The organism is Sneathiella sp. D3-11 (assembly GCF_055809395.1).
This window is the reverse complement of record NZ_CM147911.1, coordinates 2189946-2649093: the sequence shown is the minus strand read 5'-3', so window position 1 is coordinate 2649093 and position 459148 is coordinate 2189946. Positions and strand designations below refer to the sequence as shown.

442 protein-coding genes, 3 tRNA genes, 1 other RNA gene, 24 pseudogenes and 4 riboswitches (1 of these 474 running past the window's edge) are annotated in these 459148 nt (G+C 51.5%); of the genes and pseudogenes, 216 read left to right on the top strand and 254 right to left on the bottom strand.

From position 1 onward, the window contains the following. Window positions 1–68: 68 nt before the first annotated feature. Entirely contained in the window at window positions 69–1007 is a 939-nt protein-coding gene (locus tag AC0L73_RS13530) for a cation diffusion facilitator family transporter (RefSeq protein ID WP_473653975.1), read from the top strand. A gap of 2 nt (window positions 1008–1009) precedes the next feature. Here the strand turns inward: AC0L73_RS13530 and AC0L73_RS13525 are convergent, their stop codons facing one another. From AC0L73_RS13525 to AC0L73_RS13510, 4 genes are all read right to left on the bottom strand, one after another. After that, a complete protein-coding gene (locus AC0L73_RS13525; RefSeq protein ID WP_227947684.1) occupies window positions 1010–1384 on the bottom strand; it encodes a hypothetical protein in 375 nt (124 codons plus the stop codon). Between the two features lie 122 nt (window positions 1385–1506). Then, the gene (locus AC0L73_RS13520) at window positions 1507–1725 is read right to left on the bottom strand and encodes a DUF3126 family protein (RefSeq protein WP_227947685.1); all 219 of its coding nucleotides are present in this window, start codon (window positions 1723–1725) and stop codon (window positions 1507–1509) included. Window positions 1726–1741: 16 nt separating this feature from the next. Then, window positions 1742–2224, bottom strand: coding sequence for a cold-shock protein (locus AC0L73_RS13515; RefSeq protein WP_415776476.1), 483 nt, complete (start codon window positions 2222–2224; stop codon window positions 1742–1744). A 145-nt stretch (window positions 2225–2369) separates the two neighbouring features. Next, window positions 2370–3131 (bottom strand): CbiX/SirB N-terminal domain-containing protein, encoded by a 762-nt coding sequence (locus AC0L73_RS13510; protein ID WP_473653974.1) that lies wholly within the window; start codon window positions 3129–3131, stop codon window positions 2370–2372. 248 nt (window positions 3132–3379) lie between these two features. On the opposite strand from AC0L73_RS13510, the gene AC0L73_RS13505 reads away from it, so the two are divergent. Genes AC0L73_RS13505 through AC0L73_RS13480 form a run of 6 tightly spaced genes read left to right on the top strand, consistent with a single transcriptional unit; the run spans window position 3380 to window position 10498 of the window. After that, window positions 3380–4426 (top strand): C4-dicarboxylate TRAP transporter substrate-binding protein, encoded by a 1047-nt coding sequence (locus AC0L73_RS13505; protein ID WP_227947687.1) that lies wholly within the window; start codon window positions 3380–3382, stop codon window positions 4424–4426. A 54-nt stretch (window positions 4427–4480) separates the two neighbouring features. After that, entirely contained in the window at window positions 4481–5149 is a 669-nt protein-coding gene (locus AC0L73_RS13500; RefSeq protein WP_227947688.1) for a TRAP transporter small permease subunit, read from the top strand. A gap of 5 nt (window positions 5150–5154) precedes the next feature. Then, window positions 5155–6456: a TRAP transporter large permease gene (locus AC0L73_RS13495; protein WP_415776482.1), complete on the top strand. Its 1302-nt coding sequence runs from the start codon at window positions 5155–5157 to the stop codon at window positions 6454–6456. Between the two features lie 56 nt (window positions 6457–6512). Further along, a complete protein-coding gene (locus tag AC0L73_RS13490; RefSeq protein ID WP_227947690.1) occupies window positions 6513–7679 on the top strand; it encodes an acyl-CoA dehydrogenase family protein in 1167 nt (388 codons plus the stop codon). Window positions 7680–7711: 32 nt separating this feature from the next. Further along, the gene (locus tag AC0L73_RS13485) at window positions 7712–8920 is read left to right on the top strand and encodes a CaiB/BaiF CoA transferase family protein (protein ID WP_227947691.1); all 1209 of its coding nucleotides are present in this window, start codon (window positions 7712–7714) and stop codon (window positions 8918–8920) included. A gap of 36 nt (window positions 8921–8956) precedes the next feature. Then, window positions 8957–10498 (top strand): AMP-binding protein, encoded by a 1542-nt coding sequence (locus AC0L73_RS13480; protein WP_473653973.1) that lies wholly within the window; start codon window positions 8957–8959, stop codon window positions 10496–10498. Between the two features lie 2 nt (window positions 10499–10500). Here AC0L73_RS13480 and AC0L73_RS13475 read toward each other — a convergent pair whose 3' ends face one another. Continuing rightward, window positions 10501–11013: a 6,7-dimethyl-8-ribityllumazine synthase gene (locus AC0L73_RS13475; protein WP_473653972.1), complete on the bottom strand. Its 513-nt coding sequence runs from the start codon at window positions 11011–11013 to the stop codon at window positions 10501–10503. 88 nt (window positions 11014–11101) lie between these two features. Beyond that, window positions 11102–11247: riboswitch (FMN riboswitch) on the bottom strand. A 118-nt stretch (window positions 11248–11365) separates the two neighbouring features. Here AC0L73_RS13475 and AC0L73_RS13470 point away from each other — a divergent pair. The 5 genes from AC0L73_RS13470 (at window position 11366) to AC0L73_RS13450 (ending at window position 15954) form a co-directional block, all read left to right on the top strand. After that, window positions 11366–11713, top strand: coding sequence for a hypothetical protein (locus AC0L73_RS13470; RefSeq protein ID WP_473653971.1), 348 nt, complete (start codon window positions 11366–11368; stop codon window positions 11711–11713). A 97-nt stretch (window positions 11714–11810) separates the two neighbouring features. Next, window positions 11811–13145: a deoxyguanosinetriphosphate triphosphohydrolase gene (locus tag AC0L73_RS13465; RefSeq protein WP_473653970.1), complete on the top strand. Its 1335-nt coding sequence runs from the start codon at window positions 11811–11813 to the stop codon at window positions 13143–13145. Between the two features lie 92 nt (window positions 13146–13237). Further along, on the top strand, window positions 13238–14350 hold the full coding sequence (locus tag AC0L73_RS13460) for a DUF2336 domain-containing protein (RefSeq protein ID WP_473653969.1): 1113 nt from the start codon (window positions 13238–13240) through the stop codon (window positions 14348–14350). A gap of 46 nt (window positions 14351–14396) precedes the next feature. Further along, window positions 14397–14993 (top strand): 2-hydroxychromene-2-carboxylate isomerase, encoded by a 597-nt coding sequence (locus AC0L73_RS13455; protein ID WP_227947697.1) that lies wholly within the window; start codon window positions 14397–14399, stop codon window positions 14991–14993. Window positions 14994–15015: 22 nt separating this feature from the next. Beyond that, window positions 15016–15954, top strand: coding sequence for an alpha/beta hydrolase (locus tag AC0L73_RS13450; protein ID WP_473653968.1), 939 nt, complete (start codon window positions 15016–15018; stop codon window positions 15952–15954). Between the two features lie 63 nt (window positions 15955–16017). On the opposite strand, the gene AC0L73_RS13445 is transcribed toward AC0L73_RS13450, so the two are convergent. Next, window positions 16018–17043, bottom strand: coding sequence for a Fe(3+) ABC transporter substrate-binding protein (locus AC0L73_RS13445; protein ID WP_227947699.1), 1026 nt, complete (start codon window positions 17041–17043; stop codon window positions 16018–16020). 191 nt (window positions 17044–17234) lie between these two features. Further along, entirely contained in the window at window positions 17235–18563 is a 1329-nt protein-coding gene (gene aptA, locus AC0L73_RS13440; protein WP_227947700.1) for an omega-aminotransferase AptA, read from the bottom strand. Between the two features lie 161 nt (window positions 18564–18724). On the opposite strand from aptA, the gene AC0L73_RS13435 reads away from it, so the two are divergent. Next, a complete protein-coding gene (locus AC0L73_RS13435) occupies window positions 18725–19273 on the top strand; it encodes a cupin domain-containing protein (RefSeq protein WP_415776483.1) in 549 nt (182 codons plus the stop codon). 2 nt (window positions 19274–19275) lie between these two features. Here the strand turns inward: AC0L73_RS13435 and AC0L73_RS13430 are convergent, their stop codons facing one another. Next, window positions 19276–20343, bottom strand: coding sequence for a quinone-dependent dihydroorotate dehydrogenase (locus tag AC0L73_RS13430; RefSeq protein WP_227947702.1), 1068 nt, complete (start codon window positions 20341–20343; stop codon window positions 19276–19278). Window positions 20344–20346: 3 nt separating this feature from the next. Continuing rightward, on the bottom strand, window positions 20347–20688 hold the full coding sequence (locus AC0L73_RS13425) for a DUF952 domain-containing protein (protein ID WP_227947703.1): 342 nt from the start codon (window positions 20686–20688) through the stop codon (window positions 20347–20349). Between the two features lie 163 nt (window positions 20689–20851). Between AC0L73_RS13425 and AC0L73_RS13420 the strand changes: the two genes are divergently transcribed. Beyond that, complete coding sequence (locus AC0L73_RS13420; protein ID WP_473653967.1) at window positions 20852–21697, top strand: branched-chain amino acid aminotransferase; 846 nt, start codon at window positions 20852–20854, stop codon at window positions 21695–21697. 15 nt (window positions 21698–21712) lie between these two features. On the opposite strand, the gene AC0L73_RS13415 is transcribed toward AC0L73_RS13420, so the two are convergent. Continuing rightward, window positions 21713–23302: a lysine--tRNA ligase gene (locus AC0L73_RS13415; RefSeq protein ID WP_473653966.1), complete on the bottom strand. Its 1590-nt coding sequence runs from the start codon at window positions 23300–23302 to the stop codon at window positions 21713–21715. 106 nt (window positions 23303–23408) lie between these two features. Here AC0L73_RS13415 and AC0L73_RS13410 point away from each other — a divergent pair, with 106 nt between their 5' ends. The 4 genes from AC0L73_RS13410 to AC0L73_RS13395 all read left to right on the top strand — a co-directional run bounded on the left by AC0L73_RS13410 (window position 23409) and on the right by AC0L73_RS13395 (window position 28209). Beyond that, window positions 23409–26192 carry an ATP-dependent DNA helicase gene (locus AC0L73_RS13410; RefSeq protein WP_473653965.1) on the top strand — a complete coding sequence of 928 codons (2784 nt, stop codon included), beginning with the start codon at window positions 23409–23411 and terminating at the stop codon, window positions 26190–26192. A gap of 51 nt (window positions 26193–26243) precedes the next feature. Beyond that, a complete protein-coding gene (locus AC0L73_RS13405) occupies window positions 26244–26654 on the top strand; it encodes a tellurite resistance TerB family protein (RefSeq protein ID WP_227947707.1) in 411 nt (136 codons plus the stop codon). A gap of 73 nt (window positions 26655–26727) precedes the next feature. Then, the gene (locus AC0L73_RS13400; protein WP_227947708.1) at window positions 26728–27273 is read left to right on the top strand and encodes an NAD(P)-dependent oxidoreductase; all 546 of its coding nucleotides are present in this window, start codon (window positions 26728–26730) and stop codon (window positions 27271–27273) included. Between the two features lie 132 nt (window positions 27274–27405). After that, window positions 27406–28209 (top strand): sterol desaturase family protein, encoded by an 804-nt coding sequence (locus AC0L73_RS13395; RefSeq protein ID WP_227947709.1) that lies wholly within the window; start codon window positions 27406–27408, stop codon window positions 28207–28209. 6 nt (window positions 28210–28215) lie between these two features. Here the strand turns inward: AC0L73_RS13395 and AC0L73_RS13390 are convergent, their stop codons facing one another. Continuing rightward, window positions 28216–29172, bottom strand: a complete 957-nt coding sequence (locus AC0L73_RS13390; protein WP_227947710.1) for a CHAD domain-containing protein — start codon at window positions 29170–29172, stop codon at window positions 28216–28218. Window positions 29173–29265: 93 nt separating this feature from the next. Here AC0L73_RS13390 and AC0L73_RS13385 point away from each other — a divergent pair, with 93 nt between their 5' ends. Continuing rightward, entirely contained in the window at window positions 29266–30096 is an 831-nt protein-coding gene (locus tag AC0L73_RS13385) for an HTD2 family dehydratase (protein ID WP_227947711.1), read from the top strand. Between the two features lie 50 nt (window positions 30097–30146). Here the strand turns inward: AC0L73_RS13385 and AC0L73_RS13380 are convergent, their stop codons facing one another. Next, complete coding sequence (locus tag AC0L73_RS13380; protein WP_227947712.1) at window positions 30147–30653, bottom strand: copper chaperone PCu(A)C; 507 nt, start codon at window positions 30651–30653, stop codon at window positions 30147–30149. Window positions 30654–30667: 14 nt separating this feature from the next. Beyond that, on the bottom strand, window positions 30668–31282 hold the full coding sequence (locus tag AC0L73_RS13375; protein ID WP_227947713.1) for an SCO family protein: 615 nt from the start codon (window positions 31280–31282) through the stop codon (window positions 30668–30670). Between the two features lie 231 nt (window positions 31283–31513). Between AC0L73_RS13375 and AC0L73_RS13370 the strand changes: the two genes are divergently transcribed. From AC0L73_RS13370 to AC0L73_RS13355, 4 genes are read left to right on the top strand one after another with little or no spacing between them, the layout of a single operon-like run. After that, window positions 31514–32464 carry an ABC transporter permease gene (locus AC0L73_RS13370; protein ID WP_227947714.1) on the top strand — a complete coding sequence of 317 codons (951 nt, stop codon included), beginning with the start codon at window positions 31514–31516 and terminating at the stop codon, window positions 32462–32464. Then, window positions 32461–33312: an ABC transporter permease gene (locus AC0L73_RS13365; RefSeq protein WP_227947715.1), complete on the top strand. Its 852-nt coding sequence runs from the start codon at window positions 32461–32463 to the stop codon at window positions 33310–33312. The genes AC0L73_RS13370 and AC0L73_RS13365 overlap by 4 nt, the downstream gene beginning before the upstream one ends. Next, complete coding sequence (locus tag AC0L73_RS13360; RefSeq protein ID WP_473653964.1) at window positions 33313–34308, top strand: ABC transporter ATP-binding protein; 996 nt, start codon at window positions 33313–33315, stop codon at window positions 34306–34308. It abuts the gene before it with no gap. Beyond that, window positions 34305–35309 (top strand): ABC transporter ATP-binding protein, encoded by a 1005-nt coding sequence (locus AC0L73_RS13355; protein ID WP_227947717.1) that lies wholly within the window; start codon window positions 34305–34307, stop codon window positions 35307–35309. Before AC0L73_RS13360 ends, AC0L73_RS13355 begins: the two co-directional genes overlap by 4 nt. 9 nt (window positions 35310–35318) lie before the next feature. On the opposite strand, the gene AC0L73_RS13350 is transcribed toward AC0L73_RS13355, so the two are convergent. Both AC0L73_RS13350 and msrB read right to left on the bottom strand, forming a co-directional pair. After that, a complete protein-coding gene (locus AC0L73_RS13350; RefSeq protein WP_227947718.1) occupies window positions 35319–35804 on the bottom strand; it encodes a cupin domain-containing protein in 486 nt (161 codons plus the stop codon). Between the two features lie 28 nt (window positions 35805–35832). Next, window positions 35833–36231 carry a peptide-methionine (R)-S-oxide reductase MsrB gene (msrB, locus tag AC0L73_RS13345; protein ID WP_227947719.1) on the bottom strand — a complete coding sequence of 133 codons (399 nt, stop codon included), beginning with the start codon at window positions 36229–36231 and terminating at the stop codon, window positions 35833–35835. A gap of 145 nt (window positions 36232–36376) precedes the next feature. On the opposite strand from msrB, the gene AC0L73_RS13340 reads away from it, so the two are divergent. Together AC0L73_RS13340 and AC0L73_RS13335 are read left to right on the top strand one after the other, a co-directional pair. Beyond that, window positions 36377–36757, top strand: a complete 381-nt coding sequence (locus AC0L73_RS13340) for a DUF2794 domain-containing protein (RefSeq protein ID WP_473653963.1) — start codon at window positions 36377–36379, stop codon at window positions 36755–36757. Window positions 36758–36858: 101 nt separating this feature from the next. Then, window positions 36859–37353, top strand: a complete 495-nt coding sequence (locus AC0L73_RS13335) for a hypothetical protein (protein WP_473653962.1) — start codon at window positions 36859–36861, stop codon at window positions 37351–37353. 1 nt (window position 37354) lies between these two features. Here the strand turns inward: AC0L73_RS13335 and AC0L73_RS13330 are convergent, their stop codons facing one another. The 4 genes from AC0L73_RS13330 to AC0L73_RS13315 form a co-directional block, all read right to left on the bottom strand. Further along, the gene (locus tag AC0L73_RS13330; RefSeq protein WP_473653961.1) at window positions 37355–37861 is read right to left on the bottom strand and encodes an Mpo1 family 2-hydroxy fatty acid dioxygenase; all 507 of its coding nucleotides are present in this window, start codon (window positions 37859–37861) and stop codon (window positions 37355–37357) included. A 28-nt stretch (window positions 37862–37889) separates the two neighbouring features. Then, window positions 37890–39203: a tetratricopeptide repeat protein gene (locus AC0L73_RS13325; protein ID WP_473653960.1), complete on the bottom strand. Its 1314-nt coding sequence runs from the start codon at window positions 39201–39203 to the stop codon at window positions 37890–37892. 3 nt (window positions 39204–39206) lie between these two features. Continuing rightward, window positions 39207–40685 carry a M81 family metallopeptidase gene (locus tag AC0L73_RS13320; protein WP_473653959.1) on the bottom strand — a complete coding sequence of 493 codons (1479 nt, stop codon included), beginning with the start codon at window positions 40683–40685 and terminating at the stop codon, window positions 39207–39209. Between the two features lie 126 nt (window positions 40686–40811). Beyond that, window positions 40812–41519 (bottom strand): Bax inhibitor-1/YccA family protein, encoded by a 708-nt coding sequence (locus tag AC0L73_RS13315; RefSeq protein WP_227947727.1) that lies wholly within the window; start codon window positions 41517–41519, stop codon window positions 40812–40814. Window positions 41520–41874: 355 nt separating this feature from the next. On the opposite strand from AC0L73_RS13315, the gene AC0L73_RS13310 reads away from it, so the two are divergent. Then, entirely contained in the window at window positions 41875–42105 is a 231-nt protein-coding gene (locus tag AC0L73_RS13310) for an EF-hand domain-containing protein (RefSeq protein ID WP_473653958.1), read from the top strand. Between the two features lie 91 nt (window positions 42106–42196). Here the strand turns inward: AC0L73_RS13310 and AC0L73_RS13305 are convergent, their stop codons facing one another. Then, complete coding sequence (locus AC0L73_RS13305; RefSeq protein WP_473653957.1) at window positions 42197–44743, bottom strand: ABC transporter permease; 2547 nt, start codon at window positions 44741–44743, stop codon at window positions 42197–42199. Further along, entirely contained in the window at window positions 44736–45446 is a 711-nt protein-coding gene (locus tag AC0L73_RS13300) for an ABC transporter ATP-binding protein (RefSeq protein ID WP_473653956.1), read from the bottom strand. Before AC0L73_RS13300 ends, AC0L73_RS13305 begins: the two co-directional genes overlap by 8 nt. A gap of 57 nt (window positions 45447–45503) precedes the next feature. Between AC0L73_RS13300 and AC0L73_RS13295 the strand changes: the two genes are divergently transcribed. Both AC0L73_RS13295 and thpR read left to right on the top strand, forming a co-directional pair. Next, window positions 45504–46121 carry an arylesterase gene (locus AC0L73_RS13295; RefSeq protein ID WP_473653955.1) on the top strand — a complete coding sequence of 206 codons (618 nt, stop codon included), beginning with the start codon at window positions 45504–45506 and terminating at the stop codon, window positions 46119–46121. A gap of 36 nt (window positions 46122–46157) precedes the next feature. Then, window positions 46158–46706, top strand: coding sequence for an RNA 2',3'-cyclic phosphodiesterase (thpR, locus tag AC0L73_RS13290; protein ID WP_473653954.1), 549 nt, complete (start codon window positions 46158–46160; stop codon window positions 46704–46706). On the opposite strand, the gene AC0L73_RS13285 is transcribed toward thpR, so the two are convergent. Continuing rightward, the gene (locus AC0L73_RS13285) at window positions 46672–47289 is read right to left on the bottom strand and encodes a class I SAM-dependent methyltransferase (protein ID WP_473653953.1); all 618 of its coding nucleotides are present in this window, start codon (window positions 47287–47289) and stop codon (window positions 46672–46674) included. The genes thpR and AC0L73_RS13285 overlap by 35 nt on opposite strands. Then, the gene (locus AC0L73_RS13280) at window positions 47286–48191 is read right to left on the bottom strand and encodes a spermine/spermidine synthase domain-containing protein (RefSeq protein WP_473653952.1); all 906 of its coding nucleotides are present in this window, start codon (window positions 48189–48191) and stop codon (window positions 47286–47288) included. The genes AC0L73_RS13285 and AC0L73_RS13280 overlap by 4 nt, the downstream gene beginning before the upstream one ends. Before the next feature lie 82 nt (window positions 48192–48273). Here AC0L73_RS13280 and AC0L73_RS13275 point away from each other — a divergent pair, with 82 nt between their 5' ends. Further along, window positions 48274–48564 carry a 4a-hydroxytetrahydrobiopterin dehydratase gene (locus AC0L73_RS13275; protein ID WP_227947735.1) on the top strand — a complete coding sequence of 97 codons (291 nt, stop codon included), beginning with the start codon at window positions 48274–48276 and terminating at the stop codon, window positions 48562–48564. Window positions 48565–48566: 2 nt separating this feature from the next. Here AC0L73_RS13275 and AC0L73_RS13270 read toward each other — a convergent pair whose 3' ends face one another. Then, window positions 48567–49328, bottom strand: a complete 762-nt coding sequence (locus AC0L73_RS13270; protein ID WP_227947736.1) for a 3-hydroxyacyl-CoA dehydrogenase — start codon at window positions 49326–49328, stop codon at window positions 48567–48569. A gap of 121 nt (window positions 49329–49449) precedes the next feature. Here AC0L73_RS13270 and AC0L73_RS13265 point away from each other — a divergent pair, with 121 nt between their 5' ends. The 3 genes from AC0L73_RS13265 (at window position 49450) to AC0L73_RS13255 (ending at window position 51341) form a co-directional block, all read left to right on the top strand. Further along, entirely contained in the window at window positions 49450–49830 is a 381-nt protein-coding gene (locus AC0L73_RS13265) for a YkvA family protein (RefSeq protein ID WP_227947737.1), read from the top strand. 128 nt (window positions 49831–49958) lie between these two features. After that, the gene (locus AC0L73_RS13260) at window positions 49959–50675 is read left to right on the top strand and encodes a CoA transferase subunit A (protein WP_227947738.1); all 717 of its coding nucleotides are present in this window, start codon (window positions 49959–49961) and stop codon (window positions 50673–50675) included. 24 nt (window positions 50676–50699) lie between these two features. Next, entirely contained in the window at window positions 50700–51341 is a 642-nt protein-coding gene (locus tag AC0L73_RS13255) for a CoA transferase subunit B (RefSeq protein WP_227947739.1), read from the top strand. A 7-nt stretch (window positions 51342–51348) separates the two neighbouring features. On the opposite strand, the gene AC0L73_RS13250 is transcribed toward AC0L73_RS13255, so the two are convergent. The 5 genes from AC0L73_RS13250 to AC0L73_RS13230 form a co-directional block, all read right to left on the bottom strand. Beyond that, a complete protein-coding gene (locus AC0L73_RS13250) occupies window positions 51349–52272 on the bottom strand; it encodes a DMT family transporter (RefSeq protein ID WP_227947740.1) in 924 nt (307 codons plus the stop codon). A 109-nt stretch (window positions 52273–52381) separates the two neighbouring features. Beyond that, the gene (locus AC0L73_RS13245; RefSeq protein ID WP_473653951.1) at window positions 52382–53155 is read right to left on the bottom strand and encodes a DMT family transporter; all 774 of its coding nucleotides are present in this window, start codon (window positions 53153–53155) and stop codon (window positions 52382–52384) included. A gap of 145 nt (window positions 53156–53300) precedes the next feature. Next, complete coding sequence (locus AC0L73_RS13240; RefSeq protein WP_227947742.1) at window positions 53301–54545, bottom strand: class I SAM-dependent methyltransferase; 1245 nt, start codon at window positions 54543–54545, stop codon at window positions 53301–53303. Window positions 54546–54551: 6 nt separating this feature from the next. Next, window positions 54552–55532 carry an NADPH:quinone oxidoreductase family protein gene (locus AC0L73_RS13235; RefSeq protein WP_227947743.1) on the bottom strand — a complete coding sequence of 327 codons (981 nt, stop codon included), beginning with the start codon at window positions 55530–55532 and terminating at the stop codon, window positions 54552–54554. Window positions 55533–55618: 86 nt separating this feature from the next. Next, window positions 55619–56647 (bottom strand): asparaginase, encoded by a 1029-nt coding sequence (locus AC0L73_RS13230; RefSeq protein WP_227947744.1) that lies wholly within the window; start codon window positions 56645–56647, stop codon window positions 55619–55621. A gap of 68 nt (window positions 56648–56715) precedes the next feature. Here AC0L73_RS13230 and AC0L73_RS13225 point away from each other — a divergent pair, with 68 nt between their 5' ends. From AC0L73_RS13225 to rlmN, 3 genes are all read left to right on the top strand, one after another. Beyond that, complete coding sequence (locus AC0L73_RS13225) at window positions 56716–57255, top strand: RNA methyltransferase (RefSeq protein ID WP_227947745.1); 540 nt, start codon at window positions 56716–56718, stop codon at window positions 57253–57255. A gap of 155 nt (window positions 57256–57410) precedes the next feature. Beyond that, window positions 57411–57878 (top strand): invasion associated locus B family protein, encoded by a 468-nt coding sequence (locus AC0L73_RS13220; RefSeq protein ID WP_473653950.1) that lies wholly within the window; start codon window positions 57411–57413, stop codon window positions 57876–57878. Between the two features lie 48 nt (window positions 57879–57926). Beyond that, on the top strand, window positions 57927–59093 hold the full coding sequence (gene rlmN / locus AC0L73_RS13215; RefSeq protein WP_473653949.1) for a dual-specificity RNA methyltransferase RlmN: 1167 nt from the start codon (window positions 57927–57929) through the stop codon (window positions 59091–59093). Here the strand turns inward: rlmN and AC0L73_RS13210 are convergent. Together AC0L73_RS13210 and AC0L73_RS13205 are read right to left on the bottom strand one after the other, a co-directional pair. Next, on the bottom strand, window positions 59088–59558 hold the full coding sequence (locus AC0L73_RS13210) for a GNAT family N-acetyltransferase (RefSeq protein ID WP_473653948.1): 471 nt from the start codon (window positions 59556–59558) through the stop codon (window positions 59088–59090). The two genes, rlmN and AC0L73_RS13210, sit on opposite strands and share 6 nt — an antisense overlap. A gap of 36 nt (window positions 59559–59594) precedes the next feature. Next, window positions 59595–60768 (bottom strand): annotated as a pseudogene (locus tag AC0L73_RS13205) (benzoate/H(+) symporter BenE family transporter). Between the two features lie 99 nt (window positions 60769–60867). On the opposite strand from AC0L73_RS13205, the gene AC0L73_RS13200 reads away from it, so the two are divergent. Both AC0L73_RS13200 and AC0L73_RS13195 read left to right on the top strand, forming a co-directional pair. Beyond that, complete coding sequence (locus tag AC0L73_RS13200; protein ID WP_227947750.1) at window positions 60868–61434, top strand: helix-turn-helix domain-containing protein; 567 nt, start codon at window positions 60868–60870, stop codon at window positions 61432–61434. 100 nt (window positions 61435–61534) lie between these two features. After that, window positions 61535–62742, top strand: a pseudogene (locus AC0L73_RS13195) (argininosuccinate synthase). A gap of 5 nt (window positions 62743–62747) precedes the next feature. Here the strand turns inward: AC0L73_RS13195 and AC0L73_RS13190 are convergent. The 6 genes from AC0L73_RS13190 to AC0L73_RS13165 form a co-directional block, all read right to left on the bottom strand. Next, window positions 62748–63062 (bottom strand): hypothetical protein, encoded by a 315-nt coding sequence (locus AC0L73_RS13190; RefSeq protein ID WP_227947752.1) that lies wholly within the window; start codon window positions 63060–63062, stop codon window positions 62748–62750. Window positions 63063–63071: 9 nt separating this feature from the next. After that, on the bottom strand, window positions 63072–63956 hold the full coding sequence (folD, locus tag AC0L73_RS13185) for a bifunctional methylenetetrahydrofolate dehydrogenase/methenyltetrahydrofolate cyclohydrolase FolD (protein ID WP_227947753.1): 885 nt from the start codon (window positions 63954–63956) through the stop codon (window positions 63072–63074). Between the two features lie 31 nt (window positions 63957–63987). Then, entirely contained in the window at window positions 63988–64305 is a 318-nt protein-coding gene (locus AC0L73_RS13180; RefSeq protein WP_227947754.1) for a DUF167 family protein, read from the bottom strand. Continuing rightward, the gene (locus AC0L73_RS13175; RefSeq protein WP_473653947.1) at window positions 64302–64589 is read right to left on the bottom strand and encodes a YggT family protein; all 288 of its coding nucleotides are present in this window, start codon (window positions 64587–64589) and stop codon (window positions 64302–64304) included. The genes AC0L73_RS13180 and AC0L73_RS13175 overlap by 4 nt, the downstream gene beginning before the upstream one ends. A gap of 101 nt (window positions 64590–64690) precedes the next feature. Further along, entirely contained in the window at window positions 64691–64825 is a 135-nt protein-coding gene (locus AC0L73_RS13170; RefSeq protein ID WP_265334738.1) for a hypothetical protein, read from the bottom strand. Between the two features lie 112 nt (window positions 64826–64937). Next, complete coding sequence (locus tag AC0L73_RS13165; protein WP_227947756.1) at window positions 64938–65798, bottom strand: crotonase/enoyl-CoA hydratase family protein; 861 nt, start codon at window positions 65796–65798, stop codon at window positions 64938–64940. Between the two features lie 126 nt (window positions 65799–65924). On the opposite strand from AC0L73_RS13165, the gene AC0L73_RS13160 reads away from it, so the two are divergent. Continuing rightward, on the top strand, window positions 65925–66275 hold the full coding sequence (locus AC0L73_RS13160; protein ID WP_227947757.1) for a DOPA 4,5-dioxygenase family protein: 351 nt from the start codon (window positions 65925–65927) through the stop codon (window positions 66273–66275). Between the two features lie 5 nt (window positions 66276–66280). On the opposite strand, the gene AC0L73_RS13155 is transcribed toward AC0L73_RS13160, so the two are convergent. Then, entirely contained in the window at window positions 66281–66604 is a 324-nt protein-coding gene (locus tag AC0L73_RS13155; RefSeq protein WP_227947758.1) for a GcrA family cell cycle regulator, read from the bottom strand. A 133-nt stretch (window positions 66605–66737) separates the two neighbouring features. Beyond that, window positions 66738–67982 carry a PQQ-dependent sugar dehydrogenase gene (locus AC0L73_RS13150; RefSeq protein ID WP_473653946.1) on the bottom strand — a complete coding sequence of 415 codons (1245 nt, stop codon included), beginning with the start codon at window positions 67980–67982 and terminating at the stop codon, window positions 66738–66740. 142 nt (window positions 67983–68124) lie between these two features. On the opposite strand from AC0L73_RS13150, the gene AC0L73_RS13145 reads away from it, so the two are divergent. After that, on the top strand, window positions 68125–68844 hold the full coding sequence (locus tag AC0L73_RS13145) for a glutamine amidotransferase-related protein (RefSeq protein WP_227947760.1): 720 nt from the start codon (window positions 68125–68127) through the stop codon (window positions 68842–68844). Here the strand turns inward: AC0L73_RS13145 and AC0L73_RS13140 are convergent. Together AC0L73_RS13140 and AC0L73_RS13135 are read right to left on the bottom strand one after the other, a co-directional pair. Next, the gene (locus tag AC0L73_RS13140; protein WP_473653945.1) at window positions 68841–70031 is read right to left on the bottom strand and encodes a CaiB/BaiF CoA transferase family protein; all 1191 of its coding nucleotides are present in this window, start codon (window positions 70029–70031) and stop codon (window positions 68841–68843) included. The genes AC0L73_RS13145 and AC0L73_RS13140 overlap by 4 nt on opposite strands. A 152-nt stretch (window positions 70032–70183) precedes the next feature. Next, the gene (locus tag AC0L73_RS13135) at window positions 70184–70717 is read right to left on the bottom strand and encodes a peroxiredoxin-like family protein (RefSeq protein ID WP_227947762.1); all 534 of its coding nucleotides are present in this window, start codon (window positions 70715–70717) and stop codon (window positions 70184–70186) included. A 220-nt stretch (window positions 70718–70937) separates the two neighbouring features. Here AC0L73_RS13135 and cobT (AC0L73_RS13130) point away from each other — a divergent pair, with 220 nt between their 5' ends. Next, complete coding sequence (gene cobT / locus AC0L73_RS13130; RefSeq protein WP_473653944.1) at window positions 70938–71954, top strand: nicotinate-nucleotide--dimethylbenzimidazole phosphoribosyltransferase; 1017 nt, start codon at window positions 70938–70940, stop codon at window positions 71952–71954. Window positions 71955–71956: 2 nt separating this feature from the next. Here cobT (AC0L73_RS13130) and AC0L73_RS13125 read toward each other — a convergent pair whose 3' ends face one another. After that, entirely contained in the window at window positions 71957–72592 is a 636-nt protein-coding gene (locus AC0L73_RS13125) for a histidine phosphatase family protein (RefSeq protein ID WP_473653943.1), read from the bottom strand. A gap of 31 nt (window positions 72593–72623) precedes the next feature. Continuing rightward, window positions 72624–73163 carry a putative pterin-binding protein gene (locus AC0L73_RS13120; RefSeq protein WP_473653942.1) on the bottom strand — a complete coding sequence of 180 codons (540 nt, stop codon included), beginning with the start codon at window positions 73161–73163 and terminating at the stop codon, window positions 72624–72626. 144 nt (window positions 73164–73307) lie between these two features. On the opposite strand from AC0L73_RS13120, the gene AC0L73_RS13115 reads away from it, so the two are divergent. Continuing rightward, complete coding sequence (locus AC0L73_RS13115; RefSeq protein WP_227947765.1) at window positions 73308–74279, top strand: glycosyltransferase family 9 protein; 972 nt, start codon at window positions 73308–73310, stop codon at window positions 74277–74279. On the opposite strand, the gene AC0L73_RS13110 is transcribed toward AC0L73_RS13115, so the two are convergent. Then, window positions 74276–76078: an ABC transporter ATP-binding protein gene (locus AC0L73_RS13110; protein WP_473653941.1), complete on the bottom strand. Its 1803-nt coding sequence runs from the start codon at window positions 76076–76078 to the stop codon at window positions 74276–74278. The genes AC0L73_RS13115 and AC0L73_RS13110 overlap by 4 nt on opposite strands. Before the next feature lie 254 nt (window positions 76079–76332). Here AC0L73_RS13110 and AC0L73_RS13105 point away from each other — a divergent pair, with 254 nt between their 5' ends. The 4 genes from AC0L73_RS13105 to AC0L73_RS13090 are packed head-to-tail and all read left to right on the top strand — an operon-like array spanning window position 76333 to window position 80073. Next, on the top strand, window positions 76333–77415 hold the full coding sequence (locus AC0L73_RS13105; protein ID WP_473653940.1) for a hypothetical protein: 1083 nt from the start codon (window positions 76333–76335) through the stop codon (window positions 77413–77415). Between the two features lie 14 nt (window positions 77416–77429). Further along, the gene (locus AC0L73_RS13100) at window positions 77430–78143 is read left to right on the top strand and encodes an imelysin family protein (protein ID WP_473653939.1); all 714 of its coding nucleotides are present in this window, start codon (window positions 77430–77432) and stop codon (window positions 78141–78143) included. Continuing rightward, window positions 78056–78658 (top strand): imelysin family protein, encoded by a 603-nt coding sequence (locus AC0L73_RS13095; RefSeq protein WP_473655449.1) that lies wholly within the window; start codon window positions 78056–78058, stop codon window positions 78656–78658. The genes AC0L73_RS13100 and AC0L73_RS13095 overlap by 88 nt, the downstream gene beginning before the upstream one ends. Before the next feature lie 17 nt (window positions 78659–78675). Then, complete coding sequence (locus tag AC0L73_RS13090; protein WP_473653938.1) at window positions 78676–80073, top strand: di-heme oxidoreductase family protein; 1398 nt, start codon at window positions 78676–78678, stop codon at window positions 80071–80073. Window positions 80074–80075: 2 nt separating this feature from the next. On the opposite strand, the gene AC0L73_RS13085 is transcribed toward AC0L73_RS13090, so the two are convergent. Beyond that, entirely contained in the window at window positions 80076–81251 is a 1176-nt protein-coding gene (locus tag AC0L73_RS13085) for an MFS transporter (protein WP_473653937.1), read from the bottom strand. A 271-nt stretch (window positions 81252–81522) separates the two neighbouring features. Between AC0L73_RS13085 and AC0L73_RS13080 the strand changes: the two genes are divergently transcribed. After that, the gene (locus AC0L73_RS13080; protein ID WP_473653936.1) at window positions 81523–82590 is read left to right on the top strand and encodes an Acg family FMN-binding oxidoreductase; all 1068 of its coding nucleotides are present in this window, start codon (window positions 81523–81525) and stop codon (window positions 82588–82590) included. Continuing rightward, the gene (locus AC0L73_RS13075; RefSeq protein WP_227947772.1) at window positions 82587–83069 is read left to right on the top strand and encodes a MarR family winged helix-turn-helix transcriptional regulator; all 483 of its coding nucleotides are present in this window, start codon (window positions 82587–82589) and stop codon (window positions 83067–83069) included. Before AC0L73_RS13080 ends, AC0L73_RS13075 begins: the two co-directional genes overlap by 4 nt. On the opposite strand, the gene AC0L73_RS13070 is transcribed toward AC0L73_RS13075, so the two are convergent. Further along, window positions 83066–83950, bottom strand: coding sequence for a DMT family transporter (locus tag AC0L73_RS13070; protein WP_227947773.1), 885 nt, complete (start codon window positions 83948–83950; stop codon window positions 83066–83068). The two genes, AC0L73_RS13075 and AC0L73_RS13070, sit on opposite strands and share 4 nt — an antisense overlap. Window positions 83951–84158: 208 nt before the next feature. On the opposite strand from AC0L73_RS13070, the gene AC0L73_RS13065 reads away from it, so the two are divergent. The 4 genes and pseudogenes from AC0L73_RS13065 to AC0L73_RS13050 form a co-directional block, all read left to right on the top strand. Further along, on the top strand, window positions 84159–84557 hold the full coding sequence (locus AC0L73_RS13065) for a metal-dependent hydrolase (RefSeq protein ID WP_473653935.1): 399 nt from the start codon (window positions 84159–84161) through the stop codon (window positions 84555–84557). Next, a complete protein-coding gene (locus AC0L73_RS13060) occupies window positions 84511–85164 on the top strand; it encodes a hypothetical protein (protein WP_473653934.1) in 654 nt (217 codons plus the stop codon). Before AC0L73_RS13065 ends, AC0L73_RS13060 begins: the two co-directional genes overlap by 47 nt. Before the next feature lie 85 nt (window positions 85165–85249). Next, window positions 85250–86032 carry a sulfite exporter TauE/SafE family protein gene (locus AC0L73_RS13055; protein WP_473653933.1) on the top strand — a complete coding sequence of 261 codons (783 nt, stop codon included), beginning with the start codon at window positions 85250–85252 and terminating at the stop codon, window positions 86030–86032. A gap of 115 nt (window positions 86033–86147) precedes the next feature. Beyond that, window positions 86148–86345, top strand: a pseudogene (locus AC0L73_RS13050) (EamA family transporter); the annotation flags it as partial. Here AC0L73_RS13050 and AC0L73_RS13045 read toward each other — a convergent pair. Continuing rightward, on the bottom strand, window positions 86265–86480 hold the full coding sequence (locus AC0L73_RS13045) for a hypothetical protein (RefSeq protein WP_473655473.1): 216 nt from the start codon (window positions 86478–86480) through the stop codon (window positions 86265–86267). The pseudogene AC0L73_RS13050 and the gene AC0L73_RS13045 sit on opposite strands and share 81 nt — an antisense overlap. On the opposite strand from AC0L73_RS13045, the gene AC0L73_RS13040 reads away from it, so the two are divergent. Continuing rightward, window positions 86467–86949 carry a DMT family transporter gene (locus tag AC0L73_RS13040; RefSeq protein WP_473653932.1) on the top strand — a complete coding sequence of 161 codons (483 nt, stop codon included), beginning with the start codon at window positions 86467–86469 and terminating at the stop codon, window positions 86947–86949. The two genes, AC0L73_RS13045 and AC0L73_RS13040, sit on opposite strands and share 14 nt — an antisense overlap. 88 nt (window positions 86950–87037) lie before the next feature. After that, window positions 87038–88282, top strand: coding sequence for a glycerophosphodiester phosphodiesterase family protein (locus AC0L73_RS13035; RefSeq protein ID WP_473653931.1), 1245 nt, complete (start codon window positions 87038–87040; stop codon window positions 88280–88282). Here AC0L73_RS13035 and putA read toward each other — a convergent pair. The 7 genes and pseudogenes from putA to AC0L73_RS13000 all read right to left on the bottom strand — a co-directional run bounded on the left by putA (window position 88279) and on the right by AC0L73_RS13000 (window position 99104). Then, window positions 88279–91981: pseudogene (gene putA / locus AC0L73_RS13030) on the bottom strand (bifunctional proline dehydrogenase/L-glutamate gamma-semialdehyde dehydrogenase PutA). The gene AC0L73_RS13035 and the pseudogene putA sit on opposite strands and share 4 nt — an antisense overlap. Window positions 91982–92164: 183 nt before the next feature. Next, on the bottom strand, window positions 92165–93712 hold the full coding sequence (locus AC0L73_RS13025; RefSeq protein ID WP_227947778.1) for an acyl-CoA carboxylase subunit beta: 1548 nt from the start codon (window positions 93710–93712) through the stop codon (window positions 92165–92167). 143 nt (window positions 93713–93855) lie between these two features. Beyond that, window positions 93856–94728, bottom strand: a complete 873-nt coding sequence (locus tag AC0L73_RS13020; RefSeq protein WP_473653930.1) for a pirin family protein — start codon at window positions 94726–94728, stop codon at window positions 93856–93858. 16 nt (window positions 94729–94744) lie between these two features. Next, window positions 94745–95527 (bottom strand): 3-hydroxybutyrate dehydrogenase, encoded by a 783-nt coding sequence (locus tag AC0L73_RS13015; protein ID WP_473653929.1) that lies wholly within the window; start codon window positions 95525–95527, stop codon window positions 94745–94747. Window positions 95528–95587: 60 nt separating this feature from the next. Then, complete coding sequence (locus AC0L73_RS13010; RefSeq protein WP_227947781.1) at window positions 95588–97363, bottom strand: SLC13 family permease; 1776 nt, start codon at window positions 97361–97363, stop codon at window positions 95588–95590. Window positions 97364–97404: 41 nt separating this feature from the next. Beyond that, entirely contained in the window at window positions 97405–97794 is a 390-nt protein-coding gene (locus tag AC0L73_RS13005; RefSeq protein ID WP_227947782.1) for a nuclear transport factor 2 family protein, read from the bottom strand. Beyond that, window positions 97791–99104 carry a mechanosensitive ion channel family protein gene (locus AC0L73_RS13000; protein ID WP_473653928.1) on the bottom strand — a complete coding sequence of 438 codons (1314 nt, stop codon included), beginning with the start codon at window positions 99102–99104 and terminating at the stop codon, window positions 97791–97793. The genes AC0L73_RS13005 and AC0L73_RS13000 overlap by 4 nt, the downstream gene beginning before the upstream one ends. A 170-nt stretch (window positions 99105–99274) precedes the next feature. On the opposite strand from AC0L73_RS13000, the gene AC0L73_RS12995 reads away from it, so the two are divergent. The 9 genes from AC0L73_RS12995 to pgi all read left to right on the top strand — a co-directional run bounded on the left by AC0L73_RS12995 (window position 99275) and on the right by pgi (window position 110031). Further along, window positions 99275–100246, top strand: coding sequence for an MFS transporter (locus AC0L73_RS12995; RefSeq protein ID WP_473653927.1), 972 nt, complete (start codon window positions 99275–99277; stop codon window positions 100244–100246). Next, entirely contained in the window at window positions 100177–100521 is a 345-nt protein-coding gene (locus AC0L73_RS12990; protein ID WP_473655448.1) for an MFS transporter, read from the top strand. Before AC0L73_RS12995 ends, AC0L73_RS12990 begins: the two co-directional genes overlap by 70 nt. Window positions 100522–100547: 26 nt before the next feature. After that, on the top strand, window positions 100548–100919 hold the full coding sequence (locus tag AC0L73_RS12985) for a cupin domain-containing protein (RefSeq protein WP_473653926.1): 372 nt from the start codon (window positions 100548–100550) through the stop codon (window positions 100917–100919). Between the two features lie 130 nt (window positions 100920–101049). After that, a complete protein-coding gene (locus tag AC0L73_RS12980) occupies window positions 101050–102387 on the top strand; it encodes a TolC family protein (protein ID WP_227947786.1) in 1338 nt (445 codons plus the stop codon). Further along, window positions 102388–103518 carry an efflux RND transporter periplasmic adaptor subunit gene (locus AC0L73_RS12975; RefSeq protein WP_227947787.1) on the top strand — a complete coding sequence of 377 codons (1131 nt, stop codon included), beginning with the start codon at window positions 102388–102390 and terminating at the stop codon, window positions 103516–103518. It abuts the gene before it with no gap. A 34-nt stretch (window positions 103519–103552) separates the two neighbouring features. Beyond that, a complete protein-coding gene (locus AC0L73_RS12970) occupies window positions 103553–104926 on the top strand; it encodes an efflux RND transporter permease subunit (protein ID WP_473653925.1) in 1374 nt (457 codons plus the stop codon). Then, window positions 104872–107175: an efflux RND transporter permease subunit gene (locus AC0L73_RS12965; protein WP_473653924.1), complete on the top strand. Its 2304-nt coding sequence runs from the start codon at window positions 104872–104874 to the stop codon at window positions 107173–107175. Before AC0L73_RS12970 ends, AC0L73_RS12965 begins: the two co-directional genes overlap by 55 nt. A gap of 111 nt (window positions 107176–107286) precedes the next feature. Next, entirely contained in the window at window positions 107287–108276 is a 990-nt protein-coding gene (gene dctP, locus AC0L73_RS12960; RefSeq protein WP_473653923.1) for a TRAP transporter substrate-binding protein DctP, read from the top strand. A 129-nt stretch (window positions 108277–108405) separates the two neighbouring features. After that, window positions 108406–110031 carry a glucose-6-phosphate isomerase gene (pgi, locus tag AC0L73_RS12955; protein WP_473653922.1) on the top strand — a complete coding sequence of 542 codons (1626 nt, stop codon included), beginning with the start codon at window positions 108406–108408 and terminating at the stop codon, window positions 110029–110031. Between the two features lie 3 nt (window positions 110032–110034). On the opposite strand, the gene AC0L73_RS12950 is transcribed toward pgi, so the two are convergent. The 6 genes from AC0L73_RS12950 to AC0L73_RS12925 all read right to left on the bottom strand — a co-directional run bounded on the left by AC0L73_RS12950 (window position 110035) and on the right by AC0L73_RS12925 (window position 116535). After that, entirely contained in the window at window positions 110035–111003 is a 969-nt protein-coding gene (locus AC0L73_RS12950; RefSeq protein WP_227947791.1) for an ABC transporter ATP-binding protein, read from the bottom strand. Next, entirely contained in the window at window positions 111000–111992 is a 993-nt protein-coding gene (locus AC0L73_RS12945) for an ABC transporter ATP-binding protein (protein WP_227947792.1), read from the bottom strand. Before AC0L73_RS12945 ends, AC0L73_RS12950 begins: the two co-directional genes overlap by 4 nt. After that, entirely contained in the window at window positions 111992–112873 is an 882-nt protein-coding gene (locus AC0L73_RS12940) for an ABC transporter permease (protein WP_227947793.1), read from the bottom strand. Before AC0L73_RS12940 ends, AC0L73_RS12945 begins: the two co-directional genes overlap by 1 nt. Window position 112874: 1 nt before the next feature. Next, a complete protein-coding gene (locus AC0L73_RS12935; protein ID WP_473653921.1) occupies window positions 112875–113852 on the bottom strand; it encodes an ABC transporter permease in 978 nt (325 codons plus the stop codon). Window positions 113853–113897: 45 nt separating this feature from the next. Next, window positions 113898–115478: an ABC transporter substrate-binding protein gene (locus tag AC0L73_RS12930; protein ID WP_227947795.1), complete on the bottom strand. Its 1581-nt coding sequence runs from the start codon at window positions 115476–115478 to the stop codon at window positions 113898–113900. An 85-nt stretch (window positions 115479–115563) separates the two neighbouring features. Next, complete coding sequence (locus AC0L73_RS12925; protein ID WP_473653920.1) at window positions 115564–116535, bottom strand: LysR substrate-binding domain-containing protein; 972 nt, start codon at window positions 116533–116535, stop codon at window positions 115564–115566. A gap of 109 nt (window positions 116536–116644) precedes the next feature. On the opposite strand from AC0L73_RS12925, the gene AC0L73_RS12920 reads away from it, so the two are divergent. From AC0L73_RS12920 to AC0L73_RS12895, 6 genes and pseudogenes are all read left to right on the top strand, one after another. Continuing rightward, complete coding sequence (locus AC0L73_RS12920; protein ID WP_473653919.1) at window positions 116645–118276, top strand: amidohydrolase; 1632 nt, start codon at window positions 116645–116647, stop codon at window positions 118274–118276. 23 nt (window positions 118277–118299) lie between these two features. Then, entirely contained in the window at window positions 118300–119214 is a 915-nt protein-coding gene (locus AC0L73_RS12915) for a CobW family GTP-binding protein (RefSeq protein WP_473653918.1), read from the top strand. Between the two features lie 131 nt (window positions 119215–119345). Then, window positions 119346–120476, top strand: a complete 1131-nt coding sequence (locus AC0L73_RS12910) for an efflux RND transporter periplasmic adaptor subunit (RefSeq protein WP_473653917.1) — start codon at window positions 119346–119348, stop codon at window positions 120474–120476. Then, window positions 120476–123598, top strand: a complete 3123-nt coding sequence (locus AC0L73_RS12905; protein ID WP_473653916.1) for an efflux RND transporter permease subunit — start codon at window positions 120476–120478, stop codon at window positions 123596–123598. The genes AC0L73_RS12910 and AC0L73_RS12905 overlap by 1 nt, the downstream gene beginning before the upstream one ends. A gap of 30 nt (window positions 123599–123628) precedes the next feature. Beyond that, window positions 123629–125925, top strand: a pseudogene (locus AC0L73_RS12900) (heavy metal translocating P-type ATPase); the annotation flags it as partial. Window positions 125926–126019: 94 nt separating this feature from the next. Continuing rightward, window positions 126020–126604, top strand: coding sequence for an HdeD family acid-resistance protein (locus AC0L73_RS12895; RefSeq protein WP_227947802.1), 585 nt, complete (start codon window positions 126020–126022; stop codon window positions 126602–126604). A 10-nt stretch (window positions 126605–126614) separates the two neighbouring features. Here AC0L73_RS12895 and AC0L73_RS12890 read toward each other — a convergent pair whose 3' ends face one another. Further along, on the bottom strand, window positions 126615–127526 hold the full coding sequence (locus AC0L73_RS12890) for an HAD-IIA family hydrolase (RefSeq protein WP_227947803.1): 912 nt from the start codon (window positions 127524–127526) through the stop codon (window positions 126615–126617). A gap of 105 nt (window positions 127527–127631) precedes the next feature. On the opposite strand from AC0L73_RS12890, the gene AC0L73_RS12885 reads away from it, so the two are divergent. After that, window positions 127632–128366 (top strand): SDR family NAD(P)-dependent oxidoreductase, encoded by a 735-nt coding sequence (locus AC0L73_RS12885; RefSeq protein WP_227947804.1) that lies wholly within the window; start codon window positions 127632–127634, stop codon window positions 128364–128366. A 33-nt stretch (window positions 128367–128399) separates the two neighbouring features. Continuing rightward, on the top strand, window positions 128400–129179 hold the full coding sequence (locus tag AC0L73_RS12880) for an SDR family NAD(P)-dependent oxidoreductase (protein ID WP_227947805.1): 780 nt from the start codon (window positions 128400–128402) through the stop codon (window positions 129177–129179). A 152-nt stretch (window positions 129180–129331) separates the two neighbouring features. Here the strand turns inward: AC0L73_RS12880 and AC0L73_RS12875 are convergent, their stop codons facing one another. The 6 genes from AC0L73_RS12875 to AC0L73_RS12850 form a co-directional block, all read right to left on the bottom strand. Next, complete coding sequence (locus AC0L73_RS12875) at window positions 129332–129793, bottom strand: MaoC family dehydratase (protein ID WP_473653915.1); 462 nt, start codon at window positions 129791–129793, stop codon at window positions 129332–129334. Between the two features lie 48 nt (window positions 129794–129841). Then, on the bottom strand, window positions 129842–131074 hold the full coding sequence (locus AC0L73_RS12870; RefSeq protein ID WP_473653914.1) for an MFS transporter: 1233 nt from the start codon (window positions 131072–131074) through the stop codon (window positions 129842–129844). 3 nt (window positions 131075–131077) lie between these two features. Further along, a complete protein-coding gene (locus AC0L73_RS12865; RefSeq protein ID WP_227947808.1) occupies window positions 131078–131587 on the bottom strand; it encodes a nuclear transport factor 2 family protein in 510 nt (169 codons plus the stop codon). After that, window positions 131588–132598 carry an NAD(P)H-dependent flavin oxidoreductase gene (locus tag AC0L73_RS12860; RefSeq protein ID WP_473653913.1) on the bottom strand — a complete coding sequence of 337 codons (1011 nt, stop codon included), beginning with the start codon at window positions 132596–132598 and terminating at the stop codon, window positions 131588–131590. It abuts the gene before it with no gap. Between the two features lie 153 nt (window positions 132599–132751). Beyond that, a complete protein-coding gene (locus tag AC0L73_RS12855) occupies window positions 132752–134419 on the bottom strand; it encodes an acyl-CoA dehydrogenase family protein (protein WP_227947810.1) in 1668 nt (555 codons plus the stop codon). 55 nt (window positions 134420–134474) lie between these two features. Continuing rightward, the gene (locus AC0L73_RS12850; protein WP_473653912.1) at window positions 134475–136361 is read right to left on the bottom strand and encodes an acyl-CoA synthetase; all 1887 of its coding nucleotides are present in this window, start codon (window positions 136359–136361) and stop codon (window positions 134475–134477) included. 141 nt (window positions 136362–136502) lie between these two features. Between AC0L73_RS12850 and AC0L73_RS12845 the strand changes: the two genes are divergently transcribed. The 4 genes from AC0L73_RS12845 (at window position 136503) to AC0L73_RS12830 (ending at window position 139658) form a co-directional block, all read left to right on the top strand. Further along, window positions 136503–137561 carry a carbohydrate kinase family protein gene (locus AC0L73_RS12845; protein WP_473653911.1) on the top strand — a complete coding sequence of 353 codons (1059 nt, stop codon included), beginning with the start codon at window positions 136503–136505 and terminating at the stop codon, window positions 137559–137561. An 81-nt stretch (window positions 137562–137642) separates the two neighbouring features. Beyond that, window positions 137643–138275, top strand: coding sequence for a FecR family protein (locus AC0L73_RS12840; RefSeq protein ID WP_473653910.1), 633 nt, complete (start codon window positions 137643–137645; stop codon window positions 138273–138275). 170 nt (window positions 138276–138445) lie between these two features. After that, complete coding sequence (locus AC0L73_RS12835; RefSeq protein ID WP_473653909.1) at window positions 138446–139081, top strand: FecR family protein; 636 nt, start codon at window positions 138446–138448, stop codon at window positions 139079–139081. 25 nt (window positions 139082–139106) lie between these two features. Beyond that, a complete protein-coding gene (locus AC0L73_RS12830) occupies window positions 139107–139658 on the top strand; it encodes a PAS domain-containing protein (protein WP_227947815.1) in 552 nt (183 codons plus the stop codon). Between the two features lie 18 nt (window positions 139659–139676). Here AC0L73_RS12830 and AC0L73_RS12825 read toward each other — a convergent pair. The 5 genes and pseudogenes from AC0L73_RS12825 to AC0L73_RS12805 form a co-directional block, all read right to left on the bottom strand. Further along, window positions 139677–139856, bottom strand: a pseudogene (locus AC0L73_RS12825) (Arm DNA-binding domain-containing protein); the annotation flags it as partial. A gap of 166 nt (window positions 139857–140022) precedes the next feature. Further along, window positions 140023–140097: transfer RNA gene (locus AC0L73_RS12820), tRNA-Gln, on the bottom strand. An 83-nt stretch (window positions 140098–140180) separates the two neighbouring features. Beyond that, window positions 140181–141035 (bottom strand): 4-(cytidine 5'-diphospho)-2-C-methyl-D-erythritol kinase, encoded by an 855-nt coding sequence (locus AC0L73_RS12815; RefSeq protein ID WP_473653908.1) that lies wholly within the window; start codon window positions 141033–141035, stop codon window positions 140181–140183. Between the two features lie 14 nt (window positions 141036–141049). Continuing rightward, entirely contained in the window at window positions 141050–142807 is a 1758-nt protein-coding gene (locus AC0L73_RS12810) for a tetratricopeptide repeat protein (protein WP_473653907.1), read from the bottom strand. A 123-nt stretch (window positions 142808–142930) separates the two neighbouring features. Continuing rightward, window positions 142931–144579: pseudogene (locus AC0L73_RS12805) on the bottom strand (electron transfer flavoprotein-ubiquinone oxidoreductase). A gap of 324 nt (window positions 144580–144903) precedes the next feature. Here AC0L73_RS12805 and AC0L73_RS12800 point away from each other — a divergent pair. From AC0L73_RS12800 to AC0L73_RS12785, 4 genes are all read left to right on the top strand, one after another. Next, window positions 144904–145704, top strand: coding sequence for a uracil-DNA glycosylase (locus AC0L73_RS12800; protein ID WP_227947829.1), 801 nt, complete (start codon window positions 144904–144906; stop codon window positions 145702–145704). 111 nt (window positions 145705–145815) lie between these two features. Next, on the top strand, window positions 145816–147549 hold the full coding sequence (locus AC0L73_RS12795; RefSeq protein ID WP_227948843.1) for a lytic transglycosylase domain-containing protein: 1734 nt from the start codon (window positions 145816–145818) through the stop codon (window positions 147547–147549). Further along, on the top strand, window positions 147536–148084 hold the full coding sequence (gene moaB, locus AC0L73_RS12790) for a molybdenum cofactor biosynthesis protein B (RefSeq protein ID WP_227947830.1): 549 nt from the start codon (window positions 147536–147538) through the stop codon (window positions 148082–148084). Before AC0L73_RS12795 ends, moaB begins: the two co-directional genes overlap by 14 nt. A gap of 108 nt (window positions 148085–148192) precedes the next feature. Beyond that, a complete protein-coding gene (locus AC0L73_RS12785; protein ID WP_227947831.1) occupies window positions 148193–148552 on the top strand; it encodes a PilZ domain-containing protein in 360 nt (119 codons plus the stop codon). A gap of 71 nt (window positions 148553–148623) precedes the next feature. Here the strand turns inward: AC0L73_RS12785 and AC0L73_RS12780 are convergent, their stop codons facing one another. Next, entirely contained in the window at window positions 148624–149310 is a 687-nt protein-coding gene (locus tag AC0L73_RS12780) for a hypothetical protein (RefSeq protein WP_227947832.1), read from the bottom strand. 120 nt (window positions 149311–149430) lie between these two features. Between AC0L73_RS12780 and AC0L73_RS12775 the strand changes: the two genes are divergently transcribed. From AC0L73_RS12775 to AC0L73_RS12760, 4 genes are all read left to right on the top strand, one after another. Continuing rightward, on the top strand, window positions 149431–150525 hold the full coding sequence (locus AC0L73_RS12775; RefSeq protein ID WP_473653906.1) for a PA0069 family radical SAM protein: 1095 nt from the start codon (window positions 149431–149433) through the stop codon (window positions 150523–150525). A gap of 26 nt (window positions 150526–150551) precedes the next feature. Continuing rightward, window positions 150552–151169, top strand: a complete 618-nt coding sequence (locus AC0L73_RS12770; protein ID WP_227947834.1) for a ribonuclease HII — start codon at window positions 150552–150554, stop codon at window positions 151167–151169. A gap of 107 nt (window positions 151170–151276) precedes the next feature. Beyond that, entirely contained in the window at window positions 151277–152362 is a 1086-nt protein-coding gene (locus AC0L73_RS12765; RefSeq protein WP_227947835.1) for a site-specific DNA-methyltransferase, read from the top strand. Window positions 152363–152399: 37 nt separating this feature from the next. Continuing rightward, window positions 152400–152816: an EF-hand domain-containing protein gene (locus tag AC0L73_RS12760; RefSeq protein WP_473653905.1), complete on the top strand. Its 417-nt coding sequence runs from the start codon at window positions 152400–152402 to the stop codon at window positions 152814–152816. Here the strand turns inward: AC0L73_RS12760 and mutY are convergent. Then, complete coding sequence (mutY, locus tag AC0L73_RS12755; protein WP_473653904.1) at window positions 152800–153891, bottom strand: A/G-specific adenine glycosylase; 1092 nt, start codon at window positions 153889–153891, stop codon at window positions 152800–152802. The two genes, AC0L73_RS12760 and mutY, sit on opposite strands and share 17 nt — an antisense overlap. A gap of 70 nt (window positions 153892–153961) precedes the next feature. Here mutY and AC0L73_RS12750 point away from each other — a divergent pair, with 70 nt between their 5' ends. From AC0L73_RS12750 to AC0L73_RS12705, 10 genes are all read left to right on the top strand, one after another. Next, window positions 153962–154480, top strand: a complete 519-nt coding sequence (locus AC0L73_RS12750; RefSeq protein WP_473653903.1) for a DUF721 domain-containing protein — start codon at window positions 153962–153964, stop codon at window positions 154478–154480. Between the two features lie 67 nt (window positions 154481–154547). Beyond that, a complete protein-coding gene (locus AC0L73_RS12745) occupies window positions 154548–155222 on the top strand; it encodes a DsbA family protein (protein WP_473653902.1) in 675 nt (224 codons plus the stop codon). Between the two features lie 22 nt (window positions 155223–155244). Further along, the gene (smc, locus tag AC0L73_RS12740; RefSeq protein ID WP_473653901.1) at window positions 155245–158415 is read left to right on the top strand and encodes a chromosome segregation protein SMC; all 3171 of its coding nucleotides are present in this window, start codon (window positions 155245–155247) and stop codon (window positions 158413–158415) included. After that, window positions 158382–158702 carry a hypothetical protein gene (locus AC0L73_RS12735; RefSeq protein ID WP_473653900.1) on the top strand — a complete coding sequence of 107 codons (321 nt, stop codon included), beginning with the start codon at window positions 158382–158384 and terminating at the stop codon, window positions 158700–158702. Before smc ends, AC0L73_RS12735 begins: the two co-directional genes overlap by 34 nt. 161 nt (window positions 158703–158863) lie before the next feature. Further along, window positions 158864–159181, top strand: coding sequence for an AtpZ/AtpI family protein (locus tag AC0L73_RS12730; protein WP_227947841.1), 318 nt, complete (start codon window positions 158864–158866; stop codon window positions 159179–159181). 62 nt (window positions 159182–159243) lie between these two features. Then, on the top strand, window positions 159244–159981 hold the full coding sequence (locus tag AC0L73_RS12725; RefSeq protein WP_227947842.1) for a F0F1 ATP synthase subunit A: 738 nt from the start codon (window positions 159244–159246) through the stop codon (window positions 159979–159981). A gap of 52 nt (window positions 159982–160033) precedes the next feature. Then, entirely contained in the window at window positions 160034–160258 is a 225-nt protein-coding gene (locus AC0L73_RS12720) for a F0F1 ATP synthase subunit C (RefSeq protein WP_161313699.1), read from the top strand. Window positions 160259–160314: 56 nt separating this feature from the next. Next, window positions 160315–160806, top strand: coding sequence for a F0F1 ATP synthase subunit B family protein (locus tag AC0L73_RS12715; RefSeq protein ID WP_227947843.1), 492 nt, complete (start codon window positions 160315–160317; stop codon window positions 160804–160806). Further along, window positions 160806–161162, top strand: a complete 357-nt coding sequence (locus AC0L73_RS12710) for a F0F1 ATP synthase subunit B family protein (RefSeq protein WP_473653899.1) — start codon at window positions 160806–160808, stop codon at window positions 161160–161162. The genes AC0L73_RS12715 and AC0L73_RS12710 overlap by 1 nt, the downstream gene beginning before the upstream one ends. Continuing rightward, a complete protein-coding gene (locus AC0L73_RS12705; protein ID WP_473653898.1) occupies window positions 161137–161292 on the top strand; it encodes a hypothetical protein in 156 nt (51 codons plus the stop codon). Before AC0L73_RS12710 ends, AC0L73_RS12705 begins: the two co-directional genes overlap by 26 nt. Window positions 161293–161431: 139 nt before the next feature. Here AC0L73_RS12705 and gcvPB read toward each other — a convergent pair whose 3' ends face one another. The 5 genes and pseudogenes from gcvPB to AC0L73_RS12680 all read right to left on the bottom strand — a co-directional run bounded on the left by gcvPB (window position 161432) and on the right by AC0L73_RS12680 (window position 166593). Then, window positions 161432–163015 (bottom strand): aminomethyl-transferring glycine dehydrogenase subunit GcvPB, encoded by a 1584-nt coding sequence (gene gcvPB / locus AC0L73_RS12700; protein ID WP_227947845.1) that lies wholly within the window; start codon window positions 163013–163015, stop codon window positions 161432–161434. Continuing rightward, window positions 163015–164358: an aminomethyl-transferring glycine dehydrogenase subunit GcvPA gene (gene gcvPA, locus AC0L73_RS12695; RefSeq protein ID WP_473653897.1), complete on the bottom strand. Its 1344-nt coding sequence runs from the start codon at window positions 164356–164358 to the stop codon at window positions 163015–163017. Before gcvPA ends, gcvPB begins: the two co-directional genes overlap by 1 nt. After that, entirely contained in the window at window positions 164355–164732 is a 378-nt protein-coding gene (gene gcvH, locus AC0L73_RS12690) for a glycine cleavage system protein GcvH (protein ID WP_227947847.1), read from the bottom strand. Before gcvH ends, gcvPA begins: the two co-directional genes overlap by 4 nt. A 21-nt stretch (window positions 164733–164753) precedes the next feature. Continuing rightward, window positions 164754–165836, bottom strand: a pseudogene (gcvT, locus tag AC0L73_RS12685) (glycine cleavage system aminomethyltransferase GcvT); the annotation flags it as partial. An 88-nt stretch (window positions 165837–165924) separates the two neighbouring features. Then, a riboswitch (glycine riboswitch) is annotated at window positions 165925–166018 on the bottom strand. A gap of 3 nt (window positions 166019–166021) precedes the next feature. Continuing rightward, window positions 166022–166112, bottom strand: a riboswitch (glycine riboswitch). Between the two features lie 118 nt (window positions 166113–166230). Next, on the bottom strand, window positions 166231–166593 hold the full coding sequence (locus tag AC0L73_RS12680; protein WP_473653896.1) for a hypothetical protein: 363 nt from the start codon (window positions 166591–166593) through the stop codon (window positions 166231–166233). A 425-nt stretch (window positions 166594–167018) separates the two neighbouring features. Here AC0L73_RS12680 and ispH point away from each other — a divergent pair, with 425 nt between their 5' ends. Both ispH and thrB read left to right on the top strand, forming a co-directional pair. After that, window positions 167019–167978 (top strand): 4-hydroxy-3-methylbut-2-enyl diphosphate reductase, encoded by a 960-nt coding sequence (gene ispH, locus AC0L73_RS12675; protein WP_473653895.1) that lies wholly within the window; start codon window positions 167019–167021, stop codon window positions 167976–167978. A gap of 3 nt (window positions 167979–167981) precedes the next feature. Continuing rightward, complete coding sequence (gene thrB, locus AC0L73_RS12670; protein ID WP_227947851.1) at window positions 167982–168947, top strand: homoserine kinase; 966 nt, start codon at window positions 167982–167984, stop codon at window positions 168945–168947. A 15-nt stretch (window positions 168948–168962) separates the two neighbouring features. Here the strand turns inward: thrB and AC0L73_RS12665 are convergent, their stop codons facing one another. After that, window positions 168963–169682: a hypothetical protein gene (locus AC0L73_RS12665; RefSeq protein WP_227947852.1), complete on the bottom strand. Its 720-nt coding sequence runs from the start codon at window positions 169680–169682 to the stop codon at window positions 168963–168965. Between the two features lie 189 nt (window positions 169683–169871). On the opposite strand from AC0L73_RS12665, the gene rnhA reads away from it, so the two are divergent. Further along, window positions 169872–170315, top strand: a complete 444-nt coding sequence (gene rnhA / locus AC0L73_RS12660; protein WP_473653894.1) for a ribonuclease HI — start codon at window positions 169872–169874, stop codon at window positions 170313–170315. A 66-nt stretch (window positions 170316–170381) separates the two neighbouring features. On the opposite strand, the gene AC0L73_RS12655 is transcribed toward rnhA, so the two are convergent. Together AC0L73_RS12655 and AC0L73_RS12650 are read right to left on the bottom strand one after the other, a co-directional pair. Beyond that, the gene (locus AC0L73_RS12655; RefSeq protein ID WP_227947854.1) at window positions 170382–170861 is read right to left on the bottom strand and encodes a peroxiredoxin; all 480 of its coding nucleotides are present in this window, start codon (window positions 170859–170861) and stop codon (window positions 170382–170384) included. Between the two features lie 101 nt (window positions 170862–170962). Beyond that, window positions 170963–171808 carry a protein-disulfide reductase DsbD domain-containing protein gene (locus tag AC0L73_RS12650; protein WP_473653893.1) on the bottom strand — a complete coding sequence of 282 codons (846 nt, stop codon included), beginning with the start codon at window positions 171806–171808 and terminating at the stop codon, window positions 170963–170965. Window positions 171809–171943: 135 nt separating this feature from the next. On the opposite strand from AC0L73_RS12650, the gene AC0L73_RS12645 reads away from it, so the two are divergent. Beyond that, window positions 171944–172519, top strand: a complete 576-nt coding sequence (locus tag AC0L73_RS12645; RefSeq protein WP_473653892.1) for a YqgE/AlgH family protein — start codon at window positions 171944–171946, stop codon at window positions 172517–172519. A 6-nt stretch (window positions 172520–172525) separates the two neighbouring features. Here the strand turns inward: AC0L73_RS12645 and AC0L73_RS12640 are convergent, their stop codons facing one another. From AC0L73_RS12640 to coxB, 13 genes and pseudogenes are all read right to left on the bottom strand, one after another. Continuing rightward, entirely contained in the window at window positions 172526–173110 is a 585-nt protein-coding gene (locus tag AC0L73_RS12640) for a GNAT family N-acetyltransferase (RefSeq protein ID WP_265334763.1), read from the bottom strand. 32 nt (window positions 173111–173142) lie between these two features. Next, entirely contained in the window at window positions 173143–174402 is a 1260-nt protein-coding gene (locus AC0L73_RS12635) for a M16 family metallopeptidase (protein WP_227947858.1), read from the bottom strand. A 13-nt stretch (window positions 174403–174415) separates the two neighbouring features. Continuing rightward, window positions 174416–175817 (bottom strand): annotated as a pseudogene (gene thrC / locus AC0L73_RS12630) (threonine synthase). Window positions 175818–175920: 103 nt separating this feature from the next. Further along, window positions 175921–177423, bottom strand: coding sequence for a carboxypeptidase M32 (locus AC0L73_RS12625; RefSeq protein WP_473653891.1), 1503 nt, complete (start codon window positions 177421–177423; stop codon window positions 175921–175923). 1 nt (window position 177424) lies between these two features. Further along, window positions 177425–178141 (bottom strand): SURF1 family protein, encoded by a 717-nt coding sequence (locus AC0L73_RS12620; RefSeq protein WP_227947861.1) that lies wholly within the window; start codon window positions 178139–178141, stop codon window positions 177425–177427. Window positions 178142–178143: 2 nt separating this feature from the next. Continuing rightward, complete coding sequence (locus tag AC0L73_RS12615) at window positions 178144–178299, bottom strand: DUF983 domain-containing protein (RefSeq protein WP_473653890.1); 156 nt, start codon at window positions 178297–178299, stop codon at window positions 178144–178146. 91 nt (window positions 178300–178390) lie between these two features. Beyond that, window positions 178391–178453 (bottom strand): annotated as a pseudogene (locus AC0L73_RS12610) (hypothetical protein); the annotation flags it as partial. Between the two features lie 77 nt (window positions 178454–178530). Further along, entirely contained in the window at window positions 178531–179340 is an 810-nt protein-coding gene (locus AC0L73_RS12605; protein WP_227947863.1) for a cytochrome c oxidase subunit 3, read from the bottom strand. A 65-nt stretch (window positions 179341–179405) separates the two neighbouring features. Next, on the bottom strand, window positions 179406–179993 hold the full coding sequence (locus AC0L73_RS12600; protein ID WP_473653889.1) for a cytochrome c oxidase assembly protein: 588 nt from the start codon (window positions 179991–179993) through the stop codon (window positions 179406–179408). Further along, window positions 179993–180124, bottom strand: coding sequence for a hypothetical protein (locus AC0L73_RS12595; protein WP_265334742.1), 132 nt, complete (start codon window positions 180122–180124; stop codon window positions 179993–179995). Before AC0L73_RS12595 ends, AC0L73_RS12600 begins: the two co-directional genes overlap by 1 nt. A 1-nt stretch (window position 180125) precedes the next feature. Next, window positions 180126–181028 carry a heme o synthase gene (gene cyoE, locus AC0L73_RS12590; protein ID WP_415776486.1) on the bottom strand — a complete coding sequence of 301 codons (903 nt, stop codon included), beginning with the start codon at window positions 181026–181028 and terminating at the stop codon, window positions 180126–180128. A 36-nt stretch (window positions 181029–181064) separates the two neighbouring features. After that, window positions 181065–182668: pseudogene (gene ctaD, locus AC0L73_RS12585) on the bottom strand (cytochrome c oxidase subunit I). 25 nt (window positions 182669–182693) lie between these two features. Continuing rightward, on the bottom strand, window positions 182694–183545 hold the full coding sequence (gene coxB / locus AC0L73_RS12580; RefSeq protein WP_227947867.1) for a cytochrome c oxidase subunit II: 852 nt from the start codon (window positions 183543–183545) through the stop codon (window positions 182694–182696). 479 nt (window positions 183546–184024) lie between these two features. Between coxB and tldD the strand changes: the two genes are divergently transcribed. Both tldD and AC0L73_RS12570 read left to right on the top strand, forming a co-directional pair. Next, on the top strand, window positions 184025–185455 hold the full coding sequence (gene tldD / locus AC0L73_RS12575) for a metalloprotease TldD (RefSeq protein WP_473653888.1): 1431 nt from the start codon (window positions 184025–184027) through the stop codon (window positions 185453–185455). 64 nt (window positions 185456–185519) lie between these two features. Beyond that, window positions 185520–186314: a hypothetical protein gene (locus AC0L73_RS12570; RefSeq protein ID WP_473653887.1), complete on the top strand. Its 795-nt coding sequence runs from the start codon at window positions 185520–185522 to the stop codon at window positions 186312–186314. Here the strand turns inward: AC0L73_RS12570 and AC0L73_RS12565 are convergent. Both AC0L73_RS12565 and AC0L73_RS12560 read right to left on the bottom strand, forming a co-directional pair. Further along, window positions 186308–187675 (bottom strand): glutamate--cysteine ligase, encoded by a 1368-nt coding sequence (locus tag AC0L73_RS12565; RefSeq protein WP_227947870.1) that lies wholly within the window; start codon window positions 187673–187675, stop codon window positions 186308–186310. The genes AC0L73_RS12570 and AC0L73_RS12565 overlap by 7 nt on opposite strands. Before the next feature lie 141 nt (window positions 187676–187816). Further along, window positions 187817–188557, bottom strand: a complete 741-nt coding sequence (locus AC0L73_RS12560; RefSeq protein WP_227947871.1) for a 16S rRNA (uracil(1498)-N(3))-methyltransferase — start codon at window positions 188555–188557, stop codon at window positions 187817–187819. A 101-nt stretch (window positions 188558–188658) separates the two neighbouring features. Here AC0L73_RS12560 and ubiA point away from each other — a divergent pair, with 101 nt between their 5' ends. From ubiA to AC0L73_RS12525, 7 genes are all read left to right on the top strand, one after another. Further along, on the top strand, window positions 188659–189588 hold the full coding sequence (gene ubiA, locus AC0L73_RS12555; RefSeq protein ID WP_227947872.1) for a 4-hydroxybenzoate octaprenyltransferase: 930 nt from the start codon (window positions 188659–188661) through the stop codon (window positions 189586–189588). A 77-nt stretch (window positions 189589–189665) separates the two neighbouring features. Then, window positions 189666–191174: a UbiD family decarboxylase gene (locus AC0L73_RS12550; protein ID WP_473653886.1), complete on the top strand. Its 1509-nt coding sequence runs from the start codon at window positions 189666–189668 to the stop codon at window positions 191172–191174. A gap of 63 nt (window positions 191175–191237) precedes the next feature. After that, complete coding sequence (locus AC0L73_RS12545) at window positions 191238–192008, top strand: sulfite exporter TauE/SafE family protein (protein ID WP_473653885.1); 771 nt, start codon at window positions 191238–191240, stop codon at window positions 192006–192008. Between the two features lie 61 nt (window positions 192009–192069). Then, window positions 192070–193425, top strand: coding sequence for a TldD/PmbA family protein (locus tag AC0L73_RS12540; RefSeq protein ID WP_473653884.1), 1356 nt, complete (start codon window positions 192070–192072; stop codon window positions 193423–193425). After that, window positions 193422–194225 (top strand): 3'(2'),5'-bisphosphate nucleotidase CysQ, encoded by an 804-nt coding sequence (locus AC0L73_RS12535; protein WP_473653883.1) that lies wholly within the window; start codon window positions 193422–193424, stop codon window positions 194223–194225. The genes AC0L73_RS12540 and AC0L73_RS12535 overlap by 4 nt, the downstream gene beginning before the upstream one ends. A 105-nt stretch (window positions 194226–194330) precedes the next feature. Beyond that, a complete protein-coding gene (locus AC0L73_RS12530; RefSeq protein ID WP_227947877.1) occupies window positions 194331–194498 on the top strand; it encodes a hypothetical protein in 168 nt (55 codons plus the stop codon). Between the two features lie 486 nt (window positions 194499–194984). Next, a complete protein-coding gene (locus AC0L73_RS12525) occupies window positions 194985–195485 on the top strand; it encodes a hypothetical protein (protein WP_473653882.1) in 501 nt (166 codons plus the stop codon). Here AC0L73_RS12525 and AC0L73_RS12520 read toward each other — a convergent pair. Further along, window positions 195482–196297 carry a M23 family metallopeptidase gene (locus AC0L73_RS12520; RefSeq protein ID WP_473653881.1) on the bottom strand — a complete coding sequence of 272 codons (816 nt, stop codon included), beginning with the start codon at window positions 196295–196297 and terminating at the stop codon, window positions 195482–195484. The genes AC0L73_RS12525 and AC0L73_RS12520 overlap by 4 nt on opposite strands. Continuing rightward, on the bottom strand, window positions 196294–197733 hold the full coding sequence (xseA, locus tag AC0L73_RS12515) for an exodeoxyribonuclease VII large subunit (RefSeq protein ID WP_227947880.1): 1440 nt from the start codon (window positions 197731–197733) through the stop codon (window positions 196294–196296). Before xseA ends, AC0L73_RS12520 begins: the two co-directional genes overlap by 4 nt. A gap of 86 nt (window positions 197734–197819) precedes the next feature. On the opposite strand from xseA, the gene purD reads away from it, so the two are divergent. The 4 genes and pseudogenes from purD to dddP all read left to right on the top strand — a co-directional run bounded on the left by purD (window position 197820) and on the right by dddP (window position 202723). Beyond that, on the top strand, window positions 197820–199103 hold the full coding sequence (purD, locus tag AC0L73_RS12510; RefSeq protein ID WP_227947881.1) for a phosphoribosylamine--glycine ligase: 1284 nt from the start codon (window positions 197820–197822) through the stop codon (window positions 199101–199103). A 20-nt stretch (window positions 199104–199123) separates the two neighbouring features. Continuing rightward, the gene (locus tag AC0L73_RS12505; protein WP_473653880.1) at window positions 199124–200194 is read left to right on the top strand and encodes a phosphotransferase family protein; all 1071 of its coding nucleotides are present in this window, start codon (window positions 199124–199126) and stop codon (window positions 200192–200194) included. Between the two features lie 48 nt (window positions 200195–200242). Next, on the top strand, window positions 200243–201292 hold the full coding sequence (locus tag AC0L73_RS12500; RefSeq protein WP_473653879.1) for a phosphotransferase: 1050 nt from the start codon (window positions 200243–200245) through the stop codon (window positions 201290–201292). 103 nt (window positions 201293–201395) lie between these two features. After that, window positions 201396–202723, top strand: a pseudogene (gene dddP / locus AC0L73_RS12495) (dimethylsulfonioproprionate lyase DddP). On the opposite strand, the gene AC0L73_RS12490 reads toward dddP, so the two are convergent. The 3 genes from AC0L73_RS12490 to AC0L73_RS12480 form a co-directional block, all read right to left on the bottom strand. After that, window positions 202720–202950, bottom strand: coding sequence for a hypothetical protein (locus tag AC0L73_RS12490; protein WP_227947885.1), 231 nt, complete (start codon window positions 202948–202950; stop codon window positions 202720–202722). The pseudogene dddP and the gene AC0L73_RS12490 sit on opposite strands and share 4 nt — an antisense overlap. 151 nt (window positions 202951–203101) lie before the next feature. After that, window positions 203102–204304: an acyl-CoA dehydrogenase family protein gene (locus AC0L73_RS12485; RefSeq protein WP_473653878.1), complete on the bottom strand. Its 1203-nt coding sequence runs from the start codon at window positions 204302–204304 to the stop codon at window positions 203102–203104. A 65-nt stretch (window positions 204305–204369) separates the two neighbouring features. Further along, window positions 204370–204828 carry a nucleoside deaminase gene (locus AC0L73_RS12480; protein ID WP_227947887.1) on the bottom strand — a complete coding sequence of 153 codons (459 nt, stop codon included), beginning with the start codon at window positions 204826–204828 and terminating at the stop codon, window positions 204370–204372. Between the two features lie 116 nt (window positions 204829–204944). Between AC0L73_RS12480 and AC0L73_RS12475 the strand changes: the two genes are divergently transcribed. From AC0L73_RS12475 to rsmD, 3 genes are read left to right on the top strand one after another with little or no spacing between them, the layout of a single operon-like run. Beyond that, window positions 204945–205658, top strand: coding sequence for a gamma-glutamyl-gamma-aminobutyrate hydrolase family protein (locus tag AC0L73_RS12475; RefSeq protein WP_227947888.1), 714 nt, complete (start codon window positions 204945–204947; stop codon window positions 205656–205658). Between the two features lie 3 nt (window positions 205659–205661). Beyond that, window positions 205662–206552, top strand: a complete 891-nt coding sequence (locus tag AC0L73_RS12470) for a pseudouridine synthase (protein ID WP_473653877.1) — start codon at window positions 205662–205664, stop codon at window positions 206550–206552. Then, window positions 206552–207157, top strand: a complete 606-nt coding sequence (gene rsmD, locus AC0L73_RS12465) for a 16S rRNA (guanine(966)-N(2))-methyltransferase RsmD (protein WP_473653876.1) — start codon at window positions 206552–206554, stop codon at window positions 207155–207157. The genes AC0L73_RS12470 and rsmD overlap by 1 nt, the downstream gene beginning before the upstream one ends. Here rsmD and AC0L73_RS12460 read toward each other — a convergent pair. The 11 genes and pseudogenes from AC0L73_RS12460 to AC0L73_RS12410 form a co-directional block, all read right to left on the bottom strand. Further along, the gene (locus AC0L73_RS12460; RefSeq protein WP_227947891.1) at window positions 207096–207905 is read right to left on the bottom strand and encodes a phytanoyl-CoA dioxygenase family protein; all 810 of its coding nucleotides are present in this window, start codon (window positions 207903–207905) and stop codon (window positions 207096–207098) included. The two genes, rsmD and AC0L73_RS12460, sit on opposite strands and share 62 nt — an antisense overlap. Then, window positions 207898–209092: pseudogene (locus AC0L73_RS12455) on the bottom strand (BaiN/RdsA family NAD(P)/FAD-dependent oxidoreductase). Before AC0L73_RS12455 ends, AC0L73_RS12460 begins: the two are co-directional and overlap by 8 nt. Before the next feature lie 38 nt (window positions 209093–209130). After that, the gene (gene mutL / locus AC0L73_RS12450; RefSeq protein ID WP_473653875.1) at window positions 209131–210966 is read right to left on the bottom strand and encodes a DNA mismatch repair endonuclease MutL; all 1836 of its coding nucleotides are present in this window, start codon (window positions 210964–210966) and stop codon (window positions 209131–209133) included. Window positions 210967–211033: 67 nt separating this feature from the next. Then, window positions 211034–212383 carry a M16 family metallopeptidase gene (locus tag AC0L73_RS12445; protein ID WP_473653874.1) on the bottom strand — a complete coding sequence of 450 codons (1350 nt, stop codon included), beginning with the start codon at window positions 212381–212383 and terminating at the stop codon, window positions 211034–211036. Window positions 212384–212393: 10 nt separating this feature from the next. Then, window positions 212394–213761 (bottom strand): M16 family metallopeptidase, encoded by a 1368-nt coding sequence (locus AC0L73_RS12440; protein ID WP_227947895.1) that lies wholly within the window; start codon window positions 213759–213761, stop codon window positions 212394–212396. Window positions 213762–213894: 133 nt separating this feature from the next. Further along, window positions 213895–214479, bottom strand: coding sequence for a DUF3035 domain-containing protein (locus AC0L73_RS12435; protein ID WP_227947896.1), 585 nt, complete (start codon window positions 214477–214479; stop codon window positions 213895–213897). A gap of 17 nt (window positions 214480–214496) precedes the next feature. Continuing rightward, window positions 214497–214970 carry a signal peptidase II gene (gene lspA, locus AC0L73_RS12430; protein ID WP_473655447.1) on the bottom strand — a complete coding sequence of 158 codons (474 nt, stop codon included), beginning with the start codon at window positions 214968–214970 and terminating at the stop codon, window positions 214497–214499. Window positions 214971–214975: 5 nt separating this feature from the next. Beyond that, window positions 214976–217795 (bottom strand): annotated as a pseudogene (gene ileS, locus AC0L73_RS12425) (isoleucine--tRNA ligase). 294 nt (window positions 217796–218089) lie between these two features. Then, the gene (locus tag AC0L73_RS12420; RefSeq protein WP_227947898.1) at window positions 218090–219001 is read right to left on the bottom strand and encodes a dienelactone hydrolase family protein; all 912 of its coding nucleotides are present in this window, start codon (window positions 218999–219001) and stop codon (window positions 218090–218092) included. Beyond that, a complete protein-coding gene (locus AC0L73_RS12415; RefSeq protein ID WP_473653873.1) occupies window positions 218976–219956 on the bottom strand; it encodes a bifunctional riboflavin kinase/FAD synthetase in 981 nt (326 codons plus the stop codon). The genes AC0L73_RS12420 and AC0L73_RS12415 overlap by 26 nt, the downstream gene beginning before the upstream one ends. 29 nt (window positions 219957–219985) lie before the next feature. Continuing rightward, entirely contained in the window at window positions 219986–220417 is a 432-nt protein-coding gene (locus AC0L73_RS12410) for a MaoC family dehydratase (RefSeq protein ID WP_227947900.1), read from the bottom strand. Window positions 220418–220663: 246 nt separating this feature from the next. On the opposite strand from AC0L73_RS12410, the gene AC0L73_RS12405 reads away from it, so the two are divergent. Together AC0L73_RS12405 and AC0L73_RS12400 are read left to right on the top strand one after the other, a co-directional pair. Continuing rightward, window positions 220664–221050 carry a response regulator gene (locus AC0L73_RS12405; RefSeq protein ID WP_227947901.1) on the top strand — a complete coding sequence of 129 codons (387 nt, stop codon included), beginning with the start codon at window positions 220664–220666 and terminating at the stop codon, window positions 221048–221050. Beyond that, window positions 221050–221502: pseudogene (locus tag AC0L73_RS12400) on the top strand (hypothetical protein); the annotation flags it as partial. The gene AC0L73_RS12405 and the pseudogene AC0L73_RS12400, both read left to right, overlap by 1 nt. A 181-nt stretch (window positions 221503–221683) precedes the next feature. On the opposite strand, the gene AC0L73_RS12395 reads toward AC0L73_RS12400, so the two are convergent. Both AC0L73_RS12395 and AC0L73_RS12390 read right to left on the bottom strand, forming a co-directional pair. After that, window positions 221684–222559: a TIGR01459 family HAD-type hydrolase gene (locus AC0L73_RS12395; RefSeq protein ID WP_227947903.1), complete on the bottom strand. Its 876-nt coding sequence runs from the start codon at window positions 222557–222559 to the stop codon at window positions 221684–221686. Window positions 222560–222572: 13 nt separating this feature from the next. After that, window positions 222573–223796, bottom strand: coding sequence for an EAL domain-containing protein (locus AC0L73_RS12390; protein WP_473653872.1), 1224 nt, complete (start codon window positions 223794–223796; stop codon window positions 222573–222575). Window positions 223797–223959: 163 nt separating this feature from the next. Between AC0L73_RS12390 and AC0L73_RS12385 the strand changes: the two genes are divergently transcribed. Further along, a complete protein-coding gene (locus AC0L73_RS12385; protein ID WP_227947905.1) occupies window positions 223960–224793 on the top strand; it encodes an SDR family NAD(P)-dependent oxidoreductase in 834 nt (277 codons plus the stop codon). Between the two features lie 3 nt (window positions 224794–224796). Here the strand turns inward: AC0L73_RS12385 and AC0L73_RS12380 are convergent, their stop codons facing one another. From AC0L73_RS12380 to AC0L73_RS12360, 5 genes are all read right to left on the bottom strand, one after another. Further along, window positions 224797–225753: an acetyl-CoA carboxylase carboxyltransferase subunit alpha gene (locus AC0L73_RS12380; RefSeq protein ID WP_227947906.1), complete on the bottom strand. Its 957-nt coding sequence runs from the start codon at window positions 225751–225753 to the stop codon at window positions 224797–224799. 115 nt (window positions 225754–225868) lie between these two features. Next, window positions 225869–226849, bottom strand: a complete 981-nt coding sequence (locus AC0L73_RS12375; RefSeq protein ID WP_227947907.1) for an HpcH/HpaI aldolase/citrate lyase family protein — start codon at window positions 226847–226849, stop codon at window positions 225869–225871. 96 nt (window positions 226850–226945) lie between these two features. Then, a complete protein-coding gene (gene xerD, locus AC0L73_RS12370) occupies window positions 226946–227839 on the bottom strand; it encodes a site-specific tyrosine recombinase XerD (protein WP_227947908.1) in 894 nt (297 codons plus the stop codon). A gap of 1 nt (window position 227840) precedes the next feature. Further along, window positions 227841–228722 (bottom strand): hypothetical protein, encoded by an 882-nt coding sequence (locus AC0L73_RS12365; protein ID WP_473653871.1) that lies wholly within the window; start codon window positions 228720–228722, stop codon window positions 227841–227843. Window positions 228723–228817: 95 nt separating this feature from the next. After that, a complete protein-coding gene (locus tag AC0L73_RS12360; protein ID WP_473653870.1) occupies window positions 228818–229648 on the bottom strand; it encodes a hypothetical protein in 831 nt (276 codons plus the stop codon). Window positions 229649–229977: 329 nt separating this feature from the next. Between AC0L73_RS12360 and AC0L73_RS12355 the strand changes: the two genes are divergently transcribed. Genes AC0L73_RS12355 through AC0L73_RS12340 form a run of 4 tightly spaced genes read left to right on the top strand, consistent with a single transcriptional unit; the run spans window position 229978 to window position 233923 of the window. Beyond that, entirely contained in the window at window positions 229978–230571 is a 594-nt protein-coding gene (locus AC0L73_RS12355) for a shikimate kinase (RefSeq protein ID WP_227947911.1), read from the top strand. Then, entirely contained in the window at window positions 230568–231707 is a 1140-nt protein-coding gene (aroB, locus tag AC0L73_RS12350; protein ID WP_227947912.1) for a 3-dehydroquinate synthase, read from the top strand. Before AC0L73_RS12355 ends, aroB begins: the two co-directional genes overlap by 4 nt. Window positions 231708–231716: 9 nt before the next feature. After that, the gene (locus AC0L73_RS12345) at window positions 231717–233009 is read left to right on the top strand and encodes an HlyC/CorC family transporter (RefSeq protein WP_473653869.1); all 1293 of its coding nucleotides are present in this window, start codon (window positions 231717–231719) and stop codon (window positions 233007–233009) included. A 38-nt stretch (window positions 233010–233047) separates the two neighbouring features. Next, on the top strand, window positions 233048–233923 hold the full coding sequence (locus tag AC0L73_RS12340; protein WP_473653868.1) for an AEC family transporter: 876 nt from the start codon (window positions 233048–233050) through the stop codon (window positions 233921–233923). A 5-nt stretch (window positions 233924–233928) separates the two neighbouring features. Here the strand turns inward: AC0L73_RS12340 and AC0L73_RS12335 are convergent, their stop codons facing one another. Continuing rightward, entirely contained in the window at window positions 233929–234195 is a 267-nt protein-coding gene (locus tag AC0L73_RS12335; RefSeq protein ID WP_227947915.1) for a ribbon-helix-helix domain-containing protein, read from the bottom strand. A 131-nt stretch (window positions 234196–234326) separates the two neighbouring features. Beyond that, complete coding sequence (locus AC0L73_RS12330) at window positions 234327–234584, bottom strand: BolA family protein (protein WP_227947916.1); 258 nt, start codon at window positions 234582–234584, stop codon at window positions 234327–234329. A gap of 222 nt (window positions 234585–234806) precedes the next feature. On the opposite strand from AC0L73_RS12330, the gene AC0L73_RS12325 reads away from it, so the two are divergent. Genes AC0L73_RS12325 through cobT (AC0L73_RS12315) form a run of 3 tightly spaced genes read left to right on the top strand, consistent with a single transcriptional unit; the run spans window position 234807 to window position 238325 of the window. Then, on the top strand, window positions 234807–235397 hold the full coding sequence (locus AC0L73_RS12325; RefSeq protein ID WP_227947917.1) for a J domain-containing protein: 591 nt from the start codon (window positions 234807–234809) through the stop codon (window positions 235395–235397). Between the two features lie 49 nt (window positions 235398–235446). After that, window positions 235447–236448 carry a cobaltochelatase subunit CobS gene (cobS, locus tag AC0L73_RS12320; RefSeq protein WP_227947918.1) on the top strand — a complete coding sequence of 334 codons (1002 nt, stop codon included), beginning with the start codon at window positions 235447–235449 and terminating at the stop codon, window positions 236446–236448. Between the two features lie 8 nt (window positions 236449–236456). Then, window positions 236457–238325: a cobaltochelatase subunit CobT gene (gene cobT / locus AC0L73_RS12315; RefSeq protein ID WP_227947919.1), complete on the top strand. Its 1869-nt coding sequence runs from the start codon at window positions 236457–236459 to the stop codon at window positions 238323–238325. 7 nt (window positions 238326–238332) lie between these two features. On the opposite strand, the gene AC0L73_RS12310 is transcribed toward cobT (AC0L73_RS12315), so the two are convergent. From AC0L73_RS12310 to meaB, 3 genes are all read right to left on the bottom strand, one after another. Then, a complete protein-coding gene (locus tag AC0L73_RS12310) occupies window positions 238333–239100 on the bottom strand; it encodes a dienelactone hydrolase family protein (protein ID WP_227947920.1) in 768 nt (255 codons plus the stop codon). A 134-nt stretch (window positions 239101–239234) separates the two neighbouring features. Continuing rightward, window positions 239235–239522, bottom strand: a complete 288-nt coding sequence (rpmB, locus tag AC0L73_RS12305; RefSeq protein ID WP_473653867.1) for a 50S ribosomal protein L28 — start codon at window positions 239520–239522, stop codon at window positions 239235–239237. A gap of 111 nt (window positions 239523–239633) precedes the next feature. Then, a complete protein-coding gene (gene meaB, locus AC0L73_RS12300) occupies window positions 239634–240635 on the bottom strand; it encodes a methylmalonyl Co-A mutase-associated GTPase MeaB (protein WP_473653866.1) in 1002 nt (333 codons plus the stop codon). Window positions 240636–240737: 102 nt separating this feature from the next. On the opposite strand from meaB, the gene AC0L73_RS12295 reads away from it, so the two are divergent. Together AC0L73_RS12295 and AC0L73_RS12290 are read left to right on the top strand one after the other, a co-directional pair. Beyond that, entirely contained in the window at window positions 240738–241742 is a 1005-nt protein-coding gene (locus tag AC0L73_RS12295; RefSeq protein ID WP_473653865.1) for a proline racemase family protein, read from the top strand. A 23-nt stretch (window positions 241743–241765) separates the two neighbouring features. Next, the gene (locus AC0L73_RS12290; protein ID WP_473653864.1) at window positions 241766–242164 is read left to right on the top strand and encodes a cytidine deaminase; all 399 of its coding nucleotides are present in this window, start codon (window positions 241766–241768) and stop codon (window positions 242162–242164) included. A gap of 17 nt (window positions 242165–242181) precedes the next feature. Here the strand turns inward: AC0L73_RS12290 and AC0L73_RS12285 are convergent, their stop codons facing one another. Both AC0L73_RS12285 and scpA read right to left on the bottom strand, forming a co-directional pair. After that, window positions 242182–243216, bottom strand: a complete 1035-nt coding sequence (locus AC0L73_RS12285; protein ID WP_473653863.1) for a histone deacetylase family protein — start codon at window positions 243214–243216, stop codon at window positions 242182–242184. A 61-nt stretch (window positions 243217–243277) separates the two neighbouring features. Continuing rightward, window positions 243278–245428, bottom strand: coding sequence for a methylmalonyl-CoA mutase (scpA, locus tag AC0L73_RS12280; RefSeq protein WP_473653862.1), 2151 nt, complete (start codon window positions 245426–245428; stop codon window positions 243278–243280). A 332-nt stretch (window positions 245429–245760) separates the two neighbouring features. Between scpA and AC0L73_RS12275 the strand changes: the two genes are divergently transcribed. The 9 genes from AC0L73_RS12275 to AC0L73_RS12235 all read left to right on the top strand — a co-directional run bounded on the left by AC0L73_RS12275 (window position 245761) and on the right by AC0L73_RS12235 (window position 253711). After that, window positions 245761–248700, top strand: a complete 2940-nt coding sequence (locus tag AC0L73_RS12275; protein ID WP_473653861.1) for a helicase-related protein — start codon at window positions 245761–245763, stop codon at window positions 248698–248700. 3 nt (window positions 248701–248703) lie between these two features. Beyond that, a complete protein-coding gene (locus AC0L73_RS12270) occupies window positions 248704–249114 on the top strand; it encodes an RNA-binding S4 domain-containing protein (RefSeq protein ID WP_473653860.1) in 411 nt (136 codons plus the stop codon). Between the two features lie 27 nt (window positions 249115–249141). Then, window positions 249142–249399, top strand: a complete 258-nt coding sequence (locus tag AC0L73_RS12265) for a hypothetical protein (protein ID WP_473653859.1) — start codon at window positions 249142–249144, stop codon at window positions 249397–249399. Further along, window positions 249342–249632, top strand: a complete 291-nt coding sequence (locus AC0L73_RS12260; RefSeq protein ID WP_473653858.1) for a hypothetical protein — start codon at window positions 249342–249344, stop codon at window positions 249630–249632. Before AC0L73_RS12265 ends, AC0L73_RS12260 begins: the two co-directional genes overlap by 58 nt. Window positions 249633–249658: 26 nt before the next feature. Next, entirely contained in the window at window positions 249659–250348 is a 690-nt protein-coding gene (locus tag AC0L73_RS12255) for a fumarylacetoacetate hydrolase family protein (RefSeq protein ID WP_473653857.1), read from the top strand. Between the two features lie 793 nt (window positions 250349–251141). Then, window positions 251142–251867 (top strand): hypothetical protein, encoded by a 726-nt coding sequence (locus AC0L73_RS12250; protein ID WP_473653856.1) that lies wholly within the window; start codon window positions 251142–251144, stop codon window positions 251865–251867. 75 nt (window positions 251868–251942) lie between these two features. Next, window positions 251943–252632, top strand: coding sequence for a glutathione S-transferase (locus AC0L73_RS12245; RefSeq protein ID WP_227947933.1), 690 nt, complete (start codon window positions 251943–251945; stop codon window positions 252630–252632). Further along, window positions 252622–253119: a DUF1643 domain-containing protein gene (locus AC0L73_RS12240; protein ID WP_227947934.1), complete on the top strand. Its 498-nt coding sequence runs from the start codon at window positions 252622–252624 to the stop codon at window positions 253117–253119. The genes AC0L73_RS12245 and AC0L73_RS12240 overlap by 11 nt, the downstream gene beginning before the upstream one ends. A 13-nt stretch (window positions 253120–253132) precedes the next feature. Then, window positions 253133–253711: a thymidine kinase gene (locus tag AC0L73_RS12235; protein WP_473653855.1), complete on the top strand. Its 579-nt coding sequence runs from the start codon at window positions 253133–253135 to the stop codon at window positions 253709–253711. A gap of 56 nt (window positions 253712–253767) precedes the next feature. Here AC0L73_RS12235 and AC0L73_RS12230 read toward each other — a convergent pair whose 3' ends face one another. The 4 genes from AC0L73_RS12230 to AC0L73_RS12215 form a co-directional block, all read right to left on the bottom strand. Continuing rightward, window positions 253768–254904: an acyl-CoA dehydrogenase family protein gene (locus AC0L73_RS12230; protein ID WP_227947937.1), complete on the bottom strand. Its 1137-nt coding sequence runs from the start codon at window positions 254902–254904 to the stop codon at window positions 253768–253770. Between the two features lie 13 nt (window positions 254905–254917). After that, window positions 254918–256114 (bottom strand): acyl-CoA dehydrogenase family protein, encoded by a 1197-nt coding sequence (locus tag AC0L73_RS12225; protein ID WP_473653854.1) that lies wholly within the window; start codon window positions 256112–256114, stop codon window positions 254918–254920. Between the two features lie 172 nt (window positions 256115–256286). After that, on the bottom strand, window positions 256287–257885 hold the full coding sequence (locus tag AC0L73_RS12220; protein WP_473653853.1) for a rhodanese-like domain-containing protein: 1599 nt from the start codon (window positions 257883–257885) through the stop codon (window positions 256287–256289). Then, window positions 257882–258460 (bottom strand): cysteine dioxygenase family protein, encoded by a 579-nt coding sequence (locus AC0L73_RS12215; RefSeq protein ID WP_227947940.1) that lies wholly within the window; start codon window positions 258458–258460, stop codon window positions 257882–257884. The genes AC0L73_RS12220 and AC0L73_RS12215 overlap by 4 nt, the downstream gene beginning before the upstream one ends. Between AC0L73_RS12215 and AC0L73_RS12210 the strand changes: the two genes are divergently transcribed. Then, complete coding sequence (locus tag AC0L73_RS12210; protein WP_473653852.1) at window positions 258441–260018, top strand: M20 family peptidase; 1578 nt, start codon at window positions 258441–258443, stop codon at window positions 260016–260018. The genes AC0L73_RS12215 and AC0L73_RS12210 overlap by 20 nt on opposite strands. 6 nt (window positions 260019–260024) lie before the next feature. On the opposite strand, the gene AC0L73_RS12205 is transcribed toward AC0L73_RS12210, so the two are convergent. Then, complete coding sequence (locus AC0L73_RS12205; protein ID WP_415776477.1) at window positions 260025–260273, bottom strand: ParB N-terminal domain-containing protein; 249 nt, start codon at window positions 260271–260273, stop codon at window positions 260025–260027. A 101-nt stretch (window positions 260274–260374) separates the two neighbouring features. Here AC0L73_RS12205 and AC0L73_RS12200 point away from each other — a divergent pair, with 101 nt between their 5' ends. Then, the gene (locus tag AC0L73_RS12200; RefSeq protein ID WP_227947942.1) at window positions 260375–260563 is read left to right on the top strand and encodes a DUF1508 domain-containing protein; all 189 of its coding nucleotides are present in this window, start codon (window positions 260375–260377) and stop codon (window positions 260561–260563) included. Window positions 260564–260569: 6 nt separating this feature from the next. Here AC0L73_RS12200 and AC0L73_RS12195 read toward each other — a convergent pair. Then, a pseudogene (locus AC0L73_RS12195) lies at window positions 260570–261225 on the bottom strand (cation efflux transmembrane domain-containing protein). A gap of 152 nt (window positions 261226–261377) precedes the next feature. Here AC0L73_RS12195 and AC0L73_RS12190 point away from each other — a divergent pair. The 4 genes from AC0L73_RS12190 (at window position 261378) to AC0L73_RS12175 (ending at window position 265130) form a co-directional block, all read left to right on the top strand. Beyond that, window positions 261378–261788, top strand: a complete 411-nt coding sequence (locus AC0L73_RS12190; RefSeq protein ID WP_473653851.1) for a PaaI family thioesterase — start codon at window positions 261378–261380, stop codon at window positions 261786–261788. Between the two features lie 7 nt (window positions 261789–261795). Next, the gene (locus tag AC0L73_RS12185; RefSeq protein WP_473653850.1) at window positions 261796–262740 is read left to right on the top strand and encodes a threonine ammonia-lyase; all 945 of its coding nucleotides are present in this window, start codon (window positions 261796–261798) and stop codon (window positions 262738–262740) included. A gap of 90 nt (window positions 262741–262830) precedes the next feature. Next, window positions 262831–264549 (top strand): long-chain-fatty-acid--CoA ligase, encoded by a 1719-nt coding sequence (locus tag AC0L73_RS12180; protein ID WP_227947946.1) that lies wholly within the window; start codon window positions 262831–262833, stop codon window positions 264547–264549. Between the two features lie 212 nt (window positions 264550–264761). Beyond that, entirely contained in the window at window positions 264762–265130 is a 369-nt protein-coding gene (locus AC0L73_RS12175) for a 3'-5' exonuclease family protein (protein WP_473653849.1), read from the top strand. Window positions 265131–265434: 304 nt separating this feature from the next. On the opposite strand, the gene AC0L73_RS12170 is transcribed toward AC0L73_RS12175, so the two are convergent. Together AC0L73_RS12170 and AC0L73_RS12165 are read right to left on the bottom strand one after the other, a co-directional pair. Then, the gene (locus AC0L73_RS12170; protein ID WP_227947948.1) at window positions 265435–265641 is read right to left on the bottom strand and encodes a hypothetical protein; all 207 of its coding nucleotides are present in this window, start codon (window positions 265639–265641) and stop codon (window positions 265435–265437) included. 108 nt (window positions 265642–265749) lie between these two features. Continuing rightward, the gene (locus tag AC0L73_RS12165; protein WP_227947949.1) at window positions 265750–266052 is read right to left on the bottom strand and encodes an SCP2 sterol-binding domain-containing protein; all 303 of its coding nucleotides are present in this window, start codon (window positions 266050–266052) and stop codon (window positions 265750–265752) included. Between the two features lie 195 nt (window positions 266053–266247). On the opposite strand from AC0L73_RS12165, the gene AC0L73_RS12160 reads away from it, so the two are divergent. Continuing rightward, window positions 266248–267123 (top strand): SDR family oxidoreductase, encoded by an 876-nt coding sequence (locus AC0L73_RS12160; RefSeq protein ID WP_227947950.1) that lies wholly within the window; start codon window positions 266248–266250, stop codon window positions 267121–267123. After that, a pseudogene (locus AC0L73_RS12155) lies at window positions 267120–268280 on the top strand (acyl-CoA dehydrogenase family protein). Before AC0L73_RS12160 ends, AC0L73_RS12155 begins: the two are co-directional and overlap by 4 nt. Before the next feature lie 96 nt (window positions 268281–268376). On the opposite strand, the gene AC0L73_RS12150 reads toward AC0L73_RS12155, so the two are convergent. After that, a complete protein-coding gene (locus AC0L73_RS12150) occupies window positions 268377–268907 on the bottom strand; it encodes an EF-hand domain-containing protein (RefSeq protein WP_473653848.1) in 531 nt (176 codons plus the stop codon). A 157-nt stretch (window positions 268908–269064) separates the two neighbouring features. Here AC0L73_RS12150 and AC0L73_RS12145 point away from each other — a divergent pair, with 157 nt between their 5' ends. From AC0L73_RS12145 to AC0L73_RS12135, 3 genes are read left to right on the top strand one after another with little or no spacing between them, the layout of a single operon-like run. Next, complete coding sequence (locus tag AC0L73_RS12145) at window positions 269065–269694, top strand: TetR/AcrR family transcriptional regulator (RefSeq protein ID WP_473653847.1); 630 nt, start codon at window positions 269065–269067, stop codon at window positions 269692–269694. Window positions 269695–269730: 36 nt separating this feature from the next. After that, window positions 269731–270165 carry an acyl-CoA thioesterase gene (locus tag AC0L73_RS12140; RefSeq protein ID WP_227947956.1) on the top strand — a complete coding sequence of 145 codons (435 nt, stop codon included), beginning with the start codon at window positions 269731–269733 and terminating at the stop codon, window positions 270163–270165. Then, complete coding sequence (locus tag AC0L73_RS12135; protein ID WP_227947957.1) at window positions 270162–271064, top strand: acyl-CoA thioesterase; 903 nt, start codon at window positions 270162–270164, stop codon at window positions 271062–271064. The genes AC0L73_RS12140 and AC0L73_RS12135 overlap by 4 nt, the downstream gene beginning before the upstream one ends. 140 nt (window positions 271065–271204) lie before the next feature. Here AC0L73_RS12135 and AC0L73_RS12130 read toward each other — a convergent pair whose 3' ends face one another. The 5 genes from AC0L73_RS12130 to AC0L73_RS12110 form a co-directional block, all read right to left on the bottom strand. Further along, window positions 271205–272341: an acyl-CoA dehydrogenase family protein gene (locus AC0L73_RS12130; RefSeq protein WP_227947959.1), complete on the bottom strand. Its 1137-nt coding sequence runs from the start codon at window positions 272339–272341 to the stop codon at window positions 271205–271207. A gap of 178 nt (window positions 272342–272519) precedes the next feature. Then, window positions 272520–274310 (bottom strand): acyl-CoA dehydrogenase C-terminal domain-containing protein, encoded by a 1791-nt coding sequence (locus AC0L73_RS12125; protein ID WP_473653846.1) that lies wholly within the window; start codon window positions 274308–274310, stop codon window positions 272520–272522. 12 nt (window positions 274311–274322) lie between these two features. After that, entirely contained in the window at window positions 274323–276656 is a 2334-nt protein-coding gene (locus tag AC0L73_RS12120; RefSeq protein WP_473653845.1) for a 3-hydroxyacyl-CoA dehydrogenase/enoyl-CoA hydratase family protein, read from the bottom strand. A 2-nt stretch (window positions 276657–276658) separates the two neighbouring features. Further along, window positions 276659–277795 (bottom strand): thiolase family protein, encoded by a 1137-nt coding sequence (locus AC0L73_RS12115; protein ID WP_227947962.1) that lies wholly within the window; start codon window positions 277793–277795, stop codon window positions 276659–276661. Between the two features lie 126 nt (window positions 277796–277921). Beyond that, a complete protein-coding gene (locus tag AC0L73_RS12110; RefSeq protein ID WP_227947963.1) occupies window positions 277922–278362 on the bottom strand; it encodes a MerR family transcriptional regulator in 441 nt (146 codons plus the stop codon). A 151-nt stretch (window positions 278363–278513) separates the two neighbouring features. Here AC0L73_RS12110 and AC0L73_RS12105 point away from each other — a divergent pair, with 151 nt between their 5' ends. Further along, window positions 278514–278840, top strand: coding sequence for an Mpo1-like protein (locus tag AC0L73_RS12105; protein WP_227947964.1), 327 nt, complete (start codon window positions 278514–278516; stop codon window positions 278838–278840). 4 nt (window positions 278841–278844) lie between these two features. Here AC0L73_RS12105 and AC0L73_RS12100 read toward each other — a convergent pair whose 3' ends face one another. Beyond that, window positions 278845–279873, bottom strand: coding sequence for a glycosyltransferase (locus AC0L73_RS12100; RefSeq protein WP_473653844.1), 1029 nt, complete (start codon window positions 279871–279873; stop codon window positions 278845–278847). A 262-nt stretch (window positions 279874–280135) separates the two neighbouring features. Between AC0L73_RS12100 and AC0L73_RS12095 the strand changes: the two are divergent. The 8 genes and pseudogenes from AC0L73_RS12095 to AC0L73_RS12060 all read left to right on the top strand — a co-directional run. Further along, window positions 280136–281035 (top strand): annotated as a pseudogene (locus AC0L73_RS12095) (sulfite exporter TauE/SafE family protein); the annotation flags it as partial. Window positions 281036–281056: 21 nt separating this feature from the next. Next, a complete protein-coding gene (locus AC0L73_RS12090; protein ID WP_227947967.1) occupies window positions 281057–281836 on the top strand; it encodes a TIGR02186 family protein in 780 nt (259 codons plus the stop codon). 111 nt (window positions 281837–281947) lie between these two features. Then, window positions 281948–283183 (top strand): MFS transporter, encoded by a 1236-nt coding sequence (locus tag AC0L73_RS12085; RefSeq protein WP_227947968.1) that lies wholly within the window; start codon window positions 281948–281950, stop codon window positions 283181–283183. Between the two features lie 27 nt (window positions 283184–283210). Beyond that, on the top strand, window positions 283211–284041 hold the full coding sequence (locus AC0L73_RS12080; protein WP_473653843.1) for a CoA transferase subunit A: 831 nt from the start codon (window positions 283211–283213) through the stop codon (window positions 284039–284041). Further along, a complete protein-coding gene (locus AC0L73_RS12075) occupies window positions 284038–284793 on the top strand; it encodes a CoA-transferase (protein ID WP_473653842.1) in 756 nt (251 codons plus the stop codon). Before AC0L73_RS12080 ends, AC0L73_RS12075 begins: the two co-directional genes overlap by 4 nt. A 35-nt stretch (window positions 284794–284828) precedes the next feature. After that, window positions 284829–286025 carry a CaiB/BaiF CoA transferase family protein gene (locus AC0L73_RS12070; protein ID WP_473653841.1) on the top strand — a complete coding sequence of 399 codons (1197 nt, stop codon included), beginning with the start codon at window positions 284829–284831 and terminating at the stop codon, window positions 286023–286025. Window positions 286026–286139: 114 nt separating this feature from the next. After that, window positions 286140–288471 (top strand): annotated as a pseudogene (locus AC0L73_RS12065) (xanthine dehydrogenase family protein molybdopterin-binding subunit). A gap of 12 nt (window positions 288472–288483) precedes the next feature. After that, window positions 288484–288933, top strand: coding sequence for a YaiI/YqxD family protein (locus AC0L73_RS12060; protein ID WP_227947973.1), 450 nt, complete (start codon window positions 288484–288486; stop codon window positions 288931–288933). 104 nt (window positions 288934–289037) lie between these two features. On the opposite strand, the gene AC0L73_RS12055 is transcribed toward AC0L73_RS12060, so the two are convergent. Next, window positions 289038–289787, bottom strand: a complete 750-nt coding sequence (locus AC0L73_RS12055) for an SDR family NAD(P)-dependent oxidoreductase (protein WP_473653840.1) — start codon at window positions 289785–289787, stop codon at window positions 289038–289040. An 86-nt stretch (window positions 289788–289873) separates the two neighbouring features. On the opposite strand from AC0L73_RS12055, the gene AC0L73_RS12050 reads away from it, so the two are divergent. Beyond that, entirely contained in the window at window positions 289874–290245 is a 372-nt protein-coding gene (locus AC0L73_RS12050) for a winged helix-turn-helix transcriptional regulator (RefSeq protein WP_227947975.1), read from the top strand. Between the two features lie 57 nt (window positions 290246–290302). On the opposite strand, the gene AC0L73_RS12045 is transcribed toward AC0L73_RS12050, so the two are convergent. After that, a tRNA-Arg gene (locus AC0L73_RS12045) sits at window positions 290303–290379 on the bottom strand. 277 nt (window positions 290380–290656) lie between these two features. On the opposite strand from AC0L73_RS12045, the gene AC0L73_RS12040 reads away from it, so the two are divergent. Further along, window positions 290657–291826, top strand: a complete 1170-nt coding sequence (locus AC0L73_RS12040; protein WP_227947976.1) for a hypothetical protein — start codon at window positions 290657–290659, stop codon at window positions 291824–291826. 85 nt (window positions 291827–291911) lie between these two features. On the opposite strand, the gene AC0L73_RS12035 is transcribed toward AC0L73_RS12040, so the two are convergent. Continuing rightward, window positions 291912–292541 carry a HupE/UreJ family protein gene (locus tag AC0L73_RS12035; protein WP_473653839.1) on the bottom strand — a complete coding sequence of 210 codons (630 nt, stop codon included), beginning with the start codon at window positions 292539–292541 and terminating at the stop codon, window positions 291912–291914. A 36-nt stretch (window positions 292542–292577) separates the two neighbouring features. Continuing rightward, window positions 292578–292782: riboswitch (cobalamin riboswitch) on the bottom strand. Window positions 292783–292999: 217 nt separating this feature from the next. On the opposite strand from AC0L73_RS12035, the gene AC0L73_RS12030 reads away from it, so the two are divergent. Next, window positions 293000–293746, top strand: coding sequence for a glutathione peroxidase (locus AC0L73_RS12030; protein WP_227947978.1), 747 nt, complete (start codon window positions 293000–293002; stop codon window positions 293744–293746). 106 nt (window positions 293747–293852) lie between these two features. Here AC0L73_RS12030 and AC0L73_RS12025 read toward each other — a convergent pair whose 3' ends face one another. Then, window positions 293853–295331 (bottom strand): ABC transporter substrate-binding protein, encoded by a 1479-nt coding sequence (locus tag AC0L73_RS12025; RefSeq protein WP_227947979.1) that lies wholly within the window; start codon window positions 295329–295331, stop codon window positions 293853–293855. 32 nt (window positions 295332–295363) lie between these two features. After that, window positions 295364–296350 carry a P1 family peptidase gene (locus tag AC0L73_RS12020; RefSeq protein ID WP_227947980.1) on the bottom strand — a complete coding sequence of 329 codons (987 nt, stop codon included), beginning with the start codon at window positions 296348–296350 and terminating at the stop codon, window positions 295364–295366. 103 nt (window positions 296351–296453) lie between these two features. Here AC0L73_RS12020 and ggt point away from each other — a divergent pair, with 103 nt between their 5' ends. Further along, window positions 296454–298178 carry a gamma-glutamyltransferase gene (gene ggt, locus AC0L73_RS12015; protein ID WP_227947981.1) on the top strand — a complete coding sequence of 575 codons (1725 nt, stop codon included), beginning with the start codon at window positions 296454–296456 and terminating at the stop codon, window positions 298176–298178. On the opposite strand, the gene AC0L73_RS12010 is transcribed toward ggt, so the two are convergent. The 3 genes from AC0L73_RS12010 to AC0L73_RS12000 all read right to left on the bottom strand — a co-directional run bounded on the left by AC0L73_RS12010 (window position 298179) and on the right by AC0L73_RS12000 (window position 300885). After that, window positions 298179–298952 (bottom strand): methyltransferase domain-containing protein, encoded by a 774-nt coding sequence (locus tag AC0L73_RS12010; RefSeq protein ID WP_227947982.1) that lies wholly within the window; start codon window positions 298950–298952, stop codon window positions 298179–298181. A gap of 89 nt (window positions 298953–299041) precedes the next feature. Beyond that, window positions 299042–299419 carry a hypothetical protein gene (locus AC0L73_RS12005; protein WP_227947983.1) on the bottom strand — a complete coding sequence of 126 codons (378 nt, stop codon included), beginning with the start codon at window positions 299417–299419 and terminating at the stop codon, window positions 299042–299044. Between the two features lie 74 nt (window positions 299420–299493). Beyond that, a complete protein-coding gene (locus AC0L73_RS12000) occupies window positions 299494–300885 on the bottom strand; it encodes a sensor histidine kinase (RefSeq protein ID WP_473653838.1) in 1392 nt (463 codons plus the stop codon). A 130-nt stretch (window positions 300886–301015) separates the two neighbouring features. Between AC0L73_RS12000 and AC0L73_RS11995 the strand changes: the two genes are divergently transcribed. Beyond that, on the top strand, window positions 301016–301249 hold the full coding sequence (locus tag AC0L73_RS11995) for a hypothetical protein (RefSeq protein WP_227947985.1): 234 nt from the start codon (window positions 301016–301018) through the stop codon (window positions 301247–301249). A gap of 100 nt (window positions 301250–301349) precedes the next feature. On the opposite strand, the gene AC0L73_RS11990 is transcribed toward AC0L73_RS11995, so the two are convergent. Beyond that, complete coding sequence (locus AC0L73_RS11990; protein WP_473653837.1) at window positions 301350–302780, bottom strand: dihydrolipoyl dehydrogenase family protein; 1431 nt, start codon at window positions 302778–302780, stop codon at window positions 301350–301352. Window positions 302781–302791: 11 nt separating this feature from the next. Beyond that, on the bottom strand, window positions 302792–303628 hold the full coding sequence (locus tag AC0L73_RS11985; RefSeq protein ID WP_227947987.1) for a TVP38/TMEM64 family protein: 837 nt from the start codon (window positions 303626–303628) through the stop codon (window positions 302792–302794). Window positions 303629–303892: 264 nt separating this feature from the next. Between AC0L73_RS11985 and rpmH the strand changes: the two genes are divergently transcribed. Genes rpmH through argB form a run of 6 tightly spaced genes read left to right on the top strand, consistent with a single transcriptional unit; the run spans window position 303893 to window position 308054 of the window. Beyond that, window positions 303893–304027 (top strand): 50S ribosomal protein L34, encoded by a 135-nt coding sequence (gene rpmH / locus AC0L73_RS11980; RefSeq protein WP_227947988.1) that lies wholly within the window; start codon window positions 303893–303895, stop codon window positions 304025–304027. A gap of 4 nt (window positions 304028–304031) precedes the next feature. Further along, window positions 304032–304406: a ribonuclease P protein component gene (gene rnpA, locus AC0L73_RS11975; RefSeq protein WP_227947989.1), complete on the top strand. Its 375-nt coding sequence runs from the start codon at window positions 304032–304034 to the stop codon at window positions 304404–304406. Next, entirely contained in the window at window positions 304403–304687 is a 285-nt protein-coding gene (gene yidD / locus AC0L73_RS11970; protein ID WP_227947990.1) for a membrane protein insertion efficiency factor YidD, read from the top strand. Before rnpA ends, yidD begins: the two co-directional genes overlap by 4 nt. Before the next feature lie 21 nt (window positions 304688–304708). Further along, window positions 304709–306460: a membrane protein insertase YidC gene (gene yidC, locus AC0L73_RS11965; protein ID WP_473653836.1), complete on the top strand. Its 1752-nt coding sequence runs from the start codon at window positions 304709–304711 to the stop codon at window positions 306458–306460. A gap of 14 nt (window positions 306461–306474) precedes the next feature. Beyond that, window positions 306475–307137, top strand: a complete 663-nt coding sequence (yihA, locus tag AC0L73_RS11960; RefSeq protein ID WP_473653835.1) for a ribosome biogenesis GTP-binding protein YihA/YsxC — start codon at window positions 306475–306477, stop codon at window positions 307135–307137. A gap of 5 nt (window positions 307138–307142) precedes the next feature. Next, entirely contained in the window at window positions 307143–308054 is a 912-nt protein-coding gene (gene argB / locus AC0L73_RS11955) for an acetylglutamate kinase (RefSeq protein ID WP_227947993.1), read from the top strand. Window positions 308055–308062: 8 nt separating this feature from the next. On the opposite strand, the gene AC0L73_RS11950 is transcribed toward argB, so the two are convergent. Continuing rightward, window positions 308063–309286 (bottom strand): DUF2336 domain-containing protein, encoded by a 1224-nt coding sequence (locus AC0L73_RS11950; RefSeq protein WP_227947994.1) that lies wholly within the window; start codon window positions 309284–309286, stop codon window positions 308063–308065. A 189-nt stretch (window positions 309287–309475) separates the two neighbouring features. On the opposite strand from AC0L73_RS11950, the gene AC0L73_RS11945 reads away from it, so the two are divergent. Continuing rightward, window positions 309476–310171, top strand: coding sequence for a pyrimidine 5'-nucleotidase (locus AC0L73_RS11945; RefSeq protein ID WP_227947995.1), 696 nt, complete (start codon window positions 309476–309478; stop codon window positions 310169–310171). A gap of 84 nt (window positions 310172–310255) precedes the next feature. Beyond that, window positions 310256–311101, top strand: coding sequence for a 2,3,4,5-tetrahydropyridine-2,6-dicarboxylate N-succinyltransferase (gene dapD / locus AC0L73_RS11940; RefSeq protein ID WP_227947996.1), 846 nt, complete (start codon window positions 310256–310258; stop codon window positions 311099–311101). 38 nt (window positions 311102–311139) lie between these two features. Here dapD and AC0L73_RS11935 read toward each other — a convergent pair whose 3' ends face one another. Then, window positions 311140–312018: a DMT family transporter gene (locus AC0L73_RS11935; RefSeq protein WP_227947997.1), complete on the bottom strand. Its 879-nt coding sequence runs from the start codon at window positions 312016–312018 to the stop codon at window positions 311140–311142. 132 nt (window positions 312019–312150) lie between these two features. Between AC0L73_RS11935 and dapE the strand changes: the two genes are divergently transcribed. Continuing rightward, window positions 312151–313332, top strand: a complete 1182-nt coding sequence (gene dapE / locus AC0L73_RS11930; protein WP_227947998.1) for a succinyl-diaminopimelate desuccinylase — start codon at window positions 312151–312153, stop codon at window positions 313330–313332. Next, complete coding sequence (locus AC0L73_RS11925; protein WP_473653834.1) at window positions 313329–313907, top strand: hypothetical protein; 579 nt, start codon at window positions 313329–313331, stop codon at window positions 313905–313907. Before dapE ends, AC0L73_RS11925 begins: the two co-directional genes overlap by 4 nt. Here AC0L73_RS11925 and truA read toward each other — a convergent pair. The 3 genes from truA to def are packed head-to-tail and all read right to left on the bottom strand — an operon-like array spanning window position 313904 to window position 316099. After that, complete coding sequence (gene truA / locus AC0L73_RS11920; RefSeq protein ID WP_227948000.1) at window positions 313904–314644, bottom strand: tRNA pseudouridine(38-40) synthase TruA; 741 nt, start codon at window positions 314642–314644, stop codon at window positions 313904–313906. The two genes, AC0L73_RS11925 and truA, sit on opposite strands and share 4 nt — an antisense overlap. Then, window positions 314644–315558 carry a methionyl-tRNA formyltransferase gene (gene fmt / locus AC0L73_RS11915; RefSeq protein ID WP_415776487.1) on the bottom strand — a complete coding sequence of 305 codons (915 nt, stop codon included), beginning with the start codon at window positions 315556–315558 and terminating at the stop codon, window positions 314644–314646. The genes truA and fmt overlap by 1 nt, the downstream gene beginning before the upstream one ends. 19 nt (window positions 315559–315577) lie before the next feature. After that, window positions 315578–316099 carry a peptide deformylase gene (def, locus tag AC0L73_RS11910; protein WP_227948002.1) on the bottom strand — a complete coding sequence of 174 codons (522 nt, stop codon included), beginning with the start codon at window positions 316097–316099 and terminating at the stop codon, window positions 315578–315580. A 112-nt stretch (window positions 316100–316211) separates the two neighbouring features. Here def and AC0L73_RS11905 point away from each other — a divergent pair, with 112 nt between their 5' ends. Further along, window positions 316212–317342, top strand: a complete 1131-nt coding sequence (locus AC0L73_RS11905; protein WP_227948003.1) for a DNA recombination protein RmuC — start codon at window positions 316212–316214, stop codon at window positions 317340–317342. Here AC0L73_RS11905 and recR read toward each other — a convergent pair. The 6 genes and pseudogenes from recR to ffs form a co-directional block, all read right to left on the bottom strand. Continuing rightward, a pseudogene (gene recR, locus AC0L73_RS11900) lies at window positions 317339–317936 on the bottom strand (recombination mediator RecR). The gene AC0L73_RS11905 and the pseudogene recR overlap by 4 nt on opposite strands. A 20-nt stretch (window positions 317937–317956) precedes the next feature. Continuing rightward, a complete protein-coding gene (locus tag AC0L73_RS11895; RefSeq protein WP_227948005.1) occupies window positions 317957–318280 on the bottom strand; it encodes a YbaB/EbfC family nucleoid-associated protein in 324 nt (107 codons plus the stop codon). Beyond that, window positions 318277–319437 carry a hypothetical protein gene (locus AC0L73_RS11890; RefSeq protein WP_473653833.1) on the bottom strand — a complete coding sequence of 387 codons (1161 nt, stop codon included), beginning with the start codon at window positions 319435–319437 and terminating at the stop codon, window positions 318277–318279. The genes AC0L73_RS11895 and AC0L73_RS11890 overlap by 4 nt, the downstream gene beginning before the upstream one ends. A 43-nt stretch (window positions 319438–319480) precedes the next feature. Further along, window positions 319481–319855, bottom strand: a complete 375-nt coding sequence (locus AC0L73_RS11885; protein ID WP_473653832.1) for a hypothetical protein — start codon at window positions 319853–319855, stop codon at window positions 319481–319483. After that, a complete protein-coding gene (locus AC0L73_RS11880) occupies window positions 319756–320112 on the bottom strand; it encodes a hypothetical protein (protein WP_473653831.1) in 357 nt (118 codons plus the stop codon). Before AC0L73_RS11880 ends, AC0L73_RS11885 begins: the two co-directional genes overlap by 100 nt. An 85-nt stretch (window positions 320113–320197) precedes the next feature. After that, window positions 320198–320293: signal recognition particle sRNA small type (ffs, locus tag AC0L73_RS11875), an RNA gene on the bottom strand. 136 nt (window positions 320294–320429) lie between these two features. Here ffs and nudC point away from each other — a divergent pair. Continuing rightward, the gene (nudC, locus tag AC0L73_RS11870) at window positions 320430–321365 is read left to right on the top strand and encodes an NAD(+) diphosphatase (RefSeq protein ID WP_227948007.1); all 936 of its coding nucleotides are present in this window, start codon (window positions 320430–320432) and stop codon (window positions 321363–321365) included. Here the strand turns inward: nudC and AC0L73_RS11865 are convergent. From AC0L73_RS11865 to AC0L73_RS11855, 3 genes are all read right to left on the bottom strand, one after another. Next, the gene (locus AC0L73_RS11865; RefSeq protein ID WP_227948008.1) at window positions 321362–321940 is read right to left on the bottom strand and encodes a queuosine precursor transporter; all 579 of its coding nucleotides are present in this window, start codon (window positions 321938–321940) and stop codon (window positions 321362–321364) included. The two genes, nudC and AC0L73_RS11865, sit on opposite strands and share 4 nt — an antisense overlap. Before the next feature lie 95 nt (window positions 321941–322035). Next, window positions 322036–322896: a prephenate dehydratase gene (locus tag AC0L73_RS11860; protein ID WP_473653830.1), complete on the bottom strand. Its 861-nt coding sequence runs from the start codon at window positions 322894–322896 to the stop codon at window positions 322036–322038. Window positions 322897–322914: 18 nt separating this feature from the next. Next, window positions 322915–323661 carry a 3-deoxy-manno-octulosonate cytidylyltransferase gene (locus tag AC0L73_RS11855; RefSeq protein ID WP_227948010.1) on the bottom strand — a complete coding sequence of 249 codons (747 nt, stop codon included), beginning with the start codon at window positions 323659–323661 and terminating at the stop codon, window positions 322915–322917. Window positions 323662–323803: 142 nt separating this feature from the next. On the opposite strand from AC0L73_RS11855, the gene AC0L73_RS11850 reads away from it, so the two are divergent. The 9 genes from AC0L73_RS11850 (at window position 323804) to AC0L73_RS11810 (ending at window position 334358) form a co-directional block, all read left to right on the top strand. Then, on the top strand, window positions 323804–324349 hold the full coding sequence (locus AC0L73_RS11850) for a c-type cytochrome (protein WP_473653829.1): 546 nt from the start codon (window positions 323804–323806) through the stop codon (window positions 324347–324349). 17 nt (window positions 324350–324366) lie between these two features. Next, the gene (hisN, locus tag AC0L73_RS11845) at window positions 324367–325140 is read left to right on the top strand and encodes a histidinol-phosphatase (RefSeq protein ID WP_473653828.1); all 774 of its coding nucleotides are present in this window, start codon (window positions 324367–324369) and stop codon (window positions 325138–325140) included. A gap of 101 nt (window positions 325141–325241) precedes the next feature. After that, window positions 325242–327092, top strand: a complete 1851-nt coding sequence (locus tag AC0L73_RS11840) for an extracellular solute-binding protein (RefSeq protein ID WP_473653827.1) — start codon at window positions 325242–325244, stop codon at window positions 327090–327092. Between the two features lie 311 nt (window positions 327093–327403). Further along, on the top strand, window positions 327404–328969 hold the full coding sequence (locus tag AC0L73_RS11835) for an extracellular solute-binding protein (protein ID WP_473653826.1): 1566 nt from the start codon (window positions 327404–327406) through the stop codon (window positions 328967–328969). A 29-nt stretch (window positions 328970–328998) separates the two neighbouring features. Further along, window positions 328999–330105, top strand: a complete 1107-nt coding sequence (locus AC0L73_RS11830) for a microcin C ABC transporter permease YejB (RefSeq protein ID WP_227948015.1) — start codon at window positions 328999–329001, stop codon at window positions 330103–330105. 3 nt (window positions 330106–330108) lie between these two features. Then, entirely contained in the window at window positions 330109–331134 is a 1026-nt protein-coding gene (locus tag AC0L73_RS11825; protein ID WP_227948016.1) for an ABC transporter permease, read from the top strand. Next, window positions 331134–332756, top strand: coding sequence for an ABC transporter ATP-binding protein (locus tag AC0L73_RS11820; RefSeq protein WP_473653825.1), 1623 nt, complete (start codon window positions 331134–331136; stop codon window positions 332754–332756). Before AC0L73_RS11825 ends, AC0L73_RS11820 begins: the two co-directional genes overlap by 1 nt. A 30-nt stretch (window positions 332757–332786) precedes the next feature. Then, window positions 332787–333716 (top strand): 2-hydroxyacid dehydrogenase, encoded by a 930-nt coding sequence (locus AC0L73_RS11815; RefSeq protein WP_473653824.1) that lies wholly within the window; start codon window positions 332787–332789, stop codon window positions 333714–333716. Window positions 333717–333746: 30 nt separating this feature from the next. Further along, window positions 333747–334358, top strand: a complete 612-nt coding sequence (locus AC0L73_RS11810) for a LysE family translocator (RefSeq protein WP_473653823.1) — start codon at window positions 333747–333749, stop codon at window positions 334356–334358. 3 nt (window positions 334359–334361) lie between these two features. On the opposite strand, the gene AC0L73_RS11805 is transcribed toward AC0L73_RS11810, so the two are convergent. The 10 genes from AC0L73_RS11805 to AC0L73_RS11760 form a co-directional block, all read right to left on the bottom strand. Continuing rightward, on the bottom strand, window positions 334362–335744 hold the full coding sequence (locus AC0L73_RS11805) for a leucyl aminopeptidase family protein (protein ID WP_227948020.1): 1383 nt from the start codon (window positions 335742–335744) through the stop codon (window positions 334362–334364). A 106-nt stretch (window positions 335745–335850) separates the two neighbouring features. After that, window positions 335851–336816, bottom strand: coding sequence for a TAXI family TRAP transporter solute-binding subunit (locus AC0L73_RS11800; RefSeq protein WP_227948021.1), 966 nt, complete (start codon window positions 336814–336816; stop codon window positions 335851–335853). A 138-nt stretch (window positions 336817–336954) separates the two neighbouring features. Then, complete coding sequence (locus AC0L73_RS11795) at window positions 336955–337944, bottom strand: response regulator (protein ID WP_473653822.1); 990 nt, start codon at window positions 337942–337944, stop codon at window positions 336955–336957. Next, window positions 337944–338345 carry a PilZ domain-containing protein gene (locus AC0L73_RS11790; protein ID WP_473653821.1) on the bottom strand — a complete coding sequence of 134 codons (402 nt, stop codon included), beginning with the start codon at window positions 338343–338345 and terminating at the stop codon, window positions 337944–337946. The genes AC0L73_RS11795 and AC0L73_RS11790 overlap by 1 nt, the downstream gene beginning before the upstream one ends. A 114-nt stretch (window positions 338346–338459) precedes the next feature. Beyond that, window positions 338460–339164, bottom strand: a complete 705-nt coding sequence (locus tag AC0L73_RS11785) for a hypothetical protein (RefSeq protein ID WP_473653820.1) — start codon at window positions 339162–339164, stop codon at window positions 338460–338462. A gap of 24 nt (window positions 339165–339188) precedes the next feature. Continuing rightward, a complete protein-coding gene (locus AC0L73_RS11780) occupies window positions 339189–339713 on the bottom strand; it encodes a hypothetical protein (protein WP_473653819.1) in 525 nt (174 codons plus the stop codon). A gap of 140 nt (window positions 339714–339853) precedes the next feature. After that, window positions 339854–340030 carry a hypothetical protein gene (locus AC0L73_RS11775; protein WP_473653818.1) on the bottom strand — a complete coding sequence of 59 codons (177 nt, stop codon included), beginning with the start codon at window positions 340028–340030 and terminating at the stop codon, window positions 339854–339856. Window positions 340031–340361: 331 nt separating this feature from the next. Beyond that, window positions 340362–340829, bottom strand: a complete 468-nt coding sequence (locus tag AC0L73_RS11770) for a MarR family winged helix-turn-helix transcriptional regulator (RefSeq protein ID WP_227948027.1) — start codon at window positions 340827–340829, stop codon at window positions 340362–340364. Window positions 340830–340930: 101 nt separating this feature from the next. Continuing rightward, window positions 340931–341356, bottom strand: coding sequence for a GlcG/HbpS family heme-binding protein (locus AC0L73_RS11765; RefSeq protein ID WP_227948028.1), 426 nt, complete (start codon window positions 341354–341356; stop codon window positions 340931–340933). Window positions 341357–341389: 33 nt separating this feature from the next. After that, window positions 341390–343567, bottom strand: coding sequence for a malate synthase G (locus tag AC0L73_RS11760; RefSeq protein ID WP_473653817.1), 2178 nt, complete (start codon window positions 343565–343567; stop codon window positions 341390–341392). 141 nt (window positions 343568–343708) lie between these two features. On the opposite strand from AC0L73_RS11760, the gene AC0L73_RS11755 reads away from it, so the two are divergent. After that, window positions 343709–344512, top strand: a complete 804-nt coding sequence (locus AC0L73_RS11755; protein ID WP_227948030.1) for an IclR family transcriptional regulator — start codon at window positions 343709–343711, stop codon at window positions 344510–344512. On the opposite strand, the gene guaD is transcribed toward AC0L73_RS11755, so the two are convergent. Continuing rightward, the gene (gene guaD, locus AC0L73_RS11750; RefSeq protein WP_473653816.1) at window positions 344509–345846 is read right to left on the bottom strand and encodes a guanine deaminase; all 1338 of its coding nucleotides are present in this window, start codon (window positions 345844–345846) and stop codon (window positions 344509–344511) included. The genes AC0L73_RS11755 and guaD overlap by 4 nt on opposite strands. After that, window positions 345843–346322: an Lrp/AsnC ligand binding domain-containing protein gene (locus tag AC0L73_RS11745; protein ID WP_415776488.1), complete on the bottom strand. Its 480-nt coding sequence runs from the start codon at window positions 346320–346322 to the stop codon at window positions 345843–345845. Before AC0L73_RS11745 ends, guaD begins: the two co-directional genes overlap by 4 nt. A 229-nt stretch (window positions 346323–346551) precedes the next feature. On the opposite strand from AC0L73_RS11745, the gene AC0L73_RS11740 reads away from it, so the two are divergent. Genes AC0L73_RS11740 through AC0L73_RS11725 form a run of 4 tightly spaced genes read left to right on the top strand, consistent with a single transcriptional unit; the run spans window position 346552 to window position 350553 of the window. Then, entirely contained in the window at window positions 346552–347799 is a 1248-nt protein-coding gene (locus tag AC0L73_RS11740) for an ABC transporter substrate-binding protein (RefSeq protein WP_227948033.1), read from the top strand. Window positions 347800–347855: 56 nt separating this feature from the next. Next, window positions 347856–348713 carry an ABC transporter permease gene (locus AC0L73_RS11735; protein WP_227948034.1) on the top strand — a complete coding sequence of 286 codons (858 nt, stop codon included), beginning with the start codon at window positions 347856–347858 and terminating at the stop codon, window positions 348711–348713. Continuing rightward, window positions 348710–349558 carry an ABC transporter permease gene (locus AC0L73_RS11730; RefSeq protein ID WP_227948035.1) on the top strand — a complete coding sequence of 283 codons (849 nt, stop codon included), beginning with the start codon at window positions 348710–348712 and terminating at the stop codon, window positions 349556–349558. Before AC0L73_RS11735 ends, AC0L73_RS11730 begins: the two co-directional genes overlap by 4 nt. Next, entirely contained in the window at window positions 349555–350553 is a 999-nt protein-coding gene (locus tag AC0L73_RS11725) for an ABC transporter ATP-binding protein (protein WP_473653815.1), read from the top strand. The genes AC0L73_RS11730 and AC0L73_RS11725 overlap by 4 nt, the downstream gene beginning before the upstream one ends. 37 nt (window positions 350554–350590) lie before the next feature. On the opposite strand, the gene AC0L73_RS11720 is transcribed toward AC0L73_RS11725, so the two are convergent. Further along, entirely contained in the window at window positions 350591–351466 is an 876-nt protein-coding gene (locus tag AC0L73_RS11720; RefSeq protein ID WP_227948037.1) for a helix-turn-helix domain-containing protein, read from the bottom strand. 140 nt (window positions 351467–351606) lie between these two features. Between AC0L73_RS11720 and AC0L73_RS11715 the strand changes: the two genes are divergently transcribed. Continuing rightward, a complete protein-coding gene (locus AC0L73_RS11715; RefSeq protein ID WP_227948038.1) occupies window positions 351607–352500 on the top strand; it encodes a fatty acid desaturase in 894 nt (297 codons plus the stop codon). Window positions 352501–352548: 48 nt separating this feature from the next. Next, complete coding sequence (locus AC0L73_RS11710; protein ID WP_227948039.1) at window positions 352549–353316, top strand: phosphate/phosphite/phosphonate ABC transporter substrate-binding protein; 768 nt, start codon at window positions 352549–352551, stop codon at window positions 353314–353316. A 64-nt stretch (window positions 353317–353380) separates the two neighbouring features. Here AC0L73_RS11710 and AC0L73_RS11705 read toward each other — a convergent pair whose 3' ends face one another. From AC0L73_RS11705 to AC0L73_RS11665, 9 genes and pseudogenes are all read right to left on the bottom strand, one after another. Beyond that, window positions 353381–354484 carry a branched-chain amino acid ABC transporter substrate-binding protein gene (locus AC0L73_RS11705; RefSeq protein ID WP_227948040.1) on the bottom strand — a complete coding sequence of 368 codons (1104 nt, stop codon included), beginning with the start codon at window positions 354482–354484 and terminating at the stop codon, window positions 353381–353383. Between the two features lie 105 nt (window positions 354485–354589). After that, entirely contained in the window at window positions 354590–354943 is a 354-nt protein-coding gene (locus AC0L73_RS11700; protein WP_227948041.1) for a DUF6867 family protein, read from the bottom strand. Beyond that, window positions 354943–355671: an ABC transporter ATP-binding protein gene (locus tag AC0L73_RS11695; protein ID WP_227948042.1), complete on the bottom strand. Its 729-nt coding sequence runs from the start codon at window positions 355669–355671 to the stop codon at window positions 354943–354945. The genes AC0L73_RS11700 and AC0L73_RS11695 overlap by 1 nt, the downstream gene beginning before the upstream one ends. Next, window positions 355668–356525: an ABC transporter ATP-binding protein gene (locus AC0L73_RS11690; protein WP_473653814.1), complete on the bottom strand. Its 858-nt coding sequence runs from the start codon at window positions 356523–356525 to the stop codon at window positions 355668–355670. Before AC0L73_RS11690 ends, AC0L73_RS11695 begins: the two co-directional genes overlap by 4 nt. Window position 356526: 1 nt before the next feature. Further along, window positions 356527–357864, bottom strand: coding sequence for a high-affinity branched-chain amino acid ABC transporter permease LivM (livM, locus tag AC0L73_RS11685; RefSeq protein WP_227948044.1), 1338 nt, complete (start codon window positions 357862–357864; stop codon window positions 356527–356529). Then, a pseudogene (locus AC0L73_RS11680) lies at window positions 357864–358789 on the bottom strand (ABC transporter permease subunit). Before AC0L73_RS11680 ends, livM begins: the two are co-directional and overlap by 1 nt. A 348-nt stretch (window positions 358790–359137) precedes the next feature. Then, window positions 359138–360148 (bottom strand): cytochrome d ubiquinol oxidase subunit II, encoded by a 1011-nt coding sequence (gene cydB / locus AC0L73_RS11675; RefSeq protein ID WP_473655446.1) that lies wholly within the window; start codon window positions 360146–360148, stop codon window positions 359138–359140. 21 nt (window positions 360149–360169) lie between these two features. Further along, window positions 360170–361567 (bottom strand): cytochrome ubiquinol oxidase subunit I, encoded by a 1398-nt coding sequence (locus tag AC0L73_RS11670; protein ID WP_473653813.1) that lies wholly within the window; start codon window positions 361565–361567, stop codon window positions 360170–360172. A 123-nt stretch (window positions 361568–361690) separates the two neighbouring features. After that, window positions 361691–361780 (bottom strand) — tRNA-Ser (locus tag AC0L73_RS11665). A gap of 239 nt (window positions 361781–362019) precedes the next feature. Between AC0L73_RS11665 and rplU the strand changes: the two genes are divergently transcribed. From rplU to AC0L73_RS11595, 14 genes and pseudogenes are all read left to right on the top strand, one after another. Further along, on the top strand, window positions 362020–362556 hold the full coding sequence (gene rplU / locus AC0L73_RS11660; protein ID WP_321576126.1) for a 50S ribosomal protein L21: 537 nt from the start codon (window positions 362020–362022) through the stop codon (window positions 362554–362556). 5 nt (window positions 362557–362561) lie between these two features. Further along, window positions 362562–362819: a 50S ribosomal protein L27 gene (gene rpmA / locus AC0L73_RS11655; RefSeq protein WP_227948047.1), complete on the top strand. Its 258-nt coding sequence runs from the start codon at window positions 362562–362564 to the stop codon at window positions 362817–362819. 116 nt (window positions 362820–362935) lie between these two features. After that, window positions 362936–364000, top strand: coding sequence for a GTPase ObgE (gene obgE / locus AC0L73_RS11650; protein ID WP_227948048.1), 1065 nt, complete (start codon window positions 362936–362938; stop codon window positions 363998–364000). Next, window positions 363988–365113 (top strand): annotated as a pseudogene (gene proB, locus AC0L73_RS11645) (glutamate 5-kinase). The gene obgE and the pseudogene proB overlap by 13 nt, the downstream one beginning before the upstream one ends. 21 nt (window positions 365114–365134) lie before the next feature. After that, window positions 365135–366421, top strand: a complete 1287-nt coding sequence (locus tag AC0L73_RS11640) for a glutamate-5-semialdehyde dehydrogenase (protein ID WP_227948050.1) — start codon at window positions 365135–365137, stop codon at window positions 366419–366421. 7 nt (window positions 366422–366428) lie between these two features. Continuing rightward, window positions 366429–367034: a nicotinate-nucleotide adenylyltransferase gene (locus AC0L73_RS11635; RefSeq protein ID WP_227948051.1), complete on the top strand. Its 606-nt coding sequence runs from the start codon at window positions 366429–366431 to the stop codon at window positions 367032–367034. Window positions 367035–367109: 75 nt separating this feature from the next. Further along, window positions 367110–367469: a ribosome silencing factor gene (rsfS, locus tag AC0L73_RS11630; protein WP_227948052.1), complete on the top strand. Its 360-nt coding sequence runs from the start codon at window positions 367110–367112 to the stop codon at window positions 367467–367469. Between the two features lie 41 nt (window positions 367470–367510). Then, window positions 367511–367969 carry a 23S rRNA (pseudouridine(1915)-N(3))-methyltransferase RlmH gene (gene rlmH, locus AC0L73_RS11625; RefSeq protein WP_227948053.1) on the top strand — a complete coding sequence of 153 codons (459 nt, stop codon included), beginning with the start codon at window positions 367511–367513 and terminating at the stop codon, window positions 367967–367969. Between the two features lie 42 nt (window positions 367970–368011). Continuing rightward, window positions 368012–369595: a 2,3-bisphosphoglycerate-independent phosphoglycerate mutase gene (gpmI, locus tag AC0L73_RS11620; RefSeq protein WP_227948054.1), complete on the top strand. Its 1584-nt coding sequence runs from the start codon at window positions 368012–368014 to the stop codon at window positions 369593–369595. Next, window positions 369582–370910, top strand: a complete 1329-nt coding sequence (locus AC0L73_RS11615) for a murein hydrolase activator EnvC family protein (RefSeq protein ID WP_473653812.1) — start codon at window positions 369582–369584, stop codon at window positions 370908–370910. Before gpmI ends, AC0L73_RS11615 begins: the two co-directional genes overlap by 14 nt. Next, window positions 370910–372202 (top strand): S41 family peptidase, encoded by a 1293-nt coding sequence (locus tag AC0L73_RS11610; RefSeq protein ID WP_227948056.1) that lies wholly within the window; start codon window positions 370910–370912, stop codon window positions 372200–372202. Before AC0L73_RS11615 ends, AC0L73_RS11610 begins: the two co-directional genes overlap by 1 nt. Window positions 372203–372293: 91 nt before the next feature. Beyond that, window positions 372294–373946, top strand: a complete 1653-nt coding sequence (locus AC0L73_RS11605) for a divergent polysaccharide deacetylase family protein (protein ID WP_473653811.1) — start codon at window positions 372294–372296, stop codon at window positions 373944–373946. A 2-nt stretch (window positions 373947–373948) separates the two neighbouring features. Next, window positions 373949–374428 (top strand): RNA pyrophosphohydrolase, encoded by a 480-nt coding sequence (locus AC0L73_RS11600; protein WP_227948058.1) that lies wholly within the window; start codon window positions 373949–373951, stop codon window positions 374426–374428. Between the two features lie 336 nt (window positions 374429–374764). Continuing rightward, window positions 374765–376225 (top strand): PilZ domain-containing protein, encoded by a 1461-nt coding sequence (locus tag AC0L73_RS11595; RefSeq protein WP_473653810.1) that lies wholly within the window; start codon window positions 374765–374767, stop codon window positions 376223–376225. A gap of 46 nt (window positions 376226–376271) precedes the next feature. Here the strand turns inward: AC0L73_RS11595 and AC0L73_RS11590 are convergent, their stop codons facing one another. From AC0L73_RS11590 to AC0L73_RS11555, 8 genes are all read right to left on the bottom strand, one after another. Continuing rightward, window positions 376272–377582 (bottom strand): sensor histidine kinase, encoded by a 1311-nt coding sequence (locus tag AC0L73_RS11590; RefSeq protein WP_473653809.1) that lies wholly within the window; start codon window positions 377580–377582, stop codon window positions 376272–376274. A gap of 291 nt (window positions 377583–377873) precedes the next feature. Further along, on the bottom strand, window positions 377874–379214 hold the full coding sequence (locus AC0L73_RS11585; RefSeq protein ID WP_227948061.1) for an FAD-dependent oxidoreductase: 1341 nt from the start codon (window positions 379212–379214) through the stop codon (window positions 377874–377876). Between the two features lie 171 nt (window positions 379215–379385). Continuing rightward, entirely contained in the window at window positions 379386–379787 is a 402-nt protein-coding gene (locus tag AC0L73_RS11580; protein WP_227948062.1) for a F0F1 ATP synthase subunit epsilon, read from the bottom strand. 26 nt (window positions 379788–379813) lie between these two features. Then, window positions 379814–381235 (bottom strand): F0F1 ATP synthase subunit beta, encoded by a 1422-nt coding sequence (atpD, locus tag AC0L73_RS11575; protein WP_227948063.1) that lies wholly within the window; start codon window positions 381233–381235, stop codon window positions 379814–379816. 50 nt (window positions 381236–381285) lie between these two features. Then, entirely contained in the window at window positions 381286–382164 is an 879-nt protein-coding gene (locus tag AC0L73_RS11570; protein ID WP_473653808.1) for a F0F1 ATP synthase subunit gamma, read from the bottom strand. A 31-nt stretch (window positions 382165–382195) separates the two neighbouring features. After that, the gene (gene atpA, locus AC0L73_RS11565) at window positions 382196–383725 is read right to left on the bottom strand and encodes a F0F1 ATP synthase subunit alpha (RefSeq protein ID WP_227948065.1); all 1530 of its coding nucleotides are present in this window, start codon (window positions 383723–383725) and stop codon (window positions 382196–382198) included. Beyond that, complete coding sequence (locus AC0L73_RS11560; RefSeq protein ID WP_473653807.1) at window positions 383725–384285, bottom strand: F0F1 ATP synthase subunit delta; 561 nt, start codon at window positions 384283–384285, stop codon at window positions 383725–383727. The genes atpA and AC0L73_RS11560 overlap by 1 nt, the downstream gene beginning before the upstream one ends. 202 nt (window positions 384286–384487) lie before the next feature. Next, window positions 384488–386668 (bottom strand): primosomal protein N', encoded by a 2181-nt coding sequence (locus AC0L73_RS11555; protein ID WP_473653806.1) that lies wholly within the window; start codon window positions 386666–386668, stop codon window positions 384488–384490. A 65-nt stretch (window positions 386669–386733) separates the two neighbouring features. On the opposite strand from AC0L73_RS11555, the gene fsa reads away from it, so the two are divergent. The 3 genes from fsa to AC0L73_RS11540 are packed head-to-tail and all read left to right on the top strand — an operon-like array spanning window position 386734 to window position 389062. After that, window positions 386734–387393, top strand: a complete 660-nt coding sequence (gene fsa / locus AC0L73_RS11550; RefSeq protein WP_473653805.1) for a fructose-6-phosphate aldolase — start codon at window positions 386734–386736, stop codon at window positions 387391–387393. Between the two features lie 23 nt (window positions 387394–387416). Next, the gene (locus AC0L73_RS11545; RefSeq protein ID WP_473653804.1) at window positions 387417–388142 is read left to right on the top strand and encodes a DUF484 family protein; all 726 of its coding nucleotides are present in this window, start codon (window positions 387417–387419) and stop codon (window positions 388140–388142) included. Between the two features lie 2 nt (window positions 388143–388144). Then, complete coding sequence (locus AC0L73_RS11540) at window positions 388145–389062, top strand: tyrosine recombinase XerC (RefSeq protein ID WP_473653803.1); 918 nt, start codon at window positions 388145–388147, stop codon at window positions 389060–389062. A gap of 6 nt (window positions 389063–389068) precedes the next feature. Here the strand turns inward: AC0L73_RS11540 and AC0L73_RS11535 are convergent, their stop codons facing one another. The 8 genes and pseudogenes from AC0L73_RS11535 to mdh all read right to left on the bottom strand — a co-directional run bounded on the left by AC0L73_RS11535 (window position 389069) and on the right by mdh (window position 399785). Next, window positions 389069–390262, bottom strand: coding sequence for an MFS transporter (locus tag AC0L73_RS11535; RefSeq protein ID WP_227948072.1), 1194 nt, complete (start codon window positions 390260–390262; stop codon window positions 389069–389071). A gap of 9 nt (window positions 390263–390271) precedes the next feature. Then, window positions 390272–390871 carry a glutathione S-transferase family protein gene (locus tag AC0L73_RS11530; protein ID WP_473653802.1) on the bottom strand — a complete coding sequence of 200 codons (600 nt, stop codon included), beginning with the start codon at window positions 390869–390871 and terminating at the stop codon, window positions 390272–390274. 85 nt (window positions 390872–390956) lie between these two features. Continuing rightward, complete coding sequence (lpdA, locus tag AC0L73_RS11525; protein WP_473653801.1) at window positions 390957–392360, bottom strand: dihydrolipoyl dehydrogenase; 1404 nt, start codon at window positions 392358–392360, stop codon at window positions 390957–390959. A gap of 28 nt (window positions 392361–392388) precedes the next feature. Continuing rightward, a pseudogene (odhB, locus tag AC0L73_RS11520) lies at window positions 392389–393668 on the bottom strand (2-oxoglutarate dehydrogenase complex dihydrolipoyllysine-residue succinyltransferase). Window positions 393669–393679: 11 nt separating this feature from the next. Continuing rightward, entirely contained in the window at window positions 393680–396568 is a 2889-nt protein-coding gene (locus tag AC0L73_RS11515; protein WP_473653800.1) for a 2-oxoglutarate dehydrogenase E1 component, read from the bottom strand. A 74-nt stretch (window positions 396569–396642) separates the two neighbouring features. Then, complete coding sequence (gene sucD / locus AC0L73_RS11510) at window positions 396643–397518, bottom strand: succinate--CoA ligase subunit alpha (protein ID WP_227948077.1); 876 nt, start codon at window positions 397516–397518, stop codon at window positions 396643–396645. Next, a complete protein-coding gene (gene sucC, locus AC0L73_RS11505; RefSeq protein ID WP_227948078.1) occupies window positions 397518–398687 on the bottom strand; it encodes an ADP-forming succinate--CoA ligase subunit beta in 1170 nt (389 codons plus the stop codon). Before sucC ends, sucD begins: the two co-directional genes overlap by 1 nt. 132 nt (window positions 398688–398819) lie before the next feature. After that, window positions 398820–399785 carry a malate dehydrogenase gene (mdh, locus tag AC0L73_RS11500; RefSeq protein WP_227948079.1) on the bottom strand — a complete coding sequence of 322 codons (966 nt, stop codon included), beginning with the start codon at window positions 399783–399785 and terminating at the stop codon, window positions 398820–398822. Between the two features lie 352 nt (window positions 399786–400137). Here mdh and zapE point away from each other — a divergent pair, with 352 nt between their 5' ends. Both zapE and AC0L73_RS11490 read left to right on the top strand, forming a co-directional pair. Beyond that, window positions 400138–401265, top strand: coding sequence for a cell division protein ZapE (gene zapE / locus AC0L73_RS11495; protein ID WP_227948080.1), 1128 nt, complete (start codon window positions 400138–400140; stop codon window positions 401263–401265). A gap of 82 nt (window positions 401266–401347) precedes the next feature. Further along, window positions 401348–402508, top strand: a complete 1161-nt coding sequence (locus tag AC0L73_RS11490) for an iron-containing alcohol dehydrogenase (RefSeq protein ID WP_473653799.1) — start codon at window positions 401348–401350, stop codon at window positions 402506–402508. Window positions 402509–402518: 10 nt separating this feature from the next. Here the strand turns inward: AC0L73_RS11490 and AC0L73_RS11485 are convergent, their stop codons facing one another. From AC0L73_RS11485 to ffh, 17 genes are all read right to left on the bottom strand, one after another. Beyond that, window positions 402519–403094, bottom strand: a complete 576-nt coding sequence (locus AC0L73_RS11485) for an FMN-binding negative transcriptional regulator (RefSeq protein WP_473653798.1) — start codon at window positions 403092–403094, stop codon at window positions 402519–402521. A 99-nt stretch (window positions 403095–403193) separates the two neighbouring features. Next, window positions 403194–403970 (bottom strand): succinate dehydrogenase iron-sulfur subunit, encoded by a 777-nt coding sequence (locus AC0L73_RS11480; protein WP_473653797.1) that lies wholly within the window; start codon window positions 403968–403970, stop codon window positions 403194–403196. 18 nt (window positions 403971–403988) lie between these two features. Continuing rightward, window positions 403989–405782: a succinate dehydrogenase flavoprotein subunit gene (gene sdhA, locus AC0L73_RS11475; RefSeq protein WP_473653796.1), complete on the bottom strand. Its 1794-nt coding sequence runs from the start codon at window positions 405780–405782 to the stop codon at window positions 403989–403991. Window positions 405783–405792: 10 nt separating this feature from the next. Further along, window positions 405793–406173, bottom strand: a complete 381-nt coding sequence (gene sdhD / locus AC0L73_RS11470; protein WP_473653795.1) for a succinate dehydrogenase, hydrophobic membrane anchor protein — start codon at window positions 406171–406173, stop codon at window positions 405793–405795. 3 nt (window positions 406174–406176) lie between these two features. Continuing rightward, window positions 406177–406566, bottom strand: a complete 390-nt coding sequence (gene sdhC, locus AC0L73_RS11465; RefSeq protein WP_227948087.1) for a succinate dehydrogenase, cytochrome b556 subunit — start codon at window positions 406564–406566, stop codon at window positions 406177–406179. A gap of 100 nt (window positions 406567–406666) precedes the next feature. Beyond that, complete coding sequence (locus AC0L73_RS11460) at window positions 406667–407731, bottom strand: MaoC family dehydratase (protein WP_227948088.1); 1065 nt, start codon at window positions 407729–407731, stop codon at window positions 406667–406669. 15 nt (window positions 407732–407746) lie between these two features. Then, the gene (locus AC0L73_RS11455; protein ID WP_473653794.1) at window positions 407747–408622 is read right to left on the bottom strand and encodes an HpcH/HpaI aldolase/citrate lyase family protein; all 876 of its coding nucleotides are present in this window, start codon (window positions 408620–408622) and stop codon (window positions 407747–407749) included. A 141-nt stretch (window positions 408623–408763) separates the two neighbouring features. Then, window positions 408764–410068 carry a right-handed parallel beta-helix repeat-containing protein gene (locus AC0L73_RS11450; RefSeq protein WP_473653793.1) on the bottom strand — a complete coding sequence of 435 codons (1305 nt, stop codon included), beginning with the start codon at window positions 410066–410068 and terminating at the stop codon, window positions 408764–408766. 139 nt (window positions 410069–410207) lie between these two features. Beyond that, complete coding sequence (locus tag AC0L73_RS11445; RefSeq protein WP_227948091.1) at window positions 410208–411230, bottom strand: aspartate-semialdehyde dehydrogenase; 1023 nt, start codon at window positions 411228–411230, stop codon at window positions 410208–410210. A 70-nt stretch (window positions 411231–411300) separates the two neighbouring features. Continuing rightward, the gene (gene leuB, locus AC0L73_RS11440) at window positions 411301–412413 is read right to left on the bottom strand and encodes a 3-isopropylmalate dehydrogenase (RefSeq protein ID WP_473653792.1); all 1113 of its coding nucleotides are present in this window, start codon (window positions 412411–412413) and stop codon (window positions 411301–411303) included. A gap of 33 nt (window positions 412414–412446) precedes the next feature. Beyond that, the gene (gene leuD / locus AC0L73_RS11435) at window positions 412447–413052 is read right to left on the bottom strand and encodes a 3-isopropylmalate dehydratase small subunit (protein WP_227948093.1); all 606 of its coding nucleotides are present in this window, start codon (window positions 413050–413052) and stop codon (window positions 412447–412449) included. An 11-nt stretch (window positions 413053–413063) separates the two neighbouring features. Continuing rightward, on the bottom strand, window positions 413064–414470 hold the full coding sequence (gene leuC / locus AC0L73_RS11430; RefSeq protein ID WP_227948094.1) for a 3-isopropylmalate dehydratase large subunit: 1407 nt from the start codon (window positions 414468–414470) through the stop codon (window positions 413064–413066). A gap of 67 nt (window positions 414471–414537) precedes the next feature. Then, window positions 414538–414924, bottom strand: coding sequence for a 50S ribosomal protein L19 (gene rplS, locus AC0L73_RS11425; RefSeq protein ID WP_227948095.1), 387 nt, complete (start codon window positions 414922–414924; stop codon window positions 414538–414540). Window positions 414925–414940: 16 nt separating this feature from the next. After that, the gene (gene trmD, locus AC0L73_RS11420) at window positions 414941–415642 is read right to left on the bottom strand and encodes a tRNA (guanosine(37)-N1)-methyltransferase TrmD (protein WP_227948096.1); all 702 of its coding nucleotides are present in this window, start codon (window positions 415640–415642) and stop codon (window positions 414941–414943) included. A 31-nt stretch (window positions 415643–415673) separates the two neighbouring features. Next, entirely contained in the window at window positions 415674–416228 is a 555-nt protein-coding gene (rimM, locus tag AC0L73_RS11415) for a ribosome maturation factor RimM (RefSeq protein ID WP_473653791.1), read from the bottom strand. A 12-nt stretch (window positions 416229–416240) separates the two neighbouring features. Beyond that, a complete protein-coding gene (rpsP, locus tag AC0L73_RS11410) occupies window positions 416241–416696 on the bottom strand; it encodes a 30S ribosomal protein S16 (RefSeq protein ID WP_473653790.1) in 456 nt (151 codons plus the stop codon). A 34-nt stretch (window positions 416697–416730) separates the two neighbouring features. Next, the gene (gene ffh, locus AC0L73_RS11405; RefSeq protein ID WP_473653789.1) at window positions 416731–418092 is read right to left on the bottom strand and encodes a signal recognition particle protein; all 1362 of its coding nucleotides are present in this window, start codon (window positions 418090–418092) and stop codon (window positions 416731–416733) included. Between the two features lie 237 nt (window positions 418093–418329). On the opposite strand from ffh, the gene dapF reads away from it, so the two are divergent. From dapF to AC0L73_RS11380, 5 genes are read left to right on the top strand one after another with little or no spacing between them, the layout of a single operon-like run. Continuing rightward, window positions 418330–419169, top strand: coding sequence for a diaminopimelate epimerase (gene dapF / locus AC0L73_RS11400; RefSeq protein ID WP_227948099.1), 840 nt, complete (start codon window positions 418330–418332; stop codon window positions 419167–419169). Then, window positions 419169–420446, top strand: a complete 1278-nt coding sequence (gene mtaB / locus AC0L73_RS11395) for a tRNA (N(6)-L-threonylcarbamoyladenosine(37)-C(2))-methylthiotransferase MtaB (RefSeq protein WP_473653788.1) — start codon at window positions 419169–419171, stop codon at window positions 420444–420446. The genes dapF and mtaB overlap by 1 nt, the downstream gene beginning before the upstream one ends. Further along, the gene (gene ftsY, locus AC0L73_RS11390) at window positions 420424–421383 is read left to right on the top strand and encodes a signal recognition particle-docking protein FtsY (RefSeq protein ID WP_473653787.1); all 960 of its coding nucleotides are present in this window, start codon (window positions 420424–420426) and stop codon (window positions 421381–421383) included. Before mtaB ends, ftsY begins: the two co-directional genes overlap by 23 nt. 16 nt (window positions 421384–421399) lie before the next feature. Further along, window positions 421400–421975: a septation protein A gene (locus AC0L73_RS11385; RefSeq protein ID WP_227948102.1), complete on the top strand. Its 576-nt coding sequence runs from the start codon at window positions 421400–421402 to the stop codon at window positions 421973–421975. Next, entirely contained in the window at window positions 421972–422820 is an 849-nt protein-coding gene (locus AC0L73_RS11380; protein ID WP_473653786.1) for a heme-dependent oxidative N-demethylase family protein, read from the top strand. Before AC0L73_RS11385 ends, AC0L73_RS11380 begins: the two co-directional genes overlap by 4 nt. Here AC0L73_RS11380 and AC0L73_RS11375 read toward each other — a convergent pair. The 11 genes from AC0L73_RS11375 to ccmA all read right to left on the bottom strand — a co-directional run bounded on the left by AC0L73_RS11375 (window position 422817) and on the right by ccmA (window position 431411). Continuing rightward, on the bottom strand, window positions 422817–423575 hold the full coding sequence (locus AC0L73_RS11375; protein WP_227948104.1) for a DUF4197 domain-containing protein: 759 nt from the start codon (window positions 423573–423575) through the stop codon (window positions 422817–422819). The genes AC0L73_RS11380 and AC0L73_RS11375 overlap by 4 nt on opposite strands. A gap of 24 nt (window positions 423576–423599) precedes the next feature. Then, on the bottom strand, window positions 423600–424163 hold the full coding sequence (locus tag AC0L73_RS11370) for an NUDIX hydrolase (RefSeq protein ID WP_227948105.1): 564 nt from the start codon (window positions 424161–424163) through the stop codon (window positions 423600–423602). 37 nt (window positions 424164–424200) lie between these two features. After that, on the bottom strand, window positions 424201–425589 hold the full coding sequence (gene ccmI, locus AC0L73_RS11365; RefSeq protein ID WP_227948106.1) for a c-type cytochrome biogenesis protein CcmI: 1389 nt from the start codon (window positions 425587–425589) through the stop codon (window positions 424201–424203). Further along, the gene (locus AC0L73_RS11360; RefSeq protein WP_227948107.1) at window positions 425586–426080 is read right to left on the bottom strand and encodes a cytochrome c-type biogenesis protein; all 495 of its coding nucleotides are present in this window, start codon (window positions 426078–426080) and stop codon (window positions 425586–425588) included. The genes ccmI and AC0L73_RS11360 overlap by 4 nt, the downstream gene beginning before the upstream one ends. Continuing rightward, entirely contained in the window at window positions 426080–426616 is a 537-nt protein-coding gene (locus AC0L73_RS11355; RefSeq protein WP_473653785.1) for a DsbE family thiol:disulfide interchange protein, read from the bottom strand. The genes AC0L73_RS11360 and AC0L73_RS11355 overlap by 1 nt, the downstream gene beginning before the upstream one ends. 1 nt (window position 426617) lies before the next feature. Next, window positions 426618–428615 (bottom strand): heme lyase CcmF/NrfE family subunit, encoded by a 1998-nt coding sequence (locus AC0L73_RS11350; protein WP_227948109.1) that lies wholly within the window; start codon window positions 428613–428615, stop codon window positions 426618–426620. Then, window positions 428615–429055 (bottom strand): cytochrome c maturation protein CcmE, encoded by a 441-nt coding sequence (gene ccmE / locus AC0L73_RS11345; RefSeq protein ID WP_227948110.1) that lies wholly within the window; start codon window positions 429053–429055, stop codon window positions 428615–428617. Before ccmE ends, AC0L73_RS11350 begins: the two co-directional genes overlap by 1 nt. After that, complete coding sequence (gene ccmD / locus AC0L73_RS11340) at window positions 429052–429264, bottom strand: heme exporter protein CcmD (RefSeq protein ID WP_227948111.1); 213 nt, start codon at window positions 429262–429264, stop codon at window positions 429052–429054. The genes ccmE and ccmD overlap by 4 nt, the downstream gene beginning before the upstream one ends. 114 nt (window positions 429265–429378) lie before the next feature. Further along, entirely contained in the window at window positions 429379–430113 is a 735-nt protein-coding gene (locus AC0L73_RS11335; RefSeq protein ID WP_227948112.1) for a heme ABC transporter permease, read from the bottom strand. A gap of 24 nt (window positions 430114–430137) precedes the next feature. After that, on the bottom strand, window positions 430138–430803 hold the full coding sequence (ccmB, locus tag AC0L73_RS11330) for a heme exporter protein CcmB (protein ID WP_227948113.1): 666 nt from the start codon (window positions 430801–430803) through the stop codon (window positions 430138–430140). Further along, entirely contained in the window at window positions 430800–431411 is a 612-nt protein-coding gene (gene ccmA, locus AC0L73_RS11325; RefSeq protein ID WP_227948114.1) for a heme ABC exporter ATP-binding protein CcmA, read from the bottom strand. Before ccmA ends, ccmB begins: the two co-directional genes overlap by 4 nt. 266 nt (window positions 431412–431677) lie before the next feature. Between ccmA and acnA the strand changes: the two genes are divergently transcribed. The 3 genes from acnA to AC0L73_RS11310 all read left to right on the top strand — a co-directional run bounded on the left by acnA (window position 431678) and on the right by AC0L73_RS11310 (window position 436101). After that, the gene (gene acnA / locus AC0L73_RS11320; protein ID WP_227948115.1) at window positions 431678–434371 is read left to right on the top strand and encodes an aconitate hydratase AcnA; all 2694 of its coding nucleotides are present in this window, start codon (window positions 431678–431680) and stop codon (window positions 434369–434371) included. Window positions 434372–434490: 119 nt separating this feature from the next. After that, window positions 434491–435225: a DUF1223 domain-containing protein gene (locus AC0L73_RS11315; protein WP_227948116.1), complete on the top strand. Its 735-nt coding sequence runs from the start codon at window positions 434491–434493 to the stop codon at window positions 435223–435225. Between the two features lie 66 nt (window positions 435226–435291). Then, window positions 435292–436101 carry an NUDIX hydrolase gene (locus AC0L73_RS11310; protein WP_227948117.1) on the top strand — a complete coding sequence of 270 codons (810 nt, stop codon included), beginning with the start codon at window positions 435292–435294 and terminating at the stop codon, window positions 436099–436101. On the opposite strand, the gene AC0L73_RS11305 is transcribed toward AC0L73_RS11310, so the two are convergent. The 3 genes from AC0L73_RS11305 to htpG form a co-directional block, all read right to left on the bottom strand. After that, entirely contained in the window at window positions 436102–436428 is a 327-nt protein-coding gene (locus AC0L73_RS11305; RefSeq protein WP_227948118.1) for a hypothetical protein, read from the bottom strand. Beyond that, window positions 436418–437446, bottom strand: a complete 1029-nt coding sequence (locus AC0L73_RS11300) for a hypothetical protein (RefSeq protein ID WP_473653784.1) — start codon at window positions 437444–437446, stop codon at window positions 436418–436420. The genes AC0L73_RS11305 and AC0L73_RS11300 overlap by 11 nt, the downstream gene beginning before the upstream one ends. A gap of 214 nt (window positions 437447–437660) precedes the next feature. After that, window positions 437661–439538, bottom strand: a complete 1878-nt coding sequence (htpG, locus tag AC0L73_RS11295) for a molecular chaperone HtpG (RefSeq protein WP_227948120.1) — start codon at window positions 439536–439538, stop codon at window positions 437661–437663. A 325-nt stretch (window positions 439539–439863) separates the two neighbouring features. On the opposite strand from htpG, the gene AC0L73_RS11290 reads away from it, so the two are divergent. Next, the gene (locus AC0L73_RS11290; RefSeq protein ID WP_473653783.1) at window positions 439864–440592 is read left to right on the top strand and encodes a UTRA domain-containing protein; all 729 of its coding nucleotides are present in this window, start codon (window positions 439864–439866) and stop codon (window positions 440590–440592) included. A gap of 20 nt (window positions 440593–440612) precedes the next feature. Here the strand turns inward: AC0L73_RS11290 and AC0L73_RS11285 are convergent, their stop codons facing one another. Continuing rightward, window positions 440613–442115: an AAA family ATPase gene (locus AC0L73_RS11285; RefSeq protein ID WP_227948122.1), complete on the bottom strand. Its 1503-nt coding sequence runs from the start codon at window positions 442113–442115 to the stop codon at window positions 440613–440615. Between the two features lie 274 nt (window positions 442116–442389). Between AC0L73_RS11285 and AC0L73_RS11280 the strand changes: the two genes are divergently transcribed. Then, on the top strand, window positions 442390–442923 hold the full coding sequence (locus AC0L73_RS11280; protein WP_227948123.1) for a glycine cleavage system transcriptional repressor: 534 nt from the start codon (window positions 442390–442392) through the stop codon (window positions 442921–442923). Window positions 442924–442929: 6 nt separating this feature from the next. On the opposite strand, the gene AC0L73_RS11275 is transcribed toward AC0L73_RS11280, so the two are convergent. The 18 genes and pseudogenes from AC0L73_RS11275 to urtA form a co-directional block, all read right to left on the bottom strand. Next, complete coding sequence (locus tag AC0L73_RS11275; protein WP_473653782.1) at window positions 442930–443292, bottom strand: hypothetical protein; 363 nt, start codon at window positions 443290–443292, stop codon at window positions 442930–442932. A gap of 98 nt (window positions 443293–443390) precedes the next feature. Beyond that, a complete protein-coding gene (locus AC0L73_RS11270; RefSeq protein ID WP_473653781.1) occupies window positions 443391–444023 on the bottom strand; it encodes a M14 family metallopeptidase in 633 nt (210 codons plus the stop codon). Beyond that, a complete protein-coding gene (locus AC0L73_RS11265; RefSeq protein ID WP_473653780.1) occupies window positions 443915–444535 on the bottom strand; it encodes a M14-type cytosolic carboxypeptidase in 621 nt (206 codons plus the stop codon). Before AC0L73_RS11265 ends, AC0L73_RS11270 begins: the two co-directional genes overlap by 109 nt. Before the next feature lie 67 nt (window positions 444536–444602). Further along, on the bottom strand, window positions 444603–445574 hold the full coding sequence (locus AC0L73_RS11260) for a zinc transporter ZntB (protein ID WP_227948126.1): 972 nt from the start codon (window positions 445572–445574) through the stop codon (window positions 444603–444605). After that, window positions 445571–446521 (bottom strand): mechanosensitive ion channel family protein, encoded by a 951-nt coding sequence (locus AC0L73_RS11255; RefSeq protein WP_473653779.1) that lies wholly within the window; start codon window positions 446519–446521, stop codon window positions 445571–445573. Before AC0L73_RS11255 ends, AC0L73_RS11260 begins: the two co-directional genes overlap by 4 nt. Before the next feature lie 115 nt (window positions 446522–446636). Further along, on the bottom strand, window positions 446637–447032 hold the full coding sequence (locus AC0L73_RS11250) for a type II toxin-antitoxin system MqsA family antitoxin (RefSeq protein WP_227948128.1): 396 nt from the start codon (window positions 447030–447032) through the stop codon (window positions 446637–446639). A 120-nt stretch (window positions 447033–447152) separates the two neighbouring features. After that, window positions 447153–447767, bottom strand: coding sequence for an urease accessory protein UreG (gene ureG / locus AC0L73_RS11245; protein WP_227948129.1), 615 nt, complete (start codon window positions 447765–447767; stop codon window positions 447153–447155). Further along, entirely contained in the window at window positions 447764–448483 is a 720-nt protein-coding gene (locus tag AC0L73_RS11240; protein WP_473653778.1) for an urease accessory protein UreF, read from the bottom strand. The genes ureG and AC0L73_RS11240 overlap by 4 nt, the downstream gene beginning before the upstream one ends. Then, window positions 448440–448913, bottom strand: coding sequence for an urease accessory protein UreE (gene ureE / locus AC0L73_RS11235; protein WP_473653777.1), 474 nt, complete (start codon window positions 448911–448913; stop codon window positions 448440–448442). Before ureE ends, AC0L73_RS11240 begins: the two co-directional genes overlap by 44 nt. A gap of 3 nt (window positions 448914–448916) precedes the next feature. Continuing rightward, window positions 448917–450628, bottom strand: a pseudogene (gene ureC / locus AC0L73_RS11230) (urease subunit alpha). A 1-nt stretch (window position 450629) separates the two neighbouring features. Beyond that, window positions 450630–450947, bottom strand: coding sequence for an urease subunit beta (locus AC0L73_RS11225; protein WP_227948133.1), 318 nt, complete (start codon window positions 450945–450947; stop codon window positions 450630–450632). A 10-nt stretch (window positions 450948–450957) separates the two neighbouring features. After that, a complete protein-coding gene (locus tag AC0L73_RS11220; protein WP_473653776.1) occupies window positions 450958–451260 on the bottom strand; it encodes an urease subunit gamma in 303 nt (100 codons plus the stop codon). 12 nt (window positions 451261–451272) lie between these two features. Next, a complete protein-coding gene (locus AC0L73_RS11215) occupies window positions 451273–452139 on the bottom strand; it encodes an urease accessory protein UreD (protein WP_473653775.1) in 867 nt (288 codons plus the stop codon). Continuing rightward, window positions 452111–452806: an urea ABC transporter ATP-binding subunit UrtE gene (gene urtE, locus AC0L73_RS11210; protein ID WP_227948136.1), complete on the bottom strand. Its 696-nt coding sequence runs from the start codon at window positions 452804–452806 to the stop codon at window positions 452111–452113. Before urtE ends, AC0L73_RS11215 begins: the two co-directional genes overlap by 29 nt. 2 nt (window positions 452807–452808) lie before the next feature. Further along, on the bottom strand, window positions 452809–453585 hold the full coding sequence (gene urtD / locus AC0L73_RS11205; RefSeq protein ID WP_227948137.1) for an urea ABC transporter ATP-binding protein UrtD: 777 nt from the start codon (window positions 453583–453585) through the stop codon (window positions 452809–452811). Further along, entirely contained in the window at window positions 453582–454712 is a 1131-nt protein-coding gene (urtC, locus tag AC0L73_RS11200; protein ID WP_473655445.1) for an urea ABC transporter permease subunit UrtC, read from the bottom strand. The genes urtD and urtC overlap by 4 nt, the downstream gene beginning before the upstream one ends. Before the next feature lie 51 nt (window positions 454713–454763). Next, window positions 454764–456401 (bottom strand): urea ABC transporter permease subunit UrtB, encoded by a 1638-nt coding sequence (gene urtB, locus AC0L73_RS11195; protein ID WP_473653774.1) that lies wholly within the window; start codon window positions 456399–456401, stop codon window positions 454764–454766. An 85-nt stretch (window positions 456402–456486) separates the two neighbouring features. After that, on the bottom strand, window positions 456487–457773 hold the full coding sequence (gene urtA / locus AC0L73_RS11190; RefSeq protein ID WP_227948140.1) for an urea ABC transporter substrate-binding protein: 1287 nt from the start codon (window positions 457771–457773) through the stop codon (window positions 456487–456489). Between the two features lie 354 nt (window positions 457774–458127). Between urtA and AC0L73_RS11185 the strand changes: the two genes are divergently transcribed. Beyond that, a protein-coding gene (locus AC0L73_RS11185) for an alpha/beta hydrolase family protein (protein ID WP_473653773.1) crosses the window boundary here: on the top strand, window positions 458128–459148 show its 5' portion. 290 nt of this gene lie beyond the right edge of the window; only the first 1021 of its 1311 coding nucleotides appear in the window; its start codon is at window positions 458128–458130; the stop codon falls past the right edge of the window.

The window sequence follows — 459148 nt, the reverse complement described above, 5'->3', positions numbered from 1 at the left end:
ATTCTATGGACAACCAATGTGCCGCCCCTGTCTAATTAGCGGAATTCCTCTCGAAACCGGTCTATTTTATGGCATCATCACATTCACATACCGACAGCAAAGCACATAGTCATTCGCATGATCATGCACCGAAAGTAACGGAAGATAGCGAGCGGCGTATTTTCTGGGTTATGTGCCTAACTGGCGGGTACATGATATTGCAAGCGCTGGGCGGTTTGTTCTCCGGCTCCCTCGCCCTGCTTGCTGATTCCGGGCATATGCTCTCCGATACAGCAGCGCTTGGCCTCGCGTGGTTTGCCTTTCGCCTGGCTTCCAAACCAGCGGACAGTAAACGTTCCTACGGGTATCACCGCTTTCAGATTCTGGCGGCCTTCACCAATGGCCTAACCCTTTTCTTCATTGCCGGATGGATCATTTTTGAGGCAATTGAACGCCTGATGTATCCCGGAGAGGTCATCGGCGGCATGATGCTTGTCATCGCATGCGGCGGACTGGTGATCAATATCGTTGGTTTCTATCTGCTCCATCGTGGCGACCGCCATAATGTAAATATGCAGGGCGCCTTGCTGCATGTGATGGGGGATTTGTTGGGCTCTGTCGCCGCCATTGTCGCGGCTATCATCATCCTTATGTTCGGATGGATGGCCGCGGACCCCATCCTGTCGATACTGGTTGCGGTCATTATCCTGAAAAGTGCCTACAGCCTTGTTCGACGGTCCGGCCATATCTTGCTGGAAGGCACACCAGAGAATCTGGACATGATGCTGATTCGGGAAAAACTGGTCGCGTATATGCCAGAAATCATCGACGTCCACCATATGCATGCCTGGTCCCTTACTGCAGAAAAGCCAATTGTGACTATGCATATTCAAGTTAAGCCGTCAGCGGATATAAAATCTACGCTACACGCAATCAACGCGTTTTTGCTTTCCGAATTTGAAATTGACCACGCGACATTGCAGCTTGAACATGGCAATTGCAGCACCGACGAAATTCTGGAAAAATAGCTTTACTGCCAGAGTGGTCGCGCCGCGCTGGCAATGCCTTTTGCTTCTCCCCATGGGCCCGTGCTCATTACGGAAAGCCAGCGCATGGGTGCCGGGCTCACAATTCGAACTTCAACCATACTGCCGCGTGTGACTTGTGCGCTCAATCGGGTACTCAGGTTTGATTTTTCAAGGCTACACCGAATTGCAGCGCCCGGAAGCCAGAATTTTGCGGGCACTTTGCCTTGAATACGATATCGTTTTTCAGGCTTTCCTATAGTCGAAATCCGGCAATCCCCGGCAAAGGCTGCGCCTAGATCCCCCGAAACTTCCAATGTAATCAAGTCCTGTTTACCCGCAACGACAGGCATGCCCGAAAACTGTGCAAGCATCAGCATTACCGCAATCCCTAATTTATGTCTTGTCCGCATGGTGACATCATAAAAAAGCATGGTTAACAAAACAAAAACCCGATTGCGGGAAAGCAACCGGGTTCAAAATCGACTGATACTCGATTTCGTTAAGAAGTCGACGGCAAATCCATATCAAGTATGGTCATATGAAAAGCGAATGACACTTCGCCTTCATCCTCATCCCGATAGACAACCCCGATAAATTCATCACCGAGCAGAACCTCAGCCGTTCCATCGGATGGCCGACGCTCTTTGACATTGAACTCTTCATTGCCAAATTTTTCCCGCAGGTAGCGCTGCACCTTTAATGTTTCCGTTCTCGTCATTATGGCCCCGCGTTTCTTATAGAATTTCGAGTGAGTCTGCGATCGGTCCTTTTACGCCCATGCGGACAACACATTTAACCTTGGTATCCAGACCTATATCTTCAAGGTTGATGTCAGAACGCTCCAGCATATTAATGTGGATAAAGACATCCTCTCCACCACCATCCGGCGTCACAAACCCGTATTTATGTTCGGGAACAAAGGTAGTCACAACACCCGTCACCTCGATATCATTACCGACGACAACCTCTTCTTCCTCTTCCGGCTCATGAATTGCGACAACCTGCTGGCCGCGATCCCCATCTGCAAGGTCACAATTAATCTGCATACCTTCCCGGAGTTCAGTATAGGAAGTGTTTTGCAGAACCGAAATATGGACAAAGGCATCTGGAGACCCATCGGCGGGCGAGACAAAACCAAATCCCTTGGCTTCATCGAAAAATTTTACAGTCGCCGATATATTCTTACGGACGGGCTTGGACGGCTTACGATCATTCATCCTTAAAGGACCTCATTATTTATAACAAACGGTGCAATACCCAATATAGGGGCAAAGCTCAAATATTTCCGTGATTTTGTATCAGATCAGAACGCGGCTGTCTGTAGCCTTATTTAATCCGCCGTTCCTAACAGTTTCGCAGTTTTCAGATTTTATTGAATTTGGCCGCGCAGCGGGAGATGCTATGCTGGATTAACCGGACAATTTCTGGGCGGGTTCCGATCGCCCCCGCATAGTGAGCCGGCAGCTTGCTTCCCGTTTCCCGCTGCCATTCGGCAATCGCGCCGGGCACATCCTCCATCGCGTGCGGCCCGTCCGCTGCGAACAAACCTACAAGGACTAGCGGCGGTCCGTTCTCAGGTTGATTCTTTAGCCATTGACCGAGGAACGGCGCTTCATTCAGGAAGGCAACAGAAACCCTGGCAAATTCTTGCCTGCTTTCAACCGTCCTCTGCTGCAGATAGGTCGCCTCGGCAGAGGCACGCGATTTTTCTGAACCGTGGGCGACAAGGACGAGATGAATGTCCACCGGAGCATATCCCTTATCAGCACAAACTTCCTGTGCCATGGCGGATATTATTCCGGCCAATTCAGGATCAATTCCGAGGGCATCACATTGATACAGCTGGCGATCTGTGCAAATACGCTGCCCCTCCGTCAACTCAAATAGTTCCGGAATGCGTCGCGCAACAAAATATCCGTTGCTCATAAAGAATGGTAACAGAAAAACTTCTCCGCCCGGCAAATTGGGGGATGTGTGATTACCAGCAAGGAAACAAACCCCCACCTGTCCATAGCGATTGCTTTGCTGCAATGTCAACGCATGCTGCTTGGCAGCCTCCTGTGCGTTAACCGACACACTGGAACCATGGGCAACTATAAGGACTGACGGACGCGTAGGTGGCATTGGCAAATCTTGTTAAAGACCAAGGTGGTGCGGCTAAATTTCATCATAGCATTGTGTTTACAATTTTTCGGCCAAAACTGGAAAAAAAATCACCTCGTTTTCTCTTTACGTCGCTATCTAACCTAGGTATTTAGATTTTAGTGGCCCGCAAGTGTTGAAGTATGCGATAATGCTTTTCATCAGTGGCAAAAAGTAAAATCAAAGCCATGGGTTAAGAATAATTGGTTCCGAATGGGAGGAAGATAAAAATGTTCAAACGTACAGTTATGTCGATTGCGGCGTTCTCCGCTGCATCGATGATGGCGTTCAGTGTGTCTGCTGCTGACGTCGTAGATGGACCTAACGTTAATTGGAATGTATCTACGTGGGGCAAACAAAGAGCCTTTACGGCAAGCGTAGAAGCGATCAGAGACTATGTCGCTGAACGCACAGGCGGTAAATTCAAGATCAAGATACATTATGGTGAGGCCCTCTCCAAGGCGAGAGAAAACCTGGACGGCATTAAACTTGGCGCCTTTCAGATGGCAATGTTTTGCTCTGCCTACCATCCGGCTAAGCACCCGACACTGTCGGGACTAGACCTTCCCTTCTTGCCGTTTCCTAACCTGAAAGTTCAAACGGCAGTGCATGAAACCTATTATGCTGACCCTGCAGTCGCAAAAGATTTGGCCCGCTGGGACGCAAAGCTGCTGATGAGTTCACTATTACCGCAGTATGAATTTACGGGTGTCGGCAAGCCTCCGGTCACGCTGGAAGACTGGAACGGCATGCGCGTTCGTGCTTTGGGCGGCATTGGTGAAGCAATGAAGAAAATTGGTGCCGTTCCAACTACTGTGCCTGCACCGGAAGTTTACACATCACTGGAACGCGGTACGATTGAAGCTGCATCCTTCCCGTTCACCTATGCTCATGTGGCCTACCGCCTGACAGATATCGGTGAATGGTATACTGCGAACATGTCTCCTGGCGCGAATAACTGCCCGGTTGTTGTCAACATTCCGGCGTATGAAAAGCTTCCGCCTGAGTATCAACAGCTTCTCCAGGATGCCAAACCTTCTGCATATGAAGCCCTTTATGCTGCGTATGATGCCGCGGACAAGAAAAATTTTCCGATTATGAAGGAAAAAGGCATGACAGCGATCACCTTCTCTGATGAAGAGATCGCCAAGTTCCGTGCTGTTGGCGCAAAGCCAGTCTGGGACGAATGGATCGCAAAAATGAATGCCGATGGATATCCCGGCGATCAACTTTTTGAATTGATCATGACGACTTCAAAAGAAGCCTCCAGTAACTAAACTTTGAATTGAGGGCCTGGCTTGCCGGGCCCTCTTTCAACATAAGAAAAACTCATGACATCATCAAATCCCCCTAAGGGTTCGGCGTCCGGATCGGCTTTTGCCGCATTTGACCGTGGCTTTTCCAAACTCGAAAATTTCCTGAACGGAATTTCCGCTCTTGCAATATTTTTTGTGATGCTGATTGGTGTCACTCAGGTATTCAGCCGGAAGCTTCTCAATTTGCCGATTCCCGGTTATATCGACTTTATCGAACAAAGCATGGTTGTTTTTGCGTTTTTCGGAATTGCCTATTGCCAGAGGCTTGGGGGACATGTGCGCATGGACCTCTTTATGGCAAAATTTAGCGGGCGGCCATTGTATTTCCTTGAAGCATTAGCAACGCTGGTTGGACTTGTTGTTATCACCATCTTGATTGACACCAGCTGGCTGCATTTTTTGAGGGCTTACGAGCTTGGGGATTCAACGATTGATATCGGAATACCTATCTGGCCTGCGAAAATTGCCATCCCGCTTGCGTTTATGGTTCTCTGGGTGCGATTTGCGCTTCAGTTCATTGGTTTCATCCGGCTGACTATTTACCCATCTGCGGAGATTATTGCCGTACCCGTGATCGAAGACGTTATTACGACGGCCCGGCACGAGATTGAAGATGCGCTCGGCGAAGACGCCGCAAAAGAAGCAAAATTCGACGAAACCTATATTAAAAAGGGTAAAAAATAATGGAGATGGATCCTCTCCTTTCCGGCATAATCGGCATGGGCGCGCTGATCGTTATGGTATTTTTGGGTGTTCGGGTCTACATCGCCGCGACGGTTGTTGGCATGTTAGGCATTGTGTCCATTATTGGTTGGAGTGCCGGCACCGGTATCGTTGGAACAATCCCGCACTCGAAATCCACCCTATATTCCCTGAGCGTGCTGCCGATGTTCATCCTCATTGGCTTCCTCGCGTTTCATGCCGGAATAACGACAGCCGCTTTTGATGCCGCGAAAAAATGGATAGGGTGGGTCCCAGGTGGCCTCGCTGTTGCGACTGTATTTTCGGCGGCGGGGTTCGCGGCTGTTTCGGGCGCAAGCACGGCCACAGCAGCGGTTTTCAGTCGGGTAGCTATTCCCGAAATGTTAGAAAATGGTTACGATCGGAGATTGGCCGCAGGCGTTGTCGCCGCGGGTGGAACACTCGCCTCCCTGATCCCGCCGAGTGCCATTCTGGTAATCTATGCCATTATTGTCGAACAATCCGTTGGCGCGCTCCTGCTGGCAGGCTTTATACCGGGAATAGTCTCTGCGCTTATCTATGCGCTTATTATTATGTTCCGGGCGACCATAAATCCGAAACTAGGCCCACCCGTTCGTGGCTTCACGATGGGTGAGAAGATGAAGTCCTTACCCGGCACGCTTCCAATCGTCGCCGTTATTGGCATTATTTTCAGTGCTATTTACGGTGGCTGGGCGACGCCAACTGAGGCGGGCGCACTCGGTGCCTTTGTCGTCCTCATCATGGCCTTTTTCCATGGGATGCGAACGAAAGAGTTGAAGGACGCATTGTTCGAAACTGCCAAGCTTACTGTGATGATCTTCTCGATCATCTGGGGTGTGCTGGTTTTTGTCCGGTTCCTCGGATTTTCGGGTCTGCCCGAAGCCTTCGCAGAATGGATCCTTGGCCTGCCCTTGCCCCCGACTGTCATCATTATCCTGATTTTGTGCGGCTATGCTATCCTCGGCATGTTCATGGACGCAATCGGGATGTTGCTCTTGACGCTTCCCGTTGTTTATCCAGCGGTTATCGGGCTTGGGTATGATCCAATCTGGTTTGGTATCATTGTTGTGAAGATGGTAGAAATCTGCCTGATTACCCCACCCATCGGCCTCAATTGTTATGTGGTGAATGGGGTCAGACCGGATATACCATTATCGGATGTCTTCCGCGGGATCGGTCCGTTCTTTATCGCTGATGTGTTGACCATCGCCTTGTTCATTGCCTTCCCGGCATTGATTGTCTGGTTGCCGCAAACCATGCTAAACTGATTTAAACTACATCTTCCGGCCTCCTGCCAAAATCAAAAATAAAAAGGAGTAGGTAAATGGATTTTACGCTCACCGAAGAACAGCATGCTATTGTCGAAAATGTCGAGGCGCTTTGTGCGCGCTTCGACGATAGTTACTGGCTAGAGAAAGATCGCACTGGCGATTTCCCGTTTGATTTTCATACGGCAATGGCAGAGGCCGGATGGCTTGGTATTACTATGCCCGAGGAATTTGGCGGCGCCGGGCTCGGCGTTGTCGAAGCTGCACTGATGATGCATACGGTGGCAAAATCCTCTGGCGGGATGTCTGCGGCTTCGGCCATTCACATCAATATTTTCGGACCTCACCCGATCGTTGTTTTCGGCAGCGAAGATCAGAAAAACCGTTGGCTCCCTCCGCTTATCAAGGGCGAGGTCAAGACATGCTTTGGGGTGACAGAACCCAACGCCGGCCTAAACACGACGGCCCTTGAAACACGGGCTGAGAAAACGGCGGACGGCTATCTTGTGAACGGTCGAAAGATTTGGACAACCACGGGACAAGAAGCAGACAAGATGTTGCTTCTGGCCCGCACGACACCAAAAGAAAACTGCAAGAAAGCAACTGACGGACTGTCCATCTTTTACACAGACATGAACCGTGACTATATGGATGTTCGTGTTATTGACAAAATGGGCCGCAAAGCTGTTGATTCCAACGAAGTTTTTATAGACAACTTACCGGTGCCAAAGGAAGATCTGATCGGAGAGGAAGGTAAGGGGTTTTATTACCTCCTGCACAGCCTAAACCCGGAGCGCGTTCTTGTCGGCATGGAAGCCATCGGTCTTGGCATGAATGCACTCGGCCGGGCGGCACAATACGCCCGTGAAAGAGAAGTATTCGGTCGCCCGATTGGTAAGAATCAGGCAATCCAACATCCGCTCGCTGAAAATTGGATGGAGTTAGAGGCCGCCTACCTAATGGCAATGAAAGCCGCGTCAAACTACGATGCGGGGCTTGAAGCAGGCGTTTTTGCCAATGCCGCCAAATATCTTGGCGCGGAAGCAGGCTTCAAAGCATGTACTCAGGCGGTCATGACCCATGGTGGCATGGGCTATGCCAAGGAGTTCACCGTTGAGCGACTGATGCGCGAAGTCATGATCTGCCGGATTGCCCCTGTCAGCCCACAGCTGGTACTCTGTTACGTTGCTGAAAAGGCGCTCGGATTACCGAAATCCTATTGATAAAAACATTTTCCCTCGGACACAGGTGAGAAATGAGCAAAGCTAATAATGGGCCTCTAACAGGCATAAGAGTTGCCGACCTTACGTCTGTTCTACTCGGGCCATATGCGACGCAAACCCTCGGCGATATGGGCGCGGACGTGATCAAGATCGAGGGACCCGAGGGTGATACGACCCGCGATCTCGGACCACGCCGCTCTCCTGGTATGGCAGCCATATATCTGAACGCCAACCGTAACAAGCGGGCATTGGGCATTGATTTGAAATCAGAGGAAGGCTACGCCGCCCTTCTCAAGCTGCTCGGAACTGTCGATGTTTTTCTGCACAACATGCGACCTTCCGCAATCAAGCGGCTGCGCCTTACTTATGACGATGTGAAAGCGGTCAATCCAAACATTGTCTATTGCGGTGCCTACGGGTTTGGACAGGACGGGCCCTATGCGAACAAGCCGGCCTATGACGACATGATCCAGGGTGTCAGCGGACTTGCGGCTACCCAATCAAAACTGATGGGACGGCCAGGATATATGCCAACAGTGATTGCCGATAAGGCGACGGCACTGACGGCTGTTTATGCGGTGACCATGGCGTTGTTTCATCGCGAACGCACGGGCGAAGGACAGGAAGTTAAAATTCCGATGTTTGAGACGATGGTGCAATTCCATATGCTGGAACATCTTTACGGTGGGAATTTCGATCCGCCGATAGGGTCTGTTGGTTATCCGCGCGCTATCTCCCCAAACCGCCATCCCTATAAAACCAAAGACGGAATGATCGGCGTTCTTCCGTATGTTGATAAACAATGGAAGGCGTTCTTTGAAATGGCTGGCCGTCCGGAATTGATGGAGGATCCCCGTTTTTGCAATATTGAAGCCCGGCTCGACAATATCGATGCGGCCTATGAAGTACTGAGCGAGATCATCGAGACCCGCACATCCGAAGAATGGCTTAAAGATCTGGATGCCGCAAGCATCCCGGCGGTACCAATCAACGACCCGGAAGATCTTCTTGAGGATGAACATCTTCAGGCGGTGAATTTCTGGAAAACAATGGATCATCCATCGGAAGGGAAACTGGTATATCCGGGAATTCACACAGAATTTTCAGCATCCCCCGGGGAAGTTCGACGACACGCCCCACGTCATGGGGAGCATAACCGGGAAATCCTGCAGGAAATTGGTATGTCGGAAGGAGAAATTGACAGACTTATATCCTCCGGTATTCTTTGTTCAAAAACCTAATATACGGCCCATAATAACTAGAAAAAGAAACTGGCTATGCATATACGTGAGTTCGCAAAGACAATGCCGGAAAAACCTGCCATTATAATGGCAGGCAGCGGTGAAACGGTCAGCTATAAACAACTCAACGAACGGTCCAATCAGGGGGCTCAGTATTTTCGCAATATGGGCCTGAAAATTGGCGACCATATCGCCCTTCTTTTAGAAAATACCCCTAGATTCTATGAAATTTGCTGGGCGGCGCATCGCGCAGGACTTTATTATACAGCCATCAGTTCCCGGCTTACGGCGGAAGAGGCGGCCTATATTATCAATGATTGCGGCGCCCAGATTTTTATCACCTCGAACTACAAATCGGAACTTGCCGCTCAGCTACTTGAACGAATGCCGAATGTCGAAGAGCGGCTAATGATTGACGGTACTATTCCCGGATATCAGTCTTTTGAAGAGGCGATCAGCGGCTACTCTACAGCTCCTCTTCCTGATGAATGCGAAGGCTCCGATATGCTTTATTCATCTGGCACTACGGGCCGACCGAAGGGAATCAAACCAACGGAAATCGGCAACCCAATCGGAGAGGATGATAACCTTACTGGCCTGCTAAAAAATCAGTATAACGTTACAGATAATACAATCTACCTTTCCCCGGCGCCGCTCTATCACGCTGCGCCGTTGCGGTATAACATGCGCACGCAACGCTTCGGTGCCACCTGCATCATCATGGAACATTTTGATGCGGAAGAATATCTTCGCCTTGTAGAAAAATACAAGGTGACTCATTCCCAGCTTGTACCAACCATGTTCGTCCGGATGCTGAAACTGCCGGAAGAAGTGCGGAAGAAATATGACGTCAGTAGCCTGCAGGTCGCCATTCATGCTGCCGCACCCTGCCCCGAAAAAGTTAAGCATCAGATGATGGACTGGTGGGGTCCGATTTTATATGAATATTACGCAGGTACTGAAGGGAACGGATATTGCGCCGTTACTCCTGAGGAATGGCTTTTACACCCAGGAACAGTTGGCAAGGCCTTGACCGGCATTGTGCATATTGTCGATGAAGAAGGTAATGAGCTCCCCGCCGGGAAGACCGGAGCCATCTATTTTTCGGATGGGCGTGAGTTTACCTATCATAATGATCCAGAACGAACAGCGGAGAGCTTCAACGATAAGGGATGGAGTACGCTCGGGGATGTTGGGTATCTAGATGAAGACGGCTTCCTCTATCTCACTGACCGGCAGACCTACATGATCATTTCCGGCGGCGTGAATATCTACCCGCAGGAAATTGAAGATTTGCTCCTGACCCACCCAAAGGTATATGACGCGGCAGTGATTGGCGTACCAAACGAGGATTTTGGTGAAGAAGTCAAAGCCGTTATTCAGCCTGTAGATATTAAACTCGCGGGCGACGATCTGGAGGCCGAGTTGATAGAGTTCTGCCGTACGAACATCAGCCATGTTAAATGTCCAAGGTCTGTTGACTTTGAAGCGGAACTTCCCCGCCATCCGACGGGGAAGCTTTATAAAAGGCTTCTCAAAGACAAATATTGGGGCGAGAAGAAATCCCGGATTGTCTGATCCTATGACGCGAGCTTGAGCTCTTTCAGGCCGCGCATATTTTCAAGTGTCTGGTGGCAGGCTCTAGCCGCCTCCTGACCCTTGAGCACAAAATGTTCCTTGAAGAACCCCATATGCGCCTCCGTCTCCTGAAAATGATGTGGTGTCAGGACGACCGATAAAACCGGGATGCCGCTGTCAAGCTGGACCCGCATCATACCATCGAGCACGGTCCGGGCAACAAAGTCATGTCGGTAAATACCACCATCCACGATTAGTCCTGTCGCCATGATCAAATCATAACGCCCGGTTTCCGAAAGCTTTTGCGCCATCAATGGAATTTCCAGACTGCCCGGAACATCATGGATATCGAAAGAATCAGCGTCATATCCAAAGCCGCGCAGTTCAGCGATGAAAGACTTACTCGCTTGATGGACGATATCGGCATGCCAATTCGCCTGAATGATGGCAATGCGGCTATGGCTTTTGTGGATGCTGGGGGTTTTATTGTCAGATGTCGTGTTTTTGATTTTCATTTTTGGGCCTTGTTTATTCAAGTTGACAAAAACCCAAGGCAAATAGGTTAAAGGCATGCACAGACCTGCATAGCCTGACCACCCTTTATCCTGTTCTCTTCCATCCGGACTATCACCGTCGGCTTCGGATTTACACCGAATCTGCTGACCCCGCCGAAGCGGGCGCTCGCGGGCTTGAACAGAAACCTGTTCTTTACCGCCGGTAGGGACTTTCACCCTGCCCTGAGAACATTCCCTCTATATGAGGAGGAAATATCACTGTTTATAGTAGGGATATTTTCCCGATTTGCAAGAAGTCGCATATGTATTACTTTGGCGTCCCTTCACTTTTTTGTTGAAACAAGAGGCACTGTTGGACGAAAAATCATTTACGGCATTATTGAAAGACGTCATTCGCTACAATCAGTTGGAGCGCTACTTCAAAACCACCTCCGGCCCGATTGAGGACGTCGATAGCCATTACGACCTGATGCCCAATATTGACGCGATCACGCGCGATCAGGCCGACAGCGGTGGTCTCAAGTTATCTCATGCACAACGACGAATGCTGATGACACTTGTCGCATTGTGGGAAGGCGCGACAGCTGATCAGCTATTCGAAGAAAGTCTGGGTAGCCTCTCCCGGATTATCCAGTCTATGGATCGGAACAACCGCGAATTTTTGGCCGAACTAATCCTCGCCTACCCTGGATGGGGCTGAAAAATTCATGTCGCGCCCAAGATGTGGACAGTTGATTTTATGCCCCTCTATAAAAATATTCATTCAATAGTAAGTAGTTATGAAGTAGCTTGACCCTATGATGGACTGGAACAAACTTCTTTCGACTCGGCGCTATGGGCAGGATCATAACGATCCCGTCATCGCCTCGCGCAGCCCGTTTCACAAAGATCAGGACCGCATTGTCTTTTCCTCCGCCTTTCGACGGTTGCAGGACAAGACACAGGTTCATACTCTGGCGGAAAGCGACTACGTGCGGACCCGCCTTACTCATTCCATGGAAGTGGCGTCCGTTGGCCGCTCGCTTGGTGCAAATGCCGGACAGGTCATTATCGACCGTCATTTAAAAGGCAGTGAATATAGCCCCGCGGATTTCGGTCATATAGTCTCCGCCGCCTGTCTTGCCCATGATATCGGCAACCCGCCTTTTGGGCATTTCGGCGAAGAGATTATCCGCCACTGGTTCAAGAATGGCCATGGCGCAGCGGAGCGGGCGGAAGGCTTAAGCGAAGACGAGGCTCGCGACCTCGAGCTCTTTGAAGGCAATGCGCAAGGATTTCGTATTCTGACGAAATTGCAGAACTGGCGAAATGCCGGCGGTTTGCGGCTGACCTATGCCACTCTCGGAACATTCATGAAATATCCTCGGACCTCCATTGTCTCCGCTCCGTCCCCGGCAGACAGCGGCGGCAAAAAATTTGGGGTAATGCAGTCCGAACTCAAAGCATTTCACGAAATTGCGGATGAGCTTGGGCTGCTTCAGCGGGGAAATGATGACTACTGGTGCCGGCACCCCCTCGCCTACCTGGTCGAAGCGGCAGATGATATCTGCTACAGCGTCGTCGACATCGAGGATGGGTATAAACTTGGCCGCCTTGGCTATGGTGAAACCGAAGATTTGATGCTGCGCATTCTTGGCGACAAACCAAAGCGCTATGCGGAAGTCGATGATCCATCGGAGCGAATTTCCTATCTTCGCGCAAAATGTATCGGCCGCCTGATTGGAGAAGTCTCCGACATCTTCAAGGATTGTGAAGGAGAAATTCTCGCCGGAAACTTCAAAGGAGACCTCTTACATCATTCGCGGCGGGCAAAACTCTTCGATGAAATATACGCGCTCTGTCAGCGTGAGATCTACCGCCATCCGGAGCGTATTCAGGCCGAATTGAGCGGCTCGGAAATACTTACGACCCTGTTGGATGCGTTTTATGACGCCAACCTCGATTGGGAAAGATTTAATCGTGACGGCACGGCTATGAACCCAAGATCCTCCGTCCTGATGACCCTTTTTCCGGACGGCAATGAGAACCCAGGCAAACGTTATGACTGGCTTCTCGGCATTACTGATTTCGTCTCGGGCATGACCGATTCTTTCGCGGTACGACAGTTCCGCGAGATCAGAGGGATTGTTTAATCCCGCTTTCCTAGAGTTTTTAGCAGCTAGTAACCCCCTATTAACCTAAATCTCCTAGAATTATTTTTTTAGATTTCAGGCTGATGACATCCATGTTGGTTGATTCTACCCTTTATGGCGACCATATCGCCGCAATGTTTGCCAAAATGCCGACGCCGATGCGTATAAATACCGCACGCACGGCGGCAGAAGGATTTGTTGCGCGGGAATTGACCGATGATGACCTGGAACTAACAGAAGCTATCATCAATTATTTTGTGAATGATATCGATACGGCCGTGCGGCATGCAATTGCCGATGCCGTCAAGGAATGTGAGTTCCTGTCTAAGGAAATGGCGATGAAGCTCGCTCTGGACGTAGACGAGATATCCTCCCCTATCGTCACTCATTCACCGATCCTTTCAGATGAGGATCTGTGGACGATCCTGCAAACCGCCAGCAACAACATTCAAACTACTATTGCTTCGCGGCCGCACCTTGGTGTGAAATCAACGGCCTGTATCGCCGAAATCGGATGTTACTCGGCCATCAAAGCCTGCTTGAGAAATGAAACGGCGATTATCGGAAAGACGGCCTATGATCATATCCTTGGTCGTTTTGGCGATATAGACCCCATACAAGCCCTTTTGGTTCATCGTCCCTTCCTCCCCGAGCAGATTGTTTCTCGGTTGTTCGATTTTATTTCTGAAGAATATAAGCAAATTCTCATCGAGAGAAATCCTGTAGAGAACACCACTTCCGTCCAAAAAATTCTCAACGCCCGCGAAAAAGCACTTGCCAAGAGTCTGGATCGGAGAATGACCGATCACGAACAGAAAAAGAAATCACTCGCGCTTGAACGGGAGGGGCGCCTGACGGCGACACTGATGTTGCGCTTGCTCATCAACGGCAATCACGCATTTTTTGCCGCCGCACTTGGTCATGCCTCTGGTATTTCAAAGAAGCGTGTCGTATCGCTGACGTCCGGGCGGGGTTATCTCGGCTTTCAGCGCCTCTATGACCGCGCTGAGTTGCCGCCTTATCTCTACACAGCCTTTAAAACAGCGATGGAAGAGCATCGTAAAGCAACCCATTATCATCCGCGCGCCGATCTAGATAATTTTCGCCAACGTATGATCGATCGGATAGCGGAAACTTACGGGTGGGAAGATGGCATGTCTCTCGAAGGGTTGATGGAAAAACTGCTTCCCAAACGCCTCCATTGACCTTTAAACTCTAGGCAATTCAAATAACAAAAATCGGAATTGCCTCGTGACAAAATCCATCGACTATTATCTGACGCTTGTATCGCCCTGGGCTTTTCTTGGCCATGATCGCTTCCTTAAGATGGCGAAGCAAAATGACGCCAAGATTAACGTTATTCCCGTCAACTACGGAACTATATTCGCCGCAACAGGCGGGTTGCCGCTCGGCAAGCGAAGTGAACAACGGAAAAGTTATCGCCTGATGGAACTCGCCAGATGGCGAGAGGAACATAACGTCCCAATCAATATCCACCCGAAGTTTTTCCCCGCCTCGGACCTGATCGCAGCGTTGATGGTCACTACTGTGGCGATGCGCGGCGGAGACGCAATCGGCCTCACCGGGATGTTTCAGCGATTAGTCTGGATTGAGGAGGGCAATATTGCAGATGAAGCCACAGCGGTTGAAGTGGCTAATCGGGCAGGCCTCAATGGCGCTGAGTTGCTGAAAGAAAGCCAGGCTCCTGAAATCAAAGCACTCTATGATAAGAACACGGATGACGCGATCGCAAGGGGCGTGTTCGGAGCTCCGACATATATCATTGGAGATGAGCTGTTCTGGGGTCAGGATCGGCTTCAGTTTGTAGAGAAAGCCCTCAAGAAATAAGTATAGAAAAAGGAGACAGGGAATGGCTTTAGATCCACAGGCAAAATGGGTGCTTGATATTGCTGAAGAGAAGGGATTGCCGTCACTTGATCAATTAACCCCAACCGAAGCTAAGGCCGCCTATGAAGAAAGAGCACTGACGTTAACTTTCAAGGATGTAGATATTGGCAAGGCAATCGATCTCGACATTCCTGGACCAATTGGCGATGTCCCCATTCGTATCTACCAGCCGGTCGGGATGACAAACTCATTGCCCGTTCTTGTGTATTATCACGGCGGTGGATGGGTCATCGGCAGTCGCGATACCCATGACAGCCTGTGCCGCCTGATTGCGAACTCCGGCCCCTTTGTTGTTGTGTCCGTGGATTATCGCATGGGTCCGGAGCACCCATTCCCGGCAACTGTCCAAGATTCCGTTGCGGCTCTCAATTGGACAGCAGAAAATATCGCAGAGTATAATGGCAACCCGGATAAAATTGCGGTAGGTGGCGATAGCGCGGGCGGGAATCTCTCGGCCGTCGTCTGCTTGGCCGCACTTAAAGAAAATTCCTATCTGCCGAAGTTCCAATGGCTGATCTATCCGGCGACCGATATGGAAATGACTACCCCGTCCCATGAAAAATTTGCGGAAGGATATTTTCTGACGCGTTCAATGATGGAATATTTCCAGGGCCATTATCTAAAAAACGACGCAGATAAAAAGGATTGGCGGGCGTCACCGTTACGCGCAGAAAGCCTCAAAGGCCTTCCACCTGCCCTGATTCAGACCGCCGGATTCGATCCCCTGCAGGATGAGGCAATCGCCTATGCGGAACGCATGAACAAAGAAGGTTGCGAAGCCAAGCATACCCATTATGAAGGCATGGTGCATGGCTTCATAAATCTCGGGAGTGTGGTCGATAAATCCACAGAATGCGTCAATGAAGGAGTCGCGGCACTTCGCGAAGCCTTTTCTAAATAACCACGCCACAGCGCATAAAGAAAGGGGCCAATAGGCCCCTTTTTTATTCGTATCGACTAAATTTTAGCGCCAGCCAACGCGGTCGAAAATCTTGACGGCTTCTGTCTGAGCGTCCGCGACTTTATCAAGACCAACTTCGTCCGCCTTGAATTCGCCCCAGCTTTCAACTGTTTCATCCAGCTCTACGCCGGATTTAACCGGAAATTCATAGTTGGTGGAGGCATAGAATTCCTGAGCCTTTGTATCGGAAAGATATTCGATCAACTTAACCGCAGCTTCCTTGTTTTTCGCCGACTTTGTAACACCCGCGCCGGAAATATTGAAATGCGCACCGCGCCCGTCTTGGTTCGGCCAGAACATAGCTACCTTTTTAGTGGCATCCAGCTGAACCGCATCATCAGAATTCTGCATGGCACCATAGTAATAAGTGTTTGCAATCGCGATGTCACATTCGCCAGCTGCAACCGCTTTAATCTGGTCACGATCACCACCCTGAGGTTTGCGAGCGAGATTGTCCTTAATGCCCTGAGCCCATTTTTCTGCAGCTTCCGCTCCGTTATGAACGACGAGTGAGGCCAACAGTGATTGGTTATAGGCATTGCTGGAAGAACGGACGCAAATACGGCCCTTCCATTTCGGGTCAGCCAGATCCTCATATGTCGAAAGCTCAGACGGTTTCACACGATCTTTCGAATAGAAAATGACGCGGCTTCTTGCTGACAGCCCAAACCATTCTCCGGCCGGATCGCGATAGTGAGCCGGAATATTTGCATCCAATTTTTCTGACTCAATTGGCTGCAACACGCCTGCAGCCTTATGTGCTGCAATACGGCTGATATCAACGGTCAGAACGGCATCAGCGGGACTGTTCATTCCCTCAGACTTCAACCGCTCCAGCATGCCTTTTTTGGCAAACACAACATTTACCTTGATGTTATTGTCCTTCTCAAACTCGTCAAGAATCGGACGGATCAGGCTTTCCTGCCGTGTGGAATATAGATTTACCTCTTCCGCCGAGAGCGCAGGCGTCGCCATGGAAGTCATAGCAACGGCCGCCAAGGCAAGGGAGGCAGTATATTTCAAGCGCATTTTAGATCCTCATCGATAATGAATATTATTCTCAATTAGCAGGGAGTCTTAAACCGGAAATGCAGCAATTGCAAGTCATTCTGACTTTCAATATTATATAATATGCGAAAAAATACGGAGGCAAAATTGCCTCCGTCCAGTACTCATAAATATAAAACCCGATGCGATCGAAAGGAAGGATGGCTAATTCCTCAGGCCACCTCTTTCAACACAGTACGTAACGTGTCAAAGATTTGATCGATATGGCTTTTTTCAACAATTAGCGGCGGCGAAAGTGCGATAATGTCCCCCGTCGTGCGTATCATCAGACCCTTTTCATAACATTTGATGAAGGCTTCATATGCCCGCGCCGTGGGCTTATCGGGAATGGGCTCCAATTCGATCGCGCCGATTAGTCCGAGATTGCGCAAATCAATGACATTGGGAACACCCTTAAGTGAGTGCAGGGCATCTTCCCAATAGGATGCAATCTCGTTCGCCCGTTCAAAAAGGTTGTCCTCCTTATAACAGTCAAGTGTTGCGAGGGCGGCGGCGGCGGCAACCGGGTGACCGGAATAGGTATAGCCGTGAAACAGCTCAATCATATTGTCCGGTCCGGTCATAAAGGCATCGTAAATATCTTTTGAACAGACAACACCGCCCATCGGGATCGTGCCACTGGTAAGCCCTTTTGCAAGCGTAACCAGGTCGGGTTTAACGCCGAAAAAATCGGTCGCAAAGGGCGCGCCAAGTCGCCCAAAACCTGTGATCACCTCATCAAAGATCAGCAGGATACCATGCTTGTCGCAAATCTTCCGAAGCCGCTCCAAATATCCTTTTGGCGGCAGGATAACGCCGGTTGAACCCGCAACCGGCTCAACAATGACAGCCGCGATAGTAGAAGCGTCATGCAGCGTTACCAGCCGCTCAAGCTCATCGGCAAGCTCCGCGCCATGCTCGGGCTGGCCGCGGGAAAAGGCATTCTTTTCCGGGAGATGAGTATGCGGAATGTGATCCACGCCTGTCAGCATTGTACCAAACGTCCGTCGGTTTGCGACAATGCCACCAACGGAAATGCCGCCAAAGCCGGTTCCGTGATATCCTCGCTCCCTTCCGATCAGGCGGGTCCGGGTACCTTCTCCACGTGCGCGGTGATATGCCAACGCAATTTTAAGCGCCGTGTCGACTGATTCAGATCCGGAATTCGTGAAGAACATATGATCCAGACCACTTGGGAACATCCCGGTGACGCGCGCGGCCAGTTCAAAAATTTTCGGATGGCCCATCTGAAATGAGGGCGCATAGTCCAGTTCCGCTATCTGCTGACTGACGGCATTGACGACACGCGGGTCGCCATGGCCTGCATTACAGCACCAGAGCCCTGATGTACCATCAAGGATCGATTGCCCCTCGGCATTTTTGTAAAACATCCCCTTGGCACCAACAAGCATGCGAGGGTTCGATTTGAACTGCCTGTTTGCCGTGAAAGGCATCCAAAAGGCGTCGAGGTTGTTTGGACTTGAAGCGGCGGTATCAGACATATTGAAGCACTCCCGGATAATAGTTTCATCGACATTATCCGGGTTATTTATTTGCACAAGATGAAAAATAAATCTCTGTTTTCTGAGGATTCATCGTTGTCATGATGATGTTTATGTTTAAAAATCTAAACACTATGGCGAATCATGGGAAAACTATAATGATGGACTTTGATCTTGGCGCACGGTTGCGCAGCCTAAGAGAGCAGCATGGCCTATCCCAGCGCGAACTTGCAAAAAGGGCCGGCGTGACCAATGGAACCATTTCCATGATAGAACAGAACCGGACAAGCCCTGCTGTTGGTTCGCTCAAGAAAGTACTGGACGGTTTTCCGGTCGGCCTTGCTGATTTCTTTGCAAATGACTTTTCATCTCGCCGCAAAATTTTTTATGAACGCGACGAGTTGACGACTATTTCCGAGGGAAATATCTCTTATCGGCAGGTCGGGCGCGATCTTACCGGGAAAGCTTTGCAGGTTTTACATGAAATCTACTCTCCCGGCGCTGACACGGGACGAAACATGTTATCCCATCAGGGGGAGGAAGCCGGTGTCATTGTCAAAGGCAGATTAGAGGTAACCGTTGGCGCGGATAAGAAGGTTCTCAAGGCCGGTGATGCCTATTACTTCGAAAGCCACCGCCCGCACCGATTCCGCGCGTTAGGTGAAGAAGAAGTCGTCGTCGTCAGCGCCTGCACACCACCGAGCTTTTAAGATTAAAGCGGTGTATCAATACCGATAGCTACCTCAATCGAAGCTAAATTGTCCTCCCGCAATTTGCGCGCGAGGCCTTTCGCAATTTCCACTGCAACATAAGGGCCCCTATAAACCATTGCACTATAGAGCTGCAGAAGTGAGGCCCCTGCCCGGATACGTGCATAGGCATCTTCCGCGCTTTGAATACCACCGACCCCGACAATGGGTAACTTACCCCCGGTTGCCTGATACATGTCCTTCAACACAGCAAGGGAGATATGTTTCAGCGGCTGACCACTCAACCCACCTGTTTCAGATTTTTGCGGACTCCGCAGGCTTTCGGGCCGGGTAATCGTCGTATTGCTGATAACCAACCCGTCGATTTGATGATCGAGCACTGCTGCCGCGATATCCGCCTTGTCAGCGTCGGTCAGGTCCGGTGCGATTTTAAGGAGAATTGGAAAGAAGGCTGTTCCCTCCGCTACCATGCCTCGCCGTTTTTCACTGATCCTTCCGAGCAAATCTTCCAGTTCCGCCCGTCCCTGAAGCGCCCGAAGGCCCGGCGTATTGGGCGAAGAGATATTGACAGTCACATAGTTTGCTCGCGGAGCAAGTTTTTCCATGCCCATTACGTAATCCGCGATCCGGTCCCTGCTGTCCTTATTCGCCCCAAGGTTCGCGCCAACAATCAGGGAGGAAGGCTTATTGGCAAAGTTCCGCGCGGCCTCTTCCAGGCCTTTGTTATTAAATCCGAGCCGATTGATCACCGCCTCGTCGTCTGTAAGGCGAAAAATCCTGGGCTTGGGATTGCCCGGCTGCGGCTGCGGGGTAATGCTTCCGGCTTCCAAAAAACCAAACCCAAGCCCGGATAGGGCTGTTAGCGCCTCCCCATTCTTATCATATCCCGCCGCGAGTCCGATAGGATTGGGAAAGTTAAGACCAAAAACCTTGCTTTCGAGGATGGGGTCGACCGTGTTGTCTACGCGTGGCAGCAGTCCATTCTTCAGCGCCCGGATCGACAGGTTATGCGCCTTCTCAGCCTCAAATGCGAAAAGAAACGGTCGCAGAATTTGATAAAAATTGCCCAACTGCTATTCCAGCTCCGGAAAAATATGAAGATTATCTGGGCCGAGTGGTAAATCCACGACCTCTTTCACCAGGGCGGGATCAAGCGGACCGTATAGATGCGGAAACATAATTCCACCACGCGCTGATTCCCATTTCAGATCATCGCCCAGAAGATCGGCATCAATCGATATCAAGAGCAGGTTTCCAGCGCCCGCTCTGTGCTTTGCCGCACTTTCGGCAACAGTCTGCCGCGTTGAAAAATGAATAAAACCATCCGCTTTATCTGCGGCTGTGCCTTCGTAGACACCGGTTTCCAGTGCCGACTGCCAATCCGCCTTGTCCGCCATATGATAAATTACTGTCATGTCAGCTTTCCATCCTCAGTTCCGCCGCATAACTACAGGATGGCTAAACTTTTGAGAAGCGAAAACAACTATCTGTGATGGAGGTCGCTAGCACAGCGCTTGCCTATATCGACTTTTATCTGATAGAAATTTTGGACTGCAAGATAATGAAGGTGCTTCAAACATGGCTGGTGTTTTTTTCTACAATGGTGACTGGTATGATGAAAGCCCGCGGGTAACCGGCCCGATGGATCATGCTTTCTGGATGTCCTCAACAGTTTTTGACGGCGCACGGTCTTTTCAGGGGATGGCCCCAGACTTAGATAAACATTGCGCCCGTCTGGCTCGCTCGGCCAGAGCGCTCGGGTTTGAGCCAACCATGGAAACCGAGGAGGTGATCGATCTTTGCAAGCAAGCTGTTCGCAAGCTGCCCAAGGAATCAGAGCTTTATATCCGCCCGATGTATTTCGCCCGTGGTGGATTTATTGATCCGGAGCCGGATAGCGCCGAATTTATCCTCGCCGTTTATGATAGCCCTATGCCGGAGGCCGACGGCTTTTCTGCCCATTTTGCGAAGGAACGACGCCCCGCACGGGACATGGCGCCGACGGATGCCAAGGCGTCTTGCCTCTATCCGAATTCCGGCCGCGCAGTTGCTGCGGCGCGTAAAGCCGGTTTCGATAACGCGATCCTGATGGATGCAAATGACAATGTGGCGGAATTTGCCACCGCGAATATCTGGACTGTTAAAGACGGTGTTGCCTTTACGCCCGCCGCGACAGGATGTTTCCTTGCCGGCATAACACGGGCGCGGGTGAAAATTCTGGCGGATGCCGCGGGAATCGAGGTTCAGGAAACTTTCATGTCACGCGAAGATGTTATGACAGCGGATGAAATCTTCAACAGTGGCAATTTTGGCAAGATCATGCCGGTTACCCGCATCAAGGATCGCGAGCTACAGCCCGGCCCTGTCGCCATGAAACTGCGTGCAATGTATATGGACTTCGCCCGCGACAGCCAACTTTTCTAGATAAGGAAGCAGGCGCTATGCCGCGCCCAAATCCTCCCCCGCCAGAACACGCTCGATAAGTTGAATGGTTTCCTTCACACCGTAAAGGGCGATGAAGGAACCCATCCGCGGGCCTTGTGATTGCCCGAGCAGGGTTTCATAAAGCGCCTTGAACCAATCGCGCAGGTTTTCAAATTCGTTTTCATTACCGACATTGAAGACCTCATTTTGGATATCCGCTGCCTCTGCACCGTCGGGCAACTCTTTTAGCAATGCAACGAGCTGTTCCAGAGCCTTACGTTCTTTCTCCGTCGGCAGTCGGTACTGCTTTGTCGGTTTCACAAAATCATGATAATAAGCGATCGCATAGCCAACGAGCTTATCAAGCTCCGGATTGGTCTCCGGCGTCGCGCCGTCCACATAGCGAGAGATGAATCCCCACAGCACAGAGGGTTCATGCGCGTTCACGACCGCCGCCAAGTTAAGCAGAATGCCAAAGGTAATCGGCAGGCCTTCGCTCGGCGGATGTCCTGAATGAATATGCCAAACCGGGTTGGCATATTTTTGTTTCGCTTCCTGCTCTGAATATTTCCCGAGGAACGTAAAATACTCATCAACTGCCTTTGGGATCACATCGAAATGCAGCCGCTTTGCCTTCTTCGGATTCTGGTACATGTAAAGTGACAGACTTTCGGGTGACGCATATTTCAGCCATTCCTCAATGGTGATGCCATTGCCCTTTGACTTTGATATTTTCTTCCCCTCCTGATCGAGGAAAAGTTCGTAGTTAAAGCCTTCCGGCGGCATTTTGCCCATAATCCGGACAATCTTGCTGGACAGGGTCACACTGTCGATCAAGTCCTTACCCGCCATTTCATAATCAACGTCAAGAGCATGCCAGCGCATCGCCCAATCTACCTTCCATTGAAGCTTGCAATGACCGCCAGTGACGGGGACGGATACGTCTTCGCCTGTTTCCGGGTCCTTATAGGTAACGGTTCCGGCCGCTTCATCCCGCGCAATAACTGGTACCTGTAGAACCTCTCCCGTGCGAGGGCAGATCGGCAGGAAAGGGGAATAAGTTGCACGCCGTTCCGGCCCCAATGTCGGCAGAATCACATTAATGATCGCGTCATAATGTTTCAGTACGAGCATCAAACTCTCATCGAACTCGCCAGACTTATAGCATTCGGTAGAGGAACGGAACTCATACTCAAACCCGAACTGATCGAGAAAAGCCTTCAGGCGAGCATTATTATGTTCGCCAAAACTGTTATGTGTTCCAAATGGATCCGGCACCTGTGTCAGCGGCTTATTCAGATTGGCCGCGAGCAGTTCCTGGTTCGGAACATTGTCCGGTACTTTACGAAGTCCGTCCATATCGTCAGAAAAGGCGATCAGCCGCGTCGGAATGTCCGAGAGGATACTAAAGGCGTGTCGCACCATAGACGTCCGCGCCACTTCCCCAAACGTACCTATATGTGGCAGGCCAGACGGACCGTATCCGGTCTCGAACAACACATAACCTTTTTCCGGTGCTTTCTTCGCATAGCGATCCACAAGTTTTTTTGCCTCGACAAAAGCCCAGGAGTTGCTCGATAGTGCAATTTCCGCGTCCGATGACATTATAAACCTCGTTGGAAGAAGGGATCACTAGAAAGCGCGGAATGTAGGCGCACAAACAGGTGCCGTCAACGATCGCAAGGCAAATTTGCATGCGCAAATGGGAAAAATGACTGAAAAAAACGACAACAGCCCTGCTTATGGAGATATCAAGCTGCCCGACGCACCCGTTCTTGTGCTCGGTGGAGATGGTGGATACTGGCTCACGACAGATGGCGAGATGGCAAAAACCACCCTTGACGAGACCGCTGTCCGCGTCGTTAGCCAACCTCCCTTGCTGGTTCATCGACTAAATATGGCGCAGCGCCTTGGCATTAATCCCTTCCCTGCATATGACCTGCTGGAACTCTTTGCCTTTGCCTTTCCAGCGCGGCAATGCCTCCCAACAGCAAGAGGGGTCGCTCGTGCTCTCGATTTGGAGATAACAGCCGATACGGAAGAGCAAACACTGACCCTGTTCGAAGCTGCAAATTCTATATTAAAATATTTAACCGGTTTAAATGAAAAATATCGAATTGAAGCATCCACAATTGCCATGACAATGGGTCAGGCGGGGTGGAACTGGGCTCCGGCGATTCTAGCTGCCGTTGGCACACCCGAGAGCCGGGAGCGCTTCGGCGGAATGGATACATGGCGCACCCTTTCGGAGTGGGCAGACTATGCACCTGAGCCTCCGCCCGATGATATCGCTGTCAGCGAGATCGAGGCGCGGGAGCGGCTCAAGGAAATGTTAGGGGACAATGCGGAAGCAAGGCCGCAGCAGGCAGATTTCAGCGCCCTCACCTCCCATGCCTTTATTCCGCGTGATCAGGCGGATGCCCCGAACCTCGTTCTCGCGGAAGCTGGGACCGGTACGGGCAAGACACTTGGATATATAGCACCTGCCAGCCTGTGGGCGGAAAAGAATGGGGCGGCGGTCTGGATTTCCACGTTTACAAAGAACCTGCAGCGGCAGATTGATGGTGAACTCAACCGCCTTTACCCAATTCCTGCGGAAAAAATGGAAAAGGCCGTCGTCAGGAAGGGCCGGGAAAATTATCTATGCCTTCTGAATTTTGAGGAGGCTCTACAAGGAGGCGCCGCACCAAAATCTGAACAGATTGTTCAGGGCCTTGTCGCGAGATGGATATCCGCAACCCGCGACGGCGATATGGTGGGTGGCGACTTTCCAAGCTGGCTGCTGGAGCTGGAAGGTCGGTCTCGTGTCATCCGACTTGCTGACCGGCGGGGGGAATGCATCTATTCCGCCTGTCCGCATTATCGAAAATGCTTTATCGAAAAATCAAGCCGTAAGGCACGCAAAGCGGACATCGTCATCGCCAATCATGCCCTCGTGATGATAAACGGGGCAACACGCCCGGACGATCCCTATCTTCCCAAGCGTTATGTATTTGATGAAGGCCATCATTTGTTCGATGCCGCGGACAGTGCCTTTGCCGCGCACTTAACCGGGCAAGAAACAGCGGAGCTGCGACGCTGGATCGCGGGAAGTGATACAGGTCGGAAAAGCAGGATGCGCGGCCTTGAAAACCGTATCGGGGACTTAATCGGTGATGATGAGAAGGGCGCTGATGCTCTACAAAAAGCCATGCGAGCAGCGCGCAGACTGCCGACAGATGGCTGGCTAACCCGTGTGCGCGACGGTGCACCAAGCGGCCCGATGGAGGAATTACTCAGTTTTGTCCGGAGTCAGGTTCTCGCAAGATGCAGGCAACCGGACAGCCCCTACTCTATCGAATGTACAATTGACGAAATTCTCCCCGGCTTGGCTGACGCGGCAGAGAAACTGGACAAGGCCTTGAGCGGTCTGGCCGGTCCAATGATCACACTTGGTAAAATTCTACTAAACCGGCTGGATACGGAAGCCGAAGACCTCGATAGCGCCACGCGCCACCGGATTGAAGCTGCCGTGCAGGGCATTACGCGCCGCGTTACGATGAATATTGCACCCTGGCGCGCCATGCTGAAGGAAATAGAAAACCCAACGCCTGACGGGTTCGTAGATTGGTTCGCGATTGAGCGCATCGGCGGGCGCGAGCTCGATCTCGGCTATTACAGGAGCTATGTCGACCCGACATTCCCCTTCGCGGAAACCGTCCTGAAAAAATCCCATGGCGCCGTCATTACCTCCGCAACCTTGCGCGACAACCATGATGGGGAGGAAAGCTGGCAGTCGGCGGATATGCGAACCGGCGCGCACCATATGGTGTTGCCGCCGATGCGATCGCATTTCGCCTCCCCTTTTAACTTCGCCAATCAGACACGGGTGATTGTTGTCACGGACGTCCGACGGGATCATATGAAGGAAGTATCCGCTGCCTATCGTGAATTATTTCTCGCAAGCGGTGGCGGCGCCTTGGGCCTCTTTACGGCAATCTGGCGTCTGCGCGCAGTGCATGAAAATATCAAAAAGCCTCTCGCCGCTGCCGGATATGACCTCTATGCCCAACATCAGGATGCGCTGGATACATCAACGCTCGTCGATATTTTTCGGGAGGAGGAAAACTCAATCCTGCTAGGTACGGATGCCGTTCGCGATGGCGTTGATGTGCCGGGCAGGTCCCTGCGCCTTCTCGTTTTCGACCGGCTCCCCTGGCCGCGCCCCGATATCAAGCATAAAGCCCGTAAGAAGGCTTTTGGCGGCAGTAAATATGATGACAAGCTGACTCGCCTTAAACTAAAGCAGGCTTTTGGCCGATTGCTTAGGCGAGAAAATGACTTCGGCGTCTTCGTGATGCTGGATAGCATGATGCCCTCCCGCCTTGCCTCCGCCTTTCCACCGGAAGTCGAGATCCATCGGCTTGGCCTGAAAGACGCCATAGCGCTTACCCGGAATTTTATTTCCGAAAAAGAACAGGCATTGAAAAAAATATCATTGGATAATCGGGAATGAACCTCATATCCTGTGAGTAATTGTTTCATTTCAGACCGGAGATACTGTCGCATGACGACGCTTAACCTGCATACCGCCCTTATTTCAACAATGGTAATTGTATCCGCTGCAGACCGTGAAATGACGGACCGGGAACTGTTCACAATCGGTGAGATAGTCCGCACCCTTCCGGTATTTGCCGATTACGAGGAAGAACATCTTCCGGATGATGCGACGACTTGCGTCGACATGCTGAACGGAGACCAAAAACTGGACGAAATCATTGGCAAGATCCGGGCTGTTCTGCCAAAAAAGATTTACGATACGGCCTACGCCCTTGCTTGCGACGTCGCGGTTTCTGATGGCCAGTTGAGCCAGGAAGAACTTCGTATGCTTGAAATGCTACGCCATGGACTTGACGTCGATCGCCTCACTGCCGCCGCGATCGAGCGTGGTTCCGCCGTCCGGTACGCCCGCCCCTGATATAACTAATATTTGCCAAACGGCTGACATCCGATAATAATCCTTTTTAATAATAAAAGTGGGAGGGTTATTAATGGGTGGTTTAACAGGGGTTTCTGTCGGGTTTTTAGGGCTCGGCGACGTTGGTCGGCCAGTATTACGGCGGCTAAAAGCGCGTGGTGCAGATGTCCATGCAACAAGCCGTTCACCAGCTTTGCGCTATAAAATGGCCCGCGATGCGGTCAATTTGTACAAAGCGCCGAGTGAAGTGAATGACCAGATAAAGGATGGCATCATTTTCCTGATGCTGTCTAAACAGGCACTGATTGACGCTTTTCTCAATGGGCCAGACGGGTTGCTTTCCAATCTTGCAAGCGGCGCGCTAATAGTTGATCTTGGTCAGACCTCCTCCGAAGCTACGAAAAAATATGCCAAAATGGTGGAGGAAAAAGGCGCCCATTGGTTGGATGCCCCGGCGATAGGAAGTGAGCAGGACGCGACCGAGGGTCGGCTTAGTATTCGCGTTGGCGGCCGAGCAGAAGATTTTGACCGCGCGTGTCCAATTCTGGAGGAAGTCGGCCGCGACATAAAGCATATGGGAGAGATCGGATCGGGTCAGGCGGCTGTGCCTATCAATTAGCGCGGCCTCACACAAGATCCGATCACGAAGTTTAGTGGATCTTCACGTTTTCGCTATGCCGATGATTTCAATGGTTATTTCATTTGGAGCGCCCTATTTTGTCAGAGGAACGAAGGAGACTCTGACAAAATCATGCTGGATTACATTGCGAGCCATGAACCGACCATCCGCCTGAGCTTTTTTCTGGGAACGCTCGGGATGATTGGTATTTGGCAGGTCGTCGCCCCGAAACGCCCACAAACTGTTTCGACCCTGTGGCGATGGCTGAACAATTTCGGCGTGACGTTCCTGAACACCTTTCTACTACGGCTGCTATTCCCCATTCTGGCGGTCGGGCTAGCCGCAATTGCCGAAGAAAATGGCTGGGGCCTCCTCAATATCATTGAAATACCGATCGCACTTTCCATCGTGATTGCGGTTATCCTACAGGATTTGGTGATATACTGGCAGCATGTAATCTTTCATCGCGTCGGCTTTCTCTGGCGATTTCATAAAATGCACCATGCAGATGTCGACTATGATGTCTCTACCGGCGCCCGATTTCACCCCGTAGAAATCTTTCTTTCCATGCTGCTCAAGCTGGTGGTTGTCTTCTTGCTGGGTCCACCCGTTGTGGCAGTAATTATATTCGAAATTCTTTTGAGCTCAGTCGCCATGTTCAATCATGCCAACGCAGGCTTACCGGAAAAAATCGATCAGATAATGCGAAAAATTGTTGTCACCCCGGACATGCATCGCGTTCATCATTCGGTGATACGGGGAGAGCATAACAGCAATTACGGCTTTAACCTGCCCTGGTGGGACTATCTATTCGGCACTTATCTTCCCCAGCCATCGGCAGGCCATGACAAAATGACCATTGGCCTTAGCGAGTATCAGGAAGAACGCAAACAAAGTATTCTCTGGATGCTGTCTCTTCCGTTCGTTAAACGATAAACAGCCTCAGGTCGCCTTTCGCAAATCCTTTTTATCGACAGTGAAATCCTCAAATTTCCGCCAGAGCTTCAGAAACTCCTTCAGATTCTGCTCCACTTCTTTACTGGCATCACAATAAACCCGGGCATTGAAGCGCAATGCTTCGGCAAAATACTCGGCGCGTACGGCAGCGCTCAACTGGCTGAGGATGACCATACCTTCTTTCACATCATTAATATGGCCAAGATAATCCTGCATCTGAACCAGAAGATCATATCCCTCATCAATTTTTTCCTTGCGAATCAGGGAGGAAAAAAACCGCAAATGATAGCGGGAGCGTTTTATATATTTACGCAAATCATGGAGCTCGTTGGCCGAGAGATTTTCCACATCTGCTCCGCGATTTAAAAGTTCAACGCCACCCTCTTCGATCGCATTCAAGGCAAAAGGCGCAACGGGGCTACTCATGATTTTGCGCGCGGACCTGCCGAGCTTTGTCGCCCAGTTTCCCTGCAGCCATTTGTCAAAGGATTTAGATAGCCGTTCAAAATGGCCGCCGGAGATTTCATGTATTATGATGTCATATTCTTCGGCGCGAAATTCCTCCCCCAGCATCAGAAGTTCTTTCGACACCTTCCTAAAATCCTTAGTCTTGATTTCAGGCATGAGCGTACTATCCAGAAATACATCCATATTCCGGGCATCACCAAGGAGGTTTCCAAAATAACGGTATTCCCGGTTAAATTTCGCTCGAATTTCCTTTGGGATGATGGCGCGAAAAATATACAGCGCTACGCGCATGCGGCGCACCCCGATGCGAATTTGCATCAACGCCAACGGATCTCCCTCGTCCTTGAACTGTCGAAAATTTTCCTTCAGATGATGGGCGCACCCGTGAAAAATCGCTTTCGCCGCTGTCTCGACATCCATACTTTCCGTAAGATCGATATGCGATAATTTATGAACTTTCGACTTGGATGACATCACGACTCTTCTGGCTAGTAAGATTTACCCCAACTATAATGCATTTATGCTATTCAAACCATGATACGAAAAGCAACCAAGAGATAAAAACAAATGAAAAAACTGGAAAACTGGGTTGGCAATCAAATATCTCATGAAGAAATCATACATCAACAGTCACTGAACGGCTTTGCGGCCCTTATGGATGAAGGCGACCCCGCCTCCGACATTGTTCCTCCAGGGGGACACTGGATGTATTTTTTACCGACTGACAGACAATCCCGAATCGGCCCTGACGGGCATCCAATCAAGGGGGATTTTTTGCCCCCTGTGGAACTGCCACGACGGATGTGGGCGGGCGGAAGGCTCGAATTTCATGCCCCGCTACGTGCTGGCGACAAAGCCAAAAAGATTTCGACGATCAAGAGCGTCGTGGAAAAGCAGGGACGAACAGGTGCGCTGGTTTTTGTCACAGTCGAACATCAAGTGATGAATCAAGCCGGATTATGCCTGACAGAAGAGCATGATATCGTTTTCCGCGAAGCTGCAGGCGTGGCCAGCAGCGGCAAAAAGGACATGCAAGGCGCCCCTGATGACGGCGTTTGGGAAGAAACGGTGAAACCTGATTCCGTTATGCTATTCCGTTATTCCGCCCTTACCTTCAACGGACATCGCATTCATTATGATCGTGAGTATTGCCTTGAGAAGGAAGGATATCCGGGCCTTGTCGTGCACGGGCCTCTTCTGGGTACTTTGTTAATGCGTCTTGCGGTCAACAAAATGGATGGGCGACCGCTTCGGAAATTCAGCTTTCGCAACTTCAATCCGATTTTCGACATCGCCTCTTTCACACTGGATGGAAAGCCTGAGAATAATGACGCGTGCAGCGTTTGGGTCCAGGGACCCACGGGTGAACTTGCCGTCAAAGCAACCGCAGAATTCTAAAAAAAGGGGCCGTACAAGCGGCCCCTTTTCATTGAATCTGTAATTACAAACTAGTCTTGTTTGTGCTTATGGTCATGCATTTTCATGTCCATTGCACCTGCGTCCTTCACATGAACGGTAACCGTAATCTGCCCGGCGCGCGCAAAATTGAGCGTCACTGGAAATTCTGATCCCTTGTGAAGTGGCTTTTTCAGGCCCATGAGCATGACGTGGAAACTGCCCGGTTTCAACATTACTGTCTCCCCTGCGGGAATAAGCAATTCGTCCATCCGCACCATGCTCATAACACCGTCTTTCATGATGCTATTATGAATTTCCACCCGATCAGCAATGGGGCTCTCTGCGGCAACAAGACGATCTGCCTCGCCTTCCATGTTATGCAAGGTCATAAAGGCACCGCCGACCGCAGCATTCGCAGGACGTGCCCGCGACCAGGCGTCTTTCACAGCCATTCCATTCTTCTCGGATGCGTGGGAGGCAAACAGGTCAGATTCCGCGTTCACGATCAAAACCCCAACCAAGAGAATAAAGGGGAGATATTTAAGGTATTTCATCATTTTTCCTTATCCGTTTATAGCTGCTCTCGTATTTTCGACGCCATTTCCTCGGCTGGCACGCCATAAGAGAAAACCGTGATCAAATCACCGTCACGCCCCATCAAGTATGTGAAGGAGGTATGGTCCACGAGATAAAAGTCCGGGTCGTCTTCATTCTGTTTCTGCGAATAGACGCGATACTTTTTCTTTATATCACTAATTGCATCTTCACTGCCGGTAAGCCCGACAATTGCAGGATGGAAGGCGGCGACAAACTCTGCCATGATTTCAGGTGTATCCCGCTCTGGATCGACAGTGACAAATACAGGCACCACTTCTTCAGCATCATCGCCAAGTTCCTGCAGGACGAGAGAAATTGTCTGCATCTCCGTCGGGCATACGTCAGGACAATTGGTAAACCCAAAAAACATTAAGAGAAGTTTACCTTTGAAATCTGCATCGGTAACCGTCTCCCCCTTATGATTGATAAGGGAAAAAGGCCCGCCGATCTGCGGCACACCTGCCAGAACTGAAGAACCTTCAGACTTTCCCTGGCCAATACCAGGCAAATTGCCAGACATCCAAAGCCCAATGACAGCGGCACTGGCCAACAGAAAAATGGCAATAAAGAATGCAAATATCTTGTTCATCTAAAAAACGAGCTCGAAGTTACCAACTAAACATAAATTTCCGAACGACCTGCATAGGTCGCCTGCATTGTTACGACAAGCTAAAATTGTATACTGCGTCATTCTATCGCATAGCATACAATAAGCATCCGGATCAGAGATTGACCCCTCAACTTTCTGCAGATAACTTGTTTTTACGCATTTAAATTTATTCTCTGCTCTCACGCGTAATGTTTGGCACCAAGTAATTATATGAGCATTTTTATTGCGAAGCGAGTTTTGACGTTGTTTGTGACCCTTATCGGCGCATCAATCGTTATTTTCCTCGTCATGGAAATCCTGCCGGGCGATCCAGCGCTGGTGATATTGGGCGTCGATGCGTCTGATGAGGCTGTTAACGCGCTCACAAAGGAACTCGGTCTCGATCGACCTCCACTGGTGCGTTACTGGGACTGGGTGACCGGAATATTGCAGGGGGAGCTGGGCAAAAGCTACGCCTATAAGGTCCCTGTCTGGGAACTCGTAGAGGGCGCGCTTCTCATCACCATTCCCCTTGCGATTATGTCGATCTTACTCAGCATCGTTCTCGCGCTTTCCATCGGCCTTTATGCGGCGGCCAATCATAACAAAGCAGGAGACGTCACCTTGATGGGGATAAGCCAGCTTGGCATTTCTATCCCGAATTTCTGGCTTGCCATCCTTCTGATCATGCTCTTCGCGATAAATTTACGGTGGCTTCCTGCTGGTGGCTTTCCGGGCTGGGATGAAGGCCTGTGGGCATGCCTGAGAGCATTGCTGCTTCCTTCTCTCGCTCTTGCAACGGTTGTCGGTGCCATATTGGCCCGAATCACACGCTCTTCTGTGCTTGAGGTATTTCGCGAAGATTATGTTCGCACAGCGCGCGCCAAAGGCCTGAGTAAGCAGGCGACCCTTTGGCGGCATGTCCTGCGAAATGCGTTGATCCCCGTCCTGACTGTCACCGGCATTCAATTCTCCGCGCTTCTGACAGGTACGGTTGTTGTTGAAAATGTATTCCACATACCAGGACTTGGCTCGCTTGTCTTGAAGGCCATCAACAACCGCGATACAATCGTCGTCGAAAATGTCGTGTTGCTGCTTGCCACTATGATCATTGTCGTGAATTTCGTCGTTGATATTCTCTATGCGGTTATCGATCCACGACTCAAGGCGCATGACATATGAGTGAAGATCGATCCCTTTCCTTCGTGAACCGATGCCGCCGCAGCCGCAGCTTTGTGGTTGGGGGCGTCATGACCGCGTTCCTGCTGATGTGCGCAATCGTCTCTCTTTTCTGGACACCGGGTTCCGCCTACGACATCACAATCGCCAATCGCTTTTTACCGCCTTCCGGCGCTCATTGGCTGGGGACAGATCAATTCGGACGCGACATCGCATCAATGTTGATGACGGGAACGCAAAACTCGATCGTTGTCGCCGTTGTCGCTGTCTCAATTGGCCTTTTTATCGGTGTCGGTCTCGGCCTGCTCGCCGCGGCAAAACGCGGCTGGACGGAAGAGATCATCATGCGGTTTTCGGATTTTTCCTTCGCGTTTCCCGCGATCCTCTCCGCAATTATGCTTACAGCCATCCTCGGTCCTGGCGGGGTGAATTCAATTCTCGCCATCGGGCTCTATAATATCCCGGTATTTGCGAGGTTGACCCGGGGATCGGCCAACTCCATATGGGCACGAGAATTCGTGATGGCCGCCCGCGCGTCCGGCAAGGGCCGATTTCGCATCACGTTCGAGCATATCTTGCCCAATATTCTATCCATCATCATTGTGCAGGCGACAATCCTTTTTGCCATCGCCATCCTGGCAGAGGCGGCGCTTTCATACCTTGGTCTTGGCACCCAGCCGCCAGAGCCGTCCTGGGGGAGGATGTTGAATGAGGCACAAACCCTGATGTTCCTGGACCCGATGCAAGCCATTTATCCGGGGTTTGCCATTGCAATTGCGGTGTTCGGTCTGAACCTGCTTGGTGATGGATTGCGCGATGTACTGGACCCCCGACTGTCGAGGAAGCGTTAAATGAGTTTACTTGACGTCAAAGACCTGTCCGTCATTCTATCAACCAGTGAAGGACCCGCCCGTGCGGTGCGTAATCTCAATTTCCGCCTGAACAGGGGAGAGACACTCGGTATTGTAGGTGAAAGCGGTTGCGGTAAATCCATGGCAGCACTTGCGCTAATGGGGCTGCTCCCAGAACAAAGTGAAACGGTTGGGGAAATCACGTTCGACGGGCAGAATCTGCTGGATAAAACCGATGCCGAAATGTGCCAGATCCGCGGCAACCGGCTCGCGATGATTTTTCAGGAGCCGATGACATCCCTCAACCCGGTTCATACGGTTGGCCACCAGATAATGGAGCCTTTGCGCCTGCATCGAAATATGTCGGATAACGAGGCCAAGTCCGAAACTATCCGTCTTTTGGACCGGGTTGGCATTCCCAATCCAAAGGAGCGCGTCGATAACTATCCGCATCAACTCTCCGGAGGACAGCGGCAGCGGGTGATGATTGCTATCGCGCTATCCTGCCAGCCTGATATCCTGATTGCGGATGAGCCCACAACGGCACTGGACGTTACGATTCAGGACCAGATTTTGGAGTTGATCCACACTCTTGTCCGCGAAGAAGGTATGGCGCTTATTCTTATTTCCCATGATCTGGGCGTCATTTCAGAGAATACGGATAATATTCTAGTGATGTACGGCGGCTCCGCAGTGGAAACAGGCGGGACAGAACAGATATTTGACGAATTGATCCATCCCTATACGCAAGGACTTTTCGCGGCGATGCCAAAGCTCGGCAGGGCGCGCAGCGGACGTTTAGTGACAATCCCCGGAACTGTCCCCGACCTGATCAGCCTGCCGTCTGGCTGTACCTTCACCGACAGATGCCCCCTTGCAACAGATATGTGCCGCAATACGCCGCCGCCCGCCATTGAGGTGACCGCAAATCACTTTGCCTCCTGCCATCATATCGACGCAGCCCGCAACCGCAAGACGGAGGAACTCTTTTCATGACAACAGAGAACCTTCCTGTTCCGGTTTTGGAAGTCCATGATCTTGTGCGCCATTACCGTCTCCCACGCGAGAGTCTGTTTGCCGAGCCCGGCCATGTCTTTGCGCTAAATGGCGTTACCTTTGAAATTCATAAGGGCAAAAGCTTCGGTATTGTCGGGGAAAGCGGCTGCGGAAAGTCTACGCTCGCGCGCAATGTCATGGCGCTTGAGCCTACCGATGCCGGATCGGTCAAGATATTGGGCAAAGAAGTTGTCGGTCTCAGCTTCGATCAACTTCGACCCCTACGCCAGCATTTCCAGATGGTTTTTCAGGATCCCTACGGCTCCCTCGATCCGCACCATAATGTCGGCCGCATTGTCGCCGAGCCTCTGGCTGCCCTCGGCGCAATCTCAAAGACAGAGCGCGAAAACCGGGTTCGAGATGTATTGCAGTCTGTTGGACTGAAACCACAGGACATTTCAAAATACCCGCACGAATTCTCGGGTGGGCAACGTCAGCGCATAGCCATCGCCCGCGCCCTGATTACCCATCCTGAACTGATTGTCGCGGACGAACCTGTCTCCGCCCTTGATGTGTCCGTTCAGGCGCAAGTTCTCAACCTTTTGAAAGACCTGCAGGATGAGTTTGGCGTCACCTATATGTTCATCAGCCATGATCTCGCTGTTGTTGAATATCTCTGCGACGAGGTCGCGGTGATGTATCTCGGAGAAATTGTTGAAAAAGGCCAGACGGAGGATTTATTCAGTTCACCGGCCCATCCCTATACCCGCATCCTTCTCGATGCTGTGCCAAAGCCAGGGGCTGGCAAAAAACGCGAACGCATCAAACTACAAGGAAATGTAACCGGCCAAACTGAGCGACGTATTGGCTGCGCCTTTCAGGATCGCTGTCCCATGGCCAAGGATGTATGCAGAGAGGTGAAGCCGCCGCTCAGCCCTGTCGCTCCCGACCATCTCGCGGCCTGTCATTTTTCTGACAGTGTGATGAAAGACGGCTTATAAAGGTCCGTTCTAATAAGGCGATCCATCCTTATGTGTAAATTGCCATTGCCCATCCGGCCCGAGCATCGCCTTTAAATCATCCTTAGGATAGCTGCCCTCATCACCCGCGACACGGTCCCCGACCTCAAGATAAAGGACATCGGTTTCTGTGCGGTTCACCAACTGATGCGCAGCGCCTTGAGCCGGGAACCCCGCGCAATCACCGGGCCGCATAGCGACTTCGTCAGTCTCGGTCACCAGTGTTGGCGTGCCATCTAGGATATAAATGAATTCATCCTGCTTGCTGTGGCGATGGAGCAAAGCAGACTCCCCTCCCGGAGAGAGGCGGGTAAGATTAACGCCAAAATTGTTTATGCCGAAGACATCACCAAGTTGGCGCTTTTCCCGCTGACTCATGCGGCTGAAAAAGGGTTCCGGGTAATTTGACGGTTTTGTACGCGGCGCAACATCAAGTGCCCTCATAACGATATTTTCGTTCGGGTTTTCCTTACCCATCGAACATACTCCTACATAAGGCCTAATTCTATTCTTCTTTCTTGAAATCAAGAGCAGCGGAATTCAAACAATAACGAAGACCGGTTGGCTCGGGCCCATCCGGGAAAACATGACCAAGATGCCCATCGCATTTATTGCAGACGACTTCTGTCCGGCGCATAAAAAAGCTCCGATCCTCAATTTCACCGACATTCGCGGGGTCAATTGGTTCCCAAAAGCTTGGCCAGCCGGTGCCAGATTCAAATTTGGTTGAGGACGCAAACAGCGGCTCACCGCAGCAGATGCAATGATAAATGCCCGTCTCTTTATTGTCATGATACCTACCGGTAAAGGCTCGCTCGGTTCCCTTTTTCCGGGCGACGTGAAACTCCTCGGGCGAGAGTTGAGCCTTCCATTCCGCTTCGCTTTTCGTAATCTTTTCAGTCATTTCGAATGTCCTCTCTTACTTGCCCAATTGACCTGTCTCCGCCCTCATCACATATGGAAGATATGCCCCCATGACGGAATTCTCAATACTTGACGAATTAATATACATGGCAGAGAATAATCACATAGGTTACGCAGGAGATAAAATGAGCGAGGTTGTAAGCTTCGACGATCACTATTTGGCCCGATCTTCCAAGAACGCGAGATCGGGAACGCAACAACCGAACGTATTTTTTAACCGCAACGAACTCGGCCAGATATTGCAGGTCTATGGCCGCATGGTCGCCAAGGCAGAATGGCGCGATTATGCCATTGGAGAGACCAAGAACGCCTGTATCTTCGCAATTTTTCACAGAACAGCAGACCGCCCTCTTTTCAGGATATATAAGGAACCTCGCCTCGCCGCAAAACAGGGTGCCTATTCCGTTCTCAGCCAGAGCGGCCGCGTTTTGAAACGTGGCAAAACACTTGCGCAGGTTCTCAGGGTTTTCGACCGTAAACGGTTTCAGACAATAGAAGCGGACTGATTTCCTCACGCAAGGGTGAAGCCACGTGATTTGTAATTTCTGAAAATTCAACGAAATTTTGGTTCGTAACCTAAACCCTATTCAGGAAACGGATCAAGAATATGAAATTGAATGGCTCCCTCTTTCTTCCGGGCGTTGCGGCTCTTCTGCTTACACCAATATTTGCCACCTCCGCCTTGGCTGCGGACGAAGAAGTTACGGTTATTAACCTCACCCAAACTGCCTGCCAGTTCGTTGAATCGGAAAATGGCGTCGATCACGGCTATACATCAACGGAAAAAGCAGACTGCGAGGAAATTAATGCCAAGACCGGAGCCGCACGTCTGGCGAATTCCGACGTGCTAATCCTAAAGCCCGGCAAATATATTTTCCGTGTCAGCAACAAGAACGTACCTTACTCACTCGGTTTTTGGGTTCGCGAGGAGGATTATAACTGGGCGAACCCACTACATAAACTTAACAAGATAAGTGTTTCCGGCGGCGGCCTGGATACCGGGACTACGCTGGACTATGAAGTCGAATTGAAGGAAGGGGAGTATCTCTATTCCTGCCCCTTAAACACAACGCCGGACTATAAGCTCGTCGTAAAAATCTAACCTAGATAGGGATGTTCAGTTTACGGTAGATAAAACCCATCAACCAGGCCGGGCCAATCAGCAGAAACTGAACATCCTTAAAGAAAGAGGGTTTCTTGCCTTCGATCTTGTGGCCGACGAATTGAAATATCCACGCGATCACAAAAACCCCGACGGCGAACTGCCAGAGCGAGAGCCCGAACAGTGGGGAGCTCATGTAAAGCTGTACCCCCCCGATACAAAGCAGTGCAAACAACACCATGCCAATCGCCAATGTCCAAGAGAGAACCGCGTAATAGATGATGGTCAACAAAAGCACGATGGTAGCCCAATTGAGGTAAGGTACTGCCGCAAAGACGTCCGGCACGGGGATCGCCCAAAAGAGCGCCACGACTGTCCAAGCGATAACAGGCACCGCTATCCAGTGAATAAACTTGTTTGTGCCATTCTGATGGCTTGCCCCATATTCATTGAGCAGGGAAAATATACGGCGGTTCCCGCCCTTTTGCGCGATCTGCGGTTTATGCATAGCTCCCTCCCCGATGCCACGTTGATTATTAATTGCGACCGTTCACCCTCGCCAGCAAGCGAGCGTCCATGGGGACATCTTGCCGGAATTTTACTCGCGCTTCAAGGATTGGGCGGGCTTCGTCAAATTTTCCGGCTTCCAGCAAGCTCGTCACCCACGCGAGCTCAAACAGATCACGCTGTGCATGACTGCCACCAATTTCCTGATATCTTGGCTGCGCCTTTGAGAGCCAGCGCACAGCTTCATCAAACTTACCCTCAGCAATTGCGATAAATCCCCGCGTTGCGGGCAGCGCCACATCCGCCCATGATTTTCTGGTAACATCCGGGGCATCAATGGCCATTTTTTCCATGCCCGACATGAGGCGGCCCAATGCCTCTGTCTGGCCGCCCCGCGCCAAGGCATAGCCATAATGCATATCATAGAAAGGCTGGTCGTTCGTTTGTTGACGCTCAGCGACATAACGGCTGACATCTTCCCAGCGATCCCCGACATCGACGCCGAGTTGCTCAAGCCGCCAAAGGAGAGAAATGGCGTTCACCTGATCAAGACTGTAGGTCTTGTCAACGCCCCAGATTTTTTCGTCATAAAGTTTTAGCGGCGTTTCATAATCCTCCTGCTCCAGAAAGAACAGAGCCTGATGCCACCAGTTGTGGGTAAACATAAAGCTGTTGCGATCTTCCCATTCATTTGAAAGATCATCCATCCATTTGATACCTTCATCATGGCGCCCCTGTGTCAGCAGGACATGAGCCACGGCATGATGGGCCCAAGGTTCTTTTCGCTGCATCTCGGTCGCGCGGCGGCCATCTTCCTCCGCAAGATCCAGCATGCTGGACTGCTCCCGCCCAAAGGCACGCATCCCATAGGCATAGGCACAGGACGTATGGCGGTCGATCACTGAATCCGCGACCCAGAGCAATGTCTCATCGTCACCAATATTGAAATAGGTATTCTGACAGAGCTTGGCCCCGAATAGATCGCCCGGAAAATCCATAACAAGTTGGCGCAACTTCTTAAGCAGGCTACCCATTCTATTGTCACAAATATCCAAAATACAGGATATAAAAAGCTGCTCGCGCTCCGTCGCCTTGTTCATCCCTGACTGTGCTTGGGCGTAATATTTCCGCGCGATCGCATGGCCTTCTGGCGTTTCCATAAAGATGCCGAGCAAAGCAGCATATGCTGCGGCAATGGCACAATCCGGATCATTATCGGAGGCCTCAAAAATTGGCGCGAAGTCCGTTCCAAAACCGATATAGCTCTCAACAAACTGGTTGATGGCAACCACCGTTTGATCCGATTGGGTTGTAAGCCTGTTTCCGAACATATCTTCGCGCATGGCTTACTCCTCGTTTAAAAGATCCAGCGGATAGACTGGGCGGCGGACCTTCTCGTATCGCAGGAGATTATTATCTGACGTCGTAACACCCTTGCCATCCAGCGTTAGCGTTGCTTTGCCGATAGGCGCAAAGCCAGCGCGATAGTGAATACGACTTTTCAAAATAAGATATCGTTTGTATTCCGGTTGTATCCCAACCGACGTAAAGACACCCGTATCCCAAGGTTCATGATGGTTAGAGACAATTACAATTTCCATATTTCCGGTATCCAGAAGCGCCGTCGGCCCCATAAAAACCTTCACCCCCGTATACATGGGACCGCGCACGATCCATTCCCCGTTGGTCAGTGCTTTGACTGTCCCGGTTACGGTAAGTGGCTCCCCCGGCTCCCCAATGGAGGGCATATCAGTCCTCCCACCGAGCTTCAGGGTAATTTTATTACCAACGCCTGCCTTTTGCATTTCCTGTACAGCCGCCGGATCCCAGACAGCGGCGACCGCTACATCTTCAAGGCCCTGCTTCAAGACCTCTTCAATCACCGTCATCACATCCTGAGTCGCGCCAGAGCCGCAGTTATCCGCGTGGTCAAGCAGGAGAATAGGCCCATCCGTCATTGTCTTGGCTTTGGCGACCTGATCCTCTAAAGGAGTGTGCTTATAGATGAAATCCTCTTTCAGTTCCCACGCTTTCGCAAGGATACGATCCCGCACTTCGTCCGCCTTCGCTTGATCACCATCAGTCACGATAATGACCGAATTTCCGGCATCGCGCATATCGGCAAGCGCAAAGCCTCCGAACGCTGTCGCGGCCAATACGCCCGGCTCTTTCTCCGCTTCCCGGCACATGCGGATCAGAGTTGCCATGGGCTCATCATCTGTGCCCTGACACAAGGTTTGACTCAAAAGCGGCGCATTGCCCCATGACATAACCGGATTGACCTTCCCCTCCATTGCATCAAATAATACTTGGCCAATCTGTTTACCCACCTCATACATATCAACATGGGGATAGGTCTTATAGCCGATCAATACCGTGCAATTCTCCACTATCTTGGCTGTCAGATTGCAATGCAGATCCAGCGTGACGGCAATCGGAAGGTCCGGGTCAATCGCGCGTATTTTTTCAAGCAGCGTGCCTTCCCCATCATCCGTATGTTCCGCGACCATCGCACCGTGCAAATCCAGCAGAGCTACGTCCACCCCTTCCCGCACCGCATCAAGAATGGGTTCCGCCATATGATTATAGGCATCCTCCGTTACAGGGCCGGAGGGCATCGCCTCCGCCGCGACCGGCGTTACGATTTCGGCGCCAGCTGCACGGGCCAGCTCCACATAGGCGCCAAAGGGCATACCTGTCCCCTCGTAGGCCTTTAGGGCATCCTCGCCGATGTAAGCTCCCCAGTTCTGAAATCTCTTCCAGTCCGCGACAATGGGTGAAAAGGTATTGGTTTCATGTTTCATCATCGCAATAAGAACGCGCATCAGTCGATTCCTTTCTCGCTGATTTGGAGAGTTGTTTGCAGACAAACAAGTTTATCAGCTTGCATTTTGCGCACAACAAAAAACCCGGCACAAGGCCGGGTTTTCGTCTTAGCAGTTTTGGCTGCGTTAATTTCGATTGCCGAGCAGGCTCAGCAGCATCATGAACAGGTTGAGGAAGTTCAGATACATAGAGACGGCCCCCATGATCGCGCCCTTTTCCAGCACTTCCTGGCTGTGACCATGATAATATTCGGACTTGATCCGCTGCGTATCGAAGGCTGTCAGACCGGTAAAGATCAACACACCCAAGACAGAGACAACGAAATGCATCATTGTGGACGCTAGAAAGATATTCACCACAGATGCGATGATAATACCGATCAGCCCCATGAAGAGGAAGCTGCCCATGCCCGTCAGGTCCCGCTTCGTAACGTAGCCATAAAGGCTGGCCGATCCGAAGGTTGCCGCGGTGATGAAGAAGACCCGTACGATGCTTTCAGCTGTATATATCTGGAAAATATAGGAAATCGACACACCGAAGGTCGCCACCATAATCCAGTATAGAATTCTTGTCGTGCTCGCGCTTGTCCGCGACATAGCGAACAACAGGCCAAGCGGCGCCAGCATTACAACCCACTGCAGCGGTGTACCGAAAACGGCATTGTAAATTGCCGGCGTTGAGGCCGTCAATGCTGCAGCAATACCGCTTAAAGCAAGGCCGGACGCCATGTAATTGTAGACCTTCAGCATATAGCTGCGCAGGCCCTCATCAAGAACTGCTTGATCTTGCGTCCCTGTTCTTGCCGTATTGAACTTTGAAAAGTCTGTTGCCATCTATAAATTCCCCTGAAGGTACCTAACTCTGCATTGATATTGTATTTTTCCTTCTGATTTTCAAGGAAAATCGACGCTATAATATGGCATTAGCGTTAATTAATAAAGAATGGGCACATCTTGCTCCAATTTTTCCATATAATGCATTCAAATAAGGTTGTTTCGCAGCATTTTGCCCAGATTATTTCACTAACTGGCCCAATTCGTAGCATTTTGCCGCCACATTAGAAGGGCAATCTTCTCCTCAGAACATCGATTGACCGATTTTATTGATTTTCGGCCTTTCGGTTGTTCGGCGGACATGCATCGATAACTTGGTGCCGAACCGTCCAACTCAAATTGAATGGAGATTATTATGAAAAAACTGCTTATTTCGACTGCCACGATTACGCTTCTTGCAGCAGCACCGGCGTTGGCAGCAGCACCAGATTTCAAAACAATTGATACGGATGGGAATGGTTCGGTTTCCTTTGAGGAGCTTATCGTTGTCATGCCGGATACCAGCAAAGAACAGTTCGCTTCTGTCGATCTCGACAAAAGCGGTGAACTGTCGATGGAAGAGTATACTGCGGCGACTAAAAGCTAATTTGCTAAACCCGTCGCGGGTTTAATTCATCAAATTAAGGCCGTCAGAGGAGCTCCTTTCCTTTGGCGGCCTTAATTGTTTCGGCATCCGCTCAATCTGACCTCAATGCTGGTGCTACTTTCTCGCCCAGCGCCCGCCATGACCCCAACAGTCCAAACAGCAATGTCACAAGAACGCTGACCAGGATTGTCGCGAGGATCGTATAGGGCAAACTGATCCATTTTGCTTCCAGAATATCCGTAATGACCATATAAGCTGCGAACCAGCCTGTCGCGGCCGCGATAACAGATGTGACTAGGCCCAGCAAGGCATATTCAAGTAAGAATGTTATGAATATATCCTTTCTCGTCGCACCGAGAACTTTCAGGATAACCGCATCATATACCCGCTTGCGATGCCCGGCGGCAAACGCCCCGGCGAGGACGAGAACACCGGTCACCAATGTGATCGATGAAATCGCCGAGACCGCAGAAGAAAGCTGCTCCAGTATGCGGCTGACCGTCTGCAGCGCTTCTTTCATCCGAATCACTGAGATATTTGCGAATTTATCTGTTATCGCACTGAAAAGCAGGTTTTCCGCCTCACCGTCCGCGCGGGCCGTGGCAAGATGGGAATGCGGCGCGCCTTGAAGACTGTTATTATCGAAAACCAACACGAAGTTGATCGCCATTGTCGTCCAGTCAATCTCCCGCAGATTAGCAATCTCCGCCTTGATCTCCCGGCCCATGACATTGACGGTCAAGCTGTCGCCGATACCAACCCCCATGCCTTGCGCAATCTCGCGATCCATACTGACAAGAGGAGGTCCGCTATAATCCTCAGGCCACCAGCTTCCCGCCACAACAACCGCACCATCCGGTGGCGTCGCTGAATACGTGAGCCCGCGATCACCTCGAAGCGCCCAGCGAGCCTCCGGAGCGACTTCGACCTGATCAGCCGGAACACCCGCCACCTCAATAATACGACCGCGCATATTGGGAACGTGGTTAACTTCACTGACATCGCTGACTGACTCAGCCGTCGAGACAAAGTCATCTAGCTGATTTGACTGAATATCAATGAAGAAAAATGCCGGCGCTTTCTCTGGCAATTGTTCCTGCACCTGCCGGGTGAGGTTGCCCTCGATCAATGCTACAGTAACAAAAAGCGTGAGTCCAAGTCCCATGGAAAGGATAACGCTGTTCGTCGCCGCCCCAGGGCGATAGAGATTTGCGATTGCAAGGCGCAAGGATGGGATGCGGGAGCGAGGAAGCCGCCGTGCCACAAACTGCACGCCATATCCAACCAGTATCAGGACCGCAAATATGCCGATGATGGCAATCGTAAAGACTAAGGCGAACCAGGTTTCCTGACTGGTGAGAACGGCAAGCCCAACAAGAAGCGCAAAACAGGCTCCAAGCGTTATCAGGTAAACCGGACGTGGTCGTTTGTGCACGGACACAACATCCCGGAATAGCGCCGCCGCCGGGGTTTCCCGAGCGCGCGCCAGAGGCCAAATCGTGAACAGTGTCGCCGTCAGCAAACCATAGGCCGTCGCGAGCAGCAGCGGTCCGGCGTTGATTGTGATTTCCGGCGGAACCGGCAACGTGCTGGCCAGAAATTGTGCCGCGATAACCGATCCGCCTACGCCGAGCAGGAGCCCGATCAGTGATCCCGCGACAGCGAGAATAAGCACTTGCAGATAATGAACCCGGAAGATGAAGCTGCTGCTGGTACCAAGGCATTTCAAGGTCGCGATGGTGGTGATCTTCCCCTCAAGATACGCCCGGACAGCGTTACCGACGCCAACGCCCCCAACGACCAGTGCCGTAAGCCCGACTAATGTCAAAAAGAGCGCCACCCGATCAACAAAGCGCTTGATACCCGGCGCTCCGTTGGAAGCATCCCGTATCCGCCATCCGGCATCTGGAAAGGCAGTCTTCACCTCCTCATAAAATTCGGGAACCGTCTTTCCAGGCGCAAGCGCAACTCGGTAGTGATAACGGATCAGGCTACCCGGCTGAACAAGGCCAGTTTCATTCAATGCTGCGGAAGAAATAATCGTGCGGGGGCCGAGGGCCATACCCTGCGACGCTTTGTCAGGTTCCGACAGGATAATGCCGCGCACCTCGAAGTTTAGCTCCCCGATCCGGACTTGACCGCCCAATGGAAGATCAAGGCGGTCACTCAGGCTTTGTTCAATAAGAACACCATATAGCTCGTCACTTTTTTGGAGAAGAGTATCAGGGGTTTCCGTTCCTGATTCTGGCGTTAAAATCAACGCCCCGAACAAGGGATAGGCGTTGTCGATTGCCTTCAATTCAGAAAGGGTCCGGCGATCCGTCGATAAATCCCGGACCATTGCGCGCAAGGTCTGCACCTCTGAAACCTCGCCTTGTGCCTCAATCCACTGACGCTCTTCTCGCTCTGCGCTGCGATGGGTCAGGCGGATATCGATATCCCCGCCAAGGATTACCTGGCCATTTGCCCTCAATCCGGCGGTGATGGAACTTGAAAGGGTGCCCACGCCCGCAATGGCGGCCACCCCCAGGATGAGACAGGCCAGAAAAATGCGAAATCCTTTTAGATTGCCGCGTAGATCCCGTCTGGCCAGCTTCAAAGCAAGCGCAAGTGATTCCGGGTTTTTTCCTTTATTCACCCGCCAATACCTCTTCGCGACCTGTTTCCCGTGAAACAACACGTCCATCTTCGAGACGGATTTGATGCGTACATTTACGGGCCAGCGCATCGTCATGGGTAATCAGCACCATTGTTGTCCCCTCTTTCTCATGCAGTTGAAACATCAGATCGACAATGAGTTCTCCGGTCTTCCCATCGAGGTTTCCGGTCGGCTCATCAGCGAGGAGGATTTTTGGATTTGTTGATAATGCCCGCGCGAGAGCCACGCGTTGTTGCTCCCCACCGGATAGCTGCGCCGGATAATGGGCCGCGCGGTCCGCAAGGCCGACGGCCTCAAGCCGGGAAGTCGCGGCAGAAAATGCATCCTTGTCACCTGCCAACTCAAGCGGAATGGCTACATTTTCTAATGCCGTCATCGTCGGGATGAGATGAAATGACTGAAAAACAATGCCTATATTTTCCCGGCGAAACCGTGCCAACGCATCTTCATTCAGATTTTCGAGTGTTTGCCCCGCAATCTCTACTGAGCCGGATGTCGGAAGTTCCAGTCCCGCCATGATCGACATCAAAGTGGATTTACCTGAACCCGATGGACCGATAATCCCAACAGTCTCCCCTTGTTGTAATGTCAAATCTATACCACGTAAGATATTGACGGGGCCGGCATCGGACTTAAGTGTTAGGTGAATGTCTGATAGTTTGATGATGGGTTCTTGAGGCAAAGTAATTCCAGTGCAAAAGACGACAGATGCTAATTTATGGGATATGGCAGGTAGATAATGAAATTCAATGTTTTAGCGCTGATTTTTGCGGTTTTTTGCACAACGTCATACGCTCAGGCCGAAGAAACAAGGCGGATTGTCGCCGTCGGGGATAGCTTGACTGCGGGATATGGTCTGCCGACAGGGGAAGATTTTGTCACACGACTCGAAACCGCACTGCAGGCAAAAGGCTACAAGGTAAAGGTAGAGAATGCTGGCGTTTCTGGCGATACCACCGCAGGCGGACTACAGAGGTTAGACTGGGCAATCGGAAATGGAGCCGATTTTATCATTCTGGAACTTGGCGCCAATGATGCGCTTCGAGGTATTGAGCCGGAGGAAACACGGCGCAATTTAAGTCAGATTATCGAACTCATTCAAAAGAAAGATATTCCCATACTGCTCACAGGTATGAAAGCTCCGCCGAACATGGGATCTGAATATGCCAATGCGTTTGACCAGATTTTTCCCGATCTTGCCCGCAAATATAAAACCAACTATTACCCTTTTTTTCTGGAAGGCGTTGTTGCCGACCCGGCATTAAACCAAGATGACTATATTCATCCAAACGCTGAAGGCGTAAAAGTTATCGTCGGCAACATGTTGCCCTATGTGACGGAGTTAATTGATCGTTAGAGCCATCTTCAGTTTACTGAAATAAGGACAATCTCAATGCGTCTTTTCGTTGCCATCGCATTGCCGGAAGAAATCAAGGAGCGCATCGGTGCGTTGCGAGGTGGCATTCCTGATGCTAGATGGATTGCCGCAGAAAATTCTCATGTAACTCTTGCCTTTATTGGCGAAGTGCAAAGTCCGATGATGATGGATATTTCTTTGGCACTTGGCCGAATAAAATATCCTGCATTTGATATAGATATTGAAGGCGTCGGTGTTTTTGGAAGCAATAAACGGCCCCGTATTCTTTGGGCCGGTGTACGCCCGACATCTGCGATCAACCTACTCCATCAGAAAATCGTGACCGCGATCGAATCTGTCGGCGCAACAGTTGATGACCGGAGATTTCGACCTCATATTACGCTCGCACGCGTCCACAACTCCCCCTATGAGAGAGTCCGCAATTTCTTGACCGACCATGCCTTGTTTAAAACGGAAACCTTGCCGGTGACTAGCTTCACCCTGTTTTCAAGCCACCTCTCCTCTTCCAGCGCAATCTATCAGGAAGAAGTCAGCTTCGACCTGCTTTCGCCAGTCCCGTCATAAAGACATCATATCGCGTCGATTTACCAATAATTTGATGGGACGGTTTGGGGAGGTCTGTAATTCCTTTAGCCCTACGCGGCCATTTCAAGACGACCCGTTTCGATGCCACATCAAGGGCAACACGCATGAGTTCCGTGCAATCAGGATCAGTCCCGACTAGATCGCGCAGTTGCCGCATCTCATTCTTGACCAAGGCGGATTTATCTCTGGGCGGATGCATCGGATCAATGAGTACCGTTTCCGGTTTTAATTCGGGCAGAATATCTCTCGCATCCGCGTTGATCAGCGTCATGCGACGGATAATCTCCGCATGTGTATCGCTCGCGCCGTGCGCACGCGCCATCGCTTCTTGCAGCAGGCGATGCACCGCGTCGTTCCGCTCAATCAAAGTAACCTTTGCCCCAAGAGAGGCAAGTAAGAAGGCATCTCTCCCTAGCCCCGCTGTTGCATCGACAATATTGGGTGTAATGCCCGGCCGAAACCCCAATGCCTTGGGGAGATCTTGCCCGCGACCACCGCCCTTGCGCCGTCGGTAGTCAACGGCGCCAGAAACAAAATCTACTGTTAGGGGCGTTTCCTTCATATGCTTAGTTTTATCAAAATCCGAGATTTTCCCGCCACCAGTGTCGGTAGCGCGAAGGCAGCCTTGTGCAATTCCGCATTATAATGCCGTCCCGTCAGGGAAGCGACTGGATTAGAATAATCATGGCCGTCGTGGCTATAAAGAAAGAAGCCGAACTCCGCCGCCGGATAGAGCTGAACAATAGAACGATAACCCGCCACATGTGGAAGCAGCTTGTCCCGCTGCATAATCGAGACGAGATTCTGATCCTTGTCACCGCAAAGCTCCTGAAGGAAATAGGCACGGTCTTTGCCGACAAAAATACTGTCGCTGTCGAGGACAACTCCGTCTTCCTTGATACAGGCGGAGAAATCCTCGCAAAAACCGCGGGTGAAGACACTGGAGGACGGTCCGACCGGCTCGCTCAGATCAAGGATGATCAGGTCGAATTTATCTCCTGTTGCCCGTGCGGTGCGCATATAATCTGCGGCATCGCCAATAATCAGCTCAACTCGCGCATCCTCATAATCGCCGTTAATGGCCAAGTATTCTTTTGAAACCTCAATCACCCGGCGGTCGATTTCCACCATGACAACCCGGTTTACAAAATCATGGCGCAAGACCTCGCGCAGGATGCCTCCATCCCCGCCACCGACGATCAGAACGCTCGCCTTTTCCCGCTTGCGACCCAGCAGCGGAACATGTACCGCCATCTCGTGATACATGAACTCATCCGCGTGTGACGCCTGCACAAGGTCATCCAGCGTAAGGACTCGACCGAAAACCTGATGCTCATAAATCTCGATCTTTTGAAACGGGCTCTGCTCGGAATGCAGTAGCTCCATATCGAGGGCGTGAGTAAAAGCGATTCCTTCCGTTTCCTCATGCCACCAATTCCGGCTTACCTCGCTTATTTTTGTCATCGGTTATCGTCTCACTCTAGACATTCATAGTTTGCATCAACATAGTTATCCGGCGTCATAACCTGTTAACGGGAGAATATCCATGACTGTTAGACTAAGCGCGGAAGAAATTGAAGAGGCGTTACGTGCCCTTAATGGCTGGACGGCGGTAGACGGCCGAGAGGCAATCAAGAAATCGTTCAAATTCTCGAATTTCAATCATGCCTTCGCCTTTATGACCCGCGTCGCGCTCAAAGCCGAAAAGATGGATCATCATCCCGAATGGTTCAATGTCTATAATCGGGTGGAGGTTACCCTTGCCACTCATGACGTTGATGGCCTGAGCAGCAAGGATATTGAGCTTGCAACCTTTATGAACAAAGTCGCCGAATAAGATTACTTCGGTGCCATCCGGATCGCGCCGTCAAGCCGGATAACCTCCCCGTTCAGCATCTGGTTTTCCATGATCTGTCGAGCAAGCTTCGCATATTCCGAAGGATAGCCAAGACGGCTCGGAAATGGCACGGAAGCGCCCAACGCCGCCTGTACATCATCAGGCAGGCTTTTAAGGAGCGGTGTCTCAAACAAACCCGGGGCAATCGTGACAACCCGGACGCCGATCGAGGCAAGATCGCGCGCGATCGGCAAGGTCATGCCGACGATACCTCCTTTTGACGCGGAATAGGCCGCCTGACCGATCTGACCGTCAAAGGCCGCGACAGACGCCGTATTGATGCAGACGCCCCTCTCCCCACTTTCCATCGGATCCAGGGCAGCCATATCGGCGCTCGCCCGGCGAAGGCAGTTAAAGGTACCAACCAGATTAACCGCGATGACTTGCTCGAATTTATCAAGCGGGTGCATACCCTTGCTGGAATAGGTTTTAGCCGCCGGGCCGATACCGGCGCAATTTACAAGAATGCGGGCTGGTCCATGGGTATTCCGCGCCTTATCGAACGCGGCCTCCACCGATGCGTCGTCAGCTACATTGGTGGTGCAGGCGACGCCGCCGATTTCCGATGCGACCTTTTCCGCAAGTTCTGTGTTCATATCGAAAATTGCAACTTTGACTCCCGCAGCTGCCAGCATTCGGGCGGTCGCCTCACCGAGACCTGAGGCACCACCTGTAACAATTGCTGATTTGTCGGAAATATCCATTCTTGTTCTCCAGTATTTTGTGGAATGATCCTGAATTTGATATCTTTCCATATACTGCCTGCATCAAATTGTGAAGAACAGCCTTCTTGCAAAGCAACGGAAGCAGCTACATATTACTCATATGTCTGAACCAAACGATGACGATATCTCCGCCTTTGATGAGACAAAGCTTGAAAATGACAAGCGCCTTGTCATGCGGGAGTTTGCCCAGAAACTTCGCAGGAATATCGGCAAGGTTCCTTTTGCCGATGATGTAACCGCCAGTTTCTATTGCGCCCTAGATGGTAAAAGTCCAGCATTTGTGAAAGCCGTTCTGTTTGGCGCGCTCGCCTACTTTATCATGCCCGCAGATGTCATTCCTGATTTCATCGCTGGTGTCGGTTTCACGGATGATGCCAGCGTTCTCATGGCGGCAATGGCAACGGTCAAGAAATATGTAAATGAAGAACATCGGGAAAAAGCCCGTGTTTTTCTGGACAAGGAACCCGCCTCTGCGGAGTAATTCAGGACCTCCCTGCCAGCTTTGTTAGAAACAGGTGCATTTTAAAAAAATTGTGCGTAGCAACAAATTTTTTGATATATAGCATTCCCATTCAACGAAACTGACATCCGTTTGATAAGGAACTTGGAATGAGTGACAGGAAGATTTATGCCGACGCAACGGCAGCCATGGACGGCATACTGAAGGACGGCATGACGATTATGTCCGGTGGGTTTGGTCTCTGCGGAATGCCGGAAACCTTGATAGAGGCTGTAAAAGCATCCGGCGTGAAAGGGCTGACTGTCATATCCAACAATGCGGGTGTAGATGGCATCGGCCTGGGTGTCCTTCTGGAAAGCAAGCAGATATCGACAATGGTTTCTTCCTATGTTGGGGAAAACAAGATGTTTGCTGAACAGTATCTGAACGGCGATCTGGAAGTTGTTTTCACGCCTCAAGGAACGCTCTCGGAGCAAATTCGAGCAGGTGGTGCGGGTATCCCCGCCTTTTTCACCAAGACAGGCGTTGGTACGCTGGTTGCGGAAGGTAAGGAAGTCCGCGATTTTGACGGCGAGGATTATGTCATGGAACGCGGCCTCACTGCCGACGTTGCTCTGGTTCACGCCTATATGGCGGACAAGGAAGGTAACCTCGTGTTCCGCAAGACGGCCCGCAACTTCAATCCGATGATGGCGACTGCCGGGCGCGTCACTGTCGCCGAGGTCGAGCATCTGGTGGAGCCTGGCGAGATCGATCCTGATCATATCGTCGTTCCAGGTGTTTATGTGCAGCGGATTGTCCATGTACCGAATCCTATAAAACATATTGAACAGCGGACCACCCGCCCCCGCAATCAGACTGCCTGACCGACAGAGATAGAGGACTTACACATGGCTTGGACAAGAGAACAAATGGCGCAGCGCGCCGCCCAGGAACTTGAAGACGGCTTCTATGTCAATCTCGGCATCGGCATTCCGACACTGGTATCCAATTACATTCCTGAGGGCATGGAAATCCAGCTCCAGAGCGAAAACGGCATGCTCGGAATGGGCCCCTTCCCCTATGAGGGAGAGGAAGACGCAGATCTGATCAATGCGGGCAAGCAGACGGTAACGGAACTGCCGACCACCAGTTATTTTTCAAACGCTGACAGCTTCGCAATGATCCGCGGCGGACATATCAACCTTTCCATCCTCGGCGCGATGCAAGTTGCCCAGAACGGTGATCTCGCCAACTGGATGATCCCGGGCAAGATGGTCAAGGGCATGGGAGGCGCGATGGATTTGGTTGCTGGCGTGAAGAAAGTGATCGTGGTTATGGAACACACAGCGAAAGGTGAACCAAAGCTTCTTAAAACCTGTAATCTTCCATTAACCGGCAAAGGTGTCGTTGACATGATCATTACAGATATGGCGGTTTTCAAGTTTGAAAAAGGCGGAGAAACCGTCATGAAACTGGTACAGCTTGCCGACGGTGTAACGCTTGATGAGGTTCAGGCCGCGACCGAGGCTGAATTCGACGTCGCCCTTTAGGGCGGCGTCAACTCTCCAGTACGGCAGGTTTTTTCTTGCCGAGTCCGGCCTCACGACGCACGATATAAAGGCTGGAAGCAACGATGATGCACGCACCAATAAGCATGGCGAGCGTCGGAACTTCGGCGAAGATAAAAAAGCCCAGAAAGCCAGAAAATATAAGCCGGGTATAATCGAACGGTGCGACGGCGGTCGCCTCCCCAACCGAAAAGGCACGGATTGCGCAGAAATTTGCACCCGAGCCAAAACAGGCTAGCAAGACCAGTATCGCGATATCCTCAAAACTCGGCTGTATCCAGACGAACATCGCCGGAACCGCAGAGATGATTGACGCGAAGAGACCGAAGTAGAACATCATCGTCGGCGGTGCTTCAGTTGCACTCAATTTTTTCAAGAATACGGATACCATTGCGACCATCAACGCGCCGAACAGGGCAACCAAGGAAGCAAATTCAAATTCACCCTGTGACTGAACCATCACCAACACTCCGATGAACCCAACGGCCGTCGCCGTCCAGCGCCGCCAACGTATCATTTCGCCGAGGAACAAAACCGCCAGCAGGATCAGGAAAAGTGGACGGGTAAAGGTGAGCGCAACGGCATCGGCGAGCGGCAGTTGTGTAATCGCATAAAAAATGGAAAGCATGCCGAGAATCCCGACAACCGCCCGGGCAATATGGAGTCTCAGGACCTTTGTTTTAAGGCCGGAGATTCCACGACGGAGCGCAAAGGGAAGGATAACGATGAACCCAAACAGGGCGCGTAGAAAGGCAATCTGGAAACTGTCCATTCCCTCGCCAAGAAACTTTATTCCGACTCCCATGCAGGAAAAGAAAAAACCACCCAGCAACATCCAGAGCGCGCCTTGTCCGTTTGCAGGAATTCGGGAAAAAATGGTATGTGCAGAACTGCCTGGGCGGAAGGGCATCATTTTGCCGGCCCGGAACGGTTCTCTGCCTTTGTTTGTGCCAGTATTTCTTTTTTAAGTGCGCTGCTCACCCGGGTTTCCCGAATGGCAATGTAAATTGAAGAGGCAAAAATTATCGCCGCGCCAATATACGTAAAGAGATCCGGCTCCTGCAGAAAAAAATGAAACCGATTAACGCCGAGAATATGAGGCGGAAGAAATCAAACGGCATCACAATCGACACATCAGCGAGCGTGTAGGCTTTTGTAAAAGACAGATGACCGATTGTTGCCAGCAGCCCAATTATCAATATGGCAATCAGTTGCTCCAATGTTGGAGTTTGCCAAACAAAAATAGCCGGAATTAAAGACATCGGGATAATCAATATCTGGTTCAAGGCGACCATTGCCGCTGTATTTTCCGTTCGCGACAAAAGCTTCACCATCGTCATCGATCCAGCCATGGTTAGCGCAGAAAAAATGGCGGAATAGGATCCGATGCTTAGTTCGGCCAGCCCGGGCCGAAGAATAATCATCGCCCCGATAAATCCGACAATCATAGCGGCACCACGACGAATACCCACAACCTCGCGCAAGACGACAATCGCCAATATTGTGCCGAAGATTGGAGCCGTAAAATTCAGGGCAACCGCGTCAGCGAGCGGCAAAACACTTACCGCGTAGAACCAACTCAGCATGGACGCGAAACCGAATAAGCTCCGTAATCCAAAGGCACCAATGCGTGCCGTTTTTAAGACACCGAATCCTGCCTGAAAAAACCAGGGCAGGAAAAAGAGAATGCCCGCCACATTCCGTAGGAAAACTACTTGGAAAATTGGCATTCCACTATCAGACACATAACGGATAATTCCACCCATCATGGAGAAAAGAAGGCAAGCGATTATCATCAGGCTCACCGCCTGCAAAATCGGAGAGAGTTTAAGAAAGGGTCTAATCAGGACACGTAAAAATACCATTCTCACCAGAATAAATCGGCAGCCATAAAAGGCAAAGCACAAATAACGCAATACAGCTGTGCGTTTTAAGCGCCCTCTAATCGCGCCTCGACTTGAGCCATAGAAGATTAAGCCCCTGTAACATTTTATACGTGGGGGCGTAGCGCGCCCGAAAATTGGGCCAGGTCATAGAAATATCGGCCTGAATGTCCCGAAGACTTTTCCGACCATCAATTTGAAGGACAAATTCTGCGGCACCCTCTGGTACGTCAAACGTCATCGGTTCCGCATCAAAATGCGCCGTAAGGGTGGATCGCATGGCAAGGGTCCGGGAGAGTGCCTCGGCATTGTCATCCTTCAGGAAGGGTATCATTTCAGGATCGAACTTTGCTGGTCCGGCAGCGTCTCCCCCCGTTTTCCTGATGTAGAAAGTATGTGTCTTGATTGTTCCGGAGAGATTCTCAGCCAGTGCGGCGCGCACCCCATCATCTAGTTTACGAGCCCGCTTTCGAAGCTCGGTATCCTTGAGGTATGTCTCCGGCTCATAGCGTATCGGTTCGATAAAACTTACGAGATCCAAACCAGCGCCGCCTATAAGTTCCAGAACTTCAGGCACCAGATAACTTCTGTCCCGTGGGTGCAGCAGCAAATCATAGAGCGCAGCATCCTCTCCCAACTTGTGATCACCGAGCACCTTGTTCTTGTTGAGCCAATTGCCAGACGGAAGATCAATTAGAAGACTTTTGGCGAGCTTTACCTGCCCGTTTACACTTTCATCCTCCGTCAGGACCCGAAGGGCATTCTGTATCGGATAAACACCTGTCCGCCCAAGCGTCGCGTAAACCATAAGTCCCATGCCTCCGTCATCTGCAAGGCTGGCTGCAAGCGCCGCAAGTCCTGTTTCGGGTTCTTCCAAATGATGGAGTACACCGCAACAATCGATATAATCAAACAGTGGAAGTTTCAGTGTGGGGAGATCTAGAAGAGAGCCGGTTATAAACTCAATATTCTCGAGGCCGCGCACTTTCGCCCGTGCCTCGGCCACTTTTCGGCTCGCCGTGGATAGATCGAGATAGGTGACATGCCCCGCCTTTCCCCTGTCCGCCAGATGCTGCGCCAGCATAATAGCAGCATCGCCGGTTCCTCCACCCGCCACAAGCACGCGAAAAGACTGTGAAAAATCGCGTTTTCCGGCGAAAAGGTAATGATTAAGCTCATCAAGATGGCTCGGACTTCCTTCAATCAGCCGCGCCGCCTCGTCTTTCGGATCGCGAGGAGGATAGGGTAGCGCTTCATACTGACGTTTGACCGCCTTATCGCGCCTGCCCTTCCCCTTCGCCATAAAAGATCAATCCTTAACGGTGATGATGACCTTGCCAGTGGTCTTGCGTGAAAGCAGTGCTTTCATAGCATCTGCCCCCTGCTCCAACGGGAAATGCATGGAAACATGTGGTTTGATCTTGCCGCTTTCCACCATGTCCAACATCGCCTGGAAGTTTGCACGGTTCTGCTCCGGATACCGGCGAGCGAACTCGCCCCAGAAGACACCCACTACCGAACAGCCTTTAAGCAGAGCGAGGTTGGTTTTAAGCTCCGCAATCCGACCAGAGGCAAATCCGATTACGAGTAAACGACCGTTCCAATTGATGCAACGCATGGACTGGTCAAACGCGTCGCCGCCAACCGGGTCATAAATTACGTCAGCACCTTTTCCGTCCGTCAGTTCCTTGACGCGGTCACGAATGCTTTCCGTTGAATAGTTGATGACATGCTCCGCGCCATACTGCTTGACTATATCCATCTTTTCATCGGAACCGACCGTGCCAATCACCGTCGCGCCGAGCGCCTTGCCAAGTTCAACCGCATTTAGTCCTACGCCTCCGGCTGCACCATGGACCAGCAGGACCTCGCCCGGCTTCAAATCACCCCGGTCGACGAGCGCGTGATAAGTCGTGCCATAAGTGACCGGGAAGCCAGCGGCTTCATCAAAAGGCATATTGTCGGGAATTTTGTAGGTCCCATTTTCCGGCGCCAACACATATTCCGCAAAGCCGCCCACTCCATGATTAGCCATAACCCGATCGCCAACGGCAACCTTTGTGACGCCTTCACCGATTTCCGTTACGATGCCGGATGATTCCATGCCGGGAGAGAAGGGGAAGGGCGGCTTGACTTGATATTTGCCCGCAATCATCAGGGTGTCGGGGAAATTCAGACCGACGGAATGCACCTCTATCTTGACCATTCCTTTTTTAACTTCCGGTTCTGGTACATCCTCCATTACCAGAATATCCGGATCCCCAAATTCCTTGCAAACAAGAGCTTTCATGATTTTTTCCTAAATGTCATTTTTGTTGTTATTGCGATTGGGAAACTTACCCTTCAACAAAAGCTGAGGTCAATCTCCGAGATTTTCTAGCCTTCCAGATCGGCCCTGATCTCGCCGACTGTCAGATCATTCCGGTTGCGCAGAATGGGGCGAACGAACGGATCAATTGCCCGATGAATGTCATCATCAAGAACCCCGAGTTCGTCAAGAATTGCACCAAGCGCAACCTCCACCGCTCTCGTCGTTCCATCGGCGGCTTTGATTGCGATGCCAATGCCGTCCTCCGGTAGGGCCGCGAGATAGACGCCTTCCGCACCTACCTTAGCAATAACCCGGCCCTTTGCCGCGCCGTTAATTGCGGTGCAGAGCCTGTCAGATCCCGCAATCATTTCGGGATATTTCGCAATTGACTTCTGTAAACGGGCACAGGCGGCAGCCCGATCCGCACTGAGCTTGGACGGATCGGCAAATCTTGCGAATGCAAGCGCAGCCTGCTGCAGTGGAATACCGATCGTGGGAATGGAACAACCGTCAATCCCGATCGGCGCTTTCGATAGATCTAGATCAGTGAACTCTTCCAGCACGGCGACGATGCGCCGCTGCACCGGATGTTCTCGATTGATGTAGCCTTTTACCTGGTCTTTCAAATGCACAGCCGTACACAGGAAGCCTGAATGTTTGCCCGAACAGTTATTATGCGCGGGCGATGGTTCCTGGCCCGCGGCGGCAAGTGCCCGCGCCGCCGGATCATATGTCGGCCAATGCGTGCCGCATTCCAGGTCCTCAATTCCGAGGCCGAGCCGTTCGAGCCAGCCAGTCACCGCCTCGACATGTATAGGTTCCCCCGTGTGAGAGGCGCAGGCAAGCGAAAGCTCTTTTTCACTTACGTTGAATGCATCCGCTGCCCCGCTTTCAACCAGTGGCAACGCCTGCAGGGGCTTGATTGCAGAGCGGAGATAGACCGGACTGTCAACTTTTCCCCAGCATCTCACCATCTTACTCGCCGAATCGCATACGGCAGCAGAGACAAGATGACGGCTCTCCACCATCGACCCGCGTGTCACCGACACGGTAAAAGGAAGACTTGCAGAATTATCAGAGGAATGGTTATTCATATTCTGGCCCAAAGTGGTTTTGTAGTTCGGGGTTTTTATCAGGAAACCGGTCAGGAGAGTAGATAATTATGGCAATTTCCCGGGGATATTTTGGTATCGGGGTAGAGGGGATTAGCAAGCCGATGAATGCAGGCAACCTTTTCCGCACTGCCCATGCTTTCGGTGCGAGCTTTGTTTTTACTCTCGGTGCTGAATATTCCGTTCGCAAGGCCCGCTCGGACACCTCCGTCGCGCCAAAGAACATCCCGTGGTATGATTTTGGAAATCTCGATGAAATGCAACTGCCCAAGGGATGCAAGATTGTCGGAGTGGAACTACTCGACGAGGCAACAGAACTCCCGAGTTTTTTCCATCCTATCAGCGCCGCCTATGTTCTGGGACGCGAGCGCGGCTCCCTTTCGCCAGCTATGCAGGAAAAATGCGACTACTTTATCAAAATTCCGACAAATTTCTGTCTGAATGTTGCAACCGCTGGGGCAATTGTTATGTATGACAGAATAGTCACCCATGGACGATTTGCCCAGCGACCAACCGGTGAGCTTGGAAAGCCGGTACCCCTAGAAACGCATATCCAGGGGGCGCCGATCAAGCGGCGCGAAACGGATTGATGTTAGACATGCAATTGAACAGGTTGAGTGGATGTTCCAGTTTGAAGAAAAATTGAAGATGCCGAGGGTAGAAAAATCTACGTCAGGCCGCTATTCTTTCGCCATGTATAGATTATCAGCAAGTTTTCTACTGACCCTAACCCTTCTTCTGTCCCTTGCCGGGGACAGTTGCCGCGCAACAGGCAGAGCCCCGTGTTCTTGGCACTTTTACTGATTGGCTTGCCTATAGTTGGATCGAGAATGACAACAAGGTTTGCTACATGCTTTCTCGGCCGCTTAAATCAACTCCGAAAGGAGTAAAACGTGGTGACATTTATTTAATGGTAGCCTATCGGCCAAGCTCAAAGTCCAAGGAAGAAGTCAGCCACGTTGCCGGTTACCCGTTTAAAGATAAATCAACAGTTGAGGCTTTGATCGGTAGCAACAGGTTTCTGCTCGCGACAAATAACGAGGTTGCCTGGGTTCCGGAGGGCGGCAGTGACGAAAAGTTGATCAGCGCGATGCGTGGCGGATCGAAGATGATCGTTAAGGGAACATCAACGCGTGGGACGCTAACTGTCGATACATATTCACTCCAAGGCTTCACCGCCGCTTACAAGCAGATTAGAAAAAGCTGTACTTGATCGACCTGACAAGAGTATAAGCCGCTTTTTTAAGATATAGTGGAAACCATGGATCATTTGATTCCCGATGTGGCCGCCGTTGACCGGCAACCGGAACTACTCGCCATCCGTCAAAGCCTGATAGGGCTCGACCGGAGCGAAATAGCGGGTGCGCTGGCTGAGGCGGGACTGGATGAGAAAACCTCCCGGATGCGGGCGCGCCAGCTGTTCCACTGGCTTTACTACCGCGGTGCCAGCACTTTCGAGGACATGACCTCGATCTCGAAAGACATGCGCGGTTGGCTACCTGAAAAATTTACAGCGGAACGGCCGGAAATTACGTCCCTTCAGGAATCGACTGACGGCACGCGTAAGTGGCTGGTGAAATTTCCGGATGGCCAGGAAGTAGAATCGGTACATATCCCGGAAGAGGATCGCGGTGCGCTTTGCGTATCAAGTCAGGTCGGCTGTACCCTCACTTGCAGTTTCTGTCATACAGGCACCATGAAGCTTGTGCGAAACCTGACTGCAGGCGAGATTATCTCCCAGATGCTCGTCGCGCGTGACACGATCAACGAATGGCCAAGCCCGAAGGGCGAACGTATGATCTCCAACATCGTTATGATGGGTATGGGCGAGCCGCTTCTGAACTACGATAACGTCGCCAAGGCGCTCAAAATCATCATGGATGGTGAGGGTATTTCGCTTTCCAAGCGGCGGATCACTCTTTCGACATCCGGCGTCGTTCCAAAAATCCACCAATGCGGTGAAGAGCTTGGCGTCAATCTCGCCATATCACTTCATGCGGTTAACAATGAGGTGCGCGACATTCTGGTGCCGATCAACAAGCGCTATCCAATCAAGGAACTATTGCAGGCCTGCAAACAATACCCAGGCAGCAACAATGCGCGCCGGATCACATTCGAATATGTCATGCTGGACGGCATCAATGACAGCCCGGCTGACGCGCGGGAGCTCGTTCGGTTGCTGAAAGACATTCCCGCGAAGGTCAATCTGATCCCGTTCAATCCTTGGCCCGGTTCGCAATATGAATGCTCCAGTAATAATGCGATGCATCGTTTTGCGAAAATCGTCAACGACGCGGGTTACTCTTCCCCCATTCGCGTACCGCGCGGGCGCGATATCATGGCCGCCTGTGGCCAGCTTAAATCTGCAAGCAAGAAAGCCCCCGCGTCTGTGCGTCGCAAAGAATCTGGCGCTATTGCTAGCCTATAACTCAAGCTGCATGGTGATGCTGGTAGGACGATCGTAGCCTTTATGAGCAGTTGTCCCAGTTTGGCGAAAGCCGCGTCGGTGGAAGAAATCATGCACTTCCGTAAGTTCAACACGTGACTGCAATTCAATCAGCTTTTTTCCTTCAATGCGAGAAAGGTTAATCGCTGCATTCACAAGCGCAAGACCAATACCTGATTGCTGTGCCTTCGGGTCAACCGCAAGCTTACCAAGATACATCCTCTCGCCTATATCTTTCAGAAAACAACAGCCAATCAGCTTGCCTTCCTCTCGCGCTAAAAGAAGCGCTTCCTCCTCTGATTTTTGAACAATTGTGTCTTCATTTAAAAGGTGCAGAGAGGACGGTGGATCGATGCGGGTTTCCATATAGGCGAATGCATCAAAGAGGAGCGCAAGCAACTCCCGCCATTCGACAAAACCCTCTTCCTTAACTGCAACCCTTACCATCGCTTAATCCCGTGCTTTCTCAATATTCGCAATAATTTACACTTTTACACGTCCCGTAAAGTGCTTGCGAAAGAGGTAGGCGCACATACCAATAACAATTCCCCAAAAAGGCGCGCCGATGGACAGGAGCGTCATACCCGATGCTGTAACGGCAAAGGTCAAGATCGCCGCATCGCGCTCTACCTCCTCCTTGAGAGCGGATTCAAGACTATTGGCGATCGTAGACAGAAGGGCAAGCCCGGCAATCGCCATGACGAGCGCCGCCGGAAAGGCTATGAACAAAGCCGTAATCGCCGCGCCAAATAGCCCGGCAAGAATATAGAAAACCGATGCCCAGAGCACAGCAGGATACCGCTTTTCCGGATCAGGATGCACATCAGGGCTCATACAAAGGGCCGCCGTGATTGCCGCAAGATTAAACGCATACCCCCCGAATGGAGCCAGCAAAACACCTGTGAAACCTGACCAGCCAATCAGGGGAGATGCCGGCGCATCATAGCCATGCCCCCGGAGAACAGCGATGCCCGGCACATTCTGTGATGCCATTGTCACTATGAAAAGAGGAATCCCCACACCAATCAATGTGGAGATGTCAAAGCTCGGCACTACAAAGACTGGCAGCGTGAGGGAGAACTCTGCCTCGACCGGGGATATTTGGCCCCCAAAGAATGCAATCGCAACTCCGGTCAGAAGAGTGAGCGGGATAACGTATCGGGGCATAAACTGCTTCGCAACGAGGAAAACGAAAACCATCGCACCAACCATGACAACATCTGCCTCCAGCGCGACAAACGCATCCAGACCAAACCGCAACAGGACCGCTGCCAGCAAAGCTGAAGCGAGCGATTGCGGCACAAAAGCCATTATCTTCTGAAAAAGCCCAGTAACCCCGCAAAGCGTGAGCAGGACGGAACTGAAAAGAAACGCACCAATGGCGTCCCCCATCGGTATGCCGGGCAAGCTGGTCGCAAGGAGTGCCGCGCCGGGCGTTGACCAGTGCAATCAGGATTGGCTGGCGATAAAAGAGGGTGAGTCCGATACTGCTGACGCCCATGCCAATCCCGACCGCCCAGAGCCAAGAACTGATCTGATCCGGTGTCGCGCCTGCCGCATTTGCCGCCTGAAAGACAATCGCCCCCGCACCGGCATAGCCGACCAGTACGGCGACAAAGCCTGCGGAAATGTAGCTCGGAGAGAAATAGCGGAGCATTTTGATCTATACCTTCCAACATAGTATGCGTTATAACGCACAAGCAACGCCAAACTAACAGATGTGCGTTATAACGCTCAAGAAAAAAATGGACGCTTTATGCAGGAACTGAAAAATCACCTTTCAACAACCCTCAAGCATCTTCGCAAAAATCGCGGCTGGAGCCTGGATGCTACCGCCGCGGCAACTGGCGTGAGCAAAGCCATGTTGGGACAAATCGAACGAGGCGAATCGAGCCCGACAACCGCTGTCCTCTGGAAGCTGGCGACGGGATTTCAGGTTTCCATCTCTTCCCTGATGGAACCGCTACCCGAAATCTCGGCGGATACTGTTATTCGAGACGCTGAAGAAATCCGCAATATTCCCGGCGATAAGGGCATGGCCGTTGCCCCGCTTTTCCCGTTTGAACCGCGCTTCGGCTTTGACCTGATGGAGCTTACCTTCCTTCCCGGATATGAGCGCGTATCAGAGCCGCATGAACCGGGCGTTATCGAACATATTACTGTCATGTCCGGAAAAATGGAGATTCTGACCGACGATATCTGGCAGAAACTTGAAAAAGGGCAGACAATACGCTTTCGTGGGGACAAGCCTCATGGGTATCGGAATCGGAACGATGAAAAGGCCGTTACGCTTTCAGTGATCCACTATCCGCATCGTACCTGAAATATGCGGAAATCTGCCCCTTGCGAAGCCTTTACTTTTCCCCTAGTTTGCGCGCTGCAAAGTTGCCTGAATAACAGATTCCCTATTGAGGTCCCCAGTTATGTCCCAAGAAATCAAAAAAGTCGTTCTCGCCTATTCCGGCGGTCTTGATACTTCCGTCATTCTGAAATGGCTTCAGACGACCTACAATTGCGAGGTTGTTACTTTTACGGCTGACTTAGGTCAGGGCGAGGAACTGGAACCGGCCCGCGCCAAAGCAGAGATGATGGGCATCAAGGAAATCTATGTGGACGATCTGCGCGAAGAATTCGTGCGTGATTTTGTCTTTCCTATGTTCCGCGCAAATGCGGTGTATGAAGGTCAGTACCTCCTTGGTACTTCCATCGCGCGGCCGCTGATTTCAAAACGGCAGATCGAGATTGCGAAAGAGGTCGGCGCCGATGCCGTTGCCCATGGCGCAACCGGTAAAGGGAACGACCAGGTCCGGTTCGAGCTTGGCTATTACGCGCTTGATCCCGATATCAAGGTTATTTCCCCTGGCGGGAATGGGACCTTAACTCCCGCACCAAACTGATTGACTTCGCCGAAAAGAACCAGATCCCCATCCCGAAGGACAAGCGCGGCGAAGCTCCATTCTCGGTCGATGCGAACCTCCTCCATATCTCGGCGGAAGGCAAGGCATTGGAAGACCCATGGGAAGAAGCCGGGGAGTATGTCTATTCGCGCACAGTAGCGCCGGAAGATGCGCCGGACATCCCAACCTATATCCAGGTTGAGTATGAAAAAGGCGATCCGGTTGCTGTTGACGGCAAACGGATGAGCCCGGCGGAATTATTAACCGCACTGAACAAACTCGCCGGCGACAACGGCATCGGGCGGCTTGATCTGGTGGAAGGCAGATTTGTCGGCATGAAATCACGCGGCATCTATGAGACGCCAGGTGGGACGATTATGTTAGAAGCCCATCGTGGGATCGAGCAGATCACCCTTGATCGCGGCGCCATGCACCTGAAAGACGACATCATGCCCCGCTATGCAGAACTGATTTACAACGGCCTCTGGTTCTCCCCAGAGCGGGAAATGCTGCAGGCCCTGATCGACAAGAGCCAGGAAAAGGTGACTGGTACCGTCCGGCTCAAGCTCTTTAAAGGACGGGTAAGCGTTGTCGGGCGCAAGAGCCCCTACTCCCTCTATTCGATGGAGCATGTGACGTTCGAGGAAGACACGGTTTATGACCAACGTGATGCCGAAGGCTTTATCAAGTTGAACGCGCTTCGTCTGCGACTTCTGCATCGGCAGAAAGGCTAAAGCTCTTAATGAAGACGATGATCCGACCCCGGATCGTCGTCATCGCCCTCGAAATCAGGGACTTCCTCCACATAGGGGACGTAGCGGTCCTTGATAAAAAGCGCGGCTGCAAACGCCGCTCCTGCAATTGCCCCGATCGCCATAATCTGCGGCATCGACGGGACCCATGGCAGTGTCCAGCCAATATCAAATGCGCTTAGGATAAACAGAACGCCCGCCATCGGCAGCGCGATAACAAGAATGCTGAAGACAATTCCCACCAACGCGCCAACGGCGACAAATTTAAAAAAACGTCCGATAAGCGGGCGGGAATATCGCACAGGAAGAATTTACACCTTTGGTTCGGGAACACCGGCCTGACGGCAGGCGGCCGTTATCGTGTTGGCCAGCAGGCAGGCAATTGTCATTGGACCAACGCCGCCCGGAACCGGCGTAATCGCCCCCGCCACCTCAACTGCCTCGGTAAAGCAAACATCACCAACAAGCCTGGTTTTACCGTCATCCTTGGGAATACGATTGATCCCGACATCTATCACGGTTGCGCCGGGCTTGACCCAATCGCCCCGAACCATCTCAGGACGGCCCACCGCAGCAACCAGAATATCCGCCCCCCGACAGACATCGGGCAAGTCGCGGGTGCGGGAATGCGCAATGGTAACTGTACAATTCTCCGATAGAAGCAAGCTCGCCATCGGTTTGCCAACAATATTCGACCGACCGACAATAACAGCGTTCATACCGGAAAGATCGCCAAGCGTATCCTTCAGCATCATCAGGCAGCCAAGCGGCGTACAGGGCACCATCGCCGGAAGACCAACCGCCTGCCGACCGGTATTGATCACATGGAAACCATCAACATCTTTCATCGGATCAATGGCATCCAGCACTGCCATCTCGTCAACCTGTTTCGGCAGCGGCAATTGCACAAGAATACCGTGAATTGTAGGGTCTGCATTAAGGCGGTGTACGACTTCCAGCACTTCTTCCTGACTGGCAGTCATCTCCAGACGGATTTCTTCAGATTTCATGCCGGCTTCCGTTGTCGCCTTGCCCTTGTTGCGGACATAAACTTGGCTCGCCGGATCTTCTCCGACCAACACTACGGCAAGCCCTGGCGTCAGATTATGAGTTTCTTTCAGGATAGCAACCTGCTTGCCAGCCTTTTCCCGCACACGGACCGCGAAGGCCTTGCCATCGATAATTGTCGCTGTCATTATTCCATCCCCTCACCGCGATATCGCCTGATCATAAATTATCTAACCAGACCTTTATCCGATCTTCTGTCTCCGATGGATCACCTAATATCAGCAAGGTCTTGTTTCGATCAAGCTTGCCTGAGACAATCTCAAAATTTCCTCGGGCATACTTTATTGATTTCGACAGAAGTTTGACCAAGGCGCCATTGGCTTTCCCTTTTTCAGCGATCGCCGTCACTTTGATTTTAAGTCTAGAGCACCCTTCACCATCGACAAATATATCTTCAATCCGGTTTTGTGCAGCGTTCGGCGTGAGACGGATATCGAGCAGTAATCCGTCCTCACTTCGTCTAAACGGCAGTGTCACATCATCATCGGGGCATATTCAAACAAGAGATTACGAAGGAAAATCAGCAATAGAATGAGAACAACGGGCGAAATGTCGAGTCCGCCCATCGTCGGTATGATTTTTCTGATCGGGCGCAGCGGAGGATCCGTGATCTTGTACAGAAAATTGCCCACCGACGCGACAAACTGATTGTTTGTATTGACGACATTAAACGCAACGAGCCAGCTCAAAATCGCATTTGCAATCAAAAGCCAGATAAAAATACTGATAATCGTACTAATCAGATAGAGTAAGGAAGTCATGTATATACCTGCGCGATTTAATCCATCCTACATTTAGGCGCTAAGCCTGCAAAACGCAACCATTCTGCAGATTTCCTTATAACGAATACAGCTTTATTAATTCAAGGGTGCAAAGCCGATGTTGTTGCCAGATTAGAGCTTGTGGCGCTGGTTTCAATATTAACCGCCGGATTGGCAGACTGCAGCGACAATAAGAACAACAAACCGCCCTGAACAAGAATTGATGTGAGCTTCATAAGACTATCTCCGGTTCTTGCTGAATGACACGCAAGAACCGGAGATAATTTTTGGGCGTTTTGACTAAATTTTTTATACACCTATAAAATGTATTCACATAATTCAGTATGCTTATTTAAATTCAGGTTCCTCCCACCAGGGGTAATAGTCGGGCATATCGGTCGACGGGCGCATAGTGAATTTTGCTGGCCGCTTTTCCAGAAAAGACGTAATCCCTTCGGCAACATCAGGGCTTTTGCCCATCACCTGAATGCCGCGGCTATCGATCTTATGGGCTTCCATCGGATGATCTGCACCCATCATGCGCCACATCATCTGGCGGCAAAGGGCAACCGAGACAGGCGCCGAATCTGCAATAAGTTCCTTAGCGAGTTTGCGAGCCGCTGGCAAAAGTTCATCAGGCTGATAAACCTCCTTTACGAGGCCGCCAGACTTCGCTTCATCCGCCGGAAAGATACGCCCAGAATAGACCCATTCCGCCGCCTGCGAGATACCAACCAGGCGGGGCAAGAACCAGCTGCTACAGGCTTCCATAACAATGCCACGGCGTGAAAAGACAAAACCGATACGGGCTTTCTCGGACGCCAGGCGGATGTCCATGGGCAAGGTCATTGTCGCCCCGATGCCAACCGCCGGACCATTGATGGCCCCAATTATCGGCTTCTTAGATTGATACATCCGCAGTGTTACCCGCCCACCGCCATCACGGTGCACCTCGCCGTCGTTTACCTCGCCACGCGCTTTGTAATCGAAGGTTTCTGTCCCTTTTCCAAGATCGGCCCCCGCGCAGAATGCCCGCCCCGCGCCCGTGATGATAATTGCGCGAACATCATCGTCATTATCTGCCTTGTCAAAGGCGTCAATCAATTCATCGCGCATAATCTTGGTAAAGGCATTCAGATTATCCGGCCGATTTAAAGTAATGGTCAGGATCTGATCTTCGACATCATAAAGAATATGCTCATAGGCCACGGGTTTTCCTCCGATTTATATGTTTTTATAGCGTCTGCCTTGTCCCGCCATGACAAAGCAACGTGGAGTACCTATGTTAACAAGTATCGGCTCTTTAAGGCCAGTAAATTTTCGAAGGAAAATTTTATGTCTCACGACTTGAACCAGCGAGTAATCGGATACCACGCCCATATCTACTATCGCCCGGAAACAAAAGCCGCCGCGGCCAGCGTCCGTGAGCAGTTAGGCGCTCAGTTTGACGTCACCTTGGGCCGCTGGCATGACAGACCTGTTGGACCTCACCCGATATCCATGTATCAGGTGGCGTTCACAATCGAAGAGTTCGAGAAAATTGTTCCCTGGCTTATGCTTAACCGTCAGGGCCTTGATATTTTAGTCCACCCGGAAACCGGCCATGACCTTGAAGATCATCGCGATCATGCGCTTTGGCTTGGCGAAAAGCTGAAACTTAATCTGGGAATGTTTGAAGCGGCCTGAAAAGCCTAGTTATTGTCTTTGTTTTGATAGGCCATGTTGCAATGCTTCAGGCAATAAGGCTTGCTCGGCACTGCTTCATCGCCACAAAAATGGAAATTATCCTCACCCGGATGGCCAATGGGCCATTGGCAAGCGCGATGCGCCGGAATGACTTTCTTCTTCGGCTTGGCCGCCGCAGGTGTTGATTTGGATGACAAGCCAAGACGGTTCGCCTTCCCAATAACGGCATTGCGTGTGACATCGCCCAGCTCCTCGGCAATTTCCGCGGCTGTTTTGCCGGAGCCCCAGAGCTTTTTCAGCGTCTCAATACGTTCTTCAGTCCAACTCATTCCACGATCTCTTGTTGCGGTTGCCCTAAATCAACAGCGGCCGCAATCCATATAATTGTCGCGCCGCCGCCAAAGCCTCACTGATATATCCCTGACAGCGCAGAGAGTCTCATAATAATTCCGTTTTGGCGTATTATGGTGCATAGGAAATACGCCATACCGTTTGACTAACGGCATCGGCCACCAGGAGGGAGCCATCAGCCGCCACCGTGAGGCCCACCGGTCGGCCCCAGACTTTTGCAGCACCAGGATCTTCAACTTCGATACGAAATCCAGTAGCGAAATTCTGATAGGACCCCGTTGGTTTGCCCCCGTCAAATGGCACCCTGACAATTTTATATCCCGTCGGTACGGATGCATTCCATGACCCCTGAAAGGCAACGAACGCATCATTTTTATATTCTGCCGGGAACTGATCGCCATGATAGAATGTCAGGCCAAGTGGCGCGGAATGGGACTGGAACAAGACATCAGGCAGGATTGATTTTGCGACCATCTCTGGAGCCCGATCAGCATAGTCCGGATCGGGAATAGTGCCGGAGTAGGCATAAGGCCAACCGTAAAACCCGCCCTGCTTCACTTCCGTCAGATAATCCGGCACCAAACCGTCGCCATAGCCATCACGCTCATTCACCACCGTATAAAGCGCGCCGGTAACGGGGTTAAAATCCATACCAACGGGGTTTCTAAGGCCCGTCGCCACTGTTTCCATCCGGTTGTCGTCAAGATAGAGTTTTTGAATACTGGCACGCGGGAGCGGTTCTATGGCGATATTCGACGCGCTTCCGACGGAAATATAGAGGGCATTATCTTTCGCGTCATACAGCAGAATTCGCGTCCAATGCCCATGCCCATCACCCAGCGATCCAGGCTCCGTAACGTCCTCAACCGGTCCAGTGACGTCGAGATCCCCAACGTCGAAGGGAACGCGACGGACCTGTGTTTCTTCTCCAATATAAAGCCAGTCGCCGATGATCGCCATGCCATGCGGTGTCTCCAAGCCATCAACCAGTGTTTTCTCGATTTCCGCCCGGCCATCCTCATCCGCATCACGCAAAATAGTAATCTTGCCGCCGCGGGGCTCCGCCAGCAAGACATCCCCATTTTCCAGCGCGTAAAGCCATCTCGCATGCGTCAACCCCCTGCGAAAGGGGTTTACAATAAAGCCAGGGGGTAGATTTAGTTCACCTTTTATATTTGAACTGACGCGCCGCGGACTGAGTGCCTCAACAGGTGTTGCATATGGTTCGGGAAGATCCTCGGCACGGATAGTGATAATCGCCCCAACTTCATCCGTGTCCTCTGCATATGCCACAGGCACTGGAATTGCGGCTGCTGATAGACCGACTAAAATCGCCAGATATTTTAACGATATCATTGTACTTGCCATTTCCCCTCGCCGGTAATCAATTGCCAATCATTTTAATATAATAATGGGATATGGTCTTGTATCGGACTAAAGGAAAGCTAAACTAAGGCGCAGGCCGATTTTTCGTTTAAGCGAGGATTTTGTTCCAATAATGTCGCAAAAAGTTCTTCTTGTTCTCCATCAGGCAACGTCTGATCCTGGCCATGTCGGCGAAGCCATTCGCACCCGAGGATTTGAACTCGATATGCGCATTCCAGCGATTGGGCAACCATTGCCAAAAACGATGGAAGAACATGCCGCCGCTGTCATTTTTGGTGGCCCAATGAGTGCCAATGATGATCATGAGGAATTCATCCGTGAAGAAACCAAGCTGATCGATGTCCTTCTAAAAAGCGAAACTCCGTATCTCGGGATTTGTCTTGGCGCCCAGATAATGGCCCGCGCCTTGGGTGCCCGCGTCGCGGAGCATGAAGATGGATTGCGGGAGGTTGGATACTACCAGCTTACTCCTGCTGTCGACGATTGCCATCTCTTCAAGAAACCGATGATGGCCTATCAATGGCACCGCGAAGGATTTGATGTCCCGGAAGGGGCCACTTTGCTCGCCCGCGGCGACTTCTTTCCAAATCAAGCCTTTCAAGTAGGGAAAAATGCTTACGGTATCCAGTTCCACCCAGAAGTAACAGAGGCCATGAACCGCCGCTGGACAATTAAAGCATCGCATATGCTAAGCGATCCCGGTGCACAGTCACGGGATGCGCAGCTTGAAGGCCGGCGTAAATATGACGCCGACATGCGCGATTGGCTCGATCTTTTTCTGGATCATTGGCTGCCGCCGCTTGCGCAGCGGCAGGCCGCAGTCGGCAGCTAAATTACACGCTTGGACCTTAAGTCCGCGATCTCCTCAGCCGAATAACCGAGGCTTTGCATGGTTTCGTCCGTATGCTCACCCAGTGTCGGCGCCCTGCTTTTAAGCTTTGTGTCGGTTTTCGACATCTTGATAGGTAATTCGGTAACGGGGATCTTCTTGTCAAACCCCGGATACTCGACTTCTTTTAGCAAACCCATTGCCGCAAGATGAGGATCATCCAGTACCTCCTGAGGGGTCATGACGGGTCCGCAAGGAAGACGAACGGCGTCCATCTCAGCAATTGCCTCCTTCGTCGTTCTTTCCGCACACCATTTCGCCATGCGCTCAGAGATGATTTCGTTATTGTCACCACGACTCTGGTCTGTCTTGAAGCGCGGATCACTGAGCCAATGATCCTCCCCAATCAGTTTTGTCCAACGTTCGAACAACGGCCAACCGAGTGATTGCACCAGAACCCAACCATCTTTTGTCTTGAATGTATCGCCATGCCCGGCACCCTGTGCGCGGTTTGCTGTTCCGACCCGATTTAACTGAAGCATCGCCTGCTCCATTAGCGTCACACTGGAAATAAGTACGGAAGAACCAAACAGCGACGTGTTGATCACCTGACCTTCACCTGTCATATCCCGGTGACGGAGCGCGGCCATTGTCCCGATAGCTCCCATCAGAGCCGTCGTAAAATCAACATATGGGCCATATAGCTTGCGGGGCTCACCCTCGCTGCCGGACATATGCATAACACCAGACATTGCCTGACCGAGACCATCAAATCCGACGCGGTTTTTGTAAGGCCCTTCATCACCAAAGGCGGAGCCATGAGTCAGAATAATATCTTCCTTGACGGCTTTCAGGCTTTCATAATCAAGCCCCATGGCCTCCAGTGTTTCAATCGGAAGATTGGCAACAACTACATCAGCGGTTTTCACCAAGCGCTTGACCACCTCACGCCCTTCGGGCTTCATTGGATTGAGGGTAATGCCTTTTTTATTCTGCGCCATTTGCATAAAGAGGCCGCCGTCACCCGTCTGCTCTTCTGTGAGAGGTGTGACATAGCGATCTTCGCTACCTGCCAGCTTTTCAATACGGATAACCTCTGCACCAAAGTCGGACAATACTGTTGCGCAATAGGGGCCCGCGATATAGCGACCGAAATCCAGCACCCGAATTCCCGATAGAATATTTGACATATCACTCCTTCCTGATCGTTCTTGTTATTATTACACAGGTTTATCGCCTACGATTTTGCGGGCAAGAGTGCACTTAATTGCTACATTTGGCAATTGTTTTAAAACCGAAACATGGCAACTTTTTCTGTGCCGAGAGAAGAATTCTTCAGAATTTATGCGGCATGGGTTCCGCGAATGGGGTAATCATTTTCCCGGATGAATTTCACACCCCGGAGAATTGCCCCAAGTTCCGGCCGCGCAAACGGAGCATTCGAAATATCAATGATTTGAATGACATTATCTGGCCGAATAACAAAAAGCCCCGGCTCCGGGAATGGCTGATCCGTCTCCTTGGGAGAGCGTGGATCAGAAATATAAAGCCCGAGTTTCTTCATTTGATCAATAGACAGGTCATATCCAACAGGAAAGCTGAGCGCATTGTCCTTCGTGACAGCATCCGCCTTCTCTTGCCCATCCCCGGAGATGGCAACAACGTCCAAACCGGCTTCTTCAAATTCCCCTTTCAGGCTTTCAAGCTGCGTTAAATAACGCATGCATATAGGGCAATGCTTTCCGCGATAGATAATTACAAGTCGCCATTTTTTGGTATCTGCCGTTCCATTGCCAATTGCTAGCTTACCGCCGGACACAAGAGGAACTTCAATTTTTGGGAATGCCTGCCCTGCCGTAAGTTTATTACTTGTCATTTTGTCTATCCCTTTGCAGTGTTATAGGCCATTATTTCCAGCCAATATGGAACAATCGTTCCAGTAATGTAGAAACTTTGTATCTGTTAAACAAGGTCAATTATGCAGACCGGCTTTCTTGCTAATTTATGTCGGTCCATGGATTGAATTAAGTCCGATCTTCCCTAAAATGACGCTGATCTTCAACTCCCTCCTGTAAATGCATAGGTTCTGATAAATTATGGCCTCCTCTCTTAGCGAATTCCGCAAGGAACTCTCCAACCTTACCACAATAAGCCGATCTTCCACTGAGGCTGCTGTCGCCCGCGATGCCGTGCTAACGAAGCCAGCGGGGTCGCTTGGTGAACTCGAAACGCTCGCTTTTTGGCTTTCCGGTTGGCAGGGCAAGCATCCGCCAAGCTGCGACCATCCGCAGGTAGTTATTTTCGCAGGGAATCACGGGGTTTGCGATCAAGGTGTTTCTGCTTTTCCGCAGGAGGTAACCGTTCAAATGGTCGCAAATTTCGAACGAGGGGGTGCGGCCATTAACCAGCTTGCCCTCGCTTTTGGCGCGAGTTTTTCGGTAAATGCCCTAGCGCTCGACAACCCGACCGCTGATTTCACAAAAGCCCCGGCAATGGATGAGGCGGAATGTGCAAACGCACTTTCTGAGGGGTGGGATTCCGTCGACAGCAAAACCGATATCCTTATCGTCGGGGAAATGGGGATCGGAAATACCACCGTGGCAGCGGCTCTTTCGGCCGCCCTTCTGGGCGGCGACGGCGCGGACTGGGCCGGCCCCGGTACTGGCGTTACAGAAGAAGGCATACGACGGAAGGCAGCGGCAATCAATGCCGGGCTAACCCGCCATCGCGACATACTTGATGACCCACTGAAAATACTCCAATGTCTTGGCGGGCGTGAAATCGCCGCCATGACCGGTGCCATTCTGTCGGCACGGCAGAAACATACCCCTGTTCTGCTCGACGGATTTGTTGCCACGGCGGCCGCAACCGTCCTTTTCAAGGCAAATCCAAAGGCTCTTGATCATTGCGTAGCGGGGCATGTCTCTGCTGAACCCGGCCATAAGAAGCTGCTCAAAGCAATCAACAAGGAGCCATTACTCTCGCTTGGCATGCGCCTCGGCGAAGGTTCCGGCGCAGCCTTGGCCCTTGCTATTATCAAGGGCGCCGTCGCCACACACAATGGCATGGCGAGCTTTGCTGATGCCGGAGTAAGCGAAGAGAAAACCGATTAGCGTTAGGAATATTGAGTTCGGTTCAGATCATTTACAAAGTTCACACGCCAATTCGTGCTCCCATCGCTCTGAAAGGACGTTAAATGGGTGAGTGAGAGGGGATCTACCGCTAGGGAGAGCATCTTTTCGGGTATCATACTTAGGGCCAGCCCCACAATCGCCCGGATCACACCCGCATGTGTCACGAGAACAAAATTTCGTGTCTCCCCGGACTGCTTAAGAATGTCAATTTCTCCTTGCACACGATTGAGAAGGTCCTGAAAACTTTCCCCCGCCTCTGGTCTAAAGGTTGCGGGGTGGTCGAAGAAATCACGATAATGCTCCCCCTCCGCCGCGGCCACCTCCTGATAGGTTTTTCCTTCCCACTGACCAAAACTCTGCTCGCGCAACGTTGAACGTTCCAGTACGGGCATATCTGCGCATCCTTGCCGGTCAAGAATATGCCGCGCAGTGTCACGGCACCGCGCCAGATCACTTGTGACAACGACACTCTTTTTGGGAAGTAATTGCGCGAGAGTATCCAACCTGCCTGTGTCAGAAAAATCGCCATCTAAATCGAGATGGCCATAGATCATGTCAGCATTAACAGGCGCGTGGCGGATCAACCACCATTCCTGTGTTACATAATCCCCCGTCATATCATCAGACGATCGATGAGCGGTGACCCGTTTATTCCACTGCTAATTTCGTGAGCTGCCAGATCGACCTGCCATAATATTTTTCCTGGGCAAGTTCCTTATTCATATCATAGGGATAAATGATCCAAAATGGTGCGTAGACGCCATCTTCCAGCCACTCTCCGTCCATCTTATAGGCAATAATAACCTCGAAGTCCTCAGCGTCGGAAATAGGGATTTCAACTGTATACCCATCAACCGCCGTGGCTTTGAGGACTGTGCCTGCGGCTTCCACTTTATCCAGAATATCCCGCAAGAGAACCCCGCGAAAGCGAGTCTTTCCTGTTGTCCAGGGGCTGCGTGTGATGACTTCAACCGGCGTCGAAGCCGCCATATCGCCCGGGCTGAAATATATCGAACCATGAATGGAAGTGATTTTACCTGTAATTGTTAATTGCTGATCTTCCGCACGCGCCACTGAAGCACCGAAGACAAGAATCGCGATCATCACGACTAAAAAAGCCAAATTTCCGTATCTGTATGACCTGTCGCTCTTTGCTAAAGAATCTGCCAATGCTTCACTCCCAATCAATTTTGTTTGCCCGCGTCCACCGCGGCGACCTATAAAATCTGTTTCAGCCCCTCCCCCTCAGCTATTCAGGCCTGATAATGATGGAGGTAGCGACAATAATCGTATATGTACCCGATACTAAAGATTACGTTCAAAGGTTTTTTTATGAAGAGGACTTTATTCGTCGCCTCGAACCGATTGGGAGATGCCGTCCTGACAACGGGCGTGTTGCATTATCTCCTTGAGACAGAGCCGGATATCGCTGTCACAGTGATATGCGGCAATATTCCCAAAAGCATATTTGAATCCATTCCCGGCGTGGAGCGCGTCATCGGCATTAACAAGCGGCGATTTAGCCTGCACTGGCCGGAAGTTGCATTAAAGCTTGGCCCCGTTTTCTGGCACCGCATCGTCGATTTCCGTGGTTCTCTACTTGGGTTTCTTCCCGGTCGCCACAGACATATCTGGCGAGGTGGCCAGGACGATATTCACAAAGCCGTTGCAAATGCGAAGCTGATCGGTCTGGATACTCCCTTACCACCAAGAATTATGCCAAGCGAAGAGCAACTCATTGCCACACAAAAATGGCTCGGCCCAAAAGAAGTGCAAGGGCCGATATTGGCTCTCGCTCCGACAGCAAATTTTTACCAAAAGCAGTGGCATTATGAAAATTATCTCAAACTCGCTAAAGAACTGACGGCGAAAGGCTGCATTCTTGAAGGTGCCCGCATTGCCGTTTTTGGTGCTCCGGGAGAGGAGGCGCAAGCCATGCCTGTCGTAGAGGCGCTTCCCGAGGCTCAGGTTATCAATCTGGTTGGCAAAACCACACCGATGGAGGCCGCCGCTGTCCTGTCACAATGCGCACTGTTTGTCGGCAATGATTCCGGTCTCATGCATACGGCGGTTGCTGTTCAAATACCAACAGTGGCTTTGTTTGGCATTGGAAAGCCAGCTGTCTACGGACCATGGGGTGAAAAGTCCTTATGCCTGAAAAGCACTCCGCATGGCACCCCCATCACCAGATCGAACAACCCCAAAGACGCAGATAAAGAAGAACCGCTTCCTTTTGACTATGTGCGAAGAGAAATAGAAGCATTTTATCGCAGGATTAGCGAAGAGCCCCTGTCGGAAATTTAGGACTTCACCTCACGGAAAGGTGTAACGCCGCCGTCGAGAGAAAACTGGTGGTTATAGAGATCCGCATAGACCCCCTCTTTCTTCAAGAGTTGATCATGAGCGCCGCTTTCCACTATCTCACCTTCCACGACGACATTTATCATATCTGCATCGAGAATAGTCGACAGCCTATGCGCGATCACAAGGGAGGTTCGCCCCTTCATCAGATGTTTAAGTGCCCTCTGTATTTTACGTTCTGACTCAGTATCAAGAGCCGAGGTTGCCTCATCGAGAAGCAGGATCGGCGCATCTTTCAACATTGCACGCGCAATAGAAATACGTTGTTTCTGGCCACCGGAAAGGCGGACGCCATGGCTACCGACAAGTGTTTCATACCCCTTCGGTAAAGCCGAAACGAAGTCATGAACCGCTGCGGCTTTAGCTGCCTCTACAATCTCCTCGTCGGTCGCATCATCGCGGCCATATGCAATATTCGCTTTAATCGTATCATCAAACAGGAACACATCCTGACTCACCAGAGCAATTTTCTGACGAAGCGAAGCCAAGGTGACATCTCGAACATTTTGCCCATCGACCAGAATTTCTCCGTCGTTCACATCGTAAAATCGCGGGATAAGGTTCAGTATGGTTGATTTACCTCCGCCTGAGGGTCCGACCAGCGCAACCCGTTTCCCGGCCTCAAGCTTCAACGAAATGTCGTTCAGGACGATTTCATCATTTTGATAGGCGAATTTAACATGTCGGAACTCGATATCTCCCCGGTGGAATTCAAGCATGGCGGCCATTGGGCTATCCACAACCTTATGATCAATATCCAAGAGAGCAAAAATTCGTTGCGCCGCTGCGAGGCCGGTTTGCATTCTTGGAAAAAGCTTCGCCACACTTTTGATAGGTTGATACGCCAACATAATTGCAGTGATAAAAGCAAAGAATGTGCCCGGCGTGGTCTGTCCTTCGATCACGCTACTCGCGCCATAGAAAATCACACCGGCAATCAGAAACCCCGCCAATGTCTCAACAATCGGTCCGCTTGACGCCTCGATCCTCAACGCCTTGAACTGCATTTTGAAGCGATCTTCAATCACTTCGTCGCCCTGCTGCACGGCCTGATTTTCACGATCATAGGCCTTCACCACACGAATCCCCTGAAAGTTCTCCTCCAGGAAGGAACTGAAATCCGCTGTTTGCTCGAGCACTTTGTTCGATGCCTTGCGGGAACGCTTGCCAAGTTGACGGATTGCCAACGCACCGGGAGGCAAGGCGATCAGGATAAACAGAGCCATTTTCCAGTCATAATAAAACAGCGACGCGATTAGGAATATTGCTGTAAGGGTGTCCTTGGTCATAACCACCAAAGTCTGGGTGGCGACCGTTTTCAGGTAATTTGTATCAAAGACAAAACGGGAAATCAGATTGCCCGAGGCGTTTTCATGAAACCAGGCCAGATCCGCAAAAACGAGTTTTTTAAATAGATTTTTCTGGATATCAGAGACAATACGCGTACCAATCCAGTCCATGACGATTGTTTGTCCGTATGTCGCAAATCCACGGGCCGCGAAAATACCGATCACAGCAAGAGTGGTGTAAATCACGAACTCCGGATTTTTATCGAAGAATACCTCATCAATGATTGGCTTCATGATAAAAGCTGTCGCTGTGGCAGTCAGGGCGCTCACGATCATAAAGAAAATGGCAAGAAACAGTCGGCCTTTATAATGGGAGACATAATCCCGCAACAATCGACCATACAGAACCACTGTCGCTGAATTATTTGGAATATCGGGAGTTGTTTTGCTCAATCTGTTATCCGGCTTTATCTTGTATAAACTGGCCCACAGGTAGCACAGGGGCCTTTTCCTGAATAGCGTAAACGCCCTTTTAGTGTCTTTGCGCGCATCATAGACGACCGAGATACAACAGTATTGGGGCGACCGCCAGAAATCCAAACTATAGCACCCATTTTGTCAAGATTTTAGTTGCGAATGATTTGCATTTTTATTATTAGTCGTAGTTGCGAATGAAAATCAAACCTAGAATCTGAAAGAACATCTCCATGTTAATTTACCGTTCGGGGCCAGCGGGATACCTGCTTGCGCTTACCGCCGCCTTTCCGATATCACTTGTTGCTGTCTCCGCATCCGCCGAAGAGACAAGCTATCCGCAAATAACCGGAGAGCTTTCCGTCGAGATTGAGAATGACTGGACATACCAATCGGATGACCCCACAGCAGAGATTAACGACCTCTATCCCACGGTTGTTCTTGGTACAAATGTCGCCTTTACAGACGCCTTTTCCCTTAACTTCGAAGCCACGCTCGAGCCCGTCGAAGACGCAACAAGTGATCGGGCGTTTGAAGACTTGGGAGGATATCTGAATATTATCACCGCTAACTATGACGGTGAGACAGTTTCCGCTTACGCCGGTAAGTTCACCCCGAACTTCGGCATTGCCTGGGATATCGCGCCGGGAATTTTCGGCACCAACCTGAATGAAGACTACGAGTTGGCGGAGATGGTCGGATTTGGTGGCGGATTTCATTTTGAAGCTGCGGGTGCCCATACAATGTCAGCTAGCACTTTTTTCCAGGATACAAGTTTCTTAAGCAATTCTGTTGGAACAAAACGAGGGCCGTTGGAACTTTCAGACGGCGGTGCTGGCAATACGGAAGACTTCTCTTCATTTGCTGTCGCATTTGATGGTGAATTTCAACATGTTGCCGGATTTCGGTATCATCTTGGCTTTTCCTCTCTCGGGGCTGGCGAGGGTGGCAATGACCGACAGCTTGGCTATGCCATTGGCGGCGAATACGCCTTTAACATCGGCGAGAACCTGACCATTTCTCCCATGGCTGAATATGTCTATTTCGATAATTATGGCGGCATGGGCAATGACACTGCGAAATATTTCACGGGCGGACTGGCGCTCAATTATGAGAACTGGGTTGCCTCGACCACCTATCAGTTGCGCGATACGGAAGTTTCCGGCGTCACTACCGATGACTATGTCGTCGACTTTACCGTGGGTTATGTCTTTGACATGGGCCTCGGGGTAGCTGCCGCATGGCGTGGCGCCGAAGAAGACAACGTCGATTCAGAGGGCCTTGGCCTTCTCCTTTCATACGCAATTGAATTCTAAGCATGAGGAACCCAATGAGAAAAATTAGCTTATATGCAGGCATCTCCTGCATAGCACTGGCACTCGCTTCCGTGTCCTATGCTTCACAAACCGATCCTATCCGAAATATCTCAAGCTATGCCCTTGATAAGGATGCCGCCGGATATGTTCCGAAGTATGACGCTTATCCGGTCATCGCAAATTATGCCGCATTGGTCGCGGAAAACTACAGTCAGTCCCTGCTGGACGCAAAAGACCTGCAAACTGCCATCGGCGAGCTGCTGGAAAATCCATCCCAGGAAACGCTGAGCGCAGCACGGAACGCTTGGCTGAATGCCCGCACGAGCTATTTACAGACGGAGGCATTTCGCTTTTATGAAGGACCTATCGATTTCGTAGACGAAAAAACCGGCGAAGAAGGACCGGAAGGCCGGCTCAATGCTTGGCCGATGAATGAAGGCTTTATTGACTATGTTGAAGGAAACCCGAAAGCTGGAATCATCAATAATACGTCTATCGAGATCACCGCAGCCTCCATTCGTGAAAATGACCAAGTGGAAGACGAGGCAGATGTCACGACCGGCTATCATGCCATTGAATTCCTGCTCTGGGGACAGGACATGAACCCCACCTCCCTGGCGACCGTCCTTATACAGACTTCATCGTCGGGAAGGATAACAACGACAGACGGCGGCTCTATCTTAAAACGATCACTGAGATGCTGGTTGACGATTTGGAAAGGCTGGTGACAGCCTGGAATACCAGCGATCCAGACAGCTACGCCGCAACATTCAAAGCATATTCGGATCGCGAAGCGCTTGGCCGAATTCTAACCTCGCTCGCAACACTTAGCGAGTTTGAGCTGGCCCTGGAACGCATTGCAACCGGGTTAGACAGTGGCGATCAGGAGGACGAGCAGTCTTGTTTCTCCGACAATACACTTAATGACGTCATTTTTGACCAGCGCGGGATACGGAATGTCTATTTCGGCAGCTACGGCAGCGTGAATGGCCCCGGCATCAGCGACCTTGTCGGCGACCTCGCACCAGATCTAAACAAGCGTATGATCACCGCGCTTAACCAGACCGACGCAGCGATTTCATCACTCAATTATCCGTTCGACTCTATTCTGGCATCGGCGCCAAAAAGTCAGGCCCGCGCAGAGGCAGAGGCCGTGATTACTGCCTTGCAAGCTCAATCAGATGTCATTAAGGACATTGGCAAACTCCTCGGAGTTAAAGTCATCGTCCCTACCGGCGGTTAAAAGGAACCACAACAAAAATGCAACGGACGCTTTGGGTCACAGTAGCCCTGATACTGCCACTTATCCTGTCGGCAACTATCGTTAAGGCCGACTACGACACCAAAGCGCCCATATCTGCTTCTCCGGGTGGGGAGACAACGCAACCGACCCGAGGGAAAAATTCTTTTTCACTGCCTGCCGCGAATATAAACCGCGATCAACTTCGTATTTTTTTCTTTGGCAACAAGCTCTTCAATACAAACTGGGTAATCGCGCCCGCGTCGGTCAAAACGCTCGATGGCCTCGGCCCGACCTTTAACCGCGTCTCCTGCTCGGGTTGTCACTTAAGAGACGGGCGCGGCCAGCCGCCCACGAAAAAGGGCGGGGAGTTTCTTTCCATGCTTGTCCGGCTAAGTGTCTCTGGCGCGGATGAGCATGGCGGCCCAAACCCTCATCCTATCTATGGCGATCAGTTAAATGACCGGTCAATTCCCTCTGTTCCGGCGGAGGGCAAGGTCATGATCGAAACTACCGAAATTTCCGGCCAGTTTACAGATGGCACGCCCTACTCTCTTCTCCGGCCGGAATATCATTTTTCCGACCTTGCATTCGGTCCATTGGGACCGGATATTATGATTTCACCCCGGGTGGCTCCGGCCGTCATAGGCCTTGGGTTGCTCGAAGCGATTTCTGAAGAGGATTTAAAGGCAATTGCGGACCCGAAAGATGTCGATGATGACGGCATTTCCGGCCGGCTCAACCATGTGTGGGATCAAGGCAAAAAAGCAATGCGTATTGGCCGGTTCGGCTGGAAGTCAAACGCGGCGTCACTTCTTCATCAGAACGCAGCCGCCGCTTTCGGCGATATCGGCCTTACTTCAAATTTGTTTCCTGAGCAGAATTGTCCGGAAGGGCAAGACGCCTGCCGCAATGCACCGCTTGGGAATGCGCCCGAGCTTAGTGATGAGTTTCTGGACAAGATGACACTCTATACCCAGACGCTTGCAGTCCCGATCCGGCGGCATGTTGATGAGCCGGATGTCGTTGCAGGGGAGTCATTGTTCCGCGATATCGGCTGTGCCTCTTGCCATATCCCGACATTTGTAACAGGAAAACATCCGGCGCTACCGATACTCTCCAACCAGACGATCCACCCTTTCACGGACCTTTTGCTCCATGACATGGGCGATGACCTCGCCGATGGCCGGACGGATTTTGTGGCGACTGGCAAAGAATGGCGCACCGCACCGCTCTGGGGTATTGGTTTAGTTGAGGCGGTCAACAAACATTCAAGGTTCCTCCATGATGGCCGCGCCCGCTCAATCGAGGAAGCTATCCTCTGGCACGGCGGAGAGGCGAAAAATGCAAAGGACTCATACCGCAGCCTGGATGCCTTGGAACGCCGGCAACTTCTGGCTTTCCTGAATTCTCTTTAAATTTACTGCGCCGTATGCAATCGGTCATAACGCTTTACCTGCCGCAAGAGGATCAGAGCCAACAACAGCCCGATTGCGGAAAGTAGTGCCATAAACAGGAAATTATAGGATCCGTCCTGCTGATGCAGCCACCCGGCCGCAATGGTGAAAATGCCGAAGAATACCCCCATGGCGAGGCTGTCATAGAGGCCTTGAGCGGACGCCGAAATTGCCGGCGGCACGCGTTTCCCGATATACGCAATGAATGACATATAGAGAAGTGCGAACGTCAAGGCGTGAAGAGTCTGGGCGAAACCGATGAGGATCGGTGAAGCCGCGACGGCAAGCAGAAGCCAGCGCACCATGCCTCCAAGTGCCGCGACGGCAATCATCGGCGTCGCACCAAAGCGGGCGATCAGACGGCCTGAGACTGCGAACATCCCGATCTCTGCTACAACCCCGATCACCCAAAACAGCGTAATTTCAGCATTTGTATAGCCTAGATTAGCCCAGTGAATAGCACTAAAGCCATACAGTCCAGCATGGGTGGAAAGGAGCAAAGAAACCGTTACGACAAAAAGCGGAAAATTCGGCAGTGTGAGTGGCCTGAAGAATGGCGCTTTTCCTTTTTCAGGCTTCGTCCGGATTCCCGGAAGCAAAAGAGAGACGAAAAGCAGAAATACCGCCGCCAACACCATCGATACATAAATTGTGTCAATGCCATACTGATCGGCAGCTGCCCCCACGAGAAGCGAAAAAGCAATAAAGCTCAATGATCCCCAGAGGCGGGCTTTACCAAAATCGATACCGACTGTCTGCTGCGCGCGAAGTGTCAGTCCGTCGGAAAGCGGTACTGCAGAGGAAAGAGCCGCCCCCGCCGCACCCCAGATCAACGCATAAAGAAGCCACCCCTCCGTGTAGGGGAGCAAAATCAGGGCCGCAATAACGAACAGGGCCAAGGCGATCAGAATGCTTTTGCGATTTCCCGTCATATCCGCGATCCATGACGTCAGGGGCACAAAGATCAACTTGGCCCAATAGGCCGCGCCCATCACAATGCCGACATACTCCACCGAGATATAATGTTCTAGCCATCGCGGCCAGATAGGAATAGCGATCCCATAGACCGAAAAAAAGGCGACGTAATAGAGCGACATCCGAAGATGTGCGGATCGCTTTGAATAGTCAGTCTCTGCCATCAGGAAAACACTCGCCAATTAGCGGAGGTTCTTCATACCTCAATAAGTACTCACAACAAACTGAAGAATTGCCAGGCTCTGCCCGGCCCCCGCATTTCCACTAAATAATGTGACATAGATCACTTGAATTCCATGGAATTTACTTTATTCTAATACTCATACAACGATGAATGGAGGAATTGTGATGGATCGGCGCAAATTTATTAGGACAATTGGCGGAAGTGGATTAGTGATCGCGGCTTCCGGGTTCTCTTTGTCCAGATGCGATCAAATGCCAGAAAGCGCAATTTCCCCTTGGAGCGGGCCGGCTCCGGACCTTCCCGATCGGGAGTGGCTGTTAAGTTATGCCATCCTCGCTCCCAAACCCCATAACAGACAGCCTTGGCTCGCGGATCTATCCAAAGATGATGAGATTACCCTGTTTGCAGATCCAGAAAGATTGCTTCCTCATACAGATCCTTTCGGGCGACAGGTCCTGATCGGCCATGGCACATTTCTCGAACTTCTCGGCATTGCAGCACGGGAAAAAGGCTACCGCACGAAGATTACACTGTTCCCGAACGGGGAGCCAGCAGGTGACAGCCTCGAAATCGGAACCATGCCAGTGGCACGCATCCAGCTTGAAAAGGACGTGTCCATATCTACCGATCCCCTTTTCGGTGATATTCTCAACCGCCGTTCCAACAAGGAAGGATATGAGGAGGCTTATCTCAACGCGACAGATGAGCAGATCATAGAAAGCCTGCCGTTGCTTGACGGGCAACGAACCGGTATTGCAACAAATGAAGCGGATGTCTCTCCCCTTAGGGAGTTTGCTCGCCTCTCGGTTCTCAAGGAAATTGAAACGCCCCGCACTCTCCTTGAAAGTGTTGAACTAACCAGAATAGGTGCCACGGAAATTGCCGCAAACCCTGACGGGATCGACTTGAACGGCCCTCTATTCTGGTGGCTCAAAAGGTTTAATTTAATGAGCAAGGAAAAGGCAATGACGCCTGGCACATTGGCCCATCAAGGCGGTATCGATTACGCCATGGGGTGGGTAGAGGGTACTTACAATATGGGTTGGCTATCAACCGCTGATAATTCAAGAAGCGCGCAAGTAAATGCCGGCCGGAGCTACGTTCGCCTGAACCTAATGGCAACCAATGCAGGAATTGCCATACATCCGGTTAGCCAGGTTTTGCAGGAATATCCCGAAATGCGAGAGATTCAATCCGACTTTTTAGATCATTTAGGGATAGAAGCACCCGAAACCGTGCAAATGTTCTACCGATTAGGCTATCAAACTAACGTTTCCCCTTCCCCACGCCGTAAAATGCCTGATATAGTAATCGCATGAGCGCAAACAGAGAAAACGAGAAGTATGACCGGAAGGAAGAGCTTCCGTCTTCGGATTTTCGCATCATCAACTGGATTGGGATTATCAGCCAGCTGACGGATACGAAGATGCGGCAGCTTCTCGACGGAACAGATGTTCCTCCTCCACAGTTCATCCTTCTCAACCATTTCATGCATCAGCCTGAAGAGGGCAAGACAGTCTCCGGGATCGCTTGGGCCATGCAGCAGCCGCAGCCGGGCATAACCAAGACAATTGCGAAGATGCTCAAAAAAGACTTTCTGCGCGCGGAAGACAATCCAGCGGATGGACGCTCAAAAATCCTTTATCTGACCAAAGCTGGTAAGAAGGCCCATGCAAAGGCGCAGGAGCGATTGGAAGCTGCACTCGCCGATACCTTCGATGGCTGGCGTGAGTGGGAGAAAAAGGACTTTTTCAGCTTCCTCGACAAGCTGAAGGTCTATCTGGACGAGAACCGCTAAACTTCGGGTTCGTTGGCAAGTTCGGGAGTTTTCTTTGCCGTTCGAAGATTGATTATCGCGACACCGGCAAGAGTCACTATTCCTCCAAGAACAAAGCGCAATGTAATAGGCTCGGAGAAGAGCACGACACCGAAGGCAACGCCAAATATCGGGGCCAACAACCCAAAGGGCGTCAATGCGGCGATCGGATAACGCTGAATAAGATAGTACCAGCCGCCATGGGCAAAAATCGTAGTGACGACAACAACAAAAGCAAGGGCACCGACCGCTTCCCATCCCATCGACATTACTGAATCAACCTGACCCGTTTCCAGAATAAATGAAAGCAACATCAATGGCAGAACAGAGATCGCACCGATCCAAGCTTGCATCGACATGGTACCGACATTCTGGATTTGCCGCATCATAATCAGGCCAACGGACATAAAAAGTGCCGCGATGGCAACTAGGGTAACGCCCTCAAGCTGATCAAAAATCACTGGATCAAACCCCAGAATCATGACCCCACCAAACGCCATGATGATTCCCAATATACGCCGCCAGCCGATTGTTTCCTTTAACAGGATCACCGCCATAATCACCGAGAATGGCGCAATAAGTTGGCTTGTGATGGCAACCGCCGTAACACCGCCCGCGGCAAAAATTCCAAGATAAAGAAAAGTGAAATGGAAAACCCCAACAGTTATGGCAATCCAGAAAATCGCCTTCATCCGTCCTTTGATGATTCTCAAGAAGGGCGACAGCAAAATTGCCACCAGCAAGAATCGCAGCGCCGTAAAGAAAAGGGGCGGAAAATGATCAAGGCCAACCTTCGACGCAACAAATGAAAATCCCCATATCGCACTGATAACAAGGGCCATCGCAATATGAGGAAGAGACATAGAAGAGCTTTCCAGGCTGTTATTTTGGCCATTTCGGGACTGCAATGGATATTAAAAGCAGTCGCGAGCACATGATTAATGACCTACACATAGCGTAACGTCGTATATATATGCATCATTTATCTCAGGTTAGATGCTAGAAAATAGTTCTGAAGGTGAAAACACCGGCAGACTTGGTAAATAATCTGCACTCGGATACAGGGATAGAATGGATTCAGTTACGCAGTTTGTATTAGGTGCCAGCATTTCCGGTGCGTTGTTAGGCCCACGCATTGGGCCAAAAGCCCTGTTGATAGGCGGCATTGTCGCGACCTTACCCGATCTTGACAGTTTTGTTCCTCTTGATGATGCCATCGATAACATGACTTATCATCGGGGCTTCAGCCACTCCGTTATTGTTCAAACGGTCCTCTCTCCGCTGATCGCACTCGCGATAGGCAAGATCGCCCCGTCAAGCTGGCAACATAAGAAAATGCTGTTCCTGACGGTCTGGCTGGCGTTGATCACGCATAGTTTGCTGGATCTCGCTCACAACCTACGGCACACAGATTTTCTGGCCGTTGGAGATCGGTCCACCCGTTGCCCTACCGGCCGTTTTCATTATTGATCCGGCCTATACCCTGCTCTTACTTGCCGGAATTACCGCCATCCTGCTCGCCCGAAAAAAGCCGGGCGGCGGTTATCGCATGAACCGCATCATGTTGGCACTCAGCTGCGCCTATCTCGCAGTCGGAATGGCGGAAAATACCATCATCTCCAGCCGCGCAAAAGCCGATCCTATCTTTCGGGATATGCGTATTCATGTGCAGCCGACGGCCTTTAACCTGCTGGTCTGGCAAGTCACAGCCATTTCCGACGATAAGATATCGACAGGCTTGACGAGCCTTCTCAATAACTGTGGTGTTCGCAATCTGATTACGGTTCCACGCCAGCAAGTTCCGCCCGGAATTAAGAAAATTCCGCCATCCGTGAAAAGATTGGAATGGTTTACAGATGGATTTTATTCCTATGGCGAAAAGGATGGGGCCCGGATCATTACGGACCTGAGAATGGGGTTTTATCCAAACTATGTCTTTTCTTTCAAATTCGCGGAAAATTCAACCGACGATGTGATCATAATTCCGCCTGAACGCATTCGCCTCACATACGCGGAGCGCGCAGGTGAGATGTTCTCACTTATCGAGGAGACATTGAGAGGATGTGAGGAAGAGTAGCGGGAGCGGTTATCTCTTCGCCTGGCGCAAATATAAATCTTTCCACTCAATTTCAAGCATTGCAATTTAATGCTGGCGAACCTTCATGGCCGGAGGTACTCTTACCCGTCGAGCCAGCCTGACTGATCGCGTCTCCTATGAAATTTACCGTCTAACGGATGTCAAAATGCTCTCAATACTTACTCTTGGATTTTTAATCGGTATGCGCCATGCGCTTGAGGCGGATCATGTCGCCGCGGTCGCGAGCCTCGCGTCAGGCAGCAAGAATATCCGGGAAACGGTATTCCATGGCGCTGTCTGGGGTCTCGGCCATACGGTTGCCCTCATGGTTATCGGCACAATCGTTATTGTGATGAACAGTACTGTGCCAGAAACAATCGCCCATTGGCTGGAATTTACAGTCGGAATTATGCTGGTATTGCTGGGGGTGGATGTGATCCGACGGATGATCCGGGATCGGGTGCATTTCCATTTCCACAGACATGCATCTGCTAAACACGCTCATCTGCATGCCCACTCCCATAGAGGAGAAGGCAAGCATACCTCCTCCTCCCATGAGCATACACATAACAAAGGCCTGACGGCGCGTGTCCTTGCCGTCGGTATTATGCACGGGATGGCGGGTTCAGCCGCACTTGTCCTGCTCGTCGCCGGATCCATTACCAGCACGATAACGGCTGTTCTTTATATTGCCCTCTTCGGCTTTGGCTCCATTGTCGGTATGGCCGCTCTCTCCGCCGCTATCGCCGTGCCATTGCGATATTCAGCAAAGTCCATGACATGGGCGTATAACAGCTTACAAGTTATTGTCGGCATCGGCACTATGTCGCTCGGCATCTATACGATGTACAGCCTTGGCCTTGCCTGAAAACAATCTGGAAAACAAAGATGCCGTCCGGCCGCTTGCATCCCTGCTACCGCATGTAGCTTTATTGCTCGCCGTCGTTCTGTTGGGCCTGTCTTTCGTTGGCATACGCGCCATTATGGCAGATCAGCAAGCCTCCGCCTCCCTCGGGTTTCTCCGCTACGGTCTGGCGACATTAATGCTCTTACCGCTGTTGTGGCGACGCAGGATTGTCATACCTCCCTTAAAAGTATTCCTAATGGTCGCCCTGCTTGGCACTCTTCAGTTCGGCCTGTTCCATCTTTTTGTTAATACGGCCTTGCAAGATATTCCGGCCTCCCGCGGGGCGGTGATTTTTGCGCTTATCCCCATTATGACCATGTTGATCGCAGCAATGACCGGGCGCGATCTCGCTAAATGGCATCAAGCTGTTCGCAGCGGTTCTGTCAATTGTCGGTGTGGCGCTAGCCATCGGCGAAAAAGCCTTTGCCGCCGACACAGCATCAGGCAGCTGGATGGGAGAGCTCCTCTTCTTTATGGCTGTCTGTTGCGGGGCAACCTACAACGCATTCTCCGGCCGACTGATGCAGAACCGCTCCGTCCTGCTGCTCACGATTATCGGGATGAGTGCAGGAACCATGGTGATTTTTCCTATCGCCTACAGCGAAGGAATCGGGAGTGTCATCGCGGGATATGACACGCGCGACTGGCTCTGGCTTCTTTATCTTGCGGGCCCCGCGGCGGCATTCAGCCTCTTTCTTTTTAACTGGGGACTTCAGCAGCTTTCTCCCTCTCAGGCCGCAATCTATGTGCCGATTGCGCCCATCATGGCTGCGGCCTTTGGCGCTCTTATATTGAATGAGCATCTCTCCCACCTCTTCCTGGTGGGGCTGGCCTGCGCCGTAGCGGGGCCCATTATCGTCAATTGGCGACGCAATTAGCCCGGCATAGTCACTGTCATAAATTTGATTACACAGTCTTTGTATTAGAGGCTAAGGTTCCCTAATAACTAGGACTGAGAGAGATTTCATGAAAACAGCCCGATTTTTGTTATCGTCATTATTGGCCTTGTTTTTCCTGAGTCTAACAGGCGGTGAGAATATTTCACAGGCCGCAGATGCCATCTCCCTCGGGCCCCGGCCGCTCTTCCTTGTGGAGGATATGGAAACCGGGGAGCTGAAAGAAAAGCTCCTGCAATGTCGGTCGCAACCAGCCAGAACAACAGATTTCTCTATTGGACATCGTGGCGCCTCCCTTCAGTTTCCCGAGCATACAAAAGAAAGCTATCTTGCTGCTGCGCGCATGGGCGCGGGCATCATTGAATGCGACGTAACCTTCACCAAGGACAAGGCACTTGTCTGTCGACACTCTCAATGTGATCTTCACCAGACGACAGATATTCTTGAACGCCCTGAGCTGGCGGCAAAATGCTCCGTTCCCTTTTCCCCGGCCAGTGAGAATGGTGGTAAGGCGTCTGTGAAATGCTGTGCCTCTGTTCTGACGCTTGCCGAGTTCAAATCCTTGAAGGGCAAGATGGATGGTGGAAACAAAAAGGCAGAAACCATTGCTGAATACCTGAGAGGAACACCCAGTTGGCGTACGGATCTTTATGCCTCGAAAGGCACTTTGATGACGCATCAGGAAAGTATCGCGCTGATTGACGGACTAGGACTAAAATTCACACCAGAGCTTAAATCCGCCGATGTTCCAATGCCCTACGCAGGAAATTACAGTCAGCAAGACTACGCCAAAGCAATGATCGCAGAGTATAAAGCGGCGGGGATCGATCCGGCGCGTGTCTTTCCGCAATCCTTTAATCTCGACGATGTGTTTTATTGGATCGAAAGTGAGCCAGAGTTTGGTATGCAAGCCGTATTTCTTGATGGACGATATCGCGGCAATAGTCTGAACCCGGCTAATCCGGATACATTCTCACCAAGCATGCAAGAACTCGCCGATAAAGGCTTGCGCTATATTGCACCACCGATCTGGATGCTTCTTGCGTTGGATGAAAACGGCAAGATCGTCCCCTCTGCCTATGCGAAGGAGGCCGGAAAGGCAAATCTTAAAATCATTACCTGGACGTTAGAACGCTCCGGCTCCCTCACCACCGGCGGTGGCTGGTATTATAGAACAATCTCGAATGCTATAGACAACGAGGGCGACATGATGACCGTTCTCGACGTTCTGGCGAAAGACGTGGGTGTTGTTGGTGTCTTCTCTGACTGGCCCGCGACAACCACTTATTATGCAAACTGCATGGGGCTTGATTAAGCCTCATTCGCCGCAAGAAGCTTGGTATTGCCGCCCGAAGCAGTCGTATCGACACAAAGCGCCCGTTCCGCAACGTAATATTCCCAATCCTCACTGCCGGTGATCAGCGGGACGATTGATCCGTCGCGAGTTGCAATTGCCTGTCGGTAGGCACGAAGATCATACTCCCCACCCGTGAGGGCAACTCCGGCCAATGACGGCAACGCCGCGACTAATCCCGGTGTCAGTTCCTCCTCAAGGCGGAGGATAAGGCCTTTTAGCCCTTTTACCGCGTCAAACGCTTTGATTACTTCTTCGCTTCCTTCCGGCGCATTCGCAAGAATAACGCTGTTTCCGGTGAGCAATGCCGTCAACGCCATTCTGATTGCGTCTGATCCCGCGCACAGAATTATCCCCCGCCCGTGAAGGCCTAGACGATTACTTTCCCCGGTCGGTCCCGCCAGATCGACAGGACCAGGACTATAATCCTGTGCCTGATCCAGAGTTTCCCTGATTGTCTTCTGCAGGGTTACCTGCAATTTAGAGGAAAAGTTTTCCAACATTGCTCTGCGATCTTCGCTCTGATCCCATCGCGATTGTGCCTGTCGCAACCCTCGGATTACTGCATATAGATTGTCGGATATAGTAACCCTCGGCCATGTGCTGGCAGCCTGTCCAGAAGAGAGCGTTACATGCCCTGTCTTCTTCATAAAACGATGAAGATAGAGCGGTCCACCCGCCTTCGGGCCGGTCCCCGACAGCCCCTCCCCACCAAATGGTTGAACGCCAACGACAGCACCAATCTGGTTGCGATTAACATAGAGATTACCAACATGCGCCCGATCGCAAACATCCTGAACACGGGTATCGACACGGGTATGCAGACCGAGTGTCAACCCATAACCTGTGGCATTGATCTTCTCGACGACCTTGTTCACGTCCTCTGCCTTGAATGTTACAACGTGCAAAACTGGACCAAATATCTCTTTCTCTAGTTCCTCAATCCCGTCGATCTCGATAAGCCGCCGGACTTACAAAACAACCCGCCTTTGCCTGCGGCGGTAGCGGCAATTTCTTGATCAAACGGCCGGCGTCTTCCATCTTTTTGCAGTGCGCTTCAATCATGGACTTCGCATCAAGGTCGATGACTGGCCCCACATCGACAGCAATATCCCAGGGATTGCCAATCTTGAGTTCTGCCATCGCGCCTTCAAGCATTTCAGTAACCTTGTCAGCCACATCCTCCTGTACATAGAGGACGCGGAGCGCAGAGCATCTCTGGCCCGCAGACTGGAACGCCGATGCGACGATATCCCGGATCGCCTGCTCCGGTAGTGCGCTTGAATCAACAATCATGGCATTGAGACCACCCGTTTCCGCAATGAGCGGCGCCCTCGGGTCTGCACTCGCGGCCATTGATCGCGCAATGCGCTGCGCGGTTACCGTCGATCCAGTGAAGCAAACACCCTGTATATCGGGATGCGAGACCAACGCCGCACCAACGACCGCACCATCGCCCGGCAGAAGTTGCAGAACATCGCCCGGAAATCCTGCGGCGCGCATCAATTCAACGGCCCTGTTGGCAATTAATGGTGTTTGTTCCGCTGGTTTCGCGATCACGGTGTTGCCTGCGACCAATGCGGCGACAATCTGCCCCGTAAATATGGCAAGCGGAAAATTCCAGGGGGAGATACAGATAAAAAGACCGCGCCCCTCTAAATCTCCCTTTTTTGCATCCTCCCGCGCCCGCAAAGCATAATATCGACAGAAGTCGGCTGCCTCCCGTACTTCGGAAATTCCGTCCATGATCGATTTGCCTGCCTCCCGCGCCAGCAAAGCCATCAGTTCCACCCGGTTTTCCTCGTAAAGATCGGCAAGACGCTCTAATACTTCTGCACGATCATTAATCGGCGTTTGCCGCCAGTCCGTCACCCCGGCAACAGCAATGGAAACTGCCGCACTTATATCATCCGGTGTCGCCTCTATTACTCTACCAACGATATCTGATCGCTGGGAAGGGTTACAGACATCACGTCCCTTACCGGCCACCCGTTTTCCCTCAATCATCGGAGCAGCCTGCCATGTCGTGGCCTTGAAGGCATCGCGACTATCCTCAAACGCCGCCAGTACCGACGGGTTCGGGAAATTAATACCTGCTGAGTTACGCCGCCACTCTCCATATATTGCCAACGGCAAGGGAATTTTGTCATTTTCTATTGTCGAGTAAGATAAAATTGTATCCACCGGATCGCGCACAACTTGCTGCGGTGGAACTTTTTCATCGAGAACCTGATTGACGAAAGAACTGTTCGCCCCGTTTTCAAGCAGCCGGCGGACAAGATACGCGAGAAGGTCTTCATGAACCCCGACCGGCGCATAAATGCGGCATCGATTTTTGTTGTGCGCCATGACAAGGTCATGCAATCCTTCCCCCATGCCATGGAGCCGCTGAAACTCAAAGTTATCGACTTCGTCTGCCATATCCAGAATGCCCGCAATTGAATGCGCATTATGCGTCGCAAACTGCGGGTAAATATGATCTGTCATGGAAAGTAACTTCTTTGCACAGGCTAGATAACTGACATCCGTTGCTGCCTTTCGGGTGAACACAGGATACCCTTCATATCCCATGACCTGCGCGAGCTTGATCTCAGTATCCCAATAGGCGCCTTTGACCAGCCGAACCATAATCTTCCGGTTCAGCTTTTTGGACAGCGCATATAGCCAGTCGAGCACGTAGGCGGCGCGCGGCCCATAAGCCTGCACCACGACCCCAAACCCGTCCCATCCTTTCAGGTCCGGGCTTGCCAACACAGTTTCGATTACATCGAGAGAGAGATCGAGGCGATCGGCCTCTTCCGCATCGATATTGAAGCCCATATTAGCGTTCTTCGCCTGAAACACGAGGGACGACAGGCGCGGCACCAACTCATCAATGACCCGCTTTTTCTGTGCATATTCGTAACGCGGATGAAGCGCCGAAAGCTTCACGGATATACCCGGATTATTACGACTATCCGCATGCCGGCTGTGTTCAGAAATACTGGATATTGCCTTGGCGTAGGCCATGAAATAACGCTGCGCGTCTTCTGCTGTTCGCGCCGCCTCACCCAGCATGTCATAGGAATATGTATATCCCTTTTTCTCCATTCCTCGGGCGCGGCTCATCGCTTCCTGAATATCGCGGCCAAGCACGAATTGATGACCGAGAACTTTCATGGATTGACTGACGGCGGTGCGGATAACCGGCTCCCCTACCCGCTTCATAAGCTTTCGAAGCTGCCCGACGACGTCAAGTGAACCATCACCAAGTGGATGAACAACCTTTCCCGTCAGCATCAGCCCCCATGTGGAGGCATTCACCAACGGAGAGGAAGAATGACCTAGATGCTTGCTCCAGTCTGCAGGGGCGATCTTATCGCTTATCAGCGCGTCCATGGTTATTTCGTCCGGCACACGCAAGAGAGCCTCAGCCAGGCACATCAGGGCGACCCCTTCCTCAGTTGTAAGGCCATATTCACCGAGGAAGGTTTCCATAACGCCGGGGTTGTCAGCACGGCGGAGTTCTTTCACTAAAACCACAGCCTGATCAACGATCCGGTTTCGGGCGTCTTCCGAGAGGTCCAGATCGTCAATCAGTTTATGAACTGCCGCTGCCTCATTTGTGAGATAGTTGTCGCGGATATCGGAGCGAAGTTGCAGCAATTTCTTCTGAGCCATGACCAGCCTCGTCTTTGAGTTATTAGTAAGCGTGAAATTACCACAAATATTACTCTCAAATCGGAAGGCCTTGTGACCAAAGTGCACCAAAATTACGCTGTAAAGTCAGAGCGCCTTCATATCCAGGCATCTAATTTCCTAAAAACCCCCGCCATTATAGGCAAAACGACTATACCAACGCACTTATGGCCGCACCTTGAAGGTCGAAACGCCTGTCTCCCTCAGCGGTGCCGCCATTTCCGCAAAATCACAGAGAAGCTTCCGGGTATCACGCGGATCAACAATTTCTTCGATCATGAAGCGCTCTGCTGTCCGGAAAGGAGACCGCAAGCGATTCAGCCGTTCCTCTATCTCCTCTAGCTTCGCCTTGGGATCATCCGATGCTTCCAGCTCGGATTTATAAGCAGCTTCCAGCCCCCCTGCGATGGGCAACGACCCCCAGTCACCCGATGGCCAGGCATACCTGAGATTGAACCGTCCTGAATTCATATGTGCAGCCCCCGCAACCCCATAGGCTTTGCGTAGAATAATCGCACACCAGGGCACACTCGCCTGTGCAATTGCCGCCATCGCCCGCACACCATGACGGATCGTTGCTTGTTCTTCCGCTTGCCGGCCGACAAGAAAGCCCGGAATATCAACCAGATGAGCAACCGGCAGATGGAATGTCTGCGCAAGGTCAACAAAACGAAGGACTTTATCCGAGGCATCTGATGTCCATGCTCCCGCATAATGATAAGGATCGCTGGCCATAATGGCGACCGGCCAGCCATCCATTCGGGCAAAACCCGTAATAACTGAGCGTCCCCATTTCTTGCCAATTTCAAAGAAACTGCCCTTATCAACGACCGCCTCAATGATTTTTCGCATTTTATAGACCTTGCGCGAATCCCGAGGGATCGCATCGATCAGCCAGTCTTCGCGTCGGTTTGGATCGTCATCGCTTTCGACGCGTTCTGGTAATTCAAAGACAGAAGGCGGCAGGTAAGAAAGAAACCGCCGTGCACGTTCAAATGCTTCTTCCTCTGAATTTGCTTCATCATCCACGGCTCCGTTGCGCGTGTGAATATCAGAACCGCCTAATTCATTCTTGGTCAGAACCTCCCCGGTTCTGGCGACCACAGGCGGGCCCGCGACAAACATCTGGGACGTTTCCTTGACCATTACCGAATAATGACTTGCGGCAACTCGCGCCGCGCCCAACCCGGCCGTTGAACCGAGAGCGAGTGCAACAACCGGTACTTTCGAGAGATTCTCGATCACCGTATCCCATCCACGAACTTCGGGGACATAGGTGCGGCCTTCGGTTTCGATAGTCTTGACCGAGCCACCGCCGCCAGTCCCGTCAACGAGGCGGATCAGCGGCAGACGCATCGTGCCCGCCATATTTTCGACATGGATCAGTTTCTCGCGTATACCTGCATCGTTCGCTCCGCCGCGTACCGTAAAGTCGTCACCTGCGACAACCACGCGACGGCCATTTACACGCCCTCGCCCAGTAATCAAATTTGCTGGCTGCATATCTACAAGATTGCCGTCTGCGTCATATTCCGCCTTCCCCGTGACAGACCCGACTTCTTCAAAGGAGCCTTCATCGACCATTTTGGCGATCCGGTCACGAACAGTCAGCTTTCCGGCATTTACATGACGCGCGACCTTCTCCTCTCCCCCCATTTTTTTGGCAAGAGCCTGACGGGCCTTTAGTTCTTCAATCTCTTTTTCCCAACTCATTTATCTGTCCCTTTTTATTGTTTTTCTTTGGACGCGGGCTGCACTGATTATGACGCATGCGTCGGCTTAGTCTTGTCGATAAAATATCAAACCCGTCAAAGGCATCGCTGTCAACTGCTTCAACGCATGAATAACCTCTGGTATCATTCCGGAAGGAGAACAAACGAGGTCTCACCCGGAACCCTATCGAAGCGCTGACCTCGCCAATCTTCTTTCGCGCGCTCTATTCTTTCTTTGCGGGTCGAGACGAAATTCCAATACATAAACCGCAGCTCTGGCAGCGCGTCACCGCCCAAAACGACAAAGGTCGCTTCCTGCCGGGAGGTCAGTAAGACATTTGGTTTCTTTTCAAGCACCGCAAGAGTGCCTGCCCCAACGATCGCGCCATCAATATCAAGCTCCCCGTCAACAACATAAACAGCTGCCTCGTCATAATCGGGAGCAAACGGGATAGAAACACCGGCTTCAAGTCGTAAATCAACAAAGAAATACCTGTTCATTGTTTCGACGGGCGACGTTTTGCCAAACAGGCTACCCACAACAAGGCGGCCATGCCATCCCTCTCCCTTTAAGTCCGGCAATGCTGATTTCGGGGTATGGGAGAAGACTGGCCGTATCTCTTCATGCTCTTTGGGAAGGGCCACCCACATCTGCAAGCCGTGAACATCGCGATCCTTCGACCGGGTTTCTTCGCTGCTACGCTCTGAATGGACAATCCCGCGCCCCGCAGTCATCAGATTAACATCGCCAGGAAAAATCTCCTGCACCGTTCCCAGGCTGTCGCGATGAAGGATCGCCCCCTCAAACAGATAGGTTACCGTGGCGAGCCCGATATGTGGATGTGGCAGCACATCAATCCCCTCCCCGGCCTTTAGGGTTGTAGGCCCCATATGGTCGAGAAAAACAAAAGCACCAACTGAACGGCATCGCGCGACAGGCAAAAGACGCCGCACCTCAAACCCGCCGATATCCTTGGGCTTTCCGGTGATGCTAAGGGCTATGCTATCCGCAGACATCTAATTTCAACCTCCCCTATTGCGCCGTCCAGCCTCCGTCGATGGATTGCAGACTGCCCGTGATATTTTCAGCAGTGTCACTGCAAAGGAACAGGGCAAGAGCCGCTACCTGCTCTATAGTCGTGAATTTTTTCGTTGCCGCAGCCGCGAGCAGCACGTCATTGATCACTTCCTCTTCGGTTATACCGCGCGTGCGCGCTGTATCCGGTATCTGCTTTTCCACCAGTGGCGTCCAGACATAGCCCGGACAGATCGCATTGACCGTAATATTGTCCCGCGCAACTTCCAGCGCTGCGGTTTTGGTCAGCCCGGCAATACCATGCTTTGCGGCGACGTATGCACTTTTATTGGGTGAAGCAACCAAAGCATGGGCCGACGCCATGTTAATGATCCGCCCCCATCCCCGCTTTGTCATAAGCGGAATTGCATGGTGCATGGTGTGAAATGCCGACGATAGATTGATGGCGATAATTGCATCCCATTTCTCCGTGGGGAATTCGGCGATCGGCGAGACATATTGAATACCCGCATTATTGATCAGTATATCGACACCACCGAACTCTTTGTCCACCATTTCGAACAGGGTCGCAATTTCATCGGGTTTGGTCATATCGGCCGCATTGTACAGACATTTGACGCCATATTCACTTCCGATTGAGCTGCGCAGAGCCTCTATTTCCGCCGCATCACCAAAGCCGTTGAGGATAATGTGGCAGCCCTCTTTCGCAAGCGCTCTGGCGCATCCCTCACCTATTCCGGAAGTTGATCCCGTGATTACCGCGACCTTGTCTTTTAGCATGTCCACATCCTTTTAAAATGCGCCGTGAATAAAAAGTTCAGTTTTGAATACCAACCGCGCTCAGAGCGGCCAGAAAAACAGGATTGCGGGGATAGCGACTGAAATCACAAGTATTTCGAGAGGCAACCCCATCCGCCAATAATCACCAAATTTATAACCGCCGGGCCCCATGATCAACGTGTTATTCTTATGACCAATTGGGGTTAGAAAGGCGCAGGACGCGGCCACCGCCACCACCATCAGAAAGGGGTCGGGATTGGCATTCAGCCGGTTAGCGATATCAACGGCAATCGGCGCACCGATCACCGCCGTCGCGGTATTATTCAACACATCCGAAAGAGTCATGATAACCACCATCAGGACAGTCAGAACGACAACAACGTGAAGCCCCTCTGTCAAATCCACAATACCGCCCGCAATCAAAGCGGTCCCACCTGATTCTTCAAGCGCCGCCCCAAGTGGTATCATCGATCCGAGCAAGACAATAACCGGCCACTCAATATGCTGATAAACCTCCTGAATAGGCACGATATCAAGCGCAACATAGGCAGCGACAACAATCGCCAGCGCCACCGCCAGGTAAAGCCAGCCAAAGCTGGCCACGATAATTGCAGCTGCAAAAATGCCCGCAGCAAGCCCGGCACGGCGATATTGTGTGACGGATAAGCCCCGTTCCGCGAGCGGTAGCACGCCCATCCATTGCGCCACTTCGGGCACCTGATCGACCGGACCGAGCAGAAGCAAAATGTCGCCCGCCTCAATATCTAATTTGCGCACCCTATCCCGAAACTTCTTACCCTGACGCGAGACGCCTAGCAGCGTCACCCCATGCCGGACAAGAAGGCGGAGGGACATGGCAGACCGCCCTTCGATGCGTGAGTATTTCGGCACCACAAACTCCATCAGGACCATCCCGCCGGAAGCAGCCTTTTCGTGCCGTTTCTCTCCGTCAAATTCCAGCTTCATGGCCCCGCGGAACTGATCGATGCTCTTCGCCACCGCATCCACAACCAGAATGTCACCTTCCCGGATTTCCACATTCCGCGCCTGACCCGCAAGCCGCTTGTTGTTGCGGACCAGACCGACTACCGCCGCGTCATTGTCATCGGCGACGCTGTCCAAATCACGGACCAGCATACCAACCGCAGGAGATTCCTTTGGCACCTGCAATTCCGCGAGATATCCTTCCTGATCGAGCAAATCGACAGTCGGCGCCTTGCTATCTCGGGAGCCTGGAATAAAGCGCCAGCCAATGATCATAATAAAGACAATGCCCACAATGGCGCAGGACAGGCCAACCGGGGCAAAATCAAACATCGAGAACGGCTCCCCTAGAGCATTCTCCCGATAGGACGCGATGATGATATTCGGCGGCGTGCCAATCAAAGTGATCAACCCGCCCAATATTGTTGCAAAAGCAAGCGGCATCAGCGTAATGCGCGGTGCCCGTTTCGCCTTGGCGGCCGCCTGCAAATCGACCGGCATCAACATCGCGAGTGCCGCAACATTATTCATGAATGCCGAGAATATTGCGCCTAACCCGCCCATCGCTGCTATGTGGCTGGAAAGTTTCAAATCCAGTGAGGTCAGCCGTCGCGTAATCAGATCAACCGCACCGGAATTTACGAGCCCCCGCGAGACAACAAGTACTAGCGCAATGATAATCGTCGCCGGATGACCAAAGCCTGAAAAGGCTAGCTCCGTTGGCACTAACCCTAGTACGAGCGCGATAACAAGCGCCACAAAAGCAATCAGATCATATCGCCAGCGGCCCCAGATAAGCAATGCAAAGACAACGCCGAAAAGCGAGAAAAGCAGAATTTGGTCCGTTGTCATGGTCATATTTCCGGAAAGTTACAAAGTTGAATTTTCACATTTTACGCGGAGCGGACTAACATTTCCGCCATCTTCTGATGGACAAGATTGATCGCTTTCAAGGGACGGATCATAACTTTAAAATCAACAATTCTACCGTCATCGCCCCACTGTATGAGATCAACCCCGTTGATAACAATACCGTCTATGGTTGTTGTGAATTCCAGAACCGCATCCTTCGGACCGACAATCTCGCGGACATATTCAAAATCATCGCCATTCAAAACCTGAAACGCCGCCATCAGATATTTGCCGGTAATACTTTTGCCATGCTGCGGCGTATGAACAACAGGACTGTGGAAGGTTGCGTCCTCATGCAAAAGAGCGTCAAGTTTTTGCGGGTCACTTTCCTTGATGCAGTCATGCCATGCTGCGACAGTGTTCTCTATCATGCCTCATCCTCATTTGCCGACAATACCGGTGATCCGGGCGGGACCATTTCAACACGAATATCGCGCTGTGGAAAGGGCACATTGATCCCCTCTTTCTTGAAAAGTTTCCAGACGCTCACCAGAACCTCACTCGTCACGTTGCGGCACCCATCTTCCGGGTCCGCAATCCAGAACCTGAGTTCAAGATCAATCGCACTATCGCCAAAACCGCGCATCAGACATTTCGGAGCCGGGTTGCTCAGCACGCGCGGCACTTCTGCTGCCGCACCTACGATCAGCTCGAGGGCTTTCGGAATATCTGTGTCATATGAAACCCCGATTGGCGCGCGCAGCCTTACATTCTTTGAGCTATAGGACCAGTTAATGACCTGCTGTGTGATCAGGTCTTCGTTGGGGATAAGAAATTCCATAGCATCGCGAGTTATGACGGAGGCATATCGAGCCCCCATCGTATTCACGCGACCATAAGTCTGCCCCACCTCAATCACATCGCCCGGCTTGATGCTCCGGTCAAGGAGTAAGATAATTCCACTAATCAGATTGGAAACGATTTTCTGCAGGCCGAACCCGATGCCGACACCAAGCGCGCCACTGAAGACGGCAAAAGCCGTAATATTAATGCCAGAGTTGGACAGGATGATCAAAACTGCCGCGGAGATGAGACCAACCCGTACCAATTTCGCTGTCAGAACCTGAACGGAAGGTGTAAGTGCAGTCGATTTATGGATCCGTGCCTCCAAAAACCGGGAGAGGCCGAAAGTGACCCAGAAAACGATGATCCCCGCCACTAACGCCTTGGCAACGCCGAGCATGGAAATGCGTGTTTCTCCGAGATTGAAGGCAAGATCTTCCAGAAATACCAATGTCGGGGTCAGGAGCCCCAGAATATTGAGCGCGGCGATCGTCCAGGCACAAAAGGCGACAAGACGGGCCCAGATTTTATTCTCGGCAAGGCTTGTGACCACATTTATAACGATCCATGCCACCAGCAGGGAGCAAATCGCACTTATGATATGGGACGGCGGCCCGACCCCTTGAAAAATAGCAAGAATGGCGAACTCAATTGCCAGCCAAATCAACGGCAAGGAAAGAGTTGCCAGAATCTCGAATATTTTAGTGAGTGGAGATCCATCCGGGAATCGGCCGCGAAGGCCTAGAAAACCCAACTGTAAGCGGTGGCGTGTAAAGTAAGCAAAGACAAGGCCGCCAACAACCGCGAGAAGCTGTGACAGGATATTCACGTCCGAGGCAAGAGCCGTTAAATGCGCCAAGCTCTGCTCAAAAAATTCGCGTATTTTTTCTGTGTCCATTATGAGTTAGCTTACTCTCTCGCAGACAGGAAGAAAACAACTATCCGATGGAGGAATTTACTGCAGAATATCATTCGATCAAAAGAGGTGCGGGAATTCCACTCCCTATGCTAGGGTGATCCCGAAGAAGAAAATCAATAAACTCTCATTGGCGGGAAAGGGCGCATCACTTGTCCTTTTTGAATTCACAACATAGCTCTGACGCACCGTATCTCGACAGCGGATACTCTTGGCTTCGTCTCTGCGTGTCGGTTCTGATCTCACTGGTCGGAAGCGCGGGTATGTGGGCGGTCGTCGTGGTTTTACCGGCAGTTCAGGATGAGTTCGGCATTGACCGCTCTGAAGCCTCAATCCCCTACACCACCACGATGATCGGTTTTGCTGTTGGCAATTTCATTTTTGGCCGATTGATCGACCGGTTTGGCATTGTGTTGCCAATGATTGCAGCATCTTTAATGCTCGGCGCAGGATTCACACTTGGGGCCATGGCGACTAACGTCTGGACCTTTGCCATTATTCAGGGCGTCTTTATCGGGATTGGTTCCGCGATCACTTTCGGGCCGCTGATTGCCGATATTTCCCACTGGTTTGAGCGGAACCGCGGTATTGCGGTCGCCGCCGCCGCGAGCGGAAATTATCTCGCCGGAACATTTTGGCCGCTTGTTCTAAAAGATATAATCGCTACGGATAGTTGGCGTGATGCCTATATGCTGGTCGCTATTGCCTCTCTCGCTGTGATGATACCCTTGGCCTTGTTGCTTCGCCGTCGCCTCCCTGCGCAAACAGTCGAGCTTTCATCTGCAAATATTACGCCGTCGACCAATAAATTCCGGACCGACATTTCTCCGCGAACCTTGCAAATCCTGCTATGCATTGCCGGCATAAGCTGCTGCGTTGCCATGTCCATGCCGCAGGTTCATATTGTCGCCTATTGCGCCGATCTTGGCTTTGGTGTGTCGGCAGGTGCGGAAATGCTTGCAATCATGCTCGCAGGTGGTATTGTCAGCCGACTGCTTTCCGGCTTTCTCGCGGATCACATCGGGGGGTCAGGACCGTCCTCCTCGGTTCCTTCCTGCAATGTCTCGCGCTGTTTCTTTACATACCCTTTAACGGCCTCGTCTCACTTTACGTCGTTTCACTGATTTTCGGGCTGTCGCAAGGCGGCATTGTTCCAAGCTATGCCATCATTGTGCGCGAGTATTTACCCGCAAGGGAGGCCGGCGAGCGGGTCGGATTAGTGATTATGATGACGGTTGTGGGCATGGCGCTCGGCGGCTGGATCTCGGGCGTTATCTATGACCTGACAGGCTCCTACCAAGCAGCATTTATTAACGGCATTGCCTGGAATATGCTAAATATGGGGATCATGGGGCTGCTGCTTTGGCGAACACGTCAGGCCAAAGCAGCGCGCGCCTGAAAGGGACAACTGACAAGGGTGGGAAAATGAAACTATCTGTAAGCCATGCGGAGGATGCAGAATTTTCCAGTGGCCTTCGCGGTTTTTTCGAATATCGCGACCTCGGAATTAAAGAGTCAACAGGTGGCAAGGTCGGTGCGCATGTCATCCGCGCCGTACCGGGCGAACATGCCGAAGGGGACAAACATACCCATAAACTTGAATTTCAGATGGTCTATATTTTGAAAGGATGGGTAAAATTTTGGTATGAAGGAACAGGTGAAGTAATTTTAAAGGCAGGCTCCTGCGTCCATCAACCGCCTGGAATAAAGCATCAGGAATTAGCACATTCGGACGATCTGGAATTAATTGAGATCATTCTCCCGGCTGATTTTGAAACCGTTGAGGTTGAGGAATGAATACTCCGCAAATTCCCAACCAAAGTCGTTGCTAACACCCCTTTGCCCCAGGACCAATCGCTTTGACATGGTTGAATTGAACCGCTATGTTTTTTCAACTGCTAATTAATGCTCATTGGAAAATGTTGCTATGTTGAAACCTCTCTCTGCATTTTCAGCGGTTTTACTAGGCGGCCTCCTGATAGCATCACCGGCACTGGCGGAAGAAGACCCGCTTTTAACTCTCGAAGACGCCCTTCATCTTGCCAAAACGCAGAATTTTCAGCTCAAGAATGCGGACCTGCAAATTAACGTCGTTGAGGAGCAAAAGAAAGCCGTTCAGTCCAAGCAGTTTCCACAGCTAAGTGCCCATGTGCGCGGTCTCCAGAATTTTGTCGATAATGAGTATACCTTCGAAGAAGGCTCCCTCGGTACGGTAGGCGGCAGTCCTGTCCCGTCCAGCAATGTCGCTATCGATACAACGAACGGCTTTACCACCCATTATTCACTAACGGCGACGCAACCGCTCGTCGGCCTTTATGAAATCGGTCTCAATGTCGACAAGCTCAAAACGCAGCAGGAAATTGCGCGACAGCAGTCTCGCCAGACGGAGCAATCCATTGCCCTTCAAGTCAAGCAAGTTTATTACCAGATCTTGAGCGAAGAGAGCGAGATTGAGGCAACTCAGTCCTCCGTCACCTTCAATGAGGAACTAGTTAAAATTCTGAAGGACAACGTTGCGCAGAAGACAGAGCTTGAATATCAACTCCTGAACGGAGAGGCGCAACTTGCCTCTTCTCGCCACGATCTCCTCACCCAGCAGAACGACCTTCTCACGAGCAAGCAACAGCTCAACACTTTGTTGGGCCGAGATATCTCCATACCGTTCCGTGTCACCCCAGCCAATGCAAACCCTTCCTTTTCCTACGATCCGGATCAAGCGGAAGAGCAGGCGCTGTCGCAGAGGCCGGAAACGCGGGAGGCGCGCCTTCAAGTCGAGGCGGCCGAGACAGAGCTTGAAATTCAGAAGAGCGGGTATCTGCCGGAAGTCAATCTTGTCGCAAGCTACGGTCGGGCGGAAAATACAACACTTCTGCCGGATGAAAGTCTCTATGTCGGGCTGCTCGCGAAATGGGATTTCTTCACATGGGGCGGAAACCAGAGCAATGTCGCTGGATCACGGTACGCCCTGCAGCAGGCGTTGAACTCTCTCCGTGATAATGAGGATCAGATACGCGCACAAGTCAACGCAAGCATTCGTAATCTTGAAGTGGCGAGATTGTTGGTTCCTGTTACCGAAATGGCTAAGAAGGCGGCGGAAGAAAAGCTCCGCGTAAGCCTCAATCAATATAAAGAGAAGACAATCTTACTAAGTGATTTGCTAGACGCCCAATCGCAACTGGAACAGGCAAATGACGATTATCATCAGGCGTTGCTAGGCGTTTGGAATGCCAGCGCCGAGCTGGAGCAGGCGTTGGGGGAAGAATAAATGTCACCAAGATTTTTCATCCTCTTCAGCTTGATGTTAGGCCTATCCGTCCTGACGGCTTGCGATTCAGAGGAAGCGTCAAAACCAGCCCCGCTACAGCCTGTTCGGGCGGAGACACTGTCACAGGACACTCGGCAGACCGATGTCCGCTACAGCGCCAACATAGAGGCGAATACCCAAGTCAACGTCGCCTTCAAGGTCACCGGCTATGTCACTGAATTGATGCAGGTAAAAGATAACACCGGCAAGGATCGCGCGATTCAGGCAGGCGATGTGGTGGAAAAGGGCGATATCCTCGCAACCGTAGATTCAAAAGATATTCGCGACAGCCTGACCCAGGCAAATAGTCAGGTCTCCGCCGCGCAATCGAACCTCAACAAAGGCAAGCAGGATTATGGCCGCGCAACAACGTTGTTTAAATCCGGCAGCATGACCGCCCCCGACTACGACAGCGCGAAACAGGAATATGAAAATGCTGTCGCGCAGTTGGAAAATGCCAAAGCCGCTCAGAAAATTGCCCGCAACAATGTGAATGATTTTGATCTAGCCGCGCCGCTGGATGGGGTGGTCCTACAACGCAACCTCGATATCGGATCGCTCGCCAACCCGCAAACGGTCGCCTTTGTTATAGCCGACACCAAAACGGTCAAAGCAGTTTTCGGAGTACCGGACAATACGGTCCAGTCACTCAAAATTGGGGATACACAGAATCTGGTCACCCAATCTTTCCCCGATAAAGTATTCACTGGCAATATTTCCGAGATTGCCCCGTCCGCCGATACCAATAGCCGGGTATTCAATGTCAAGATCGATATCGATAACAAGGACAACCTTCTCAAGGTTGGCATGATTGCGTCACTTAGTCTGCCAAAGGAAACCGCAAATGAGCATCAGGGACCGCTGCTTCCCCTTTCTGCGGTTGTGCGTTCCAAAACAAATGCTGACGGATATGCTGTTTTCGTCCTTAAATCTGAAGGCAACAAATTTACAGCCCAGCTGACAGACGTCGACCTCGGCGACGTGCACGGCAACAAAATTATCGTCTTGGGCGGGCTTGAGGCCGATGCACAAGTGGTTGTCAGTGGTGCGTCCTTCCTTCGTGATGGCCAGCAAGTGGCCGTTATTCCGTGATTGCATTTGTTGAAGATATGGGGGAACGTCGCCGGTGAAAGATATTACGGAAACCCATAACACCGCACGTTATTTCACCGAGAACCGGCATATCTCCTGGGTCCTGCTCCTTGCTGTGTTCATGTGGGGAATATATGGCTATCTCTCCATGCCAAAAGCGAAGGATCCTGCCATTCAGGTGCGCGTTGCCTCTGTTATTACGAGTTGGCCTGGCGCGGATGCAACAAAGATTGAACAGCTCGTCACCCGACCAATTGAACAACAGATCGCCCTCAGTTCAACGCTACATCCGGTCGGCCCGACGAAATTTGCCGTTAAATCTCTAACTTTACCAAATCTATCCATCGTTCAGATCCAGCTGGAGGAGACGCTGGACGATACAAAATCTGCTTTCAATGAAATTGATCTCAACCTGAAGGCCCTTGGTTTGCCGGACGGGGCTGGCCCCATACAGTTTAACGACGGGTTTGGGGACACGGCGGCGATCCTGATGACGATTGCCAGCCCGACTGAAAATCCGGTAGAAATCTCTCTCCGCGCAAGGGACATTGAGGCCGCGATCAAAACAGCCCGATCGAACGCTGCGGGTGATGGATCAAAGCGCCGATCCTTGATTGTCGTAATGCCACGGGATATTGCCCTGACGACACCCGGCAGAAATATGGATCTGTTCAAGGACTATCTTGTTAAGGACGGCGTCGCCTCGGCCATCATTTCCATGGAAGGTGCTGGGTTTATCGGCCTTGATCTTTCAACAAGCCTTTCAGATGCTGACCTGAAAAAAGAACTCAGAGATTTCCTTCACACCAAACTCGCGCAGGTTAGTTTTCATGAGGACGCCTGGCCAGCCATTGTTATCGATGATCCGGCAAAAACAAACGACATCTTACAGGCTTCTCCCGGCGGAAAATACAGCTATCGGGAACTCGATGATTTTTCCAACCTGATCATTCGCAATCTGCAGACCATCCCGCTCGTGACCGTCGTCAATACGTCCGGAGTCGTGGATGAGAGGATATTTCTTGAGTATTCGCAAGATCTTCTCGCGTCCTACGGGCTGACGCCGGGAGATGTGTCGGGGGCGATCAGCGCGCGCAACAGCGATATTTCCGGCGGGGAGTTTTACGCCAGCGGCTCCAGCGTACTTGTAGAACCGGTTGGAAAATATACCAGCCCGGATCAAATCGGCGGCACCGCGTTCACGACCTCCCCATCGGGGGCGCCCGTATATCTTCGGGATATAGGAGACGTCGTGCCCGGATATCAATCCCCCCGGAATTCCTCAATTACTACAACTGGCGAGATGAGAACGGCAGATGGAAACGCGGCAAGGCCATCTCCCTTGCCATTCAGATGCGTGATGGCGGCCAGATCGGCAAGTTTGGTGAGGCCGTGGACACCATCCTGAAAGAAGTACGACCGCATCTTCCAGACGATCTGGTGGTTGAACGTATTTCGAACCAGCCGTCCCAAGTCGCGGAAAATATAGATTTGTTCATGACTGCCTTGATAGAGGCGATTGTCCTTGTCGTGGTCATATCCTTAGTTGGTTTTTGGGAATGGCGGTCGGCCCTTTTGATGATGATATCAATCCCGATCACGCTGGCCATGACATTCGGGATTATCGATACGCTGGGTATCCAGCTCCAACAAGTCTCAATCGCGACTTTGATTATTGCTCTTGGCCTTCTGGTAGATGACCCGGTAGTTGCTGGCGATGCAATAAAACGCGGACTTGCTGCGGGGCAACCCAGAACCCTCGCCGCCTGGCTTGGACCGACCAAGCTGGCTCATGCGATTATGTTCGCCACCATCACCAATGTGGTCGCCTATCTTCCCTTTTTGCTGCTCTCTGGGAATACCGGCGAATTTCTGTACAGCTTACCGATTGTGATGACGACCGCGCTTGTATGCTCCCGGTTGGTTTCGATGAGTTTTCTTCCCTTCCTAGGATACTATCTTCTCAGGGCCCAAAACAAACCCGAATTAACAATAGAGGAGCGGCGGGAGCGCGGGTTCAGCGGGCTTTATTTCCGTGTAGGCAGCTTCCTGATCAATCACCGTAAAAAAGCCCTTCTCGTTTCCTTTGCCTTTATTGCCCTGATCATCCCTTTGAGCAAAACACTGAAAACATCCTTCTTTCCGGATGATGTCCAATATCTATTCTATGCCGATGTCACCCTTCGCAATAATGCGAATATCCACGAAACACAAAAGGTTGTTGAAAACGCCGTGCAGATCATCAAGGGCGTTGCAACTCAGTTCGGCGCGAGCCTCGGACCGGAGGGTAGCGGCGACCCTCTGGAATCCATCGCAAGCTTTATCGGTGGCGGTGCGCCACGTTTCTGGTTTTCCGTAACACCTCAACTGCATCAACGCAATTACGCCCAACTTGTCATGAGGGTGAACAACAAGGACCTGACAGCAGAACTTATTCCGTATTTGCAGCATGCCTTAAGTGCAAAAATACCAGAAGCCATCATTGACGTACGACAGTTACAGACGAACCCTGTTCCTTATCCGATAGAAATCCGGTTGGCCGCTAAATCCGCGGTCCAATCGGATGGCCCTGAGTCAGAAGCTGAGATTGCCACCCTACGAGAGCTTGCAGGCGGTGTTCTCGAGATTCTCGCGAAGGCACCAAACGCGGCACGGCCCCGTGAAGACTGGGGCGGAGAGTCCTTAAGGCTTCGCATCGAAATAGATCCCGATCGCGCCTTTCTTGCTGGCGTCACAAACCAGAATATTGCGGCATCCTCTTCCGCTGGTCTAAACGGCAATCAAGTAACTACGCTGCAACAGGGAGACAAGAATATTCCCGTTGTCTCAATACTAAAACCGTCTGAGCGGGCACAGCTTTCAGACCTTGAAAACCTTTATGTATTTGCCACCACGAGTAACAATAAAATCCCACTTGGCCAGATCGCGTCAGTTGAGTATCAGCTTCATACTGAGCGCATCCGCCGCGAAGAGCATTTCCGTACGGTAAACGTCCGCACTTTCCCATTGGCCGGCGTGCTACCCTCCGAAGTGATGACGGTAATCAAGGATGATCTTGCCGCGTTCAAAGAAAAACTTCCGCCCGGATTCACTATGGAGATTACGGGAGAGCAGGCAAATGCACAGCACGGCTTCCAGCAACTCGCCAAAGTCATGGCAATATCCATCGGCCTCATTTTTGTGGCTCTTGTCTTCCAGTTTAAAAATGCCGTCAAGCCGCTGGTGGTTTTGGCGGCTGTGCCTTATGGCATCATTGGCGCGCTCATCGCTCTCGCTGTAACCAACAGTCCATTCGGATTCATGGCCTTTCTTGGTATCGTCGCCCTTATCGGCGTGATCGTCAGCCATATCATCGTGCTATTCGATTTTATCGAAGAAATGCACGAGAAGGGTGAGCCTTTGCGATTAGCTTTGCTCGATGCGGGGATAGTCCGTCTCCGCCCTGTTCTTATTACCGTCGGCGCCACCGTCTTCGGACTTGGTCCTCTCGCGCTCCATGGCGGCCCCCTCTGGCAGCCGCTTTGCTACGCACAGATCGGCGGACTAACCATTGCAACCTTCACAACACTGCTGCTGGTGCCTGTGATTTATTCCATTTTTGTCCTCGATCTGAAGGCCATCAAATGGGAAGAACGCGCCGAGCCTGCGATCGCCTAAAGCAAAAGCATGACAAATCAGGTCTTCTCAGATTATAGTCTGCGACAAAAAGAGCGGAGAGCATTTTCCCGCCCCCAGAAAAGATGCTCATAGTTTAAGGAACGAGTTAAGTTGAATAGTTTTTTTGGCGCCATTGTCAGCCTGGTTTTGATGATATCCTTCACCAGCACCCTGCAGGCGGCAGAGATCATGCGCTGCAGTCATCCGCTTCCGCCGAATAACCATATTGCCAAAGTCATCGACCAATGGGCAGCGGAAATTGAAACCTTGTCAGAAAATGACATCGATGTGCAGATCAATGGCGCGAACAGTCTTGTAAAGGCGACACGAAATGCTGCCGCTGTCCGTGCCGGAGAGTTGGAATGCGCCTTTTCTGGCAATAGCCAATGGAGAGAGAGCCTTCCGTTGATGGATATAACGCTTGAGCCTTTTGCCCTGCGTAATATGGATATTCTGAAAAAATGGAGAGGCTCTCCCGCTGCTAATTTGCTGGAACAGAATATAGCAGACACAGGCTTGACCAACGTAACCTGGCTTTTCACAACATGGCGTACCGCAATCACTTCTAAGGGACGGCATATCATCACGCCATCGGACTTTAAAGACCTCAGAATTCAGGGTTTGGGCCCGATCTCAAACGCGGCGTTCGAGGCATTGGGCGCGCGCCCTGTCGACATGTCTGACAAACAGACGTATGACGCCCTAAAAAGCAGCAATCTGGATGCCGGACTAACAAACGTATCATCGGCTCTGTCTTCACGCTATTACGAGGTTCAAGATCACGTAACCATCCTGCCGCTATTCACCCTTTTCTATAACGGTTATGTTAACACCACATGGTACAACGCCTTGCCCGAGAAGAATAAACAAGCAATAAAGGACGCCAGCGCGAAAGCGGCGATCTGGGCAATCGAGGCGAGCGAAATTTCAGCAGCCGCAGCACCAAAGCTGCTGGAAGATGAGGACATGCAAGTTTATATTGCAACTGAGCCAGAAATCGAGACGTTGAAAAACATCATGCGCCCCGCGTTTAACAAGAAATACCGAGCTGTAACGGGTAAGTCAGGTTCTGAACTGATAACTTTCGTCAATGAGATGTAAATACTACCAGTAAATGATCCAGTTTATATAAAATTTACCGTATTTTGAGAAATCCTTAACGAACCACCGAGTAATTTATCGTTAGATTACAAATCGACATCATAGAGTAAGCGGATCGGGAGAGACAGGATGAGCGAAGATATTTGGTCGCGCCTGACTGAATATTATGAGAGGGTGAAGAAAACCTCCCTCGTCGAGCGCTTCGACCAGGAGCCCGCGCGCTTTCAAAATTTCTCAATTTCCCTCGATGATATGCTGCTCGATTACTCGAAGACGAGCCTCGATGAAACCGCCCGGGAATTGGTGCTGGAACTGGCCCGAATACAAGGCTTGGAAAACAAGCGCGACGCCATGTTCAAGGGAGAGTGCGTCAACCTTACGGAAAACCGTGCTGCTCTCCATACGGCCCTTCGAAACCGAAGCGATGAGTCGATCTTCGTTGAAAATGTGGATGTAATGCCGGGCGTCAATGCAACGCTGAAAAAGATGGCGGAATTCGCGGATGGTATCCGCACTGGAGCTATCTCGGCGCATGACGGCGCAGCTTTTACGGATGTTGTCAACATTGGCATTGGCGGATCGGACCTTGGCCCAACGATGGTGACCCGTGCACTTTCTCCCTACCACGACGGCCCCAGGATGCATTTCATATCAAACGTCGATGGTGCCGAGATCTCGGATTTACTCGCCCTCCTTGATCCAAAACGCACGTTATTCATCATTGCGTCGAAAACCTTCACCACCATAGAGACAATGACGAATGCGGCGACTGCCAAAAAATGGCTGTCGGATGCAATAGGTGAAAACACAGCAGAGCATTTCGCGGCGGTTTCAACTGCACTTAAAAGGACTACTGACTTTTGTATTCCTACCGATCGAGTCTTTGGTTTTGAAGATTGGGTAGGCGGACGCTACTCGGTTTGGGGCCCTATCGGGCTCCCCCTGATGATTGCAATCGGCCCAGAGAAGTTCGTCGAATTTCTGGAAGGTGGGCATGAGATGGACCTGCATTTTCGGACCGCACCACTGGATAAAAATATGCCCGTCATGCTGGGCCTTATTGGTATCTGGCACAATAACGTCTGCGGTTATGAAAGCCGTGCGGTCCTTCCCTATGATCAGCGGCTCGAACGCCTGCCTGCTTATTTGCAACAGCTGGATATGGAGAGCAATGGCAAAGCTATAGCGCTTGATGGAGAGGTTGTCGACGGACATACCGGACCTATCGTTTGGGGTGAGCCCGGAACGAACGGACAGCATGCCTTTTATCAACTCCTTCATCAGGGAAGCCGGGTAATTCCATGCGAATTTCTGGTGGCGGCGCAATCTCACGAAGAAAATTTACAACAGCATCACCAGCTTTTGCTCGCCAGTTGCCTTGCGCAGTCGGAAGCTCTCATGCGCGGGCGCACCGTTAACGAAGTCACAGAAAAACTCATCGTTAGGGGACCATCCGGGGAAGAGCTGGATTTAACCGCGCATAAGGCCTTCCCAGGAAACCGGCCGTCCACTACCCTGATCTACCGGAAGCTGACACCCCGCACTTTGGGCAAAATAATTGCTCTATATGAGCATCGCGTTTTTGTGGAAGGGGTCATCTGGGGTATCAACAGTTTCGATCAATGGGGTGTTGAACTCGGCAAGGAACTAGCAGCCTGCCTTCTTCCGCATATTGGCTCGGACGTCGAATGCGGGGAGAAAGACGGCTCCACAATAGGTCTTCTTAAAACCATTGCGCGGCTACGCCAAGAATAGCTCCTAATCCAAAAGATGGCATGACGCCATATGACCATCGCCCTGGTCTTTCAATTCCGGCGCAACGCTATGGCATTTCTCGATCGCAACCGGGCAACGCCCTGCAAAACGACACCCGGTCGGTAAATTAATCGGGCTCGGCGGGTCACCCGTCAAGGGCACCCGTTTTTCACTTCCGTCGCGCGGGCGCGCTTTTGGCACGGCGGCGAGGAGCGACTTGGTATAAGGATGCTGCGGATTGGAGAAAAGCGAGATACGATCCGCTTGCTCAACGATCTGACCGAGATACATCACCGCGACATGATCACATAGATGCTGAACCACGCCGAGATCATGGCTGATAAACAGATAAGTCAGGCCCAGATCTTCCTGCAACTTCCGCATCAAGTTCAGGATCTGCGCTTGCACCGCCACATCGAGGGCAGACACTGGTTCATCGCAGACAATCAGCTCCGGCTTTGTGGCAAGTGCCCGGGCAAGGCCAACTCGCTGCCGCTGTCCACCTGAAAACTGATGAGGGAAAAGCCGCACCAGTTCTGGGCGCAGCCCAACCTGAACAAAGAGATCATGAACCATCTGATCCCGATCCTCTTCCGCGCCAATATCCATAAGATCGAGCGGTTCACGGACAATGTCTCCAACCCGTCGGCGCGGATCGAGCGACGAATATGGGTCTTGAAACACCATTTGCACCTTCCGCCGTGCCTCGCGAAGGCCCTCTTTTTCAAGCGAGCTAATCTCGACATCGCCAATTCTGACCGTGCCAGCAGTGATTGGAACGAGCCGCAACACGGCGAGCGCCGTTGTGGTTTTCCCTGATCCACTTTCCCCTACGATACCGAGAGTTTGCCCCTTCGGAACGGAAAAACTAACGCCATCAACAGCATGGACGATCTGCGCCTTGCGAAATAGCTTCTTGCCGCCGAAATGAACTTTCAGGTCCTGTACTTCCAGGAGAGGGCTATCACTCATACTGCCACCACATATTTCACATTATAGCAGGCAACAGAATGTGTCTTATCGACGGCTTCAATGTGCGGGCGCTCCTCCTCACAGATTGGTGTTTTATATGGACAGCGCGGCGCAAAGGCACATCCCTTGCCCAACTCGGTGAGAGAAGGAACAACGCCCTTAATCTCACTCAAGTATGGCCGGTCCTTAGTCGGATTCTCCTCCAGATGAGGGACGCAGGCAATCAGGCCGCGGGTATAGGGGTGCTGCGGATTTGCGAGAATATCCTCTGTCTTGCCGGTCTCGATTATATGCCCGGCATACATGACCGCAACGCGATCGGCTAGTTCGGCAATTGCACCCATATCATGGGTAATCATGATAATAGCAGTACCTGTTTCACGCTGCAGATCTTTCAAGAGATCAAATATCTGCGCCTGCACTGTCACATCCAGCGCCGTCGTCGGCTCATCCGCGATTAGAATGCGGGGCCGGCAGGAAAGCGCCATGGCAATCATCACCCGTTGCCGCATGCCGCCCGAGAGCTCATGCGGATAGGACTTCGCCCTGATTTCCGGCTCCGGAATGCCGACCTTTGTCAGCATCTCAACAGCACGCGCCCATGCATCAGCCTTCGAAATATCCTCATGCAAGAGAACGCATTCCGCAATCTGGTCACCGACACGGAATACCGGGTTGAGGGAGGTCATCGGTTCCTGGAAAATCATTGAGATGATACCACCGCGCACCTGCCGCATCCGCGCGGTTGATGCCTGCACCAAATCTTCCCCGTCCAGCGATATAGAGCCGTTTGTAATCTTCCCGGGCGGACTCGGGACAAGCCCCATGATGGAAAGCGCCGTCATGCTTTTCCCGCAACCAGATTCACCGACGATGCCGAGGATTTCCCCGCTTTCCAGCTCTAGGGATATTTCGTTGAGGACCCGCGCATTGCCAGCGCGGGTTTTAAAGTCAACGACCAGATCTTTAATCGAGAGAATAGCAGACATCAACGCTCCCTCAACTTTGGATTAAAGGCATCATTGAGACCATCGCCAACAAGGCTAAACCCAAGCACCGTCAAAAAAATCATAAAACCTGGGAAAGTCACAACCCACCACCCGTCGAGTATATATTCGCGGCCAGACCCGATCATCAGACCCCAACTGAAGACATTCGGATCACCAAGCCCTAGAAAGCTAAGTCCCGCCTCAAACAGAATTGCAATACCTACTGTCAAGGTTGCCGCCACGATCAGCGGTGCCAATGCGTTAGGCAGAATAACACGCCAGATTATCCGTCTGTTCCGCGCGCCGATGGATCGGGCCGCATTGACATATTCCAGGTTGCGAATGCGTAAAAACTCCGCACGTGTCAGGCGAGCTGTCGTTGGCCAACTGACTATACCGATCGCGAGAGAGACAACATAGATTGTCGGCGTGAAGAGAGTGACCAGCACCATCGCAAAAAGCAAGGCCGGCAATACCTGAAAAAATTCTGTGACCCGCATCAGAAATTCATCCACGATACCCCGGTAAAATCCGGCAAAGGCGCCAACAAGAATGCCAATCGTGATCGTGATAATACCGGCGACTAGCCCAACGAATAACGTTGCTGGGCCCCCATTGATCAACCCGGCCAGAATATCCCGACCCAAATAGTCGGTTCCCAAGGGTGCCCGCTCGGACTCGCCCGGCGGCGTAAGCGGTGCCCATACAATCTCGAACGGATCAACCGGGTAGAATAAGGGTCCGGCAAATGTGAATAGAATCACGGCAATCAGAATAATAATCCCGAGCATACCTGCCCAGCTTTGGCGAAAAGCGCGAATTGCTTCCCGCCAAGGGCTTTGGCTTTGAATGATATCCTGACTGTTTTCAACTGTTGTCATATTACCCACCCGTCCGAATGCGTGGATCGACAAGCCGATAGACAAAATCTGTTATCAGATTTGCAACGATCACCAAAAGGGAAGAGAAAAACAATATGCCGAGAATGGTCGGGTAGTCACGGGCAAGAATTGAATCGAATGCGAGCGTACCCAGCCCTGGCCAACTGAAAACTGTCTCCACCAGAACCGCGCCGGAAATAATGCTGCCAAACTGGAGCCCTGCGATCGTGACCACCGGCAACACTGCATTGCGAAGGGCGTGATGGCCATAGACCTTGACTTCCGCAACCCCCTTGGCCCGTGCTGTGCGGATATAGTCCGACCCTAAAATCTCCAGCATACTAGCCCGGGTCAGGCGCGCATATTGTGCGAGATATACGATCCCAAGCGTAAGCGATGGCAAGACGAGGTGATAGAGAATATCGACGACCCGCCCGAAAAAACCGCCACTCTTGGTGATGTCATACATATTGGCGATAGGAAATATCGGATAAATCCAGGCGAACAGAATGACCAACATCATACCGGTCCAGAAAATCGGCGCAGAATAGCCGATCACGGAGACAAGCGTGACCAGACCACTCACAATTCCCTTGGGTTTATGGGAAGCGAGCACGCCAAGGAAAGTTCCTACGAATACTGCAAATAACAAAGCAGTCGCCACGAGAAGAATGGTCGGTCCTGCACGACTTACAACGAGATCAAGCACCGGGGCATTGTAAAAAAAGGACTGCCCTAAATCGCCCTGCAACGCCCGGGACAAATAAACGCCGAGCTGAACATAGACCGGTTTATCAAGGCCATATGTCTTTCGGATGTCGGCCAACATTTCTTCAGTGGCACCGCCCATCTCCCCGGCGATAACATCCGCAGGGTCCCCCGGCGCCATATGGATCAGGAGGAAATTCAGAACCAGCACCGCCAGAATGAGCAAAAAGGCATGCAACAAGCGGCGGGCGACCAAAAGCGTCATAGTCATGACCGGTAGGTCTCCCGCCGTATATCGATAATCTGACGCAGCATATTACTTGATGTAAACCTCATCGAGTGGTGACATTGCGCCCCAAATCGTTATCGGCGGATTGCCGATTTCTTTGCTATAGGCTGTATGATACGGCAGTACATTTATGAAAGCGAGAGGTGCATCGTCTACAATAATTTCCTGCGCCTTCTTATAAAGTGCAATACGCTTCGCCTGATCAAGCTCCGACCCTGCTTCATTCAGGAGCTTGTCGACTTCCTCGTTACAATAGCTCTGTGTATTGGACCAGATCACGCCCTTCTTGATGTTATCGCAAAGGTAAGTACGGTGAACCCCGATGACCGGATCAGCCCAGTTGAAGACGATATCCATGCTCATATCAAAATCGTGGCCGCCGACACGCTTCGCCCATGTCGGAAAATCAGGTGACGCCCGAAGTTCCACGTCGATACCGACTTTCTTAAGCTGAGACTTCAAATATTCCGCCACATTTTTCTGCAACTCAGCCGAGCCGGGAATGTAGTCAATCGTCAGCTTGAAACGCATATCGCCGTCGCCACGCGAGAAGCCTGCCTCATCAAGCATGGCGTTAGCCTTATCAAGGTCAAGGTCATACTTATTCACGCCAGCCGCATAGAATGGACTACCTGGCACGACCGGTCCAGTTGCCGCCTTGGATTGCCCACCGAGCAGCGCATTGATGATAAAATCACGATCCATCGCGTAGGCAATTGCCTGACGGACCCGCTTATCTTTTAAATACTGATTGTTGAAATTGAAAGCGAGCCAGTTCATTGGGCCAACAGCCTCATATCCCTTGTCGGTGACAACCAGACCATCATTCTTTTTCAACCGCGCGATATCTTTGGTTGGCGCAAGGAAAGGGTACATATTGATTTCACCCTTATCAATGGCCAGCGCAAGACTGGTTAAGTCTTTATAATTCTTAATAATAATCTTATCGAGATATGGCCGCCCCTCGATAAAATAATCGGGATTCTTTTCAAGAATGATATATTCGCCGGGCTTAAATTCGACGAATTTAAACGGACCCGATCCGACAGGCGCATTGTTCGCCGGATGGCTCTTGGCATCTTGCCCGTCACCGTAAATATGTTTTGGAATGATCGGCAACAGCGCGCTCGACATCGCGAGAAGTGCAGCCGGATGCGGTTTTTCGAAGTTGATCACCGCGGTTAAAGGATCTGGCGTATCCACACCCGTCACCGGGGCAAACATTGATTTAAAGGGATGATTGTCCTTAACCGTCTGCAGCGAGAAGGCCACATCCTCAGAGGTGATTGGTTTACCGTCATGGAATTTTGCATTCGCGCGGAGCTTCAAAGTAATGCTCTTTCCATCATCGGAAATGCTCCAGCTTTCAGCCAGATAGGGTTGCGGCTCCCAATTTTCATCGAAACGCAGCGGTGTTGCAAAAATCTGCGTGCCTGGGACCGCCGTCGCGATACCCGATTGGACCGCAGGATTGAGATGGCGCGCCTTCTGCGTTGTTCCCAGAACCAACGTTCCGCCACTTTTAGGCTCATCCGCTTGGGTAAATGATGCGGCGCCGACGGTCATAAGCATCGCCGTTGCAGCCGCAATAATTCCTGTTTTCCTCATCCTGCCTCCTGTGATTTATGAGATTTTCTCAGCTTTTTCACTATAATCAGGCTAGTTCAGCGACTTTCTTTCGTAAAATATATTTTTATGCTGGTATTAGTACATTTTTCCGATGATCTTTTCCTGCTCGCCCCTCAGGCAAGACGGCCCTGTTGAAGGCGCCGCTATCCCGCAATCTGATACATGTATCAATGACGACTTGATCGACTTTGCTTAAATGCGCATCAACGCGATGAATGATACCATATTCTACGCTGCGATATCCCGGCGCGAGAGGGATTCGCACCAGATCACCAACCGTATATTGTTGTTTCTGCAAAGGCCTGAGGTTGAATATTGAGTAACCAAGGCCAGCCGCCACCATACTTCTCACCATTTCCGATGATTGTGACGAATAGGCGACATGCGGTGTCAGGTTATTCTGACCAAAGAGGCCAAACATATAGTCCCGCGTTTCATCCAGATCGAGAAGCACCATTGGCTCACCGCAAATATCCTCCAGCGATAGTTGCCGCCGCCGCGAGAGTGGGTGGCTATGAGGAAGGACTATATGCGGCGGGGCAACGAACATTGACACGAAATTGATACTGGACGGCAGATTGGCACTTACTCCGATTGCCAGGTCAATCTTACTATCAACAACATGGCGCATATTCCGGGAAATATCCCCTTCCGTAAAATGGATCGAGATACCCGGATGATTATCAGCCACGGATTTTGTAATCAATGGAAGGATAATGGGAGCGGCGGGAGTGAAACACCCCATACGTACCGCGCCGTTTATTGCATTCGCCTGCTCATCTATTGCTTCTTCGAAGGAACGATGCGCCTTGAGCAACTGGCGCGCATTGGAGAGGAACACATGGCCGAATTGTGTGGCACTTATTCCTTTTGAAGGAAGCCTGGTAAACAATTTTTTGTCGGTCTGGATTTCGATAGCATCAATTGCGGAGGAAATGGACGAGGCGGATATATTCAACGCCTTTGCCGCCCCGGTAATCGACCGGTGCTGTGCCGCAATATCTATATAGTTTAGCTGCTTTAAGGTATAACGCATCCATTCCTCAGATTTTTATAATAATACCCGCGAAATAAACTATTTTTCAGAGGTTAAAGAGCGGCTTACAATCTGTCTACAAAAAAGCGAAAAAGAGAGGACCCTGATCTTGTCGGCAATCACAGTATTCAGCGCGAAGAAAATTATCACCATGAACCCCGCCCGCCCAAATGCCACTCATGTCGCGGTACGCGATGGGCGCGTGCTGGCAACCGGAACGATTGACGAGATTGCTGGCTGGGGCGACTACACGCTTGATGACAGCTTTGCTAACAAAGTGATTATGCCGGGCTTTGTCGAAGGCCACTGCCATTTAATGGCCGGCGGAATCTGGCGCTACACTTATGTTGGTTATCAGGATCGCGTTGATCCCGACGGTAAACTTTGGCCAGGTGTCAAAACACTAGAAGAAGTCCTTACGCGGCTGAAGGAAGCCGAGATGGAGCTCGGCCCGGATGATGCCCTCGTCGCCTGGGGGTTCGATCCTATTTTCCTGATGGACCGACGGCTCGACAAGAACGACCTTGATAACGTCAGCCCCTCCCGCCCGATCGCGGTTGTCCATTCGAACTTTCATCTTTTAACTGTGAATTCCGCATCGCTCAGCCTTGCTAATTATGTCGCCGATATGGATGTTGATGGAATTGCCCTTGGCCCCGACGGGTCACCTAATGGGGAACTGCAGGAAATGGCCGCAATGTTTCCCATTATGAGGCGCCTAGGCATTGATTTGCGAGAGTTGGGGCGCACAGAAAGAAGTCTTGTCGATTTTGGCAAGGTCTGTAATCGCGTAGGCGTCACCACTGCCGCCGACCTGATCAACGACCTTCCTGACGAAGATGTCGCACAGATGAAAACTATTACGGATGGGTCCGATTATCCGATCCGCTTGATGTCCCTGCTAAACGGTATTTCCCAACCCGCCGACGAGACACGAGAACGAGCGCTTGAGTTAAAAGGAAAAAGCACCGAAAAGCTTCGCCTCGGTGCCGTGAAAATCATTACTGATGGATCAATCCAGGGATTTACAGCGCGGCTGCGCTGGCCCTATCACTATAACGGTGCGCCAAACGGCATCTGGAATATCGCCCCGGAACAGCTGAATGTCCTTGTCAGTGTCCTCAATGAAGCCGGCGTCCAGATGCATATTCACACCAACGGCGACGAAGCAATCGAAGTCGCGCTGGACGCGTTGGAGCAGGCAAAGATCAAGAAAAACCGCCCTGATCTCCTCCATGTTCTGCAGCATTGCCAGATGGCGGACCGAGCACAATTTCGCAAGATGAAGCGCTTGGGCGTGGCCGCCAATCTATTCTCAAATCACATATATTATTTCGGCGACAAACATTACGAATTGACCATCGGGCCGGACAGGGCGCTCCGCATGGACGCTTGTCAGTCGGCAATCGATTTTGGTGTCCCTTTCGCCATCCACTCTGATGCACCAGTAACTCCTATGGCCCCGTTATTTACCGCATGGTGCGCCGTTAACCGGTTAACAGAAAGCGGAAAGCTTCTCGGTGAGTATGAGCGAATTAGTGTTGATGAAGCATTGCAGGCGATCACCCTTGGTGCGGCAACCACGCTTCATATGGACCATGAGGTCGGCTCCATTGAGACGGGCAAATGGGCGGACTTTGCCATTCTCGAAAATGACCCTGAAACCATCGGTGCGGAAAATCTGAAGGATGTCGGCATATGGGGTACTGTCCTCGCGGGAGAAAAGCATAAAATCCCATGAAGATACGGAGAGAACCGCTGCCCATGACTGTTCTCGCAGGATTTTTGGGATCGGGGAAAACAACTTTGGTCAACCATCTTCTGCGACAAGCGGATGGGCCGCGCATCATGGTACTTGTCAATGATTTTGGCGACCTCCCTATTGATGAGGATTTGATAGCCGCAAAGGATGGGGACACCCTCACCCTCGCCAATGGCTGCGCCTGCTGTTCCATGGGTGCTGGTCTCTATAAAGCTTTTTCAACCGCTCTCGATTATGAGCCTACGCCAGATCATCTCCTGATCGAAGCGAGCGGCGTGGCAGAGCCAAAACGGATCGCCAATTTCGCAAGGGCGGAGCCAGACCTCACGCTGAACGGGATTGTAACGATGGTTGACGCGCTGAATTTTCAGACAACGCGTGAAGATCAGAGACTTTCAGAAATAGTTGAGGCACAAATCAGCAGTGCCCATATACTACTGCTTAATAAATGCGACCTCGCCCAACAGCAAAATATAGACATATGTGCAGAGATCTTGCGCCACGTCAATGAGACCGCACCGATTATCAAAATTACGCATGGTGCCTTGTCAGGTGATATTTTCTTCGGCGAAGGAAGGAGCATCGACCGACTTTCCGAGACTTCCAACGACTCGCATTCTCACACCCATGAGACGGACTTTTCAAGATGGTCCGTCGCCACAGATTCGGAAATCAACAAGGCCACCCTGAAAGAGGTACTCAATCATCTTCCCCCCTCTATTCTGCGCGTCAAAGGTATATTTCGCGCTACGGGAGAAAGTAACCTGTGGGTCGCTCACAAAGCTGGCACACATATAGATATTTCCCCGCTGTCCATGAACTCATCATTCTCCGGGAGAACCGGATTCGTTGCAATTGGCACCAAAAGCCCGGACTTCTACAATATTCTGGATGCAGCGTTTCATTCCTTAAAGTAATGCTGCAAAACAGCAAATCTGGTAATTCCATCACAAGGGTAACAATCTTTTTTACCGATATGTTTACGAATTGCTCCGCGAATGAAACAATGACGCCCTAGTAATTGCCTTAAAATCTGCGAGGGGGCTCAATGCGGCGACTATCTGGTACTCTTCTATTAGCCTTTATGGCGACAATTCTAATACTAATCATGACGTCCATGAGCTTTGCACAATCGGCCTCGGGCGGGGAACCGCCCGCGCCTGCAGTGCTGGTGGCAAAGGTCGAGGAGAAGAATATTGCCGATCAATTTGTCTTCTATGGCCGGGTTGAGGCAACAGCACGCGTTCAGATTAATGCGCGCATAGAGGGCTACCTTGCCGAAGTTGCCTTTGTAGAAGGGAGTACAGTCAAGGAAGGTCAGCTTCTTTTCAAGATTGAAAAGAGCATCTATGAAGCGAATGTCGCGCAGGCCCGAGCCAATTTGGCAAGCGCCGTCGCCGCTTCTAAACTTGCGAAACTGGACTATGAAAGATCCAAGGAGTTGGTCGCCCGCAAGACGGTCTCCCAGGCACAGCTTGATAAGGATTTGGCACAATATGAGGAAGCTCAAGCAAATGTCGCCGCGCAAAAGGCTCAGCTTTCCCTTGCCGAAATCGATTTGGGATATACGGAAATCCGGGCCCCGATTGATGGACGGATTGGCAAGGCGAACGAAACCAAAGGATCTCTTGTCGGACCATCGGGCACGTCTTTAGCACTTCTAGTCGCGCAAGATCCCATCCATGTGGCATGGCCGGTCCCGGATCGGCTATTTCTGGAAGTCAGCAAGAGCCAGCGCAACAGATCGGATGTAAACGTCAAACTGAAACTCGCGGATGGAACAATTTACGATCAAACAGGAAGGATTATTTATGCCGATCCCAGTGCCAACGAAACGACGAATACAATTACAGTCCGCGCCGAGTTTTCAAATCCAAAGATGCTCCTTGTAGATCAACAGCTAGTTAGCGTCATTATTGAGAACAAGGAGACGCAAAAGCATCTCGTCATCCCGCAGGACGCCCTTCTTCTTGACCAGCAGGGTCCTTATGTTTTTGTCGTGAGCTCTGATAACAAAGTCGAGGTACAGCGTATCACTACCGGCGCCCAACAAGGCCTTTCTCTTATTGTGACAAAGGGCCTCGAACTGGGAGATCGTGTCATAGTCGCTGGTCAACAAAAGGTCCGAAGTGGCATCACCGTTACCCCTAAACTCGCCGACCAAAGCGAGGGTAACTGATGATCTTCGACTTTTTTATTCGCCGCCCAAAATTCGCGATGGTGATTTCAACCGTGCTTGTGCTCGCGGGAATTCTCTCGATGTTTGTCATCCCGGTATCCCAATACCCGGATATCACTCCGCCAACGGTTCAGGTTACCACCACCTATTCCGGTGCCAGTTCCCGGGTGGTAGCAGACTCAGTTGCTCAGCCGATCGAAAGCGCCGTTAACGGCGTCGACAACATGATTTATATGTCGTCGGGATCCAACTCTGATGGCAGCTACGCGCTAACCGTCTCGTTTGATGTGGGCACGAACCCCGACCTTGCCACAGTGAACACACAAACCCGCGTGAGCCAGGCACTGTCATCCCTCCCCGACACTGTGCAGCAAAATGGCGTGACGGTGCAAAAGCGATCCAATTCAATCTTGCAAATTTTTGGCTTCTATTCCGACGATACCAGCCTGGATCAGCTGTTTATCAGCAACTACCTGACCATTAATGTTCTGGATCAATTAAAGCGCCTGCCGGGGGTTGGCGATGCACAAATTCTTGGCGCCTCTTCATATGCGATGAGAATATGGATAGACAATCCTACATTGATGTCCAATCTGAAGCTCACAAATCAGGATATTATCTCGGCGATCCAGAACCAGAATATCCAGGCCCCCGCCGGACGGATCGGTGCGCCCCCAATATCAGATGAACAGAGCTTACAACTGACCGTCAACACCAAAGGGCGGCTTTCCAGTGTGGAAGAGTTTGAGAATATTATCCTGCGCGCCCAAGATGATGGATCGATTATCCGCATCAAGGATGTCGCCCGCGTAGAACTGGGTGCCCAGAATGCTCAGCAACAGCTGAAACTTAACGGCTCCCCGGCTGCAGGTGTTGCAATCTATCTTTCTCCCGGAGCCAATGCCGTGATCACGGCCAATTCGATAGAAGAGAAAATTGCCGAACTTGCCGAGAGATTTCCTGCCAGCATGGAGTATCATAAGTTTGTCGACAGTGCCGAGTTTGTCGATGATATGATCTTTAAGGTCGTTGAGACCCTGATCGAGGCCTTTGTCCTCGTCGCCATCGTGGTGTTTGTCTTTCTCGGCCGTTTTCGAGCGACTCTTATTCCGCTTTTTGCCGTACCTGTTGCCATTATTGGTGCCATTGCTGTCATCTATGCAATAGGCTACACAGCAAATATTATCTCCCTCCTCGCCCTGGTTCTTGCAATTGGTATTGTCGTTGATGACGCCATCATTGTTGTTGAGAATGTCGAACGAGTGATGGAGGAAGAGCCAAACCTCTCCCCTGCCAAGGCAGCGCATAAGGCGATGACGGAAATCGCCGGGTCCATTATCGCCATTACGTTTGTACTATTGGCCGTATTTATTCCGATCGCTGTGCTCCCCGGTTCTTCAGGTGTTTTGTTCCGGCAATTTGCCATTGCGATTTCCGCTGCGATGGTTATTTCTGCCATTAATGCGCTAACTTTATCACCCGCTCTATGCGCATTATTCCTGCGCCCGGGCAAGCCGGTCGTCTTTATGCGCCCGATTACGTCCTTGATTAATCGTATTGGCGACGGTTACGCCGGCCTGATCAAGAAGCTCGTTCGAGTTGCCGCGCTCAGTATTGCCGCCGCAATCGGTATTGGGCTCCTCACGGGTTATGGCATCACCAACACGCCGGCAGGATTCGTTCCGGAAGAAGACAAGGGCTACGTTATGATCGTCTTCCAGCTTCCAGCAGGCGCCTCCTTCAATCGCACCGTGAAAGTAGCGGATAGAACAGTAGAAGCCCTAAAAGGCGACCCCGCCGTTCGAATGATTGGCCAAGTAGCTGGCCTAGATCTTTTGAGCAACAGCAATGCCTCCAATGCCGGGGTTGTCTTTCTCAATCTCAAACCCTATTCAGAGCGTAAATCACCGAATCTGAGCGCGACGGCCGTATTACAGCGCGCCTTGCCAAAGCTGGCCGGCATTGCTGAAGCCGCGTTTATCCCGCTTAATCCTCCCGCCATTGATGGCCTCGGAAATGCCGGTGGTTTTCAGTATATGCTCCAGGCTCTGCAAGGACAAAAGCCGTCTGAAATGGGTGCTGTCCTTCGCAATGTTTTGGTTGAAGCCAATCAGGATTCCAATATCGCCAGCGCCTTTTCAACATTCGAGGCAAACACTCCGCAAGTCTCCCTTGATATTGATCGGGACAAAGCGAAAACGCTTGGGGTCGAAATTTCCGATGTATTCAACGCCTTGCAAAGCCAGCTAGGCGGATACTATGTCAACGATTTCAATCTGTTTGGCAGAACTTGGACAGTATATGTACAGGGCAGCGAAGAATTCCGCGCAAAGATTGAGGATATTTACGACATACAAGTTCGTAATTCGTCGGGAGAGATGGTGCCCATTTCCAGCTTCGCAGAAGCAAGCCTCGATAGCGGTCCGCGCCAAATCACCCGGTATAATAATTATGAAACGGCTGCAGTATTCGGGAATCCGGCGCCCGGCGCAGGGATCGGTGTCGCCATGGCGGATATGGATAAAATCTCGACAAATGAATTACCGAGCGGTTATGCCTATGAATGGACCGGCCTCGCCCTGCAGCAGGTGGAAGCCGCAGGTAAAACTCCGCTCGTTATTGGTCTCGCCTTCGTTTTTGCCTATCTTTTTCTTGTCGCGCTGTACGAAAGCTGGAGTATTCCACTGGCCATTCTGTCTTCCGTCGTCGTTGCCGTCTTTGGCGCGATTGCTGGCATTCGGATTGCAGGTCTCTCCTTCGACCTATATGCGCAAATCGGAATTGTTGTCTTAATCGCTCTGGCAGCAAAGAACGCCATTCTGATCAATACCTTTGCGCTCGAGCAACGAAATATTGGCAAGCCTCTCGCGGAGTCCGCAGCTGATGGCGCACGGTTGCGGTTCCGTCCGGTCATGATGACAAGCTTTGCCTTTATCATGGGGCTGGTGCCGCTGGTCATTGCCTCCGGTGCCGGTGCCGGGGCGATGGTGGCACTTGGCGTTCCAGTATTTTCGGGAATGCTCGCCGCGGCGACACTTGGTATGTTACTAATCCCTATGCTATATGTCGCCTTCCAGTGGATGCGCGAGAAAGCAGGCTGGAGACCCGTCGTCGAAAGATAGGAAAACCCATTGACCGCCGAAAAATCCGACACAGCAACTGATCCTGTATGCGGTATGAAAGTCGCGCCCGGCACAGGCAAGCCGAGCCATCTCTACAATACCGAGATCTATCATTTCTGCTCGCAAAAATGCCACGATAAGTTCGTGGTAGATCCCTATTTCTATATAAACGGCAGTCATAAGACGCAGCAGAAAGCAGCAACGAAAGCAACAGAATATACTTGCCCGATGCACCCGGAAATCATTCAGGACCACCCCGGAGACTGTCCGAAGTGCGGTATGGCGCTTGAACCTATGGGCGCCCCTAGCGCGGATGAAAGCCCGAACGAGGAATTGATTGATTTCACGCGTCGCTTCTGGGTAAGCGTAGCACTTGCCCTGCCACTTCTTGTCCTGACAATGGGAGAGATGGTCGGACTTCCCTTTGAAAGATGGATCGGGGCAAAACTCTCAACCTGGCTCCAACTGGCACTGGCAACGCCCGTTGTCCTGTGGGCCGCGATCCCCTTCTTCAAGCGTGGATGGTCATCAATCGTCAATCGCAGCCCCAATATGTGGACACTGATTATGCTTGGCGTGACGGCCGCCTATGGCTTTAGCGTCATCGCAACATTGTTCCCCAGCAATTTCCCCCCTCCTTTCAAACGGACGGTGGCGTTGTTCCGGTGTACTTTGAAGCGGCGGCGGTGATCATTGCCCTGATCTTCCTGGGTCAGGTGCTGGAGCTTCGCGCACGGGAGCAGACCGGCTCCGCGATCAAGGCGCTTCTCAATCTTGCCCCAAAGTCCGCTCGGCGGATCAATTCGGACGGGTCGGAATATGATGTTCCGCTCGAAAATATCCTTGAAGGGGACAAGCTGCGTGTGAGGCCGGGTGATAGTATTCCTGTGGACGGCGTCGTGGTGGAAGGTCATTCCTCCGTTGATGAAAGCATGATCAGCGGGGAACCCGTAGCTATTGAGAAGAACGAAGGAGACAACCTCACCGGCGGAACAATGAATGGCACCGGATCATTTGTTATGGAAGCCAAACTCGTTGGTGCGGATACCATGCTCTCGAAAATCGTCGAGATGGTTGCCTCCGCCCAGCGATCCCGTGCGCCCATTCAAGGAATGGCGGACAGGGTTGCGGCTTGGTTCGTGCCAAGCGTCGTCATCATCGCCGTTATCGCTTTTGTCATCTGGTCGGCATTCGGCCCCTCCCCTGCAATGATCCATGCGATTGTTGCCGCAGTCTCTGTGCTGATCATTGCTTGCCCCTGTGCGCTCGGTCTCGCGACGCCTATGTCGATTATGACGGCAACAGGACGGGGTGCCGGTGCGGGTGTGCTCATCCGCGATGCAGAAGCGCTGGAACGGTTTGCCGGTGTTGAAATGCTTGTGGTCGATAAAACCGGCACCCTGACGGAGGGGCGCCCGAAAATTACCGATATCATTAGCGTTGAAGAGCAGGGAGAGGATACACTTCTTGCCATCGCTGCCGGACTAGAAAAAGGATCAGAGCATCCACTTGCAGAAGCAATCGTATCTGGCGCAGAGGAGCGCGGGCTCACCATCCCCATGGCCTCCGACTTTAATGCCATTACCGGTAAAGGAGTTGAGGGACGTATAAACGGGCAAATCGTGACACTCGGAAATCGGGCCATGATAGATCAGCAAAAGCTCGATCTTTCTACGATAGAGGCACATGCCGCAGAGCTTCAAAACGAAGGCAAGACAGTGATGTATGTTACCCGTGATGCCGCTCTTGTGGGAATTGTCGCTGTCGCCGACCCGATCAAGGAAACAACGCAAGAAGCAATCGATGCCCTGCACAAACTCGGTATCAGGATCATCATGGCGACGGGCGATAATGAACGCACAGCAAAGGCCGTCGCCGCTCGTCTTGGGATTGATGAGATCCTCGCAGATGCACTGCCAGAAGATAAAAAGACTTTGATCGAAGATCTCCAAAGCAAAGGCCTTCATGTCGCCATGGCGGGAGATGGCGTTAATGATGCCCCTGCCCTGGCCACCGCTGATGTTGGCATCGCCATGGGCACTGGCGCAGATGTGGCGATGGAAAGTGCCGGTATTACGCTAGTCAAGGGAGACCTCACTGGCATTGTCCGCGCGCGCAAACTGGCGGTAGGAACTCTCCGAAATATCAAACAAAACCTGTTCTTCGCGTTTGCCTACAACGGATTGGGGATTCCGATTGCAGCAGGTATTCTCTACCCTTTCACTGGTACGCTGCTTTCCCCAATGATTGCCGCCGCCGCGATGAGCTTGTCCTCGGTTTCGGTAATCTCCAATGCGTTGCGCTTACGCGCGATTAAATTGAATTAGCGCCAGGTATCGATCTCGCTTCCCTACTTGATTTGCTCATTGACGTCCCTATAGTGCGAAAGAACATTGGTACAGGTAATTTTAGGAGCGCAAGATGAGCGAGAATATGCCACCAAAGCTTGAGGAAATGAGGTCGCTTATAGCTGCTGAAATGGCAAAGCATTGGAAAACGTTTCTTTTTCAGGGACTCCTCATCAGCTTGCTCGGAGCTGTCGCCATCCTCGTACCGCAAGTAGCAACATTGGTCGTTGATCTGTTCATCGGTTGGATCCTAATTTTCGGCGGCGTCATCAGGGCCTTAACGCTGTTTCGATCACGCAGCCTTCCCGGGACGATCTGGTCCGTTCTCGCATCTGTGCTTGCTATTGTCCTTGGACTCCTGCTGGTTTTCAAACCGGCGGAGGGTGTCATGACCCTGACCATGGTGATGGTCGCATTCTTTATCATTCAGGGTGTTTTCTCTATCCTGCTGGCGTTTCAATTCCGGGCCCATATACGGAGTTGGGGCTGGACGCTGCTAAGCGGCGTTGTCGACCTCGTTCTAGCCTATTTAATCTCACGCGGCTGGCCTGACACGGCAAGCTGGGCCATTGGGCTGCTGGTCGGCATCAATATGCTGTTCGCCGGGATGGCGCTTATCTTCACGGCTTTCGCTGCCCGTAACGGCGCACCGGATTAGCGGACGCCTCTTAGGTTGTCGCCGCAATAAAGTCAGGGACAATTCCGGACTGTTTGATCAATTTCGGGATGTCCATACCCTTGTGAAGCCCATGTCCTGTGACCAGCACCGTGCGAACGCCGGCTGCCGCGCCACCGAGTATATCGGTATGCAGCGTATCGCCAACCATGGCGATACGCCCGCGATCGGTTCCTTTAAGTTCCGCCTCCAGCACTCGGTCAAATACGTTCAAAAAGGGTTTACCGTAAAATTGCGGGGCAATGCCTATTTGTTCGGCTATTTCATGGGTAAAAAATCCGGGCTCCAATGACAATCCCCCTTCTCGCGGGGCAACAAGGTCCGGATTACCAACAAGCAGCGGCCGTGGGTTTAATTGAAGAGAGTTTTGTAAAAGGCTTTGCTGCTTTGCTGTCCAATCCGCCGAACTCAGAAAAAGAAACGCATTCGCCTTCTCATAGTCAGATGGATCCTCACCGAGCAAATGAGTGATGCGAGGAAGCTCCGCCAGACCTGATTGAGCCGTTGCAGCGATGCCCCAGACATAGTCCTTCGGGTATAAATCAAGGGCGGTGATTGCCGCATCGCGGCTTGAAATGATCTGCTCCTTCTCCAGTGCGAAACCAAAACTCCGATATTTCTCAAGTGCCTTTGTCGCGTCATAGGTGGCGCTGTTGGTCAGCACGAAAACCTGTTTACCGAGACGTGCAAAAGCCTCAAGCCGTTCAGCCGCCCCCGGTATCGCACTTTCCCCAACATTCAACACCCCGAAAGCATCAAGCAGGAAAACATCAATTTCATCAACGAGCGCCTCTAGATTTTCGATCGCGGCACTCTCAGCCGGAAACTGCGCGGTCGGAAGGCGCGCCCGGACAGCTTCATAGCGTTCAAATACTTCCGTTGCGGTGAGGGTTGGAAAGAGCATTTTAGACAACGGCTTCCATTAGGGACAAATGATCAATAAGATATGCTTTACTAACTCGCACAATAACCCGTAAAGTTTATAAAAATAAGAAAAAGGGAGATACATGTGAACGATCTTGATTTCACAGGAAAAACAGCACTCATCGTCGGCGGATCCAGCGGGATTGGCAATGGTATCGCCCATGCGTTAAAAGATCGCGGGGCGGACGTCTTTGTCTGGGGCACCCGGTCCAGCGCAACCGACTATGACGGCGCGGAAGGGTCGGACCTTACTAGTCTGCACTATGAACAGATGGATGTCAGTGATTATAAGGCCATAGCTGACTACAAGCCGGCGTTTGAAAAACTCGATATGCTGATCCTGTCGCAGGGCATTGTCGTCTATAACCGCGGCGAATTTGAAATGCCAGGTTGGTTGAAGGTAATCGATACAAATCTCAACAGCCTGATGGCCTGTGCCTCAAAATTTCAGGGCATGCTGAAGGAAGCAAACGGCTCCCTGGTGATCATCAGTTCAACGGCCGGGTACCACGCAACAAAAGGAAATCCCGCCTATAACGCCTCCAAGACGGGTGCAATTGGATTAACTCGCACCTTAGGGCAGGCTTGGGCAGGTGACGGTATTCGCGTGAATGGAGTTGCCCCGGGGCTCGTGGATACCAAACTGACCAAGGTAACGACGGACAACCCGAAACGCCGTGATGCGGCAATCTCAACAATCCCGCAAGGGCGCCTCGGCACACCGGATGACATCGCGGGCGCGGTACTCTATCTCGTGTCACCCCTAGCAAGCTATGTGGTTGGCCAAACGATCGTCGTCGATGGCGGACTTATTCTCTAATTTCGACAAACCAGCATAATAAAGGAAAAACGGATGGCGAGACTTTCAAAGCTCAGCCGGTCAATTGCCGGAAAGACCGCGCTGATAACGGGTGCAGCAAGCGGCATGGGCCGGGCGACAGCGCATCTCTTTGCCGATGAAGGCGCAAATGTTGCCGTTACCGACCTCACTGAAGAAGGTGTTCAGAAGGTTGTCGATGAAATTCGAGGCGCGGGCGGCTCTGCCGAAGGGTGGGTTCTAGACGTTGCCAACAAAGAACAAATTGGAACGGTTGTAAAGTCGGTTGCAGATCATTTCGGCGCACTTGATATTCTGATCAACAACGCCGGTTTTTCTCGCCACATGTCGGTTGAGGATGAAGGTTTCGACGAAAATTGGCAACGGCATATGGATGTCCTGCTAACGGCACATGTGCGTCTGGTTCGGGCAGCTCTGCCCTACCTTAAAGTCTCAGGCGAGGGCCGGATCGTTAATATCGCCTCAACCGAAGGTCTTGGCGCTACGCCCGAAATTGCACAATACACTTCCGCTAAACATGGGGTCATCGGGCTCACCCGATCCCTCGCAGTAGAGCTGCCGAAATATGGCATCACGGCCAATTGTATCTGTCCCGGTGCCATCCATACCGGCATCACCGCGCGCATTAAGGATGAACATAAGGAGATTTTCTCCCGGCGGCGCATCCCGCTGAAGCGGTACGGTGAGCCAGAGGAAGTTGCTCATGCGACCTTGAGTCTTGTTCTACCCGCATCTTCCTACATCAATGGGGTTGCATTGCCGGTGGATGCGGGCCTCACGATCAAAAATGCATAGTAACAGATGAGAACTCCCTTAGATTTGTCAGTCTTCGGGCGCTTTCTCCTCTCGCTGTGGGAGCAGGTCTTCACGCGTTAATGGCCCAGCAACATAGAGCAGGATTACAGCAAGGGACGCCATTTACCACTTCACTATACGTTTTTTCGTATCTAGTGCGCGTCCCTGCATTTAATCATACGAAGGGGTGTATATTCAATAACCACTTCACCATTTTGGTTTATTATATGGTTACGTGTCCGAACCAGCCCGCGCGTTCTCTTTGAAGTAAGCCGCGCTTCGATCACTTCACATTCCACATGAATTGTATCACCGGCAAAGACCGGCCCGCGTATATCAAGTTCCATATTCAAGAAGGCAAGCCCCGTATGTTGCATCGTTGACTGAACGAGCAGACCTTCGGCAATTGTATAGGCGAGCGCCCCCGGCACAACTCGGCCCTTTATGTCCGAATGCTCCTTCAGATACTCCGTATCTATGAACAGAACTTCCGTCATGCCTGTGACATTGATGAAATTAACAATATCAACCTCTGTCACCGTTCGGCCAATTGTCTTAAACTGTCGGCCCAGCGGCAATTCCTCAAAATGCAGCCCTAGTCCAACGATTTCCATTTTCTTCTCCTTTTTATTATTGGGATCATAATTTCAATTATGTGTCGTTCAATCCATTGACGGTTTCGCTACAACAAGCAGAATGCCAGTTAAAAAAACAATTATTGCCATCAGACTATATGCTTGCCAATAATGCGCAACGTCGCCCACGATCAGGCCAAAAATCGTCGGTAGAATAAGCACGCCGGCGAACATGGCGCTCGATCCCAAGGCGGTTGCCTCTGTCCGGTATTGTCCACCAAATGTTGCAAATGCCCCATAGGCTATACCGGTAAAACCACTGGCCGTCGCCCCCGCCGCAACCGCAACAAGAAGCACGGACCAGATCGACCAGTTTTCTGATATTTGCCCCGCCGCAATTGCAGTCACCCCCATGACAAGGCCCAGCAAACCAAGCAATCTGATGGAAGATATATAACGGTCTGCCAACCAACCCCAGACCGGGCGACTGGTGACACCAGCAATTTGATAAAGCGCCAGCACTTGCCCGGCAACGATCAAATCGAGATCCGTTCTGCTGGTAAGGTGCAGCGCCATGAAGCCGATAAAACAAAGCTGAACACCCGCATAGGAAAAGCTTGCGAGCGCGAGCAGACGCATCAGAGCACTATCGCGCAAGAGATAAAGCGGGCGCCAAAGTTCGCCCCGAAACAATCGATGCGACGTGTTTCTATTCTTGTCCCAGCTTTTGCGGTATAGCTGAAACATCAGGATGAGAAGGGCTGCCGGAAGAATCTGTGCCCAGAATGCTATTCGCCAGCCGAATTTAACCGCAAGTATCGGCAATAACAAAGCGCCGATGACGCCCCCCAAAGGCACGCCAATTTGCCGGATTGAAAAGACGAGATTTAGAACCTTTGGGTTCGTGCGCGGGATCAGAAGATGTGTCGAGACTGGCGCCGTCGCCCCATATCCAATGCCAAGCACAACAGCACAGAGCGCCAACGCATTCATGCCGCCGGATCCTGCAATAGAAAGCATGGCAACAACCCCCAGCATCACAAACTGCGCGACACGTACCGCCCCGAATTTCTGGATAAAGTCCGGCGACAAAAGAGCTGAAAAAATGCCAATCCCATAAACCGTAGAAACAAAAAAACCGATGAGATGCCCGTCAACGCCTAGGTCCTCAGCGATCTTCGGCGCGAGCGTGGGAGCCGAAAAAGCCGCCATCGTTGCAAGAGTCTGCATCGCGATTGTAAGAATTAAGGGTCCGTAAGGGATGCCTACGGCATGGCCCTCACTAACGGTTGGCGCGCCGTCGCGGTCGGACGACATCATGTCCTAACTTCCGTCTTTCCACGATCCCTTCGAGCGGGCTAGATACTCCTGGGTCTCTGGCTGTTCAATCAACATCTTGCCCCATTTAGCACAGATTTTTGCAAGCCGTTCCGGCTGTACGCCAAGTTGCGCCATGGCTACCCCGCCGTTCACAGATTCACGATAGTCAGAAATAAGCCCGTCTTTTAGCTCAAAACGGCTCATGCCATCGATAACAACCTGTTTTCCCTCAAACTCCGGCACTGTCGAGGTGAAGCTGGAAAGTGACCAGGCATAGGCGAGATTGCCTTCGCACATGGGGTCGAACATTTCCCAGCGATAATCCTCTCCTGCATCGCGATGAAACTGATCTGACATCATGTGAGCAATTTCTGCGCGGCCCTGATGATCCCCGTAGATATAGTCGTGATAGACACCATTTTCGGTGAAACAGGCTGCGAAGGCCTCTCCATCGCCAGCTTCTGCGGCGGCGGAGAAGCGTTTGAGCAATTCCTTGAATTTAGCGGTATTCATTCATTGCTCCTTTTCAAACAGATTATCAATCAGGCGGCGTTGACCAATTTTTTCAAGGCGGCCTTTGATGATATCTTCCGCCTCACTCATCATCCGGTCAATGAGCTCCTTGCAGGTCGGGTTATCGTGGATGAGACCGGCAACCATGCCACAGCTCCAAGCGCCGACACCGACGTCACCGTCTTGCATGACTTTAGGATAAACACCACCGACAAGATCGACGATATCCTCGATCTTGGTGTTTGATCCCTTTTGCCGTTCTATTTCGAGAACTTTTTCCACGGCGTCGTTGTTTAGAACGCGCTCGGTATTTCGAAGCGGCCGCATGATAAGCTTTGTATCCAGTTCGCTCGCGGCGATGATAGCATCCTTCACATTCTGATGAATAGGCGCCTCTTTCGTCACCATGAATCGGGTGCCCATATTGATCCCGTCCGCACCCAACGCCAGTGCGGCGACAAGCTGCTGTGCATTGCCCATTCCGCCGGACGCCACGAACGGAACTTCCAGCTCTTCTGCGGCGCGTGGCAGCAGGATCATGTTTGGGATATCGTCTTCGCCCGGATGTCCTCCGCATTCGAAACCGTCGACGCTGACGGCGTCACAGCCAATCTTCTGTGCCTTCAAAGAGTGACGAACGGAAGTGCATTTATGAATAACTTTGATGCCAGCATCCTTCAAGGCGGGCATATAGGCTTCCGGGCTGCGCCCTGCGGTTTCAACAATCTTCACACCGCCTTTGACGATAGCGTCGATATATTCGGGATACGGTGGCGCCGCGAAGGTCGGCAAAAATGTCAGGTTTACACCGAAAGGCTTGTCTGTCATATCCTTGCATCGCGCAATCTCATTCGCAAGGTCAGCTGGAGTTTTCTGGGTCAGACCCGTAATAATACCAAGACCACCCGCGTTAGAAACGGCGGCAGCAAGTTCAGCGAGACCAACAAAATGCATTCCCCCCTGAATAATTGGATGCTCAATACCAAAGAGTTCGGTGATTCTAGTTTTCATGAATGGCTCCGGTTCATTGTTGTTTTTTATTCTTTATAGGAAGCGATGTCTCATTCTGCAACAGCGAGACGAAAAACGCTATCCTTATGGCTATCAATTTAACGGTCTATGCGCACAATTGGCAAACAACAAATGCCTTTTGATCATAAATCATCAAGCTGCACCAGCTCGAACAAGAATTGATTCAAAATCGATATCACCAGGTAAGGTACCATAGGCTCCGGACCAGTAGTCACCCAAACGCGACGCGCAGAACGCATCCGAAACCGCCGCAGGAGCGTGCTGAACAAGAAGCGCCCCTTGCCAGGCCACCGCCATCATCTCCGTGACCCGGCGGGCGCGGCTTTCAAGATTACTGGTATCCGAAACCTCTGCGTTCAGGCGAGCCATATAGCGATCAAGCAGATGATTGCCACCTCTGGCCAGCTCAATTTCCGCAAAAAACGCGGGTAGTGCGCTCGCATCCTTATAAAGGGCACGCAGAACATCAAGGCAAATCACATTGCCCGATCCTTCCCAGATGCTGTTGACAGGTGCCTCCCGATAGAGCCGCGGCAGGATGCTTTCTTCAATATATCCAGGGCCACCATGACATTCCATCGCCTCATAGACATGCCCCGGCGTCCGCTTGCAAATCCAGTATTTTCCAATCGCCGTCCCGATACGCGCAAGGGCCGCCTCTACGGGATCCGTCTCCCCTGCCCCGATAGCGCGACCAAGGCGCAGGAAGAGCGTTGTCGCGGCCTCCGACTCCAGTGCGAGATCGGCTAGCACATTCTGCATCAAAGGCTGCTGGATCAATTTCTTCTGAAAGGCAGAGCGATAACTTGCATGGTGAATTGCTTGGGTCAGCGCCTGACGCATCAGGGCAGCCGAACCAACGGCACAATAATAGCGGGTCCCCTGCACCATCTCGATGATAGTGCGAACACCGCGCCCCTCCTCACCCAACATCAGCCCCCAGGCATCGACGAATTCCATCTCGCTGGATGCGTTGGACTTATTTCCAAGCTTATCCTTCAACCGTTGGAGAAAAAGGCCATTGCGCGTGCCGTCTGGCCGCCATCGTGGGAGCAGAAAACAGCAGAGGCCGTTCTCCGTATAAGCGAGGGAAAGAAAAGCATCCGACATCGGGGCGGAGCAGAAAAATTTATGGCCTGTCAATATATAGGGCGCACCGGGACCGGTGCGCTCACCCGCCGGACGCGCTTTCGTCGAATTTGCCCGCACATCGGAGCCGCCCTGCTTCTCCGTCATGAACATCCCCATAGTGATGCTTTTCTTCTCACTTGCCGGAATATCGCGCGGATCATACTCCTTCGCGAGCAGACGGGGTATCCACTCCTCCGCGATTTCCGGCGTGGCCCTTAGTGCAGGCACGACAGCATAGCTCATCGCCATCGGGCATAGCGCCCCGCCCTCAATCTGATTGAGAAGGTAAGAAAGCGCGCCATGAGCCACATGATTGCCATCCCGAGGGTTATTCCAGGCGAAACTCGGTACGTCATGCGCAATCGCAAGATCCATCAGACTGTGGTAGGCGGGATGGAAAGTTACCTGATTGATCCGCATACCGTTGCGGTCGAAAGCCTTCATTTCAGGCGGATACCGGTTCGCCTGGTTAGCCCATTCAAGCGTCTCTTCCGATCCCGCCTTCATCGCGAAATCAATGACTGTCCGCTCAGCCCAACCACCCCCCTCTCGAAGTAACCCTTCCTGCAGGGGCAGGTCTTTTCCATAAAGATCCTGATCTCCCAGAATGGGCGGTACATTTGTTACCTCATGAGTTGGCAGGTCGGAAATCGGACTGCGGACAGTCATAACGAAACTCCTTTCTTAGGAAAGCCAAATGCTCCTCATTATATGGTGCAAGATATCATTCCTGCCAAACCACTTCATGACGTAGCGTATAGGGTCCGAGTTTCTCCGCGATCTGGCCGCCAAGTGTTGCCTTGTCTCCTCCGGTGACTGTAATCGTCGCCACGCTACCATGCACAGGGTGATTATCGACATTGACCGCAATAGAGACACCTTTGCCGTTGAGCGTTTCAAGCTCGGCTGTGAAAATCTTCACCGCTGCGTCATTGCGCAAGGTTGGCTTGAATATCTTTCCAACACCCGTAAGCGGCATTTCGTCAATTATTGTCAGGTCTGCAGGATTAGCCGCACGCTCCGGGATTCTTTCACGGGCAAAATCCTTAAGTTCATCCGGTGTTGCAGTCGCATCCGGTTTTAGTTGGACATAAGCCACTGGAATCTCGCCTGCATAGTTATCTGGCCGACCAACCGCCGCCGCAAGTTCTACAGCCGGATGCTCATGCAGCGCCTCCTCTATGATGGAAGGGTCGATATTATGTCCGCTCCGGATAATGATATCCTTTGCACGCCCGGTGAGCCAGATATAGCCTTCGGCGTCAATGCGCCCCAAATCACCGGAACGGAGCCAGCCATCCGCCGTAAAAGCAGTTGCGTTATAATCAGACTGTACGTAGCCCGGCGTTACACAGACGCCCTTCATGATAATCTCACCAATTTCCTCCGGCTCCGCAAATCGGGTGATGTTCCCGCTTTCATCAATATGAGCAGCCTCAACTTCGACAAAGGGGAAACGAAGGCCCACAGAGCCAAAGCGCACTTCACCGTTTTGTGGCTGCATGGTGGTAAAGCAGGTCACTTCGGTCATGCCGTACCCTTCAAGCATTGGCACCCCGGAAAGATCACTGATCGCTTTCAAAACCTCGACAGGGGCAGCAGAACCGCCGGTCAGACCCGCACGGAGAGAACTGATATCAGCATCGCCAATCGGAACATTCAGAAGTGCGGACATCATCGTCGGCACACCGCCAAGAACTGTGACCCCGTATTTTTCGACAAGTCGCCAGTAGTTGCCAATGATTAGTGGATCACGAAATCCTTGTGGACTGCTAATCACTAAGGTTGCGCCATTTATCATGGGCACCAATCCAACGACTATTGAACCACTGATATGAAACATCGGAAGTCCTGCCAGCAGGCAATCCGCCTCCGAATAACCAAGGCCAAATCCGCTCATCGCGATTTGGGAGAGCTGCATCCTGTTTGTATGCGGTGCGAGTTTTGGAACACCGGTCGTCCCGCCTGTATGATAATAGCCGATGACATCGTCCAGCGCGTCATTGCGCGGGCCGTTTATGGCACTTGCGTCCTGCTTGGCGATCATCTCATCATACGGGAAGATTTTCTTCCCGTCGCATTCCGCGCCGCCGCCAAGGACATAGACAGCCTTGAGATTTGGCATCCGCTCTATGACATAGGCGGCCTTCTCCCAGAGTTCCGGACTTAATGCCTGTCCCGTTGCGATCAGGATTGTGGCGTTAGCCGCTTCTGCAATGCCAAGGATATGCTCGGGCTCCAGCAGAGGATTAACAGCATTTACTGTGCCGACTGCTTCTGCGCCAAGCATCGTGAAATAGGCTTGTGGGCATAGCGGGATGAGGTAGGTTACAGTCTCTCCTTTTACGAGACCCGCAGAGAGGAAGAGATTGGCAGTTTGATTGACCTTAGCAAGCAAATCACGATAGGTGATTTCCCGGCCATCGCCCATCGGATCCCCGGGCGGCAATGTGATCAGAGCTGGCTTATCTCCATATTGCTCAACCGCCGCGCAAAATACGTCGTACACATTTTGGTGCGGAACCCATTCTTCAATAGGCGTTTTCTCAAATTTTTCGACATCCGCAAGGCTGGCAAATGGCAAGTTGAACTTGCTGATGGTTTTCACCATTCTTTTTCTCCCATAGTCATCTGTTAGTATTATTATTATGAGGATGTTGTTTCATCCTTCTGTTGACAGTCATGATGCCATATACAAGGTAGGATACAATCAAAAATTGAAGCGAATAAATGGCAAGGTTAAGATGTTAATATGAAAACATTTTCCCAGTTAAACGCATTGACGATCGGTTCTGCAACGATTGATGTCATCGCTTCGGTTGACGATCAGGATATCGAACGGATGACAATGCATAACGCCACCTCATCTTTTCTACTGCTTGAGGAAGGGCGGAAGATAGATGTGAGTTCTATCAAGTCTTCGGTTGGCGGCGGCGGAACCAATTCAGCGGTCGCTCTCGCGCGGCTCGGCTATCAGACAACGGCTCTTGTGCGGGTTGGGAATGATCTCGAAGGCAAAAAAATTCAGGAAATTCTATCCATGGAACAGATCAATACTGATCTGGTGATCAAGGACAGCGCACTTCCCACAGGTCAAGCGATTATGGTCATGTCTCATGTCCGCAATCCCACCATCTTTACGAACCGTGGCGCCAACATCGCCTTCTGCGAGGATGAGATTGATCCGGCACTTTTTAAGGGCCAGAACCTTGTTTATATTGCCAGCCTGTCTGGCAACTCCGCCGCATGCCTGACAAAAATTGCTCGTCTTGCCAAGGAGGCGGGCGCCTTTGTCGCCACCAATCCCGGCATCCGCCAAATTACTTACTGGTCCGGTGATATTGTTGAATCGCTTTCCCATATTGACCTGCTTTCTATCAATGCGGTGGAGGCGGAACAGCTCGCGCTCACCCTGTTGCCTAAGGGACAGGCAATGGCTGACACTAAATCTTCTGGAGAGGGGCCTGTTTTGCTGGAAAAAGGCTTGGGTGGACGAACATTCGAGAGTTTTGTTCAGGAAGTGTGCAAGATCGGCCCCAAAATTGTCCTTGTTACCAATGGAGCGGAGGGTGCATATGTAGGAACGCCGGACGGCATTCGCTTTCATCCTGCGGGAAAATCCGAGGTCAGCAATACGGCAGGTGCTGGCGATGCATTTGCCACAACTTTCTCTGCCTATGCTGCGATTGGCGCAGATTTGGACATATGTCTCAAGGCCGCGACGGCAAATGCCCTCTCTGTTATCGCGGCAACCGATACGCAAAGTGGATTACTCATGAAAACCGAGATCAACAACGCCATGTGTGCCTGATCTCACAAATGGCTGTGAATTGCTTAGTACCTTTTTAGTTCTTGTTTTACAAATTAGGCAGAACGAAGGGACGACAACCACATGCTCAAAAATCTTGTAGTAGCTATTGGAATTCTGGTTTTCTGTGCGGCTTACGTACCCCTCACGGCTTTGGCGGAGGATGAAGTCGTTGCGACAGTTACACGGCTTAGAAACACGGCTGTTGTCATTCGAAAGGGACAGCAGTTAGATGTTCAGGCTGGCCATAAACTGCAAAAATTTGATGCCATAAAGTCGGGCAAAAATGCCCGGGTAGAAATTATTTTCAATGATGGTACGAAGCTATATATCGGTGCAAATTGTCACATTGTTATCGACGAATTTCTGTTTGACCCTGATAAGAATATCGGCACAACAATCCTTCGCGCATTGCAAGGACCATTTCGCTTCATAACCGGCCGTATCGGAAAGGTTCAAAAGCCCCAGGTCGTCGTTCAAAGTCGCTTTGGCGTCGTTGGCGTGCGCGGCACAGATTTCTGGGCGGGTCCGTCACGTGGCGTTTATGGTGTCCTTCTGCTGGATGGGTCGATCTCAGTCACCAATCCCTTCGGCCAACGCATCCTCACAGAAGCAGGAACCGGCGTCAACCTGACCAGCAATACCGCACCACCCGGCGAGGTAACGGTGTGGGGCGCCCTCCGCGCACGAGAGGCTCTGGATGATGTCGCCTTTTAGTTAGCCGCTATCTATAGTTCCCTTATTTCCGTCGTCTCGCGACAAATTGCTGCTGTAAGTGATCTACTCACACGGTCGCGTCGTAAAAATGTTAATCGGGTGCAATATCGCGCTAATAAAACGCGATTAACAAAAACTTATGACCAATTTAGAAGACTTAGGAGAGTGGTATGTTCAAGAAACTGGCTTTGGTATTGTCGCTAGCGGCTGCGCTTGTATTTTCAGTCGCGGAGAACAGCATTGCCGCGAATACCAAAGTCGGCACAGTCACTCGCCATCAAAGCGATGCAAAAATTATCAGAGATGGCTTGGCAACTCCCCTAGAAGTAGGGTCCGTGATACGGGAAAGCGATGTAATAAGTTCAGAAGACATGGCCCGTATTGAAATCACTTTCACGGACGGGACAAAATTGCTTATCGGCGAGAATGCTCGCGTCGAAATCGATGAGTTTCTTTACGACCCTGACAACAATATCGGGACGGCAATTATCAGCGCCCTGCAAGGTCCTTTTCGGTTTATAACCGGAAAAATCGGCCAATTAAAAGAAAAACGCGTTGAGATAAAAAGCAGTGCCGGAACGATTGGCGTGCGCGGAACTGATTTTTGGGGTGGACCGTCACAGGGAACTTATGGTGTATTCTTGTTTGAGGGGACAATTGTTATCTTCAACGCCGAAGGCGGGCGGATAGTAAGCACCCCCGGAACCGGTGTAGATATCGACGGTATCGATAAAGTACCGGGAGAAATCACCGTTTGGGACGCTTCGCGTGCCCAGGCTGCACTTGCGACTGTGACTTTTAGGTAGGGAATAAATCCCGCTTGGGAATTAGATGGAGCGACTAAAGACAGATCTACCGATTTCGTCCGAAAGCCTTGTGGAAATACGGGACTACTGGATGGATCTGAAGCAAAGCAGATTGATGCCAACAAAACAGCAATTCAATCCCGCTGCTATAGTGCGCCATCTTCCCCATGTCGTGCTCGTAGATGTTTTTCAGGAACCGTTACGGTTTCGATATCGCCTCTTGGGAACCAAAATCACAGAACTGGCAGGGCGAAACTCAACCGGAAAATGGCTGGATGAGGATCTCTACGGCGACAAAACCGATGATGTAGTGTGGATGTTTAGAAATTGCGCGTCATCCAAGCGACCTATTGCGGTCCGAGAGCAAATCCAGTTTGTTGATCGATCTTGGGTGACTGTCGACGTGGCCGCTTTTCCGTTGGGGGACACAGAGGGAAATATAACGGTGATATTGAGTGTGGTCGATTTGACGCCTGTAGACGCAAAACTCCCCGCCCCCGGAACGACATTTATTCTCAACTGGCAGACAACCGAAGCGACGTCCCAATCTTCCTCGGACACTCAGACCGTATCATAAAGCTCCGCGAAGGGTTTGGCTGATTTCTGGATATATCCCCAGAGCCAGGAGCTTTTCCTTACCGACGAACCGGTATTTAAAACGCCAGTATTTGCTGCCATTGGGCTGGATCTCCAGATACAGGCCTTTTCCATCGGACAGCTTATAAGCTTTTTCCTTCGCTCCTGCCCTCTTGATTTTGATATCGGTTAGCGGCATTTTGGGGGGTACATTATTTTTGGCATTTTCAATGTACCCCCAATCTTACCCCCAAATTTTCTGGATGCAAGAGGCTAATGTTGGACTACATAAGACGCGAAAACAATACAAAACATTGTTTTAGTTGATTATTTTTGATGGTATTGGATTGGGTGAAATGAGGTTCTGGCTGGGGTGGCAGGATTCGAACCTGCGCGTGACGGGATCAAAACCCGCTGCCTTACCGCTTGGCTACACCCCAATAAGGAGCCTCTTTCTATCCAAAGGGCCGACTAACCTCAAGCCAAATTTTGAAAAAATCGGTAAAAGGCTAAATCTCCGGAACTACGGGCCCACAGCCGCCGCCTGCACCCACCAGTCAGGATGGCGCTCCTGTATGTCACGCGCAGCCATCTCAGCTGCCTCTTCTTCTTCGAATAATCCGAAACAGGTCGCCCCGCTGCCGCTCATTCGGGCAAGATGACATCCCTTCTGCTCTTTGATCGACGAAAGAACAGCGTCAATTACAGGGGCAACTTCGAGCGCAGGAGCCTCCAGATCATTCCGCATGGCGGCAAGCCCGACGAATAACTCCCGTGCTGTTCGTCCATTAAAGTCATCTGAAGAGGGTATTTTCTCCGAGATTGTCAGTTGACTGAATACATCCCCCGTAGAAACCGAAATACCCGGATTAACTAGTAAAATATTAAATTTCGGAAATTCTCGTAGACCAGAAATCTGTTCCCCAATGCCTGACATCATCGCCGGTTTTCCATAAAGACAGACAGGAACATCTGCACCGAGGGCTAGTCCGATTTGGCCAAGGCGATTATTAGAAAGCCCTATATTCCACAATATATTAAGGGATTGCAAGACAGCCGCCGCATCAGCAGATCCGCCACCGATTCCGGCCGCAACCGGTAAGTTCTTCTCTAAAACTATGCGCGCGCCTTCATTCGATCCACCTTCACGCTTCAACAAATGCGCAGCTTTAAAGGCGAGATTTTCTTCGGTACTACCAATCAATTGAGAAAAGGGGCCTGTTACCTCAAGCGTGATACTCTTGCCCTTTTTAACGGTTACACTGTCCCCCCACTCAGGGAAAACCACAAGACTTTCGAGCAGATGATACCCGTCATTCCGCTTACCTGTCACATGTAGGAAGAGATTGACTTTAGATCGGGCGATGGCGGTAATCACGATGGCTCGCCCGTTTATTTCTGGGCCTTGATATCATCCTTAAGACCGGATTTCAGTTTTCTCTTGATGATCGAAATCTGATCTTCTGCAGGGTCTAGCCAAAGCGCCCGTTGCCACTGATAGCGCGCTTCCTCCCGGCGGCCAACGCGCCAATAGGCATCGGCAAGATGATCCGTAATCGTCGGATCCGCGGCCTCCAAAGAGACGGCCTTTTCCAGTTGCGCCACCGCATCATCAAATTCGCCAAGCCGGTAATAAAGCCATCCCAAGCTGTCGATAATAAAACCATCACGGGGGCGCAGAGAGACTGCCTTGATCAACATATCCTTTGCCTGCTCCAGGTTTTCATTTCTGTCCACCCAGGAATATGCCAGGTAGTTGAGAACTTGCGGATGATCAGGCCGAAGCTCAAGTGATTTCAAAAGATCGGCCTGTGCAAGCGTCCATTGCCCGGACTGTTCGTAAGCAATTCCCCGCGCGTAGTAGAGCGACCAATGCCGCTCCTGAAGTTCTGGAAGCCGTTCAATCGCACGACCGTAGTTGCGCGCCGCCTCGTTCCAATCTTTCGAATCCCGGCTGACGTCCGCAAGAACGACCAGCGCCTCAATGTCTTCCGGATAGCCGGCGGCAACCGCCTCAAGCCGATCCTTCGCCTCGTCTGTACGGCCAAGACGATACGCGACCCAGCCGGTTCGAATCCGTGCATTCTTGCCATAGGCAGAACTGGGGTTAATCTCACTATAAAGATCAAACGCTTCCTGCCATTTATTCCTATCTTCCGCGGTTTCCGCTAGTAACATCCGCCCCATTGGAAAATCCGGTTTTAACTGAAGTGCGAAATAGATATAAGTCGCCGCGACACCGACAGCGCGTTCTTGCCCTATAATTGAGGCGGCGCTGTAAAGAGCTTCCGCCGCGCCTTCAATCGGGTCTCTTGCAATCGGTGTGATAGGTCGCCCTGCCTCGAGTTCGGCGAGTTCAAGCTGGATTGTCGGGCTCAACGGATACTTTTCGAGATAGGCGTCAAAGAGTTTCTTGACGTCATCCCGCCGACCTGTGCGATCGAGATATGCCCCATAGGACTGCACCAAACGAACGGCCCGACCGGAAGGTCCGGTGAGCGCCGCCTCATAATTCACATCCGCCAAATTCTGGTCGCCAGACAAATCACTTAGCAATGCCGCCTGATACTGCTTGAGTGCTTCAAACCCATTATACTTATCGAGAGCATTGAGTTCAGCGAGCGCCCCGTCCGTATCCCCCTGCCCCAACTTTATCCAGGACATAAGCAATGGTTTTAACAGAACGTTGAAGCCATTCTCAGCCGTTTTTTCCAAATTGTCGCGAGCCTGGGCGTAGTTCTTCTGGCCGAGTGCGTTAATTGCCAAAACAAGATCGGCTGTTGAACTATCTTCATCCAGCTCGATTACCTTCGGTGCAAGTGCAATTGCCCGTTTTATATCTCCCTTGGAGAGTGCGGCCTGCAATGCAATATTCAAAAGAATTCCGTCATCGCCCCGCTCGCTCAACGCATCTTCGAAATATTCAAGGGCGACTGCAGAGTCTTGCTCACGAAGGGCTTCACGGCCCGCCAGATATTCGCCAAAATATGACGAAGGGAACATCTCTGCCGTGCCGCCAGCGTCCTGAAAAGAATCTGGTAGAGATTGACGTTCGCTTGAGGCGCTGCTCGCCGCACAAGCCCCCAACGCCGCCGTCAGAATAAAACCGCCGATAACCAGTTTGAACTTGTTCACGCCCGCGCTCGCCATTTCTGTTAATTTACCTTTACGTTTTTGATCCGACGCATGGTTCGCCGGGAAAGCCACATTTCCATAGTATGTAGGGCGTTCCCAACTAGCATGAAACAAATTTCCAGAAATTCGGGCTAATTTTTACATATTCGGATAGTTTGGCCCGCCGCCGCCTTCTGGAACAACCCAGTTGATATTCTGCGTCGGGTCCTTGATATCACATGTTTTGCAATGAACGCAGTTCTGGGCGTTTATCTGCAGGCGCGGATTTGATCCGTCATCATCGGTCAAGAATTCATAAACGCCGGCAGGACAAAAACGCTGTTCCGGCCCGGCATACTCAACATAATTTATAGAAACCGGAACGCTGTCATCCTTCAATGTGAGATGGATCGGCTGATCTTCTTCATGATTGGTATTCGAGAGGAATACCGATGATGGCTTATCGAATGTGTATACACCGTCATATTTCGGATAGTCGATTTTTTTGCAATCCTTCGCCTTTTTCAGGGCCGAATGATCATCATGATGCTTGAACGTCCAAGGTGTCCTACCCCCAGAATTTTGAGATCCAGCCCTGTATAGAGAGTTCCGGCAAGCAACCCCCATTTAAAGGCCGGCCGGCTATTGCGAACACGATAAAGCTCGTCATAAACCCAAGATTTTTTATAAAGCGCTGGATATGTATCCAGTACTTTGGCCGGAGCCTCCGCATTCAGTTTCATTTCGGCGACAATGGCCTCCGCGGCCATCATCCCCGACTTCATCGCGGTATGAGATCCCTTGATCTTCGGCACATTCAGGAAACCGGCGGTGCAGCCAATCAAGGCGCCGCCTGGGAAAACAAGTTCCGGCACTGATTGAAAGCCACCTTCGTTAATTGCTCGCGCGCCGTAAGAAATACGTTTACCGCCCTTCAGCATTTCCTTCATCATCGGATGGGTCTTGAACTTCTGGAACTCATCGTAAGGTGACAAATATGGATTTTCATAATCAAGTGCGACGACATAGCCGACATAGGCCTGATTGTTTTCCAGATGATAGACAAAGGAACCGCCATATGTGTTACGGTCAAGCGGCCAACCGAAGCTGTGGAAAATCTGGCCTTCCTTATGCTGCTCAGGATCCAGCTCCCACAATTCCTTGATCCCAATACCGAAAGTCTGCGGGTCGCAGTTTTCACGAAGGTTGAATTTTTCAAACAGAGTTTTGGTCAGTGAACCGCGCACGCCTTCCGCAAAGAGGGTGTATTTGGCGTGTAGTTCCATCCCCGGCTCATAGGAGCCCTTATGCTCACCGTCGCGACCAACGCCCATATCACCGGTGGCGACGCCTTTAACACTGCCATCCTCGTGATAGAGAACCTCTGCGGCTGCAAATCCCGGATAAACCTCGACTTCCATCGCTTCAGCCTGTTCCGCAAGCCAACGACAGAAATTGCCAAGGCTGATGATATAATTGCCATGATTATGTAGCTGTTTCGGTAGCAGGAAGTTCGGGAAGCGGAGTTCGCTCGATTCTGTCATGAAGAAGAATTTCTCTGACTTGACCGGCGTATTGAGCGGTGCGCCCTTTTCCTTCCAGTCCGGAATCAACTCATCCAATGCTCGGGTTTCAAACACATTACCCGAGAGTATATGAGCCCCAATCTCTGAGCCTTTCTCAAGAACGCATACCGAAATGTCAATGCCAGCCTCGGCACTGAGCTGGCGCAACTTTATTGCCGCAGATAGCCCAGCCGGGCCACCGCCGACAATAACAACATCAAACTCCATAGATTCGCGTTCCATCAAAAGCCTCTTCTTGCCTTTCCGACTAATTATCAGCCGTTATTTATCATTGAACCGATGCCTTGCGCAAAGGGACCCCCTTTACCCAAATCCAGCAGATTTACTCCCGACACTATATTTTTTTTATTGCGCGTCAATCCCGATTGAGATGGATTACGGCGGTTTCCGGCCATTTAAAACGAAGCATTCAAGATAATACATCGCTAAACGCAGCGACGAACAGGAATACGGCGCACATGCGATCCAAAGGATATTTTCCTTTCACATCAAAAATCTTTCACCCGCCATCTTCTCGAAACGGAAAAAGGGCTGCTATGATATGGCATGCAATCTGAAATTGACATGGCGGCATTGCTCCGCTTCTATCTCGACGCGGGGGTAACGGAAACGATTGGCGAAGAGCCGGTTAATCGCTATCAATTAGCCGCGCAACAACCATTATCCTCAGAATCACCCTCCGTCTGCCCGACGCCCACTGTCAAAACCAACCATCTGAAACCCGCCGCTCAAAACGCGCCGATCCCTACCCTCGCCGAAGGGGTTCGTGAGGCACAGGAACTAGCCCTCAATTGCGAGAACCTTGAGGCGCTTCGGCAAACAATTGAAAATTTTGAGCATTGTTCACTAAAAAAGCTGGCGAGCCATACCGTATTTGCCGAGGGCACCCCTGGCGCAAAGCTGATGATCATCGACCGGCAACCATCCAGTGATGAAGATCGGAGCGGGCTCCCGTTTTCCGGTTCCGCCGGACAACTACTCGATAAAATGCTGGCAGCTATCGGCCTTGAACGTGATGAAGTCTATCTTGCGAGTGCGATCCCCTGGCGACCACCGGGGGGACGAACCCCGACGGATGAAGAACGCGCTCTTTGCCTGCCCTTCGCTCTCCGCCATATTGAGCTTGCCAAACCCACCTGTGTTCTGGCCTGCGGAGAAGCCGCCGGACACCTGCTGGACCGCAAAACAGGTATCAACAAACTCCGCGGCAAATGGAATGATTTGCAAATTGGGGAAGTTCGCGCAAAAATGCTGCCGACTTTTCATCCGGCCTTTTTAATTGACCAACCAGGTGCAAAAAAACTTGCCTGGGCGGACCTACTCAGTCTGAAGGCAGAAATGGAATAAAAACAATAACCTTTTCCTAACGGGTTGAACTTACCCTGTGGATCACACTTTATTTTTGTTGTCTGGCCTATGAAGCATTTCCCCAGATTGATCGCCGCGATAGCATTTGTGATGTCCGCCCTAGTGATGACGGGGCCGATCGCCGTGGCAGGCACAGTGCCTTCCGTTCTATCGCCTACAGACATAGAAAGATATCAAGAGATATTTGTCTTGCAGGAACAGGGTAAATGGAAGAAGGCCGACGCGCTGATAAAATCACTTTCGAACAATATTCTTATTGGCCATGTCAGATTCCAGCGGTACATGCACCCAACTAAGTACCGCGCAAACTATGAAGAACTTCACCTATGGATGAAGGCCTATTCTGACCATCCAGGAGCGTATCGCCTATATAAGCTCGCAAAGAGTCGCCGGCCTAAAGGGTGGAAACCTCTACCCGAGGCACTTCATGGCCGCTATCTCGGAGGAACTGGCCCAGGGCAGCCCGTTTTCCTCTCGCGCTCCTATAAAAGCAAACGCAAAAGATCGGCGCAAACGCGCAATGATGTCGCCCATGCCAAGCGTGCCGTAAAGCAATATCTCTATCGAGATCAGCCGACCAAAGCCGCGAAATTTCTTCGCCAGAAAAAGATCCGGAAGCTTCTTGATCAAGTAGAACTTGACCAACTTCGAGAAAGAATCTCGAAAAGCTATTTTTTATATGCGCGCGATGAACAGGCGATTGAGTTCGCCGAAGCCGCTCTCAAAAACTCCCGCAAATATGTTCCTCTCGCGGATTGGACGGCCGGGCTCGCCGCATGGCGCCTAGGTCGAATTGACAAAGCCGCCGAACATTTTGCCGCATTGGCAGAAGTCAGCCGGATTTCGGACTGGAATTACACTGCCGCCAACTGGTGGGCATCGCGCGCGTACCTGAAACTTGGGAGCCCGGAAAAAGCATATCTTTTCCTAGAACGGACGGCGAGCCAGCCGCGCACGTTTTATGGTTTGCTTGCGCTGCGTCAGCTTGGGATCGAAAAACCGTTCAGTTGGGATTTGCCAACGCTGACGTCAGAGCAAATTTCATGGTTGATGAAAATCCCATCCGCCAAACGCGCCGTTGCCTTAAGTGAGATCGGGCAATATGATCTCGCAGCACAGGAGTTGAGGGCCGCTTTTCCGAGCGCAAATGACAAGCTAGCGCCTATGCTACTGGCACTTTCCGAGCAAATCGGTGCGCCCTCTGTTGCTATGCGCATTGGGCTCTTTCTTTGGGAAAATGAAGACAAGCCTTGGGACGCCGCGATTTACCCAATGCCGAAATGGTCGCCGAAGAATGGCTTCAAGGTGGACCGCGCCCTACTCTACGCCTTTATGCGTCAGGAATCCGGCTTTTACTCTCTGGCGCGAAGTGGAGCCGGGGCAAAGGGCCTTATGCAGATCATGCCGTCGACGGCGAGCTATCTTTCCGGTGACCGATCGCTTCGTAACAAAAACAACAAGAAGCTATTTGACCCGGCCTTTAATCTGGAACTCGGTCAGAAATACCTGACCTATCTAATGAAATATAAAGATGTCGACACCAATCTCTTCAATCTTACTGCGGCCTATAACGGAGGCCCCGGAAATCTGAAGAAATGGAAGTCAGAAACCAAATATAATGATGATCCACTCTTTTTCATTGAAGCAATGCCAAGCAAGGAAACCCGGAATTTTATAAAAAGGGTTTTGACAAATTTCTGGATATACCGTCATCGTATGGGACAGGATCTACCCGCGCTTGATCAGATTGCGCAGGGTGAATGGCCTGAATATCAACCCCTTGATCGCTGGGAAAACGAGGTCGCAGATAATGCCCGGAATTGACACATCCCGTCCCTTTATCAAAGTACGGATCGCTGTGCTGACCGTATCCGACAGTCGGGGTCTGGCAGAGGATAAGTCGGGCCAGACACTTGTAGACCGCCTGGAAGCGGCGGGGCATACGCTCGCCGACAGGCAGATTGTTCGCGACGAGATTGCCGATATCCAGAATATTGTTAATCAATGGCTTGTTGATGATAATGTCGATGTGGTGATCTCAACCGGCGGCACCGGCGTAACCGGGCGTGACATAACACCGGAGGCTTTCGGGGCACTCTATGAAAAAGAAATCCCGGGCTTTGGAGAACTCTTTCGCATGTTGAGCTATCAGAAAATCGGCACCTCAACAATTCAGTCCCGTGCAAGTGCTGGCGTCGCGCGCGGCACCTATCTATTTGCGCTTCCGGGTTCAACCGGGGCAGTGAAGGATGCGTGGGACGATATTCTTGTCCACCAACTTGATTACCGTTTCATGCCCTGTAATTTTGTCGAACTGTTCGATCGTCTACAGGAACATGAAAAGCGATCGAAAAGCTGAACTGATTGATCTGAAAATCGAATTTTCAACCAAAAGGAAACTCAATTTTAATTTTTCGTTTGCTAAAATGTTGCAGGATTTGCCCTCAAACAGAATCTAGAAATTAAAATGAAACGAGTTTTTATAACTACAGGTTACCGTGGCCATAACCGCAAAGACCATCGCTTTGAGGTGCCGAAGCTTCATCTCACGTTAGGAACGCATGAGTTCGCTACTTATGACTGGAGCCTTGGCGGATTTCGCATAGATGATTTTGCGGGACGCCCGCCAGTCGGGGAGAAGGTGTTTGTCCGAAAGATTGCCTACGATACGGATAGAACCGCGCCAACCAATTCCGTTGCCGTCGTCACACGTGTTCTGCTCGGGAAGAATCAAGTTGCCTTCAGCTTTAACAAGCTGGATGAGGCGGCATATGATTTTCTGGAAAAAGCCAGTATGCACCGCCTAAGCCAGTTGGCAAAAGGGTAGCCTGTATCAACGGAGCAGCGCGAAAATCTTCGGTAGAAATATTCGCACCGCCCTTGATGGACAGGCATGCATCAAACGGGTCTCCAGTAGCCACTTTGTGACAAGCAGGACTCTTCCACACTTGTTGTTGTCCGTCCGCGATAGGTGAGTGTTTGCCTGTATTGCTTGCAGAGATTGCCATAGGCGTCATACCCCTTTCGAAGGATGGCAATACTTCCGCTCCGCCCGCCGTCGCGCCATGACGTAATATGCCCGACTGGCCTATCCAATGCCGTGTATAAAGCCTGATGATGATGCTCAATCTGGCGCGCGGTCAGCTCGACCACAAAGCGCACATTTATAAATGGCCAATAGATTTCGCGGTAGGGGTGATGGCCGTAGTAACGCGGTGCGTATGCGGGTTTCACATAGACATATTTTGGCCGGTACGAATGATAGGAATGCTTCTTGGATTGAGACTGATATTTCGGTGAAACATAAATAACCCTTTTCGGCGATGCGTAGACTACCTTCGTCCCATGCCGCTTTGAAGACGCCGTCCTGTGAGCTTGTCTATTTTTGGAATGTTGAGGGCCATAGGTGATATTCTGCCCGACATTGGCCGAGCCTTTATTCCCTTTGCTGTAAACTAAAGTACTCTGCCCCTTTGATCCCTTGGAGGCGGAGCCATGCTTACCGCTCTGCCAGCTATCCGCTTGCGCGATGGAAACACCACCTATCATTATCGCTCCAAGCAGGAGAGTTCCGAATTTTTGCATCTTCCTGTTCCTTCCTCGTTGCTGGTTTCTTATTTATACGTCCAGCATTTCAGATCCGGTCGCATCACTATTCATTATTATGTTCTTGTTTTGTTCTTTTTGGTTCGATATATTGACCATATGCTAGACAATCAGATCATCCCATTTGATAAAAACAGACGGCATGGGCGCGGCGCAACTGCCAACCCAGACGGACGGTTTGAGATTGTCGAACGGGATTTCATTGATGATGGCTGGGCACCTGCTGAGCAGGACGATACAGACCGTTTGAAAACGACGGTTACGATTGAGCGGCCAAAATCCATTCTCAGCCGGAATATGTCACCGGACCTTCCTTTTGACCGATCTGTTAACGCCTATCGGGGTTGTGAGCATGGATGCATTTATTGTTATGCCCGACCAAGCCATGGCTATATGAATCTCTCTGCCGGGCTCGATTTTGAAAGCAAGCTATTTGCAAAGCCGAACGCGGCGGAGTTGCTGGCCGCCGAGATATCCCGTCCCTCCTATCAATGTAAACCCATCGCTCTCGGCACAAACACTGACCCTTATCAACCGATTGAGAGAAAGCTTAAAATCACACGGGAGATTATCCAACTGTTGGCCGAGACGAGGCATCCCTTCACGATCACAACAAAATCCGATCTTGTGTTGCGGGATCTTGATATTCTGGCTCCGTTGGCAAAGGACAACCTTGTTTCCGTTGGTATATCGGTGACCACACTCGACAGAAACTTAGCCCGTGTTATGGAGCCAAGGGCAAGCGCCCCGCATAAACGTCTCGCCGCAATCGAGGCGTTAAGCAAGGCTGGAGTTAAGACTTTAGTTCAGGCCTCCCCCATTATTCCGGGCCTTAACGATCATGAACTAGAACGCATTTTGATGGAATGTAGAGACAAGGGTGCGGAAAGTGCAATTTATCTCCTTCTGCGGTTACCGATGGATGTTGCGGGTCTCTTTGAGAACTGGCTTTGGGAAAATTTTCCGGACAGAGCCGCACGGGTGATGAAGCTTGTCCGTTCTACCCGAGGCGGGAAGGATTATGATGCAGAATTCGGAAAACGGATGGTCGGAACCGGTCCCTATGCGGCACTTATCAACAAGAGATTTCGTCTTGCCTGTCAGCAACTCGGGTTTGAGGGCAGTAAGTATAGCCTTGCAACCGACCTTTTCATGAAACCGGGCCGCGACAAGCGACAAATGAATTTATTTTAGGTCGAAGTGCATGTTATTGAAGGGATATGAACCGCCCTATCCCAACATACCCGGATTTATCGTTTGAATTGCTTGAAACAGGTCGGGTTGTCGGCATTGATGAAGTTGGTCGCGGCCCATTTGCTGGCCCGGTGGTTGCCGCTGCGGTCATTCTTGATCAAAACAACATCCCGGATGGTATGCAGGACAGCAAAAAACTCTCAAAAGCGAAGCGCGAAGAACTTTATGGCGCCATCTACGAATCCGCAGTTGTCGGCATCGGAGAAGCCAGCGTTCAGGAAATTGATACGCATAATATTCTTGGAGCAAGTCTGATTGCCATGCGCCGCGCAATGGAGGCCCTTCCTTTCCGTCCCGATGTCGCTCTAGTCGATGGAAACAGGGACCCGAAACTAGGCATTCCGACGCACCTAATTGTCAAAGGCGATGGCCGTTCTCTCTCCATTGCGGCTGCTTCGATAGTGGCAAAAGTAACACGAGACCGGAAAATGTGTACTCTTGCGGAGACGTATCCGCACTACGGATGGGAGAAAAATGCCGGATATGGCACGGCGGAGCACCGCAAGGGATTGCGTGATTTTGGCATCACACCACAACATAGGCGAAGTTTTGCGCCTATCCGCGCGCTCATTAGTGATGATTAAGCGAAAGTTCAGAATTATTCTCTAACATACTGATTCAACAAAATATATTGACGTAGCGAATCGGCCGAATCAGTATATTCACATTGAATAATTACAGAATAATATGAATGACCCAAAAACAGAAGCTACCACTTGATCAAATTTTAAAGGGCGACTGTATCGACTTGATGAACAGTCTGCCGGAAAATTCCGTGGACATGATTTTCGCGGATCCGCCCTATAACATGCAGCTTTCCGGCGAGTTGAGGCGCCCCGATGACAGCTTTGTTGACGCTGTGACGGATCACTGGGATCAGTTCGACAGCTTTGCCGCCTATGATGATTTCACACGTGCCTGGCTGGCTGCGGCGAAGCGTGTACTGAAAGACAACGGAACGCTATGGGTGATCGGATCCTATCATAATATTTTCCGTGTTGGCGCCAGCCTGCAGGACCTCGGCTTCTGGGTCTTGAATGATGTCATCTGGCGCAAGACTAATCCGATGCCGAATTTTCGCGGCACCCGCTTCACTAACGCGCATGAAACATTGATTTGGTGCTCCAAAGGACAGGAAGCGAGAAATATCACTTTCAATTACGATGCGCTTAAAGTCATGAATGACGACATACAAATGCGCTCTGACTGGCATTTGCCAATTTGCAGCGGCGGGGAGCGACTGAAAGTTGAGGGCGAAAAGGCCCATACGACGCAGAAGCCGGAATCATTACTCTATCGTGTGCTAACGGCGGCCTCGAACCCAGGCGATGTCATCCTGGACCCGTTTTTTGGTACCGGGACCACCGGTGCGGTTGCCCACAAGCTAGGTCGACACTATATCGGGCTGGAACGGGAGGAAAAATACATTGCCGTCGCCAAGGAGCGTATCCGAAAGGTAAGCCAGCTCCCCGCCGACGATCTGGAATTTACCCGTAGCAAGCGTCAAGAACCGAGAATTCCCTTCGGCTCTGTTGTTGAAAGAGGGTTATTATCCGCAGGACAAATCTTGTTTGACGCGCGGAAACGGTATAAAGCAAAGGTACGTGCGGACGGAAGTCTGGTTGCTTCTGATGTATCGGGCTCCATCCATAAAGTAGGCGCTCAATTACAAGGCGCCAGCAGTTGCAACGGCTGGACTTTCTGGCATTTTGACGCAGAAGGGAAAGCAGTCTCCATCGACGTACTCCGACAGCAAGTACGAGCGGAAATGAACTGAGGGGTCCCCGCGCCCCTTCAAATTGGAAAGGGACGCAATGAACAGACTTTCTTTAGCGATTATCTTGGGCAGCACTCTGACTATGGCAATCAGCCTCCCTGCATTATCCTATGAAGAATCCCGTTTTCTTGGCATGGATAGAGATGCGGATGGCGCCATCTCACAGGCCGAAACGGAAGCCTATCGCGAGCGCCTGTTCAAGGAATATGATCTTAATTCCGACGGTAAGGTCGAGTATGAGGAATATGTTCAGGCAGAAAGCCTCCGCTCCGTTACCGCGCCGGCCCACTCCGAAGTTCCCGTTCCTGATGAATATAAAGAAATGGACACCAACGGGGACACAATTGTTACCTTGAAGGAGATCAAAGCCGCCGGTGTTGTGCGTTTTAATAAGCTCGACAAAAATGCCGACGGGAAGGTATCGAAAGACGAATTCGTCAGTCCCGGTCTTTAATCACGATCCGCGCAACCTTGGTCATCAGAGTTGGTAGGGCGTAGCGGCCAAACTCTCTCGGCTCAGCCCATTGACCGTGCGGCAAAACAAACTTGTCCATTTCCTTGATTGAAATAACAACGGGCTGCAGTTCTAAATGGAAATGCGTGAAAGTATGACGAACCATAGCTTTCTCTGTGATTCGGTTCTCCCGCTTCTGAAAGTCGTTTGAGAAAAAGTTTTTGATAGCCGTCTCTACGGGAATTGTTTCCTCCTGCCACTCAGTTGAGGGGAACTCCATCATGCCTCCAAGCAGTCCCTTCTCCTCCCGTCGGCGGAGAAAAACAAAACCATCCTCCCGCTCCAGCCAGAAAATCACAGCACGCCGCGTTGGCTTTACTTTCTTTGGTGCTTTGACTGGATACCGCTCCATATCTTCTGCCGTTCGCGCATTACAAAAATCAGCCACAGGACATATCACACAAGTCGGGGCACGCGGGGAGCAGATCGTCGCACCTATATCCATGAGGGCTTGCGCATAGTCTCCAGCACGCTGCAAGGGAGTAAGTTCCGCCGCACGTACCGTTATTTTCTTTTTTGCCGCTGGAAGTGGCATGTCGATGCGGTACAGGCGGCTGACTATCCGCTCAATATTCCCATCGACAACAACTTCAGACTTATCAAACGCAATCGCCGCGATCGCCGCCGCTGTATAGGGGCCGATGCCCGGAAGTGACAGAAGCTGGTCCCTATCCTTCGGAAAATGCCCGTTAAATTCTTCGGATATGGCGATTGCACATTTATGAAGATTGCGCGCACGCGCATAATAACCAAGACCGGCCCAAGCCGTGAGGATATCATCCAGCGGTGCGGCGGCCATGTCATGGACAGTTGGCCAAAGCGTTCGGAATTTATCAAAGTAAGGACCAACGGTTACCACAGTCGTCTGCTGTAGCATGATCTCGCTCAACCAGACATGATACGGGTCAGGGTGCTCTCCGGGCGGGCTTCTCCAGGGCAAACGGCGGGCGTGTTTATCATACCAATTGAGGATGGCAGTAGAAAAAGACTTTTGTGACAGCTTTTGTTCGATCATATTGCTACTCGTTATGGCGAAGTTTATATCCTGAGGCAATGCGAAGTTTCCGGGATGGATAAGGGGCAAGGTGAGACAAGCAAAGGGAAGGGCCGGACCACGCGCGATCGCTAGCCTTGTTGGGAAATCCTCAAAAGCAGCACTGGTTAAGCGCGGCTTCGCTCAGGCCGATATCTTGACCCACTGGCCCGCCATTGTTGGCCCGAATCTCGCGAATTTTTCAAGCCCGGAGAAACTCACCTATTCGCGGCAAGGCAACAAGGATGCGACGCTTCGCATCCGCGTCGCGCCAGGTTGGGCACCGGAGTTTCAACATTTTGAACCTCTGGTAATAGAGCGAATCAACAGCTTCTTCGGATACAGGGCTATCTCTCGGCTACAATTGATTCAGGCCCCCGTAAAAAAGCCTGTAGTTAGGAAATCAGCCCCGCCCCTCCCCCTTACAGACTCCCAGAAAATCTGGATTGAGACAATACTTACCGATATTACCGAGCCAGATCTTAGAAAGCGGTTAGAAAGCGTGGCCACATCAATGTTGAGCGCGCGAAATAAGACACAAAGCGGTGATGATCCCGATACGGCCAGTTAACCCCTATAAAATATCTATTTTCCTATTATGTTGCGATAAATCGCAGGAATCGATTGAGGATTAAAGAATGAAAAGTTATACTAACACCACATATAGTAGGAAAGACGGTAAATTGGCTATTTCTCGGCGACATTTTGTAGCAGCAGGCAGTGCCCTGCCCTTTGCGGCCGCAGCCGCAGCAGGGATTTTAGCGCCGCGTGAAGCGCAGGCCGCAAAACCGCAGATTCTGGAAAGCGACCATGTTCTCGGATTTCCGACAGCTCCCGTGACAATTATTGAATATGCTTCGCTAACTTGTGGCCATTGCGGCAATTTCCACAAACACACATTTGGTGATCTCAAGAAAGATTATATCGATACGGGTAAAGTGAAATTTGTGTATCGTCATTTTCCGCTTGACCGTTTTGCCTTCATAGCGGCGATCCTCTCAGAATGTACCGAGGATGACAGTAAATTCTTCGCTATGATCGACGTGCTTTTTGAACAGCAAGACAATTGGACACGGCAGGAAGATCCTGCGCTCGCCCTCATCGAACTTGGTTCAAAAAATGGGGTCGCCTTAGAAGAATTTGTGACTTGCCTGACTAATCAAGAATTGATTGATGCGATAGCGTCCGAGAGTCTGATCGGATCCTCCCAATTCGGGGTCTCATCAACGCCGACACTCTTTATTCAAGGCGAGAAATATGAGCAAAACAGAAGCTTTGAAGCTCTGGACAACTATCTGAAGACATTAACGTAGATTACCAGGTGATGGAGAGGCTGTGAAGTTTTCGCACTTACGACTGTCAGGGTTTAAATCCTTTGTAGAACCGACGGAACTTCTGATCAAAGACGGCCTCACCGGCATTGTCGGCCCGAACGGCTGTGGTAAATCGAATCTTGTCGAAGCCTTGACATGGGTTATGGGCGAAACATCCGCGCGCAATTTGCGCGGCGGTGCCATGGACGACGTAATTTTTGCCGGCACAACTTCACGCCCCCCGCGCAATGCGGCAGAAGTCACCCTTGGACTTGATAATCGAGAGCGAACGGCCCCCGCCTCTTATAACGATTCGTCGGAGCTTGATGTCTCACGCCGTATTAGACGCGAAACAGGATCGGATTATCGAATCAACGGGAAAGTCGCCCGCGCTCGCGATGTACAGCTTCTCTTTGCGGATCTTGCGACTGGCGCTCATTCTACAGCAATCGTCAGTCAAGGACGCGTTGGCGCGCTCATTAACGCCAAACCGAAAGAACGTCGTCACTTGCTTGAAGAAGCCGCCGGAATTTCGGGGTTGCATTCCCGCCGACATGAGGCCGAGCTTCGCCTGAATTCAGCGGAGACCAATCTTGAGCGCGTTGACGATGTGATCGAACAGCTTGAAGTGCAGCTCGGCAATCTGAAACGCCAAGCACGGCAGGCAAACCGCTATCGTAATATTTCGGGCCATATTCGCAAGACAGAAGCATTACTACTCTTTCGCAAACATCAGCAAGCACAGGCGAAAGCGGCCGAAGCCCGTGAAAAGTATGAGCAGGCTGTCATGGCTGTTAATGAACTGACCCGTCAGGCGGCCGCCGCAGAATCGGCAACATTGCGCGCAAATGAGGCCTTAAAGCCTCTCCGCGATGCTGAAGCCGCCGCAGCCTCAGCAGTTCATCGGCTAACCGTCGCCCGTGAAAGTCTGGACGCGGAAGAAGAGCGAGCCAAACGGACAAAGCAACAGCTTGAAGACCGTAAAAGCCAGATATCGCATGATATGGTCCGGGAGAAGGATCTCGAGAAAGATTCGGCGGAGGCAATTGCCCGTCTCGAAGAAGAAAAGTCAGTATTAAAAAGAGAGACGGAAACTGCGGGGCCGCGCGCAGAAGCCTTGCTTGCCAAGGTGAACGAAAAGGCTACCTCACTTCAGGAGCTGCAATCCGCGTTTGATACAAAAACAGAAACTGTCGCAGCCCAACTTGCGGAACGCAACAGCCTTATTCAGCAGATTGAGACTGCAACAGCACAACTTGGAAAGATAAAGGCGCGGCTCGAAGATCTGGATCGGGAAAAAGCGACGCTGCAGGAAAAAATAGAGGCGGATGGTGGTGCCACCTCATCCGCATCATTGCAGGAAAACATCATATCATTAAACGATCTTAATACGGCGTGTGATGAGGCAGAAATACTCCGTCAGGCCGCAGATGGCGCTGAGCGGGAGGCCAGAGAGAAAGTCAAACTCGCCGAACGCGACGTCACCACGCTGGAGACGGAAGAGCGCACCCTCTCCCGCCTGCTGGAAAGTTCTAGTGATGGTGAATGGCCCGGTATTATCGAGGAATTGACGGTTTCCAAGGGCTATGAAATGGCGCTTGGTGCTGCGCTCGGTGACGAATTGGAAGCACCCGCAGATGATGCCGCCTCCGCATACTGGCAAACGCTGGAAGGCTCGGCAAATTCCCAGAATTTCAAGGGCGGCGCTGAGACGCTTGATCAATTTGTAAAAGGGCACCCGGCGCTCAAAGCCCGTCTCTCGCAGATTGCCGTGATTGACGCCAAAGACGGCCCGGCAATGCAAAGCGATCTGAAGCCAGGCCAGCGTCTTGTCACCCGTAATGGAGACCTCTGGCGCTGGGATGGCTTTACGCGCAAGGCCGGCGCAAAGACCGCTGCTGCGGCCCGGCTTGAACAACGGAATCGCCTGGAGGAGATTGCAAAAGATCTTGCGAAAAAGCGCGATACCCTCGCCAACGTCACGAACGATCTGAAAGGCTGCTCAGATTTGCTTGGTAATGCGACCGAAAAGGTGAAAAATCTCCGGCGGCAGCTGCGGGAGCAGGAGCAGGAACTTTCCAAGCTACGGGCTGCGAACGCAGAAGAAATAAGGCAAAACGCCGCGCGGCAGTCTCGCCTCACCTCTTTGCAGGAAAATATTTCCGAACTCTCATCAGAGCAAGAAGCACTTGTGGAAAGTCTTGCAGCCAAGCAGCAACTTCTTGATCGTCTTCCGGATATGGAAGGCAGCCGTGCCGAGATCGAAACGGTGCGGGCAAGCCTTCATGAAAAACGGGACGAACTTGCCGTGATGCGGAGCGAATCGGACCGCGTAGAGAGAGAAGCCGCAACCCGCCGTGACCGTCTTGCTGCGATCGATAGGGAGGTCATAGGCTGGATTGAACGCAACAAAAACATGGCCGCTCATTTTGTGCAACTTGAAATGCGCTTCAAGGACACATCAGAAGAACTCGCAGAGATCGAGAGCAAGCCCGAAGAGATTGCGACCAAGCGCAACAACCTGATGGATGAGGTTGCACGGGCTGAAGGACGACGCAATGGCGCACGCGATAAGCTGGCAGAGGCCGAATCGATCCTTTCAGAATGTGATGCCGCCCTTAAAAAATGTCAGGATGCACTGGCAACTTGCCGTGAGGAACGGGTACGCCATCAGTCTGATGTGGAGCATATGACGGAAGTCTTGAAAGGGCTAGCCGAACAAGTCCGAGAGAAATTGGAATGTTCACCGGACCAGATCAAAGCTGCAGGTGGCATCGAAGAAAACGAGGAAATTCCCCCCGTTGACGATAGCGAGCGCAAGCTGGACCGATTGAAGCGGGAGCGAGATAATATGGGCCCTGTCAATCTCCGGGCCGAAATTGAGGCCGCAGAAGTTGAGGAGCAACTCACCACCTTGACGAATGAGCGTGAAGATTTGCTCGCGGCTATCGCCCGGCTTCGACAAGGCATATCAGGCCTCAACCGCGAAGGCCGGGAACGCCTGCTTGCAGCCTTCACCAAAGTTGATGAACATTTCCAGCATCTCTTCAAGCAGGTGTTTGGCGGTGGTCAGGCTCACCTGACCCTGACGGAATCAGACGATCCGCTTGCCGCAGGTCTTGAGATTATGGCGAGCCCCCCGGCAAGAAGCTTCAGCTCATGTCACTTCTATCCGGTGGGGAGCAAGCACTAACGGCGGTTGCCCTTCTTTTCGCGGTGTTCCTGACCAACCCCGCGCCGATTTGTGTCCTCGACGAAGTGGATGCACCGCTTGATGACGTCAATGTGGAGCGCCTTTGTCATCTTCTGGACAGCATCGCCCAAAACTCCGAGACACGGTTTTTGGTGGTTACCCATCACCCGATCACAATGGCGCGCATGGATCGCCTGTTTGGCGTAACCATGGCAGAGCGCGGAATTTCGCAACTTGTTTCGGTCGATCTTGAGCAGGCCAAGGAGATTACCGAAAACGCAGCCTAGTGGCACTTCTCCTACTCTTTTGGGCGATGGCAATAAACAATCATGAATGTGGCGAAAAAGCCGTGTGTAAGGTCTTGACACTCCGGGGGGCAGACCGTATGTTTCCCGCGCTTTCTGTGGGGGTTGATGGGCAGCATAGTGCATTCCATCGGGAGACGCGAATGAGTAAACCTGAACCTCCCTCGAAAGAAGAATTTAGAGCTCGGCTTAAAAAGGCGCAGCAACAACAGGAACAGGCTTCCTGGAACCGCAGCGACTTGAAGGTAGAGCGAAACAGCTCAGCCGGCAGGGCATGGCGACTATCCGTTGAGATGGTTGCTGCGTTGCTGGTTTGCGGCTGGATTGGTTGGTTGCTCGACAAGTGGTTGGACACGAAGCCTTGGTTAATGCTGGTATTTTTGATTGTCGGTGCCGTTGTTGGTCTATACAACGTTATTAAAGTCGGCAAGCGCATGAATGACAGCGCGAATGAGGAATAGATATCCGGTAAGTGGCTGGATATTCTGGAACAAGTTGAAACAGTTAAGACGGGAACAGCATCGTGGCGTCAGAACATAGCCCTCTTGCACAATTTGAAATCAAGCGCCTGGTTGAATGGAACGTAGGTGGCCTTGACGTCTCTTTTACGAATGCTTCGCTGTTCATGGTTATCGCAATCGCAGCAATCACACTTTTTCTGACATGGAGTATGCGCGGGCGGGCCATGGTGCCGGGCCGCATGCAGTCTATGGCGGAAATCAGCTATGAATTCATCGCCAATATGATCAAGGACAATGTGGGGTCGGACGGACGCAAGTATTTCCCGTTCATCTTCACCCTGTTCATGTTTGTGCTGTTCTGTAACCTGCTCGGGATGATCCCTTACACATTTACGGTTACCAGCCAGATCATTGTTACCTTTGCATTGGCCGCGCTTGTATTTGTTGGTGTGACGGTTATCGGGATTGTCCGTCATGGCTTCAAGTTCCTGACGTTCTTCGTCCCCAGCGGCGTACCGGTTGTCTTGCTGGTCATTCTGGTGCCGATTGAGGTCATCTCCTATTTCGTTCGCCCCATCAGCCTCTCTGTTCGTTTGTTCGCTAATATGCTGGCCGGACATACGCTGCTGAAAGTGTTTGGCGGATTTGTTGTCAGCCTCGGGATTTATCTCGGATGGCTTCCCCTCGGGTTTATCGTTGTTCTGACAGGCTTGGAATTCCTAGTCGCATTTTTGCAGGCCTATGTGTTTGCCATTCTGTCATGCCTCTATCTTAACGATGCGCTTCACCTGCATCATTGAGTATTAGTTAATCTTCAACATTGGTTGTTCTTGATTTAGAAGGAAGAATATTATGGAATTAGAAGCCGCAAAGATGATCGGTGCCGGCCTTGCGACTATCGCACTTGCAGGTGTGGGTGTGGGTATCGGAAATATCTTCGGATCTTACGTTTCTGGCTCTCTACGCAATCCGGCTGCTGCTCCGAAAGTTTTCGGTAACGTGCTGCTCGGCTTTGCCCTGACAGAAGCTGTTGCGCTGTTCGCGCTGGTTATCGCATTCCTGATCCTGTTCGGTTAATCAACCTTTCTCATATTTGAGAAATTGGGTCGATAGGATTGGATTAAGGAACCGGTATGCCGCAACTTAATATTGCAGACTTCCCACCGCAGCTTGTATGGCTCGCGATTTCATTCGTCATTCTCTATATTTTGATGGCGAAGCTCGCGATTCCAGGCATTTCAGAAGTACTGGAAAGTCGCCAGAACCGCATTTCTTCGGATCTGGAAGAAGCAAAGCGGCTTAGTGAAGACGCAGATAAGGCGAAAGCCGATTATGAAGAGGCTCTTGCCGAAGCCCGTGCCAAAGCTCACGGCATTGTTTCTGAACTGAAGGCCTCTATGGCCAAGGAGCAGGACGCGAGCAAGGCTGAGTTGGATGCGAAGCTGGCGAAAAAGGCTCAGGCCGCAGAAGCCAGCATTCTTAAGGCTAAGGAATCCGCGCTCAGCCATGTGCGCGAAATTGCGGCCGATACTGCGAAATCTGCAGTAGGCAAGCTCGTTGCCTTCGACGTTTCCGACAAGGATGTGGAGGCCGCGGTCGCCTCCAGTATGAAGGGAGACGCCTGATGCTACATGATCCCGCCTTTTGGGTCGCAGTCGCTTTTGTTGGCTTTCTTGCTGTTCTTGTTTACTTCAAGGTGCCGCCGCTGATTGCCAAGCAGCTTGACGCCCGCGCCGACAAGATTCGTGAAGAGTTGGAAGAAGCCAAGAAACTCCGTGAAGATGCACAGTCGCTCTTTGCGGATTATCAGCGGCGACAGCACGATGCACTGCAGACTGCGGAAGAAATCGTTGCAAGAGCCAAGGAAGATGCGGAAATCCTGCGTAAAGAGAGCGTTCAGGAACTTGAAGCGACCTTGGCACGACGCCAAGAACTTGCAGAAACCAAGATCCGCCATGGCCGAGGAAAAAGCCGTCGCTGAAGTGCAAGGCATCGCTGTTGATGTGGCAATTGCCGCCGCGAGCAAGCTGATGCAGGACGGATTGAAAGGCGATAAGGCCGACGCCTTGATCGACCAATCTATTCAAGGTTTGGAAAAACAGCTCAACTAGAGCCTAATCCGGTTATTTTAGAAAAGCCCCGATATTTCGGGGCTTTTTTTTATTGCTCAAAGTAATCTCCCTCATAGAAGAGACGAAAAAGGCCTCGCCATGAATGACGAGGCCGAGGTATGCAGCAATCTCAGGGAGGCTACGATGCTGCAGATAGAGGCGTTTCTTCCGTTTCCACTGGTGCTGATGGCAGCCATCTCAATACCGGATTACGCGCTGCGCCAGTTTCATCCAGCCGCCGCCGAGGTGCGAAATGCGGCGCACTGAGGAAATAGTCACTCTCTCCCGTCGTTGCCTTATCCAGCAGATGCCGCATGGCCCCGATAAACTGATCCAGAGTTTGTCGTGATTCGCTTTCTGTCGGCTCAATCAGCATGGCTCCGTGAACCACAAGCGGGAAATACATGGTCATCGGGTGATATCCTTCATCGATCATCGCCTTTGCAAGATCAAGTGTCGTCACCCCTGTGCCTTTTAACGTGCTATCGTCAAACAGGGCCTCATGCATACATATGCCTTCAAACGGCGAATGGAGCTTGTCATCTAAGCCTACCCGAATGTAGTTAGCATTAAGGACCGCATCTTCCGCAATCTGACGAAGTCCATCTGCGCCATGGCTCTGCATATAAGCCAGTGCACGGATAAACATGCCCATCTGCCCATGATACCCCTTCATCCGGCCAAAACTTTGAACGGCGGCACCGCTCTTCTGCTCAACAAGATCAAAGCCATTTTCACCATGAGTTACGAAAGGGATCGGCGCGAAAGGTGCTAGGGCTTCAGAGAGAACAACGGGTCCCGAGCCAGGTCCACCGCCGCCATGCGGCGTGGAAAAGGTCTTATGCAGATTAATATGCATCGCATCAACACCAAGGTCGCCCGGACGAACCCGACCAAGAATGGCGTTGAGGTTGGCGCCGTCACAATAGAAGTAGCCACCGACTTCATGCACCATATCGGCAATTTTCTTCACGTCTGTTTCGAACAGGCCGCAGGTATTCGGGTTCGTCAGCATGACTCCGGCGACATCAGGACCAAGCTTGTCGGCGAAGGCGTCAAGATCCATCCGCCCGTCCTTTCGGGCCGGAACCGCATCCACCTTATAGCCGCAAAGCGCCGCCGTTGCCGGATTTGTACCATGAGCCGATTCCGGCACCAAAATGCGTGCCCGGCTCTCTCCGTTCGCTTCATGGGCCGCACGGATGGCCATTACACCACAAAGCTCTCCATGCGCACCAGCGGCTGGGGACATCGCAACCGCTGGCATACCGGTAATTGTCTTAAGCCAATGGGCCAGACTATCAACCAACTCCAAAGCTCCTTGAACGGTGCTTGTCGGCTGCATGGGGTGCAGGTCGCCGAGTCCGGCAAGCCGGGCAACTTTTTCATTGATTCGCGGATTATGCTTCATAGTGCAGGACCCCAAAGGATAAAATCCTGCGTCGATCGCATAGTTTTGTCGGCTAAGCCTGACAAAATGCCGGAGGACCTGTGGTTCCGACAAATCGGGCAGTCCAATGGATCCTTTCCGCTCAATCCCGCCAAGGCGGCTCTTCACGGGCTGTGGGTCGGCCATATCGACACCAATTCTACCCGGAACGCCTTGTTCAAATATCAGAGGTGATTCAAGGTCGAGACCTTTATTTCCAGTATAAGTTTTAAGCGATGTCTCGCCTTCGGAAACTGCCGTCGGTTGCGTCGGGCGTCCTTTATTATTCAGCATTAGAGCACCTCCTTCAACGCAACGACAAATTCATCCATATCCGAAGCCGAGCAAGTTTCAGTCGCCGCGACAAGAAGTAGATTCGTCATCTCCGGGTCATCCGGGATGAGGCGGGACACCGGTACGCCCCCAAGTATGCCCTTCTCACCAAGCTTTTCGACTGCGCTTGCTGCATTCATCGGCAGGCGAAGTGTAAATTCGTTGAAAAAGCTGTCGTTGAGAATCTCCACACCATCGATCACCTCGAGCTTTTCTGCAAGCGTGACGGCCTGTGAATGATTGAGTGAGCCCAGCTTCGTCAAGCCGTTCTCACCTAGAAGGCTCATATGAATCGTAAAGGCAAGGGAGCAGAGGCCGGCATTCGTACAAATATTACTTGTCGCCTTTTCACGGCGGATATGCTGCTCCCGCGTGGAGAGGGTCAGAACGAACCCACGCTTGCCATCCTGATCCACAGTCTGACCGCAAAGCCGACCTGGCATCTGCCGAACAAATTTCTGCCGCGTCGCAAGAAGACCTACATATGGTCCACCGTATGAAAGCGGCACGCCGATTGACTGCCCCTCCCCTGCGACAATATCCGCGCCCATTTCTCCGGGAGATGTGATTGCGCCCAGCGACACCACTTCGTTCACCGCAACAACAAGGAGAGCACCCGAGGCGTGACATTTTTCCGCAAGCACGCTCAAGTCATGAAGTCGACCGAAAAAATCCGGATTCTGTACAACTACACAGGCTATATCCGATCCAATGTGATCGTCGAAACTCTCCTCGCCCGAAACAGCGGATGGTAGATCGATTGTCTCAAACTCGGTAAATTGCAGCGTTGTATGGGTAACATCGCGGTAATGAGGATGCAGATTGCCGGAGATCACCGCCTTTTTTCGCCGTGTCACCCTGCAGGCCATCAAAACAGCCTCCGCACAGGATGTCGCGCCGTCATACATAGACGCGTTCGCGACTTCCATCCCCGTGATCAATGCCACTTGAGTCTGAAATTCGAACAAGGCCTGAAGAGTACCCTGACTGATTTCCGGCTGATATGGCGTATAAGCCGTCAAAAATTCGGAGCGCTGGATAATATGGTCCGCAACAGAGGGAACGTGATGCTGATAAGCGCCTGCTCCCAAAAAACAGGGGACCGAATAGGGCGAGAGATTCTTTGCCGCCAGTTTCCGGAAATTCTTCTCAACCACCATTTCACTTTCATGAAGCGGCAAATCAAGCAAGCCCTCAAGACGGGCTTCTTCCGGGATATCGGTAAAGAGATCGTCAATCGATCCAACACCGATTTTCGTCAGCATTTCATTCCGTTCCCGGTCGGTATGCGGCATATACCTCATTCGTCGAGACCTTCGATAAATGTTTTATAGGCGGCTTCATCCATCAGGTCGTTCAATTCCGCACTATTCGTTACGCGGACTTTAGCAAACCATCCGCCTTTCATAGCATCCTCGTTGACCACGGTTGGCGCGCCTTCCAACTCAGCGTTGACATCAACGATTTCACCGCTCACCGGGGAATAAACTTCTGATGCTGCTTTCACGCTTTCGACTACTGCGAGTTCATCTCCCTTGGTAATTTCATCGCCTACCGTCGGGACTTCGACATAGACCACGTCGCCCAGCTGCCCCTGAGCATAATCGCTGATGCCGATCGTCGCCACGTCGCCTTCGAGCAGCACCCATTCATGATCTTCTGTAAATTTGTAAGACATTCATTACTCTCCAGTGAAAAATTATCCTCGATAATAGCGCTGCTCGACGAACGGCATTTTCGCAACCACGGCGGGGCGAGACTTACCTCTGACAAGCAAATTTATTTTCGTTCCAACGGCTGAAAAATCAAGTGGGACATAGCCCATCGCGATGGGAATTCCAAGGCTGGGAGAAAACCCACCAGACGTAATTTCACCGATGGTCTCTCCCGCTTCATTTGTAATTACCGTATGTTCGCGTGCAGGCGCACGACCTTCAGGTAAAATACCCACGCGTTTCATCGCCGGTTTATTCGCGATGTCGGCCTGAATAATATCCGCACCGGGAAATCCGCCCTCAATGCGGCGGCGCTTGCTGATCGCCCAGATCAAACCGGCCGAGATCGGCGTTGTCACTTCGTTAAGGTCGTGGCCATAAAGGCACAGCCCCGCCTCCAGACGGAGCGAATCACGTGCGCCAAGGCCAATTGGCATTACTTCGGTTTCGTCCAACAGCTTCCGACATATCTCCTCTGCCTGATCATTCGGGATGGAAATCTCGAATCCGTCTTCGCCCGTGTATCCAGAACGGGTCACGAAACAGGGAACACCATCTATTTCAACTTCGCGATAGTTCATAAAAGACATAGCGACGACTTCCGGTGCATACCGCGCGAGGACGTCGACTGCTTTTGGACCTTGCAGAGCGACAAGAGCTCTATCAGTCAGCTCTGTGACCTCAGCCTTACCTGCAAGCCCGCCTGTCAGCAGCGCGATGTCCTGTTCCTTACAGGCGGCGTTCACAACAACGAAGAGATCATTCTCTCGCCGGGTGACGATAAGATCATCCAGAATGCCGCCCTGATCATTTGTGAGAAAGCTATAGCGCATCTCGCCCGCCGAAAGCGCCTGAATATCCCCAGGAATAAGTGCCTCGATAGCTCCCGCAGGATTTTCGCCCGAAATAACCACCTGCCCCATATGGGAAACATCGAAAAGCCCGGCCGCCTCCCGGGTATGCAAATGCTCATTCAGAATACCGGCAGGATATTGCACAGGCATGTCGTAGCCCGCAAACGGCACCATCTTGGCGCCGAGTTCGACATGCAAATTGTAAAGGACGGTTTTTTCGTCGACGAAGTTTCACTCATAGGACAACCCTGGTTGCGGACAAAAGCCAAATTCTCCAGCAAAAACCCGCTGGATTGACCCCCTCTGTCCTATAACCTGAGAGAATTGACGATGTTGGCAACTGCCATATCGCTTACCCCTTCGGTGAAATTACATACGTAATTTGCTTTCCAGAGTTTCATCCCCCTGCGGTCCGGTTGCCTGAGAGTTTCCGGGGTGGTTGCTCCTTCGGCGATGGCTCATAACGACCATCTCTCCCGCGGGGATCGACTGAATATCCGCGCGATAATAATGTCGATTTAAGAATAGTCAAACAACTATTGGCCTCACGCCCGTAATTAGCTCTGCAATTCCAACTGCTCACGTGTGAGCTGAAATCCGATGATAATTACATAATCCCCCCGGTCTTAAGGCCGGTCAAGGGGATGCGTTGTTCCAGTTCTTCCTGAACAGTGGCACGACGACGTCCTTCCTCAACCTCGACCGGGCTATAGAAAATTTTCTTGGCGATAATCTCGCCCGTTCTTTCCGCTATAGCGACAAAAAAAGGAAATTCCTCTGTCTGGCTGGTCGCAGCCGGTCCCTTGGTCGCCCCTATGCGCAGGATGAGCTCAACAACAACGGCTGTGTCATCGTCCACATACTGGCATTGGCCACTAAATGGGGCGATGATGCCTTCAAATTGAACGTCAACAAGGTCGCGCCCCTCCCCTTCACGAAAGATAGTGATGGTCTCTGCACCGGGTAGCACTTCCACCCGTGGGCAGGGAAGTGGTGGTTTAGAGCTGCCGAAAATGCTGAATATATCTGTATCGACACTACCGCTGCAAGCTGATGTAATTAGCAGTGGAACAGTCAGAAAACATGCGCGTAAAGATGTATTTATGAATTTGAGACTAGGCATAATGTTAATGTACCGGCGTATAAGGAACTAAAGAGTATTTTGGACGCTATCGCAAACGGCAAGACACCAGCCTGCATATGTCCAAAGAAATACAGATTTTCGGACGACGGCGCAATTGTTGCCATCATCATTTGAATTTACCTCGCCTAGATATGGCATTACCCTTGAAACTGTTGTATGAGTTCGGCAAATCTAGGATGGTCCAGCGGAATTAGCAAGTTTTCACGGTCCGCAGGAATATTCTATGAACCAATTCAGGCTTGGAAGCAATTATGGATAGATCAGAACGGACATTGCTATTGGCGGCGCCGCGCGGTTTTTGCGCTGGCGTGGACCGTGCGATCCAAATTGTTGAAAGAGCCCTCGAAAAATATGGCGCGCCGGTCTATGTCCGCCATGAAATTGTGCATAATCGTTTCGTTGTCGAAAGCCTCGAAAAGAAGGGGGCAGTCTTCGTTGACGAACTGGCGGATATACCAAAAGACGTTCCTGTGATTTTTTCAGCCCACGGTGTCGCAAAATCAGTACCGGCCGAGGCGGAAAACCGCAAAATGTTCTATATCGACGCTACCTGCCCGCTTGTCAGCAAAGTGCATCGGGAAGCGGAACGCCACGAACGGGACAATCATGAGATTATCCTGATTGGTCATCGCGGTCATCCTGAAGTAATCGGAACGATGGGACAACTTGCCGAGGGTCAGATCAGCCTCATTGAAACGGCGGAAGAGGCAAGATCCTTTACCCAAAAGCAGGTTGGGAAAAGCTTGGCTTATCTCACTCAAACAACACTTTCCGTTGATGAAACAGCAGAAATTGTTGGCATTCTTAAGAAGCGCTTTCCGTCGATTGAGAGCCCCAGAAAAGAAGATATTTGCTACGCAACAACCAATCGTCAGGCAGCCGTGAAAATTCTTGCCGAGCGCTGTGACGGGATGCTGGTTATCGGCGCGCCAAATTCCTCCAATTCGATGCGTCTAGTTGAGGTGGCGGAAAAGTCCGGCTGCCGTCAAGTAGCCCTTGTTCAACGGGCCTCGGATATTCCTTGGGACAGTCTTCAGAACGCATTCACAATTGGCATCACAGCCGGAGCATCCGCCCCCGAAACACTTGTCGAAGAGGTGGTCGAGGCCTTCTCTCAACGATTCAGCATTACGGTGGAGGAAATAGTCACCAATCAGGAACAGGTGGTTTTCAAGATGCCCAAAATTCTGGAACCAGAGGCCATGAAGTAGTTTATGGCAGTATATACTGACATTTCCGACGATGAGCTGGATGACATGCTGGATCAATATGATCTGGGTCAGGCGCTGTCGTGCAAAGGCATCGCAGAGGGCGTAGAAAATTCCAACTATTTGCTCCATACGGAAGCTGGCTATTACATCCTTACACTTTATGAAAAGCGGGTAAATGCTGAAGATCTGCCGTTTTTCTTAGGACTGATGGAGCATTTGGCCGCGGGCGGTTTTATGTCGCCCCGGCCCATTGCTGCGAAAGACGGCAGCAGCCTAAAACAGGTTGCCGGGCGTCCTGCTGCAATTATCGAATTTCTTGATGGTCGCTCAGTCAAACGGGTAACGCCACAGCACTGCAATCTTCTGGGACAAGCATTGGCGCAGCTTCATACGATCGGCAGTGATTTCAAGATGACGCGTGTTAATACACTCTCCCTGTCGAGCTGGCGGCCTTTGTATGAAGCCTGCATGAAAAGCGGCATGGGCCAATCGGATGCGCGGATTTTTCCTGAAATTGAGGTGGAAATCACATTCCTCGAAAATCACTGGCCAACCGATCTGCCAAGTGGCGTAATCCACGCAGATTTATTCCCGGATAATATCTTTTTTCTACAAGACAAAGTGAGCGGAGTTATCGACTACTATTTCGCCTGTAGCGATTTCTTTGCCTATGATCTTGCCATCTGTGTGAACGCCTGGTGCTTTGAAAATGACGGCAGTTTCAACATCACAAAGGCGCGAAAACTGTTGAATGGCTATCGGGAAGTTCGGGACTTCTCACAGCAGGAGCTCGAATTTTTGCCTCTACTTTGTCGCGGCGCAGCGATCAGGTTTCTCCTGACCCGCCATTACGACTGGATCAACCAGATTGAAGGGGCGCTGGTTAAACCCAAGGACCCTATGGAATATCTCAAAAAACTACAATTTCACCAAGCGGTTAAAAATGTCGCCGCATACGGCCTCGACTAAAAACTCTCGTGGAATTCAATCGAACAGGGAATCAATTTCATCCTGTGAAATTTCGTGACCTTCTGGCCGTGGGCCACTTAATTCAACATCCTCATCGAATTGCGGTTCTAGCTCCGCAACCTCAAGTTCCTCAAGTTCATCCTCGCCGCCGAGAATATCGATCATCTTGCTGATCCTCTCGTCGACAAAGCTCAAGGTAGTCACAACCTTGGAAATCCGCTGACCAGTAACATCCTGAAAGTTACAGGCTTCGTAAATCTTCATTACCGCAGCACTGATTGCCTCTATGCTTTCAACCTCCTCCGGGGAACTTGTATGCAATTGGAGGCTCTCGTTTTTGTCTTCTATCGTTTCAACAGCTTCAAGAATGGCATTGGTTGCATTCTCCGTATCACCGACAACCGCATCAAGCTGGTCGGTAACTGAATTAATTTTCTGCCCCTTCTTTGAAGAACTGAGTGAGGCAATTTCACGGCGAGTTTCGAGGATAACATCAGAAAGTTCCTGCAATTCCTGGCGTAATATTCCTAGCTCTTCTGTCGCTTTCACTTCTTCAGAATCGCTCTCCGGTACGACAATCTTTTCATCTTGGCCAAGTTGAACCTTGATGTCGTTAAGAGCATCAATGATCTCATGATATTGGTTGTCCGTTATTCCCTCATTCGTAAAAGCAGGATCTATTGAAACGCCCGAGCCAAATTGTTTAATTTCTGCGGAGAATAGTTTTTTCTGCATCTTGCCAACTCGAATCTATTAATTTTAGTTTTCTGCAAGGGTAACGGCCTCGCTTTCAATATAATTGCCAGAAATGCGCTAACATTAGGTTAAAATTACATTTTCTCGAAGTTTGCCGACTCAGGGCATACATGCTAAAGCCGGGCAGTTGAGATTAGTCGCGTATCGCCACGGTTCAGGAGCTTGTTTATGTCAGAAAATATTGTTGTAATTTACACGGACGGCGCCTGTTCAGGTAATCCGGGTCCCGGGGGATGGGGTGCCCTTTTAAAGTATCAAGGCAAAACAAAAGAACTATGCGGGGGAGAAGCGGAAACAACGAACAACCGTATGGAACTGACCGCCGCTATTATGGCGATTAATTCACTAAAGCGCCGTTCTACAGTCGAGCTACATACCGACAGCACTTATGTGAAAGACGGTATCACTAAATGGATGATTGGGTGGAAAAAGAACGGCTGGAAGACGGCCGCCAGAAAACCAGTAAAAAATAAGGACCTCTGGCTCGCGTTGGATGACGCCATATCAAATCACCAAATCAGTTGGAAATGGGTCAAAGGCCACGCAGGGGATCCCGGCAATGAAAAAGCCGATCAGCTCGCCAATGAGGGTATGAAAAAATTTAAGCGCTAACGGGCGCAACCATCACAGACAAGTCACAATGGGGAAGGCAACCGCCCTCCCCGATGAGAAAAACAATCAGAGCTGACCCAGCAAGGTTTCAGCGTCGGATACCTCGAAACCACCGGTTTCTTCAAGGTTAAGCTGTGTTACAACGCCATCGTCAACAACCATGGAATAACGACGGGAGCGAACACCAAGCCCGGCACCGGAGGCATCGAATTCAGCCCCGATAGCCTTGGTAAAGGCCGCATCCGGGTCTGCAACCATTTTAATGCTGCCCGCGTTGTGATCCTTACCCCAAGAGGCCATCACAAAAGGGTCATTCACGGAAAGACAGACGATATCGCTCACGCCTTTTGACGTTAAATTCGCCGTATTATCTACAAAACCAGGCAGGTGCTTTGCCGAACAAGTGGGCGTATAGGCACCGGGCACTGCGAACAAAGCAACTTTCTTGCCGCCAAAGAGATCCGCTGTCGATACTTTCGTCGGTCCTTTTTCGGTCATCATCATTAATTCGGCATTTGGAAGTTTGTCACCAACTGATATCGTCATTTCTGTTCCCTATTCTTAAATAATCGCATAATTCAGCCCCGCCACTTTAACATAATGATGTAGGCGAAAATAAAAAGTTTCAATTACAGCTATTCTGAATTTTATTCGATGCGGAGATCCGCTTCACCTGCCACTGAGCCATCAAAAATTGTGACGGTGATGTCTTGGCCGGATATCCGGTCCGACTTCGCAGGAAGATGTCCTTCAAGTTCGAAAGCCACGTGTCGACGATCTGCTGACAACGAAGCGCTGACCAGATCGAAATATGTGCCATCTTCTCCCTCAACAATGATGGATGGTTTATTTAGAGGCAATGTTGACGTCGCTGTAACGGCAAAAAGACGATCATCTTTACTGCTCGCCATCACTTGCGTCAGGACGGCAGTTTCTGAACCGATTTTCTCGGGTACACGGCGGGAAAATGCCTCAATAATACTGGCGTCTCCAGTAGTTTCTGCACTTTTCGTATCGAGAGTGAGGGTAAATTCAAGCTCATAGGGAATGCAAACATCCTCACAAATTCCCAGTTGAAGCCGAAGCTTAAGGTCAAGCGGATTTCCCGGTTCCTGCAACGTAATGTCTATAGGAAAGACAACCTCATCATGATACCCCCAGCTTGAAAAACCATAAGCATCAAATTCTTCGGGCAGAGGCCATAAAACCTCCGCTGATTTCAAATTTTCAGACCCGCTCCAATCGAGTAGGGGAGGAATTCCGGCATCCCCGGGGCTGCGCCAATATGTTTTCCAGCCGGGGGCTAACTTAATCTGAAGGCCGACCCGAAGAGAATCGAGTCCCTTCACCCCTTCAACAGCAGATATCAGCCGGAGCTTCGATTGATCTGTACTGACCCAGTCGGGTGCTGTCTCAGCTCTGGGTGAAAGGCTGGCACCTAACAACAGAAAAACGAAAATACCGCAGAAATACCCAAAATTCAGTAATCTCATTCAGAATTAGCCTTCTGCCTTACAATGGATTATTCACCACATATATAAAACAATATTAAGGGTTGATATGTCACAATCACGTCATGAAGACATTCGACGGCTGGGATTCTTTTAAAGCAGATACATATTTATATTATGACCGCAAATACAATTGATACAGGCTATTTGGATGGAAAACTCTTGGTTGCGATGCCAAGCATGGGTGATCCGCGCTTTAAAAAAGCCGTCATTCTGCTCTGCGCTCACTCAGAATCGGGTGCCATGGGCATCCTGCTCAACCGATCTCTTGATGCGTTGAGCTTTGAGGATTTGCTTGAACAACTCGAAATTCCGAAAGCGGAGGCCGCCCGCAATATCGAAATTCATTTCGGCGGCCCTGTCGATACAGAGCGTGGCTTCGTTGTTCATTCCACCGACCTTCTTTACGACACCACTCTGATGATCGACGATGATATGGCACTGACTGCGACCGTAGATATGCTGAAAACCATTGCTGGCGGCAGCGGACCAGAGAGCAGTTTTCTCGCTCTTGGATATTCCGGCTGGGGCCCGGGCCAGCTTGAACAGGAAATTCAGGAAAATGGATGGTTGGTCGTCGATCCGGACGCGGATATTGTTTTTGGACCCAAATTAGAGACGAAATGGGAAGTTGCCATACATAAGCTTGGTGTAGACCCCTCCCTCCTATCTGGCGATATGGGGCACGCCTGATTACGATTAATATGGTGAAACCGGGTCAGTATTCAAAATGGCGTACAGCAGATGATCATGCCAAACGCCGTTGATGCAGAGATATTCCCGTGCCAAACCTTCCCTTAAAAAACCAACCTTTTCGAGCAGAAGTGAGCTTGGAATATTTGATGGCAGGCAAGCAGCTTCAACTCGCCTTAATCCGAATTCACTGAACAAAACCGGCATCAGGCCGCAAAGCGCCTCATACATATAGCCTTGTCGTGCATGGCGCTGGCCCGTCCAGTATCCAACTGTGCCGGTCTGTGCGACACCCCGACGGATTTGGCCAAGCGTGATCCCGCCAATCAGGTCATGACTTTCTCTATTGAAGATGAAGAATGCCTGGCCCAAATCATCCTTCACATCCCTCGCATAACGCCGAAGTCGCGCCTTGAAGCTTGCCTTAGTGAGAGAATCCTCTGTCCAGACTGGCTCCCATGGCACGAGAAAGTCTCGGCTGTCTGACCTAAGTTCTGCCCAAGCACCCCAATCCGACAATTTCGGGGGACGGAGCATTAGTCGCTCAGTCACCACCCGGGGTCCACTTCCCATCAATGACAGCTTTTCCAACACTCGACGCGGACCTCCTTGGTGTTCCTACACTACCTGAATCTTGCCGTGATCTGATCAAACGACTCAAGATTTTTTAGCGGGCCGAGCGCTGCAATACTGGGCGTCACCCCAAAAAACAGCTTTCCTGCGAGATTTTGTGTTGCCTCAACTGTTACCGCATCAATGCTTTCGGCAATTTCCGATGTTGGCAGAACCCGTCCATAAATCAGTATTTGCCGCGCATGAACTTCCGAACGGGAGGCCGGGCTCTCCATCCCCATCAGGAGAGAGGCCTTCAACTGAGCCTTGGCCCGCTCAACTTCGGCCTGCTGTATTCCATCGCTTGCCCGCAGCAGCTCGTCCGTCAACATATGGCTCAGCTCTTTTATATGCTCTTCGCCGGTTCCTGCATAAACAGAAAATGTTCCTGTATCCGCGAATGAGGAGGAGAAACTGAACACAGAATAACAAAGCCCGCGCTTCTCCCTTATTTCCTGAAAAAGGCGCGAAGACATGCCACCGCCCAGCAATCCGGAAAGAACCTGAGCCGTGTAGTAATCATCGTCAGTGTAGGAGATACCGGGAACAGACAGCGCATAATGCACCTGCTCCAACTCTCTTTCCTCGCGAAATTCACCGCCGGAATAATGGGCCGGCTCCATGCCCGTATCCCCCTTCGCGGCCAATCCGTCAAAGGCCTTTTCCGCGAGCGTCACCAACCTGTCGTGATCAACAGCACCGGAAGCACTTAAAACCATCTTGGGTGCCAGATAATGACTTTTCATATAACCCGCGATCATCGACCTATCGAAGCCACGAACTTTCCCGACAGTCCCGAGAATGGACCGTCCAATCGGCTGGTCCGGAAAGGATGCCTCCTGAAGGTGATCAAAAATAATATCGTCAGGCGTATCATATGTCTGGCCTATCTCTTGAACGATTACCTCTTTCTCTCGCGCAATTTCCGTTTGATCAAAACTTGAATGCAGTAATATATCGCCCAGAATATCCACCGCGAGCGGCAGATCGTCTTTTAACACTCTAGCGAAATAGGCTGTCTGATCCCGGCTTGTATAGGCGTTGAGATGCCCGCCGACGGATTCGATCAATTCGGCGATCTGAAGCGCACTCCGCCTGCCCGTGCCTTTAAATGCCATATGCTCCAGCACATGAGATATACCGTTTTCCTCAGCCGTCTCATGGCGAGCTCCGGTATCAACCCAAACCCCCACAGCGGCCGTTTCCAAGCCTGGCATGGGATCTGAAATAACGCGCAACCCATTCTTGAGGGTGCTCACTTTAACGTTCATATATTCTTCCGATCTAAGCCGCACTCAGTATGCGCGCACGTTCCTTAATAAAGGATTTTACCGTCTCTAAATCATTTGGCAAATCAACAAGCCGTTCATCGCGTCCGAACAGATCCGCCATGTGCTTTGGTAAACTAGGACGCTCACCTGTTGCTTTTTCCACCGCATCAGGAAATTTGGCCGGATGCGCTGTAGATAAGGTTACTAACGGGACATCCTTGTGCTTTCGGCATTTTTCACCAACAGAGAGACCAACCGCTGTATGAGGATCGACCAGCTTCGCGCTTCTATCCAATGTCTGTCGGATGGTGGCGAGGGTTTCTTCCTCATCACAGCGATCTGCGGCAAAAATGCTTTCATTCAATTGCGACATATTCACGGAAAAACCACCGTCCCTGTCGAGCCGAACTCATCAAGTCGGCGATCGCGTCACCGTCGCGACCATATAAATCCGCCAGGAAACGTTCAAAGTTACTGGATACTTGAATATCCATGCTTGGGCTGATAGTCGGGTCAACGCCTGATTTCCGGTATTCGCCGCTATTGAAAAAACGGGATAGAATATCATTGCGGTTGGTGGCGACAATCAGTTGATCGACCGGTAATCCCATCTTGCTCGCGGCATAGCCGGCGTAGACATCACCAAAGTTTCCGCTTGGAACCGAGAAGGATATCGGCCGCGACGGTGCGCCGAGGCTGACACCTACAGTAAAGTAATAGACTATCTGCGCCATGACCCGCGCCCAGTTGATCGAATTAACGGCCGAAACCGCTAAACTGTCACGAAACTCATGGTCGTTGAACATCGCCTTAACCATGGCCTGACAATCATCAAAATCGCCTTCTATGGCGATGTTGTGAACATTTGAATCGAGCACCGTCGTCATCTGGCGCCGCTGTACCTCTGACACCCGCCCCTTGGGATGTAGGATAAAAATATCTACCGCTTCCCGCCCCCGGCAGGCTTCGATCGCCGCGGAGCCGGTATCGCCAGAGGTGGCGCCAACAATCGTCACACGCTTGCCTTCCCTTGCAAGGAGATGGTCATAGAGCAGGCCGAGGAGCTGCAAGGCCACATCCTTAAAGGCGAGTGTCGGCCCGTGATAAAGCTCCATCAGGAACTCGTTGCTGCCAAGCTGGCTGACGGGTACAACGGCTTTATGAGAGAAGTTAGCGTAAGCCTTTTCCGTCATTTTGCGGAAGTCAGCCTCATCAACGCAGTCACCCAGAAACGGTTGAAGCAGGAATGCCGTTGCCGCCGCATAAGACATACCGGCAAGGCTTTGAATGTCATTCTTTGAAAACTGCGGCCAACTTTCCGGTAGATAGAGCCCCCCATCCCGCGCCAGTCCAGTCAAGACCACTTCTTCAAAATTCAATACCGGCGCTTTACCGCGGGTGCTGATATATCGCACTTTCACACTCCTCAGACCAATCAGATGGCGGGTGAGAGTAACCATATGCAGGACATATGTGCAAGCCCGTATATGCCCGCTCGCCCCGCCTGCAGACTATTGTTTAGGGCAGGTAGCGATTCCGCAAATGCGCTTTAAAGGCGTCGGCAGTCAAAGGAGAACCCGTCGCAGATTGCATAATGCTTTCCGTCGATAGTGAACTGCCAAGGGAATGGATGTTACCACGCAACCATTCGAGCAAGGGCGCGAATTCCCCGGTACGGATTTTGTTGGTGAAATCCGGAATTTTTGTCGCTGCGGTGCTATAAATTTGCGCCGCCGCCATCGCCCCCAATGTATAGGTTGGGAAATAACCGATAGCTCCGCTTGGCCAGTGAATATCCTGAAGACAGCCAAGCCGGTCGTTCGGCGGCGATATTCCAAGAGTATTTCGCATGCCGCTATTCCACACCGCGGGCAAATCCTCAACCGCAAGATCACCCGAAAGTAATGCCTTTTCCAACCGATAGCGCAGGATAACATGGAGGGGATATGTCACTTCATCCGCATCCACGCGAATGAACCCGGGTTCAACTTTTAGGTAAAGCCGTTCGATATTCTCAACTTCCCAAGCAGGGCCGCTACCGGAAAAGGCTGCTTTTATCCGAGGCAGTGCATAAGCCATGAAATCTCCACTGCGAGAAAGCTGCATTTCAATCAGCAAAGACTGGCTTTCATGAAGAGCCATTCCCCGCGCCGCGCCCACTGGCTGGCTGCGCCAATCCTTTGGAAGTCCTTGCTCATACAGCGCATGGCCGGTTTCATGTAAGGTTCCCATCAAACTTTGCGTGAAATCATCGGTCTCGTAGCGGGTCGTTAGCCGTACGTCATCGGGAATACCACCGGTAAATGGGTGATGGCTGACATCAAGCCGCCCATGGCCGAAATCGAACCCGAGGGCAGTCATAAATTCCTGACCAAGCTGTTTCTGAACCGCTTCGTCAAACGGCCCCTCGGGCGCTATAGCTGGCTGCGTGTTTTTTCGATTTTCCAAGACTTCACCCAGGAAGCTCGGCAGGAAAGATTCCAGATCATCAAACAAAACATCAATCGTTGCGGATGTACAGCCTGGCTCATATTCTTCAAGTAGCGCATCATAAGGGGATACACCGAAAGCATCAGACTTGGCATCCGCTATGCGTTGGGTAAGCTGGACAACTTCGCTTAATGCCGGAACGAGAGAGGCAAAATCATTATTGAGCCGCGCATCCCGCCATTGCAATTCAGAACGGGAAGTCGCGTGGGAATGAGCTTCCACAAGATCCGGATCAACCGCTGTCGCGTGACGCCAGCGATTTTGCATTTCGGCAAGATTCGCGCGCTGCCAGTCGTCAAGAGTAACAATCTCACTCTCTGCTTCCATCAGCAGATCAGCAACGTCCGGGCTATTCAACATCTCATGCGACACCAGGCTGAGAACAGCAAGCTGCTCTGCTCGGGGGCCACTTCCGCCAATCGGCATCATCGCGGCACTATCCCAATGCAACATCGCCGCCGCGCCGGAGAGGGCGGAAAGCCTCGCGAATTTCTTCTCAAGCATTGAATAGGCTGTAGTCATTTCTGACATATCACTCCTGCTTCGATCCGCCGCGCTTTAGACCGTACAGGACATATATAACTATTAAGGCAATCGCCAACCCTAACCATGTGAAGGCATACTGAATATGGTTATTAGGGAGGGAAATGCGTGTCTGCCCACCCTTGGGGAGGCCGCCAGGCACTTCCGCCGCGTCGAGCTCAACAAAAACCGGCGCGACCGTGATATTCAGATGTTCTGCCATCTTCGCAAGTTCGCCATAAAGCCAAACATTATCTTCGGCGTTACTTCCAGGCAGAAAGGACCATGATTTACCCCAAGGCTTTCGCGCCACGCCCGTTACCGTAACTTCCCCTGAAATTTGACCTTCCGGTCTCGTTTGCGGATCTATATTAGCCTCTGGGACCCAACCTCGGTTGACGAGGATAATATCCCCTTCATTCGTACGCTTGAACGGGGTGATGACCTGAAAACCAGAACGCCCTTTCTTCGTATGGGCGAAAAGATGAAGCTCATGCTCATGGTCGAATTTACCAGTCAGGCTAACCCGTCGATAATGCCATTCTTCCGGGATAATATCTCCGGCCGGCAAGGTAACTGGTGCCGCCGCGAGCTGGTTATTTATCTGGTCGATTAAATCTATTTTCCAGCTATATCGATTAACTTGCCAGACAGTCAAAGCCAGCAGGATTACAACGCAAGGCACTGTAATCAAAGTTGGGATAACCCCGGGGGAGAATTTTTTCATGTTCAGTAACGCTCTATCTCGGAGCTCGCTTTATGCTTAAACTGCAGAGCAATCAAAAAAGCCTTGAAAGGACGGAGAAGCCCAGTGCTCAGGATCAATATTGTTGGAAGCCAGATCACCAATTGTAGCCAATATGGCGGATGGAATATAAGCTCCATCCCGACGGCAAGACCGCAAACGATAAATCCGACGATCAAAATGATAAAAACGGCAAGGGCCATCGCCACTATTGACGGCACTGAAACTTTGTCCGCAAGTATCACAGGACTCTGCGACATCAAGAAAGCCTTTAAAAGTTTCCCCTTTCCGCATGCCGGGCATTTGCAGGTGAGCCCGGCGCGCAAAGGGGAAACTGGTATGCCGTATGAATAAGGCATCAGATTATTAGGTCAGGTCCACTCCGGCCCCGCGCCCCACCAATAAACCGCAAAGAACAAGAACAACCAGACGACATCAACAAAATGCCAATACCAAGCCGCAGCCTCTAGGCCAAAGTGATGTGTTGGTGTGAAATGGCCTTTCGTCGCCCGGATCAGGCATACCAGCAGAAAGACTGTTCCGATAAAGACGTGCGCACCATGGAAGCCGGTCGCCATGTAGAAGGTTGAAGGATAGATCCCATCCGTGAAACCAAACGCGGCATGCGAATATTCATATATCTGCACTGCTGTAAAGCAGGCACCCAGAATAACCGTCAGCAACAAGCCCTGAGTCAGGCCCTTACGGTCACCATGCTGTAACGCGTGATGCGCCCAGGTCACCGTAGTGCCAGAGAGCAGCAGAATAACAGTATTTAGAAGCGGAATATGCCAAGGATTGAAGGTCATAATTCCTTCAGGTGGCCAAACACCGCCGCCAACTTCACTCGGAAACAGGCCTGCGCCAAAGTAGGCCCAGAACCAAGCCACGAAGAACATAACCTCGGACGCGATGAACATGATCATGCCATATCGCAAGCCCAATTGAACGACTGGCGTGTGATGCCCTTCATGCTCCCCTTCCTTGACAACATCGCGCCACCAAGTGAAGGACGTGTATAAAAGGGCGACGAAACCAATCACAAAGACCGCGTAACCTTTGTCATGCATCCACAAAACAGCACCGATAGCTGATACAAATGCAGCAGCAGACGCAAGGGCCGGCCACGGGCTCGGATCTACGAGATGATAATCATGTTGTTTGGCGTGAGAATCTGCCATTCCTAAACTCCTGCAATTTCGCCCGGACCAGGTCCGGCCCTAAATGTTACCCAGTCTTTTATTGGTCAATTTACATCAACCGATTTTTTTTCGGATTTCGCCGAAACCTTTGTTTCTTCATCATCTTCGCTGATAAAGAAAGTGTAGGAAAGCGTTATTACCGTCACCTCTTTGGCGTTCGGATCATCATCGATTTCAGGATCGACAAAGAAAGTAACCGGCATATCGACCCGTTCACCCGGCTGCAACACCTGCTCGGTAAAGCAAAAACAATCAATTTTGGTGAAATACTGCCCAACCTTCTGCGGTGTCACATTAAACGTCGCTGTTCCCTTGATCGCACGATTTGTCGGGTTGTAAGCTTCATAGAACGCAAGGCCCGTTTCACCCACCTTCATTGTTATCTTGTGCTTTACCGGCTTGAAGTCCCACGGCATTTCACGGCTTGTATTTGCATCAAATTCGATGGTTATGTCACGATCAAGAATAACATCCGGGGCAATATCCGCTTGCTGCGTCGTTCCACCATATCCCGTCACCCGGCAGAAAAGATCGTAAAGCGGGACCGAAGCATAGGCTAACCCGACCATGCCAACAACAACTGATGCCAACACGAATGCAAGACGGGCTGATTTTTTGTTCTGCCTTTCCATCACGCAGACGCCCCGCCGGACATTTTCACAATTGTAATCAAATAAAACAGTACGACCAAAGCAATAAGGATACCCCCGACCGCGAGATTACGGATACGTTGCCGCTTGTTATGTTCTTCATCACGGGCCATTTCAAACCACCGTCCGGACAAGGCTCTCACCGAGTAGCATAGCGAAAAGCAGGAACAGATATAAAAGAGAATACGCAAACAGCTGCTTTGCGCTCTCCTCGTCCTTGGCACGCCATACTTTTAGCGAAAGAAGCAGAAACAGACCGCTCAACAGGGTCGCGCCAACACCATAAACAATGCCCGCATATCCAAGAAAATACGGCATGACCGCAACAGGGAAAAGGAGCGCGCTATAGAGTACAATTTGCCGCCGCGTAACATCCCGGCCGGCAACAACCGGCAGCATAGGCACACCGGCCTTTGCATAGTCAATATCGCGCCAAAGCGACAGCGCCCAAAAATGCGGCGGGGTCCACATAAAAATAATTGCGAACAGAACAAGGGATTCCGCGCTAACATCGCCGGTTACGGCCGCCCAACCGATCATTGGCGGAAATGCACCTGCCGCACCGCCAATAACAATATTCTGCGGCGTCCGGCGTTTCAGCCACATGGTATAGATAAAAACATAGAACCCGATGGTAAGCGCCAGCAACGCCGCCGCGACATAATTCACCGCGAGTCCCATCAGAACAACGGAAGCCACCGACAGTACGGTGCCAAACGCAAGCGCTTCATTCGCGCTGACACGACCGGCAGGGATCGGGCGTTCTTTCGTCCGCTCCATCACCGCATCTATATCCGCATCATACCACATGTTAATCGCCCCGGATGCCCCGGCGCCAACAGCAATACAGAGAAGCGCCGTAAAGGCCAGCACCGGATGAATGGTCCCCGGCGCAACGGCAAGCCCCACCAGCCCTGTGAAAACGACAAGCGACATCACTCGCGGTTTCAGCAGAGCGAAATAATCGCTAACCCGCGTCAGATCTGAACTGACACGGGTTTCGATCGTATCCTTTATAAGGCTTGTGTCGGACACTCGTTGCTCCTTCAACCCTTACTTTATAACCGGCAGTTCGTTGAACTGATGGAAAGGCGGTGGAGACGGCAAAGTCCATTCCAGCGTGGTCGCACCTTCACCCCAGGGATTACCTGCAGCCTGTTCCTTGCGGACGAAGGCATGCACAACTGTAATCAGGAAGATCAGAACACCAACCGCCGATACATAGGAACCGTATGAAGAAATTGCATTAAAGCCAGCGAAAGCATCCGGATAGTCCGGAATACGCCGTGGCATACCGGCGAGCCCCAGGAAATGCATCGGGAAGAAGATCATATTCACGCCAATGAAGGTCACCCAGAAATGCAGATGCGCCAGTTTTTCCGAATAGGTATACCCGGTGATCTTACCGAACCAGTAGTAGAAGCCCGCAAAAATCGCGAACACAGCCCCCAGGCTCAGAACGTAATGGAAATGGGCAACCACATAGTATGTATCATGCAGTGCAACATCGAGGCCAGCATTGGCCAGAACCACACCCGTTACACCGCCAACGGTAAACAGGAAGATAAAACCAAGCGCCCAGACCATCGGTGGTTTAAACTCGATTGAGCCCCCCACATCGTCGCAATCCAAGAGAAAATCTTGACACCGGTCGGAACAGCAATCACCAGCGTTGCAACAAGGAAGTATGCTCGCGTATCAACATTCATACCCACTGTGTACATATGATGGGCCCAGACGATGAAGCCAACGGCACCAATCGCAACCATCGCATAGGCCATCCCGAGATAGCCGAAGACCGGCTTGCGTGAGAAGGTCGACACAATCTGGCTAATGATACCGAAGCCAGGCAGGATCAGAATATACACTTCAGGATGACCGAAGAACCAGAATAGATGCTGAAACAGGATTGGGTCACCGCCGCCCTCTGGCGCGAAGAATGTCGAGCCGAAATTGCGGTCCGTCAGGAGCATGGTAATACCGCCCGCAAGAACCGGCAGGGAAAGCAGAAGCAGGAAAGCTGTAACAAGAACGGACCAGACGAAAAGCGGCATCTTATGCATTGTCATGCCTGGCGCGCGCATGTTGAAAATCGTCGTGATAAAATTAATCGCACCAAGAATTGACGATGCGCCCGCCAAATGAAGGCTGAGGATCGCGAAATCAACTGCCATGCCGGGATGACCAACGTTCGAAGAAAGCGGCGGATACATGGTCCAGCCGCCACCAACGCCATTTGCTCCGGCGGGGCCCTCAACGAAGATTGAGATAAGCAGCAAGCCAAACGCCGGCGGCAACAGCCAGAAAGAAATGTTGTTCATGCGCGGGAAGGCCATATCCGGCGCCCCGATCATCAACGGTACAATCCAGTTACCAAAACCACCAATCATCGCCGGCATAACCATGAAGAAGATCATGATCAGGCCATGGCCTGTGACCAGAACATTGAAGAAATGGTAATTGCCGTTCAGAAACTGATCGCCCGGCAATTGCAATTCTGCCCGAATATAAACGGACATTGCCCCGCCGATAATACCGGCGATAATCGCAAAAATAAGATACATCGATCCGATATCTTTGTGATTGGTCGAGTAGACCCAACGCTTCCAACCTGATGGAGTGTGTTCGTCGTGAGCGGCTGCTGAACCGTAAGCCATAATGTAGTGCCTCTCTCTAGCCTGTTTACTCTGCGCTTGTGGACGTAATCTGGGCGAATTTGATCGCCGGGGTTCCGTCACTTGCAAATTCTTTTTTGGCTTCAACGAGCCATTTTGCGTAATCTTCCTTGCTAACCGCCTTGATCATAATCGGCATGAATCCATGACGTGCACCGCATAGTTCCGAGCATTGTCCGTAATACATGCCTTCATTCTCGATCCGCATCCAGGTTTCATTCAGACGGCCCGGCACGGCATCCATCTTCACACCGAAGGACGGCATTGCCCAGGAATGAAGGACATCTTCAGCCGTAACGAGAACGCGGATATTTGTTTCAACCGGAAGGACGATCGCATTGTCAGTTGCCAGAAGGCGCGGCTGACCGGGTTTAAGCTCGTCCTTTTCAAGCATCACGGCTTCAAAGGCAAGCCCGTCTTCATCCATATATTCATAGCCCCAATACCACTGATACCCAATGGCTTTCAGGGTCATGTCCGGCGTTTCAATCCGATCCCCGTAGTAAAGCAACTTCAATGATGGGATCATGATAACGATCAGGATCATGATCGGAACAACCGTCCAGATGATCTCGATAAATGTGTTATGGGATGTTTTGGAGGGGTTGGGATTTGCCCGCTTGTTAAAGCGCACGATCACATAAAGCAGCAAAACCAAAACGAACACCGTAATCGCACTGATAATCCACAGCAACAAATTATGGAATATATGTTGCTCTGCTGCGACTGGTGAAAATGCCTGCTGAAACGTTGTTTGCCATTGCGCAGGTTGCCCCTGCTCCGCGGCGGCAGTTCCCATCGTCAATACCGTGCCTGCAATTACGGCCATAAATGCGACAAGATTTCTTACCATACCCATCTTCACTTCCCGTTTGTGATCACATGTCTAACTAACTTAGCCTGAAACGAAAAACAGTATACCCTCGCTAGGCCAAATTTTGGACAGATTTTTTGATTTATATCCAGCTCATAACGGCAAATCAAAAAGCTTTCCACTCGATTGCGCGGGAAACTACACCACCGATGTGCTTTATAACAAGTCTAAGACTGCAGTAATTCAAAAATCCGCATCATTTTTTTTTGCCCGCAAAGCACAGGGAAAATAATTTTATGCATATATTACAATATATTACATAGATTTTACCAAAGCCATTCTCATTTTCTCTTCATCCTCAAATGACACGCATATTGTGACATTTTGTCACACCGACTTGCGTCCTCAAGGGCGGAGACAATTAGAATCTTTCAAATCAGCAATTCCCCTCTCTCGACATTCGCTCTCAAAAGACACATATTCAGCTGTAGTAAACCCAGCCGCCCAACAACCGGAGCACATTTATGACTGATATATCGACCGCCAATGACCTCTTTTTCATACCAACAGGTATGGATCGGGGAGCTGTTGAAAAGCAGGTATCAAAAGCGCTCGCAAAGGCGGATGACGGCGAACTGTTTTTGGAATACCGTCAGTCGGAAGGCTTTTCCTTCGACGATGGACGTCTAAAAAGCGCCAGTTTTGATACCACGCAAGGGTTCGGACTCAGAGCGGTTGTCGGCGAGGCGACAGGCTTCGCGCACGCCTCTGATTTGAGCGAAGAAGCCATCGTTAATGCCGCAAAAACGGTAGAGGCCGTGCAAGCCGGCAAAGGCGGCACCATGGCATTAGCGCCTGCAGGTTCCAACCGCGCCCTTTACAGCGACGACAATCCACTAAGTGAAATCCCCTTCGATGCCAAAGTGAAGGCGCTTTCCGAAATAGACGCCTATGCGCGCGGAAAAGACAGCAAGGTTGTTCAGGTTTCTGTTTCTCTCGCAGGCTCCTGGCAGGGGATTGAAATAATCCGCAGTGGCGGCGAACGTGCAGGCGACATCCGTCCGCTGGTGCGGCTCAATGTTTCTGTCGTTGTTGAAAAAGACGGTCGGCGCGAGTCCGGTTCTCATGGAATGGGCGGACGGACTGGATACGATTTTTACCTAGAAGAAGGCACCTGGAAATCCGCAGTCGACGAAGCATACCGTCAGGCCATGGTCAACCTTGACTCCGTCGCCGCCCCGGCGGGTGAAATGGATGTTGTCCTCGGCCCCGGCTGGCCCGGTATTATCCTGCATGAGGCGATAGGTCATGGTCTTGAAGGCGACTTCAATCGCAAAAAAACTTCTGTCTTTTCCAACCTGATGGGTGAGCGAGTTGCGGCTCCGGGCGTGACCGTTGTAGACGACGGGACAATCACTGACCGGCGGGGATCCCTCAGTATTGATGATGAAGGTACCGCAACCAGCAACACGACACTCATTGAGGACGGCATCCTCGTCGGCTATATGCAGGATCGCCAGAACGCCCGTCTTATGGGCGTTGAACCAACAGGCAATGGCCGCCGTGAGAGCTATGCCCACCTTCCAATGCCGCGCATGACCAACACATACATGCTGGGCGGCGATAAAGACCCGGGCGAAATTGTCAAATCAGTGAAGAAGGGCATTTATACGGCCAACTTTGGCGGGGGTCAGGTCGATATCACATCAGGCAAATTCGTCTTCTCCTGCACAGAGGCCTACCTCATTGAAGACGGTAAGATTACAGCGCCGGTCAAAGGCGCGACCCTGATTGGAACCGGCAGCGAGGCACTTAAAAAGGTAAAGGCGATCGGCAATGACATGGCGCTCGATAGCGGCATCGGCACCTGCGGGAAAGCTGGCCAAAGCGTACCTGTTGGCGTTGGGCAGCCAACCATGCTGATTGAAGGGCTGACCGTTGGTGGGACCGCTTAAGGCAAGCCGCGCTAAGGGGTTCCGCCCCCCTGCCCTGTTATATATATGCTTGCTGACGGCGTTGATGGCTGTGGCTCCGTCCGCCGCCGCCGCCGCCGCCGCCGCCGACGATCGAAACTGGCTTCCGACCGGAAGTTCAACTGAGATCCAAAGTGATCCGCCGTCAGAATTGTTGAGGCTGGATACGATCCGCGATGACAAATGGCTCTATGGACGCCTGTTATTTCGAAGCCCGTCGCTGCTTGGGGAGAAGGCAGTCCGGATCGGCCTCTCCTGCAATAGCTGCCACCCCAATGGGCATGCGAATACGGATTTTTTCATTACCGGGCTTTCGGACCGCCCTGGGCGAATAGACGTGACGCATCGTTTTTGGCAGGCGGAATTTGAAGACGGAATTTCAAATCCAATAGACATTCCGTCTTTGCGCGGTGTTCGGGACACGCCTCCTTATGGCACTATCAATTTATTCGCGGATCTACATGCCTTTACACGTCATGTCATTGTAACGGAATTTGCGGGACCACCCCCTCCCTTCGAAAAGGTGGAGGCGCTTGTCGCTTATCTTAATTCTATTGATAACAATGAGTTAGGTAAAGATCAGAGTAATGTACAGACAGGCACAGACATGTCTTATTTATCGCTCCTCCACGCTCCGCTTGAAAACAAAGACGAAGCGAAATTGGACGAACTAACAGATTTAATCAGGAGTGAGCTAGGCCGTCAGGCTAGTAGGCCACATGCGATGATCGGCGCTATCCAGCACACCGTAAAAGGCCTAAGGAAGATAAACGAGAAAGCCGTCGAGCAGGATTACACGGCGGCGATCAAGATCCATCAAAAACTGATGTCTGATCAGTAAGCATACTCTTTGAATACCGGATCTATATCTTCTTTCCAGTCGCCATGGAACCGCTCCAGCATCTCTTCTGCCGGTGTTTTCTTCATTTTAACAGTCGTCTTCAAAGCATTCAGGAAATGGCTTTCATCTTCACCAAAGCTATCCATCCGTTTGCGCGCCTTTAGGCCCGATGACGCAATTTCCAGCACCTCTGCTGCTAGCTCCAGCATAGTACGCCCGTCTGGCAAATTCGTGGCGAGAGCGTGCGTAATCACATCCTCACGAATTCGCTGGCGGTCTTCCGCTGTCCATTCCTTCACCAGATCCCAGGCTGCATCCAACGCCGTATCGTCATACAGTAGACCGACCCAAAACGCTGGCAGCGCGCATAAGCGCCGCCAAGGTCCGCCATCGGCGCCCCGCATTTCAAGGAACCGCTTCATCCGGACTTCTGGGAATAACGTCGTTAAGTGATTATCCCAATCGACAAGGTTCGGCTTTTCGCCCGGCAACCCCGGAAGTTTACCAGCCAGAAAATCGCGAAAGGATTGCCCACTTACATCAATATAATCACCGTCTCGATAGACAAAATACATCGGAACATCAAGGGCATAATCGACATACCGCTCAAACGAGAAGCCATCCTCAAAAACAAAGGGGATCATGCCCGTCCGGTCAGGATCGGTATCGGTCCAAATATAGCTGCGATGACTGAGATGCCCGTTTGTCCGCCCCTCGGTAAAGGGAGAATTCGCAAAAAGCGCTGTTGCCAGAGGCTGTAAGGCAAGGCTTGTCCGAAATTTTTTGATCATGTCCGCTTCCGACGCGTAGTCGAGATTAACCTGCACCGTACAAGACCGAAACATCATATCCAGACCATGCTGACCCCGGGTCGGCATGTATCTTTTCATAATTTGATAGCGTCCCTTGGGCATGATTGGCGTCTCGGCACGCGTCCATTTCGGGCTAAAACCGAGGCCAAGGAATCCAACCCCCATCTCATCCCCCACTTCACGGACTTGCGCCAAGTGAGTATGAACTTCACTGCAGGTTTCGTGGAGATTTTCGACCGCGGCGCCGGATAGTTCCAATTGCCCGCCTGGCTCCAGACTGATCGAACATCCCTCTTTTGAGAGCGCGATAACATTGTCACCCTCATAGTCAGGCTGCCAGCCGAAACGCTGCAACCCTTCCAGCATCGCCTTTATACCCTTGGGGCCCTCATAGATTAGTGGCTCATGAGTATCGAGCGTGAAACCAAATTTTTCGTGTTCAGTGCCAATCCGCCATTTATCGCGTGGCTTACAACCACTCGCGGCAAAGTCCACCAACTGTGCCTTGTCATTAATCTCAATGGCGTCGCCTTTGGAAGGTCCGGACATATATTCCCTCTTATTTTATGGTGGCCGGGCAATGCGCCCCTGGTCCGGCCTTTAGTTTGACTTAAAGAATTGCTCACCTCGCTTCAAGGCAAAAATACTATTTTTGTCGAATGATCACTTTCTGGCAGCAACTTGAATGGCTCAGGTCCAGTCACCCTGAAATGCCTGCAACAGAGAAAGGCTTGCAAAAACAGCGGTTTCCGCCCGTAATATTCTGGGACCTAATGAAATCGCATGCGTATTGGGCCGGGCCGAGATCATTTCGATTTCTTCGTCCGTAAACCCTCCCTCTGGCCCGGTGACGATCGCCCATTTTTCCGAAGTCTCTAAATGAGATAGAACTTCTTTCGCACTATTTCCGCTTAACCTCTCATTACAGAATATCAATATCCGATCTGGCTCCAGTGCGGTCAGCGCCTGTTCCAGCCTGATAAGGCCGTGAACAATCGGCAGGTTGAGCCGCTCACATTGTTCGGCAGCTTCCAGCGCCTGCAACGCCATCTTGTCCTCGCGCAGTCGTTCCGCATTCGTGCGTTGGGTCTGAACCGGCTGAAAACTGGCGACTCCAAGTTCTGTTGCTTTTTGCACTATGAGGTTGGTCTGAGTTTTTTTAACCGGTGCAAACAGGAGTTCAATGTCAGGCTCATCAATTTGCGGTCGAAGCCGTTCGGTAACATGAATGAGGCAGTGATTTTTATGTACTTCCTGTAATTGTCCAAGCCACTCCCCGTCCCGACCGTTAAACAAGGCAACTTTATCGCCCTCTGCGCGCCGCATCACTGTCGCGACATAGTGGGATTGATTTTTATCCAGGATCACCCCCAGATCAGCACCCAAGTCGCTTGGAACATAAAGACGGACGGAATATGGTTTCGGGAACATAAGGGAACAAGCTCTTTAAATATGTTGGACGATAATTTGTTGCGATTCATAACAATTAATGCCATCTCCGTCACCTCTAGTTAGATTAGGACTGTTTTGATATGCGACGCCCCGACAAGATAATCGATGACGCCAGCAAGCAAAACTGGGTAGACCTATATGCGCCGGAAGGCCTCCAGCCCTATATGAAGCTATCCCGACTGGACCGACCGATCGGCACGTGGCTACTGCTCTTGCCTTGCCTATGGTCTATCGCTCTTGCTGCGCCTGCAGGCGATCTTCCAAACATCTGGTACTTTATCCTGTTCAGTATTGGGGCCCTTGTTATGCGCGGGGCGGGTTGCACCCTGAATGATATAGCTGACAGGGATTTCGACGGAAAGGTGGAACGCACCAAGAAACGACCGATCCCGAGCGGGCAAGTGACTCTTTTTCAGGCAATTTTCTGGCTGGGCTTGCAATGCCTGATCGGGTTGATAATTCTGCTGCAGTTTAATCTCTTCGCAATCCTGCTGGGCGCCGCTAGCCTCGTTCTTGTGGCCATCTATCCTTTTGCCAAGCGATTCACCTATTGGCCACAATTCTTTCTGGGCCTCGCCTTTAACTATGGCGCGCTACTTGGTTGGGCCGCGGTAAAGGGCGGTCTCGAGATCGCCCCGATTATTATGTATCTTGGTGGCATTGCCTGGACGCTCGGCTATGACACCATATACGCCCATCAGGATAAAGAAGATGATGTTCTGATTGGCGTTAAATCGACGGCACTGAAGTTTGGCGCGGATACTTACCGCTGGATGATTGGTTTCTATATTGCAATTTTCCTTGCGCTTCTTCTCAGTGGCTATTTCACTGGCTTGACCCTTCCTTTCTACATCTTCATGGCAGGTGCGGGTGCGCATCTTGTCTGGCAGATCCGGTCCCTCGATATCAATAATGCCGATCTCTGCCTGCTGCTTTTCAAATCTAACAAGGTCTTTGGTCTGATTGTGCTTGTCGCGATTATTACGGGGAAATTCCCTCTGCCGTGGTAGAAAATGCTTTTGCTTTACGGTAGTGGATGATCTCGGGCATAGTCGTCGGGGCGCGGGTAACAATGGAATAGGTAAAAATGGCGTACGGTTCACTCCGGGAATTTATTGCGCAGCTTGAAGCAGATAAGAAACTCGTCAGGGTGCAGGAAGCGGTCTCAACCGATCTTGAAATGACTGAGATTCAAACTCGCCTTCTGGCGGAGGGCGGCCCTGCTGTTCTGTTTGAAAATCCAGTCAACGAGAAAGGCGAGAAAAGCTCGATGCCTGTCCTCGTCAACCTGTTCGGCACCATTGATCGGGTTGCCATGGGCATGAACCGCACACCTGACGAACTTCGACAAGTCGGCGAAACCCTCGCTTTTTTGCGTCAGCCTGAACCGCCAGAAGGGATTCGTGAAGCCGTTGGGATGCTGCCTGTCCTGAAAACCGTCATGAACATGCGCCCCAAAACCGTTAAGAATGCACCCTCTCAGGAAGTAGTGCTGACAGGGGCAGAGATCGATCTCGACAAGCTGCCGATCCAGACTTGCTGGCCGGGAGAACCTGCGCCGTTGATCACCTGGCCGCTGGTGGTGACGAAGGGCCCTGGCGAGGGCAAATCGGATGATTTCAATCTTGGCATCTACCGGATGCAGAAACTCGGCAAGAACAAAACCCTGATGCGCTGGCTCAAGCATCGCGGCGGCGCGCAGCATCATGCACGCTGGGGCAAGGAAAAAACCGAGCCTCTTCCAGCGGCAGTGGTCATCGGCGCGGATCCGGGCACCATTCTAGCTGCCGTAACGCCAATCCCGGACAATCTTTCTGAATATCAGTTTGCGGGACTGTTACGTGGCGAAAAGGTCGAGCTGGTCGACTGCAAAACCATTCCTCTTAAAGTCCCTGCGACGGCCGAGATTATCCTCGAAGGTCATGTCTCTCTCGATGATTATGGTGATGAAGGGCCGTATGGCGATCACACCGGATATTACAATTCGGTTGAGAGCTTTCCGGTGTTCACGATTTCCGCCATCACCATGCGTAAAAAACCGATTTATCTCTCGACCTTTACCGGCCGGCCGCCGGATGAGCCGAGCGTACTCGGAGAAGCGCTGAATGAGCTTTTCATTCCTCTGATACAGCAGCAGTTTCCAGAAATTACAGATTTCTGGCTCCCGCCCGAAGGGTGCAGCTACCGGATTGCGGTTATCTCCATGAAGAAAGCCTATCCCGGCCATGCAAAGCGCGTGATGATGGGGGCTTGGTCTTATCTCAGGCAATTTATGTACACAAAATTCCTCATCATCGTGGACGACGATATCGACGCCCGCGACTGGAAAGATGTGATGTGGGCCGTCTCGACAAGAATGGACCCTGTACGCGATATCACGACAATTGAGAATACACCAATCGACTATCTGGACTTCGCATCACCTGAGCCAAGTTTAGGCGGCAAAATCGGTCTCGACGCCACAAACAAGATGCCCCCCGAGACCAAACGCGAATGGGGCACGCAAATTCGCATGGATGACGCAGTGATCAAAAAAGTTGACCAGCTTTGGGAAAAACTTGGTCTTCCTGGTAGCGGGAAACCAATATGGAAATAAGGGCTGCACATCCCTCTTATTGTCCTGAATAATAATAACAAACGCTGCCACAGGGAAGTTAGTATGACGTTTATCACCGATCCTGTTTTTTATATTATTGCGATCCCTGTGGTCTTGCTGATTGGGATATCGAAAGGAGGATTTGCGGGCTCGCTAGGATTGTTGAGCGTCCCCCTTCTCTCGCTGATGATTTCGCCTATACAGGCAGCTGCCATCGTCCTGCCGATCCTCTGCGTGATGGATATTTTCGGCCTATTGGCATACCGACGTACTGCCGATTGGCGTAATCTCGGCTACCTGCTACCGGGCGCCGTGATAGGCATCCTCATCGGCTATCTACTTTTCAGCTATTTAAGCTCGGATTTCATCAAGGTCTTGCTCGGTGTCATCTGCGTCGTTTTCACACTTAACCATTATGCGCGCAGAGTTCCTGCCGATCATGTGGCTAAGGCAAACCTTATCCGAGGCTCCTTCTGGGGATCAATTGCCGGATTCACGAGCTTCGTTGCTCATGCAGGTGGGCCACCGCTCCAGTTCTATATGCTCCCGCAAAAGCTCGACAAGACGCTTTACGTCGGCACTTCCGTCTGGTTTTTCTTCGCGATAAACTATGTGAAACTTATTCCCTATGGCCTGCTTGGACAGTTCTCTGTGCAGAATATCGGAACATCTCTGGTCCTCCTACCACTCGCACCGCTTGGTATCTGGCTCGGGGTCAAGGCACATAAAATGGTTTCGGAGGTTCTTTTCTACCGCATCGCCTATATGCTGGTGTTGCTGACAGGCGGAAAGCTACTCTGGGACGGCCTCTCTGGAATGAATTTGCTTTTCTAATTCCATTTTCAGCCCATGCCTCCTATGTATGGGGGGTTGTTATTTTTCACTCAAGGTGCCTATGTCAAAACAAACAGCTGATGAGCAGAATTCGCTCAATATTCTCGATGACCTGATTGCTATTGCACAGCGCAAGGGCGCCGAAGCGGCGGATGCCGTCCGCATTCAGGGAACGTCAGTCAATGTCTCTGTCCGTCAGGGCGAAACCGAGGAGATCGAACGGTCTGAGGCACACGATCTCGGCCTTCGGGTTCTTATTGGCAAGCAACAGGCCTTTGTGTCCTCTAATGATACAAAGCCGGAGGTATTGGAAGAACTTGTGGACCGGGCTCTCGCAATGGCCCGCAATATGCCAGAGGACGAATTTTGCGGCCTTGCCGATCCTGCCTTTCTTGCCAAGAAAATGCTGGATCTCGATCTTTATGACGACACGTCACTCTCGCCAGACGAACTTGTCGCTATTGCGAATGAGGCTGAAGAAGCTGCCCTCGGTGTCGAAGGCGTCACCAACTCGGAAGGCGGCGGCGCCTCAACAGGAAGTGCCTCGATCGCGCTGGCCACCTCCGGCGGCTTCAGGGGAGCCTATAGCTCCAGCAGCTTTTCTGTCAGCGCCTCCGTGATCGCCGGTGAAGGCCAGGGTATGGAGCGCGACTATGATTATGACAGTCGCCATTTCTATGCTGATGTGCGGGCGCCTTCGGAGATTGGTAAAATTGCCGGGGAGCGAGCGGTCAAACTCCTTAATCCACGGAAAATGCCGAGTGGGCAATTTCCTGTTGTCTATAGCAACCGAGTATCGGGGAGTATTCTCGGGCATTTTTCAGGCGCCATTTCCGGCGCCTCCGTCGCACGCGGCACCAGTTTTTTGAAAGACCAGATGGGTGAACAGATTTTCAATGAGCAGATCAATATCATTGATGATCCCCATAGATCGAGGGGGCCAGCGTCGAAACCATTCGATGGCGAAGGGGTCTCAAATAATCGACTGGACTTGATCAAGGGCGGCACACTGCAATGCTGGATCCTCAACAGTGCATCAGCTAAGCAACTTGGCCTTGAGACCAATGGCAGAGCAACGCGCGGGACTGCCTCGCCCCCCGGTTCCGGAACGACAAACCTGTATATGGAAGCTGGATCAAACTCCCTTGAGGAAATGCTCGCTGACATCAAATCGGGTCTATATATTACCAGCTTGATTGGCTTTGGAGTCAACGGCATCACGGGAGACTACAGCCGTGGGGCGTCGGGTTTCTGGATTGAGGACGGCAAAATTGCCTTTCCGGTTTCTGAACTTACCATTGCCGGCAATCTGAAGGATATGTTCCTGAACCTCACGCCTGCAGATGACCTAGAATTCCGACAGGGAACCAACGCGCCAAGCCTGCGTGTCGAAGGGATGATGGTTGCAGGTACATGACGACTGAATTTGACAAAGATTTTTCCCTGCTCTCACACACCATGCAAGAAGCCGGGGATATTGCCCGCCGGTATTTCAAGAATACGCTTAAAAGCTGGGAGAAAAAACCGGGCGACCCCGTAAGCGAGGCAGATCTTGCTCTCGACACCCATTTCAAGGAAAAGCTGCTGGCCGCGCGTCCGGATTATGGTTGGCTTTCCGAAGAAACGGCAGATGACCGTGCACGCCTTGAAAAATCGAGAGTCTGGATTGTTGATCCAATTGACGGCACACGTTCCTTCATCGCCGGAAAGCCAGAATTTACGATTTGCGCTGCCCTTGTGGAAGACGGGGAACCGGTCCTTGGGATTGTATATAATCCTATATTGGAAGAACTTTACGAAGCGGTTCGCGGACAGGGTGCCAAACTAAATGGCGAGATTATAACCTGCAGTGAAAAATCCGATCTTTTGAACGCCAAACTGATCGCGAGCCGCAAATCCTTCGAATGGCATGGCTGGCTTGATACGGTCAAGGGAGCGACGTTCAGCCATGTAAATTCCATTGCCTACCGGATGGTGAAAGTTGCCTCACAGGATGCACACGCCTCCCTTTCTCTAACGCAAAAAAGCGATTGGGATATTGCTGCAGCGGATATTATTCTTGCTGAAGCAGGTGGGATCACCACTACGACGCAGGGTGATAAACTTGTCTACAACAGGAAATCCATTAATCAGCGGAATGTCATCTCTTCAGGCCTCCAATTTCACCCGGAACTCATGAAACTTCTGGAAACTTTCGGAACAGCAAAATCTCATTGACGCAAGCAAGCATGAAAGAGTTTTTCAGAAAACGAGAAGTGGTTGCAAATTCAGATTGCTCTAGCTAATTTACCTTTATCATTTGATTTACCGGAGTGATCCACAATGACATTCTTTTCGCGTGTACTTTTGGCAGCTATGCTGCTGTCTGCTTCTCTGATGGTCAGCGGCTGCAGCGATACCTGGCAAGGCGTCAAGGAAGACACAAGCAAGAATATGAACAAGGCAGGTGACGTTGTCGTCAAAGCAGGCGAAAAGCTTAAATCAGAGTAATCTGATTTTCAGCACTGTTAATTACGGCGAATTGGATGCCCTTTCGAAATGACGGCGCGATGGAGAGCTTTCATATTTATTGAGTTGGCTGTCACTTCCACGCTGCACAGCTCTAATCTCCCGATTCGCGTAATTTTTCCCGTTCTTGCTGCGTTGCACAAAAATATAACTGAGTTCAGATCATATTAACTATATTCATTAACCATGACTCCCGGAAAGACGCCGCATATTCTTGGCGGTTTTGTGAATATCCGCGGTCTTCCCGCAAAGCGAAAACACTCTAACCCACTAATATTATTATGTTTTACTCTGTTTCTCCCGTAAATTTTTCGCGATAACTTTGATATCTCACCAATTGACGAAATAGGGTCCGCTCCACTACTATTTGACTATCGCCGGTTTAGGGGCATTTACGGGGCGATTTCTTTCACAAAAAGTACTGATTTCACGATCCCTGAGAGATATCGGTCTCCGATAGAGGAAAATATGAAATCGTTGGTTAAAACTCTTTTTTGTATAGTGAGCGTTCTTCTATATACATCAACTATAAAGGCGGCTCCGCTTCATGGGGATTATGGACCAGAACCACTGCAAAGTCGTTCAGAATGGTTTTCAAAATTGCATCAACAGCAGAATTTAGAGATTTCAACTGTATTCGCAGATGAAAAATTTAGAAGCATTGCGCAAGGAAAAACGGTATCTCTTTCCTTTGGAAAAGAAGAAGGCGACCAGTTCGGCCTGTTTTCATCCGGCCCATTTGGCACCGGCGACCAGTTCTACAAAAAATGGGTTGGTTTCCTGTTTGGCCTCCATGCCTTGGATGCTAAGGAAGAGGGCGACCCTGTGCCGATCTCTTCTCAAGCAACCTCTGCAATACCGCTGCCTGCTGGCTTCTTTCTCTTTCTAGGCGGACTTGGGGGCATAGTCCTTCTTGGTAAGCTAAAAAAGCGTGCCAATGTCACCAGAAAAGACACATTTTCTGCCTAGTTTATCGGCATCGCCCCGAGCAGCAACTCAGGATCAAGCCGCTCTGAAAACCAATTGATACGCCAATCAAGATGTGGACCCGTAGACCTGCCAGTCGAGCCGACTTCTCCAATTCTTTCGCCTTGTCGAACAAATTGTCCCGGCATCACATCGAGCTTACTAAGGTGGGAGTAAACAGATACCAACCCATAGCCATGATCAATCATAACGGTGCCACCGGTATAATATAAATCTTCCTCCGCCATCTGGATCAGCCCGTCTGTTGAGGCAACGACTAGCGTACCTTCAGGGGCCGCGATATCCACACCAAAATGAGGACGCTTCGGAATATCATTGAGGATACGCTGACTACCGTAAACGCCGCTCACCCGGCCTACCACAGGCCACTGCCAGCCGGAGAGGAACCATTCCTTCTGTGTTTCAACAGATCGAATGCGGGCGATTTCGGCATTCTCTTTCCGGATCCGCTTTAGAAATTCAGCGCTCGGGGTGACTTTGGACGGGGGCAGCCCGCTAACGCGCTCAACCTTATACTCCCGTTTTTCGATGTTGAGTTGCTTTTCTTCTTCGCCCCCATCTACATAGCGAATTTTGAGCAATGCTGTCGGTTTGAAATCACGTCCGAAGCCAAACAAGAAACGGCCAGAGGGAGAGACTGCCACCTGTTTCCCCTCAAAGAAAACAACTGCATCCGGCTCTGTCACCCCAATGATTAATCCACCTTGTGTGAAGTTTCCCTGCAAGCTGGTCCGATCAGCATAGGCATTTAGGGAAATAAAAAAAATGGTGAAAAATACGAACATACCCCTCATAGAAGGCTTCCCTGTTTTGGCTCGCCCGGCTTCCTCTGCGCCTTCTTGGGTGTCCGACCCGACGACGTACTCCCCGTCTCGCCAGAAATTGTCGCAGCGGCCTTGCCGTCTGAAAACTCCACCTCTACGGCCCGGCCCGGAGTGGCACCCTGAACCGAAGAAATTGGCTTGCCCGCGTCATCCCAGACGATGCTGTATCCGCGCTTCAACACCCGCCGGAAGGAAAGACTTTCGAGCAAACGAGTTGTTGCACCTAATCGCTCTTCGGCACGCTCCCGTTTTATAGACATGCTTCTCGCCATCTGACGTTCAATCAGGATCAGCTTTTCATCATATTGCTTCATCGACCGCTCTAGGAGTTGTGGCCGTAGTTTTGCTCTCGCTCCGCTAAACTGCTGCCCTTTGAAATTGAGGTTGCTCACAACCGATTGCCGAAGTCTGCTTTCCAGATGATCAAGATGCTGGACTTTCTCAGCGATAAGCGACGCGGGATCGCGCAATCCCCTCGAGAGGCCCGCGAGCCGTTCGCGCTTGTCTGCAATTGATCGGCTCAAGCTCCGCTTGATACGACGCTCCTGGTCATCCACATAAGCGATCAGTTCTGACCGCACCGGCACAGCAATCTCCGCTGCTGCGGTTGGCGTGGGTGCACGCTTGTCCGACGCAAAATCTATCAGCGTTGTATCAGTCTCATGACCGACAGCGGAAATAAGCGGAATGACACTCTCAGCTGCCGCGCGCACCACCTCCTCCTCATTGAAGGCCCAGAGATCCTCTAGGCTTCCGCCGCCCCGCGCAACAATCAGGAGGTCTGGTCGCGGAATATGACCATCCACTGGAAGGGCATTGAACCCGCGTATGGCGGCGGCGATCTGGCCTGCCGCCGTCTCCCCCTGAACCAGCACCGGCCAGAGCAATACATGGGTCGGGAACCTATCGCGCAGGCGATGTAGAATGTCGCGGATAACTGCCCCGGTCGGGGAGGTAACAACACCTATTACCTGCGGGAGATACGGCAGGTCCTTTTTATTCGATGGGTCGAACAGCCCTTCAGCCGCAAGCTTTTTCTTCCGCTCCTCCAGCAGGGCCATCAAGGCACCAACGCCCGCCGGTTCCATCGCCTCTATCACGATTTGGTATTTAGACCGTCCGGGATATGTCGTCAGCTTACCGGTACAGATTACTTCGAGACCATCTTCGGGTTGGAAGCTGAGCTTACTTGCTGTTCCCCGCCACATCACACCGTCCAGCACAGCTTTGTCATCCTTTAGTGTCAGATAGACGTGACCGGACGCCGCCCGTTTTAAACCAGATATTTCCGCACGAACGCGGACATGGCCAAAAACATCCTCAACTGTTCGCTTGAGCGAACTGCTCAGCTCCGAAACGGTATATTCATGGATATTTGATGATCCCGGGTTCCGATTATCTGACACGATTTTCCTTCAAGATTGTTTGGCCTGCCGTCACAGTATGCTACAAACTCTACACTGTCGTTCAAAGGAAATTAGTTCAAAATATTATGAAAGTACTCGTTATTGGCTCCGGTGGTCGTGAGCACGCACTATGCTGGGCATTGAAAAAATCCCCTTTGGTTGAAAAGCTTTTCTGCGCCCCGGGTAATGGCGGGATCAAAGAAGTTGCGGACTGCGTCGATATCGGGGCAGAAGATATCAAGAAAATCGTCGATTTCAGCCGAAAGGAAGCTGTCGACTTTGTTGTTGTCGGCCCCGAGGTCCCACTTGTGTTGGGCCTGGTCGACAAGCTTTCCGATGCGGGAATAAAGAGCTTTGGCCCACGCGCGGCGGCCGCCGCGCTGGAAGGCTCCAAAGGCTTTATGAAGGATCTTTGCCGCGAAAATAACATCCCGACCGCCGCCTATCAGCGATTTGATAAAGCCGATGAGGCGAAAGCTTATGTGGCGAGCAATACATTTCCGATTGTCATCAAGGCGGATGGTCTCGCTGCAGGTAAGGGCGTCATTATCGCAGAAACGTTGACAGAGGCCAATGAAACGATAGACGAAATTTTTGGCGGCCTTTTCGGCGGCGCGGGCGCCGAAATTGTGATTGAAGAATTTATGGAAGGTGAAGAGGCCAGCTTTTTCGTGCTGACCGACGGTGAAAATGTACTTCCTCTTGCCACGGCGCAGGACCATAAGGCCGTTGGCGATGGCGATACAGGCCCGAATACAGGTGGCATGGGCGCCTACTCCCCCGCGCCGGTTATGACGCCAGAGATGGTCGATGCGACTATAAAAACGATTATCATGCCAACCATTACCGCCCTGAAAAACCGTGGCACTCCCTTTACCGGCGTACTTTATGCCGGACTGATGATCACGAAAGATGGGCCAAAACTCATTGAATATAATGTTCGCTTTGGCGATCCTGAATGTCAGGCGCTATGTGCACGGATCAAAGGCGATTTACTGCCAGCCCTGATAGCGACAGCAGATAAAGGGCTTGCCGATGTTACGCTTCAATGGCGGAATGAAACGGCTCTTGTCGTTGTTATGGCGGCCCAAGGATATCCCGGATCCTATGAGAAGAATTCTGCCATTAAAGGCCTTGGCGCGGCCGCTGCAATTGACGACGTTCTTATCTTCCATGCGGGCACAAAACGCGACGGCGATGCTATCCTGGCAACGGGAGGCCGTGTGCTGGGAATCACTGGATTGGGAAAAACCGTTAAACAAGCACAAAAAAAGGCGTATAGTGGCGTCGATGCGATTGAATGGCCGCAAGGTTTTTGCCGATCAGATATCGGATGGCGGGCGGTTAAGCGCGAGGAACAGGGTCAATAAAATAACAAGAAAGGGCATCAATGTCCGACGATTCAGCTCAATTTTCAGGAACAATGGAAGTGCGTGAGCGCCACAAGTTCGATGTTGCACCATTGGAAGATTATCTTAAAAAGAATGTTGTTGGCTTTAAGGGACCGCTAGAGGTTTCGCAATTTAAGGGCGGACAATCCAATCCCAGTTACATGCTAGTGACGCCTGATCGCAGGTATGTACTGCGGCGTAAGCCCCCCGGCAAACTCCTTCCGTCGGCACATGCGGTAGACCGGGAATACCGGGTACTCACGGCCCTCGCCAATACAGACGTTCCAGTGCCAAAAACATATTGCCTGTGCGAAGATGAAACCATCATCGGCACCATGTTCTATGTCATGGAATTTCTCAACGGAGATATCGAATGGGATCCGTCCCTGCCCGGCTATTCGAAAGCCAATCGGGTTGCCGTTTTTGACAGCATGAACGCTGGCATGGCTGCCCTGCATCAGGTTGATTACAAAGCCGTTGGCCTTGAAACTTTCGGCAAACCTACAGACTATCTCGCGCGGCAAATTAATCGCTGGACGAAACAGTATCGGGCATCGGAGACAGAAACCATTGAGACAATGGATAACCTTATGGCCTGGTTACCGGACAATATTCCGCCCGGCGATGAAACGGCGATTGTTCACGGAGATTACCGCCTCGATAATACAGTGCTTGATAAGGAAACCCACCAGGTTATGGGCATTCTCGATTGGGAGCTGGCCACGCTGGGCCACCCAATTGCCGATTTTTCATATCATTGCATGACCTGGCGGCTGGAGCCGGAATTGTTCCGGGGCCTAAACGGTCTGGATCTTCCCGCACTCGGCATCCCGACGGAAGAGCAATATGTTGCCACCTATTGCGAAAGAACTGGCCGCGACGGGATCGAGAACTGGGATTTTTATGCCGCCTATAACATGTTCCGCCTCGCTGCTATCCTTCAGGGCATTGTCGGCCGCGTAAAAGACGGAACGGCCGCGAACAAGAATGCAGCGGATGTTGCGGTCCGCGTGAAGCCATTGGCGGTGCGGGGATGGGAACAGGCCGAAAAAATTATTAAGGGTGCGTAGAACGCGCGCCTTCTCCCAAAAAGAATTAATAAAGTAAAAGGGAAGTTTATGAGCGACGGAGTGGAGATCATCCCGGTTCGGGAAATGCACAAGTTCAATGAAGGAGCGTTGTTTGACTATTTGACGGAGAATGTGGACGGATTTAAGGGCCCACTCCAGATCAGTCAGTTTCAGGGCGGACAGTCCAATCCGACATTTTTACTGCATACGCCCGAGCGGGACTATGTAATGCGGAAGAAGCCGCCGGGAAATCTCCTTCCCTCCGCCCATGCGGTTGACCGCGAATACAAAGTTATTTCGGCGCTTCAGAATACCGATGTTCCCGTTCCCCGGACCTTCTGCCTGTGCGAAGATGACAGCATTATTGGAACCGCCTTTTATATCATGGAAAAGGTAGAAGGCCGTATTATCCTGTCCCCTGATATTCCAGGCGCAGAGCCACATATCCGTGCCGCAATATACGATTCATTGAACGAAGCTCTGGCCAATCTCCATAAAGTCGATATTGACGCGGTTGGCCTTTCGGATTTTGGCAAGAGAGGAAACTATTTCGAGCGGCAGATCGGCCGTTGGACAAAACAATACCGCGCGTCCCAAACCGACAATCTGGAGACAATGGAGAACCTGATTAAATGGCTCCCCGAGAATTTACCGGATAGCGATGACAGCACCATTGTCCACGGGGATTACCGGCTTGGAAATGTGATTGTACATCCAACAAAGCCAGAAGTAGTCGCTGTCCTCGATTGGGAACTTTGCACCATCGGGCACCCGCTTTCTGACCTCGCCTACAACTGTATGAATTATCATTTCATACATCCGCGAAATGGCGGTCTTGTTGGAGTCGACTTCGAGGCAACGGGCATCCCAACGGAACAAGCCTATATTGACGCCTATTGCAACCGCACAGGACGTGACGGTATTGAGAACTGGGCCTTTTACATGGCCTTTTCGCTCTTCCGCACCGCCGCTATTGTTCAGGGTGTCTATAAACGTGGACTAGACGGCAATGCCAGTTCTACGGTCGGCGAAGAGTATGCGGAATTCACGAATATGCTAGCCACACTCGGCTGGCAGAAGGTCGAAAGCCAGCTATAACTAGTCGCAGCCATGTTGCTCTATATTATAATTTTCTGATATCGTGATTTCAGTGACCACTTTTTGAGCCTGCGGCGCCCGCCTGGGCTTTGGGGGCTGGCAAATGAAGCGCGATATCTTTTCGGGCCGCAAAACCACTGGCGGTCAACTTAGTCCTTTAACAAAACCAGACGGAACGCCGCTGGATAATAACCGTGTCGAGATCGGTCCGACGCAACTCGCGTTTGACGAATGGGCGGCGGCGGGGTTGGATGTTCCCGACCTCAGTGTCATGCGCGCACAGCGTCTAGACCGTCTTGTCGCGGCTCTTCAGGCGCGGGACTACGGCGGTATTCTCATGTATGATCCGCTCAACATCCGGTTTGCCTCCGACACGACGAATATGCAGCTTTGGGCGGCGCATAATCCATTCCGGGCCTGCCTTGTTTTGGCGGATGGATATATGGTTGTCTGGGATTTCGGCGACAATGATCTACTAACTGCCTTCAACCCACTGGTACGCGAGACACGATCCGGCGCCTCCTTCTTTTATTTTACGAGCGGGGATAAGTCCGTCGAGAATGCGGAACGGTTCGCAGCTCAGATCGATGGCTTGATGCGGGAGCATACGGGCAGTAACCGTCGGCTTGCCGTGGATAAGATTCAGATCCATGGCTTACGCGCCCTTGAAAGAATAGGGTTACGGATTTTTGATGGAGAGGAAGTCACGGAAAAGACTCGAGCCATCAAACAGCCGGAAGAAATCAAAGCCCTGAGATGCGCCGTCCATGCAACAGAAGTTTCAATGTGTGAAATGCAGCGCATTGCCCGGCCCGGGCTAACAGAGAATGACGTCTGGGCCGTTCTGCACGCTGAAAATATCAAGCGCGGCGGAGAATGGATCGAGACCCGGATACTTGCCTCAGGCCCGCGCACCAACCCATGGTTTCAGGAATGCGGTCCGCGGGTAATCGGAAATAACGAATTGCTGGCTTTTGATACGGATCTGGTCGGTTGCTTCGGTATGTGCGCGGATATTTCCCGCACATGGTTTATCGGCGATGGAACGCCAACAGCCGAACAAAAAAACTGTATCAGTATGCCTATGATCATATTCAACAGAACATGAAACTTCTGGCACCGGGCGTTCCATTTAAAGAGATCGTCTTCGGCGGACATCTTCTTTCAGAGGAATTTGTGAATTCCCGCTACTCCGTGAAGATGCATGGCGTTGGTCTTTGCGATGAATGGCCGCATATTGCCTATCCGGAAGACTATCACGAAGGGGCATTCGAGTATGAGCTGGTGCCCGGTATGGCGATTTGCGTTGAGGCTTATATCGGTGCCGAAGGAGGTGAGGAAGGCGTCAAACTGGAGGAGCAAGTCGTAATCACCGAGGAGGGTTACGAAAATATGACCCACTATCCGTTTGAGGAAATCCTGCTCACTTAATGTTTTTCGGCGTCTTCAATCCTCAAATTGGCCCAACGCTGGATGCACTCCGTCGGCTCCATAACCAATCCTGCGGCTTCGCCAAGCCCAGAGACAGGCTGCAATCCTGCATGAGCCGTCAAGTCCTGGGTTAGCCATTCACAAGGATCAAGGCTTTCATACCGATATAAAAAGCCGGCAACAATCACAATGATGCCCAGCATTATCCAACCCAAAAACTTGATCATTAAAAAGGCCTAATATTACGTCGCTATAAACAGGAACATGCCTGTATATAGGAAAAGCAGAACTTCATGCTATGGAAAAATCTGCACAGAAAAAAGAAGAGCTTCCCAGAAAGGAAGCTCTTCCACGTCTTTAGTACCTGAAAGCCGCAAATCAATCGTGCTTTTTAAGCTCCAACCGGCCAATCTGGTTGCGATGCACTTCGTCCGGGCCATCGGCAAGTCGCAAGGTCCGTGAATGGGCATAGGCAAAGGCGAGGCCAAAGTCATCACTAACACCGCCCGCGCCATGCGCCTGAATTGCCCAGTCAATAATCTTACCGGTGATATTTGGTGCCACCACCTTGATCATGGCAATTTCAGCTTTCGCTTCTTTATTGCCGACCGTGTCCATCATATAGGCGGCCTTCAATGTGAGAAGCCGTGCCTGTTCGATCATCGCACGAGATTCCGCAATACGTTCCAGCGTGACCGTTTGCTCCGCAATGGGTTTACCAAATGCAACGCGGGATTTCACGCGTTTGCACATTTTCTCCAGTGCACGCTCGGCGACGCCAATCTGGCGCATGCAATGGTGAATGCGGCCCGGGCCCAGGCGACCTTGCGCAATTTCAAAACCACGCCCTTCACCCAACAGAATATGATCTGCCGGAACGCGCACATCCTTAAACTCCACTTCTGCATGACCATGCGGCGCATCGTCATAGCCAAACACCGGCAGAAAACGCTTCACATTGATACCGGCAGTTTCCATCGGCACAACAATCATGGACTGCTGATTATAGCGCGATGCAGTCTTGTCCGTTTTTCCCATGAAGATCAGAACTTTGCAGCGCGGATCATAAGCACCAGAGGTCCACCATTTAGTGCCATTGATGACATATTCATCGCCGTCACGGGTAATTTCCGATTCGATATTCGTCGCGTCTGACGAGGCAACCGCGGGTTCCGTCATGGCGAAAGCTGAGCGAATTTCGCCATTGAGCAACGGCTTTAACCAGCGCTCTTTCAGATCGTCATTCGCATAGCGTTCGAACACTTCCATGTTACCGGTGTCCGGTGCCGAGCAGTTGAAAACTTCCGGTGCAAAACTGACCCGCCCCATGATCTCACAGAGCGGTGCATATTCTAGATTGGTAAGGCCTGCCCCACGGTCACTTTCAGGCAGGAACAAATTCCAGAGACCTTCCGCCTTGGCCTTTTCTTTCAGCTCTTCGACAATTGCTGTCGGCTGCCAGCGGTCACCCTCATCCACCTGATCATAAAATAGCTGTTCATTTGGATAGACATGCTCATCCATAAAAGCCTGCACCCTAGCTTGCAGTTCTTTTACCTTGTCCGAATATTCGAAGATCATTCGCTGTTCCCTTTTTTGTTATTCAGGTTTTTGTTATGATTAATTCTGACACCATCTTTCTATATTTAGCGTCTTGTTTCAAAGAAATTCTTTAAAAGCGCCGCCGATTTGCTTTCCTGCAGGCCGCCGTATATTTCCGGTCGATGATGACAACTGGTCTGATCAAAGATGCGTGCACCGTATTCGACACCGCCCCCCTTCGGATCATAAGCACCAAAATAGAGCCGCCTTATTCTTGCGAGAGAAATTGCCGCTGCGCACATCGGGCATGGCTCAAGTGTCACGTAGATATCGCAGTTCACAAGCCTTTGACTACCGATCATATTGCCCGCCGCGCGAAGCGCCAGCATTTCCGCATGCGCGGTGGGGTCGCTTCTACCTACCATCTGGTTTCCGCAGTTCGCGATGACGCGCCCTGACGCGGTATCCACAATGATTGCCCCAACTGGCACTTCGTTGCGATGCCCGGCAATCTCGGCGGTGCTGAGCGCCATTTCCATATAATCGACAATTTCATGATCCATGTTCGGAGACTCGCAATTCGTTCCATCGCCGTCAAGCAATAGAAATTTAGATATTTTATGGGAAGATAGTCAAAGAGGCGAGTTGAGTTGTCGGCAAGAGAGGACTAAAAGAAAGCATGAGTATTCCTGTAATTGGCATAACCCTCGATTCAGAGGATCCGGGCGGCTATTCGAATATGCCCTGGTACGCGCTTCGGCAGAACTATGCTGATGTCATTGTGGCTGGTGGCGGACTTCCGCTGGCATTGCCGCACGAACCTGACCATGTGGAAGACTATGTCAAAACGCTCGACGGGCTTGTTGTGACTGGCGGCGCTTTCGACGTTGACCCCGGCATGTTTGGCGCGACAACCCGGCATGATACAGTCGTGACCAAGGATCGGCGCACCCTGTTCGAGAAAAATATCACAGAGGCGATGCTGGCCGCGAACAAGCCAGTGCTCGGCATCTGCGGAGGGCAACAGCTTCTGCATGTAATATTGGGTGGCACATTGATCCAGCATATCCCGGATGAAGTGGAAAATCCCCTCGCCCATGAACAACCCAACCCACGGACAGAGGCCGGACATACTGTCAAGGTTACCTCCGGCACCCTGCTGCACCGGATTGTCGGCACCGACACTCTCGCGGTCAACAGCGCCCACCATCAGGCGGCGAAGGACATTAGCGAGAATATCATCGTCAATGCAGTTGCCGAGGACGGCGTGATCGAAGGGATCGAGGATAGCCGTTATCGCTTCTGTCTGGGTGTTCAATGGCATCCGGAATACCTGATTTCAAACGGCGATCGACAGATTATCGACGCCTTTGTCACTGCGTCTGCTGCCTGACCGATGACAACAGAATCCCCTCAAAAAGAACGGATCGCAAAGCGCATGGCACGCGCCGGTCTCTGCTCCCGCCGCGAAGCAGAACGCTGGATCGAAGCCGGCCGTGTTACCGTCAACGGGACGCTTCTGGAAAGTGCCGCCTTTACGGTCGCGCCAGAGGACAACATAACGGTGGATGGCAAGGCGATCCCCGCACTGGAGCGTCCACGCCTTTGGCGCTACCACAAGCCGCCGGGTCTTGTGACGAGTCACAAGGATGAAAAAGGCCGCGACACCGTCTTTGACAAACTGCCCGAAGATTTACCGCGCGTGATATCCGTCGGCCGTCTTGACCTGAATTCAGAAGGACTGCTGCTGCTCACCAACGACGGGGAACTTGCCCGCAAGCTGGAACTGCCGGCCACTGGATGGAAGCGGAAGTATCGCGTCCGTGTCCATGGGCACCCTAGAGACACCGACATGCAAAAACTTGCAAAAGGCATTACCGTAGAGGGTGTACGCTATGGGTCGATTGAAGGCACCATCGACAGCACCAAGGGTGCCAATAGCTGGTTGACCATTGCTCTTCGGGAAGGAAAGAATCGGGAAATCCGTAAAGTGATGGAATATCTTGGCTATTCCGTATCTCGGCTGATCCGGACATCCTACGGCCCCATGTCGCTAGGCGATCTGCCCGCCGGTGCCGTAGATGAAGTGAGATCCAAAATCCTGCGGGAACAGATGGGTGTCGAAAAATTCGAGGACCCAGCCGCTGAAGCGAATACGGGCCAGCGCCCCCCGCGTGGCAAACGACAGGGATCCCTAAAGCCCAAGACCGCCCCCTCGCGCCCATCGACTGCGCCGCGCAAGCAAGGAACCTTAAAAGCCCGCACTTCCCCAAAAAAATCAAGCTGATGCGCATCGTTGGTGGGAAATTTAGAGGCAAGAAACTCGTCCTGCCGGAAGACAAGCGGGTGCGCCCCACCTCTGATCGCGCGCGGGAGGCTCTTTTCAATATACTCGGCCATGATTCAGAAATGCGCGGTGAAAATGGCCTGCTTCCCAACGACGCCATCGTGCTGGATGTTTTTGCGGGAACTGGCGCGCTTGGGCTGGAGGCGCTTTCGCGAGGGGCTGTCCATGTCACCTTTCTCGACAACCATTCGAAAAGCCTGAAGCTTGTCGAACAGAATGTGAAAAACATGAGCGCCCGCAATTGTACGGATATTCTCCGGCGAGATGCCGCTAATCCGGGAAAACCGGGAATGCCATGCGATCTTATCCTCATGGATCCGCCATACGGTGAGAATCTCGCCGCGCCGACTCTTGTTGCGCTCAAGAAAAATGGCTGGATTAAACCTGACGCCATCATCGTGATTGAAATAGCGGCGAAAGAAAATGTCGATATCCCGCCAGAATTCAGGCTGTTGAAAGATCGTAAATACGGCGCGGCGCGGCTTATTTTCCTGCGCCGAGATTCGGATCAATATGGCGATACTTCGCAAACTGATCCTGAATAAGGCTGCGTCGTATCTCAAACGGCGGAAGTTTACCCATATCCATTAAAGGGTCGGCAAGCGGATCGAAGGCTCTGTTTTGAAATTCAAGCGAAAGGCTAACCCGCGGGTTCTTCGCCGCCGACGTATATGATCCGCCCCAATGATAAACATCTTGTGGCCACCCGAGAACAGATCCCGCCTTTGCCGGAAGCGATCGTGCGTCCATAAGATCGGCTTTTTGCGACGCGCTGTTTGCCTCATACCTCGATTGAGGTACTATGTACATGCAGCCGTTACTCTCATCCGCATCCGTCAGTGGAAGCCAGAGTGACAGGCTCATCAGAACCGCATCCTCTCCTTCTCCGAAGACGGTCATGGCATCACAATCGCGATGCGGTGGCCAGCCCCGCGCGCCTTCACGGTTCAGATGCCAAGCCCAAAGATTAGGAAGAACCCCAAAATTCTCACCGACAAAATGGCGAAGCAAGGGGCCTAAACGCGCAAACAACCACCAGGGCTGATCAAAAAGATATATATAAACTGGCGGGATATCCTGTTCGAATAGAGCGAATATCGCATCCCTTACCGACGCCAATTCACTCGGATCAAATAAGGGAGGTAGGGAGAGATATCCGTCCTCCCAAAGAGAAGTGGATATGTCGGATAGCATGGAACTGGAAAAAGTCAGTTCCTCAATGGAGGCTTCTCCCCCAATGCTAAGGTCTGGCGCTAATGCCAGCCAATCGTCTCGCTTCCGGGGTTCAGGCATATTGTCCCGCGACGAACCCGGATGACCAAGCCCATTGGAAATTATATCCACCGAGAAATCCGGTAACGTCTACGGCCTCCCCGATGAAGAAAAGTCCGGGAACTGATTTTACCTCCATGGATTTTGAGTTCAGCGCCCCCGTACTGACACCGCCAACGGTCACTTCCGCCTTGGCATATCCTTCTGTTCCATTTGGATATATTTTAACCAGTTTAATATTATTTACTATCTCTAAAACTCTCTTGTCCGATAGATTGCCAAGTTCGGGAAGGTCACTGGCATCCTGCAAGAGAGTCCCTATCAATCGATTTGCAAGATACTCCTTTAATAGATGTCCAACCTTGAGCTTTGGTTGACTTTGCCGCTTCTCTTTCAGAAGGCTGGCAAGATCAACATTGGGGAGGAAATCGATCTGAATGGCCTCACCGGGCTGCCAAAAGGACGATATCTGCAAAATTGCAGGACCGCTTAAACCCTTATGGGTAAAAAGGAGGTTTTCCCGGAACTGAACTTTTCCAATATGGATGACAACATCGGCGGAAACCCCCGTTAGTCCCGCGAAGCGGTCCTTATCCTTAGTCTCAAACGTAAAGGGCACCAAGCTCTGGACGCGGCAGGGCAAGCGGTAGTTCGAAAGTCTTAGCCATTCGATAAGCAAAATCATTCGCTCCGAGTTTCGGGATAGACAAGCCTCCCGTAGCGACGACAAGGCTTTCAGCCTTAATAGATTGTCCACCCGCATGGATCAGAAATGAGCCTTCTTTCTGATCGATGCGTTCTGCTCCGGTGCCACGCCAAATCATGACATCGGCCGCATCGCATTCCGCCTCCAGCATTGCGACGATCTTCTTGGCGCTTTCATCACAAAAAAGCTGCCCCAGTTTCTTCTCGTGATAGGCGATGCCGTGTTTTTCGACTAGGGCGATAAAATCGGACTGCGTATATTGACGAAGCGCAGATTTGCAGAAATGCGGATTGTCGGAGATGAATTTTTCGGGCGCTGCAAGAAGGTTGGTGAAATTACAGCGACCGCCGCCTGAGATCAGTATTTTCTGTCCACATTTCTCAGCTTTTTCAAGGAGGAGAACTTTACGACCGCGTTTTCCCGCCTCGATCGCGCACATCATCCCAGCAGCACCTGCGCCGACGACGACCACATCAAATTTCAGCCCGTGCGCAGAGTCCATTTACGTCAACTTGTTCAGGTTATTATCAGCAAAAGGTTTTACCGGCGTCCGAATAATTTTTCAATGTCACCAAGTTGCAATTCCACATAGGTAGGCCTTCCGTGGTTGCACTGGCCACTATGGGGCGTAACTTCCATTTCTCGCAGCAGGGCATTCATCTCATCGATGGAGAGCCGCCGGCCGGCCCGCACAGAGCCGTGACAGGCCATTGTCGCGCAGACATCGTCCATCCGGTCCTTCAGCGACAGTGCTGTATCGAGTTCCGCCAAATCATCGGCCAAGTCCTGCACCAACCCCTTGATGTTACACTCACCTAGCATGGCAGGCGTTTCCCGCACCACAATGGCCCCAACACCGAAAGGCTCCAACATCAATCCCATCTCCGCCAGTTCCTCCGCTCGTTCCGCGACACGATTTGCCGACACTTCATCAAGTTCAACGACTTCCGGCAAGAGGAGCATCTGTCGCGCGACGGTTTTCTCCGCCAACTGCTTCTTCATCCGCTCCATCACTAACCGTTCATGCGCCGCATGTTGATCGACAAGAATAAGGCCAGTCATAGTCTGGGCGACGATATAGGTTTCATGAAGCTGGCTACGCGCGGCACCCAGAGGATATTGTTCCAGCGCACGTACCTTCTCCTGTTGCAGGGGCGTTTCGTCAATGCTCCGCGCGACCGGAGGGCTCTCAGCCGTGAGAGGGGCATGGTATTCTGCGCCTGCCTCCGCCATCCCTGATGACAGTGTGGCCGATTGGTTCTCGTTCCAACGCCCCCAGCTCGCTGCCGGACGGTTAGATGGCTGCATAGGAAGCAAGGTATTATTCGGCCTGAACGCGCCCAACGCCTGACCGGAAATGGTGGAGGAGGCGCGATGACCATGTTCCGCCAGTGCGTGGCGTAACGATCCCACGATCAGTCCGCGAACACCACCCGAATCACGAAACCGTACTTCGGCTTTGGCGGGATGCACGTTAACATCTACCTGATCCGCAGGAACCTCCAGAAACAGTGCAAGCAAGGGATGGCGATTGCGTGCCAGCAAATCCATATAGGCACCGCGAACAGCTCCAGTAAAAAGCTTGTCCCTCACCGGACGGCCATTGACGAACATGAACTGCATGGTAGCGTTACCCCGGTTAAAGGTCGGCACACCTGCATAACCCGCCAGCTTAACGCCATCACGCTCCGCGTCGATCCGAATGGCGTTATCCGCAAATTCCCGTCCCATAACAGCGCCAAGCCTATCCAGCCAAGCATCAAAGAGGTCGCCGTCTGATCCTGCGACACGAAGGGCCGTCCGGTTTTCATCCGTCAAGGAAAAGGAAATTGCAGGGAAAGCCATAGCGAGTCGCCGAACAACATCAAGCGCCGCGCCGAACTCCGACCGCTCCGTTTTCAAAAATTTGAGCCTTGCCGGTGTTGCGAAGAATATATCCCGAACCTCGACCCGCGTTCCTTTCTGTCCGCCACCGGGTACCGGCGCAATCTTCTTCCCGCCTTCAACCGTCATTTTCCAGGCGGTATCCGCTCCCTCCCGTCGGGTCGTAATGGACATACGGCTCACCGAGGCAATGGAGGGGATGGCTTCCCCGCGGAATCCCAAATTCTGTATGAAGACAAGATCATCATCGGGAAGCTTGGACGTTGCGTGCCGCTCGAAACAAAGCTCAAGCTCTTCCGCGCTCATCCCGCTACCATTATCCGTGACCGTAATCAGTGAACGCCCGCCATCGCGCATTACAACGTCAATTTGAGTTGCGCCAGCGTCGATTGCATTTTCCACCAGTTCCTTGACAGCGGAAGCAGGCCGCTCCACCACTTCGCCTGCGGCGATCTGGTTTACAATATTGTCGGGCAAGCGTCTTAAAGGCATGGTCGATCCATCAGGAATTTTCAGAAATACCTTAGCAAAATTGGGCGGGTCAGCCTAGGGGATCGGCCTAATTCTTTTCGGCGCCCACACCCTTCGCCTCAAGATTTTCCGGCTTTCCTGCGACGACAACAATCAGCTTTTCCGGATCAAGCAGCTTTTGTGCGACGCGCTTGATATCCTCCTCACTAACCGCATTGATCAGGGCGGGCCGATCATTCAGATAGTCAATCGGAAGATTGCTGAACTGCATAGCGACCAGAATATCTGCGATGCTGTCATTGGACGACAAGCTGAGCGGAAAAGAACCATTCAGATAGGTTTTTGCCGCAGCAAGTTCCTCTTTCGTTACGCCCTGTTCACGAATACGCAGAAGCTCGACTTCAACCAGATCAAGTGCATCTTTTACCGAGGCATTACTTGTCCCGAAGCCTCCCATTTGCAGGCCAGCCGCCTTCATTGGATAGAGGTAGCTGTAGACGGAGTAAACCAGGCCCCGTTTCTCGCGTATTTCCTCAGTCAATCGGGATTGAAAACTCCCCCCACCCAAAATATAGTTCAATACATAGGCCGCGTAATAATCTGGATCATCGCGTTTTACGCCCTGCCCCCCGAAAATGACCACGCTTTGCGGAATATCCTGCGGGATGATCCTAATTGCTGCTTCAGGAAGAGGTTCTGTCTGCGGGATTGCGGAAATGCCTGCTTGTTCCGGCAATGCGCCGAATGTCTTATCAAGAAGGACACCAAGTTCCTTTGCTGAAATATCCCCGACAACGCCGATCTGCATATTGTCCTTACCCAGCCGAGTCTTCGCAAATGCGGTGAGGTCATCGCGGGTAATCGCAGCCATCGTGTCGATCGTTCCTTCGGATGGCTGGGCGTATGGATGGTCTCCGAAAGCCAGTTCAAACCAGGCACGTCCGGCAAGACTGTTCGGATCAGAAAGTTTTCGATTAAGAGAGGCAAGAATCTGGCCGCGAATACGTTCCACGGGCTCATCATCAAAACGCGGGCCCGTTATGGCCAGGCCGAAAAGGCGAAATGCCTCCTCGGTATTTTCGCTTAATGTCTTAAGGCTGCCCGAAAAACTGTCCTTGTTGGCATCGAAGCTGAGCTGAATGGCGAGGTCAGACAATCTTTCCTGAAAGTTTTTACTGTCAAGCTCTCCGGCCCCCTCATCCATGGTAGAGGAAGCAAGATAGGCGAGGCCCGCCTTGTCAGCAGGGTCGAGACTAGCGCCGCCCCGCCAGGCAACTTTCATGCTGACAATCGGAATGGAGGCCTCTTCAACCAGCCAGGCCTTGATACCGCCGGGACTGGTCACTTCGGTCACTTCAACCGCCCGAGCGGGCAAGCTAATTAAGAGAAAGAAGGCAACGACAAGCCCAGCCGCGATTCGGCAATAAATCTGCAACATGATTTTTCCCTTAACTCTTCACTTGTTCCGGAAGAAGACGTCCGACAACGGATTGCCGTTCATCAAACACCGATTTTGCAGCATTTCGGATGTCCTCTGCGGTCACCTTTGAAATATTCTTCGGCCAATTAACAACCTGATCAATACTCTCTCCGCTGGCGAGCGAAGACCCAAGAATGTTTGCCGCGTCGCGAATACTATCCCGTGCGTAAATCGCATCGGCGAGAAGCTTGTTCTTGGCCCGGGCTATTTCTGTTTCTGTCACGCCATTTTGGACAATATCCTCGATAATGGCATGTATGGCCGTCTCTACATCGTCCAAATTACTATCCGGTGTCGGGCTGCCATAAAGAACGAAAGTTGATTTGTCATAGGAGCCTGAACGATAGTACGCGCCTGCGCTGGTTGCGATTTTCTTGTCGACAACCAGATTATCATAGAGGCGACTGGTCACCCCACCGCCCAGAATCTGGCTCAACACTTCAAGTGCCCGGACATTCATCTGGTCCTCACTCCGTGCCGACGGGGCAAGATAGCTTTGGCGCCATGAGGGCTGACGCACCCGTTTGTCGCTCATCTCAAGTACGCGTTTGGCTAGCTGCGGTGGCTCCTGAACACGTTCGCGTTTTGGAATTTCCTTTTCTGCAATAGGCCCGTAGTATTTTTCCGCCAATTTGAACACGTCATCCGCATCGACGTCACCTGCAACAATCAGAATAGCATTATTCGGCGCATAGTGAGTGTTGTACCATTCCAGCGCATCTTCCGTCGTCAAATTCTCAATCTCATGACGCCATCCGATAACCGGTGTACCGTAAGGATGCGCCAGAAACTGCGCCGCATCAAACTGCTCGCCGAAAAGTGCCGCCGGGTTATTGTCTGTGCGCTGAGAGCGCTCCTCCAACACGACCTTAAGCTCAGGTGCGACCACTTCATCAGTCAGCACCAGATTGGCCATCCGATCCGCTTCCATCTCCATAAAAAGTGGTAGCTTATCGACACTGACATTCTGGAAATAGGCGGTGTAATCCTGCGAGGTGAAGGCATTCTCCTGCCCGCCATTTTTGGCGACAATCTCGGAAAACTCTCCGGGCTGCAGGGTCTTGGTTCCCTTAAACATCAAATGTTCGAGAAAATGCGCGATCCCGGATTTAAGCGGCTTTTCATCCGCCGCACCCGCCCTATACCACACCATATGTGTCACGACGGGCGCACGATGATCTTCCAACACGACAACCTGCAGGCCATTATCAAGGGTCGTCACTTTCGGATCGAACAAGGTTGGGATATTTTCTTCGGCAAAGAGCTTTTCCGGATTACCACCGAAAATCAGGCCAAAAATCAAGACAAAAACAAATAGCGGTCGCATCGGGCTCATGGATAGCCTCCGGTCGCATAAAATACTGTTATCCTAAAATAATGGGTTAGGCACAGGGATTTACAAGACTATGCCGCCATTATTTGTCATGATTTCGTCAAAGATGCTGCTGTCGTCAGTGAAACGGAGCGGTCTAGTTAAACAGCCCTTCCAAAAGCGCGCGCTTGCGCCGCTCGATAATCGGTGTTTCCGGGCCGGCCGCGGGACTCTCTCCAAGTGCGGCATTTTCCTGAAGACGCTTTTTCTCTTTAACCGGATCTACAACAGTTCCAAACGGTGGCTGTTCCTGCCAGAACATGATCTTTTCCATGAAGGTTTCATCATTTTCGGCTAGGACGGCAGTCTCTGTGTCGACCACCTCGCGGATATTAGGATCAACATTTTCCGCACCCGCCTGACGCAGTAGAGCGAGTTCCCCGGTGGAGACGCCAGCTGCAACCGCATCGCTGTGGGTCACCGGTGCCGTATTGGGCTGATTACCAAGCAATGCAGCTTTCGCGCTATTCTCGGCGAGAATGTCTTGCGGCCCTTTCTGTCCGGGTGCCGGCGGACGAAGCGAGAAATCCGGCGGGATGATCAGGGGCGCCTTGGTAATGACCGTAAACTCATCCGGCCCTTCCTTTTTCCCGATGCCAAGCGCCTGCTTTGTGCCCTCGCAGCCCGTCAACAGGACAGCAGACAACAGGACCAAGCTGGTCAGAAATCTCCCACTACGCATGATATCGAACCCTTCCCTCATGCCGATAATTTATCGGAATTATGTCCCTGAAACAAGTTTTCAAACAAAATCACGATCACACCGACAACAATAGCCATATCCGCAACATTAAAGGCGGGCCAGCGCATGAAGATCAAATCAAAATCGAAGAAATCCGCGACAGCCCCGAATCTGATACGGTCAATGATATTTCCGATCGCGCCCCCCAATACCAGCCCCAAACCAATAGATAACATCCGATTTGTGGCTTTTCTGAGCCAGAAGAAAACGACAATGGAAATTACAACGGCAACAGCAACCAGGATCCAGCGCATATTGTCGCCAGCGAACATGCCAAAACTCACGCCTCTGTTCCAGACCATGACGAGATTGAAGAAGCTCGTCACTTCAATTCCGTGCGGATAGCGCGCCATCAGGTCGATCAGATACATCTTGCTGACCTGATCGACCGCAATGATCACCGAGGCAACGATAAGCCCAAGACGGAGCATATTGCTCACGCCTCGACTTCCATAGGCAAGGAACCCACAACATCGGCGCAGCGGTGGCAGAGGTCATCATAGACATCATGCGTTCCCACCTCATCAAGAATTTTCCAGCAGCGCTGGCATTTCTCGCCTTCGGCAAGGGCTGGAACCACGGCAACATCGGATACTTCTTCGAGAGTGAAGGCACCCACCGGCGCAGGATCGGTTGAGAGCGTGACACCGGAAGTGATGCAGATATCCGCAAGATCGAACTGGTCAAGCAGCGCTTTATATTCCTCGCTCACATAGACAGTGGGGGAGGCCTGCAGGCTGGAGCCTATCCGCTTCTCACGCCGTTCGATTTCCAGCGCGCCCGTTACCACACGACGGAAAGCTCGCACACTGAACCAGCGATCCATAAGTGCGCCGTTCTCCCACTCCGCCGGAATATCCGGGAATTGGCGCAGGTGAACGCTACTGTCTTCACCGGGATAACGGGTGAGCCAGGTTTCCTCGGCCGTAAAGACAAGCATCGGCGCAAGCCATGCCGTCAGGCAATGAAACAACTGATCAAGGACCGTCCGGGCGGCGCGACGACGTATGTCATTCTCCCCGTCGCAATAAAGCGTGTCTTTGCGTATATCGAAGTAAAAGGCCGACAATTCCAATGTGCAGAAATTGTGGATGGCCGTGAAGACACGGCTGAACTCATATACATTGCAGTTCGTACGGATCATCTTATCCAGCTCAAAAAGCCGATGCAGCACCCATTGCTCAAGCTCCGGCATTTCGTTAACTTCCAGCCGCTCATTCTCATCCCAACCCTCTAGGTTTCCGAGGATGAAACGCAAAGTATTTCGGAGACGGCGATAGCTGTCGACCTGCCCCTTCACAATTTCATTACCGATACGCATATCTTCGGAATAGTCCGACGCTACCACCCAGAGCCGCAGGATATCGGCGCCATTCTGCTCGATGATCTTCTGCGGAGCGACGACATTGCCAAGGGATTTCGACATCTTGCGCCCCTGTCCATCCATCACAAACCCATGTGTCAACACAGCATCATACGGCGCGCGCCCGCGGGTGCCGCATGATTCTAAGAGTGACGAATGAAACCAACCGCGATGCTGGTCCGTTCCTTCAAGATAAAGCGAAGCCGGCCATTGCAGTTCCGGCCGCGCCTCCAGCGTGAAAGCATGGGTACAACCGGAATCAAACCAGACATCGAGAATGTCTTGCGCCATGTCATAATCATCAGCGTTATAGTCGTTGCCAAGGAAGCGTTGCGCCGGCGAGATCAAACCAGGCGTCTGATCCTTCCGCTTCCGTGATTTCCTCAATGCGCGCATTGACCTTGGCGTCACGCAAAAGTTCACCTGTTTCCTTGTGGGTGAAGACCGTGATCGGCACACCCCAAGCCCGCTGCCGCGAGAGAACCCAGTCTGGACGGCCCGAGATCATTGCATGAATGCGGTTTCGACCAGAGGCCGGGAACCATTTCGTTTCGTCGATGGCCTTAAGTGCTTTCGCGCGAAGGTCATTCGTCTCCATCGAAATGAACCACTGGCTGGTATTGCGGAAGATCAGCGGCGCCTTCGACCGCCAGGAATGCGGATAGGAATGGACGAGCTTACCGCGCTTCAACAAGGCGCCAACGTTTTCTAGCTCATCTGCCACACCGTCATTACATTTGTAGACATGCTGACCTGCGAACATCGGTACGTGATCGTAAAAGGTACCATCTTCGTCCACCGTGTGCGGCACTTCAATGCCGTGTATCATACCGACTTCATAGTCTTCCTGACCGTGGCCCGGGGCCGTATGGACGAAGCCAGTGCCGGCATCCACCGTAACATGATCACCATCAATCAGCGGCACATCGAAATCATATCCTTTGCCATGGAAGGGGTGGAGACAGATAACGCCCTTGAAGGCATCTCCCTTGCCGCGCCAGATTACTTCGGCAGCGGCAATTCCTGCTTCCTTTTGGACCTCTTCCAGAAGTTCTGTCGCAACGAATAGCTTCTCACCAACGACAGCGAGCGATCCTTCGGCAACCTCTTTTACTTCTATCCCGACATATTCCATATCTGGACCATAGGAGATTGCGCGGTTGCCCGGCATCGTCCAGGGGTTGTCGTCCAGATAACGATGGACGCGCCCATAAATTCTTCCGGGCCAGACTTTACGGGAAAGCGTACGTGGATCGTTGTCGACGTATGATCGTGATATTCAAGCTCAGCTTCAGCGAGCGCCGTTTTTTCAACCGGCGACCACATGACCGGCTTCGATCCACGATAAAGGCCGCCATTCATCAGGAATTTGTGCAGTTCGCGAACGATCTGTGCTTCGGCATCAAAGCTCATAGTCGTGTAGGGCCGCTCCCAATCGCCGATCACGCCAAGGCGCTTAAACTCTTCCTTCTGGACACCGACCCAGTGGGTCGCGAAGTCGCGGCACTCTTTACGGAACTCAACAACCGGCACCTGATCCTTGTCTTTACCGGCCTTGCGGTATTTTTCTTCGATCTTCCATTCGATCGGAAGGCCGTGGCAGTCCCAGCCGGGAACATAATGCGCGTTCTTGCCCATCATCTGCTGTGACCGGCTGATCACGTCTTTCAGGATCTTGTTCATCGCATGGCCAATATGCAAATTGCCGTTTGCATAGGGCGGGCCATCGTGAAGAATGAATTTTTCGCGGTCCATTGACTGTTCCCGCTGACGGCCGAAAAGATCCATTTCTTCCCAGCGGTCCAGCAATCCGGGCTCTTTCGCGGGCAGGCCAGCCTTCATGGGGAAATCGGTACGAGGTAAAAATAGCGTCGATTTATAGTCAGTGCTCATCGGGGCAAACTGATCCTAACAGTATCTCAATTTATCGGTAAATCATGCGCGGCGGTTAGCCGCATCTTTTCTGGTTTTAGCCTGATCATCAGGTGTGAACCTTTATTACCCGGCCCTATACAGCAAAGGCCGGGCTTATAATTCGGTCATAGGCGACACTCTGCCCAAGGAAACCAGCTATATGTATCCGTAATTCTGTCATGGCAGGTGTTTTATCAACTCCGTGCTCTGCTGTCGAGAAATCATAGCCGGAAAGGAGCAAAAATTAGCGGTTTTATGCGCCATCCCATTCCCTTAATCCCCTTTTTCCGGCGAAAGATACTGTTTGAGAAATTCAGGCAACCTTTTACGGGCATCCGCACGCGCCACCGGATTGGGTCCGACAATCGGGATAACACCCAATGTGGTCGTATATTGCGGCAATTTCCTTATCCTGCTGCCAGGGGCATCAAATCCGTGATAAGCCTCAGGATAGAGTTTGATAGAGACTGGATTTCCCCGTACTTTCACCTCGCCAATAAATTGCGCACATGGTTCGGGGCGCGTCCAGTTATCGGCCTCACCTTGCAAGACAAATAACGGAATATTGGTAGACCAGCTTTGCGGCGCCACCTTCGTAAAAGGTTTGGATTGCAGCCTGTCATTACAAAGCGCCGGATAAAACGCCGCTGCGGCAGCAAAATCATAGCGTGGAGCTGGGTTTGGTCGCGCGATACTCTCGTTCACTATAGTCAGGAGGACAGTGCCGCCGCCCTGGGACCAGCCGACAAGGCCAATTTTGTCCGGCATTATAAAGTTCTGAGATTGCAAGTACTCAAGCGCGCCATAGGCATCGAAGGGGCGCTCCCGATACATTCGTCCACGTTTTTCCCTGTTCCCACAGGAAACGCCCATGTTTCTTGGACCCGCACTGTCAACAGTCAGCGTCGCAAACCCGTGATCATTGAACAACTTCGCCCAGCTTGCGTAAAGCGGAGAGACATTCCCAGAATAATGCATACCCCCACAACCATGCATGAGAACAACTGCTGGAAACGGCCCTGCGCCCTCCGGTTTCGCTATATACGCCGTTAGCTGGGTCTTGCCATCAAGGCTGGGGAAGTAAACACGGTCATAGGCCTGCGCTGGCAATGCCACAGCCAGAAAAAGGGCAAAGCTGCAAACCAGAAAAGAAGAGTAGCTAGCTATTAACTTTTTTGTCCGCATATTTGGTTTGCCGATTACTATGATTGGCGAGAATTTTTCGGGCAGCTTTCGCATCCTCAGCAATTTGCGCGGTTAGCTCGTCAATCCCGGCGAACTTCATTTCCGGACGAATAAAGTCGACAAAGGCAACGCGGAGGCTTTGATCATAGAGATCACCCTCCCAGTCCATAAGATGAACCTCCAGAAGGACATCTTTTTTATCGAAGGTCGGCCGCATGCCAAAATTCGCCACGCCATCTATCCAGTCGACATGCGTTCCCCGGTGCAGCCCAACCCGGACTGCATATACGCCCAATTTAGGGTGATGATAACCGACAAGCGGAATATTCGCAGTCGGAAATCCAATCGTACGTCCACGCTTATCTCCTTCGATAACCGGCCCCTCGATTTCCCACCAATGTCCGAGCAGCAAGGCAGCCTTGCCGGGATCGCCCGCTTTCAGGCATTCGCGGATCGCAGTGGAAGAAAAAATAACAGTGCCTTCTCCGACCGGCTCCACCACCGTCACGTTGAAACCGTATTTCTTACCAAGTTCCGCAAGGACTACCGTCGTTCCTTGACGTTTGTGGCCAAAAATAAAATCATAGCCAACAACTACATGCGCAACGTTATATCCATCGACAAGCACATCGCGGACGAAATCTTCTGCTGTTTTCTGAGAGAAAGCCAGATTGAACTCAAGGGCCACCATGACATCAAGGCCGAGCCACTTCAGATGTGCTGCCTTCGTATCAAGGGTTGAGAGACGAAACGGCGGTGCATCAGGCGCAAAGAACTCCCGCGAGTGAGGTTCAAACGTCAATACACCTGCGGCCAGTCCAAGCCTGTCCGCTATTTCCTGGGCTTCCGCGATGACAGCCTGATGCCCCCGATGAACACCATCGAAATTTCCTATGGCCAATACAAGCCCGCGGCACCCTTCAGGAACATTTTTGTGATCGCGTAAAATGCGCATTGACTGAAATCCGTACTCTCTCGTTTATCCTATTTTCGCCGTGATACCATCAAGGTTGCCTCGCCATCCAGCACAACAGTCTCGCCGATCGTACAGCTGCAGTCAAAAGTGACTCGTTTGCCATTGATTTCCCGCAGCGTCACGCGCGCCACTACTGTATCACCAATACAAACCGGGGCCTTGAAATTCAGGTTCTGGTTCATGTAAATCGCCCCGGGCCCCGGCAACTTGGTTCCGAATACCGTTGAAAGAAGACCCGCGGATAACATGCCATGCGCTATGCGTTCCTTGAAAATCGTCTTTTCAGCGAATTCAGCATTGAGATGAACCGGATTTGTGTCTCCCGAAATACCCGCATACATGACAATGTCAGCTTCGGTAATCGTTTTGGCGTAAATTTCCGTCATGCCGACTTCCAGATCTTCCAGGAAATAGCCGTGCAATTCTTCATAAACTGACATCGTGTTCCTACTCATTCTTGTCCGCGATACGTCGAGCTATATAGAAGGAAATAATGCGTTGCCGCAAGCATTGTAACGAGATCGACCATCCTGACGCGATCAATTAAGCCAGTTTTTATAAAACTATATCCAAATTAACCATTTTTTTAAGGTTCCGAATTTAATCTCCACTGGAATGGTTAAGGCGGAGTCTCGATTTACACCCTGACTGAAACGAATTTTTAGGAAAGTTAAGAGGGCATTTCAATGGCAGTCGATATGAACATGTCGATCCTCATCGTAGATGATTACAAGACTATGTTGCGCATTATCCGCAACCTTCTCAAACAGCTCGGCTTTAACGCAGTCGATGAAGCAGCAGACGGATCCGCCGCGCTCGCGAAGATGCGGGCAAAGAACTATGGCTTGGTCATTTCAGACTGGAACATGGAACCTATGACCGGCTACCAGCTCTTGAAGGAAGTCCGGGCAGACGAAACCCTGAAAAGCACGCCTTTCATTATGATTACGGCAGAATCCAAGACCGATAATGTGGTCGCCGCGAAAAAAGCCGGTGTTAATAACTACATCGTCAAGCCTTTTAATGCAGCAACCCTAAAGACAAAAATTTCATCGGTTCTTGGTGACTTCTAATGTCCGATACGGAAGAGGTCATTCAGCTGAGGAAGGCGATTGCCTTACTGCACCAGGATTGCCAGGATCTTGCAAATTTTATCACTGCCGCCAGATCGGAAATTGCCGAAATTCGGCCAAACGATCTAAAGCAAGACAAGCTCCCCCGGGCGGGCAAGGAGTTGGATGCGATCGTGGAGGCCACGGAAAACGCAACCAACCAGATCATGAGCGCGACCGAAAAGATTATGTCTGCGAAAGTAACGGACGCTGACGTCGTAAATGACGCCTGCATGGAGATTTTCGAAGCCTGTTCTTTTCAGGATATTACCGGCCAACGGATCAGCAAGGTTGTCTCCACCCTCAACTATATCGAGGAATATCTCGCACGCCTCACCAAAGCGTGGGGGCATCACATGGATAATGTCGCCGAAGCAGAGGCAGATTTGGGCGCGGGCGATGACAGTGATCTCTTGAATGGCCCGGCTCTGGCGGGAGAGGGTGTCAATCAGGACGACGTTGACTCTTTTTTGCTGCAGATGACGACAGCTCACAAAAGAAAGACAAAAACTCCGGCGATACGGGAGAGAGTTCGGGCAATAAAGCGCAGGACGAAATTGACGCACTCTTTGACTAAAGAGAAATTTGCCGTACCTACCAAACCATATGTCCCATCACATAAGTCGGTGAGAATTGATGAACTTGTGCGACCTCATCTATCTGCGCCGCTGTCGGCAACTGACCATCCTGCAGGCCCCAGTCATCGGCATGTATCCCGCCGCTCACTAAGACGCTATCGATCCCACTGGCGTCGGCACCCTTGATATCGGTTCTCATACTATCGCCAATCGCGAGAATCCCTGACGGCCCCAATAACTGTAATTTTTTCATCGCCTGCCGATATACTTCCGGATACGGCTTTCCGAAAAGCTCTACCCGCCCGCCGAGTTCCTCATAAAGGGCGGCAATCGCGCCTGCGCAATAGTGAGAGGTCGTCCCACGCATCACGGTCAGGTCTGGATTGGCGCAGAGCATCGGTAGATCCTCTTTTAGCGCTTCGTGCAATAATTCCCGGTAATCCTCTGGCGTCTCGATTTGATCGTCCACGAGACCCGTGCAAATCAAGAAATCTGCCTCTCTAACGGACGAAACCCGTTGATAGCCAAGACCATCCTCCAACCCTTTATCGCGAACTGCACCAATCTGGTAAAAAGCCCCACCACTGTTTTGTAAGAAAGGATGATCCCGACGCACCAGCACCTCGCGCGTTATATCGCCAGAAGTCAGAATATGGTCATATCGTTCCCTCGCCACGCCAATATTTTCCAAAAATTCGATCACATAGCCGTTTGTACGCGGGGCGTTAGAAAGAAGGAGTATCGGTTTACCCTCACCCCGCAACCTGTCCATGCAATCCAGTACGCCGGGATAGGGATGATGGCCATTATGCACCACACCCCATAGGTCGAGAATGAAAGCTTCATAGCTCGGCGCAACTCCGGCAAGGCCGGAAATAATCTTGAAAGACATAAAATATAACCTGTTAATTTACGGATTGAGGTGGGCGCGGCACACCGAAAAGATACCCCTGCCCAAATCCAACCTCTACATCCAAAAGGCCAATCACGGTGTCTTCATCTTCAACCATGCTGGCGATGAGTTCGATATTCTCACGCAGCAGGGCCTCCCGTAAATCATCGGGATGAATATCCATTGGCAGACCGGGGCGACCGGGAAGAAGCTCCTCTGCGGCAACTTTGAGATACCGGAAATGCCGCTTCCCAAGCTCGCTGAAATCGAAATCAAGCCGCTGCACATGATCAAGGGAAAATGAAAAACCCATTTTCGCTAGGGTGGATAGCCCCTTCTGAACGGGATCAGAAGCATTATCGACATCATCCTGTGCGAACTCAAGGATCAGGCTATTGCTCAAATCCTTGTTCTGGTCCAGGAATTCGACAAACTGACGAAAAAAGGACGTATCGTTCAATGTTCGGGCGGATACATTTACGAAAAAGCCGATATCCGAATTGCGCTGACGGACCCGGCGGATCAATTGTACGCACCGAATGAGCAACAGATTATCAATGGTTCCAATCAAACCTGCATTCTCGGCAACTAAAAGATACTGGCCTTGGCGTGATAACTTCCCCTGAGGTCCGCGAATACGTGAAAACGCCTCGTAGAAAAGCGTGCGGCGCTGAGGTAGTCGAACGATCGGTTGCAGATAAAGATCAACCTTGTTTTCCTGCAAGCCGGAACGTACGATTTCCAGTATGGACTCATCCTGAGGCATGATTTCCTCGTCCGGACCATCACTATTACGGAGTGGTTCAGGTTGTTCTTCCGGTGCCTCCACCAATTCCTCATCTGCGGAAAGGATGATTTCTTCTTCATCCTCTTTTGTCTTTGTTGTCTGATCCGTTGAAAGTTGCTTCAGCAATTTGCGCAATATTTGCATTTCGCCAGCAAAGCTATCCATATTTCCGTCTTTGCCCGCAAGGCGACCGAGAATGTTGTCAAAGCGATCAAGACCAGTTTCCGCCATATCGAGATCGCTGCGCATTTTTAGCAAGTCACGCTGAAATCGCGATCGCTCCACATGCCGCATGATAAAATCATGGATCAAGGCACAAACAAGGAAAAATACGCCCCCGCCCCAATAGCCAATGACCGGGTCAATCCCTTGGACATAAACTGGCGTTTGCACAGCGATAACCACGGCCGTTAAGGCATAGGCAATAATAATTACGCCATGGTAGAGCACGCGACGATAATCCCCCTTAAGTTACAAGGCGCCAGTTTAGTCAAAAATTACAAATTGGAAAGTCATCTCTGCCGGAATGGCGAAAAACATCTATTCCTAGCACGCCGTGTATTGATATAGTCTTATACTCCCAATTCAAAAGCTCAAACAAAGAAGAACGAAAATGAACCGATTACAGGATAAGGTAGCCATTATAACAGGCGGAACTAGCGGGATAGGCCTGCGCACCGTAGAAGTCTTCGCTGAAGAAGGCGCGACCGTTGTTTTTTCCGGCCGCCGCGAAGCGGAAGGCAAAGCAATAGCCGATAAACTAGGCGACAGCGTACATTTCTTCCGCGCTGATGCCAGCATTGAGGCGGATATGCAGTCCCTCATCCAGGGAGCGGCTGAAAAATTCGGCAAGCTCGACTGCATTTTCAATAACGCAGGCGGCCCGGCCCCCGTTGGCAGCATAGAAACTGTCGACTTTGATAAGTCGATGGAAGCGATGACGCTCCTTTTCGGCGGCGTTCTCCTTGGAATAAAACATGCAGCGCCCATTATGAAGAAGCAGGGTTTCGGCAGTATTATCAACAACGGCAGTATCGCAGGCCATCTCGCGGGCTACTCAACCTCAATGGTTTACAGCAGTGCGAAAGCAGCCGTCTTACAATTGACGCGCAGCGCTGCCATGGAACTGGGCGAGAGCAATGTCCGGGTCAACTCTATCTCCCCTGGCGCCATCGCTACCGGCATCTTCGGCAAGGCCCTGGGTCTTAAAGGTCAGGCTGCGGAAGATACGGCGCAGGTAGCCGGAGAAGTGCTATCCCACGCGCAGCCCATTCGTCGGGCAGGTCTTCCCGATGACATTGCCAAGGCGGCCCTTTTCCTCGCGTCGGACGATTCCACCTTCGTCAACGCCGCCGACTTCCTTGTGGACGGCGGCATGATTGGTGGGCGTCACTGGTCTGCCCACCAGGAAAGTGTTCGCAGTCTCGGGAAAGCCTTTACAGGCTAATGATCAGCCTTCTTCGAGGCGACCAATCGCAAGGAATTTACGGCGGCGCTCCTCACGGAGCTCGCCCGGTTCCTTGCCCACAAGGGAAGTAAGTTCTTCTTCAATTGCATCCCCGAGCGCATTAATTGCAGCCGGAACGTCCCGCTGTGCACCGCCAACAGGCTCATCAACAATTCGGTCGATAACCTTGAGCTTCAAGAGGTCCTGCGCAGTAACCTTCATTGCGGTCGCCGCTTCCTGCGCCTTGTCACGCGTTTTCCATAAAATTGCCGCACAGCCTTCCGGTGAAATCACGGAATAGATGGCATTCGCAAACATCAGGACACGGTTCGCGCTCGCCAAGGCCACCGCCCCACCACTGCCCCCTTCACCGACGATTGAAGCAATCATGGGCACGCGTACATCAAGGCTCACTTCGATAGAGCGGGCAATCGCCTCTGCCTGCCCGCGTTCTTCTGCACCTATCCCGGGATAGGCACCGGATGTATCAATGAAAGTCAGTATGGGAAGGGAAAAATGATCGGCCATTCGCATCAGACGTTGCGCCTTGCGATATCCTTCGGGCCGCGCCATGCCAAAATTATGACGTAGGCGGGATTCTGTATCCTTGCCTTTTTCCGTGCCAATCACGACAACACTACGGCCACGAAAGCGGCCCATGCCACCGACAATCGCCTTATCATCAGCAAAGGCCCGGTCTCCAGCAAGAGGCGTGAATTCTTCAATCAACTGCGCCGTGATATCGCTTAGTTTTGGTCGATCCACATGGCGGGCAACTTGCGTTTTTTGCCAGGGAGTGAGCTTTGCATAGGTTTGCTCAAGCTGGTGGAGAGCCTTCTGGCGGAGTTTGGCAATATCCTCTTTGATCTCGATATCACTGCCGTCTTCCAACCCCTCCAGCTCGCGGATTTTGCCTTCCAGGTCAGCAATCGGCTTCTCAAAATCAAGAAAATTATTCATTAAATGTCCAAACCCCATAGTGATCAACGGTCTGATTAATAAATTGGCGGAACGGTTACGTCAATCAACCGTTCCGCCAGTATTAAAAATAGTGACAGCTATGTGATGCGAAAAATTATCCGCGTGCGGCGATGATGTCCGCCTGATTAACCAGGGCTTCTGCCTGCTTGATCGAGGCAATATCGATCAACCTACCATCAAGAGCAACCGCGCCCGCGCCATCTGCCTGTGCCTTTTCCATCGCTTCCAGAATGCGGCGCGCCTTGGCCACTTCTTCCTCAGCGGGGGTGAAAATGTCATTGGCAAGAGGGATTTGCTTCGGATGGATGGCCCATTTCCCTTCGCAGCCAAGGATGGCCGCGCGGTTACCATGGGCAATATACCCATCAGGATCGGAGAAATCACCGAACGGACCGTCAATCGGACGAAGACCATTGGCTCGGGCCGCCACAACCATGCGGGCGATGGCATAGTGCCACATATCACCCCAATGAAAATCGCGGCTTCCGTCTTCCGCCGGGTCCGTCAGCACACCATAAAGTGGGTTCGGTCCGCCAATGGAGGTTGTCCGAGCCTTTGTCGATGCCGCATAATCCGCCACACCAAAATGCAGGCTTTCGTTGCGCTTACTTGCCGCCGCGATTTCATGGATATTCTGCATCCCGAGAGCGGTTTCGATAATATGCTCAAACCCGATCTTCTTTTTGCGTCCTGTTGCCGCCTCGATCTGTGTCACCATCATATCAACGGCATATACGTCGGAGGCCGTGCCTACTTTCGGGATCATGATCAGGTCGAGGCGTTCCCCGCCTTGCTCAACCACGTCCACAATGTCGCGATACATGTAATGCGTATCAAGGCCGTTGATCCGGACAGACATCACCTTATCGCCCCAATCGATATCATGCAGGGCTTCAATGATATTCTTACGTGCCTGCACCTTGTCATTCGGTGCAACTGCATCTTCCAGATCTAGGAAAATGGCGTCTGCGTCTGACTTGGCCGCTTTTTCAAACATATGAGGGCTGGAGCCGGGAACGGCTAGTTCACAACGGTTCAGGCGCGAAACGCAAGGTTCCGGAACAGTAAAGCTCATGAGTTCTACACTTTCTTCGGTTTAGTTTGTGAATTTATTGCGAGGAAATTGCGTTAGCCGCGTGGCAGAGTCAAGTTTTCAGCGAATAAATTTGCGTCACGCCAGCGGATGGTGGGTTGCGACTATTTCTTTAAGCCGCTCCTGCAGGACATGGGTGTAAATCTGCGTTGTCGAAATATCCGAATGCCCCAGCATTTTCTGAAGACTTCGAAGGTCAGCGCCATTGGCCAGCAAATGACTGGCGAAGGCATGCCGCAGGACATGCGGGGATACTTTCGCGGGATCGATATTCGCCTCAATCGCGAGTTCCTTCAGGAGTTGACCAAGGCGCTGACGGGTAAGATAGCCCTGCCCTCCCCGCGACGGGTAAAGCCATTTCGAATGACCTCCGTCGGGGCAAAATTTTTCTCGCACATCAAGGTAATCATCCAGTGCCTGTTTGGACGACTGATTCACCGGAACGAGGCGTTCCTTGTTGCCTTTGCCACGCACAATAAGGAAACGATCCTGATCACGCAGCGCCGGAAATGGCAGAGATACAAGCTCCGATACCCGAAGGCCGGTCGCATAAAGCAGATGCAATAGCGACAGAAGACGTTTCTTCTCCGGCGTATCCCCGTCCGCCGCGGCCAGAAGGCTATCCACCTCGGCTTCTGTCAGATATTTCGGTAACCGTCGTCCGGCGCGCGGGCTATCAATGTTCAGTGCGGGATCATCATGACGAATATCCTCCCCCAACAAATAGGAGAAAAGCTGCCGTATGGCGCTTAAACGCCGCGCCTGCGTGCTTGCCTTTAGGCCGCAATCATCCAGCAATTTGAGATAAGCCTGAATATCCTTCGCAGATACGCTTGAAAGGTCTTTTCCGCACCGGAGGGCGAAACTCTCAAAGTCATTTAGATCCCGGCGATATCCGGACAACGTATTTTCCGCAGCGCCCCGCTCTGTCAAGAGCATCTCAAGAAAGCCCTCAATATAGTAACGGGACATCTTAAAGATTCCGCAATACGGCGGCCTCTAGCGCAAGTTGTCGTGCTTCTGTTTCAAGCCCGATAGTCTTGAGCGCGTCAATTACCGCGATCAACGTCTCGGTTGAGGTCTTGCCGGGCCCTTCGACCCCAATTGCGGCTAGTGATAGCGCAACAGTCTCGCCCACCAAACCAGCGTCCGCCGCAATCTGCAGGTTTTTCTTAATTACAAAATTTGAAAAACCCGACCTAGGTGTTTGGCCTGCGCCAAGCGCAGCCGCCCAAAGATCACTTGATACCGGCTCGTCGAAGACATCAAGAATAGCGAGATACAGTCCCGTATTGTCTCCAGTTGCTGTTGCACCGCTATGGCCAAAGTCCGTCGCGTCAAAATTGGCCGCATTCCAGCGCGCAATGCCGGTCGTACCGGAGATGAGTACGTAGGCATCCGCGCGGGCGATAAATTTCCGCGCGATCTCACGTGCCGAAAAGTCCCCCCTTAGCGCTCCACGGCGAACTGCACGTTCCCATAGTGAAGCGGTTGCCTCTTCCTTCCCGACCAACGAAAGACGCAAGGCGTCCAGCTCAAACACATCTCCATATTCAGCCGCTGTCATTCCCGACAGCAGCGGCATGGACAGGTCGGCGGCGGCTAGATACGAGCCGTCCTGCCCCCCGACGGCCCAAAGCTCACCGAGCAAGCGGGCCTTTTCAGCATCCGCATCGGCCCCTAAGGTTTCGCGATAAAGCGCCGCAATCTGCCCAAGGATGGGGCTTTCTTCTGCCCCTTCGAGAAAAGCGCCTTCGCTTATAAGGCGGCGCGGGAGGATCGCGGGAATGCTACCGACGGCCAGCGATTCATAAGCGGCGGCAAATCTGGAATTGATCCCCGCAGTTTTATCCATTGCGAGCGCCCAAAGGATTGCATTTCCAGCGTTCTTCATTGAGGCAATGGGAAGTGACGTTTTCGATAAGCTCATCATCGCAAAATGCAAGGGCGTTAGAGGCTGGCCGTTCTCAGGAAGCGCTGCACTGCCTCCCGCCAGGCGGTCGTAGAGCGCAAAAAAAGTGCATCCTCCCCTGCTGTCTCGTCGAGAAGGCTAAGGCCAATTTCCGCCCGTGCCATATTGCCCGCGACCATATTGCAAAAGACATCTGCCTTTGTCCAAAAATTGTCGGCAGTTGCCGCCTTGGTCCGGCCCACAATTTTGCAGGCTTGATCGTTCTCGCCTTTAAGCAACATAATTTCGGTTGCAATGCGGTTAAGCTCTGGCGTCATACTAGACGCAGGCACCCGGTTCACCATGTCCGATGCATCCGTCACTCGTCCGGCGGCCATCAGTTTCTCAAGACGAAGCTCGATCAGATCCGATGATTGGCCCTGCGCTTGACTTTGCGGAATTGTGGCCGCTGTCAGCAGCAACCGCCGATAAAGCGTCTGCATCTCGGGAGATGCATTCGGAACGGGGAGGTATTTAAGCAATGTCACAACACGCTCTAGCGGCGTTCCCTGCCACATGTCCGTCCCCAACCCACCATTTGTCGCGCTCAAAATGCCAATGGAGGCAGGGTTCAAGCCGCCCAGAGACTGGACAACGACGGCCCCCTTGATGCGGCTCCCTTCCAGCACGTTTTTTTGTGGCGCGGATGTCGTCTGCGATGCATTCGCTGGAGCTTTCTCAGGTTGCGTCGCGGGGGCCGATTTACCAAGTAGCGGCACCAGATTAAGAGGCTTTTCCTGTGCTGCGGCTATTGGTGCCATAGTCGTCAGGCCCGCAATCAACAGGCCAGCGCCGAACAAACACCTGAATTTATTTGGGGAATTGGTCATTCGGAATAACCTTTTCAACTTTTACCGTCGGTGCAGGAATATCCCAGGCGGAGAGAAAAACACCGCCGCCAATAACTGCTGCGGCTACCAAAAAAAGCAGAAAAAGGGAAAACTTAGACATATTCGATCACTATTTCCGAAATCAGAGCACCAAAAATGAGTGCATGTTAGGCAAAACTGTTGCTATTTAAAGCACTAAGCTGCGATTATGGTAAAAATTGGCTTTATTGATTAGCACGGTTCGGCGAATTACATCAATAACCTTAACAAAGATATTGTGCCGCTGGGTCTAGCGGATTGATCGCCTGACCGCTGAAAAAAGTGATAGGATGAACAAGATACAAGTTGCCGAAGCTGGCAAAGCCACTCCGGCTGATGATTTCGAAACCAGACCCGTCGTGCTGGTTGGGCTGATGGGTGCCGGGAAGAGTTCTGTCGGGCGACGTCTCGCGACCCAGCTCGGCTTACCATTTAAGGACGCGGATACGGAAATAGAGGCCGCATCCAATCTGTCTGTATCGGAATTTTTCGAAAAACACGGGGAAGCGTCTTTTCGGGAAGGCGAACGGAAAGTTATTGCTCGCCTGCTGGAAGAGCCACGACATGTTTTGGCAACCGGCGGCGGGGCATTCATGGACCCAAAGACACGCGCCCTTATTGCCCAAAAAGGCTGTTCAATCTGGTTGCGTGCGGAGCTTGATGTCATTTATAAGCGCTGCATGAAACGCAATAATCGTCCGCTTTTAAAAACAGGTAACCCGAAAGCCATTTTAAAGGATCTGATGGACACGCGGTATCCGGTCTATGCAGAGGCGGATATTACGGTCGACAGCGGCGATGGCCCGCATGAAATTGTGGTCGACAAGATTATTGCCGCGCTGGAAAACCTGCCAACGGCCCAAGACACCTCAGGTAGCAAATGACATCCTTACCGGTAGACCCCGCTCCGACATTAGAAAAAGTACAGGTTTCCCTGGGCGAGCGTTCCTATGACATTCTCATCGGCACCAATCTAATTGATGGCGCCGGCGCAACATTGCGAAATGTCCTGAAAAACCCTCGTGTCGCTATTATCACCGATGAAAACGTCGCTGCACTTCACTTGGAAAGCTTGCAAACGTCCCTGACTGAAGCGGGGATTGAGCATAGCGCTCTCATCTTTCCTCCGGGTGAAAGCAGCAAGAGTATCGCGACCTACGGGGATTTAATGAGCCGCCTGCTGGATAACCGCATTCAAAGGGACGAAGCTTTGATCGCCCTTGGTGGCGGAGTGATAGGCGACCTCACCGGTTTTGCTGCTTCCACATTGCGTCGAGGCGTAGATTTTATTCAGATACCAACCACCCTGCTGTCGCAGGTTGACAGTTCCGTTGGTGGCAAGACCGGCATCAATGCACCGCAGGGTAAAAACCTCATCGGGGCCTTTTATCAACCACGTATAGTACTCGCGGATATTTCCACTCTGGACACCCTGCCGCGTCGCGAGGTTCTGGCGGGTTACGCCGAAGTTGTGAAATACGGACTGCTCGGCGACTACGCATTTTTCGAATGGCTCGAAGCGAATGGTCAAAAGGTGATTGAAGGCGATACCGGCGCGCGCATATATGCGGTGGAGCAAAGCGTGAAGGCCAAAGCAGATATTGTCGCTCAGGATGAGAGAGAGTGTGGCGTCCGGGCCCTTCTCAATCTTGGACACACATTCGGCCATGCGCTTGAGGCAGAGACCGGTTACGGCGCGCATCTCAATCATGGTGAAGCCGTTGCCATTGGTATGATGATGGCGGCGGAGCTTTCCGCCCAACTCGGCTTTCTCGATCGTCAGGATTGCGGGCGAATTCGCGCACATTTCAAATCTGTCGGACTGCCTGTTGCTGTCCCCCAAATTGATGGCATTCTCTGGACTGCGGAAAAACTTCTCGCTCACATGCGGCAAGATAAGAAAATCAGTGGCGGCAAGATCACTCTTATTCTTATGAACGCCATTGGCGACGCTTTCAGCACAAAAACAATCGATGAATCGGATATCCTGTCACTTCTTCGACAGGAACTACAGGAATAGAATAAGGAAATGGACACGGGTGAAATAAATTTGGAATTGATCCTTCTGCCGCTCGCAATTTTTTTGCTGTTAGTGCTTTCTGCTTTCTTTTCAGGTTCGGAAACCGCACTAACCGGTGCCTCCCGCGCCCGTCTGCATCAGATGGAACAATCCGGCGACCATCGGGCCGGACTTGTAAACAGGCTACGCGACAAGCATACGAAACTTATCAGTGCCATTCTGCTCGGCAATAATCTGGTCAATATTCTAGCTTCTGCCCTGGCGACAAGTATTTTCATTTCGCTGTTCGGAGATATTGGCGTTGCCTATGCGACCCTTGTCATGACCGTTCTTGTGCTGGTCTTTGCGGAGGTTTTACCAAAAACGATTGCACTCCGGCGGACAATCCCCGTCGCACTTTTTGTTGCGCCCGTGCTGCGACCCGCGATCTTCCTCCTCTCTCCCGTGGTCTTGGGTATCAACTATATTGTCGAGGTTACCCTGAGTCTTATGGGCATTAAGGAAGGTGACGGCGACTCTGATACCTTAACGGACGCCGCGCAGGATGAGCTGCGCGGGGCAATCGAACTCCATTCCGAAGATGCCGGCGTTATCATGCATGAGCGTTACATGCTGGATACAATCCTCGATATGGATGAGGTGGACCTTGAAGAGATCATGGTTCATCGCAAGAATGTGGAAATGGTCGATGCAGAGAAACCAGTCCGCGAAATTATCGATCAGGTTCTCGGGAGCCCCTTTACAAGACTGCCCCTATGGAAGAAAAATCCTGAGAATATTATCGGCATCATCCATGCGAAGGATATGCTTCGTGCCCTGATCCCTCTGGGCGGGGATTACGAGAAACTGGATATCGAATCAATCGCACTCGAAGCTTGGTTCGTGCCGGAAACCACAACCCTGCGCAGCCAGCTCAACGCGTTTCTGGAAAGAAAAAGCCATTTCGCCCTTGTCGTCGATGAATATGGCGCGCTTATGGGGCTGGTCACGCTTGAAGATATTCTTGAGGAAATCGTTGGCGATATAGCGGACGAGCATGATCTTGCTGTAAGCGATGTCCGACTGATGAAGGACGGCAGCATCATCACAAAAGGCGATGTCACCATCCGTGACCTGAACAGGCAGCTCAACTGGGCACTTCCCGATGAAGAGGCCGCGACGGTTGCCGGATTGGTCATCCACGAAGCACAGATTATCCCGGAAATTGGTCAAGCTTTTATATTTCATGGGTATAAGTTTGAAATTCTCAAAAAAGATCTTAACCAGATTACCGAACTTCGAGTCACCTCTCTTGAGTTATAGAATTTCTACCGGGCAGGCCAATTGGAAATTCCGCCAATATGTTTGAAATTCTCCTCAACATTATTGCTCCAGTCGTTGTAACCGCCGGGATTGGTTTTTTCTGGGCCAAGACCGGGCGCGCCTTTCATACGGAAACAGTGACCGGGCTGGTAACGAATGTCGGCTCCCCGATGCTGATTTTCTCAACGCTCGTCAAACTCGACATGGAACTTGACGCATTCCTTGAGTTCGCGATGTTCGCTGCACTTTCAGCATTAGCTTTTTGCATCATTGGCGTCATTACACTAAAGCTCTGCCGCCTTAATATCCGCAATTACCTACCCGGTCTGATGTTTCCGAACACAGGCAACATGGGCCTGCCGCTTTGTTTCTTCGCCTTTGGGGAGGCTGGTCTCGCGCTCGCCATTGCCGTCTTTACCGTCTTTTCCACCCTGCAATTCACCTTCGGCATCTGGCTTTCTTCTGGGGTCAGTTCCCCCGGTCAGTTAATACGTACACCCCTGATTTATGCCGTGGTCCTCGGCCTGGGGTTAAAGGCTCTTTCCTTCCCTGTCCCGCTCTGGATCATAAATACCACCGAGCTTATTGGCAGCCTGACTATTCCCTTGATGATCCTTGCTCTGGGTGTAAGTCTTGCAAGTCTTTCTGTAAATCACATCCGGCTCGCAACCGGACTATCAGTTCTTCGACTTGCTATGGGATTTGCCGTTGGATACGGCCTTGCCGCCCTGTTTGGGTTGGAAGGGGTCGAACGCGGGGTCCTTATCCTGGAATGCAGTATGCCGGTCGCGGTGTTCAACTATCTTTTCTCGCTTCGTTATGACCGCGCCCACAGCCATGTTGCAGGGATGGTGCTCATATCGACCTTGCTCTCCTTTATCACCCTCCCCGCGCTATTGTTCTACCTTCTTTAAGAAGATCAGGAGTCGAGCTTACCGGACTGACTGCGATAATGATCAAGGATGGCAGATCGTATTCGGGAAGTCCGGGAATGCTCGCGCCGCCTCTCATCGCTGTCCGCTTTACAGCAGAAATCATTGATCGACATATTTTCACGCGTGCAAATATCGCGCAGGGCCTCCCATTCGATTTCCTCCAGCCTGATACTGGTCCGATGCGTCTGACCTGAAACGGGATCAATGATTGAAATATTACGATTGACGAGGGATTGGCTTATCTGGGTCACGTTAGGGCTCCTGTTGATGCTCTTATAAGTTGCCATATTTTTTTATAAACTCTCAAAAAGAGCATATAGGGGCGTGCCAAAATTGTTCAACAGTTTTTTCTGATGCTTTTATCTTATCTCGAATAGCGACGTTACGATCTTACGTTCAGTGCCAGCGCGTGAATATCTGTCTTAAGCTCCTCCGAAAGGACATCATACACAGCCCGTTGGCTGGCAACGCGGGACATCCCCTTAAATTTCTCCGCGGTTATTTCCACCCGGAAATGGCTTTCCCCTTGAGGGCGAGCCCCTGCATGGCCCGCGTGCAGATGCGATTCGTCAACGACAACAAGGCTGGTTGGGGAAAACGCCTCTTTGAGCTTATTTTCTATGGTTGCTGCGACTGACATTATGCCTGCATTCCTTACTATCTTGATGTAACACCGTACTGACAGTCTTATAGCAAATTTTTACGCTACGTATCGATTGCGTAGAATATTTTTTCTGGGTGCTTGGTGTCAAAACACCTCTACAGGTGAATGTTGCCCAATTACCGTCGTCACGGAGTTAAAAAACGACTCCTTTTCGACCCCGGCCTTGCTATGGGAGCAGGCAACACCCATAATTGTCAAATGTCGAAGAATAGAGAAATACCACTTGATGATGACGCCCCGGAACCGTTCAACAGGCAGTGCGAACATGAGGATTGTTTCGAGACGGGAGAATTTAGGGCGCCGAAGGCACGGCTGCTTGATCGAGGAAACCCGGCAGATTATCAGTGGTTCTGTCTTGCGCATATCCGTGAATTCAATAAATCATGGAATTTCTTTGACGGCATGTCGGCGGAAGAAGTCCTTCGCTACAAGGATGAGGATATTACCGGCCATCGCCCAACCTGGAAACTAGGTACCCGCACAGCAAGTTCGCGCGACGAATATCGCTATAATGATCCGTTCGATTTTCGTGACGATATGGGGGCTTCGGAAAAGGCCTCTGCTAAATCCCGTGCAAACGGTCATCCGGAAATGGATCCAAAGGAACGAGAGGCACTTGCCGTCTTGAATTTACATCCCGGAAGCAGTCTCGAACAAATCAAGCGCAGACATAAGCAACTTGCAAAAAAATACCACCCTGATATCCGTGGTGGTGATAAAAAGGCTGAAGAAATACTAAAAAACATCAATCAGGCCTATACACATTTGCGATCTTGCGCTAACTCGTAAGCTTGCCCGTAAAAGAAACACCACAAATTGTGACACGGAACTACATTTTATGACGTCCTTAGAACTTGCCGGTGAAACGCCGGAAATAAAAATTGATTTGCCCGATACGAAGGTTTCCGTTCGGGAAGTTTTTAAAATTGATAGTGACCTGGAAGTTCCGGCCTTCAGCGTGACGACCGACCGCGTGCCCGATCTCGATCCGGCCTATGTTTTCGATCACGACACCACGCTCGCGATTTTGGCAGGATTTGCCTATAATCGCCGCGTGATGGTGCAGGGATATCATGGTACCGGGAAATCCACCCATATCGAACAAGTCGCCGCACGTCTGAACTGGCCTTGTGTCCGGATTAACCTCGACAGCCATATTTCACGTATCGATCTGATTGGCAAGGATGCCATTGTCCTGCGCGACGGCAAGCAGGTAACAGAGTTTCGCGAAGGGATTCTCCCTTGGGCGCTACAGTCACCAACAGCGATTGTCTTCGATGAATATGACGCCGGGCGTCCGGACGTCATGTTCGTGATCCAGCGCGTTCTGGAAGTTGAAGGCAAACTAACCCTCCTCGACCAGAACAGAGTTATACGCCCTCATCCGGCATTCCGGATGTTTTCGACGACGAACACCGTAGGTCTTGGCGACACAACCGGTCTATATCACGGCACCCAGCAATTGAACCAGGGCCAGATGGACCGCTGGAATATTGTAACAACATTGAATTACCTGCCGGAAGATACCGAAAACGAAATCGTACTCGCGAAACTGCCAGGCTATGATAATGAAGAAGGCCGCAAGAAAATCCGTGCCATGGTAGCCTGCGCAGATCTTAGTCGGGCCGGCTTTATCGCTGGCGACATCTCCACCGTAATGAGCCCAAGAACTGTGATTACATGGGCTGAAAATGCTCAGATTTTTGGAGACGTTGGCTTCGCCTTCCGTGTGACCTTCCTCAATAAATGCGATGAAATGGAACGGCCAATAGTTGCCGAATATTATCAACGCAGCTTTGGTGAAGAACTCCCTGAATCCGCTGCCAATATCGTCGCGTAAGCGCTCCCGTGGCCTTTATCAAAAATAAGGAGCCTGCGGCAGAGCCCTTTAAGCGCGCCGTCACCGCCACCATGCGGGCGATGTCACACGAGAAGGAACTTGAAGTTGTCTATGGCAATGACGCACCGGGGATGAGCGGTGATCGCGCGCGCCTGCCAAACCCGGCAAAAGACCTCCCGGCAGAGGATATTCGCCTCGTGCGCGGGCTCGCCGACAGTATCGCCCTTCGTAAACGCTATCACGACGACGGTATGCATGCGCGTTATGCCCCGGAAGGCGGCGACGCCAAGGCTGTATTTGATGCAATTGAACAGGCTCGGGTGGAAGCCATTGGCGCAGGCCGGATGAAAGGCGTTGCCGACAATCTTTTTAACCGCCTCGATAACCATTGTAAGGAAAGCGGCTTTGACCGCATTTATGATAAGGCTGACGCCCCAATTTCAGAGGTTCTTGGGCTTCTCGCCCGAGAAAAGCTGGCCAACATACCTGTCCCTGAGAGCGCCCGAAACATGGTTGACCTCTGGCGCGCCGAGATTGAAGAAAAAAGCGGCGACGATTTTACTGATATGCTCGACGCCATTGCAAGCCAGAAAGAGTTTGCGAGTGCGGCACGGAAACTCCTTAAAGATCTCGACCTGATCGACGATGCTGAGGGCGAGTTTTCCGACGAGGATGACAGCGGAGACGGTGATGAAGGCGAACAGCAACCAGATGCTGAGAGCAGCGGCTCCGAAAGTGATGATGAGGCGCAAGACGCCAGCGCCGCCGAGGATGCGGATACGCAAGAAGGCGCCGGTGAAGACGGCACCGATACCGAAGCGGGCGAAAGCGCCGATATGGAAGCAACAAGCACCGGCGAAGATGCGGGCCGTGACAGCCGCCCGGTTTACCCTGATGACTTCCGCAATTCACCGGAGGCTGCCGCCTATAAAGCATACACCACCGAATTCGATGAAGTCATTCAGGCGGGGGACTTATGTGAACCGGGAGAACTCGCCAGACTTCGCCAGCAGCTCGATCAACAGCTAACCAACATGCATAGCCTGGTCAGCAAACTGGCCAACCGGCTGCAACGCAAACTTCTTGCGCAACAGAACCGTTCCTGGGAATTTGACCTGGAGGAAGGCATTCTGGATGCTGCGCGTCTTTCCCGCGTGGTTGTCGATCCGCAACTCCCGCTTTCCTTCAAGGTGGAGCAAGATACGAATTTCCGCGATACGGTTGTCACGCTGCTGATCGATAACTCCGGCTCCATGCGCGGAAGGCCGATCTCAGTTGCGGCGATGTGCGCCGATGTACTCGCCCGCACGCTGGAGCGGTGCTCGGTCAAGGTCGAGATTCTCGGTTTTACGACCCGCGCCTGGAAGGGTGGTCAGTCACGTGAAAAATGGCTTGAACAGGGGAAGGAGGCAAACCCTGGTCGCCTCAATGATCTCCGTCACATCGTTTATAAATCGGCCGACTACCCCTATCGCCGCGCCCGTCAAGCACTTGGCTTGATGCTACGCGAAGGGCTGCTAAAAGAGAATATCGACGGGGAAGGTCTGTTATGGGCCCACAACCGTCTGCTCGGCCGGCCAGAGCAACGACGCATCCTGATGGTAATCTCCGATGGTGCACCAGTGGATGACAGCACGCTGTCAGTCAATCCAGGCAATTACCTCGACAAGCATCTGCGCGAGGTAATCAAATGGATTGAAACGCGCTCCCCGGTCGAATTAATTGCCATCGGCATCGGCCATGACGTCACGCGCTATTATCAACAAGCCGTTACCATCATCGATGCCGAACAATTAGGCGGCGTTATGATGGAACAACTTGCCGATCTTTTTGACGAGCAGAAGCGCACAACGCGGAAAAAATCCGACCGCTGGTAGAGCTTTCCTAACCCCTTAGGTTCTTCTTGAAAAACTCAAGACTACGTTTCCAGGCTAGCTGTGCATCCGCCTGGTCATAACGGCCGCCTGACGGGTTTGCGAATGCATGGTCCGCATCGTACCAGAAGACTTCCGGTGCTGGCTCCCCTGCGAGCTTCATCTGCTCCACAAAGCCGTCAACCATTGCCTTGTTGATCCATTGATCCTTTTCGGCAAAATGGCCCATAACCGGTCCTTTAAGGACCTTTAACTGGTCTGCGGTCCGTTCAACACTACCGTAATAAACAATTGTCGCCTCGGTCGGAGCCGCTATGGAAGCGTTCAGTGCCCAGCCGCCGCCAAAGCACCAACCGATAGTTCCAAGACTATCCGTGGTTTTTTCATTCGCACGTGCCCATGAAATCCATTTTTCGAGCGTTTCTGTTGCGTCGGCAGGTTTGACAGCCTTCATATACTGCCCAGCCTCTTCACGGGTTGTGCCGACATTACCGCCATAAAGGTCGACCGCTACGGCGACATATCCTTCCCGGGCAAGTTCTGCTGCAACCGCCTTGATCTGGTCATTGAGGCCCCACCATTCATGAACGAGAAGAACGGCTGGTGCCGGTGTTACCTCCGGATAGATGACGGAGGCCGTTACTGATTGCCCGCCATCAAGCTTAATGGTCACATCTTCCGTCATGTCAGCGGCTGCTCTCGCGAGCAATGGATCCGCCAGAATTGCCGCCAACGGTAAAGTTGCCGCGCCTTTTACGATATCACGTCGTGCATACATCTAAATTTCCCCTATTGAAAAGCCGATCAGGATCCTTTTTAGATAGGACGCGCAATTCAGGAGGCAAATTTGACATAAAAAAAACGGGTGAGGAAAACTCACCCGTTTATCTTTTCTTGATCTTCAGATCAGATTTATGCGGAAACTGCCGCTTTCTTGATCTCGCGCTTAACCCGCTGGGCCTGCAGCGACAGATTTGTGTCACGCGCCTTCAGCAGGAATTTGTCCAGACCGCCATTATGTTCAACAGATCGTAGCGCCGATGCCGACACTTTCATGTTGAAGGAGCGGCCAAGTGCCTCGGACATCAAGCGGACTTCCTGCACATTCGGCAAAAACCGGCGACGGGTTCTATTTTTGGCGTGGCTGACATTATTACCCGCCTGAACACCTTTACCTGTCAATTCGCAACGACGTGCCATCCTGGACCTCTTTAACCAATTAAATAGGAATGCCGGCGCAAAACGCCGGACGTGAGGACGCTATTTAAGGAATGACGGCGCATCCGTCAAGCATATTAGGCCGTTATCTGCCTATTTTCCCAAAAAGATTTCCAAGAGCTTCTCTGCGGCGGCTGTGGGCGCAATTTGCGCGGCCTTTACATCCGCTTCCATCTTTTTAATGCGCGCGGCCACAGCCTCATGGCTCTTGAATCGCGTCATCAGGGAATCACCCAGCTCAGACCACATCCAGGCAACCGCCTGCTCTCGTCTCTGTTCTGTGAGTTCGTCGTCTTCGCCGCGCGCCTCGCGATAATTCGTGATCGTATCCCAAAGTTTGTCGATCCCGACTTTATTCAGGGCAGAAACCATCAGGACTTTCGGTTTCCAGTTCTTGCTTTTTGGACGCATCAAGCCAATTGCGCCTTTATATTCCGCTGCTGCCCGCGCCGCTGCTGCTTTCAAGTCTCCATCTGCCTTGTTGATAACAACAATGTCTGCGAGTTCCATCACGCCGCGCTTGATTCCCTGTAATTCATCCCCGCCCGCGGGCGCAAGAAGAAGAAGGAACACGTCAACCATTTCCGCCACGGTGGTTTCGGATTGCCCGACACCGACTGTCTCAATCAGGATAACATCAAATCCCGCCGCCTCGGTCAGCAGCATGGCCTCCCGTGTGCGTCGCGCAACACCGCCAAGCGAACCGCCAGAGGGCGATGGCCGGATAAAGGCGTTCGGGTCACGGACCAGTTCTTCCATCCGCGTCTTATCGCCCAAGATAGAGCCGCCGCTCCGCTGGGAGGATGGATCGATGGTCAGTACAGCAACTTTATGCCCCGCACCTGTCAAAAGTTTGCCAAAGGTTTCGATAAAGGTGGATTTACCAACACCCGGGGTACCCGATATCCCAATCCGGATAGAATTACCTGTGGACGGGAGGATCAGGTTGAGCAGTGCCTGCGCTGTAGCCCGATGATCATCCCGCACGGATTCCACGAGTGTAACAGCCCGCGCGAGCGCCCGCCGATCTCCCTGCCGTAATTTCTCGGCTATTCTCTCGGCATCCGCCGCTATTTTTTCGCCCGTTTCATTCATAGACTTGGGTATGGGAAAATCCCGCGCCTGCGTCAAGTCAATTGAAAGCACTATCGGAATTTAACGGAAGGCCCTAATCTAGATACAAAGGATGAGTAAAAGATGATCAGCAGTATACAGACAGTCGAAATGCATACCGGTGGGGAACCGCTTCGCATCATCACAGATGGCGTGCCGATGCCGGACGGGCATACCCTGCTAGAAAAGCGGGCTTATCTTCGTGATCATGCCGATCAGTATCGCCGTTTTTTGATGTTTGAACCACGCGGCCATAAGGACATGTATGGCGCACTTCTCGTACCGCCTGACCATCCGGAGGCCGACCTTGCCGTTATATTCATGCATAATGAGGGATACAGCACCATGTGCGGCCACGCGATCATGGCACTTGGCCGTTATGCGCTGGACTATGGCTTGATCGTGAAAGAAGACAAGGAAACGCCGGTCAATATCCAGTGTCCTTGTGGTTTGGTTCGCGCCCATGTGGCGACTGAGAATGGTGTAACCGGCGCGGTCAGGTTTGATAGTGTGCCAGCCTTCGCCTATAAAATTGGACAGTTTGTCGAGACACCTGACTATGGCCCGGTAGAGCTGGATATCGGGTATGGCGGTGCGTTTTACGCTATTCTAGATGCTGGGAACCTTGGACTGGATGTGCGAACAGCCCGCACCCGTGACTTGGTGATGGCAGCAACCCAAATTTCCGACGCGGTAAAAGCGCAAATTCAGATCACCCATCCGGAGGAAGACGATCTAGGTTATCTCTATGGCACCATACTGACAGATGGCGCCACGGGACAGGGCGGCAGCCCAAGCGTAAATATCTGCGTGTTCGCGGATGAGCAGGTGGACCGCAGCCCAACCGGATCAGGCGTCACCGCACGCATGGCCCTTGCCGCCGCCCGAAAGGCAATCGAGCCCAGAGAAACCTGCCAGTTCGAAAGCGTGACCGGCGCCATCTTCGACGGAAAAATTGCAAACGAAACGAAAATGGGGCCGTATAATGCCGTGACGGTTGAGGTTGCGGGCCACGCCCATTATTCTGGAACGGCTGAGTTTACATTCGAAGACGGTGATCCTCTCGGCAGTGGATTTCTCCTTCGATAGTATTGTAAAGGAAATACGGGATCATGGACAAAGTCGACCTGAAAACCGAAGCGGACAAGGCGCTCGAGAACGCCTACTCCCCCTATTCTAAATTCAAGGTCGGGGCGGCTATCCTGACGGAAGCCGGCAACCTCTATACCGGCTGCAATGTCGAGAATGTTTCCTACGGCCTTACCATCTGCGCGGAACGCACCGCCATTACCCAAGCGGTAGCTAGGGAGGGCCCGGACATGAAACTCCGCGAAGTGCTCATCGCCAATCGCAATGAAAAAGGCGTATCCATCCCCTGCTCCCCTTGCGGAGCCTGCCGCCAGTTTATCGCCGAATTTGCAACACAGAACACCCGGGTCCATTACGCGGGCAAGAGCGGAGAAGTCACTAAATCCGTGAGTGATCTTCTCCCGGACGGATTTAGTTTCTAACGCGTTTACCGCAACAGCTAACGCACCTCTTCAAAACCGGAGATAAAGCTTGTGATATTCGCGCCGAGGAAATCGCGATTATAGCCCCCTTCCTGCACCAGAACCGTCGGAAGATTGAGCTGCGCGATCCGCGCTGCAATCCGCCCAAACCCCTCCGTCGTAATGGAAAGCCCGATCAGCGGATCGCCCTCAAACGCATCAAGACCCAGCGCGATAAAAAGAACATCCGGCGCATAAGCCCGAAGCGCCGTCATAGCCTCCTCCATGCGGTCGAGGAAGGCTTCATCCGTGCTCTCGGGTGCGAGTGGCAGGTTCAGGTTATAGCCTTCACCTGCGCCTGCTCCGCGCTCATATGCATATCCGGCAAAGAAGGGATAGAAATCCGTCGGATCACAATGCATTGATATCGTAAAGACATCCGGACGGTCATAGAATATGCCCTGCGTGCCATTGCCATGATGCACGTCCACATCCAAAATCGCGACCCGGTTCACTGTCCGGCGCGCATACTCGGCGGCTATGGCGATATTGTTAAGGAAACAAAATCCTCCGGCTTGATCCTTGAAGGCGTGGTGCCCCGGTGGGCGGCATAGCCCATAGGCTGACAGGTTGTCCTTCAGGCTGGACAAGACATAGTCCGTCGCCGTTAGTGCTACATTGTTGGAAGCGACCGCCGCCTCCCATGTCATCGGGCCGACAGGCGCGGAGATATCGGTAGTATAAAAACCAACCTCGCCAACGATCCCGCTCGGCATCGACGACATATGCCGCCCCGGGTGAATGTTGGGGAGCACTTCCTCGCCGCCCATCTGCGCCGCCAACCAACGCGCATGTATGGTCTCGAGAAAATGAAGATAGCCCGGCGTATGCACCGCCGCCCGTGGGCTCGGACCAAAATCCGTCGGTGCCAAAATCTCATGACCGGCCTCTTTCAGCCCCTTAACCAGCGCATCCGCTCGGCCCGGTACTTCCTGCGGCTCATGAAATGCCCCGCCCTTGAAATATGTTTTCGGATCATGCTTTGCATGATCGGGGCTATAGATAATCTTCATGAATGGCTCCCTGCCCTGTTGTAATGACGTCTATATCATACAACACCGGACAGGAAACAGGTCAAGCCGCCTTGCGTTTTTTCCGGATCAATTCGAGTACTTCCGCAGCAGCCTTCGGAATATTGGTTCCGGGGCCGTAGATAGCGGCAACGCCCGCATCATAGAGCACGTCATAATCCTGCGCCGGAATCACACCACCGCAGACGACGAGAATATCTTCTGCACCCTGCTTCTTAAGCTCATCGATGATCTGAGGGACAAGTGTCTTGTGGCCCGCCGCCTGTGAGGAAATTCCGATGACATGGACATCGCTCTCGATCGCGTCCTGTGCGGCTTCTGCAGGGGTCTGGAAGAGCGGCCCGACATCCACGTCGAAGCCGATATCGGCGAACGCAGTCGCGATCACCTTGGCGCCGCGATCATGCCCGTCCTGCCCAAGCTTGACCACCAGCATACGCGGGCGGCGTCCTTCCTCACGAGTAAAAGCATCGATATCGTCGCTAATCTTCATAAAGCCCTCATCCCCCTCATAAGCTGCCCCATAAACTCCGGAAATGGAACGGATTTCCGCCCGATGCCGGGTGAAAACCTTTTCCATGGCGTCGGAAATCTCGCCAACGGTTGCCCGCGCCCGTGCGGCGTTTACACAAAGCTCCAGAAGATTTTCCTTGCCTTCTGCACCCTTTGTCAGGGCGACCAGCGCTGCCGTGCAGGCCGCGCTATCCCGCGTACTCCTGATTTTCTCAAGCCGCGCAACCTGCTGTCGGAGAACTTCCGTATTATCGACATCAAGAATTTCTATATTGCTGTCGTCCTTGTCGATCCGGTATTTATTAACCCCGACGATTACCTCTTCGCCGCGGTCAATGGCGGCTTGACGGCGGGCAGCGGATTCTTCAATCCGAAGCTTTGGCATCCCGCTTTCGACTGCTTTGGTCATACCGCCCATTTCCTCAACCTCCTCAATCAGCTTCCAGGCTTCCGCCGCGATGGAGTTGGTCAGGCTTTCCACATAATAGCTGCCGCCAAGCGGGTCGATCACATGAGGTATGCCGGTTTCTTCAGCGAGGATAAGCTGCGTGTTGCGGGCAATGCGCGCGGAGAAATCCGTCGGCAGCGCAATTGCCTCATCAAGCGCATTTGTATGCAGGCTTTGTGTGCCGCCAAGAACTGCCGCCATGGCCTCGTAAGCCGTGCGGATAACATTGTTGTAGGGGTCCTGCTCGGTCAGACTGACGCCTGATGTCTGGCAATGGGTGCGCAGCATCAGGGAGCTTTGGTTCTGTGGTTCAAACTGCTTTATCATTTTCGCCCAGAGCATTCTCGCCGCGCGCAGCTTGGCAATCTCCATAAAGAAATTCATGCCGATAGCGAAGAAGAAGCTGAGGCGTGGCGCAAAATCATCAATTTTCAGGCCGTACGCCATGGCGGCACGCGCGTATTCCAAACCGTCGGCCAGCGTAAATGCAAGTTCCTGCACCTGTGTCGCACCGGCTTCCTGCATGTGATAGCCGGATATGGAAATGGAGTTAAACCGCGGCATGTTGGCGGAGGTATAGCCGATGATATCGCCTATGATCCGCATGCTTGGCGCCGGCGGATAGATATAGGTATTGCGGACCATGAACTCTTTCAGAATATCATTCTGGATCGTGCCGGAAAGCTGCTCCGGCTTCACGCCCTGCTCTTCTGCCGCGACGATATAGTTCGCTAGAATTGGCAGAACCGCCCCGTTCATAGTCATGGAAACGGACATCTGATCGAGCGGAATGCTATCGAACAGGATTTTCATATCCTCAACACTATCGATAGCCACACCGGCCTTTCCGACATCCCCGACAACGCGTGGATGATCCGAATCATATCCGCGATGTGTGGCCAGATCAAAGGCAACGGAGAGGCCCTTCTGGCCGGCGGCTAAGTTACGGCGATAGAAAGCGTTTGATTCTTCGGCGGTTGAAAAGCCAGCATACTGACGGATCGTCCATGGGCGGTTGGCGTACATTGTCGCGCGTACACCGCGCTGAAATGGGGCAACTCCGGGCAAAGCGCCCTCCAATTCCATGCCTTCCAGATCGGCGGCTGTGTAAAGCGGCTTGACGGTAATTCCTTCGGGCGTTTCCCAATTAAGTTCATCCAGCTTGCGGCCGCGAAGTTCCTTCTCCGACAGCTTTTCCCAGTCCTGAAATGTTTGTTTTGGAAAGTCGCCCATAATTTCTTTTCCTTTTTATCCCGCCACACAATAAGCCGTTACCCAATCGACAGCCCATTCTGGCCGGGACCTATATCATAGAATTTTAAAAATACCAAACGAGCGTTAGCTTTACGATACAGCGAGCCTAATATGACGCATCGAAATCGACTTTTCTGTATACAATAATGCGAATTTATAGCCGGAAGGCGAGACATTTTTGACATAATGCTTACATATAAAACGTCTTACGATATGCCGTGCCATGTAAGTTTTTCCTGTTCTCGGCAGGATGGCTGCGTATAAATTAAAGTTGAGGACGTTATCCCCCTCACCCACAAATCAGGTTTGCAATGCGCCGTATTTCCCCCCGCAATTTTAAAACAGGTCAGGTAACGGCTATTCTAGGCCCGACCAATACGGGCAAAACGCATCTCGCGGTAGAACGGATGATTGGGCATGCGGACGGTATCATCGGCCTTCCTTTGAGATTGCTGGCGCGAGAGGTCTATGAACGTGTTGTTGCCCAAAAGGGCGCGGCAAACGTGGCCCTTGTGACCGGCGAGGAAAAGATCATCCCACCGCAAGCCGCCTATTTTATCTGTACTGTGGAAGCCATGCCGCTGGACCGCGGCTTTGAATTTCTGGCCGTGGATGAGATCCAACTCGCTGAAGATCCTGAACGCGGTCATATCTTCACAGACCGCCTGCTCTATGCACGCGGCCGCGAAGAAACTCTCTTTCTAGGTGCGGAGACAATCCGACCGTGGATAAAGCGCCTGATCCCGGAGGCGTCCTATATCTCCCGCCCGCGATTCTCAAAACTTGTCTATCGTGGCGCGAAAAAAATATCCCGGCTTCGGCCGCGCACGGCGATTGTCGCTTTTTCCTCTAACGATGTTTATGCCATCGCCGAATTGGTACGGCGACAGAGAGGCGGTGCCGCCGTCGTGATGGGCAGTCTATCCCCGCGGACACGTAACGCACAGGTCGAGCTTTATCAATCGGGCGATGTGGATTATCTCGTGGCGACGGACGCGATCGGCATGGGCCTTAACATGGATATCGACCATGTTGCCTTCGCTGGCACGGTCAAGTATGACGGCGCCATGTCTCGCCGTCTTCGCCCGGCGGAATTTGCCCAAATCGCTGGCCGCGCAGGACGTCATATGAACGATGGCACCTTCGGCACCACCGCCAATGTCGAGCCTCTGGAAGATGAACTCATAGAAAAAATCGAAAGTCATAATTTCGATCCAGTTAGTCAGATACGATGGCGCAATCTGGATCTCGAATTTACGACGGCCCGCGATCTCTTGAGGTCGCTTGAAAGGCTTCCCGGGATTGATGGCATGGTCTTACCCCGGGAGCCGGATGACCATAATGCGTTCAAGACGCTGATCAAGGATGAGGAGGTGCGCCGCCATTCACAGACGATGCCGGGCGTCCGCCAGTTATGGCAGGTCTGCCAGATACCGGATTTTCGCAAAACGATGCATGATGTTCATGTTCGTCTGCTGCGAGAAATATTCATGCACCTGCAAGGACCGACCGGAAAACTCCCTCCAGATTGGGTTTCCGGACATCTGAAAAGTCTGGAAAAAATTGATGGCGATATAGACACACTTGCAACACGTATTGCCCATACGCGCACTTGGACGTATATTTCCCATGTTTCCGATTGGATGGACGACTATAAATACTGGCAGGAAACGGCGAGAAATATAGAAGATAAATTGTCAGACGCTCTTCATGAGCGTTTGACACAAAGATTTGTAGACAGACGCACCGCAATGTTGGTGCGAAAACTGAAAGACCGAAGTCAATTGGAAGCACAGATAAGCGAGACCGGGGAAGTCCATGTTGAAGGACATTTTCTGGGCACCCTCTCAGGTTTGAGATTTAACGCCGATACCAGCCTGAATAATACCGAGGCCAGAACGCTCCGAAATATCGGAAACAAGGCTGTCGCTGCGGAAATTGCCGCGCGGGCGGCTCAGCTTGCCGCTGCGCAGGATGCCGATATTACCCTTGATCCAGAGGGCAAACTATTGTGGCAGGACACCCAAATAGCGAGCCTTGTCAAGGGAGAGACTTTTCTGAAACCTCGCGTCCAGTTGCTCGCGAGCGAGCAGTTAAATGGCAGCGCGCAGGATGCAGTCTCCAAACGATTAAATGACTGGATCTTAGCTCAAATCGAAACCCGACTGAAACCGCTTGTACAGCTCGAAACGCTGCCACTCACCGGCGCGGCGCGGGGAATCGCCTTCCAGGTCAGCGAGAACCTAGGTGCAATGCCGCGCTATAAACTTGGTGATCAGATTCGCCTTCTGGAGAAAAAAGACTACGGCCGATTGAAGTTTGGCGGCATTCGAGTGGGGTACGAGCATGTTTTTATGCCAATCCTGTTAAAGCCTGACCCAACCGCGCTTCGTTGTCTTTTATGGTCAATCTATCAGGAGCGCACTGAAATTCCGCCCGCCCCGCCCGCTGGCCGTGTTTCGTTTGAAACTGATGGCAGACTTCCCTGGACCTATTACCTTATCGCCGGCTATGCGGTTTTCGATAAGCTGGCAGTTCGGGTGGATATGCTGGACCGGCTCGCCGGATTGCTGCGTCGGGCATCTCGCGGCTTGCTCGAAGAAGCAGAACCCAAGAAAGAGACGAGCGACGCGCCAACGGCACCACAAGAAGAGGCCGCCACCGAAACGGATGTAAAAGAAACCGAAGCCGAAAAGGCAGAGATACTTTCGCATTCGATGGATACAGAGATCGCAAAGACTTCTCCCGCGCCAGAACAGCCAGCGGATGAGGCTCAACCCACGCCTGAGGTAACTGTAGCGCCGAGTGAGACACCGGAATCAGCCACCCCCGCAGTAACCACTTCGGAAGAGCAAGCCTCAACTGCAGCTACGCCTCAGGAAGTAAAGCCTGCAGCAGCAGGGACGAATGATCAAAAGAAAAAGGATCTGCCACGCAATCTGCCGTTCAAGCCAACGCATGAAATGCTTTCTCTCGTTGGGACCACGCGGGAGCAATTCTCGCTCATCCTTGATAAGCTCGGCTATGTCGCTGAAGGCGAAGGAGATGATCTTACCTATCGCAGAAAGGCCTTCAAAAAGAAAAAGAAAGGCCCAAAAACGGACCGCAAGGACAGGCCACAAGCCCATGCGAAGAAGGGAACCCAGAAACCTAATGACAAACGTTCTGCGCAAAAGCGGCCGCAACCGAAACCCAAGGAAATTGATCCAGATTCGCCTTTTGCGATTCTCAAGACACTCGGTAAAAAGTAGCGCATGATAGAAGGTGGAGGACCCGCAACTGCCAGCATTCGTGTTGATAAATGGTTATGGTATGCGCGGTTCTTCAAAAGTCGATCTATCGCAGCAAAGCTTGTTCAGTCCCGCAAGCTCCGCATCAACAGCATAATCGTTTCAAAGGCAAGTGCGGCGGTAAAGGCGGAAGATGTTCTCACGTTCGCGCAGGGTAAAAACATACGTGTAATCCGTATTTGTGATCTCGGCACCCGTCGAGGGCCCGCCCCGGAAGCCCAATCCCTTTATGAGGATCTGGCGCCCCTGGAAAAAAAGACGACAGAAGCAGACCCTGCCATCTCCCCTGTGGCGAAACGCGACAGCGGAGCGGGAAGGCCGACAAAAGCGGATCGACGAGCGCTTGACAAATTGCGCTCAAACGCCGAGGAATGAGCCAGATTCTTCGCGAAGGAGACCACGGTGACACGCCAGAATAATATTGCTCAATACATTACAACCTGGAACACGGACGATACAGGCTATTTCAAGGTTGCACGCGTCCTCTTGAACGAAACGAATGATGCCCGAAAGTTGGAAGTCGAGGCCAAGAGAGCCGCGCGGGACATCGAGGCGGAGGTGATGTATGCCTGGGGTCTTGGCACTCCGAAAAGCGATGCCTGGTGGCTCGGCTGGGGGGCTTTGATCTTGAAGAAGATATTCCGTTCTTCGCTGCGATGACAAAGGCCGAAGTGCAGGAAAAAATCAAGACGTTCGATCCGAAAGATAACGAGTTCGAGTGCGGCAACCTCGATGAGTATAAAGAAATGTTATTCAACGCCTATGATGAGGAATTGACTGCGGAAGATCTGACCCGTGGCTTTGAGGATTGGTTTAAAGCGCTCGATGAAGCGGCGCAGAAGACCTTGCTCAAAGACCTCCAGAGTTGGCAACGAAATTCAGAAGAAAAGTAAACTCTCCTCAAGAAAGTCCTCCCGTCATGGCCTATGTTTTTGACCCGATAGAAACCCCGACAGTTACTGTAGCGGGTACCGATCGCCGTTTTCCGGTAAGACGTATTTTCTGCATCGGCCGCAATTACGCGGAACATGCCCGTGAAATGGGAGGTGACCCTGACCGCGAACCACCCTTTTTCTTTACAAAGCCAGCGGATGCCGTCGTAGAGAGCGGCGCTGAAATCCGGTTTCCCAAGATCACAAAAGACCTTCATCATGAAGTTGAGTTGGTCGTTGCCATTGGCAAAAAGGGAGAAAATATCCTCGCAAGCGCCGCGAAGAAACATATCTTCGGTTATGCCGTCGGCATCGATCTTACCCGCCGAGACCTTCAGAAAATTGCTAAAGAGAAGGGGCGGCCATGGGATAGCGGCAAGGCGTTTGATCAATCCGCCCCCTGCGGTGTGATTACACCCGCCTCAGAATTAGCAGATATTGAGTCTGCGAAAATCTGGCTGACTGTAAACGACGAGGTTCGTCAATCTGCAACCATCGCGGACCTTGTCTGGTCAATCGAGGAAGTGATTGCGGCCCTTTCGGAGGCGTTTATCCTGATGCCGGGCGATCTGATCTACACTGGCACCCCCGCAGGCGTGGGCCCCTTAAGTCCCGGCGATCATATAACCGGGCATGTTGACGGTTTGGCCCCTATTGACGTCACGCTAACGCCATAGTTCTCCGACATTCGATCAACAATTTATTTGACTAGTCGGAACTCCACGATACATAGAAAAATAAAGCTAATTCTGACTTCTGCGCCAATGCGCGCCAAAGCAAACTTTATACAGGTGATCAATGCAGAACTTTCGAAATATTGTGACTTGTGGAGTAGCGTTGTTCGCTATTGCGTCATGCACGAGCAATAACGAATATCTCCAAAAGAGTATTGCCGCATTCGGTCCAAAAGATTGCAAACCAGTCGTTGAGCAACAAATCGATAGATTGAATATTGAGCGGAGCAAAATTTCAAAGATCGAGTATCTGACATATTACATTTCCGAGAGCGATGCTGGCGAAGAGTATAACTATCAGGGCTGGCTGAGCTTCAACAGCTGCAAAGGTAATTTCGTCGTTGATATGAATAAGTCATGCCAAATCGAGAGAACATATCTTATGGGAAATTGCAGGATGGAAGATATCGTTGCCCAGAAATAAATTTGGCACGGCGCGGTCGGAAAGCTGATTCGTGTTAACCATAACCTTATGAAAAATCAGTGTTTTTCTTCTGGGATAGCCAAACAGAAGCATATTTTTGCAGGTCTAGAGGATATTTTTCTTACATTTTTGAAATTTTCACCAATTTTATCGAAATTTTGGCCGAAATTAACCATAAAACTTAGTTTTTTGGTGGTTTCTGTGCAAAGTTCCCGTTAAAATCCTAAAAGTGATCCAAAACTATTTATATCGGTTTAATAGAAACAGGATTGCAACCAATCATTCGAGAATGAGACGGGAAAAGCGCATCATATGAGTTTCGCTCGCCACAATCGTGGAAGGCCTCTCTTCAGCCAGACTGACATTGTGTCAGCGCGGGAACGCGCGTTGGTTGCTGAAAACAGGCAGCTGCGTGAGAGGAATGAACGACTGAAGAACGCGATGCTTACGCTCGTCGAGCGGGTTGAGATGCAACTGCCATATCTCAAAGAAAACACCGCGACATTTGAACAATCAAAAGCGACCAATTCAAACCAGCAGAAGTCAGGCGAGCATGCTTATCGGGAGCGGTCCCGGCGGTATCGATATTCTCCTCCTCCCAAAATGGAGATTTATGAAACCTTCGAGGAACCGATCGAATTTGGTGAGCCTGCCCCACAAATGCGCTTTCGGTCGAACACGACATCACGCCAGGAAAAGCCAACGGCGCGCGCGCCTTATAAAACGGAAAGCCCCTCTGCGGATTATTTCATTTCGCCCGAGCTTGCACCGGAAGAAATTGATATCCTTAAGTCGCCAACCCGCAAGCGACCCCGCAAGAGGCCCGCTCAGCGCGAAACAGTTGATGTCGTAGATCTACATCCCGCCATAGAAACTGGCGCTGACAAAAACGAATGGTATGAATCAGGCGCGGCCAGCCCATCTGAAATTCCAGCTTTCGAATTTCCGGAAGAGGAAGAAATTATCGATATCGATTTCGAGCGCCGGGAAACGCTGCGCGCAGCCATGCGTCGGCGAGTAAATCGCCTACGCTGGTAAATCCCGAGAAGTTTCGCTATTCTCGACCCCCACTGTGATTTCATCCGTGGCAAACGCATATTCTGAAATACTGACATGTCCCAACTCGCCGATCGCCCAGAGGAAATTTCTCTGCCTGTTCTTTATAGTTTCCGCCGCTGTCCCTATGCGATGCGGGCGCGTATGGCGATTGCCTACTCTGTCGCGACGGTTGAACTGCGCGATATATTATTGAAAGACAAGCCAGCAGAGATGGTTGCCGCAAGCCCCAAAGCCACTGTTCCCGTGCTGACGCTGCCGGATGGCAGCGTGTTGGAGGAAAGCCTGGATATCATGCTCTGGGCGCTCGCACAGAACGATCCAGATGGATGGCTCCCTGAGGATGCAGCTACTCGTGAGGAGATCTTCGCCTTGGTCGAGGAAAATGACAGCCCGTTCAAGTCGAGTCTCGACCGGTATAAGTACCATGTTCGCTTTCCTGAAAAATCACGCGAAGATTACCGGCAGGACGGAGAGGCTTTTTTTCATAAGCTTGAGAAACGATTGGCAGATCATCCGTTTCTGGTGTCGACTAAGGTCACTCTCGCGGACATTGCTATTTTCCCTTTCATTCGGCAATTTGCGAATACCGACATCGACTGGTTTAACACAGCCCCTTATCCTCACTTGCAACGCTGGCTTGCCAGATTTCTTTCCTCAGATCGCTTCGCCTATATCATGAAGAAGCGGCCCATCTGGGTGAAAGGAATGGCGGGCGAATTATTTCCAGTTCCCGATGCAAGCTGAATTTTTTGGAGAGTCCGGGGCGGACTTCAGCCCCTGCGGAGCCTATCGCTATCGACTGTGGCGTCGATGGAGGGATGGGCCGAGCGTTGCCTTTATCATGCTTAACCCCTCCACCGCCGATGAATTCCGCAACGATCCTACCATCGAAAGATGCCACCGCCGCGCCGTCGATATGGGATATGGCGCCCTTGAGGTCGTTAATATCTTCGCCTATCGCGCAACGGACCCGAGGGAGCTTAAAAAATACGCTCACCCGATAGGTCCAAATAATGATGCCACCCTTCTGGAAACCGCGAGTAGGGCGGATATGGTGATTTGTGCTTGGGGTGGACACGGAAATCATCGGGACCGCCATACGGAGGTTCAGCGCCTGCTGAAAGAGCAAAAGATAATGCCGCATGTCCTGGCGCTTACCCAGAAAGGACTGCCCGGCCACCCCCTCTATCTGCCTTATTCACGGCAACCCGTCCCCTGGACAGATTTTTAGGATCAGAACTGCTATGGCGAAGCTGTATTTCAACTATTCCACCATGAATGCCGGAAAGTCGACCACTCTCCTGCAATCGAGCTTCAATTATCAGGAACGGGGAATGCGTCCCTTTCTCTTTACTGCCGCGCTTGATGATCGCTATGGAGTTGGAAAAATCTCCTCCCGCATCGGCCTGCAGGCGGAAGCGAGTCTTTTCTCAGCAGAAACCGATCTTTTGAAGGTCATTGAGGAAGACTTAGAGAACCAGCTGATCGACTGCGTCATGGTGGATGAAGCCCAGTTCCTGACCAAGGATCAAGTGTTCCAGCTTTCGGAAATTACGGACAAACTCAAAATCCCTGTTCTCGCCTATGGGCTTCGGACGGACTTTCAAGGCAATCTATTTGAGGGGAGCCAGTACCTCCTCGCCTGGGCGGATGAACTTCGGGAATTGAAGACCATCTGCCATTGCGGCAAGAAAGCCACCATGGTGATCCGCGTCAGCGAAGACGGACAACCCGTCCGGGAAGGCGCACAAAAAGAAATCGGTGGCAACGACCGCTACGTCGCCCTCTGCCGCCTGCATTTCAAGAAAGCCGTTTATCCATAAAAAATGCCGGCGCCCAATAGGCCCCGGCACTTATCTTTCTGTATGTCCGCCAGACTTTATGATGCCAGAGCAGCATATTTTTTGAAGTGATAATCGGTGTTGCCGAACAGCATTTCAAGAGTCGTCAGGCGCTTGAAATAATGGCCAATGGAATATTCGTCCGTCATGCCCATACCGCCATGCAGCTGGATTGATTGCTGACCGACAAACTTTGCGGCCTGCCCCACTTGTGCCTTGGCGGCGGCAACCGCCTTGCGACGCTCTGTTGCATCATCAAGGTCCAGCTTCATCGCCACCATATCGGACATGGATTTGGATTGCTCCGCCTCCATATACATATCGACCATGCGATGCTGTAGCACCTGGAACTTGCCGATCGGAGTGCCGAACTGCTTGCGTTCCTTCAGATATTCATTGGTGATATTGTTCGCGGCCTGCATTGCCCCCACGGCTTCAGCGCAGAGCGCAGCAATGGCCTGATCAACTACTTTTTCAATAACCGGGAAAGCCGCACCTTCCTCACCGAGCAGGGCATCAGCACCAACCTTAACATTCTCAAGCTTGATATCAGCGGCTCTCTGGCCGTCAATCGTACGATAATCACGACGACTTACACCATCGGAGTTATTATCAACAACAAAGAGTGAGATACCGCTCTCATCACGGGAGCCACCGCTAGTACGGGCCGAGACAATAATCTTGTCCGCCGTCGTGCCGTGATAGACAACGGCCTTATGACCGTTCAGTACATAGCCGTCGCCCGATTTGGTTGCCGAGGTTTCAACATCATTCAGATCAAAACGCGACTGCGGCTCCGCATATGCGAACGCAAGCATCATATTACCTTCGATGACTTGCGGAATAATCGCCTCGATCTGGGCCTCGTTGCCCGCTTCGGCAACAAGGCCTCCGCCAAGAATGACAGTGCTCAGGAATGGCTCCAGCACGAGGCCACTGCCCATATTCTCCATCATGATCGCTGTCTCAACGGCCGTGCCGCCAAATCCGCCGACTTCTTCCGGGAATGGGAGGCCCAACCAGCCTAGTTCCGCCATCTTTTTCCAATGGTCCCGGCTGAATCCGAGCTCCGTATCCGCGAGTTTCGCGCGTGCCTCGGCCGAATAGTTATCCTTCACGAACCGTTCGACACTGTCTTTGAGCATGTTCTGCTCATCGGAAAGTTCAAAATCCATTTTATAGTTATCCTTATAATCCCAGAACCATTTTGGAGACGATATTACGTTGAATTTCATTACTGCCGCCGTAAATCGTGGAGGCGCGCAAGTACAAATGCTCAGCCATCGGGCCATGCGCATAATCCGGCCCGACCGGGGCTTCATTACGGCCTTCGTAAGCGCGCTCAGCCTCATAGGGTGCGCCATACATGCCAAGGGATTCAACCAGTAAACCAGTCAACCGCTGCTGAATTTCCGACCCCTTGATTTTAAGAAGAGACGGTTCCGCCGAAAGCTGCTTACCACTGGCGATCATCGAGAGATATCGAAGCTCCGTATATTCAAGTGCCATCAAGTCAACTTCGATGCGTGTCAGCTTGTTGTTAAAATCCGTATCCTCAGCAAGCGGGCGTCCACCGCTGAGTTCAGTTTTTGCGATCTCCTTAAGCCGTTCAACCTGCCGTTTGGATCGGGCGACACGGGCAATGCCTGTCCGCTCATTCCCCAGCAGGAATTTGGCATAAGTCCAGCCCTTGTTCTCCTCACCAATGCGGTTGGCAACAGGAACCCTTACATCCTCAAAGAAGACTTCATTCAGACTGTGTTCCTTATCAATCACGGTGATTGGCTTAACGGTAATTCCCGGTGTCTTCATATCGATCAACAAGAAGGAAATGCCTTCTTGCTGCTTGACCGAGCTATCGGTGCGGACAAGGCAAAATATCATGTCCGCATATTGCGCGTAAGAGGTCCATATTTTCTGACCATTCACAACATAGTCGTCGCCATCACGAACCGCCTTTGTCTGGAGAGAGGCAAGGTCTGAACCCGATCCCGGCTCCGAATAACCCTGGCACCACCAGTCATCGGAATTTAGGATACGCGGCAAATACTTATCCTTCTGCTCCTGGTTACCGAAGGTATAAATCACCGGGCCAACCATGCTGACCCCGAACGGCGTCGCAATTGGGGCCGAAGCATGCCCGAACTCTTGCGAGGCGATGTATTTCTGTGTGAAGGTCCAGCCGGTACCGCCATACTCAACGGGCCAGTTCGGCGCCATCCATCCCTTTTCGTTTAGAATCTTCTGCCATCTGACTTGCCCTTCCTTAGTCGGATGCAGGCCGCGATCACATCGATCCTTAACGTCCGCCGGCAACGAAGTTGCGAGAAACTCTCTCACTTCATCACGAAACGCCAGATCTTCTTTACTAAATGATAAATCCATCGGGTTCTCCATTATTGTCATGGGTTTCTATAGGCCCATTTTTACCCCATGCTAAGACGGGTTTTTCTTCTTTGCAAGCGCAGCCTTCAGTATGTCGCTCCACCTTTCACAAGGCAAGTGTTCCCTTACGTAAACGGAAACAATGCCACACCTTAATTTGGCCAATCCATATTCAAAATTTCCGGAATCGGGCAAGTCCATCGCGTTCAATCTGCTGCACTAAACCAACTTCCCAGTCCAGATATTCCTGCATCCGACGCCTGATCGCCTCCGGGTCGTTCGTATCATAAGGCTTATACCAAACATCATCCGTACGACTTAACAGGTTCGTTTCACCACTCTCCATAGCGAGAGACGCGCTTGCCCACGCATTCGTTCCACCGTCAAGAACACGGACGATGGTTTGTGGACGCAACCGTTCAACTTCCGGCGCAGCAAGATGGGCTAGGTCTCCATCAGGGGATGTCAGGACAATTAATCCGACCGCCGGGATAAAAATGTGATCTTCCGCCAAACGCGCCCGAATTGCCCAATTGGCACCCGGAACATGACCGCTTCGGTATTCGAGAGAACTGGCCAAGTCAATCACAGCCACCGCCTCACCAGATGCCAGCACCGCATCGAGCTCCAGCGCGGAAAGAACCGGCGCTTTGGTGATTTCGGATATAGGCGCAGGCCCGCTTTCCGCCATATCCGCATCCGTCGCGGTGTATACATAGACGTCAGGCCAATCCATCTGGATCAGCCATGAGGCCGTCATCACGCCGCGCACGGCATCATCATCGATCAGCACGATCCGGCTATTGCGGACGCCGACATATTCATCCGTTGCCTGAACCAACTGACCTCCCGGCGCATGACGCGCGCCCGGAATATGTCCGGCAAGAAACTCTTCTTCACTTCGCACATCCAGCAAGTAAAGGCTGCGCTCTTCCGTGTTCAGCTGTAATGACCGCAACGCGGCTTGATCTATCCTTTTAACATCGAAGCGGGCAGCAACTTCTTTTGCCGACTGCTGACTGCGCGCGAGAGCCTGTTCCCCCGGCGAAGGAGCAATCTTATCTTCCCGATTTGCCAAATCCAGACCGGCCAAATGCCATCCCATAGTCCCGTCTTTCAATGCAGCAATCGGGTTTTTCACTCCCGCATTGATCAAGGATTGTGCACCAATAATGCTGCGGGTCCGGCCTGCGCAATTTACTACTATCTGAGTTTCTTCATCCCCAACCGTTTCATACACACGATGGACCAACTCTGCCCCCGGCATATCCACGCCGCCCGGTATAGACATGCGATGAAATTCAGGGAAAGGGCGGCTATCGAGGACAAAAATCTTCTCCCCCGCGTCTCGCCTCGCCGCCAAATCGGCGGCATTAATATGCGGCGTACCGTAAGTTTCTTCGACGAATTCACCGAACGCCTTGCTCGGCACATTAACACCGGAAAATAACTCGTAGCCAGCATCATGCCACCCGACAACGCCGCCTTCCACTAGGAATAAATTGCTAAACCCAAGTTCCTGGAGTTTTTCTGCAGCTCGCTCACCAAGCGGCAACTCCGGCCCCTGATCGAGAATATAGATTGGAGCCGATTTGCGCGGGAGCAACGCATTGGCCCTCAGTTCCAATTTACTGAGTGGCAGAGGAACGGCGAAATAAGGGTGCCCTTCGGAATGAACCCCATGCTCCCGCACATCGATGAGGGCGTACTCCTCCACGTTTTTCTTCATAATCGTGCGGAGAGCCGTCGGGGTAATTGTTTTGAAACTCAATTGCGTGCCTCACGGATATCTGTATGAGCGGGAAAAACTTTCCATTCCTTCGTATTGTTGTTCCAGAAGTTTCGTCCGTGCAATTGCTCAAGGCCAAGCCCGTACATATGGAAATTCAGGACCGGCTTGTCGGCCTCGATATGGATGGTATGGATTTCATCGGGAAGCATGGTCACACCTGTTCCCTGCTCCACCACATGGCTGGCAATTTGCTCAACCCCGTCCGGCACTTTTTTATAGAAACGGTTCTCCTCCTGCCCCTCAATTCCCACAATAACAGCCCATGTTGTGTGATCATGCGGCGGGGCATTTACCGATCCATCGGCGACGTTGAGATAAAGCGCAAACCCATGATCATCATCCTCAGACAGCCGATAGAGGCAGCTGCGGCGCTTGGAATCTGCGCCCGGTGGCGGAAAATCCTCAATCGAAAAAAGCTCCTTTCGACTGGCAAGTCCTATCAATTCTGCCCTGATATCGCCTAGCACCGCTTTCGTTATTTCCTGATTTTCCGCGGTCTGCCGAATTCTATCAACAGTATCTTTTACTGCGCTTTTGCGTTCTTCCTGCGCCATTATCTCACTCCCATTTTTTATTTGCCTTTATATTTACCATCCTGCACCCTTCAGGAAAAGGATTACCGCTAAAAATTCGAACAGGGGAGCTATTATGATGTTCAAGAAAATTGGTCTTTTTGTTGTCATCGTAATTGTTGTCCTGATCGGAGTAATGACATTTAACACCTTCACGAATACGGCAGACGACCCTATTTTCGAAGTGGTTGAGATGCCCGCAATCGACACCAATGCAGTCGCGGCGCGCCTCTCCGAAGCAGTTCGCATTAAGACCATCTCCACCGATGTCGGCGATCCTCCGGCAAGCGCGGAATTTGACCAGCTGCATCTTTTGATCACCAGCGCGTTTCCCCTTGTTCATGAGAATCTGAAGCGTGACGTGGTCGGGGATCATAGCCTGCTATATAGCTGGGAAGGCAGCGATACAAGTCTGCCGCCGGCGCTGCTGATGGGCCATATGGATGTGGTCCCGGTCGAACCCGGCACAGAGGGAGACTGGGAAGAAGATGCTTTCTCCGGTGCGATCAAGGACGGGAAAATTTGGGGGCGCGGCACGCTAGATGACAAGTTGTCCGTTTTTGCCATTTTGGAGGCAGCCGAACTTCAATTGGCCGCAGGCTTCAAACCTAAGCGTACGCTCTATTTCGCTTTCGGCCATGACGAGGAAATTGGCGGAGAAAATGGCGCGGGGAAAATCGCGGACTTGCTTGAAGAGCGCGGCGTCAAGCTTGCCTTCACGCTGGATGAAGGCATGGTGATTGTCCAAGGAATGATGCCCGGCGTAGAGGAACCAATTGCCTTTATTGCGCTTGCAGAAAAAGGATATCTTACCCTGAAGCTGACGGCCACGACGGAAGGCGGGCATTCCTCTATTCCTCCCAAAACAACAGCGATCGGGAAAATCGCGCGAGCTATCACCCGGCTTGAAGAAAATCGTTTTCCTGCGGCCCTCAACAGCCCAGCCTCTGACATGTTTGATACACTCGCGCCACATATGGGATTGCCGTTGAAGGCCATCATTTCGAACCGCTGGTTGCTTGATCCTCTGCTGGTCAGCGAGCTTGGTAAGGGCGGCGCGACAAACGCCATGGTCCGCACCACCACAGCCATCACCATTACAGAGGGCGGCACGAAAGATAATGTCCTCCCATCGACTGCCACGGCGACCGTTAATTTCCGCCTGCTCCCGGACACCAGCATTGATGATGTTGTTGATCACGTCACGAAGGTGGTGGACGATCCGGATATTAAAATCTCCGTCAAGCAGGGTAACGAGCCGTCACGAATTTCCAGTAAGTCGGGAGAGGGTTATCAACTGATCGAAAAAACTATTCGTGAAACACTACCCGATGTGCTGGTATCACCCGGTCTGATGCTGGCCGGATCGGACAGTAAACATTATGAAACCATCGCCGAGAACAGCTACCGCTTCCTGCCCATGCGCTTCGGCCCGGACGATCTTTCGCGGGTGCATGGCACGAATGAGCGGATTTACATCGATAACTATGTCGAGATCATCCAATTCTATCGCCGGCTTTTGGAGAATACCGGAGGCTAAGTCGTATCAGTGCCGCCGTGCCTGAACGATAACTGCGTCTATACTTTCTTCCCCAAGCGCCTTGATCGCCTCCAGACGATGCAATCCTTCAATCAGGACATAGCGATCCTGGCCGAGGCGGACCTGTATCGGTGATTTCTGGCCATTCTCCAATATATCCTCCGCCAGCGCGTCGACACGCGCCATGTCGAGAAGTTTACGGGCCTTGCTCGTAACATAAATCTTCTCGGTCTCGATAACGACGGTCTTCATCACGGCTCCAATTCAAGGAAAAATATATAGTGGCCACACTCTCAATATCTCACAAATCACTGTTTGGCGCGTCTAAATTTATATTTAGCGAATGGAGAAATGTTATGAAAATTACAGGCGACAGAGATAAGTGGGAATTTTATCAGGATCACAATGAAAAGCATCATAAATGGCGCTGGCGCCGCACAGCATCGAATGGGCGAATTGTCGGTGCCTCCACGCAAGGGTACGCGGAAAAGGAAGAATGCGTGGAGAATGCCGAACGGAACGGCTTTGTGAAATCGTCCGGGTAGATCTGTCTAGTTCAAGGAGGAGGGCACCGGACGCGGGTTGTCCTCCTCGCGAATTTCACCAAGCGCCTGGCGGATCACCACCCAGGCACCCTGCAAGGCGAGGAACGCCATTATCGCGGCAACGATAAAATCCGGCCAGCCCGTTCCAGTGCCGAAGACTCCCCAGCGGCAATCAGAACAGCAATATTACCAAGCACATCATTACGGGTGCAAAGCCAGACGGACCGCATATTGCTATCCCCTGCCCGATAGGACCATAAAAGGATAAAAACAGCGGCGTTGGCAATTAGGGCAACCGTACCCACGACACCCATGGTCATGGCGCCCGGTAATGTCCCGGAAATAACATGCGTAATGACATTCCCGATTACCCAAATCCCGAATACAGCCATGACCAAGCCCTTGAACAAGGCGGCCTTCGCCCGGACGCGCAGAGCCATGCCTAAAACGAAGAGGCTAATTGCGTAATTTCCCGCATCACCCAGAAAATCAAGCGCATCAGCCTGAAGCGAGGCAGAGCCCGCCGCCAGACCTGCAAGAATCTCAACCAGGAACATCCCGCCGTTGACAATCAAGGCAAACCACAGAACCAACCGGTATCGGCCGGTTTGCAGCTCCGCCCCCTTGTCGAAATTGGATCCCCCACAGCAATTCGTGCTCATCTTCTGAACTTCCTTATATCAAGACAACACGGTAGCATTCCCTATCCCTCTCACGTCAAGGGTCCTCCTTTTAGTTGCTAATGCGGCAACTCTCTTGCGCAATGAACAATAATTGCGATACTAAAAAAGAAAAATGATAAAGAGTTCCCTGCATGACCAGTTCCTCAATTCCGGAAGGCTTCCGCCTTTATGGCGCACGAAGCCCCTTCACATCAAAAATTGGCCCCCTCTACTACAAAGCTGATGGCGACGACTTTATATATGGTTTTCTCGCAGAGGAAGGCCATACCAATAGCAATGGTGTCGTACATGGCGGCATGCTGTTCAGTTTTCTTGACGACATTCTAGGGCATATCGTCTGGCGCTCCCTCAACAAAAAGCGCTGCGCGACAATCTCCATGAATTGTGACTTTGTCGCATCCGCCAAACCGGGCGACTGGGTGGAAGCGCGATCAGAAATCAGCCGCAAAGGCATGGCAGTAATCTTCATGCGCGGCGAACTACTGGTCAGAGGAGAGCGGATCTTGTCCGCTGACGGCATTTGGAAAATTATCGGGAAGTAAGAAGTATATGACCACGGAAATCTCGCTAGAAGCTATTGAAAGCGCCCGCAATCGGCTTGCTCCGCGCATCCGCCGAACACCTCAGATGATATTCACGCTAGATAGCGGACAGGAGGTATCGGCAAAGCTTGAGAATCTGCAGGTATCCGGATCCTTCAAAATTCGCGGCGCACTCAATACTGTTCTTGGCCTTTCGAAAGAAAAGTTGGAACGCGGCCTAGTCACGGCCTCTGGCGGTAATCATGGGATGGGTGTCGCAACTGCGGGCGCGATGACCGGAACGAAGACGACTATTTACCTGCCCAAAAACACGCCCCAATCCAAAGTCGACAAACTTCGGAAAATAGCGACGGAGGTTATTGTTTCAGGGTCGGTTTGGGATGATGCAAATGCCCTAGCCCTGACCGCGGCAAAAGAGGGAAAGCACTATGTTCACCCGTTTGCAGACACCAGTGTCATTGCCGGTCAGGGCACGATCGGCCTTGAAATACTGGAGGATGCCCCTGACCTCGATATCCTTCTGGTCGCCATCGGAGGCGGCGGCCTGATTTCAGGTGTGGCGTCGGCGGTGAAAGCAATTAAACCTAACATCAAGGTGATCGGCGTGGAGGCAATCGGTGCGCCCACTCTGAAAACAAGTCTTGATGCCGGAGAGCTCACTACGTTAGACAAAATTGAAACTAAGGCTAGTACGCTCGCCCCGCGTCGGTCAGAAGAAGTTAATTTTCGGATTATCTCCCGCCTCGTTGATGATATCCTCCTTGTCTCGGATGAGGACATGAAGAGAGCTGCGGAGTGGCTATGGCAGAACGTTGGTCTTGGCGTTGAACTATCTGCCGCCGCCGCAGTTGCGGCACTACAATCCGGACGGTTCTCCCCCGACCCTTCTGCGAAAACTGGCGTTATAATATGTGGCGCCGGACCCGACGGGTTTGACATTTCCGGAAAGTGAATTCTCTTCACACGGTTTCGATTGACCCTCCTTCCCTTGCGACGTAACCTGAGTTTAAACAGGGAATAATAATATGTTCTGGGGAGTTATATGTCTGAATTTCTATGGGAGAAGTCTTACCCAAAAGGGGTAAAATGGGAAATCGAAATCGAGGAAAAGCCGGTCTACAGCCTTCTCGATGAAGCCGTTAAAAAATGGCCCAACCAATATGCCATTGATTTCATGGACAAGCGGATCACCTATGCGGAACTCAATGACATGGTCGACCGAGCCGCAAAGGGTTTCCGTGAACTTGGCGTAAAGGAAGGGGTGCATGTCGGGCTGTACCTGCCAAACACACCTCATTACATTGTCTGCTTCTTCGGTATCCTGAAAGCGGGAGGCACGGTGGTCAACTATTCACCACTCGATGCAAAACGCGAATTGCGTCACAAGATTGAAGATAGCAATACGGATTTTATTGTTACACTTGATTTGGAAGTTCTTTATCCGAATATTGCGGCGATGTTGCAGGAGACCCGACTAAAGAAGATCATTGTTGGTTGTCTCAAGGAAGTTCTCCCATTTCCAAAGAATTTCCTGTATCCGTTGGTCAAATCAAAAGAGATTTCAAAAATACCGGCCGATGACAACCATCTCACATTCAAGCAATTGCTTGCCAATGATGGTCGTGGCGAGGCAAGCCCCGTTCCCGACCCATCGGAGCAGGTTGCGGTCTTGCAATATACCGGCGGTACTACAGGCCTTCCCAAGGGCGCTATGCTGACCCACAAGAACCTGATTGCGGCGTGTCAGCAACTGCGGGCGATGCAGCAGGGAGAAGATGCTGTCCTCATTGACGGAGCTGAAAAGGTACTTGCCGTTTTACCGCTTTTCCATATCTACGCTCTGACCGTCATTATGAATTTTGGGATTGCTGGCGGCGCAGAGATTATCCTTCATCCGAAGTTCGAGCTTGATGACGTGATGAAGGATATCGACAAGAAAAAGCCGACGATGTTTCCGGGCGTGCCCACCATGTATATGGCAATCGCCAACCATCCGGAGATTTCCAAATATGATCTGTCCTCCCTGAAATTCTGTGCCTCCGGCGGCGCTCCCTTACCGGTCGAAGTACAGGATCTGTTCCAGAAGGTGACCGGATGTCGATTGCTCGAAGGCTGGGGCATGACAGAAACATCCCCGTCTGGCACCTCCACACCAATGACGGACAAGCAGATTGCCGGTGCCGCAGGCGTTCCAGTCCCTGGCGTTGAAATTCGCATCCTTGATGTGGACGACAAGAGCAAGATCATGCCCACAGGAGAAATCGGAGAAATTACGATCAAGGGCCCGAATATCATGAAAGGCTATTGGAATAAACCCGAGGCCACAGAGGCGAGCTTCATCGGCGATTTCTTCCTGACCGGCGATACTGGTTTTATTGACGAAGAAGGGTATATGCATATCGTCGATCGGACCAAGGACATGATTACGTCTGGTGGCTTTAACGTATATCCGCGTATCATTGAGGAAGCCATATTTGAACACCCGGCCGTGGCCGAGGTGACAGTTGTCGGCATTCCCGATGATTATCGCGGAGAGTCAGCCAAAGCCTTTATCAAGCTAACACCGAGTGGCAAGGAATTCACTTTGGAAGAACTCCGCGAGTTTCTCGCAGATAAGCTGGGTAAGCATGAACTGCCAACGGCAGTGGAATTCCGGCCTGAGCTTCCAAAAACCCTGGTAGGTAAACTCTCCAAGAAAGAGCTTGTGGAAGAAGAAAAACTTAAATATGAGGCCCGCAAAAAGGCAGAAGCCTCTGCATGACTAGATGAAATGGAGCGCAAGAGGCGTGTATGAGTAAATTTCTTGCGATTGATTTTGAAACGGCGAATAACGCGCCAGATAGCGCCTGCGCCATCGGTCTCGTTCGGGGGAAAATGGAAAAATTGTTCAAGAAGAATCTTTCCTGATCCGCCCGCCGAGCCCGGAATTCTTTTTCACTCATATCCATGGACTGACATGGGAACATGTAATGGATGCGCCTGATTTCGGATTGCTCTGGCCGGACATTGCGCCTCTATTCGAAGGTGTGGATTTTCTCGCTGCACATAATGCAGGCTTTGATCTCGCGTGTGCTTAAAAGCTGCTGCTCCCTCCATGATCTCACAATGCCCCATCAGGAATTCACCTGCACGGTTAAGCTCGCCCGGGGCATGTGGGAGGTGCGGCCTACAAAACTTCCCAATGTTGCACATTTTCTGGGGCTGGACCTCAATCACCATGACGCCCTTTCCGATAGTCGGGCCTGCGCGAATATTGTCCTCGCCGCAGAGCGGGACGGATGGTCGTTTGATACAGGGTATGACAATGTCGGCGAGCGCTATATTGCCATTGATCAGATCTAAATTTCCCGAAATTATTGCGAATCGTTCTCAATATCTATTGACGGGATCGTTCGGCTAATATTTAATAATGCAAATCATTTGCAATATGGAAATGCCCGATGATCCGAATCAGATGCCTCTCACCCGCTGCAATGGCTTCTCTTCTCACAAAGACCGCAGAAGAACAACGTGCTGCCGGCGGACAGCCTTGCAAACATTTAAATGAAGGGTTTGGAGATCCGCATATTTTATATTATGCCAAGGCACAAAAGAAGGGCGGTCCCGGTAAACCCGGAACCGCCCTTAACTTTTCAATACGCTATATTCAGGCTGCAGCGCGTGTCGCGGCCTGGACTTTCTTCAACTGACGCCGGGCCGCGTGACGACCATGGGCTTTCAGATTCATTTTACGGGCTGCGCGCTGCTGATTGGACCGGCTGCTCTTGGTCAGTCCGCTCCCGCTTCCGCCGCCGCCTTTTTTACGGCTCTTGCCGCCCTGATTGCGGCCATTCCGTGCTGATCTCGCTGTCATGTGACTAGCTCCACTCGCTTCAAACTAAAATTCGAAGCGCCTTACATAATGGCTCATGGCCGAAAGGTACAGAAAAAATTTCACCTACAGGCGCAAATTTTCCAAATATCAGGAAAAAACGCTCTGTAGCTTCATAGCAATCCCCATATTACCAGCGATTTTCAGCTTACCCATCATAAAGGCGGTTGTGGGGTCCAGTTCACCTTTTGCCAAAGCTTCGAAATTCTCTTTCGTAATTGTAATGGTGCAATCGGCCTCTTCATCTTCATTAGAGATAGTGTTTGGCACAGACGCCGCATCGACGAAAACGATCCCGTCATCACCAAAATCGAATTTCAGCGTCGCATCCAGGCCACTATCCTCCCCAACACGTTCCCGCATGCCTTCAGTAATCTCTTCTAGCGTCGCCATCTTTCTTTTCCTTTCAGCATTAGACCAAAACTGTCTATAAATTAGGGTATAAGACCTACCTGAGTCCTCTACGATAAAATTGACGTTAACGTAAACGTCAACCCAAGGTCTGTCAAATGCTGATCCAGTGTGAGGCTGCAACGTCGGGGACCAAATGAAACGCAATAATAATAAAAAGAAGCGCGGGAGAAGTAGATGAGTTATCGATCAATTTATCGGCCGGGACTGTTTGACGGTCAATCCATTGTCATCACCGGTGGCGGCAGCGGGATCGGTCGCTGCACTGCGCATGAACTTGTCTCACTCGGGGCAAAGGTTGCGTTGGTCGGGCGCTCGCTGGAAAAGCTGGAAACGGTGCAGGCTGAATTGTCCGAAGCTGGTGGTGAGGCCACTATTCATACCTGCGATATCCGCGATGAGGAGGCCGTCAAAGCGACTGTTGCGGAAATCATCGCACAACAGGGCGCCATTCATGGCCTTGTCAATAATGCCGGAGGACAGTTCCCCGCCAAGCTTGAAGAAATCACGCTCAAAGGGTGGGATGCAGTCATCAAGACCAATCTCACCGGTGGATTCCTGTTCGCGCGGGAATGCTATGTCCAGTGGATGAAGGAAAACGGCGGCGGCCCAATCGTCAATATGGTTGCGGACATGTGGAATTCCATGCCGGGCATGGGCCATTCTGGCGCCGCGCGCAAAGGCATGGTGAGCTTCACCGAAACGGCGGCACTTGAATGGGCCTCGGCAGGCGTTCGAGTCAACGCTATCGCCCCCGGCATGATTGTCTCCTCCGGCATGGATACCTATCCGGATTGGTGGAAAGAAAGGGTGACGGCCCGCATTGCCTCCCACCCCGTGAAGCGAATGGGAACCGAATCGGAAGTTTCCGCTGGCATCATCTACCTGTTGTCTGAAGCGGCCTCTTTCATAACTGGGAGCTGCCTCCGCATTGATGGTGGCGCACCAAATATCCGCATGAACTGGGACATGCCGGACCACAAGAATAATAAAGCCTTCAATGGCTTTCATCTGACCGACATACCGGCTTTTTTGCGGGAGAATGAAGAGTGATTTACGGAACGGAGCATCAGGAGTTGATCCGCTCTCTCACTAAGTTTATTGATCATGAAATCAACCCATATGTCGATGAGTGGGAGAAAGACGGCGCCTTCCCCGCCCATGAGCTTTTCAAGAAGCTCGGGCAGCAGGGATTTCTTGGTGTTTGCAAACCGGAGGAATATGGCGGGCTTGGCTTAGATTATTCCTACAGCCTTGCCGTCTCCGAAACCCTCGGCCATATAAATTGCGGTGGCGTTCCCATGGCTATCGGCGTGCAAACCGATATGGCAACCCCAGCGATTGCCCGTTTCGGCTCCGACTATGTAAGGGAGACTTACCTCAAACCCGCCATCACCGGCGATTATGTTGCTTGTATCGGGGTCTCGGAACCCGGCGCAGGATCCGACGTAGCCGCCATTAAAAGCAATGCCCGCAAAGATGGCGATGATTACATCATCAACGGACAGAAAATGTGGATCACCAACCGCGCGCAGGCTGACTTTATGTGCATGCTGGTCAACACCAGCGATGGCCCCATGCATGAAAGCAAGTCATTGATAGTTGTGCCGATGGACAGCCCCGGCATCACTCTCGCCCGAAAGCTCGATAAGCTGGGCATGCGCTCATCAGATACGGCGCAGCTTTTTTTCGAGGATGTTCGCGTACCGCAACGGAACCTGATCGGGGAAGAAGGCAAAGGCTTCACCTACCAAATGATGCAGTTCCATGAATAGCGTCTCTGGGCCGCAGGCGCAGGCCTGAAGCCCCTAGAAAAGGCTATTAGTGACGTTATCGACTATGCCCAGAGCCGCGAGGCGTTCGGCAAACCGCTAATCGATAATCAGTATATCCATTTCCGTCTTGCGGAGTTGCTGACGGAAGTGGAACAGCTGCGCTCCCTCGCCTATCGGGCGGTATATAATTACGTGCGCGGGGAGGATGTGACAATGCTGGCCTCGATGGCGAAACTGAAAGTCGGACGCCTGACGCGCGAAATTGCCGATGCCTGCCTCCAATATTACGGTGGCATGGGATTCATGAACGAAACGCCTATCACACGGCTCTATCGAGACGGTCGCCTTTCCTCCATCGGTGGCGGTGCGGATGAAGTAATGCTCGGCATTATCTGCAAATATATGGATACCCTGCCCAAGCAGCGGCGAGGTTAGCGCAGATACATTCAGACGGCAGAAATCAAAAGACCCGCTCTTCCAATGGAGTAAAGAAGAGCGGGCCTCGCTTACGCGATGACAAGGGTATCGCGTCTAAAAATCAGCTTTTTTCTTACCGTGTTTTTTCGACCCCATTTTCTGGAGTTCATCCCCGGAAAGGACGCCGTCATTGTTGCTGTCGGCAGCCTCGAAACGTGCTTCTGATGCCGCGGCAAACTCTTCCTTGGTTACCGTACCATCTTTATCCTTATCGAGGATTTCAAGCATCCGGGAAGAATGGCGCTCCTTACGCTCTTCACGCTTCATTTCGTGAAAGGCGCGAGCTTCTTCCTTGTTGATGGTGCCGTTTCCATCCGCATCAATCTTGTCGAAGAATTCCTTCTTTTGAACAGTCATTTCTTCAACACTGATGGTGCCGTTCCCATCTTTATCCAGCTTTGAAAACCGCTCTGTGGATTTCGCGGTCATTTCTTCGAACGTGATTTCACCATCCTTGTTGGTATCCAGCCGTTCAAAAATCCCGCCCTTATGCGGGCCTTTCGGTGCATCGTCCGTTGCGGCATAGGCAAGAGCGGGAATTGCCAAGGCGGCAATCACAGAACCAATAATAATCTTACGTTTCATTACTCAAGTCTCCTTCATTGGTTTGACTTACCTATTCAACGAACTCCGAAATATGTTTCCGTCGGAAAAAGAAAATTAATTTTTCAGGATATCTGAGAAAAATATATTGAACATAGTTCATTTATACGGATAATGTTTATTATTCGGAGGCACAGTTATGAATGACGTGCAAAAAAAGCGAAGGCGCGCTGAAAGTCTGGCGAAGTTCAAGCGGCAGCATATTCTTGCCGCAGCGCGCCGGATTTTCGACGCAGAAGGAACAAGCGGCCTCAATATGCGGGCCATTGCAAAGGAAGCCGGCTATTCACTAGGGGCAGCCTACAGCTATTTCCGCACCAAGGAAGAAATCGAAGTTGAATTACTAGCCGTCATTCTTGGCGAGGTGACGCGCCATATCAAAGCAACCCTTCCGCACCAATCCGGCAACAGAGGCACGCAGGCATTCTCAATTTTTTCGACCTATTTTCGGGAGCGGCCGGAAACTCGCAGGCTCTTCCTTGTATCTATCGCCGGGTTAGGTGAGAAATCAGACGACATCCCTGCCTCCACTCGGAAAGAGCTGAACAGCCGTCTGCTTAGCCTGATGGGCCTGCTGGCAAATGATTTGCATCAACGGACTCCGGCCTCTGCCGCCCACGCTCAGGAGGAAACAACAGATTTCGTCACTTATCTGCTGGGACTGATGATACTCGAAAGCGGCAATTGCCTTAAATTGCTGAAACAAAACAGTCAAGAAATGGTCGACCGCCATGGTAAACGGATGCTATTAAGAGTGACCCAACAATAAGAACAACAAGTAAGTGTATGGACAGGAGCCCCCTTAATGAGCGGTTATATGGAGAGCTATCGCGGTCAGGTACTGACGCGAGAATGCGATCTTCTGGGACATATGAATATTCAATATTACGGTTCCCGCATCAGTGTGGCGATGTGCAATATGTTTTATGTCATCGGCCTGGACCCTGAGGACTTGAAAAACGGCAAGCGAGGCCTCGCTGTTGTGCAGCAGGACTCCCGCTATGTCGCAGAGCTCCATGCAGGCGACATCATTCATATGGAAAGCGCGGTTGTTGGAAGTTCGGAAAAGACTGTTACCTTCGATCACCGTCTCTATGACAGTGCAACCGGTGCTCTTGTATTTTCGAGCAGGATGACATCAGCCTATATGGATCTTGAAAGCCGCAAGGCTATCTCCTTAAGCAACGCGATCCGACAAAAGGTCAATGATCTAATGACCAATGGGGAGGATGCAGCATGAACAAGCTTCTTTCTCTCTATCGCGGCGGTGTCGAGGCCTGGGAATGCGACCAGATGCGCCATATGAATGTGCAGTTTTATATGTCGAAAGCCTCCGACGCCTTTGCCCATCTACAAAATACGCTTGGTCTCTCCCCTGCGCTTATCCGCTCTACCCGCAAGGGCCTTCGATTCAAAACCATTCGTACGCAGTATAAATCAGAGGTGCATGTGGGCACGCCGCTCTATGGCCTCGGCGGTGTGCGGGAGGTATCGGGCGATCTGATTGTCGGCTTTATCCATATTTTCAATGCGATCAATGACGGGCTATCGGCGGTTTATGAATTTACCGCCGACTATGCGGACTATGACACGGACGCATCTCTGCCCCTGCCTGATGAGGTTAGGACAGCCGCAGAGGAGCTTGTAGATCCGCATACGGAGAGTTTTCAGCTAAAACCCTTCGCCGGCACTTTCATGCCGGACCGTCCGCTCAATCATATGTTTGACAGCGCGCGCGGTTCCGTGGATGTTTGGGAATGTGATCAGTTTGACCATATGGAGATGCGGCATATCGTAGGCTATTTCTCTGATGCAGCAACTCATATTATAAACGAAGTCGGTCTCACACGGGAAGTTATCCGTAGCCGCAATCTCGGGTCAGCGGCACTAGACTACCATTCGGAATTCCACGCACCGATCAGGAAGTCCACCGCGATCTTGCTTAAAAGCGGGCTTATCGACGCGGAGGGAAAGTTATTCCGTTTTGGCCATAACCTATTTGATATGGACACAGGCAAATTGGCAGTCACAACCACTGTCATTGGTTGCTATTTTGATATGGCAACGCGAAAATCCGTTCCCATTCCAAAAGAATTTACGGATTACCCTGCGGGTAAACTGCTTAAAGAGCAGATGTAAAGCACTTCTTAAGGAAAATAAAAAGCACCGAGACCTATTCGAAGCTTCGGCGACTACACATAACGAAACGGGGAGTTTTACGTAAAACTCCCCGACGCGTACGATGCTGAAACATCTTATATTGTCAGACCTTATCGCCCTTATAGACTTCGGGCGATAAGCTCTTTCATGATTTCATTAGTACCGCCATAGATGCGTTGCACACGGGCATCGGCATAGGACCTGGCGACACGGAATTCCCACATAAAGCCATAACCGCCATGAAGTTGCAGGCACTCATCGATAACCTTGTTTTCAATATCGGAGCACCAGTATTTCGCCATGGCCGCCGTCGCAACGTCCAGCTGACCTTTCAGCAACTCCTCAATACATTTATCGACGAAGACCCGTGCGATCTGAACCTGTGTCTTCTGTTCGGCCAGTTTAAATCGGGAATTCTGGAACTCTATAATATTCTTGCCGAAGGCGCTGCGGTCCTTGGTATATTCGATCGTTTCTTCGAGAACCGCCTCCATTGTCGCTGTGGCACCGATGGCGATCTGAAGCCGCTCCCATGCGAGTTCCTGCATCAGGCAGAAGAAGCCCTTGCCTTCCCCACCAAGCATATTGCTGGCCGGAACGCGGACATCATCGAAGAAAAGCTCCGCTGTGTCCTGCGCCTTGAGGCCCAGCTTATCGAGATTACGACCCTTCTCAAAACCGGGTGTATCCGCTTCGACCAGAAACAAAGACGTGCCCTTCGCGCCCGCGGTTGGGTCAGTCTTAGTCACAACGATCACCAAATCGCACATATAGCCATTGGTAATAAAGGTTTTAGAGCCGTTTATAATATAATCATCACCGTCCTTTACGGCACGGGTTTTCACGCCCTGCAAATCGGAGCCTGCGCCAGGTTCCGTCATGGCAATCGCGCCAATCATCTCTCCGGTCGCCAATTTTGGGAGGTACTTCTTTTTCTGCTCCTCAGTGCCGTAATTAAAAATATAGGGCGCAACAATCTCGGAATGCAGGCCAAACCCGGGGCCAGTTGTACCGGCGCGCGCCTGCTCTTCCATCATGATAATGCTATAGAGTTTATCTGCACCGGCACCACCATACTCCTCAGGGATTGGCATGCACAGAAGACCCTGCTTACCCGCTTCCCGCCAAGCATCGCGGCTCACCTGACCGTCTTTCTCCCACTGGGCGTGATGCGGAGTGATATGTTCCTCGTAAAACCGGCGAACTGATTCCCGGAAAATATTGTGTTCTTCGCTGAAAATGCTTCTTTCGATCATCTCGCCACCTTTGTTTTTAATTTTAGTGCGATTTTTCCCTGCAATTGACATTTTGTCAATTTGATCATGAAGTTTAACGAGCTGCCCTGTCAGATACCACTAAAAAGTAGATAGCCAGCCGCGTTTTGTACCTCACGAAATAAAGGCGGGATCAAGCCCCGCCTTCAGATTCCTGAAACTAGAAAGCTTCCGCATCCAGTTCCATCATGGTTTTTGATCCGGCGCTCATCTTCACGAGGAGGGAGGAAACATCCGGGATCATGCGCTCAAAGAAGAAACGCGCGGTGACCAGCTTGGTGTTATAGAATTCCGAATCATCTGTTCCTTCCGCAAGTTTCGCTTTAGCGATCTTCGCCATCTGCGCCCACATAAAGCCAAGCGCAACAAGGCCAAACATCCGGAGATACTCGGTTGAAGCTGCGCCGGCTTCATCGGGGTTTTTCATCCCCTTCTCGCCGATAAGCGCTGTACCTTGCTGCAACTTCGCGAAGGCTTTGGCCAACGGCATGACAAATTCCTTCTGTTCAGGATCCATCATATTTTCCTGGATGAAGGCGTCCACCGGATGGAAGAACTGGCGGAGGTTTCGGCCCAAATTCTGAGGCAACTTACGCCCCACAAGATCCAGCGCCTGAATGCCGTTCGCTCCTTCATAAATCTGGGTAATGCGAGCATCGCGAACAAACTGCTCCATCCCCCATTCATGAATATAGCCATGACCGCCATAACACTGCATTGCGGTCGCGGCGAGTTCGAACCCCATGTCGGTGAAGTAGGCCTTGATAACCGGCGTTAAGAGTCCGAGTGCCTCGTCGGCTGCGCGGCGCCCCTCTTCATCGGGGTGTTTTTCCACCATATCGACCTGCAACCCGGCCCAGAGACCGAGGGCACGCGCGCCTTCTGTAAAGGCGCGGATCATCAAAAGGTTCCGGCGGATGTCGGGATGTACGATAATCGGATCAGCGGATTTATCCGGTGCTTTGACGCCCGAGATGGAGCGGCCCTGCAAACGATCTTTCGCATAAATAACCGCATTCTGATAGGCAACTTCAGCTTGGCTGAGACCCTGAATCCCAACGCCCAGCCGGGCGGCATTCATCATGGTGAACATGGCCCGCATACCTTTATGCTTCTCGCCCAGCAACCAACCTGTCGCATCATCATAGTTCATGACGCAGGTGGAGTTGCCGTGGATACCCATCTTGTGCTCAATTGAGCCACATTCAACCCCGTTGCGCGTCGCCGGGTTTCCATTTTCGTCCAACAAGAACTTCGGTACAATAAAAAGAGAGACGCCTTTGATCCCATCCGGTCCTCCCGGAATTTTGGCAAGCACGAGATGGACGATATTGTCCGCCATGTCATGCTCACCGGCGGAAATAAAGATCTTCGTACCGGTTACCTTGTAGCTGCCATCGTCTTGAGGCACTGCCTTGGTACGCATAAGGCCCAAGTCCGTCCCGCAATGCGGCTCGGTCAGGTTCATGGTGCCGGTCCAGTCGCCGCTCACCATTTTCGGAAGCCATGTCTGCTTCTGCTCATCAGTGCCGTGCTTATGGATCGCGGCATACGCCCCATGGGTCAGGCCCGGATACATGCCGAACGCCATATTGGCAGCGCTCATCATCTCGGCGAAGGCAATGCCGATAACATGAGGCAACCCCTGCCCACCATATTCCGGATCGGCATCAAGCCCCATCCAGCCCGCAGCGCGATATTCGTCATAGGCTTCCTTGAAACCGGTCGGGGTTGTTACTTCGCCATCTTTCCAAGTGCAACCTTCCTTGTCACCAACCAGATTGAGCGGCTGGATAACCTCGCTCATCAATTTACCGCCCTCCTCGAGGATAGCATCGATCATATCGGGCGTCGCGTCTTCGAACCCCGGCATGTTGGTCATCTTGTCGAGACCCAAAAGGTCGTTGAGGACAAATTTGAAGTCTTTTACCGGTGCGTTATAAACAGGCATCTCGATACTCCCTTAATTCCTGAGCGGCTTGCCGGTGGTGAGCATATGCTCAATCCGGTCGAGCGTCTTATGATTATGGATGAGGGTCATGAAGCCTTCGCGTTCCAACTGAAGCAGCTTCTTTTCCGTCACTGGTTCTGTAATGTCAGTGTCACCACCGGTTAGCACTCGTGCAACCTGCTCGCTGACGACACCATCGTAGGCCGTGGCCCTACCCATTTCGACAAAACCGGAAACCGCCATGTCGAAAGCGGCAGCCGCTGTCGCGCCAGGGAGGTTGACTTCCACCGGTTCGGGTTTAGTGTAGCCATCTACCATTTCAAGCGCACGCGCCTTCGCATCGGCGAGCACACGCTTGCGGTTCATGGTGACCCGGTCACCATCGCGCAAGATCATCATATCACGGGCCTCTGCTGCGCTGGTCGCGACCTTGGCGGTGGAGATGGCTTCGAATACACCAGAAAGCGCAGGCATTGCACCACCCGGGCGTTTCTTGTTTAGCATCGCGCGGATCACCAGTTCCTTGCATCCGCCGAAGCCGGGGATAACACCGACACCAACCTCGACAAGGCCCATATAGCTTTCCGCATGCGCCTGAACAGCAGCCGCCGCGAGAACAATCTCACACCCACCACCAAGGGCCATACCCGCAGGCGCCGCAACCACCGGGAAGGGCGCATATTTCAGTTTCATCAATGCGTTCTGACCTTCGGAGATCGAGTTTTCGATCACCGGCCACATCGCCGCATTTGCAGCAAAAAGCGCAAGGCCGACATTCGCACCAACTGAGAAGTTATCCGCGTCGTTGCCTATAATAAGCGCCTTGAAGCCTTTCTTGTCGATCTTGCCAGCTTCCACCAGCATGGCGACCACGTCCTGATCGATGGAGTTCATCTTAGTGTGGATTTCAAGGCAAGCAACGCCATCGCCAAGATCCCAGATGCTGGCGCCCTTGTTGGAAACCACAGGCTCACCGCCTCGCTTGATATCGGCGAGCATCCACGCGCCTTCCGCAACGGGCACGACAGCATAATCGCCGTCAACCGTCATGAAGTAAGCGTCCTTGCCTTCTTCCTTGTAAAGCGGACGATCACCGACTTTTTTGAGAAATTCCGGCACCGGCAACCCTTCCGCTTCCAGCCGGTCGACAAAATACTGGTTGCCAAGCTGATCGAGCTGTTCGAACGGGCCGTATTTCCAAGCATAGCCAGTTTTCATCGCCGTATCGATAGCGATAATGTCATCTGCAATCTCACCGACCAGCGACGCCGCGTATGAAATCGTCTTTGAGAGAATCGCCCATGCGTACTCTGCACCCTTATCCTCAAACTCAACGAGAGCCCGCAGGCCCTTCTTCGCCGCCTTCACGGAACCAAGTTGTGGCTTTTGCGCCTTCGCATATTCACCGGTCTTGAGGTTGCGGGCTTCCTTTACTTTTTTTCCGCCTTCTTTATTCATGCGGTAGAAGCCACCCTTGCCCTTACGACCAGTATAACCGTCTTCAATCATCTTGGCAGTCATCGCGACCAGAGGATGGTTGGGATCATATTCCTTCGAAAAAGCGTCACTTGCGGGGAGTTCCGATAGCATAGAGGCGATGACTTTCGGACCCAGGTCGATCCCCGTCAGGTCACCAAGGCCGAAGATCCCGGTGGAGGGAATGCCCATCGGTTTACCGCAAACTGCGTCCGCCTCTTCAACCGTAAGGCCAAGGTCATAAGCTGAACTTGTAGCGACGGACGACCAGTAAATACCAATGCGATTGCCGACAAAGCCCGGGGTGTCATAGCAATCAACGACTTCCTTTCCAAGCGAGATATCCGCGAAGTTGCGCAAATCTTTCAGCGCTTCTTTTCGCGTATGCTCCCCACCAACTAGCTCAAACAGCCGCATGTATCGCGGCGGGTTGAAGAAATGAGTAATGGCGAAATCTTTCTGCAGGCTTTCGGGCAACCCCTCCATCAAGGTTTTAAGTGGAATGGTAGAGGTGTTGGAAGTTACGATTGAGCCATCTTTTCGAACGCCATCGAGGCGTTTGTAGAGGTCCTGCTTGAGGCCGGTATTCTCGATAATCGCCTCGCAGATCCAATCGCAATCAGCAACAAGGTCGAGGTTATCTTCCAAGTTTCCTGTCGTAACCAGCCGGGCATTCTTTTTGTGCATGAACGGCGCCGGCTTGGTTTTCAGCATGGTCGCAACCGCGCCCTCGGCCAGCATATTCTTGTTTTTCGCGTCCTTCGGAACGATATCCAGCAGCACAACCGGAACGCCCGCATTGGCGACATGGGCGGCAATCGCTGCGCCCATAACGCCGGCGCCTATTACAGCGACTTTTTCAATAGCCATGATTAGCAGGCCTCCAGAACCGTGGCGATGCCCTGTCCGCCGCCGATGCACTGAGTTGCTAGACCAAGCGCCTTGCCTTCGCGTTGCAGAAGGCTCGCGACCTTGCCAGTGATGCGCGCGCCCGTCGCACCCATCGGATGACCGAGCGCGATGGCGCCACCATCGAGATTGGTTTTGGCGAAGTCCATGCCCGATTCTTTCAAGACCGCCAAGGCTTGCGCCGCAAACGCCTCATTCAGTTCAATGATATCAATATCTGCGAGAGTGACGCCCGCACGCTCCAGCGCCTTCTTGGTGGCCGGAACCGGACCGATACCCATCAATTCTGGCGCGCAGCCCGCAACGGCAATCGACTTGATCCGTGCAAGTTTTTTCAGCCCGTTCGCATCGGCATATTCCTCAGAACAGACCAGCGTTGCCGAGGCACCGTCGGTAAGCGGTGAAGATGTCGCCGCCGTAACAGTACCATTCTCATCGAACGCAGGCTTCAATCCTGCAAGAGTTTCCATCGTAGTGTCAGGCCGGATACACCCATCCTGCTCCACACGGATGTTGCCGTCAACAATCGGGACGATCTCATCACTGAACTTGCCTGCTTCACGGGCAGCTGTCGCACGAGCGTGACTTTCAACGGCCACCTCTTCCTGCTCTTGGCGAGAGATGCCATATTTTTTTGCGAGGTTTTCTGCCGTTATCCCCATGGAAACATAAGCCTCGGGATAAGATTTATAGAGCCCGGGATGCGGAGCGGGATTGAAACCGCCCATCGGCACGCGGGTCATGCTTTCAATACCGCCGCAAACAAAAACTTCGCCTGCGCCCATCTGGATCGCACCAGCGGCCATATGGATCGCCTGCATGGAAGAACCGCAGAAACGGTTAACCGTCGTTGCCGCCGTCGATTTCGGAATGCCCGCCAGAAAGCTGATGATGCGCGCTACATTCAGGCCCTGCTCTGCTTCCGGAAAGGCACAGCCGATAATCACATCCTCAATATCCTCGACATTGACACCAGTCGTAGCAATCAGCCCCTTGACCACCTGTCCCGTCATCTCATCAGGTCGGATCTTGATCATCTCCCCCTTATTTGCGAGGGTGAAGGGAGAGCGTGCATATCCCGCGATTACGACATTTCTCATTGTCTCGACTTCCTTTCAGATCGTATAAATGAACCGGCTACTCCCGGTCGTTTTCTATAGTTTTACCCCAGAATATAGGGCTCGATTTTGACGAAATCTACTTTAGCTGACCCTTTAAACAGGGTTTCAGGCAATGGTTTTTCTGCAGCCGTCCGCCGCTAAGTCGCCGGACGCTAAATGTTCCTTCAACTGGGAGATACCGTCTTCCAGTTCTGAGATGGCCTCATTTATATCAGCCCTTTGCGTGATTAGCTTTTCGAGCTGCTCTTCGCATTTATTCAGGGTGAAGGTGAGTTGCCCTGTACTACCGCTCTCCGGCGAGTACATATCCAGCATCTTCTTGATATCTTGCAGACTAAAGCCGAGGCGACGACCCCGCAGGATAATCTTTAGCCGCCCGCGGTCTTTACGGGAATAAATACGTGTTGTGCCTTCCCGCGCGGGATTCACAAGCCCCTTGTCCTCGTAAAAACGAATTGTGCGGGAGGTTACACCGAATTCCTCAGCAAGCTCCGTGATGGAGAAGCTGACACGACCTTCTTTGTCAATTTCTGCTCTGGCATTCATTATACGTATAGAGTCCCAATCCTGTTTTACGGAAACGATTATACTTTACGTTTACGTAAACGTCAACCTTGGGCGGACAGCTTGGAGTTATTGGATTGGGCAGGGTATTATTTGGTATAATGTAAAACAAATATAAAGGGAGATGCAAGAAATGGCGGCGAAAATTACTGAATACACGGATTTCTGGCCCTACTATCTGCGGGAACATTCCAACGTGAATTGCCGCCGATTGCATTATCTCGGTTCCACGCTCGCTTTGCTATGCCTGATCGCCGCGATTATTTTTATGATGCCCTGGCTGATCCTCTTTGCACTCGTCGCCGGGTATGGACCTGCATGGATCGCGCATTTCTTCGTTCAAAAGAACCGGCCAGCGACTTTTACCTACCCGTTCTGGTCACTCTTCAGCGATTTTCGTATGTTTTTTTATTGGCTGGCCGGAAAATTGCCCGAAGAACTCAAAAAAGCTGGAGTTTGACAAATTATATTCGATGCAGCTCTATCGGCCACTGATAATCCTCGCTCAGTTCCAAACGGAAAGTTACCTCGGTAATGTATTTGGCAACTAGCTGCTCGTTGAATATCTCGTGAATACGTTTCCAGCCATTTTTGGCAATAGTCCGCGCTTCGTCATCATGCTCATTGAAATAGGCAATTCTTTCAAGTAGTTGATCGAAATCATCGTAAAAGGCCAATTCATCCTCTTTGAAAATCCGGTCATAGCCTGTCCGGCGATGGATAAAGGTCATCAGACCGTTGCCGATATATTGTGCCATCCGGTCCGAGCTATACAGCGGATCCCCCTCTCCCTGACTGAGGTTCAAGCCCATTCGGGCATTCCCAAGGTGCCGCTGATAGACAATGCTCGCAAGTGGGATCTTGCCGCGCATACCAAGAATTTCAATTACCTCATCGCCGAACCTGTCAAGAATTCGGCTGGCAATATTAAACCGCTCACTCTCCGGCAGCGCGTTACCCATGCCATAAAACAGTCGGAATTGAGGGTCGTCATTCTCAAACGCTCGAACCGTATCTATCGACTTATCAACGAGGTTCGGAAAATAGGAAACGACGTTATTCTTACGGGCGAACTGATTGAGTTGATCGCCCGCAGTCGTGATAAAAATCGCATCGGATTCATCCGCATGCGCCGTAATTCTGTTGACATTATCGGGATGCCAGAGTGCATCAAAATTATAGGTCGCAATTTTGATATGCGGGACGGCCTTACGTATCTGTTTCAGCGTAGTCGCAAAAATGGGGTCCGCATGGCCGATGACAAGCAGGTCCGGCCAGAAATTCTTTGCGGTTTCCAAGAGGCGGAAATTTGCCGGAACAATCCCGAACTTACGAGAACCGAACCAGGTTGATGCACGCGCGATATCGCGGTCGCTGAACTGGTATATTTGATGGCCATTCCGAATGAATCCGTTTGCCAGCTTCCTGTTTGAATCATAAAAGCGGGCACCGTTGGATTTCTCGTTGAAATTTCCAACATAAAGGACACGCATGCTAACTCCTGAACATCTTCGTCGCAGACAATAGTCGCCTAGATACCTTGGTGGTCGCGCACTTCACAAGAAAATTCTCAAAGTTTGTCTCGTCGACAATCAGCAAGCATGACGATAACAGCAAATTGAAGGTAAAAATTGGCTCTGAATTAGAAGTTTTCCCTAGGTCCCCTTCCCTTCCAAGGCCATTTAATGTATAGCCAACAGAATCGGCGTCACTCCCCGCCGAAGCCACTCAAAAAAAGAAGGCCAAAGCTGTCGAATGACTGTTTATCTGCCCATTGCCGAAATTTCAGTCAATCTGTTTCTGATCTTGGGCATGGGCGGCGCAATCGGGCTACTCTCAGGAATGTTTGGTGTTGGCGGCGGCTTTCTAATGACACCACTGCTGATATTTGTCGGCATCCCACCGGCAGTGTCCGTTGCCACAGTTTCCAACCAGATTACGGCCGCGAGTGTGTCCGGCGTTCTCGCCCATTGGCGACGTGGAAATGTTGACTTCAAAATGGGCTTTGTTCTCCTGATTGGCGGTATCGTTGGGTCTGTCGCCGGTGCATGGATATTCACAATCCTTAATTCGGTCGGCCAGCTCGACCTGATGATTTCTCTGTCTTACGTTATTTTTCTCGGAACAATTGGCTTCTTGATGTTGTTTGAAAGCGTAAACGCGTTGATCAACACACGGCGAGGCACAGTAAAGCGCAAGAAACTTCATCAGCATTATTGGATCCACGGCCTCCCTTTCAAAATGCGGTTTCGAAAATCAAAGCTCTATATCAGCGCTCTGATGCCGCTTGGCATTGGTGCCCTGGTGGGTATCCTTTCGGCTATCATGGGTGTAGGTGGTGGATTCGTTATGGTTCCGGCGATGATCTATCTTCTTGGCATGCCGACCAGCGTTGTGATTGGCACCTCCCTCTTTCAGATTATATTTGTGACGGCAAACGTTACGTTGTTACATGCCATCAATACGCAGACGGTAGATGTCATGCTGGCCCTTCTCCTGATGAGCAGTTCGGTTGTTGGGGCCCAGATTGGCACTCGCTTCGGCACCAAATTGCGCGGAGAACAGCTTCGCAGCCTCCTTGCCCTGCTGGTCATCATTGTCTGCCTGAAACTGGCCTTCGACCTCGTGATCACGCCGGATGATCTATATTCGATTGGCGCGGGGGGCATTGATCGAATGTTCTTTTCCACGAGACTGCAAATAAAAACCTTTGCCATCTTTTACGCGCTTGCTTTGACATGGGCACCTCAAAGCCATGCTCAGTCATCATTAGTCACTGATATTTCTTCACATTTAGTCTCGGTGACGTCCGATTTCACAGGTACAGAATTGCTTCTCTTTGGCGCAATTAATATCGACGACGATGAAGAAGGACCGAACCGCGGTGATGTACTGGTTGTCGTCCGTGGCCCGGAAAACGACGTCATTGTCCGGCGAAAAGAGCGAGTTGCCGGTATTTGGGTCAATACTAAAGCAATAGAATTTGCCCGCGTACCAAGTTTCTACGCCTTAGCGAGCAATCGGCCAGTGCAAGAAATCGCGCCACCGGATGTCCTTAAGCGTCTCCGTATCGGGCCTTCACGTCTGAACTTTCGCGCGGCCGAATCTGAGCAAGAAAAGCTCCCATTCGAGGAAGCCATTGTCCGACAGAAATCTCTGGCAAATCTCTATTCAGACCAGGAAACAGCGGTCTATTTTCTTGGTGATACCCTTTTCCGGACAACGATTGCTATCCCGACGAATGTGCCGGTCGGAGACTATATTGCCGAATTTTATCTCTTCAAAGACGGAGAGCTATTGGGTGCCCAGTCGTCTCCGTTGTTCATCAAAAAATCAGGGCTCGGGCGGCAAATCTATGATTTCGCCTATGATTACCCAGCGCTTTACGGTATCGCAGCAATCCTCTTAGCGTTGCTCGCGGGCTGGATCGCCTCTGCCATCTTCCGCAAGGATTAAAGTCTTTTAAATAAAGGTCATTTTATTTTGGCCGCAGTTCGATTAAAATAAACTGCACTAATAGTAACCACCCTGATATCCCGGAAAAACAAAAAGAATGGAGCGGGGCATTTGAGCCAACCCAACAAGACTGAATTTGTTCCAATTGCTATTGGCGTTCTCGTGCTGTGCTTTTTGATGGGGCTAGCCGGTCGTTTCGCATTCGAAAATTTTCCCAACCTTGTTTCACCGCTTAGTAACGAATTCCAATGGCCGCGCGGCACAGTGGCCTCCATCTACTCATTTGGTGCAGTTATCACAGGACTTACTGGACCTCTTGTCGGTATCCTGTTTGACCGGCTTGGCCCGCGCAGCGTTTATGGAATTGGTATTTTGTCTGCTGGCGTCGGACTGATGCTTGCCAGCTTTGCAACAAACATCTGGCAGTTCTATTTGACGATCAGCCTGCTCGTCGGTTTTTCCGCTTCCTGCTGCGGCAATGTGCCCAACGCCGCCATGGCCAGCCGATGGTTCAGGACACAAATCCCGCTCGCTCTCGCCATCATCTATTCTTCAATGGGTGCCGGCACTCTCATCGGGCTATCCCTTTCGCAGATTTTCATCGAGAATTATGGCTGGCGACAGGCGGAACTCCTACTCGGCTTCTGTGTTCTTAGCCTTCTTGTCGTTGTATTTCTTCCATGGCGTCGCATTGCCGCGGGCAGTACAGAACTTACCCGTCCGCAGGCTACCGATGTCAAGAAACCGGAAATAGAATGGACTATGTCCAAGGCGGTCCGCACACTACCATTCTGGGGCTTGGCATCCGTCTTCTTTTTCACCGGGAATGGCATGTTCTCGGTGGTTATTCAGGCAGTTACGTACCTTATAGAAGCTGGGTTTACCCCAATTGAGGCGTCGGTGAATTATGGCTTGTCAGGGTTGCTTATTCCTGTCGGCATGCTCGGCGCGGGATATATCGCCTTAAAAATTGGGCTCTTCAAAACGGCCATGATCAGCTATGTCATAACAATCGCGGCGGTGATTTTTATATGGTTGCTAGATCGATCGGATCACCTGTTACCGCTTTACGGTTTCATTATCTGCTTTGGCCTTTCAATGGGATCGCGTGGGCCGATGATTGGTTCCATCTCGTCACTTCTCTTTCATGGACGCAATTTTGGAACCATTTATGGCGGGATTGCCGTCGGGGGCGGATTTGGCATGGCCAGCGGATCCTATTTCTCAGGCCTTATTTTTGACCTGACAGGAAGCTATGATGCGGTATTCACCTATTCAATTATTTGCCTTGTCATCGGCGCTGCCCCGTTTATCCTGATAAAAGAAATTAGAAATCAATCATGGTAAGTTTGGACGGACCAGAAGGAGCAAAAAATGCCCATGGGCTTTGAAGACGTTTCCATCGAAGATTTTGCAATGGCCATTCCAGATGGCGCAAAGGTTGCAATTCCGGCGGATTATGCCGGCGTTTCCATGGAGGCGACCCGCGCCCTTATCCGGCGTCGCGTGAAAAACCTTCACCTTGTCGGCGTTCCAACCAGCGGGCTACAAGCCGAACTGCTGATCGGTGCCGGTTGTGTTAAGATGTTCGAAAGTTCCGCGCTTACGCTCGGTGAATATGGCCCTGCACCCCGCTTTACAAAGGCGGTGCGTGAAGGCAGTATTGACCTCATTGACGCCACATGCCCGGCCATTCATGCGGGGCTGCAAGCGTCACAGAAGGGCATACCTTTTATGCCCCTCCGCGGTATCTTGGGAAGTGATGTCCTGAAAAATCATCCGGGCTGGAAAGTAATACAAAATCCATTCGCAAACGAAGAGGATCCGATTGTTGCCATTCCCGCGATACAACCGGATATTGCCCTCTTTCATGCGCCCCTCGCGGATCGGGATGGCAATGTCTGGATCGGACGCAAGCGGGAGTTGGTAAATATGGCCCATGCGTCAAAGGCCGCATTCGTCACTGTCGATGCTATTTCAGAAACCAGCTTGTTCGAGACGGAGGAAAAGGCAGCCGGAGTGCTCCCCGCTCTCTATGTTGGCAAAGTTAGCGTCGCCCCGAACGGCAGCTGGCCACTTCCTTTCTGGAATGGAGCAGAAGTCGATGACGCCCATATGCGCCGCTATATGGATATGGCCAAGAGTGACGAAGGCTTTCAGGATTATCTCAATGAATTTATTCTACAGGAGACGGTCCCGGCATGACGAATACAGCAGAGGAAAAGAAGGCACTTATCTGCCTTATTGCCAATCTCCTGCGCGATTGCAATCACGTCTCTGTGGGTGCCGCCTCTCCGATCCCTGGCGCAGCAGCCCTGCTTGCCAAGGCAGCTTGGGGCAAGCCAAGGTTCGTCAATATCCTTGGGTCCGTCGCCAATAATTTCTTCACCGGCGGCGGCGGGGAGCTGTTTGATTGCGCAGCACAAGGACGGATTGATGCCTTTTTCCTTGGCGGTGGGCAGATCGACGGGCAGGCGAATATCAATCTCATGGGGCGCGGTAACTATCCGAATTGCAGCCCGAGATGGCCGGGCACGTTCGGCTCCGCTTATCTTTATTTTCTAATACCGAAAGTGATCCTGTTCAGAGAGGAACATTCCCGGCGAACTCTGGTGGAGAAAGTAGATTTCATCAGCGCGCCTGGCATTTCCGATGAAAAGACCTATCGCAAAGGCGGCCCTTTCGGTTTGCTGACCAGCAAGGCATTCTTTCATTTTGACAAGGACAAGAAACGCTTTCGCCTGGAATCCATTCATCCGACCAGTTCGCTGGAGGATATCCTTGATAATACAGGATTCTCCTTTGATTATACGGAAGATACGCCTCTGACCTCCCCGCCGGACCCGGCACTGCTCGAATTACTCAACCGGGATGTACGGGAGAAAGTAGCGGAAGTCTACCCGAATTTCGCGGACACGATATTTCCGGTGACTTCACACGCCGCACAGGATATTTAACCCTTCACGAAAATAAAATTAGAAGTAGGACCAACATGTCTAGTAAAGGCGCCCTTTCGGGCTTGAAAGTGATTGATCTTTCCCGTGTTCTCGGGGGGCCATTCTGTACCCAGATGCTGGGGGATCACGGTGCCGAAGTCATCAAGATTGAACCCCCGCAGGGCGATGAGACACGCGGCTGGGGCCCGCCCTATAATGATGCCGGAATTGCGGCCTATTTCTCTGGAACCAACCGTAACAAGCGATCCATCGCCCTCGACATCCGTCAGGATGAAGGCAAGAAGATCCTTCTCAAGCTGTTGGAAGACGCGGATGTCATCGTTGAGAACTTCAAGACAGGCAGCCTTGAAAAATGGGGCCTTGGCTATGACGAAGTTCTTTCCGAAAAGTTCCCTCGGCTCATCCATTGCCGTGTTACCGGCTTTGGCGCAGATGGCCCGTTCGGTGGATATCCCGGATATGACGCTGTTATTCAGGCCTGGGCAGGCCTCATCAGCATTAATGGATCTCCCGATTCCGGTCAGGTTCGCCTTGGAATCCCGCTGGTTGATCTTGGAACCGGCATGAATGCGGTTATCGGGATTCTGATGGCGGTGAACGAACGGCATGTCTCCGGCAAGGGACAATCGGTGGAGGCATCCCTGTTCGACACCGGGATACAGCTGCAGCATCCGCATGCCGCAAACTATCTGATGTCTGGTAATGCGCCTAAACTGACAGGGAATTCGCATCCAAATATTGCTCCGTATGATCTTTATCCAACACGGACGACACCTGTCTTCCTTGGTGTCGGCAATCACGGCCAGTTCACAAAACTCTGCGCATCTCTGGGTGAGCCGGAACTCGCGAACGACCCACGATTTGCAGACAACTCACTTCGTGTGAAAAATCGCAATGCCTTGAATGAGGCTCTGAACAGGCTTTTTGCTGACAAAGACGGAGTGGAAGTGGCGACACAGCTACTGGCGGCGGGCGTTCCCGCTGGTGCCGCCATGTCTGTTCCTGAGGCGATCAACCATCCACACACCCGCCATCGTAATATGGTCGTCGAAATGGATGGCTATAAAGGCACAGGGGTTGCCGTTAAACTGAGCCGGACTCCGGGATCCGCAAAGTCGATCCCGCCTGCCTTTGGCGCGCAGGGCCGTGACATCCTTAAGGAACATGGCTTCGGCGATGATGAAATCGAGAATTTTGTAAGTGACGGTGTTTTATGGGAACAGCCCAAATGACTGTCTGAATCCTAAATTTTCAATTCGGGGGTTGAAGTCGGTTCGTCCCCGTCTGATAGTATAAAGTGAGATAACCACGGTGGGCGCACCACATAAACGAAGGTGGACAGAAAAATGGTGAAATTTGGTGTAAATCAGTCAGTGGAGCGTAAAGAGGATTTTCGTCTTATCACCGGAACGGGCGAATATACCGACGACATCTCACTGGATGGGCAGCTTTATGGATATATGCTGCGGTCGCCGGTCGCCCACGGAAAAATCCTCTCCATCGACATTGACGAGGCGAAACAGGCCCCGGGTGTCGTAGACATCATCCTCGGACAGGAACTGGAAGCCGACAAGGCAAACCAGCTCCCCTGCATGATTCCGCTTAAAAATCGGGACGGCAGTGATCGTGCGGACCCCGGCCATCAGGTGCTCGCCACGGAAAAGGTTCGCTACGTGGGTGATAATATCGCCTATGTTATTGCGGAAACTCTTACTCAGGCAAAAGACGCCGCAGAATTGATCTATGTCGATTTCGAAGAAGAGGACGTCGTCGTTGATACGAAAACAGCGAACGCGCCGGGTCAGCCGCTGGTCCATGACAATGTCCCGAACAATGTTGCCTTCGACTGGGATCAGGGGGATGAGAAGAACATTCAGGACGTCTTTGCCAAGGCGGACCATGTCACCGAGATTGAACTGATCAACAACCGGGTTGTCGTTAATTCAATGGAACCACGCGGCCTGATCGCGGATTGGAACGGCACTGCGGGAAAAATGACCGTGCATATGGGTACGCAAGGTGGCTGGGTCCTCCGCTCCTTACTGGCCAACTCCATTTTGCATTTACCGGAAGAAGACATACGCGTCCTCACACCGGATGTCGGCGGGGCCTTCGGCATGAAGCTTTTCTTCTATTCTGAATGCGCCGTCACGGTCTGGGCTTCCCGCAAGCTAGGACGGCCGATCAAATGGATTGGGGAACGAAGCGACGCATTTCTTTCCGATACGCAAGGGCGCGATCATGTGACCCGCGCCAAGCTCGCTTTCGATGCCGATCACAAAATTACCGGCATGATGGTGGAAACCAATGCCAACCTCGGCGCTTATCTATCCACTTTCGGCCCGTTGATCCCGACTATGGCGGCAGTAAAAGTTCTGCCGGGCGTCTATGACATCCCAAATTTCTATTACCGCAGCATCGGCGTCTTCACTAATACAGTGCCAGTAGATGCCTATCGCGGCGCGGGCCGGCCAGAAGCCATTTATGTGATCGAACGGCTGATGGATACAGCTGCGCGAGAACTTGGTCTCGGGCAAGATGAGATCCGCCGCAAGAACTTCATTCCCGTTTCTGCTATCCCTTATACGACCTCTACCGGCTGCGTTTATGACAGTGGGGAATTTGAGCGAATTATGGATCGGGCGCTCGTAACATCCGACTGGGCGAATTTCGCCGAGCGCCGCGATGCCTCCGCCGCGAACGGAAAACGTCGAGGTATCGGCATGTGTTATTATATCGAGGCAACTGCCGGCAACCCAACTGAGACTGCCACTATCCGTTTCGAGGACGATGATCATGTAACAGTTGCTGTCGGCACTCAATCCTCCGGACAGGGCCATTCGACCGCCTATGCACAGATTGTCGCAGAGCGGCTGGGTGTCCCTTTTGAGAATATTGAGATTGTTCAGGGCGATACGGACAAGATCAAGTCAGGTGGCGGCACAGGCGGCTCCCGGTCCCTCACAACGCAAGGACCGGCCATCCATGCGGCGAGTGACGAGGTGATCAATAAAGGGAAAGAGCTTGCAGGCCACTTCCTTGAAGCGGCGGCTGTGGATATCGAGTTCTCAGCCGAGGAGGGCGAATTTGCAATCGCCGGAACGGACCGCAAGATCGGCATTCTTGAACTGGCCCATCGCGCCCGAGGTCTGGGACAACTTCCGGAGAACCTCGCGGAGGGTCTGGATTCAGAAGCAAGCTTCACGGTCGAGGCATTCACCTATCCCAACGGCTGCCATATTGCAGAGGTCGAAATCGATGAACTCACCGGCGCGACAGAGGTTGTCCGCTATGTCATCGTCGATGACTTCGGCACAATCGTCAATCCAGCTCTGGTCCGCAATCAGGTCATTGGCGGCGTCGGTCAGGGAATTGGCCAGTGCTCTTACCGAACATACGGTCTATAGCGACGATGGGCAGCTCCTGACCGGATCCTACATGGATTATGGCATGCCACGCGCGGACAATATCCCGCTTGATCTACTCTATGAAACGATCGAGGTCCCCTGTACCATGAACCCGATGGGCGTTAAAGGCTGTGGGGAAGCTGGGTGTATTGGCGCGCCGCCCGCCGTCATAAACGCGATTATAGACGGCCTTGCCGATCTTGGTGTCCGTCATGTCGACATGCCCGCAACGCCGCAGCGGGTGTGGAATATCATCCAGCAAGCAAGTTAGACGGTCTGCCGCTTGACCAGGATTTTCATTGATGCAGATGCCTGCCCGGTAAAGGACGAAATTTATCGCGTCGCCGGGCGGCACCAATTGACGACCTATGTGGTCAGCAATAGCTGGATGCGCATTCCGCAAAGCCAGCTTATCGAGCAAATTGTCGTCGATGATGGCTTTGATGCGGCAGATAACTGGATTGCCGAAAATGCGAATTCGGGTGATGTCGTTATTACATCGGATATACCGCTTGCGGATAGAGCTCTCAAGAAATCTGCTGTCGTCCTCGGCCCGTCTGGTAAGGCCTTTACCGAACAATCCATCGGCATGTCCCTCGCCATGCGCGACCTTAACGCGCATCTTCGCGAAACCGGCGATATCTCAGGCGGCAACGCCCCGTTCAGTAAAAAAGACCGCAGCCAGTTCCTGAATGTATTGGAGAACACTCTGCAGAAACTGCAGAAGGGATAGGGTTACTCCCCACTCATCTCCAAGATCTTATCTGCCGCCAATACTTATTTTCTTGGCGGCAGATAATAAGGGATTATTCTCTTGTTATCTCTACATTCGAAGCATCAAATCTGGGCATACCCGCCGTCGACGAATACTTCGCTACCAGTCATAAAGCTGCTATCGTCAGAGGCGAGGAACGCTGCAACAGCTGCCGTTTCGGAAGGATCGCCGATCCGGCCCAAGGGCGTCTTTTCAATGAAGCCTGCGACAATTTCATCTTCCACCCCGGTTGTTGCAAAAATATCCTTGAGCTTTTGCGTTTCCGTTGCCCCAGGGGAGAGGACATTGACCCTGACACCCGTGCCCTTGAGATCGAGAGCCCAGCTTCGGGCGAAGTTACGAACTGCTGCTTTTGATGCACTGTAAACGCTCATAGCGGGCGTACCCGTCACCCCCACAGTCGACCCTGTCAGGATAATTGAGCTGCCAGACGCAAGCAGCGGAAGCGCCTTTTGAACCGTAAATAGCGTGCCTTTGACGTTTATCTCAAATGTTTGAGCGTAATGGTCCGGGGAAATCTCGCCAAGGGAGGAAAACTCACCAATCCCGGCATTGGCGAACAAAATATCGACACCGCCCTTCTCAGTTTTCACCGTTTCGAACAGATTATCCAGATCCGCCAGGTTCGTGATGTCGCCACGAATTGCGCGTGCGTTTGTGCCAAGTTCGTCCAATGCAGCGTCCAGAGCATCCTGCCGACGCCCGAAAATATAGACAAATGCGCCTTCGGCCAAAAACCGCTTAGCTGTCGCCAGGCCGATCCCGCTTGCGCCACCGGTGATGACAGCTGTTTTTCCTTCAAGCTTACCCATGATTTGATCTCCTTTATTTGAAACTAATCTGGAGATATGGAATAGTTTCTTTTTGACAAGTATGCACCTTTTGGTAAGTATAAGGAATGAATACAGAATCCACAGAACCATCCCCCTTTATCTGCGGTCTCGACGCATCCCTGCGTATCATTGGCGGAAAGTGGAAGCCGTTGATCCTCTTTTTCCTCGGCCATGGACCAAAGCGGTACGGCGAGTTAAAGCGGGAAGTGCGCGGCGTCAGCCACAAGATGCTAATCCAGCAATTAAAGGAACTCGAGGCGCATGGTGTCGTTTTACGCACGGATTACAAAGAAGTCCCGCCACGTGTCGACTATACGTTGACGCCATTTGGCGAGAGCCTCATCGAAGCTATGGTCCCGCTGTGCGGCTGGGGCGAAAGAAACTCGGAGGTTATCGAGAAAGTGATCTCTAAACGGAAAGAAGGGGCGTCGTCCTAACGCATCTACTATGCGAGACATGTCAGGCCGCATCGGTATAGAGTGACAAAAAGAAAGTGGCGCACCGGGGAAGATTCGAACTCCCGACCCCTAGATTCGTAGTCTAGTGCTCTATCCAGCTGAGCTACCGGTGCTTATTTGCCAGCCTGTCTTTGACCGACAGCAAGGCGCGAATTGCATGTGGCGCCTGCCTGAGGATCGGGAAATTAATCAAAAGGGGGAGGCAATGCAAGCGATTAAACCAGATTTTCTTAAAAAGTTGTGTCGAAATCGCTTCTTGTCGCCACGCTTTTCATTAGATACTATCTGCCACTGATTTCCGGTTACAATAACCGCTCGGCATGGAACGGCGAAATTGCCCTCCCGCTACCGGGTTTTTGCGCGCACAGAAACTAAGAGTGTTTTACAACCATGGTACTCAACCTTACCCGTCCCGTTGCAGTCAGCGCCGTGTTACTCGTCGCGAGTTGCTCTTTTGTTGATGAAAAACTGCTACCGCCCCTGGCGGGCGATCCGGCGCCCACGAAATCGGGCCAGGAAGCCGTTGCCAGCGCAGAGAAGGCGGCAATGTCCGCAGATCCCACAGCGACACAAGCGGCCTTGGCATCTGCCTCTTCAGCCGGAGCTGCGCCCGCACCACAGGCTACCACAGCAAGCCGGTTCCAACTGCCGGAGGTCACCACAGCGCCAAGTACGGGCACTGTCGTTGGACAGCGGGTTGAAACGTTGCGTGACAGCCTCCGGGCTCTGCAGGCACGCGTCAACCAGAGCAGCGCCCAATTCGAGGCAATGGAAGCCTCGACCACCGCAACGTCGCAGCGCTATCACGGAACCATGGCCGCCATCAATGCACGCCTTCAGATCGGCACGACCAAGGGTAACCCGATCCTGATCAGCCAGTGGAATGAAGCCCAAAGCGACCTGGAAAAAATTGCGGCGGATGTTTCGGAGATGAACAACCTTGCGAATACAGTCGCAGGGGACGCGGGTGAGGTTGGTTTCTTGCTCGAATCGGTACAGTCCGCCTTTGAGCTTAGCGGCGCGATAGAAGAAGATCACCGCCAGTTGACGGTGTTGGAGGATGAAACAAGCCGGACTTCCGTCCTGACAAACCGTCTCCTTAACCAGCTCACCAATGATATTAACCGCCAGACAGCCTATGTGGGTACTGAGCGGATGAACCTCACCAACACGTCGATCGCAATCAAGAACGGTGGATTCTTGGGATCAAGCGCTGGCACGCGTAATTACCTTGAAACGGCCAAGGCGGCGGATACGACATCTGGGGAACGTCAGGCGTTGGTAATTATCCGCTTCGACCGGGACGATGTCGCCTATGAACAGGCTCTCTATGATGCGATCAGCCGCACCATGCAGGAACGGCCGCAATCTTCTTTCGATGTGGTCTCCATTGCACCGCTGAACAGCAATCTGGCTAACAATCAGGTGAAGTCAGTGCAAAATGCTGAACGGGTCCTTAGGTCTCTCATTGACATGGGCCTGCCTGCGTCGCGCGTTAAACTTGCCAGCACAGCGAATGCAAATGTTGCCTCTAACGAGGTACATGTATACGTCCGGTAAAATCTGACTATTACGGCAATAAAAAAAGCGACGGTAAATCCGTCGCTTTTTCTTTTCTAGAGCCGCCTCCGCGACCGAATATTCTTTATCCGAAGATCATGCCTTCGACATTCTCAACGAAAAAGGCAATGCCGACACCGGCGGCAACAGCACCAGCAATGCGTGGCTTTGCCGCTGCGGTCTCAGTAGCGTGCCAGACTTTTTCAGCAATAAATCCAGCGCCGATGGCAATTGAATATTGAATAGCCGCGAACCCGATGAGATAGGCAACAAGCGGCATATTTTCTGCACCAACAATTGCCTCACCATAGGCGCCGCCATGAAACAGGCCGGCAATAGCAAAGATCGCCATATGAAGGGCCGCAGGGATTTTCTTACCCGACACCACCAATGCGCCCAGAAGAATAACCGATCCGGTGATCACCAGTTCAGCGAAGGGAAGCGCCACTCCATTTGTGATCAGCAAACATCCGGCAATTGTTCCCAGAATAAAGGCAAGAGGCGCAATATATTTTCGTGTCAGAAAGACCGCTGCCAAGCCGACCAGAACCACGAAGGCCAAGTGATCGATCCCGATAATTGGGTGCCCAATGCCTGACAAAAGACCTTCCGTGAAATTACTAGGTGTCGCGCCACCCATTGGATGATGCGCAAAAGCCAGTGTTGGAACCATCAGTGCAGCAAGCACTGTCGTCGCCGCTATTCTATATCGCATGTCATTCTCCTGTTTTCGTCTCACCCGACGAATTGTCTTTACGTCCTGTCAGCGGCAGGTCTCCTGGCTTGCGCTATCACGGTGCTTTCTACCTTCCCAGAATGATCCAGTGGCATCTTTGAAAGCCCCTTCGCGCTAACAGTTGCGGGGGCAGCCATAGAATTGGACGCTAAACCGTCCTCACTATATTCCCTTTTAACTGACCGATAAAATCGATAGAACCGCCTTCGGCAAACTCTATCAACTGCCATCGATGATGACCAGCGGCAATTACTGCCAATTGAAATCTTTTGCAGGCAGAGAGCAGACTGAAATGATAGTTTCGACGAGATGTTATCGGGTATTTTTAGGTCTCACATCTCATATATTAAAATAATTCTAAAAACTACTTGCATAAATTTCTGAGCTGAATATATATGGCTCACGACAAGAATTTGCATACTGATGGAGTTAAAAAGATGAAAAATATGGAAGGACAGAAAGTCCCGAATGTCACCTTCAAGACACGTGACGGCGATAGCTGGTGCGATGTGACAACGGATGAGCTTTTCAAAGGCCAGAAAGTTGTCCTGTTTGCTCTTCCCGGAGCCTTTACACCAACATGCTCTTCGTCGCATCTCCCCCGATACAACGAGCTTGTTCCGACTCTCGAGAAAGCTGGCGTCGACAGAGTCATCTGTCTTTCGGTCAACGATACATTTGTCATGAACGAGTGGAAGAAAGACCAGAAAGCTGAGAACATTACCTTCCTCCCGGATGGGACAGGCGCTTTCTCCGAAGGCATGGGCATGCTTGTAAATAAGGATGATCTTGGCTTTGGTAACCGGAGCTGGCGCTATTCAATGCTGGTCAATGACGGCGTCATAGAAAAAATGTTCATTGAGCCTGATGTCGAAGGCGATCCGTTTGAAGTTTCAGATGCGGACACAATGCTCGAATATCTGAGCCCGAGCGCAGAGAAGCCAAAGGCGATTACGGTCTTTTCAAAGCCGGGCTGTGGCCATTGTACAAGGGCCAAAGCTGCATTGGAGAAAGCCGGTCTTGGATATGAGGAAATCATTCTCGGTAGCGATGCAACAATGCGCTCCCTGAGAGCCGTTTCTGGCGTCCTGACCACACCGCAGATTTTTATCGACGGCCAGAAAATCGGTGGTGCTGACGAGTTGGAAAACTATCTTGGCGCCGGCAAATCCGCCGCCGCATAAATTTCCAAATACCGCGAAGAAGGTTTCGTCAATTTTCCTTCTTCAAAAAAACCCGCTGGTGAGAGCCAGCGGGTTTTTTTACAGCGTTTGATAGACCTAAAGGACGTTAATCACTCCAGGACATCCGTGACGCATCGGTGACGAAGAATGGCAGATCGTTCCATACACCGTTCAGCCCATTGCGAACCACAACCACACGCGGCAACTGGAACATAAAGCCGTTTACGGCATCTTCAGCCAGAATCTTCTGCGCGGTCTGCAAAAGTTCTGTGCGTTCAGCTGGTGAAGCTGCAGATTCAGCTGCGGCAACCACTTCGTTGAACTTCGGATTATTATAATTGAAGTAGTAGTTTTCACGAGCGTAAATGCCAATATCCATTGGTTCTACATGCGAGACAATTGACAGGTCATAGTTTTTCTTTTTGTAGACTTCATCAAGCCATTTCGGCCAGTCAACATTCTCAATTTTGATTTTGAAGCCGGCTTTTTCAAGCTGTGCTGCAACAATCTGTCCACCTTTACGGGCGTAGTCATCCACTGGCGGTAGCTTCAATGAAAGCTCCAATCCGTCCGGATATCCTGCCTCGGCAAGAAGCTGCTTGGATTTTTCAGGGTCAAATGGATAAGTTCCAGTCAGATCGAGATAATCCGGATGATGTGGTGCGAAATGCGTTCCGATTGGCGTTCCAAAACCAAACATCGCACCATCAATCAGTTCCTGACGATTGATCGCATGTGCGATTGCCTGACGGACTTTCAACTTTGAAAGTGCTTCATCCGCATTGTTGGTGCTGAGAATGGTTTCACCGTTTGTGTTTCCGACCACAACATTGAAATCGTCCTTCAGGGCGTCACTGCCGATCAGCTCCTTCGGGATATCCGCAACATCCACATCGCCAGCGAGCAGCGCAGCAAGACGCGCCGGACCATCACTGATAAAGCGGATCGTGACATTCTTGATCGCAACGTCGTCTTTGGCACGATAGGTATCAGCCGCCGTCAGCTTCAGGCTATCGCCTTTCGTCCAACTTGCAACTTTATACGGACCCGTGCCAACCGGATTGGTTGCGTTGGTCGCATCCGATGCCGGATCGACAATCACGGCTGTAGATTCGCTCAACTGCTCAAGTAGGGCCGGGCGGCGCTCTTTAAGCTTGATAACCACAGTATTAGCATCTGGCGTCTCAATGCTTTCCATATTGGCAAAGCGATCTTTACGCTTATTTTGGCTGTCTTCAGCGGCGTTGGCCTCAAACGTGTATTTAACGTCGGAGCTGTCGAAATCCGCACCGTCGTGGAATTTCGCTCCCTCGACCAACTTAAAGGTATAGGTAAGGCCGTCATCACTGATGGTCCAACTTTCCGCAAGAGCCGGATGGATCATGCTTTTTTCATCCATGCGGGTCAGGCCCTCATAGACATTATAAAGTGTGGTAAGCGAAATCGCTGCGGCTGCGCCAGTTCTCGGGTCAAGCCCAGGCGGCTCCAACCGCTGGGCGAAAGTAACAGTGTCATTCGCTGCCTGAGCCGATAGCGGCGCCAACACGGCACCAGCAAGGGCGGCGGCAATAAGTATTCTCTTCATAGACTTCTCTCCCTTGTATAAAACCTCAATATTTAGGACATATATCCCGGCAATCCGCCTAAACTTCTGGCGTTATAAACAGCCCGGGCAATGGATCTTGCGACACAATCGGCAGCCATTGTGCCGATCTTCGCCACACCGAATGGTCTTGGGCCTGATAACTCTTCTTTTTCCGTCGATATTGCAAAAATACTATCGCCGTCAAAGGGGGTATGTACAGGCCTAATTGCACGCGCAAGGCCATCATGGGCCATGATGGCGACTCGCTTGGCTTCTGATTTTGTTAGGGCAATATTCGTTGCGACAACACCAATAGTTGTATTTTCGGCAAGGCGCGACTCGGTCGGCATATCCAATGATATATCCCCGGCAAGATCGGGTGACCCCATGCCACCAAATTCCGATTTCTGCTCGAACGGCCAAGCCCAAAAATGACGCGTTCCGGGCATAACAACACTGCCGACCGGGTTTACAGCGAAAATCGCCCCGACCTGCACACCGTCCTCACTGATCAGAGAGGCGCTCCCCAATCCGCCTTTCATCTTACCGGCGGCGGCGCCGTACCCTGCGCCAATATTGCCAAGAGGAAAATCATCCGTCACATTTTCCACGGCTTCCATTCCGAGTTGACGATAGGGAGGCATATCCCCCCAATCCTTACTACCGGCATTGGCCAGATCGAATAAAATAGCCGACGGAACAATCGGGACACGAATGCCTCTCACATCGAAGCCGCGCCCTTGTTTCGCGAGCGCCATAACGGCACCGGCCGCCGCCTCCAGTCCGAAGACAGATCCACCGCTTAGAACGATACCTTCCACCCGTTCCACCAGACAGTCAGGGTTAAGCGCCTCAGTTTCACGGGTCCCGGGGCCGCCGCCACGGACATCGACCCCGGCAACCGCAGGCGTATCAGGTATAATCGCCGTGACACCCGTCATTGCCCGTGCATCTTCGGCATTGCCAATTTTTACGCCATCAACATCTGTTATAAGATTTTTGGTGCCAGGTTTGTTCATGATATTTATCTTTTGCTTTTGTTTCCGTAACGTTAGCCTTGGCCAAACAATCGGTCAACTTATCTTCGCGGCCGCAAAAATTTCTAACAAGGAGTTCTTTTTCATGACCGCCCTTTCCCTGTTCCAGATGTCTCCGTGTTGCCGAATGCTGACGTTTGCGTTGTTTTGCGTGGTACTCTCCTCACCAACTCGGGCAGAAACCGGCAATAAATTCATGATAGCCGCTGCCAACCCGCTCGCAGCTGAAGCCGGACGGGATATGCTCGCGCGCGGCGGTAGTGCGGTCGATGCGGCGATTGCCACTCAGATGGTGCTGACCCTAGTAGAGCCACAATCCTCCGGCATCGGCGGCGGCGCGTTTTTACTCCATTTCAATGGCGAAACAAAGGAGCTTGAAACTTATGACGGGCGGGAGACTGCGCCCGCCGCTGTGACAGAAACACATTTCCTGAAAACAGACGGTACCCGCAAGAAATTTTATGAGGCGGTCGTCGGAGGCGGATCAGTTGGCGTTCCCGGGGTTGTCGCCATGCTGGCAAAAGCACATAAGGAATATGGGATCCTGCCCTGGAAGGACCTGTTCGACCCGGCGATCAAGCTGGCAGATGAAGGCTTTCTTATTTCCCCACGTCTTCATTACCTGCTCGACCGGGATAAATACCTGAAAACCAAGGCTGCAGCTGCCACTTACTTCTATAACGCCGACGGGACTGCGAAACCCGAAGGCACCCGCCTCAAAAATCCCGCCCTTGCAGCAACTTTAAAAAAAATCGCCAGGGGCGGAGCGGAGGCATTTTATCGCGGTGATATAGCGAAAGCGATTGTCGAGACAGTCCGCAGCGATAACCAGAATCCAGGTCTGCTCACACTCGACGATATGGCAAATTATCAGGCGATAAAAAGAAAGCCGGTTTGTGCGCCTTATCGCCTGCATCATGTATGTGGCATGGGGCCGCCAACGTCCGGCGGAATTACGCTGTTACAAGCTTTGCGCGTCCTTGAGACATGGGATATGCCCACAATCAGCCCGAGTAGCGCTGAGGCAATCGATCTTATCGCGCAAGCAAGCGCCCTTGCCTTCGCCGATCGCGGGAAATATCTTGGCGATGGAGACTTTATCGATATACCGATCAAGGGGTTACTGGGCGAGGAATATGTTGAAAATAGGGTCAAGCTAGTCAAACCCGGCGAATCACCTTTGCCCTTTTCTGCGGGTAACCCGGTTGAGAAACAAGGCTCCCTCGGCTTGGATAACGCGATCGAACTTCCCTCCACCAGCCATTTCAGCATTATGGATAGCGCGGGCAATGCCGTCTCCATGACCACATCCGTTGAGAATGTGTTCGGTTCCCGCCTCATGACCAACGGGTTCATTCTCAATAACCAGCTGACCGATTTTTCCTTCTACCCCGCCACGGAAGACGGACCCGTCGCCAACCGGATTGAGCCCAACAAACGGCCGCGCAGTTCCATGTCCCCAACAATGGTGTTCGACAGGGACGGAAATCTGCAGATGGTTATTGGGTCTCCCGGCGGTAGCCGGATTATCGGCTATGTCCTGAAAACAATTGTTGCCTCACTCGACTGGAATATGGACATGCAGTCGGCTATCGCGTTGCCTCATTTCATAAACCGGAATGGCTCTCTCGACATTGAAGCAGACACGCCCCTTGAAGACCTCCAATCTGAGCTGGAAGCCATGGGCCACGACGTCAAAGTCCGCGCTCTCAACAGCGGGCTTCATGGCATCCGGATTACGAATAGTGGTCTTGAAGGCGGCGCAGACCCGCGGCGCGAAGGCGTTGTGCTTACCGGTGATGCGCATTAATTAGTCTTCGGGCAATTGTACGACAATAAAGAGACGGGAAAATGGATACAGGGTCGAATCATCCTGACTGACAGGATAGGAATCCAGAAGCATTTCGGCATACTGGCTTTCGAACAACTCTGCTTCTTCTGTGCCCAGAGCCGCGAGGAATGGTCGAAGCGCGGTGCCCCTTGTCCATTCCAGAACGGCGTCCTTACCTTTCAGGACCTGAAAGTAGGTAGTCTCCCAGATATTGACTTTTTCTGCCAGTGGCGACAATAGATCGAAATACCAGTTGATGTTGTGTACCGGTGCGGGCCGAACCAGATGCCCCAGCCTGTCGATCCATTCCGGGGACTGGGCGAGATCATACAAATTCTGATGAGACGGGGCGGAAAAGTTATTCGGCATCTGCACGGCCAGCACACCACCTGGGCGCAGTTGCTTCAGAAGGTTGGGAAATAGATTTTCATGATCGTCCAGCCAGTGAAGTGCCGCATTGCTGAAGATCAGATTACCCTTGCTGGTCGGGGAAAATCGACCGATGTCCGTGAGCTTCCATTCGATGGACGGGTGATCGCGACGTGCCTTGGCGAGCATTTCCTCGGAACTGTCGATGCCGGTAATAATCGACTCATTCCAATGTTGCGAGAGGAGCGCCGTGACATTTCCCGTACCACAACCAAGATCATAGATAACGGAAGGTGAAATAAGCGGCACCTGCGACAACAGATCCAGCGCTGGACGCAGCCGATGATCGGAGAAAAGAGTATATTGTTCCGGGTTCCATGCCATCTCCGCGTTGCCTCCTTGTTGTCAATTATCTATAAGGTAGCAATTTTATGCGGCAAATACAGCGGCGTTTCGAGAAAAAATCAACGCGGCTAGTCAGCAGAGACCGTATCTGCCTTTGCGGCTTGCAAACGTTCGAATTCTTCAACGGAGATATTTTCCACGCCACCGGACACCAGTGCCGGTACTTTACGCACCCTAAGCGACTTTTCCGTTACATAGGGGTTTTCTTCGCGGTAGCAATTAACACTGCCGAGCGTTTTATAACAGTAAAGTGGCGGCTGGACGAATGTCTCTTTCTTGCTTGGGCAGAAGTCATCCCCAGAAGAAAGATTGGTGAAAGAACAGGAATCGCCAAAGATGCCGGCGACATTTTTGTCGACCGTTTTGAAAATATCACTGGAACAACCGCTTATCGTGACGGCAGCCCCAATTAACCCCATTATTGTCATAGCCCGCATAGTCGTCATGCAGAATACCTATCATCCGAACAAACTGGCCCAAGTTTACCCGGCCAGCCTATCGAAGGAGCGTTTACATTGCGTTAATCAGGTATTTCGATGCAAAAAATTGTGCCCGAGCTACCGGTCCGCTCAAGCGTGACCTCTCCACCATGAGCAACAATTAGCTCGCGCGCGATGGAAAGGCCGAGCCCTGTGCCGCCTGCACGCGCGGAACCAGAGAAGGGTTCGAACAAATGCTCCCTCGCCTTTGCATGCAAGCCCGGTCCAGAATCGCATATTCGGATCAAGGTCCGCGAACCCGCGCGCAAGGCGTGGATATCAATGGTGCCATCCCCCTCCATCGCTTGCACCGCATTCCGGCAGAGATTGAGCAGGATCCGATAGAACTGGTCGCGATCAGCGTTCAACATTAACCCCGCCGGAATTTTATTCCGCCAAGTAATGCCATTATTTTCCCGCAGCCCCACAGATGTTTTTACCTCATTCACCAGTGGCTCCAAAAGGAACCGCTCTTTTTTTGGCTCCTGCTCATCGGCCCGGCCGTACTTTAAAGTCTGCGTACAAAGATCTATCGCCCGATCAATACTTGTCATCAACCGGGGAACCACCTTCTGCACTTTCGGGTCCTTCACCTCGGACAGACTGTCACTGACAATCTGGGAGGTGGAGAGGATGTTTCGAAGGTCATGGCTAATCTTGGTGACGGCTGTACCAAGCGCGACAAGATGTTGCTTCTGCTTCAGGGCCGCCCGAAGGCGCGTCTGCATGATTTCAAGTTCGTGCTCGGCAACACCGATTTCATCGCGCCGACCGGAGGGGACAACGGCAGTACTGATATCTTCCGGTGCGCGGCGAAAGGCGATCATACTTTCGCTTAAACGTCGCATCGGTCGCACCATAAGCCAATGAAGCGTCAAATAGACAAGGATTGCCGTCAGGGTCGAGATAATCAGGGACAACCAGAAAATATTCCATGCATAATCATACATGGCATCTATCAGGGGAGCCTCGTCAATAACCACTTCTAGCATGGAATTTGGCTCGTTCTCGATCGGGCTGATAATCCGGATTATCCGCCCCGGCCCGACCATCAGGCTCATAAACGCATGCTCGATCAGGGTAAATGGGCTTTGGTGGGCGAGATCGAATTCCGCATCGATGGCGGGCGGCATATTCTCACTCAGGATCAGGAGCCGCGAATTCGCGCCATGCAGCACAACACTTCGGGCGCCGACACGGAACAGTAATTCCTCCCGCAGTTCCTCAGACACCATATTATCTGGCGACGCCAGCAGTGAAAGGGTTGCGAGATGGGCAAAGTCTGTTTTCTTGACGAGGTAGTTCAGCCGAAAAAAGGCGATGGACGGCACGAAAATCAAAACTTCTGCCAGCATGACAAAAACAAGCGTCAAGATCAGCAGCCGCGCGGAGAGACTGCGGAAGGGCGCAACTATTTTTCGCAATAAAGCCATTCTTCAGAATAGATCAAAAAGTGGGCCGGTATCAACTTAATGATACCGGCCGATCCGATGCAAACGCTTAAATACTCGAAATACTTCTGTTCCTGCGCATTAGCTCTTTTTGGCAGCGCATGGATTAGCCTTGCAGGGGTTACAAGGATTACAGGTCTTTTTCGCAGCGCAAGGGTTGCACGGGTTACAAGCTTTCTTTGCGGCGCAAGGGTTACAGGGATTGCAGGCCTTCTTAGCGGCGCAGGCGTTACACGCTTTTTTCGGTGCACAGCCGGCCATTGCAGTTGGCATTGCCGCAGTTGCAGCCATAGAGGCGATCGCGGCGGCGGTTAATACTTCCTTGAACATAAGTCTCTCCTGTTAATTTCTGATATCCCGTCAAGCAATTATTGCTTAACGGAACAATGCCTCTTTTGAGGCTGGATTCCGAATCAACTGCGATAACGAACGCGTTATCGAAAAGGCTATCCAAAGAAAGAGAGAAACTTCACCACCGCGCGGGTGCGAGAACTGAAAAGGCTGGGTGTATAGTAGCTACCCGCTGCCCGTTTGCTGATTTCACCGAGTGTGGGATAAGGCGCTATATAGCTCGCCATTGTCCCAATTTTGAGCTTCCCGGTGATCGCGACGCCCCAGGGATGAATCAACTCGCCCGCATGTGGGCCAACGATACCTGCACCCAATATACGCCCTTTATCAGTGGTAATCGCCTTGATCATACCGTCCGTTTGCCGTTCCGCCCTTGCCCGATCGATATCAGCAAAAGGAAAGGAGAGGACTTTTATCTTATCCCCGTATTGTTCGCGCGCAGCATCTTCACTCAGGCCGACATTGGCTAGCTCCGGATCGGTAAAGGTGACCCAGGGCACAGCACTGTAATCGACCTTTGCAGGAAGACGGAAGAGCGCGTTTCGAATAAAGATTCCGGCGTGATACCCGGCTATGTGAGTGAACTGATAGCTACCGGCGGCATCGCCAATGGCATAGATCTTCTTATTTGTACTGCGCAGGCGAGAATCAACAGTTACACCTTTGGGGGAGTATTCCACACCTGCTGCCTCAAGATTAAGGCCTTCAACATTTGCCTTGCGCCCGGCGGCGACAAGCAAATGCGATCCGACCAGCACTTCCGCCGATGAGTCTTCACCCAGTGAGACCTGATAGGCACCGCCCGCATCTTTTTTTACGTCGGATATTTTTACTCCTTCACGAATATCGACCCCTTCCTCCCGGAGGGTTTTAAGGACGACAGCGCTTAAACCAGGATCATCCCGGCCGAATGCCTTGAACGCCTCTAGCACCGTTACTTTCGACCCGAGCCGGGCGTGAGCCTGCGCCATTTCAAGGCCGATCGGCCCGCCACCAATAACGATCAGGTGATCAGGTTGCACACGATTTTCAAAAATCGTTTCATTAGTCAGATATCCGGCGTCTTCCATGCCCGGGATGGGTGGGGCCGTCGCGCTCGATCCTGTTGCAATCACAAAACGGCGGGCAGTTACCCGCGTATCGCCAACTTCGAGTTCATTTTCTGAAACAAAACGGCCATAGCCCTGAATCACCTCAACGCCCAGCTCTTCGAAACGCTCAACCGAATCATGGGGTGCGATAGACCCAATAACCTCCTGTACATGATCCATGACTTTCGGAAAATCAACGCTTGGCGCCTGTCCTGTTATACCGAAGTCGCTGGCATTCTTCAGGCACGACGCCTTTTTTGCCGCAGCGATCAGCGCCTTTGACGGGACACAGCCGTAGTTCAGGCAATCGCCGCCCATCTTGCTCCCTTCGATAAGAACTGTTTTCGCCCCCATCTGGCTCGCGCCTGCTGCAACAGAAAGACCGCCAGAACCGCCGCCAATCACACAAATATCTGTCTTGACCTGCTTTGCCATAAGGAATGCTCCTACGCTTTATTTCGGAATTTCTTCAGGACGATCGGCAAAAGAGCAATGACACCAAGCGCAAAGAATGAAAATAGTATCTCCGTCGTCACAAGGGACGTAATCTGGAAATCCAGCACGCAACCGCTCTGCCCACTATCCATGCAAGCCTGATACTTGGCTTGCTGTTCACGAATAATACTGTCGAGCCCCCCGCCAAGAAAGGCAAAGACAAAGGTTCCCGGAACGATGCCGATAAATGTCCCAATGATGTAGGTGCTGAGTTTCACCCCCAAAAACGCTGGCGCGATATTGACGAGCCAAAACGGAAATAACGGAACCAAACGCAGGAACAACAAATAGCTGAGTGCGTTTTCTGCAAACCCGTCTTCGAGCTTTTTCAGTTTCGGACCCGCTTTCTTGCGAAGAGGTTCACCAAGGGAAGTTGCCGCGATCAGGAACAGGAGTGTCGCACCGAAGGTCGCCGCAAAAACTGTCATGAATCCCGCAGCAACCCATCCGAAGAGAAACCCGCCGGTTACTGTCATCAGTAAGCCGCCCGGTAGCGAGAATGCAACAACGACAATGTAGAGCCCCATATAGAGAAGCGCAGCCAGCAGGAAATTTGCCGATACAAAATCAATCAAGCGGTCGCGATTATCGCTGAGCGCCCGGAACGTCAGATAATCATCAAGGCCCAGAATAAAAAATGTACCAATGGCCACCGCAATGAGCAGCAACGGCAACATTTTCTTGAGAGAGAAGCCATTCCCGCCGTCACCGTTTTGATCCGTGGCCTTACCCATGGCTGATTCGCCCCCTGCCCGCGCTACCGGCATCTGTTTGTCGAAACCTAACATAAATCCCTCCTTCGGGACAAAATTTAGCGTACACCGGCAATTCCTTTAAAATAACAAACGGTCCGCCTTGAAACTTATCGAAACTTATGGTTCCTCGATAGTTTCGAAAGGCCCTTTCACCCAAAAGTGAGCCGAATTGAACCGCCCCGCCCTGCAAAGCTGCAAAATTTATCTCCCGCATTGACTTAACCGGGGAGAAACCTTATACAGCGGGGCTTGTTTTCCCTTCGCGCAGATCGCGCGGATGATCGACGGAGAAGTCTCTTGAAACGTACATATCAACCGAGCAAACTTGTGCGCGCTCGCCGCCATGGATTCCGTGCCCGCCGGGCAACGGTCGGCGGACGCCGCGTTCTTGCTAATCGCCGCACTAAAGGCCGTAAGAGCCTTTCAGCCTAATCCCATGCCGATAGGCGTTGAACGGCTAAAAAAACGCGCGGAATTCCTCCGTGTTGCGTCCGTTCGCCGCAAATGGGCTGCACCGGGGATGGTGCTTCAGGCCGCCCGTGACCCAAGCCCCCAAAAGGCCGACGTCGCGCGCGTGGGCTTTACTGTGACCAAAAAAGTTGGCAACGCGGTCGTCCGGAATCGTATTAAACGCCGCCTTCGCGCTGTCGCACGGGAGATTATTCCAAATCACGCTGAGGCGGGATGGGATTTTGTTCTGATTGGCCGGGCCAAAACAACAGATCGGCAGTTTGATGAACTGAAGTCAGACCTGCGCACAGCAATTGGCAAGGTCGGCGCGGACACATCACATCGGCGGAGCAAATCATGATCGGAAAGATTCTCTCCGTGGCTCTCATCCTGCCAATACGGTTTTACCGCTATTTCATTTCGCCTATGTTGCCAACAAGCTGCCGCTATTCTCCCAGTTGCTCTTCCTACGCGATGGAAGCGTTGTTAGTGCATGGCCCCTTGACGGGTGGCTGGCTGACCCTGCGGCGACTGGCGCGGTGCCATCCGTTCGGCGGAGAGGGATACGATCCGGTACCACATAAACATGGAAAATGTCATCATGGCGCAACGGACCTCTCGGGTCGCGCCCGCATTGAATAAAACGTAAGGGCTGTAAAAATAATGTCGGATCAGAAAAACCTGGTCATTGCGATCGTTCTTTGTTTCCTGATTATTTTCGGGTTCCAATATTTCGTTGAAGGCCCGCAGATGGAGCAGGCCGAGCAGCAGCAAACTGAAACCTCAACGGCCAACGGCGATACCCCGTCCCAAATTCCGTCTGCTGCGGTTGATGGCGCAAGTGCGCCAAGCATACAAGGGGCTTCAGGTCAGAGCGGCATGACTCGGGCGCAAAGCCTTCAAAAAGCTGACCGGATTAAAATCAATACGCCCGCGCTTCATGGCTCCGTTTCCCTGACCGGTGCGCGCCTTGACGACCTTACTCTCATCGACTATCGCGAAACAGTTAGCCCGACGAGCCCTGAAATCAAGCTCTTGTCACCGGCCGGCAGCCCGCATCCTTATTATGCGGAGTTTGGTTGGAGCCCCGCGCCTGGCGCGAATATCAAGCTTCCCGGCGCACAAACGGTTTGGACAACGGAAAACACAGAACTTACCCCGGAAAGTCCATTAGCACTGACCTGGGATAATGGCGAAGGCATAGTATTTCACCGGACCATTTCGGTTGACAACAACTATATGTTCGCGATTGAACAGATGGTTGAGAATAATACCGGTGCGCCCGTCACGCTCTATCCCTATGGCCTGATTTCCCGTCATGGCACGCCCGAGACAACCAACTTCTATATTCTCCACGAAGGTCCAATCGGCGTTCTTAATGAAACGCTGGAAGAAATCGACTATGACGACCTTCAAGAAGGAAATAACGAAAGCTTTTCCTCCGTTGGCGGCTGGCTCGGAATTACCGATAAGTTCTGGCTGACAGCACTGGTTCCCAATCAGGAAACCAATATCAAGGCCCGCTTTTCCTATGCCGCGCAGGGCCAGAGATACCAGACGGACTTTCTAAATCAAGAAGGTATCAATGTCCCGAACGGCGAAACAGTCGGCCTGACCAATCATTTGTTCGCAGGTGCCAAGGTCGTTTCGGTTCTCGATACCTATGAGGAAGAATATAAGATCGACCGCTTCGATCTTGCGATCGACTGGGGCTGGTTCTACTTCCTGACCAAGCCGATATATTTTGCGCTTGAATTCCTCAATGGCTGGATTGGTAACCTCGGCCTCGCCATTATGGCTTTGACGGTCATCATCAAAATCATCCTGCTGCCGCTTGCCCACAAATCATATGTATCAATGAGCAAGATGAAACGCCTGCAGCCGGAGATGGTGAAGCTTCGCGAGAAATATGGCGAAGACAAACAAAAACTCAATCAGGAAATGATGGCGCTGTATAAGCGGGAAAAAGCAAACCCTGCCGCCGGGTGCTTGCCTATTGTGCTGCAGATCCCGATATTCTTTGCGCTCTATAAAGTGCTGTTCGTGACCCTGTTGATGCGGCATCAGCCTTTTTACGGCTATATCAAGGATCTGGCGGCACCAGATCCTACGACCATCTTCAACCTCTTTGGGTTGATCCCTTGGGATCCGCCGCAGTTCCTGATGATTGGTTTTCTCCCGCTCCTGATGGGTCTCAGCATGTTCTTACAACAGAGGCTTAACCCGCAACCAGCTGATCCGGTGCAGGCGAAGATCTTCTTGTTCATGCCGATCTTCTTCACCTATCTGTTGGCAAGTTTCCCCGCTGGCCTGGTGATTTACTGGACATGGAACAACATTCTCAGCATGGCTCAGCAGTGGTTCATCATGAAGCGGATGGGGGTCTCCGTTTCTGGCACAGGCGGAAAAAGCTGACGAACGGAGATGTCATGACCGATGCAACAGACCCCCGCGACGAGAATGAAGCAAGACGTATAGAAGCGGGGCGTTTGCTCTTTGCGAAGGAATGCCAGTTCGTCGCGGGCGCTGCGACGGAGGAAATGCTGCCGGAGCTGGACCTGACAGAGGTCGCCTTCGCTGGTCGGTCAAATGTCGGAAAATCCAGCCTGATTAACGCGCTGACTAACCGCAACACGCTTGCCCGGACGTCCAACACACCAGGGCGCACGCAGCAAATCAATTTCTTCAATTTAGGCGACCAGATTCATCTTGTCGATTTGCCGGGCCATGGTTATGCCAAGGCATCGAAACAAAAAATCAGTATTTGGACGGACCTTGTAAACAGTTATCTCAAGGGGCGTTCCACCTTGCGGCGGGGTCTCTTGCTGATTGATGCGCGCCATGGGCTGAAGGTGACCGATCGGGAGGTCATGGACATGCTAGACGTTGCCGCAGTCAGCTATCAGATCATTCTCACAAAGGTTGACAAGAGCAATCAAAGTGACGTGAAATCGATCACAAAAAAAATTGAGGCAGAGCTTGCCAAGCGGCCAGCTGCCCATCCGGAGATCATGCTCACAAGTTCTGTCAAAGGAACCGGGATAGAGACCCTCCGGGCGGAAATTGCTTCATTGGCAGAAGAGGCTGGATGATAGAAATGAGTGATAAACCCCTGTCAGTCGAGGAGCAACTTGCCAAGGCCCGGACACTGTCCGAAGCCCTGCCCTATATGCACCGGTTCAGCGGTCAGACTTTCGTTATCAAGTATGGTGGTCACGCCATGGGAGATGAGCAGCTTTCTCATTATTTTGCACGGGATGTCGCCCTGATGAAGCAGGTCGGCATTAACCCGGTGATCGTCCATGGCGGCGGCCCGCAAATCGGGAGCATGCTGGAACGGCTGAAAATCCAGAGTTCTTTCATTGACGGTCTTAGGGTCACCGACAAAGAAACAGTGGAAATCGCTGAAATGGTCCTGTCCGGATCATTGAACAAAAAGATTGTTACCTCAATTAACTCTGCTGGCGGTCTCGCTATCGGTCTTTCGGGCAAGGACGGTAACCTGATCGAGGCCCAGAAGCTGAACCGCACCAAGCGCGATCCGGACAGCAATATCGAACGGATACTTGATCTTGGTTTCGTCGGTGAGCCACGGCGTATAAACCCGGAAATTCTTGAAAGCTTTGAGGAAAACAACCTCATTCCAGTGATTGCCCCCATCGGGGTCGGATCAAACGGCCAGACCTATAATATCAATGCCGATACGGCCGCAGGCCATATCGCAGCCGCGATCGGTGCGACGAAGCTCATCATGATGACTGATGTTGAGGGGGTTCTGGACAAGAACAAAAAGCTGATCAATCGGTTAAGTCCGGATGAAGTGCGGAAGTTGCAGAAAGATGGCACCATCGTTGGCGGCATGATCCCGAAACTAGAAACCTGTCTTTTCGCGCTTGAAGAAGGAGTGGAGGCCGCAACTATACTTGATGGCCGTATCCCGCATGTCCTGCTGTTGGAAACCTTCACCGAGCATGGCGTCGGGACAATGATTACCGAAGCAACCACTTGAGCTACGCGCTACCCCTCATAGAAGGATAGTTGCCATTCCATTTCCTTATCCGTAAAGGGAAATTCAATTCCATTCCGGGCATTGACAATATCGCCGCGCGGTACATGCGCAATGGCCGTCTGGATTTTAAAGGCAAGGCGCATGGAAAGGCCCGCTTTCCAGCAAAGCGAGGTCACAACCTTGCCGTTGCGGGACGCCAGCATGGCGCTAACTTTCTTTGAACTATATTTACCAAGCAGGGAAAGAGACGCCACAACGAACTCCTGATCTTTGAGATCAACTGCGTCAGCAATGGCCTCTTCATCAAGCCGACTTTCCGCAAACATCTTTTCTGCACGGGTCTTTCCCCCGCCTTCGCCTGTAGGCATAAATTCACGGGTTTGCTCAATACGGTCCCTGACGATGCTTTTAAGTTCTTTCTCCGTAGCGGGAGGAAGGTTGTTCCGGTGGACCAGTTTTTCAACGAGGGAGGAGGCGACAAAACCAGATATTCGACGCATCGCCCGGAGCGATAGGTTTAGCCGCATAACCAGATGCTCGTGAAGCGGCTCGACGCTCTCCGCCTGATCCATGATCTGATCGAGAGTGTCTTCACGTATTTTCGCTGACGGATTAGCGAGCAGCGAGGAGATTGCAGGCACCTCTAGTTGCGCGACAACGGCATCAGAAACATCTTCACTGAGATCTGGTCTGCGGGCAACGGCAGGAAGCGCGCCTGCAGCGATTCCGCTCGCCATAATTTCCAAAAGGTCATTGTCGGAGAGTAAAGGGGAATATTCTAGGATCGGGCTAGCGACGATTTCTTCAACGTCTTTCGCGAGGTTCAGTATAATATTCTTTGGCGCCTCGACACTTTCCTTCAAGGTTTCCGAAATAATCACCCGAACAGCTGTTACCTGATCTTTGGCGAGAATTTCCAGAACCTCGATCGTTTTTTCAAGAATGATTGCCGTTTGTTCGCCCGAGAGATCCGGCAGGAGACGGCAGATTTTTCGCGCCAGATCCATCCGTACTTCTTCATCCTCATCCTGCGCAAGAATGAGGTTGGCTTTGACCGGCGTACATGGATTAAGGGCAAGGTTCTTTCGAACTTTGCCAGACGAATCATCTGTAAGGTAATAGAGGATTTCCGGCTCAGCATCTTCATATGCGGCAAGATCAGCCCGTACGGCAACATCCGTACTCAAGGCCCGGGCCTTATTGTCCTCATAGGAGGATCCGGTCTTTTTCAAATTCGATTGCCCACTCACACCAGTACCACTCGCCGGTTTACCAATAGTCGCTTCATAGACGGATACAATAGGGTTTTAAGCTTAATAGGCTCTTAAAAAGGGACCCTTTTTTTAAAAGCTACGCCTATTTTTCGCCCGCCTACAATTAGTTCTTGTCGTGACCATGGATGACGCGGCAAAGTCTGATCCATGACAGAAAATCCTCGCTGGAAAAGTTTTGACCATATCGATTGCTGGATATTCGATCTGGATAACACGCTCTATCCATCAAAATCGAACCTGTTCGCGAAAATTGATAAGAAAATGGGAGAGTTTATTTCAGATTTTCTTAAAGTGGATCTTATCGAGGCAAAGAATGTTCAGAAAAAGTATTTTCACGAACATGGGACAACCCTGAGTGGGCTGATGCAGAATTATGATATAAATCCTGCCGATTTCCTCGATTATGTGCATGATATCGATGTCTCTGATCTTTTAGCAGCACCGGAATTGAGCGATGCTCTGGAACAATTACCGGGTCGCAAAATTATCTTCACCAACGGATCGCACTATCACGCAACCAACGTATCAACCCAACTCGGGATCGATCATCATTTTGATCATATCTTCGATATCGTTGCCGCTGATTTCAAACCCAAACCGCATAAGCCTGTGTATGAGAAACTGGTACGGGAATTTGATATTAATCCCGAAAAAGCTGTTCTTTTCGAGGATATGGCCGTCAATCTGGCGCCCGCGCATGAAATGGGAATGACGACCGTCTGGATTCCAAATGAAGAACATTGGTCGAGTCATGGTGCCGAAGGACCGCATATTCATTATCAAACAGACGATCTCCCTCGATGGCTGAGCGACCTGCTAACGGATCGCCCACAAATTACATAAAACCTGCCGCGCAGATTGACATCTGCCGGTGGCGGGGTATGTTCTCGCGAACATAGATTTACCAGACTTCAGGGACAAACCACTATGACATTAGCCGAATTGCAGCCGGTTGTTGAGGCCGCTTGGGAAAGCCGGGACAATATTTCGACCACAACAACGGGCGAAGTCCGCGATGCCGTTGAGGCAACGTTGAATGCTCTCGACAGCGGAGAGCTCCGTGTCGCCGAAAAAGGAAGTGATGGCTGGGTTGTCAATCAATGGGCCAAGAAAGCGGTCCTGCTCTCCTTCCGCCTCAACGACATGGAAATGATTGCTGGTGGCCCAGGCAACAATTCAAACTGGTGGGACAAGGTGCCGAGCAAGTTTGAAGGTTGGGGAGAAAACCGCTTTCGCGAAGCCGGTTTCCGTGCCGTACCAAACTGTATCGTTCGCAGAAGCGCCTATATTGCCCCCGGCGCCATCCTGATGCCGAGCTTTGTCAATCTTGGTGCCTATGTCGATAGCGGCACGATGGTAGATACTTGGGTGACGGTCGGTTCCTGCGCCCAGATCGGCAAGAATGTACATCTGTCTGGCGGCGTCGGAATTGGCGGCGTACTTGAACCTTTGCAGGCTGATCCGGTTATCATCGAAGATAACTGCTTCATCGGCGCCCGCTCCGAGATTGTGGAGGGTGTTATTGTTGAGGAAGGCTCAGTCCTTTCCATGGGCGTCTTTATCAGCGCCTCCACCAAGATCATCAACCGCGATACCGGCGAGATCCATATCGGTCGCGTACCTGCCTATTCCGTCGTTGTCCCGGGCAGCCTTCCCGGCAAACCGCTTCCGGATGGAACCCCGGGTCCGAGCCTCTATTGCGCCGTCATCGTCAAGACAGTGGACGCGCAGACCCGCTCCAAAACATCGATCAATGATTTGTTGAGAGACTGATAAAACCAACCGGCGGAGATATATCTCCGCCGGTTCTCTTATCGGCGCAAATTTTCGCGATAGATCATATAAAGTCCACTGCCGGCAATTATAACAACGCCGATCCAAACGTTAAGCGCCGGAAAATCAGCAAAAACGAAATATCCCAGTAAAACCGCCCAAAGAAGCGCCGTATATTCAAATGGTGTAATCACGCCAACCTCACCAATGGCGAATGACCTTACAAGACAGATATTCCCCGCGAGCGACAACAACGCCATCAACACCACAAGGCCCAGATCGTCCATCGGCATAGGCTGCCAGGCGAAAATTGACGCAATTCCGGAAGCAACCAAAAGACCGAGATTGCTATAGAAAATAATCGTGAACGTCGTCTCGGTACGGCTCAAAACCCGCCCGGTCAGCATGACGCCGCAATAACAGAGACTCGCGGCGAGCACCATAAAGGCCTCCGGCTTCAGCAGACCGGACGTGGGTTGCAGGACGAACAAGACACCCGCGAAACCAACGAAGATCGCGCTCCAGCGGTGGATACCGACCTTTTCTTTGAACAGCGGCACCGAAAGCGCCGTCATTACAAATGGCGAAATAAAGAAGATGACCGTCGCATCGGCAAGCGGAAGTTCTTTCAATGACTGAAAAAACAGAAGTGGCGCGAAGATGCCAAAAGCAATCCGAAGGGCATGGCCACGGATTTGCCGAGTTTTAATCATATGGGATTCCCCGCGCGCGGCTGCCCAAATCAGCAGAAGCGGCAAAAGAATAGCGCCGCGGATCGCCAGCATTTGAACGACTGAATAGTTCGCCTCAACCAAAAGCTTCGCGACCGCATCCATAGACGTCATAAAAAGCATACCAACGACGATGAATATAATTCCGCGGATATTTCCCGATTCTGTAAGTGAGGTGAGAGACATAGTACGACTTTCTTATTTAAGCGGAGCAGTCTTATCCTGTGCCCGTAGAAACTGCAATGACAGTGATAGAATTATTTACTACATCCACCTTCCCCATTGACCGAACGGCCCACCGAACGGTAAAGGTCATTCATGGATAAGAACTTGCAAATATCGGAAGTCATCGCCCTTACTCAGGCGTTGTTGCGATGCCCGAGTGTTACACCGGAAGATGCCGGCGCCCTTGACGTGCTTCAGAAGAGTCTGGAAGAAATTGGCTTTGTCTGCCACCGGCTCACCTTTGGCGAAGAGGGCACACCAGATGTGGAAAACCTTTACGCACGTTTTGGCACAGAAGCACCGAATTTGTGTTTTGCCGGTCATACGGACGTCGTGCCCATTGGCAATGCAGAAGCCTGGAGTGTCGATCCCTTCAATGGCACTATTAAGGACGGAGTGATTATTGGCCGTGGCGCTGCCGACATGAAAGCAGCGGTTGCGGCCTTCGCCACAGCCTCAAACCGGCTAATCAATGAAACCGGTGGTAAGTTTGCAGGTTCCCTAAGCCTTTTGATTACCGGCGATGAAGAAGGCCCCGCCATCAACGGCACCCGCAAAGTCCTCGACTGGATGGTTGAAAATGGCGAAAAGATAGACCATTGCATCGTTGGCGAACCAACAAATCCCCATGAGCTTGGGGATATGGTCAAGATCGGCAGGCGCGGCTCCTTCACCGGCTATCTCAATGTAATCGGAACGGAAGGGCATATTGCCTATCCTCACCTTGCCGATAATCCCGTGCCACATCTCGCGGCAATGGTCGTGGCCCTAGACGAGTTGGTTCTTGATAACGGGACGGAGCATTTTCAGCCAAGCAATCTGGAATTCACAACGGTTGATGTCGGTAACCCGGCGACAAATGTCATCCCTAAGTCGGCACACGGTACGTTCAACATCCGGTTCAATACACATCATAGTCTCGACTCACTTGAACAAACAATTATTAAGGTGCTTGATCGCGTCGCCAAGGAGCGTCACTGCCAATATGAGCTCGATATCCGAAAAAACTCGTCACCCTTCCTCACACCGGAAGGGGAATTCAGTGCGCTTATTGTTGAGGCAATCGAAAAACGTCTAGGCCGAAAGCCCGAGCTTTCAACCACCGGCGGCACGTCAGATGCCCGCTTTATCAAGGATCACTGCCCTGTTGTGGAATTCGGCCTGATCAGCCAGACCATGCATAAAATAGACGAACGGGCCGATGTGGCAGATGTCGAGGCACTGACCGATATCTATGCGGATATTCTAAGAAGTTATTTTGCGAAAGACAGATGACCAGTATTCGGGAAATCGTCAATTCACTTTTTGGCGTCTATCTTCTCGCGCGGCGGGATCCCCACGCACTCGCCTATTTCAATATGTCGATGGAAGGATTTTATCGCTCATTCCTGGCGATGATCCTCGCGTTACCTCTGTTCGCAATTGAAAATTCGATCGACTACCGGAAAGTTCCAACAGATACGTCGATTGTTCCGTTCTTGCTCTACCTCTGCCTCGCCTTACTGATTAGTTGGGGCGCATATCTGGCAATTGTCGCCGTGCTCGCGCGCTATATGGGCTTCTCGGATCGCTATAGCATTTTTGTCGTCGTATACAATTGGATGCAATTCGGGATCATCCTTGTCTGGTTCCCAATCTCCATTATCGCAACGGGGATATTTCCAGAAAATATTGCCGCTACGATGACTCTGCTTTTCATTGCTGCGACATATGCCCTTCTCTGGTACATGTTGAAAGTTACACTCAACCTGACAGGAATGACAGCGGTCGGCTTGGCTTTTTTAGAGTTTTTGATCGTGATATTGGTGCAGTCAATTTTTCTAGAGTGGATTTTTACCGTGCCGGCCTAATCATAGTCTACCTGCGTCAAATATAGGCCGTAAGGCGGCGCATTTGGACCTGCGCGCTGACGGTCTTTTGCCTCCAGCGCATCCGTCAAATCTTCCTTTGTCCATTGATCTGTCCCAATAAGGGAGAGGCTACCGACCATTGATCGGACCTGATTATGCAGGAAGGAAATAGCCGAGGCCCGGATTTGTATTTCCTCTCCTTTACGACACACGGAAAGCTTTTCAAGTGTCCGGACTGGCGAACTCGCCTGACAGGCGGCGGCGCGAAAACTGGTAAAATCATGACGGCCGATCAAAATCTGTGCCGCTTCATTCATCGCATCTGCATCAAGCTCTCGTTTAACAAGCCACGCAAGACCAGCATCCACGGTCAAGGGGGCTCGACGATTGATGATCCTGTAAAGATAATGCCGCTTCTTCGCAGAAAAGCGCGCGCTGAAGTCTTCGTTTACTTCTTCGCAGTCGAGAACCGCAATCGGCGCCGGCTTCAGATGCTGGTTCAGCGCGTTCATGACGACCTGTGGTTCTCTGTTCCTGGCAAGTTCAAAATTCGCGACCTGCCCGAGAGCATGAACCCCGGCGTCCGTACGACCCGCGCCCTGAATACGCACATCTTCCCCGCAAAAATCGAATATGGCCTCCTCAATATGCTGCTGAACAGAGGGGCCATTATTCTGACGCTGCCAGCCCACGAGATCGCGCCCATCATATTCAATTTTTATGCGATAACAGGGCATCAGCCCAACACCTCGCCTTTTGCGATAGGTCGACCATTGAGGAAGGCCGCGGCATTCATTGCGCTTTTACCGGCGGGTTGCAGGGTGATGAGCCTCAATGCTCCCTCTCCGCAAGCAATTGTCAACTGATCATCCAGCGCTTCGCCGGGTGCGCCGTCTCCGTCTACCGGCATCGCTGACAACAGCTTGATCCGCTGCCCTTGATATTCAAAATACGCGCCCGGTGCCGGGTTCAGGCCGCGAATATGACGATCAAGTTCGATGGCGCTACGGCCCCAGTCGATCTCGGCCTCGGATTTTGAAATTTTCTCGGCGTAAGTAATGCCGTCGGCCGCCTGCGGCGTTGCAACAACATCCGGACTTCCAAGCTTCCCCAAGGTCCCAAGCATCAAAGTCCCCCCAACATCGGCAAGCGCATCATGAAGAACGCCCGCCGTCGTCTCAGCTGTGATTGGCACCCGTGCTTCGCTCAAAACCGGGCCTGTGTCCAACCCTGCCTCCATTTGCATAACAGCAATACCGGTTTCTTCATCCCCCGCCATGATCGCCCGCTGGATCGGGGCGGCCCCGCGCCAGCGCGGAAGCAAAGACGCATGCAAATTAAGGCATCCGTACTTCGGTGCATCAAGAATTGCCTGAGGCAGAATGAGCCCATAGGCAACGACAATGGCAGCGTCGAGATTTAGCTCTGCAAACTCTGCCTGAACTTCCGGTGATTTTAGGGAGGCTGGCGTGCGGACCGGTAAACCCTCTGCCTCCGCCAGCTGATGGACGGCAGATGGCATCAGTTTCTTTCCCCGGCCCGCCCGGCGCGGGGGCTGAGAATAAACGCACACCACCTCATGCGGTGAGCCAATCAACGCTCTCAGGATATGGGCGGAGAACTCCGGCGTTCCCATAAAGGCAAGTCGCAATCCCGCCATAATGGCTCCTTTAGCTCGCCAGTTTTTTCAGTTTAAGCAATTTTCTCAAGATCATGTTGCGTTTGAGGGCAGAAATATGATCGAGGAACAGGATTCCATCCAAATGATCCATTTCATGCTGAACACAGGTAGCCAGCAAACCTTCCGCCCGCAATGTCTGTTGCTTTCCATCTACATCCAGATAGCTGATCTCTACTTCGGCGGGGCGTACCACATCGGCATAGTGCTCCGGCACGGACAGGCAGCCTTCTTCGTAGGTGACATCATGATCCGAAACCCAGGTGATTTCCGGATTGATCAGCGCGATCGGTTGCGGGTCCTCATTCTCGTTTCCTTTGCCGACTACATCCATAACCAGCAGGCGCTTTTGCACACCAACCTGTATTGCCGCCAAGCCAATTCCGGGCGCGGCATACATGGTATCGAACATATCATCGACCAGCTTGCGAATTTCCGCATCCACCTTTTCCACTGGTTGGGAGATAGTTTTCAAAAGCGGGTCCGGCGCTGTATATATGGGCAAAAGGGCCATGGTGTTCCGTTGTTGTTCGCGTTACGATATATCCAAAGTGTAGGTATTATGCCTGTTTGCGTTCGTCAAGGCCATTGACGGCCAGAATATAGTGCGTTTGGGAGAGTTATTAATGGAAATTGCCCTGATTGCGGTCATTGCGTTTCTGGCGGTTATCACGCTGGTTCTGTTCTTCAAGATGTCGAAGGCGGCAAAACTTGCGGAAACAGCCTCCACAAATAGCGAGAATTTGACCCGCCTGACCGAGAGCCTGATTAACCAGCAGGCTCAGCTCGAAGGGCAACTCAAGCAAATTTCAACGGACAGCGCCCAAAGTCGTCAGGAGATCAACCAAACCCTGAGCGAGCGCCTGGATACTGTTTCCAAACGTTTAGGAGACAGCCTTACCCAGTCAGCGGAGAAAACCGGCCAAAGCCTGACCGAACTACAGACCCGGCTCGCAGTGATCGACAAGGCGCAGAACAACCTGACGGAGCTTTCCAACCAAGTTGTCGGGCTACAGGATATTCTCGCGAATAAGCAGGCACGTGGCGCCTTCGGTGAAATTCAGCTTAATGATCTGGTGAAATCGGCTCTACCGCCGTCGGCCTATGAATTTCAGGTAACGCTTAGCAATCAGAAGCGTGCGGACTGCCTGATCAAACTTCCCAACCCTCCTGGCTCAATCGTCGTGGACGCGAAATTCCCACTAGAGAGCTATCACATGCTGAGGCAGGCCGAAACCGACAGTGATAAAGTTCTGGCATCGCGCGCCTTTACTGGCGCCATGCAGAAGCATATCGCAGATATCAGCGAGAAGTATATTCTGGAAGGAGAGACCGCCGAATCGGCGCTTCTTTTCCTGCCGTCCGAAGCTGTCTATGCGGAGCTTCATGCCAATTTCCCTGCGATACTGGAAAGATCCTACAAAGCAAGGGTCTGGATTGTCTCCCCGACAACTCTGATGGCGACCCTCAATACCGTACGTGCGGTGCTGAAGGATAGCCAGATGCGGGCACAGGCGGGGGTGATCCAGAAGGAAGTCGGGGTTTTGTTAAAGGATGTTTTGCGGCTTGATGCCCGAGTTGAGAATCTCGGAAAACATTTTTTGCAGGCCAGTAAGGATATTGAACTTATCGAAACTTCAAGCCGGAAAATCAGCAGCCGCGCGGAAAAAATTGAAGAGCTGCAACTGGGGGAGGAAGAAAGTGATCTTCTGGCCGGGCCGCCAGATCAGCCGCATCTGATGGAAGAGCGGGATTAACCCATCGAACGTCGAGATTTCAGCGCCGCCGACAAGGTTCCATCGTCAAGATAGTCAAGTTCCCCTCCAACGGGAACACCATGCGCAAGCCGCGTGACCTGAACGCCGAAATCGGAAAGACGGTCAGATAGAAAGTGAGAAGTTGTCTGGCCATCGACTGTCGCGTTGAGGGCAAGAATAACCTCAGTGATTCCCCCTTCCCCGACGCGGTGGATCAGGGGCTCCATATTAAGTTCATCCGGGCCAATCCCGTCGAGAGCGGATAGCGTGCCACCCAACACATGATAGCGCCCGCGAAACGCCTCTGAACGTTCCAGCGCCCAAAGGTCAGACACATCTTCCACCACACAAAGAAGGCTTTGATCCCGCTTAACATCCCGGCAGATATCGCAAGGATCAGTCACATCCAGAGTTCCAGCATTGACTGCAGACTTTTACATTATCTGCGGCGGCCTGCATGGCGGCGGATAATGGCGTCAATAAGCTCTCTCGCCGGCTAATAAGATAGAGCGTCGCCCGGCGCGCAGAGCGGGGACCCAGTCCCGGAAGCTTGGAGAGAAGCTGTATCAGATGTTCAATTTCGGACTGGCTCATAAGCGTATTTTACCGCCGCCCTAAAAGGGCATCTGCATACCGGGTGGCAGTTCCAATCCGCCGGTCATTTCCTTCATTTTCTCTGCAGAATAAGCCTCTACTTTGCCGCGCGCGTCCGCATGTGCGGCAATTATCAGATCTTCCATGACTTCCTTGTCTTCAGGATCGACAAGAGAAGAATCTACCTCAAGCTTGCGCATCTCGCCCTTGCAATTAAGTGTCACCTTGACCATGCCAGCTCCAGACTGGCCCATAACCTCATGATGTTCCAGTTCAGCCTGCATTTCGGCCATTTTACTTTGCATCTCTTTGGCCTGTTTCATCAGGTTGCCAAGGTTCTTCATTCGAATGTATCTCCGTCATCAATTTCGTCTTCACCGGATATGTCATCGGGAAGCATTATGTCAAGGGAGGGACCGAGGTGCCGGATCTCCCGGATTGTTGCATTGGGGAAAAGAGATTTGATATTTTGCACCATGGGATGGGCCTCCATCGCTTCAATCTCGGCCGCTTTATCGCTTTGGCGTTTCTCTGCGACGGTTGCAGTCCCTTCCGCTTGGGCGGTCATTCGCACGTCCCATTGATCGCCGGTAATTTCACGCAGACGCCTACCAAGCCGAGCGGCGAGGTCCGCTGCAGCGCCCGCTGCCGGGCTGAATTCTATCATTCCATGTTCAAACGCCACAGGTCGGACGAAGTTAAGAACCTCTCCTTTGAGCTTGATATCCTGACGATCGGTCAAGAGGTTGACCACATCCTCCATGGATTGAAGCGGTTGTTTTTCAGGCACCAACTCCACCTTAACCGGCTCACGTTCCGGCAGATCGTCATTGCGCGCAACCAGCGACAAATGCCCGCGTGGATCGATTCCCTGCTGCGGGGCCGGAGAGGCTGAAATCGCGACTGCGGCAGCGCGCCCTCCTGAGTGACCCATCGCCGGGCCGCCTTGCGGCGCAGATACCGGGCGGCTTCCATCATTTGTTGCGGAGGCTACACTGCCTTCTTTTGGGTTATCCGCAATCTGCCGCGCAAGGTCGTTCGGTGTTGGCAGTTCGCTTACATAGGCAAGTCGGACCAGAACCATCTCCGCTGCAGCGAGCGGCATCGGTGCATGGCTGACTTCGTCCAGACCTTTCAACAGCATTTGCCACGTGCGGGCGAGCACGGGCATTGAAAGCTTCTTTGCCAGTTCCTCGCCCCGCGTAATTTCGCCGCCTGCCATGGCAATATTATTGGCGGCCTCTGGCGTGACTTTAAGGGACGTCAACCAATACGTTAGTTCCAGCAAATCCTGAATAATAACCACTGGATCGGCGCCGCTGTCATATTGGTTTCGCAGGAGCGCGAGCGCGTCCTTGATATTCCCTTCCATCAAGAGACCTAGCAGATCAAGGATACGGGTCCGGTCCGCTAGGCCAAGCATATCACGTACTTGCAGCGCCGTTACTGTTCCGTCCCCATGCGCTATCGCTTGGTCAAGTAGCGACAGGCCGTCGCGCACCGACCCTTCAGCCGCGCGAGCGATCAGAGCAAGGGCATCCCCCTCAATTTCGGCCTGTTCCTTTTGGGCGATCGTCGCAAAATAAGCGGCAAGCGCATCCCCGTCGACCCGCTTCAGATCGAACCGCTGGCAACGGGACAGGACGGTAACCGGGATTTTTCGAGATCTCTGTTGTCGCGAAAATGAATTTTACATGCTCGGGCGGCTCCTCCAGCGTTTTCAGTAACGCATTGAAAGCGTTCTTGGAGAGCATATGCACTTCGTCGATGATGTAGATCTTAAACCGCGCGGCAACAGGCAGATACCGCACACCGTCAATCAATTCGCGGATATCATCCACACCGGTTCGGCTTGCCGCGTCCATTTCCAGAACATCCTGATGGCGATCCTCGGCAATGGCAACGCAGTTCTGGCACACTCCACAAGGGGTGACAGTTGCCCCCCGTTCCCGTCCGGCCCTGTACAGTTAAGGCCCCGGGCGATAATGCGCGCTGTTGTCGTCTTGCCTATCCCGCGTGTTCCCGTCAGAATAAATGCATGGGCAAGACGTCCCGCTTCCAACGCATTGGAGAGCGTTTTCACCATCGCCTCATGGCCGATCAGCTCGTCGAAGGTCGACGGTCGATATTTACGGGCCAGCACTCGATAGGGGCTATTGGATTGATCACTTGTCATGGCGCAATCATAGCAGAGAACTTCAGCTAAATACCAGTCAAAGGAACAGGATTTGTTCGCTTGCATGCAACAATGACATGGGAAAGTAGAAGACTGACAACGACCCGCACCGAAACTCGTTACGGCTGCTTCCTTCCGGATCTGACCGGGTTCGCGAGGAGCACGCCCATCGCCAGCCTTCCACCGCCTATATCATGCAGTTAACGAAGAGAAGCAAGCCCTTTTTTCCTGTTTTTTGATCCCGATCTAGAACAATCATTCAAAATATAGCGTCTTGGCGATTGCAGGAACGGATAAGTTGTGACAATCTGCCGCCCATGAAAAAACCGATTGTCTTTGCTGGCGGTGACTTCGACCGCGCGTCCCATCTGCGGACAGATCCAAATTGGATAGAACAAAAATTAAAAGATCCGAGTAGCCGGTTCCTTCCGATGCATCAGTTGAAGGCCTTGATCAGCCTGAAGGAAGGTGCGCGCATCGACTGGCGTGGATATCTGGAAGTACAGGAATTTGTTACCGCGGATGCCGCATTGATATTTTTAGGCACCGCGGAAGACATCTGTCATTTCGCAGTAGATGTGTCGGAAATTGAAAACCCCAAAAGACCGCCGAGCGAAGATTGGGGGAAATTTATTGATGTCCGTTCAGTCGCGCCGCAACTGAGTTCCGGTGAAGCCGGCGCACTGGCGCAGGCCCGCTCGATGATCGACTGGCATAATCGGCATGGTTTCTGCGCTGTTTGCGGTGCCCCCACTTATTCTCAGGAGGCCGGGTATTCGCGAAAATGTGAAGATACCACCTGCAAAGCGACGCATTTTCCGCGCACTGACCCGGTCGCAATCATGATGGTGACCCGTGGTGATAAATGCCTTCTTGGTCAGGGCATAAACTTTCCGGGTGATTTCTATTCCTGCCTCGCGGGCTTTATCGAACCGGGCGAAACGATCGAACAAGGCGTTATGCGCGAGGTGATGGAAGAATCGGCCATTAAAGTCGACAACGTCCGTTATCACCAATCACAACCCTGGCCGTTCCCCTCTTCCCTCATGATCGGCTGCTTTGCCGAAGCACTCACTGAGGAAATCACCGTGGACAAGACAGAACTCAACGACGCCAGATGGTTCAGCCGTGAAGAGGTTCGCATGATGCTGGAGCAGAGCACCAAACCGACTGGTTTACGGATAGGCGGGCCCATTGCCCTCGCCCATCAACTCGCGAAAGCCTGGATTGAGGGAAGCGAGCCCACAGCCTAACGCGAGACCGGCGAGAGCGTGAGTGGGTCGGTAATTTTGATCAGTCCTCGGAACGGCAAGATCAGCACCGCCACCATAATCAGCTTGGCCGCATAATCGCCCAGCGCCCAGGTATGCCAGGGAAGCCCTGTGCCTGCGAAGGCAAGCACGAAAAAGATCACTGTATCAACAAAAGACGCGATGACAGAAGATGCCACCGGCGCTTTCCACCAAGACTGACGCCGCAGCTTGTCAAAAATGGTAACGTCCAGCATTTGAGCGATGAAAAACGCTGAGCCGGACGCGATTGCGATGCGCGGATTTGCCAGAAGCAGCGACATGACAACGGCCACAATAAAGCCGACGAAAACGACATCACGCGCAAGCCGCACACCAAGCGTCCGGTTAGTAATGTCTGTCACCAGAAATGCAATCGGGTAAGACAGCGCCCCCCAGGTAAACCAATCATTCACCGGCATCTCAACGAGTATATTGGAGGCCGTGACAACGACAGCCATCGCGACAACACCAGCAAGCAGGAATAGTTTCTGCGCGCGACTGAGTTTTACCACGTCATGGATATAATCTTTGAGCATTTTCAATCTCGATTACAATGCACAGGCTTTCCGCCTGTAAGAGTATTAAATTTCCGACAGCTTATATTCAATCGACCCCAATGAGGCAACCGGTTTTACGTCCCGTATTGCCGACGATAGGCATTCATTGGATAAACACCGAGAATCTTCAGTTTAGCAGAGAAGAACTGCAATTCCTCAATCGCCCGAGCAACCCGTGCTTCATCGGGGTGGCCTTCGATATCGATATAGAACTGCGCCGCCTCAAAACTTGCGTCCGTAATATAGCTTTCAAGCTTTGTCACATTGATGCCGTTAGTCGCAAATCCACCCAGCGCCTTATAAAGTGCCGCCGGCTGGCTCCGTACTTGAAAGACGAAACTCATCATACAACTGCCATCTTTCGGATCGGGGTCCTGCCGCTGTCGTGACATGATAATGAACCGCGTCGTATTACCAATACGATCCTCAACCCGGTCACGCAAAACGTCCAGGCCATAGATTTCTCCCGCAAGGCTGGAAGCAATGGACGCCTGGGTCTTGTCGCCAAGCTCAGCGATCATTTTCGCAGAGCCTGCTGTATCCGCATGAATAATGGGCTCAATTCCAAGATCGCGGGTCAAACCACGACATTGGGAGAGCGCCTGCTCATGACTATGAACGGCCTTAATATCTGATAAGGTCGATCCCGGCACTCCGAGAAGCTGGTGCATAACCGGTTGGAAATGCTCCCCGATGATATAAAGCCCGGAATCGGGCAGTAGATGATGTATGTCCGCAACCCGACCACCGAGCGAATTTTCAACTGGGATCATGGCGAGCGCCGCGTCCCCATTGCGCACCATTGCCAATGCATCGGCAAAGGTATCGCAGGCAATCGCTTCCATATCCGGATAAACGTTGCTGCAGGATAAATGGCCATAAGCCCCCGGCACGCCCTGAAAGGCAATGCGGTTGTCGGGATCAATGTCTGACATTTCTAACTTCTCAATTTCTCAGGAACGAAACATGCGGCGGATACGCGCCAAATCCTCGGGAGTATCAACACCAAGCGGCACTGTGTCAACGACCGCCGCGTCGATACGCATCCCATTTTCAAGCGCTCGCAACTGCTCAAGCCGCTCTCGCTGTTCCAACGGGGCAGGCGAAAGCGTAACGAACCGCGCCAGCGCCCCCCGCCGGTAGGCATAGAGTCCGATATGATGATAATGCGGCCCGCTTCCCCAAGGTGATTTCAAACGACTGAACCAAAGAGCCCGACCGACACTCTCTCCTTCTGCCAGCGAGACAACCGCCTTGACGGCATTTTCATCTTCCAGCTCTTCCTCATCCTTGATTTCGGCAACTAGCGTTGCGATATCGACTGCGACATTTTGTAGCGGTTGAAACACGGCAGCGATCGCTGAAGGCTCAAGAGCGGGCAAGTCACCTTGCAGATTGATAATCGCGTCATAGGCTCCGTCAGGATCGAACGCCTCCACCGCCTCAAACACCCGATCCGAGCCTGACGGGTGATCGGCCCGCGTCATCAAGGCGGTTCCGCCTGCCGTGCGAATGGCCTCTGCAATCTCCTCTTCTGCGCAGGCGACAAGGACAGGGCCGATATCTGCTTCTTCCGCCCGACGCATGACCTGGACTATCATCGGCATGCCGTCAATATCGGCAAGCGGTTTTCCCGGAAGCCTGCTTGATGCCATACGGGCCGGTATGACAATGAGGGGATTTTTGGGCAAAGAGTCCATGATTATGATCCAAAACGTCTATTTTAATTAACATTGGCATATATACGTCTTGCACTCGGCATGAGAAAGCAGTTAATTTCCCCTCGCTTTTTTTTATCGCGGCTGGTAAATGTACCCGCAGGTTTGATAGCTGAGGTCAGCAATGAATACTTTCGAGTTTAATAAAATTGCCGCTGCCGTTCTGGCTGGCGTATTAATAATAATGGTCATCAATGAAATTGCCACGCTCGCAATTCACCCGACTTATCCGGAGGAACCTGCGTACGCAATTGATACAGGCGCGGTTGCATCCTCTGAAGTGGCCTCGAATGATGAAGTTGCTGGTCCGTCGCTCGGCGTACTGCTTGCCTCCGCAGATGTTGCCAAGGGCGAGAAAATATTCAAGAAATGCGGCGCATGCCACACGGTAGAAGAAGGCGGCCCAAACAAGATTGGTCCTAACCTCCACGGCATCCTTAACCGCGACAAAGGCACCCACAGCGGGTTCAGTTACTCCAGCGCCCTTATCGAAAAAGGCGGCGCGTGGGGATATGAAGATCTGGACCTCTTCCTGACAAAACCAAGCACCTACATCAAAGGCACCAAGATGTCCTTTGCCGGTGTGAAAAAGCCTGAACAGCGAGCAGATCTTATCGCCTATCTCAGAACTCTTGGTAAGAGCGACGTTCCTCTTCCACCCGCTGAATAATTGAGCTTGCGGGCATCGTGAACAAAGAATGCCCGCAAGAGTTTATTGCCCTCGCTCACCGGATGGCGGATGTCGCCGGTGAGGTTATCCGCAAATATTTCCGGCAAAAAATAGATATTATCGGCAAGGATGATAACAGTCCCGTCACCATTGCTGATCGTGATGCAGAGGCTGCCATGCGGACTCTTATTGACGCCGAATTCCCGTCACATGGTATCATCGGCGAAGAACATGGCAGTGTGCGGACAGATGCGGAATATATCTGGGTTCTCGACCCGATCGACGGCACGCTTTCCTTTATTTCCGGCAGTCCGACCTTCGGTAGCCTGATCGCGCTCACTCGCAACGGTGTGCCTATTATGGGCATTCTCGATCAACCCATATCTGGTGAAAGATGGGTTGGAGCGAATGACCGAACGACACTAAACGGCGCGATCATTACAACCCGCGCCTGCCCCGACCTCTCCAATGCGACCTTGTTCGCCTATGGTACCGAGTTGATGGAGGGGGAACACGGTCCCGCCTTTTGCCGTTTGCACGACGCGGTAAAACGTAAGCGATTTGGCTATGATTGCTACGCCTATGCTTTGCTGGCGCTTGGCTTCGTCGATATTGTCGCGGATTGCGACATGAAGCCCTATGACTATGCTGCCCTTGTCCCGATTGTCGAAAACGCTGGCGGGAAAATCACCGATTGGAAGGGCAACCCAATGACCCTCGCCAATCCGGGGTTCGTTTTGGCGTCTGGTGATCTCTCGTCACATCATCAAGCGCTTGAAATATTGGCGTAATTAAGGCGAGGCATCGGTCGCCTTTTCTACTTGATGTTATGAGGCAAACTCCCCATCTTGAATTAAAAGTTTTAGACATGCGCCGTCAAGTGAGGATATTTATGGGATTATTAAAATCAACCACCACCGCACTTCTCTTGCTGCTATTCGCCTTTCCGTCGGCCGCAGAAGACATTAAAACAATCAAAAGTCACGGGTTATCTCTGGCTGGTCCGTTAAAATACGGTCCCGATTTCAAGCATCTCGACTATGTCAACCCTGACGCCCCGAAAGGCGGCAACCTCAAACTCTCGGCGGTTGGTGGCTTCGATAATCTCAATCCGTTTATTTCCAAGGGACAGGCCGCAAACGGCCTGAACCTGACGTTCGAGACTTTGCTGACACAATCCTATGACGATCCAAGTGCGGAATATGGCCTTGTCGCCGAAAGTGTGGAAGTCGCGGAAGATCTTTCTTTTGCAATTTTTAATATGCATCCGGAAGCAAGATTCCATGATGGTTCGCCAATGACGGCGGATGACGTGATCTTCAGCCTGCAAGCAGTCAAGGAAAAGGGAACGCCCCTGTTCCGCTATTATTATGCAGATGTCGAATCGGCTGAGAAACTGAGCGATCACCGCATCAAATTTCATTTCTCCGGCCCTCCCAACCGGGAACTACCGCAAATTGTTGGCCAACTCCTGCCAATTCTTCCTAAGAAATATTTCGAATCCCATAATTTTGATGAGACAACTCTCACGCCGATCCTCGGCTCCGGCCCTTATCGCGTGAAGGATTTTGAAGCAAATCGCTTTATTACCTTTGAACGTGTGCCAGATTACTGGGGCGCAGATCTTCCGATTAATGTCGGGCGTAATAATTATGATACGATCCGCTATGATTTCTACCGGGACACGGCTGTCCTGCTGGAAGCGTTCAAGGCCGGGGAATATGATTACCGGTCGGAAAACAGTGCGAAGAACTGGGCCACCGGTTATGATTTTCCAGCTGTAAAGGCGGGTCTTGTCATTCTGGAGGAAGTTCCGAACGAACGCTCCGCCGGAATGCAGGGATATGCGTTCAACCTCCGGCGAGAGAAGTTCCAAGACCCGGCCTTGCGAGAGGCGCTTACTTATGCCTTCGATTTTGAATGGCTGAACAAGAATATCTTCTATGACCAATACAGCCGGACAAACAGCTTTTTCGAAAATTCCGTCATGGCCGCGACAGGCGAACCGACTAAAGAGGAACTCGCCATTCTGGAGCCCTATCGCGATCAATTGCCCCCTCGCGTATTTGGTCCCGCCTATAAAGCGCCGGTAACAGACGGTTCCGGGCAGGATCGGACCCCGCTTCGCACAGCAAAAAATATCCTGAAGGAAGCGGGTTACAAAGTTGAAGGCGGGAAGCTGATCGATCCAACAACAGGCAAGCCGTTGACCATCGAGTTTCTGATGTATGATCCCAACAGCCTCAGGATTACAGGCCCTCTGATCAAAAACCTGAAGAAGCTGGGCATCGATGCCTCTTCTCGCGTTGTTGACTCCGCGCAATTTACGGAACGGCTTCGCAACTACGAATTTGATGTCACCACCGCAGGTTTCGGACAATCCATCAGCCCTGGTAATGAGCAGCGAGAGTTTTGGGGCAGCGCTGCAGGTAAGCGCCCGGGAAGCCGGAATGTCATAGGAATTAACGATCCGGTAGTCGATGCGTTGATTGAAAACCTGATCGCGGCACCAACTTATGACGAATTGATCCCGGCCGTTCGCGCGCTTGATCGTGTTCTGACATGGAGTTTTTATGTTATCCCACAATTCCATGCCGCCTATGATCGCATCGCCTATTGGAACAAGTTCGGTCATACCGACATCAATCCGGGCCAAGGGCCGGATATACTGAGCTGGTGGATCGATCCGGAGAAAGAGCGGCAATTGGAAGAAGGGCTGAAGAACATACGTCAGAAACAATAATGCCATCCGCCAAACGGGAGACTTGAGATTAAAAAGCCACTTATATTGCTTTTCGCTGTCCTTCTGGGCTTTGGCTCAAATGCTGCTGCCGAGTCCCGTACAAGCTACGGATTTTCAACATTCGGCAATCTGAAATACGGTCCTGACTTTCCGCATTTTGATTATGTCAATCCTGAGGCTCCCAAGGGGGCAGGATCAAGCTCCGTGATCTGGACAGCTTCGATACGGTCAACCCATTCCTTCTTAAAGGAAAACCCGCGCTGATCAATGGCGACAAGGGAGGCGACCTCTATTTCAACTTTACACAGTTGATGACACCATCTTATGACGAGCCGGACGCGGTATACGGACTGTTGGCAAAAAGCATCGCGATGGATGAGACTCGTCAATGGGTAGAGTTCATCCTCCGCCCTGAGGCGCGCTTTCATAACGACACTCCCATCACTGCCGAAGATGTGGTGTTCACCTTCAATACTCTAAAAGAAAAAGGCCACCCAAGATACGGCATTCGTTACCGGGATATTGTCGCGGCAAAGGTTTTGGGTCCGCATAAAATCCGTTTTGAGTTTCAGAAAGGGGCGCTGACCAGGGACCTACCCTATCAGGTGGCAACCATGCCGATCCTGTCCAAAGCATCATTTGAGAACCGTGATTTTGCCGTCACAACAATGACGCCCCTTTTGGGGTCCGGCCCCTATAAGCTGGCGAAGGTGAGTCCCGGCCGCACTCTTATCTATGAAAGGGTGAAGGATCATTGGGCTGAAAACCTCCCGGTTCATAAGGGGCGGTTCAATTTTGATGTAATCCAGGTCGATTATTACCGGGACCGGACCATCGCATTGGAAGCGTTTTTCGCAGGTGAGTATGATTTCCGCGAAGAATTTACTTCCCGCTCATGGGCGACCGAATATGACACCAAACCAGCGGTCGAAAAGGGCTTTATCAAGCGCGACGTTTTGGAAGATGCCACGCTCACCGGGATGCAGGCGTTCTTCCTGAACAGCCGCCGTGCACCCTTCGATAATATCAAAGTGCGTGAGGCGTTCGGCCTGCTATTTGATTATGAATGGACTAATAAGAACCTTTTCTATGGCGCATATGATCGGCTAGGATCGGTTTTTGAAAACTCCGACATGAAGGCGATGGGACTTCCCTCCCCGGCAGAGCTTGAACTCTTGACCCCCTATAAGGACATCCTGCCGGAGGAAGTCTTCACGAAAGAATTTAAACCGCCCATAACAGACGGCTCGGGCAACATCCGCAAACAGATTAGCGCCGCTATAATGCTTTTCAAATCGGCTGGATGGACCATTCAAGACAAAAAGCTTGTAAATATAGCAGGGCAGCAAATGCAGGTCGGCTTCCTCCTTTATGAACAATCCTTCACCCGCATCATCAATCCCTATGTCGCCAATTTACGCCGTGTGGGGATTGACGCATCCGTCCGTGTGATCGACAGCGCCAGCTGGCAAAATCGGGTCCGGGAATTTGATTTCGATATCGTCGTCCGGCGTTTTCCGCAACCGCAAGTGCCGGGCGTGGAGCAGCGCGACTGGTGGGGATCGGCGTCCGCGGACGTCACCGGCGGGCTCAATATTGCAGGTGTTAAAAATCCTGCCGTTGATGCGATTATTGAAAAAATCATCGAAGCACAAACCAGCGGTGAAGTGATCACAGCCACGCGGGCACTTGATCGGGTGCTGATGTGGAATTATTATTTTATTCCGCAATGGCATAAGAACAGCCACTTTATCGCCTATTGGGACAAATTCGGCCGGCCAGAGTCGAAAAAGCCGGGTTTTGACCGTGCGGTTCTGCAAAGCTGGTGGTATGATCAGGCCAAAGCCGAAGAGCTTGCCGCCCGACAGGGTCAGTAAAGTTTAACCTGCGGACAGAGGAGTAGTCGTTGTTTGCCTATATTTTGAGACGTATCCTTCTCATGATACCGACATTATTTGGCATCATGGTTCTCAATTTTGTGGTTATCCAGTTCGCTCCCGGCGGGCCGATCGAACAAATCATCGCAGAAATTCAAGGAACGGCCGTTGGCGCCACGGCGCGCATCGGCGGCAGCGGCACAGGCGATACGGGCGGTGGCGGCAGTGCGTCCGCTGGCTTGGGATCAGAGAGCAGCTATCGCGGTGCGCAAGGGCTAGATCCGGAGTTTATCAAGGAGTTGGAGGTTCAGTTCGGCTTCGACAAACCCGCTTATGAGCGGTTCTTCTTAATGATGAAGAATTACCTGATGTTCGATTTCGGCACGAGCTATTTCCGCGATGAAACTGTCGTTAATCTGGTGATTGAAAAACTCCCCGTATCCATCTCTATCGGACTCTGGACAACACTTCTGGTTTATCTGATCTCTATTCCGCTTGGAATTGCGAAAGCGGTCCGTGATGGCACAAAATTCGACATCTGGACGAGCAGCCTGGTGATTGTCGGCAATGCGATCCCGAGTTTTCTGTTTGCCGTCGCGCTGATCGTCCTTTTCGCGGGTGGCTCCTATTTCAACTGGTTCCCGTTACGAGGCCTAACATCTGATAATTGGGAACAGCTCAGTACATTCGGCAAGATAACGGACTATCTCTGGCATATCGCTCTGCCGGTGACGGCATTGGTGATCGGCGGTTTTGCAGCCCTGACCCAGCTTACCAAAAACTCATTTCTCGACCAGATCGGCCAGCAATATGTGCTTACTGCCCGTGCGAAGGGTTTGAGTGAACGTCGCGTGCTCTACGGGCATGTTTTCCGCAACGCCATGCTGATCGTGATTGCGGGGTTCCCAAGCGCCTTTATTGGCATCCTCTTTACCGGATCTTTATTGATTGAGGTGATTTTCAGTCTCGACGGGCTTGGCCTACTCGGGTTCGAGGCGGCAATCAACCGCGACTATCCAGTGATATTTGCAACGGTCTATGTGTTCGCACTTCTCGGCCTGATCATGAATCTAGTGGGCGATTTGACCTACACCCTCGTCGACCCCCGAATTGATTTCGAAGCTAGGGAGGCATAGACCATGACCCTCTCCGCCATCAATCGGCGCCGTCTGAATAACTTTAAGGCCAATCGTCGCGGCTATTGGTCGATGATCTTTTTCGTTTTGCTGTTTGTGATTTCTTTATTCGCGGAACTGATTGCAAATGACAAACCTCTCGTTGTTTCCTACCAAGACCAGCTATATTTCCCCTTTCTCATCGCCTATCCGGAAACAGCGTTTGGTGGCGACTTTGAAACAGAAGCGGATTATCGCGACCCTTTCGTCGCCGATCTCATCAATGAAGATGGATGGCAAATCTGGCCGTTGATCCGATATAGCTACACAACGATCAATTACGATCTAACGTCCCCTGCCCCCTCACCCCCGGATGCGGAGAACTGGCTCGGAACCGATGATCAGGGCCGCGATGTGCTTGCGCGGGTGATTTATGGCTATCGTATTTCTGTTGCCTTTGGCGTGATCCTCACGATTTTCAGTTCAATCATCGGCGTTACTGCCGGGGCCGTGCAGGGATATTTCGGCGGATGGACGGACCTGATATTCCAGCGACTGCTGGAGATATGGGGTGGTATGCCGAGTCTCTATATCCTTATAATTCTCGCCGCTCTGATAGAACCAAGCTTCCTGATCCTGCTTGCGCTACTGCTTCTGTTCAGCTGGCCCAGCCTTGTTGGTGTGGTACGGGCGGAATTCCTGCGCTCTCGCAATTTCGACTATGTCCGGGCGGCACGGGCGCTTGGCGTGCGTGACAGGGTGATCATGTTCAAACATCTGTTGCCGAACTCCATGGTATCGGCGCTCACCTTCCTGCCCTTCATCCTGACGGGTTCCATTGTCAGCCTGACCTCTCTCGATTTTCTTGGCCTAGGCCTGCCGCCGGGCTCCCCTTCCCTCGGTGAACTACTAGCTCAGGGCAAAGCCAATCTACAGGCACCCTGGCTCGGCATTACGGCATTCCTGACCCTGTCAATCATGTTGACCCTTGCCTTCTTTATGCAGGAAGGCATTCGCGATGCCTTTGATCCAAGAAAGACGTTTCAGTAATGGTACTTGTTGAAATTAACGATCTATGGGTCACTTTCAAATCTGACGGCAAGGATGTGCCGGCTGTAAAAGGCGTCTCCTTCAATATCGAAAAAGGGGAGACCCTCGCCCTTGTTGGAGAAAGCGGCTCGGGCAAGTCGGTCACCGCACTCAGCATCCTGCAACTTCTGCCCTATCCCCTCGCCAAGCACCCGAAGGGGTCCATCAAGATAAACGGGGAGGAAGTTGTCGGACGACCGCAGAAAGAGATGCGAAATTTCCGGGGAAATCATGTTTCCATGATTTTTCAGGAGCCAATGACCTCCCTCAATCCGCTGCATACGATAGAAAAACAAATTAACGAGACCCTTCTCGTCCATAAGGGGATGAGCCAGAAGGAAGCCGCCGTGCGCGTGCGGGAACTTCTGGAGATGGTCGGATTGGACGCCATAGACGAACGGCTCAATGCTTATCCCCATCAGCTTTCTGGTGGTCAGCGCCAGCGCGTGATGATTGCCATGGCGCTCGCCAATGAGCCAGACTTGTTGATCGCAGACGAGCCGACCACCGCCCTCGACGTGACAATCCAAGCGCAAATACTTGAGCTCCTGATGGATTTGCAAAAAAGGCTTGGCATGGCGATTTTGCTGATCACCCATGATCTCGGCATTGTCCGGAAGATGGCAAAAGACGTGTGTGTCATGACACAGGGCGAAATTGTCGAAGCCAATAACGCGAAGGAATTATTCTCCCGTCCGCGTCATGAATATACGCAAATGCTGCTGGAGGCGGAGCCCAAGGGCCTTCCCCTTCGCAAGAATGACGCTTTGCCCGACGTGATGTCCTGCAAAAACCTAAAAGTCTATTTTCCGATCAAAAAAGGTCTGCTCAAGCGAGTTGCAGATTATGTCCGCGCAGTTGATAATATTTCTGTCAATGTAAAACAGGGACATACGGTTGGTATTGTCGGGGAAAGCGGTTCAGGCAAGTCGACATTGGGCCTTGCCATGCTTCGACTCATTTCTTCGGAAGGTGAAATTAAGTTCAATGGACAATCAATCGAGGACGCAAGCTGGAAGGATCTCCGACCGTTGCGTGCGGAAATGCAGATTGTTTTTCAGGATCCCTACTCAAGCCTTAGCCCTCGGCTTTCGGTCGGGCAGATAATTGAGGAGGGCGTGATTGTCCATGAAGGGCATGGCAACCGGCTGGAACGGCGAGATAGAATATCCGAGGTTTTGAAAGAAGTCGGCATTCCGCCAGATGCGCAGGATCGCTACCCCCATGAATTTTCGGGTGGACAGCGTCAACGGATCGCCATCGCCCGCGCGCTTATCCTCAAGCCAAAGTTTATCGTTCTGGACGAGCCGACCTCAGCGCTGGATATGTCCGTCCAGGCGCAAATTGTCGATCTGTTGCGGGACCTGCAGAATCGCCATAACCTGACCTATCTGTTCATCAGCCACGACCTTAAAGTCGTCCGCGCCATCGCCGATAGCGTCCTTGTGATGCGTGGTGGTAAAATTGTTGAACAGGGTCCTGCGGCACAAATCTTTGACAATCCTGAAACAGACTATACAAAGGCCTTGATGAAGGCGGCGTTTGATTTGGAAACGGCCTCCGCCGGTGTAGTTAACAGTTAAGGTGTCGATACAAGATACCGGAGAAGAAATATGGCCCTATTGTTTAAAAGTAATATTGATCGTGCAGACTGGTGGCGGCGTGAACTCGGTAAATATATCCCGGATCTAGACGTTCGTATCTGGCCAGATATCGGCAATCCGGATGAAATCAAATACGCACTTTGCTGGAAAATGCCCCACGGGGAATTGGCAAAATTGAAAAATTTACAAGCAGTGTATTCCCTTGGCGCCGGTGTCGATCATTTGCTGGCTGATCCTGATTTTCCGCGCCATCTGCCCTTTTCTCGGACTGTTGATCCAAACCTGACCGGCCGGATGACCGAGTATGTTGTCCAACATGTTCTTAATCACCACCGCTTCTGCCACGCTTATGACGCGCAGCAGCGTGACCATGTCTGGAAAGAACATTTTGCACCGTTCGCCAGTGATCGGAAAGTTGGTATACTCGGGATGGGAGAGCTTGGTGGCGGCGCGGCAGAAGCGCTCAGCTTCCTAAAATTTGATGTCGCAGGCTGGAGTCGGTCAGAAAAGAAACTAGACGGAGTAGAGAGCTTCTTTGGTGACGACCAACTCGATGCCTTCCTTGCCCGTACAGAGATTCTGGTCTGTCTACTTCCTCTAACACCACAGACCAAAGACATCCTGAATGCCGACCTGTTTGCTAAACTGCCGAAGGGTGCAGGCATTATCAATGCGGGGCGCGGCCCTCATCTCTTGGAAGAAGACCTGATTCCAGCACTCGATAGCGGTCAGCTCTCTGCCGCAACCCTTGATGTGTTTCACGTGGAACCTATGGCGGAGGATCACCCTTTCTGGGATCATCCGAAAATCCGCATCACGCCGCATGTCGCGAGTATTTCAGACCCGGCAAGCGTCGCGAAGCTGGTTGCCGAAAATATCATCCGCACGGATAAAGGCGAAGATCTGCTCCATGCCGTGGACGTTGAAAAAGGATACTAAGAAATGACTGATCAAGGTCGGAGATAAGGAATGAGCATTGAATTTCTTCTCACGACCCTGATCGTTACCATCGCGCCAGGAACCGGCGTTCTTTACACCTTGGCAGTCGGCCTGACAGATGGCGCCAAGGCAGGTATCGCGGCAGCGTTTGGCTGCACCCTCGGTATTTTACCCAGTATCTTGGCCTGCATGTTTGGTGTTGCAGCACTCCTCCATACGAGTGCGCTGGCCTTTCAAATTCTGAAATACGCCGGTGTTGCATACCTGCTCTATCTCGCCTGGCAAACCATAAAGAATTCCGAAAGTCTGGACGTGACGATTAAAGAGAAAAACGCCGATTATTGGCGGATTGCCCGCAAAGGCACACTGATTAATATCCTGAATCCAAAGCTGACGATTTTCTTTCTCGCCTTCCTGCCTCAGTTTATCCCGGCATCAGCCAGCAATCCAAGTTTGATCATCGCCGTGCATGGCGCAGTATTCATGGTCATTACTTTTGTAGTATTTGTGCTTTACGGCCTTTTCGCGTCGAAAATACGTCGCTATTTACAGAGTACGCCCAAGGTCGTTCGCGGGATACAGTACGGCATTGCAGCAACATTTGCGGGACTCGGGTTGAAGCTGGCACTTACCGATCGATAAAACTCACGACTTACCGTAGCGTTCCTTGATCAGAGCGAACAGCGCGCGCATAGCAAAAGCCTCCCCGCCGACAGGGCGACCGGGACGGCTTCTTACATTATAAGCCATAACATCGAAATGAACCCAGCTCTTGGCTTTCTCAACAAACTCTTTGAGGAAAAGTCCTGCGGTAATCGCACCCCCGTACCCGCCAGCGCCTGCATTATTCATATCTGCAAACTTGCTGTCGATCAAATGCCGATAGTCATCCCATAGTGGCAGCCGCCAGACCGGATCTTTTTCCTTTTCGCTATGGTTGGCTATATCCGCAAAAAGCGCATCGTCATCCGTGAAAGTCGCGGCAATTTCAGTTCCAACTGCAACTCTTGCAGCCCCCGTCAGCGTCGCCATATCGATCAGGAGATCGGGTTCCTCTTCATCGGCGGCGGCAAGTGCATCGGCGAGTATAAGCCGTCCTTCCGCATCCGTGTTACCAATTTCTACGGTTTTACCCTTTCGGCTGATCAGGATATCGCCGGGGTGGAAAGCATTTCCGGAAATGGAGTTTTCAACTGCTGGAATTATTACGCGCAACCGTATGGGCAGGTTTGCGTCCATAATCATATGCGCAAGACCCAGCACTGTTGCCGCGCCACCCATATCCTTCTTCATCATCAGCATACCGGCCGCTGATTTGATATCGAGACCGCCGGTGTCAAAACAAACACCCTTACCAACCAAGGTTACTTTCGGCGCATCTTTATCGCCCCAGTTTATGTCAATCAGGCGCGGTGCGTCCGCCGCCGCGCGCCCAACGGCATGAACCATGGGAAAATGATAGGTGAGCAAATCTTCACCGACGATATTTTCTTGTTCAGCCTCAAACTCTCCGGCGACTTGTGATGCCGCGGCCTCAAGCGCGGAGGGACCGAGATCTCCGGCGGGTAGGTTGACCAGATCACGCACCAGAGTAACGGCCTTGACCGTACGCGCGACCATGTCTTTATCCGCCCCATCCGGCAGCATCAGCGTCGCATATTTCTTATCGTCTTTTTTATACCGGTCGAACGAATAGGTGCCGAGAGACCAGCCGATGGCAACGTCCGTCGCTTCTTTGTCTGTAAATTCTGCTGTGACGGCATAGGTTCCCTTCGGGAGCGTTGACGGCAAATCCGCGAGTGACCAGATATTCCAGTCGCCATCTTTTACATAGATAACCGCCTCGATATCGCCTGCGGCCCCTGGCAACAGCAGCGTCTTACCTCCAACGGCCTCATAATCTTGAGAGTCAATCCAACCTTTATGAAAGTCAGATTGCGCCGTAAGCCATTCAGCGAAATTTTCTTTCTCGACAATGATTATCGGCTTGGGGTCGGAATTGGACGTTGCGGCGACAAATGGTATCACAATGCTCTCCTGATGATTTTAGGCGACCTTATCAAAGCCGTATTCGGGCGACAACATCTATCGCGTCGCGCCAGTCAAAGAGCATACAAAAGACCCCCGCGTCATCCTAGTCAGTAATAATACCTATTTCCTTATAATAGCGTTCTGCTCCGGGATGTAGCGGTGTTGAAACTCCCTTAAGGGCCGTATCGAGATGTATCAGCAAACCCTTCGCATGTCCGCGGTCAAGAAGATGTCGGTTTTTCGAATGCCAAAGTGCACGAGAAATTTCATAGACCAGGTCTTCCGATACATTCTCATTCACGATCCATTGGGTGCTGACGGCAAGGGTTGGTACGCTCTCAATATCCCGATACGTACCGGCTGGAATCTGGGAAACCGAGTAATAACCATGATCGGCGACAAACTTATCCGCAATTTCCCCATTGATGGGCAATAATTCAATTTTTTCAACATCGGCAAGCTCCGACACCGCCGTAACCGGATACCCGGCGACCAGAAAAAACGCGTCCAACTTATCCGTTTTCATCAGGGTGACGGATTTATCCGGATTGGCAGAAACAGCATCAATATCTTTTACCGAAAGACCATACGCCTTCAAAATTTCCTTGGCATTTTCACGGGTTCCCGAGCCCGGCACGTCAATCGACACACGTTTTCCTTTTAAGTCCTTCACGCTTTTTATGTCAGCGCCGCGACGGACAACAAGGTGAACATCCTCGGGATACAGATTAGCAATCACCCGAAGAGAGGTGACAGGTTCTTTCTCACTATAAACACCAGTGCCATTATATGCGGCGGCAACTGTATCCGACTGGGCAAGTGCAGTATCAAAATAGCCTCTTGTGACACCATAAATATTGTCCACGGACCCATGAGTCGTCTGTGCCGTTGCAATCAGGCCCGGAACGCCACAGGAACCTCCGTCTTCACACCCCCGGCTTCCCGGCGGGTTGGAGATAACTGAAGCCAGTAGTGTTCCAATGGGGTAATATGTTCCGGCAGTGGACCCCGTCCCAATGCGCAGGAAGTAGACATTCTGGGCAAGGGCACTTCCAACATAAAGCATCATCAGCGTCAAACTGAACCCTATCACGGTCGCGCGTTTTATAGACTTTACGTTTATAATGATCCCATCCTCCTGACATTCCGATATCACCACCCTATTATTAATAATAGGGTGGTGTCGGGCAGAACAAAGTAAGATTTATCAAAATGTGTGACTAATTTCGCCGTGGGCCCGACAGGCATCGACTTCCGAACGTTTCCGGGTATCGCTCACCTTCGCGGACACCTCCCGTATATCAAAGGCCAGCCCCGCAGTTTGGTGAAGTTCCCCGCAGGCCTTGTGAATTGCATAAGGAATTTGTGACAATAACTCACGGTCGTTGTCTTTAAGCAATGCATTCTCCTTAACGATAGAATTCATAATATCTCCCAATGCCTGACACAAAGAGATGACATGCACATGATCAGTTCCCTCAACACTGTCTATCAGCGCACTATTTCTCTGCTGCATGACACTAATCACGTCCTTGCGGTCTCCAAAGCTATCGGACGAACCGGAGAGCAAAATAACGGCGGAGGAAAGACGCATCAATTGTTCTGAATAAGTTGAAATCTTGCGTTCTCTCACGACCTTCATCGCGCGTTTAATCGCTTCCGGTGTAGCGGCAAGCTCGGGTCGGTTCTCAACTTTCGCCTGTAGCGAATTCGGGACAATCATTGTTGGAACGTTCGATCTGCTTCTCAAGACATTGCGCCGATCTGGACCGAAGTAATCCGCCGTCACAACAAAGGGTTTGCGCGTCTCAACCAACCGCTTTAATCGCGAGAATATCTGCGTGCGGGACATTGGCCGGGTTATCAGGTCATCCGCGCCAGCATTAATTATCTCGCCAACCATGTTGGATTCCGAATTCCACAAAAACAGAATGACATTGATAAAAGGATCAAGTCCCATTTTGTGATTACGGATTTCCCGAATGACTTGGTGTATGCCCGCACCAGCATCGGCTGTGTCCGCGAGGATGAGGTCATATTCCTCACGTTCCGCCAGCGCTGTAAATTGATAAAGGTCGGAGCAGGCTATAACCTCACCAAATCCGAGGTTAAGAAGGGCGCTTCTTGTGTTTTGGCGCAATGATGGTTCCGGATCGAAAAGAAGCGCTGTTGCCGCCTTAAAACGGGGATCCAACATCAGGGAAGTATATCGTTAAACCCGGGAATAAGTTCCTGAAGTTTTTCCTGTATCTTTTTTGGGTCTTCAGAAAACTGCAACCCAATTTTATTGCCACGCCGCCACACCAAATCGCAGCGAATGGCCCCCAGTTGTGACGCCTGCAAAAGAAGGTTGTTCTTTTCGAAGAATAGACCGTCGACATCAATTCTCGCACCGTTAGCCGATATGTCCTTGATGATGCCGCTAACTTCGCGCTCTTCTTCATGAAGGCAAGCGTGCCCTCGCTCCGCGCGGATGGTCGCGGGCCATGTTACATCTGCACGCCGGAAACGGCGATCCGCTGCAGTGCCCGATTTCTTATGATCACACTCCACCTCAAGAGATCTCAACATTTTCTTGATGTCTTTGGCAATGATCATCTTGCTTCTCTGTAACCTGCTGGCTGAATTCTGTGCTGGAACTACCCTGCTCCTTGAACCAAGGTCCAGTTAATCAAGAAATTGTTAATACTTCGCAAACTATTAGATAGAATCTTACCAATCACTGCATTTGGCCTGAGTGGCCGCATATGATTCCTGCGTATCGATAACGTCGTTCGCTTCCATTCGTACTACATTGAATTCATCAATGAGAGGGTCCAACTCAAGCAGTAACCGGTTCGCAATCGATTTCCCGGCTGTTTTCGGGCTCTTTGTATAGAAGGGGCGGATGCTCGCCGCGCGCTCCGTCAGTTCACGTTTTATTTTCGGCACATAATCGGCAATGACCCGTTCGTTGATACGGACGTGCTCAAGTTCATGCGCCATGATGGCCTTATAGGCACAGGTTCCCTTTTTATACTTTCGATCAATATAGATACTGGTTTTCTGAGCTCCGAATTTAAGCGATACACGATCAAGGCGTAAACAATATTTACCGGATTTCACACGTTTGTACTTCGTCGCTGCGCCGAGTCTGGGCGTGATAAAAGAGTAAGTCAGACCAAGTAAACTGGCATGGCGCGTGGACTTCGCATACCCGCTTTTCTTGGCTACCATCTCTATTTGATTAGAAGATTTTCCATGATCAAGAGCGGGCTTCGTATTAACAATCTCAATTGCTATCTGGGGCTCCTCCCAACTGGCGAGGCATTCTTTATCCGTGTTTGCCCAAGCCACATTGTTAACCGCGAGAATTATCGGAATGGCGGTTAAGAGCGAGCATAAAGTTGAGCGAAAAAATCGGATTAGATTTTTCAAGCGTCCTCCTCCTTTAAAATGCCTCTAACCAAACATCGCATTGATTTCGTCCTGATCCAGTGTGCCTTCATCCTCCATGCCGTCTTCGGATGGACCTTGCGTATTCACATTGCAAATATGACCGTTGATGATTGCGCCCGCCTGTTCGATAAGTTCTCGGATAACGGCGCACTGCCGCTCTGCCATCCCCCTCGTTGCAACGTCTTCCATATTGTCCACTAAACTTAAGTTAGTCTGCATTTCCTGGATTTCTTCATCTAACCTCATTGTGATTGCTGCAAATGGTGCTTTATATTCCGTTGGGGAAAACGCATAAGCCTCGATCGCCAACTCTTTGTCAGCTATCCCGCTGAAACGAAAATGATCTTCATACGTAACGGGCAGCCAATCTATCAAGTCATCCAACATGTCCGGCATATCAATCACCAATTCGGCCAGCATCAAGGCTTCATTAAAATGATTGAGATAATCCGTCGCCAATAAGGTGACATCATTTACGTTTGTATTGCGGGCGCGGGCGCGATACGCCGCACTGGGCGCTTGTCTCAATACTCATACTAAGTCGCGTTTCACCTTCTCCATTGATACTAATGTCGGGATCAAATGATGAACTAAACAGTAATTTAATTAAGGAAGTGTTTGCATAAGCAAACCCGCAAGTTTCCGCACATCACGTTCAAATAGCGATATTAATCGAGGAGCGCGGTCTCCGCGGCATGAGTCGCGCCTTGATCATCCGCCGGAAAATCATGGATAAACAGGGCAGCGGAAAGAAGCAGAATCAACATGAAGACAGCGGATGAGAGCAGAAAATTTGAATAACAGATCTTAACGGAAAGCGCCTTGTTCATATCCCTAAACATCATCCCCATGTCACCCCCTTTTTGCCGCGTTCCGGAGGAACGCCCTGTTGAAGGAAAAGTATAAGGATTTGATCCGTCCATAACCAGCGCTTTAGTTGCTGTTAGTTTATTTTATGCACTTTTTAAGACGCATATTAATAAGTGTTCAACATCGTATTAATTCGACCACAAGATATAGTCGATCCTCTACCGTTTAGACCCAATGCCGCTAAGCCTTTAAATTGCCGAAAGCACAAATCCCATCATTGCGGGGCGAATCGACGGGCAAGCGAACGCACCAACTCAACAAAAAGAGCTGTATGAAGTCTTCCTAAGTAATTCTTGAAGTTTCCTGCTAGATGATTTCGTGAAACCTTTTAAGCAGATCTATCAAAGTCTGATGATCTTTCGTCCCCAGACCAGAAATCACTTTTGCTTCAATTTCCCGCACTTTACTCTCGAGTTCAGCCAATTCCCGCTCCCCCTTCTTCGTCAGACGAACAGCATAGGCCCTCTTGTCCCCCTTGACAGGCGCGCGCAGGATCAGCCCTTCGTCCTCGAATTTATTGAGAATGGGAACAAGAGACGAGCGATCAAGGCCCGCGGCTTCCGCGATTGCGCTCTGAGTGCGGCCGGGGTTTTCATTGATGATCGCCATGACAGAGTATTGTCCCGTCATTAACTTTTTACCGGCGACCGTTGCGAACGTACTCTGTGCCCGCAAGATAGCCTTACGCATATGAAAGCCGACGACCTCATCGAGTGCCGTCGTACGAATTGCATCCAAAACTTTCTTGCTGTTTTTGGCTTTATCATGAGCCATTGCGCTGTCTCAGGCCCCTTCTACATACTTGAGCAAACAACCAGTCTGCCTAATAGCTTCTTATAGCCATAGAAGCCCGTGTAGCACAAGAGAACGCGACGTTATTCCAGTGTCTGGTAGAAGTGGTTGAGTCCGGCTTCCGCGCATTCCATGTCCTGTGCAGGCGTTCCTGAACTGAGGCCAATCCCACCGACTACTTCATCATTTACAAAAACCGGCAAGCCGCCACCAACAGAGGAAATACGCCCCCCTACTTCCGTATGAATGCCGAATGCCAGGCTGCCCGGCACGTTTACCGCGTTATAGTCGTGGGTTGCCTTGCGGGCAGCCGCCGCGGTAAAGGCTTTGTCGGCGGAGATCGTAATGCTTGTCACCTTTCCTCCATCCATGCGTTCAAATGCGATCAAATTACCGCTTTCATCCACTATGGAAATACACATCGGCACACCAATCTCTGTGGCCTTTTCCCGCGCACCCTGAATAAGGATAAGTGCTTCCGCGTGGGACAATCGCTTTACTGTGAGCATGCCGCCCTCCTGTTGATATTGTTTCGTCAATTACTAGCGTGCCTTTGCCTCGATACGTCGGGCATGAAGAATCGGTTCGGTATAACCGCTCGGCTGCGTCCGGCCCTTAAAAACAAGGTCACAGGCCGCCTTGAACGCAATCGAAGTATCAAAATTTCCTGCCATTAGTTTGTAAAGCGGATCGCCCGCGTTTTGTTCATCGACAATCGCCGCCATCCGCTTCAGGGTCTCGGTGACTTGGTCCTCAGAACAGATACCATGATGCAGCCAATTCGCAATATGTTGGCTGGAGATACGCAAAGTTGCCCGGTCTTCCATCAGACCAACATTATTAATATCCGGCACTTTCGAACAACCGACGCCCTGATCGATCCAGCGCACCACATAACCGAGAATTCCTTGCACATTGTTGTCCAGTTCCGCCTGAATTTCCTTTTCTGACAGGTTTTCGCCCTTTAACAACGGCGGCGTCAGAATACTGTTGAGGCTCGCCCGCCCGCGCGACGCTATTTCTTTCTGGCGATCCTTCACCGATACTTCATGATAATGCATCGCGTGCAAGGTTGCCGCCGTTGGAGAAGGGACCCAGGCACAATTGGCACCCGCCAAAGGATGGCCGATTTTTGCAGTCATCATCTTCGCCATTTCATCCGGCATTGCCCACATTCCCTTACCAATTTGGGCATGTCCGGGAAGGCCTGTTTCCAAGCCGATATCAACGTTCCAGTCTTCATAGGCCGCAATCCAGGGCTCGCCCTTCGCGGCGTCTTTCCGCATGAAGGGGCCAGCTTCCATGCTGGTATGGATTTCATCGCCCGTGCGATCAAGGAAGCCCGTATTGATGAAGAATATTCTTTCTGATACAGCCCGGATGCACTCTTTCAGATTGACGGTTGTGCGCCGCTCCTCATCCATGACTCCGACTTTCAAAGTGTTTCGGGGAAGGCCGAAGCCCTCTTCGATCGCCGAGAAGAGATCATTCGTGAAGGCCACTTCTTCCGGTCCGTGCATTTTCGGCTTCACAATATAAAGACTGCCCGCGCGACTGTTGGAATGTTTCCCTGTTTTTTTAAGATCATGAAGCGCCCCTGCTGTGGTCATAACCCCGTCGAGAATCCCCTCCGGAATTTCATTCCCGTCGGCGTCAAGCACTGCATTTATCGTCATCAAATGACCCACATTGCGGACCAACAGCAAGCTACGTCCATGCAGGGTTATTTCCGATCCTGTTGGGTCAAGATAAGTTCTGTCGGGATTCAGCGTCCGGGCCACTGTCTTTCCGCCTTTATCAAAACGATCCTCAAGATCACCTTTCATCAGGCCAAGCCAGTTTCGATAAACGAGGGCCTTATCTTCCGCATCCACCGCCGCGATTGAATCTTCGCAGTCCTGAATGGTGGAGAGAGCCGATTCCATTAAAATATCCTTCACACCTGCCGGATGGTCTTTCCCGACAGGATGCGATGGATCGATCTGCACATCCAGATGAAGGCCGTTTTTCATGAACAGAATAGATGATGGTATATCTTCACCGATATAACCGACAAACTGCCTAGGGTTAGATAGAGCTGTGGATGAACCATCCGCAAGCTCCACCTCCAGCTTTTTGCCGCCACCTCCATCCTTTAGCAGATAGGCGCGTGCATCCTTATGGCTTCCCCTGGCAAGCGGTGCCGCGCGATCAAGAACGCTGAAGCCATATTCGATGACCTTCAAACCGCGGGTCGGGTTATACCCACTACCTTTCTCACAGCCATTCGTCTCGGGCAGTATATCTGTGCCATAAAGCGCGTCGTAAAGGCTTCCCCAGCGAGCATTCGCTGCGTTGAGGGCATAGCGGGCATTCATGACCGGCACGACAAGCTGCGGACCGGCAACATCCGAAATTTCCGGATCAATGTTCGCAGTCGTCACCTTAAAATCAGGACCTTCGGGCACCAGATACCCGATTTCCTCAAGAAAGGATTTATACGCTGCGGCATCACGGGGGTTTCCCTTTGCGGCAAGATGCCAAGCATCAATTTTGGCTTGTAACTCTTCACGTTTTTCCAGCAACTGCTTGTTTCGAGGCCCAAAACTCGCAACAAGATTGGCAAGTAGGTTCCAAACTGTGTCTGCAGTTACATCAAGGCCCGGCAGAATCTCCTTCTCGACGAGATCCACAATTTCCGGTGCCACCTGAAGCCCTGCTTTTACTATATGCTTTGTCATCTGCTTATTCTCATCCTCATTCATAAGAGAAATCGACGTCCGATAAAATCGGTCGCCAGCGAATTTCAGCATGACATTGACAGGTCCGACAAAGAGAATACACTAAAATGGAATTATTTTCACATTATGGAATTCACTGAAATGACGATGACGGATTCGATCAGCACAAAGCCCGTCCGAACAGGACAAGTACAATCGCTGACGCGTGCTCTTTCCATTCTGAATATAATCGCCAGGAATCCACCGGGCCTGTCACTCACCGGCATTGCCAAGTCCCTCTCCCTTGCCCCATCGACCACCCACCGCCTGCTCACCACCCTGCAGGAAGAACGCTATGTACAATATGATCGGGATACGAGCCGATGGCAGATTGCCATGCAGGCTTTCGTCACGGGAAACGGCTTTCTCGTTTCTCGCGATCTCGCTACTGTCGCGCGACCCTATATGCGGCGCCTGATGGAACTCAGCGGTGAAACAGTAAATCTTGCGATCGCCGATAGCGACAAGGTCATCTATCTGGCGCAGGTCGAAAGCAGGGAAATGATGCGAGTCTTTTCCAAGCCCGGAAACAGCGTGCCCATGCATTGCTCTGGCGTTGGCAAAGCCATCCTGATGGCCATGAGCAAAAGGGATGTGACGCGGATCATTGAAAATCAGGGCCTGGTTAAGCTGACGGACAGAACAATTACAGAACCGGCAAAGTTACATGAAGAGCTTGCTGCATCGCGCGCCCGTGGCTTTGCCCTAGATGAAGAAGAACATGCCATAGGCCTTCGCTGCGCTGCTGCCCTCATTTATGATGAACATACAGAGCCGCTGGCTGGCCTTTCCATCTCCGGCCCGACGGCCCGCATATCGAAAGAACGGCTGCTGGAACTTGGTCAAGTAACCGTGGAGATAGCGAGCGAAGTAACCGCAGCGCTTGGCGGGCGGAAGCCCGATTAGATACCGTAAAATTGCTCCTCATTCGTCTCGAAATCCCGGCTGTATATGAGGTTACCCGCGATATAAGTCGCCTTCGCGGCCCGATCATCCCCCACTGTCATCAGGGCAAATATCTGCTCTTCCAGACTGTCGGCATAAGCCAAACGATGAGCAATTAGAGGCGTCGCCTTTAAATCCAAAATGGTGAGGTCCGCTTCATATCCGGGTTCAATACTTCCAAGGGTTTCGTCCAGATAGAGGGAGGCAGCCGCCCCGCGCGTGGCAAGATAAAACGCCTTATGTGCATCAAGTGCAAAGCCATTCAACTGAGCAATCTTGTAGGCCTCATTCATACTGACGAGTTGCGAGAAATTCGTTCCCCCGCCCAGGTCTGTCGCAAGTCCGGTCCGCACAGGGAAAGACCCTTGCATTGCCTGATCAAGGCTAAATAGGCCGCTTCCCAGAAAAAGATTTGATGTTGGGCAATGGGCTAATGCTGCTCCCGTCTCAGAAAAAACACGGAAATCTTCTTTTGTAAAATGAACGCCATGGCCATATATGGCGCGCGGGCCAAGCTGACCATAATGCTGATAGACATCCACGTAGTTTTTCCGGTCGGGGAATAGCGTTTTCACCCACTCTATTTCCTTCCTGTTCTCTGAAATGTGCGATTGTAGATAGGTGCCGGGATGCTCCTTCCAGACGGCACCTGCCATCTCCATCTGCTCTTCAGTGCTTGTTGGCGCGAAACGCGGTGTTACGGCATAAAGCGCCCGGCCATTACCGTGCCATTTCTGGATGAGTCGCTTAGTTTCGTCATATCCGCTTTGCGCAGTATCGGTCAGCGCAGAGGGCGCATGACGATCCATCAGCACCTTGCCCGCGATATTGCGCATATTGATTCTCGCTGATTGCTCGAAAAAGGCATCAACAGAGACGGGATGAACGGTGCAGAACACAGCGGCGGTTGTAGTTCCCGAGCGTAAAATTTCTTTTAGGAAAACGTCCGCTGCAGCGGATGCATACTCCTTATCAGCAAACTTCTGTTCCGCAACAAAGGTATAATTATTCAGCCAGTCAATAAGCTGCTTGCCAAAGGCACCTATTATTTCTGTTTGCGGATAATGGACATGGCAGTCAATAAAGCCGGGGCAGATCAGAGCGTCTTCATAGCGGGTGACCGGCACCGTTTTGTCAAGATGGGGCAGCAACTCATGCGCAGACCCAAAGGTACCGATTTTTCCATCCTCAATGACAATAAGGCCATCATCCTCATAGCGGAGACATTCTTTGATTGGCTTTGTGAAGGGATTATCCCGGTAGGATAGGCAGCGGCCCCGAATTGCTTTTTTCATTTGCTGCGTTTTCCCGAAATGCTCGCCAATGGCAGCGTCACCTCATCCTTCACCACTTCCATCACCACATAGGTATGGGTTTGCATGACATGAGGGAGAAGCGATATAGCCGTTCCCAGCAATTTCCGATATGAAGCTATATCACGCGTCCGGATCTTCAAGAGGTAATCAAATCCGCCCGCCATCATCATGCAGGATTGAATTTCGGGGATGCGTTGGACGGCATCGTTAAACTCTCTCAGTTCTGTTTCAGTCGTCCGCGAAAGTTGCACCTGCACCATGACGACATGGGCAGCGGCGGCGGCCTCTGGATCAAGCGCCGCGAAATAGCCCTTGATCACACCCGCATTCTCCAGCCGCTTCACCCGCTCTGCACAGGGGGTTTTGGTCAAATTCACCCGGCGCGAAAGCTCGACCATAGAAATCCGGCCATTCGCCTGAATTTCCCGCAAGATACGATAATCTATCCGGTCCAAAGGGGGACTCACCATACGAAATGCCCATCAAACTTGTGCGAACAACATCTTACTGTATGCCAATTCACACTTCATCGCCTAGCATTTTTGCTATACCGCTCAATCGGGGAAAATCGAATGGTCTCGAAAAGTTGTAGTCATTTGACCAATCTTAGGCGGACGCGCAGGAAGCTTTTGGCTAAAATACGTGCCTATTTGGTCTTCACTTCACTCAACGGAACTAGAAAATATGCCACTTAACCTGTCATTAGAGATTTCTGTATGGAAAAACTTCCGTTTTTTGTGCATCTTTTTTGCGCTTGTCTTTCCCCTTTCCGCTGTTGCTGAGACCAAGGTTGACTACAAAAACTGGGAAGACGTCACTAGTGCCGCCAAGGGCGGTACAGTCAACTGGTTTATGTGGGGCGGGGCGGACAATATCAATCATTATGTCTCCGACTATATCGGCGGAGAACTCAAAAAGCGCTATGACATCACTTTAAAGCGGATCGGCATCAATGATACGGCGGAGGCCGTCAATATCGTCCTTGGCGAGAAACAGGCCGGAATCGACGACAAGGGTTCCGTCGACATGATCTGGATTAATGGCGGTAACTTCCGAACGATGAAGCAAGGGGACCTGCTATTCTGCGGATATCATTCCCTACTCCCCAATAATAATCTCGTAAACTGGCAAAACCCGTCCATCGCGAATGATTTCGGCCTTGCAGTGGATGAATGTGAGGTACCCTGGAACCGAGCGCAGTTCGCCTTTGCCTATGACAGTGCACTTACAAAAAACCCGCCGAAAAGTATTTCAGAACTTATTGACTGGGTGAAGAAAAATCCGGGCGAGTTTACCTATCCGGCGGCGACGGACTTCAATGGCAGCGTCTTCATACGCCATGTTTTTTATCACGCCGCAGGGGGACCGGACGCTCTTCTGGGGGATTTTGATCAAGAGAAGTTTGACGTCATCGCACCAAAAGCCTGGGCCATTCTCAATGAAATGAAACCGTATCTCTGGCGGGAGGGGGAAACCTATCCCAATGCAATCGCAAATCTCGCGCAGCTTTTCGCAAATAGGGAGGTTGCGCTCTATTTCGATTATGATCCGGCGATATTCGGAATTAATGTTGAAAACGGTATCTTCCCAGAGACAACCCGATCCTATGGCCTGGAAGACGGCACCATTGGCAATACAAATTATGTTGCTATTCCTTATAATTCACCCAACAAGGCCGCTGCGATGGTCGCCGCCAATTTTATCCTGTCGGCGAATGCCCAATATGAAAAAGCAAAAGCAGATGTCTGGGGTACCGCGCCAGCAATCGATATAAGCCGCCTACCGGAAGAGGACAAACTGCGTTTTTTGAGCCTACCTCGCCACCCCGCCGTTATCGATCCGGCGGCACTTTCCAAAAAGGCGTTGCCGGAGCTGCATCCTGACTGGATCAGCGCCATTGAAAAGGGCTGGCAGGAAAATGTCGCCAAGTAATGCGGAGGAATTTAGAGTAAGCTCAATCATAATTACCGCCATTCATGAGGCTCCGCTTGGCTGATCGCTGGAAAGTTCTGATATTACTCTCCCCTGCTCTCCTCCTCATTGTGGGATTGTTTCTGGGCGGCCTTTTCCTTGGCTTGATCGGTAGCTTGGGGTATATGCCGCTACTCGGCCGGGAAGAGATAAGTCTCGACGCTTATCGCAAAATACTGGCATCGGATCGATTTTATCACTCTTTTCTAATGACCTTCTATATCTCTTTCACCTCCACAATTATCGCCTCCATTCTGGCCGTCGGGGCGGCATTGATTTTACGTCGGCATTTTTTTGGCCGCTCCGTCATTAACTTCCTATTTCAAATTAACCTAACCGTGCCGCATCTGGTGGGCGCGGTCGGCATTCTGTATCTATTCTCTCAGTCGGGCTTTTTCTCACGCCTCGCCTATGAGTTTGAGCTAATTGCGAGGCCTTCTGACTTTCCGGCGATGATTTACGATCCGCTTGCGATCGGAATTATCCTGCAATATGTCTGGAAAGAAGTTCCCTTCATCGGGATGATCCTTCTCGCCAATATGCAAACATTTGGGCAGGACTACGAAGCCGCAGCCCGCTCCCTCGGCGCAAACCGCTGGCAGGGTTTCCGCTACGTCCTGTTGCCGCTTCTCACCCCCGGTCTTCTTGCCGCTGCGCTGATAGTCTTTGCCTTCACCTTCGGCGCCTATGAGATTCCGGCCTTGCTTGGACAAAACTATCCGGCCTCCCTCCCCGTTCTGGCCTATCAGTCCTTCACCGATGTGGACCTAAACGCCCGGCCAGAGGCGTTGGCCATGGGGATGATTATCGCAGTCTTAAGTGCGGTTATGATACTCGGGTACGCCCGCCTGACGCGCAGATATGTTCGCTCATGAGTAATGGCACGGTAACAAGACAAGAAGACATTTCTCACGATGGATTGTCAGGGCCGGCCTGGTTTGCACTTATATTGCTGATTAGCTGGTTAGTCCTTCCACTAATACCCCTTGGCATTTGGTCCATCAGCCGAAGCTGGTTCTTCCCCGATATTACTCCGTCTGCTTACAGCCTACGCGCCTGGACCTATGTTTTTTCAACCACATCCGAGGTTCTCCCCGCCCTTGGCATGACAACATTCATCGCACTTTGTGCGACACTTTTGTCCGCGATCATCGGCCTGCCAGCGGGCCGTGCGCTCGGGCTCTATCAGTTTCGAGGAAAGGCAGTAATAGAGCTTTTGATTCTCGCGCCCACAATTGTGCCTGGAATTGCGGTCGCGCTCGGCCTTCATGTCGTGTTTCTCAATCTTGGCCTTGCCGGTTCCTTTTCCGGTGTCCTGATTATTCATCTCATCCCCACATTGCCCTATATGGTGCTGGTCATGGCGGGGGTATTTGCAAACTATAACCCGGAAATAGAGGCACAGGCCCGTAGCCTCGGCGCCGGCCCGATCCAGACATTCTATTATGTAACCTTGCCTGCCATCCTGCCGGGCCTGTTGATCGGGTCGCTATTTACTTTTCTCGTTTCCTGGAGCCAGTATATCCTCACGCTCCTGATCGGCGGTGGGCGTGTAGTAACGCTGCCGCTTCTTCTCTTTAATTTTGCCAGCGCGGGACGAAACGACATTACAGGCGCCATCAGTATGATTTATATCCTGCCGGGTGTTGTTCTCCTTCTCCTTGGTGCGCGTCATCTAACGGGGCGAAACAGCGCGACAGAAAGTTTGCGCCAGATATGACTGACGTTACTCTAGAAAATCTCACCAAAACCTATCCGGGCGAAACCATTCCCGCTGTGAACGATGTTTCCATGCGCATTGAGGGAGGATCGCTTACAGCGCTTCTTGGCCCGTCAGCTTGCGGTAAATCAACAATCCTGAAAATGATTGCCGGTCTTCTCGCGCCAACATCGGGCGATATCCGTTTTGCCGGACAATCCATTCTCCATTTACCGCCGAACCGGCGCGACGCCGTTATGGTGTTCCAGAACCATCTCCTCTTTCCATATATGACCGTTGGCGAGAACGTCGGCTTTGGCCTTAAGATGCGTCGCCTGCCGAAAAAAGAGATTGCCGACGCGGTTGGCAGAACATTGGAATTCGTGCAGCTGGATAGCATGGAAAAGCGCAAACCCAGCCAGCTTTCGGGTGGGCAACAGCAACGAGTCGCCCTCGCGCGTGCTTTGGTCCTTCGCCCTAAAATATTGCTACTGGATGAGCCTTTTTCCAATCTAGATGCTAATTTGCGCCTGGAAATGCAGCAACTACTTAAATCCCTCCATCAAGAGCTTAAGACGACGATGCTATTCGTTACCCATGATCAGGAAGAAGCGGTCGCTCTTTCTAGCAAAATTGCCCTTATCCTTGGCGGAACACTTCGGCAATATGCACCTGCCGTCTCCCTCTATCAGAAGCCGCAAAATCAGGAAGTAGCGAAATTCTTCGGTGCGAAAAATTTTATTCCGGGTGAATGTGCTTCTGGATATTTCGATTGCTCTCTTGGTCGATTTGCTCTGCCAGATGGTGCTCCTGATACCGGCAACATACTAACTATTCGCCCGGAAAATTTCGTTATTGGAGCTGACGGGAATACTGAAAACAGCGTTCAAGCAACAATCGTTTCAAAGCAATTTCTCGGTAACCAAACCCGCATAGAAATGCGCAAAGAAAGCATCTCCTTTGAGGCATTGCTGCCCCCCATATTGCGGAACCGTTCGAGGAAGGAACAACAGTAGCTGTCCATTTTCCGCGTCGATCCCTTTGGGTGTTGAGCTAACTCAACGCCTTTAGATATTCCGTGATTGTTTCCGGCGCCTTATCCGGCGCGACCTCTGCACTCCGGATAAGTCCGTCGAAATGCACCGTCAGCGCACGGATATGCTCGACGGAATTTACAAGAAGATACATGTTTCCGATATAAATGGCAGCACGAAGCGGCCCGAAAAGGGTATAGGCTGCAGAGTAAATCTTCCGCGCATCAAACAGGAACAGCCGAAAGGTGGGGTAGAGTTCTTCAGTCAGCCGGATCATGTTTTTCATCTGATCACGACGGATGGAAATTGGAACCTGACGCCAAATTCCTTCCCCCTGTGCAAGCTGTTCAATTGCCTGAAGCGGCATGCATACCTCCATATCCGTTTCCGGGCGCCGGGAATAGCTTAGCTGATCCTGCATTTGCCGTTCTTTCGCTTCTCGCTCGACTGTCGTGAAATCACCAAATTCATATGCGCCAATTTCTTCAGTCCGGAGGAGATCCGGCAATGTACTTGGTACATAACGAATTTTATATCCCATTGCCTCCCGATGCCATTTCGCGAGCTTAACACTGGCTGAGGCTTCGGTGACTCGCTCAATCTCAATCATCGGCACAGCTTCGCTGGCGCTTTCATCATTTGCGATCAAGCCCATGAGCCAATCGACAGATACGCCATAAGTTCGGGAAATAGCGCACAAGGTTTCAGCGCGTGGCAACCGGGTGGATCCCGGCGCAAGAAACTGACTGAGAGCCGACCTGTCGATGCCGACGCTGTTCGCAAACTGGCTTAGATTAAATCCTTTTCGCGCCAGCAGCAGCGCCATTCGGTCGCGAAATATTTCGGCAACATCCCGCTTATCCGGATTTTCCTTATCTAAATGCAGTGATTTCACACCATTTTCCTATTTAAGTAACAATATTGAACTTAAGTTTTATATTAACATAAAAATTAGCGAAATATCGCATTGTATATTCCCTGTCTGGTAGCTCATAATTCTCTTCTTCTAATAATGACTTATGGAGTTGATGAACTGTGTTGTTGCGTGAACGGCTGGAAATCAGAACCCTTGCATTGATTATGCTGTGCTATGGGATTTGGGGGTTTATCCTTTTTGGACCGGTAGACTTCCCTCTTTGGCTTACAGTTTTGATGCTCGTCCCGGTGATTACTTTTCACTCCTCACTTCAACATGAATGCATCCATGGCCATCCCTTCGTTGATCGTCGCCTGAATGACCTGTTTATCTATTTGCCGATCGGCTTGTTCATGCCCTATCCACGATTTAAAGAAGTTCACCTGACCCACCATCAACGGGCGCGGATCACTGATCCGACAGAAGATCCGGAAAGTTGGTATGTCACAGACGAGCAATGGGCGAAATTCAATCGCATACAGAAGCTGATATGGACTGCCAATAACTTTCTCATAGGGCGCATGCTTATTGGCCCCGCAATCGGGGTATCCAGTCTCCTTCGTGCAGATATTCAGAGAATTCGAAATGGGGACCGTCGATTGCTTGGCGACTGGGCGCTTCATTCTACGCTTTGTGGTTTGCTTTTTATCTTTATCGGTTATTTTTCTAACATTTCCATTCTTGGCTACTGTATTGCCGCCTATTTTGGCATGTCACTTCTGATGATCCGCACCTTTCTTGAACATCAGGCGCACCCGGATCGTCGAGCGCGTTCTGTCCTGATCAATGACAAAGGGCCATTGCGGTTTTTGTTTCTGAACAATAATCTACATGCCGTTCATCATGCCTATCCGTCCGTCGCTTGGTACCGGTTGCCGGGCTTATTCCGCCTCCATCAGGAGCGCTTCGTCGAAATGAACAAAGGTTATTTTTACAAAAGCTATACCGACGTCATTCGCGCGCATGCGTTTAAACGAAAAGAACCTGTCGCCTTTCCATTGGACCCGGTTTAATATTTGAAGATGATATCCTCGATAGCACCCTCTGTGGCGCTTCTCCCTATGTATGACTGGCCTGAAATCCGCCGCGCGACGGATACCTATTGGGCGGCCCTTCAAGAGAGCCTTGGGGATGCCGGATTTAAACCACCAAAACTTCTTACCCGGACAGACGATCCGTTCGAATGCTGGATAGATCCGGCCCTTTTGCTTGGCCAGACTTGCGGCCTCCCCTTTGTCGAAAAGCTAGCAAGCGATGTCTCCCTCGTCGGAACACCCGCCTATGACATTGACTGTGGGGCCGGCAGCTATTTCAGTGTGATTGTTGTTCATAAAGAGAGTGATATTGAAAAGCTTTCGGACCTTAATGCCGCGACCCTCGGCTATAACGATCCGCTTTCACAGTCCGGCGTCTCGGCCTTTTTCTCCTATCTGGCGGAGGAAGGAATTTCCTTTCAGAAAATTCGCCGGTGTGAGCGGTTGATGTCTCATCGGAATGTCATACAGCACTTAGCGGAACGGCAAATTGACATAGCCTCAATCGACGCCGTGACATGGGAACTTGCAAAACGATTTGAGGTGGCAACGAATAATCTCTCCGTTATCGCGCGCACTCACCCAACACCTGGACTTCCCATTATAACCGCGCGACGCCCCAAAAGTGAGATTGACCGGATCCATCACGCGGTTGTTGAAGCAATGGCATCTCTGTCTTGCGAGATACAGGATACACTTCTTTTGACGGGCTTCGCCGCAACAGAGGAGGCAGATTATCAAATTATCAAACGCAACTTTGAAAAAATCAGCCCTGATCTGGAAAATCTCTTATAGAGAAACACAATAAAAAAACCCGGAAGCCGAAACTTCCGGGCTTAATATCAAACGTCAAGGTGACTTATTTATAGTCGTATTTGCCGTCTTTCCATTCGTACCAGACATAACCCGGCAGGGTCACGTCGCCTTTATCATCGAAAGACAATGATCCGAGGACCGTTTCAAACGTACCCTCATTCAAGGCATCCATAACGGGCTCCAGATCAACGGACTTGGCAGCTTTAGCCGCGTCCGCCCAAGCCTGCACTGCAGCATAGGTGTAAAGAACGTAACCTTCTGGCTCAATGCCTTTGGCACGGAACTTTGCAACCAGTTCAGTAACGCCCGGGTTTTTACGTGGGTCCGGCGAGAAAGTCATCAGTGTGCCTTCACCAGCATCGCCCGTGATTGACCAATATTCGTCAGTCACCAGTGCGTCACCAGATACGAGCTGGGTTTTCATGCCCTGATCGCGCATCTGGCGAACAATCAGGCCCGCTTCTGTGTGATAACCGCCAACATACGCGATATCGATGCCTTCCTGTTTCATTTTGGAGACAAGTGCCGTGTAGTCTTTTTCACCAGCAGTATAGGCTTCATACATGGTTGCCTTGCCACCAGCGGCTTCCATGGAAGCTTTGGTTTCATCAGCAAGACCTTTACCATAGGCAGTCTTGTCATGCAGGATGGCTACTTTCTTGCCTGCTTTGGTTTCATCAGCAAGATAAGCGCCAGCAACCTTGCCCTGCTGATCGTCACGGCCGCAGACGCGATATACGTTCGGGCCGCCTTCATCGGTCAGCTTCGGGTTGGTGGAAGCGGGTGAAATCTGAATGATCCCTTCTTCTTCATATACGGCGGATGCCGGAATGGAAGAACCGGAACAGAAATGGCCAGCCATAAAGACAACGCCTTTTGACACCATCTGGTTGGCAACAGCCACAGCCTGCTTCGGATCGCAAGCGTCATCACCAATCTCAAGTGTCAGCATTTCGCCATTCACACCGCCAGCGGCATTAATGTCCGCGACAGCCTGCTCTGCACCAGCCTTCATCTGCTGACCAAAGCTCGCATACTGCCCCGTCATCGGGCCTGCCGTTGCAATCGCAATATCCGCCCAGGCGGCGCCTGAGCTGATCATCACGCCCATCGACATAGCCGACACGGCAAGTAACATTTTTTTCATCTTCGTACTCCCAGTTGGTAAAATGTAACTCAAATAAATACGCTACTTTTTCGCAATTATATCAAACTTTTAAAGAAACTTGAAAGCGAAATCGAGTGGAGGGTCTCAGCCCGCCGCACCTTTTTTCTCGCGCCAGGAAAAAGGGCCTGCCCGTTCATAAAGCCAGCGGTACTGTGTCACCATTTGCCGCACCCGGGTCAAACGGTAACCCAATAGAGAAATGCCGATCAATACCAAGGCATCAACGACATAATAATGGAGGGATAGCAACGTCCCCTCGAATAAAGCAAAATGGAAAAACCTCACAGCAAACGCCAACAACATCATAAAGAAGATTAAATGCGAAATGGGGCGCCAATTTGACGCGAGCGACCGCCCGGAAAGATATCCCGCACCGCCCCCGATAATGACCGTGACAAACAGGAAGGTGACAAAACTGTTTTCCCAAATAATTCCCATCAGTGCGCCCCTCCTTCCAGATAAGCGGCACGAACCTCTTCGCTCGCCAGTAATTCCTTACCGGTTCCACTCAGGGTAATATTGCCATTGACCATAACATAGCCGCGATGCGCCAGTTTAAGCGCATGATACGCGTTCTGCTCTACCAGAAAGACGGTCAGCCCATCCTTTTCATTGAGCTCCTTTATCGCTTCGAATATCTGTTTCACGACGAGCGGCGCCAAACCAAGTGACGGCTCATCAAGCAACAAAAGTCGAGGCCGAGCCATCAAAGCTCTGGCAATCGCAAGCATTTGCTGCTCTCCGCCCGAAAGAGTACCGCCGCGCTGATCTTTTCGCTCCTTCAGTCTTGGGAACAGAGAAAACGCGTGGGCTAGATCTTCCTCAAAATAGGCAGGATTGGAAGTCGTCGCCCCCATGATCAGATTTTCATAAACCGTCATGCGGGAAAATATCCGTCGCCCTTCTGGTGATTGGGCAATATTCATACGGGTGATTTCGTGGGTCGGCAGATTAGTAATATCCTGCCCGTCGAAAATTATCTGCCCTGCCGCCGCGCGAGGGTCCCCGCAAATAGTCATCATCAGGGTGGATTTTCCAGCTCCATTCGCGCCAATAAGGGTCACGATCTCGCCGGAGTTCACCTCCATTGTGACACCTTTTAGAGCCTGGATCTTCCCGTAATAGGTTTCAACGTCTTTCACTGCAAGAAGGTGTTGATCGCTCATGAGGATACTCCTTCCTCAATTTCATGCTCCACTTCTTCCACCTCATCATCCGCCACTCCGAGATAGGCAGCAATGACGCTTGGATCATTGCGTATTTCCTCCGGCGTGCCGTCAGCGATTTTCTTGCCATAGTCGAGTACTATAATATGATCAGAAATTCCCATAACCACATTCATATCATGCTCGATCAAGAGAACCCCGGTATCGCGCTCCTTGCGGATAAAGAGAAGCAGTTTGTTCAGCTCTTCCGATTCTCGCGGGTTCAGGCCCGTTGCCGGTTCATCAAGGCATAGCAATTTCGGTTTCGTGCACATGGCGCGGGCAATCTCAAGCTTGCGTTGCTCTCCGTATGGCAGATCTCCCGCCGCATCATCTGCACGGGCCGTCAGACCTGTTTGCTCCATCCAGTATTTGGCCAACTCTACCGCTTCCTTTTCGGCTTTTTTATAACCGCTTAGTCCGAATATCCCGCCAAATGTATAACTGGAGGCAATCATCAGAGGGTTATGCTGACCCACCATCAAATTTTCGAGTACTGTCATCCCGCCGAACAGCCTGATATTCTGGAAAGTCCGCGCAACCTTCGCCACTTTCGGAATTTTAAAATCGTCCATTCGTTCAAGAAGGAATTTCGCTCCGTCTTCGTGCCGCGCTGTAATCCGTCCTTCTGTCGGCTTGTAAAAACCAGTAATGCAGTTGAACACCGTGGTCTTGCCCGCACCATTCGGACCGATCAGCGCAGTGATATCGCGCCGGTCAACATCGAAGGAAAGGTCATCAACGGCAAGCAAGCCGCCAAAGCGCATGTTCAGATGCTCAACAGTTAGTACGGGATCTTCGACAATATTTATCATGTCAGTGTCCCTCCCCTTGCGCGACCATATCCGCCGACACCGCTTTTTTCTCTTTCAGGAAGATTGAAGGAATACGCGTGGAGATCAGGCCACGCGGACGCCAGATCATGATAACCACCATGGCAAGGCCAAATATCAGCATCCGGAATTGCTCTGCCTCCCGGAAGACCTCAAATCCGCCGATCATGGCGATAGAGGCAATCACCACACCGACCTGCGATCCCATGCCGCCCAGAACCACGATTGCCAAAATCAGGGCTGATTCGATAAATGTGAAACTTTCTGGCGAGATAAACCCCTGCCGGGTCGCGAAAAACGATCCGGCAAAACCCGCGAACATGCCGCCGATGGCAAAAGCCGTCAGCTTTACGGATGTTGTATTAAGGCCAAGCGACCGGCAGGCAATCTCATCTTCCCGCAAAGCCTCCCACGCGCGACCAATCGGTAGACGGCGAAGACGGTTGGTTACGAAGTTAGTGAGCAGCGCCAGCGCGAGGATCAGGAAATACATAAACATAATACGATGGATAGAGGAGTAATCGAGACCGAAAAAGTCTGCGAAACCGCCTTCCCTGCGTGTAAATTCCAGACCGAAAAAGCTTGGCCGTGGAATACCGGATAGTCCATCGGGGCCGCCTGTGAACTGATACCAGTTGAGTAGGACGATGCGAATAATTTCCCCAAAGGCTAGGGTTACAATCGCGAGGTAGTCCCCGCGGAGCCGGAGAACCGGAAACCCGAGAATAATCCCCCAGAACGCCGCAAGAATGCCGGCAAGCGGAAGACACATCCAGAATGAAAACCCGAAATATTGCGCGAGCAAAGCATAGGAATAGGCCCCAATCGCATAAAAGGCCACATAGCCAAGATCGAGCAATCCTGCCAGCCCGACCACAATGTTCAAGCCCCAACCAAGCATGACATATGTCAAAATCAATATGCTGAGGTCGAGGAGATAACGATCGGTAAAAGGGAGGAAGGGGAAAACCAACGCGAATAACAACATTGTCGGCCCAAAACCCTTGCCAACCTTAGCTGTTATTTTCGCAATTCCAGACTTGATGCCCGTTGGCACCTCAATGGCCGAAGTGCCCGGCGGTTTGCTCCAGAAAAAAATCCAGAGCAACAATCGACCGAAAACCACCGCGGCGATCACATAGAAGGCAATATCATATCGAACTTCCAACCGAAGGCCGCCTGCGGCAGACACAGTGCGAAACGCAATTGTTGAGCCAAAAATTGCTGTCGCGATCAGCGCTGTGACGATAAGGTCTTTGGCCACCTTGCTAAAATCCAGATGCCTTCCGGGGCGCGAGGCACTGTTTGAAGTGTCTGCCATTATACTTTTTCCACCTCTGGCTTACCAAGTAAACCTTGCGGCAGAAAGATCAGTACAATCGCAAGCATGGAGAAGGCGGCGACGTCCTTATACTCAATCGAGAAATAAGCGGACCAAAAAGTTTCAATCAGCCCAATTACCAGCCCCCCAGCATGGCCCCGGGCAATGATCCGATTCCGCCAAGCACAGCAGCAGTAAAAGCCTTCACACCTGCAACGAAGCCGATAAAAAAGTCAATAACACCATAGTAAAGCAAGAACATCAGGCCCGCGACAGCGGCCAGCGCTGCGCCCATAACAAATGTCATGGAAATTGTCCTGTCGACATTGATACCAAGGAGTGAGGCCATCTTGCGATCCTGTTCACAGGCACGCTGTGCCCGGCCCAAAGATGTCTTGGCAATGATGAGAGAGAAAACCGTCATCAGAACGATGGTCACGGTGATGATCAGAATCTGCATATTGGACAACTGAACGGTGAACCCATCGGCCCGCGTCATCAGAGTATAGCCGTCTTCAATAAGTGGCTGCAGGGGTTTCACACGTGCGCCCTGCGTGATCTGGATATAGTTTTGCAGGACAATGGAAATGCCAATGGCCGTAATCAGCGGTGCAAGCCGGAAAGAGCCGCGAAGCGGACGATAGGCCAGTCGTTCCGTCGTCCATCCAAATACGGAAGCGATCACCATGGAGGTTACAAGAACGAGAATCAGCGCCAGAATAGTCAGACCAAGCCCGGTCGAAACCGTTAGACCAAGCGCTGTGATGACAATAAGTGCGATAAACGAACTCACCATAAAAATGTCGCCATGCGCAAAATTGATCATGCCGATGATACCATAAACCATCGTATACCCGATCGCGATAAGACCATAAATCGATCCCAGCGTGATTCCATTGATCAATTGCTGTAAAAAATATTCCATCAAGCTCCCCCGGAGAAAAAACCTGCCACAATGCCGGACAGCTCTTCCATATCCTAAATCGACAGTTACAACCGCCGTTGCGGATCTTGATCATCTCCCTTCCAAAAAGCTGATCTAAACATCCGGCGACGTTACCGTATGACAGACATATGACAGACGCAAGAGAGATTTGTTTTATAGATATAGTATATTAGCTATTTTCGACACAACCCGGTCCGATAGAAGCAAACCGTCATCTAGATCAAGGCATGAGTATAAGTCGAATTAGGAAAGCAACGCTGCCAACCGCCAAAACGCCCAGCACCCACAAGGCAATAAACCAGAGATACTGCCGCCACCGAGAGGACATCAGTGATATCCACCTTCCTTATCTACTTTACCTCTGAATACCCAATAGCTGTAAACCGTGTAAGCTAGGATTGTCGGCACTAGAAATATCGTTCCTACAATAAGAAAATACAGGCTCTTTTCAGGAGCTGCGGCTGCCCAGATAGTCAGATCAGGCGGCACCATATGTGGATAGAAACTGATTCCAATACCGATATAACAAAGTAAGAATATCCCGTGCGCCGCGAAAAACGGACGAATGTCATTATGACGCTTCAACCCCAGAAACAACACCGCTGCACAAATAGCGAGCAAGAACGGAACGATTATACTGAAAGCAAGGTTAGCCCCTTCAAACCATCGGTGGTGATATTGCGCATCAAGAAACGGCGTTGCAAGACTGACAATGCCAATAAGTGCAAGAGTTCCCATACCGGAAATCATGGCAAACTTACGGGCAATGCCCTGCAGCTCTCCCTCGGTTTTCATCACCAGCCAAGTCGCCCCCAGCAGCGCATACCCCATGACAAGAGACACGCCGGTCAGCAATGAAAAAGGCGTCAACCAGTCGAGACGACCGCCGGCATAGCTTCGGTCAACGACATCAATTCCCTGAATCAGCGCACCGAGGCATATCCCTTGCGCCAAGGTGGCCATAATGGACCCAAAGGCGAAGGATCGATCCCACCAGATACGGTTCTTCTTGGACGCGCGCCAGCGAAATTCGAAAGCGACCCCCCGGAATATGAGACCCAGCAACATGATAATAATCGGGATATAAAGGGCGGGCAAAACAACCGCATACGCAAGCGGAAAGACAGCAAGCAATCCCCCGCCACCAAGGACGAGCCAGGTTTCGTTCCCGTCCCAAATCGGCGCAACAGAATTCATCATTACATCGCGGTGACCTGCTTTTTCTGCAACCAGCGGAAACAGGATACCAACCCCGAGGTCAAACCCGTCGAGAGATACATAAGCCAGGATCGCGAAGGCAATGATCGCGGCCCAGATTAGTGGTAGGTCAAATTCCAGCATATTTTTTCCTCCCCCGCGTCAAGATTTGGTGCGATCAAGGGTTGAGGGAGCGCCCGTCATCCCGGACGCTCTCTTCAGGCTGGTAGTTTCCTTCCCAGAAACAGAAACCGGCGGTTTCGCCATTAGCCGCAGCATATAATACACACCAGTACCAAACAGGACAAAGTAGACAACGATAAAGGCAATTAACGTTCCGCCAACTTCAATTCCATTCAGCGGAGAGGCACTATCTGCGGTTCGTAACAACCCGTAGACTGTCCAGGGTTGCCGCCCAGCTTCAGTTGTGATCCAGCCACAGAGCACGGCCACAAAGCCGATCGGTCCGGCAGCTACCGCTGCACGCGTGAGCCATTGATCTTCATAAAGGCGCCCCTGATAACGCCGAAGCAGGCTCCAAAGCCCAATGAGCAGCATGATCATTCCCATTCCAACCATAATCCTGAAAGCCCAAAAAATAAGAAACGTGTTTGGCCAATCTTCTCTCGGAAATGATTCAAGACCCTGTAGCTCTCCGTCCCAACTGTGGGTGAGAATAAGCGATCCGAGCCTTGGCACCTCAACTGTATAAAGTGTCTTCGCTTCTTCATTATCCGGAACTCCAAAAAGGAGGAGCGGCGCCCCTTTCACATTCTTATAGTGGCCCTCAATCGCCGCAATTTTTGCCGGTTGATGTTCAAGCGTATTTAATCCGTGCTGATCACCCGCGATGATCTGGATTGGCGTCACAATTGCCGCCATCCACATTGCCATCGAAAACATCAGCCTTGCGTTCCTGGATGTCTTGTCTTTAAGCAGGTGAAAGGCGCCGACCGCACCGACAACGAAGGCTGTTGTCAAATAAGCCGCCAGCACCATATGGACAAACCGGTACGGGAACGACGGATTGAAAACCACGTTAAACCAGTCATCCGGCACAAACTGTCCCGCCGCATTAATGATATGACCTGTTGGGGTCTGCATCCAGGAATTCACAGAAAGAATCCAGAAGGCGGAAAAAAGAGTGCCCGCCGCCACCATCAGTGTTGCAAAGAAATGAAGCCCCGGCCCGACCCGCTTTTGACCGAACAGCATGATGCCAAGGAAACCAGCTTCAAGGAAAAAGGCGGACATGACCTCATAGCCCATCAGTGGCCCGATCACCGGCCCTGCTTTATCAGAGAAGACGGACCAATTCGTCCCAAATTGGTAGGCCATAACAATGCCGGATACGACTCCCATGCCAAAACCGACGGCAAAAATTGTCTTCCAATAGTTGAAGACCTCTAAGTATCGCTCTTCCTTTTTCCAGAGCCACAATCCCTCAAGAACGGCGAGATAGCTGGCCAATCCGATAGAAAACGCCGGAAAAATAATATGAAACGACACCGTAAAGGCGAATTGCATTCGGGCGAGATCGATTGCGTCAATGCCAAACATGCTGCCTTACTCCGCATACTCCAAGATAAGGATAGACTAACATTTCTTCAGGCGTTGTCAGGTGTTTTTGCACGCGCTGCGACAAATTGCTGCAAATTGGTTGACGCTTCAGCTTAGAAGATTTGGCGGTCGGTGAGAGATTCGAACTCTCGAAGGGCATTCACCCTTACCGGTTTTCGAGACCGGCGCATTCAACCACTCTGCCAACCGACCGCGTTCGTATTTTGTACGAGAGAGCCTGATAACAGGCCCGTAAGCGCTCAAAATCCGAGGAAAGCGGCTTGTAACGCATGGGATTTGACGGCGCAAGTGCAGAATGCGCCAAAAACTTCAAATCTATGCCTGAATCAGGTTGACTTCGCCCTCCCCATGGATATATTGCGCCCTTCAATTGTGGTGCGCTAGGAATTCAGTCTTGGCGGCCCATTCAACATGTTCGAAACGGATCAGCCATGTTTGCAGTGATCAAAACCGGCGGCAAGCAATATAAAGTCGCCAAAGACGATGTTATCAAGGTAGAGCGCCTGGCAGGTGAAGCCGGTGATAGCGTTCAACTCGATGAAGTTCTGGCCATCTCTGGTGATGACGGCGCCCTTACTGTTGGTGCACCGCTTCTCGACGGCGCTGTTGTTTCGGCAACCCTGCTGGAGCAGGCACGTGCCGACAAGATCGTTGTCTTCAAGAAGAAACGTCGCCAGAACTACCGCCGCAAGGCTGGCCACCGTCAGGATTTGTCAGTTCTGAGAATCACCGATATTGCCGCTAAGGGCGCAAAGAAGGCAACTGCTAAGAAAGCCGCTCCTAAGGGGGAAGCTGAGGCAAAAGCCGCTGCTCCTGCAAAGGAAGAGAAGGCCGAAGCCGCACCGAAAAAAGCAGCTCCGAAAAAGGCACCTGCCAAAAAGGCAGCTCCAAAGGCCGCTGCTGAAAAGAAAGCACCTGCGAAAAAAGCAGCGCCCAAAAAGGCTGCTGCAAAGAAAACCGAGGAGTAAGCTAGATGGCACATAAAAAAGCTGGCGGTTCATCCCGCAACGGTCGCGACTCAGCTGGTCGCCGCCTCGGCATCAAGAAATATGGTGGCGAGAAAGTTATTCCAGGCAACATCATTCTGCGCCAGCGTGGTACCAAATGGTATCCTGGCACCAATGTAGGAATGGGCAAGGACCACACCATCTTCGCCGTTATCGATGGTAATGTAAAATTTACCAAGAAAAGTGGCGGAAAGATCTATGTATCCGTAGAACAGCAGGCATAACGCCCGCTTCTAACGGCTAAAAGATTGAAGAAGGGGAATGGTCCAACCATTCCCCTTTTTTGTTTTAATGACGCGCGGATTATATCCGGCGTTGAGAAAAGGCAAGCAACAGCGTTATGAAATTTCTCGATCAAGCAAAAGTTTTTCTTCGCTCTGGTAACGGGGGGCCCGGTGCGCTGAGTTTCCGGCGCGAAAAATTTATCGAGTTCGGCGGCCCGAACGGCGGCGATGGTGGCCGTGGCGGCTCTGTCATAGTTGAATGCGTCGAAGGGCTTAACACACTTATCGACTACCGTTATCAGCAACATTTCAAGGCGAAGAGTGGCGGCCATGGCATGGGGCGTGACCGAACCGGTGCTGCGGCCGCAGATATGATCATGAAAGTTCCGGTCGGGACACAAGTTTTTGAAGAAGACAATGAAACCCTGATTGCTGACCTGACGGAAATCGGTCAGAAAATTGTCCTCTGTAAGGGCGGTGACGGCGGTCGCGGCAATGCCGCCTTCAAGACGTCAACAAACCGCGCACCGAGAAAAATCGAACCCGGTTGGCCCGGTGAAGAGAGATGGATCTGGCTGCGTCTTAAACTAATTGCCGACGTTGGGCTCGTGGGTTTACCCAATGCCGGCAAATCAACCTTCTTGAGCGTTACCAGCCGCGCCAAGCCCAAAATTGCAGATTACCCGTTTACGACGCTGGTTCCCCAGCTTGGCGTTGTTGCCGCCGGGGAGCGGGAGTTTGTCCTTGCCGATATCCCGGGCCTGATTGAGGGCGCATCGGAAGGCATTGGGCTCGGCCACCGCTTCCTCGGGCATGTGGAACGATGCCGAGTTCTCCTGCATCTAATCGACGCGACAGAGGAGGACGTTGTCGGTTCGTACAAGACAATCCGAGGAGAACTCGCCGCATATGATGAGGGGCTTGCGAATAAACCGGAGATTATCGCGCTCAATAAGATGGATTCGGTGAGCGAGGACGAACTGGATGAAAAAGTCAACGCGATCAAGGATATTTCAGGAAAGCCCGTTCATATCATTTCCGCCGTGATAGGCGAAAATGTCGAACCCTTGCTTTTCGCGCTGTTGAAAGTCGTGGATGAGAGCACGGCAAAAGAAAAGGCAGAGCAAGAGGCTGAAGAAAAATTGCTGGCCGGGGAAGAGCCGACAACATGGCGCCCCTGATTAACAGATTTATCCGTGCAAAACGTGTTGTCATCAAGATAGGTTCTTCCCTCCTCGTAGATGGCACTACCGGACGGCTGCGTCGGGACTGGTTGACTGCACTCGGTCAGGATATCGCACAAATGAAACGCCGGGGTCAGGAAGTGCTGATCGTTTCCAGCGGCTCTATTGCCATGGGTCGGCATGTGCTGGGCCTTAAGAACACCCCTCTTCGTCTGGAGGAAAGTCAGGCCGCGGCAGCAACCGGCCAGATTCAACTCGCACATGCGTATCAGGAAATTCTCGGGCTTGAAAAAATACAGGTCGCACAAATTCTCCTTACACTCTGGAGACACAGAGGAACGCCGTCGCTACCTCAATGCGCGGAGCACGATTACAACACTTCTCTCACTTGGCGCGCTACCCGTTGTGAACGAGAATGACACCGTCGCGACGAGTGAAATTCGATATGGCGATAACGACCGCCTTGCCGCCCGCGTAGCACAGATGATATCCGCCGATTGCCTGGTTTTGTTGAGCGATGTCGATGGTCTTTATACTGCCGATCCTAAGGGTGATGCGAACGCAAAATTCATTCGTGAAGTAAAAGATCTCGACGGAGAGATACTTGCCATGGCCAGCAAGACAAAAACCGATGTAGGTCGCGGCGGCATGGAAACCAAACTGAAAGCCGCACAAATCGCAATGGCGGCAGGCTGCAACATGTTCATTACAAGCGGTACGGTTATGCACCCGTTAAAAGCATTGGAAGACGGTGCATTGTCGACCTGCTTTATTGCCCATGAAACGCCCCGCAATGCCCGAAAGAAATGGATCGCGGCCAGCCTGTCCTCACGCGGTCAATTGATTATAGACAAAGGCGCGGAAAGAGCTCTCAAATCCGGCAAAAGCCTGCTCCCTGCGGGGGTTTCCAAAGTGGAAGGTCCGTTCGAGCGGGGCGATCTTGTGATGGTAATGAATTTAGACGGACAGGAACTCGGACGCGGCCTTGTCGCCTATTCCTCCGAAGATGCTCAATGTATTATTGGGCATAAAAGTAGTGAGATTGCAGAAATTCTCGGTTATTCTGGCCGGGATGAAATGATTCACCGGGATGAACTTGCTTTAAACTAATCCGATAAACGGGAAGAAAAAATGACAGCACTGCCTCAAATCAGCAATAGCGGCGACATCGCCCGCATGATGGAAGAGTTGGGTCGCGGCGCACGAAAGGCCGCAAGTGAGCTGTCCCTTGCCCCAACGGAGACGAAGAACAAGGCCCTTCGTGAAGCGGCAAACGCCCTACGTGCCCGAAAAAGCGAGATCATGACCGCAAATGCAAAAGACATGGCCGCCGCCAGCGGAAAAGGAATTTCTGCTGCGCTTCTCGACCGTCTGGAGCTTAATGACGCACGGATTGAGGCCATGGCCGCGGGTCTAGAGGCCATTGCAGAACTAACTGACCCCGTTGGTGATATCATTGCCGAATGGGATCGACCCAACGGTTTGCACATTTCACGGGTGCGCGTGCCCTTGGGTGTCATCGGGATCATCTATGAATCCCGTCCCAATGTTACAGCAGACGCAGGCAGCCTCTGCCTCAAATCCGGGAATGCCTGTATCTTGCGTGGAGGGTCGGAAAGTTATCATTCCAGCCGCGCTATCTGGTCCTGCCTTCAGGAAGGTCTGGCCGCTGCCGAGCTTCCCGTGGAAGCGATCCAGATGATCCCGACAACTGATCGCGCGGCGGTCGGCGAACTGCTGACAATGTCCGACTTTGTAGACGTCATTGTTCCGCGGGGTGGCCGCAATCTGATTGAGCGGGTGCAGAAAGAAAGCCGTATTCCCGTTTTCTCCCATCTTGAGGGACTGGTTCATATATACATCGATGGAAAAGCAGACCCCGCCAAGGCACATGACATAGTCCTAAATTCTAAGATGCGGCGGGTGAGCGTGTGTGGCGCCCTTGAAACTCTGCTTGTTAATCGTAGCGTTGCCAAGGACCTTCTTCCTGCTATCTTGAATGATCTCATTGCATCGGGCTGCGAAGTGCGGGGCGATACTGAAGTTCAGAAATTGAACAGTAACATCGTTCCTGCAACTGAAGAAGACTGGCAAACAGAGTATCTGGAACCGATCCTCTCTGTTCGTATTGTCGACGATCTAGCTGCCGCTATCCAGCATATCGAGACATATGGTTCCCATCACACGGACTGCATCATCACCGAAGACGAGTCCGCGGCAGCGGAGTTTATGCGGAAAGTCGATAGTGCGATTGTCCTGCAAAATGCCTCGACACAGTTTGCCGATGGCGGAGAGTTTGGCATGGGCGCAGAAATTGGGATATCCACCGGGAAAATGCATGCGCGCGGCCCGGTCGGCGTCGAGCAGCTCACCAGCTTTAAGTATATCGTCAAGGGCTCCGGCCAGACCCGGCCCTGACAGTTTTATGAGGGCACAAAAAATCGGATTGCTGGGTGGATCGTTCAATCCCGCACACGAAGGACATCGGCAGATCAGCCTGGCGGCGCTTCGCCTTCTCAATCTCGATCAGATATGGTGGCTCGTCTCCCCGCAAAATCCGTTAAAGTCATCAAAAGGCATGGCGGAATTTGAGGAACGGCTGAAGGCGGCAAAAAAAGTGGCACGCCATCCGAGAATCCATGTTTCCGATTTTGAAGCCCGCATTAACGAACAAAGAACCGCGCGCACCATCGCCGCCCTGAAAGTGACTTATCCGCAACATAAATTTGTCTGGCTTATGGGCGCTGATAACATGGTTCAGCTTCCCGAGTGGCAGCAGTGGCAACGGATAATGGAGACGGTTCCAGTCGCAATTTTCAACCGACCTGGGCATACATACAAGGCGTTGAACGGAAAGGTTGCTTCTATGTACCGAAAGAGGCGCGTTCCGAACTCTTTTCACGGCGATTACCGACGCCAACTGGCGGATTTGCCTCCGCCAGCCTGGGCGTTCATCCCTGAAACAGTGATCAATCTTAGCAGTACGCAAATAAGAAATTATGATGACACTGCAGGAAATACTTGCTCTTGAGTCAAAAAATTCCCAAATTAGGTGTGTAAGGACGAAATATGATCATTACTTTTTGGAGAATAATTGATCCCTATTATGAAAGCTAACAAAGCTGTAGTTGCTAAACTCCGCGATCTCGTTGAAAAAACACTGAGCGACGACAAAGCGGAAGATCTCGTCTCTATCGACCTTGCCGGAAAAACCTCCTTCGCTGATTACATGGTTATTGCCAATGGCCGCTCCACCCGTCAAGTGGCGGCGATGGCTAATCATTTAAAAGAGCGTATCAAGGAGGAAGGTTTCGGTTCAGTCCGGATGGAGGGACAAACCGGCGGTGACTGGATACTGGTTGATGCTGGTGATGTCATCGTTCATTTGTTTAGACCGGAAGTTCGGGATTTCTATAACCTGGAGAAAATCTGGGCACCCGACATACCGATGGAAATGGTCAACTAGCGCCTTTTCGGGCTCGGTTTATACGCTTGAAGGATAAATGGATGCGCCTTGTTATTGCCAGTGTCGGCAGGTTTCGGGGCGGTCCATTGCAGGCGATGTATTCTGAATATGCAGGCCGCCTGCCTTGGCCCCTCGATTTGAAAGAAGTTGAGGAAAAGAAGCCACTTAAAGGGGAAAAACGCAAAACCCGCGAAGCGGCATTGCTAATGGGGGCCGTACCGAACGGCTCAACCCTTATCGCCCTTGATGAAAAGGGCAAAAGCATAACCAGCCCCGAATTCGCCAGAATGCTTGGACAATATGCCGATGATGGCGTGCAAACAGTGTCGTTCCTGATCGGTGGGGCGGATGGCCATAGCAAGGAAACACTGGCAAAAGCCGACAAGTTACTCTCCCTTGGCACCATGACATGGCCACATCTTATGGTGCGGGGGCTGCTGGCGGAGCAGCTTTATCGGGCCTCCTCGATTTTGGCAAATCATCCGTATCATCGCGCATGATTATAATGGAATCTTAATTTTAACGGGACTATAAAGGCGACTATGAAAAGCCATAGTAATTCTACAACTATCCCACGTCCCGTTATGCTCTGTATTCTTGACGGCTGGGGCCATAGCGAAACGGACGTCGACAATGCGATTGCCGCAGGCAATACACCCAATTGGGACCGCATGGTAGCGACCCAGCCGCATAGCTTGCTGGGCACGTCTGGCGCCGATGTTGGTCTGCCGGATGGCCAAATGGGTAATTCCGAAGTCGGGCATATGACTATCGGGAGTGGTCGGATTATCCTTCAGGACCTGCCCCGCATCAATCACGAGATTGAAACCGGCGCTCTGTCACAAAACCCGGGACTTCTGGACGTTATTGCCAAACTGAAAATATCCGGCGGCCGCTGTCATATTGCGGGACTGCTGTCCCCGGGCGGCGTGCATTCACATCAGGATCATGTGGTGGCGCTTGCAAAGATCATGGATGACGCAGGCATTGGCGTTTACCTCCACGGCTTCATGGATGGCCGCGACACGCCGCCGACAAGCGGCGCTGACTACACAAGAGACATTGTGAAACAGTTTGGCGCTCTCAATCACGCTAGAATTGCCACTCTCGTCGGGCGTTATTTTTCCATGGACCGCGACACCAATTGGGATCGTGTTGAGAAGGCTTATAACGCTATTTTTTCCGCATCCGGCGAGAAGTTCACTGACCCTGTCGCTGCGCTTAAGCGCGCTTATGATGCTGGAGAAACAGATGAATTTTTCCAGCCGCACATTGCAGATGGATACGAAGGTCTGCAGGACGGAGATGCCTTCATCATGGCAAATTTCCGCGCCGATCGCGCACGCGAAATTCTGACTGCTATCACTGATGACGGTTTTAGCGGATTTAAACGGGAGAAGCGGCCGAGTTTAGCGGCTATCAAGGGAATGGTTGAGTATTCGGCGGAGCTTTCAAACTCTATCCCTGCTCTGTTCCCACCAGTCGAGGTCAAACATACGCTGGGTGAAGTGGTAGCAAATGCGGGTAAGACGCAGCTTCGAATTGCGGAAACCGAGAAATACGCCCATGTCACATTCTTCCTGAATGGAGGGGAGGAGAAGGTTTACGACGGTGAAGAACGCCTATTGGTACCGAGCCCGAAGGTTGCAACTTATGACTTAAAGCCGGAAATGTCGGCATTTGAAGTCCGTGACAATCTCATAGAAGCCATTCAATCTGAAAAATTTGACCTCATTGTCGTCAATTTCGCCAATCCCGATATGGTTGGCCATACAGGCGTGATGGAGGCTGCGATCAAGGCAGTGGAAGTGATCGACGATTGTATCGGCAAACTGGCCAAGACCATCGAAGACGTAGGCGGGGCGATGATGATTACCGCTGATCACGGTAATATAGAGGTTATGCGCGATCCAAAAACACAGGCGCCTTACACGTCGCATACGACAAACCTTGTACCTTTCGTGCTCGCCGTTGGGCCGCAGCGTGCATCCGTCAAAGATGGAACACTGGCGGATCTTGCGCCGACGGTTCTGAATCTTATGGGTTTGGATATCCCCTCGGAAATGACCGGTACAAATCTCATACATATGAGGGAGGAGCTGGAAAAAGACCGTGTTGCGTCCTGAGTTCAGTTCCTTTCGTTTGCGCCGGATTTTGTGGCGTATCACCTGTGGGTTTCTCGGGTTGTCATTCCTGCTGCCCGTTGCCTCTTGGGCGGCGTCTCAGGATAACGATCTCGAGAAATTGCGACAGGCACTGGTGGATGCGGAAGCCCGTCAGGAAAATTTCTCCGGCCAGCTCGATAATCTTGGCGGTGAAATCAAGGTTCTCAAGCAAAGGCTGGTTACGGCTGGCCGCAACCTTACGCAGCTTGATCAAGATCTCGTTGACGTGGAAGAACGGCTTGATCAAATCCGGCAGGTTGAGGATGAAACGCTCCAAAATCTTTCCAGAAGAAATAGCGACCTTGCCGTCATGCTTTCGGCCCTTGTTAATCTTAGCCGCCAGCCGGAAGGAACACTGATGGGGAATCCGAGCGGACTGGTAGATAGCTTGCGTGCATCGTCCCTGTTACAATCCATATTGCCAAAATTGAAAGGAGAAGCGGATCAACTCTCTGGTCAGCTTGACGCCCTAGCAAGCCTTCGCGCGCAATATGCTACCGAGAGAGAGGAATTTGTCACACTGCGCGAAAAGCGTATAGCCGAACAGGGGAAACTCGATCAACTGCTCGCCGAGAAACGTGCCGCACAGGAAAAAATCTCTGTCGCCAGCGTAACCGAACAGCAAAGGCTTCAAAAACTAACGTCTGACGTACGCGATACAGAAGCACTTATGCAGCGGCTGGAATATGACAAGGTAAGACAAAGAGCCGACGAGCAAGCCCGACTTCAGCGGGAAATTGCCGAGAAAGAAAAAGAGAAGAAAGCCATTGCTGCGAAAGCGATTGCAGAAGCGCAGAAATCCGAAGACAGTATAGTAATCACGCAACCGAAGATTTCTCCAAAATTGGCAAGCATCGGAACGGCACGCCATTTCACGGAGGCAAAGGGCCTCCTTCCTTTCCCGGTTGGCGGCCGGATCGTTACTAAATATGATGAAAGTGACCCGGCGGGTCACAAAAAGGGAATTGTTATCGAAACCCGGCCCGAGGCGGCTGTTATCTCTCCATTCGATGGTCAGATTGCCTTTGCCGGTCCTTTCCGGCACTATGGATTATTGCTGATCATTGACCATGGTGACGGATACCATACACTGCTGTCTGGCATGGGATCTATTGACGGAACAGTCGGACAATTATTGCTTGCCGGGGAACCGGTCGGGCAAATGAAAAAAAGTAGTAAAGAAAACCCAAAGCTCTATATGGAGCTTAGAAACAACGGTGCGCCCATTGACCCTGTCCCCTGGTTAATGGCGGAGAATAGAAAGGTTAGCGGATAATGAGACAGTTTGTAACAGGAGTATTGGCCGCGTCGGTACTCATATTGTCGGTCGCCATTATTGCGACGCCTGATGACCGCGTTGAGGCCAGTTCCGAAACTTACCGCCAACTGAATCTGTTTGGCGATGTATTTGCAAAAATCCGCGAAGACTATGTTGAAGAGGTCGATGACGAAAAGCTGATTGAGGCCGCAATTAATGGCATGCTCAGCTCTCTCGATCCGCATTCAAGCTATCTCAATCCTAAAAACTATGACGGCATGAAAGTACAAACCCGCGGTAAGTTCGGCGGACTTGGCATTGAAGTGACCATGGAAAACGGCTTGGTCAAGGTTGTTGCGCCAATCGACGATACACCCGCGGCCAAAGCAGGCGTTCTTGCAGGCGACTATATTACGCATCTTGATGATGAGGCAGTGCTCGGCCTCACACTTGCCGAAGCAGTTGAGAAAATGCGTGGGTTGGTCGACACAGATCTCAAACTCACCATCCGCCGCACCGGTGAGAAGGAACCGCTTGAGATTACCTTGACCCGTGCCATTATAACCGTGCAGTCCGTTCGTGGTCGGCTTGAGGACGACGACATCCTCTATGTTCGAATTTCCAGCTTCACCGAACAAACAGATGATGGCTTGCGTAAGACGATTAGCCGCCTGAAAGAAGAAGCGGACGGCGATTTCAAGGGCCTCATTCTTGATCTTCGGAACAATCCGGGTGGGCTGCTCGATCAGGCTATCTCAGTGTCGGATGACTTCCTTGAAAAAGGTGAGATTGTCTCGACCCGAGGCCGCGAGGCAGATGACGCGCAACGGTATAATGCGAAACCAGATGACATCGTCGACGGAAAACCGATTGTTGTCCTGATTAACGGCGGCTCCGCTAGTGCCTCTGAAATTGTGGCCGGCGCCCTTCAGGATCATGGTCGGGCGGTTATCCTTGGCACTAAAAGTTTCGGTAAAGGGTCTGTACAGACTATCGTTCCATTGCAAGGGAACGGGGCTATGCGGATGACAACGGCGCGCTATTACACGCCGTCTGGAAACTCCATCCAGGCCAAGGGTATTGTTCCGGACATCGAAGTGGCACAGGCGAAGCTCGAGGTTCTGGAAACTGCGAGCGGACGGTCAGAGGCTGATTTGCGAAATCATCTGGAAAATGGTGATGAAGCAGACTCCTCAGGAGATGGGACAGTGGAAGCCGTGGTAGAAGAGGAAATTCTCGACTATCAACTGCTTCGTGCGAAAGATCTGTTAAAAGGTGTCTGGCTTTTTGCCAAAAAGGATGCCAAATAAGCAGCTGTATATCTTAATCCTCCCGGCGAATTTAGATAAGGTCCGGCAACATTGCTTGCGCCGGCAGGATTGAAAACACCGGCGGATTACTGTGGTAAAGCTGAAATCAGACGATACTTCAAAACCGACACCGAAAAACAAGGTGTCGGTTTTATTTATACTTTCTCTGGCCGTTATTCTTGCTGTTATCGGCGTCAGTAGCTGGAGCTTTTTTGGCAAACATAACGACAAGCACATCGCCCCTGTTATAACAGCCAGCACAGCAATTGATGCACCGATTGAAGCTATGCCACAGCTGCCGTCAGAGGCGGAAAATGATGATACGGCACCCCTCCCGGATGGGCCTCCTAAACCAGAGATATCGTCGGCCCCTTCTAAAAACACCCTGACTCCAAAAGCGGACAAGTTGCCGGAGTTAGAGAATGAACCTAAGCCAGAGAACGAAAGTTCAGATAAGCCTGCAAATATTCCAACGGAAACCCGAGCAAGCATTGCCCCTGACCCTGTCGCGCCAGTATCCGCCTCCCCGCAAGTTACCGCACGCGCGGCAGATCCGGAAGAACTGGCCGAAGATTTATACACTCCTTCCGAGACAGACGCCCCCAGTACACGGCAAGAAGAAACTCCTTCAGGTACAGAGGAGGAAGCTGATGCGATTGTTGACACACCGGAGAGAGCGCCATCGCCAACAGGTATTTCTCCGCATCAGCCTGCTGCAGATGAAGAGGCCCCCGATGAAATAACAGTGGAAGCAACACCGGATTTACAGGAAAGGGCGGGCGAAGCCGCCTCAGAAGCACTCGTCGAGACTGAGGCCCTGAGTATCCTTCAGCCTGAACTTACTGCACCATCTGCCAAGCCTGAATTTGCGGAGCAAAGGCTAACGCCCGCAGATGTGCCGGTCAAAAATGAAACCGACGCATCGAAAGAAGCGCCGGAAAATTTCTCGCCCCCTACTTTTTCCGCATCTCAAGCCGAAGCAAGCGAGACAGAGCCAAAAGAAATCGCGGCTAAGGTGATAACCCCACTCTGGCAGGCAAATGCAGCCGCTTTTGATAATGCGGATAATCGCCCCCGTATCGCGATCGTGGTCAGCGAGGTCGGTGTAAATTCCTCCCGCACGAGAGAGGCGATTAAACAGCTACCTGCTGCTGTGACGCTGGGGTTCAATCCATATGGCCAGAACCTGCAAGAACTGGTCGATCAAGCACGCAAAGCAGGCCATGAAGTGCTCCTCCAACTGCCGATGGAGCCTGTGGGCTATCCGCGAATTGATCCGGGGCCGCAAGCTATGAGGACCGATTTGGATGAAAACGAAAACCTCACGCGCCTTGATTGGGCTCTCGACCGGTTTACGGGATATGCTGGTGTAACCAACCAAATGGGGTCAAAATTTACGGCGACTGCCGACAGCATTCGACCCGTTTTGGCAATTCTTAAGAATAAGGACGTTTTCTATCTGGATAGTCGGACGGCCAGCAATAGTGTAGCCGCAAAAATCGCCGATGGACTGGATATTCCTGTTGCCAGCAATGACCGTTTTCTGGATCATAAAGCCGATGGCGCTGTTATCGATGCGCGCCTTGCCGAGCTGGAAGCTATCGCCAAAAGAACGGGGTCAGCCATCGGAATTGCCTATCCTCACAGCGTAACATTTCGGCATTTGTCTGAGTGGGCCGATACGCTGGATCAAAAAGAGCTGGTTCTTGCGCCAGTGTCAGCCATCATAAAAGGTAAAGAATAGTCATGACTGAAACTGCATCACGAGAAAATCTACCCTACCGGCCTTGTGCAGGCATGATGGTATTAAACCCAAAGGGACAGGTGTTTGTTGGCCGGCGGATCGATATGGTCACAGAACACTGGCAAATGCCGCAAGGCGGGATCGATCCGGGAGAAGACCCTTTTCAGGCCGCCCTTCGTGAACTTGATGAAGAAATTGGCACGCGGAATGTCGAGCTTATCCATGGTCTGGATGAGTGGCTCACATATGACTTACCGAAGAACCTGATCGGTAAAGTCTGGAAGGGGAAATATCGCGGCCAGCAGCAAAAATGGTTCCTGTTCCGCTATCTAGGCGAGGATCATGACATCAATATTGAAACGCATCACCCTGAATTCGCCGAATGGAAATGGGCAGAATTTTCAGAACTCCCAAGCCTGATTGTGCCGTTCAAGCGTGATCTTTATGAGACAATTTTACATAAATTTTCTCCATACATCTGATTTTCGGCGTGAAATCGGCAACCATCAGCCACAAATTGTGGGCAATAAACTAAATATATGCCGATAATTCCCCAGATATAGTATTTATATTCTTAACTAAGAATTCGCGTGTTATCTGGTTGTCTTTCCATTTAAGATACGATTATAATATTAACCAATTGTTAACTGTATTTAATTTTTTATAGTTAACCATTATGGTTAATTTTTTGATCAGGTAGAAAACATACTGTTCGTTATTTACTTGTATCGTTAATTCAGAGTTTAACTGGTTGCAAAATACATATACTACCAGTAGCTTATTTAAAAAATGTCTAGTAATCGTTTAGTGAGCGTAATATGAAACATTATGAAGAGCTTACCGGGGGCGAAGGGAGACGCGTTTTTTATCGCGCCGAACGATTTAACGCGAAGACCCTGATGAGCAGCATTTCGCCTGTTGTTAAAGTCGACGATAAAGCTTTCGATCTTTTCGATATCAGCATGAGCGGAATAAGCTTTGTCAGTCCGCAGAATTTTTCTTGGCTTGAAGAGATGAACAAGGATGTTCCACTCAAGCTGAAGCTAGGATCAACAGAGATTTTTGTCGGAAACGGCAAAATCCGCCGCATCGAACCACACGAGAGCCAACATAAGGTAGCCATTGAGCTTACTAAGGGATTTCTCGACATACAGAAAATCCTGGATCAGCATGATGACCTTGCTCTCCAAGAGGCTGTTACCATCGGACTGGCCGATCAATCGCATCTAGTGCCGGCAAGTTACAAGGAAGCAATCGGCGACGCGGTCTATATGCTCCGCTCCATTCACAAGGTACTGGATAAAGTCGAGAAAGATCTCAACCCGGAAGATTCCCGGCGTGACGAACGGATAAAGGACATTATCCTTGCCTGCGAGACAAAGGCACTGTCCCGCTGGGAAGAAATTTCCAAAAGATGCCTGCAGATCACTAAAGATCTCGGCGATGATGAGGCGGTCATTGCAGCGACCAAAACATATACCGAATTGGTGTTAACGCCGGAATTATTACCTGGCGCGAGCTGGAACAGGGCTTACATGAAACCTCTCGGCTATCCGGGAGATTATCAAGTTATGAATTACGCTTATAATCTCTCCCTGGAAGGAGATACAGCCTACGCAAAATTTTGCCACAGGCTTGGCACTTCCACCGGTGAGTTTATCACGACGCGCATGACCATGACTAAGCAGGCCATCGCCAAATTGAGCAACGGCGCGGCGGCAAGAGGCCAGAAAACCTTCAGAGTGGCCAGTCTTGGGTGCGGACCGGCGCAGGAAGTCGCAAATTTCCTTAAATCAATGACTCCACCGTTGAACATGGAATTTACCCTGATCGATCAGGACCATGATGCCCTTTCATATGCCTATAACAGTACATACCCGCAAGTTGCCAGGCTGGAAGGAAAAGCTTCCGTCAAATGCTTGCACGCAACGTTCCTTGAGTTCCTCGCTACTGGCAAGCTGTTCAGAAAGCTGGAAAAGCAGGATATGATCTATGCGGTTGGTCTTGCCGATTACCTTGGCAAGAAAAGGGCGACAAGAATGGTCGACGACCTTTACGCTAATCTTGTCCCCGGCGGAACGCTGATGATTGGCTGCATGAGGACTTCAGACACAAGTCTGGAGTGGCAGGTCGAATATGCTGTTGACTGGACATTGGTGCATCGGACAGAAGACGAAATGCTAGACCTTGCACGTAATCTCGATGGTAATGCGACACGGGAAATTTCAGTTGATTCAACAGGTCACTGCCATTTATTGATCGTTACCAAACCGCTGTAAAACCTTTGCTGTTGAAAACAAAGGCTGCACTGTCGCCGGCCAATTATTAGACCTGCGCCATTAGCTTTTTGTTTTCACCACCCGAATGCTGATAGATCAATCTTTCTTTCGGGAATTCAACGATGGCGACGGTACCTTCTCCGAGTTCGCTATCCAGTGAGATGGTGCCGTTATGCAGTTCCATAATGTTCTTGGTTAGTGGTAATCCGAGGCCTGTTCCCTCATAATTCCGCGCCATTGAACTTTCAATCTGCACGAACGGTGCAAAGACTTTTTCAATATTCTCCGGATCAATACCAATACCGGTATCCTTTATCCGGATAGCAAGATTACCTGATGCCTTTTCCTCAAAGCTGATCGCCACGGAACCGCCTTTGTGAGTAAACTTCACAGCGTTGGAAAAGAGATTGAGAAACACCTGCGCCAGCAAGCGTGGATCACCAACCATCTGATAGCCATGCACCGGTACATCGAAAGCAAGACGCACGCCGCGTTCCGCCGCGTGATCGCGAATAATCCGAAGCGTAGAATTGACGACATCAACGATGGATACTTCTTCCTCTTGCAAGATCAGCTTGCCAGCTTCTGCTTTCGAAAGATCGAGAATATCGTTGATTATGCTTAAAAGATGCTGACCACTGACATTAATGTCCTTGGAGTATTCCTTATATTGATCCTTGCCAAGCGGACCAAACATCTCTTTTTCGAGAATTTCGGAAAAGCCGATAATTGCATTGAGCGGTGTCCGAAGTTCATGAGACATAATAGCCAGAAACTCAGATTTCGAATGATTGGCGGCCTGTGCTTTTTCCGCCAGAACATCACTCTTCACCCGCTCTTTATCGAGCATCTGCATATTGATGAAATCTTTTCGCCGTGCAAGCTCCTGAATGTAACTTGCGAAAACACTCATCGCGGCGGCACAAACAAGGAAAAAGCCATTTTCGAATAATTCCAGAAACGGCACAGGATTGATGAATAATGTCACTGTAAAATACAGAAACAACAAAATAATTATTACGGCCGTCGCATAAAGGAACCGAACAGGTGGCACGCAGCAGGTATATATGAAAACCGGTACTAGGCCCGCGAAATAGATGGAGCCGCCAATCGGATCTGCAATCGCGATCATAGCTATAACGCCTGACCCGCTTGCTAGAACACAGACAGCAGAGATTGGCTGGGCATAAGGTTTTGTTGGCGCCCAGAATGTTGCAACAGCGGCAAGAATGAATATCGGGCAGATGATCAAAAACCGAATTGCCCATGCCTCATAAAGCACCTCGGGAATTGCGTAAGCGTCCAGTAATGCAAAAGTTACATAGATAAGAACAGCGCCGGCTAAAGATAAACGCATCACAGGCAAAGCTTTTTCTAGCTCTAGCGCATTATGGAGCTTCTCCACTTCCTTTTCTTTAAAGTGAAGAGAAAATATATCAATTTTGAATTTGCCGTCGCCAAAATGCTTAGCAATTCGTCCGAAGGACATCATGTATATTTTCTAACCTGTTTTTATGGGTAATTTTTCTTTCACCCAATACTCTTTTCCACTTTAAAAACATAGAATATAAAGGTTAATGAGGCGTTAAACGGCCTACTTTTTGCTCATATTTTAGCAATTTAAAATATACAATATACCCCGGATTTCCTAGCGTTTGATGAATGCCCGATACAGTATGTTCGGCTTAGCCAACTTGATCGGCTTGTCAACAAAATGCATAACCTTGTAGAACTGATTTGCGACATCCGGGTCATTCGCAGACATAATTTTATCTTTAAACCAGCGGGTAATCGCAAAACTTCCCGGTCGTTTTCCCTTTGTGGCTGGGTACTTGAAATCCTCACCCACTGCCATACCCCAGGAAATGTCGAGTACCTTGGCTATCTCCTTAAAAAAGCCGCCCGCCAGGTTATCTATATACGGATCGCCTTTAGAGACCTTTTGTTCCAAAAGTTTCTGAAGAGCCTGCGCCTCCAGCGCCGCAACCGTAATTCCCTGACCAAAGAAAGGGTTGGCCCGGCATACTGCGTCCCCCATCACGAGCAGACCCTTTGGGAAATGTTTTAATTCTTCGAAGTGCCGGCGCACAGCTTTCTTGAACTTGAATGAATGCAGGTCACCAATAAGGCTCGCTTGGGATACGGCATTGAACACATCCGGTTCCGGTAATGATTTCAAGAATCCTAGGAAACCATCGATTTCCGTTGGCGGATAATCGCCGCAGTAACCCGCAGCCGTCACCATCCATTTGCCACCCTCAACGGGCACAAATGCCCCACCACGGGTTCCCTCCGGGGCTTTTGGGTATATGAGAATACTCTTCCATTTATCTTGCCAATTCTCGGGTATTTCAAAGAAACCGCTCGAATAGGCAAAATCAGGCTCGACGACACTCTCCCTCGGGATTGGAAAGTTAAAGGCAGAAAGTTGTTTCAACAAATCCGTTCCCGCGCCTGAGGCATCAAGTACTAGATCCGCTTTTTGCTCGCTCTCCTCGCCAGTTGCAATATCCTGAACTGTTACAGATTCAACTTTCTTTCCAGTTGGGTCGAGCCCGTAATGCAGACTGCGCCGTCCATACTGAATGTTGATGTTGTCAATACGTGAAACCTGGGAGCGCAATACATGCTCCAACATCGGTCGAGACTGAAAGAAAGTGGTCATTCCATTTTTAAAGGGGGGCAACCAATTACCTGCCAGATGCCAACGAACGTCCTTGCCAAGAACAGCATTCGTCGCCCCTTTTTGAAGCAGGTCATCCACTATTCCCGGAACCAGATCCGACAGCGCCTTCTCTCCGGCCTTCAGCAGGACGTGAATATGATGGCCTTGAGGAACCCCTTTGCGCGGACCCGGCTCTTTTGGCTCGGCGTCCCTTTCAATTATCGTGACTTCTGTAAAATAGTCCGCCAAAACGCGGCCAGACAACAATCCGGCAAAGCCGCTACCAATAACAATTGCCCTTTTCCCAAGTTCCCGATGCGGCATTAAACTACAAAACCTCCGTCATGATAGGCAGCTACTCTCAACTTTTTCTGGCGACTCTCCGCAACCGGCTCAGCGACTGCTAACTCTTGAAATGCCGCCCGAAAATAAAGTCAGGCAATAAAAAAAGAGGCCCGAATAGGCCCCTTTTATATTAACTATGACAATATTTGCTTAATTCATCGCATCCAGCAGTTGCTGCAAGTGGTCCCGGTTTTCCGCGGCGCGGCGACGAGTTTCATCATCCTTCGCATCTTCTTCATCCTCGCGAGCATTCTGGATGCGCTGTTCCAGATTAGCTTGGTCAAGATCGGCAACGTAAACGGCCTCTTCTGCGAGAACGGTCAATTTATCATTGGAAACTTCAGCAAATCCGCCATTAACGAAAATGCGCTCTTTTTCCTTATCGCCTTCATAGATGCTGATTACACCGGGCCGCAGCGATGACGTAATCGGTGAATGACCCGCCAAAACGCCGAAATCTCCTTCGGCGCCTGGCAGCACAACCATTTCAAACTCATCCGAAAGCAAAAGCTTTTCGGGAGACACCAAATCCATGGTGATCATGTCAGCCATCTCAATACTCCTTCAGGCGGCGATGATTAAGCAGCTTCCGCTGCCATTTTCTTCGCCTTCTCAAGCACTTCTTCGATACCACCGCACATGTAAAAGGCAGCCTCTGGAAGCTCGTCATACTCACCAGCAACGATTTTTTCGAATGCGTCGAGTGTTTCTTCAAGCTTCACGAATTTACCGGGTGAACCGGTAAACACTTCCGCCACATGGAAAGGCTGGCTGAGGAAACGCTGGATCTTACGGGCGCGGGCAACGATTAGCTTATCTTCTTCTGACAACTCATCCATGCCCAGAATTGCGATAATATCCTGCAGCGACTTATATGTTTGCAGTGTTTCCTGAACTTCACGCGCAATCGCATAATGCCGGTCACCAACAACAGCCGGATCAAGCATGCGGGAAGTTGAATCGAGCGGATCAACAGCCGGATAAATACCAAGTTCTGCAATCTGACGAGAAAGAACGGTTGTCGCGTCCAGATGGGCAAAAGAGGTAGCAGGCGCCGGGTCAGTCAAATCGTCGGCCGGAACATAAATGGCCTGCACCGACGTGATCGATCCTTTGTTTGTGGACGTAATCCGTTCCTGCAGTGCTCCCATGTCGGTTGCAAGCGTCGGCTGATAACCCACAGCTGACGGGATACGACCCAGCAGAGCTGACACTTCAGAACCTGCCTGCGTAAAGCGGAAAATGTTATCGATAAAGAACAAAACGTCTTGACCTTCAACATCACGAAAATATTCCGCTTGTGTCAGACCTGACAGAGCAACACGCATACGCGCTCCAGGAGGTTCGTTCATCTGACCATAAACAAGCGCCACTTTCGATTTGTCGCCTTCAAGGTCAATAATGCCGCCTTCAATCATTTCATAGTAGAGGTCATTACCTTCACGGGTACGCTCACCCACACCAGCAAACACCGAATATCCACCATGGCCCATGGCAACGTTGTTGATCAGTTCCATAATCAGAACCGTCTTACCAACACCCGCGCCACCGAAGAGGCCAATCTTACCGCCCTTTGCGTATGGTGCGAGAAGGTCAACGACTTTAATCCCGGTCACTAGGATTTCCGATTCCGTTGACTGATCAGCAAAGTCAGGAGCAGGTGCATGAATCGGCGCTGATTTATCGGTTTTAACCGGCCCGCGCTCATCCACAGCTTCACCCACAACATTCATGATGCGGCCCAGCGTTTCCGGCCCAACAGGCATGCGGATGGCATCACCCGTATCTGTCACTTCCTGACCACGAACCAAACCTTCGGTCGCGTCCATGGCGATCGTACGGACAGTATTTTCGCCAAGATGCTGCGCTACTTCCAGCACCAGCCGTTGGCCATTATTTTCACAATGCAGAGCGTTCAAGATATAGGGCAGTTCTCCCTCAAATTGTACGTCTACGACGGCGCCCAATACCTGGGTAATTTTGCCGACATTCTTTGCCATTTTCATGCTCCCTACAGGGTCACTTCAGTTCTTAACAATCGATTGAGAAGCTACAGAGCTTCCGCACCGGATATAATTTCAATTAGTTCGCTCGTGATCGCAGCCTGACGTTCACGGTTATATTGCAGGGTCAATTTATCGATCATTTCCCCGGCATTTCGTGTTGCATTTTCCATTGCCGACATACGCGCGCCTTGTTCAGAGGCGGAGTTTTCGAGAAGCGCCCGGAAAATCTGCACAGACAGATTCCGAGGCAGCAATTCTGCGAGAATTTCTTCCTCATCCGGCTCATATTCGTAAACAACATCACTTGTCTCTGTCGTAGCATTTTCAGTTACAGGTGCAGGAATGATCTGCTGCCCCTGAACTTCCTGTGTCATGACCGAAACAAACTTCGCATAAAAAATCGTGCAGACGTCAAATTCACCAGCATCGAACATTCCCAGCACACGATGAGCAATCGGCAAAGCGTCGCTGAACCCGATCCGCTTGGAACCGGAAAGATCGACCAGATCAATGATCAGATGACCATACTTCCGCTTGAGGGCATCACGCCCCTTCTTACCGACACAGAGGATTTTGACTTCCTTGCTCGACGCGATAAGCTTGTCGACCCGCTGCGACACTGCTTTGGCGATCGAGTTATTGAAACCACCGCAAAGGCCACGTTCACCGGTTGCCGCAATGATCAAGTGCCGCTGATCACTACCCGTTCCAGACAAAAGCTTCGGCGCATCATCACGACCAGCCATTCCACTCGCGAGTGACGCCATCATGCTGTCCATACGCTCAGCATAGGGACGTGCAGCATTCGCGGCTTCTTCCGCATGACGGAGTTTCGCCGCCGCCACCATTTTCATGGCTTTAGTGATCTTTTGCGTCGATTTAACGCTACCGATCCGATTTTTGAGTTCCTTAAGGTTCGCCATGTTACGGCTATCCCTTTCCTAAGCTCAACTTTTACGCAAACGTCTTCGAGAAGCCGTCAAGAATGTCATTCAACTTCGCTTCGCTTTCACTGGACAGCGCGCTTTCCTTCAGGATGGTATCCAGAAGATCCTGATGTTTGGCGTGCATTTCAGAGAGAAGCTGCTTTTCGAAGTCTCCAATCTGACCAACTGCGATACCGTCAAGATAACCTCGCACACCAGCGAAGATCACGACGACCTGCTCTTCCATAGTCAGCGGGCTGTACTGCGGCTGCTTCAACAACTCAGTCAGGCGTGCACCGCGCGCCAACAAGCGCTGTGTCGCGGCGTCAAGATCAGAACCGAACTGCGCGAAAGCCGCCATTTCACGATACTGCGCGAGTTCCAACTTGATAGACCCGGAGACCTGCTTCATGGCTTTCGTCTGTGCAGATGAACCCACACGAGAGACCGACAGACCAACGTTAATGGCCGGGCGAATACCTTGATAGAACAGCTCCGTTTCCAGGAAGATCTGACCGTCGGTAATGGAGATCACGTTAGTCGGGATATAGGCTGACACGTCACCTGCCTGAGTTTCAATAACAGGCAAAGCTGTCATGGAACCGGAGCCATTGTCTTCGTTCAGCTTCGCCGAGCGTTCCAGCAGGCGAGAATGAAGATAGAAAACATCCCCCGGATAAGCTTCACGTCCTGGCGGACGGCGAAGCAACAAGGACATTTGACGATACGCAACAGCCTGCTTCGACAAATCATCATAGATGATCAGTGAGTGCATACCGTTATCGCGGAAATATTCAGCCATCGCGCAGCCTGTGAAAGGCGCGAGATACTGCAACGGCGCCGGATCGGAAGCCGTAGCCGCAACAACGATGGAATATTCAAGCGCCCCGTTTTCTTCAAGTGTTTTCACAACTTGCGCAACAGTAGAGCGCTTCTGCCCAATCACGACATAAACGCAATAGAGCTTCTTGCCTTCATCGTCTCCGGCATTTACCGATTTCTGATTGAGGATGGCGTCAACGGCAACAGCCGTCTTACCCGTCTGGCGGTCACCAATGATCAGCTCACGCTGCCCACGTCCAACCGGCACGAGACTGTCAATAGCCTTAAGGCCTGTCATCATCGGCTCATGCACAGATTTACGTGGCATGATGCCCGGTGCCTTAACGTCAACCCGGCGGGTTTCAGTGGCGTCGATCGGACCCTTGCCATCGATGGGGTTACCAAGACCATCAACAACCCGACCCAGCAACCCTTTGCCAACGCCGGTTTCAACAATCGCGCCCGTCCGCTTCACCGTGTCGCCTTCGCGGATGTCCCGGTCAGAACCGAAAATCACGACACCGACGTTATCGGTTTCAAGGTTCAGGGCCAGCCCCTTAATACCACCTGGAAATTCGACCATTTCACCGGCCTGAATATTGTCCAGACCATATACGCGTGCCACACCGTCACCGACGGAAAGCACCTGGCCAACTTCTGAGACTTCAGCTTGCGTGTCAAAACCCGCAATCTGTTGTTTAAGAATTTCGGAAATTTCTGCGGCGCGGATGTCCATCACCCAACCCCTTTCATCGCAAACTTAAGATTCTGAAGTTTAGTCCGGATCGAGTTATCGACCATTCGTGAACCAACCTTTATTACCAGGCCCCCAATCAGGCTCTCATCGACATCCGATTCGAGACTAACATCACTGCCGATGGCAGATTTAAGGGCCGATGACACAGCGTTTAGCTGACTTTCACTGAGTTTCTTGGCAGAACTGACACGGGCAACAACCTCACCACGCTCAGCTGCAAGCAATTGATTATAAGCCCCGATCATGCCAGGTAGCGCAAAAAGCCGACGGTTCTGCGCAACGGTTCCGATGAACCGGCGGACCAGATCGCCAACATTCAGCTTTTCAAGGACGGCGCCCATCGCACGGGCCTGATCAGCGCGGCTGATAATCGGGCTTTTAACAAGACGGGCGAGATCTTTATTCTCATCCATCATTGAATTAAGTGTCGCCAGATCACCGGCGACGGCATCAAGTTCTTTGGCCGAAACAGCCAAATCAAACAGAGCCGTTGCATAACGACCCGCGATACCGGAAACTGTTATGTTCTCAGCTGACAAGAAACGATCCCCAGGACTGAAAAAAGACGTGAATTACGTCCGACAAAATTGAAATCCCCCTCCCGAATAGACACCCTTTCAGGTCCCCAACGTCAAGGCACGGGGTTATTAGCACAGGGAATTCCGGGTGGCAATATGCTGCACACCAGTTTATTCACCAAATTTTCTATTTTGCGACCCGACTACCCGATAAATCCCATTTTTACATGAAATTATACGGGTCTATATCAATCTGCAGCCGGATATTATTCGGAACTTTGCGCCCTTGCAGCCATTTTCCAAGGACAGACTGAATTTGAATATCTTTTGTGCATTTCACCAAAAATCGGTAGCGATGTCGCCCCCGGATCATGGACAGAGGCGCGGGCGCAGGCCCCAGCACCCTAATTTTCTCACCCATAGGAGCCTGTCTTGCAAGATCGGACGCAAAATTAGCGACTGATTCGGCATTAGGACCAGACAAAATCAGTGCCGCCAAGCGACCATACGGTGGCATCCCGGCACTTTCCCGTCCTTCAGCCTCAAGCTTGAAAAATGCCTCGCCTTCCTGTTTGGCGATCGCCTCGATAACCGGATGCTCCGGTAGATAGGACTGTAAATACACTTTACCGGTGATGGATTCGCGCCCAGCGCGCCCGGTAACCTGAGACAACAGCTGATAAGTTCGCTCCGCTGCGCGGAGGTCGCCACCCGCAAGCCCCAAATCCGCATCGACAATTCCGACCAATGTCAGGTTTGGGAAATGATACCCCTTCGCAACGATTTGAGTCCCGATCAGGATTTCAATCTCCCCGCGATCCATCGCCGCGACAAATTCCGCCGCCGCACGCGGGCTTGAAATTGTATCACTCGCCATCATAGCGATCCGCCGATCCGGAAACAGGGCCTCCGCCTCTTCAACCAGCCGCTCAATACCATGACCGCAGGCCTTGAAACTTTCCTCAGCGCCACATTCACTACAGTTTTTCGGAAGCGCGGTTGTAAAGCCACAGTGATGGCATTGCAAACGCTTCATCAGGCGATGCTCTACCAGCCACGCGCTGCAATGCGGACATTGGAGCCGATGACCACATGTATCGCAAAGGGTAAGGGGCGCATAGCCGCGCCGGTTCAGGAACAACATCACCTGTTGCCCCTTAGTAAGTGTTTCTTCCATCGCCACGCGGAGCGGATCTGATATCCAGCGCTGTGATCCCAACTTATGCTGCTTGAGATCTACTATATTTACGTCCGGAAGCGTCGCTCCGCCGTAACGGGAGGGCAGCAGGAGATGCTCATATTTTCCGGAACGAGCATTTATCAGACTTTCTAGCGACGGCGTCGCCGACGCCAAGACAACAGGGCAGCTTCCTATTTTGCCACGCACCACCGCCATATCCCGTGCATTATAAGGAACGCCTTCATCCTGCTTGAAGGAGGATTCATGCTCCTCATCCACTATGATGAGACCAAGCTTTGCAAAAGGCAGAAATAGCGCCGATCTCGCGCCAACGACAATATCAGCTCGCCCATCGATTACCGCGCGCCAGTTGCGCCGTCGCATCGACTGGCTCAGATCTGAATGCCACTCCACTGGTTTGGATCCAAAGCGATCTTCGAATCGGGAAAGCCATTGTGCCGTCAGCGCAATCTCCGGAAGCAGGACCAACGCCTGTCGGCCTTCCTTCAGACAGGTGGCAATGGCCTCAAAATAGACCTCTGTCTTGCCAGATCCAGTCACACCTTCCAGAAGGGCAACATGAAAGTTGTCATCCGAAACATTTGCAGTAAGTGCTTTCGCTGCTGTCAATTGATCCGGAGACAGATCGAAGGCGGCATGTTGCCAGTTTGCTGACTGAAGCGGGCTCTCCGCCGGTAGATCAACAGTTTCCAAAGTCCCCTTGTCGGCAAGTCCTTTGATAACAGATGTGCTCACCCCAGCGATTGCCGCCAAATCTGTCGCCGTTTGCGCTCCGCCCTCAGATACCACATCAAGAACCCGCTGTCGCGCGGCCGTAAGTTTTTCTGGCATCTCGCCAGTAAACCGATACCCGATGCGCGGTGCTTTCGGATAAAGGGCATCGGGCACACTCATCGCCATACGGAGCACTTTACCGCGCCGCTGCATGGTATATTGCGCAACCCAGTCAATAAACTTCAGGCTTTCCGGTGGAAGCTTTTCACAAGGCAGAACGCCTATTATATCCTTCATCCGGTCCTCGGCGAGATCAGAATTGGCCGCCTCTTCCCAAACCACGCCTGTTACTTCTCTCCTGCCTAGAGGAACAGTCACAAAATGCCCGATTTCAACGTCAAGAGAGGTGGGCGCGCGGTAGTCGTAGACATCTCCAATCGAGAGAGGCAGAAGAACACGAACGCGACGATGTTTAATTGTGCTGCTCATATCTATGCGATAGACTATTCTGGCATTTCGAACCAGTGATTAGCATCAGGATTTAAAAATTACCCATGAAATTTTTTGTTGATACAGCGGATACGGAAGAAATCCGCGAGCTTGCCGATACCGGCCTTCTGGATGGTGTAACAACCAACCCATCACTTGTTGCAAAAACCGGCCGTGATTTCTTCGAAGTCATACAGGAAATTTGCGGCCTGATCGATGGACCGGTAAGCGCCGAAGTCGCCGCGACCGAATTTCCGGCGATGCTGGAAGAAGGCAAAAAACTTGCCGGGCTGGCGGAAAATATCGCCGTTAAAGTGCCACTAACCATGAATGGCCTTAAAACCTGCGCCGAGCTCAGCCGCGCAGGCACCCAAGTGAATGTTACTCTCTGCTTTTCCTCTGCTCAGGCCATTCTCGCCGCGAAGGCCGGCGCCGCCTTCGTCTCACCTTTTGTTGGACGTTTGGATGATATCGGACAGACTGGTATGGATCTCATTGCGGATATCGTCCAGATTTACGACAACTACGCCGACCTGAAAACAGAAGTTCTGGTCGCCTCTATCCGCAATCCGACGCATATCGTAGATGCAGCCCTGATGGGGGCAGATGTTTGCACCATACCGCCCGCCGTTCTGAAACAGCTTGTCTCGCACCCTTTAACGGACAAAGGGCTCGCCGCTTTCCTTGCGGATTGGGAGAAAACGGGCCAGACTATCCTTGGGTAACAGGTAAAAGGTGAACAAGTTTCGTGACGGAAAAAACTGACAAGAAAGCCAGGAACAAAGCTGTAGCTGCTCCTCATTTAACAGAAGAGGAGGTGCGAAACTGGCTGATCGATCACCCTGACTTCCTGGCGCATAACGCAGACCTGCTAACAACAGTGATTCCGCCGGAACGCGTTTCCGGTGATGGTGTTGTGGATATGCAGTCTTTTCTTGTAAGCCGCCTGCAAAAAGAAGTTATTCATCTGACCGCTCTGCAGGATGATTTTGTCGAAGCCGCGCGCAACAATATTCATACTCAGGATATGGTCCACGCTTCTATTCAGGCCGTCTTGGGAGCATCCAATCTTGCGCATTTTGTCCATATTCTAACTCAAGACCTACCGGAGCTTCTGGAAATTGACGTCATTACGCTTTGCGTTGAAGACGGACCAATCCCGCTTCCTGATATGACTGGCTTGCAACGTCTCAAGGAGGGCAGCATCAAGCGCGCGCCATGGCGGGGGCAGATTATACTTTTGCGCTCGGAAGCTCCGAAATCAAAGGCTATTTATGGCCCGGCCAAGGATCTTGTCCATTCAGATGCCCTGATTAAGCTCGATGTGCCGTCGCTGCATGCCAAAGCAATGATTGCCTTCGGTAGTCGGCAAGACGGTCATTTCCAGGAAGATCAAGCCACGGACCTCCTCCGGTTTCTGGCAATTGTCATTCAATCCTGCCTGCAAATGTGGCTGGAGCAAAAACCGGCTTAGCCATGTCTTCTCGCCCCTCTATCATTAATGCCTTTGGAAACTGGATCGATTGGCTTGTTCATGAGAGACGCGCAAGCCCCCACACCGTAGAGGCCTATGAACGGGATATGCGGGATTTTCTGGCGTTTATCACCGGCCATATCGGCAAGGAAGCAGATTTATCCGACCTTGAAAACCTGCGCGCTGCGGATTTTCGCGCCTATCTCGCGCATCGGCGACAGGAAGGGCTGACGGCAACATCCCTGCGGCGGGTCCTTTCCTCAATCCGGAGCTTTTTCAAACGGCAGGAACGAGATGGGCATATCCATAACCCGTATCTGAAAACTTTGCGTACACCGAAAGCTGGTACAAAACTTCCCCGGCCGCTTTCTGCAATCGATACAAAAAAACTGCTTGAGGATACCCCTAATCCGCGGGAAGCGAACTGGATACGTTATCGGGACTTGGCGGTCCTCACATTGCTTTATGGATGTGGATTGCGCATAGGAGAGGCCTTATCCCTTAGCTTCAGCGACCGGCCGACTTCCGATTTCATGCGGGTTATCGGAAAAGGAAACAAGGAACGCATGGTCCCGGTTTTACCTGCTGTCCGTGATGCACTCTCCCTGTATATCAAGGAATGTCCTTTTCCCTTGAAAGGGTCCGACCCGCTCTTTGTTGGACGCCAAGGCAAAAGGCTCAATGCGCGGAATATACAGTTGAAAATGCAGGACCTGCGCAGAAATCTCGGTCTCCCGGAAACAGCGACGCCCCATGCACTAAGGCACAGCTTCGCGAGCCATCTACTCGCGGGCGGAGGTGATTTACGATCAATTCAAGATTTGCTTGGTCATGCGTCGCTCTCTTCCACGCAACGCTATACCGATCTTGATACGGAAAAACTGCTCGCCGTATATGACAAGGCACATCCCAAAGCCTGAAGCAGACTACTTTTTCGTGAGGCGAAGGGCGAAGGGTCCCAGTAATGTAATCGCCCCCATGGAAATAAACATCAAACCCCAGCCCATTGTGGAATCCGGCCCGCCCGCCTCATCAAGAACGATACCTGCGACAATCGGTCCGATCATACCGCCCCCGAACCCAAGGAAACTATGCACCGCCATGGTCGCGCCGCGAAGATCAGCAGGAGCACTACCAACCGCGCCTGCGGTAATAGAGGAGGAATCGGCGGTAATCATCACGCCATAAAGAGCCGCCATCGCAACAACAAAAAGAAACGGCATGTTCGCCGTAAACCCGATGGTAAAGGAAAAGGCGAGACAACAGATCATGACCAGCGTAATGGAGCGTTGCCGCCCTATCTTGAGAGATAGTTCATTCCCGAGCACACTGGACGGGAGGCCAAGGAAAACTGCAGCCGCGGTAATAACAGAGACATCCATCCAGCCGGGCGCATCCGTCAGGGCATGAGAGTAGGCAAGGAACGCGAGCATAAAGGACCGCATCGCCACCAGTTCCCATGTATGGCAGACATAGGCTAGTATATATCCCATACTGAAGCGGTTGGTCACCACCGGCGCATAATTGAAAATCTGCGACCATGGCCGGGGCGTCAAGAGCGGCTTGGGCGATGTCATCATAAAAATAATCGCCATGGCGATCGGGGGCCCAATGATGACGGAAATCAAAGCCATTTCCCAACCAAGCCATAGTTCTGCTTGCCCAACGAGCAGAAAGGAAACAGCCGAGCCCGTCGAAAAACTCGCCGTATAAAAGGCAATGGCCCGCGATTGATCTCCGGGTGGCAATCGATCCGTGAGCAGCTTTAATCCCGGCATATAAGTACAGCCAAGCCCGGCACCAGAGATAAATCGCCATGGCAATGATGAATAAAATCCATCCGCATGAAAAGCAAAACCATAGGCACCGATGAGCGCCAAAACACAGCCAGTGAGGAAGACCTGACGTGCGTCCAAGCGGTCCGTCAGAGATGTAGAAAACGGGCCTACAATTGTGAAGCCAAAGAAAAAGGCGGCATTTATCCAGCCCGCGTCCTGCCCTGACAATTGCCAGTGGTCAAAGAAGAAGGGGGTGAGTGCGGGGAAGGTGGCAAAAGACGACATTGCCACGATTTCTGCAATGCAAAGTGCCAACGTCAACCGGGGCCCAGAAACGGCCATGCTCATATTCTAGGCCGGAGCTGTTTGCGCCAATGAAGGGCGGGCGGCGAATTTCTCATACCATTTAGCCAGTTTCGGGCGGCCATTGCGCCACTGCTCATCACCAAACCGGAAATCGTGGTAACCGAGCGCACAACCAACTGCGATGGTACCGATATTGACTGTGTCACCGTACCCTTCCGCTTGCTTTTCCATTTCGTTCAAGCAGCTTTCCATGGACAGTTTCAGGCGTCCATTCCAGCTGGGAGACCCTTCTCCTTCCGGCAGGATGCTATCAACCCGACGCTGATAGGCCGCATCGGTCATCCCATTCGCCGTCGCATGGAGCGTTAGCACCTGCCACCGATCGCGCCCGGCAGCCGGAAACAATGACGGACCACTCCCGATACTGTCGAGATATTCACAGATGACGAAAGAATCAAACAGAACATCGCCATTCTCCAGCGTCAGGCTGGGAACTTTGCCAAGTGGGTTCGCTGGATTGATGCCCTTAAACATATCACTATGGTCTGAATCAACAATTTCGATTTTGTCCAGAAGGTTATGTTCAATGGCCGTAGCTCTGACCTTGCGAACAAAGGGAGAGAGGGCGCTATAGCAGAGCTTCATGACGTCTCCTTGGGGAAAGTGGTGTTCAAAAAAAGAGAGGCTGAAAATATCAGCCCCTCATTTTGGTAACCTATTTAGAAAAAGGTCAACTATTTATTGTACGCCCGTCCACGGCAAGAGCCGCTTCCTTCACCGCCTCGTTAAGTGTTGGGTGTGCATGGCAGGTCCGGGCAATGTCTTCTGAAGAGGCACCGAATTCCATAGCCAGAACGCATTCATGGATCACGGTTCCGGCATCCGGACCGATAATATGAACGCCGAGGACTTTATCGGTTTTCTTATCGGCGAGAATTTTAACGAAGCCGTCCGTAAACCCATTGGCACGGGCCCGGCTGTTAGCCATAAACGGTACCTTACCAACGTTATACTCGACCCCGTCTTCTTTCAGCTGTTCTTCCGTCTTGCCAACGGTCGCAACTTCCGGCCAAGTGTAGATCACACCGGGAATCAAATTGTAATCAATATGCGGCTTCTGTCCGGCGAGTTTTTCAACACAGACAACGCCTTCATCTTCGGCTTTATGCGCCAGCATCGGGCCTTCAATCACGTCGCCGATGGCGTAGATTCCATCCACGCTGGACTTGAAATTATTGTCCACAACGATACGCCCTGCTTTATCCGTCTCAACCCCAAGATCTTCAAGGCCAAGCCCTTCTGTGTAGGGACGGCGGCCAATCGCGACCAATACAACATCCGCTTTCAGAGTTTCCTCATCGCCGCCTTTCGCTGGCTCAATTGTCAAGGTAACAGCGGTCTTAGTCTTTTTCGCGCCGGTTACCTTTTTGCCGAGCATAAAATTAATACCCTGCTTTTTCAGAATCCGCTGCGTCGTTTTCGCAACTTCGTTATCTGTGCCATGAAGGATGCGATCCAAAAACTCGACGACGGTGACTTCAGCGCCAAGACGACGCCAGACTGTACCGAGTTCCAATCCGATCACACCCGCCCCAATAACGACAAGCTTTTTTGGAACTTTGGGAAGTTCGAGGGCACCGGTAGAGGAAACGATCTGCTTTTCATCGATCTCCACGTTAGGGAGAGGTGTTACTTCGGACCCCGTCGCGATCAGGATGTTCTTCGCTTTAAGCGTCTTCGCATCGTCACCAGTTACTTCAATTCGGCCGCCGCCCTGCAGGGTGGCCGTTCCTTTGACATAGGTGACCTTGTTCTTTTTAAAGAGAAACTCAATGCCTTGCGTCAGCCCAGTGACCGTTGCTTCCTTCTGGCCCAGCATCTTTTTCAGGTCGAGCTTGACAGAGCCAACCGAAATACCGCGATCCGCGAAGCTATGTTGAGCCTCTTCGAAGAGTTCGGACGATTGCAGCATTGCCTTGGATGGAATACATCCAACATTCAGGCAAACGCCCCCCAATGCGCCACGTTTTTCTACGCAGGCTGTCTTCATACCAAGCTGTGCCGCCCGGATAGCAGCCGTATAGCCGCCCGGACCCCCGCCCACAACGACCAGATCGAAAGTTTCGTCGCTCATGATTATTCCTCGTATCTTTTTGGAATGATTACAGGTCCAGCAGCAACCGCTGCGGATCTTCCAGTGCGTCTTTTACGCGAACCAGGAATGTGACAGCTTCCTTGCCATCAATAATCCTGTGATCATAGGTCAGCGCGAGGTACATCATCGGGCGAATTTTGATTTCACCCTTGATCACCATCGGTCGTTCCTGAATCTTATGCATACCGAGAACTGCGGCCTGCGGCGGGTTCAAGATTGGAGACGACATCAGGGACCCATAAACCCCACCATTGGTGATGGTAAATGTCCCGCCCTGCAGATCTGCCATGCTGAGTTTTCCGTCCCGAGCCTTCTTGCCGAGTGCACCGATTCCTTTTTCTACTTCAGCAAAGCTGAGCTTATCCGCATCGCGCAACACTGGCACTACAAGGCCAGAATCCGTGCCCACGGCAATGCCCATGTTGTAGTAATTTTTATATACGAGGTCATCGCCGTCGATTTCCGCGTTCACCGCAGGTGTTTCCTGAAGCGCAGCGATACATGCTTTCGTGAAAAAGGACATGAAGCCAAGCTTGACGCCATGCTTTTTCAGGAACAATTCCTTGTATTCCGCCCGCAGGTCCAGCATGCCCGACATATCCACCTCATTATAGGTGGTCAGCATAGCGGCGGTGTTTTGTGCATCTTTCAAACGTGCCGCAATGCTCTTGCGAAGCCGCGTCATTTTTACACGTTCTTCGCGCGCCTCTTCTGCACGTGGCCCGGAGGGAGCGGCAGGTGCCGGTGCCGGAGCTGGCGCGGTGGCTGGAGCAGGAGCCGCCGGAGAGGCCCCCCATTCTCCAAAGCTTCCAGAACGTCACCCTTGGTAATCCGACCATCTTTGCCTGTACCCCGGAGCTTGCCTGCATCGAGATTATTTTCTTCGATGAGCTTTTGTGCCGCGGGTAAAACCTCAACCTTGGTTGCGCTTGTCGAAGCCGCCGCAGGGGCAACCTCTTCCTTGGGAGCCGCGGCTGGAGCGGCAGCTGGTTTTTCCGCAGCTTCCTCTTTTGGTGCTTCCGATGCTTTTTCTGGTGCGCTTCCAGCGGCACCTTCTGCGATTTGACCGAGCAAGGCGCCGACTTCGACGTCCTCGCCTTCAGCAACAACAATCTCGTCCAACCGGCCCGCCTCAGTCGCATTTACTTCAAGCGTAACTTTATCCGTCTCAAGTTCCAGAAGTGGCTCATCTTTGGCGACAGATTCGCCAACTTTCTTGAACCATTGACCGACTGTCGCCTCAGTTACTGATTCCCCAAGCACGGGAACACGAATTTCAACCGTCATAATTTGACTTCCTATTCAGATTTGACGCCAAGTGCGTCATCTACCAAAGCTTTTTGTTCCAGATTATGCTTCTTTAAAAGTCCCGTCGCCGTCGACGCAGACTCTTTGCGGCCTGCATATCGCGGACGCGACACTTTCTTCATTTTTAAATCCTGGAACACCTTTTCCAGATGCGGTTCAACAAAAGTCCAGGCACCCATATTCTTTGGTTCTTCCTGACACCAGACGACCTCTTCCACATGGGTAAGATTTTTCATTTCCTGTTCCAGTGCCTGATAAGGGAACGGATAGAGCTGTTCCAGTCTCAGAAAATAAGTGTCCTTGATGTTAAGTTCTTCACGGCGGGCATGCAGGTCATAGTAGACCTTACCCGAGCACAAAACGACCCGTTTCACATCCTTATCCGCGCAAAGCTTTTCATTGTCATAAAGTACCCGATGAAAGGTGGAACCGGGGCCCATATCTTCCAGTGTTGATACCGCCTGCTTATGACGAAGAAGAGATTTAGGCGTCATAATCACAAGAGGCTTTCTGAACTTGCGATGAATCTGTCGTCGCAAGACATGGAAATAGTTAGCAGGTGTTGTGCAGTTCACAACTTGCCAATTATCCTCCGCCGATTGCTGCAGATAACGTTCAAGCCGCGCGGAAGAATGTTCCGGCCCCTGCCCCTCATAACCATGTGGCAACAACATAACCAGACCACTCATACGGAGCCATTTCGATTCACCGCTTGAAATGAACTGATCGATAATCACCTGCGCCCCGTTGGCGAAGTCACCGAACTGAGCTTCCCACAGAACCAGCGCCTTTGGTTCGGCAAGGGAATACCCATATTCGTAACCGAGCACTGCTGCCTCGGACAATAGACTGTCGATCACCTCAAAATGGGCTTGATCTTCACTCAGATTATCCAAGGGAATATAGCGATCTTCCGTCACCTGATCGACAATCACGGAGTGCCTTTGAGAGAAAGTACCACGTCCGCAATCCTGCCCGGAGAGACGAACGGGAACTTTTTCCTTAAGCAGCGACCCGAACGCGAGCGCCTCTGCCGTTGCCCAATCGATATTTTCGCCGGTATCGATCATCTTTTTCTTGGCCTTGAGGACACGCTGCAATGTCCGGTGAACATTATGGCTTTCCGGAACTTCGGTCAGTTTTCCGCCGATATCCTTAAGTTCTTCGATCGAAATCGCTGTACTACCGCGCCGCGCACCTTCATCGGCGCGTTCAAAACCCTGCCAGCGGCCTTCAAACCAGTCCGCCTTGTTCGGCTTGAAGCTATTCGCTGTCTCAAATTGCTTTTCAAGGTAATCCTTGAATTCAGCAATCAAGCCCTCTACTTCCTTCTCGGTTACAACACCTTCCGCAATGAGCTTCTTGGCATAGATCTGCATTGTCGTCGGATGCTGGGCGATGGTCCGGTACATCAGCGGCTGCGTGAAGGCAGGCTCATCCCCTTCGTTATGACCATGGCGACGATAGCAGAACATATCGATAACGACGTCAATCTGGAACAGCTGGCGGAATTCAGTCGCGATCTTTGCCACATGACAGACCGCTTCCGGATCATCACCGTTCACATGGAAAATCGGCGCCTGCACCATCTTTCCGACATCGGAAGGATAAGGGCTGGAGCGCGAATATTTCGGGCTGGTCGTGAAACCAATCTGATTATTCACAACAAAATGAATAGTGCCGGAGGTACGGTACCCCTTGAGTTCTGACAAGCCAAAGCATTCAGCGACGATACCCTGACCGGCAAAGGCTGCGTCGCCATGCATCAAAAGCGGCATGACCTGACCGCCGACATCGGGACCAATCTGCGCCTGCTTGGCGCGTGCCTTACCAAGAACAACCGGGTTCACTGCTTCCAGATGCGACGGGTTTGCCGTCAAAGACATATGAACATTATTGCCGTCAAATTCCCGATCAGATGAAGTTCCCAGATGGTACTTTACGTCGCCCGATCCTTCGACATCTTCCGGATTTGCGGGATTTCCCTGGAATTCCGAGAAAACGGCACGGAACGGCTTGGCCATCACATTGGTGAGCACATTGAGGCGGCCACGATGCGGCATGCCAAGAACAATTTCCTTCACCCCAAGCTGACCGCCGCGCTTGATAATCCCTTCCATCGCAGGGATTAGCGATTCCCCGCCATCAAGACCGAAACGCTTGGTGCCGGTATATTTTACGTTCAGGAAGTGCTCAAACCCTTCAGTTTCGATCAGTTTGCGCAAGATCGCAATCTTGCCTTCCTTCGTGAAGGAAATTTCCTTATGGCGGCCTTCAATGCGTTCCTGTATCCAAGCCTTCTGATCTGGTTCTTGAATATGCATAAACTCGACGCCAATGGTCGAACAATAGGTCCGCTTTACGATCGCGAGAATATCGCGAATGCTACCCGTTTCGAGGCCCAGCACATTATCAAGAAATATCTGACGATCCCAGTCCTTCTCCGTGAAGCCATAAGTCGCCGGATTAAGCTCTGGGTGCTCCTTCGGGATTTCAAGGCCAAGCGGATCTAGATTAGCTTTCAGATGCCCCCGCACACGGTATGAACGGATCAGCATTAAAGCCCGAATGGTATCGATGGCTGCCGCGCGAATGTCTTCCTGACTTGCGCCGGCTTCAACCGCTCGGTTTGTCGCCCGATTGGCCGCATCCCCAAGAATTTCATACTCATCTTCAGGCTCAATGCCATTCGAGGGTGCCCACGGGGCGCCGCGCGTTTCCGCAACGACCGTATCCGCCTCATCCCCCAGAGAGCCGAAATATTGTTGCCAGCTAGCATCTACAGAAGAAGGGTCATCAAGATAGCGCGCGTAAAGTTGCTCAATGAACCCGGCGTTGGATCCAAAGAGGAAAGAAGAATTATCCAGTTGCTGAGACATTTTGTATAATTGGGCGGGACTTTCCCCGCCCCCTTAATAGTCAATTCAAAGAGTTAATGGTTAACCATAAGAGATCAACCTTTCAAAACCCTTACCAAAGTTGATCCCAATGCTGACGGACTGTCGGAAACCGTAATGCCGGCGCTACGCATTGCATCCATCTTGTCTTCGGCACCACCTTTACCACCAGAAATAATGGCACCCGCATGACCCATTCTCCGGCCGGGAGGTGCCGTCACGCCCGCAATAAAGCCGACAACTGGCTTTTTAGTCTTCGATGCTTTGAGAAACTCAGCGGCTTCTTCCTCGGCAGAACCTCCGATTTCACCAATCATGATGATCGACTCAGTCTCGTCATCCCCAAGGAACAGGTCCAGACAATCGATAAAGTTGGTGCCATTGACCGGGTCACCACCGATACCAATACAGGTAGTCTGACCAAGGCCAGCCGCTGTAGTCTGCGCCACTGCTTCGTATGTCAATGTACCGGAGCGAGAGACGATCCCCACATTACCGCGGCGATGGATATGGCCAGGCATAATACCAATTTTACATTCATCCGGCGTAATAATCCCGGGGCAGTTCGGCCCAATCAGTCGGGAGCCACTATCTTTAAGCGCCCGCTTGACCTTCACCATGTCAAGGACGGGAATACCTTCCGTGATACAAACGATCAGCTCAATCTCAGCGTCAATCGCTTCAAGAATAGCGTCCGCAGCGAACGGCGGCGGGACATAAATCACGCTTGCATTCGCACCGGTTGTCTCTCTGGCTTCACCAACCGTGTTGAAAATAGGTAGGTCGAGATGCTTCTCGCCGCCTTTGCCTGGCGTCACACCGCCAACCATCTTCGTACCATAGGCGATTGCCTGCTCCGAATGGAATGTCCCCTGAGAGCCCGTGAAACCCTGACAGATGACCTTCGTGTCCTTATTTACGAGAACGGCCATTACGCTGCCTCCTTCACTGCTTTAACAATTTTCTCCGCGGCGTCACCAAGATCATCCGCTGACAAAATAGGCAGCCCTGATTCCGCTAGAATTTTCTTGCCCAACTCCACATTCGTTCCTTCCAGGCGTACAACCAAAGGCACGCTGAGCGCGACTTCTTTCGCGGCCGCAACAACGCCCTCAGCGATCACATCACAGCGCATGATTCCGCCAAAAATATTTACGAGAATACCTTCGACATTCTCATCCTTCAGGATGATCTTGAAGGCTTCCGTTACTTTCTCCTTCGTCGCACCGCCACCCACGTCAAGGAAGTTGGCCGGCGTACCGCCGTTGAGTTGGATAATATCCATGGTTGCCATGGCTAGACCCGCACCATTGACCATGCAGCCGATGTTTCCATCCAGCTTAATGTAGTTAAGGTCATATTGCGCGGCTTCAAGCTCGGCCGGATCTTCTTCATCTGGATCACGGAGCTCGGCAATATCTTTATGCCGGAAAAGAGCATTGTCATCGAAGTTCATCTTCGCATCCAGCGCGATGACATTGCCGCTTCCGGTAATGACCAACGGATTAATCTCGACCAGGCTTGCATCGGTATCGACAATTGCCCGGTACAGCGCAAGGATGAACTTGACGGCAGCACTTACCTGCTTACCCTCAAGACCGAGGCCGAACGCAATCTTGCGCGCGTGAAACGGCATAATCCCCGTCGCCGGATCAATACTGACCATGTGAATTTTTTCAGGCGTTTTCGCTGCGACTTCCTCAATCTCCATACCGCCTTCTGTCGACGCCATGAAGGTTATGCAGTCTTTGGCACGATCAATGATGGCACCAAGATAAAGCTCGCGCGCAATGTCGCAGCCTTCCTCGATATAGACACGCTTCACTTCCTTGCCTTCCGGCCCAGTCTGGTGCGTGATCAATTGCATGCCTATCATGGCTTTTGCCGTTGAGGAGACCTCTTCGGTGGATTTCACGACTTTCACGCCGCCACCTTTGCCTCGGCCACCTGCATGAATTTGGGCTTTTACGACCCAGACCGGTCCGCCCAACTCCTGTGCAACTGTCTTGGCTTCTTCGGAAGTATAGGCAACGCCGCCCTTGGGAACGGTCACGCCATATTTTGCGAGCAGGCTTTTCGCCTGATATTCATGGATATTCATTGTTTTCCGTTTTGCTGCTATTCAAAGACATCTATTTTTTCACTGATCACTTAATTCGCAAAGCATAGGCATACGGTATAGCACCATAAAAAAGGGCACAACCGGTTATTGGTGTGCCCTTTATTTTTGCCTCTATCCTTTGAGGCTTGGATCAATGCCCACACAGGCCTCAACAAGCCCCTTAACGGCATTTACTGAATTATCAAACATGGCCTTTTCTTCGGCGTTCATGTCAATTTCAACGACACGTTCGATCCCGCCCTCACCAATCACAGTGGGAACACCCACATACATACCGTCAAGTCCATACTGACCGTCGACGTAGGCGGCGCAAGGAAGAACCCGCTTTTTGTCTTTTAGGTAGGCTTCCGCCATCGTAATCGCACTTGATGCAGGCGCATAGAACGCAGATCCGGTTTTCAGAAGCGCAACCACTTCGGCACCGCCGTTGCGTGTGCGATCAATAATGGCATCGATTTTTTCCTGAGTGCTCCATCCCATCTTGATCAAGTCTGGAACCGGAATACCGGCGACCGTGGAATAACGGATCAGCGGTACCATCGTATCGCCGTGACCACCAAGAACGAAGGCTGTTACATCCTCAACCGAGACATTGAATTCCTCGGCCAGAAAAAGACGGAAGCGCGCGCTGTCCAGAACACCAGCCATACCGACAACCATATTGTGCGGCAGGCCACATTTTTCACGCAGCACCCAGACCATCGCATCCAGCGGGTTGGTGATGCAGATAACAAAGGCGTTCGGCGCATGCTTCTTAATGCCTTCGCCGACGGACTGCATAACTTTGATGTTTGTGCCGAGTAGGTCATCTCGGCTCATACCGGGCTTACGGGCGATACCGGCGGTGACAATGCAGACATCCGCACCTTCAATGGCGCTGTAATCATTGGCACCGGTGATATTGGCGTTGAACCGGTCAACAGGAGAAGAAGATGCTATATCCAGCGCTTTACCTTGCGGCAAACCTTCTGCGATATCAAAAAGAACGATGTCGCCAAGTTCTTTCAGACCGGCAAGATGAGCAAGGGTGCCGCCGATATTTCCACTGCCTATCAGGGCAATTTTTTTACGAGCCATTATATTCTCCGAATTCTTTAAGATTGGAGGGCTCTCTGAGAAGACAGAAAGTCCTCTTGTGAATATTATTGTGGGTACTAACGCGTTTCTCGACCAAGAGCAAGATCGCGGTGAAAAATTATCGTCAATTTTTTGTAGCAAGCTAAAATACGCTTTTCCTGAACGTAAAAATACTTTCTGTTCACTACATTATCGATGATTAATAGCCTGTATGAAACGCCGTATCTGAGGAAAATTTGGATAAAATGAATCAAAACTCTCTCTGGCCGTTGCCATAAACAGTTCACGTCTGTACAGATCAGGGATAGAAGCCAATTTTCTCACGTTCAAATATCGATATGTTCTCCATTTCATGACTGATGTAACCGGCCCCCTCGACGCGTACCGCAAACTGGTTGCGGAAAACCAACTGCAGCAGGACCCCATTCAACTGCTGGCGGTTGAAAAGCTCCAGACCCTGCATCGGCGGCTTGTGAACTACGACCCAAATACCAGTGCAAAATGGACCCATATATTCCGATTGGGGCCTCGCAAACCCCGTGTCGAGCCACCGCAGGGGTTATATATATACGGCGATGTCGGGCGCGGAAAATCCATGCTGATGGATCTTTTCTTTGAAACCGCGCCTGTCGCCCATAAAAGACGGGTGCATTTTCACGCCTTTATGCTGAAAGTTCACGCTTTCATGCATGAGAAGCGGCAGAAAAAAGATAAAGACAGTGATGATCCTGTCATCGCGCTTGCCAATTCGATCACGGAAAACGCTTGGCTGCTTTGTTTCGATGAATTCCAGGTGACGGACGTGGCAGATGCCATGATTCTAGGCCGTCTGTTTGAGTTGTTGTTCGATCGAGGCGTGGTCGTCGTGGCAACATCCAACCGGGTGCCGGACGATCTCTATAAAGACGGGTTGAACCGGCAACTATTTCTGCCGTTCATTGAACTGTTGAAGGAGCAACTCGATATTCTCCATCTGGCAGGCGGACGAGACTATCGGCTGGAACGGTTGGCCGAGCATCCGGTTTACTTCACCCCGCTGGATGAAACTGCTGCGGCGGAGATGGATCGGATCTTCACCGAAATGACTGAAGGATATGAACTCGCCCCGCAAGTTTTGACGACTCAGGGTCGACAGTTAGAGATAGAGAGAACTGCCCATGGCGTCGCCAGGCTTACCTTTGAAGAGCTTTGCGCTCGTCCCTTAGGTGCTTCCGACTATTTGACCCTGACCGAGCATGTTCACACCTTGCTCCTTGAGAATGTTCCACAGCTTAGCGCCGACCGACGAAATGAATCCAAGCGGTTCGTTACATTGGTCGATATTCTTTATGAAGCAGGATCCAATCTTGTAATTTCTGCAGAGGTAGCGGCCGAAGATCTATATCCGGAAGGAGACGGAAAATTCGAGTTTGCCCGAACTGTCTCGCGCCTGATGGAAATGCGGTCAGAGGATTACTTAAAAGGCCGGACGGGAAAATAGTTAGTCCCGCCATATCCTTTTCAGGTAAATGCGCTATAATTTTCGCCGGGAGCTAATAAACATAACAAAAAGGGCAGGAAACATGACGGAACCCGCATTTCCGGACATGGCCAATATAAAAGGCCGTCTGACAATCAACCAAAATATATCGAATGCAATAACCGGCATTATTTCGAGTGGGACGAACACGCGCATTCTGGTTTCTATTTCCCGTTCCCTCGCAGCAAATTCTTCTATTGTTGATGAGCTAAAGAAGAATTTTGGTGACACGATCACGGGCGTGGTGAGCATCCTGACTGAACATACCCCGTATGATAGCGTTTTTAAGCTCGCGGGCGCAGTTACTGATAGTGGCGCCACCCATCTTCTCTCCATCGGCGGTGGCAGTGTTATTGATGGCGGCAAAATCGCCCTGCTTGTTTCAAACCTGAATATTCAAGACGCTGCCGAGCTTGAAAAGCTGTCCTCTACAGGTGAAAATAGTCTTGATTTTACGTCTTGGCCTGTAAAACATATAGCTGTTCCAACAACCTTATCCGGTGCAGAATTTACCCCGATTGCCGGAGCGACAAGCAGTATTACCGGACGCAAGACCGGTTTTGCGCATGCCTATCTCGTTCCCAACCATATTATTCTGAGTTCGACACTCAGCAAGTATACGCCAGAACGGCTCTGGCTCTCGACCGGTATCCGCGCGGTTGATCATGCGGTAGAAACCATTTGTGCCCCCGGGGTTGATCCGGAGATTGCGGAGTTTTGCGCAAAAGGTCTCGGCTTACTCTATACAGGTATGGAGGGGACTAAGAATGATCCGGAAAGCCTCACTCATCGGGAGAATAGCCAACTCGGTGTTTATTATGCGACTGCGGGCATTTCACGATACCGCATGGGCGCGAGCCACGGACTCGGATACCTGCTTGGTGTAATCGGACATGTGCCACACGGGATTACTTCCTGCGTTTTTCTCCCTGCGGTTCTTGCTTATAACTTTCCGGAGACTAAAGGCCCTCAGACAAAAATTGCAAAGGTACTGGGCGTATCTTCCGCCGAAGAAGTATCTCCAGCACTAAAGAAATTTATCGGCGGACTTGGCCTACCAAATCGTCTCAGCACTCTTGATATCTCTGAAGTGGCAATCGCAGAAATCAAAACGGCAGCCCTCACTCATCCAGTCGTGCAGGCAAATCCGAAGGCAATTTCGAGTATCGAGGATGTCGCCAAGATTATGAAATTTTCTGGCTAATGATATGCGGCTACCATAACTTACCGATGGCCGCCTCAACAGCCGCCTGATCCTCGGGCGATTTATTTTGCCCGAGTTTGGCCTTCCCCTCGATCCGGTCAATCGGAATTTCGAAGGCAATAATACCCCGCATCAGCCCGTTCAACCGCTTTTGATCCAGCATGTCGGCGCGCCATGGCTCTGTCCGGCCTTTTTCGTTATCCTCGGTTAGTTGGTCGAGGAGCTTTCGAACCCTCGTTGTATCTTCGATGATCTCCGGCGTTCCGTAGGCATGCACCGCGACATAATTCCATGTCGGCACATTCACATCCGTCGCATAATAGTTCGGTGAGATATAGTCATGCGGACCCTGAAATATAGCCAGCGCCTCGCCTTTACCTAGCAATTGCCCATGGGGATTGGCACGTGCCATATGGGCACTCAACGTTCCATGCTCCCCGTGATCCGGGTCATAGGAAAAAGGAAGATGCGTGGCTATCGGCACGCCGTCCTCTCCGATGGAGACCAGAAGCCCAAAACTTGCCTCAGGTAAAAGCCGGAGCAAAGTTTCCTTCCCGGGTGCGTTAAAATGTGGCGGGACATACATTGGCTTATTCCATAAAAAAGGCCGCTCCTTGTAGCGGCCTTACTTTATCGTGAAATTGGCTTCGCAAAAGAGCCAATCCATTCATTCTTAAAGAACCAATTATCGGCGTTCCACCATCATCTTTTTGATCTCGGCGATCGCTTTCGCCGGGTTCAGGCCCTTCGGGCAGGTATTCGAGCAGTTCATGATCGTGTGACAGCGATAGAGCCGGAACGGATCTTCGAGATTGTCGAGACGTTCACCCGTATTCTCATCCCGACTATCAATGATCCAGCGGTAGGCCTGCAAAAGGATGGCCGGGCCAAGGAACCGGTCAGAATTCCACCAGTAGCTCGGGCAGGAAGTCGAACAACATGCGCAGAGAATGCACTCATAAAGCCCGTCGAGTTTTTCGCGATCCTCTTTCGATTGCAACCGTTCTTTCGACGGGGACGGCGTTTCCGCCTGCAGCCAAGGCTTGATCGACGCATACTGCGCATAGAAATTGGTAAGATCCGGCACCAGGTCCTTCACTACGGGCTGATGCGGAAGCGGATAGATATTGATATCACCGTCCACCTCATCCATGCCTGTCGTGCAGGCCAAGGTGTTCGTCCCGTTGATATTCATCGCGCAGGAACCACAAATCCCCTCCCGGCAGGAACGGCGGAATGTCAGGGTCGGATCAATCTCGTTCTTGATTTTGATCAGCCCGTCCAAGATCATCGGCCCGCAGGTGTCGAGATCGACATAATATGTATCAATGGCCGGGTTCTGATTGTCATCCGGCGACCAGCGGTAGACATTAAATGTCTTAGTATTCGTCGCCCCATCCGTCTTTGGATGAGTCTTGCCGGTACCGACCCTTGAATTTTTTGGTAATGTCAGTTCAACCATGTTTCATTCCTAACGCGCTTAATACACACGTGCCTTTGGTTTGATGTAATCGATCTCTTCCGTCAGCGTATAATCATGCACCGGACGGTAGTCGAGCTTAACTCCGCCCTTATCGCTGTGATAGGTAAGCGTATGCTTCATCCAATTTTTATCATCGCGATCAGGGAAATCCTCATGGGCATGCGCCCCGCGGCTTTCCTTGCGGTTCTCCGCCGCCGTCATTGAGACGACCGCCTGCCGGATCAGGTTGTCCAGTTCCAATGTTTCCACAAGATCGGAGTTCCAGACAAGTGACCGATCGGTCGTCTTAATATCCGGCATCTGTTCCCACACCTTGTTGATCTTCTCAACACCTTCGGCAAGGGTCTTGCTGGTCCGGAATACGGCGCAATCGTCCTGCATCACTCGCTGCATATTGTCGCGAATAGTTGCTGTTGAGCTACTGCCGTTTGCGTTGCGGAATTTATCAAGACGGCCAAGTGCCTCATCACAAGCGTCTGCGGGAAGCGGTGCGTGGGCAGCGCCTGGTGTTACCACTTCTTTTGCCCGAAGCGCAGCGGCACGCCCGAAGACCACAAGGTCGATCAGCGAGTTGGAACCCAAACGGTTTGCGCCGTGAACGGAAACACATGCCGCCTCACCTACAGCCATCAGGCCGGGCACAACCGAGTCTGGGTTGCCGTCCTTCAGATCGACAACTTCCGCATGATAGTTCGTCGGGATACCGCCCATGTTGTAATGAACCGTCGGCAGAACGGGGATCGGCTCCTTATGCACATCGACGCCGGCAAAAATTCGCGCGCTTTCCGAAATGCCCGGTAAGCGCTCATCAATCATTGCCGGATCAAGATGGTCCAGATGTAGATAGATATGATCTTTCCGCGGGCCAACGCCTCTGCCTTCGCGGATTTCAATGGTCATCGACCGAGACACGACATCGCGGCTGGCCAAATCCTTTGCATGAGGCGCATAGCGCTCCATAAAGCGCTCACCTTCGCCATTGACGAGGAAACCGCCTTCACCGCGTACACCCTCAGTGATCAGGCAACCCGCGCCATAAATGCCGGTTGGATGGAACTGGATAAACTCCATATCCTGAAGTGGTAGTCCGGCGCGCAACACCATGCCGCCGCCATCACCTGTACATGTATGCGCAGAAGTGCAAGAGAAGAAAGTGCGGCCATAACCGCCTGTTGCCAGAACCACCATATGCGCCCGGAACAGATGTAAGGTGCCGTCTTCAAGGCAGAGACAGAGAACGCCTTTGCAAGAGCCATCCTTGTCCATAATCAGATCAAGGGCAAAATATTCAATAAAGAACTCTGTGTCATGCTTCAGACTCTGACTGTAGAGCGTATGCAGCATGGCGTGACCGGTCCGGTCGGCGGCAGCGCAGGTGCGCTGCGCGGCAGGGCCCTCACCAAATTCTGTCGTCATCCCGCCAAAGGCCCGCTGGTAAATCTTGCCTTCCTCGGTCCGACTGAAAGGCATACCGAATTGCTCCAGCTCCAGGACTGAAGCAGGTGCCTCACGACACATATATTCAATAGCATCCTGATCGCCGAGCCAGTCTGACCCCTTGACTGTGTCATACATATGCCACTGCCAATTATCTTCACCCATATTTCCGAGTGAGGCGGAGATCCCACCCTGCGCGGCAACTGTATGGCTACGGGTCGGGAATACTTTTGTAATCGCAGCCGTTTTGAGGCCGGCCGCGGCCATGCCCATAGTCGCGCGCAAACCTGCACCGCCCGCGCCGACGACGACCACGTCATATTTATGTTCTGTAATTGGATAGGCTTCTGACATGATCTTTTCTTTATCCCCCGAGGGCCAGTTTCAATATTGCGAGCGCTGCGGACAGGCCGACGATCGCGCAGAAAAAACTGTTAAGCAGTAACAGAAAAACTTTCGTGCTTTCTGTATGAATATAATCTTCAATAACAACCTGCATGCCGAGCTTGAGGTGGTAAAACATAGCCACAATCAGCAATAACATCACAATTGATATAAAGGGTTGCCCAAGCACGTAACGCACGTGGGTATAATCGGCACCGACCAGACTGAGAAAGCAGCCTATCGCGATCAGAAATAGCGGGATCAGGGCGATAGCAGTCACCTTTTGATGCCACCAATGTGTCGTGCCTTCTTTCGCAGAACCTAAACCGCGGACATTTTTAAGAGGGGCTCTCATTCCCATAGCTCAAGCTCCCATAGCGTAGGCGATAATCCAGGTGAGCAGGGTCAGAACGATAGAGGCAATAATCGCCGCCATGCCAGACTTCCGCATGGTCGGCAGCTCAAATCCCTGACCCATATCCCAGAAGAGATGGCGAATTCCATTGCAGAGGTGATAGAACAGCGACCAAGTAAAACCAAACAGAATGATCTGTCCAAACCAGGAGGTCGTAAACGCCGTAACCGTGGCGTATGCCTCTGGTCCTGCGGCAACCGCAATCAGCCACCATGCCAGCAATAACGTCCCCACCCCGAGAGCGATACCTGTCGCGCGATGTGTTATTGAGGTAACCATCGTGATCTGCGGCTTATAGATCTGCAGATGTGGCGACAATGGTCTTTCAATTTTCGCCATTTGGAAGTCTTTCTCGCTGATAAAATTCCGAATATTCTTATTGTTTTTTGCCGAGGAGTTTAATCCCCAACCATCTCAAGTCAATAGAACTATATACTTATTACACCTCGAGAGTCCCTTTTGGCAAGACCGCCCAATAATCAATATCAAGCACAACGGCGGGATCGCGCTTTCCGTCATCTTGCTTATCAGGAAAACCTTCACAAGAAGTGTCTTTTGTCGCGATTGTTCGAATACGAAGCGCGCCCGCCGTTGGACTATCGGCAAGCTCAGATTTTTCCAGAATTTCGCTCCAGGCGTAGATGGTGTGACCCGCAAATGTTGGCGCTGTATGGGATCCCCCATTGATCGCGCCGATTAGCTGGGCATTCCCGAGGCCATTGAAAGAAAGGGCGCGCGCCAGGCTGATAATATGACCGCCGTAAATCAGGCGGCGGCCAAAACGATCATTCTGCATCTGATGCTGGTTGAAATGGACCTTGGCGGTGTTCTGGTAGAGCCGTGTCGCCATCATATGCTCGGCTTCTTCAATCGTCATGCCATCGACATGGTCGATTTTTTCACCTACTTCGTAATCTTCGAAATAGTGTGGCGACCCGGCAAGAGTTGCGTCATAGCCAGAGAAATCAATTCCCTGCGGCAAAGAAATCTGCGCGGGATCAACTCGATCCGGCAAGTCCGGCACAACGTCTTCTGGTGCGGGGGCATTTTCATCCTTTTTACGGACCATCACCCATCGCACATAATCAAGCACGATCGCGCCCATCTGATTGGTTCCCGTGGAGCGGACATAGACAACGCCAGTCTTGCCATTGGAATTTTCCTTAAGGCCAATTACCGTTGAACTTGTCCTGACCGTATCGCCCGGAAAAACCGGCGTCTTGAACTGCACATCCGCATAGCCAAGGTTGGCAACTGCATTCAGGGAAACATCGGGAACTGTCTTTCCAAAGACGATATGAAAGACCAGAAGATCATCAACTGGAGCGGCTTCAAGCCCGCAATCCATGGCAAAGCTATCCGCCGATTGCAGCGCAAAACGCCCGCCGTAAAGCGCCGTATAGAGCGATACATCACCTTCGGTAATAGTGCGCGGGGTGGCATGATCAAGCACTTGCCCGATTTTGAAGTCTTCGAAGTAATTTCCGGGATTGGTTTTACTCATCGAATTCCCCTCCCTTTACTCGGCAGCGGCCGCAATGGCATCCGCCATGGCAACTTTTGCTTTCGCGATTTCAACATGAAGGTTTTCGACAAGTTTACCGTCGACCAGAACAACGCCCTTACCTTCTTTTTCGGCGGCTTCAAACGCCTCGATGACTTTTCGGGAATGCGCCACCTCCTCTTCGGAAGGAGCGAAGACTTCATTTGTCGGGGCGAGCTGCTTCGGGTGGATCAATGTTTTGCCATCAAACCCAAGCTCCACGCCCTGCTCACAGGACTCACGAAAACCATCCTCATCAGCAAGATCAAGATAAACACCGTCCAGAACCGTAAGGCCATAGGCACGCCCCGCAAGAAGGCAAAGCCCGAACGAAGTAATCACCGGAAGGCGCATCGGCGTATGCTGTGCCTGCAATTCCTTAACAAGATCAGAAGTGCCCATAACGAAGCAGTCAACACGCGGGCTGGCGGAAGCAATTTCTTCTGCTTTCAGAATACCGAGCGGCGTCTCCATCATGCACCAGATTGTCGTCTTTTCCGGTGCACCAGCATCCGTCATAATTTTTTCGAGTTTCTGAACTTGGTCCGCACTTTCAACCTTGGGAAGCAGGATTGCGTCGGGACCTGCTTTGGCGGCCGCAATAATGTCATCTTCCCCCCAAGGGGTATCAAGTCCGTTGACCCGAATGATGATTTCGCGATTGCCATAGTCACCTGAGGCCGCGTTAGCGCAGACGATGTCGCGGGCCTCTCCCTTAGCGTCGGGGGCAACCGCGTCTTCAAGATCAAGGATAAGTGCATCTGCGACAAGTGTCTTTGCTTTTTCCTGAGCGCGGGCGTTGGAGCCCGGCATATAAAGAACCGAACGGCGGGGGCGAATGTTTTTTGTCATTGTTAGTCCCTCGGGCGCGACGCCCTATTCAAAAATCTTCAGCAAATTAAGTGATGCGGGCCGCATCATAAAGGGTTTTTATTGCGACGCAACAATTAGGAAGAAAAATGCTTGCGTTTCACATACCGACGGATCGATGCGTCATTGCTGCATCTCCACGGCGCCTACATCTAGCCCTTTTCCAGACGGTCGGGAGTTGCCAAAATAATCGACTGTCATTTTCGGGTCGGGCTCCCCGTTGTCAATAACCTCACTATCCTCTGGCAAACGAAGATCTCCGTCGTCGATGTCAACAAACACATCATCCAAATCATCAATTTCAATATTGCCGAAACGCTCAACGCCTTCACCTTCGATTTTTATTTCATTCGCGACGTTATTGGCAACGAGACTGGCGTCCGCCGGATCACCTTCCGAAACGGAGATGATCGTGATCGTGGCGGGGCCGGGTGGAAAATAGTCGATATCCATCACTGTGTTATTCTTTATCCGGACATTCCGCGCACCGAAAACCGATATTCCATGCCAATTGTCGACGGCGATAATATTATTTTCGATGGTCCAATCTTCATAGACGCCATCAAACATCCCTATCCCTTCAAGTTTGCAAACAAAGGGCTGATTAAAGTCTTCAAAATTCAGAATTAGATTACGGCGAAAGGTCACATCTTTGATTACGCCGGTCCCAGGCCGCCCGTCCGCGCCGGTTGACCATGACTGAAACCCGTCAGAATGGTTCGAGTTTACCTGATAGCAGTTTTTTACCACATTCTCTTCAAACAGACTATGATCGCCCAAACCACGCAACCCGTCGCCGGAGAAATTCTTCACTTCGTTGTTTGCGACAATGCTATGCTTACCGAGCGTAGAAATTCCGAAGTTCACATTGCTGATTTTGTTATTGCGAATGTCCGCATACTCCGCCTCCGAAAATATTCCGTCCAGCGCCTTTTCATTCCAGTCGTCCGTTGACCAATCAGAAATATCCTCAACCGTATAAATGGTGAAGCTGTCAATTTTGATATGACGAGAATTCTTGTCGATACGGACATGATATCTTTCGCCCTGTTCTCGAAGGCCTTCCGACGTCACGGTGAAGCCTGTCAAAGACCAGTTGGCGCTTCCTTTAATCTCTACATTCTCGAATATTGCTTGCTGACCTTCGGCGACAACGACCGATGTCATCTCGGACATTTCCCTGTTCTGAATGAGAAGTCGGCCATACACTCCTCCCGCCAGAATCACTCTATCGCCAGCCTGGATAGTATTTTCATCCAAAACCTCCTGCAAATCAGACCATGGCGATACGGCACTTCCATCTGCCGCCCCTCCCGCCGAACTCGGATTCACGAAATGATCCCGTGCCAGAGCTTGAGAGATCAATGATAGGGTAACCACAAGAATGACAAAGAGAGTTCCGCTGATTTTCAGAGTATGTGCCGTCATAACGACCTCCGGAGATTGTAAACAGCCGCACAGCTGTTTTAACATTCCAAAAGACTATGACAACCGCCAAAAATGAACAAGCCGGGCTGACGCAAAATTTAGCTGCGTCAACCCGGCTCGTTTTAGGTCTTTAGAGCGACTAGGCCGCCTTTTTTAAATATTCGCGTCCTACCAGTTCCGCAATCTGAACTGTATTCAGGGCCGCACCCTTACGAAGATTGTCCGAGACACACCACAGGTTGATACCGTTCTCAATCGTGGCATCATCGCGAATACGCGAGATAAAAGTAGCGTAGTCCCCGACACATTCAACTGGTGTTACATACCCGTTTTCTTCAGGGTTATCGACAACCATAATGCCCGGTGACTCGCGCAGGATTTCCCGCGCGCGATCCGCGCTCAACTCGTTTTCGAACTCGATATTGATGCTTTCGGCATGGCCGACGAATGTTGGCACCCGCACACAAGTCGCTGTCAACTTGATCTTCGGATCGATAATCTTCTTGGTTTCGACCATCATCTTCCATTCTTCCTTGGTATAACGGTCGTCCATGAAGACATCGATATGCGGGATCACGTTAAACGCGATCTGCTTGGTGAATTTTGACGGGGTCGGCGTATCATTCACATAGATGCCCTTGGTCTGGGTAAACAATTCGTCCATTGCCTCGTTGCCCGCACCGGACGTCGACTGATAGGTCGAAACCACGACGCGCTTGATAACGGCCGCATCATGCAAAGGCTTCAGCGCCACGACAAGCTGTGCGGTCGAGCAATTTGGGTTCGCGATAATGTTCTTTCGGGTATATCCTGCGGCATCCTGCGGATTAACCTCCGGTACAATCAAGGGCACGTCCGGGTCCATACGAAAGTGCGAGGAGTTATCAATGACTATGCATCCCTGCGCAGCCGCAATCGGAGCGAATTTCGCCGACACCGTACCGCCTGCGGAAAAGAGAGCGAAATCCGTTCCCGTGAAGTTAAAATCATCCAGAGCTTTCACCTTCAGCGTTTTATCGCCAAAGGAAACTTCGCGTCCAACAGAACGTTTCGACGCGAGCGCGATAACTTCCGTCACCGGAAATTGTCTTTCATGCAAAATATTCAGCATTTCACGGCCCACATTCCCAGTGGCGCCGACTACCGCAACTCTGTATCCCATGATCTTAATCTCTTCTATTTCCTGGCATCTCTGCGCCGGGGGTTAAATCAAACGCGCAATATAGCAGGAACTAACCGTTTGCCTTGTCCAACTCCCGGATAATGGCATCACCCATTTCCGTGGTTGATACCTGCGTCATGCCCGCTGACATGATATCGCCAGTGCGAATGCCACTTGCAAGCACTTTTTGCACTGCCTCTTCCACAAGATCCGCTTCACCGTCCATATCGAAGCTATAACGCAATGCCATGGCATAGGAGAGGATAGTGGCGATCGGATTAGCGATATTCTGACCCGCGATGTCCGGAGCGGAGCCATGAACTGGCTCATAGAGGGCTTTACGCCGTCCGGTTTCATCGATATCGCCAATAGACGCCGACGGCAGCATACCAAGGGAACCGGTCAGCATTGCCGCGCAATCGGAGAGAATGTCACCAAAAAGGTTATCAGTGACGATCACGTCAAACTGCTTGGGCTTACGAACGAGTTCCATGGCCGCCGCATCCGCGTACATATGGCTAAGTTCCACTTCCGGGAATTCCGTCTCGCCGATTTTCGTGACTTCCTCGCGCCAGAGAACGCCTGATTCCATCACATTGGCTTTTTCGCAGGAACACACGCGGTTATCGCGCTTCTTCGCCAGCTCAAAGGCAACGCGGGCAACCCGCTGAATTTCCGGTGTCGTGTAGACTTGGGTGTTCACACCACGGCGGATACCGTTACCGAGATCTTCGATCCCACGTGGTTCACCAAAATAAACACCGCCCGTCAACTCGCGCACGATCATAATGTCAAGGCCACTTACCAGTTCTGGCTTCAGGCTGGACGCATCGACCAGCGCATCGAAACAGACTGCCGGGCGGAGGTTCGCAAAAAGCTCAAGATCTTTGCGCAGACGCAACAGACCACGCTCCGGCTTGATTGAAAAATCGAGGTTATCCCATTTCGGGCCGCCAACAGCTCCGAGCAAGACCGCATCCACATTCTGGGCCTTCTCAACGACTTCATCCGTAACCGGAATGCCGTGCTTGTCGATGGATGAACCGCCGACAAGATCTTCGTCAACATCGAAGGAAACGGCGCGGTTGTCCTCCATCCAGCTAACAATGCGGCGCACTTCGCCCATCGCTTCAGGGCCAATGCCGTCGCCGGGCAGGATCAACAGGGATTTATTTGATGCCATAACAATTCACTCTCATAATAACCGGATCTCAGATTACAGCCAAGGCTGCTGCATTTTGCGGGTTTCTTCATATTCCGCGACTTTGTCTTCCTTTTTCATGGTCAACCCAATTTCATCAAGGCCCGTCAACAGGCAATGCTTGTTAAAATGGTCGATCTCAAAATGAATGACACCGCCGTCTGGTCCCCGGATTTCCTGAGCCTCCAGATCGATAGAAATTGTCGCATTGGCGCCGCGCTCCGCATCTTCCATTAGTTTACTGAGATCTTCAGGCGATACCTCAATCGGCAAAATTCCATTGCGGAAGCAGTTATTATGAAAGATATCGGCAAAACTTGTGGAAATCACACAGCGGACTCCGAAATCTAGCAATGCCCACGGTGCATGCTCGCGGCTAGACCCACAGCCAAAGTTATCGCCTGCCACAAGAATTTCAGCGTTGCGATAGGCTGGCTGATTAAGGACAAAATCCTCTACTTCGGTACCATCATCATTATAGCGCATTTCAGCAAACAGGTTTTTCCCGAGGCCTTTTCGCTGAATGGTTTTCAAATACTGCTTGGGAATGATCATATCGGTATCGATATTGACCAAAGGCATTGGCGCGGCAACCGCCGTGAGCTTATTGAATTTTTCCATTTTCTTATTCCTTATCCCAGGTCCCGCACGTCTGTCAGATGACCGGTCACGGCCGCAGCTGCGGCCATCGCAGGGCTCACCAGATGGGTCCGTCCGCCTTGTCCCTGACGCCCCTCAAAGTTCCGGTTGGACGTTGACGCACAACGATCACCCGGCGCGAGCTTGTCCGGGTTCATGGCCAGACACATGGAACAACCCGGCTGACGCCATTCAAATCCCGCGGCCTCGAATATCTTGTCGAGACCTTCGTCTTCTGCCTGAATTTTGACCAGTCCGGATCCCGGAACGATAATCGCGTTCACTGTATCCTTGACTTTCTTGCCCTCAACAATTTTCGCGACAGCACGCAAGTCTTCGATCCGGCCATTAGTGCAGGAGCCGATAAAAACGTGATCGACTTCGATATCGGAAAGCTTCATGCCGGCCGTCAGGCCCATATATTTAAGCGCCCGCTCAGCCGCACCGCGCTTGCCCTCATCCGCAAAATCACTGGGCGCAGGGACTGAGCCTGTGATTGGCAGCGCGTCTTCCGGGCTGGTGCCCCATGTCACATACGGAATCAACTCACTCGCGTCGAGTTCCACCTCCGTATCGAAATACGCGCCCTCGTCAGAATTCAGCGTCTTCCAATACGCGACGGCCTGCTCGTACGTGCCGGCCTTTGGGGCATAAGGGCGACCCTTGATATATTCAAAAGTGGTTTCGTCGGGCGCAATCAGTCCGGCCCGGGCGCCCGCCTCGATCGTCATATTACAGAGCGTCATCCGCCCTTCCATGGAAAGCGCGCGGATAGCATCACCAGCATATTCGATCACATGACCGGTGCCGCCCGCCGTTCCAATCTTGCCAATAATGGCAAGGGCAATATCTTTCGCTGTCACACCGGGAGGTAAATCACCACTGACGGTTACCCGCATGTTCTTGGCTTTTTCCTGAACCAGTGTCTGGGTGGCCAGCACATGCTCAACTTCGGAGGTTCCGATGCCATGCGCCAGAGAACCAAACGCACCATGGGTCGAGGTATGGGAATCACCACATACGATTGTCATGCCCGGCAGGGTCAATCCCTGCTCCGGCCCGATGATATGCACAATCCCGCGCCGGTCATCAGTCATGGAGAAATAGGGAATGCCGAATTCCGCCGTGTTTGCTTCCAGTGTATCTACCTGAAGCTTACTTTCGGGGTCGGTTATTCCCTTTTCGATATCCTTGGTCGGGACATTATGGTCGGCAACCGCAAAAGTTGCGTCGGGGCGGCGAACCTTGCGCCCCGCGACACGCAACCCTTCAAAGGCCTGCGGGCTGGTTACTTCATGAACAAGATGACGGTCGATGTATAGAATATAGGCTTCGTCTTCCAGTTGATCCACAACGTGACTGTCCCAGATTTTATCGTACAAGGTTCTAGGGGTTCCCATTTTCTATCCTCGCAATTCGTCAAATTTTCTTATTCATTCATATTCCGCAGGCACATCAATCGGCGAACTATTCGCCACTTTTGCTGGCGTAGCGGTCTTCACGGCGTTCGCGGATACGGGCTTTCTTACCACGCAGTTCGCGAAGGTAATAAAGCTTCGCCCGACGCACAACGCCCTGACGGATCACTTCAATACGGTCGATACGCGGAGAATAGAGCGGAAAAATACGCTCAACACCTTCACCGTAGGAAATTTTCCGAACTGTGAAGTTCGCATTGATGCCGCCGCCGTTACGGGCAATACAGACACCTTCAAAGGCCTGGATACGCTCACGCGTGCCCTCGACAACCTTCACATGCACCCGAAGGGAATCCCCGGGGCGAAACTCAGGCACAGGACGTTCTGCGGTGAGTTTCTCGATTTGCTCTTGCTCTAGCTTTTCAACCGTATTCATGGCTTTCACCCTTTTATCAAAAATTACGCTTCCGACGGTCCCACAGGTCCCGCCTTCGTTCCTTGGTCAACTCTTCGGACTGGCGAAGTCGCCACTCCTTGATTTTCTCATGATGTCCCGAAAGCAGAACTTCCGGGACCGCCCGGTCTTCCCAGACCGGTGGACGAGTGTAATGGGGATATTCCAATAACCCATCCGCAAAACTTTCTTCTTCCAGCGACTCACTGTTCCCGGTAACACCGGGCAGCAGGCGAACCACCGCATCCAATAACGCCAACGCCGCAATCTCGCCGCCGGACAGGATGAAGTCGCCAAGGCTGACTTCTTCCACGTTGCGGGTTTCCAAAACCCTCTGATCCACACCTTCGAAGCGGCCGCAAACCATAACCGCGCCCGGCCCGTCCGCCAGTTCCCGAACAAAGGCCTGATCCATGACCCGGCCACGGGGGCTAAAATAGATCACCCGCGTAACATCTTCGGACGCTGCAAGAGCCGCATCAATCGCCGGGCCTAATACATCCGGTCGCATCACCATTCCGGCGCCGCCACCAAAAGGACTGTCATCAACATTGCGGTGCTTGCCAATGGCAAAATCGCGAATATCTCTGACCGTCAGGTCCCAGGCTTTCTCTTCAAGTCCCTTGCCCGCCAGGCTTAGGCCCAACGGCCCCGGAAACATCTCCGGGAAAAGGCTTAAAATATGGGCGGTCCAAACCATCCGCTATTCCCTTTTCCCATCTCGATCCGCGTTACGGCTTCGCCGCACTCTCCGGGTTTTCCGGAACTTCAAAAAAGTCCTCACCTAACTCAACGACAACCCGCCCCCCGGAAATATCAACCTCCGGCACCATCTCGACGGTGAAAGGAACCAAGACCGCTGCCTTTTCGCCTTTCCCCTCGGGCACAATTTCCAGCATATCCCCTGCGCCAAAATCATGCAGGCGTAGAACAATGCCAAATTTCGTTCCGTCCTGAAAGAATACCGGCAAACCGATCAGGTCCGCATGATAGTATTCTTCCTCTTCTTTCGTTTCGGGCAATCTGTCCCGCGACACGTAAAGCTCCGTCCCTTTCAGGGCCTCGGCCGCGTTGCGATCTGATATACCCTTAATCCGCGCCACCGGCAAACCTTTGCTTAGGCCAACTATCTTCAGATTGAAGGTCATTTTTCCGGATGCATCCATCAAAGGGCCATAAGCACCAACATCTTCCGGGTTTTCAGTGAAGCTTTTGATCTTCACTTCGCCCTTGATGCCTTTGGCCCCGACGACTACGCCCATCAGCAGCATTCCCACCTCAGGCACAAGAATACGCCCTTAGGCCTCAGCCTTCTGATCCGCTTCCTCTGCAGGAGCCTCTTCAGCGGCAGCTTCCTCAACCGGTGCTGCCTCTTCGGCAGGGGCGGCTGCGGCTTCTGCCTCAGCTTCCTTTGCGGCCTGACGTGCTTCTTCCTGCTCCTTCAGCCGTTCCTGCGCCTTGGCTTTTGGCTTGGCTTTTTCCGGGTTGTTGCGAACTGGTTTCTCGCCTAGACCTGCAGTTGCCATCAAATGCGCTACACGATCAGTTGCCTTTGCGCCATTGCCGATCCAGTACTGGATCCGCTCCCCATTCAGGGACACGCGGTTTTCATCATCCTTCGGCAGCATCGGGTTGTATGTGCCCAGACGCTCAATATACCGTCCATCACGCGGGCTGCTGGCTTCAGCAACAACGACACGATAGAAGGGACGCTTTTTTGCGCCCTGACGGGTAAGGCGAATTTTAAGTGCCATATTACGTTCTTTCCTTTAACAAACTCGAATTCATTTATAACTTCATTCCTGGCGGCAAAAGCCCCTGCATGCCTCCGCGTGCAATGCCTTTTTTGCCAAGCTTCTTCACTTTTTTCATCATACCTGCCATCTGCTTATGTTGCTTGAGCAGACGGTTGACATCCTGAACTGACATGCCTGATCCCGCCGCAATACGCTTCTTGCGGGACGCAGCAATAATTTGCGGGTTGCGCCGTTCCTTCGGCGTCATCGACTGGATCATCGCTTCCTGACGAACCAGTAACTTGTCGTCAAGATTGGCGGCATCCAGTTGTTTTTTCATTTTGCCGACGCCCGGCAGCATGCCAACAAGGCTGTTCATGCCGCCCATTTTACGCATCTGGCGCAGTTGGCTCGCCAGATCATCAAGATCGAACATGCCCTTCTGCATTTTAAGGGCAAGTTTTTCAGCCTCGTCCTTCTCGATTGTCTCGGCGGCCTTTTCAACCAGCGAGACAATATCGCCCATGCCAAGAATGCGGTTAGCAATACGGTCAGGATGAAAAGCCTCCAGTTCATCCAGCTTTTCGCCAGTACCAAGAAGCTTGATCGGGCAGCCCGTCACTTCGCGCATGGACAGTGCCGCACCACCGCGTCCGTCGCCATCTATCCGGGTCATGACAATACCGGTGACATCAACACGCGACTTGAACTGTTCGGCCACATTGACCGCATCCTGACCTGTCAGGCTGTCGACAACCAGCAGGGTTTCCGTCGGACGGCTTTCCTTATGGACGGCGTCCATTTCAGCCATCAGGGATTCGTCTACATGAAGTCTGCCCGCAGTATCGAGCAGAACCACATCAATACCCTGTAGCTTCGCTGACTGAACGGCACGCTTCGCAATCTCGACCGGCATTTGCCCTTCAATGATCGGCAGGGTCGCAATATTTGTTTGCTCACCAAGAATCTTGAGCTGCTCCTGAGCGGCGGGGCGACGCACGTCGAGAGAGGCCATCATGACCTTTTTGCTCTGCTTTTCGGTCAGCCATTTGGCGATTTTCGCTGTAGAGGTGGTTTTACCGGAACCCTGCAGGCCGACCATCATATAGACAACTGGCGGAACCGCGACGAGATTAAGCTCCTGCTGTTCCGATCCCAGCATTTCGATCAGCTGGTCATGGACAACCTTAATCACCATCTGCGCTGGATTGACGGACTTCAGAACTTCCGTGCCCACCGCTCTGGTCTTTACGCGCTTGATAAAGCTTTTGACAACGGGCAGCGCAACATCCGCCTCAAGGAGAGCAACGCGGACTTCGCGCAACGCTTCCGTGACGTCTGCTTCCGTGAGTGCGCCGCGCTTGGTCAATCGCCCAAGTACATCACCCAGTCTGCCTGTCAAACTTTCAAACATTCGGCTCTAAACCCGTTCAAAATCCTAATTCTGACAACTAAGCCAAACAACGCAAAAAACGCCAGGGCGCGAAACTCGCGGGCTGGCGGATGCCTATTACGGCACTTGTATGTTGCGACTCGATTGTCGTGATTGGCTGGAATTAGCCATAGACCCCATCATAAGTCAAGCATAACCACCAATCCACTATGATAAATGTGCTGGACCGAAGGCACCGAAACGCCTATATCGCGGGGTATGGAACAGATACCCTTTATAAAGATGCATGGCCTTGGCAATGATTTCGTCATCATTGATGGACGGGCGACGCTGCCTGACCTCTCAGGACCAGCGCTCCGTGCCATTGCGGATAGGCATCGGGGCGTGGGATATGACCAGTTGATTGTCATGGAACCGACAGCGAAGAATGCTGATATCTTTATGCGTATCTACAATTCCGATGGCAGCGAGGCCGAGGCATGCGGAAATGCCACCCGTTGCGTCGCCCATCTCCTCATGGAGGAAGCGGATAAGAATGCCGTCACAATAGAGACCAGGGCGGGATTTCTAGCCGGAACGACCGAGGACCGTCATCACATTGTGATCGACATGGGAACGCCGAATCTGGGTTGGCGGGATATCCCCCTCTCCCGAGAGGAGGATACGACGCATATCAACCTCACCATCGGCCCGCTAAATGATCCGGTTGGCGTGAACATGGGCAATCCCCACGCGGTATTCTTTGTTGAGGACGCCGACGTCGTTGACCTTGAAAAATGGGGACCAATTGCTGAGACAGACCCGCTCTTTCCCGAGAAAGCCAATATCAGCATTGCCAGCAAGATGGCCAATGGTGATATCCGCTTGCGCGTTTGGGAACGCGGTGTTGGCATTACGCTCGCCTGCGGATCCGCGGCCTGCGCCACAATGGTGGCAGCAAATCAAAGAGGCATAGCAGGAAAAGAGGCAACATTGCACCTGAACGGTGGCCCGCTTGATATGCGGATTGGCGACAAGGGACATGTTTTTATGGGCGGCCCCATCGCGACATCCTATCGCGGCGTCCTAGGCCCCGATCTTTTGAAAGGGGCAGCGTAATGGGTGAGATCAAGCCGCTTGCCGCGCCCGAAATCATCACCTTCGGCTGCCGCCTGAATACTTACGAATCCGAAGTGATGCGCGGTCATGCAATGTCAGCGGGGCTGACAAACGCGATCATCATCAACAGCTGCGCCGTGACGAACGAAGCAGAACGTCAAGCGCGACAGGCTGTGCGCAAAGCGCGCCGGGAGCATCCCGACGCCAAAATTATCGTCACCGGCTGCGCCGCGCAGACGACTCCTGAACAATTCGCCTCCATGCCGGAGGTTGACCAGATTCTCGGCAATATAGAGAAGCTGGAGCAGCAGTCCTTCGGGCTGGAGCAGGCGGAGCGGATGCAGGTCAATGACATCATGTCAGCCGAGGAAACGGCGGGGCATCTTATCGAAGGATTCGATGGCCGCGCCCGTGCCTTCCTGCAAATCCAGAATGGCTGCAACCATCGCTGCACCTTCTGTATCATTCCTTATGGCCGCGGCAATAGTCGGTCCGTGCCCATAGGCGCGATTGTTGACCAGGCTCGCTCCCTCACCGGGAATGGATACAAGGAATTTGTCCTGACCGGCGTTGATATAACCGCCTATGGCGAGGATTTACCCGGCTCTCCAACCCTCGGGCAGATGTGCCGCCGCCTTCTTGCCGCAGTGCCGGAAATGGAGCGGCTTCGTCTTTCCTCCCTCGATCCTGTGGAAGTGGATGATGATCTTTGGCGACTGATCGAGACCGAACCGCGTCTGATGCCGCATCTGCATATTAGTCTCCAGGCGGGCGATGACATGGTGCTTAAAAGAATGAAACGGCGACATCTTCGCGATGACGTCTATGCCTTTGTTGAAAAGGCGCGTCGGCTCCGCCCAGAAGTTGTTTTCGGCGCGGATATCATTGCGGGCTTCCCGACCGAAACTGACGAGATGGCGGTCAACAGCCTCAAGCTGATTGAGGAATGTGACATCGCCTATATGCATGTCTTCCCTTATTCAGCGCGCCCCGGTACACCTGCCGCAAAAATGCCACAGGTTCCGGGAGACATCCGAAAAGCGCGTGCGGCTGATCTCCGTACCGCAGGCGACCATAATCTTGCGCAATTTCTAAAGAGCCTCGTCGGGACCGAGCAATCCGTCCTCGTTGAGAATAAAACGACGGGACGGACACGCCATTATGCACCGGTTGAGTTTAACTTCTCGGCAATCGGTGGCGAAATTATCCCGGTCAGAATTACTGGCACGAACGGTCAAAAAGTTTTTGCAGAACTTGCCGAGAATAAGGACCAATGAGCGAAACAAAAGAAAAAAAGGCTGGTTCAGTCGCCTGCGTGACGGACTAAAACGTTCCTCTTCTGCAATTTCAGGCGGGATCACCGATATCTTCACCAAGCGCAAGCTTGACGATGACGTAATTGAGGAGTTGGAGGAACTACTGATTAGCGCGGACCTCGGCGTCGCAACAGCCGCCCGCATCTCGGCCAATATTGCTAAAACCCGATATGACAAGGAAATCGCTCCTGAGGAAATCCGCGCTGCGCTTGCGGAAGAAGTCACAGCCATTCTTGATCCAGTGGCCGCGCCTTTCGTCCTTGATGAAAGCCGCAAGCCTCACGTTGTTTTGGTCGTTGGTGTCAACGGCTCCGGCAAGACAACAACTATCGGCAAGTTCGCCAAGCAATATAGGGCGGCAGGCAAGAAAGTAGTTCTCGCGGCCGGTGATACCTTCCGCGCGGCCGCGGTGGAACAACTTCAAATCTGGGGCCAGCGCACAGGGTGCGACGTGATCACCACGAAGGTGGGCGGCGATGCAGCAGGCCTTGCCTTTAGTGCGGTTGAAAAAGCGAAAGCAGATGGCGCTGATCTGTTACTGATCGATACTGCCGGAAGATTACAGAATAAATCCGACCTGATGGCCGAGCTTGAAAAAATTCTTCGGGTTATAAAAAAGCTTGAACCCGATGCGCCGCATTCTTGTCTTCTCGTGCTGGATGCCACTACGGGCCAGAATGCTTTGAGCCAGGTGGAGATTTTTGGAAAAATCTGTAACGTTACCGGTCTGGTGATGACAAAACTTGATGGAACGGCACGGGGCGGTGTGCTGGTCGCGATCGCCGACAAATTCGGCCTGCCTGTTCATGCCATTGGCGTTGGCGAAAGCGAAGACGACCTGCAACCCTTCGCCGCAAATGATTTTGCCCGCGCCCTGTCAGGTGCCGGAGACACTTAAAAAGGACCATATAAAGATGGCGACTGAAAGAGCAATGCCAAAGGGGCTGAAACCGGCGACGGAGTTGGGGCCGATCCTGGTTTTCTTCGCCGCCTACTATTTTGGCGATCTTTTTATTGCGACGGGCGCCATTATGATCACGACGCTGATCGCCCTCGCGACATCATATTACTATACCCGAAGCCTCCCCATGATGCCCCTGGTCACAGCGGTTGTCGTGATGGTCTTCGGCGGGCTGACGCTTTATTTGAATGATGAAACCTTCATCAAGATGAAGCCGACGATTATTTACGCTATTTTTTCTGTCATCCTATTCGCCGGGCTGATTCTTGGAAAATCCTTTGTCAAAGTCCTGTTCGACAACTTCTGGGATCTTGATAATGACGGCTGGAAAAAACTGACCATACGCCTTGCTTCCTTCTTCCTTCTCATGGCTATCGCCAATGAAATTATCTGGCGTAGCGTTTCGACGGAGCTTTGGGTAAATATCAAGGTATTCGGCTTCACCGCCGCGACCTTCCTCTTTTTCGTCGCGCAGGTACCTATGATCACACGCCACATGAATCAGGAAAAAGCCGACACGGACACATGACCTTCCGTTACTTTCCTCTCGATGGCACGGATTTCCGCCTGACGATGGGATTGCAGGCGTTAAGGGACCGATCCTTCCTTGATATCGATAACCAATATGCAAAGGATATTACGGAAAAGCGCCGCCTATTAGGCGACTATCGTGATCAGGTTTTTGCCGAGACCGCTGGCACTGATCAAGCGCAACAGCATATATATCGTCTGATCTCGGAAGATCTCGCCACACATCATTCAAGGGTAACTCCAGCTGAGACGTTGGGAGAAGAACCAAGCCCGCTAGCCCAAGCGGCTTTGATGGTTCAGGAAGATCTTGTCCTGATGCGAGAAGCTCCAGAAGGCTATATCCTGGTTGCCGCCTGTGTTTGCTTTCCAACTGGCTGGAACCTTGCTGAAAAGGTCGGCCGACCTATGCAGACTATTCACCAGCCCGTACCCGGATTGAATGACCGATTGGGGAGTCCGATAGACCGGTTCTTTCGTAACCTGAAGCCCGGCAAGAAGGTAGAGCGGTTTAACTGGGGCCTCTATGACAGCAATGCCCTTTTTCAACCCGGCTGGTGGCGTCACGAACGGCCTGTTGACTGTTCAATAACTCCAGAAAATATTGGCGAAAAGATTTTTTTCCGCGTGGAGCGGCAAACCCTCCAACGTCTCGGTAACAGTGGGGATGTCCTCTTTACGATCCGCATTTTCAACAACAGCCTTGCCGAAATATGCGTAGATCGCAATCGCGCTGGATGTCTGCTCCATAGTCTTAAGACGATGGAAACAGACATGCGCGACTATAAATCACTTCCCCGCTATGAAACGCTGATCACGGATTACCTGAAAGAGGCGCTCACCTAGTTCCCGAATACTGTAGTCAGAATTTCCGTTGTCCGTTTGACCGGATCATTGCGGATGGCTGCCTCTTCCTGTGCAAGGTAGTAAAACAAACCTTCCAACGCCTGTTCCGTCGCATGGCCCGTCAGGTCAGACTTGATATCCGGTACAAGGGGGTAGGTTTTATATTGTGACACAAGATTATCATAAGCCGTAATTGCACCAACATCCTGCAATGACTGTTCGATAATCGGGCGGACAGTCTCTGTCAAATCTGCTGTGGTGACTTTGCGGAAATACTGCGTCGCCGCGTCATCAGGGCCGCTATATATCCCTTGCGCGTCTTCAAGGGTCATTTCAGAAATGGCGTTATAGATAATTTCCTTGGTCTTGGGGGCCGCAGCTTCCGCACCTCTGTTCAGCCGTTCCTCCAACTCATCCGCCATGCCGGAGAGGCCAAATTTCTTTAACAATGACTGTGCTTGCTGCATTTTCTCGGGCAACGGGATATGGATCGCTGGATCGCCGTTATATCCGTCTGTTGTCCCAATCTGGCCAACCACCGTTTCCGTGCCAACCTTGAGCGCCTCTTTCAAACCCTCTGTGATCTGGCTGGTTGATAGATTACTCGCCGCACCGCTGCTGGATCCGCCCGAAGAAGACGATGTCGTATCGGTGATCGTCTTTTGCAGCTTGTCGAGCAGACCTGCCTGCAAATTTGTCGCGCCTGCGAGCACAAACGCGACGCCCATCGCTACGATTGCCATTGTTTTGTTCATTCTAGAAATCCTCAAATAAGCCTGTTAGCGACGTAAAATCTCATATGATTTTTCAAGCATTTCCCCCTCCGCATTGGAGAACGGCGCAAAATACTTAGAATCTTTTATCTGTCTATACTGATGTAGTGCCCAATAAACAGTAGGAAAGGCAAGATCGTTCCAAGGGATATCATCCCAATCAAAAAGACGAACTTCCAGCGATTCCGGCCCGGCAGAAAACTCCGGTCTATCCAGCACCGCACGATACATAACCTGAACCTGGCTAATATGGGTAACGCTATAAAGAGCAAGAAGGTCGCGTATTCGTATTTTGGCGTTTGCCTCCTCGAACGCCTCACGCATCGCCCCATCGGCCGTGGTTTCATTTTGCTCAAGATATCCGGCGGGCAACGTCCAAAAGCCTTTACGCGGATTGATCGCCCGCTTACAGAGCAGAAACTTATCTTCAAATGTAACAACGGAGCCCACAACTACCTTTGGATTATCGTAATGTATCCAGCCGCAATCAGCACAGACATGACGTTCCATATTGTCGTCAGCGGGGATCTTGCGCTCAAAGGCATAATCATCAGGATTTATAGACGCCACGGGCTAATTTCTTTCCATCCGTTAAAGCGTAACGGTATCAATTTTTGTTCGCGCCGGAAAGGCTCTTTATTGCCTCCGCCGCGGCGGTGTTCACGGCACTTCCTGTTTCTGTCACGGCCTGAAGCCGGGCCCATATATGGATTGCCTCGGCATTATTTCCGCTCGCGGCTTCGGCAACACCAAGATACCAAAGAGCCTGGGGATGATCCGGGTTTTGATCAAGAACCATTCGGTATAGTTCAACTGCAGAAGCAGGAGGTACACCCGTATCGCCTGCCGCCTGAACATGTGAGAGTGCTTCTGCCTGAAGCGCCTCTAAATCGTCAGGTTTCAAAGCGCGGGCTCGAGCGTAAGCATCGGCAGCACTCTTATAATTCTGAAGCGTGCGATAGGCCTGCCCTAGCCGCATAAGTCCTTCATAATCCGGAGCCTCTTCCATGCGCGTGGCCAGTCGATCCACCATTGAAGCTATCATTTCCTGTCGATCTTCTGGCGACATCTCTGCCGCTGCCTCAATATCCTCGGAACTCGGACCGGCTTGTTCTACCGCTGCGATCTTCTGATCGAAGAGGTCACCAATATCAGTGTTGGTTTCTTCGGCGGTCTGTTCAATCCGTCGCGCGAGAACTGGCATGAAAGGGGCATCTGCCGGGCTTTCCTCATAAAGCGCGATCCAACTTTTGAGTGCGCCCGACGGATCCCCAGCCTGCGCATCGCGAAGGGCAAGGTAATAACGCGCACCCGGATTATTGGGGTTCAGCGTCGCCGCAGCCTCGAACGCCTCTTCCGCGGCCGGCGTGATTGTCCCGTCTGATGCAAAATAGTAGTTTTCACCCGCCCCAATAAAAAGCTCTGCAGAGTTCGGAGCAAGCAGGGTCGCTTTCATATAAGTTTCCGCGGCTTCATTATATCGCTCCAGACGGGTTAACGTCCGGGCCAGCAGAACCCAGCCGTCGAGATTATCCGGCTGCGCCTTCAGCGCATCAACAAGCCGCTGGATCAAGACTTTAACGTCCTGTGTTTCAAGTGCCGCTCTCTCCGCCTCGATATTGCGGGCCATCAAAGGTCGGGCGGAGGTGTTCGGCGACCCAAGGTCGGCATAAAGCGCAAATGAAATGGCCGGGACTGAAATTGCAAGAACCAAAGCGATCGGCCAACCGACCTGCCGCCCCGAGTAGGAGGACACTTTTTCATCCAACCGTCCCATACGGAGCATGCGCCGCTTGATTTCCACTCCCATGGACTCAGCCTCTGCCTTGCCAACAATACCGCGTGAGACATCGGACGCGAGTTCATCCAATTGCTGTTTGTAGACCTCAAGCCCCTGATCCGCATGATCGCGCAAATCGCGGCCTTCGCGCAGGAAAGGCCAGACAAGAATAATAATCACGACAAGCAGGATTATCGAAAAAACGATCCAGATCATGCGTTTTTCCCGGGCTCATCCGAATTCAACAACTCGTTGATTTTCGTTTCTTCCTCCGCGGAAAGCTTGATGGATTTCTCCCCATCAACCTCGCGATTGCGGCTTCGCAGAAAAACAAGCATTGCAAAAGCACCAAGAAGGAAGATCAGCGCAGGACCAAGCCAAAGAAATAGAGTGGTCATTTTAAATGGCGGGTCGAGAAGAACCCAATCCCCAAAGCGAGCGACTAGGAACGCTCTGACCTCATCGTCCGTTTCCCCGAAGGCGATCCGTTCCCTGACAATCTGACGAAGGTCTTTCGCAAGGTCCGCGTTGCTATCGAGAATTGACTGGTTCTGGCATACTAGACAGCGGATTTCGCCAGAAATGTCTCTTGCGCGTGCCTCCTGTGCCGGGTCCTCCAGTTTTTTCTCAATAAAGACAGCCGACGCAGAAATGACGATTAAAGGCACAAGCACCATGGCCAGCATTACCGGACGGAGGAATGACATCACGATCCTGCCTCATTTAAAAGCGGGAGGATGCGGCTTTCAAACATATCCCTGCTGACCGGCCCAATAATTTTATCGAGAATTTTACCATCAGGACTGATGATAAAGGTTTCCGGAACCCCATAAACGCCGAAATCAATACCAACCCGGCCTTTCAGATCCATGCCAGTGCGTTTATATGGATTTCCGTGACGTGCGAGCCATTGCGCGGCGGCCTCGGGCGTATCCTTATAGTTCAAGCCGTAGATATCGACTGTATCCTGCGTCTTCAATTCCATGAAGAAGGGATGCTCCGCCATACAGGCAACACACCAGGACGCGAAGACATTCAGCAAGACAACTTTCCCCGTCGCGAGATCCGTTTGCGCCAAGCCCGGCCCGTAGCCAGGTACAGGTTCCAATGCAAACTCGGGCGCTGGTTTACTGACCAACTCCGTCGGAATTTCCGTTGGGTTCAAATTAAAAAGTGCATACCACATCACCGCTGCGATACCGGAGAAAGTCAGTACAGGGATAAGAAACCGAAACCGCATCATTCTAACCTTTCGCGCCCGACAAATCCGGGCTAGCGGTTTCCTTACGGCGAGCGCGGCGCGGCGCGCCAAGACGCAAACGCCGATCACTCAGGCTCAGCGCCCCGCCAAGGAACATGACAAAAGAACCTATCCATATCCAGGAGATAAAGGGCTTGTGATATATGCGGACAGCATAACCGCCTGTGCCATCTTCCTCTCCAATTACCGTATAAAGATCCGCACTGAGCATGGGCCGGATGGCGGCCTCAGTCGTATCCATTGGCGGGGTGGTATAGCGCCGCTGTTCCGGATACAGGTAAACACCCTTATTACTCCCGGTTGAGGCAAGGAAGGTACCACGGACGGCGTCATAGTTGGGCCCGGCAATCGTTTCCGCGCCATCAAAGCGGAAATCATATCCGCCAACGGAGACAATTTCTCCCGGCCGCATTACCCCGAGATGTTCCGACTGCCAGGTTTCTGACGCGGTGATCCCTAAAATAACCAAAGCAACGCCGATATGAGCAACTGTCATGCCGTGGGCGCTTCTGGGAAGTTGTTTCATCCGCCGCCAGCTGCTTGCCAAAGGTCCGCGGAAAAGCTTGATGCGCTCCGACCACTCAAGCAACGATCCGACAAACACCCAGGCAAAGAGCCCCAAACCAACAAGCGACATAACCGGCGTATTCGTCTGCTGCCACCAGGTAAACCCAACTAATACAAACGAAACAAGAAGCGCAAACTTAAGCCGTGAAATGACTCCGGCAAGATCTCCGCGCTTCCAGGCAAAGAAGGGACCGAACGCCATGGCGATTACGAGCGGGATGGCAAGGGGAAGGAAAGTAGCCTCAAAATAGGGCGGTCCAACGGAAACCTTGGCACCGGTGAAGGCATCCAGAAAAATCGGGTAAAGCGTTCCCAATAAAATCGTCGCTGTCGCAGTGGAAAGCAACAGGTTATTGAGAACCAATGCCCCCTCCCGGCTAATTGGGGAAAAGAGACCGCCGCCCTTCATTTGCGGCGCACGAATTCCATAAAGCAGCAACGATCCACCAATCACAAAGATCAGAAAGATCAAGATAAAGATCCCTCGCGCCGGATCGGATGCAAAGGCATGTACGGAATTCAACACGCCCGAACGAACAAGGAAAGTGCCGAGCAGACTTAAACTGAACGCGACAATCGCCAGCAATATTGTCCAGTTTTTGAGGGCATCTCGTTTTTCAACGACGATTGCGGAATGCAGCAATGCGGTTGCCGCAAGCCAAGGCATAAACGATGCGTTTTCGACCGGATCCCAGAACCACCAACCGCCCCAGCCAAGCTCGTAATAGGCCCACCAAGATCCCAGAGCAATTCCGATCGTCAAAAACCCCCAAGCGGCAAGCGTCCAAGGGCGCACCCAACGCGCCCAGGCGGGATCTACCCTCCCCTCAATCAGAGCGGCAATGGCGAAAGAGAAGGTGACAGACAGGCCAACATAACCAAGATAAAGAAACGGTGGATGAAAGGCGAGGCCGGGGTCCTGCAACAACGGATTAAGACCACTTCCGTCAAGCGGGGCCGGATCGAGCCTCTCAAACGGATTGGAGGTAAACAGGATAAACATCAGGAAGCCGACGCCGATTAACCCCTGAATAGAAAGAACACGTGCCTTCAGGGTATCAGGCAGGTTACGACCAAACGCCGCAACGGCTAATCCAAAGAGCGCCAGAATCAAACTCCAAAGCAGGAGCGACCCCTCATGATTTCCCCAAACGCCGCTTATTTTATAAAGCATGGGTTTTAGGGAATGGGAATTGTTCGCCACATTCAAAATCGAAAAATCGCTGGCGACATAACCAATCGTTAAACAGATAAAAGCTCCGGCAATGGCCGCGAATTGAACAAAAGCGGCATTATTCGCGAACCGCATCATAGGTTGACTGTTTCGTGCTGCCCCGATAAGCGGAAAAATGCCTTGAAATACTGCCGTTATCAGTGCCAAAATTAGGACGAACTGACCAATTTCTGCAACCATCAGCCACCATCCTCCGGTTGCCACTGCCCGGCTTTTTTGAGCGCGTCCGCAACCTCCGGCGGCATATAATTTTCGTCATGCTTGGCAAGGACGTTGGTTGCGACGAATACTCCCTCTTCGTTGAAGGCACCTTCCGTCACCACGCCCTGTCCCTCCCGGAATAAATCGGGAAGCAACCCTTTAAAAGTAACCGGCACCACCTCATTCAGGTCTGTCACACTAAAGCGCGTGATGACGCCGTTTTTCTCAACACTACCTTCCTCCACCAGACCGCCAAGTCGGAAATTGCGGCCAGGTTCGATAGGTTTTTCGACAAGATCGGAGGGGCTTCTGAAGAATACGAGGCTGTCTTCGAATGACGTGAGCACGAGCGCCGCAGCGATACCGAGAACACACATTCCCGCAAGGACAAAATATAGCCGACGTTTCTTTCGGGTCATTGCAGACTCTCTCCGGCGGGTGCCGTTGCTTTCCGGCCGCCCCGTTTATGCCGGCGACCTTCTATCAACGCAAGCTCACGCTCGACGATTGTCAGGCGGCGGCGACTGAAAAAATACAGCATCAACAGCGCAAGAGCGGAGATTGCAAAGCAAGGCCAAATAAATAGCCCGTACCCACCCATATCAAAAAATGTTGCAACCTGATCCAATATGATCCTCAAAGCCTTTTGTTTCGGAGGAATATAGTTGTTTCCCACCTAAAATACATAACGGAACGACTATTCTGCGTCACAATGCCGCGATCAGAAAAAGTCGAACTTCCCTTAGCTTTCCCGTAGCTCTGCAATCTGTAGGACGTGAAGACGGCGTTTCAGGATTTCAGCCTTCACCCGAATGATCAACACCATGACAAAAAAGGCTGTATAGGCAAGCCCCATAACCAACAGCGGAATAAGAATGGTGCTGTGAATTTTCGGGCCATCCATCGTCGCAACGCTTGCCGGTTGATGCAGTGTATTCCACCAATCCACCGAGAAACGGATAATCGGAATATTCACAACCCCGACCAGCGCGAGAATGGCAGCCGCCTTTGCAGCCTTCGTTGGATCGTCAAAACTCTCCCAGATTGCCATATAGCCCAGATACAGGAACAACAGGATCAGCATGCTTGTCAGCCGCGCATCCCAAACCCAGAATGTACCCCACATGGGCTGCCCCCACAAAGACCCGGTTACCAGCGCGAGGAAGGTAAAGCAGGCCCCAATCGGCGCGGCCGCCTTCGCCGTAAGATCAGCAACCGGGTGCTTCCAGATAAGACCGACCGCAGAACTAACCGCCATCAACGTGTAAATCATCAAAGCCATCCAGGCGGCAGGGACATGGACGAACATAATGCGCACGGTATCCCCCTGCTGATAATCCGGCGGAGCAACGAACAGGCTGAGATAAAGCCCGCCAAGCAGTAGAATAACGGTCAGCCAGACACTCCACGGATAGATCGCTGCTGTGATTGCCAGAAACCGTTTGGGGTTGGCATATTTATGTAAATCAATGGCCATGACTTAATTCAGTTCCTAAGTTCCTCATGACAGAGACAATCTCAACCCTGCCGCCGCTGCCAACGGTCCAACAACCAACGCACCCAGCGAAACGCCGCCAAGCAAAAATAGATGAGGGACCACAGTAAGCTGGGCGATTGCGGCATCGACAGCCGCAACACCAAATATCAATATCGGTATATATAGAGGAAGTACCAAAAGTGACAACAAAACACCGCCGCGTCGCATTCCAACAGTAAGCGCAGCACCCATTGCCCCGATCAAGCTCAACGTCGGTGTGCCTATCAGGAGAGCTAAGGTTAAAGCGAAAATACCGTCTCCCGGAAGATTAAGAGATAGCCCCAGAATCGGCGCAATTACAATTAGCGGCAGAACGGAGGTCAGCCAATGCGCAATAACTTTGGCAAGCACCAGAATTTCCGTGGGTAAAGGCCCGATGATCAAAAGGTCGAGAGAGCCATCTTCGAAATCCGCCTGAAACATCCGGTCGAGAGTCAGGAGACATGAAAGCAAAGCCGCGACCCAGAGAACGCCGGGACCTATCCTCGCCAGCACCGCAAGTTCCGGCCCAACGCCGAGCGGAAACAGCACGACAATAATGACAAAGAAAGAAAGACTGAGGGTAACCGCACTGCCCTGCCGAAACGCCAACCGGATATCCCGGCCAACAAGTTGGATAAAGCGACTCATGAGGCAGTCTCATCAAGATCAAGTATTTTGACCCGATCCAGTTCCATATCCTGATGAGTTGCGAACAACGCCATGCCGCCATCGTCCAGGTGACGAAGGAGCCGTTCCTTAAAAAGCGTAATGTAATGCCGGTCCAGCGCACTCAAAGGCTCATCCAATATCCAGAGCTTTGCAGGCGACGCAACCAGCCGAGAAAGGTTGGTCCGTTTTTTCTGTCCTTGAGATAACATGCCTGTCGGAGTATCCGCCAGCGCTTGAAGCTCAAACTTCTCCAGAGCCATCGCGACATTCGCTGTCCCGTGAAAGCTTGCCCAAAACCGAACGTTTTCGCGAACTGTCATCGCATGTTTAAGAGCGTCCAGATGACCAAGATAATGATATTGCCCGACATAGCCATCATAGTCCTTGAAAATATCCTTGCCTTGCCATTCGGCATGTCCGCGAAAAGGGGTCAGAAGCCGACCGCATATCCGAAGCAGTGAAGATTTACCGGCGCCATTTCGACCTTTGACCCATATCGCCTCACCGGCGGACAGTGTGAATGAAACGTCCTCGAAAATCAGCTGATTGGCGCGCTGACAGGCAAGATTTTGGGCGATAAAACTCATTTTCGCGGCATATCACTCCGAAAGGACAAAAATTAGGGCGTCGCCCTGTTTCCCTGACTACAGCAAGAAAGTCGGATTCGCAAATATATAGAACCGTCTTTTTGCGGACCAATCACACGTCGCATACAACATAATGATGCCAGAAACGCCGGTTCCGAAGCTTTGTACTTGAGAATTTTTCAAATTTAAGGCACATAACGCACATTGTAGAACCGGTGCCGCAGTTCCGGCATTTCCCGTTCCCCCTACCTTCAAGGAGCGATACGTTGACAACAACTGGTCACGACAGCCTTAACATTCGCCGCACACTCGATGTCGACGGCGACAAATATGACTACTACAGCATCCCGGAAGCTGAAAAAGCCGGTCTCGGCGATGTTTCCCGCCTTCCCTTTTCCCTGAAAGTCCTGCTGGAAAATCTGCTGCGCCACGAAGATGGCCGCACGGTTACATCGGAAGATGTGAGCGCGATTGCCGGCTGGTTAAAAGACCGCAAGGCGGATCGCGAAATCGCTTACCGCCCGGCCCGCGTCCTGATGCAGGATTTCACGGGCGTACCTGCTGTTGTCGACCTTGCCGCAATGCGCGATGCCATGGTGGCACTGGGTGGCGACGCAGAAAAGATTAACCCTCTTGCCCAATGCGATCTCGTAATTGACCATTCCGTAATGGTCGACAAGTTCGGCACCGCGGCCTCCTTCGGCCAGAATGTTGAGCTGGAAATGGAACGGAACGGCGAACGTTACGCTTTCCTGCGTTGGGGTCAGAAGGCCTTTAACAATTTCCGCGTTGTGCCGCCCGGAACCGGTATCTGCCATCAGGTCAATCTGGAATATCTCGCGCAGACTGTCTGGACGACAAAAGACCAGAATGGCAGTGAGGTCGCCTATCCTGATACATTGGTCGGCACGGACAGCCATACAACTATGGTCAATGGCCTCGCGGTTCTTGGCTGGGGCGTCGGTGGTATCGAGGCAGAAGCCGTTATGCTCGGCCAGCCGATTTCCATGTTAATCCCGGAAGTTGTCGGCTTCAAGCTAACCGGCAAACTGAAGGAAGGCACGACGGCAACTGACCTTGTCCTGACTGTAACGCAGATGCTGCGTGCACAGGGAGTTGTCGGCAAGTTTGTGGAATTCTATGGCCCCGGCATTGCGGAACTTGGACTTGCCGATCGGGCAACCATTTCCAACATGGCGCCTGAATATGGCGCGACTTGTGGCTTCTTCCCGATCGATGCTGAAACCATCAACTACCTCAATTTCACGGCACGCGATCCAAAGCGCGTCAAGTTGGTGGAAGCCTATGCCAAGGCTCAGGGCATGTGGCGCGACAATGATACACCCGATCCAGAATTCACGGCATCGCTGGAACTCGATATTTCAACAGTTGAGCCAAGCCTTGCCGGTCCGAAACGGCCGCAAGACCGCGTTTTGCTAGCAGACGCGGCCAACGCTTTTCAGGGTGCACTTCCGGAACTGGCCGGAACGAGCAGCGATCTGGACAAACAGATCCAAGTCGCAGGTGCCGATTACAAAATCGGTCATGGTAACGTCATCATTGCAGCAATTACTTCTTGCACCAATACCTCCAATCCGAATGTGATGCTCGCGGCCGGTCTGGTCGCACGCAATGCGCTCGCGAAAGGCTTAACTGTTAAGCCATGGGTGAAAACATCTCTCGCTCCCGGTTCAAAAGTAGTGACGGATTATCTCGAAAAAGCGGGCCTTCAGGATGACCTGGATGCACTCGGGTTTAACCTTGTCGGCTATGGCTGTACGACCTGTATCGGCAACTCCGGTCCCGTGGCTCCAGCGATTGCCGATGCCATTGCAGAAGGCGAACTTGTCGCCTGTTCTGTTCTTTCCGGAAACCGCAACTTTGAAGGCCGGGTCAGCCCGCAAGCAAAGGCAAACTATCTTGCGTCACCGCCGCTGGTTGTTGCCTATGCAATAGCAGGATCGCTCAATATCGACATCACAAAGGATTCGCTGGGCGACGACAAGGATGGTAACCCGGTTTATCTGAAAGATATCTGGCCGAGCAATGCGGAAGTGCATCAGACAGTGCGTGATGCCGTGACTCGCGATATGTTTGTAACCCAATATGCGGATGTTTTCTCAGGTGACGACACTTGGAAATCAATTAAGACTGCGGAAGGCCAGACATATACATGGGATAGCACCTCGACCTATGTTCAGCATCCGCCTTATTTCGAAGGGATGCAAAAAGAACCGGGGGCGTTCGAGGATATTAATGGCGCTCGGGTTTTAGCGCTTCTCGGCGATTCGGTAACAACAGACCATATTTCGCCTGCGGGCGCTATCAAGGCCGATGGCCCGGCCGGCGAATATCTGAAATCGCATCAGGTCGCGCCTAAGGATTTCAACTCCTACGGCTCCCGTCGCGGTAACGATCAGGTCATGACCCGCGGTACCTTTGCCAATATTCGGCTTCGTAACGAAGTGGCGCCGGGCACCGAAGGTGGTGTCACGAAGCATATGCCGGATGGAACGCAAATGTGGATATATGATGCCGCCGTGAAATACCGTGAAGAGGGCACGCCTCTCGTTGTTTTTGCCGGCAAGGAATATGGCACAGGGTCCAGCCGTGACTGGGCCGCGAAAGGCACGTTACTTCTGGGCATCAAGGCTGTTATCGCCGAAAGCTTTGAACGTATTCATCGCTCAAACCTCGTAGGAATGGGCATTCTACCGCTCCAGTTCCCGGAGGGAGTTACCCGCAAGACGCTTAACCTAGATGGCAGCGAAGTAGTTGACCTCGTTGGAATCGAGAGTGGCATCACACCACGCATGAATGTCGCCTGCAAGATCACGCGGACAGACGGTTCTTCGCAGGAGATTGACCTTCTTTGCCGCATTGATACGCTGGATGAGGTCGAATATTACCGCCATGACGGTATTTTGCAGTATGTGCTGAGAAATCTGACGGCAAGCTAATTTCCGACAGTAAAGTAGTTCCTAAAAACGGCGGTTCGAAAGGGCCGCCGTTTTTCGTTCACTTACGTCTCACTCACAGGTGATTTGTCTGTGAAGCTGGAATAAGCTAACTATGTTTCATGAAGAAATTATGCGTCAATTATCTGGCTTTAATCTGCGCTGTCGCTCTTATGGCGATGGTCAGCACGACGACCGCATTTGCCCAGAGTGCGCATCAACCTTCAACTGTCGTGGAATTATATACATCACAAGGATGTAGCTCCTGTCCGCCGGCAGACAAATTGCTCGGTGACCTCATCAAGAATGAGGCGGTTATGGGACTCTCCTTCGCCATAACCTATTGGGATTATATCGGCTGGAAGGATGTTTTTGGCAATCCCGATAACGATGATCGTCAGGTGGAATATCGCGGTCGATTTAATTCACGCTATGTATATACACCGCAAATGGTTGTTGGCGGGGAAGCCCATGTTGTCGGCTCTGACCAGAGCGGTGTAAACGCTTTAATCGAAAAGTACGCGGATCACGCGAAAAATCTTGCGCTTGAATGGGTCTTTAACGGAGACGAGCTAGAGGTGAAACTCCCGTCGGGATCCGGCAACGCAACTGTATGGCTCATAGATATTGACCGCACAAAAGATGTTGATATCCAGCGGGGTGAGAATACCGGACGGATTATTACCTATCACAACGTGGTCCGGAAAATCCGCTCCCTTGGGGAATGGACAGGCGATGAAAGAACCGTTGCCCTCAACCTCGCGGAAATGCGCGCGGAAGGCCGGGATGGCTGCGCTTTGATCGTTCAGGAGAAAGGCTATGGGCCTATCCTCGCCGCACTGGAAGTCATGCTATAAAAGCATTTAGTTGATCCTCCCTTCACTCTCAGGCACTATGTTCGAAAAGAATAAGAATGGTGCTCTATGACTAATAAAGAAGTTCCCCTAAAACCTGCTGCCACGGTTTTGCTGATCCGTGACTGCGTCAAAAAAAATGACAAAATTGAAGTCTTCATGGTGGTCCGTCATCACCAGATTGACTTTGCCTCTGGTGCGCTGGTTTTTCCGGGCGGCAAGGTGGATAAGGGGGATATGGACCCGGCACTGCTCGATCACTTGCCTGAGAACGAACGCGGAGAAGATTCTTTGCGCGCCTTTAAAATTGCGTCAATCCGAGAAAGTTTTGAGGAAGCCAACATCTTGCTCGCTCGCAACCGGGAAACCGGCGCTCTTGTCACCCATGACCGCCTGGAATCTCTTGCTGCAAAATACAGGATGCCTCTTCAAAGCGGTGAACTGCCAATCCTGGATATGGTGCGCGCTGAAAACCTGGAACTTGCAACCGATCTTATGGGTCATTTTGCGCATTGGATCACGCCAACGCATATGCCGAAACGCTTCGATACTCATTTCTTTATCGCCAAGGCACCGCCACATCAACTTGCAGCGCATGATGGCGAAGAATCTGTGGATTCAGTCTGGGTTGGCCCTCAGGAAATTATGGAAGAGGCCGATAAAGGAAATTACACGGTGATTTTTCCGACCCGCATGAATGTCGAGGCGCTGAGCCGATTCAGTTCCAGTGAAGACGCCGTCATGAACGCGCATGGAACCGATACCTTCACAGTCCTTCCTCAGATGGAAGTCACAGACGAAGGAAAGTTCCTTCTTATCCCGAAAGAGGCCGGATACAGTGTCACCCGACGCCGCATTGATGAAATTATGGATAAATAACTATACAAGCAGGGACAGTGCAATACTGACGCCCTTGATCAGCATTGAAAAAATTGCGCGGTCTCTTGCTTCTTTCTCCGATACCCAGCTTGAAAGATCCGACAGCTCCGATTTACACTCACGAAATGCGGTGGTGAGAGCAGCATAGTCGCCATCACGTTCCGCGATCTGTTTGACCTGTAGTGCCTGTATTTCACCATAGACGGCGGCTTTCGATCTTTCCAGGTTCGCCAATTGTGAAGATGGTAATTGAGAAACGTCTTGAGTATTCAACGCCGCTTGCGCCTTTTCCAACTTAGCGAAAGCGTCACGATAACTATTTGCCATTACTTCCTCCGATATGAGATTGTGTGGAAGCATTCAAGTGGAAACTCTGCGTTGACTCGCTGTCGCTGGAAAGTGCCGACATAGCACTCTTGACTTTCGCAGCGGTCTCCAGGAGCCCACGCAATTTTTCATGAAAGAGAAGAGATTTGGATGTCGCAGTAATAGGCGGGCTGGCGGATTCTTCAGCGTCCTTTAGCGTCGTTTCAAGCGTTTCATGCGCTTTGACCATGGCAATCAAGGTAGCTTGCGTTTCACTTAACAGTAAATCTAAGTTCTGACCCAGTTTCTGGATCGACACAAGCCGCTCAATCGCCGAACTACGCACATCTGCACTATCATTTTCCGATGCCTTCAGATAGGCCAGCTTGTCCTTCCATATATGCGTATCAAATCTTATGGCGTTGTTGGCAATCGACCGCAATCCGCCTTTGCACAGTCGCAAACTCGACATATCCGTCTCAAAATCATTTTTCGGGTAGGTATAGCTGCATTTGCTGGACTGATCGGAAACGGCTCCGATATCAAAATAAAGAAGGAGGGCAATTTTTTTTAGCGCCGTCCCTCCCTTTTCAACGATTGGAAACAACTTCTTATCCCGCTCGGGCAAGATAAACAGTTTGCCAAAGAGACTGATGTCATTGACGAGCTCATTTGAATCCAGAAATGAAAGAGAGTGCGCCAGGTTAAAATTTCCCGAGCTTAGCTCCTTCAAGTTTTCCCCCGTACCGACCAGTTTAGAGTATTCCGAAGAAAGCGATTTTCCCGAGGCAACGGCTGCCAGGGTTTCAGCATATCCATTGAGAGCCGTTAAAACGCTCTGCCTTGCGGCAGTATCCGAGGCACTGAAGAGGGGCTTTAAGTTAGTGTCCGGGTTACCACCCAGTTCAAACTGAAATTTCAGGTTATCAGTAAAGCCAAGAGTATTTATCTCTTCGGCAAGTGCGAACTCTTTGGTGATAATGGCTGAAAGCGCCACAACCCCGCGGGAAAAATCGCCGACTTCCTCGGTCAGCAGCACATCATCAATAACACTGCAAGCGGTAAATCCGGGCAGGGAACTAATAAGAATAAAGATTTGAAGCAGCCGTTGCATGTGCCAACACAATGTTTATTGGATCAATCACAGCTTACTTGGATATCGCGCGTATATAATACAATCAAAAAATACCATAGGGTGTATTTCGTGACGGTATTAGAAAAATTCGAGTGGGAGGCTTTCGCCTCCTCCTCGTTTAATTGGAAATGCTGTTCGCCATGAAATCGGCCATGCGTTTTGAAAAGGCAACAGGGTTTGCAACCGGATCACCTTCAACAATATGCGCCTGATCAAGAAGAAGAAGCGCCGCGTCTTCTAAGGACGTCGAAGACCCATTCTTCTGAGCATTCTTTGCCAGCTTCTTGATTAACGGATGCTTGGGGTTTATTTCCAGAATGCGCAAATTATCACTTGCGCCGAACTGTTTGTGGGCTTTAAGCAATTTTTCAAGATGGATGTCCATATCCCCCTCATCCGCGACGAGGCAGACAGGGCTTCCAGTCAAACGGGACGAAATCCTGACATCCTTTACCTTGTTCTCAAGCACAGTTTTAAACAAGGCGATCAGGCTGTCCATATCTCCGGGAGGCGTTTTGTCTGTTTCTTCAGCTTTTTCTTCCGCATCGGCAATCTTATCGAGATCGGAGCCGCCCCGGGTCACTGATTTGAAGGGCTTCCCATCAAATTCATTCACCCTACTCAGCCAGAAACTATCCACGGCATCGGCAAGCAACAGAACTTCAATCCCCTTCGCCGCGAATCCTTCAAGCTGCGGGCTCGACTTCAACGCCTCAAGATCTTCACCGGTAATATAGTAGATCGCGTCCTGGCCTTCTTTCATCCGGCCGATATAGTCTGCGAGGTTAGTACGCTCCTCTTGTCCGGTGCTATTGAAAAGCGACATTTTGAGAATGCGCTCTCCATTGACGGTATCCTCATATATTCCTTCTTTCAGGACGGCGCCAAAGTTACCCCAGAATTTAGCAAAATTCTCCGTGTCTTTGGTTGCTTTCTTCTCAAGCTCGCCAAGCACCTTCTTGATCAACCCGCTGCGGATTTTCTGCAGGACCGGATTATGCTGCAACATTTCACGGCTGACGTTAAGCGGTAGATCTTCTGAATCCACAACCCCGCGCAGGAAGCGCAGATAAGCCGGGATCAGCTCTTCACAATCATCCGTGATAAAAACCCGCTTCACATAGAGTTTAAGCTGAGATTTACGTTCGGGGTTGAACAAGTCAAACGGGGGTTGCTCCGGCACGAACAAAAGCATCGTATATTCGATACGCCCTTCTGCTCGGCTATGTAATGTCAGCCACGGCGTATCAAAAGCCTGCCCGACATGATGGTAAAATTCGGTATATTGTTCGGGCGTTATCTCTGATTTCTGGCGGGTCCATAAGGCGCTTGCGCTATTAAGCGTTTCGTCTTCCTCACCTTGCGCTGCCGATTTCAGGATAACCGGAATTGCGATGTGATCCGCGTAAGTCTTGATAATCTGGCGAAGCCGGGCGCTCTCCAAATATTCTTTTGCCTCTTTACGCATATGCAAGACAATTTGTGTGCCGCGCGTTTCCTTAGTGCCCGGCTCGACGGCGAATGATCCATGCCCTTCGGATGACCATACAGTTGCTGTCTCTTCCCCGGCCCGGCGGCTTGTCACCGTCACCTTATCCGCCACCATGAAAGCGGAATAGAAGCCAACGCCGAACTGCCCGATCAGGGTCACATCCTTGGAGGCGTCGCCTGTCAACTGTTCGGAGAACCTGGAAGTACCCGAACGAGCGATCGTGCCAAGGTTATCGATCATGTCCTGCTCAGACATGCCGATGCCATTGTCTTCAATCGTCAAAGTGCGGGCTTTTTCGTCTATCGAGATAGTAATTTTGAATTCCGGATCATCTTTGATCAGGTCCGGATTTGTCAACGCTTCATAGCGTAACCGGTCACAGGCATCTGAAGCGTTAGAGACCAGCTCCCTCAAGAAAATTTCCTTTTCACTGTAGAGGGAATGCGTCACAATATCTAAAAGCTTGGCGACCTCCGCCTGAAATTCATGTGTTTGCTCTGTCATCTGTGTATTACACCTCAAAAAATTTTCCTCTATCGTCTATATGACTAATGAGCCAAATTCATTCAAGGATAAAAGGAGGACTTTATCAAGCTGGGAGGTGAAGTCGGCCCACCCCGAGGGGCGCAGAAAATCGGGGCAGGCCATTCACAGATCAACAACATATTTGCGTAGATGGAGGTGATCAGTAGCCAATCATATATATAATTGGAACGATCGTTCAAGTATTATTTTCTAATTTTTTTCTTAATGACCAAGTCGTGAATTCACATCCGCGCAAGATGTGACGTCCTCCTGTATATGCTAACAGAGAAGACGGACTTCGCCGATGCCCCATTTTAAGTCGCAAAAAGATGACCGCCCCTATTCCCCACCAAAGCCACTGTATGAACAGGTTAAATCCTATGTGTTAAAGAATATGGAATCCGGGGAATGGCCCGCCTATTTCCAGCTTCCCTCCGAACATACCCTGGTTCGCGAAATGGGAATTTCCCGGATGACAATTCATCGCGCTCTTCGCGAATTGACACAAGCCGGATTTCTGGAACGCATTCAAGGTGTCGGTACTTTCGTTGCCGCCCCGAAAAAACAGCCAAAAGTACTGGAGCTCCGCGAAATTGAAGACATTATTCGCGGCCATGGAGGGCGGCATCAATGCGACGTTCACTTTTTGCAAGAAGAGCCGATTGAAAAAGATGCCGCTGCGATGATGTCCATGACGCCGGGCGAAAAAGTCTATCGGTCCTACTTCGTTCACCGAGAAAATGGATTGCCGGTCATGCTGGAGGACCGCTATGTTTACCCAAAGTTCATGCCGGAATATCTAGAAACAGAATTCTCCCATGCGACTGCGGATACTCATCTTAGCCGGAAATTTGCCCTACTATCCCACTCTCATGTGATTCAAGCCGCTGTATCGAATGCCGAGATTAATCATTTTCTCGAACTGGAGGCCACGACCGCCTGTATTGTCATTAATCGCAAGAGCTGGCTGGGCGACGACGTCGTTTCCGCCGCACGCCTCGTATTTCCTGGGAACAGAATCCAGCTTACATAGCAGAAATCGCTTCCACGCCGTCAGACGGCTGCTACTACCGGCTTTGATTGATCCCTGTTCGTCGATTTTGCCGCAGTCTTTCCGGCACCCTTCGCAGAAGAAGTGTAGAGGTTTTTAAGCGCATCGACGACGAGTTCTTTATCGATATAGGGATCCGAGCCTTGATATTTGCAGGCCGAGATAATCTGATCCACGATAAACTTTGGCTGATAGCAGGCCAAATCGAAACTGTTGTTCACCTGCAATTCCTCGATAACAGTATCAAGGATCTCTTCCGATATTTTCAACCCGCGGGATTCCCCAACCATTTTGAAAATTTCGAAATACTGTTCTCGGGAAGGACCAACCGTTTCCAGCTTATAGGGGATACGCCGCAAAAAGGCAGGATCCATTAGATCATCTGGTGAAAGGTTGGTCGAAAAGATCACCAACTCGTCAAACGGCAGCGAGAAACTTTTACCGGTATGCAGCTTAAGATAATCAATACGGCTTTCAAGCGGAACGATCCAGCGGTTTAACAAATCTTCCGGACTGACCAACTGGCGACCGAAGTCATCGATGATGAAGGTACCGTTAGAAGCTTTCACATGCAGAGGTGCTTCATAATACTTAGCGTGGACATTAAAGCTAAGATCAAGCATTTCCAGCGTTAGTTCACCCCCGGTAATAACAACCGGACGTTCGCATGGAACCCAGCGACCGTCAAACTCTTCTCGGCGCAAACCGGAATTCTTCTTCTTGTCGTTTTCGCTACCGAATTTTGGTTTATGAATGGCAGGATCAAAGACCTTAACAATCTGCCCATCCACTTCGAAACAATAAGGAACATAAATAACATTTGCGAAAATCTCGGCAACTTTCTCCGCGACTGTCGTTTTCCCGTTACCGGGAGGTCCGTAAAGAAGAATGCTCTTACCCGCATTCACCCCCGGCCCGAGACGGCGCACAAAGTCTTCCGTAATGACCAGATTTTCAAAGCTTTTTTCGATCTTCGCCTGTTCAACCCGCTCATTCGTAATTTTCTGTTGATTAATCCGCGCTTGATAATCTGTAAGGGATACCGGCGCTGGCCCGACATATTGGTTCTGTTCCAGCGCTTCAATGGCGAAGCGCTTTCCTGCCTCTGTCATAACATAGCGTGTTTCAGAAAAGGTCGATTGGTCGGCATTTCCCAGTGATTCAAGAAATTTCCGATCACCTGCTTCCTGTATAAGGCGATTAACAACGCCAATGGGGAGCTTGATCGCAGCAGAAAGCTCTGAGGCAGTTTCCAGCGTATTGGCATACATCAGCTTCAGGAGGATTCGCAGCAAGTTACCACTTGGAATGCCCGTATCTTCAATGGTTTTGGGTGCCCGTGGGGCTTCATAGATTGCCCGGTCGAGCTGTTCCTGTGTCAACGCGCCAAGCGCAACAAGGTTCTCGCCAAGTCGGCCCCCATTCTCCTTCTGGCGATGAAGGGCAATTTTTATATCCTCTGGCGTGACCAGATTTTGCGCCAACAAGATATCACCGATGAGCATTCGTTTTCTCCAATTATAGTTCCGCCAAACAGTGTGTTCAAAACACGGATTTACGGCAGGCATTCCGCCAATTAGCCCCCAAGACATACCTGATTTTCGTTAACGCAAGGTTATCCAAGGCTATAAAAGTTAAAATGTGCACCATATTCCCCTTCTGCTATTGATGATTTTGGGAATACCGACGGGAATGCAGCTAAATGGTTGTTGAAATGGCGCAAAGGTAGTAATTCTGTAGCATCAAGAATATTCAAAGCTGAATTTCGCGGGCAAAGCTATGTCAGACTATAAAGCGCTATTATCTGTCTTTTCGAAAGATCGTGTAGGTCTGATTTCCCTTGTTACAGGGCATCTTTTCGACAAAGGAATCAATCTTGGAGACACCTCCTTTGCCGTTCTTGGCAAGGGCGGCGAATTTACGAGTGTGATTGATATTCCTGCTGATGTCCCGGAATCAGAACTTATTGAGGAACTCCGTACTCTGGAGGGGATGCAGGACGCAGATATAGACGTTCGGCGCTTTGCTTTTAACGGTGGCGATACCCCGCCCACAGATATTACCCATCATATTCGGTGTGAAGGACCGGATCAGCCCGGTGTTCTGGCGCGACTATCTGAAGTTTTCATCGATTTTGACGCCAATATTGTTCGGCTAAAATCCGATCAGATCGACCGGGAGGGTCAGACGATTTTCGTCACGCGCTTTTCAGTCTATATCCCAGCCACGCGGGCAGACAACTGCCTTGCCGCGCTCGACAACACCGCAAGTGCGCTTGGGCAAACATTGACAGCAGAGCGCTCCGAAATTTGAGAATGTTCAGGCGTTTTTGAAAAACAGGAACGCAAACAGGATCATATTAAAGAGCGCGATCAGCGACGAGATGATGGCAATAGGCTCATATTCCATCATGCCCGCATAGAGCAACCCAACTCCAATCGTCAGGCCAATGACGCTAACATGCGCAAGCCAGTATGTCAGCTTGGCAAACTTCGCCGCAGCAACAGCGGGCCAGTTTTTATAAATGAGACCCATGAGGCCCATCGTCACCCACCCCAATAAATTGAGATGCGCATGCGTTGGCATTTGAGAATGATCCTGCGTGGCGGACATATAGATCCCGAGGATCATCCCAATAATGATGTAAACCGCCGCGGATTTTACAAATTTTTCTGCGAGCATTACTCTCTCCCATCAAAATTGCCGCAAAACCTTTTTTTCTGATGGTTAAGAGAAGTCTAATTTTCTTAATTTTGCAATCGGAATTTTATCTTGAGGAGCTACTCCGCGTCCTCTCCCTCAAGACGATCGAACTCCTTATATATAACATCTAAAACCGAGGCCCCAAGCTTGCCTGATCGGCCGGGAGACCAGCCGTACTGATGGTTCGGGCGGTCCGCTGTATCTTTGAACGGCATTTCTAAAGTCATTGCGAGACAGCCGAAATATTCGCTAACATGATTGACGCAAATGGTCATGTTTCCTTGTCCCTTCTTGGCAATTGGATAGCCATGGCGGGTTTGAAAATCTGGATTAACCTGCTGCCAAGTTCGTTTGAAATCAGTAAGCAGCATGTCTTTTTGCGCATCCCAACTCGGTACCCCTTCGGGCCCCGCGATAAAATTATGTGGTAGCCCTTCGTCCCCATGAACATCGAGGCAGAAATCAACGCCTGTTTCCCGCATTTTTTCGCGTACTAGATAAACCTCCGGGCTCCTTTTCATATCCGGGTCCTGCCACTCCCGGTTCAGATTGGCGCCTGTCGCATTCGTACGAAGGTTCCCGCTCCGGCTACCATCGGGATTCATATTCGGCACGACATGAAAAATTGCCCGGTCCAGTAAAGCATTCGCAACGGCATCATTCGGGTCCAGAAGACGGCCCAGAAATCCGTCCATCCACCATTCGGCCATCGTTTCCCAGGATGCTGGCGTGCAATCAGCCAAAAATTCCGCTTATTGCCCCGTGCTTCTCCAATGGTCAGGAGGTCCATATCCTGCCCATCGACTGTCCTTCCCATCACGGAATGCGTTACCCGCGGCGACTGACCGGCGCGGGCGATAAGATCCGCATGCCGTTCCATGGAATAGGGGGCAAAATACGCGAAATAGATAGAATCGAATTCTGGCCGATGATTTAAAATCAGCTTTCCATCCTTATATTCGGTATCTACGCGGAACCAGTTTTCCCGGTCATAGGATGCAACAGCCCGATAGTCTTCCCATCCCCGGAGGTATGATGCGTCCTTGGCATTGGTTAGCCGCATCTTACAATCCACGCCTTTTGCGCCATTCAGTCGAAAATAAAACCATTGAAAGAAATCAGCCTTTGTATCAGGGCGAATGCGCAAACTGATATTCGCAGGATCGTCAGAGGAGTCACAAATAATGTTCCCGCCATCAAAATTGCTACTAATTTGGATCATAATGTGACTCCGGGTTTATTTTTTTCGAGCGGCGCCATAAGCAACCACCAACCGTATTCTGTGATTTTCAGAACCATTTGAGCTTTTTGAAAAGCAATATCTGAATGATTACAAGGAGGATAAGTATCCCGGAAAAAATGAAGAAGGCATATGGATTATCGACACCCGGAATTCCCCCAACATTTATGCCAAGAAGCCCTGTCAAGAAACCGAGTGGTAGAAAGACAGCCGCGATAACAGACAATACATAAAGATTCTTGTTCAAGCGGTCCGCGATAATATTGGCAAGTTCATCTTTAACAATCTGAGCCCGTTCGCGTATGGCGTCCAGATCCTCTACATAGCGCATCAGATGATCATAGTTTTCCACCAAATGGCGCTTATGACCAGCATCCAGCCATGAAAATTCGCATAACCGCAACTGCGCGATTGCATCTTTTTGCGGTGCCATATATCGGCGCAGGACGATAGCCTCTTTTCGAATATCGATGATTTTCTCTCGAAATGCCGTATCGGGGTTTTCAAGGATTTTCTCCTCAACATCATCCGTTGCATCGTCCAGCTCGGTCAGGACAAGTGCCATTTTTTCGGATAATCGCGCCACAAGCATATTGATAAAATCACCTGAGTTTTTTGGACCTCTGCCCGCCAATATTCGCTCTTCGATTTCCAGAACCGCCTTTAATTGTCGTCTCTGAACACTGATGATCCGCTCAGCGTCGATCCATAACCGGATAGAGACCATATCTTCCGGGTCCGCATTCTCATTCAGGTTAACACCGCGCAAAATAATCAACGCGCCATCCCCGATTTCCGCGACACGCGGTCGGGTCTCTTCTGCGACCAAGGCATCGACAACGAACGGATCAAGGTAGGAAATCTTTTTATGCAGCCATGGTTTTGTATCCGGATGACTTAAATCCAAATGTACCCAAGCGAGTTTTTCATTCTTTAATTCGCGGGCAATCGCCTTGTCGCTGACTGATTTTCCGCCGCCCACACCATCAAAATCGTATGCAAGCAGGATCGGACTGGTCATTTTAAAGCCTCCGAATTTTTAAGATGCAGGTCTCGCTGCGGGAAGGGGATTTCAATATTGTTCTCCCCAAATTTCCGCCAGATCGCAAACAAGACATCACTGCGAGGACGCATTCTCCCCTCGGTCACATTTTCAATCCAGAAATAGAGCGTGAAATTAATGGAACTATCTGCAAAATCCACAAGGAAGCACTCGGGCACAGGCGTTTCCATACAACGCGGATGTTCACGCGCTGCCTCAACAATCAACGTCGAAGCCAGATCTAGATCAGTTCCATAGGCGACGCCAATATTGATCTCTGCCCGTGCGCGGCTATTACTGAATGTCCAGTTCGTGACGCGGTTAGTTATAAAATCTTCATTTGGGACCATGGTTTCGTGTCCCTCAAAAGTTTCTATGCGGGTGTATCTCGCGCCTGTCTCCCGAACATAACCGACAATACCATCATTCAGCTCTATCAGATCACCTTCCTCAACAGATTTTTCAAACAAAAGGATAATGCCGCTGATGAAGTTTGATGCAATTTTCTGTAGACCAAAGCCAATACCTATGCCGACCGCGCCGCTGAATATAGTCAAGGCGGTCAGGTCAATGCCCAGCACTCCCAATACGAACAGGAATGCCAGAAAATAGATGACGATCTGGATCGCCTTGATGATAAGTGCCTTATTGCTCGACTTGATGCGCCGAAGCGATTTGATCCGGTTCTCCAACATCTCCGACAAGATACCAACCAACCAAAAAAGAAGGATGATAATAAAAAGGGCCTTGACCAGCAGATAAGCAGAGAAGCGTACGTCGCCGACATTAAAGGCAAAAGTATCGGAATCAAGGAATTCGCGGATTGGATTGAGATAGCCGAGGTATCCAAAGGCAAGGAAGCCAATAACCGCAAACGCCAGCAGTAACTTGGCTACCCATGCGCGTGGTTTAATTAGCGAACTCAAGAATTTAGCCATAAACGACGCGCTACTCCCATATTTCCTTTGGGGAATAATACTGTAGATGCATCATTTGGCTATTGTTTTCTGCGGTCGCGAGCCCGCTGATTCACGGCTGATCTCAGCGTTGCAACTCAACCATCAATTCAGGATATTTAGAAACCAGCCGCAGCAGATTATTCATCGGCTTTGAAATAGTCACCTTTCCCGTTTCATACTTTTGAAAAGCATTTGGACCCCCACCGAAAATTTGTCCGGCACGACGTTGCGACAGATTAAGATCAACGCGAATTTCACGGATTTTCTCCGGCGGCATAACCCCCAGATATTCTGCCTTTAAATCGGCCTTGATCCGCTCAACGTCACTCCACGCACTTTCCTCCACCATGCCTTCACCGCAATCTGCATTACTGCAAAAAAGGCCAGGCAGATCAGCATAGCTTTGCATATGCTTGTATTTAATTTCATATGTACGAATTTGACGTTCAACGTCGCCGCCGCAAAGTGGACAGGCCATAAATAATCCTCAAAAATATATTCACTGAAATAATAACTATCAAAGAGTTGCGTCTCTAACAACAGACTGTGGCACCATTATGGCGCCGACTCATGACAGTTCTCTTTCAATGATACGGCATCACAATCCACCCTTGTCTATGATGAAACTTGCTACGCTCTCCACGCCGTCCCCTGCTTTGATATTCGTGAAGACAAAGGGCCGCTCACCTCGCATCTTTTTTGAGTCTCTATCCATCACGCCTAGATCAGCACCGACATAAGGAGCCAGATCAATCTTGTTTATGACGAGTAGATCGGATCGAGTAATGCCGGGTCCGCCTTTGCGTGGAATTTTATCGCCAGCGGAAACATCAATGACATAAATTGTGATATCGGCAAGTTCCGGGCTGAAGGTCGCGGCGAGGTTATCCCCACCGGATTCAATCAAGATGAGCTCTAGCCCTTCAAATTTTTCCGAGATATCCGCAACAGCGGCAAGGTTGATCGACGCATCTTCACGAATGGCCGTATGCGGGCAGCCGCCCGTTTCAACCCCGACAATCCGGTCAGGTGAGAGAGCCCCGGACCGGGTCAAGAATTCCGCATCCTCGCGAGTGTAAATATCATTGGTGATTACTGCTATATTAAAATCCTCACGCAGATGCTTGCAAAGTGCGTCGGTAAGCGCGGTTTTGCCGGAGCCGACCGGTCCTCCAATGCCAACGCGCAAAGGTCCGTTATGTACTGACGTCATGACCTGAATAACCTCGTATACTGTGTTTCATGTGAAGCGGAGCACCAGTCAACCATCAGGGTGGCGGAGCCCAATTCGCCCAAGGGTGTTTTAATTGCGATAGCTGTAATTCGTTCCACCTTATCTGCCATGGCGGCAATTGCGCGCTGCCCATCCGTCTGGCCCAGCGGAACAAGCCGAACAGCAGCAGATACAAGGTTGGAAACAAAACCGTGCAAATATGCGGTGAGCGTTTCGCTCAAGGGAACCCCATGATCTGCGGCGACAATACCCACGGCAATCGGATGAATTAGCGGACCTTGCCAGTATTCGGCCAATACCGCCAGCGTCTTTGCCTCTGTGCTCACATTGCCAATAACGCCCACGAAGGCGCGGCCCTGTTGCGTCGTTTCAAGCGCTATTTCCTTTGTCGGTGCAAAGGCATTCCCAATCTCGGCGACCTCCTTCAAAGCCTCCATATCCTGATCGATTGTGGCCCAGTAGGCCGCCGCCAGCAAAACGCAATCGGATTTGCCGCTGCCATATTCCAGAATATCAGTAATCCAAGGCACCAGATTGTTTAGGCTGGTTACGAGCCCTTCCTCAACCGCGAACTCAATACCGTGGCTGTAGGTATAGGAGCCAATCGGATAAGATGGCGACATCCAGGACATCAGGTTAAAAAGCGCACGATTATCCATGATGATGCCCGTGGCTATGGCCTTGCGTCTCACCATGCCCATAAGCCCCGCCTTCGGGATTAAAGGGAGCATCCAACCGCATGACCGTCGCCCCTAATTTTTCGGCCATCTCTTCAATCACATGATCCTGCCGAATGCGCAGACGATCCCCCATTAACTCCGTGGGTAAATGGCGATTTCCCAAATGCCAGGCAACGCGTACCAGATGCGCCAAATCCTTGCAGCGGATATCCACAACGGGCTCATTGCGAGCGCGCACGCCAATACCGGATCCGTCTTCCAGCAGGAGGATTTCGCCATCACGCAGGGTTTTCAGTTCCGGCATATCCAGAAGAAACGCCATGCCATTGTCGGTCTCAAGCTTCAGCCGGCGACGACAGCGGTGATCAAAATCAAGCGTGACCGTGTCACACACCACGCCATCAAATGGCGTGGAGGAGCTGTAAATGGCGCGTGCATGCTTCATGGTCTAATACATAAAATAGCGTTGGGCCATGGGAAGCTCCGTTGCCGGATCGCAGGTGAGCAACTCCCCGTCCGCGTGAACCATATAGGTCTCCGGATCAACATCTATTTTCGGTGTCGCGCTGTTATGAATCATCGACGCTTTACTAATACCTGAGCGGGTATTTTTCACCGGCAAGAGGTCTCGCTCCAACCCCAGCTCGCCTTTCAGATCATATTGGAGTGACGCCTCGCTCACGAAGGTGACCGAACTTGCCGTCAGGCTTTTGCCAAACGCACCGAACATTGGGCGATAGTGAACGGGCTGCGGTGTCGGGATGGAAGCGTTCGGGTCTCCCATGGGCGCCGCGACAATTGTCCCGGACTTTAACACCAGATCAGGCTTCACCCCAAAAAATGCGGGGGACCAGAGAACCAGATCGGCAAGCTTGCCTGCCTCGACCGAGCCAACATAAGTATCTATGCCCTGTGCGATTGCCGGGTTGATCGAGTATTTAGCGATATAACGCTTTACGCGGAAGTTATCATTCTCCCCCGTTTCCTCCGCCAGCCGTCCGCGCTGTTTCTTCATCTTGTCGGCCGTTTGCCAGGTGCGGATCAGGACTTCGCCGACCCGTCCCATCGCCTGGCTGTCTGAAGCAATAATGGAAAATGCGCCCATGTCGTGAAGGATATCTTCGGCGGCAATCGTCTCTTTTCGAATACGGCTCTCGGCGAAGGCCACATCTTCGGGGATATTAGGGTCCAGATGATGGCATACCATCAACATATCGAGATGTTCATCAATCGTATTGATCGTGAATGGCCGCGTTGGATTGGTGGAGGAGGGAATCACGTTCGGCTCCCCGACGACCTTGATAATGTCCGGGGCATGCCCCCCGCCTGCGCCTTCCGTATGAAACGCATGGATCGTCCGCTTCTTGAAGGCAGCAACCGTATTCTCGACAAATCCAGATTCATTCAGGGTGTCCGTATGGATGAGTACTTGAACATCCATGTCATCAGCAACGGAGAGACAGCAATCAATTGCGGCAGGCGTGGTGCCCCAGTCTTCGTGTAGCTTAAGGCCGCAGGCCCCCGCCTGTACCTGCTCCACCAGAGCGTCGGGAAGGCTCGCGTTGCCTTTTCCAAAAACCCGAGGTTCATCGGAAAAGCTTCTGCCGCCTGCATCATCCGCGCAAGATGAAAAGCCCCCGGGGTACAGGTCGTTGCGTTCGTTCCGGTCGCCGGGCCCGTGCCACCACCCATCATGGTTGTCACACCGCTATAGAGCGCGTCATCGATCTGCTGTGGGCAGATGAAGTGGATATGAACATCAAGCGCGCCCGCGGTAAGGATCTTTCCCTCCCCTGCAATAACCTCGGTCGACGGACCAATAATAATATTGACGCCAGACTGGATATCGGGATTTCCGGCCTTTCCGATTGCATGTATTTTGCCATCACGCAAGCCAACATCGGCCTTGACGATACCCCAGTGATCAACAATCAACGCATTGGTGATCACCGTATCGACGGCGCCATTTGCCCGCGTGACCTGAGACTGGCCCATGCCGTCGCGGATGACCTTTCCGCCGCCGAACTTGACCTCCTCGCCATAGGTCGTGAAGTCCTTCTCAACTTCGATAAATAGTTCCGTATCCGCAAGCCGGACTTTATCCCCCGTTGTCGGGCCAAACATGCCCGCATAGGCGCCCCGTGAAAAGGTTACCGCCATTTTACTCTCCCTTATCCAGCGGGCCCATAATGGCCTGATTAAATCCATAGACGGTACGCGTGCCCGAAAGGGCGACGAGATTTACATCCCGTGTCTGACCAGGCTCAAATCGGATGGCCGTGCCGGACGGGATGTCAAGACGGAACCCTTTTGCGGCTGCACGATCAAATTCAAGGCCGCTGTTTGCTTCGGCAAAATGAAAATGGCTGCCAACCTGGACGGGTCGGTCTCCAGTGTTGGAAACCGTGAGGGTCATGGATTGACGACCGGCATTCAGCTCAATTTCGCCGGCGGCGGGAATGATTTCTCCTGGTTTCATCTCGTGCTCCTTATCGAATGGGATCATGCACGGTGACCAGCTTGGTCCCGTCGGGGAAGGTGGCCTCGACCTGAACTTCATCGATCATCTCGGCGATCCCGTCCATGACTTGCTCCCGGCTGACGACCGTTCCGCCTTCACTCATCAGGGTCGCCACGGATTTACCGTCACGCGCACCCTCAATAACAAAATCTGTAATGAGCGCGATGGATTCGGGATAGTTCAGCTTCACCCCCCGCGCCAGCCGCTCGCGCGCCACCATGGCCGCTAGTGACACCAGCAATTTGTCCTTTTCCTTCGGTGTAAATTGCATTTTTCGCCCTTCTTATTGATTTTCCCACACTTTTGGCAGCGCTACGGTATGCCCTGAAAGTTCTGTCCGCATTCGCGTCAAAATACGTGCAAGACTTTTCCGTAGCTCATAACCGCTATCCGCCAGCACCCGTATGATCAGCAATTCATCCCGGCAAGTAACTGCTGCCCGCACGCCGTTCTCACGCACTGAGTCTCGCGCCACGTCTTGATAGCTCTCGGCCTGATCGTCCGCGATCAGGATTGTGGCCATCCCTTTTGCGCCGGCAAGTAATGCCGGGCGGAGAGATTTGGCGTGAATGTCACCTTCCAGAACGAAATTATCGAACCAGAGAAGCTTTCCATTTCGCCAGACCTTCCATCCGTCCTGAAGACTCGCGGCCCTCAGAGTTTCTCCATGGGCCGTTCGGCCAAACAGGGTCGCCTCAAGAGCTATTAAACGACTTCCCGCTTCCAGATACACAGTGTTCATCCGGCGAAGACGGCCCTTCTCAAAAAGGATTGTCTCTTGCGGCAACCATTCAAGAACTGCCCCGCGCGCAACATGTATCTCAGCCTCTATCACTGCCATTGATCCAACGGAACGGTAGATTTTTTCGGCCGCCTGCCCCGATATGGTAAGCCCCGAGCCCTCATCTAGCGTGATCTGATAGGACATATGATCTCCGCCAGTCAGACCGCCCGCTGTATTGATCAAAACGGCTTCGGGATAGTCGGCGTGATCAACGGTAGGAAACCGGACCCGTCCGCATCCGCGCTGATACAGATGCGCAAGCTTCGAGCCGGACTCTTTGACGCGATACCTTAACTCCACGCGCCCTTCTGACCGGGCGAGCGCGGCAGGAGCGTGATCAGACTGTAAGGTATTTTCGAACGTCACTTTCCAGCATATCCTCTTTCGCTCCGGCCAGAACGACCTCCCCGCGATCCATAACAGCGAACCGGTTCGCGAGATCGCGCGCAAACTCGAAATATTGTTCCACAAGCAGGATGGCCATGTCTCCGCGATCTCTCAGTATTTCGATAACATTGCCAATATCCTTGATAATCGACGGCTGAATTCCTTCAGTTGGTTCATCTAGAACAAGAAGCTTCGGTCGCATAACCAGTGCCCTGCCAATTGCTAATTGTTGTTGTTGTCCGCCGGACAAATCGCCACCTCTCCTTTTTAGCATATCCTGAAGGATAGGAAACAAATCAAAGATCTCTGAGGGAATATATCTTTCCTTGAGAGGAAGCGCGGCGAACCCCGTCTTGAGATTTTCATGTACCGTCAAAAGCGGGAATATTTCGCGCCCTTGCGGAATAACCGCAATGCCCTCCCGGGCACGCTGATGTGCGCTCATATTGGTAATGTCCTTGCCATCCCAGCTGATTTTTCCGCTTGAAACCGGATGCTGTCCGACAATGGCGCGCAAGGTGCTGGTCTTTCCGACACCATTACGCCCGAGGAGAGAGGTAACCTCTCCCTTCTTTACCTCCAATGATACATGGCGCAACGCCTGGCTCGCCCCATAAAAAAGATCGACATTTTCAACAATCAACATGATCAGCGCCCCAGATAAACTTCGATAACGCGTTGATTATTCTGAACAGTATCGAGGCTGCCTTCGGCAAGCACTGATCCTTCATGCAACACGGTCACTTTTGAATTCAGTGCACGGACAAATTCCATGTCATGCTCAACCACAACAACCGAATGGGTCGCCGAAATTTCGCGCAGCAAGATGGCGGTCTGTTCCGTTTCCGCATCAGTCATTCCCGCCACAGGCTCATCTACAAGCAGAAGGTCCGGGTCCTGCATCAGCAACATGCCAATTTCCAGCCACTGTTTCTGGCCATGAGATAAGCTACCCGCCAGATCGCCGGCTTTTTCCGTGAGGCGGATGACACCGAGAACTTCCATAATCCGCGCGACTTCCGCATCGTTAAGCGCCGCGAAGAGCGTCGTCATGACCCCCTTCTCGCCCTTCAGGGAAAGCTCCAGATTATGAAAAACGGTCTGACTTTCGAACACTGTCGGTTTCTGAAATTTACGACCAATGCCGAGATTGGCGATATAGGCTTCGTCATGCTTGGTAAGATCGACACCACCTTTGAAGAAAATCTCCCCCGTATCCGGTTTTGTCTTGCCGGTAATAACATCCATCATCGTCGTTTTACCCGCACCGTTCGGTCCGATAATCGCCCGCATTTCCCCCGGTTCAATCACTAAACTGAGGTTATTCAAAGCCTTGAAACCATCAAAACTGACACTCACCCCATCAAGATAAAGGATTGAGCTCAAACCCTGATGAACAGATTCATTTGCTTGCGTAGTCATCATTCTTCTTTCACAGGCAGGGGAATACCAATATCAGGACTTCCCTGCCGTGTATTCTTCAGTTTTTCGATCCAGATAGCGGAGGTCCCAACAATCCCTTTCGGCAGGAATAATGTCGCGAAGACAAACAGCCCACCCAACATATAAAGCCAGGCTTCCGGAAAGCTGCCGGTGAAGTAGCTTTTCCCCCAGTTGACAATAAAGGCACCCAGAACCGCGCCCCAAAGGGTACCACGACCTCCAACCGCGACCCAGATCACGACTTCAATCGAATTGGCCGGTGAAAATTCGGATGGATTAATAATCCCGACCTGCGGTACGTAAAGCGCGCCCGCAATACCTGCCAGAACCGCTGAAACTACGAACACGAAAAGCTTGTAATACTCCACCCTATAGCCCGAAAATCGGGTCCGGCTTTCCGCGTCGCGAATGGCGACAAGCACTCGGCCAAGTTTGGATTGAGTAATAATGCTACACACCAGATATCCGAAGGCGAGCGCAATCAGGGAGGCGACGAATAGCCCCAGCCGCGTTCCTGTTGCCTGTAAATCAAAGCCGAGAATGTCCTTGAAATCCGTGAGACCGTTGTTGCCGCCGAACCCCATGTCATTGCGGAAGAAGGCCAGAAGTAAGGCATAAGTCATAGCCTGCGTAATGATCGAGAGATAGACACCGGTCACGCGCGAACGAAAGGCAAACCAGCCAAAGACAAAGGCAAGTAACCCCGGAACCAACATCACCATCAGCATGGCAAAGGGAAACATATCGAAGCCATACCAATACCAGGGAAGTTCCGTCCAGTTGAGGAAGACCATGAAATCAGGGAGGATCGGATTGCCATATACGCCGCGATCCCCGATCTGGCGCATCAAATACATGCCCATGGAATAACCGCCCAGTGCGAAAAAGGCGCCATGACCCAAACTCAAGATACCAGCGAAGCCCCAGATAAGATCAACACTTAGTGCAAGAAGCGCGAAGCAGACGTATTTTCCCATCAGACTAACCAGATAGGTCGGCACATAAAAAGCTGAGCTCTCGGGGAGTAGAGTATTGCTCAAAGGAACAAGGAGGGCGGCAACAAGAAGAATCCCCAAAAACGTCTTGCCGCCGCCCGGAAGACCCGTCATGAGGGATACGAACGGGCCTTTGTGAGATTTGTATATCGCGTCAACCATGGCTTAATTCTCCACAGCCCGACCCTTGAGGGCGAATAGCCCTCTTGGTCGTTTCTGGATAAACAAAATGATGAAAACCAGGATAAATATTTTGGCGAGAACCGCCCCAGTATAAGGTTCGAGAAACTTGTTGGTGACGCCGAGGCTAAGCGCACCGACCAGCGTGCCCCACAAATTCCCGACGCCGCCAAAAACGACGACCATGAAGCTGTCAACAATATAGGCCTGACCCAGGTTGGGACTGACGTTATCAATCTGGCTCAAGGCGACGCCCGCCATACCCGCAACACCAGAGCCCAGACCAAAGGTCATGGCGTCCACCCAACCGGTCCGGATTCCCATCGAGGAAGCCATCCTGCGGTTCTGGGTAACGGCGCGCATCTGCAGACCAAAGGCGGTTTTTCTTAGTACCAGCATCAACATTAAGAGTACTGCCGCTGCAAAAAAGATAATAGCGATCCGGTTATAGGTGAGCGCGAGACCGCCAGTAATTTCCCATGTGCCGCTTAACCAATCGGGAGAGGAAACCTCTTTATTCGTCGGGCCGAAAATTGTCCGGACAAATTGTTGCAAGATCAGACTCAAACCCCAAGTCGCAAGCAGTGTTTCAAGCGGGCGTCCATAAAGGAAACGGATAATACTGCGCTCAATCGCAACACCGCATAGGCCGGAAACAATAAATGCGGCCGGTATAGCGGCAACCAACGAATAGACAAGTAGGTCTGGCGCGAAGTTGCGGCAAAGTTCCTGCACCACATAGGTCGTATAGGCACCAATCATCACCATTTCGCCATGCGCCATGTTGATAACCCCCATCACCCCGAAAGTAATGGCAAGACCGATGGCCGCAAGAAGAAGCACGGAACCGAGCGAAATGCCCTGAAACACATTTTCCACGATGCCAAGCATGGCAAGTTTTTCATCGACTTTGGCCAGCGCGTCACCCACAGCTTTCGCAAGGGCCTGATTTTCAGGTGACGGATTTTGAATGGCGGCGAGCCTGTTCGCTTCGGCGCTTAGAAGTGATTTAACTTCCGGGTTTGATTGCTCCTCTAGTATAAGGAGTGCTTCAGCCTGCACTTCCGAAGTATCGCCGTGCACAAAGTTCAACGCCGCCAGCGCGCGTCGCATAGCCGCAGCTACTGTTGCATCGGTCTCCGCCTCCAGCGCATCGCCTAACGGAACAATCATTTCTTTCGGTCGGCTTTTGAATACCGAGTCGGCTGCCTTCAGTCGCAATGCGGGGGCTTCGTTCAGGAGCGTTAAGCGACCGAGGAGATCCTTTATAAGTCCGCGCATCTTGTTGTTGATACGGATTTTGGAAAGATCGCTGCTTTTGACCACGCCGAGGTTTTCTTCAGTAATGATATCCGTGATCTGATAGCCATCGTTCACTTTTTTACGGGAGACAAGCCGGTCATCGGATTTTATGGCGTAAAGGTCCCCCTCGAGGAGCGTTTCCAGTAGAAAGGCAGACCGGGCACCGCCTGACGCAGCAATCGCCTCTGTCGCCTGAATTTTGTCGCTATATTTTTTTGAGAGCAGGCCCTTCGCAGCGTCCGCCAGATCCGCAGAAGCGGAGGCCTGGGTCGCCAGCAGGAAAAGCAAAGCCGCGATTATGGTTTTGATTGTAATCCGCATGGGGGTAACCGGATTCTCGCAAAGTTATGTTAGGGGAAGGAAGGGTCGGCCGCTTGCCGACCCTTCAGCTTTAGCAAGGCGATGATTAGTACATCGGCTTTTCGCAGCCACCACAGACATAAGGATATGTCCAGTCAGCTGTCAGTTTTGCGCTTTCCGGAATGAAATCGCTCCAGGCATCGCCAACGACGACATCTTCCGTCCGCCAGACAGTTTCGATCTGGCCATCGTCCTGGATTTCACCGATCAGAACCGGTTTGGACAGGTGATGGTTTGTGTTCATAACGGCTGTACCACCTGTGAGGTTCTTAACCTCCTGGCCGTACATTGCCTGACGAACCGCATCCACATTAGTGGTACCAGCCTGCTCTACAGCCTGCGTCCACATTTTGAAGCCGATATAGGTTGCTTCCATCGGGTCGTTGGTAACTCGCTTGTCGTCACCAATAAAGGCTTTCCACTGCTTGATGAACGCATCATTTTCTTCGCTTTCCATGCTCATAAAGTAGTTCCATGCCGCGAGGTGACCAACGAGCGGTGCTGTATCAAGACCGGCGAGTTCTTCTTCACCAACAGAGAAAGCCACAACTGGAATATCAGCTGCATCGATGCCCTGGTTGCCGAGTTCTTTATAGAAAGGAACATTGGCATCACCGTTTATAGTAGAAACCACAGCAGTTTTCTTGCCTTCAGAACCGAACTTCTTGATGTCAGACACGATCGTCTGCCAATCGGAATGACCGAACGGCGTGTAGTTGATCATGATGTCCTCTTCTGCGACACCCTTTGATTTCAGGAAGGCTTCCAGAATCTTGTTGGTTGTGCGCGGATAAACATAGTCGGTACCGGCCAGCACCCAACGCTCGACGTTACCGCCTTCTTCGCTCATCAGATATTCAACCGCCGGGATTGCCTGCTGGTTCGGCGCAGCACCGGTGTAGAATACATTGCGGGAGCTTTCCTCGCCTTCATACTGAACCGGGTAGAAAAGCATGCTGTTCAGCTCTTCAAATACCGGCAGGACGGATTTGCGAGACACTGACGTCCAGCACCCGAAAACGACATCAACTTTTTCCACCTCAATCAATTCACGCGCTTTTTCTGCGAATAAAGGCCAGTCAGATGCCGGATCAACGACGACCGCCTCAACCTTTTTACCCAGAAGGCCGCCCTTCTTATTGAGATCGTCCACCATCATAAGGACAGCATCCTTCAAGGTGGTTTCTGAAATAGCCATCGTGCCGGATAGGGAGTGTAGTACCCCGACCTTGATCACGTCGTCCGCAGCCTGAGCGGAGCTCAGACCGAAAGCGCTGGTTGCCAACATGGCTGCGCCCGTAATCACTCCTGCGACTTTGCGTAGTCCTAACATTTTAATGATGCCTCCATTAGCCCATTGTCATTTTTGTAGTGCCGTACAAAAAGCAAAGGCCGTGCCAGAAATTCAAGTCTTTTCGCCGAATGGTGGTAAGTGACTGATAAGTAAAGAATTTATTAACTAGCATCCGCTTCACAGAGGATTTTAGGTTGAGTAAAAACTGATCAAAAAGAAATTTGTGCTCATAATTTAAGCAAATCCCGTGATTTTCGCGCGCCGACCGCAATTTCTGTTTATTTTTTAGGCATTCCCCATCGCGGTTAATATTATTTCTGTGGTTTTTTCACCTGCCGCATGAAAATATTGACGTCGGGAATGGGCCATCAGCCCACGATCTGGGAGGGAAAAATGAGAAAGATATTAAAAATTGCGATGATGGGATTGATTATGAGCAGCACGGCATTCGCGACAGAAAACAGGGTTGACGGATTACGCCCCGACGCGCCCGAGCTGGCAAAGCGTGGCGACTATGCTGTTGGTGTCCGGACAATTCAGCTCACCAATAAAGATCAAGTAGATATCCTGAAAGTTGAGGCCGACAAGCTACTCCCCAAATATGACCGACCGCTAACCGTAGAGGTTTGGTATCCATCGGACGGAACAAACCGGGGCGGCGAATACAACAACGTTTATTTGCGGGATGGAAAGACACAGGTAACGCTCTATGGCCAAGCCGTCCGCGACGCGGCACCGGCAGCACCCGCAACAGCGTATCCTTTAGTCATTATCTCGCATGGTTATCCGGGAAATCGCTTTTTACTCAGCCATCTGGCGGAGAATTTGGCCTCCAAAGGATATGTCGTCGCGTCCATAGATCATACGGACAGCATGTATCATGACAAGGCCGCCTTCGGCAGCACATTGGTCAACAGGCCGCTCGATCAAAAATTCGTTTTAGAAGAAATGGACCGCCTTGGGAAGGATACAAACAGCTTCCTGCACGGGCTGGTAAACGCAAACGATACCGGGCTGATCGGTTATTCGATGGGCGCCTATGGGTCCGTTATAACGGCGGGTGGTGGCGTCACGAAGGCCGCGACCGAACTTTCCTGGGGCGCGCCAAATGGCACTCTAAAGCCGATGATGGCAGGCAGCAAGGAACATGAAGCCATGCTGGACAATCGTTTCAAGGCGATCGTTTCTATCGCGCCATGGGGCATGACATACGGTTTCTGGGATGCAGAAGGTCTAGCCGGGGTGCGCGTGCCGATGTTCTTCATCGCGGGCAGCGTCGATGATGTTTCGGGATACGAAAAGGGCACAAAAGCAATATTCGAGAATGCCGTGAATACAGATCGTTACTTGCTGACGTTTGAAAACGCTAATCATAACGCTGCGGCGCCGATCCCCGCACCAGCAGAATCATGGA

Excerpts from the sequence above, each read along its gene's own strand:
- AC0L73_RS13480 (WP_473653973.1), top strand. The coding sequence starts at position 8,957 with ATGCATATACGTGAGTTCGCAAAGACAATGCCGGAAAAACCTGCCATT.
- AC0L73_RS13145 (WP_227947760.1), top strand. The coding sequence starts at position 68,125 with ATGTCGCAAAAAGTTCTTCTTGTTCTCCATCAGGCAACGTCTGATCCT.
- AC0L73_RS12240 (WP_227947934.1), top strand. The coding sequence starts at position 252,622 with ATGCAAGCTGAATTTTTTGGAGAGTCCGGGGCGGACTTCAGCCCCTGC.
- AC0L73_RS12935 (WP_473653921.1), bottom strand. The coding sequence starts at position 113,852 with ATGACTATGACGCTTTTGGTCGCCCGCCGCTTGTTGCATGCCTTTTTG.
- AC0L73_RS13135 (WP_227947762.1), bottom strand. The coding sequence starts at position 70,717 with ATGACAAGTAATAAACTTACGGCAGGGCAGGCATTCCCAAAAATTGAA.
- AC0L73_RS13320 (WP_473653959.1), bottom strand. The coding sequence starts at position 40,685 with ATGCGCGTTCTTATTGCGATGATGAAACATGAAACCAATACCTTTTCA.
- scpA (WP_473653862.1), bottom strand. The coding sequence starts at position 245,428 with ATGGGCGACTTTCCAAAACAAACATTTCAGGACTGGGAAAAGCTGTCG.
- AC0L73_RS11860 (WP_473653830.1), bottom strand. The coding sequence starts at position 322,896 with ATGTCAGACATTGATCCCGACAACCGCATTGCCTTTCAGGGCGTGCCG.
- cobT (WP_473653944.1), top strand. The coding sequence starts at position 70,938 with ATGGCCTCCTCTCTTAGCGAATTCCGCAAGGAACTCTCCAACCTTACC.
- AC0L73_RS12325 (WP_227947917.1), top strand. The coding sequence starts at position 234,807 with ATGTCGAAGAATAGAGAAATACCACTTGATGATGACGCCCCGGAACCG.
- AC0L73_RS12215 (WP_227947940.1), bottom strand. The coding sequence starts at position 258,460 with ATGGCGCAGGAAGAACGCAAAAGCGCAGTAAAAGATACTGTTGATAGA.
- AC0L73_RS11850 (WP_473653829.1), top strand. The coding sequence starts at position 323,804 with ATGAATACTTTCGAGTTTAATAAAATTGCCGCTGCCGTTCTGGCTGGC.
- AC0L73_RS11595 (WP_473653810.1), top strand. The coding sequence starts at position 374,765 with ATGAAACATTATGAAGAGCTTACCGGGGGCGAAGGGAGACGCGTTTTT.
- AC0L73_RS12545 (WP_473653885.1), top strand. The coding sequence starts at position 191,238 with ATGACGTTTATCACCGATCCTGTTTTTTATATTATTGCGATCCCTGTG.
- AC0L73_RS11800 (WP_227948021.1), bottom strand. The coding sequence starts at position 336,816 with ATGATGCTTTATGTTGGAAGTGCCCTTGCCCAGAATGTCTACTTCCTG.
- AC0L73_RS12235 (WP_473653855.1), top strand. The coding sequence starts at position 253,133 with ATGGCGAAGCTGTATTTCAACTATTCCACCATGAATGCCGGAAAGTCG.
- AC0L73_RS11360 (WP_227948107.1), bottom strand. The coding sequence starts at position 426,080 with ATGTCATTCCTCCGTCCGGTAATGCTGGCCATGGTGCTTGTGCCTTTA.
- AC0L73_RS13490 (WP_227947690.1), top strand. The coding sequence starts at position 6,513 with ATGGATTTTACGCTCACCGAAGAACAGCATGCTATTGTCGAAAATGTC.
- AC0L73_RS12175 (WP_473653849.1), top strand. The coding sequence starts at position 264,762 with ATGCGCCTGATTTCGGATTGCTCTGGCCGGACATTGCGCCTCTATTCG.
- AC0L73_RS11540 (WP_473653803.1), top strand. The coding sequence starts at position 388,145 with ATGTCTTCTCGCCCCTCTATCATTAATGCCTTTGGAAACTGGATCGAT.
- AC0L73_RS13090 (WP_473653938.1), top strand. The coding sequence starts at position 78,676 with ATGCAACGGACGCTTTGGGTCACAGTAGCCCTGATACTGCCACTTATC.
- mdh (WP_227948079.1), bottom strand. The coding sequence starts at position 399,785 with ATGGCTCGTAAAAAAATTGCCCTGATAGGCAGTGGAAATATCGGCGGC.
- AC0L73_RS12480 (WP_227947887.1), bottom strand. The coding sequence starts at position 204,828 with ATGGATCATGAAATTGTCGATTATATGGAAATGGCGCTCAGCACCGCC.
- dapF (WP_227948099.1), top strand. The coding sequence starts at position 418,330 with ATGGAACAGATACCCTTTATAAAGATGCATGGCCTTGGCAATGATTTC.
- trmD (WP_227948096.1), bottom strand. The coding sequence starts at position 415,642 with ATGGTTTGGACCGCCCATATTTTAAGCCTTTTCCCGGAGATGTTTCCG.
- AC0L73_RS12310 (WP_227947920.1), bottom strand. The coding sequence starts at position 239,100 with ATGTATGCACGACGTGATATCGTAAAAGGCGCGGCAACTTTACCGTTG.
- AC0L73_RS12835 (WP_473653909.1), top strand. The coding sequence starts at position 138,446 with ATGTTCAAGAAACTGGCTTTGGTATTGTCGCTAGCGGCTGCGCTTGTA.
- ffh (WP_473653789.1), bottom strand. The coding sequence starts at position 418,092 with ATGTTTGAAAGTTTGACAGGCAGACTGGGTGATGTACTTGGGCGATTG.
- ccmA (WP_227948114.1), bottom strand. The coding sequence starts at position 431,411 with ATGAGTTTTATCGCCCAAAATCTTGCCTGTCAGCGCGCCAATCAGCTG.
- AC0L73_RS13360 (WP_473653964.1), top strand. The coding sequence starts at position 33,313 with ATGAGTTTACTTGACGTCAAAGACCTGTCCGTCATTCTATCAACCAGT.
- AC0L73_RS12770 (WP_227947834.1), top strand. The coding sequence starts at position 150,552 with ATGAACCGCCCTATCCCAACATACCCGGATTTATCGTTTGAATTGCTT.
- AC0L73_RS13255 (WP_227947739.1), top strand. The coding sequence starts at position 50,700 with ATGGCTTGGACAAGAGAACAAATGGCGCAGCGCGCCGCCCAGGAACTT.
- AC0L73_RS12720 (WP_161313699.1), top strand. The coding sequence starts at position 160,034 with ATGGAATTAGAAGCCGCAAAGATGATCGGTGCCGGCCTTGCGACTATC.
- ureE (WP_473653777.1), bottom strand. The coding sequence starts at position 448,913 with ATGAAGCATGCACGCGCCATTTACAGCTCCTCCACGCCATTTGATGGC.
- AC0L73_RS11925 (WP_473653834.1), top strand. The coding sequence starts at position 313,329 with ATGACCAGTATTCGGGAAATCGTCAATTCACTTTTTGGCGTCTATCTT.
- AC0L73_RS11590 (WP_473653809.1), bottom strand. The coding sequence starts at position 377,582 with ATGCGTTTATCTTTAGCCGGCGCTGTTCTTATCTATGTAACTTTTGCA.
- AC0L73_RS12160 (WP_227947950.1), top strand. The coding sequence starts at position 266,248 with ATGAGTTATCGATCAATTTATCGGCCGGGACTGTTTGACGGTCAATCC.
- AC0L73_RS13275 (WP_227947735.1), top strand. The coding sequence starts at position 48,274 with ATGACTGTTAGACTAAGCGCGGAAGAAATTGAAGAGGCGTTACGTGCC.
- AC0L73_RS12380 (WP_227947906.1), bottom strand. The coding sequence starts at position 225,753 with ATGAATAATTTTCTTGATTTTGAGAAGCCGATTGCTGACCTGGAAGGC.
- AC0L73_RS12275 (WP_473653861.1), top strand. The coding sequence starts at position 245,761 with ATGCGCCGTATTTCCCCCCGCAATTTTAAAACAGGTCAGGTAACGGCT.
- AC0L73_RS12710 (WP_473653899.1), top strand. The coding sequence starts at position 160,806 with ATGCTACATGATCCCGCCTTTTGGGTCGCAGTCGCTTTTGTTGGCTTT.
- AC0L73_RS12530 (WP_227947877.1), top strand. The coding sequence starts at position 194,331 with ATGACATTCTTTTCGCGTGTACTTTTGGCAGCTATGCTGCTGTCTGCT.
- obgE (WP_227948048.1), top strand. The coding sequence starts at position 362,936 with ATGAAATTTCTCGATCAAGCAAAAGTTTTTCTTCGCTCTGGTAACGGG.
- AC0L73_RS12625 (WP_473653891.1), bottom strand. The coding sequence starts at position 177,423 with ATGTCAGAAATGACTACAGCCTATTCAATGCTTGAGAAGAAATTCGCG.
- aptA (WP_227947700.1), bottom strand. The coding sequence starts at position 18,563 with ATGTCTGATACCGCCGCTTCAAGTCCAAACAACCTCGACGCCTTTTGG.
- AC0L73_RS13495 (WP_415776482.1), top strand. The coding sequence starts at position 5,155 with ATGGATCCTCTCCTTTCCGGCATAATCGGCATGGGCGCGCTGATCGTT.
- AC0L73_RS12200 (WP_227947942.1), top strand. The coding sequence starts at position 260,375 with ATGAAAATTACAGGCGACAGAGATAAGTGGGAATTTTATCAGGATCAC.
- AC0L73_RS13405 (WP_227947707.1), top strand. The coding sequence starts at position 26,244 with ATGACGACGCTTAACCTGCATACCGCCCTTATTTCAACAATGGTAATT.
- AC0L73_RS12475 (WP_227947888.1), top strand. The coding sequence starts at position 204,945 with ATGAGTATTCCTGTAATTGGCATAACCCTCGATTCAGAGGATCCGGGC.
- AC0L73_RS13055 (WP_473653933.1), top strand. The coding sequence starts at position 85,250 with ATGGCCGGAGGTACTCTTACCCGTCGAGCCAGCCTGACTGATCGCGTC.
- AC0L73_RS13025 (WP_227947778.1), bottom strand. The coding sequence starts at position 93,712 with ATGAGTTGGGAAAAAGAGATTGAAGAACTAAAGGCCCGTCAGGCTCTT.
- AC0L73_RS12140 (WP_227947956.1), top strand. The coding sequence starts at position 269,731 with ATGAGCGGTTATATGGAGAGCTATCGCGGTCAGGTACTGACGCGAGAA.
- AC0L73_RS12120 (WP_473653845.1), bottom strand. The coding sequence starts at position 276,656 with ATGGCTATTGAAAAAGTCGCTGTAATAGGCGCCGGCGTTATGGGCGCA.
- AC0L73_RS12905 (WP_473653916.1), top strand. The coding sequence starts at position 120,476 with ATGATCTTCGACTTTTTTATTCGCCGCCCAAAATTCGCGATGGTGATT.
- leuC (WP_227948094.1), bottom strand. The coding sequence starts at position 414,470 with ATGGGAACCCCTAGAACCTTGTACGATAAAATCTGGGACAGTCACGTT.
- urtD (WP_227948137.1), bottom strand. The coding sequence starts at position 453,585 with ATGATGACTACGCAAGCAAATGAATCTGTTCATCAGGGTTTGAGCTCA.
- AC0L73_RS12290 (WP_473653864.1), top strand. The coding sequence starts at position 241,766 with ATGGACAAAGTCGACCTGAAAACCGAAGCGGACAAGGCGCTCGAGAAC.
- htpG (WP_227948120.1), bottom strand. The coding sequence starts at position 439,538 with ATGACAGAGCAAACACATGAATTTCAGGCGGAGGTCGCCAAGCTTTTA.
- AC0L73_RS12615 (WP_473653890.1), bottom strand. The coding sequence starts at position 178,299 with ATGGAGCTTATATTCCATCCGCCATATTGGCTACAATTGGTGATCTGG.
- AC0L73_RS11270 (WP_473653781.1), bottom strand. The coding sequence starts at position 444,023 with ATGGCCGAATGGTGGATGGACGGATTTCTGGGCCGTCTTCTGGACCCG.
- ccmB (WP_227948113.1), bottom strand. The coding sequence starts at position 430,803 with ATGAGTCGCTTTATCCAACTTGTTGGCCGGGATATCCGGTTGGCGTTT.
- AC0L73_RS12135 (WP_227947957.1), top strand. The coding sequence starts at position 270,162 with ATGAACAAGCTTCTTTCTCTCTATCGCGGCGGTGTCGAGGCCTGGGAA.
- AC0L73_RS12915 (WP_473653918.1), top strand. The coding sequence starts at position 118,300 with ATGACTGTTCTCGCAGGATTTTTGGGATCGGGGAAAACAACTTTGGTC.
- AC0L73_RS13310 (WP_473653958.1), top strand. The coding sequence starts at position 41,875 with ATGAAAAAACTGCTTATTTCGACTGCCACGATTACGCTTCTTGCAGCA.
- AC0L73_RS13210 (WP_473653948.1), bottom strand. The coding sequence starts at position 59,558 with ATGGTAAGGGTTGCAGTTAAGGAAGAGGGTTTTGTCGAATGGCGGGAG.
- AC0L73_RS12620 (WP_227947861.1), bottom strand. The coding sequence starts at position 178,141 with ATGAAAAAATTCTCCCCCGGGGTTATCCCAACTTTGATTACAGTGCCT.
- AC0L73_RS13240 (WP_227947742.1), bottom strand. The coding sequence starts at position 54,545 with ATGGCGAAGGGGAAGGGCAGGCGCGATAAGGCGGTCAAACGTCAGTAT.
- AC0L73_RS11305 (WP_227948118.1), bottom strand. The coding sequence starts at position 436,428 with ATGGCAAATAGTTATCGTGACGCTTTCGCTAAGTTGGAAAAGGCGCAA.
- AC0L73_RS11905 (WP_227948003.1), top strand. The coding sequence starts at position 316,212 with ATGGAAATTGCCCTGATTGCGGTCATTGCGTTTCTGGCGGTTATCACG.
- AC0L73_RS12850 (WP_473653912.1), bottom strand. The coding sequence starts at position 136,361 with ATGGTGAAAACCATCAGCAAGTTCAACTTGCCATTTGCCAGCCTTGCG.
- AC0L73_RS12830 (WP_227947815.1), top strand. The coding sequence starts at position 139,107 with ATGGAGCGACTAAAGACAGATCTACCGATTTCGTCCGAAAGCCTTGTG.
- AC0L73_RS11380 (WP_473653786.1), top strand. The coding sequence starts at position 421,972 with ATGACCTTCCGTTACTTTCCTCTCGATGGCACGGATTTCCGCCTGACG.
- AC0L73_RS12000 (WP_473653838.1), bottom strand. The coding sequence starts at position 300,885 with ATGGCTTTATTGCGAAAAATAGTTGCGCCCTTCCGCAGTCTCTCCGCG.
- AC0L73_RS12055 (WP_473653840.1), bottom strand. The coding sequence starts at position 289,787 with ATGGGTAAGCTTGAAGGAAAAACAGCTGTCATCACCGGTGGCGCAAGC.
- AC0L73_RS12080 (WP_473653843.1), top strand. The coding sequence starts at position 283,211 with ATGCCCATGGGCTTTGAAGACGTTTCCATCGAAGATTTTGCAATGGCC.
- AC0L73_RS12735 (WP_473653900.1), top strand. The coding sequence starts at position 158,382 with ATGTCACTTCTATCCGGTGGGGAGCAAGCACTAACGGCGGTTGCCCTT.
- AC0L73_RS13330 (WP_473653961.1), bottom strand. The coding sequence starts at position 37,861 with ATGCATAAACCGCAGATCGCGCAAAAGGGCGGGAACCGCCGTATATTT.
- AC0L73_RS13070 (WP_227947773.1), bottom strand. The coding sequence starts at position 83,950 with ATGTCTCTTCCTCATATTGCGATGGCCCTTGTTATCAGTGCGATATGG.
- AC0L73_RS13530 (WP_473653975.1), top strand. The coding sequence starts at position 69 with ATGGCATCATCACATTCACATACCGACAGCAAAGCACATAGTCATTCG.
- AC0L73_RS11580 (WP_227948062.1), bottom strand. The coding sequence starts at position 379,787 with ATGGCTGACATGATCACCATGGATTTGGTGTCTCCCGAAAAGCTTTTG.
- AC0L73_RS11740 (WP_227948033.1), top strand. The coding sequence starts at position 346,552 with ATGCCACTTAACCTGTCATTAGAGATTTCTGTATGGAAAAACTTCCGT.
- AC0L73_RS12020 (WP_227947980.1), bottom strand. The coding sequence starts at position 296,350 with ATGAACAAACCTGGCACCAAAAATCTTATAACAGATGTTGATGGCGTA.
- AC0L73_RS13355 (WP_227947717.1), top strand. The coding sequence starts at position 34,305 with ATGACAACAGAGAACCTTCCTGTTCCGGTTTTGGAAGTCCATGATCTT.
- AC0L73_RS13140 (WP_473653945.1), bottom strand. The coding sequence starts at position 70,031 with ATGTCAAATATTCTATCGGGAATTCGGGTGCTGGATTTCGGTCGCTAT.
- AC0L73_RS12010 (WP_227947982.1), bottom strand. The coding sequence starts at position 298,952 with ATGGCATGGAACCCGGAACAATATACTCTTTTCTCCGATCATCGGCTG.
- AC0L73_RS13435 (WP_415776483.1), top strand. The coding sequence starts at position 18,725 with ATGGACTTTGATCTTGGCGCACGGTTGCGCAGCCTAAGAGAGCAGCAT.
- AC0L73_RS13505 (WP_227947687.1), top strand. The coding sequence starts at position 3,380 with ATGTTCAAACGTACAGTTATGTCGATTGCGGCGTTCTCCGCTGCATCG.
- AC0L73_RS13035 (WP_473653931.1), top strand. The coding sequence starts at position 87,038 with ATGAAAACAGCCCGATTTTTGTTATCGTCATTATTGGCCTTGTTTTTC.
- AC0L73_RS13420 (WP_473653967.1), top strand. The coding sequence starts at position 20,852 with ATGGCTGGTGTTTTTTTCTACAATGGTGACTGGTATGATGAAAGCCCG.
- AC0L73_RS11705 (WP_227948040.1), bottom strand. The coding sequence starts at position 354,484 with ATGAAAAAAATGTTACTTGCCGTGTCGGCTATGTCGATGGGCGTGATG.
- dapE (WP_227947998.1), top strand. The coding sequence starts at position 312,151 with ATGGATAAGAACTTGCAAATATCGGAAGTCATCGCCCTTACTCAGGCG.
- AC0L73_RS11260 (WP_227948126.1), bottom strand. The coding sequence starts at position 445,574 with ATGACCAGTCCGATCCTGCTTGCATACGATTTTGATGGTGTGGGCGGC.
- AC0L73_RS12445 (WP_473653874.1), bottom strand. The coding sequence starts at position 212,383 with ATGTTGCAGATTTATTGCCGAATCGCGGCTGGGCTTGTCGTTGCCTTC.
- AC0L73_RS13250 (WP_227947740.1), bottom strand. The coding sequence starts at position 52,272 with ATGATGCCCTTCCGCCCAGGCAGTTCTGCACATACCATTTTTTCCCGA.
- rpmA (WP_227948047.1), top strand. The coding sequence starts at position 362,562 with ATGGCACATAAAAAAGCTGGCGGTTCATCCCGCAACGGTCGCGACTCA.
- AC0L73_RS12540 (WP_473653884.1), top strand. The coding sequence starts at position 192,070 with ATGTCAAAACAAACAGCTGATGAGCAGAATTCGCTCAATATTCTCGAT.
- AC0L73_RS13170 (WP_265334738.1), bottom strand. The coding sequence starts at position 64,825 with ATGAAGCTCACATCAATTCTTGTTCAGGGCGGTTTGTTGTTCTTATTG.
- AC0L73_RS11450 (WP_473653793.1), bottom strand. The coding sequence starts at position 410,068 with ATGACGGCACATACTCTGAAAATCAGCGGAACTCTCTTTGTCATTCTT.
- yidD (WP_227947990.1), top strand. The coding sequence starts at position 304,403 with ATGATCGGAAAGATTCTCTCCGTGGCTCTCATCCTGCCAATACGGTTT.
- AC0L73_RS12440 (WP_227947895.1), bottom strand. The coding sequence starts at position 213,761 with ATGAGCCCGATGCGACCGCTATTTGTTTTTGTCTTGATTTTTGGCCTG.
- AC0L73_RS11755 (WP_227948030.1), top strand. The coding sequence starts at position 343,709 with ATGACGATGACGGATTCGATCAGCACAAAGCCCGTCCGAACAGGACAA.
- AC0L73_RS12535 (WP_473653883.1), top strand. The coding sequence starts at position 193,422 with ATGACGACTGAATTTGACAAAGATTTTTCCCTGCTCTCACACACCATG.
- AC0L73_RS13370 (WP_227947714.1), top strand. The coding sequence starts at position 31,514 with ATGAGCATTTTTATTGCGAAGCGAGTTTTGACGTTGTTTGTGACCCTT.
- AC0L73_RS11710 (WP_227948039.1), top strand. The coding sequence starts at position 352,549 with ATGTATGACTGGCCTGAAATCCGCCGCGCGACGGATACCTATTGGGCG.
- AC0L73_RS13295 (WP_473653955.1), top strand. The coding sequence starts at position 45,504 with ATGAAATTCAATGTTTTAGCGCTGATTTTTGCGGTTTTTTGCACAACG.
- AC0L73_RS12940 (WP_227947793.1), bottom strand. The coding sequence starts at position 112,873 with ATGACAACAGTTGAAAACAGTCAGGATATCATTCAAAGCCAAAGCCCT.
- AC0L73_RS11790 (WP_473653821.1), bottom strand. The coding sequence starts at position 338,345 with ATGATCATTGCCAAAGACATCAAGAAAATGTTGAGATCTCTTGAGGTG.
- AC0L73_RS12765 (WP_227947835.1), top strand. The coding sequence starts at position 151,277 with ATGACCCAAAAACAGAAGCTACCACTTGATCAAATTTTAAAGGGCGAC.
- fsa (WP_473653805.1), top strand. The coding sequence starts at position 386,734 with ATGAAATTTTTTGTTGATACAGCGGATACGGAAGAAATCCGCGAGCTT.
- AC0L73_RS12405 (WP_227947901.1), top strand. The coding sequence starts at position 220,664 with ATGGCAGTCGATATGAACATGTCGATCCTCATCGTAGATGATTACAAG.
- AC0L73_RS12605 (WP_227947863.1), bottom strand. The coding sequence starts at position 179,340 with ATGGCAGATTCTCACGCCAAACAACATGATTATCATCTCGTAGATCCG.
- AC0L73_RS13285 (WP_473653953.1), bottom strand. The coding sequence starts at position 47,289 with ATGAAGGAAACGCCCCTAACAGTAGATTTTGTTTCTGGCGCCGTTGAC.
- AC0L73_RS12330 (WP_227947916.1), bottom strand. The coding sequence starts at position 234,584 with ATGTCAGTCGCAGCAACCATAGAAAATAAGCTCAAAGAGGCGTTTTCC.
- AC0L73_RS11555 (WP_473653806.1), bottom strand. The coding sequence starts at position 386,668 with ATGAGCAGCACAATTAAACATCGTCGCGTTCGTGTTCTTCTGCCTCTC.
- AC0L73_RS12860 (WP_473653913.1), bottom strand. The coding sequence starts at position 132,598 with ATGAAAACTAGAATCACCGAACTCTTTGGTATTGAGCATCCAATTATT.
- AC0L73_RS12295 (WP_473653865.1), top strand. The coding sequence starts at position 240,738 with ATGATCAGCAGTATACAGACAGTCGAAATGCATACCGGTGGGGAACCG.
- AC0L73_RS13105 (WP_473653940.1), top strand. The coding sequence starts at position 76,333 with ATGTTAATTTACCGTTCGGGGCCAGCGGGATACCTGCTTGCGCTTACC.
- AC0L73_RS12800 (WP_227947829.1), top strand. The coding sequence starts at position 144,904 with ATGCAATCTGAAATTGACATGGCGGCATTGCTCCGCTTCTATCTCGAC.
- AC0L73_RS12170 (WP_227947948.1), bottom strand. The coding sequence starts at position 265,641 with ATGACAGCGAGATCAGCACGGAATGGCCGCAATCAGGGCGGCAAGAGC.
- AC0L73_RS13525 (WP_227947684.1), bottom strand. The coding sequence starts at position 1,384 with ATGCTGATGCTTGCACAGTTTTCGGGCATGCCTGTCGTTGCGGGTAAA.
- AC0L73_RS12645 (WP_473653892.1), top strand. The coding sequence starts at position 171,944 with ATGACCGCAAATACAATTGATACAGGCTATTTGGATGGAAAACTCTTG.
- leuD (WP_227948093.1), bottom strand. The coding sequence starts at position 413,052 with ATGGAAAAATTCAATAAGCTCACGGCGGTTGCCGCGCCAATGCCTTTG.
- AC0L73_RS13460 (WP_473653969.1), top strand. The coding sequence starts at position 13,238 with ATGTTGGTTGATTCTACCCTTTATGGCGACCATATCGCCGCAATGTTT.
- AC0L73_RS12600 (WP_473653889.1), bottom strand. The coding sequence starts at position 179,993 with ATGGAAAGGCAGAACAAAAAATCAGCCCGTCTTGCATTCGTGTTGGCA.
- AC0L73_RS13175 (WP_473653947.1), bottom strand. The coding sequence starts at position 64,589 with ATGACTTCCTTACTCTATCTGATTAGTACGATTATCAGTATTTTTATC.
- AC0L73_RS11695 (WP_227948042.1), bottom strand. The coding sequence starts at position 355,671 with ATGAGCGATCAACACCTTCTTGCAGTGAAAGACGTTGAAACCTATTAC.
- AC0L73_RS12910 (WP_473653917.1), top strand. The coding sequence starts at position 119,346 with ATGCGGCGACTATCTGGTACTCTTCTATTAGCCTTTATGGCGACAATT.
- cobS (WP_227947918.1), top strand. The coding sequence starts at position 235,447 with ATGACGTCCTTAGAACTTGCCGGTGAAACGCCGGAAATAAAAATTGAT.
- tldD (WP_473653888.1), top strand. The coding sequence starts at position 184,025 with ATGACTGATATATCGACCGCCAATGACCTCTTTTTCATACCAACAGGT.
- AC0L73_RS12965 (WP_473653924.1), top strand. The coding sequence starts at position 104,872 with ATGCGTGATGGCGGCCAGATCGGCAAGTTTGGTGAGGCCGTGGACACC.
- AC0L73_RS13400 (WP_227947708.1), top strand. The coding sequence starts at position 26,728 with ATGGGTGGTTTAACAGGGGTTTCTGTCGGGTTTTTAGGGCTCGGCGAC.
- livM (WP_227948044.1), bottom strand. The coding sequence starts at position 357,864 with ATGGCAGACACTTCAAACAGTGCCTCGCGCCCCGGAAGGCATCTGGAT.
- AC0L73_RS12470 (WP_473653877.1), top strand. The coding sequence starts at position 205,662 with ATGACAACAGAATCCCCTCAAAAAGAACGGATCGCAAAGCGCATGGCA.
- AC0L73_RS12355 (WP_227947911.1), top strand. The coding sequence starts at position 229,978 with ATGAACAAGATACAAGTTGCCGAAGCTGGCAAAGCCACTCCGGCTGAT.
- AC0L73_RS12180 (WP_227947946.1), top strand. The coding sequence starts at position 262,831 with ATGTCTGAATTTCTATGGGAGAAGTCTTACCCAAAAGGGGTAAAATGG.
- AC0L73_RS12705 (WP_473653898.1), top strand. The coding sequence starts at position 161,137 with ATGGCCGAGGAAAAAGCCGTCGCTGAAGTGCAAGGCATCGCTGTTGAT.
- AC0L73_RS13010 (WP_227947781.1), bottom strand. The coding sequence starts at position 97,363 with ATGACAACGGACCAAATTCTGCTTTTCTCGCTTTTCGGCGTTGTCTTT.
- AC0L73_RS13200 (WP_227947750.1), top strand. The coding sequence starts at position 60,868 with ATGCAGGAACTGAAAAATCACCTTTCAACAACCCTCAAGCATCTTCGC.
- AC0L73_RS13375 (WP_227947713.1), bottom strand. The coding sequence starts at position 31,282 with ATGAACAAGATATTTGCATTCTTTATTGCCATTTTTCTGTTGGCCAGT.
- AC0L73_RS13230 (WP_227947744.1), bottom strand. The coding sequence starts at position 56,647 with ATGAATAACCATTCCTCTGATAATTCTGCAAGTCTTCCTTTTACCGTG.
- AC0L73_RS11455 (WP_473653794.1), bottom strand. The coding sequence starts at position 408,622 with ATGACAAAAAACATTCGCCCCCGCCGTTCGGTTCTTTATATGCCGGGC.
- moaB (WP_227947830.1), top strand. The coding sequence starts at position 147,536 with ATGCCCGGAATTGACACATCCCGTCCCTTTATCAAAGTACGGATCGCT.
- AC0L73_RS13100 (WP_473653939.1), top strand. The coding sequence starts at position 77,430 with ATGAGAAAAATTAGCTTATATGCAGGCATCTCCTGCATAGCACTGGCA.
- AC0L73_RS11480 (WP_473653797.1), bottom strand. The coding sequence starts at position 403,970 with ATGGTTGAACTGACATTACCAAAAAATTCAAGGGTCGGTACCGGCAAG.
- gcvPA (WP_473653897.1), bottom strand. The coding sequence starts at position 164,358 with ATGAGGTATATGCCGCATACCGACCGGGAACGGAATGAAATGCTGACG.
- AC0L73_RS12865 (WP_227947808.1), bottom strand. The coding sequence starts at position 131,587 with ATGAATACCGCTAAATTCAAGGAATTGCTCAAACGCTTCTCCGCCGCC.
- AC0L73_RS11855 (WP_227948010.1), bottom strand. The coding sequence starts at position 323,661 with ATGGACTCTTTGCCCAAAAATCCCCTCATTGTCATACCGGCCCGTATG.
- AC0L73_RS12435 (WP_227947896.1), bottom strand. The coding sequence starts at position 214,479 with ATGCGTAGTGGGAGATTTCTGACCAGCTTGGTCCTGTTGTCTGCTGTC.
- ccmI (WP_227948106.1), bottom strand. The coding sequence starts at position 425,589 with ATGATCTGGATCGTTTTTTCGATAATCCTGCTTGTCGTGATTATTATT.
- AC0L73_RS12100 (WP_473653844.1), bottom strand. The coding sequence starts at position 279,873 with ATGCGTGTCCTTTATGTTGGAAATTTCAACGAGAAATCCAACGGTGCC.
- zapE (WP_227948080.1), top strand. The coding sequence starts at position 400,138 with ATGACTGATGTAACCGGCCCCCTCGACGCGTACCGCAAACTGGTTGCG.
- AC0L73_RS12250 (WP_473653856.1), top strand. The coding sequence starts at position 251,142 with ATGAGTTTCGCTCGCCACAATCGTGGAAGGCCTCTCTTCAGCCAGACT.
- AC0L73_RS11310 (WP_227948117.1), top strand. The coding sequence starts at position 435,292 with ATGACTAATAAAGAAGTTCCCCTAAAACCTGCTGCCACGGTTTTGCTG.
- AC0L73_RS13015 (WP_473653929.1), bottom strand. The coding sequence starts at position 95,527 with ATGCTAAAAGACAAGGTCGCGGTAATCACGGGATCAACTTCCGGAATA.
- AC0L73_RS12105 (WP_227947964.1), top strand. The coding sequence starts at position 278,514 with ATGGCGGCGAAAATTACTGAATACACGGATTTCTGGCCCTACTATCTG.
- truA (WP_227948000.1), bottom strand. The coding sequence starts at position 314,644 with ATGCCCTGTTATCGCATAAAAATTGAATATGATGGGCGCGATCTCGTG.
- AC0L73_RS12070 (WP_473653841.1), top strand. The coding sequence starts at position 284,829 with ATGTCTAGTAAAGGCGCCCTTTCGGGCTTGAAAGTGATTGATCTTTCC.
- rplS (WP_227948095.1), bottom strand. The coding sequence starts at position 414,924 with ATGAATACGGTTGAAAAGCTAGAGCAAGAGCAAATCGAGAAACTCACC.
- AC0L73_RS13020 (WP_473653930.1), bottom strand. The coding sequence starts at position 94,728 with ATGTCTGCGGATAGCATAGCCCTTAGCATCACCGGAAAGCCCAAGGAT.
- AC0L73_RS11700 (WP_227948041.1), bottom strand. The coding sequence starts at position 354,943 with ATGGGAATTATTTGGGAAAACAGTTTTGTCACCTTCCTGTTTGTCACG.
- AC0L73_RS13080 (WP_473653936.1), top strand. The coding sequence starts at position 81,523 with ATGCCAGAAAGCGCAATTTCCCCTTGGAGCGGGCCGGCTCCGGACCTT.
- AC0L73_RS13350 (WP_227947718.1), bottom strand. The coding sequence starts at position 35,804 with ATGGGTAAGGAAAACCCGAACGAAAATATCGTTATGAGGGCACTTGAT.
- AC0L73_RS13340 (WP_473653963.1), top strand. The coding sequence starts at position 36,377 with ATGAGCGAGGTTGTAAGCTTCGACGATCACTATTTGGCCCGATCTTCC.
- AC0L73_RS13325 (WP_473653960.1), bottom strand. The coding sequence starts at position 39,203 with ATGCGCGAAGATATGTTCGGAAACAGGCTTACAACCCAATCGGATCAA.
- AC0L73_RS12225 (WP_473653854.1), bottom strand. The coding sequence starts at position 256,114 with ATGGATTTATCATTTAGTAAAGAAGATCTGGCGTTTCGTGATGAAGTG.
- AC0L73_RS11825 (WP_227948016.1), top strand. The coding sequence starts at position 330,109 with ATGACCCTCTCCGCCATCAATCGGCGCCGTCTGAATAACTTTAAGGCC.
- AC0L73_RS12050 (WP_227947975.1), top strand. The coding sequence starts at position 289,874 with ATGAATACAGAATCCACAGAACCATCCCCCTTTATCTGCGGTCTCGAC.
- AC0L73_RS12245 (WP_227947933.1), top strand. The coding sequence starts at position 251,943 with ATGTCCCAACTCGCCGATCGCCCAGAGGAAATTTCTCTGCCTGTTCTT.
- AC0L73_RS13520 (WP_227947685.1), bottom strand. The coding sequence starts at position 1,725 with ATGACGAGAACGGAAACATTAAAGGTGCAGCGCTACCTGCGGGAAAAA.
- AC0L73_RS13410 (WP_473653965.1), top strand. The coding sequence starts at position 23,409 with ATGACTGAAAAAAACGACAACAGCCCTGCTTATGGAGATATCAAGCTG.
- AC0L73_RS11460 (WP_227948088.1), bottom strand. The coding sequence starts at position 407,731 with ATGAGTAAAACCAATCCCGGAAATTACTTCGAAGACTTCAAAATCGGG.
- AC0L73_RS13485 (WP_227947691.1), top strand. The coding sequence starts at position 7,712 with ATGAGCAAAGCTAATAATGGGCCTCTAACAGGCATAAGAGTTGCCGAC.
- AC0L73_RS11315 (WP_227948116.1), top strand. The coding sequence starts at position 434,491 with ATGAAGAAATTATGCGTCAATTATCTGGCTTTAATCTGCGCTGTCGCT.
- AC0L73_RS12025 (WP_227947979.1), bottom strand. The coding sequence starts at position 295,331 with ATGAAGAGAATACTTATTGCCGCCGCCCTTGCTGGTGCCGTGTTGGCG.
- AC0L73_RS12595 (WP_265334742.1), bottom strand. The coding sequence starts at position 180,124 with ATGGCCCGTGATGAAGAACATAACAAGCGGCAACGTATCCGTAATCTC.
- ggt (WP_227947981.1), top strand. The coding sequence starts at position 296,454 with ATGACCGCCCTTTCCCTGTTCCAGATGTCTCCGTGTTGCCGAATGCTG.
- AC0L73_RS11600 (WP_227948058.1), top strand. The coding sequence starts at position 373,949 with ATGACTGAAACTGCATCACGAGAAAATCTACCCTACCGGCCTTGTGCA.
- AC0L73_RS12775 (WP_473653906.1), top strand. The coding sequence starts at position 149,431 with ATGCTAGACAATCAGATCATCCCATTTGATAAAAACAGACGGCATGGG.
- folD (WP_227947753.1), bottom strand. The coding sequence starts at position 63,956 with ATGACAGCGACAATTATCGATGGCAAGGCCTTCGCGGTCCGTGTGCGG.
- AC0L73_RS12730 (WP_227947841.1), top strand. The coding sequence starts at position 158,864 with ATGAGTAAACCTGAACCTCCCTCGAAAGAAGAATTTAGAGCTCGGCTT.
- AC0L73_RS12420 (WP_227947898.1), bottom strand. The coding sequence starts at position 219,001 with ATGCGGACAAAAAAGTTAATAGCTAGCTACTCTTCTTTTCTGGTTTGC.
- dapD (WP_227947996.1), top strand. The coding sequence starts at position 310,256 with ATGACATTAGCCGAATTGCAGCCGGTTGTTGAGGCCGCTTGGGAAAGC.
- AC0L73_RS12115 (WP_227947962.1), bottom strand. The coding sequence starts at position 277,795 with ATGAGAAATGTCGTAATCGCGGGATATGCACGCTCTCCCTTCACCCTC.
- AC0L73_RS12190 (WP_473653851.1), top strand. The coding sequence starts at position 261,378 with ATGACCAGTTCCTCAATTCCGGAAGGCTTCCGCCTTTATGGCGCACGA.
- AC0L73_RS11250 (WP_227948128.1), bottom strand. The coding sequence starts at position 447,032 with ATGGCCTGTCCACTTTGCGGCGGCGACGTTGAACGTCAAATTCGTACA.
- AC0L73_RS12655 (WP_227947854.1), bottom strand. The coding sequence starts at position 170,861 with ATGACGATATCAGTTGGTGACAAACTTCCAAATGCCGAATTAATGATG.
- AC0L73_RS12840 (WP_473653910.1), top strand. The coding sequence starts at position 137,643 with ATGCTCAAAAATCTTGTAGTAGCTATTGGAATTCTGGTTTTCTGTGCG.
- AC0L73_RS12890 (WP_227947803.1), bottom strand. The coding sequence starts at position 127,526 with ATGCTCTTTCCAACCCTCACCGCAACGGAAGTATTTGAACGCTATGAA.
- AC0L73_RS12130 (WP_227947959.1), bottom strand. The coding sequence starts at position 272,341 with ATGATCGAAAGAAGCATTTTCAGCGAAGAACACAATATTTTCCGGGAA.
- purD (WP_227947881.1), top strand. The coding sequence starts at position 197,820 with ATGAAAGTACTCGTTATTGGCTCCGGTGGTCGTGAGCACGCACTATGC.
- AC0L73_RS12360 (WP_473653870.1), bottom strand. The coding sequence starts at position 229,648 with ATGACCAATTCCCCAAATAAATTCAGGTGTTTGTTCGGCGCTGGCCTG.
- AC0L73_RS12880 (WP_227947805.1), top strand. The coding sequence starts at position 128,400 with ATGGCGAGACTTTCAAAGCTCAGCCGGTCAATTGCCGGAAAGACCGCG.
- AC0L73_RS13065 (WP_473653935.1), top strand. The coding sequence starts at position 84,159 with ATGGATTCAGTTACGCAGTTTGTATTAGGTGCCAGCATTTCCGGTGCG.
- AC0L73_RS11445 (WP_227948091.1), bottom strand. The coding sequence starts at position 411,230 with ATGGGATACAGAGTTGCGGTAGTCGGCGCCACTGGGAATGTGGGCCGT.
- AC0L73_RS12795 (WP_227948843.1), top strand. The coding sequence starts at position 145,816 with ATGTCCGCCCTAGTGATGACGGGGCCGATCGCCGTGGCAGGCACAGTG.
- AC0L73_RS11815 (WP_473653824.1), top strand. The coding sequence starts at position 332,787 with ATGGCCCTATTGTTTAAAAGTAATATTGATCGTGCAGACTGGTGGCGG.
- AC0L73_RS12665 (WP_227947852.1), bottom strand. The coding sequence starts at position 169,682 with ATGCAGAAAAAACTATTCTCCGCAGAAATTAAACAATTTGGCTCGGGC.
- AC0L73_RS12500 (WP_473653879.1), top strand. The coding sequence starts at position 200,243 with ATGAGCGACGGAGTGGAGATCATCCCGGTTCGGGAAATGCACAAGTTC.
- AC0L73_RS12145 (WP_473653847.1), top strand. The coding sequence starts at position 269,065 with ATGAATGACGTGCAAAAAAAGCGAAGGCGCGCTGAAAGTCTGGCGAAG.
- meaB (WP_473653866.1), bottom strand. The coding sequence starts at position 240,635 with ATGAATGAAACGGGCGAAAAAATAGCGGCGGATGCCGAGAGAATAGCC.
- AC0L73_RS12570 (WP_473653887.1), top strand. The coding sequence starts at position 185,520 with ATGGCTGTGGCTCCGTCCGCCGCCGCCGCCGCCGCCGCCGCCGACGAT.
- AC0L73_RS12415 (WP_473653873.1), bottom strand. The coding sequence starts at position 219,956 with ATGCGCATTTTACGCGATCACAAAAATGTTCCTGAAGGGTGCCGCGGG.
- AC0L73_RS11765 (WP_227948028.1), bottom strand. The coding sequence starts at position 341,356 with ATGCTCACAGTAAAGCGATTGTCCCACGCGGAAGCACTTATCCTTATT.
- guaD (WP_473653816.1), bottom strand. The coding sequence starts at position 345,846 with ATGAAAAAAGCAATTCGGGGCCGCTGCCTATCCTACCGGGATAATCCC.
- AC0L73_RS11895 (WP_227948005.1), bottom strand. The coding sequence starts at position 318,280 with ATGAAGAACCTTGGCAACCTGATGAAACAGGCCAAAGAGATGCAAAGT.
- AC0L73_RS13475 (WP_473653972.1), bottom strand. The coding sequence starts at position 11,013 with ATGAAAATCAAAAACACGACATCTGACAATAAAACCCCCAGCATCCAC.
- gcvPB (WP_227947845.1), bottom strand. The coding sequence starts at position 163,015 with ATGCTGAATAATAAAGGACGCCCGACGCAACCGACGGCAGTTTCCGAA.
- AC0L73_RS13005 (WP_227947782.1), bottom strand. The coding sequence starts at position 97,794 with ATGATAGAGAACACTGTCGCAGCATGGCATGACTGCATCAAGGAAAGT.
- AC0L73_RS12745 (WP_473653902.1), top strand. The coding sequence starts at position 154,548 with ATGAAAAGTTATACTAACACCACATATAGTAGGAAAGACGGTAAATTG.
- ubiA (WP_227947872.1), top strand. The coding sequence starts at position 188,659 with ATGCGACGCCCCGACAAGATAATCGATGACGCCAGCAAGCAAAACTGG.
- AC0L73_RS11515 (WP_473653800.1), bottom strand. The coding sequence starts at position 396,568 with ATGTCTCAGCAACTGGATAATTCTTCTTTCCTCTTTGGATCCAACGCC.
- AC0L73_RS13115 (WP_227947765.1), top strand. The coding sequence starts at position 73,308 with ATGAAGAGGACTTTATTCGTCGCCTCGAACCGATTGGGAGATGCCGTC.
- AC0L73_RS12550 (WP_473653886.1), top strand. The coding sequence starts at position 189,666 with ATGGCGTACGGTTCACTCCGGGAATTTATTGCGCAGCTTGAAGCAGAT.
- urtB (WP_473653774.1), bottom strand. The coding sequence starts at position 456,401 with ATGCGGATTACAATCAAAACCATAATCGCGGCTTTGCTTTTCCTGCTG.
- AC0L73_RS13395 (WP_227947709.1), top strand. The coding sequence starts at position 27,406 with ATGCTGGATTACATTGCGAGCCATGAACCGACCATCCGCCTGAGCTTT.
- AC0L73_RS11490 (WP_473653799.1), top strand. The coding sequence starts at position 401,348 with ATGACGGAACCCGCATTTCCGGACATGGCCAATATAAAAGGCCGTCTG.
- gcvH (WP_227947847.1), bottom strand. The coding sequence starts at position 164,732 with ATGTCTTACAAATTTACAGAAGATCATGAATGGGTGCTGCTCGAAGGC.
- AC0L73_RS11795 (WP_473653822.1), bottom strand. The coding sequence starts at position 337,944 with ATGTTGGATCCCCGTTTTAAGGCGGCAACAGCGCTTCTTTTCGATCCG.
- AC0L73_RS12785 (WP_227947831.1), top strand. The coding sequence starts at position 148,193 with ATGAAACGAGTTTTTATAACTACAGGTTACCGTGGCCATAACCGCAAA.
- yihA (WP_473653835.1), top strand. The coding sequence starts at position 306,475 with ATGACCGATGCAACAGACCCCCGCGACGAGAATGAAGCAAGACGTATA.
- AC0L73_RS12165 (WP_227947949.1), bottom strand. The coding sequence starts at position 266,052 with ATGGCGACGCTAGAAGAGATTACTGAAGGCATGCGGGAACGTGTTGGG.
- AC0L73_RS11335 (WP_227948112.1), bottom strand. The coding sequence starts at position 430,113 with ATGGCCATTGATTTACATAAATATGCCAACCCCAAACGGTTTCTGGCA.
- argB (WP_227947993.1), top strand. The coding sequence starts at position 307,143 with ATGAGTGATAAACCCCTGTCAGTCGAGGAGCAACTTGCCAAGGCCCGG.
- sdhA (WP_473653796.1), bottom strand. The coding sequence starts at position 405,782 with ATGTCAGAAGCCTATCCAATTACAGAACATAAATATGACGTGGTCGTC.
- AC0L73_RS12030 (WP_227947978.1), top strand. The coding sequence starts at position 293,000 with ATGAAAAATATGGAAGGACAGAAAGTCCCGAATGTCACCTTCAAGACA.
- AC0L73_RS11770 (WP_227948027.1), bottom strand. The coding sequence starts at position 340,829 with ATGGCTCATGATAAAGCCAAAAACAGCAAGAAAGTTTTGGATGCAATT.
- gpmI (WP_227948054.1), top strand. The coding sequence starts at position 368,012 with ATGAAAAGCCATAGTAATTCTACAACTATCCCACGTCCCGTTATGCTC.
- rplU (WP_321576126.1), top strand. The coding sequence starts at position 362,020 with ATGTTTGCAGTGATCAAAACCGGCGGCAAGCAATATAAAGTCGCCAAA.
- AC0L73_RS13160 (WP_227947757.1), top strand. The coding sequence starts at position 65,925 with ATGTCTCACGACTTGAACCAGCGAGTAATCGGATACCACGCCCATATC.
- AC0L73_RS12385 (WP_227947905.1), top strand. The coding sequence starts at position 223,960 with ATGAACCGATTACAGGATAAGGTAGCCATTATAACAGGCGGAACTAGC.
- rnpA (WP_227947989.1), top strand. The coding sequence starts at position 304,032 with ATGCCGATAGGCGTTGAACGGCTAAAAAAACGCGCGGAATTCCTCCGT.
- ispH (WP_473653895.1), top strand. The coding sequence starts at position 167,019 with ATGGATAGATCAGAACGGACATTGCTATTGGCGGCGCCGCGCGGTTTT.
- AC0L73_RS13500 (WP_227947688.1), top strand. The coding sequence starts at position 4,481 with ATGACATCATCAAATCCCCCTAAGGGTTCGGCGTCCGGATCGGCTTTT.
- AC0L73_RS11880 (WP_473653831.1), bottom strand. The coding sequence starts at position 320,112 with ATGACAAGTGATCAATCCAATAGCCCCTATCGAGTGCTGGCCCGTAAA.
- AC0L73_RS11840 (WP_473653827.1), top strand. The coding sequence starts at position 325,242 with ATGGGATTATTAAAATCAACCACCACCGCACTTCTCTTGCTGCTATTC.
- AC0L73_RS13270 (WP_227947736.1), bottom strand. The coding sequence starts at position 49,328 with ATGGATATTTCCGACAAATCAGCAATTGTTACAGGTGGTGCCTCAGGT.
- AC0L73_RS12230 (WP_227947937.1), bottom strand. The coding sequence starts at position 254,904 with ATGGATTTTGAACTTTCCGATGAGCAGAACATGCTCAAAGACAGTGTC.
- nudC (WP_227948007.1), top strand. The coding sequence starts at position 320,430 with ATGAAAAAACCGATTGTCTTTGCTGGCGGTGACTTCGACCGCGCGTCC.
- AC0L73_RS12855 (WP_227947810.1), bottom strand. The coding sequence starts at position 134,419 with ATGACTGTCCGCAGTCCGATTTCCGACCTGCCAACTCATGAGGTAACA.
- AC0L73_RS12490 (WP_227947885.1), bottom strand. The coding sequence starts at position 202,950 with ATGATCAAGTTTTTGGGTTGGATAATGCTGGGCATCATTGTGATTGTT.
- AC0L73_RS12650 (WP_473653893.1), bottom strand. The coding sequence starts at position 171,808 with ATGAGATTACTGAATTTTGGGTATTTCTGCGGTATTTTCGTTTTTCTG.
- mutY (WP_473653904.1), bottom strand. The coding sequence starts at position 153,891 with ATGATCGAACAAAAGCTGTCACAAAAGTCTTTTTCTACTGCCATCCTC.
- AC0L73_RS11385 (WP_227948102.1), top strand. The coding sequence starts at position 421,400 with ATGGCGACTGAAAGAGCAATGCCAAAGGGGCTGAAACCGGCGACGGAG.
- AC0L73_RS11835 (WP_473653826.1), top strand. The coding sequence starts at position 327,404 with ATGACACCATCTTATGACGAGCCGGACGCGGTATACGGACTGTTGGCA.
- sucD (WP_227948077.1), bottom strand. The coding sequence starts at position 397,518 with ATGGCCGTTCTCGTAAATAAGGACACGAAGGTCATCTGTCAGGGTTTC.
- sucC (WP_227948078.1), bottom strand. The coding sequence starts at position 398,687 with ATGAATATCCATGAATATCAGGCGAAAAGCCTGCTCGCAAAATATGGC.
- AC0L73_RS11990 (WP_473653837.1), bottom strand. The coding sequence starts at position 302,780 with ATGGCAAAGCAGGTCAAGACAGATATTTGTGTGATTGGCGGCGGTTCT.
- AC0L73_RS12365 (WP_473653871.1), bottom strand. The coding sequence starts at position 228,722 with ATGGATAAAACTGCGGGGATCAATTCCAGATTTGCCGCCGCTTATGAA.
- AC0L73_RS11290 (WP_473653783.1), top strand. The coding sequence starts at position 439,864 with ATGCCCCATTTTAAGTCGCAAAAAGATGACCGCCCCTATTCCCCACCA.
- AC0L73_RS11280 (WP_227948123.1), top strand. The coding sequence starts at position 442,390 with ATGTCAGACTATAAAGCGCTATTATCTGTCTTTTCGAAAGATCGTGTA.
- AC0L73_RS13265 (WP_227947737.1), top strand. The coding sequence starts at position 49,450 with ATGTCTGAACCAAACGATGACGATATCTCCGCCTTTGATGAGACAAAG.
- AC0L73_RS12040 (WP_227947976.1), top strand. The coding sequence starts at position 290,657 with ATGGTACTCAACCTTACCCGTCCCGTTGCAGTCAGCGCCGTGTTACTC.
- yidC (WP_473653836.1), top strand. The coding sequence starts at position 304,709 with ATGTCGGATCAGAAAAACCTGGTCATTGCGATCGTTCTTTGTTTCCTG.
- AC0L73_RS12505 (WP_473653880.1), top strand. The coding sequence starts at position 199,124 with ATGTCCGACGATTCAGCTCAATTTTCAGGAACAATGGAAGTGCGTGAG.
- AC0L73_RS11635 (WP_227948051.1), top strand. The coding sequence starts at position 366,429 with ATGAGGGCACAAAAAATCGGATTGCTGGGTGGATCGTTCAATCCCGCA.
- AC0L73_RS12185 (WP_473653850.1), top strand. The coding sequence starts at position 261,796 with ATGACCACGGAAATCTCGCTAGAAGCTATTGAAAGCGCCCGCAATCGG.
- msrB (WP_227947719.1), bottom strand. The coding sequence starts at position 36,231 with ATGACTGAAAAGATTACGAAAAGCGAAGCGGAATGGAAGGCTCAACTC.
- AC0L73_RS13125 (WP_473653943.1), bottom strand. The coding sequence starts at position 72,592 with ATGACGGGGGATTATGTAACACAGGAATGGTGGTTGATCCGCCACGCG.
- AC0L73_RS12150 (WP_473653848.1), bottom strand. The coding sequence starts at position 268,907 with ATGAAACGTAAGATTATTATTGGTTCTGTGATTGCCGCCTTGGCAATT.
- AC0L73_RS11810 (WP_473653823.1), top strand. The coding sequence starts at position 333,747 with ATGAGCATTGAATTTCTTCTCACGACCCTGATCGTTACCATCGCGCCA.
- AC0L73_RS11240 (WP_473653778.1), bottom strand. The coding sequence starts at position 448,483 with ATGGTGAGACGCAAGGCCATAGCCACGGGCATCATCATGGATAATCGT.
- AC0L73_RS12875 (WP_473653915.1), bottom strand. The coding sequence starts at position 129,793 with ATGGAAATCGTTGGACTAGGGCTGCATTTTGAGGAATTGCCGCTGGGC.
- AC0L73_RS11690 (WP_473653814.1), bottom strand. The coding sequence starts at position 356,525 with ATGATAAATATTGTCGAAGATCCCGTACTAACTGTTGAGCATCTGAAC.
- AC0L73_RS12125 (WP_473653846.1), bottom strand. The coding sequence starts at position 274,310 with ATGCCTGTTTATAACGCACCGGTAAAAGACTTCAAATTTGTCCTCAAC.
- AC0L73_RS12930 (WP_227947795.1), bottom strand. The coding sequence starts at position 115,478 with ATGAGGAAAACAGGAATTATTGCGGCTGCAACGGCGATGCTTATGACC.
- AC0L73_RS12950 (WP_227947791.1), bottom strand. The coding sequence starts at position 111,003 with ATGAGTGATAGCCCTCTCCTGGAAGTACAGGACCTGAAAGTTCATTTC.
- AC0L73_RS11220 (WP_473653776.1), bottom strand. The coding sequence starts at position 451,260 with ATGCAATTTACACCGAAGGAAAAGGACAAATTGCTGGTGTCACTAGCG.
- AC0L73_RS13000 (WP_473653928.1), bottom strand. The coding sequence starts at position 99,104 with ATGGACACAGAAAAAATACGCGAATTTTTTGAGCAGAGCTTGGCGCAT.
- AC0L73_RS13155 (WP_227947758.1), bottom strand. The coding sequence starts at position 66,604 with ATGAGTTGGACTGAAGAACGTATTGAGACGCTGAAAAAGCTCTGGGGC.
- AC0L73_RS12345 (WP_473653869.1), top strand. The coding sequence starts at position 231,717 with ATGGACACGGGTGAAATAAATTTGGAATTGATCCTTCTGCCGCTCGCA.
- AC0L73_RS12410 (WP_227947900.1), bottom strand. The coding sequence starts at position 220,417 with ATGTCAGTTTATGAAGAATTGCACGGCTATTTCCTGGAAGATCTGGAA.
- rlmH (WP_227948053.1), top strand. The coding sequence starts at position 367,511 with ATGCGCCTTGTTATTGCCAGTGTCGGCAGGTTTCGGGGCGGTCCATTG.
- AC0L73_RS12375 (WP_227947907.1), bottom strand. The coding sequence starts at position 226,849 with ATGAGCTTTACTGTTCCGGAACCTTGCGTTTCGCGCCTGAACCGTTGT.
- AC0L73_RS13315 (WP_227947727.1), bottom strand. The coding sequence starts at position 41,519 with ATGGCAACAGACTTTTCAAAGTTCAATACGGCAAGAACAGGGACGCAA.
- AC0L73_RS13335 (WP_473653962.1), top strand. The coding sequence starts at position 36,859 with ATGAAATTGAATGGCTCCCTCTTTCTTCCGGGCGTTGCGGCTCTTCTG.
- AC0L73_RS13385 (WP_227947711.1), top strand. The coding sequence starts at position 29,266 with ATGAAAAAACTGGAAAACTGGGTTGGCAATCAAATATCTCATGAAGAA.
- AC0L73_RS12525 (WP_473653882.1), top strand. The coding sequence starts at position 194,985 with ATGAAATCGTTGGTTAAAACTCTTTTTTGTATAGTGAGCGTTCTTCTA.
- coxB (WP_227947867.1), bottom strand. The coding sequence starts at position 183,545 with ATGGGTATGGTAAGAAATCTTGTCGCATTTATGGCCGTAATTGCAGGC.
- urtE (WP_227948136.1), bottom strand. The coding sequence starts at position 452,806 with ATGTTGATTGTTGAAAATGTCGATCTTTTTTATGGGGCGAGCCAGGCG.
- AC0L73_RS12715 (WP_227947843.1), top strand. The coding sequence starts at position 160,315 with ATGCCGCAACTTAATATTGCAGACTTCCCACCGCAGCTTGTATGGCTC.
- atpA (WP_227948065.1), bottom strand. The coding sequence starts at position 383,725 with ATGGACATCCGCGCCGCAGAAATTTCCGAAATTCTTAAACAACAGATT.
- AC0L73_RS12560 (WP_227947871.1), bottom strand. The coding sequence starts at position 188,557 with ATGTTCCCGAAACCATATTCCGTCCGTCTTTATGTTCCAAGCGACTTG.
- AC0L73_RS13465 (WP_473653970.1), top strand. The coding sequence starts at position 11,811 with ATGATGGACTGGAACAAACTTCTTTCGACTCGGCGCTATGGGCAGGAT.
- AC0L73_RS11820 (WP_473653825.1), top strand. The coding sequence starts at position 331,134 with ATGGTACTTGTTGAAATTAACGATCTATGGGTCACTTTCAAATCTGAC.
- AC0L73_RS11265 (WP_473653780.1), bottom strand. The coding sequence starts at position 444,535 with ATGATCCAAATTAGTAGCAATTTTGATGGCGGGAACATTATTTGTGAC.
- AC0L73_RS12980 (WP_227947786.1), top strand. The coding sequence starts at position 101,050 with ATGTTGAAACCTCTCTCTGCATTTTCAGCGGTTTTACTAGGCGGCCTC.
- AC0L73_RS13450 (WP_473653968.1), top strand. The coding sequence starts at position 15,016 with ATGGCTTTAGATCCACAGGCAAAATGGGTGCTTGATATTGCTGAAGAG.
- rsfS (WP_227948052.1), top strand. The coding sequence starts at position 367,110 with ATGAAAGCTAACAAAGCTGTAGTTGCTAAACTCCGCGATCTCGTTGAA.
- AC0L73_RS11225 (WP_227948133.1), bottom strand. The coding sequence starts at position 450,947 with ATGAAACCAGGAGAAATCATTCCCGCCGCCGGCGAAATTGAGCTGAAT.
- AC0L73_RS12780 (WP_227947832.1), bottom strand. The coding sequence starts at position 149,310 with ATGCAAAAATTCGGAACTCTCCTGCTTGGAGCGATAATGATAGGTGGT.
- AC0L73_RS13425 (WP_227947703.1), bottom strand. The coding sequence starts at position 20,688 with ATGACAGTAATTTATCATATGGCGGACAAGGCGGATTGGCAGTCGGCA.
- AC0L73_RS12635 (WP_227947858.1), bottom strand. The coding sequence starts at position 174,402 with ATGAACGTTAAAGTGAGCACCCTCAAGAATGGGTTGCGCGTTATTTCA.
- rpmB (WP_473653867.1), bottom strand. The coding sequence starts at position 239,522 with ATGGCACGTCGTTGCGAATTGACAGGTAAAGGTGTTCAGGCGGGTAAT.
- AC0L73_RS12110 (WP_227947963.1), bottom strand. The coding sequence starts at position 278,362 with ATGAATGCCAGAGCAGAAATTGACAAAGAAGGTCGTGTCAGCTTCTCC.
- AC0L73_RS11350 (WP_227948109.1), bottom strand. The coding sequence starts at position 428,615 with ATGGTTGCAGAAATTGGTCAGTTCGTCCTAATTTTGGCACTGATAACG.
- sdhD (WP_473653795.1), bottom strand. The coding sequence starts at position 406,173 with ATGGGAATGAGAGCCCCTCTTAAAAATGTCCGCGGTTTAGGTTCTGCG.
- AC0L73_RS12035 (WP_473653839.1), bottom strand. The coding sequence starts at position 292,541 with ATGCGATATAGAATAGCGGCGACGACAGTGCTTGCTGCACTGATGGTT.
- AC0L73_RS11725 (WP_473653815.1), top strand. The coding sequence starts at position 349,555 with ATGACTGACGTTACTCTAGAAAATCTCACCAAAACCTATCCGGGCGAA.
- AC0L73_RS11285 (WP_227948122.1), bottom strand. The coding sequence starts at position 442,115 with ATGCTCATCGGTGATATCTTGTTGGCGCAAAATCTGGTCACGCCAGAG.
- AC0L73_RS11585 (WP_227948061.1), bottom strand. The coding sequence starts at position 379,214 with ATGCCGCATCGGGAACTTGGGAAAAGGGCAATTGTTATTGGTAGCGGC.
- AC0L73_RS12975 (WP_227947787.1), top strand. The coding sequence starts at position 102,388 with ATGTCACCAAGATTTTTCATCCTCTTCAGCTTGATGTTAGGCCTATCC.
- rsmD (WP_473653876.1), top strand. The coding sequence starts at position 206,552 with ATGCGCATCGTTGGTGGGAAATTTAGAGGCAAGAAACTCGTCCTGCCG.
- AC0L73_RS11610 (WP_227948056.1), top strand. The coding sequence starts at position 370,910 with ATGAGACAGTTTGTAACAGGAGTATTGGCCGCGTCGGTACTCATATTG.
- AC0L73_RS13225 (WP_227947745.1), top strand. The coding sequence starts at position 56,716 with ATGGCAATTTCCCGGGGATATTTTGGTATCGGGGTAGAGGGGATTAGC.
- AC0L73_RS13515 (WP_415776476.1), bottom strand. The coding sequence starts at position 2,224 with ATGAATGATCGTAAGCCGTCCAAGCCCGTCCGTAAGAATATATCGGCG.
- AC0L73_RS12760 (WP_473653905.1), top strand. The coding sequence starts at position 152,400 with ATGAACAGACTTTCTTTAGCGATTATCTTGGGCAGCACTCTGACTATG.
- AC0L73_RS11760 (WP_473653817.1), bottom strand. The coding sequence starts at position 343,567 with ATGACAAAGCATATAGTAAAAGCAGGGCTTCAGGTGGCACCGGAAATT.
- AC0L73_RS11530 (WP_473653802.1), bottom strand. The coding sequence starts at position 390,871 with ATGAAGCTCTGCTATAGCGCCCTCTCTCCCTTTGTTCGCAAGGTCAGA.
- AC0L73_RS11865 (WP_227948008.1), bottom strand. The coding sequence starts at position 321,940 with ATGCTCAAAGATTATATCCATGACGTGGTAAAACTCAGTCGCGCGCAG.
- ccmE (WP_227948110.1), bottom strand. The coding sequence starts at position 429,055 with ATGACCCGAAAGAAACGTCGGCTATATTTTGTCCTTGCGGGAATGTGT.
- AC0L73_RS12090 (WP_227947967.1), top strand. The coding sequence starts at position 281,057 with ATGTTCTTTTCCACGAGACTGCAAATAAAAACCTTTGCCATCTTTTAC.
- thpR (WP_473653954.1), top strand. The coding sequence starts at position 46,158 with ATGCGTCTTTTCGTTGCCATCGCATTGCCGGAAGAAATCAAGGAGCGC.
- AC0L73_RS12005 (WP_227947983.1), bottom strand. The coding sequence starts at position 299,419 with ATGACGACTATGCGGGCTATGACAATAATGGGGTTAATTGGGGCTGCC.
- AC0L73_RS12340 (WP_473653868.1), top strand. The coding sequence starts at position 233,048 with ATGTTTGAAATTCTCCTCAACATTATTGCTCCAGTCGTTGTAACCGCC.
- AC0L73_RS13235 (WP_227947743.1), bottom strand. The coding sequence starts at position 55,532 with ATGAAAGCTCTTGTTTGCAAGGAATTTGGGGATCCGGATATTCTGGTA.
- AC0L73_RS12485 (WP_473653878.1), bottom strand. The coding sequence starts at position 204,304 with ATGATCTTCGAATATTCGGACAAGGTAAAAGAACTGCAAGCTAGGGTG.
- AC0L73_RS11535 (WP_227948072.1), bottom strand. The coding sequence starts at position 390,262 with ATGGCCGTTTCTGGGCCCCGGTTGACGTTGGCACTTTGCATTGCAGAA.
- AC0L73_RS13415 (WP_473653966.1), bottom strand. The coding sequence starts at position 23,302 with ATGTCATCGGACGCGGAAATTGCACTATCGAGCAACTCCTGGGCTTTT.
- sdhC (WP_227948087.1), bottom strand. The coding sequence starts at position 406,566 with ATGGCGAAAATTGAAAGACCATTGTCGCCACATCTGCAGATCTATAAG.
- aroB (WP_227947912.1), top strand. The coding sequence starts at position 230,568 with ATGACATCCTTACCGGTAGACCCCGCTCCGACATTAGAAAAAGTACAG.
- AC0L73_RS12845 (WP_473653911.1), top strand. The coding sequence starts at position 136,503 with ATGAAAACATTTTCCCAGTTAAACGCATTGACGATCGGTTCTGCAACG.
- AC0L73_RS12565 (WP_227947870.1), bottom strand. The coding sequence starts at position 187,675 with ATGTCCGGACCTTCCAAAGGCGACGCCATTGAGATTAATGACAAGGCA.
- pgi (WP_473653922.1), top strand. The coding sequence starts at position 108,406 with ATGAGCGAAGATATTTGGTCGCGCCTGACTGAATATTATGAGAGGGTG.
- AC0L73_RS12270 (WP_473653860.1), top strand. The coding sequence starts at position 248,704 with ATGATAGAAGGTGGAGGACCCGCAACTGCCAGCATTCGTGTTGATAAA.
- lspA (WP_473655447.1), bottom strand. The coding sequence starts at position 214,970 with ATGCTCCGTCTTGGGCTTATCGTTGCCTCGGTGATCATTGCGGTCGAT.
- AC0L73_RS13085 (WP_473653937.1), bottom strand. The coding sequence starts at position 81,251 with ATGGCAGAGACTGACTATTCAAAGCGATCCGCACATCTTCGGATGTCG.
- AC0L73_RS13445 (WP_227947699.1), bottom strand. The coding sequence starts at position 17,043 with ATGCGCTTGAAATATACTGCCTCCCTTGCCTTGGCGGCCGTTGCTATG.
- lpdA (WP_473653801.1), bottom strand. The coding sequence starts at position 392,360 with ATGAGCGACGAAACTTTCGATCTGGTCGTTGTGGGCGGGGGTCCGGGC.
- rpsP (WP_473653790.1), bottom strand. The coding sequence starts at position 416,696 with ATGGCACTTAAAATTCGCCTTACCCGTCAGGGCGCAAAAAAGCGTCCC.
- AC0L73_RS12285 (WP_473653863.1), bottom strand. The coding sequence starts at position 243,216 with ATGAAGATTATCTATAGCCCCGATCATGCAAAGCATGATCCGAAAACA.
- mutL (WP_473653875.1), bottom strand. The coding sequence starts at position 210,966 with ATGCCTTTAAGACGCTTGCCCGACAATATTGTAAACCAGATCGCCGCA.
- AC0L73_RS11355 (WP_473653785.1), bottom strand. The coding sequence starts at position 426,616 with ATGATGCGGTTTCGGTTTCTTATCCCTGTACTGACTTTCTCCGGTATC.
- AC0L73_RS12075 (WP_473653842.1), top strand. The coding sequence starts at position 284,038 with ATGACGAATACAGCAGAGGAAAAGAAGGCACTTATCTGCCTTATTGCC.
- thrB (WP_227947851.1), top strand. The coding sequence starts at position 167,982 with ATGGCAGTATATACTGACATTTCCGACGATGAGCTGGATGACATGCTG.
- AC0L73_RS13280 (WP_473653952.1), bottom strand. The coding sequence starts at position 48,191 with ATGACAAAAATAAGCGAGGTAAGCCGGAATTGGTGGCATGAGGAAACG.
- AC0L73_RS11485 (WP_473653798.1), bottom strand. The coding sequence starts at position 403,094 with ATGTATGTCCCGCCACATTTTAACGCACCCGGGAAGGAAACTTTGCTC.
- AC0L73_RS12810 (WP_473653907.1), bottom strand. The coding sequence starts at position 142,807 with ATGGCGAGCGCGGGCGTGAACAAGTTCAAACTGGTTATCGGCGGTTTT.
- AC0L73_RS12985 (WP_473653926.1), top strand. The coding sequence starts at position 100,548 with ATGAAACTATCTGTAAGCCATGCGGAGGATGCAGAATTTTCCAGTGGC.
- AC0L73_RS13075 (WP_227947772.1), top strand. The coding sequence starts at position 82,587 with ATGAGCGCAAACAGAGAAAACGAGAAGTATGACCGGAAGGAAGAGCTT.
- AC0L73_RS11570 (WP_473653808.1), bottom strand. The coding sequence starts at position 382,164 with ATGGCGAACCTTAAGGAACTCAAAAATCGGATCGGTAGCGTTAAATCG.
- AC0L73_RS11945 (WP_227947995.1), top strand. The coding sequence starts at position 309,476 with ATGACAGAAAATCCTCGCTGGAAAAGTTTTGACCATATCGATTGCTGG.
- urtA (WP_227948140.1), bottom strand. The coding sequence starts at position 457,773 with ATGTTAGGACTACGCAAAGTCGCAGGAGTGATTACGGGCGCAGCCATG.
- AC0L73_RS13245 (WP_473653951.1), bottom strand. The coding sequence starts at position 53,155 with ATGATAATCGCTTGCCTTCTTTTCTCCATGATGGGTGGAATTATCCGT.
- AC0L73_RS11375 (WP_227948104.1), bottom strand. The coding sequence starts at position 423,575 with ATGAACAAAACAATGGCAATCGTAGCGATGGGCGTCGCGTTTGTGCTC.
- AC0L73_RS13150 (WP_473653946.1), bottom strand. The coding sequence starts at position 67,982 with ATGATATCGTTAAAATATCTGGCGATTTTAGTCGGTCTATCAGCAGCC.
- AC0L73_RS13260 (WP_227947738.1), top strand. The coding sequence starts at position 49,959 with ATGAGTGACAGGAAGATTTATGCCGACGCAACGGCAGCCATGGACGGC.
- AC0L73_RS11730 (WP_227948035.1), top strand. The coding sequence starts at position 348,710 with ATGAGTAATGGCACGGTAACAAGACAAGAAGACATTTCTCACGATGGA.
- AC0L73_RS11935 (WP_227947997.1), bottom strand. The coding sequence starts at position 312,018 with ATGTCTCTCACCTCACTTACAGAATCGGGAAATATCCGCGGAATTATA.
- AC0L73_RS12460 (WP_227947891.1), bottom strand. The coding sequence starts at position 207,905 with ATGCCTGAACCCCGGAAGCGAGACGATTGGCTGGCATTAGCGCCAGAC.
- leuB (WP_473653792.1), bottom strand. The coding sequence starts at position 412,413 with ATGGCATCAAATAAATCCCTGTTGATCCTGCCCGGCGACGGCATTGGC.
- AC0L73_RS13390 (WP_227947710.1), bottom strand. The coding sequence starts at position 29,172 with ATGTCATCCAAGTCGAAAGTTCATAAATTATCGCATATCGATCTTACG.
- xerD (WP_227947908.1), bottom strand. The coding sequence starts at position 227,839 with ATGTCCCGTTACTATATTGAGGGCTTTCTTGAGATGCTCTTGACAGAG.
- rlmN (WP_473653949.1), top strand. The coding sequence starts at position 57,927 with ATGGATCATTTGATTCCCGATGTGGCCGCCGTTGACCGGCAACCGGAA.
- AC0L73_RS12870 (WP_473653914.1), bottom strand. The coding sequence starts at position 131,074 with ATGATGTCGTCCGACCGCGACGGCGCGCCAACCGTTAGTGAGGGCCAT.
- AC0L73_RS11670 (WP_473653813.1), bottom strand. The coding sequence starts at position 361,567 with ATGTTTGGCATTGACGCAATCGATCTCGCCCGAATGCAATTCGCCTTT.
- AC0L73_RS13510 (WP_473653974.1), bottom strand. The coding sequence starts at position 3,131 with ATGCCACCTACGCGTCCGTCAGTCCTTATAGTTGCCCATGGTTCCAGT.
- AC0L73_RS12395 (WP_227947903.1), bottom strand. The coding sequence starts at position 222,559 with ATGTCTTTCAAGATTATTTCCGGCCTTGCCGGAGTTGCGCCGAGCTAT.
- urtC (WP_473655445.1), bottom strand. The coding sequence starts at position 454,712 with ATGACGGGTCTTCCGGGCGGCGGCAAGACGTTTTTGGGGATTCTTCTT.
- AC0L73_RS13380 (WP_227947712.1), bottom strand. The coding sequence starts at position 30,653 with ATGATGAAATACCTTAAATATCTCCCCTTTATTCTCTTGGTTGGGGTT.
- AC0L73_RS11275 (WP_473653782.1), bottom strand. The coding sequence starts at position 443,292 with ATGCTCGCAGAAAAATTTGTAAAATCCGCGGCGGTTTACATCATTATT.
- AC0L73_RS11640 (WP_227948050.1), top strand. The coding sequence starts at position 365,135 with ATGACAGCACTGCCTCAAATCAGCAATAGCGGCGACATCGCCCGCATG.
- AC0L73_RS11985 (WP_227947987.1), bottom strand. The coding sequence starts at position 303,628 with ATGTTAGGTTTCGACAAACAGATGCCGGTAGCGCGGGCAGGGGGCGAA.
- AC0L73_RS12925 (WP_473653920.1), bottom strand. The coding sequence starts at position 116,535 with ATGCGTTATACCTTAAAGCAGCTAAACTATATAGATATTGCGGCACAG.
- AC0L73_RS13365 (WP_227947715.1), top strand. The coding sequence starts at position 32,461 with ATGAGTGAAGATCGATCCCTTTCCTTCGTGAACCGATGCCGCCGCAGC.
- AC0L73_RS12895 (WP_227947802.1), top strand. The coding sequence starts at position 126,020 with ATGAGCGAGAATATGCCACCAAAGCTTGAGGAAATGAGGTCGCTTATA.
- atpD (WP_227948063.1), bottom strand. The coding sequence starts at position 381,235 with ATGGCAAAGAATGTCGGCAAAATTACCCAGGTATTGGGCGCCGTCGTA.
- AC0L73_RS12520 (WP_473653881.1), bottom strand. The coding sequence starts at position 196,297 with ATGAGGGGTATGTTCGTATTTTTCACCATTTTTTTTATTTCCCTAAAT.
- mtaB (WP_473653788.1), top strand. The coding sequence starts at position 419,169 with ATGGGTGAGATCAAGCCGCTTGCCGCGCCCGAAATCATCACCTTCGGC.
- ureG (WP_227948129.1), bottom strand. The coding sequence starts at position 447,767 with ATGACGTCAGTACATAACGGACCTTTGCGCGTTGGCATTGGAGGACCG.
- rnhA (WP_473653894.1), top strand. The coding sequence starts at position 169,872 with ATGTCAGAAAATATTGTTGTAATTTACACGGACGGCGCCTGTTCAGGT.
- AC0L73_RS11775 (WP_473653818.1), bottom strand. The coding sequence starts at position 340,030 with ATGATGTTTAGGGATATGAACAAGGCGCTTTCCGTTAAGATCTGTTAT.
- AC0L73_RS12945 (WP_227947792.1), bottom strand. The coding sequence starts at position 111,992 with ATGTCTGCTATTCTCTCGATTAAAGATCTGGTCGTTGACTTTAAAACC.
- def (WP_227948002.1), bottom strand. The coding sequence starts at position 316,099 with ATGGCCCTTTTGCCCATATATACAGCGCCGGACCCGCTTTTGAAAACT.
- AC0L73_RS13045 (WP_473655473.1), bottom strand. The coding sequence starts at position 86,480 with ATGGCTAGCGCCACACCGACAATTGACAGAACCGCTGCGAACAGCTTG.
- AC0L73_RS12255 (WP_473653857.1), top strand. The coding sequence starts at position 249,659 with ATGGCCTATGTTTTTGACCCGATAGAAACCCCGACAGTTACTGTAGCG.